Genomic DNA, 461,373 nt, shown 5'->3' on the forward strand with positions numbered 1-461,373 from the left:
CTTTGCCAAGCCCCTTGACAGCATCAAGCGCCGCATAAGAAACACCGGAAACCGTCAGAGTCAGTACAACAGCAGCAGCAATTTTCCGTAACATTTGAATCCCTCCTCAGTTTTTTTGCCATTGAGAGATGGTACCGTCACCTCCTCTCAATTGCCAAGTCTGAAATATAATACTTTTTAACCTGTGAGTCAATGAAGGTGCCCTCTCAATGTGATTCGTATAAGTAACGCGGTTCGTCCATCACTCTTTAGGTGAAAATGGCCCATCGCTGCCGAAAAGCCCCAAAAATGCTTTGACTCTGGTCTTGGCAGAATGATAAGGTCCCACGAAATCATTAAGCTTCCCTTTATAAGACAATGTGAAGGAGGATGAGTGAGCGAGGCCACCGCCCGCAACGAGGAGCAACGGACTGAGACAAGGATCCTATCCCTCGTCCTGTTCACACTCGCCATACTGGTCCTCTACATCTGCAGTACCTACTCTTACCTGCTGTTCCACACCATGGTCGAGGTCTTCTGCGTCCTCGTCACCCTGGGCGTTTTCCTGCTGGCCTGGAATTCCCGAAGATTCCTGGACAACCACTATTTCCTTTTCCTGGCGCTGTCCTTGGCCGTTTCAGGCCTTCTGGAGTTGCTGCACACCTTCGCCTACAAGGGGATCGGGATCTTCGTCGGGTACGACGCCAACCTCCCGACGCAACTCTGGGTCTCCTTCCGCTACGTGGTCAGTCTCTCTTTCCTGGCTGCGCCGCTTTTCATCAACCGAAAGCTCAACGTCGTCGCGGCGGTGACCGGCTTCGGCAGCATTGCGGTGTTGCTCATCCTCGCCATATTTTCCGGCCATTTCCCCGACTGCTACGTCGAGGGGCGGGGGCTGACCTCCTTCAAGATCTACAGCGAGTACCTCGCGATCGTGATCCTGCTGGCCTCGGCTGCGGTGTTGTGGGTGAACCGGGAGCGCTTCGACCGTCGCGTCCTCAGAACACTCGTCGCCTCCGTGCTCAGCGCCGCTTGTGCCGGCATCGCCTTCACGCAGTACCTGAGCGTGTACGGCCAGGCGAACCTGGTCGGCCACCTCTTTCTCTTTCTCTCCTCCGTCCTCATCTACCGGGCCATCGTCTCGACCGGCCTGAAGGAACCCGCCGCGCTGCTGTTTCGCAGCCTGGAACAGAGCGAGCAGGCACTCAAGCTAAGCGAGGCCAGGCTGCAACTCGCCCTGGAACAGCGCACGCGGGAACTGGTCGAGAAGGAGGAACGCGAAGCCGCGCTAAAGCGCAGTAACGAGCGGCTCGATCTTCTGGCTGACACGGCGAGTCAGCTGCTGCAGAGCAAAGATCCCCGACTGCTTGCAACCGTGTTGTGCCGCAAGGTGATGGAGTTTCTGGACTGCGACGTCTTCTTCAACTACCTCATGGATGAAGAGAACGGTGGGCTGAAACTCAACGCCTGTGCCGGCATCAGCGAAGAGCAGGCCGCGGCCATAGAACGGCTGAACCTGGGCGTCGCGGTCTGCGGATGTGCTGCGCGCGACGCCTGCAGGATCGTGGCAGAAAACATCCCGGGATCTGTCGACGCCCGTACCGACCTCGTCAAGTCGCTCGGGGTAAAGGCGTACGCCTGTCATCCGCTTCTGTCCCAGGGGCGGGTGCTGGGAACGCTCTCCTTCGGCACCTCCAGCAGGATCAGCTTCAGCGAAGACGACCTCTCGCTGATGAAGGCTGTTGCGGACCAGGTGTCCATCGCCATGGAGCGCAACCTCATGGAGGAGCGGCTGCGCCAGGCGAAGCTGGCGGCCGAGGAGGCCAGCCATACCAAGAGCAGGTTCGTTGCCAACATGAGCCACGAGCTGCGCACCCCGATGACGGGGGTGCTCGGCATGCTCGACCTGGCGCTGCTGACCCCGGATGACGCGGAAAGATCCGGCTACATCCAGACCGCCCAAAGGTCGGCGCGCTCGCTGCTGCGGATCCTGAACGACATCCTGGACCTGGCCAAGGTAGAAGCCGGCAAGTTCACCCTGGACCTCCGGCCCTTCTCCTTGCGCGTCTGTCTCGGTCAGGCGATCGACATCGTGATGCCCGAGGTGAAGCGCAAGGGGTTGGAGCTCGATCTACAGGTGGAAGACGGGCTCCCCGACCACGTACAGGGGGATCAGATCAGACTGCGCCAGGTGCTCACCAACCTGCTTGGAAACGCGGTGAAGTTTACCGAGCACGGCGGAGTCGCCATTACCGTGCGCGCAGGCGCAAGTGGCAACGACGCTCAGATGGAGTTCCATTTCGCCGTACGCGATACCGGCATCGGCATACCGCCGGACAAGAGGCACATGCTCTTCAATTCCTTCAGCCAACTGGACGACTCCAACACCCGCAGCCACGGAGGCACCGGCCTGGGACTCGCCATCAGCAAGGAGATCGTGGAGCGGATGGGGGGAAGCATCGTCGTGGAAGGCGAAGCAGGTGCGGGAAGCTGCTTCTCGTTCTCGGTCCGGCTGGGGCTCGTCGAGGGTGAGGCGGAGGTGGAGCCTCCCTCCCCGCGCCCACCCTCTCAACCGGCAGCGACAGGGAGTGCGGCAACGGGTGGCGCCCGGCGCCTGCTGGTCGCGGAGGACGATCCCACCATCCGGCAGGTGTTGGGTACCATGCTGGGGAGGGTCGGCTACCAGGTGGATTTCGCGGAAGACGGCGAACAGGCGGTGGAAAAGTGGCAGAGGTCCAGCTTCGACATGATCATCATGGACGTCCAGATGCCCCATCTTGATGGCTTCGAGGCGACTCGGACCATTCGGGAACTGGAACTGCGGCGCGGGGGACGCCTGCCGATCCTCGCCATGACCGCACACGCCATGAAACAGGATGAGGATCGCTGCATCGCCGCCGGCATGGATGACTACATCTCGAAACCCATCGACTTCAGGGAATGCCTCGAAAAGATCGGGGCCCTACTCGGTTCAGCCGGCTCCGCCTGTCCATAATCGAGCGAGACGAGCGTGCCGCCCGGTGCCCCTCCCGCTTTCAGCTGCCGCCGCGGGACAGAGAAGGAAGTGCGGGATCATTGAAAAAAACATGACTTTAATAAGAAATCATGATAATAAACAAATGTTTTCCTGCCAGCGAAACCGGTTCGTCAGCTAGCGGCAATCGCACCTGGGCAGGCACCTCTGCAATTCTTGCAATGACCAGCCGCAAGGGGGATCTTCGTCGTGCTCATGACTCTTTCGCCTTCACTCAGGTTCTATCTCTCCGTTACACTCCTTAACTTCGCGGTCGTCCTCTCGTCTCAGCCTGCCGTAGCTGCACAGCCCACCGATTCCAGCCAAGTCACCTGCCGTTTCCCGGTGCCGCTCGATCGCGCCGACAGCCGTACTGCAGTTGCCCCCCGCGCCGTGCCGGGACCGCGTTCGGTTCCTGCACCGGCGACGCAGGGAAAAAAATATGCTCCCGGCCGCTTCATCGTCAAATTCGCCGATACCCTCCAGGAACCGGCAGACGTCATCCACGGGTTGGGTCTTACCTTCGCGTCACAGACCGCCGGGCAGGGCGCCGGGCTGGACGAGCTGCACAAAAAACACAAGATCAAGGGCGTGAAGCCCCTGTTTCGTCAGTTCTTCGACGGGGACAGCGCTTCTTCCACCAAGAAGGGGCTCCTTGCCAAGAGGAAGCGCAACTTCGCCGACCGTGTCGCACTGATCAAGACGAAGTACCAGCGGCGAGCACAACGCGCCTCCAAAGGGAGCAAGGTCCCCGATCTCACCAGCGTGTACATATTCGAGACTGCGGATGATGCAAACGTGGAGGCCGTTGCCCGGGAGTACGCGGCCAACCCGAACGTGGTCTACGCGGTGCCTGCCTACCAGTACCAAACCGAGTCCGTCCCCAACGACCCCTTCTACTCTTCCTGGGGGTCCTGGGGGTACAACTACGACGACCTGTGGGGGCTCAAGAAGATCGGTGTCTCGGCCGCCTGGGACGTCACCAAGGGGGACGGGGTCATAGTCGGCGTGGTCGACACCGGCCTTGACTACAACCACGTCGACATCGCCGCCAACGTCTGGTCCAATCCGGCCGAAAAGGCAGGCGCTCCCGGCGCCGACGACGATGGCAACGGCTTCGTGGATGACGACAAAGGGTGGGATTTTGCGTACGGCAGCAACGATCCCATCGACCACTTCGGCCATGGCACCCATGTCGCCGGGACCATCGCCGCCATCGGCGACAACGGCATCGGTGTGCCGGGCATTGCCTACCAATCCCGCATCATGCCGGTCAAAGGACTCGACGACAACGGAAGCGGATACAACGACCGGTTGGCCAACGCAATCATCTATGCGGCCCAAAACGGTGCCGACGTCATCAACAACAGCTGGGGGTGCTGGCCCTGCGGTGTCGACCCCGTGGTGGAAGACGCGGTCCGGACGGCTCACGCGCTGGGAAGCGTAGTCGTAGTCGCCGCCGGCAACAGCAGTGGAGATGCCTACTACGGATCGCCCGCGAGCATCCAAGACGTGGTGACGGTCGGCTCCACCGGCGTCCAGGACGCCCTCTCCTACTTTTCCAACTACGGGTACATCATGGACCTGGTGGCTCCCGGCGGCGGCGCCAGCGACGGTTCTGATACGTACAACATCCTCTCCTTGCGGGCTGCCGGCACGGAGGAAGGTTCCTCCTACCTGGTCGGGACCGATTACATCCGCCTGGCCGGCACCTCCATGGCAGCCCCCCACGTCTCAGGGGTGGCGGCGCTTATCCTGGCAGCCAATCCCGATCTGACCCGCGAGCAGGTGATCTCCATCCTGAGGCATTCCGCGGACGACCAGGTGGGGCCGGCCGATTCCGACAAACCGGGCTTCGATCCCTTCTACGCGTGGGGGAGACTCAACGCGGCACGGGCGCTCTCGATGGCCTTTGCTCCTCCTGCCGATCCGCCCATCATGAAGGTCCCGGTCACCAGCTTCGACTTCTCCTTGCCGCACTCGCAGTGCGGGGAAACACGCGCACTGACATTCGACATTTTCAATATCGGCGGCGGGCACCTCGACTGGTCCGCCGAGGCTCCCTCCTGGCTCACCGTCACCTCTTCCAGCACCACCACGCCGGCCACGGCCTCCCTTGCCTGCACCAGCGCCGAAAACAGGCAGGGGGTGGTGCGACTGGTGACCTCGGATCCTTCCCAGGGGCAGGATGTCGCTGTCGCGGCCAGCGTGGTCCCCGATGCACGCATAGACAACTGCAACGTCGCGTTGTCCGAGGCGATGGGTAACCAGGGGTGGCAACCGCCCTGGAACGTGAACGCGCCCGGAATTCCCGACGGCCAGGGGGGCGCGTTCTATGTTTTCGAGGACGTCCTGTACAACCCGAACCTGTCCATGCAGCACATCGACAGCCATGGCAAGCCCCTCTGGCGGGCCGGTGGCGTCCCCCTCACCACCACCCCGGTCGGCAGCGCGGCCATCAAGCCTGCCCTGGCCAGCGACGGCGCCGGCGGCTTCTTCGTGGCCTACGCCGACGGGCTCAACGCAACCTTCAACGCCAATTTCAACATCAAGCTGCAGCACGTCGACGGCGCCGGCACCCTGCTCTGGGGTACCGCAGGCATTGGGATCACCCAGATTGCAGGCAGCCAGGGAGGCAACGGACAGACCGAGCCGAGGATTGCCGCGGACGGCTCCGGTGGCGTCGTCGTCGCCTGGCTGGACAGCGCGACCGGGCGGGTGAAGCTGCAAAGGATCGACGCCACGGGAGCGGCCTTATGGCCCCCGGATGGGGTAACCGCGACCGTGACGGCGACGGGACAAAACGAGATGATGATGGCCGGCGACGGACAGGGTGGTGCGTTCGTTACCTGGACCGACCGGCGCAGACCCTACTGGGACATCTATGCCCAGCACATAGACGGCAGCGGCAACAGGGTGTGGTCCGCGGATGGCCTGATGATCAACACCCCATTGGCGCTGACCGGCGGGTTCGGCTCCAACGTGGTCTCCGACGGTGCGGGAGGGGCGATCATAGCCTGGCGCGACTTCAGGAACTTCGTTTATCACGCAGGCGCCAACTACATGACCTTGAGCGACATCTTCGCCGTCCGTATCAATGGAGCCGGACAGCACCTCTGGGACCCGGCAGGTGTTCCGGTGGTGACCGGACTGGTTGCCGGGACCAGCGCCTACCAGCCGGGATGGAACCCGGCACAGGTCACCATGACTGAGGACGGGGCGGGCGGCGCGATCTTCACCTGGCACGACGCCAGGAGCACCGATTACTATGGCGGGTGGGACATCTACGCTCAGCGCCTCGACGCCCAGGGTAGTGCCGTCTGGCAGGCCAACGGCGTCCCTGTTTCCACCGGACGGTTTTCCCAGATATCACCTGCCGTCGCGGCGGACGGTGACGGTGGAGCGTTCTTCGCCTGGATGGACGGCGGTTCCGGAGATTGGGACATCTATACGCAGCATGTGAACCGGGCGGGAACGCCGCAGTGGGGCAACCAGGGCGTGTGGATCCAAAGCTGGCAGGGGAGCCAGCTCTTCCCCTATCTGGTCCCCCTGGCTGGCAGCAGGGTTGCGGTCACTTGGGACGACGAGCGCAACTACGACCCCATAGCCGGCTACATGACTGGCACCGGCCGCGAGTTTTTCGGCAAGGTGATCCAGTCGTGCAACGATCGTGATGGTAACGGCTATTACGACGAAGGCGGGCTCTGCGGACCAACGGCCCCGCAAATCCGCATCGCGGTGACCTTCACCGGTCTGGGCAAAGGTACGATCGAGAGTGCGCCTGCCGGCTTGATTTGCGACGATGCCGGCTGTGCAGGAGATTTCACGACGGCAAGCACGATCACCCTCACCGCGCTTGCCAACTCCAGTTCCTATTTCACCGGCTGGGGAGGTGCGTGTTCCGGCACCGGCAACTGCACCGTCACCGTGTCCGATGGCGTGCAGATAACCGCGAACTTCACCAGGAAACCGCTGGCGATCAACTACGCAAAGCTCGGGACAGGTGCAGGGGACGTCAGTATGGAGCCGGGTGAAACCTGCTCCGGGAATTGCAGTCAATACTTTGAGCCGGGTACGGCGGTCGTGCTCAGGGCGACTCCCGCCTTGACGGCTAGATTTGAGGGCTGGGGTGGTGCTTGCAGCGGCACCGGAGCTTGCAGCGTTACCGTTGACAGCGACAAAGCCGTCACAGCCTCCTTCACCGACCTGCCGACCGTCTTTGCCGGCGGCAGGTCCTTCTCCGTAGCCCAAATTGGCGGCAAGATCCTGGCGTGGGGAGATGACGCATACGGGCAGTTGGGAGACGGCGGAACGGCGGCACAGTCAGTACCTGTGCTGGCTTTCGAGCCTGCGGAATACACCAGCATCGCAGCCGGGATCGAGTCCGACAGCGTCATCGCTCTTAAAAGCGACGGCACGGTGTGGGGCTGGGGACGCAACGACAGCGGCCAGTTGGGCGACGGCACCTACGTCAATCGCAGCACACCGGTCCAGACCCGGCTTCTTTCCGGTGTCACCGCCATCGCCGCAGGCGGGACCCACTCCTATGCCATCAAGGGCGATGGCACCCTGTGGGGCTGGGGGGGAGGAGGCGTCGGCGATGGCACCCAGTACCTCCGCAACTCCCCAGTGCAGCTCCCCAGTATTTCCGGGGCTGCGGCAGTTGCCGCCGGCGCATTTCACGGTTTAGCCGTCGACTCGCAGGGCGCGGTCTGGACCTGGGGCTACAACTGGTACGGACAGTTGGGCGACGGTACTACGACTGACAAAATGGCGCCCATCCGTCTTTCCGGGATCAGCGGGGTAAAGGCTGTCTCTGCGGGTTTCTACCACACGTTGGCGCTCAAACCAGACGGAACCGTCTGGGCCTGGGGGTACAACAGTTACGGTGAACTGGGAGACGGCACCAGCACCAACCGGTTTACCCCGGTGCAGGTAGATGGCCTGGCCGACGTAGTGGCCATTTCGGCCGGAACGTTCCACAGCGCCGCTCTTACTGCGGACGGAAGCGTCTATGTATGGGGCGACATCTACGGCTGGCAACTAGGAGGCGGCACGCCGGTACGGCAGCCCACGAAAGTTTCAGGATTATCGGGAGTGATTAAGATCACCTCGGGAAGTTCCCACATCCTGGCCCAAAAGAGCGACGGCACCCTGTGGGCCCTGGGGGCGAACGTCCTGGGCCAACTGGGCGACGGAACCACGACCAGCCGTAAGACAGCTGCTCCGGTGCTGTTCGACCGCCAGTCCCCCACCACCACGGCGACTCCGGCGGGAGGCAACTATACCGCCCCGCAAACGGTAACCTTGACTGCGAACGAGCCCGCCACCATCTACTACACCCTGGATGGCTCCGAGCCGACTACCGCGTCGGCCGTCTACAGCAGTCCACTGACCATTTCCGCCACTACGAGCCTCAGGTACTTCGCCAGGGATCGTGCCGGCAATACCGAGAGCGTCAAGTCCCAGTCCTACACGCTGACGGTGCCCCCGCCGCCGGGTGCCGACTTCATCGCTTCCGTCACCGCTGGAGATGCTCCCCTTAGCGTCAGCTTCACCGACCTGTCCAACGGAGCGCCGGCATCCTGGTTGTGGAACTTCGGTGACGCCTCGACCAGCACGCTGCAAAACCCGCAGCACACCTACTACAGCGGCGGCAGTTATACCGTTTCCCTCACCGTGACCAATTGGGGCGGCAGCGGCACCATGACCAGGACGGGCTACATCAACGTCACGCCCTTTTCACTGCAGCACGCCTATGACACTGTAGCGGACGGAGGGGACATAAAGGTGCGGGTGGATGATCTGTTCGAAAACCCGGTACTGGACCGGGAGGTCCAGGTCAAGATCAGCGGCGGTTTTGACAACCCTCTGCAGCAAGTCGTAGGAAAGACGGTTATCCATGGAACGATGAGGGTGAAAAAGGGGAAGGTTTCCCTTGGAGGGGTGACTTTCAAGTAGGAACGTCCCGGTGCAGATACATCAACAGTGGTGGCCCTATTACTGTGGCCAGGACAGAAGATTGAGTTCGAGGTGCAGTTGGTAGGGCTTCAGCGAGTAGGAGCGGTAGCTTATGCTGCCGTCATGGTTGAGCAGCACGGCGAGACGCTCGCGCATGACGGGGCTGGTCACCATCTCCAGGGCCTGGGTTTCGTCGACCCAGGCGGCCTCCTCGCTGTCGTCGGTGGGGTTCAGCTCTCCTGAGAGGTAGCGCCCCAGAAAGGCGAAGATGAGGGCGGAGCCTGGGGACACCATGGACCAGACCGCAGCCAGCGGGCCTACCTCCACCTCGACACCGGCCTCTTCGGCGACCTCGCGGCGCACCGCAGCAAGAAGGTCCTCGCTTTCCTCGACCCGCCCCTGCGGGATCTCCCAGCCACGCTTGCGGTGCCGGATCATCAGCACCTGGTTCTTGTCGTTGCGCACCAGGCATCCCACCACCACCGTATGTCTCGGTTCGGCTTGTTCCGTCATCTCGGTTCCCCTTCCTGAAAATCTGCCATCGCGGCGCTATCCACTATGCCATTGGTGGGCCGTCACTGGCAACAATCCAAACCTTTCGCCACGGAGAACATCTGAGGAAAGGGAAAGGGCCAACGGTTTTCCGGTTTTTTAAATACGACAACGGCAGTGCTGTGCATCTCTTCTTCCCCAACCCCGAAGATGCCAACACTGCCGTTGCCGTATCGTTCTTGCTACTTTGCCTTGAACCTTAGATCTCGGTGTTCACCTCGGCGAGCGATTCCTCGAGGATGGCCATGCCGCGGTCGAGCTGCTCGTCGGTGATGACCAGCGGCATCAGCAGACGGACCACGTTGCCCAGTGCACCGCAGGAGAGGATGATGAGCCCCTTGTCGTAGCAGAGCTTCACCAGCTTCTTGGCGAGGTCGCCGGCGGGCGCCTTGGTGTTGCGGTCGCGGACGAGCTCGAGGGCGAGCATGGGGCCCTTGCCGCGCACTTCGCCGATGATCTCGTACTTCTGCTGCATCTCGTCGAAACGCTGCTGCAGCTTCTCGCCGAGCTTCACGGACTGGTCCAGCAGACCGTCATTGAGGAAGATGTCGAGAACCGCGAGGGCCGCGGCGCAGGAGAGCGGGTTGCCGCCGTAGGTGCCGCCCAAGCCGCCCGGGTGCGGCTGGCTCATGATCTCGGCGCGACCAGTGATCGCGGAGAGCGGCATGCCGCCGGCAAGGCTCTTGGCGGTGGTGATAAGGTCCGGCTCGATGCCCCAGTGGTCGATGGCGAACAGCTTGCCGGTGCGCCCCATGCCGCTCTGGATCTCGTCGATGATGAGGAGGATGCCGTGCTTCTTGCAAATCCCCTGCACGATCTCGAAGTACTCCTTCGGCGGGGTGACGAAGCCGCCCTCACCCTGGATCGGCTCGATGATGATGGCCGCGGTCTGCTCGGCCGCAACGTACCCGGTGAAGAACTCGTCGAGCTTGTGGGCGCAGGCACAGCCGCAGCTCGGGTAGCTCCCGCCGTAAGGGCAGCGGTAGCAGTATGCGGACGGAATGCGGTAGCTCTCCGGAGCGAAGGGGCCGAAGCCGTACTTGTAGGGCTTCACCTTGGAGGTCAGGGTCATGGTCATCAGGGTGCGGCCGTGGAAGCCGTTCTCAAGCGAGATGACGCCCGGGCGCTTGGTGACGTAGCGGGCGATCTTGATGGCGTTCTCGACCGCCTCGGCGCCGGAGTTGGCCAGCATGGTCTGCTTCGGGGAATTGCCCGGTGCCAGTTCGTTCAGGCGCTGCGCCAGTTCGATGTACCCCTGGTAGGGAGCGACGTGGAAGCAGGTGTGGATGAACTTCTCGGCCTGCTCCTGGATGGCCTTGACGACCTTCGGGTGGCTGTGCCCCACGTTGTTCACGCCGATGCCGCCGGCGAAATCGATCAGGTCACGTCCGTCGACGTCGGTCATGATGGCCCCCTGGGCCTTGGCGATGAAGGCGGGGCTCAAAAGTGCTACCCCTCCGGGGACGTGTTTGTTGCGCAGTTCCATCAGTTGCTCGTTACCAGCGGTCATGGGTGAAGCTCCTTTGCCTAGTAGTTGGTGACTACCGGGTCCGTGTGAGGATCCCGGTAAAGGTGTCGGATCAAGAGAACGGACTTCATTCAGTCCGCCCGGTCATCCCCTACTACAAAGACCGTACCAAGGTGTCATAGAGTAGCCTGTATCGGCCAACATGGCCGTTGACGTAAAGGTAAGTTTGCCATAGCTCCTCTTTGGAGACAGAGGCGAAAGGCCCGTTACAGTAGCGCGTTATATGTATACTGGCAGGGATGCAGGCTACGCACTATAAGTAAGGCCAAAAATGTCATACACGAAAAGGAGGGACTTTCACTACTGAGGGTGATAAGAACGGCTATGACTGTTTCGGGGTTGTTCTATTATTTACACTTGAATATTTGATTCATTTCTGCATAATGCGCCCCAAAGGGGTTATGGTATACGCCGACACCGGGCAGCCCCCAGGACCTCCGCCCCCTACGCAAACGGGTACGCAGAAGGAGATCGACTGCCGTGAACACCTCACTGAACCCAGCGGAATTCATAGGATTTCCCAGCAGCGGCGAGCTGCGCTCGGACGCCTTCTACCAGGCCATGGTGAACGCGGTCGATGTCGGCATCCTGGCCGTTAACACCTCGGGCATGGTGATCCTGGCCAACCGGGCTGTCCGGGAAAGCTTCGGCGCCTTCCAGGGGGTGCACCTGAACGACGTACTCCCCGACCTGTGGCCCAAGGTGGCGCAGAGGCTTCTGGGGCACGCGCGCAACACCGAGATCTCCGTGCGCGGCATCGAGTCCAACTTCCTGGTGCGGGTGAGCCCTATGCTGCTGGACCAGGAGCAGGTAGGTGCGGTCTGCGTCTTCGTCGAGAGCACCGAGCTCGAAGAGATGGCCAAGCAGATGGAGTTTTACCAGGGACTTACCCGCGAACTGGACACCATCATCGATTCATCCTCGGACGGCCTGTGGATCTGCGACGCCGACGCCAATGTGGTGCGCATAAACCCCGCCTCGGAGCGGATCAACAACGTCCAGGCTAAGGACGTGGTCGGCCGCAACATGCGTGACCTCATCAACGCCCGCGTCTTCGACCGCTCCGCCACCCTCGAGGTGCTGAGGACACACGGGCGGGTGAACCTCTTGCAACAGCGCGAGGGACGCAAGCTGATCACCACGGCGGCCCCGGTCTTCGACTCTGCCGGCCGCATCACCCGGGTCGTGGTAAGCGAGCGGGATATCACCGAAATCGACAACCTGCAGCGCGAACTGGAGGACCAGGAGGCGATCCGGGACCAGTACCGCAACCAAATGCTGGAAATGCAGCAGGAACAGCAGCTGGAGAACCAGCAGATCATCGCCCGCAGCCCCGCCATGCTCAAGGCGTTGCGCCAGGCGCTCAAGGTCGCCAAGGTGGAGTCGACCGTGCTGATCCTGGGCCCTTCCGGCGTGGGCAAGGGGCTCTTCGCCGACCTGATCCACAAGAACTCGGAGCGCGCCAACAAGCCGCTCATCAAGATTAACTGCGGCGCCATCCCCGAATCCCTCATAGAATCCGAACTTTTCGGCTACGACAAGGGCGCCTTCACCGGCGCTCAGACCGGCGGCAAGCCTGGCTACTTCGAGCTCGCCGACGGCGGCATCCTGTTCCTCGACGAGATCGCCGAGCTGCCGCTCCCCTCCCAGGTGAAGCTTCTGCGCTTCATGGAGGACGGCACCATCATGCGCCTGGGGAGCACCCGCCCCCGCGAGGTGAAAGTGCGCATCCTCGCCGCAACCCACCGTAACCTCGAGCAAATGGTCGAGGAAGGAAAGTTCCGCCTCGACCTGTACTACCGCCTCAAGGTCATACCGATCCACGTCCCTTCCCTCAAGGAGCGCAAGGAATGCCTGCTCCCCCTCATCCTGCACTACATCGAGTGGTACGCAAAGAAGCACAAGACCAGTAAACGCCTCTCCCGCGCGGCCTGCGACACCCTCCTGGGCTATCCCTTCCCCGGCAACGTGCGGGAACTGATGAACCTGTGCGAGCGGCTGGTGGTCATGACCGAGTCCGAGGTGATCAGCCTGCAGGACCTCCCGGCCGACGTGGCCAAGGGCGACACCAGCGAGGCGACCGCCCCGGCGCAGTGGCCGGAGAGCATGACCCTGCCGCAAGTCATTGAAAGTACGGAGCGTGCGCTGCTGGCCCACGCCATCAAATCCCATGGCTGCCAGGCCGACCTGGCCGAGGCGCTCGGCGTGAGCCAGCCGACCATTGCGCGCAAATTAAAACGCTACGGGCTCGCCTGCTGATGGCGCGACCCTGTATACGACCGTTATTCACATGTGAATAATTTTGCCGCCGACCAGGGGTGCCCCAGCGGGGCCGCACCCCGCTCCTCCGTCCCCTGCATCGACCCGTTCATCGTTCATTGTCAGTAAGCATGCGGAGTTTCACCAAACCCCGTTCTGCAAAATCCTCCTTTGCCGCCACAGAGGGCCATTTGGCATGCTTTCTGCTGTATACGGGCTGCCAGCGCCGCGAGGTGCGGGCACCGGGTTCCCTCGGCCGACGGTAGCCGACGTCGTCCACCGCACCGGCCGCGAACCCTGAATGGAATGCGATGCAGGTTGTTTCAAAAACTTTTTTTGGCACATCAAACAACAGGAGGTAGCACAATGAAGTTTGGATTCGTCAGGGTACTGCTGCTCATCGCAGCCCTCTTCGTGGCCATCCCGGTCCACGCGGAGCAGAGGAACTTCTTCAAGATCGGTGTCATCACCGAGCTCTCCGGGGACCTGGTCACCGGCGGCAACATCACCAAGCGCGGCTACGACCTCTGGGCGCAGGAAGTAAACGCCAAGGGTGGCATCGAGATCCAGGGCAAGAAGTACCCGGTCAAGCTGGTGTACGCCGACGCCCAGTCCAACCCGGCTGCCGGCGCTGCAGCGGCCGAGAGGCTGATCACCCAGGAGAAAGTCGACTTCATCCTCGGACCCTACTCCTCCGGCGTAACCCTCGCCGTGGCCCCGGTCGTCGACAAGTACAAGATCCCGATGATCACCGGCTCCGCAGAGAGCCCGCTCATCTGGAAGAACAAGTTCAAGTACACCTTCGGCACCATCCCGCCGATCAACTTCACCGGCGCTACCTCCATCAAGACCCTGACCGAGATGAAGCCGGCTCCGAAGACCATCGCCATCATCGGCTCCAACGACGCATTCTCCAAGGCGACCGCAGAGGCTTACAAGACTGCCGCCGAGAAGGCCAAGCTGAAGATCGTGAAGTTCAGCATCGTCCCCTCCGGTCAGGACATGACCCCGCTCCTCTCCGCAGTACGTAGCATGAAGCCCGACGTCATCGCCTTCGGCGGCCACGACGAAGAGCACGTGAAGTTCGTGAAAGCCCTCAAACAGATCGGCTACACCCCGAAAGCCCTCCTCATGCACTGTGGCATCACCGACAAGGCGTTCATCGACGCGGTCGGCAAAGACGGCGAGCAGATCTTCGGCACCACCTGCTGGACCGGCACCGCCAAGACCAAGAGCAAGGTGCTCTGGCCGAACGCTGCAGCTTACGCCGCCGCTTCCCAGAAAGCATTCAACAACCCGGGCGACTACACCCAGGGTGGCTGCTCCGCCGCCGGCATCGCCTTCCAGACCGCTCTGCAGAAAATCGGCGCGAAGCCGGGCATGGACGAGGCTACTCGCACCAAGCTGATCACCGCTCTCGAGCAGATCGACGTGCAGACCTTCTACGGCCGCGTGAAATTCGCCACCTCCGGCGAGTTCTACCACGCCAACGTCGGCCTCGACCCGCTCACCGTCCAGATCCAGGGCGGCCATGTCAAGACCGTCGGGCCGAAGGCTTCCGTCGAAGCTCCGGCCATCTACCCGATGAAAGAGTGGAAGTCCCGTTAATAGCTGCATGAAGTATCCCCTGCCGGCAGCAACCGCCGCCGGCAGGGGTTCTCTCCCGTAAAGGGCGAACCACCACGGCCAGAGCGGCCCGGGCGGGTAACCGCCGCCGGTCCAGACGGACCACAAACAACGTAGCTGCCATATTCGCTGGAAACGCAACGCTGGAGGACTTGCTTTATGATGGAACTGCTGCCACAAGCTTTGACCGACGGGATACTGCTGGGGGGGATCTACATCACCATCGCCATCGCATTCTCGCTCACTTACGGGGTCATGCACGTCATCGACTTCGCCGTCGGGGAATGGATCATGTTCGGGGCCTTCACCGGCTACTACCTGAACAAATGGACCGGGCTCGATCCCTTCCTTTTTCTGCCGGTCATTTTCGTCCTCTACTTCGGGGTCGGCTACGTGATCCAGCCGGTGATCCACCGGGTGCTTTCCGGGACCAAGGGTAACCCCTTCCTGATGGGCCTCGTCTTCACCTTCGGTCTGGCCATCATGTTCCGCGGGCTCGCCCTCACCGTTTTCGGCTTCTACTCGAACTCGATCCCGTCCGCCTTCTCGGAAGGATCGTTCGACCTGGAGCCGCTGGGACTGGCCGTGACCATCCCGACCGTGCGCCTGGTGGGTCTCGCCTACGCTCTTGCGATCACCCTGATCCTGCACTACCTCTTAAAAAAGACCAATTTCGGCCTTGGCGTCCGTGCGCTGGCACAGCACAAGGATGCCGCGGGTCTCATGGGAGTGAACAGCAAGCGCACCGGTTCCTACGTGTACGGCATCTATGTCGGCATCTCGGCCATGACCGGCGTGCTTTTGGGCTGTATCCTCTCCATCGGCGCCCAGATGGGCAACGAGTACACCATCTTCGCCTTCTTCGTGGTGGTGCTCGCCGGCATGGGCTACCTGGCCGGCGTGCCCTGGGCGGCGCTCCTTCTGGGCCTGGTGCAGTCGATCTTCATGATCTACTTCAACCCGAGCCACACCCTGCTCGCCGTCTTCGCCATCCTCTACATCATCCTGCTGATTTCCCCGCGCGGGCTGTTCGGCAAGGGGGTCTGACATGAAAAATCGTGGCGCAACCATACTGGCCATCATCGGTGCCGCCCTTTTGATCCTGCCTCTCGTGGTGCACGACACCTTCGTACTGCGTGTCCTCACCGAGGGAGTGATGTGGATCGGGCTCGCCATCGCCTTCGACGTCATCGCCGGCTACACCGGCTACCTGAACTTCGGCCACGGTGCCTTCTTCGGCATCGGCGCCTACACCATCGGCATCCTGATGATGCAGGCTAACCTCCCCTTCTGGGCGGCCCTGCCGGCCGGCGGCGTCGCTGCCGCCATCGTGGCGCTCATCGCGGGCATCCCGACCTTGAGACTGAAAGGGGCCTACTTCGCCATCGCCACCTGGGCGCTCTCCCGTGCGATCCAGCAGCTCGCCCTGAACGTCGAGTTCACCGGCGGCCCGGACGGCATGCGTCTCGAGGCGTTCCTGAACCCGCAGTTCTTCTACTACCTGATGCTGATCACCGTGGGCGCCACCTTCGCCATCCTCTGGTATCTGCTGGAGCGCGCGCCCTTCGGCCTCAAGCTCAAGGCGATCCGCGAGGACGAGGAAGGTGCCAAGGCGCTGGGGCTCAACCCGACCAAGCTGAAGATGCAGTCCTTCATCCTCTCGGCGCTCCCCACCGGCATCCTCGGCGGCATCTATGCCTACTGGATCACCTTCATCGACCCTTCCTCTACGCTGGGTGACATGGTCAGCGACCAGGCGGTGGTCATGGTGGTCTTCGGCGGCATGGGGACCCTGTTCGGACCGGCTCTCGGAGCCATCCTGATCTTCGCCTTCAAGACGATCTTCTGGGCCTACCTGTCCGACTTCCAGCTCCTCTATCTCATCATCCTGGGCGCGCTGATCGCCATCAGCGTCATCTTCATACCCAACGGCCTCTGGGGCACCATGGTCAAGCGCAAGGCGGGTGCCACCAGGCCCGAGCAAAACGCAGAACCGGCATCGGAAACCGCGGTTCTTTCCGCCGTGGCAGCACCGGAAGAGGGGAACTAACTCATGGCTGAACCTATCCTCAAGGTAAATTCGGTAACCAAATGTTTCGGCGGCCTCACCGCGGTCGACGACGTCAGCTTCAGCGTGGAAAAAGGGGAGATCGTCGGCCTCATCGGCCCCAACGGCGCCGGCAAGACCACCCTTTTCAACGTCATTTCCGGCTACTACGCCCCCACCAAGGGGAGCGTCATCTTCCAGGGCAACGACATCTCCGGCAAGCCCCCCTACAACCTGGCGGGAGTCGGCATCGGCCGCACCTTCCAGGTGGTGAAGCCCTTCGCGGGCCTCACCGTGCTGGAGAACGTGACCATCGCCTCCTTCCTGAAGCACCCGAAAAGGGCCGACGCCGAGCGTCACGCCTGGCAGGTGCTGGAGACCACCGGTCTCGCCGACCGCGCCAACGTCTCCGCCGCGGGCCTCACCCTGGCCGGGCGTAAGCGCCTGGAGATCAGCAAGGCGCTGGCCCTGGATCCGTCGTTCCTGCTCCTGGACGAGGTCGTCGCCGGCCTCAACCCGACCGAGGCGGACCGCACCGTCGAGCTGATCATGAAGCTCAAGGCGCAGGGTCTCACCATCCTCATCGTCGAACACATCATGCGCGTCATCATGAACATCTCGGACCGCCTGGTGGTGCTCAATTTCGGCAAGAAGATCGCCGAAGGGACCCCCTCCGAGGTGTCCAGCGATCCGCATGTCGTTCAAGCGTACTTTGGGGAGGAAGCGGCATGAATTTGCTCGACGTCAACGGCATCTCAGTCAATTACGGGGACATCCAGGCCCTGTGGAACATCTCTTTCTCGGTCGCCAAGGGGCAGTTGGTCGCCCTCATCGGCGCCAACGGCGCCGGCAAGACCACGACCCTCAAATCGCTGTGCGGCCTGATCCCGACCGCCAGCGGCACCATCCACTATGACGGCAAGCTGGTCACCGGCATGCCGGTGCACAAGGTGGTCGACCTCGGCATCACCCTGGTCCCGGAGGGACGCCAGCTCTTCCCGAAAATGACCGTGGAAGAGAACCTGCTGGTGGGCGCCTACCTGAAGAGGGCGCACGGCAAAAGGGCCCAGACCCTGAAGCGGATCTACGAGATCTTCCCGCGCCTTGAAGAGCGCCGCACCCAGACCGCCGAGACCCTTTCCGGCGGCGAGCAGCAGATGGTTGCCATCGGCCGCGCGCTGATGCAGGATCCCCAGGTCATCATGTTCGACGAGCCGAGCCTCGGTCTCGCGCCGATCATGGTGCAGGAGGTCTTCAAGGTAATCCAGGAGCTGCACAAGCAGGGTCTCACCATCTTCCTGGTCGAGCAGAACGTGCACCAGACCTTGAAGGTCGCCGACTACTGTTACGTCATGGAAAACGGGCGCATCGTGGGCCAGGGGACCGGCAAGGACCTTGAAGCCGACGAGTCCATCCGCGAAGCCTACCTCGGCTTCTAAGCAGCAACCTGTAACAGACGCTCCATCCAGATCCCCTATTCACCCGCGCAGGGGACAGGCTCCGCAGGTGCCTGTCCCCTTTGCCACTTTTCCGTTGTCATGACGGGAGGTTTCACATGCAGATCAAGGTAAAACTCTACGCGTCCCTGCGCAGGCAGAAGTTCGACGAGGCGGACTGGGAGATCACCCCGGACCAAAAGATCGCGTCGATCGTGGAGCAGCTGGGGCTCGCCAGGCAGGACGTGGGCACGGTCCTCGTCAACGGCCTGCACGCGGGATGGGACGAGACCGTAGCGGAGGGGGACGTCGTTTCCTTCCTGCCGCGCATGGGCGGAGGATAGTCTAATCCTCCTGCTGTTCGGGGCCTGGCTTCGCAGGTGCCTGTCCCCTTGCCTTCACGGCTCCCCCCTTTGCGAAGGGGGGGCGGGGGGGATTTGCCTCTCCACAGCCACAAGCAAATCCCCTAAATCCCCCTTCGCAAAGGGGGACTTTCTATCACCACCTTAAGACCAAGGGGACTGGCACCTGGCGGAGCCAGTCCCCTAAGGTCCATCACCTTATTTTTGCGGAGCTACGATATGAGCGAAAAAACCATCAGCAACAATCCGGAAAGCGTCATCTATAAGCGCTGCACCGTCGACCTTGCCACCGGCACAACCACCTTCGCCCAAGTCCCCTGCAAAAACCTGGAAGACGTGCTGGGCGGCTTCGGCAGGAGCTTCCAGATACTCGCCGAGCGCGACATCGCCGAGGCCTACTGCCCGGAGAACCCGGTCATCCTCAACACCGGCCTCTTGACCGGCACCAGCATCATGACTGGCATGCGCAGCTACTTCTCCGGCTACAGCCCCTTGAAGCAGTCCGGCACCGGGCGCCCCGGCGCCATGTGGTCCACCGGCAGCGGCAACTTCGGCAACAAGTTCAAGTGGACCGGGCTGGACGAGGTGATCTTCGAGAACCGCTCCGACAAGCCGGTCTACGCCCTGCTGAAGGAAGGGGCCAACGGTCCGGAGGTCGAGCTGAAGCCCGCCGACCACTTGGTCGGCCTCACCGGCCACGGCAAGATCATGGCGCTGTACCAGGAGTACCCCGAAGCCCACTTCGCCGCCATCGGCCCCGCCGGCGAGAACTGGCAGAACAACTACATGGGCGCGGTGGTGATGAGCACCGACAATGAACTGAAGTCGGGCGAGCCCAAGAGCCGCTTCGCCGGCCGCGGCGGCATGGGGAGCCTTTTGGGGTACAAGAACCTCTTGGCCATTGTGGCGCTCAGCTCCGACAAGCTGCAGAAGATCACCCCCGAGATCCGCGACGTGAACCGCGACATCCTGAAAAGCGGCGGCAGCGCGCGCTTTCAGCCGGCGAGCCAGGGTGGCGGCGGCGGCACCTGGGCCAACATCGAAGTGCTGCAGGTCTTCCACGCGGTGCCGCTCAACAACTTCCGTCCCAAGGGGAACACCGACGTGGAGCGGCTGTTCCGCGACGAGGTGGAGAAGGAATTCGACATCGCCACCGAGGCCTGCCACCGCTGCGGCATCCGCTGCCACAACAACCTCTTCTACAAGAACGAGGACGGCAGCCGCGGCAAGCTGGCGGCAAAGTTCGACTTCGAGCCGCTCATCCTGTTCGGTTCCAACCTGGGCGTGCACGAACCGGCCAAGGTCTGCGACCTGATCCACCGCTGCGACCTCCTGGGCATGGACGCCATTTCTCTGGGGACCACCATATCCTACGTGCTCGACTATAACGAGCGCCACCCGGACAAGCCGCTCTTCAACGGCGCCACCTTCGGCGACTACGAGAAGATCGCGGAGCTGATCGAGGACGCCGGCCGCGGCACCCTCCCCGGCATCGCCCGCGGCGTGAAGCGGCTCTCCGAGGAGACCGGCGAAACCGCCTACGCCATGCACGTGAAGGGCCTCGAGCTCCCGGCCTACCTCCCGGACACCAACCCCGGCTACATGTTCGCCATCGCCGGCGGCCACATGTCCATGGGGACCCACATGATGCTCGCCAAGGAAGGGAAGCACTCCCTCGAAGAGTGGACCCAGGCCATCACCACCGGCGGACTTTTGCAGGTCGGCTACGACATGATCGGCCTTTGCAAGTTCGTCGGCGTCGGCATCGGTCACGACATCATCGTGCGCGCCTTGAAGGAAGCTGCCGGACTGGAGATCGCCTCGCAGGACATCGTCGCCGCCGTGCGCCGGGCCTACCTGCGCGGACTGGCACTGGAGCTGCGCCAGGGGTTCCACGAGGAGAAGGAGTATACCCTCCCCTCGCAGGTCATGAACGACCCGAACCCCAAGGTGACGCTGCCGAAATTCATCACCAACGAGTTTCTGGGTGAGCTGCGCCAGCGCGTCTGGAGCGTGTTCAAGCCGGAAATGGAAGGACTGCTGCCGGTCCAGGGGGAGTGACATGTGCGCCGCCGAGACGAATGTGCTCGCCTCAGTTGACCGCCTGATCGGGGCCAACGAGGGGTGCACCAGGGACAACCTTGCCTGGCTCCAGGGCCAGATGGACTCCTACTTCTTCATCACCATGCAGGAGGAAGCCGAAGCGGTGCACGCGCTGGCGGTCGGGCTGAGGACACTGGCCCACAACCAGAAGCTGACCGTCGCGGACCGCGCGAGGACGCTGATCCTCGCCCGCCTGAACCAGCCCGGCTCCCTCTACGACACCCTGCGCACGCTGCAGGAGCGCGACATCTCCTACGCCGAGTTCACCCACTCCCGCGGTCTCGTACCGGGGCTCTCGCAGGGGCTCGAGGTGCAGCGCTTCGACTTCGACCGCAAAGAGCATGGCGAGATAGCCAACGCGCCGGCGCCGGTGATCCCCCCCGCCATAAAAGAGGGGATCGTCCAGGCGCTGCAAAGCCGCTATCCGCTCTTCGACATGAACCAGCTCGATCCGCTGCTGCGGCTCCTGTGGCTCAACAACGAGCAGTACGTGCGCATCTCCCCCCCGAACCGGGTGGCCCAGTTGCTCTGGGTCTTCCAGGAGGGCAACCGCCAGGGGGGGATCTTCCTCGACGTCGAGCAAACCGAGGACTCCGGCCCCGATGCCGAGACCCGCGTCCTCTTCGCGGTCGGCAACCCGCCCCAGAACGACTTCCTGCTGCAGACCATGGAGGTCTTCAACCGGCTCGACTTCGGGGTGCAGCGCGCCTACTGCCTGACCATCTCCAACGGCGTGCACCCCTACTTCCTGGGCACCTTCTACGTCAGAAAGCGCGGCGGCGAGGCCCTTCTTTCCAAGGGGAGCGAGCTCTTCGACCGGCTGCAGATGGAGCTCTACAACACCCAGATCCTCTCCACCGCCTCCACGACCTACCGCAGGTTCGTCACGACCCAGGTGATGACCGGCGAGGAGGCGAGCCTGGTGAACGCCTTCATCGCCTTCTGCCACACCAACCTGGCGCATCACCACCCCGACCCCTTCAGCCACGAAGAGGTGCGGCTCGCGTTCCACTCGCACCCGGATATCGCCCTGCAGCTCGCCAAGCTGTTCAGGACCCGTTTCCAGCCGGGGCTTTCCCTGCGCGAGGAGTTCTACAAGAAGACCCTGGAGGAGACGGTCCGCTTCGTCGAGTCGTACAACACCGGGCACCGCTACATCGACGACCTGCGCCGCTCCATCTTCCGCTGCGCCATCGCCTTCATCCGCAACACGCTGAAGACCAACTTCTACGTGCGTGAGAAGCACGCGCTCGCCTTCCGGCTCGACCCGGCCTACCTCGCGGAGCTCGCCCCCGAGTTCACCGCCGACCTGCCGCCCGAGCTTCCCTTCCGCATCACCTTCTTCTTCGGGCGCTACGGCTGCGGCTACCACATCGGCTTCTCCGACATCGCCCGCGGCGGCTGGCGCACCATCATCACCAAGAACCGCGATGACTACGTCACCTCGGCAAGCACCCTGTTCCGCGAGGTCTACGTGCTGGCGCACACCCAGCACCTGAAGAACAAGGACATCTACGAGGGCGGCTCCAAGATGGTGGTGGTGCTCGACGCCGCGCGCCTTGAGGCACACGACCTCTCCACGCAGCGCCTGTACAAGCTGCAGTTCGGCTTCATCAACGCCTTTTTGGACATCTTCGTCACCGACGGCGGCCGAGCCCGCGACCCGCGCGTGGTCGATTACTACGGCGAAGACGAGCCGATCGAGATCGGTCCCGACGAGAACATGCACGACGTGATGATCGAGATGATCGCGCGCCAGTCGCTCAAACGCGGCTACCTGCTCGGCATCGGCCTCATCTCCAGCAAGCGGGTCGGCATCAACCACAAGGAGTACGGCGTCACCTCCACCGGGGTCATGCAGTTCGCCGAGACCACCATGCGTGAGCTGGGGATCGACATCCGGCGCGACCGCTTCAGCGTGAAACTGACCGGCGGCCCCAGCGGCGACGTGGCCGGTAACGCCCTGCGCATCATGCTGGAGCGCTCCCCGCAGGCCTGCATCAAGCTGATCCTGGACGGCAGCGGCGCCATCTTCGACCCGGAAGGGATGGACCACGAGGAACTGGCCCGCATCGTCCTGAAACAAGACCTCGATGCCTTCGACCCCAAGCGCCTGCACCCCGGCGGATTTATCCTGTACCGCAACCAGCGCCGCACCGACGGTCTTCGCGAGCTCTTCAAACGCGCCGTGAGCACGGGCCTCGGTGTCGAGGAGCAGTGGGTCACCACGGACCAGTTCCACCGCGAGTTCGGCAACCTCCTCTTCTCCGTCCCCACCGACCTGTTCATCCCGGCCGGTGGGCGCCCCGAGACCATCGACGCCGAGAACTGGGCCCGCTTCTTCCGCGAGGACGGCACCCCCACCACCCGCGCCATCGTCGAGGGGGCCAACTCCTTCATCACGCCGGAGGCGAGGACCCAGATGCAGCGCCGCGGCATCGTCATCATGCGCGACGCCTCTGCCAACAAGTGCGGCGTCATCTCCTCGTCCTACGAGATCATCGCCAACCTGATGCTCTCCGAGGAGGAGTTCCTGCAGCACAAGGAGCGCTACGTCGGCGACGTGCTCCGGATCCTTGAGCAGCGCGCCCGCGACGAGGCGCAGCTCATCTTCCGGCGCCACCGCGAAGCCGGCAGCAGCTTCACCTACACCGAGATCTCCGAAGCGATCAGCCACGAGATCAACGGGCATTACGCCCGGCTCTTCTCCTTCTTCCAGAGAAATCCGGAACTGTGCGACGAGCCGGTGTTCCAGCAGGCCATCCTGGCGCACCTCCCCGCCATGCTGCGCGAACCCGAATACCGGACCCGGCTGGATCGTCTCCCTGCCAAGTGCCGCTACGCCATCCTCGCCGCCGAGATCGCATCCTCGCTGGTCTACCGCGGCGACCAGGAAGCGGACTTCAAGGAGATGATCAAGGGGCACCTGCTGCGCAATTTCGCCACCTTGGACAAGACTTTACCGACCACATCCGCAGTACCAGCAACCGAGCATGCCAAGCCCGTTTATCAAGGAGGCGCTACCTGATGGAGCTGAAACAGATTCTTGTCTTCATGGATGACCCGGACCATTCCGCCGACCGGCTCGACCTCGCCCTCAACCTCGCCAAGCGGCACCGCGCCGGGGTTCTCGGGCTCAAGGTGCAGCCGCACCACCTGATCCCGCTGCGCCGAGGCCACGACCAGGACACCACCGAGGAGCTGGCGCGACTGTTTAAGGAAAAGACCGCAGCCGCCGACGTAAAGGGCGAGTGGATCACCGTCGACGCCAAGGTGCTTGGGGGGGTGGTCGAGGCCATCAACCACTACGCCACTTTTGCCGATCTGGTGGTGGTCGGCCAGAGCGAGCACGGCTCCTCCGAGCGCCGCGCCACAGACTTCCTCCCTGAAAAGGTGGTCTTCGGCTCCGGTAAGCCGGTGCTGATCGTCCCCTACACCGGCAAGTACAACAGCCTGGGCGACAAGGTCCTGGTGGCCTGGAAAACCGGTCGGGAATCGTCTCGCGCACTTACCGACGCCGTACCGTTCCTGAAGGCCGCCGCGTCGACCCACGTCTTCGAGGTGAATCCGAGCCAGGGTGAAGAGGCTGACCTGGAGAGCCTGCGTCGCTACCTCGCAGCGCACGGGGTCACCGCCGAGATCGAGACCAGTCTCATCACCGAGCTGCACGTAGGCGACGTGCTGCTGAATCGCGTCTCCGACGAGGGGAGCGACCTCCTGGTGATGGGGGCCTACGCCGACCTGCACTTCGGCAACTACGTGCTCGGGGACGTCGCGAAGCACGTGCTGCGCCACATGACCATCCCGGTCCTCATGTCCCACTGATGGAGAGGATCGTCTTTCTGGACCGCGGCGGCATTTCGGTGCCGCTGCGCACCCCATGCTTCCCGCACCGTTGGCAGGAATACCCGGACACGAGACCGGAGCAGGTGGTGGAGCGTCTTGCCGATGCGACCATCGCGATCACGGACCAGGTCGCCATCAACGCGGAACACCTGGCCGAACTGCCGAACCTGCGCATGATCGCCGTTGCCGCCACCGGGGTGGATCACGTCGACGTCAACGCCTGCCGCCACCAGGGCGTGGCGGTAACGAACGTGCGCGACTGGTCGGTGAGCGTACCGGAGCATGTCTTCTCCCTGGTCCTCGCCCTGCGGCGCAACCTGCTTGCCTACCATGACGTGGTCCAGGGGGGCACCTGGCAGCGCTCGGAAGGCTACCTGGTGCAGGTGGAACCGATGCCGCGCTCGCTGTCCGGTGCGAACCTCGGCATCATCGGGGTCGGCGCATTGGGAAGCAAGGTGGCCGCGCTGGGCAAGGCCTTCGGAATGGAGGTGCTTTACGCGGAAAGGAAGGGGGCTACGGAGTTGCGTCCCGACCGGACACCGTTCGAGGAGGTGCTGGCAAAAAGTGACGTGCTGGTGCTGCTTTGCCCGCTCACCGAAGAAAGCCGCGGCATGATCGGCGAGGCGGAGTTGAAGTTGATGCCGCGCCACGCCATCCTGGTCAATTGCGGCCGGGGCGGGCTCCTGGACGAAGCGGCACTGGCCAAGGCATTGGAGGAAGGCATCATCGCCGGGGCCGGGCTCGACGTTCTGACCCAGGAGCCGCCGCGGGACGGCTCACCCCTGCTGGACCTTAAACAGCCCAACCTGATCGTCACGCCGCACGTCGCCTGGATCAGCGACCGATCTCTCGCCACCCTGGCCGAGCAGGTGATCGGGAACGTGGAAGGGTTCGTTCTCGGGCACCCGCGCAACCTGGTGGTGTGAAACAAAAAAAGCCGGGCACCCCTTGGGAGCCCGGCTTCGTCGTTTCGATGCTTTTCCTGTTTATTCGCCGTAGACGTGCAGCTTGTACTCGCCGAAGAGGCCGAGGATGTTCTTGCCTTCCCAGTCGACGGTAGAAACCTTGCTGATGCCGCCGTTTTTCTTGGCGGTTTCGATGCTGCAGTCACCGGTTGCCACGAGCCCCAGCACGCTTTTGCACTCGGCCACACCATGCTTTCTCTCGCCGCCGTTAGCGGTAGCCGCAACCGGAAGCTTCAGCTCAGTGTAGAGGGCGCCCATCGGGAAGGGCGAGGCACAACCGGACATGATCCCAAAACCAGCCAACAGACCTGCATAAAGAATCTTCTTCACTGCTTCCTCCTCATAACAAAATTTTCAATCTCACGCCCCCGAAGCCACCGCAGCGTCAGTTTCCGCCAACGTCGAGCAATGATCTCAAGAACTTAACGGTGGAGACCATAGCACGCGTGAAACATATATTCAAGTTTTTGAAGGTATTTATTCGATTTGCCTGAGGGAGGGGGAGTAATTCAAGGGGCATTTGCGGGGCAGCTTGGAAGATCTACGGGTGTAAATCTTTGGTGCTCTTATCTTTAGTTCTTCGGGGTTTACGCACCACCTTGGCTTTAGCAAAAAAGTCGGCTACCTGTTCCGCATCGTTGGGATCATAGAGATCGGTTTCTGCGTCGTAAAGAACGGGGACATCGGCCACAGCCTCCTGCTTCACGCGCTCCCAGTCAGTCCCTAAATTCTTTTTCGAGCCAGTCATGATACCTCACACCTATCTTGTTCGATTGTTGCCGCTGCACGTGGTCGCCCACCTCTTATTGTAGGTGCGATCAGGAGTTGCGGTCAACGGCTGCGCTCGCGTCGCTAGCTCCCCATCTGCACATACTTCTTCACCGTGCGTCGATCGAGCTGGGTGCGGCGGGCGACTTCTTCGTAGGTGCCGTGGGTGTCGTAGAGAAGCCCGCAGTAGGCGGCTAACACTTCTTCGGCGTTGAGCGCGCCGTCCCTGAGCCCCGCGGCCAGACGCTGGACCGCGTCTCCACTCCCCTTTTCCCGCTTCACCCCCTGGTACCGCCCCGTCAGAATGATCCGCTTCACGGCCTGTTCCAATTCCCGCACGTTGCCCGGCCAGTCGTACTCCCGCCCCACATCGCGCTGCAACACCTTCTGCACCAATTGCCGCTCGCGCGCGGAAACAGGCTGTCCGGCGATGCGGCGCAGGATGGCCTCCAGCAGGGACTCCAGCTCCTCTGGCTCCTCTTTCAGGCGCTGGCGTAGCGGCGGGATGATGATTTCGTCGGAGCATAGGCGGTAATAGAGGTCGTCGCGGAACTTCCCGTCGAGGAGCATCTCGTCGAGCGGCCGGTTGGTCGCCGCCACGATGCGGCCGCTGAAACGCCTGGGTTCATGGCTTCCGACCGGGAAGAAGACCCGCTCCTGCAGGACCTGCAAGAGCTTGATCTGGACGGGAATGCTGACGTCGCCGATCTCGTCCAGGAAGATGACACCGTGCGGCGCGCAGCGGCTGAAAAGCCCCTCATGGTTTTCGACGGCGCCGGTGAAGGAGCCCTTCTTGTGCCCGAACAGCTCGGACTCGAGCACCCCCTCGGAATACTGGGACAGGTTGATGGCGACAAAGTTGCGGGTGAAGCTCTCGGTGAAGCCGTTTCGGGCAGGATCGTAGGGGATGAAGCCGGAGCGCCCGATGGCGGCGGCCGCGGCCCCCTTGCCGGTCCCGGTCTCACCGAGCAGCAGGATGGAAAACTCCTCCATGCGGTTCCACAACCCCGCTTCGAACCAGCGCACGTCATGGGTGAAGACGCAGTCCCAAAGGTGGCGGCGCAGCGCCTTCATGGAAGGGGAGCTCCCGACCAGCCCGTTCCTGATGAAGTAGAAGGCGCGGCGCAGCTGGTAAAAAACGGCGAAGGTCCGCTCCGCCTCCTCCGCGGTGAGGCCGAAACCGGACAGCTCCTCCAGCGCCTGCCGGGCGAAGCCGACGCGGCAGGGCTTGTCCCCCTGTTGCAACTGCTCCTGGATGAGCCGGTCGAAGTGGTCGACGTAACGATGGAAGACGTGGAACAGACAGAACCTGCGCAGCACCTCGCGCCGGTGTCCCCCCTGTCCCTGCAGGTCCGCAAGCCCCCGGCGGCGCAGGCTCTCCACTTGCGTTGCGACCCGGGTCAGTACCGAGTCGAGGATCTCTTCAGACGAAGACCCGCGCGGCGCGCCTCCGATGGCAAAATCGAGATCGTCCCTGGTCTCGCCAAAGGGATTGGCAAAGGCAGCCCGCGCGACTGTCTCGAGGAAGGCCCATTCTTGATCTGTCATTTTTGTAGCAGTCATACATTATATGTATTATCAATGTACAAATAATGTCAAGTTGCCTTTTGAGTGCGCGGCAAAACTCAGCGCACTAACAACACGGAATCAGCATGTTACGCCTACACTCTTAACGGATCTACAATTGGCATAGTACCTGTAATAGTAAAGGCATCCGACTCAGGGGAGACCGACATGGACGCTACCACCACAGCAAAGGGCATCATCGACATCCACTGTCACACCGCCGGCATCGGCGCGGGAAACAGCGGCTGTTTCATCTCACCGGCAATGCGCAGGAGCTGGAGATACAGAGTGTTCCTGAAAGCCTTCGGCGTGACGGAACAGGAACTGCTCGATGAAGGGGACGGGCTGGTCATGCGGCGCACGTCGCAGAGCCTGGCCACCTCGGAGCGGGTGACCGCCGCGGTCATCCTGGCCATGGACGGTGCGGTGGACGACAAGGGTGAACTGGACCGCTCCCAGACTGAGATGTTCATCCCCAACGAATTCGTGGCGGCGGAGTCGGCCAAGTACCCGAACCTCCTTTTCGGCGCCAGCATCAATCCCCTGCGCCGGGACGCCCTGGAGCGCCTGGAGCGGGCGGCGGCTGACGGAGCGGTGCTGGTCAAGTGGCTCCCTTCCATCCAGCACTTCGACCCCGCCGACCGGAGCCTGACCCCGTTCTACCTGAAGCTGAGGGAGCTTGGCTTGCCGCTGCTCACCCACACCGGCTCGGAACAATCCTTCACCGCGGTCCGTAACGAACTGGCTGACCCGGAGCGCCTGAGGCTGCCGCTCAGCCTCGGTGTGAACGTCATCGCCGCGCACGCCGCCAGTAACGGCCGCAACCACGGGGAAAGCAACCACCGCCGCTTCCTGAGACTCTGCGGCGAGTACCCCAACCTGTACGCGGACATCTCCGCGCTCACGCAGTTGAACCGCCTGACGCACCTGCAACGCCTGCTCAAGCACCCGGAACTGTTCGATCGGCTCCTCTACGGCACCGACATGCCCATCCCCAACACGGCGGCGGTCACTCCGTTAGGGTTCCCGAACCGGCTCTCGCCGCGGCGCATGCTGCAGGTCTCGCAGATCACCAACCCGTGGGACCAGGACGTCGCCCTCAAGGAAGCGCTGGGCGTCCCGGAGCAGATTTTCTTCAACGCCAACGCCATCATCAGGCTTTAAGCCACCAGGAGCACCGCAATGAGCACCGACACCACTACATCAAAATCCTTCGCCTGGCTCAACACCACCCAATTCCTCGGGGCGCTGAACGACAACATCCTGAAGCTGTTGATCATCTTCTTCCTGATCGGCAGCCACGGGCGCGCCCATGCCGGCGCCGTCACCGCTGCGGTGGGCGGTGCCTTCGTGCTCCCCTTCCTGCTCTTCTCGGCACCGGCCGGCTGCCTCGCCGACCGTTTCCCGAAAGCGAAGCTGATCGTGAACGTGAAGCTGGTCGAAGTCCTGGTGACGCTCCTGGCGGTCGCGGCCTTCGCCCTGCGCCTGGAGCAGGCCCTCTACCTGGTCGCCTTCCTGATGGCCGCCCACAGCACCTTCTTCGCTCCCGCGAAGTACAGCATCCTCCCGGAATTGGTGGCCAAGGAAGAACTCTCCCGGGTCAACGGGGCAATGGAATCCTGCACTTTCATGGCGATCATCGTCGGCACCGGACTGGCCTCCGGATTGGCCCAACTGGTCGACGGACGTTTCTGGGTGGCAGCGCTTTTCTGCCTCGCCATCGCGGTCGCCGGTCTCTGCTCGGCCCGTGGGATCGGTAAGAGCGAGCACTGCGACGCCAACCACCCGGTGGCGCTGCTCCCGACCGAGATCCTGCGCACCATCAAGGGCGTGAGCCGCGACCGCCACCTCATGCTCGCTATCATCGGACTGGCCTGGTTCATGTTCATCGGTGCCTTCGCCCAACTCAACCTGATCGGCTACGGCATGGAGCGACTCGGGCTCTCGGAGACCCATAGCGGTTACCTGTTCCTCGCCGCCGCGCTCGGCATCGGCCTGGGGTCACTGCTCGCCGCGAAGCTCTCCGGCCGCGACGTCGAGTTCGGCATCGTGCCCCTGGGCGCCGCCGGCCTCACCCTCTCTCCGTGGCTGCTGCACGCGCTCCCCGCCAGCCTCCCGGTATGCCTCGCCGTCATCGTCTGCTTCGGCATCTCCGCCGGCGTTTTCAGCCTGCCGCTGCAGACCTTCATCCAGCTGCGTGCCGACGCCTCCATGCGCGGCGAGGTGCTGGCCGCCTCGACCTTCATCAACTGGATCGGCATCCTCTTCGCCTCCGGGCTCACCTGGCTCTTCAGCGGTCCGCTGGGACTCTCAGCCGCCCAGGGCTTCAGCATCATCGGCGCACTTACCCTGGTGCTCACCATCCTTTCATTCCGGATCCTGCCGGACTTCCTGCTCCGCTTCATCGCCCTGGTCACCATGCGCATCTTCTACCGCCTGCGCATCATCGGTCGGGACAACCTGCCGGTGGAGGGGCCGGCCCTTTTGATCCCGAACCACGTCACCTGGGCGGACGCCCTGCTCCTCACCGCCACCTGCCAGCGCCGCATCCGCTTCGTCATGGAGCGCAGCATCTACAACACTCCGGTCCTGCGCGGCCTGTTCCGGCTCATGGGGGTCATCCCGGTTTCCTCGGCCGATGGTAAGCGCGAGATGCTGGAATTCATCAAAAGCGCCCGGGCCGCCCTGGACGAGGGGTACATGGTCTGCATCTTCGCCGAAGGCGCGCTGACCCGAAACGGCATGCTGGGCGAGTTCCGCGGCGGCTTCGAGCGCATCGTGAAGGGAACCGACTACCCCATCATCCCGGTCTACATCGGCGGTGCCTGGGGGAGCATCCTCTCCTATGCCCACGGCAAACTCCTCTCGCGGCTGCCGGCCTTCTCGCCGTACCCGGTGACCATCCTGTTCGGCACCCCGCTGCCCGCCACCAGCCCTGCCGTGGAGGTGCGTCAGAAGGTGGCCGAGCTCTCCTGCGACTACTTCGCCTCACGCAAAGAACAGCGCAGGCCGCTGCCGGAGTACTTCATCCGCACCGCGCGCCAGAACTGGGGACGCCGGGCCGTCGCCGACACCTCCGGCAAGAACCTGAGCTACGGCCGCACCGTCACCGGCGCCGTGGCACTGGCGGACAAGCTGGAGGGGCTGATCGGAACTGAGGAGCACGTGGGACTACTGCTCCCCGCTTCCGCCGGTGGCGTACTGGCGAACCTCGCGCTCTCCATGCTGGGTCGGGTCACCGTCAACCTCAACTTCACCGCATCCGAGGCTTCCCTGCGGTCCGCAATCGATCAGTGCGGCATCCGTACCGTGATCACCTCGCGCGCCTTCCTGGAAAAGATCCCCACCCTGCCGCACCTGGAAGGGATGATCTGCCTGGAGGACGTCGCCCCGACCATCTCGGGCCTGGACAAGCTCGTCGCCCTGTTCAAGGCACGGCTCTACCCCACGTCGCTGCTGTGCCGCTGCAACGGCTTCCACGCCGACAGAAGCGCCACGGTCATCTTCTCCTCGGGGAGCACCGGCGAGCCCAAGGGGGTGATGCTCAGCCACCACAACATCATGTCCAACATCGAGGCGCTGCGCATGGTGTTCCGGGTGGACCTGAACGACAACATCTGCTCCGCCCTCCCCTTCTTCCACTCCCTGGGCTTCACCGCGACGCTCTGGTTCCCGCTCACCAGCGGCTTCTCCGCCGCCTATCATCCCAATCCGCTCGACGGCGAAAAAATCGCCCAGGTGGTGCGCGAGCACAAATCGACCCTGCTCCTGGCGACACCAACCTTCCTGCTTTCCTACCTGCGTCGCGCCAAGCGCGAGGATTTCGCCACGCTGCGGCTGGTGATCACCGGCGCCGAGAAGCTGAGGAGCAAGCTGGCCGATAGCTTCGAGGAAAAGTTCGGGGTGCGCCCGATGGAAGGGTACGGTGCTACGGAGCTTTCCCCAGTAATCTCGCTGAGCCTGCCCGACGTGGAGATCGACGGCGTGCGCCAGCTGGGCGCCAAGGAAGGGAGCGTAGGGCACCCGATCCCCGGCGTTGCCATTCGGGTGGTCGACCCCGAGAGCGGCACCGTGCTGAGCCCGGGACAGCCCGGGATGATCGAAGTGAAAGGCCCCAACGTCATGGTCGGCTACCTCGGCAAAGAGGAACAGACCGCCGCCGTGGTGCGGGACGGGTGGTACGCGACGGGGGACCTGGGCATCATGGACGACGACGGCTTCATCAGGATCACCGATCGCATCTCGCGCTTCAGTAAGATCGGCGGAGAGATGGTGCCCCACGGCGTGGTCGAGGACGAGTTGCACGGGCGGCTCGGGCAGACCGGGGTCCTGGCGGTGACCGCGGTCCCGGACGAGAAGAAGGGGGAGCGGCTGGTGGTGGTGTACACCCGCGGCGCCACCGACGCTGCCACCTTATCGCGGCTTGTCTCGGAAAGCGAGCTCCCCAACCTCTGGAAGCCGGGACGCGACGGCTATGTCGAGGTGGAGAGCCTTCCCATTCTCGGCACCGGCAAGCTGGACCTGAAGGGGCTCAAGGAACTGGCGCTCGCGGCAACAAATTAGTTGTCACGGCAGTGAAGTGCCGGTATCTTTTGCGCGTTTAATTCAATGCCAACACGGAGGCTGCCATGAAACTTCGGCTCTACATCCTGCTCTCGCTCCTTGTCACCTTTTCCTGCGCCCTCCCCGTCCAGGCCGGCGACTCGCTCAAAGACCTGGCCCAGAAGGGGCTTTGCAGCGAAGGCGAGTCCAATAAAACCTGTGCCGGGCACTTCCTGGCCGCGCACGGCTGCGGCAAGGCGTCGGTGGAGCAGGGGCTGACCAGGGAGCTGACGGAGTTCCGCACCTTGGCGGAAGAAGCGCTTTCGCTGCGGGCGGAGACCATCAAGACCGGCCTGCGCATCAAACAGGAGATGGACCAGGGCAAGCCGCTTACCGGGGACGACCTCGCCATGATCAACCAGGGGATCATCCAGCATATGGCGCTGCGCCAGAAGCTTCTGGCCCTGGCCGAGGCGCACGAATGCTGGCTCGACGCCGGCGACAAGGAGCTGACCGCGCTGGGGGTGACCCAGGAGAGCCGGCTGAAAGGAGTCATGCTCTCGCTCTCTTCGGCCCTGGTTCTCTACGACAACTACCTGCTCGCTGTTTCCCTGTTCGAGGGAGACAGCAAGTTGCGCCGCATCCTGAACGAACGTGACCCAGGCTACGCGGTGAGGAGCGCCGAGCTCGCCAAGGTGACCATGAGCTACGACTCCATCTCCAACCGGCAAAGGGTGCGCAAGGCCATCAAGTTCTACGAGAAGCAGATCCGCAAATCCCCCTTCTCGTCCGACACGCTGGCCATGGACTACGTCTCCACGCTGATCAAGCAGAGCCCCTCCTACGACATGGTGAAGAAGTGGTCGCCGTTTTACGTGGTGGGTCGCAAGCTCGGTTTCTTCGGAGCCGTGACCACCGACACGGTGCTCGGGCTGGAGCGGGAAGGGACCAGCCTGTTCAGCATGATCTTCGGCAACGCGGTGGGACTGGTCGAGACCCGCAAGGGGAAGCTCTACGGGCGCGAGGACGTTCGGGCGGAGGTGCAGAAGACGCTGCAGGCGGGTGACATCCTGCTGGAAAAGACGCCGTTTAGGCTGACCGACAAGCTGATCCCCGGGTATTGGGGGCATGCTGCGGTCTGGACCGGGAGCGAGGCGGAGCTGAAGGAATTGGGGATCTGGGATCACCCGGTGGTGCGTCCCTACCAGGAGCAGATCAGAAGCGGGCATGAGGTGGTCGAGGCGCTGCGTTCCGGTGTCGAGATGAACACCATGCAGCACTTCCTCAATATCGACAGCATCGGCATCCTGCGCAAGACCGGTGCCACCCGTTCCGACCGTGCCAACATGGTGATCCAGGCGTTGCGCCAGGTGGGCAAGCCTTACGACTTCAACTTCGACGTGGAGTCCAAAGGGCGGGTCTACTGCTCCAAGCTCGTTTACCTGAGCTACAGCGGGATCGACTGGCCCACCAAGAAATCGCTCGGGCGCACCACCTTTACGCCGGACGACGTGGCCATCAAGGCGGTCAAGGGGGGCTCGCTGCAACTGGTCACCTTCTATCACGAGGGGAGCAGGGTTACGGGGAACCAGCTGGATACCATGGCCAAGCTGATGGGAGTCAATAACGGGAGTCAGGCGGCACGATGATTCCCCCTCCCCAGCCCTCCCCCTCCGGGGGCGGGAGTTGTACCGCCGATCCTCCCTCCCCCGGAGGGGGAGGGTCGGGGAGGGGGAAGGTCTACGAAGGGAATAAAAGAAAAAGGGGACAGGCACCTGCGGAGCCAGCCCCCTTTTTGGTGGGTGTATGTGGTTGTAAAGGGGACAGGCACCTGGCGGAGCCAGTCCCCTTTTCGCGCCGGGGGATTTGGCTTACTAAACCCGGTGAATCAGCGCCCCGCGGTGCTGCACGGTACGGGCGTACTGGACGGCAGGCTTGCCGAAGGCCATGCAGTAGCCGAGGGTATGATCCTCCGGAAGACCCAGGGTTGCCTGCGCTTCCGGCACCAGGTCGGCTATGGCGATCTTGGCCAATCCATCCCAGACGGTCCCGACGCCGTTGGCCTGGGCAAAAAGCTCGAAGTAGCTGAGCGCGATTATGCAGTCCTGCAGCGGCGATACCGCCTTGCTCGACACCGACGCCACCAGCAGGTGCGGCGCCCCACGGAACAGCACGTCCACTCCCTGCTCCTCCCAGAGCTTCACGAAATCGGCGAAGAAGGCGAGTCCTTCGGGAAGGGCGTTCTCCCGCACCAGGCGCTTGATACCTGCCAAGAGCTCGTCGCGGAAGGCGGCCAGTTTTTCGCGATCGTCGATGACGGTGAAACGGACCTGCCGGGTGTTGACCCCGGTCGGCGCGTGCCATGCCACTTCGAGGAGCCGCTGCATAAGTTCCGGCTCCAGGTTCTCCGGCTTGTAGCGACGCACCGAGCGCCGCCCCTTGATCAGGGTCTCCAGTCGCGCCGAGTCCGGGCGCCAGTCGCCGGTGAGCGGCGTGCTCTCCCCCGGGTCCAGGCCCAGGATGGAAACCGCGCCGGTCGGGCAGACCGCGAAACAGTGCTCGCAGCGGTAGCAGCCGGCTTCCTTCTCTGCCGTGATCAGCGGATAGCCGTCCGCCGTGTCGATCACGTGGGCCGGACAGTCGGCTACGCACAGCCCGCAACGGGTACATTTATCCTTGGCAACCTTGAAATCGAGCATGGTCTCTCCTCAAAATTCTACGTGCATTAAGTCAAAAGCAGTTACGCAAAGCACACGAAGGGTGCGCGAAGAACGCTAAGAAAGCGAAAATCAACTACCCGGGTTCAAGATTTTGCCTTTTCCCTAAAAAGATTTTCCTTTGCGTCCTTCGCGGATACCCAGCGTTCTTTGCGTAACAGCTTTCAGGTTCTTGTTTCTCGGCTTACCTGATGAAGTTGGTCATTACCTTCGCTTCACGCTCCGGCTCGGGTACGACGCCTTTGCCGTTTTCCAAAAGCTTCAGGAGCCAGACCATGTTCTTACCCAGCACGCGCATGATCTGCACCCCTTCGCCGTCCTGCAGCGCCTCGCCCGGCGTCCTGCCGTGGATGACATTCCAGTAGTTGGAGGTCGGCAAGAGCATCTCGGAATAGTTAAGGAAGTGGTTCAATTCGTCGAAGGTGGTGACCCCGCCGGAGCGGCGCACCGCCACGACCGCCGCGCCCACCTTGTGACGCAACAGGCCGCCGTTGACACCGGCAACGAAGAAGGCACGGTCCAGGAAGGATTTCATGGTGCCGCCTACGCCGGAGTAGTGCACCGGGGAGCCGATGATAATTGCGTCAGCCTCCTTCATCTTCTGGACCCACTCGTTCACCTCGTCCTTGATGGCGCACTGCTCGTCCTGATTCTTCACGCACTGGTAACAGGCGATACAGCCGCGGATCGCCTTGTTGCCCACGTGGACGATCTCGGTCTCGATCCCCTCTTGCTCCAGTTCCGCCGTCACAAGCTTGATGGCGTGATAGGTGTTCCCTTCCTTGTTGGGGCTGCCGTTGAATGCGACGACTTTCATATCTGCTCCTCCCGTTGAGCCGGTCTGGGGTGAACCGGACGCTTTTCTTTTTTGGCCGGATGCGCTATATAGGACCATTAGTTTCGAATCGTCAATAACGAACTTTTTCGAAACGTAGTACCCGTATCGAAACACAGTACCTTTTTGGAAACCATGACAAAGGCAGGGGACGTGATGCAGCACAATCAATCGGCGGCAGAACTTATGACGTTTCGGGACAGGGAGTACAAGTGTGGCATCGACGTGACGCTGGCGCTGGTCGGGGGGAAGTGGAAGGCGTCCATACTCTGGCACCTGGCACAGGAGACCATGCGTTTCTCCGATCTGCAGCGCCAGTTCTCCGACACCACCAGAAAGATGCTCACCCAGCAGTTGCGCGAACTCGAGACGGACGGACTCGTTCACCGCAAGGTCTACCCGCAGGTTCCGCCCAAGGTGGAGTATTCGCTGACCGAGCAGGGGCGAACCATCTTCCCCATCCTGGAGATGATGTGCGACTGGGGACGCAACTACGCCCAGGCCGGTAATCCGCTCTAGCGGTTCTCAAAGCCGATACAAAAGAAGAGCCCCTTCCCATAACGGAAGGGGCTCTTTGCGCTTCTGATAAAGTTGCCGAAGCGTTCCCGCCCCCGGAGGGGGGAGGGACAGGGAGGGGGAGCGTAGCGGCTCGATCCGGCTTCCCCCCTCCCAGCCTCCCCCCTCCAGGGGGAGGTGCGCTTTCTCGCCGACAAGACACCGCAGCAGGCGGGGTCGGGGGCTAATCACGTACGGCATCAACGGCCGCGGCCTTCGTCTCTATCGGGGCCGCGTCCACGCTCCGGACCGCCGCCACGCTCACCGCCTCCACCTCTTTCCATCCTTTCCATCGGCATGCGCTCCTGCATCCGTTCCTGGCGCTCCATCCGGTCCATGCGCGGCTCATGCCTGGGCTCCATCTGCCGTGGCTCAACGCCCTGCGGCGCCCGCGGTTCCATCCTCATCGGCGCCTGGCGCTCGTGCTCCGGCCCGCGATGCATCGGTGCCGGTGGCGCCGCTGCCGGCCCTCTCATCTCAGGACGTTCCTGGCGGGGCGCCGGTGCCGGCGGGCGTTGTTCAACAGCTCTCATGTGCCGGCGCACCGCGGGGTTGCGCGGCTCGTAGCGATAGCTTTCCCTGTTCAGCCGGCGCTGTTGCTCGACGCCCGGGTAACGGTCGCCAGAGTAGCTGCGCTGATAGGTGGGCAGCGGTGCCCGTCTCGGTGCACGGCTGCGGTCCCAGCGGTCCCAACCGTGACGGCGGTCTTCCCAGCCGCGGCCCCAGTGCTGGCCCCAGCGCGGGGGTCTATCCGGCCCCCAGCCCCGGAAATACGGAGGCGGTTCACGGTAATAACGCACCGGAACGCGCAGGATGTACAACGGAACCACGTACGGGTCGACCAGCGCCCAAGGGCCGTTGTACCAGGAGCTCGCATACCAGGCATCGTTCCAGAAGACCCAGTACATGCCATCGTAGAAGAAATAGTTTCCGTAGACGTTGGGGGCGTAATAGACGGGATAGCCGGGGATCGGTCTCAGATCGGGGTATCCCCCAAGGTTGATGCCGATACTCACATTGGGAAGCCCGATGCCGATGCCGACGCTGACTGAAGCAGTTGCAGTAGTCGTCAGACAGAACAACAACCCCAGCACAATGAAGCCGTAACGCAATCTTCGCATGTCGTCCTCCATCTCTCAGTAGGTGTTGTAGATAGCTTAAAACCGGCGCTGCCGCTAATCTTGGTAGCGCGCGTCTATCAATATACCACAAACTGACTGATGCAGCCAAAGCAGCGGCGTCTGAGTCAACGCGTGACCATTGTAGGGGGAATAACCCATTCGCCCTGTTTGCACCTTGACCGATCCCGCCATTGACGGTGATCGTAGCACCTGCGGCAGGGCGAATGATTATTCGCCCATACGGATCGGCCACACCAAAAAGGAAAAGCCACCCGGATGGGTGGCTTTTCGGTGCTACTGGCGCTACAGGATTCGACCTAAGGTCTAGTGCTCTTCAGTGTGTCCGCCGGTCATGCCGGCGCTGAAGGTGTGGCAGTTGCTGCAGTCATACCCTTTGCCCTGAACGTGCCTGCTGTGGACGGAGTTGGCGCTGGTGAAGGTCTCCCTGCTGTGGCAGTTGTCGCACAGCGTGGTGACCGGCTCTTTCAGCGGGTAGCCGGTGCCGTGGCAGGCCGCGCAGTTCTTGCGGTCGCGGTGGTTGCTGTGCAGGCTGGTGAAGCTCGTATAGCTCTTGAGCGAGTGGCAGACATCGCACATCTGCGCGGTGGTGCCACGGCGGGTGTAGCCCAGGGTCGAGAACGGAATCCTGTTGGCGCCGGTGGTGATCTGCGGATGGCAGCCGCCGTTGGCGCAGGAAACCGCGGTGGTCTTGGGACCGACGCCGTGGAAGATGCCTTCGTACTGCTCGGTCGGGATGAAGGTGTGGGCGTTGTAGGTCATCCCCTGTGCTGCGGCGCCCAGTTGGATGGCGGTGGTCACGTCGCCGGTCTCAAAGGCGTACTTGTTCTTCAAAGGCAGCAGCTGTTTGGTGGTGGTCTCCATCGGCTGGGAACCGGTGTGGAGCTTGAAGGGGAACAGTTTGGAGTACTTGCCGGCCGGGTCCTCGAAGGCGCCGTCGGGCTTGCTGATCACTTGGACTCCGCGGGCATCGAGGCTGGCCGGATCCTTGAACTTGTAGAAGTGGCTGAAGCCGTTGAACCAGGCGTAGGTCGGCATGACGTTGGTGGCCTTGATCATGGTCGGATCCCACAGCGCCTTGGCGGTATCGATCTCCATGACGGACCAGTCACGGTTCATGTCGGTGGGGATGGTCTTGGCGAAGGTCGGCACGTGGCAGACCGAGCAGTTGACTTTGTCGCTGTGGCGGTTCAGGTCGGTGTAGCTCACGTTGGTAGAGCGGTGCGGGATGCGGGAGTGGCAGTTCTCGCAAGAGAGCGGCGTGGTGCTGTCGAGGGCGCGCATGTCGGAGCCGCGTCCGGCCATCTTGTGGTTGGTGGTCCGGTGGCACTCCTGGCAGGGGAAGTTCTGCCCGTCGCTGCCCATGTGCACATCGTAGGCCTTGGTGCAGGTCTTGTTGGTGGACTCGATGTCGCCGCGCTTGTAGTTGTCGCCGCCGCCGGACTTCTCATGGCAGCGCATGCATGCCGCACGGGTCGGACGGATCACGTTCTGCGCGATGGACAGCACGTTGAGGCCGTCGGCCGGGGCCATGGAGAAGGTGAGGTCGGCGTTCTGGACCACCTTCCTGGAGTAGCCGTTGCCGTGGCACATGAGACAGTCGATGTTCTCGAGCTGGGCCTGGCTGGAGGTGGTGGAGGGCTTGAGACCGTTGCCGGCATGGCAGACCGCGCAGCCGCCGGGGCCGGTGGTGCCGTCGGTCTTGGCGAAGATGGTCAGCCAGTTCATGTCCGGCTGGATGCAGAAGTTGTTGATGCCGCCCAGCTTCGAGGCCTTGGAACCGGAGGCGGCCAGCTCGATCGCTTTCTGGTTGTCACCGGTCCACTGGTAATGTACGGAACCGAACATCGCGGTTGCCTGGGCAGCGTGGCAGGCGCTGGTGATGCAGGTGGCGGGACCGTTGTACGCGGTCACGTAGCTTACGTGGCTCGGCACCGGGAGCTGCACCTTGAAGGTGGTGGAGCCGGTACCGGTGTTGCCGCTGGTGTCGGTAAAGCTGACCGTCGCGGTGTAGGTCCCCTTGGGCGCGGAGCTGGAGAGGGTGTAGTTATAGTAGGCGAAGCCGGTGTAGGGGTCTTTGCTCATGGCGACGCCGTTCAAAAGCGTGGTGCCGCTGGGATTCTTGATGGTGACGTTGGCGTAGCGGATGCTGCCCGTGGTGATCCTGGTGGTGCCGTTTTCTGCGTTGGCCTTGACGGTGACGACGGAGCTCTGGCCGTAGTTCAGCTTGTTGGTCGCCGTCTGCACCGACAGCGTCGCGCCGAAAGCGGTCCCGTAGAAGGATGCCAGCAGCACGCCCCCTACCAAAACGGATTTCTTCATGTCTGCCTCCTTGGAATTATTCCCTGCAGTGATGAATCGACAGTCTTCCGTGGCCACGGTTGCTGTTTTCACAAACCTCCGCCAATAAGCAACCCTTATACCAACTCGCTTCGCGGTAATAACTGCCCGTTTTCTCTAATTAATTTTTTGACGACTCGCATCAGGCGACCGGCACTAGGTGGGGCTCCTCACCTTTTTGGGTGTTTTACACCACAAGTTAGGGTGAAATGCCTATCAGAACTGAAACGTTGACATGCCAAGGTAAATTTCATACAAAAGCAGGCGGCTCAAACAGCCTGACAACGTCCCCCAAAGCGAGGAACCCAATGAAGAAGACCATCTGCCTGCTCATCGCATCCCTGCTGATCGGCTCCTGGTGCAGCGCCCAGGACATCCCGGTCAAACAGATCAGCTCCGGAGTAGGCACCAGGCAGTTTCCCGACGTCTACGGAAACCGTGTGGTCTGGCAGGATACCCGCGACGGCAAGGCCGACATCTACCTCTATGACATTGAGACCGGCACGGAAACTCGGATCACCCAAGGTGGGGACAACCACAAGAAGCCCCGCATCTACGGCAACAGGATCTACTGGCAGGATTACCGCAACGGGACGTCGGACATCTACATGTACGACATCGCCGAGGGGAAGGAAGAGCCGGTAGTGCTTTCCGCCACTCCCAAGGTGGACCTGGCCGTATCGGATCGCTACCTGGCCTATACCGAGATGAACGAAGGCAAGGCGACGGTCTGCCTCCTTGATCTGATGACCAGGAAGGAAAAGCGCATGGAAGCCGGGCAGGCAGGCCAAGGTTTTGCCGCACTTGGAATCGACTACCTGGCCTGGAAGGATGAGCGTAACGATTCAGGAGATATCTACCTCTACGATCTGCCCAAAGGGAAGGAGCAGCGGGTGACTTCCAATCCGGAGGCCCAGTGGTCCCCCTCGGTCTACGACAACCTGGTGGTCTGGGAGGACAACCGCAACAAGGACGTGCTCCCCAACTACGACATCTACCTCTACGACATCAACAGCAGACAGGAGCGCAGGCTCACCACGAGCGACGCCAACCAGCGCTTCCCGCGCATATGGGGCACCAAGGTGGCGTTTGTCGACAACTCAAAGGGTGAACTGGAGAACATCCATGTCCTGGACCTGGTCACCGGAAAAGAGACCCCGCTCGCCGGCTGCAGCCAGGACCGGTACACGCCCGCAATCTACGGCGACTACGTTGTCTTCAGCGACTTGAACGGGATCTACCTTGCTGACATAGGCAACTCCAGGCGCTGACACCGTCACCGGTCGCGACTTCTCAATCGCTGCGGTGCAGCGATGGTCTTGCCCAAACATGAAATGATCAGGCGCAGCTTCAGGGGACTGACAGGTGGGCCGCAGCTGCCTAAAGTAGCCGGTTGTGTTTCCGCTGCAGATGCGCTATAACCCTCTGGTTCGCTGCAATCTTTGCGCAGACACAGAGCTATGATCTACAAGAACCTGAGCCATAGAAGTCTCCTGGTGCTGGTCACCTGCCTCACTTCGATCTGCATCCTTACCTTCGGGATGCGCGGTCCGGACCTGTCGCGTCCGAACCGCCCCAAACCAAAGCCTCGCGCGTACCTTGAGGAGCAGTTCAAGAAGTCGCAGGAGACGGTTGCCAAGAAGTCCCTGGACCAGATCCATGCGGAGCCGGCGCCGAGCTGCGAGCCGGTTCTGCATGCCGCACTTTGCACCGTTTTCCCGCCCATTACCCAGGGCGTGGGCGCCTCCCCGGTTTTCTCCAACCTTTCGCGGGCACCTCCCGTCACCGCTGCCTGACATCCCCTATCAGGCACCACAACGCCTGTCATCACCACTGTGCATGAACAGCGCTCGCTTGCCGCCCGCGCGCGCTTTGTCGCGCTCGAACAACCAAACCAACAAGGGAGGAACTCCATGAAAAAAACTCTGAAACGACTGGCACCGGTCCTTTGCACCGGCGTATTCATCTTTAGCGGCTGCGCTAAACAGCAGGCGGTCAAGTCCGACCAGCCCGTCGCACCTTCGGCGACCACCCAGCAGGCGGCGCCCGCCAAGGTCCAGGCACCCGCTGCGCCGCAACAGGCAATGCCGATGACGACCGCGCTCCCCGCTACCAGCATCAAGGCGGAGCCGATCCAGTCGCAGCCCGCGGCACTGACCAACAACGAGGCCGCCCTCGCCGGCGCGCTGGAAAAAATCTACTTCGATTTCGACTCCGACGTGCTGAGCGATGCCGCCAGGAAGACCCTGACCGAAAACTACGCCAAGCTGAAGGCGACGCCCAACGTGAAGATCCGGATCGAGGGGAACTGCGACGAGCGTGGCTCGGATGAGTACAACCTGGCACTCAGCGAGCGCCGCGCCCAGTCTGCGATGAAATACCTGGTGTCCCTGGGCATCCCCGCCAGCCGCCTCTCCACCATCGGCTACGGCGAAGAGAAGCCCGCCGTGGCCGGCCACGACGAGGCCGCCTGGGCCAAGAACAGGCGCGACGAGTTCAGCATCAACAAATAGATAGAACGGAAGGAGGGGCCGCATGTCGGCCCCTCAACGTTTTAAGGTCATTAACATGAGCCAAATATTTTTACGCCGGTCCCTACAGGCCGGCCTGATCCTGCTCGCCTTTCTTTGCATGGGCTTCACTTGGGGCGGCAAGGATAAGTGCACCGAAGCGCGGGAAGCCGTTGACAAAATAGCACCCGAAACCCCGGCAGCCGAGCGGGCCGAAACTGAAAAGAAGGTCCACGCGCTTTGCCGCGACGGAGCAGCGGCACTGTACCTCAAGGCGGTTTCCCTTGAGGCAGACGGAAAAAGTGACGAGGCAATGGCTGCCTACCGCGACGCTTTTGCCAAGGATCGTCAACTCCTCCAGGCCCAGGGGCGCCTCGGGCTCTTGCTGCTGGCCAAAGGGAACCGCGAAGAGGCATCGGTACCCCTTTTCGAGGCGTCCAGGCAGTCCGGCGACCCGCGCTACACCCGCGCCCTTGCCGACATATTCCTGGAAGGGAAGCTGTACGCGCTGGCCCTGAGCCAGTACCTCGCGGCCCAGCCTGCCTTTGCCGACGACGTCAACCTCTTCCTCGGGCTCGCCCGCAGCTACACCGGCCTGGGCGATCAGCAGCACGCGCTGGCATCGCTACAGGAGGCCCTGCGCCTGCAACCAACCAACGTAACGGTCCAACTCGAATTGGCCGCCCTGTACCAAGAGACTCGCCATTACGACCAGGCGGCTGCTCACCTGCGCGAGGCGATCCGCGAGGATCCGGGCAACGCCAATGCTCATTTCAGGCTGGCACAGCTTCTGGAGGTGACGGGCAAGCGGGAAGAGGCCGAGCAGGAATACGCGCGAGCCGGGGTGCAGCGCACCGTCACGGTAGCCGACCACCTCAAGCGGGCCGCGAGATACGAGGGTGCCGGCGACCTCGCGCTGGCCGCCGCCGAGTACACGGCGCTGCTGGTTAAGAATCCGGACACGGCGGGGGTACGGGAGAAGCTGGGTGACGCCCAAATGGCGGCCGGTCGGGATGCCGAAGCGATCTCGGCCTACGAAGACGCCCTGCGGCGGAAGGAGGATTCCACCCGGCTGCGCTACCACCTGGGCACTCTCTACGAGCGCAAGGGGGATCTCGATGAGGCAGTGGCCAACTTCGCAGCCGCGCTGCGGCTCGACCAGGGCAATAGCGAGGCCCGCAGGCGGCTGGCAGACATCCGCACTCTGCGCGGCGAGTTGGATGAAGCCATCGCTTCCTACCGCGAACTCGTGTCCCGGCAGACGGACAACCCCATCAACTACCTGAAGCTCGCCCGACTGCTGGAGAAACGACACGCGTACAAGGAGGCGGCGGCCGCCTATGACAAGGCGCTCTCCCTCGACTCGTCCAACAGCGAGGCCCATCGCAGCGTCGCGTTCCTGCTACTGCGCATGAAGCAGCCCGAACCGGCGGAGCACCACCTGCGCGACGCCCTGAAGCTCGACCCGGCTAATGCACAGGCACGCGACGCGCTGATCTCGCTCCTCGTGAAACAGAAGCGTTACGATGACGTCGTCGTTCTGCTGGAAGAGGATGCGCAGCTCAACCCGCAAAGCGCCGACAGCCAGTACCGCCTGGGGGTCGTCTATGCTTTCAAGCGGCAAGACGACAAGGCTCTGCAGCAGTTCGACGCCGCGCTGAAGATAAAACCCGATCACGCCCGGGCACTGAACGCGCGAGGGAAGATCTTCCTCAAGCAGGGCGACCAGGAAAAGGCGAAGGAGGCGTTCGCTGCCGCCAGAGCGGCCGACCCGGACCTACTGGAGCCGGTCGAACTGTGGAGCAAGCTGAACGTTACCAGCAAAAAGCACATCGAGAAGAAGAAATCACATGAAGGGAAGCAGAGGGCGAGATCCAGGAAGAAGAGCGAACCCAAAAAGATCAGCTCGAAGAAAAGATCGAAGTCCAAACGGTGACGTGCCGAAGCGGCAGGAACCAATGAGGGAGGCGCCGGGCCGGCGCCTCCTTTTTCTCACCTTCATCTCACCCTGGCCCCGGTCCCGTTCCTCAAAATCAGGTAGCCGGTCCCGCCTGCCAGCACCGAAGCCACCAGGATGCTAAGTTTGGAGCCGATCAGGAGTTGATCGTCTTCGAAAGCGAGCGTGGTTATGAATATGGACATGGTAAAGCCGATGCCACCAAGCATCCCCGCCCCCACCACATGCCTCCAGCGTACGCCGGCCGGCAGCGCGGACAACTTCCATCTGACCGCCAGGTAGCTGAACAGCCATATCCCTAAAGGCTTCCCGATCAGCAACCCCATCATGATGCCGAGGCTGTTGGCCGTCACCACCGAATCCAGCCAGCGCTCCGGGAGCCTAAGCCCTGTATTGGCCAAAGCAAACAGCGGCATGATGACGAAGCCCACCGGCTTGTGCAGGAAGTGCTGCAGCCTGTATGACGGAGATGCCCCGTCCCCGGAGCGGAACGGAACCGCGAAGGCGAGGAGCACCCCCGCGATGGTGGCATGAACACCGGATTGCAGCATCAGGTACCACATGAGCAGCCCAACCGGCAAAAAGATGGAAAGCCTGCTCAATCCAAAACGGTTCAGGGCCAGTAACAGCGCGAAAACCGCCAAGGCCGCCACCAGGTGCGGTATCGACAACCCCGCTGCGTAGAACAAAGCGATCACCACTATGGCGCCGAGATCATCGATGATGGCCAGGGCCACCAGGAAGACCTTCAGCGTCGAGGGGATCCTCTTTTTCAGAAAGGACAGGATCCCTATGGCGAAGGCGATGTCGGTCGCGGTAGGGATACCGGCCCCCTTTGCAGTCGCGGTGCCGTGATTGAGGAGGAAGTGGATCACAGCGGGGACCGCCATGCCCCCAACTGCCGCCACTATGGGAAGCAAGGCCTTTTTGTGGTCGGTAAGCTCCCCGACGTACAGTTCCCGTTCTATCTCGAGCCCGATCAAAAGGAAGAAGACGGCCATCAGCCCATCGTTGATCCAGTGCTGCAAGGTATGCCCAAGGAATTCGGCATGCCAAAGACGGCCATAGGCGTCGGCCAAGGGAGAGTTCGCCAAAGTGATGGCGACAACCGTGGCCAGGAACAGGACCACCCCCGAGGACATCTCGCTCTCCAGGAACTCGGCGAACAGCCCGGCAAGCTTTCTTTTGCCTCTTTCAATGGTCATGTTCGTCCCCTACGGGAGGTTGATTGTGCCATCAGGCCGGGCTCGACGGAAAAACCGAACTCCAGGCGAGGGCCGGATCGTCGCCCAGTGCCTTGTACCAGACATTGACGCTCTCAAGGGTACCGTAAATATTGGTGCTGTTGGTGAGGGTACCGCCGTAACAGTACCCCCCCCTGGCAAAGGTGATGTTGATGCCGGGGGCGTAGGCGCGCACCGCCGACCACAGCAGCCTGACCCCCAGCGGACTCAAGGCCTGGGCCATGCCCTGCAGCAGCAGCAAGGCATGCCCCCGGCCCCGGTGCTGCGGGTGAACCGCAAAGTGGGCCAGTTCGCCGCTGCCGGAGGCGGCGTCGAGGTGTGCCGCGCACATGGCGACGGGGGCCTCTGCGACCCACACCCCCAGAAAAAGATCCCCCCTGTTCAGGGCGGCCTCCAAAAAACGGGGGTCGTGGACGGCGGCAGGCTTGGCCACCCCCACCTCGCCGTAAAGGGCGGCCACCCGGTCAACGTCCGCCGCTTGGGCCAGCCGCAGCGTCCCCCCTTCGGCCAGCGTCACTGCAGGGGCCGGGGGCTGCAACTCGGTGGTAGCCAGGACCGCGTTGCGCAGCATCGGCGCCCGCTCCAGCATCTGCTCCTTGACGAAGAATCTGGTCATGAAACAGCCGGTGTCGCCCTCGCCGTAAAAGTGCGGGATCGCCGCCTCCAGCTGGTAACCGGCTGCGACGAAATGGCGGGCGTGGGCCGCCGCAATCCTGGCGCATACCTTGGTGTACCCTCGGGAAATGGCCACCCGCTCCAGGTCGGCGACGATGCCCGGTGCGTCCCCCGGATCGAGGTGCACAAGGACCGCCTGTCCGTCACGGCGGTCATGGCGCAAAAGCGATTTCCCCATCTTTTCGATCTCGTCTGTCATGCTTTTCTCCCGTCCACTCAGCCGTCCGCGCATTCGGGCCCGCTTTCGCAGCACGACTCCAGGACACCTACGATGGAATTGAGCAGTCCCAGTATCTCGGACTGCTGGTTGAGGTAATAGGTCGCGGCCGACTGGTCGTTCCTGCCGACATGCACACCGAAGATGTCGCCCCGCGCCATCCTGAAGACATCCTCGTCGGTTTCGTCGTCGCCGAAGTAGATTGCCCTGGAGCAGCCCAGTTGCTCCAGGGCAGCCGCCAGCGCCTCGCCTTTGCCCAAGGCCTCCGCGGGAACGACGTTCACCACGTATTTCCCGCCAATGGTGCGTGGTGCCGGATCGAGGTCCTCGATGGCCGCATTGATCATCATCAATGCGCGCTGCGGGTCCTCGCTCTTGCGGTAATGCAGGCTCAGCGACTCCCCCTTGAACTCGATCTCCACCCCCGGCTCGTAGAAAAGCGCCGTGTGCAGGCGGTCCCGCCACTTGAGGCAAAGCTGGACCAGCTCCCAGCGCCGCCCGCTATTTTGTCCCGGCCATTCCGCCCCATGGTTTCCGATCACGAGGTGCGGCTGGAATCCGAGGATGCCGATGGCATCCTGGCGCGATCTACCGGTGATGATCGCTACCTTGGCCAATCCCATCAGGCGCTGCAGGACCCCGCGCACCGGCTTGGCAACCCTCGCTTGGCCGTAGTCCGCGACGATGGGGGCGAGGGTGCCGTCCAGGTCGAAGGCGAACAGGGTGTCCGCCGCCACGTGGTGGGTGAAAGCTGCGAGTTCTTCAAACTGGAAGAGGTAACTGGGCATTACTGGTTTCTCCTGATGCGGGCCGAGAGTTTCTCGCGCTGGCGTACGCGGGCGGCGTCGAGAAGCATCCGTCCGGCCCAGCGGTACACGTTGAAGTCACGTACAAGCGCGCGCATGCTGCGCATCCGCTCGCGCTGCTCGAACGGTGGCATGGTGAGCGCGCGGAAGATGGCCTCCGCCGTCTGCTCGATGTGATAGGGGTTGACGATGAGAGCCTCGTGCATCTCGTGGGCCGCCCCCGTGAACTGGCTCAGGATGAGCACTCCCTGCTCGTCGTCCCTTGCGGCCACGAACTCCTTGGCCACCAGGTTCATGCCGTCGTGGAGGCTCGTCACGATGCAGACGTCGGCACCTCGGTAATAGCGATTCACCACCTCGGGTTCATGGTGCTCGGCCTTCAAAAGGATCGGTTGCCACCCCTCGCTTGAAAAGCGCTGGTTAACACGCTGGGCCAGCGCATGCACCTGGGCATCGAAGGCCTGGTAGTCGTCCAGAGCGGAGCGGGAGGGGGCCGCGATCTGGACGAAGGTGAAGCGTCCTGAGAGTTCCGGGTGCTGTTCGATCACCTTCTCAACCGCCCGGAACCGCTCCAGGATACCCTTGGTGTAGTCGAGACGGTCCACCCCGATGCCGACCAGGTGCTCCGGTCCCGCCCCAAGCTCCCTCCTGAGTTCATCCCGGCACTGCGCCACCGGGGGCTGCCGCCCCTGCCACGGCGGGGGCCACTGGATCGAGATGGGATAGCTCTCCACCATGGTAAGGCTCCCTCCCCGGCTGATGGTGGATGACTCGTGCTCGATGCGCGTCTCCAGGTAGCGGTCCACCGTCTCCAGGAAGTTCTTGCGGTGGAACGGGGTGTGGAAGCCGAGGATGGTCGATCCCAGCATCCCTTCCAGGAGGTCCTCGCGCCAGGGACAGATCCCGAAGGACTCCGGGTTGGGCCAGGGGATGTGCCAGAAGGTGATCACGGTCGCCTTGGGGAGCGCCCTGCGGATCATGCCCGGCAGCAGGGCGAAATGATAGTCCTGCACCAGCACCACCGGATCGTCACTGTCGGCCTCATCGACCACGGCGTCCGCGAAGCGCTGGTTCACTTCCCGGTACTGCTCCCAGTCGCTGGAACGGAAAATCGGGCGGACGTGGGCTATGTGGCACAGGGGCCAGAGTCCCTCGTTGGCGAAGCCGTAGTAGTAGCCGTTTTCCTCCTCCTTGGTGAGCCAGATACGCCTCAAGGTGTACTCGGGCGTGTCCGGAGGGACGGCGACCCGGTCGTGCCGGTCGGTGACCATCCGGTCGGCGCTGCCGCTACCGTGGGCGATCCAGGTTCCTGAGCAGGCCCGCATCACCGGTTCGACGGCGGTGACCAGCCCGCTGGCCGGGCGGTGCACCTCAATGCCGTCACCCTTTTTGCTGTGGATGTAAGGTTCACGATTGGACACCACGATGATCCGCTCGCCGGTCAACTGCTTGTGCAATAGGTTGCGCAGGGCGTCCGGGCTCCAGGAGATGGTGGCGTCGTCGGCCATGCGCCTCTCGCTGTCCAGAGCACGAAGCAGTGACCGCAGGTCACCAACCAGGGGCTGCAGTTCAGGCTCGACCGCCGGTTGGGCGAAGGGCCTCACGATCCCCTCGCCCCGGAGCATGGCCCGCACCCCTTCCAGCCAGCCGCGCCAGCTCAGGTGGGCCACGAAGACGGTGATGGCGGAAACGACCACGCCGAGCAGCGCAAAGAAGGCGATGATGTAGTTGCGGGTGTCCTCGCTGCGCCGCTCCACGAAGCTCATGTCGTGCACCAGGATCAGGGAGCCGGCGCCTGACGACGGTACCCCGACCGGGTGCACCGCCACATGCACCGCCCCCTGGGGAAGGTGGAGTACCTGCCCCTTTTCGGTATCCGCGGCCGGAGGCGCCGGACAGCCGAGCGCCTCCGGAAAAGCGGGGGTTTTGTACAACAGCTTGCCGCGGCGATCGCAGTACCCCAGGGCCAGAAGCCGCTCGTCCTGCACCGCCCTGTTCAACAGCGACCGGACCTTGGCGGCGTTCTCCTGCTGCAGCAATTCCACCAGCTGATCGTGCAGTGTGTTGGCGATCAGGCGCGACCGGATGTCCATGTCGCGCATGAACCAGTGCATGGTGAGCCGGTCCACCAGGGGAACCGCCGCGATGGCCAAAAGCCCGAGGGCCGCCGCGAGCGGCACGATGAATCTGAGGGAGAGCCTGAGCGATTTGAGGGATGAGCCGGAAACCCTTTTTTTCATGCGAGCCTCGCTGCGGTCGGCGCGCTAAGCCGCCTGAGCCGATCCCGCGTTGAAATAGGGGAGCATGAGATCCTCCATGCTGTAGAGCCCGGCGCCCCTTTCATGCAGATGCTTCGCCGCAAAGAGCACGCCGTTGCCGAAGGCCTCGCGGGTGATGGACTCGTGCTTCAGGCGCACCGTCTGGAAGGGGAAGCCGAAGAGGATCTCGTGCACCCCGATGATGCCGCCGGCACGCACGGTCTTGATCGCTTCCTCTTCGAGCCCCAGGGACGAGGCGATCTTTTTGGCCGTCCCGGAGACTTCGGGCTTGGCCTTGAAATGTTCCTCCACGACCTCGATGTCCGTGTAGGGCGCGATATTCTTGAGGATCTTCGCCGCGATGATGAGAAAATTGATGCCGATGGTGATGTTGGGAGACCATAGCACCCGAGTTTTTTGCGCCAGGTGTTTCAGATACGCCACCGTCTGCTCCGAATACGAGGAGATGGCACTCACCACGGCGACGTTGCGGTCACGGGCCGCCTCGCCGTAGTATCTCACCCCATGCTCGGAGGAAAAGTCGATGATGACATCCACCGGGAACCGCTCCAGCAGTTCCGCCCCGGAAAATTCATCCGCGGAATAGATGTATCCCGGCTCCTCCGAATCGATCCCCAGGAACTCCGGTACCGATCTATGTTCGAGGTTGTGCGACTTGCGCAGCACCCACTGAAGGTTGGTTTCCTTGCTCTGCAGCAGCACCGATGCCACCGCCTTGCCTGTCTTGCCGAATCCCATCAATCCTACTTTCATGTTCACCTCACATTGTCATACCGCACGACGCGCAGCGTCACCGCGCCTCCCCGACCGCGGGATGTGACCGTGGTGACAGCCTGTGCCGGAACGTCCAGTTGTTGCGCGAGATAGCGCCCAAGGAAGCGCAGCCTGCCGCCGCTCTCCTTCGGCCCGGCCACCTCGAAACGGAACGCCGATGGCCCTTCGGGCAGGTGGCGCAGCATCTCCAGTTTGCTTTTGCTTTCGGGGGCAAGGGATCCGTCCCCGGCGAAAACGATGGGCGGCAGCATCGGAGTCACGCGGATTTCCACCCGCACCGGGACCCCCAGTGCCTGCTGCAGCTGCCGGCTCAACAGCAGGCGCTCATCGTCGCGTACCTCGTAATCCCTGCCCAGCGTGGCGCTCACCAGCAGAGGCCCTCCCTCTCCGCCGAACGCCACCGTGGTGTGCGAAACCTCGAAGGGGACGAGGGCACCGGTAAGTTCCTGCTCGACCCTCGCCACGAGCGGCCCCATCTTCGCAGCGAGCTCAGCCGGGCTCTCCTTCGCAGGCTGTGCCCCAACGCCCCCCCTTTTTGCCGTTACATCCCCGAGCTGGCTTTCCGAGGCAACGATCACCTGCTCAAGCTCCAGCCGCACCGGGCGCCCAAGCCCCTGGGCCAGTTCCTGCTCGATCGCTTGTTGCGCCGGTTTGGGAACAAAGCGCACCGTGTTCACCGATGCCATCACCAGCACCGCCTTGCCCTCCTGCCGAAACCGGTACCCGGTCAGGCGCGACGCGAGCTCACGGTCCAGGCGGCTTTTGAGCACCCGCCCGATGCGTTTTTCGTTCTTGATCCTCGTCACATCGCTGCTCAGCGTGTAGACGAGCGGCACGGAAATAAGGGTCAAAACCGTGGTGATAACGGCCAGCCTGGTCCGGTGCGAGTGCTGCGATGCCTCCACGTGGCTGGTCCTGAATCCCATGATGAAAAAGACGATGTCCGAGCTCAGGATGATGGCAACGAAGTTGGTGAAAAAGAGCAGGAATCCGCCCAGGGCCAGCATCGGCTGCCAGGTCCCCAGGCCATAACCGGCCACGCTCAGGGGGGGGATGACGGCGGTCGCGACTGCCACCCCGGTCGACGTGATCAGGTAGTTGCGCTTGGTGCACAGGGCCACCGCACCGGCGACCCCGGACAGCGCCGCAATGAACAGGTCCAGGATGTTAGGCCGCACCCGGGACAGGATCTCCGCCGTGGGCTCCTTTAACGGAGACACGAGCGTTATGAGTGCGCTGACCGCCACGGTGAGCGCGATGCTCGTGCCCAGGGTCCGGAATGTCCGCCGCACCAGGGCAAGGTCGCCGATGGTGAAGGAAAGACTCGCCGAGATGATCGGTCCCATGAGCGGAGAGATCAGCATGGCCCCGATTACCACGGCTACACTGTTCAGAAGCAGTCCCAGCAGGGCGATCACCGCGGCGAGGATGAGCATCACGTAATAGACCCAGGAGCCGTCCACCGAAGCGGCGACCTCCCTGATCACCTCGCGGTGCTGCACCATGTCAGCCTTCATGGCCAGATAGGCTTTCATCCTGCCCCGGTAGAATGGAGTGCCGGTTCCTGCCATCTCTATCCTTCCTAAAACGCGGTGTCCCACCTTTTCGAGAGGCGGATGGCCGCGTTGATCAGCCCGACCATGCTGTAGGTCTGCACGAAGTTGCCCCACTGCTCCCCGGTCGCCACGTCGACGTGCTCCGCCATCAGGCCGTGCCGGTTGTGGCGCGCCAGGAGATTTTCAAAGAGCCGGCGCGCTTCCTCGGAGCGCCCCAAGGCCACCAGGGCGTAGATGTACCAGTAGGTGCAGACGATGAACGCGTTTTTGGGCGTGCCAAAGTCGTCGTCCTCGACGTAGCGGAAGATGTAGTCGCCGCGGCGCAGATCGCGCTCGATGGCGGCGACGGTCGAGGCGAAGCGCGGGTCGTCGGCAGCAAGGAAGCCTACGTCGTGCATGAGCAGGAGACTTGCGTCGAGGGTATCCCCTTCGAATGCCGCCGTGAAGCTCTTCTTCTCCTCACTCCAGCCACGCCGGCACACCGTCTCGTGGATGCGCTGCGCCTGGGCCTCCCAGTATGCGGCCCGTTCCCTGAGCCCAAGTCGGGTTGCTATCCTCCCCAGGCGGTCGCAGGCGGCCCAGCACATGATGCTGGAGAAGGTGTGAACCCTGCGGCTTCCCCTGAGCTCCCAAAGCCCGGCGTCCGGCTGGTCGTGCATCTGGATCGCCATCTCACCCAGCGGCTCGAGACGGTGGAACAGGGGCATATCGCCGCGCTGCATGAGGCGGTGATCGAAAAACACGTGGGTAACCGCCAGAACCGCAGAACCGTACACGTCGTGCTGCACCTGCAGGCAGGCCTGGTTGCCGACCCGCACCGGTCCCATGCCGCGGTAGCCGGGCAGCGACGGCATCTCCTTCTCTTCCAGGTTGCTGCTGCCGTCGATGCCGTACACCGGTTGCAGATAGCCGCCTTCGCTGCCGGCAACCACGTTGACCAGGTAGCGCAGGTAGCGCTCCATGGTCTTGGTCGCGCCGAGGCGGTTCAGCGCGTTGACAACGAAATAGGAGTCGCGCAGCCAGCAGTAGCGGTAATCCCAGTTCCTTCCGGAATCCGGGGCCTCGGGGATCGAGGTGGTGAGAGCGGCGGCGATGGCGCCGGTGTCCTCGAAGGCGTTCAGCTTGAGTGTGATGGCCGCCCTGATCACCTCGTCCTGCCACTCGTACGGGATGCCCAGATCCCGCACCCATTCCTGCCAGTAGGCGATAGTGTCGTTCCTGAAGCGGTGCGCGAGCTCGGAGACGTTTTCGTGCACGGTTTCGTCCGGGCCGAACACGAGGTTCACCTCGTCATCAAGCACGAACGGGAGTTCCTGCAGGATGGCGGTGATCGAGGCGTCGGTGGAGAGGCGCAGCACCATGTACGGCGAGACGTAGCGGATGTGGTGGCTGCCGTGGGTAAATTCGCCGCGTTCCGCGCCATAGTTGCGTGCCGGCCGCACCCTGATGACGACCCTCGGCGTCCCCTGCACCCGGCGCATCTGCCGGACCAGCATGATGGGGGTGAACATCCTGCCGTACTGCCGGAAGCGGGGGGCGAAGTCGCTGATCTCCACCACGCCGCCCCGGGAGTCGGTCATCCTGGTGACGAGAACCGCCGAGTTGGTGAGGTACTCCTGTTCGCTCGCCACCTGGTCCATGAGTTCTACGGAGCAGTAGCCAAGCCCCTCTCCCGGTTCGTGCTCCTGGAGCAGGGAGCAGAATACGGGGTCGCCGTCGAAGCGGGGTAGGCAGTACCATACGATCTCCGCCTGATTGTCGATCAGCGCGCCGATCTGGCAGTTGCCGATCAATGCGAGGTCAAGGGAATGCTTCATGACTGGCTCCTCCCTTTCAGCCGCGGCCCGCGGAGGTCAGCCGCGCAGCGGCTGCGGCATCAGGTGTTCGGCTCCCAGTATCCTCACCATGTGCCGCATCCCTTCCAGGACGCTGTCGAACTCCTGCTGCGTGAGCGTGGACAGGCCGTTCACCAGCATGACCTGCGCGACCTCGGGAGCCTTGGCCACAAGCACCCTGCCCGCGCCTGTCAACTCCAGGTCAACCGCGCGCCGATCCTGCTGCGACCTGGTGCGGGTCACCAGCCCCTTGCCCTCCAACCGGTCCAGAATCCCCACCACGGTGGCAGGGCGCAGGTACATCTGCCGGGCTAAATCTGAGACGCGAAGAGGTGCCTGCCGGTCGAGGATCTTCAAAGCCCACAGCTGTGGTCCGGTTAGCTCGGTCTCTCTCTCGGCGCTGCGCGAATACTCACTCACCGCCTGAAAGATCCTCCTCAGATTGTCTATGATTTCTGGTGTCTGCTCACTACGTCCCATGTTGCGCTCCAAATACCTTGACAACAAGATTAGCAAGGCGAATAATTAGCCCCACAAACTATATCAACTATCAGCAGGTCCGTCAAGGTAGTCCCGGAACACCTTCCCCTCAGGCTACTCCCTGCAACCATGAGTGCACGTCTATCATCGCAATCAAGAAGGCCTCTCAACGCTAAGTTGACGATGCAGCCGTAAAAGCTGGCACTGCCATCGCGCACTCTGTCGTGATAGCTCACGCTGCATCGAGATAGAAAGGATACAACCAGTGAACCGTAAAATAGTCGAACAGGTGACGCTTTTGGCAAGCGTGATCAAGTGGGCAAGCTACGCCTCCGCCGTTGGGGTGCTGGTCGGCGGCGGCACCACCGCCTTTTTGAAGGCGCTCGCATGGAGTACATCCCAGTATTCAAAGATGCCCGACTACTACCTGCTGCTCCCAGTCACACTCGTCGCAAGCGCCCTCTTGGTCAGGTGGTTCGCCCCCGACGCAGCCGGCCATGGCACGGAAAAGGTGATCGAGGCGGTGCACCAGAGAATGGGGAGAATCCCGGTAATGGTGGTCCCGGTGAAACTGGCGGCGACGGTCATCACCCTGGCTGGTGGCGGGTCGGCGGGAAAAGAGGGCCCCTGCGCCCAGATCGGCGCCGGACTCGCCTCCTCGTTCGCGTCACTGCTGCGACTCAACGACGTCGACCGGCGCAAACTGGTCATATGCGGCATCAGTGCGGGGTTCGCTACCGTCTTCGGTACCCCGATCGCGGGGGCTCTTTTCGGCGTGGAGGTGCTCGTACTCGGGCAGGTGTTCTACGACGTGCTTTTTCCTTCATTCGTGGCGGGCATCATCGGCTTCCACGTGGCAGGGAAGCTCGGGGCGAGCTACCCGCATCCTGCGGCCGAAATCATCCCCGCCGTCACCGGCTGGAGTTTCACCGAGATGATCCTGCTCGGCATCTGGTGCGGTGTCGCCGCTTTGCTCTTCATCGAGTTGATGCAACTGGGACACCGGCTGTTCGCACGGCTTTCCTGGCATCCGGTGGTGAAGGCACTGTTGGGAGGGGTGCTCCTGGTCCTGATCGGCAGGTTCGTATCGCTGCGCTATCTGGGGCTTGGCCTGGACAGCATTGATGCCGCGCTCAACGGCGCGGTGCTTCCCGCCGGGGCCACTTTCATGAAGATGATTGCGACCTCGATCACCCTGGGCAGCGGCGGCAGCGGCGGCGTGGTCACCCCGATTTTCTTCATAGGAACCGCAGCGGGGAACCTCTTCGCCTCGCTGTTCCACGAACCCCTGGTCGCCACCTTCTCGGCCATCGGCATGGTTGCCCTTTTGGCCGGTGCAGCCAACACCCCCATAGCCGCCTCGGTCATGGCCATGGAGCTCTTCGGGGCCGGCATCGCCCCGCACGCCGGCGTCGCCTGCATGGTGAGCTTTCTCATCGTGGGATACCGCAGCATCTACCCGAGCCAGATCCTTGGCATCCAGAAGAGTTCGTCGCTGAAGGTGGAAACCGGGCGGCCGCTCGGACAGTTGAATCCGGAGAAACGGCAGGACCACCTGGCAATTTCTCTACCGTCATTCGTGGTGAAGGGGGCCAAGGTCCTCGGTAAAAACCGTAAGAGGTATAAATGAAATCAGTCATTTTTTGGACACCTTCACTATTACCACGATCAGCAGGACCACCAGGAGTACCCCGGCAATCCCCCAGATCATCATCGACCCCATCATCCAACCCATCATATCCTGATGCATCATGGCTCATCCTCCCGACCGGCCGCTTCGCTTTCCCCTAGCGGCCGCTACTGCTCCTGAGACGCACCGCCCCCTCACATCCTTTCCTTGATCCCCTTCTTGATCAACCACCAGTTCACCGGGAAGGAGGTCATAAGGCCGAACCACATGGCGATCTGCATCATGAACCAAAAGACCGGGTTGGTCTTGGGGATCTCGTGCCGGAAGATTACGAACACGGCGATCGCCATCCAGCCATACATCCCGACCTGCCAGGCCGTGAGCGACAGGGCGTCGGCCTTGACCGCTGCCCAGACCCCCTTTCCCTTGGGGAGGTTTTTCATCGGCACGATGGTGAAGTACTGGAACGCCACCCCGAAAAGGAAGGCGAGGATGTAGTCGAGAAGCCACGCGCCGAAAATCTTCTGTCCCAGTACGGCAAAGGGGAAGGCGACGATGAGCCATTCGGCGGCGATGTCCCCTACCGTGCAACCGCTGCCACAGTGAGAGGCGCCCAGGGCGGTTATCTGCCAGAACGGCTTCTCCTTGCCCGGAGGGGTCTTCCCCTGACGCTTCGCCTCCTCCACCGCATTACGCGTTGAAAGACGGCCCGCCCTAAAGTAGGCCCACAGCGCGAAGGCGCTACCGTAGAGGGCGGTGATGGGCCAGACCACGTTCATGATCCACATGTGCTGCCGGTGGTCTCTGGCAATGTCGATCACGATTATTGCCGAGCACAAGACTGCCAGCGCCAACGATGTCCATGCCAGTGCTACCAGCCATGCAGGGTAGACAATCGCTTCCATGTGACCTCCATTTTCCTCAGCCGCCGTTGCCCCGTTAGACTGCAACCGGCACACTACCGACTTACCGCGGCTCCTTTCGGCGCCTTTAAAAGCTGTGCTGCACCCCGATGGTGACCCGGTAGCGCTCCGAGGCATCGCCGAAGCCGGCTCCGGCGCCGATCGATCCGATCGTGTACGGGGTGAGTTGCCGCCGCAGCCCCGCTTCCACCACGTTGGACTCCTCGTGCTTCTTTTCCTTCTGCTCGCGTACATAATCGAGGACCAGGCTCTGGTCCTTCCCGGCGCGGCAGCTGAACCCGATGATGCCCTTGAACTGGACATGGCGCTCGGTCGCCCGGTCGCGCCCTGCGTTTCTCTTCCAGATCAGGTTCGCGTGCAGACGGTGCAGCCAGGTGGTCCGGACGTAGGGCATCTTGGACAGGATGACTTTTGTGGTTACATCCACTCCCGCTGACCGCTCGCCGGTCGGAAAGTCTGCGTTCACCGCCAGTGCGAACGCCGGGAGGTAGAGCGATTCCGTGTTGAAGTTGTAAAGGACCTCAGCGCTCACGTCGCCGCTCCCCGTGCGGTCGGTGTTGCCGCTGTAGAAAGTCCCCTGCACGGTGAATTCCGTGTTGGGGAGCACGCCGAACTCGAAGCGCGGCTGGTACACGAAGCGGTTTCCGGGATCCTCATCTATGTAGCGCACCACACCCTGCACCTCCCTGTTCCGGAAAGGCGTGGCATACGCGTCCTGAAGTTCCGTCGGGAGATTCTCGTCCAGGTTGGTGTGGTCCGAGGCATAGGCAGCAGTGCCAGTAATTATCAGCAAAGACAGGCAGAGAAGTGTGCGTTTCATAGCGACCCTCCTTCAGGCAGTGCGCGCGGCGCGGCAGGTTCCTGCTCCATCGGCATCGGGGCGACATCGGGCATGGCGCCGTACTTGTCCTGCCACCCTTTCATCATCACATCGACCATCTTTTGCGGCGTCTGCCCCGGCTCCATTGACTCCGGGCTCATCTGCATCTGGGGCATGACCTTCTTCAGCGCGTCCATCAGGGAACCCGGCAGCTCTCCCTCCTGCATCCCGGGCGTCATCTTCTTCTTGAACTGTTCCATCATCTGCGCCTTCATCAGGGGATCAGGCTGCCCGGGCATCATGAGCGGCATCATCTCCTCCATCATCTCCATCATGATCCGATTCATCTCCCCTTCCGTTCCCTTCATCCACGGCTCGTAGAGCCTCGGGTCCATGTCCGGGTGCGGCGTCGAGAACTTCCGCGCCAGCTTCTCGTCACCGGGGTGGTAGCTCATGGCCTTGATGACCCGGTACAACTCGTCCCGCTTCTGTTCCACAGTCCATCCCTCGTACGACAGGAGATCGTAGGCGATACCGTGCAGCATGTGCAGGTTGTCGAAGATGTTGGCGGACTCCGGGGACATGCGGCTGTACCGTGGCATCATCTCGCGGGACAAGAGCATACGCTGGGGGCGCTCCTTGAGAACCTGGGTGAAGAGGGTGCGATCGGTGTCACGCACCATCTCCTCCTGCGCCTTGCCGTTGCCTCCGAGCATCTGGGCCTCGTAGATGGCGGGATGCCACCAGTGCGCGGCGAAGAAGAAGTTGTTCGACTTGGGATAGTTGTTCCGGAACAAGGTGGCATACGGCTTCATCATGACGGCCGCGCGCCGCAAGGTCACGTCGAGGGGCGCGGGGCTGCGGGGGATATCCAACTTCTCCAGGTAGTAGGCAACGGCCCGGTCGGTCCAGCGTTTCTTCCGATCCCAGGGTATGTCCCGGTCGGCCAGGATGTCATAGGTTTGCTCGTGGTGCATGTGGGTCCAATCGATGGCCCGGTAGAGCTGCCACATCGTGCGCGCCGTGTAGGGGCCGTAGAGTTCCATCTTCGGCTCGGTCTGCGGCGGGTTGTGGATCATCTCCAGGTACGCCAGATCCGCCTTCCGGTCGGTCTCTTCATGCTGCGCCAGAGGCTCCAGTTGCAGGAAATCGTGCTGGATGCCGTGGGCGAAGTGGATGGCGGCACCGACCCTGAAGGCCCCGTTCTCGCGGTGAAAAAACGCCGCATTATACGGCCCTTTCAGGTTGGAAACTTCTTTGCGCTGCTCCAGCGCCGCACCCGCCTTTGGCTGCAGGGCAAGGGCAAATAGCATTGCCGCCGACAGGGCAGTTCCGATTCTCATGACCGCCTCCTTTAATTTGAAAGGTTAAAATTTTCACATCTGGTATTCTAATGGGCATTGCTCCGATGGCAACTTATGATTTTCTCTAAGTAGGCTCGGAGTAATCCGAACAGGAGGTCTAATGATGGATTCTATTGCACACAGAGTAGTAGTCATTACCGGTGCTTCAGCAGGGTTGGGACGGGCGATAGCACAGGCGTTTGCGCGCGAGGGGGCCAGCATTGGGCTTGTCGCCAGGAACCGCGAAAGACTGGAGGCGGCAAAAGTTGAGGTCGAGCAGTTGGGAGGGAAGGCGCTGGTATTGGTCGGAGACGTGGCGGACGCGCAGCGCGTCGAGGAGGCAGCGGCGGAGGTGGAAGGGGAGTACGGCCCCATCGACGTCTGGGTGAACAACGCCATGACCTCGGTCTTCTCCCCCTTCAACCAGATGACCGCGGAGGAATTCAGGCGGGTCACCGAGGTGACTTACCTTGGCGCGGTGCACGGCACCATGGCTGCGCTGAAGAGGATGCTGCCGCGGAACCGGGGCATGGTGATCCAGGTGGGCTCGGCGCTCTCGGATCGCAGCATCCCGCTGCAGTCCGCCTACTGCGGCGCCAAGCACGGCATGAGGGGCTTCACCGACTCGATCCGCTGCGAACTGATCCACGAGAAAAGCCGGGTGCACATCACCATGGTGCAGCTCCCGGCCATGAACACGCCGCAGTTCGACTGGGTCGAGTCGCGCCTTCCCAACCGGCCCCAGCCGGTCCCCCCCATCTACCAGCCCGAGGTTGCTGCCAACGCCATCGTCTGGGCCTCGCACCACCGGCGCCGGGAGATCTACGTTGGCTTGCCGACGGTCAAGGCGATGTGGGGCAACAAGTTCATCCGGGGCCTACTCGACCTCTACCTTGGCCGCACCGGGTACACGTCGCAGCAGACCGACGAACCGGAGCGCCCGGAGCGCCCCGCCAACCTCTGGCACACGGTGCCCGGCCCCTTCAGCGCGCACGGACGCTTCGACGCCCGTTCCAAGGCCTTCAGCACCCAAGTCTGGCTCTCGGAAAACAAGTGGGGGCTAGGCATATTGCTGGCCGGCGGCCTCACGGCGGCCACCCTTTTCTTCAAGTCCAGCCATGACCGGCACCGCCGCGGCAAGTCCGGTCGATGAGCGGCAGCCCGAAGAAAGTCATCTGGGCGGCCATGGCCGCGAACCTCGCCATCGCCGCGATCAAATTCTTCGCCGCCTGGCGCACCGGGAGCTCCGCCATCCTCTCCGAGGGGATCCATTCCGTGGTCGACACCAGCGATCAGGTGCTCCTTCTGTACGGGTTGCACCGGGCGGCGCTCCCGCCGGACCGCGACTTCCCCTTCGGGCACGGCAAGGAGATCTACTTCTGGAGCTTCGTGGTCGCCATGCTCATCTTTTCGCTGGGCGCAGGCGTCTCTTTCTACGAGGGGGTGCACCACCTGCTGCACCCTGCCAAACTGGTCGATCCCAAGGTGAACTACTTCGTCATCGCCGCCGCCATGATCTTCGAGGGTATTTCGTGGACCATATCGGTGCTGGAATTCAGGAAACAGAAGAAGCCCGGGCTCGGTTACCTGCAGGCGATCCACAGGGGGAAGGACCCCACCCTGTTCCTGGTACTGATGGAGGATTCGGCAGCACTGCTGGGCCTTCTTACCGCACTGATAGGTATCGGGCTGAGCCAGGCCACCGGTCATCACTTTTTCGACGGGGCCGCCTCCCTCGTTATCGGCGCCATCCTGGCCGCTACCGCCGTCTTCCTTGCGCGGGAAACCAAGGGGCTGCTCATCGGGGAAGCGGCCGATCGTGAGGCGGAGCAGGTCATCAGGGGGATCGTGCAAAAGGGGCAACACGTGGAACGGGTCAACGAGGTGCTCACGCTGCAGATGGGCCCGGAATACGTCCTGGCCACGGTGGCCCTCGCTTTCGCCGATGGTATCACCGCGGATCAGATCGAGGACGAGGTCGCAAAACTGGAAACGGAGATAAAGAAGAGCCTGCCGACGGTGAAGAAGGTGTACATCGAGGCGGAAGGGGAGAAAACAGTATAGAGGGCAAGGGGGTGGAACTATAACTGAAAGGGGGACGGCTGCTGCCGTCCCCCTTTTTGCGTCACTCTTTGCTCTTCTTGAAGTAGGCCAGGAACTCCTGACGGGTGAGCCACTTCTTGCGCACCAGGTGCTCGATGCTGCGGCTCATGGCCTGGCGCTCGCCGTCTTTCATCTCCCCCTTGAGCAGCACGAAGAACGGGATGTTCCTCGTCTGCGGGTAGAGCCGGAAACGCTCCAGGAGCTCGAAGGCCGCCTGGTCCGGGAGCATCAGCGCGCAAAACATCATGTAGGGATGGATGATGGTGCCAAGGGCGACAGCCTCCTTCCCGGTATAGGCGTTCACGACCTCGAAGCCGAGTTTGGTGATTGCGTGCTGCACCTGCTCCTCGCCCTTGCGGGTCACCAGCATCACCTGCAGGTCGTAGTCATCCGACTCGTCCGTGAGACCCAGTTGCTTCAGTTTCCGGGTCATATAGGTCGTGTCGACGGGGAGAGTGAAGAAGCCCGCCACCGGGAACACGGCCCCCACCTGCCCGATCTCACTCAGGTACATGGGGAGGATCGGGATCTCCCGTGTCGCCGGGTTCTCCTTCAGGGCCAGCAGGACTCCCCAGCCGTCGTCGGACCAGGGGGAGAGGTCCAGCAGGATCGCCCTCGGAGTGCAACCTGCCAATTCCGAAATCTTGGCGGTCCTGGCGCGGTGCCCCCCTTCGGCGAGATAGCTGCATGCGATGGCGCCTCGCTCCACCCTCTCGCCCAGTCCCATGATCCAGAGTTCTCGCTCGTCACATTCGATCATCGGTACTCCTTTATCGTACCCGGCGCTGCAATCGCCCTCCCCTTTTCAGGTGGAGGAGAGGCAGCCCCGGGGCCGAATTTTTAATGGTTTGCAGGGCGTCACCGTCGCGGGCCCGGCCGGCCGCCGTCAGCCGCGATGCCGCTCCTACAGCGTCGTTTCAACTCTTGCCCAGCCGAGTACACTGAGAATTTTTAATAAATAACATATTTTACCCGCAGAGCAAGAAAAAGTTGCGAGCTGTTGTATTGGCCTGCGATATATGATACCAATCGCTGGTCGTCTGTCAGGCATGTCTATAGGAGGGAAGCTATGAAGAGCAAGGTATTTTTCGCGGATATGAGGGCAGGGGCCAAGGAAAACCTGTTCGGCAAGATCGGTCGGCTGATGCAGCAGGCCGGGTTGGCGCAGAGCGTCGCGCCCGGGGACCTGGTCGCCGTGAAGGTCCACTTCGGGGAGCGGGGCAACCATACCTTCATCCGCCCGATCTTCCTGCGCCGTGTGGTGGACGAGATCAAGGCGCTGGAAGGAAAGCCGTTTCTGACCGACTCATCCACCCTCTACCCCGGCGAGCGCAAGGAGGCGGTTTCCGCCCTGGCCTGTGCCGTCGAGAACGGCTTTGCCTACGCCGTGGTCAACGCGCCGCTCATCATGTGTGACGGCCTTAAGGGGCATAACGCCAAGGACGTGCAGGTCGACGGCGAGATACTGAAGACGGTCAACATCGGAGCCGAGATACTGGAGGCGGACGCGCTCATCGCGGTTTCCCATTTCAAGTGCCACGAGCTGACCGGGTTCGGCGGAACCCTGAAGAACCTGGGCATGGGGTGCTCGAGCCGCACCGGAAAGATGCAGCAGCACTCCACGGTAGCGCCGAAGGTGGCTGAGCGTTTCTGCAACGGCTGCGCCGTCTGCCTTAAGTCCTGCGCCCACGCCGCCATCACCATCATCGAAGGGAAGGCCCACATCGACCCGGCCGCCTGTGTTGGGTGCAGCCGCTGCATCACCGCCTGCCAGAAGAAAGCGATCAACATCCAATGGAACGAGAGCGCGTCGCTGGTGATGCGCAAAATGGCCGAATACGCCAAGGGTGCCCTCCACGGCAAGGAGGGCAAGACCCTCTTTTTGAACTTCATCACCCAGGTCTCGCCGGCCTGCGACTGCTACGGGCACGCCGACGCCCCCATCGTCAACGACATCGGTATCTGCGCCTCGGCCGACCCGGTGGCGCTGGATCAGGCCTGCGCCGACCTGGTCAACAACGCTCGCGGCAACCAGGAGACCGCGCTCGCCAGCGGCCACGAGCCCGGCGGCGACAAGTTCCGCGGCGTCCATCCCGAGATCGACTGGGAAGTGCAGTTGGAGCACGCCGAAAATATCGGCGTCGGGACCAGAGCGTACGAACTGGTCAGGATCTGAAAGACAATTGAGCGAGTGCTTAACGAGAACGCCCCGGCAGAGTGAACCTGCCGGGGCGTTGTCATGTGTGGTGTGAGTGTTGCTTTCCGCCGGCCGCGAGGATGCGGCCCCGGGTGCGGCCTACTTCAGGAAGCCGAATTTCTTCATCCGGTAACGGAAGGCGTCGATGCCGAGGTTGAGCTTCTTGGCCGCCTTGGACTGGTTCCAGTCGGTCATTTCCAGGGACTGCTTGATCAGCTCGCGCTCCACCTCTTCGATGTCGATCCCCTCGGGGGGAAGCTTGAAGGTGGTGAGCGGCACGGTGACCTGCGAGGCCTTGGCCACGATCTCCAGCGGCAGGTTCTCCAGGAGCAGGTTCTCGTCGTTGCCAAGGATGATGGCGCGCTCGATCACGTTCTTCAGCTCACGGATGTTGCCGGGCCAGTTGTACTCCACCAGGAGCTTCTCCGCCATACTGGAGATCCCCTTGGTCGGTTTGCCGAACTCCTTGGAGAACACCTCGATGAAGTAGTTGGCGAGCACCAGGATGTCCTCTTTGCGCTCGCGCAGGGCGGGGAGGAAGATCGGGATCACCTGGAGCCGGTAATACAGGTCGTTCCTGAAGGTCTTCTCCTCGATGGCCTTCATGAGATCCTTGTTGGTCGCCGAGATGATCCTCACGTCCACCGGGATCACCTTGCCCCCGCCGATGCGCCGGAAGGTGCGGTCCTCGAGGAAGCGCAGCAGCTTCGCCTGCATGCCGATCTCCATGTCCCCTATCTCGTCCAGGAACACGGTACCGCCGTCGGCGAGCTCGAAAAGGCCTTTCTTGGAGGTCTTGGCGTCGGTGAAAGCGCCCTTTTCGTGGCCGAACAGCTCGCTTTCCAGCAGCGTGGCCGGGACCGCGGCGCAGTTGATGGCAACGAAGGGCTTGTCGGCGCGGGCGGACTCGTAGTGGATGTACTTCGCCACCAGTTCCTTGCCGGTCCCCGATTCCCCCTGCACCAGCACGGTGGAGGCGTCGCTCTTGGCAACCTTGGCCATCATCTCCAGCACGTTCTTCATGTGCTTGGAGTTCCCCAGGATCTTGGGCGGCCCCTGCTTCTTGTGCTCGCTGCGTAGCTGTACCACCTCGCGGCGCAGCTCGGAGGTCTCCAGGGCCTTTCTGACCACCAGCCCCATCTCGTCCAGGTTGAAGGGCTTGTTGATGTAGTCGTAGGCTCCGTGACGCATGGTGTTCACGGCGGTTTCCAGCCCTCCCTGGGCGGTCACCATGATCACCAGGATCTCTTCGTCTATTTCTTTCAGCCGCTGCAGTACCTCGAGGCCGTTGATGCCGGGGAGATGGTAATCCAGCAGCACCAGCTCGGGCTGCTCTTCCCGGGCGATCCTGAGCGCATCCTCGCCCGTCCCAGCGGTGCAGACCTCGTATCCTTGCTTCTTGAGGTTCTGCTCCAGGGACCAGCGGATCAGGTGCTCATCGTCGACGACCATTATTTTTGCTCTGCGCATGGCGGCTCCTTAGGATGTGGTGCCGGGCTTTTTGGCCCGGGGTGGTCGGGGTCTGCCGTACTGCTCATTACTGCGATCGCTCAACCGATTATGCCGGCGCTCAAGTGTGCTTGTTCGAGTTCATCCTGGCTCGGGCAATAGGCGGGAAGCTCCACCGAGAAGGTGGTGCCGACGCCGTCCTGGCTGACGCAGGAGAGGCGTCCGCCGTGCTGCTCGATGAGCCGGTGGCTGATGGCCAACCCGAGGCCGGTGCCCTGGGCCTTGGTGGTGAAGAACGGGGTGAAGATCTTTTCCAGGATCTGCGGCGGGATCCCGGGGCCGGTGTCGTTGACCTGTACCCGCACCATGTCCATGCCGTCGACGTGCGCCAGAGAGCTCGACACGGTGAGGATCCCCCCCGACTGCATCGCCTGCACCGCGTTCAGGAACAGGTTCAGGAACACCTGCTGGATCTGCTTGGGATCGACGTAGACCGGAGGGAGGTCCTCGGCGAGCTCCAGCTTCTTCTCGATGTTCTTGCCGCCGCGATGCTGCGAGGCGAAGATCAGGATCTTCTTCAGGGCGCTGTTGATGTCGGTGCAGGTCGGTTCCGCCACGGTGGGCTTGCCGAAGAAGAGCAGATCGTTGACCGTCTTGTCCAGCCGGGAGATCTGCTCCAGCACCTCGCCGATGATCAGGGCGCGTCCGTCATCGGGGGCGAAATCGTCCTTCAACACCGTGATGGCGGCGGCGATCCCGGTGAGCGGGTTCTTGATCTCGTGGGCGATGCCGGCGGCCATCTCCCCCACCGAGGCCAGCCGGTCGGCACGCTCCATCTGCTGGAAGTGATAGGTTTCCAGCTCCTTCTTGGCCCGGTCCAGCCGGTCCACCATCGAGTCGAACGAGACGATCAGGCGGCCGATCTCGTCCTTTCCTTCCGGGGTCATGCGTACCGAGAGGTCCCCCTCCTCCACCCGGGCCATGTTCTTGGCCAGCTGGTTCAGCGGCTTCTTCACGAACTTCAGCATGACCAGGGAGATGGCCAGCGACAGGAAACCGATGATGGCGACGGTGGACATGACGAAGAGCTTGGTCAGCTCGACGATGCGCCGCCTGGTCTCCACCAGCGAGTAGTTCACGTTCAACAGGCCGATGATCCTGCTCTTGGCACCGTGACAGAGGTTGCACTGGCGGTTGTTGTAGATCGGCTTCACCATGCCGAGCACCTCGCCGTGCCCGTCCAGGGTGAAGACCCCCTCGCGTTTGTTGTCCAGGAATAGTTTGAAGTCGTGCTGATCCACGACGCGCCCGACCTCGGAGGACTGTGAGGACTTCAGGATGACGCCGTGGGGATGGAAGATACGCACGCCCACCAGGTTCTCGCTCTGCCCCACCATCTCCAGGATCACCTTCACGTCCTCGGTGTTGCCGTGGCGCATGGAGTTGTACAGGGAGCGTTCGATGGTGTCGAGCAGAAGCTCGCTGGATTCACGGGCGGAGTTGACGAGCTGCATCTGTTCGCGCCGCAGCGTCAGGAAGGCGAAGGTCCCGATGCCGAACACGAGCAGACAGATGGAAAGCACGATAACCCGCGATGTGAGACTCTTGAAAATCAGGGTGCCTCCGGTTTCGGGCGCTGCTCCCCTCCTCAGAGGGGCCATCTGCAGCCTAGGGGTTGGTGTTTCCTCTGGTGAACCTCGACCTTCTGGTCGCTTCGTCCGAGCCGCCCGACGTATCCGAGGTGCCGCCCGAGCCGCCCGAGCCGCCCGAGCCGCCCGAGCCGCCCGAGCCGCCCGAGCCGCCCGAGCCGCCTGAGCCGCCTGAAGTGAAGGGGCTCGGGTTGTTGCTCGTTTGCACGCCCGTGATGGCCCCTCCGGTTACGGTGACCGGCGGGACGCGGTCATAGACGAATTCCCATTCGCTGTACTTTTTCTTCTTCTCGAAGTCGGCGGGGGGAAGATCGAAGGGGAAGTTCCCCTGCTTGAGCGGCACCAGCTCGCTCTTCGACTTGACCCCGACCAGTTTCCCGTCCTTGCGGATCTCGTCCCACTCCTTTTGGGTAATGGGGTCGACCAGGCAGTATGCCCTCAGGTAACGCAGCTTGCCCGGGGTGTTCGGATCCTGGAGCAGCGACTTCAGCTCGGCGGGCCCCGTCACCGGTACCGGGGCGGCGGTGACGTTGCCGGCGTTGGCGGGAGTCTGGCTCGACACCAGCTTCCCGTCCACGACCTTGACCTTGTACCATTTGCGCAGGGCGTCCCGGATCTGGGTGCCGCGGGAGATCAGCTCCTCCTCCCGCTCGCGCTTCATGGCGGTACTCCAGACCACGGCGGCGCGGCTGGCCATGATCCCGACGATAATGGCCATGACCAGGGCGCCTATGTAGGTGAAGCCCCCGTTGGACCGGAGCACCCGTTGCATCATTTCTTCCTCGAAACGATCTCCCTGGCCTCTTCGATAAGGGTTTCGGCATTGAGCCCGAAGTACTTGAGCAGTTCGTCGGATTTGCCGGAGGTACCGAAGCGATCGTGAATGCCGACCCTCTTCATTAGGGTCGGGCAGGTCTCACCGAGGAATTCGGCGACGGCGCCGCCCAGGCCACCCACCACGGAATGCTCCTCGGCGGTGACGATGGCACCGGTCTCCTGGGCCGCCTGCAGCACCAGCTCCTTGTCCAGCGGCTTCACGGTGCCGATGTGCAGCACGCGTGCGGAAATCCCCTCGGCCTTGAGCTTTTCGGCTGCGGTGACCGCAGCGGCGGTCATGAGGCCGGTGGTGATGAAGGTAAGGTCGGTGCCGGGCACCACGACCACGCCCTTGCCGATCTCGAACTTGTGCCCTGCCGGGAACACGCTGGGGACCTTGTTGCGCCCCAGGCGCACGTAGACCGGCCCCTTGTAGGCGGCGGCGGCGCGGATGGCACCCTTGGTCTCTTCGCCGTCGGCCGGCACGATGACGGTCATGTTCGGGATGGCGCGCATGATGGCCACGTCCTCCACCGACTGGTGCGAGCCGCCGTCCTCACCGACGGTGACCCCGCCGTGGGTGGCGACGATCTTCACGTTGGCCTTCGGGTAGGCGACCGACTGGCGGATCTGCTCCCAGCCGCGGCCGGCGGCGAAGATGGCGAAGGTGGAGAGGAAGGGGATCTTCCCCACCGCGGCAAGGCCCGCTGCGGTGCCCACCATGTTGGCCTCGGCGATGCCCATGTTGAAGAAGCGGTTCGGGAATTTCTTCGCGAACACCGCGGTCTTGGTGGACCCGGAGAGGTCGGCGTCCAACGCCACTATCTTATCGTTCTCGCCCCCCAGCTCGGCCAGCGCCTCGCCGTAAGCGTCCCTCGTTGCGATCATAGTCTTATCCTTTCGTTAAGGCGCGCGGTGACGGTTCGGGGTGACGGTTTGCACCGGTCCCCAGCCCCGAGTCCCTGGCCCCTGGTTTTTAGTCGCAGCACCCCAGGCAGCGAAGCGCCTCGGGAAGCTCGTCGTCGTTGGGCGTAACGCCGTGATAGGAGGCCTTGTTCTCGAACAGGTGCACCCCTTTGCCCTTCACCGTCTTGGCGACGATGGCGGTAGGAGCGCCCTTGTGCGCTTCGGCCTGATCCAGGGCGGCTATGATCTGCCCCATGTCGTGCCCGTCGATGTCGATCACGTTCCAGCCGAAGGCCCTGAACTTGTCGGAGATGGAGGAAACGTTCATGACCTTGGAGACGTCGCCGTCGATCTGCAGACCGTTGGAGTCGATCAGGGCGCAGAGGTTGTCGCTCTTGTAGTGAGCGGCAGCCATGGCGGCCTCCCAGACCTGCCCTTCCTGAAGCTCGCCGTCGCCGAGCACCGCGTAGACGCGGTTTTCCTTGCCGTCCAGCTTGAGGCCGAGCGCCATGCCGTTGGCCATGGAGAGACCCTGGCCGAGGCTTCCGGTGCAGACGTCGACACCCGGGGTTCCCTTGCTGTCCGGGTGCCCCTGCAGATGGCTTCCCAGGCGGCGCAGCATCATCAGGTCCTCGGCGGGGAAGTAGCCGCACTCGGCCAGTGCCACGTAGAGCGCCGGGGCCGCGTGTCCCTTGCTGAGCACGAAACGGTCCCTGCCCTCCCAGGCGGGGTCCGCCGGGTTATGGCGCATCTTGTGGAAGTACAGTGCGCACACCATGTCGATGGCGGAGAGCGAGCCGCCGGTGTGGCCGGACTGCGACTTATGCAGCGTCTTCACGATCGCGACGCGCAGGCGCCTCGCCTTTTCTTCCAGATCTGCAATCTTTTCTTTCACGAAGGTTCCTTTCAGGCTGGCTTTATTTTTCCTCGCCGGTGATGAGGTAATCGAGGATCACCTCATCCAGGCTGCGATGGGCTGAAGATGCCGGGGGCACGGTAGGAGGCGGTTGTGCCGGGGGGTCCTGTTTCGGGGGTTGCACCGGAGCGGGCTGCACCGGTGCCGCCTGCGGCGCGGGGGATGCGGCGGGCGTTTCGGCGGCAGGGGTCGGCTCTTCAGCCGCGACCGCCGGCACTCCGCCGGGAAAGATGCGCGCGTCGAACTCGCCGTTTTTCAGGCGACGCATCATGTCCTTGTGCTGCTCTTTCATGATCGACTCGACCACCGTCTCCAGCTGCTCCACCTTGATGATGTCGGCGTAGCTGGTCTTGGCGGACGCAAGGATGACGCCCCCGCGGTAAAGCAGGGTGATGATATGGGGATTGGCTACGCCGCTGTCCTCGGTCTGGACGTGGAACAGCTCCCCTTTGTATCTGATATTGTGGTTGAAACCCAGGACCATGCCTAACCTCTACGCCAAATGGCGGACCCGTCGCAAAGTAGCACAGCGGGAGCAGCGTTGCAAGCGATATTCGGGGCTCGCCCCGCTCCCGTCTCCGCAAAAAAGCGTTTATTTTGCCAGCAGTTCCTTGATCCGGGCCACGGCCTCCATGGCGTCCTTGGCGTAGAGGTCCGCACCGATCTCGTCGGCGTACTGCTGGGTGACCACAGCGCCCCCTACCATGGTGAAGCTCTTTACCCCTTCCGACTTCAAAAGGCTCACCACCTTGTCCATCTGGGCCATGGTGGTGGTCATCAGCGCCGAGAGCCCCACCGCGTCCACCTGGTGGCTGCGCGCCGCGTCGAGGATCTTGGCCGCCGGGACGTTCTTGCCGAGGTCGATCACCTCGAAACCGTTGTTTTCCAGAAGGGTTACCAGGATGTTCTTGCCGATGTCGTGGATGTCGCCCTCGACCGTGGCCATCAGGATCTTGCCCGCGCTCTTCAGGGCGCCGCCGGAAAGCTCCTGCTTCAGCCGCGCGAAGGCCGCCTTCATGGTATCGGCGGAAACCATCACCTGCGGCAGGAAGAAGGAGCCGTTGCCGAAACGCCGCCCCACCTCGTCCAGGCCGACCAGGAGCGCCTCCGAGCTGATCTGCATCGGCGAGAGCCCCTCGGCGAGGGCCTCCTCCACCAGCGGGACCACCGCCTCGAGCTCGCCGTTGATGACCGCCTTGGCGAGGCGCCCGCGGATCCCTTCCGGCTCGGCGGCTTCCGGCTGGGCGGGGGAAGCGCTGCCGGCGGCAACGGCGGGCTGCACGGTGGCGCCGACGGCCTGCCCGCGGTAGGCGTCGATGTAGCCGGCCGCGTTGACGTCCTTGCCCAGCAGCACCATGGCGCTTCTCCAGGCGGACATCATGGGGGCCTCCTTCACGTTGACGATGGCCGAGGTGAGACCGGCGGCCATGACCATGGAGAAGAAGGTGGACGAGATGAGCGGCCGACAGGGGAGACCGAAGGAGATGTTGGAGACGCCGAGGGTGCTGTTGAGACCAAGCTCGCTCACCCGGCGCACCGCCTCCAGGGCGACCAGGGCACCTTTTGGCTCCGCGCTCACGGTGAGGGTGAGGCAATCGACGACGAGGTCGCTGCGCTTGATCCCTGCCGCGGCGGCGAGGTCGGCGATCTTCTGTGCCACGACCACCCTCCCCTCGGCCTCGGCCGGGATGCCGGCGTCGTCGAGGGTCAGGCAGACCAGGGCCGCCCCGTATTTTTTGGCGAGCGGCAGCACGGCGGCGAGGCTCTTTTCTTCGCCGTTCACCGAGTTGATGAGCACCTTGCCGTCGGCGGACTTAAGCCCCGCCTCCAGCGCCTCGGGCGAAGAGGAATCGAGCACCAGCGGGGTCTGCACCGCGCCGGTGATGCAAAAGACGGCGCGCTCCATGGCGGCGGGCTCGTCGATGCCGGGGGTGCCGACGTTCACGTCGAGCAGGGTCGCGCCCAGCTCGGTCTGTTCCAGCGCCTCGCGCCGGATGTAGCTCACCTTCCCCTCGCGCAGTTCCTGCGAATAGAGCTTCTTCCCGGTCGGGTTGATGCGCTCGCCGATCAGGGCCACCGGGTGCTTCTTGCCGATGGCGGCGAAGGAGCCGCGGCTGGAGATCCAGGTGGTGCCGTCGTCCTCCCTGGCGGTGAACGGGGTCTGCTTCCCGGACAGCGCCTCTTTGATGGCGGCGATGTGGGCCGGTGTGGTGCCGCAGCAGCCGCCGATGACGCGCACGCCCAGGCCGAGCATGCGGTCGTGGTAGGCGGTCATCTCGTCGGGGGTGCCGGGGAAGACGGTGACGCCGTCCTTCAGGATGGGAAGCCCCGCGTTCGCCTGGGAGATGAGCGGCAGGGAGGTCACCTTCCTCATGGCGCAGAGGATGTCGTAGATGCCGTCCACGCCGAGGCCGCAGTTGGAGCCGACGATGGAGGCGCCCGCCGCCTCCAGGGTGATGGCGGCGGCCTCCGGCGGCGAGCCGAGCACGCTTCTACCCTTCTCCTCGAAGGTGAGCATCGCGATCACGGGGATGTCGGCGGAAAGCTCGCGGATGGCGATCAGCGCCGCGCGGATCTCCTTGATGTCCAGGAAGGTCTCCAGCGAGATGACGTCGCAGCCGGCGTCGATCAGGGCCTTGGCCTGCTCGGTGAAGAGCGCGTGGGCCTCGTCGAAGCTCATGTCGCCCACCGGCTCCACGAAGCGTCCGGTCGGTCCGATCGAGCCCGCCACGTAGGCGTCCTCGCCGGCCACCTCGCGGGCGATCCTGACCGCCTCGGCGTTGATCCGCGCGACCTGGTCCCCCAGGCCGTAGTGGTCGAGCTTCGCCTTGGTGCCGCCGAAGGTGTTGGTGACGATGATGTCCGCGCCCGCCTCCAGGTAGGCGCGGTGTACGCCCGCCACCACCTCAGGGGCGGTCAGGTTCATCTCCTCGGGCGACTGACCCGCCTTAAGCCCGCGCTCCTGCAGCATGGTTCCCATGGCGCCGTCCAAAACCAGCACCCGCTCTCTCACCGCCTGCATAAACGGCATCTTCATCTCGACCCCCAAGAAAACGTTCAACGTTCAACGTTCAACGTTATAAAAGTTTTTTCCCTCCGGCCCGCCCCAGAGGTACTGATGCAGCGCTACAGGTCGGGGCAGGCGCAATCAACTTCGGCGAACGTTGAACGTTGAACGGCCGTTAAGGTTACTTCTTCTCCATCGTGAAGTCGGCCGGGATGGGGGCGGAGACATCCAGGTGCCCCTTCAACTCCTTCACCGGCACGCCGTCGACCAGGAACTGCACCGCTTTCACCTGCGGGAAGTTGGCGACCACGGTGTCGACCACGGAATAGACGGCACTCATCTCGGCGGAGCTCCCCTCGGGCAGGCTTTCCACCAGATCCCTGGAGAAGTCCACCTGCACCACGTCCCCCTTCAATTGCGCCCCGAGGACCCGCGCGTTGTGCGGCAGGGTGGGCGCCAGATCCCCCAACGGCCCGACCACCAACTCGTCCACCACGCTGGCGATCATGTCGTCGGTGGTGTCCTCCACTGCGATCTCGCGCCCTTCCCGGGCCAGCGAGGCGCCGTCGGGGCTGGAAAAGAACAGCGTCACCACGCGGGTGTCGACCTGCTCGGCCGGCGCGGCCGGCGGCGCCACCTGGGTCGCGGTCCGGTATTTCCGGAAGACCAGCAGCCCCACGACCACCGCGAACACCAGGAAGGCGATCAGCAGGACGCCCTTCGCCCTGTTAGTACGTCTCTTCACCTTCCCCTCCTTCCTGGTCCTGCTCCAGGCTCACCTGGTAGACGTCCCCCAGCTCGCCGCCGAGAAAACGGTTGCCGACCCTGATGAAACCGGCCGGGATGTCGGTGACGTAGTAGTGGTGGTTCCCCCGCTCGGCCTCCGGACGCAGGAGCCCCTGTTCGGTGAGGATCCGGGCCACGGTGCGGGCGGTTTCCGCCGCGGAGTCGACCAGCGTCACCTCCGGCCCCATCACCTGCGCGATCACTTCCTTGAGAATGGGATAGTGGGTGCAGCCGAGCACCAGGGTGTCCACACCCTGCGCCTTCAGGTCCTCGAGGTAGATGCGCGCGGTCATCCTGGTCACCTCGTTGTCCACCCACCCCTCCTCGGCCAGCGGGACGAAGAGCGGGCAGGCGCGGTTCACCACCTCGATGTCCGGGTTGATCCTCTTGATGGCCTTGGTGTAGGCGGATGAGGCAACGGTGGCGGCGGTGCCGATCACCCCGACCTTGCCGGTCCTGGTCGCCGCGGCGGCGGCGCGGGCGCCCGGCTCGATCACCCCCACGATCGGGATGTCGAACTCCTGCTGCAGCGCCGAAAGGGCCACGGCGGAAGCGGTGTTGCAGGCAACCACGAGGAGCTTGATATCGCGGTTCAAAAGGTAACGGGCGATCTGGCGCGAGTAGCGGACCACCGTTTCCGGCGACTTGGTGCCGTAGGGGACCCGGGCGGTATCGCCGAGGTAGATGGTGTCCTCCTGGGGGAGGGTCTGCACCACTTCTTTAAGGACGGTCAACCCGCCCACGCCGGAGTCGAATATCCCGATTGCTTTCCAGGCCAAAATCTTTTCTCCACACACAAAGTTGATCAAGCGACTGCCTTGTCGGAGCAGATGCAAAAGCTGTTACGCAAAGTACGCAAAAAGAACCCACGCAGAGCACGCAAACTGGCGTTCGAGGTTTTTCACCTCGAAAAGCTTTCTTCGCGTACGTTGCGGATACCCTGCGCCCTTTGCGTAACAGCTTTTAGTCTGTCTGCAGGCGCGGAGGTGGGAAGTATCGCATGTTATTAAATTCTCAAAGGGAATGTCAAGGTTTACGACACGAAGAGCATCACCAGGGGAGGCGCCAGGAAAACGGCGGGAAGCAGGTTGCCCACCGGGACCCTCTTGACGCCCAGCATGTCCAGCCCGATGGCGAGGATCAAGAGCCCTCCCACCGCGTTCATCTCCTGCACCACGACCGGGGTCAGGATCTGCTGGGCCAAGGTGGCGGAGAGGGTGATGGCGCCCTGGTAGACGAACAGTGGCAGCGCCGAGAAGAGCACGCCGGCGCCCAGGGTGGAGGCGAGCGCCACCGAGGCGATGCCGTCCAGGGCCGCCTTGGCGTAGAGGATGTCCGGGCGGGAGCCCAGCCCGTCCTGGAGCGCCCCCATGATGGCCATGGCCCCGACGCAGTAGAGCAGGCTCGCGGTGACGAACCCTTCGGAAATCCTGCCGCTTCCCTTGAAGCGGTCGCCGATCCAGTTGCCAAGCGCCTCCAGGCGCGCCTCTATGCCGAGGAGCTCGCCTATGATGCCGCCGCCGATGAGCGAACCTATGATAATCATCGGTTGCTGGCTTTTGAAAGCGAGCTGGATGCCGATAAGTAGTACGGCAAGCCCAAGGCCGGCCATGACGGTGCCGCGCACCTTGCTGGAGATGAGGTGCCCCGCCTTCAGACCGAGCGCACTGCCGATGACTATTGCCGCTGCGTTTACCGCCGTTCCTTGCATGATCATCGGGCAAAGATAGGAAGTTCTCGGCGCCAAGGCAAGCAAAACCTTATCAAGGTGGTAGCCTTTTCTGGTTTGAGGAAAGTATACAAAAATATAACATGATTCCAGGATTGACATTCCAAAAGGAATCTGCTTTTATATGCCTCCCTTTGAATACACAATTAAACCCTCAAAACATAAGGGAAAATTGGTTTTACCAATATGGCGCGTCGTGTTTTAAAACGGCGATAAAATTTCCACCATTTGTTTTAGTCTCGGTAAAAAAATACCCCCACTAAAGGAGAGGAAATGGAAGCACGGAAATTCAGGAAGGTGATGGCAGCTAACCGCGGGGAGATCGCGATCAGGATCTTCCGCGCCTGCACCGAACTCGGCATCAGCACGGTTGCCATCTATTCGGAAGAGGACAAGCTCTCGCTGCACCGCTACAAGGCTGATGAAGCGTACCAGGTCGGCAAGGGGAAAGCCCCCATCGACGCCTACCTCGGCATCGACGAGATCATCGCCCTGGCCAAAAAGCGCGATGTCGACGCCATCCATCCCGGTTACGGCTTCCTGGCTGAAAACGCCGAGTTCGCGGAGAAGTGCGAGCAAAACGGCATCGCCTTCATCGGCCCCACCGCCGAGATGCAGCGCGCCCTGGGGGACAAGGTGGCCGCGAGGAAGGTGGCCAAGGCCGCCGGCGTCGCCACCGTTCCCGGCACCGAGGAGCCCATCGTCCACGAGGAAGACGCCCTCATCTTCGCCAAGAACCACGGCTACCCGATCATCATCAAGGCGGCGGCGGGGGGCGGCGGGCGCGGCATGCGCGTCGCCACCAACCAGAAGGAGCTCCTGGAGGGGCTGCAGTCCGCCTCCTCCGAGGCGAAGGCCGCCTTCGGCGATCCTTCCGTGTTCCTGGAGCGCTACCTGAAAAACCCCAAGCACATCGAGGTGCAGGTCTTAGGCGACGGCTACGGCAACCTCGTGCACTTCTACGAGCGCGACTGCTCCATCCAGCGCCGTCACCAGAAGGTGGTCGAGTTCGCCCCTTCGCTCGCGCTCCCCGGCGACACCCGCCTCGCCCTGTGCACCGACGCGCTGAAGATCGCCAAGCAGGTCGGCTACCGTAACGCCGGCACCGTCGAGTTCCTGCTCGACGAGGAAGGGCGCTACTACTTCATCGAGATGAACCCCCGCATCCAGGTCGAGCACACGGTGACCGAGATGATCACCGGCCGAAACCTGGTCCAGGCACAGATCCTGATCGCGGAAGGTAAGCGGCTGTGCGACCCGGAGATCAACATCCCCAACCAGGGCTCCATCGAGATGCGCGGCTTCGCCATCCAGTGCCGCATCACCACCGAGGACCCGACCAACAACTTCGCACCCGATTTCGGCACGCTCACCACCTACCGCTCTTCCGCCGGCTGCGGCGTGCGCCTCGACGCGGGCAACGCCTTCACCGGCGCCCAGATCACGCCGCACTACGACTCGCTGCTGGTCAAGGTCAGCTCCTGGGGCCTCACCTTCACCGAAGCCGCCCACATCATGGACCGCAGCCTCCAGGAATTCCGCGTGCGCGGCGTGAAGACCAACATCGGCTTTTTGGAGAACGTGATCACCCACCCGGTGTTCCTGGCCGGCGAGTGCAACACCTCCTTCATCGATCAGCACCCCGAACTGCTGGTCATCCCGGAGAAGAAGGACCGCGCCAACAAGGTGCTGAACTTCCTGGGCGACGTCATCGTGAACGGCTCGGCCGGCGTGGCGAAGCCTTTGCGCTCCGCGGATCTCATCGAGGCGGCCGTGCCGCAGGTCGATCTCTTCGCGCAAAAGCCCAAGGGGACCAAGGACATCCTGCGCGAGCAGGGGGCCGAGGGGCTCGCCAAGTGGGTCCTGGAGCAGAAGAAGCTCCTCCTCACCGACACCACCATGCGCGACGCCCACCAGTCGCTTTTGGCCACCCGCGTCAGAACCTATGATCTGTTGAAGATCGCCGACGCCACCTCGCACCTGGCCAGCGACCTCTTCTCACTGGAACTGTGGGGGGGCGCCACCTTCGACGTTTCCATGCGCTTCTTGAAGGAAGACCCCTGGCAGAGACTGCACGCCCTCACCGAGGCGATCCCCAACGTCCTGTTCCAGATGCTGTTGCGCGGCTCCAACGCCGTCGGCTACACCAACTACCCCGACAACGTGGTGCAGCGCTTCGTGGCCCAGGCGGCGGAGTCCGGCGTGGACGTCTTCCGCGTCTTCGACTCGCTCAACTGGACCCGCGGCATGCAGGTGGCCATGGAGGCGGTGCAGAAGTCCGGCAAGATCTGCGAGGCCGCCATCTGCTACACCGGCGACATCTCCGATCCCGCCCGCACCAAGTACCCGCTCTCCTACTACGTCTCCATGGCCAAGGAGCTGGAGAAGATGGGCGCCCACATCCTGGCCATCAAGGACATGGCGGGCCTCTTGAAGCCGTACGCCGGCTACCAGCTGGTCAAGGCGCTCAAGGAGGAGATCGGCATCCCGGTGCACCTGCACACCCACGACACCTCGGGCAACGGCGGCGCACTGCTCTTGATGGCGGCGCAGGCCGGGGTCGACATCGTCGACGCGGCACTCTCCTCCATCTCCGGCCTCACCTCGCAGCCCAACCTGAACGCGCTGGTGGCGACCCTCAAGGGGACCGAGTTCGATCCGCAGGTTAACGAGCGCGGCTTGCAGCAGCTGGCCAACTACTGGGAGACGGTGCGCGACTACTACGCACCGTTCGAGTCGGGGCTGAAAAGCGGCACCGCCGAGGTGTACCACCACGAGATCCCGGGGGGGCAGTACTCCAACTACAAGCCGCAGGTCGCAGGTCTCGGCCTCATCGAGCGCTGGGAAGAGTGCAAGGAGATGTACCACAAGGTGAACCTGCTCTTCGGCGACGTGGTCAAGGTCACCCCCTCCTCCAAAGTGGTGGGGGACATGGCCATGTTCCTGGTGAAGAACAACCTGGAGCCGGACGACGTCTTCACCCAGGGCGCCGACCTCGCCTTCCCCGAATCGGTGGTCGGCTTCTTCAAGGGGATGATCGGCCAGCCCTACCAGGGCTTCCCCAAGGAGCTGCAGCAGATCATCCTCAAGGGGCAGGAACCCATCACCTGCCGCCCGGGTGAGCTTTTGGAGCCGGCCGACTTCGAGAAGGAGCGCGCCGCGGCGGAGGCCAAGGCGGGGCACCCGGTGAACGACGAGGAACTCATGTCCTACATGATGTACCCGAACGTCTACGTGGAATACGCCAAGCACCGCCAGGAGTTCTCCGACGTCTCCGTCATCCCGACCCCGATCTTCTTCTACGGACTCGAGCCGGGGCAGGAGACCTCCATCGAGCTGCAGCCGGGCAAGACGCTGATCGTGAAGCTCAACGCCATCGGCAAGACCCAGCCCGACGGCACCAAGAAGATCTACTTCGAGCTCAACGGCAACGCGAGGAGCGTCACCGTGCGCGACCAGTCGGTACAAAGCGACGAGAGCGGCCACGAGAAGGCGGACAAGTCGAACCCGAAACACGTCGGGGCACCGATGCCCGGCAAGGTGATCAAGTTGAACGTCAAGGTCGGTGACGCGGTAAAGGCGGGGGACATCCTCGCGGTCACCGAAGCCATGAAGATGGAGACCAACATCAAGGCCAAGGAGGACGGCACCGTCGCCGAGGTCAAGTGCAAGGAAGGGGGCAAGGTGGAAAAAGAAGAGCTCCTTTTCGTAATGGCATAGTCAGATTCACCACTGTCACAGGGGGGCTTCGGCCCCCCTTTTTTTGTGTATGACCACCGGCGCCAAATCGTTGGCGCCCCCTGTAATCACACCAGGTTCAGCTGCGTAAAATTAGTGCAATTTGCTGGAGACGTCCCCATTACGTCGTTTTCATGCCCGGAACCCCGATTTCTCCACATGGTTTTCCACAGCTGCGGTGGATAGAAGAACTACTGCCAGCAGCAGTCTACACCGTAAACGCTGCTAAGACCTTGATAGTTGTCCACTTTGGCCCGTTTCCGGCCTAAAACGACAGAATCTTGACGTTTCCCACCCCTCCCGATCCCATCCGACGCCCTCCCCCCGGGGCGCCATCCAGCGAAAAGCGCCACCATTACAGATACATACAGTACACACCTCTCATAAAATTAAAATTTACTGTCAGAGCGGGACTTTTTTCCATGAAAATCTGCCATAAGATTGGCAAATACAAATAATAAAAAGACATGTGCTAAGTTGTTATTTAGCCAGGAAGGTTTATAAGAGTTTTGATGACTCACATAGGCTGCCTGCTCTAGCAGCGGTACCGACCAGAGACCGTGAGGAGAAACAGGGGACCGGGAACCAGCAGCCACCGGAGCGTTCGTGCTTTTCACCAGCATGAAAACCAAGATGACCTTGGCGGTGTTCCTGCTGGTCGGGGTCCTGATGACGGCCTCTGCGGTCGGGTCTTACCTTTTCTTCGAAAAGACCTTCAAGCAGAGCATTTCTCAGCAGCAGGCCGTCCTGCTGGACTCGCTCGCCGCCCAGATCGATGACCGCATCTTCGATTTCACCAGGGAACTGCACACCCTCTCCCGCCGCCTCCCGCCGGATGCCGCCATTCACCCCGAGCAGACCCAACGCCTGCTGGATACCGAGCAGAGACAGCGGGCTTTTTTCGACAACTCGCTGTTCCTGTTTTCCCCTTCCGGCAAAATGGTCGCGGCCACCCCGCGGGAACTGAACTTCATCGGCGGAGACTTTTCCTTTCGCGAGTATTACCGGGAAACGGTGAAGCGCGGCAGCACCTACATCTCCCCTCCCTTCGCCTCGCTGCAAAAGCAAAGCCGCCCCATCATCATGTTCACCGTGCCGATCTTCGACGCCAGGCACCAGCTGTCCGGCATCCTCGCCGGGAGCATCGACCTGCGCGAGCAGCACTTCCTGCGTTCGCTGGCCGCCCTCAAGCTGGGCAAGAAGGGTTTCCTGTCGCTCTACGACAACCGGCGCAACGTCCTCATGCACCCGGACAAGCGCCGGGTGCTGCGCCAGGACCCGCCCGGGACCAACGAGATGCTTGATCGCGCCCTGCAAGGATTCCAGGAGACGGCCGAGACCAGGACGCGCACCGGGATCCCCGTCTTGCGCTCGGTCAAGCGGCTGCAGTCGACCGGGTGGGTGCTGGCGGTCAGCTACCCGATCGACGAGGCCTATGCCGCCGTGTACACCGCCAGGAACTACTTCGCGGCCGGCTCCCTGGCTGCCGCCCTCCTTTCGCTGTTCCTGATCTGGCCCTTCATGCAGTACCTGACCAGGCCGCTGGCCTCCTTCACCAGGCACCTGGAGCGGCTCCCGGCCCAACAGGACCTCGCCCACAAGCTGGCACCGGTCACCTCCGACGACGAGATCGGCCAGATGGCCCGCACCTTCAACACCATGCTCGTGGAGCTGGAGCGCTCCGCCGACTTCTACCTGACCCTGTTCGAGAACTTCCCCGCCATGATCTGGCGTGCCGGCACCGACAGCAAGGTGAATTACTTCAACCGAACCTGGCTCGACTTCACGGGGCGGGACTTGTCCGAAGAACTCGGGGACGGCTGGGCCACCGGGGTGCACGCCGAGGACCTGGATTACTGCCTGAAAACCTACCGCGACGCTTTCTCGCAGCGGGCCCCCTTCCAGATGCAGTACCGGCTGCGCCACGCGGACGGCAACTACCGCTGGATCATCGACATGGGGAGGCCCTTCAAGGGGCTGGACGGCAGGTTTGCGGGGTACATAGGGACCTGTTACGACGTGACCGAGCGGATCCAGGCCGAGGAGGAGAGAAGGGCGCTGGAGCACCAGTTGACCCAGTCCCAGAAGATGGAGGCGATCGGCACCCTGACCGGCGGCATCGCCCACGACTTCAACAACATCCTCACCGCCATCATCGGGTACGCCACCATGATGCAGGTCCAGTTGGAGGAGGACCATCCCCTGCAGGCGAAGGTGAGCGAGGTCCTGCGGGCCTCGGAGCGCGCCGCGAACCTCACCCGGAGCCTATTGGCCTACAGCAGGAAGCAGGTGACCAACCCGGTGCCGATCGGGGTGAACGCGATCCTGCTGAACCTGGAGGTCATGCTGCGCCGCCTGATCCCCGAGCACATCGAGCTCAGGATGCAGCTCTTCGGCGCAGAGCTTTCGGTACTGGCCGACTCCGGGCAGATCGAGCAGGTGATCATGAACCTCGCGGTGAACGCCCGGGACGCCATGGCCGCAGGCGGCATCCTCAGCATCGCGACGGATCGGATCATCCTGGACCAGGAGTTCGTGGCGGCGCACGGCTACGGTCTCCCCGGGAGCTACGCCCTGATCACGGTCGCCGACACCGGCGTCGGCATGGACGAGAAGACGCGCGACCGGATCTTCGAACCCTTCTTCACCACCAAGGAGCCGGGTAAGGGAACGGGCCTGGGGCTCGCCATGGTGTACGGCATCGTGAAGCAGCATTGCGGCTTCATCAACTGCTACAGCGAGCCGGGGCACGGCACCGTGTTCAGGATCTACCTCCCGCTGATCGATCTCCCGGCGCGCAGCGAGACGATCCCCGTCGAAGATGCCGTGCACGGCGGGGAAGAGACCCTACTGCTGGTCGAGGACGACGCGGTGATACGCGACATGGTGCGGGAGCTTTTGCAGGATTTCGGCTACCGGGTGATCACCGCGGTGGACGGGGTCGATGCCGTGGAGAAGTACAAGGGGGCTGCGGGGAGTGTGGCGCTCATCATCATGGACGTGATCATGCCGCGCATGAACGGCAGGGACGCCTACCAGGCGATCTCGGCGATGGCGCCCGGCGCGAAGGTCATCTTCATGAGCGGCTATACCGCCGACATCATCACCGACACCCTCACCATGGGCGACCCGCGTCATTTCATATCGAAACCGATCAAGATCAAGGAACTGCTGGCCCGGGTGCGGGAGCTGCTGGACGAGTGAACGGCGAAGGACGTTCAACGTTCAACGTTCAACGTTCAACGTTCAACGTTCAACGTTCAACGTTCGGCGTTCGGCGGACGGCGTTCGGCGTTCGGCGTTCGGCGTTCGAAGTTATTGAGTTGAATTGCAAGGAGGGGCACCCTCTCCCCTGGAGGGGAGCTGCTCATGTCGGGAACGGGGCTGGTGATGAGGGTTGGAAAATGCCGGCGACTGCCCAGAGATATCGATCCCTGCCGCAGCAGCCGCCGGCAACGTTGAACGTTGAACCTTGAACGGGTTCTAGATCTTTTTGACCTCCGCCAAAAGCTCGGCCAGGGTGAGCCCCTGCTGCACCGGCTCGGCGAAGGCACCGGCTCCGGCCCGGTACAGGTCGAAACGCGGGGTGCGCCCGGCCTGGTCGCTCACCAGCCGCGAGGCGACGATGCCCGCCTGCGCGAGCTGCGGCTGGGCGCAGCAGTTGGGGCAGCCGGAGATGGCCCAGTTAAGCTTAAGTGCCTCTTCGCCGAGTTCGGCCACCACTGCCGCCGCGACGTCGCGGGTCGCCGCGAGTCCCATGAGGCACTCGTGGTTGCCCGGGCAGACCCGGAACACCACCCGTTCGGCGGCAGCCTCGTTGGCAAAGCCCGCCTCGGCCAGAGCCTGGCGCGCCTCTTTCCGGTTACTCCCCTCGACCACGTGCATCACCACGGTCTGGTTCCCGGTCACCATCAGCATCCCGCCGCAGAACGTGGCGGCTACGGCCGCCAGCGCGGCCAGCCCGTCGGCCGCCAACTCGCCCGCAAAGACATGCGCCTCCAGGCGGTCCTCATCCGCCGCCGGCACCGGCACCAGGCTCGCGGTCAGGGTGGGCGCCGAAACAGGCAGCTCGGCGAGCCCGTCCCCGAGCACCCTGCGCCGGAACTCCTCCTGGCCGATCTGCCCCACCAGGAACTTCAGCCGCTTGGGCGGCGGGGTGTTCGCTTCGTACTCCACCAGTACCCGCTCCACCAGGGGGATGATGGCTTCCTCGGCGACGCCCTGGGCCAGCAGAAAGCCCGGCACCGGCTCGCGCCCGAGCCCCCCCGCTGCATAGACGTCGTAACGGGACCGGCCGTCATCGGAGGGAGCGGGGACGAAGGCCAGGTCCTGAATCAGGTGCCTCTTGCTGGAGGTGTCGGCCTCGACGCCGATCTTGAATTTCTTAGGGAGCTTTTCATAACGGGGATTGCCGGTGAAATGCCGGTGGATCTTCCTCACCAGCGCTTCGAGGGCCGGGGCGCCCGCAGCGGAGAGGCTGCCGCAGATGACGCCGCGCACCGCGCCGCCGCAGGCGCCGCGGTTGTACAGTCCCACCTGGGCCAGTTGCGCGGCCACCACCGGGAGGTCCGACTCGGTGAGCCAGTGCAGCTCGATGCTCCCCCTCGTGGTCAGGTGGACCACGCCGCGCGCGTGCCGCCTGGCCAGCTGCGCCACCTTGAGGGCCTGGACTGCCGAGATGATGCCGGCGGGAAGCTTGACGCGCTGCATGAAAAATTCCTTCTGGCGCTGGGGGTAGATCCCCTCGAGGCGCAGGTTCTTGTCCGTCATGGTATGTCTCTCCTGGTTGTTCCTGTCTGCCCGCGGCAGCCGGCTTTCGATACTACCTTTTTTGGCCGGCTCCGTCATCTGGAAAAGCTCCCTGCCGAAAATCGCTTCAGAACCGGGCCGCCTGCGCCGATGAGGTAGCAGTGCCTCCGGACCGGTTGACCGACCCGTGCAGGCGAACCTATCGAAACTGCGCGGACCGATGCACCATGAACGAATTTTCCGAGCAAGCTGAAATACTCGTCGTCGACGACAGCGCCGCCATCCGCTGCTACGTGACCTCGCTGCTGGAAACGGCGGGGTACCGGGTCCGTGAGGCGGTCGACGGGGCCGGCGCCCTCGCCGCCCTGCAGACGGCGCAACCGGACGTGATGCTCCTCGACGTGGAGATGCCGGAGCTTTCCGGCCTTGACGTCCTGCGCACGCCCGCCCTGCACGACCGCATCTACTCCGTCATCCTGTTCACCACGCAGTCCGCCCAGGACCAGATCGCCCTCGGGCTCGACCTCGGGGCCGACGATTACGTGATCAAGCCCTTCAACGAGGTCGATCTCCTGGCCAGGATCCGGGCCGCCGTGCGCAACACCCGCCAGAAAAGGGCCCTCGCCCGCGCCAGGCAGGAAATGGAACAGACCCTCGCCAAACTGCAGAAGACCCAGCGCAAACTGGTCGAGCAGGAAAAGGTGGGCGCCGTGGCGCGCCTTGCCGCCGGTGCCGCCCACTACATCAACAACCCGCTCGGCTTCGTCATGAGCAACCTCTCCACGCTGGAGCGCTACGCATCGGCCCTGCAAAAGCACGCGGCTTCCCTCACCGAGTTGCTGCGCGCCGCCGCCCCCGACTGCCAGGAGCAGGTCACCGAACTGGAGAAGAAGCACCGCCTGCGCCAGATAAACCTGGACCTCCCCGCACTGCTCCAGGAAACCCGGGAAGGGGGGGGGCGCATCGCGCTGATCGTGCAGCAGATGGCCCAGCTCGAACTGGGGCTGGCCAACCAGGGGGTGCAGGAGCTGGACCTGATCGGCGTGATGAAGCCGCTGGTGAACATGATCACGGTCCTCGCCCCGCCGGGAACCGAGGTGCACTGGTCCCAGCCCGAGGGTAGCATTCCCGTGGAAGGGTCGCTGACCCTGCTGAACACGGCGCTGGTGGCGCTGCTCAAAAACGCCTGCGAGGCGCTTGGGAGCACCCCGGGCACCATCAGCGTCTCGATCGGCGTCCAGCAGGATCTGGCCGAGATCACCATCTCCGACAGCGGTCCCGGCATCCCGCAGGACCAGATCCCCTCCCTCTTCGACCCCTTCTTCACCACCAAGTCCCCGGACAGCCACGTCGGCCTCGGGCTCACCATCGCCCAGCGTTTCATCGCCGGCCACGGCGGCCGCATCCTCATCTCCAGCGACAGCTCGGGCACCTGCGTCCGGGTCGAGCTCCCCCTCGCACCTGCGCCCCACCAGATTAACACACACTAATAACGTAAATACGGCCACTTAGACGAAGATTCCTCTCAAGAAGGGGGTGGTTGCTCCGATAGGTGAAGCAACACCCCCTGGTGTCGAACACGCTGCGGGACAAGGTCCCGGCGTTTGACACGCAACCTTTTGCAGACCGGCATTGACATGAGGATCAAGACCAAGATATCCGGGCCGATTTTCCTGCTGGTGGCTCTCCTGATGGGGGTGCTCACCTTGGCGGGATACCAGTACCTCGCCCATGCCCTGAAGCTGAGCGTGGCCCGGCAGCATGCGGCCATGCTCCGGATGGCCGGCAGGTACATCGACGACGAACTGCTGCACTCCAGGCAGATGCTGGAACTGCTCGCCAAAGGGCTCGACCCCGCCCGCATGGGCGACCCTCGCGCCATGCAGCGTGCGCTGCAGCAGATGCAGATCGCCCGCACCTTCTTCAACGGCGGCCTGGAGATCCTCGACGACCAACGCCGCAGCACGGCCACCAGCCCCCCCGAAAACGGCAGCCCTACCAGTCGCGGCAACGGCTATGCCGCGATGGCCCTGGCAACCGGCACAACCTCCGTCTCCCCCCCCTACCTCGCCGAGGGGACGCATCGTCCCACCATCAGTTTCTGGATCCCGGTCCTGCGCCCCGACGGCTCCGTCGCGGGCCTTTTGGCGGGGCACCACGACCTCACCCGGGACAACGAGGCAGACCGGGCGCTGCACACCGTGGGGCAGCGCGGACGCCTCATCGTCCTGGAACGCAACCGCACCATCATCTGGCACCCCGACCCCGCGCGGGTCATGGGGCACCTGCCACCGGGCGAAGACCAGGGGATCGACGACGCCCTGCAGAAAAACAGGCTGGCCGAAGGAGAGATCCGGGATGCCATGGGCGAGACCTGGATCACCACCGCGCTCCCCCTGTCCAACGCCAACTGGATCGTGGCCGTGCAGTACCCGGAGTCGGAGTCCTACCAGCCGCTCCGGCAGGCGCGCGTCATCTTCGTGGCCGCCCTGGGCGTCCTCCTGCTGCTGACCCAGTTAGCCCTGTGGCGCCTGATCCGGCACATCACGCAACCGCTGGCTTCCCTGGTGGACCATATCCGCACCCTCCCTCTGAAGGCCGGCGCCGACCGGCGGCTCACCCTGAACACCGGCGACGAGCTCGAAGGCCTCGCCTCGACCGTGAACGTCATGGTCGAGGAAATGGACAAGCGGCAGGAGGCGATGAAGGAGAACCAGGAGCTGTACCGGATCATCGCCGAGTTCACCTCCGAAATCGCCATCGTCTGCAACCCGGACGGGTCGCTGCGCTACATCTCCTCCAACTGCCAGGGGGTCACCGGTTACCAGGACCGCCAATTCCTCGAATCCCCGAACCTCTTGAACGACATCATCCATCCCGAGGACCGCGACCTCTGGCAGCAGCGCAACCTCTGCGCCAGGGACGGCAGACCGGCTCCCCCGGTGGAGCTCAGGCTGGTCACGCGTCAGGGCGAGACCCGCTGGTTCAAGTACGTCTGCCGCGACGTGACCGGAACGGGGGGCGAGTACCTGGGGCTGCGCGGCAGCTTTAGGGACATCACCCAGGACCGGCTGCTGGAAGGGATGCTGGAGGCGGAGCGCCGCTTCGCCGAGAACCTTCTGGAGAACACCTCGACGCCACTCTTCGTCATCGACAGCAACCACCGGGTCATCGTCTGGAACCGCGCCATCGCGGAGATGACCGGCATGGCCGCCGCCGACATGCTCGGTACCGACCGGCAGTGGCAGCCGTTTTACCCGGAAAAGCGCCCGACCCTGTGCGACGTGGTCCTCGACGGCAAGACGCAGCAGATAGCCGACTTTTACCCGACCTACAGCAGCGACGTGGTCATGAAGGGGATCATCAGGGCGGAAGGATGGTACCGCAACCTCAACGGCCAGGACCGCTACCTCTGCTTCGACGCGGCGCCGGTAATCAGAAACGGCGAGATCGTGGCGGTGGTGGAGACGCTGTACGACATCACGGACCGGGCGCGCGCCGAGGAGTCACTGCGCCTGTTCTCGCAGGCGGTCGAGCAGAGCGCGAGCTCCATCGTCATCACCGACGCCGGCGGCGTGATCCAGTACGTGAACCGCAAGTTCTGCGAGGTAAGCGGCTTCGAGAAGGAGGAGGCACTGGGGAGGAGGCCGAATATCCTTAAGTCGGGGCGGCTCCCCGAGCAGAGCTACCGGGAGCTCTGGGAGACCATCACCGCCGGCAGGGAGTGGCACGGCGAGTTCTACAACAAGCGCAAGGACGGGAGCTATTTCTGGGAGAGCGCCCTCATTTCCCCCATCTGCGACCAGTACGGCACGGTGACCCACTACCTGGGAGTGAAGGAGGAGATCACCGCCCGCAAGAACGCCGAGCGGCAGCTGCTCAAGAACCAGGCGGAACTGGTGCTCAAGCACGAGCAGCTCTCGGAGCTGTTCCGTCAGGTGGAGAAGGGGAAGCGGGAGTGGGAACAGACCATGGACTGCGTCGACGACCTGGTGGCGATGGTGGACGCCCAGGGGAAGGTGCGTCGCTGCAACCGCGCCTTCAAGACGTTGACCGGCACCTCCTATTCGAGGCTGGTCTCGGCCAACTGGCACGACCTGCTGAAGGGGGCGGGCATGGACCTGGACCCGCTGACGGTCGGCCAGAGCGAGCTCTACCACGAGGCGAGTGGGCGCTGGCTCACCCTGCGCATCTACCCCTACGGCGACCAGGGGTGGCAGGTGATCATGCTGCACGACCTGACCGAGATCAAGCAGGTCTCCGAGGAACTGGTGGCCGCCTACCAGGAGTTGAAGGCGACCCACTCCCAGCTTTTGCAGCAGGAGAAGATGGCCTCCATCGGGCAGCTCGCCGCAGGGGTGGCGCACGAGATCAACAACCCCATGGGGTTCATCTCCAGCAACCTGGGCACCATGGTGAAATACCTGGAGCGGCTGGAGGGCTTCCTCGAGGTCCAGTCCGCCGGCATCGCCGAGACCGCGCCGGAACAGATGCGCCAGGAGATCGCGGAGGCGCGCAAGAAGTTCAAGGTGGATTACATCCTCGGCGACGCCAGGAGCCTGTTGTCGGAATCCCAGGACGGGGCGGAACGGGTGCGCGGCATCGTGCAGAACCTGAAGAGCTTCTCCCGGGTCGACGACGCCCAGGCCAGCTACGTCGACCTGAACGAGTGCCTGGAAAGCACCGTCACCATCGCCTGGAACGAGCTTAAGTACAAGACCACGCTGGTGCGCGACTACGGGGAGCTCCCGCCGGTGAAGTGCCGCCCGCAGCAGCTGAACCAGGTCTTCCTGAACATGCTGGTGAACGCGGCCCACGCCATCGAGAAGCAGGGGGAGATCACCATCCGGACCCGGCGCGATGGGGACGAGGTCCTGATCGCCTTCTCCGACACCGGCGCCGGCATACCCGACGAGATCAAGAGCCGCATCTTCGAACCGTTCTTCACCACCAAGGAGGTGGGCAAGGGGACCGGGCTCGGGCTTTCCATCAGCTACGACATCATCAAGAAACATCAGGGGAGCATCGAGGTGGAAAGCTCGGTCGGCGAAGGGACCACCTTCACCATCAGGCTCCCGATCGAGGGGGTAGCCTCAGATGAGTGACCAGACAAGGATACTGTGCGTCGATGACGAGCGGAACGTGCTGCGTGCACTGGAGCGGATCTTCCTGGACGACGATTACGAGATCCTGACCGCGGCATCCGGAGAGGAGGGGCTGCAGTTGCTCAACGAATCCCCCCAGGTGAAGGTGGTGATCTCGGACTTCCGCATGCCGGGGATGAACGGGGTGGAGTTCCTCAAGGAGGTGTGCGCGCGCCACCCCGAGACCATCAGGATCGTCCTCTCCGGCTACGCCGACACTGCCGCGGTGGTGGCGGCGATCAACGAGGGGAAGATCTACAAGTTCATCCCGAAGCCCTGGAACGACGACGAGCTGAGGGTGACGGTAGCCAAGGCGCTGGAACACTTCGAGATCCAGCGCAGAAACGAGCAGCTGGCCGAGGAGCTGCGGCGCAAGAACCAGGAGCTGAGTCAACTGAACACCGACCTGCAGTTACGGGCGAAAGCATGCAGCTGCGGCTTCATGCAGGAGTACGGCTCGCTCCTGCATGCCGCCGTCGCGCTGGACTACCTCCCCCTGGGGGTGCTGACCATCGACGCCGGCGGCACGGTGCTGCAGATGAACCGGGAGGCGGCGCACCTGCTCCAGGTGGGATGCCACGAGCTGGTCGGGAAACGGCTGGCCGAGGCACTGCTGCCGCAGTTTACCGAACTGGCCGCGGCAGTGGCCCGCCCCGCTCCCGGGTCCCGGACCCTGCAGGCGGGGGGGACTCAGCTCAGGCTGGAGGCGGTCCCGCTCAACCAGGAAGAGGGAGAGCTGCTGATCACCATAGCGCGGGAGGCGTGAGGCGCGCCGCCCCCGCCGGATATCACCCCGCCGGCTACCGCCCGGCGGCCGCAAAGGATGATGCACATGGACATACAGTCGCAAAGCGAACCACATAAAGTGCTCCTGGTCGACGACGAGGAGAACATCACCCGTTCCATAGCCCGGCTCCTCATGGAGCAGGACCTCGGGCTGGAGGTGCTGCGCGCGGTCTCGGGGGCCGAAGGACTGGAGCAGCTCAAGGCGCACCCGGACGTGGCGCTCATCCTCTCGGACCAGCGCATGCCGGGGATGAGCGGGGCCCAGTTCCTGGAGCAGGCCAGGACCCTGGCCCCCGAGGCGGTGCGCATGGTGCTCACCGGCTACGCCGACATGGCGGCCACCATGGACGCCATCAACAAGGGGGGGGCGTCGCGCTACCTGCTGAAACCCTGGGACGACGAGGTGCTGGTGCGCACCATCCGGGAGGGGGTCGAGCAGTACCGCCTGGTCCAGGAGAACCGGCGCCTCACCGCGCTGGTGGAGCAGCAGAACAGGGAGCTCTCGGCCTGGAACGACAACCTGAAGAGCCGGGTCCTCGAGCAGACGGCGACCATCCGGCGCCAGAACGAGGAGCTCAAGGAGCGCAACCGGCGGGTCACCGACTCCTTCCACGAGACCATCCTCGCCTTCTCGCGGCTGATCGAGCTCCACTCCAGCCGGCTGCAGGAGCACACCAGGAACGTCACCGAGCTCTGCGTCCGGATCGCCCGCGACCTGAAACTCTCCCCCGCCGAGGTGGAGACCGTGCGCACCGCGGCTCTTTTGCACGACGTCGGGGTGATCGGCATCAGCCAGGACATCCTGGCCAAACGGATGTCGGCCATGAACCGGGAGGAGCTGGGCATCTTTCTGCAGCACGCGATCCGGGGCCAGGCCACCCTGGACGCGGTCGAGGAACTGCGCGAGGCGGGGGTCCTGATCCGGCACCACCACGAGCGCTACGACGGCAGCGGCTTCCCCGACGGCCTGACGGGAAGCGGGATACCGCTGGGCGCCCGGATCATCGCCATGGCCGACTTCGTGGACCGCGAGCTCACTGAGCTTGGGGGCGACGACCCGCTCGCGGCGCTCTTCGCGCGCATGGAAAAGGAGCTCGGGCGGGGGCTCGATCCCGAGATCTTCCCGGTCGTCGAGCAGCACGTGCGGGCCCTGTACCTCCCAACCTACTCGCGCCGCGCCGAGGTTGCCGAGAAGGAACTGCGCCCCAAGCAGCTCCTGGAGGGGATGACGGCGACCCGGGATCTGCATACCGCGTCGGGGGCCCTGATCCTGGAGCGTGGCACGGTGCTCGACGCCGGGCGCATCATGGCCGTGGCGCGGGCCTACCAGGTCGATCCTCCCTCCGGCGGCATCTTCGTCAGCTGGGCCCCCTCCGGGACGAGCGAGGGGAGCGCGGCCCGGTTCACCGCGAGCGTGCCGGTAGCCGAGCAGGAGGTGGCGCCCAACCGGCTCGTGGAAGGGATGAAGCTCACCCGCAACCTCTACAGCGGCACCGGGCTGTTGCTCCTCACCGAGGGGACGGTGCTCAACGGCGGCGTGATCGACGCGGTGCTGCGCTACTACCGGATCGACCCCCCTTCCTGCGGGGTATGGGTGGTCGAAGAGAAGCGGAAATGATCGAGTACAGCGAAAAAGAGGGGCGCATGGTGCTGAAGCTGGTCTACTACGGCCCGGCCCTCTCCGGCAAGACCACCAACCTCCTGCAGCTGCACGACCTTCTTACCCGGCAGGGGCGCGGTGAGCTGATGGTCTTGGACACAAGCGGCGACCGCACCATCTACTTCGACCTGCTCCCCTTCTTCCTGACCGCGCCCAGCGGTCTGAAGATCAAGGTGAAGGTGTACACGGTGCCGGGGCAGGTCTGCCACGACGCCACCAGGAAGGCGGTGCTGCAGCGGGCCGACGGGGTCGCCTTCATCGCCGACTCAAACCCGTCCGAGTCGCACAGCAACTTCGCGAGCTTCGACAACCTGGAGCGTAACCTGGCGCTGGTGGGGCTCGACATCGAGACACTCCCCCTGGTGATCCAGTTCAACAAGCGCGACCTGCCGCAGGCCGTCCCGGAGCGGGAAATCCGCGCCACCTGGGACCCCACCGGGGTCCCCGTGGTGCTGGCCAGCGCGCTCAACGGCGAGGGGGTGGCGGATACCTTCGCCCTTTTGGCCGGCCTGGTCTACGACCGCATCGACGCCCGCTACGCCCTCACCGGGCAGCACGGCCTGTCCCGGGACCGGTTCGTGCGGCAGCTCACCTCGCTCAAGGAGGAGCCATGAGCGCGCAAACCCTGGAATTCGTGGTAGGCGCCGAGAAGAACCTGCGCGAGCTCCTTTTGGACAGCGATGTGCTGCCGCTGCTAAAGGGCGCGCTTCAGGCCGGAGCCGGCGGCGCGCGGGTGGTGGACGAAGAGGGCGAGGAGCTTTGGGGCGAGACCGACGGCGGCGGCCGGGGCGAGCTCCTGGCGCGGCTCCCCCTGTACCTGGAGGGTGAGCCGGTGGCCCGGCTGGAGCTGTTCGGCTCCCCCGCGGAGCGCGACCGGCTGGTCCCGCTCGCCTCGCTGCTCGGGGTCGCACTGGACACGGTGCTCAGGAACAACCTGAAAAGGGTGCTCACCACCGAGATCCACACCAGCGTCGTGAACAGCTCGCACGAGGAGCTCATGCGCATCAACTCCGAGCTCGCGGCCGGGGAGGCGCGCTACCGGGAGCTCGCCGAGAACCTGGAACTGCGGGTGAAGGAGCGGAGCGCGGAGCTCAAAAGGGCCCAGGCCCTGATGCTGCAGCAGGAAAAGATGGCGGCCGTCGGGCAGCTCGCCGCAGGCGTCGCCCACGAGATCAACAACCCGCTGGGCTTCATCACCTCCAACCTGCACACCCTGCAGAAGTATGCCGCCCGCTGCTGCGCGATGCTCCAGTTCTACCGGGAGCACGTCAGGGTGGACCCGCCGGCGCGGCTCGTGGAGAACGCGGAGCTCAAGTGGCGCGAGCTGAAGCTCCCCCAGGTGCTCTCCGACATCGGCGACCTGATGGCCGAGAGCCTGGCCGGGGCGGAGCGGGTGAGCCGGATCGTCGCCGACCTGAAGGGGTTCTCCCATGTGGACGAGGCGGGCGAGGTCGAGGTGGACCTGAACCAGGAACTGGAGCGGACCCTGGGGGTGCTGTCGCACCAGATTTCCGGCCGGGCCGAGGTGGTGAAAGAGCTGCAGCCGCTCCCCCCGGTCAACTGCCAGGGACAGCTCCCCGGGCAGATCTTCCTGAACCTGATCCAGAACGCGCTCACCCATGCCGGGGCAGCGCCCCGCATCACCCTCTCCAGCTGCTTCGACGGCGAGCGGATCCGGATCGGCATCGCCGACAACGGTCCCGGTGTACCAGCCGGGCTGCGCGGGCAGATCTTCGAGCCCTTCTTCACCACGCTGCCGGTCGGCTCCGGCACCGGGATGGGGCTCGCCGTGGTCTGGGAGGCGGTACTGAAACTCAAGGGAACCATTGCGGTCGCCGACGCGCCCGGGGGAGGCGCCGACTTCATCATCACCATCCCCGCCGCGAAGGAGGGGGACAGGCACCTGGCGGAGCCGGTCCCCAAGGAATAGGAGCATGGCCAAGTACTCGGAGCTATTCAAGGCCGGCATGAAGGGAGAGGAGCGGGAAGCCGCGTCTCCCGCCGCGGAGACCAGCCCCTTCGGGGTCCTCTTCGTCGACGACGAGCCGGGGGTCCTCGCCGCGATGCGCCGCATCTTCATGGACGAGAATTACCAGCTCTTCACCGCGCCCGGCGGGGCCGAGGCGCTGGCCGTCATGGAGAGCAACGAGGTGCAGCTGATCGTCTCGGACCACCGCATGCCCGGCATGACCGGCGCGGAGCTTTTGAAGACGGTGAAGGAGCGCTGGCCGCAGACCATCAGGATCATGCTCACCGGGCACGCGGACGTCAGCTCGGTGATGGGGGCGGTGAAGGACGGCGCGGTCTACAAGTTCATCACCAAGCCCTGGAACGACGACGACCTGCGCCTCACCGTGAGTCTCGCCCTGCAGCAGTACCTGCTCATGCAGGAGAACCAGACCCTGAAGGAGCTGACCCGCTCCCAGCAGCGGCGCATCAGGAACTACGCGAACCTCTTCGACGAGAACCGGGGCATGATCGGCGGCATCCTGGTGAAGGCGGGGCTGGTCAGCAGCGAGGAACTGGCCCGGGCCGTCCATGATCGCAACGAAGGGGAGTTCCTGAGCGACACGCTGGTGCGCATGGGGGCGCTCACCGAATCGCAGGTGGTGAAGGCGCTGCAGGCCTCCTTGAACATCGAGTACGTCGACCTCTCCTGCGCCGAGATCGCCAGCCAGGCGGTGCGCTTCCTGCCCCGCGACCTGTGCGAGCGCAACCGGATGGTGCCGATCCGGATGACCGGCCGGCAGATCACGGTCGCCATGGCCGACCCCTCCGACATCTACAAGATCGACAACATCGCCATGATGACGGGGCTGAGCGTCGTGCCGCTTCTGGCGGCGAGCTCGGAGGTCGTGGCCCTCTTGCAGCGGGTCTACGCCGAGGGGCCGCAGCCCCTGGAGCCGAGCGCCGACCTGGAGCCGATCGACGAGATCGACATCATCATCGACGACGAAGAAAGCCAGGTGAGCGTCACGGAGCTGATCGGGTCGTCGGAGGTGCCGCCGGTGATCCGGATCGTGAACGCGGTGATCTCCGAGGCGATCCGCTATCACGCCAGCGACATCCACATCGAGGGAAAGACCAAGTACACCCTGGTCCGCTTCCGGATCGACGGGCTTTTGCACAGCAAGATCAAGATCCCGGCCGACCTGCATCCCGCCATCGTATCGCGCATCAAGATCCTCTCCAAGATGGACATCTCCGAGCGGAGAAAGCCGCAGGACGGGCGCATCACGGTGAAGGCCGGAACGCGGATCGTCGACATGAGGGTCTCGTCGCTGCCGACCCTGAACGGCGAGAAGATGGTGCTGCGCATCCTGGACAAGAGTGCCGCCATCAAGGAACTCCCCGACCTGGGGGTGCTCGAGGGGGACCTCAAAAAGATCCGCACCATGGTGAAGAAGCCGCAGGGGGTCATCATCGCCACCGGCCCCACCGGAAGCGGCAAGACGACCATGCTCTATTCCATCCTCGCCACCATGCTCGAGGGGAGCAAGAACTTCGAGACCATCGAGGAACCGGTGGAGTACTTCGTGGAAGACGCGAACCAGGTTGCGGTGCGCGAGAAGATCGGGCTCTCCTTCGCGAGCGTTCTGCGCGCCACGCTGCGCCAGGACCCGGACGTGATCCTGGTGGGCGAGATCCGCGACCCGGAGACGGCGGACGTCGCCTTCAAGGCGGCGCTCACCGGCCACATGGTCCTCTCCACCCTGCACACCAACTCGGCCGTGGCCTCCATCACCCGCCTCATCGACATGGGGATCAAGCCGTACATCATCGCCTCGGCCCTGGAGGGGCTCTTCGCGCAGCGCCTGGTGCGCCGGATCTGCCCCAACTGCAGCATGGAGGTGCCGGCGGACCAGGAGATCGTGGAACTGTTGCGGGTGCCGCCGGGACTTTTGGGAGAGACAGTGCACCGCGGCAAGGGGTGCGAGCAGTGCAACCAGACCGGGTACCGGGGGCGTACCGGCATCTTCGAGCTGTTCACCATGAACGAGGATTTCCGGCACTTCATCAGCACGTCCTACCGTGAAAGCGAGCTCTTCGAGATGGCGCGCGGCAACGGCATGAGGACCCTGATGGAGGACGGACTGGAAAAGGTGTGCCTGGGGATGACCACCCTGGAGGAACTGCTGCGGGTGATGGGCCCCCAGCTTCTGTACCAGAGGACCTGCGCATGCTGCCGGCGCACCATCGACGCCAAGTTCCCTTTCTGCCCCTTCTGCGGCTCGTTGCGCCAGAACTTCTGCAAGAGCTGCAGGGTGCCTCTTGAGCCGCAGTGGCTCAACTGTCCCCACTGCGGCACCCCGAAAGAGCTCCCCGGATGACGGCGCCGCTCCCCCCTCCCCTCGCGGGAGGGGGTTAGGGGGTGGGGGTAGGTGCCACATGCGCGGTCATGGCAAGATCACCCCCCCCCCGGCCCCCTCCCGTCAAGGGAGGGGAAGACACAACCCGTCAAAAACGATGCAACCGAGGTGAATCATGTCCCGTGAGGAAAATATGGAACACAGCATTTTGATAGTCGATGACGAACCGCACGTGATCTCCGCCCTGATGCGGGGGCTGGACGAGGAACCCTACCTGATCCAGGGGGCGCCCGGCGGCAACGAGGCGCTTCAGCTCATGACGCAGCACCGCTTCAAGGTGGTGATCTCGGACGAGAAGATGCCGGGGATGGACGGGGCGGAGTTTCTGGGGAGGGTGAAGGAGCTGTACCCGGAGACGGTGCGCATCATGCTGACCGGCCATGCCAGCATCGAGGCCACCATGCGGGCGGTGAACAGCGGCGAGATCTACCGGTTCTTCACCAAGCCCTGGAACGATACGGAACTGAAGCTCGCGCTGAAGAGCGCGGTGGAGAAATACGACCTGGAAGAGGAAAACCGGCGTCTTTTAAGAACGGTGCAACACCAGTCGCAGGAGCTGAAGTTCCTGGAAAAGAGCTACCCCGGCATCTCGGCCCTGCGCCGTGAGTCCGACGGCGCCATCAGGATCGACGATATCTCGCAGGACGAGATCGACGCCATCATCGAACAGTGTAACCGGCAGCGCTAGATCACCCTGTCCCTGCCGCCGCTCTTGGCCTGGTACAGGTTAAGGTCGGCGCGCTTCAACACCTGCAGCAGGTCGTCGTCGTTGTGCTGCACGTTGGCGACCCCGGCACTGGTGGTGACCCGCAGGGTCTGGCCATCCACCAGGAAGGGCTCCTCGCGGATCAGCGTCCAGATCTTGTGCGCCACGCTGAGTGTCTGCTCGCGGTCGGAGCCGGGCAGCACCACCAGGAACTCCTCGCCTCCGAAGCGTCCCACGGAGTCGTAGCTGCGCAGCGAGGCGCCGACCCGCTCCGCGAACAGCTGCAACAGGTGATCGCCGGCGAGGTGCCCGTAGCGGTCGTTTACCTGCTTGAAGTGATCGATGTCGATCATGATGAAGCCGACCTCTGAGTCGGCGAGCCCCTTCTCCCTGCGGCGCAGGGCGCGTGCGAACTCCCGCCGCCCGATCAGCTCGATCTGGCTCTTGTTGAAGGTACCGGTCAGACCGTCGATCAGGGTCTGTTTCCTGAGCGTCTCCTGGGTTTCCTTGAGCTCGTTGGTTCCCTTCCTGATCAGCACGAACGAAATCCCGAACACCGAGAAAAGGATGCCGCACAGCGCGGCCAGCGACAGAAGCGCCGCGTTCATGGTCTGCCGGTGGTACTTGGTGACGTCGATGTAGACCTCGAAGCTCCCGATCACCTTGCCGCGGGCCCGGATCGGGATGTAGGTTTCCACCACGTCCACGTTGAACTTGAGCTCGTCGGCGAGGTCTTTCACCTCATCCTTGCGCTCGAGCTTCGAGTCGAAGGCACCGGCGAGCGCCCGGGCGAGCCTCATGTTGCCGCGGTTGACCTCGCCGATCAGCTTTTTCTCGGTGCTGTAGACGATGCGGTAATCGGAGGAGTAGATCTTGATCTTGACGATGTCGAAGGGGGCGAGAAACGTCCTGAGATCCCGGTCCAGGACGAAGAAATTTTCCGGCAGTACCTCGACCGCCACGGTGCCGTCGCTTCTGACCACGGTGAAGCGTGCCCTCTCGTCCTCGGAGAGGGCCATGCTGACCTTGACGGCGTCGTCTTCCGCGCTGTCGATCAGGTTCTTCTGCAGCACCAGGTAGAAGGCGTAGCCCGCCAGCGAGGTGATCAGGATGATGGAAACCAGGGCCACGACGACGAACAGGCGCAGCAGAGAGTCGGGATCCCTCCTCGCGTCGGCATGGAATATGGTGCGAAGTTGCGTCACGGTCAATCCTTGTCCGGGCAGGCCGGCATCATGCGTCAGGCCCAGCGCCAGAGCGACAAGATCAGCACGATCAGAAATACGATGGTCAGGTTCATGTAGGCCATGAAAAAGAAGACCCGCTCATGCAGCGGGGCCTTGCGCTGGGTCACGTCGGCCAGGGTCCCCACCTCGGGCATGAGCAGCACCTTGTCCGATCCGTGCGGGGCCAGTTTGAGCGCCTCGCTCAGGTCCTCGCCGGCATGGTGGCGCCCCATGTGCACCCCTCCCTTCCACAGGCGGCTGGCGCTCGCGTCGTAGAGGTGCCCCTCGTAGGCGAAGTAGGCCGGGCGCCCTTCCTTGCCGTCGAAAGAGGCGAGCTCGTCCAGCGTCAGCTCCTTTCCTGCCGGGAGCGCCACCGGCTCGCGGCGCTTCCCCTTCAGCTTGGGGCCGATGACCAGCACCACATAGGCGGCGGAGAAAACCATCACCAGGTAGAGGGATATCTTGATGAGCAGCAGCACGCCGAAGCGGGTGTGCAGCAGCATGTCCAGGGAAGTGACCCGGAAGTGGGTGAGGATGGCGCCGGTGATCCCCATGACGACCATGGAGAGTACGCCCACCTTGACCTCGCCGCGCGGAAGCCCTCCCGCCGCATAGGCGGGTTTCAGGACCAGGTGCACGTACAGGATGGTGCCGAACCACAGGATCGCGATCAGCATGTGCAGGTAGCCGGTCAGAAAGCGCACCACCTTGCCGGCCGTGGCGACCCGCGGAGCCTCGCTTTTCACGGCGCGGGAGGCGGCGAATTCCTTCCCAGCCGCGGTCAACTCGCCCCCCCCTGCCGGATCGACATGGCAGGCGTCGCAGCTCTTCCCGGTTTGCTGGGCATAGATCTCGGTGGCACTGGCAGGAAGGGCCGGAGCGGCAAGAGAGATGAAGAGCAGGAACAGCAAAGAGAGGAGCGGACGTTTCATGCGGACTGTATAGCCTTGTTCTCCAATAAAGTCAACATATTGCGGGGGTTCCCACCGGCGCGGCGCCGCCCGCCGCCGCGCCCGGTCACCGGCGGAATTCACAAGCATGCGGCATCATTCATCAAATGTACCTCTCCATCGTCGGTAGCCATTGAAAACGCGCCCGGCTCCCGATACAATAACACCCTTGGCCGCAGCTATTAAAAGGTGAGAAAAGAGGGGAAAACATGTCACAGTGCCAGCACCAGACCATCCATCAAAAGGACTACCAGGTTCCCGACTACCTGGTTGATACAGTAGAGCTCTCTTTCGACCTGTCCCCGGAGGACACCCGGGTGCTGTCCCGCCTTGCCATCCGCAGCAACCATGACCGCAGTAGCGGCGTCCGCCCCCTCGTCCTGGACGGCGAGGAACTCACCCTGCTGTCGCTCAAGCTGGACGGGGTCGAACTGGAACAGGGAAGCTACCGCGTCGATGACAGCTGCCTGGTGCTCCCCGATCCTCCCGAACGTTTCGTCCTCGAGGTGACAACAAGGATCAACCCCAAGGAAAACAGCGCCCTCTCCGGCCTGTACGCCTCGGGCCCCATGCTCTGCACCCAGTGCGAGGCCGAGGGGTTCCGGCGCATCACCTACTTCACCGACCGCCCCGACGTCATGGCGGTCTACACCGTGACCCTGCGGGCCTACAGGGCCGCCTGCCCGGTCCTTCTGGCCAACGGCAACCTCGTCGAGAAGGGGGACCTCCCCGACGGGCGCCACTTCGCCGTCTGGCACGACCCCTTCAAGAAACCGAGCTACCTCTTCGCCGTGGTCGCCGGGGACCTGGTCCACATCGCCGACCGCTTCACCACCATGAGCGGCCGTCAGGTGCAGCTCGAGATCTACGTCGAGGAGCGCAACAAGGACAAGTGCGAACACGCCCTCAGGTCGCTCATGCACGCCATGCGCTGGGATGAGGAGCAGTTCGGCCGCGAGTACGATCTCGACACCTACATGGTCGTGGCCGTGGACGACTTCAACATGGGGGCCATGGAGAACAAGGGGCTGAACGTCTTCAACTCCCGCTACGTGCTGGCCAGCCCGGAAAGCGCCACCGACGACGATTACCAGGCCATCGAAGAGGTGATCGGCCACGAGTACTTCCACAACTGGACCGGCAACCGGATCACCTGCCGCGACTGGTTCCAGCTCTCACTGAAGGAAGGGCTCACCATCTTCCGCGACCAGGAGTTCTCCGCGGACATGCAGTCGCGCCCGGTGAAGAGGATCGCCGACGTGAAGAGCCTGCGCAGCGCGCAGTTCCCCGAGGATGCCGGCCCCCTGGCCCACCCGGTGCGCCCCGAGTCCTACGTTGAGATCAACAACTTCTACAGCATGACCGTGTATCACAAGGGGGGCGAGGTGATCCGGATGCTGCAGACCCTTCTGGGGCGCGAGGCCTTCCGCGCCGGCATGGACCTCTACTTCGAGCGCCACGACGGGCAAGCGGTGCGGGTCGACGAGTTCGTGCAGGCGATGGCGGACGCCGGCAAGCGCGACCTTTCCCAGTTCATGCTCTGGTACGACCAGGCCGGAACCCCGGTCCTCACCGTGCGCGACGAGTTCCGGGCCGGGGACGGCAGCTACACCCTGACCGTGACCCAGAGCTGCCCCTCGACGCCCGGCCAGCCGGAGAAGAAACCGTTCCACATTCCGCTGGTCATGGGGCTTCTGGACCGGGCCGGAGCCGAGCTGCCGCTGCGACTGGCCGGGGAGACGGAGCCCGCGGGGACTTCCCGGACTGTCGAACTCAGGCAGGAGACGGAAACCTTCACCTTCGTGGGGCTCAAGGAGCGCCCCGTGCCGTCGCTGTTACGCAACTTCTGCGCGCCGGTGAAGCTCGACTACCCGTACCGCGACGAGGACCTGGACCTCTTGATGACCAGCGACAGCGATCCGTTCGTGCGCTGGGAGGCGGGGCAGGTCCAGGCGGTGAAACTGATCATGGGGCTCATCGGCGACATCCAGGCCGGGCGCGAGGCGCGGGTGAAGGAAAGTTTCATCGAGTCCTTCCGAAGGCTCCTCTGCGACGACCGCCAGGACCGCGCCTTTTTGGCCGAGGCGCTCACCCTGCCCACCGAGAGCTACCTCGCCGAACAGATGCAGGTCATCGACCCGGATGCCATCCACCAGGCGCGAGAGCTGGTGCGGGCCACGGTAGGCGAGCAGCTGGCGGCAGAACTCTCGGCTGCGCGAGAGGCCTGCGCCGCCCGCGCGCCCTACCGCCCCGACGACGGGCTTGCCGGCTGCCGCAGGCTCAAAAACCTCTCTCTTTCCTACCTGATGGCGGCAGGAGGGCAGCAGGCCATCGACGCCTGCATGGCCCAGTTCAAAAGCGCCGACAACATGACCGACAGCCTGGGGGCACTTTCCGCGCTGGCCAACTGCGCCTGCCCTGAACGTGAAGAGGCGCTGGCATCGTTCTACCAGCGCTGGCGCGACGACCGCGGCGTCATCGACAAGTGGTTCATCCTCCAAGCCGCATCGCGGCTGCCCGACACCATGGACCGGGTGCTGGCGCTTTTGGACCATCCCGACTTCGACCTGCGCAACCCGAACCGGGTCCGCTCGCTGGTGGGTGCCTTCAGCCAGGGGAACCAGGTCCGTTTCCACGATGCCGGCGGCAGGGGGTACCGTTTCCTGGGGGACCAGATCCTGCGTCTGAACGGGATCAACCCGCAGATCGCCGCGCGCATGCTCACCCCATTCAGCCGCTGGCGGCGCTTCGACGCCAACCGTCAGGAGCTCATGAAGAAGGAACTGGAGCGCATCCTGGCCGAGCCCGGCCTGGCAAGGGACGTGTACGAGTTGGCTGCGAAGAGCTTGTAGTTATTGATAAACGGGCCGGGAAAGAAGGCGTGGGGTCCATGAAGTGCCGCACGTGAGCCGAGGGCACCCAGGGGACTGGCTCCGCCAGGTGCCTGTCCCCTTACTGCTTTTGGAGGCTGGGCTGAGCAGAAAGAAGCGTTCCGCTAGAGGGACAGGCACCTAACGGAGCCTGTCCCTTCTGCTATCCCCTCAAGGTGCCACTCCTGCCAGTGTCATGATCCGGTCCCACTCTTCCTTGCGCACCGGCTGGACCGACAGGCGGCTGCGGTTCAGAAGGGCCATACCGGAAAGCTCGGGGACGGTCTTCAGCTCGGCGAGTGTCACCGGCCGCGGCAGTTCGCGCACGAAGCGCACGTCGACCATGTACCAGGTCGGTTTCTCCGGCGCGCTCTTCGGGTCGAAATACTTGCTGTCGGGATCGAAGGCGGTGAAATCGGGGTAGCCGGCCCGCACCACCTCGGCGATCCCGACCACACCGGGTTCCGCGATGTTGCTGTGGTAGAAGAGCACCTGGTCGCCGACCTTGATCTGGTCGCGCAGGAAGTTGCGTGCCTGGAAGTTGCGGACGCCGTCCCAGTGCTCGGTGGCATCGGGGCGGCTCTTGAGATCGTCGAGAGAGAAGCTGGAGGGTTCGCTCTTGAAGAGCCAGTAGTTGGGCATGTCGGTTCCTTTCCTGTCGTCTGTCCCTGCTGTGGGTTCGTTGCCGCCGTACTGTAGGGGCGAATAATCATTCGCCCAACCAAGGTTGCCCCATCCGCCATCAGACGCCCACCGGCGGGGGGGCATCGGGCGAATGATTATTCGCCCCTACAGGTGTTTCTTTTTCAACCATTTCAACAGATTATCGACCGTCAGCGTGTTCAGCACGTCCTCCCGTTCCAGCCAGCCGCGCTGGGCGACGGAAATCCCCCAGGGGAGGGTATCGAACTGGAGCTTCGCGTGGGTGTCGGTGTTGATGGCGATCTTCACCCCCAGCTCCTTGGCGCGGCGCACGTAGCGGTCCTCGAGGTCGAGCCGCAGCGGATAGGCGTTGATCTCCAGTGCCGTCCCGGTCTCCCTGGCCACCTGCAGCACCTCTTCCATGTCCAGCTGGTACCCCTCCCGCTCGCCGATGATGCGTCCGGTGGGATGCGCGATGATGTGCACGTACGGGTTTCGCATCGCGGCCACGATGCGCGCGGTCATGACTTCCTTCGAGTTGTTGAAGCCGGAGTGGATGGAAGCCACCACCACGTCGAGCTCTTTGAGTACCTCGTCCGGAAAATCCAGCGTCCCGTCGCCATGGATATCCATCTCGGTGCCGTGCAGCACCCGGAATCCCTTGAGCTCCCGGTTCAGCTCCCGGATCTCGGCTTGCTGCTCTTTCAGCCGGTCGACGGTCAGGCCGCGCGCCACACCGAGCCCCTGGGAATGGTCCGTTACCGCGAGATAGGAAAGTCCCCGCAGCCGCGCCGCCTCCACCAATTCGGCGATGCCGTGGGCGCCGTCACTCCAGCGGGAATGGACGTGCAGGTCGCCCAGGATCTCCTCCCGGGTAACCAGTTGCGGCAGTTTTCCCGCCAGTGCCGCCTCGATCTCGCCTCGGTCCTCGCGCAGTACCGGCGGCACGAAGGGAAGATCGAGCAGGCGATAGACATCCTCCTCGTTCTCACCGCCAAGCCGCACGTTGTCCTCCTCGCGGAAGATGCCGTACTCGTTGATCTTCAGTCCCCGCTTCTGCGCCATCTCCCGCAGCCGGACGTTGTGCGCCTGGCTGCCGGTCAGGTAGGCGAGCGCTGCGCCGTAGGAAGACGGCTCCACCACCCGCAGGTCGACCTGCACCCCTTCCCGGATGGTGACACTCGCCCTGGTGGGGCCGCGCATGATCACGTCGTGCACCTGGGTCAGGTTCACAAACGCCTCCATGACGCTCGCCGGGTCGGGGGAGGTCGCCACGATGTCGATGTCCTTGATGCTGTCGCGGCGGCGCCTGATGCTACCCGCCACCTCGATCCGCTCCAGCGGTGCCTTCTCCTTCAGCGCCGCCACCAGTTCCTCGGCCGCCGGCAGCATCCGTCCCAGCGGTTGCCGCTCGCGCCCCCTCTTCACGGCCCGGATACCCTTGAGGATGTTCTCCTCGGTCTTCTCCTTGATCCCCTTGATGCCGATCAGGCGGTGTTCCCGTGCCGCCTGCTCCAGGTCCTCCAGGCTCGTGATCTGCAGCGCCTCGTAGATAGCCTTCGCCGTCTTCGGCCCCAGGTCGGGCACGGCCAGCAGCGTGAAGACGCCCGCCGGCACCTCCTTTTTCAGCTGCTCATAGTGGGCCGTGGTGCCGGTCTGCAGGTATTCCTCGATGCGCGCGGCCAGGTCCGCCCCGATCCCCGGGATCTCCAGGAGTTCCTTGTGCGACATCTGGGCCAGGTCCCGGTTCAGCCCCTCCAGGTTGAGCGCCGCCCGGCGGTAGGCCCTGATCTTGAAGACGTTGTCCTGCCGGATCTCCATGATGTCCGCGATCTCCTCGAACATCCTGGCTATCTCTCGGTTTTTCATGGCATCCCCCGGTCCCCTACTTCCCGGCCTGGTCGCCCCAGAGTTCCTTCAGCCTGTGGTCCCGGCCGCAGCTCAGGCGGTAGTAAGAATACCGTAGCGGGTTCTTCTTGTAATAATGCTGGTGATACTCTTCCGCCGGGTAGAACTCGGTCGCCGCAACGATCTCGGTCTGAATCGGCGCCTTCAACTGCCTGCTCTTCTCGAGCGCCTGCTTGGACTGCAGGGCCAGGTGCTTCTGCTCCTCGTTGTGGTAGAAAATGGCGCTCCGGTACTGGTGCCCGACGTCGCAGAACTGGCGATCCTTGACGGTCGGGTCGATGTTGTGCCAGTAACGGCTGAGCAGCTTGTCGTAACTGATCCGGGACGGATCGTAGAGTACCTGCACCGATTCCGCGTGGCCGGTGCCCCCCGCAGAAACCTGCTCGTAGGTCGGGTTCTTCACATGACCGCCGGTATAGCCGGACGTCACCGACACCACCCCCGGCAGCTCGTCGAAGGGGTGCTCCATGCACCAGAAGCACCCCCCGGCGAAGGTCGCCTTTTGCAACTGCGCAGCCGACAAAGATCCAGCCCACGCCAAGAAGAAAAGAAAGGCCGTCGCCGTGCATATCAGCCGTCTCATGTTATGCCTCCCGAAAACCACAACGGCCTCAACGCAAAGACGCGGAGGCGCAAAGTCGCCAAGACCTGGTGTCGAACAATCTTATGGTTCTTCGCGCCTCTGCACCTTGGCGCCTTTGCGTTAAAGCCTTTGGTTTTCCTGCCGCTTCCCCTTTTATTTGGTCGCCACGAACTGCAGGGCCGCGGAGTTCATGCAGTAACGCAGCCCGGTCGGCTTAGGACCGTCGTTGAAGACGTGCCCCAGGTGCCCGCCGCAGCGACGGCACAGCACCTCGGTCCGCGTGCTGAAGAAACTGCGGTCCGTCTCGGTCTTCACGTTTTCCTTGGCTATAGGCTGGGTGAAACTGGGCCAACCGGTCCCGGACTCGAACTTGTCCTCGGACTTGAACAGATCCAGCCCGCACCCGGCGCACCGGTAGATACCGTGGTCATGGGTCGCGGCATATTTGCCGGTGAAGGCGCGCTCGGTCCCCTTTTCACGCAGGACATGGTACTGTTCGGGCGTGAGTGTCTTCTTCCATTCCGCGTTTGTCCTCACTACCTCGTCAGACATGATGTAGCTCCCCTTTTCTGCTGAATAGACCTTGATACGGGAAGCGGCGTCAGCTTCGATACCTACTGCCACCGCTAAGAAGAACAATAAGCCGAGAAAAAATCTCCCATTCTTCATGGCGCCATCTCCTGTAGGTTGTTGAAACACCACCTGTTGCACAGCCTTTAGGATAGCATAGCCCGCTAAATATTGCATGACGGCCTGTTACTGGAGAAACAGATCGAAGTGCCGAAAAGTATTAATCACCTTTTGGGCTTGAAGCCGGAGGGGTTATCCTGAATAATAGGTAACGCTGCAAGCATTTGCACTGGAGGGGAAATGAAGGCGCTTCTGGCAGTCCTGATGGTTTTTGTGAGTGCTACGGCCGCATGTGCCGAGATCTACACCTGGAAGGACAACAAAGGAACCAGGTTCTACACCAACAGCCTGCACGAGATCCCGGCGCGTTACCTGAAAAAGGCCCGGGTGCTCGACGTGGCAACCGGCAAACTGGGAGGCCCGGCAACGGCACAACCGCCCGCACCGGCGGGACCGGCCTCAAGCTCGGCTCCCGCACCGAGCGCCCCGCCGCTGCTGGTGCAGCAGGCCCCGCCGGGCCAGCCGGCCGCGCCGGCGCAATCGTCGCCGCAACCGGTCCCATCGGCGCAGGCGGCCGCTCCGGGTGCACCGGGTGCCGCGACAGCCGCGCCCCCGCAGGCTGCGCCGGTGGTGGAAGCCGCCCCCCCCTCTCAAAGCGCGACGCGGCCCCGGGGCAGGCTCTCCCGCAGGGAACTCCGGGCCTTGGGCAGGCGCAGCAACAATACCGGCGAAGAGTGACGACTTTTACAGAGGAGCCATCATGAAAACGACGATCCTGCTGTCCTTGCTGCTGTTACTCTCCGGCACTGCCGGCGCGGAAGAACTCATCTGCCGGGGTAACATCGTCAGCACTCAGGGAGAGGGGATCGTGGCGCGCAAGCACCGCTTCGAGGTCGCCGACGTGACCGGCGACGATATTCAGGCGGTCCTGGAAAAGTGCAAGCATATCGCGCTGGAGCGCCAGGCACGCGCCGCCCGCAAGAACCCCGGCGGCAACTTCACCGCATTTTCCGAGGTCGACCTGCAGTGCAGCAAGGGGACCGAGCACATCACGGTGCGCCGAAGGGTACAGACCCGGTAGCAGCAGAAAAACAGGACGAGGAAAGATCGGAAGAGAAGCCCCCCACGGGCTTCTCTTTTTTTTAATTGTGATACTATTTACCTTTAATTTGAATTTCGGTCCCCGCTGGCCGAAAAGAATCTGGAGGGACGGCGCTCGCCGCCACGCCATAACCCCACGATTTAAACATCTTACCTTCTGAAAGCTGCTGCACCCGGCACATTCCAAAGCTGCACCATAGGAGATCAGGATGAACATTCATGAGTATCAGGCCAAGGAGATACTGAATTCGTTCGGCATCCCCATACCTCGTGGTCGCGTGGCGCTCACCGCAGACCAGGTGGAGCGGGCGGCCAAGGAGATGGGGGGACGCTGCGTGGTCAAGGCGCAGATCTACGCCGGTGGACGCGGCAAGGCGGGCGGCGTGAAGCTCGTGCACCACCCGGAACAGGCCCAGGAGTACGCCAAGGAGCTGTTCGGCAAGACCCTGGTGACGCCGCAGACCGGCCCCGAGGGGCTCAAGGTCCGGCGCATCCTGGTGGAGGAAGCGGTGGAGATCGCACGGGAGTTCTACCTCTCCATCACCCTGGACCGTAGCTCGTCGCGTTACGTCCTGATCGCCTCGGCCGAAGGGGGCATGGAGATCGAGGAGGTTGCCTCGAAGACCCCGGAGAAGATCCACACCCTCACCATCGACCCCTTCCTCGGACTGAGGTCGTACCAGGCGCGGCAGATCGCCCTGCAGCTCGGCCTGTCCGGGAGCGTCTGCGAGGACTGCGTCAACCTCATCCTCAACCTGTACCGGGTCTGCCTGGAGAAGGACTGCGCGCTGGTCGAGATCAACCCGCTCGTGGTCACCAGGGCGGGGTGGCTCATGGCGATGGACGCCAAGGTCACCTTCGACGACAACGCCATCTTCAGGCACCGCGAGTATCCGGACATGATGGACTACTCGCAGCTCGACCCGCTGGAGATCAACGCCGGCAAGTACGACCTTGCCTACATCAAACTCTCCGGCTCCATCGGCTGCCTGGTTAACGGTGCCGGCCTCGCCATGGCAACCCTGGACGTCTTGAAGGAGTACGGGGGCGAACCGGCCAACTTCCTGGACGTGGGGGGCGGTGCCACCCGGGAGAAGGTAGCCGAGGCCTTCAAGATCATCCTGCAGGACGCTGACGTGAAGGGGATCTTCGTCAACATCTTCGGCGGCATCATGCGTTGCGACGTCATCGCCCACGGCATCATCGAGGCCGCCAGCGAGGTGAACTGCACCCTCCCCATCGTGGTGCGCATGGACGGCAGCCAGGTCGAGGAAGGCAAGCGCCTTCTCACCGAGAGCGGCCTGAACGTGCAGTGCAGCGACAACCTGGGCGACGCGGCCTCGAAGATCGTCGGGATGCTTGGATAGCTCCCCCCTCCCCCAAGCGGAAGGGGATTCACATTAGGAGATCAGCCATATGTCCATACTGATAAACAGCTCGTCCAGAATAGTGGTCCAGGGGATCACCGGCCGCAGCGGCCTGTTCCACACCCAGCAGTGCCGCGAGTACGGCAGCAACATAGTCGCCGGCGTGACGCCCGGCAAGGGCGGCATCCACATCGAGGGGATCCCGGTCTTCAACACGGTGGCCGAGGCGGTCAAGTACACCAACGCCAACGTCTCCATGATCTTCGTACCGCCGCCGGGGGCGGCCGACGCCATCCTCGAGTCGGCTGCTGCCGGGTTGGAGCTTGCCGTCTGCATCACCGAGGGAATCCCGGTGCGCGACATGGTCCCGGTGAAGGCGGTGCTCAAGCAGAGCAAGATGCGCCTGGTCGGCCCCAACTGTCCGGGGGTGATCACGCCGGGCGAATGCAAGATCGGCATCATGCCCGGCCACATCCACCGCCCCGGCAAGATCGGCGTCGTATCACGCTCCGGCACACTCACCTACGAGGCGGTGAAGCAGCTCACCGACATGGGGCTGGGGCAGTCGACCTGCGTAGGGATCGGGGGGGACCCGATCATCGGCATGAACTTCATCGACGTCCTGAAGCTCTTCAACGAGGACCCGAATACCGAAGGGGTGTTCATGATCGGCGAGATCGGCGGGGCCGCCGAGGAAGATGCGGCGCACTGGATCGAGGAGCACATGAAAAAGCCGGTGGCGGCCTTCATCGCAGGGGTCACCGCACCGCCGGGCAAGAGGATGGGACACGCAGGCGCCATCATCACCGGGGGCAAGGGGAAAGCGGAGGACAAGATCCGCACCCTCACCGAGTGCGGCGTCACCGTCGCCACGAGCCCCACCAAGATGGGCGAAGCGATGCAGGCAGCCATCGCCGCCAAGGCAAACGGCAAGAAGAAGTAATTATTCCACCTACCTCACAACAAGAAAGGGCACCCTCGAACAGCAGGGTGCCCTTTTCTTTTCGGTGATCGACAAGTTCCGTTGCCTGCCGTCATCCCTTTACACCGAAGGAGGGGACTGGCTCCGTCAGGTGCCTGTCCCCTTAGTGCTTGGGGGAGGTGGACCGAAGGGAGCGTTCCGCTAGAGGGACTGGCACCTAGCGGAGCCAGTCCCTTCGGTCGTCGTCGGGGGCAGCTTCCCCGCCGGTATCCTCCCCTCGCAGGGAACCTTCGTCTGGCACAGGCCGCACCCGGTGCTGGTTACCTGGAACTTCTCCCCCACCGCCTCGGGAACCGTCCCGTAGACATGCTCCCGGCAGAGGTCCTTGTCGTGCCCCTCCTTCGACAGCGCTCCCACGGGGCAGCGGCCGATGCAGGCCCCGCAGCTCCCCTCGCGGTACCAGAGACAGTTGGACCTGTGATCGGCGCTGGTGCGCGGGGTGGGGGCGAAACGGGCGTCGGTGACAACGCTGCCGAGGCGGTGAGCGATCCCGGCCGGGGTGATGAGGGCATCGTTGAGGCTGAAGGTACCAAGCCCGGCGGCGTAGGCGGCATGACGCTCCGACCAGGAGGAGGCGATGCCGACCGGGCTGTCCCGGTACTCCCGCCAAGCCGGGTGCAGTTGCGGTGCCAGGGCCCGATATCCCGCATCGACCAGGAACTGCACCACCCGGCGACGCAAGGTGGCGTTGAACGCCTCGCCGTGCTGCCTGGTCTGCGCCCAAGGGCGAGAGGGATAGGTCGTCTCGGTGCGATTGCTGCGGCGGGTCGCTTCGGAGATGGGGAGTGCCCAGCAGATCACGGTGGCCGGGCGCCAGGGAGGCGCCTCCTGCTGCACCAGTTCCGTCGGGGTCATATGAAATGGCCCGATCACCTCCTGGTACTGCGCGAAAAGCGGATCGTCCGCCGCCGCGAACCCGATCAACGGCTCCGCAAAATAGGGCGATCCGTCTTCCGTAAACCGGTTGCCCGGCTCCTCGCTCACGAACTGCATCATCATCAGACAAAGCGTGTCTCTCATCGGTGGCACCTCCTGACTTGGAAACGGCATCACAGCTTACCATGTTCTTGAACGGCGCGAAGTTTTTTTAACTCATTTGGCATCTGCCTCGTTTAACAGAAGATTTTCGACACCGCTCACTGTCACGGGTGGCACATTATTTTTCTTAAATGCAGCTCTTTTGTTTACGGCCATTCTCAAGTACAGCTTACTTATCCCGATAAGTGTCCTGCGGGAGTGGAACGTTGTTCGGCAGAAGCACGTGACTGTAACACCGGCAAGGAGAAGCAGATGAAGGAAATATTGAACTTTTACCTCAACCTTACTATCAGGTTCAGGCTCGGCCTGCTGTGCGTTTGTTACAGCTTCTGCCTGATCGCCACCGCAGTCGCCGCCCAAGCCGATTCCTTGCCGATAAAGTACGGATCGCTCGCCCTCTTCATAATCCTCGGCGGCATCTTCGGCGCGATCAACATCTGGTCCATCAGGACCCCGCTGGTGCGGACCATGCGCTACCTGGAGACCATGGCGCAGGGGGACCTCAGCGAAGAGATCGTGGTCAACCGCCGCAACGAGATCAGCGATATGCTGAGGGCGCTGCAGAAACTGCAGGCGTCGATGCGCGGGATGATCCAAGGGATCCAGCGGACCGCCGACGAACTCGCCAGCGCCTCCAGTCAACTGAGCAATACCTCGCTGCGGATGGCGGAGGGAACGGTGCATGCCTCGCAGCAGTCCAGTTCCGTCTCCAGCGCCGTGGGAGAGATGGCCGGCGTCAGCAGCGACATCGCGCTCAGCTGCCAGAAGATGGCGGATCGGGCCGGAAGCACCAGCAGCGCGACCAGCAGGGGGGAAGAGACCATCACGCGCATGACCTCGGTGATGGGAGAGATCGAGCAGATGGTGTCGGGCACGGTCGACGCCGTCAAGGCCCTGGGTGCCAACTCGGACAAGATCGGAAACATCGTGGTCGCCATCGAGGACATCGCCGACCAGACCAACCTCCTGGCGCTGAACGCCGCCATCGAGGCGGCCCGGGCCGGCGAACAGGGGCGCGGCTTCGCCGTGGTCGCCGACGAGGTCAGGATGCTGGCCGAACGCACCACCTCGTCCACCCGCGAAGTGCAGTCCATCATCGCGTCGCTGCAGGGTGACGTTAAGAACGTGGTGGCACTGATGGAGCGCAGCGCGACCAGCGTCAGGAGCGGCACCGACGACGTGCAGCATTCCAGCCACGCCATCGGAACGATCAAGGAGCACATCACGCCGCTGTTGGAGTACGTCGCGCAGGTCGCCACCGCGGCCGAACAGCAGTCGGCGACCACCACCAACATCTCCGAGAGCATGCGCCAGATCATCAACGTGGTACAGGAAACGGCGGGGGGAGCGCATGAGTCGGCCCGCGCGGCCGAGGACCTTGCCAATTCGGCGCGGTCGCTGCAGAACATGGTGAACCAGTTCAAGGTGGCGGCGTAAGGCAATTGACAATGGACAATTGACAACGCAACAGCCCCAAACTGGACAAACGAGATACCAAAGACAAAGGGGATGACCGGTGCCAAAAGGCATCACGGCCATCCCCTTATTTTTGCTCTCACAGCACCAGGGCTTTAGTTGTCCATTGTCAATTGTCCATTGTCAATTGATCTAGACATGGAATTTACGGGCGAGGTCGTTGTCGATGACGTAGACGCAAATCTCCTTGGCGCACTGCTTGGTGTATTTGAACTTCTCTGAACTCAGGTTGTTGATCAGGAAGGTGACGTCGTCCCTGATCCGCTTGTCGTAGGTCCTGAAGGCCTCGGTGTCGAAATCCTTGATGGCGCGGCGGAAGTTCGCGTTCTCCAGGAAGGGCTCCAGCACCTTCTCTTTCAGGTTGAAGACGTAACGGTCATGCAGCGACTGGAACAGCGCCGTCTCCTGGGCCCGTTTTCCTTCCACCATAATTTCCTGGGTCAACGTCCTTCCGGTGTACTCGCGTTGCGTCTCCTGCCGGAAGGCGAACCGCACCTCGTCCTCCACCTGGGCGCCCAGCAGGCGCCGTTCGATCCCCGCCAGGAACTCGTCGGTTATCTCCAGTTTTTCCCCGGTAAACCGGCAGACCTCCACGGCGCCCGGCTCGAAGTTGACGGCGAACATGTAGTGCAGGATGTCGCGCTCGATCTGGGCCTCGTTGTAGTAGTAGAGGGCTTCCTTCACTTCCTGGAGCACCACGTAGTCGTAGTTGTGCACCAGCGACTCCATGAACCCGTCCGGGATCGACTCCTTCAGCTCCTTGTGCCAGCGTGTGAAGAAGGTGGACAGGTTGTTCATGGTGATCATCTTATCCTTCCTGGCATAGGCGGAGTAGAAATCGGAGAAGATCTTGATGGATTCGCGCCCGGAGAAGCCGTGGTCCCCCTCGTGCTCGCTCTCGGCGATGATTTTCTTCCTGCGCTTCGCGTTCAGCCGCTTCCTGTCCTCCTCGGAGAGCCACTCCGGGATGTGCCCGGTATAGATCTCCATCTTCAGGATCTGCAGGTTCTCGTCGCAGTAGAGCCGGTACTTCTCGGGATCGCCGATCCATTCCAGCAGCGCGTCGGACTTCACGTTCATCCTGGTGGAGATGATCACCCGTGCGAAGTTGTGCAGCACCCGCGGCAGGAAGCTCGAGTCGATGTGCTTGCCGAAGATGTTGCGGTAAATCTCCACCTCGGTGTTCAGGTCCATGACGTAGGGGATGTTGATGAACTCGATACGGTCCGAGAAGGACTGCACCCCCTCGATGCTCCGCTCATCCTCGGGGTTCATGAGGGCGATGAACAGGCTCCTCACGTTCTCCTCGATGTCCTCGACCTTGTGGATGCCTTCGCTGATGATGTTGTGCAGCTCCAAAAGCCGCTCGGCGTTGTGGGACTTCACGTCCATCAGGGCGTAGATGCCGTTGTTGGTCTTGGCGAAGTTGGAGAAGATGTACTTCACCTCGTTGCTGTCGCCTAACAGCAGGTCGACCTTCCTCTGCAGCATGTCGTTGGTGAGGATGTTCATCTTCATGGACTTGTCGCCCGGGTTGAACACCGTGATCCCCTCGCCCAGCCTGCGGTTGAAGCGGTAGGGGCGCACCTTGATCATGCGGAAGATGTCCGTGGGGTCGTCAAGCCGCGCCGAGAGCGCCTGAAAGATTGAGGTGCAGATGGTGCAGGGCGAATCGCGGAAGACCCAGTCGTACTCCTTCTCGGTGAAGAGCTTCCATTTGAAGGAATCGTTCTGGAACAGGTCGTCGAAAAAGGCGCGCCGCTGGGCCTTGTCGATCATGAGCAGCGGGCTGTCGTGGGACGGACAAGGCACCTCGACCACGTCGCCGCCCCGCAAAAGGGCTCTGGTGTCGATGTGGTCGTGGCTCTCCAGCTCGTACTCGTCGAGCAGGTGGGAGAGCTTCTCCACGAAGGCGTTGACCTGGTGCTCCTTGAAGGTCCCCAGGACGCGGCGGTCCAGGTGCCACACCACCTCGTAGGTCCTCCCCTCCTCGGTGCTCGCGTATTCCTCGAATTTCATCAGCACGTTGTTGAGGAAAGTGCTCTTGCCGGAACCGGGAGGCCCCTCGAAGATGTAGATCTTGTTCTGGCGCGCCCCGCTTTTCATGTCCGCCACGTGGTTCATGAAACGGTTGGCGAACAGGCGGTCGGCGAAGAAAGGGCGGTCCGAGTTCTGCACGAAGAGCTGCCGGGTGTCGTAGGGGACGAAGTTGATCGACTCGGGGTCTTCGGGATACTCGTCGTTCCCCTCGCTCACGTAGTTCCTGACCATGTCGTGGAAGAGCTGGAAGATGTTGCGCATCATCCGTTCCGGCTTCTCCGTGACGAGCTGCATGAACTCCTCGAACGACATGTGCGTGGCGTTCTTGTGCTCGACGATGGTGCGGCTCAACTGCCTTATGACTGTCTCTAGATCTGGCATAGCTTATCCGCCTGTCACAGTATCTGTCGGCTGAGGACCTTGTCTTTCATGGTGTAGACCACCCGCTGCCAGGTAATCTCCGGCTCTTCCACGCCTTCGCGCCCGGCGCTGCCGCGCTGCTGCTCTATCACCGCCTCGCTGGTCTCCAGCTGCACCGGCGCCCCCCACAGGTACTCGATGCCGACCATGGTGTTGGCGATGTATTCCGAGACCAGCTGTTTCCCCTCGAAATGGTGCACCAGGTAGAGCATCCCCTCTTCGCCGCGCTCCGGGGCGATCTCGATGTAGGGAGGATGGTACAGCGAGGCGAGCACCATGTCGCGGTAGTCGTTGGCGTCCCGGCTCTTGACGTAGTACTGCCAGACCATGCGCTGCGGGTCGAGCCGCTTTCCGGTGACGAAGAGGTCGTAGCGGTCGGTGAACTCCTGGTCCACGAAGTCCTTGATGAAGAGGTAGTCGCAGTAGTTGCTCCTGATCTTGAACAGGTACTCGTCCCCTTTGCCGGAGGCCGCGTCGAAGCGCTTCCTCTCTTCCCGGTCCGACAGCCGGTTGAACTCGTAGCCGGTCTTGCCCTTGTCGCCGTTCTCCTTCAGCTGGTACATGAGCCGCATGCCCAGCGCGTACGGGTTCATGCCGACCCTGGGCATCGAGGTGACACCGGCATGGACGCGGGCGAAATCGACCTCGTGCCCCTTGATGCGGTCGTCCACCAGGAAGAGCTTTTCGTGCCAGTAGCTCGCCCACCCTTCGTTCATGATCTTGGTGCGGATCTGCGGCTGGAAGAAGATCGAGGTCTTGCGCACCACCTCGAGCACGCTGCGCATCCACTGGTTTTCGTCGCGGGCCAGGAACTCCGAGTTCTCGATCAGGAACTTCATAAGGTCGCGCCGCTCCACCCGCTTCACGTTCTGGCTCTTGGCGAAGTGCGCCTCCATCTCCGGGTACTTGGCGGTCACCTCGGCGAAGAAGATGCGCTCCCCCTCCTCCCTGTTCTGGGCGATGGCGTCGTTGTAGCGCGCCACCTCTTTCAGGTACTCCCCTACCGGAAGCTTCTTCTCCACCTGGAGGAAGGTGTCGAAATAGTAATCGAGCCGGCTCGATGTGGCGGTTTCAGGCGCCATGAACAACGGCGAGAGCTCGTCATGGTAGCCGACCAGGTTGTCGATGGAGCGGGCGAACTCGAGGATGTAGTCCACCCAGCGCCCCTTCTCGGCCCGCAGCTTCGCGATCACCCGCTTGTCCGAGAGCGCCTGACCGGTGAAGTCGTATTCCCAGGTGTGCCGGAAGTAGAGGTTGTTCTGGAAGAAATCGATATGGCCCAGCACGTGGTAGAAGATCATCACGTTGAGCCAGTCCGGGTTGTTGTCGTTGTAGAACGAGATGGGCGGACGCGTGTTGATCACCGTCTCGTAGGGGTTGTGCGGGTAGAGCTCGTATTCCCCCTTGCCGCGCAGCACCTCCACGTCATGGACCCAGTAATCGTAAAGCGTCGGGATCATGACCTTGGGGGAGAGTTCGATGAGGTCGCGGTTGGTGACGATGTACTCCAGGCTCTCGTCGGTGAAGGAAAGCCCGGCGGCGCGCGCCCGCTCCTTGCACCCTTCCATGATCGCCTTGGTATGTTGGTTGATCAGTTCCATAACGGCCTCTTGCCAGCTATCGTCCCCTCCCCCGGAGGGGGAGGGTTAGGGAGGGGGACAATCCATCAACCTTCCCCCCTCCAACCTCCCCCCTCCGGGGGGAGGCTCGCCAGAGGAAGGCGACGGTTAAGAGATGAGCCTCTTGATCCCCTCGATCACCCGGGCCTCCTCGGCGTCCTCGTGCATGATGTCCATGCGCAAAAGGTCCGGCTTGTCGCGCAGCAGCCCGGAGTTTTCCAGGTAGCGCGCCACCTCGGTCCACTGCGTCCCCGCGTGCTCGGCGATGGTGACCCCCATGCGGCTCACGTAGGTGAGGATCTTGACCAGCTCAGGGATCGACTTGTCGCCGCCGGTGTCCCAATCGTCGCCGTCGGTGCCGTGGAAGACGTAGATGTTGTAGTCCGCCGCCAGGTTCTCCTTCTCGACGATCTCGTTCACCAGCTTGTAGGCGCTCGCCACCTCGGTCCCCCCGGCTACCCGGGAGTTATAGTAGGTGTCGAAGTCGGGCACTTCTTTCGCCTCGGTGTCGTGCAGGATGAAGCGGGACTCCACCTGCCCGGCGTACTGGTACAGCAGCCAGCTGTAGATCATCACGTGCTGGGTCGCCACCAGCTCGGTGACCTTGCCCGCCATGGAACCTGAGTAGTCGCGCAGGAAGAACACCATCGCCTGCGGCTCGTAATCCTTCTCCTGGGAAAAGATGCGGTACACCTTGTCCCTCGGCGAGATCAGGAACCGGGTCGGGTCCATGTCGGCGGGATCGGGCAGGTTCCCCAGCGAGATGTTGGTTTCCACGATCTTCCTGAGGGTCGCCTTCTTGTCCAGCACCTGGCCTGAGCCCCGGTTGCGGTCGGTGAGGTCGTAGATGTAGCGGGTGAAGGAGCGCTTCTTCCCCTTTTCCTTCAGGTTGGGGAGCTGGAACTGTTCGGTGAGCACCCGTCCCAGTTCGTATGCCGAAGCGCCCATTTCGTGGGCTTCCCCCTCACCCTGTCCCGGCCCCTGCCCGGGTTCCTCGCCGGTTTCGCGCACCTTCTGCTCGCCGATGACCTCGCCTTCTTCCCCCTTGCCGCTGCCTCCGGTAGAGCCACCCTCGCCTGGAGGACGGATGGTCGGGTCGTGCAGGAACTTCTCCTCCTCAGTGGAGGGGACCACCACGATCTTTCCCTTGCCCCCCTTGCCCGGCTTGATCAGCCTTCCCACCCTGATCTTGCGGGGGAAGCCGTCCTTCTCGCGCTGCCGGTCCCGCTCCAGGAGCTCGTCCAGCGCCTTCATGTGCAGCTGGTAGGGGTTGGGGACCCGCTCCTGGTCCTGCAGCACCGCCAGGTCATGCCAGGCGTAGAGGCCGCGGGAGAAGTCGGGGAAAGGTCCGCGCCGGTCGGAGACGGAGATTTCCCGCGCTCCCGCCAGCTCCTCGCGAAAGCGCGCCTCGCGTTCGGGGTCCAGCCCCTTGGCCTTCAGTTGTTCGAGGTATTTCTCGGGATCTTTCATGGCATCGTCGGCCTTTTAAAAGGCGGGCGAATGATTATTCGCCCCTACGGTCATTGCTCTTCCACCATTGCCCACAACAATCTGCCAAAGACGCGGCCTCTGTAGGGGCGAATAATCAGTCGCCCCCCCTCACCGCGAACAGGCGCCGCTGCTAGCTCTCATCCTCCTGCGTGCAGAAATACTCGATGGTCTTCTGTGCACAGGTGCGGCAGTAGCCGAGTTTCCCCAGCATGGTCACGATCATCCGGTCGTAGAGCTTCTGGTTTTCCTCGTTGGTCCGGTTGGCGAGCGCCCCGATCAGGCTACCGGCGCCGGCGATGTCCGATTTGAGCCGCACGTCGGTGACCGCCTTGACCAGTTCCAGGTTGTCCATGAAGTCGTAGCTCGGGTCGACCGAGATCTTCTGACCGTAGATCTTCCTGATCGAGGTACGGAAGGAGGCGCGCTGCTCCTCGGTCTTAAGACCTATGCGCTCCTCGACGCTCTTCACGTAACGTTCGTCGATCTTGAGGGCCTTCAGCTCGCCGGTCTGGGGGTCTTTATACTTCCACATCCGGTCCGGTCCCAGGTTCTCGGCATCGATGCCGATGATCATGTTGACGTAGTTCTGCACGTCCTTCTTGATGGCGAACGGTTCATCCATGTAGGCGTTGAACATCTCGGTCATGATCCGTTCCCGGTAAAGCTTCTTGCCGGTCTTCAGGTCTTCCAGGTATTTCGCCCGCTCGTTGGGTTCCACCACGTAGTCGAGCACGACCCGCTCCAGGCTCCTGAAGACGTCGTAGGCCACCATGCAGCGCCCCTCGTTGGTCTCGGAGCTCTCCTTGAGGATCTGGATACTGCGGCCGAGGCTTCTGTGCCCCAAGCCGCGCTGCCCGAAGCGCTTGGTGATGTCGGGCTCCTGCCCCAGGGTATCGATCACCTCGGCGAGCGCCTTGATGCTCTTCTCGCCGGCCACCTCGCCGGCGGCAAGCTTCATGGTCTCGATCGGGGTCAGCTTCTCGGACCGGGGGAGCCTGGTGAGCACCACCCCTACCGAGGCCGCATAGTTGAGGTTCGGGTCCTGATGCAACACTTCCTTGGTAAGGGTGGTCTTCGATTCGCCGCCGATGGCGTAGGCGGTGAGCCCTTCCTGCATGCGATAGTTGGTGTTGTGCGAGACGTAGCAGATCCTGCAGCGGTCCACGATCGGCGCCTCCTCCTTCTCCGCGAGGAAGCGGTTGAACTCGGAGTTGTTGCTGGTGGCGATGATCATGGAGTCGATGGGCCACTTGTAACCGTCGATCTCGATGGCCCGGTTCTGGATCACGCCCAGGTAGACCTGCACCAGGTCCTTCTTGTTCTTGAAGATCTCGTCCGAGAAGTGGACGCCGCCTCCCGCCACGCGGGCCAGCGCGCCGCGGCGCAGGTCGAAGCGGTACGGGTTGTTGGTGTCGGAGAGGTGCAAGAGGCGCTGGATCGATTCCTCGCCGAGCAGGTCCACGGCGGACGAGGTGATCTTGTCCTTGGCCGGATACTTGCCGGTGAGGGTCCCCAGGCTCTCGCTCATCGGTACCGGCAGGATGGCGATACTCTCCAGGACCTTCTCGATGTCGTTATCGTGGTACTGCCTGATTTCGTTCAGGATGTAGCCGGTGCTCGCGCCCAGGGGGCGGTAGTTCCGGTACAGCGTTTCGATCTCGGCGTCCGAGAACCCCTGTTCCCCGATGAAGCGGCGACTTTCCTCCGGATCATCGAAGAGGTTCATGGCCAGGATCATGGGATCTTCGTAGGTCTCCGAATCGATCTCCCGGATCCTGCCGTAGTTGCCCAGCTGGTCCATGTTGAGGAACCGGAAGCTGTACTTGCGGTTGCGCCCCTGCAGGAAATTCCGGTACTTGCCGCAGAGGAACTCCACGAAGAAAGTCTTGCCGTTGCCGGGCTCGCCGACCAGCACGAACGCCATCTCCTTACTGGAACCACCCTCGGCAGCGTCCTTCACGAACGAGACGAAGCTGTTGATCTCGTCGTACATGCCGATTGTGTGCTTGCGTCCGGTTCGGAAGATGTTGAAGTCATAGGTCGTTTTGCCGTTGACGACGACCTTCTCGAAACCCGGCTCCAGGATCATCCGAATGATCCCCTGGAAGGCATTCTCGAAAACCCTTTCTCCCGCCTTGACGGCGGCCAGGTGTTGACGGAGCGTTTCGTTCTTGGCAGTCATGGTTTCCCTCCGCGTGTTATTAAGCTGCGGTCTTCGTTTTAATTGATTTTGACATCCAAAAAAAATTATACCCCCCCTCCCTTTACTTTTGCAAAGGCTTTACCGTTGAGGCTCTTTGGGCCGCTCCGGCAGGGGCAGGGGCGTTTCGGGCAGAATTAAACAGCGATACTGCTGCGAATACATTAGAAATTTAGCAAGTTGATTGTACCGGGAGCTTTCGTTTCTGCAACCGGGGAGGAGAGGTATTATGCCGGGGGCGGGATGAAACGGCCGTGGAGTCCACGGCTTGCGCTTCGCTTTAAAATTTCCTATCCTCTGGTACCATTTGCTGGTCCCGGTCCGGGAAGGCTTTTAATTGGGATGAAGAAAAGGAGGCTTACATGAAGAGGAGAATTTTGTGGCTGGTGCTGGCAGCGGTGCTTGTTGCCCTGGCGGGATGCGGAGGAGGAGAAGATCGCCCGCTGTTCCGGGAAGTGATACCGAGCGACGTAGCTTTGGATGGAGAAATTGTCGATGTGGGTGGTGTCCTGAATCCCCCTACATTTGCAGACACTGTTACCGGTATATATGCCGGGGTCGACCCCGATACTGGTGATATTTACCGGTCCTTCCTCCACTTCCCGCTGACAACAATACCCGGTGACGCGTTAATAAGCTCGGCCACACTCAGTTTTGTCGTAAAAAGCGTGGACCCGTTAACTCCTCTAGACACGATACCTATTAGCGTGGAACTGGTCTCTTTCGGCCCACCGCTCGAAGCCGCATACTTCGACCTCCCACCCATCGTGGTTACCAGCATAACGCCACCGATTTCTATCAATGATGCAACTCATCGTATTGACATCCCCGTCACCTCCCTCATGGTGGAAGCTCAACGACAGGGTCTCGCCAACTTTCAGGTACGTCTGAGGCAAGAGAACGATTATACGACCACCGTACCGGGGCTAATGCAGATAGATGAGGCGTCTGTAGCCAACGAGCCACGTCTTACAGTTTTTTATTTCTAGAAGTACCTGCTCACGTCAAGGTCATAGAGGTAAGGATCCAAAACAGCGCTGATGGTTTGGGGGGAGCCGGGGGAGCCTAGGGCGATCACCTCTCCCCCCTCCGTCTCGCGCCCCTCGCGGTCTGCGATGATGCGCACCAACGGGTTGTCCCACTGGGCCGGATCCTCGCTGTTCCCCACCACCACCGCGATATCCTTGTCGTCCAGAAGCAGCAGCGACCCGACCGGGTGGATCCCCACGCAACTGACGAACACCTTCAGGAGCGCCTGGTCGTAGGACTTGCCGCTTTGCGACAGCATCACCCTGAGGGCTTTGTGGGGGGGATAGGCGGTCCGGCCGCTGACCCGCGAGGAGGTAAGCCCGTCGTAGCTGTCGGCAATGCTTATGATCCGCCCCAGCAGTCCCAGCTTCCGGTACCCCAGACGCGGGTAACCGGAGAAGTCCGCCATCAGGTGATGCTCGAAGATGCCGGTCACGATGCGTGCCGTGAGATCGTCGAGCCCCTTCAGCTTCATCACCTTCCTCACCCCGTATAGCGGATGCTTTTCCATCACCTGCCGTTCCTCGTTCGAAAGCTCGCCCGGCTTATCCAGGATCGCACCGGGGACGTCGCAGTTGCCGATGTCGTGGAACAAAGCGGCAAGCCCCAGCTCACAGAGATGGAATCTGTTCATCCCCAGCCGTTTGCCCATCAATAGCGAGAGGATGCAGACGTTGGCGGCGTGATGCTGCGACGAACTGTCATGGGAGCGCATGGTGCTGAGCCCCAAAAGGTCGGCCTCGTGGGTGTAGAGCAGGTCGATGATCTGCTGCACCACGCGCTTGGATTCCCTCAGACGCAGCCTGCGCCCGGATGCCACCTCGGCCGCCACCTCGTCCATGGTGGAAAGGAGCTTACGGTACAGCGGCCGGACCTTGTCCCCGGCCGCCCGGGCCCGCCTGAGCTGCGGCGTTATGGTCAGCACCTCGTCCTCGCGCAGCAGGTCGAGCTCCAGATTGCCGATTCCCCTTTGCTGCACCGCCTCCAGCAACCGCTGGAAACACTCCGTCTCGTCCTCCTGAGGCTCCTGCAGCAGGTACACGAAACGCTGCAGGTCTGCGCTGGTGACGCCCGGGCCGAAGGTGATCCTCCCCAGGTGATGGCGCCGCATCAGCTCCGTGATGTAGCGGGGTCCCTCGAAACTGGCAATGTCCGGCCTGAGCCGGAGGTCGCCAAGGTAGAGATGCCCCCCCTTGAAGATCAGGGAGGCATCTTCATCCTTCCCGGTGATCGCCCGCACCACCTCGAGGAGGTTCCCGACCCGCTGCACGATCGCCGCGTGGCCGGCGCCGTAATTTACCGAGCTCTTGAGCAGGACGAATAAGTGCGACACCAGGGTCTTGCCCAGCCGCGCCAACTCGTCTCCCACAGGTTGCCGATCCATCTCAAGCGCCATGGCGCTCACCTCGTCCTACCCGGGGTTTTTTCCCGGAATGCATGGGAAGCGATGGCCTGGTCCAGGATGGACCTCAGCTCGCCTCCCTTTTTCTGATCGCGCGCCTCTTTCAGGAGCTGCAGGGCCGAACTGCTGCGGATCCGTCCCAGCCCCAGGGCCGCAAGCTGCACGCTTTCCTTCTCATTCCCCTTCTGGAACCAGTACCGCTTCATGAGCTGTTCGCGCAGCATGGGGAGTACGCTCTCCTGTCCCAGCTCACCCAGCGCCAGGAAGATCTCTTTCTTCTCCTCGAAAGGGCGCTCCTGGAAATCTTCGGCCCCGGCCAGCGCAACGATGGGTTTCAGCGCGAAGGGAAGCCTCTCCCGGGTAAGCACCTGGAGCGCCTTGACCCGCAATGCGCTCGAGTCGTCCCTCAGGTACTTCAGCAGGTAGGTCTTGGCCTTGGCATCGGCGGTACGTTCCAAAAAGCCAAGCACTTCGCGCCGGATGCGCGGCTCCCGATGCGAGATCAGCCCGAGAATCATCTTTAGCGCCGCCGGGGTCCCGATTAGGGAAAGTATCAGCACCACGTTGCGCACCAGGTACCAACGCGGATCGCTGAGAAAGGGTTCGAATACCGCAGGGTTCTCCCCCCCCAGCTCCACCAGGACCTCCACGATCAGCTTGCGCACCTTGAGCTTCTCCACCCGCCCGAGCAGCTCGCAGATCGCCGCGAGCGAAGGGATGCCCAGTATCAGCAACAGCTCCTTCAACTGCACGTAATCTATCACCGCCTCGGCACTGTCCAGTGCCACCTTGAGCACATCCACGGTCGAGCCCGAGAGTACCCCGGCCAGTGCGGCAGCCAACTGCTGCCGCTGTTCCGCAGCGGTCGTCGGCAGCTTTTGCAGACGGTCCATGAAGCGCGCAAGCTGGAGTGCGTGCGCTATGTCGCCGGCCACCACCAAGTTGACGGTCAGGTTCCCCAGGATGGCGGTGAAGTCCGCGAAAAGCTCCGGTTCCTGGATCTCGCCTAGGATAGCGGCGTGGATCCTGATCACGTCATCGAGTCCGTTGCAGCGGCCCTCGACCTCGACGGCCTTACGCAGCCACGCCTCCTCCTCGGCGCTCAGCATGAGCAGGTGCTTCGGAATCATCCTTGGTGCAGCGGGGGGCTGTTCAACGAGCGCCTGCCGGATCCGCTCCAGGGCATCCCGCTGCTGGAGCGCATCGTCGGCTTGCTGTATCAGATAGGGGTCGCTGAAGTCGTCCTCGGTGAGGTAACCGATGTGCTGGAGGTTGCGCTCCCAAAGCTGCGTCACCACGTCGTCGTCGCTGCTGGAACGCTCGAATCCGACCACCCCGAGAAAGGCCACGATCTCTGCCGATTCCACCCCCTGGTCGAAGAACAGGGTTCTTATGCCGTCGGCGTGAAGCCGGCTGGCCAGGCTCTCCTTGGGGTCCTTGTTCTCGTAGACCAGCGCGCCGTGGTAGCGCAGGGCGAACTGCTCCACATCGAGGGAGAGCTCCCCGTAACGCGCCAGATGCACCGTCATCCTGGTGCCGAGGTCCGAGATGAAACCGATCAGCACCGGGTTGTTGGGCAGGTAGATCCTGAGGGCCTTCGACGTCTTGAGCATCGCGAGGATGATTTGGGTGACCGAGGCCAGTTCTTCCTTGCCGACCTCCGGTTGCTCGACTGCCTGTTCGATCATGCTTCGCCCTCGCCTGCGGTGGTGGTTCCATCCACTCAGACCGCCCTAGCCTATCCCGGTTGCTTCATGAGCCTTCAGCATCATGCACACCGGCGTAAGCATACGCTTTCCCTCACCTTATGTAAAGAGAGCCCCTTAGGAGAGGCGCTCCCGCCGTATGGCTTAATAAAAGCGGAGGCATAAAAAAAAGGGAGCCGGCCTGAGGCCGACTCCCTTTGGTTGCTGCTTGGGGACTGCAGGGCTTACATCATGCCGCCCATGCCGCCCATGCCACCCATGCCGCCCATGCCACCCGGCATCGCCGGCATAGCGGACTCATCCCTCGGCTTGTCAGCGATCATAGCCTCGGTGGTCATCATGAGACCGGCAACGGAAGCGGCGTTCTGCAGAGCGCTCCTGGAGACCTTGGTCGGGTCGATGATGCCGGCCTGGATCATGTCGACGTAGACGTCATCGGCTGCGTTGTAGCCGAAGGCCTCCTGGCCGCCTTTCACCTTGTCAACGACGATGGAGCCGTCGACGCCTGCGTTCTGTGCGATCTGACGGATCGGCTCCTCGAGGGCGCGCTTGATCACGTTGACGCCGAACTGCTGCTCCGGAGCGAGCTCGAGGTTGTCCAGCACCTTCAGAGCGCGCAGGTAAGCGACGCCGCCGCCAGGGACGATGCCCTCGTCGACAGCCGCACGGGTTGCGTGCAGAGCGTCCTCGACGCGTGCCTTCTTCTCCTTCATCTCGATTTCGGTAGCAGCGCCGACCTTGATCACGGCAACGCCGCCTACGAGTTTCGCCAGACGCTCCTGGAGCTTCTCGCGGTCGTAGTCCGAGGTGGTCTCTTCGATCTGGGCACGGATCATCTTGACGCGGCCCTGGATGTCGGCCTCGGCACCGTAGCCGTCGATGATGGTGGTGTTGTCCTTGTCGACGGTGATCTTCTTGGCGTTACCCAGCATGTCGATGGTGGTGTTCTCGAGCCTGAAACCGACTTCCTCGGAGATCACCTTGCCGCCGGTCAGGATGGCGATGTCTTCCAGCATGGCCTTGCGGCGGTCGCCGAAGCCCGGGGCCTTGACGGCGCAGACGTTCAGGACGCCGCGCAGCTTGTTGACCACCAGGGTGGCCAGCGCCTCGCCCTCGATGTCCTCGGCGATGATGAGCAGCGGGCGGCCGGACTTGGCGGTCTGCTCGAGCACCGGGAGGAGGTCCTTCATGTTGGAGATCTTCTTGTCGTGGATCAGGATGGCGACGTTGTCCATGGCCGCTTCCATGCGCTCCGGATCGGTCACGAAGTACGGAGAGAGGTAGCCGCGGTCAAACTGCATGCCCTCGACGGTCTCAAGGGTGGTCTCCATCGCCTTGGCTTCCTCGACGGTGATGACCCCTTCCTTGCCGACCTTCTCCATGGCCTGTGCGATGATGTCGCCGATGGTCTTGTCGTTGTTGGCGGAGATGGTGCCGACCTGTGCGATTTCCTTGTGGTCCTTGATCGGCTTGGAGATGTTCTTCAGTTCGGCGACCAGCACTTCGACGGCCTGGTCCAGACCGCGCTTGATCTCCATCGGGTTGTGGCCGGCAGCGACCAGCTTCGCGCCCTGACGGTAGATGGCCTGTGCGAGCACAGTTGCAGTGGTGGTGCCGTCACCGGCGACATCGGAGGTCTTGGAGGCAACTTCCTTCACCAGCTGTGCGCCCATGTTCTCGAACTTGTCGTCCAGCTCGATTTCCTTGGCGACGGTAACGCCGTCCTTGGTGATGAGCGGTGCGCCGTAGGATTTCTCGATGACGACGTTGCGCCCTTTAGGCCCCAGGGTCACTTTAACCGCATCTGCCAGGGTGTTGACACCTTTAAGGATGCAGTTGCGTGCGTCCTGGTCGAATTTGATGATCTTTGCTGCCATATCAAATATCCTCCTTGAGATTTATAGTATTGGATTACTTCTCGAGAACGCCGAGGATGTCGTCCTCGCGCATGATCAGGAAATCCTCGCCTTCCAGCTTCACTTCGCTCCCTGCGTACTTGCCGAACAGCACCTTGTCGCCCACCTTCAGATCGATCGGGTACACCTTGCCGTCCTCGCCCCTCTTCCCGTTGCCTACTGCCACGACTTCGCCCTGCTGCGGCTTTTCCTTGGCGGTTTCCGGGATGTACAGACCACCGGCGGTCATGGTAGCTTCCTCAACCCTCTTAACGATGATACGGTCCTGCAGCGGTCTAAGATTCATGCTTTCCTCTCCTTTCTTGAGATGCATCGATCTCTTGATATTGAAAAAAATATTAGCACTCAAAACTGCTGAGTGCTAAATGCCTGCTAAATATAAACAGCATGACCCTAAAAATCAAGGGCGCTCTGCAAAATAATTTTCGTGAAGCTATCCTCTTGTCACCACTTCCTTTTTGCCAGTTCCTCGGCGTAAAACTTCTGGTACAGGATCTCCCAATCGCGGCTCCCCGGAACCTTGGCCTGGCTGTAGGAGGCGAGCTTCGCGCGCACCGCCTGGTCCACCTGTTCCATGATGGAGAAGAATCCGGATATGGAGTCCTTGATCGAGTCGAGCGCCCGGCGTTCGTCGGGGAAGTCGGCGAGGTCGTCGTTGTAGAGCTTGTCGTAGATCTTGTGCGCTATATGGGAAATGCGGTCTTCCGAGATGTGCATGGTCTCTCCTTAGATGGCGTACCGGTTTGGTGGCGCCCGGCGAGGCGATCGATCACAGAACGATCTTCCTTTCCTTGGCCAGTTTATCCTTGATCATCTTGAGCATCTTATGCCGGTCGATCCCCTGGCCGCCCACGGCCTTGAGCGTCTGCTCCAAAAGCGCCTCGGCGTCGCGCTCCAGGTCTTCTTCCTGCTTGATGTCCTTGGCGATAGCGGCCTTCATGCCGGCCAGCACGGCGCCGCGTCCCTGTTTCTGCTGCACCAGTTGAGCGCACTCCAGGTCACCCAGCACCTTCTCCGCCAGGCGCGCGATCTGTTCTTCCTTAAGACGCATCTTGCCTCCCATTTATTAAAGGGTTTCGGTTCCGCGCATTGTACGTCAACCGGTCAAAATTGCAACAGTTTTGGGGACTGTATGAGCGGCATTGTCATTAAAGAAAACAAGGTTGATTTCTCATAAGCACGGATCTACAATACAGCCACTAACACGCTCTCTCTGCCGTGCCCGTGAAGGTTATTAACGCCCCTGCGGAATAATTTATTGTACGGGAGCCTGTTTCGACCGTGGTGAGCTGCCCCATTGCGCGGGAATTGCCTAAAGCGGTCTACAGGAGCCCACCTGAATGGGAACTCGCTGTGAGGCCCCCCAACCGAACGACAGGGCGGAGAGAGCTGCACCAAGTAAATTAGGGGATCCGGCGACGGTCCCCTTTTTTTCGTCTTGCGCTCCGGTCACGGCGGATATATAGCAATGGGTGGCTCGCCAATCCCAGCATCCACGGTTCCGGAGGCACGCATGACACCCCATTTCCTCCCCACCCTGGTGAACCCTCCCTTCGGAGACCCCGGCGTCTACGTCGACTTCCAGTTCGCCCGCAGGGCCATCCTCTTCGACCTGGGGGAGATCCACCGACTCGGTCCCCGCAAGATCCTGCGCTTGAGCGACGTCTGCATCTCCCACACCCACATCGACCACTTCATCGGGTTCGACTTGATGCTGCGCATCATGCTGGGACGCGACATGGCGCTACGCCTGTTCGGCCCGCCCGGCATCCTGCTGCAGGTCGAGCACCGGCTCGCCTCCTACAGCTGGAACCTGATCCAGAGTTATCCAACCGAGTTCGTCATCACCGTCACCGAGTTGCATCCCGACGGCAGTGCGCAGCGGGCCCGCTTCAGCTCCCGGCGCGTCTTCGCGAGGGAGGAGGAGCATAGCCTCGTCTTCAAGGACGGCGTGATCCTCGACGAGGAGAACCTGCGCCTGCGCGTCGCCTTCCTGGAGCACAGCATCCCCTGCCTCGCTTATGCTTTCGAGGAGAAGCTGCACGTGAACTTCATGAAAAACCGCCTGGCCGAACTGGGGCTTCCGGTCGGGCCGTGGCTATCGGAAGTGAAGCGTGCCGTCCTGCGCGGCGAGCCGGATGACACCGCGGTGACGGCGGCGCTCCCCGGCCAAACGGAGGGGCGGAGGCTTACCATCGGGGAACTGAGGGAGCAGGTGCTGCAGGTGGTGCAGGGAGAAAAGATCGTCTACGTCACCGACACCGCCTTCACCCCCGACAACCGCCGCCGCATCGTAGAATTGGCGCGCGGCGCCGATTACGTCTTCATCGAGGCCGTGTTCCTGCACGTCGATGCCGAGCGCGCCCGTGAGCGCGCCCATCTCACAGCGCGCCAGGCGGGAGAGCTGGCACGTGAGGCGGGTGCCGCACGGGTGATCCCTTTCCACTTTTCCCCCAGACACCTCGGAGCCGAAGACGAGCTGCGTCGGGAGGTTAGCGAGGCATTTGCCGGCCTGTAACTGTCCCCTTAAAGTATCCCCTCTCCCTCCGGGAGAGGGGACAGGGGAGACAACAAAAAAAGGGGGACCCGGTTGCCGGGTCCCCCTTCGCATCTTTCTTTACTTGGTACTGCGGCCTAGTCGATCCTGAGCGCCACAAAAAGCGAGGCCTCGCCCCTTCTCAGCAGCATCTTCAGGTAGCCGCCCTTCTTCACGCCGGCGATCACCTTGCTGTAATCCTTGACGCTGGCGATGCGGACCCCGTTGATCTCCCTAATCAGGTCTCCCTCGACGATGCCGGCCCTTTCGGCGATGCTGTCGGCCTGCACGTCGGCAACGAGGACGCCTTTCTCCCCCTGCAGCCTCATCTGCTGTGCACGCTCCTGGGTCAGGTCGATGACCTTCAGTCCGAGCCGGTCGCCGGTGACGGCGGCATCCTCATCCTCACCCTCTTTCAGCTTCTCGATGGTCACCTGGAGCGGCACCTGCTTCCCGTCGCGCAGCACCACGAGCTTCACCTTCTTGCCGACCGGGGTGGCTGCGACCCGGCGCGGCAGCTCGCTCATCTCCTTGATGGCATGCCCGTCATACTCGAGGATGATGTCGCCACCCTTGACGCCAGCCTTCTCGGCCGGGCTATCCTTCATCACCTCGGCGACCAGGGCGCCCTGCTCGCTCTCCATGCCGAAAGACTTGGCGAGATCCTGGGTCACCATCTGCACCGAAACGCCGAGCCACCCGCGGGTGACCTTGCCGCTTTCCTTCAACTGCGGCAGGATCTCCTTGGCCATGTTGATGGGGATTGCGAAGCCGATCCCCTGGCCACCAGCCACGATGGCCGTGTTGATGCCGATTACCTCACCGTCGGTGTTGAAGAGCGGACCGCCGGAGTTGCCCGGGTTGATGGAGGCGTCGGTCTGGATGAAGTCATCATAGGGGCCGCTGCCGATCACACGCCCCTGGGCGCTGATGATGCCGGCGGTGACCGTCTGGGAGAGGCCGAAGGGGTTGCCGATGGCCATGACCCAGTCGCCCACCTCCATCTTGTCGCTGTCGCCCAGCGGGGCCACCGGCAGGTGCGCCTTGGCCTCGATCTTGACCAGGGCCAGGTCGAGCTTGTCGTCGCGCCCCTTGATCTCGCCCTTGTACTCGCGGCCGTCGGAGAGCTTCACCTTGATGTCGTCGGCATCCTTCACCACGTGGTTGTTGGTGATGATGTAGCCGTCATCGCTGATGATGAAGCCGGACCCCATGCTCTGCTGCTTGTGAGGTTGCTGGCGCGGGGCCTCGAAGAACTTCTCGAAGTACTCCTGGAAGGGATCGCCGCCCGGATGCTGACGTTTCTTCATGGCGATGGTTTTGGAAGTGCTGATGTTGACTACCGCGGGCTTGAGCTTCTTGGCGAGCTTCGCGAAGTCGGGAGTGAGCGTCGCGGCACCCGCGACGGTGGAGAAAACGGAGGAGAGAAATAAGCTAAACACCAGAAATCTTGCTACGATTGCTGCCTGCATGGCTACCTCCTGGGATTTGAGTACGGTAAAGCTAATACTGCACTTGTACTTTGTCAAGCCTGCCTCAAAAGCCGCTCCCGTAAACAATAAAAAACGGACCTCTGACTGCCGCAATGGCAGGGAGAGGTCCGTTCGGACTGCAAGTGTGGCGCTGGGAGGGCCTACTCTTCTTCTTTGAGGATGTAGCCCACGCCCCTTACGGTGTGGATCAGCTTCTTGTCTGCTTCACGGTCGATCTTCTTACGCAGATAGTTCACGTAGACGTCGATGATGTTGGTGAAGCTGTCGAAGGTGTAATCCCAGACGTGCTCGGCGATCATGGTCCTGGTGAGCACCTGGTGCGGGTTGCGCATGAAGTACTCGAGCAGGCCGTACTCCTTGGCGGTGAGATCGATCTCCTTGTCCTTGCGCCATACCTTGTGGGTAACCGGGTCGAGACGCAGGTCGGCGAAACGAATCTCCGCGCCGCGGTCGAGCTCGCTCCTTCTCATCAGCGCACGGACGCGGGCCAGCAGCTCGGCGAAGGCGAACGGCTTGGTCAGGTAGTCGTCGGAACCGGAGTCCAGACCTGCCACGATATCTTCTACCGAGTCCTTAGCGGTGAGCATCAGGATGGGAGTCACGTTCTTGCGCTCCCTGAGCTCCTTCAGCACGGAAAGGCCGTCCTTTTTCGGGAGCATCCAGTCCAGCACTATCAGATCGAACGGCTTCTCCAGCGCAAGCTTGAGGCCCTCTTCGCCGTCTGCCGCCGTATGGACTTCGTACTGCTCCTCTTCGAGGCCGCGCTTGATGAAGCTGGCAACCTTCTTCTCGTCTTCAACCACCAAGATTCTCATGTTGATTCCCTCTCTTTGAATTTATGTCGACCTCTAATCGTGCCTGATATCACCATGAAGCCTGCTCAGAATCTCGGCGGCAGACTCCTCAACCGATTTATTGGTTACGTCGATAACCAGCCAGGCGGGGTGGGCTCGGTAAAAGCGCCGGCAGTAGGCAAGTTCCTCTTCAACCTGCCTGTAGTCGGCGTAACTGCCGCGCGGGCTCTGCCTTAAATTCCTGAGCCGCGCGCAACGGATATCGACCAGTCGCTGCGTGTCGATAATGAGGCCTACCACCCGTTCCGGTTCAACCTCCTCCAACTCGGGGGGAGGATCGATTCCCTGGATGATGGGCACGTTCGCCACCTTGTACCCCTTATGGGCGAGGTACATGGAAAGTGGCGTCTTCGAGGAGCGGGACACGCCGATCAGGACGATGTCCGCCTTGTGCAGGTTGCGCGGTTCCTGGCCGTCGTCCTGCTTCACCGTAAAATCAACCGCCTCCATGCGGCGGTAATACTCGGAGTTCATCTCATACTGCAGGCCGGGAAGCTTCTGCGGCCTCATCTCCAGGAACTCGGCCAGCTTGAAGAGAAGCGGGGTGATCAGGTCCACCGCATCCAGCTGCCTCGCCTCGCACTCGTTCCTGACGAACTGCGCCAACTCCGTGTTGACCAGGGTGTAAAAGATGATGCCAGGGAACCGGTCGACTTCGTCCAGGGCCTTCAGGATGTCTTCCCGGTTCCTGATCTGCCCGACCCGGCGCAGGCGGACATCCACGTCCTTGAACTGGGTCAGTGCGGCCCGCGCCACCCGCTCGACCGTCTCGCCAGTTGCATCAGAAAGTAAATAAACGTGGTACATCCGTTGTCACCCGAAAACTGCTGTTCTACCAAGACTTTACCGGCATTCCCGTCAAACTCATTAGATATATACCATGTTTTTTCATTTTAGGCAAAACTAAAATTTAATGGGAAAAGCTTCTGCAAATTCTTATCGGCACAAGCGGGAAAAATTTTAATTATAATTACGCCCTAGTTTTTTTGGATGTCAAGGTTTTCATTGCCATTCCCTTTATTTCTCTGCTAGTTTAATGCGGTAATTCGCAACCCCCAAAGGAGACGCAAACTCATTATGATTACAGACTGGGCGGAAATCGCCTGTGACGTCCCGGCCGAGATGGTCGACACATTAGCGGATTTTTTAGTCGAACTGACCGGCAACGGCGTCGGTGTTGACAACCTGCACCTGGACACCTTTTCCCTGGACACCCTGGAAGACACCAGCATCAAGACGGTGAAGGGGTATCTCCCCCTGGACGATTCCCTTGAGGACATGCGCATCAAGGTAGAGCAGTTCCTGGCCCAGCACGGGCCGGACTTCCCCGGCTTCGTCTACACCCCTCCCGTGGTCACCATCATCAAGAACGAGGACTGGGCCAACAACTGGAAGGTGCACTTCAAGCCGGTGCGGATCGGCAAGCGCCTGGTGATCAAGCCTACCTGGGAGGAGTACCAGCCGGTCGAGGGGGACCTGGTCATCCAGATCGATCCCGGCATGGCCTTCGGCACCGGCGCCCACCCCACCACGAAGATGTGCCTGGAGTCACTGGAGCGGATTGCCTTTGCCGCAGAAGAAGGGAAGCTCCCGAACCCGGTCCTCGACGTCGGCACCGGTTCCGGCGTGCTCAGCATCGCCGCTGCCCTTCTGGGCGCCACCGAGATCACCGCGGTCGACATCGATCCGGAAGCGGTCCGGGTTACACAGGAAAACCTCGAACTCAACGGCGTCGACGGAGTGGTCAAGGCCTCCACCACCGATCTCTCCCAGCTTCCCGGCGGCTACGCCGTCGTAGTGGCCAACATCCTCGCCGAGGAACTGGTGCGCCTCTCCGATCAGCTCACCTCTCGCGTCGCCCCCGGCGGCCGGCTGATCCTCTCCGGCATCCTCACCGAAAAAGAGGAATTCGTCCGTGCCGGCTTCCCCGCCCTGGAGCTGGTGGAAAACCCGCGGGAGCTGGAGTGGTCCTGCCTCACCCTGAGGAAACCGCTCTAGCATGCGCAGCTTCTTTCTCGGCGACAACCCGGTCAGCGACGGGGAAGCCACCATAACCGGCGAACTGTACCGGCACATGGCGCGCGTGCTGCGACTGAAAGAGGGGGCCGAGGTCGAGCTGGTGGACGCCGACGGCAGGCGCCACAGCGGCGGCGTCGTCGAGGTGGGCGCCAAGAGCCTCACCGTCCGCATCGAGACCACCTCCGCCGCGCCCGAGCAGGAGCCGGGGCTGCGGATAACCCTCTACCAGGGGCTGCCCAAGGGGGACAAGCTCGACCTCATCTTGCAAAAATGCACCGAGCTGGGGATAACCGAGGTGGTAACCTTCGACGCCGCGCGCTCCATCGTCAAGCTGCGCGGCGAGAAGACGGCGGGCAAACTGGCGCGTTTCGAGAAGATCGTGCAGGAGGCCGCCCGTCAGTGCGGGCGAAACTCCGCGCCCAGGGTCGCCATTGGCGGGAGCATGAAGGAAGTGCTCGGCGATGCGCGACACACGGTGAAGCTTCTTTTGTGGGAAGGGGAAGAGAAAACGACGTTGCGGGAGTGTCTGGAACGGTACGAGGCGCCAGAGAGCGTGGCGGTTGTGGTCGGCCCGGAAGGGGGACTAAGCGCGGAAGAGGTTGCGGCCGCCCTCGCCTGCGGCTTCACCCCGGTGACACTGGGGAAGCGGATCCTGCGCACCGAGACGGCGGGACTGGCCCTTGTTTCGATCCTACAGTTCCACTGGGGAGACCTGGGGTGACGGCTGCGGCCCACCTTTATCTTTAGATGCGACCTTTAGGGGGACTGGCACCAGGCGGAGCCAGTCCCCTTTCATTTAGGCATCTAACTGAGCGCGACGATGAGTGCCGCTATCGAAACCAGCAGCGAAATTCCCGCCACCGCCATGAGCAGCTTCTCGCGGGCCAGCACCACCTTGAGCGTCTTGATGGTGAGCTGCAGGTGCCCGGAGGTCTCCAGGAGCGCCTTCTCCAGTTTCCGGTTCTCCTCTTCCAGTTGATGCAGCCTCGCCTCCATGCCGCTCGGCGACCCTGGTCCCATAAACCTTCCCTTGGCGCGGTTGGCCATGTCCACCACCACCGGAAGGTTTTCCATCAACCTCCCCCAAGGGATCCTGGTCGCCGCAATCTTGGCTATACTCCAGACGCTCATGGCTCCTCCTTTTATTGCAATCAGTAAATTGCTGTAGTCCCTGCCCAGCTCCGAAACCTTGCCGCTTACCCCGACACGAGCTCGACGAACCGGCGCGCGAAGAGCGGTCCCTTGGCCTCATCCTCGTGCTTGAAGAAGACGAAGGCTTCGCTCCACCCCCTCCCGCGCACCAACTCAGCCCACTTGTCGAGCTCCTCCACCTGGTAATCCGGCCGTCTCAGCCGCAGGTACCCCCAGGTCGCCGTAGCGACGGGAGGAATCTCCGGCTCTCCCTCGATGTCCGCGATGCAGAGGGCGGCATCGTTTCTGTGCAGCAGCGCGAAGACCTCGTCGTCCAGCCAGGAGCGGTGGCGAAACTGCAGGGCCACGCGGCGCCCCGGCGGGATCAGGGCCAGGAAATCGTGCAGCAGCGGGACATCCTTCTTGAGGCTTGGCGGAAGCTGGAACAGCACCGCACCCAGTTGCCTTCCCATCACCCCGGCGACATCGAAGAAGTACGACACCGAATCCGAGACGTCCCGCAGCCGGTTCACGTGGGTGATGCGTTGCGGCGCCTTGAGCACGAACCTGAAGGTCTCCGGTACCTCGTCGCGCCACCCCGCCAGCATCGAATCCTTGGGCATGCGGTGAAAGGTGTTGTTGATTTCCACGCTGTTGAACTGCCCGCCGTAATAGCGCAACATCTCCCGGGCCGGCAGGTCGCCCGGGTAGAAGATCCCTTTCCACTCCGCGTAGGAATAACCGCTGGTACCTATATACAGGAGCATGGCTCGCCCCTCCAACCGTGCCTCACTTCGGCCACAGCTTCATGTTATACAACAGGGGGGCGGCTGCACAAGGCATTCTAATGGAAATCCCGCCGCCCCTGCGCTCATAGGACGAAAAAAGGCGGGCTCCTCATAAGGAACCCGCCCGTCGGTCAGTCATGTCTGTATTTTCAGGAGATCAGCGAGGCCAGCTCGTCGCCGAAGGCCTCGCGCTGCCAGCGTTTCAGCAGGGCGTTCTGCGAGGAGCCCGGCTCGGCCAGCGCCTCCAGCAGCGTGTTGTTGGCGACCAGTCCCACGCCAAGGCCAAGCTGCGCCGATTTCGCCTCACGCCAGATCTTCAGCCGCTTCACCTTCTCGTCCTGGAGCCGGTCCAGCACCGGGCGGCGGTTCGCCTGCACCTGCGGCAGCTTGTCCTGCGGCGCGGCGAGGCCGTTGGCGATGGCCTGCAACAGGCCGCGTCCGAGCCTCTCGATCAGCTTGGACGACATGGTGTGAATGCCCACCAGCTCGAAGTTGCTTCTGGGCTGCTTCTCGGCGAGCTCCCGCAACAGGTCGTTACTGAGGATCCGGAAGGGGGGGACGTCGGCGATGCGGGCCTTCTCGTCCCGGAACTTCAAGAGCTCCTCGAGGACGGCCAGTTCGCGCGCCTTCATCTTGTTGGCCCCCTTGAAGCGAAGGCACATGAGCTCCCCTTCGCGCGACGGCGATCTCACCCCGGCCACCAGCTCGGACTCTTCCTCGACCCAGGCCAGGCGCCCCTTGGCCACCAGCTCCGCCTCGAGCTGACGGTACAACTCGATCAGCAGGGACGTGTCCTTCATGGCGTACTCCAGCATCTCCTGAGAGAAGGGACGCTTGCTCCAGTCCGCCTTCTGGTAGCGCTTGTCCAGCTCGACACCGAAACGCTTCTTCAAAAGGGCCGCCAGGCCGAACTCGCTTTCGCCCAGGAACTGGCTGGCGATCATGGTGTCGAAGAGGTTCACCACCTCGATGCCGAAATCGCGGTGCAGCGAGCGCATGTCGTAGTCCGCGCCATGGAAGATCTTCTTGATGGCGGGGTTGGCGAAAATGGGAGCCAGTGCGCGCACGTCGATCGGTGCCAGCGGATCGATCAGGCGGGTCTCCGACGGGGAGGAAACCTGGATCAGGCAAACCTTCTCCGTATAGTGATGCAGCGAGTCCGCCTCCAGGTCGAAGGCAAGAACCGACTCCTTAGAGAGCCGCTCTACGAGTTCATCCAGGGTCTTTTGATCGGTGACGAGATGTGCCGCTGCGGGATTTGTTGCTTTATTTTTGTTCTGCAAATGGTTCCGTCCGTTTCTGCATCTATATATGCTTGCAAGATATGTGGCCTTGGCGACCTGCGGTGGTCGCGACGAAATGCGCCAGCCGGGAAGATTACAACCTTTTCACTTTGTGCACAAGTCCAGATCCGCTTTCCCCGAAAAAAATCGTGCTCCAGCGGTTAGCACCCCGGGCCGATCTCGATCAGCGCCTGGATGGTGCGCTCCATCTCCTCTTTGGTGCCGATGGTGATGCGCAGACCGTGACGCAGCTTGGGGTCGGTGAAGTGCCGCACCAGGATCTTGCGATCGTAAAGCCCCTGGTAGACGCGGGTGCCGTCCCGGTCGGGGGGGGTGGCGAAGACATAGTTGCCGCTGGAGGGGATGACATGGTAGCCGATCTTCTCGAGCTCGGCGGTGAACCAGGCACGGGTCTCCTTGATCTTCGCCACGCAGTCCAGGAAATAGGCCTGGTCGTGCAGCGCCGCGGTGGCGGCCGCCTGCGCCAGCCGATCGAGGTTGTAGTGGTCGCGGATCTTGTTCAGGGCGGCGATCACCTCGGGGCGCGCGATGGCGAGACCGAGCCTCATCCCTGCCAGGGAGTAGCTCTTGGAGAAAGTGCGGGTGACCACCACGTTGTCGAAGGAGCGGACCAGTTCCAGCGAGTTTTCTTCCGCGAAGTCGACGTAGGCCTCGTCCACCACCAGCATCCCGGAAATGCGCCCGGCCAGATCGGCGATGTAGTTCTGGCTGTAGGTGAAGCCAAGCGGAGCATTCGGGTTGGTAAGGAAGAGGAGCTTGCCGTCGTAGCGCTCCGGCATCCCTTCCGGCTGAAACTCCTCGGTCAGGCCGAAGGTGCGGACCTTGGCCCCCTGAACCTCGGCCAGCGTGCCGTAGTATGAGTACGAGGGATGGATGTACGCGATCTCCTCCCCCTCGCCCGCGAAGGCGCGGATCAGGTTGTTGAGCACCTCGTCCGAGCCGTTGGCCATGATGATCCAGGAGGGATCGAAGCCGTACAACCTCCCAGCTTCTTCGCGCGCCAGGCGACTCGCGGCGTCCGGGTAGCGGCGCAGTCCCTCGCCGACTTCCTTGGCGATCGCCTCGGTCACATGCGGGGAAGGTGGATAGGGGTTCTCGTTGGTGTTCAGCTTGATGTAGGAGGCGATGTCTTCGGGCTGGAAGCCGGGGACATAGCCGGCCATCTCTGCGATGTTGTGCCGCAGGGCGATCATGACAACTCCTTTGCTGGCGGTTTCGATCTGTGACTATAACCGGAATTCACTAAGAAAGTCAAAGGGCGAGCCTCATGAGGCCCCACCCGAAGCACTGGCCGGGGCTAATACCGTTCCAGTTCCCGGTAAAGGGTGGTGCGGCGGACCGGAGTGAAGCCGGCGCCCTTGATGAGCTCGATCATCTGCTGCTGGGACATCCGGAAGCGGCAGCCGGCCGCGGCCACCACGTTTTCCTCCAGCATGGTCCCCCCGACGTCGTTCGCGCCGAAGAAGAGCGCCACCTGGGCCATCTTCGCCCCTTGGGTCACCCAACTCGCCTGGATATTCGGAATATTCCTGAGCACGATGCGGGAAAGCGCCAGCACCTTGAGGTATTCCACCCCGCTCGCGGTCTCTCCCCCCAGCTCGGTGTTGCCGGGCTGGTAGGTCCAGGGGATGAAAGCGGTGAAGCTTCCCCCCTGCGCCTGCAGCTCGCGCACGCGGAACAGGTGCTCGACAACGTCTTCGATGCGCTCCTTGCTGCCGAACATCATGGTCGCGGTGGTCGGCATGCCAAGCTTTGCCGCCTCGCGCATGACGGTGGCCCACCCCTGCCAGCCGATCTTCTTGGGCGATATTTCGGCACGGACGCTGTCCACCAGGATCTCGGCCCCACCGCCGGGCACGGAGTCAAGCCCCGCCTCCTTCAGGCGCTTCAAGGTCTCGGGAATGGAGAGCCCCGAGAGCTTCGCGGTATGGGTGATCTCGGCCGGCGAAAGGGAGTGGTTTTGAACACCCGGGAAGCGGCGCTTGATCTCCCGGAACAGGGCCTCGAAGTACGCGATGTCCAGCGACGGGTGCAGCCCCCCCTGCATCAGGAGCTGCGTCCCCCCCTGGTCCACCAGCTCCTGGATCTTGGCCATGATCGTTTCATTGGCCAGGAGATAGGCGTCGGCGGCATCGGGGGTCCGGTAGAACGCGCAGAACTTGCACTGGGACTCGCAGACGTTGGTGTAGTTTACGTTGCGGTCGACCACGAAGCTGACGCAACCGTCGGGGTGCATGCTGCGACGGATGGAGTCGGCGATGCGACCTACGACGAGGAGATCGCCCTCGGTCAGGCACCACAGTGCCTCGTCGAAGGTGATGTCGGCGCCGGCGGCGACTTTTTCGGTGATGGTGTTGAGCATGGCGGTGGACCTGCGGCTTTCTTTGGCTAAAGGGCAACGGGGTGGTGGACCCGGTGGACTTGGTGGACCCGGTGGACGGGCAAAATTTATACCGGATTAGCGGACTATCTTCCGCCACCTGCCAACTCCCCCCTTTGCGAAGGGTGTATAGACCGGAGTCAAGGGTGACAGTCGTTCGGAGACATGGGTGACACTTTTTTCTCACCAATCCGGATCTCCCGGAGCTTGTGGTGGCAGTAGTAAATCAAAAATGTTCCGTCCTGATCCGTGGGGCGAAAAGCAACCGGTTCCCCTCGTAACGCCCTGGAGACCCTGAACACTTGGCCTTTGAAGAAGACGATCCCTTTGTCCTGCACTTTTCGGACGTGATCACCGGGCGCATACTCGATTCGCGGTGGCACCTCTGGGTACATCCGTGCACTTGGCTGATAGCGGGTAACTGGCGGCTTTTGCCCTAATGACTCATGTGGCCGCTTTGAGTTGTACAAGACTCTAAACTCGTCAAAAGCTTGTTGGCATTGAGCTAAATCGTCGAAATTTTTACCAGCTATTGCTTCTACAAGCAGGGTGCGGTGAAACCGCTCGTCTTTACCCTGGGTCTGAGGGTGGTATGGCCGTGAATGACTCACACCTACTCCGAGCCGGATTAACCAGGCTGTCAGCACAGTGAGTTGGTATTCTCCGTCGTCTCCCCAGGGACTGCCATTATCCATGGTCATTCGGTCTGGCAATCCGTAGTTTCGAAAGGCGGCAACAAGAGCATTCTTTACGCTAGCAGTTGTCTCGTCGCCACAAGCTTGGAGCACCAGGTTGTAGCGAGAGTGGTCATCTAGGACCGTCAACGGGTGACAGCGGCCCTGACGGGTTAGAAAATGGCCTTTGAAGTCCATCTGCCACAGAGCATTCGGGTGGGGATGCTCAAAACGAATAAAAGCCCTGTGCTTTGCGGACTCTGCCGGGGCTAACTGACCGTTACGGCGTAAGATCTCAGTAATCGTGGAAGCTGCAGGGAACACTTGTTTCCCGTCTGCTTCCAGACAAGCCTTGATCTTACGGCCACCCCAAGCCGGGTGCTCTTTTCTAAGCGCAAGGATTGCACTCTCGACGGAGACATCAGTCTGTACAGGACTGTTATGGGGGCGTCGAGAGCAGTCGTAAAGGCCAGCATCTCCATGCTCCTTATACCGACGAATCCACTTATAGCCTTTGTCGCGGCTGATGTTGAACTGCCGACAAAGCTGCGAAATATTGCTGCCGTCTTGAATCGCTAACATCACGAACTCTGTCCTGAGGGTCATGGTCGTCACCTCTTGCCAAGGCATGCCCACCTCCAAAGAGGGAAGTAATTTCTTGGCAATAAGTGTCACCCATGTCTCCGAACATGTGTAACCTATGTCTCCGGTCTATACAAAGGGGGGCCGGGGGGGATTTGCCTCTCCTCAACCAAAAGCAAATCCCCCTAAATCCCCCTGCGCAAAGGGGGACTTTTACAGGCGGAAGCTCGTCACTTAGTAAACCCGGAGCTCGCGATAGAGGGTGTCGCGCTCGACGGGAATACGGCCCGCCTTGCGGATCATGGCGACGATGGAGTCGCGGCTCATGGCCTGCGGTGTGTCGGCGCCGGCTTCATGACCGATGCGCTCCTCGACCACGGTGCCGTCCAGATCGTTCACGCCGAAGCAGAGCGAAACCTGGGCGATCTTCTCCCCCAGCATGACCCAGTAGGCCTTGACGTTGGCGAAGTTGTCGAGATAGATGCGGCCGACGGCGAGGGTACGCAGGTCGTCGACACCGCTGGTGCCGCTGCCGCCGATCTTCAGCTGGGAATGCTCGGGCTGGAAGGCAAGCGGGATGAAAACCTGGAACCCGCCGGTCTTGTCCTGCAGCTCCCGCAGCTGGCGCATGTGATCGACCCGGTCCTCGACGCTCTCCAGGTGACCATAGAGCATGGTGGCGTTGGATTTGAGCCCGGCGTTGTGCACCTGCTCCATGATGGCGAGCCATTCCGCGCCACTGATCTTCTCCGGGCAGAGCTGGTTGCGGATCTCCGGGGCGAAGATCTCGGCGCCCCCTCCCGGCAGGGAGCCCAGACCTGCTTCCTTGAGCTTTTCCAGGGTCTGCGGGATGGAGAGCTTGGCGAGGTCCGCCAAATAGGCGATCTCCACGGCGGTGAAGGCCTTCACGTGCAAATCCGGGGAGACCGACTTCACGGTAGCCAGCAGTTCAAGGTAGAACTCGAAAGGGAGATCCGGGTGCAGGCCGCCAACCACGTGGATCTCGGTGGCACCCTGCTGGAGCGCCTCCTCGGCGCGGCCGCGCACCTCGTCCAACGACATCAGGTAGGCGCCGGCCTCGCCGGGCCTGCGGAAGAAGGCACAGAAACGGCAGCGGTTTACACAGATGTTGGTGTGGTTGATGTGACGGTTGACGTTGAAGAAGACCTTGCGGCCGTTGCGCCGCTCGTTCACCGCCTGGGCCAGTTCGCCCAGCTCGAGGAGGTTCGGGTGCCGGAACAGCAGGAGCGCTTCGGCCTCGTCGATGCGCGCGCCGGAGAGGACTTTCTCTGCTATGGCTGCAAATGTCATTGTAAGGTTTTTTCCTTTCTTGTCAGACCGGTCGGACGGGTCTGACGTCGGACAGTCGGACCGCTGGGTTCGGTTTACTCACCGCCCCAGCGGCGGAACAGGGTGTGCTCCACCTGCACGCTGTCCAGCACCTTGCCGACCACAAAGTCCACCAGGTCCTCCATGCTCTGCGGCTGGTGGTAAAAGCCGGGCATTGCCGGCACAATCCTCACCCCCAGCCGGGACAGCTTCAGCATGTGCTCCAGGTGGATGGCGTTCAACGGGGTCTCGCGCGGCACCAGCACCAGGGGGCGCGCCTCCTTGAGCATCACGTCGGCGGCACGTTCCAGAAGGTTGCCGGCGTTGCCGCAGCTGATGCGGGACAGGGTCCCCATGGAGCAGGGAACCACCAGCATGGCGTCAGGTGCCGACGACCCGCTGGCGATGGGCGCAAAAAGATCGTCGCAGGCGTAGTAGCGAAGCTCGCCACCCTTACAGGCTCCCCCCTTTGCGAAGGGGGGCCGGGGGGGATTTGCCTCTCCCCCCACCCGCTGCCGCAGTTGCTCCTGCACCACCTGCGCCGCGCCGCCCCATTCCAGGCCGCACTCCTCGCGCAGCACGGCAAAACCGGCCTCGGTGATCAGCGCGCTGACGCGCGCCCCCGAACGGAGCAGTTCCTCGATCAACCTGAGCGCGTAGATGCTTCCGGAGGCCCCGGTTATGGCGACTACGAAATGACGCTGCTTCACACCGCCCCCGCGCTCAGGGTATCCAGCAGGGTGGCGAAGAAGAGGGTCACGCTGATGTACCCGTTCATGTTGAAGAAGGCGGCGTCCAGGGCGTCGAGGTTGCCGCCGCGCAACAGGTGATGCTCGTACAGAAGCATCCCGCAGGTGGCGACCAGGCCGGCCAGGAAGAAGGAGCCCAGCCCGAGGTAAAGGTACAGCCCCAGCAGGAACAGACAGGAAACGACGTGGAAGATGCGCGAGGTCCAGAGCGAACCGGTGACGCCAAGCTTTGCCGGAATGGAGTGCAGGCCGCTTTGCCGGTCGAAGTCCATGTCCTGCAGCGCGTAGAGGATGTCGAAACCGGCAACCCAGAATAATACCGCGAAGGCCAGCAGGAAGGCGGGCAGATCGGCGCTGCCGCGGATGGCGATCCAGGCGCCCAGCGGAGCTCCCGCCAGGCAGATCCCCAGCACCACGTGCGCCAGGGCCGTGAAACGCTTGCAGTAGGAGTAAAGGAGGATGAAGCCGAGCGCCACCGGCGACAGGTAGAGGCAGAGCGGGTTCAGCATCTTCGCCGCGAACAGCATGAGCAGCACGGAAAGGATAATGAAAAAGATCACCGAACCGCGCCCGAGCAAGCCCGCGGGGATGGCACGCCCGGCGGTGCGCGGGTTGCGGCCGTCGATGTCGGCGTCGATCACCCGGTTGAGGCCCATGGCCGCGGTACGCGCCCCCACCATGGCCAGCACGATCCACCCCGCCTGGGCCAGCGAGGGAAGTCCCTTCGCGGCCAGCAGTGCACCGGTGAAGGCGAAGGGAAGCGCGAAAATGGTGTGGCTGAACTTTATCATCTCCAGGAATACCTTGATCCTGGCGTAAATCGTCATCTCGACTCCTGCCTGACAGCTCATGAGTTCCTTTCCCGCCCTTGGCTCAGAGAAAGCCGTATTCCCGCCATCTCCGCTCTACCAGGGCGCTGACCGATGCATCCTGTTGCAACAATTCCGACGGCTCCCCACCCTCTTCCGGGAGTTTGCGCGTCGCATCGACCCCGAGGCAACCATCCTGCGTCGCCACCAGGTCGGCAGGGAAACGGACCGCGTTCAACGCCTGCCAGAATCCCTGCGCCAGTGTGAGATCTCCCTCGGACCGATCGACGACCACCAGGAGCTTCCCCCGTTTGAGCCACCCCTCGCTGCGCAGTTGCTCCAGCACCCGCCGTCCCTGCCCGGGCGCCGTCTTCTCTATGGAGATGACGGCACAGCCGTGAAAGATCCCCTCCACCGGCATGACCAGGTCGGCGATCTCCGGGCACTGCCGGCGCAGCAGCGGCAGCAGCAGCCGCTCGGCGGCCTTGGCGAGGTAGCAGTCCTCCATCGGCGGGGGGCCGACCACGGTCGCGGGGCAGATGGGATCGTGCCTGCGGGTTACGCCGGTGACACGCACCAGCGGCACCTCTTCGCCGGGGTCGTAGCTCCCGGTGTGGTTGCCGAAAGCACCCTCGCGGCGGGTGATGCCGGGTTCGATCACCCCCTCGACGACCAGCTCCGCATCGGCCGGCACCTGCAACTCCGACTCGAGGCAGGGAACCATGGCCAACGGGGTGCCGTGCAGGTGGCCTGCGAAGGAGACCTCATCGAGCGGTTCCGGTAAAGGGAGCATCGCGGCCAGCGTCAGTGCGGGGGCGGCGCCGACGGCGATCGCCACCGGCATCGGCAATCCCGCCGCCTGGTACTTGCGGTGATGTTCGAAGCCGCCGCTGCCTCGCTTCCAGCGGATACCGACACAGCCGTCTTCGAAGATCCGGACCCGGTACATGCCGCAGTTGCCGACACCGTTTTCGGGATCCCGGGTGAACACCAGGGGGAGCGTTATGAAGCGTCCGCCATCACCCGGCCAACTCTTCAGGAAGGGGTATCGCCCCAGGTCCGGACGCCGCTCGACCACCTCCTGGCAGGGGGCCCGGCGCACGAGGGTCGACGCCGGCGCACTCTCGGGCGCAGCAAGCAGCTGTTCCATCTTGCCCGTCAGCAGGGAAAGGTGTTCGACCTGGAGCGCAAGCGCCATGCGGGAAGGGGAGCCGAAGAGGTTGGTTGCCACGGGGTAGGGACTTCCCTTGACGTTGTGGAAGAGAAGGGCCTTGCCGCCACCGGGGAGCTTGCTCTGCCGGTCGGTGATGCAGGCGATTTCCAGTTCGGCATCCACCTCCGCATCCACCCGATGCAGCTCACCTGCGGCGTCCAGCACGGCGAGAAAGTCCCGTAAGTCCCTGATGGCCATGCACACTCCGCAAATACCTTGAAGGGAAAGTTTTTAACACTTCCACCAGGCGATGACAACGTTTTTCTTCCCCCGTCCCGCTCGGCCGGCTGGGTAGCCCCCTCTGCCGGCAAAGCAGTCCCGGCACCATAGCGTTCATGAAGCAGCCTCTCCCCTTGCCTCGACTATCCGGCAGTCCAAGTTCGGTACAGCAGGCAGCGAAGCTGCGCAAACCCTGAACAGCAACTTTTTGAAAACCGGCCGCAAAATCCCTGCAGTTCAAAAGAATTAACGCCGATAAGTGAAGCACATAGGACGGGATTCTCACATTAAATGTTTCTGGCACCTTGTGTGTAACAGAGGTAGCAACACGTAACAGGGGGCTTCCATGAACGCTGACAAAACAACAGACATCGACCAGTGCAAAGCTGGCTTCGTTGCCAGAACCGGGATCTTGGCCCTGGCGCTGTCGATCGCCCTTCTTGCCGGCTGCGGGGGGGGTGGCGGAGGGACGACCCCGACCGGCATCAACACGACCCCCGAGGGCGCAAACAACTCCTACACGGTCACCAGTGACGGCTACGGACTTGAGAACGCCACCTACCTCTCCTCAAGCCTCTCCAACCTCGGTATCGTGTTCCGCGCCGCCATTGCCTCCAGCCTTAACGATCCGGCCTACAAAACCGTCTCCCGCATCGACATCGCTCCCGGCGCCGCCATCACGGCCCAGACGACCTACGCCCTGGGTAACGCCGGCGGGGCCCCGTCTTTCCCCGGCAACCTCTACTTCCTGAACGGTCATACGTCGACCCTTCTGCGTACCGTCGGCGGCACCATAAGCTTCAGCCGGTACGGCGGCAACTCCGGCGACCGTATCAGCGGGTCCTACAACGCCGTGGTCGAAGACGACAACGACCCGGCCAAGCCGACCTACACCGTAGCAGCCAGCTTCGATTTCGTGGTCGACAGCTACGGCGCCGTGCTCCCGGCGCCCGGTTCGTTGGCCCTGGCCGCGCAGCCGACCTACCAGTCCCACTGCGCCTCCTGCCACGCACTCGGGGGGTATGACCCCAGCGCCTCCGGTGCCCCGGATCTTGCCCTCAAGGGGGGCTATGTCCCGGCCCGGTACGCAGCAGGGGTCGCCGGCCACCAGGGAGTCACCCTTACCGCCGACGAGATCTCCGCGCTCAAGGTGCTGCTCAACACCAACTGATTCGCCGCCAAGGGGGCCGGCATCTCGCCGGCTCCCACTCCGTTTCGCCTTCCGACACCGCAGCCTCTCCGCCCCCAGCTGCCCACCTCGCTGTTCCCGCCGTGCCATCCCGTCACCGTTGCTGCCCGCCATCTGTGGAGCCGCGCCAGGAGCCCATCCTGAGGCACGGCATCGAAAAGGTAACGGCACCCTCTGCCTTTTCAAACGACTTCATTCTCATTGGAAAAAAAACTTTATGTTTTTCACGCTTTTTGGTATTGTTGCACCGATTTGTAAACAATTATGCTGGCGACAGTGTAATCCGGTCTGAGAACAACTGCGTAACCACCATAAATCATTAACTTAAAAGAGTACTTCCAGGAGCACCTATGATCTGAGCCTAACCCGCCCCATACCTCACTCCGATAAGGGCAAACCCGGAGCAATCCGGCGACGCAAAGCCACGGGTCCACTTTCAACAAGGGGACAGCCGGGCTACCGAAGAGCATCCGGAGTCAGGCCCGCGGGAGGATAACGTCTTCCCTGCGGCAGAGATGCCCGTCTCCATGTACATGAAGACGGGCATTTTTGTATCCAATCCACCAGACAGCGCAAATACCCGTATAAGCAGGACTTATTACATAACAAGAAGAAACTAACATTCCGTCAACCAGAGCAGCAAACGCACAAAAAGGAGAAGTAAAAATGCGAACAAACAAGAAGTTAGCTACCGCAGCCGTCGCCCTCGTCCTGGCAGCAATGCCCTTTACCGCCTGGGCACAACCCAAAGTCACCATCACCATGAAAGCAGAGAAAGAGGTGAGCGTAACGGCTAAGGGAAAACAGGTGAAGAAGCGCGTGGCCGCCAAGGGCGTGCAACCGGGTGAAGAGATCATCTACACCCTCAGCTACCACAACTCCGGCAACGAGACCGCCAGGGATGTCGTAATCAGCGACCCGATCCCCGCCGGCACCTCCTACATCCCGGGCAGTGCCAGTGAAACCGGCGACCTCAGCTTCTCCATCGACAAGGGCAAGACGTTCAAGAAACCGACCCTGCTGACCTACGAACTGAAGGGAAACACCGGGAAGATGGAGAAAAAAGTGGCATCCCCGGATGAATACACCGACGTGCGCTGGACTATCCCGCAGGTGCCGGCCGGCAGCACGGGATCGGTCAATTTCAAGGTAAAGGTAAAGTAACTCCGGGACTCAACGCAGATTAAGAAGTGCGATCACAAATAAGACCTATCTGAAAAGGAGTGCCTATGCCCCAAAACTGAATGCCTGCAGTAACAGCAGTTCTTTAATTTTTATTTGAAATGACGCATCACACAAAGGAGATCCTATGAAACGCATTCTTTTGACTGCCTTGGCAATCGGCGCCATGGCAGCAGCCGGCGTTCCTGCAACCGCCATGGCAAGCACCACCGCCGGTACCACCATTCTCAACGTCGTGACGGTGGATTACACCGACGCGACCAAGACCAACTCGTTCAGCGCCGCATTCTCCACGTCGGTCACCGTCAACCTGGTCAAGGCCGGCCTGAACATCACCACCGCCCCCAGTACCGCCAACTACACTCCGGCTTTCAGCTGCGCAAACACCGGCAGCTACGCCTCCGGCGGCACCTTCAGCGCCGTCTACGCCATGACCGCAACGGCCAACGGCCAGGACACCTACAAGCTCAGCATCGAGCAGGCTTCGCACAATGCGAGCTCCAGCAGCGCGACCTACACCATCCTGAAAGCGGACGGCACCGTCCAGGCTGCAGCCACTACCGCCAGCGACCTCGTGCTGAACAGCGCCATCGTGGTCGGCACCTCCGGCACCGACACCCTCCTCTTCCCGGGCGGCTCCCTGAAGACCGCTGCTGAAGGCGGCTTCACCGCCGGCGATATCGTGGTCGTCGATTACGGCGCAACCAAAACCGCCTATCTCGTCAAGAACGTCACCCTCGGCCACGCCGCCGGTTACACCGTGAACGGCGCCGTCGCCAGTTCCACCACCGGCAACAAGACCGACGAGCAGCGCGACCAGGTCCAGGTTGAAGCCTTCGCCAACGTGGGCGGCATCGGTAACGGCGGCACTGCTCCGGCCTTCAACACCACGGCTCCCGCAATCGGCACCGTGGTCGGCGAGATGGCCATCGTGAAGATCGATGTCACTGCGGTGTCCAACGCCAAGGACCTCGACGCCAGCGTTGACTACAAGCTCACCGTCACCGACAGCTCCAGCAACAACGCCCAATACGTCGGCAGCGCGACCAACAGCCCGGCCAACACCTGCCCCGCCGGCTACTTCCTGGCCACCAAACTGGAGATCCTGAAGCAGGTACGGAACTTCACCGACAACGGCAGCTTCGCCGCCACCGCCACCAGCGACCCGGGCAAGGTCCTCGAGTACCTGGTCACCGTGACCAACAACGGCGGCCAGGCGAACTCCGCCGCGGTCATCGACAACATCCCCACCTACACCAAGCTGGTCACCTTCACAGACACCTACGGCGGAACCGTATCCACCGACGGGACCGGTTACTTCGCGCAGCTCTCCGACGGCGTGAACACGGTCAACCTCACCGTCGACGCAAGCGGTGAAGTCGCGGCCCAGCCCGCCTCCCCCGCTCCGACCGTCGGCTTCGGTAAGGCAGCCGCCGTCACGGCGGGCGCAGCACTCAACTTCTACCTCGGTCATGGCTCCAACGCCTCGGCAGGTGGCACCGTGCCTTCGTGCAGCGACAGCACCAAGAACACCCAGGCCCTTTGCCCGCCGCTGCAGTGGAACCGCACCTACACGATCAAATACCGCGTGAAGGTGGACTAACCCGACCCGGCCTACCGGCGCCGGCAACGGTGCCGGTGGGCCCGCCCAGGAGGTAGAAACAGATGAGAGCTGCAATGAAATCGCTGCTGGCGCTCGCGCTGGCCGCTGCGGCGGTGTTGTGCGCGCAGGCTTCCTTTGCCAGCACAGCCGCCAATACCGCCATCGTGAACAGGGCGGTGCTTTCCTACAACGGCGGCCTGACCGCCGAGAGCTCGGTCACCGTCAAGGTCGACCTGGTGCCTGCACTGCCGAACGTGACCATCACCACCGGCGTGGCCGCCTACCAGGGCCCCGACACCCCGGGCATCTCCGACACCGTCACCGTGACCTCGTCCGCCAACGGCCCGGCCACCTACGCAGTCACCCCTTCCGTCACCGGTTCGAGCAACACCACCGGCGCGAGCGTCACCGGCGGCACCAGCGTGGTCCTCGGTGCCACCATCACCGCGGGCACCGGCAGCACCACATCGATCGTAGTTCCGGCCCCGATCGGCGGCGCCATCAGCGCCGACTCCGAGGTGAACGGCATCGCGGTGAACGACATCATCGTCTTCACCGTGAACAGCCACACTTACACGCCCAAGGTCACTTCGACCCAGTACAACGCAGGCAGCAACACCTTCACCATCAACTGGGCCAACACCGAGGCCATTCCCGCGGGCGACATCCTCGGGGCCGGCGTCCAGGTGGGCGAGCGCCAGCAGGTGAACCTCACCGCGAAGCCGGGAACCATCAGCACCCTCGGCCTGGACATCACCACGACCGTCAAGGCCGATGTAACCGCGCCCGGATTCCCGACCAACTCCGCCACCACGGCGCCGGCCAACAAGTGGACCTCCACGCCGCCGACCATCACGTTCCAGAAGTACTCCCGCAACGTGACCGCTCCGGTGGCAGGAACCGGCACCGCGCACTACAACACCTCCGTCGAAGGTAATACCGGCGCGGGTTCGCTCCCCTATTACACCGGAGGGGTCACCGGCAAACCCGGCGACACCATCGAGTACGTGATCGAGGCTTCCAACAGCGGCGCCAGCACCTTCGACCTCACCTCGTGCGCCATTTCGGACTACGTGCCGACCACCTACGTCACCGATCCGCAGGCCGCCTACACCGGTTCCAGGCAGATCTTCTACATCGACACCAACGGCGTCACCTCGACCATGACGGCCGGGGCGGCCGGTGTGTACCAGGCAAGCTACGTGGCAGGAAACTCCCCGAACCTCGTGGTGAACGTCGGGGTCAACGCCAACGCCACCACCCCCGGGACCATCCCGATCGGCAAAGGGGTCACCGTAGCCTACCAGGTGAAGATCAAGTAGGGAGACACACGGCAGCGTGACGATGAACCGGATCCACAACATCCTAAGCAGCCTCTCCGGCCTCCGGGCCGGGGAGCTTGCCGGCGCCAGCGGCGACCGGCGGGGCCGCGGCACGTCTGTGCCGCGGGCTGCCGCGGAGTTGCGTCCGGAGCGCGGCCGTGTCGCCCGCCTGGTGGCCTCACTTCTCCTGGGGCTGTCCCTGCTCCTTACCAGCCAGGCGGTGTGGGCAGCGGTCAACGGCGACCAGATCGTCAACCGCGCCAGCTTCCGTTGCGAACAGCTCCCCACCGTCTCCAGCCAGGTCACGGTGACCGTTATGGCGCGCACCGCCTCCACTGCGCAGTTTCTCAAGTACGCCCCCGGCACCACCGGCGCCAGCAGCATGACGGTTCCCGTGACCTCATACTACGACAGCACCGGGGGACTTGCGCCCCTCCCGGCCCCGGTCACCGTCGGCAACCAGGGCACCATCGACCTCTCGACCCCGGTGGCGCTCACCGCATCCAGCACCTTCCACGCCGGTGAACCCCTCTTCGTGCGGGTTACCGACCCGGACCAGAACCTGGACAGCACCGTTGCGGAAACGGTGGAAGTGACTATCACCGATCCGACCACGGGGGATACCGAACTGCTCCAGCTAACGGAAACGGGGCCCGATACCGGCATCTTCGTGGGGTACATCCAGACCAGTTCGGAGCGTAGCATCGCCAAGAACGGCATCCTCAGCGTGACCGAGGCTTCAGACATCAAGGCGTGGTACGTGGATAAGGTCGACGGCAGCGACAGCTCAGCAGCGGCCGCCATCGTCGACCCCTTCGGTATCGTCTTCGATTCCGTCACCGGCAAGCCGGTCGACGGCGTCACCGTGGAACTGATCGACGCAACCACCGGGCGCGGGGCCACCGTCTTGGGCGACAACGGCCTCGCCGGCAACCTCTATCCGAACACGGTCGTCTCAGGCTCGATCGCCAGCGACAGTGAAGGAAGAACCTACGCATTCACCCCGGGGGGCTATCGTTTCCCATTCGTCGCCCCGGGCAAGTACCTGCTGAAGGTAACGCCGCCGCAGAGTTATACCGCTCCGTCCACCGTCTCGACGGCGAAGCTGCAAGCCCTTCCGCACGCCCCTTTCAACATCCTGGAGCCAGGCTCCCGCGGCGAGGCGTTCACCGTCGAGGCCGGACCGGCGATCAGGGTGGACATCCCCATCGACCCGAAGATAGGCACCCTTTGGCTCAGGAAGACGGCAGGAAAGAGCGTCGTGTCCACGGGTGAGTACCTGAGCTACGAGGTTACGGTGCAAAACTCCGACACCGTGGGTACGGTATTCAACGCCGTGGTCACCGACAAGCTCCCGGCCGGTTTCCGGTACCAGAAGGGATCGGTACGGGTGAACGGCGCGGCAGTATCCGACCCGGCCATATCCGCCGACGGCAGCACCCTTACCTTCGCCGTCGGGCATATCCCTCCCGGCACCTCGGTGCTGCTCCGTTACGTGGTGCTGGTCGGGGCAGGGGCCAAACCCGGCACCGCGGTCAACATCGCCTCGGCCAGCAGCAACCCGCCGGTCAGCGCGACCCCCGCCACCGCATCGGTCACGGTGCAGGAGCCCTTCCTGCAGAGCCGCAACATCATCATGGGGCGGGTTTTCGTAGGTGCCTGCAGCGAGAACGCCGAAGACAACAAGAAGGGGATGGAAGGCGTCGGCATCTACCTCGAGGACGGCACCTTTGTGGTCAGCGACAAGCGCGGCATGTTCCATTTCGAGGGGGTGGCGTCGGGGACGCACGTGGTGCAGCTCGACATCGACTCCATCCCGGAAGGGTACCGAGTGCAGCAATGCGAGAAAAACAGCCGCTTTGCCGGGCGCGCCTACTCACAGTTTGCCGAGCTGCAAGGCGGTACCATGTGGCGCACCGACTTCTACCTGGGCAGGGTCGGGGACACGGCAGCAGCACCGGCAGCACCGGCAGCACCGGCACCGGCACCGGCACCGGCACCGGCACCGGCACCAGCACCAGCACCAGCACCAGCACCAGCACCGGCACCGGCACCGGCAACGGCAACGGCAACGGCAACGGCAACGGCAACGGCAACGGTGCCGGCTCCGACAGCAGCAGTGCCAGCAGCAACCGGGAGCAATGGAGCAGCCGGGCCGGCGACGACAGTTGGGCCTCCTGCCGAGGATTTCAAGTATCAGGGAGAGGTGAGTCTGGAAATGATCAGCGCCCAAAACGGCGACATGATCGAGTACCGGATACCTATGCAGGCGGCCGGAGCTCCGCTGCAAAACCTGCAACTGACCATCGACTTGCCGCCCGGAGTGATCTACCAGAAAGGGAGCGGCAACCTGGGCGGTGCTCCTCATGCCGACCCGCAGGTTGACGGCAACCGGCTCAACTACGCATTGGGTGCTGCCGACGCAACCTGGGGTACCGAACTGAGGTTCAAGGCCCGAGTCGAACAGGGCCGCCAGGCGGGAACACTTCAGACCAAGGCAAGGCTTGCCTTCGACACCGCCAGGAGCAAAGACATCCTGACGCCGGAGGTCGACAACATCCTCTCCCTGGTCAAGGAAGAGAGCAAGGTTTCGCTCCCGCCGGTGGTACTGCACCCGCACTTCCCGACTTTCGGATCCGAGTTGAGCGACGAGGACCGCCAGCAGCTCGCCATGCTGGTCGAGCTGCTTCGCCGCTACAACCTGGACCGCATCGAGGTTACCGGCCACACCGACGGGGTACGCATTGCTTCGCGCAGTCGTGGCATTTACGCCGACAACACCGCACTCTCCTTTGCACGGGCCAGAAACGTCGGTCGTTTCCTGACGGCAGCCCTGCACCTGCCGCCGGAGGCCCTCTATCTTACCGGCCGCGGCGACAAAGAGCCGGTGGCGAGTAACCGCACCGAGGCAGGCCGCGCCATCAACCGTCGCGTGGAGGTGAAAGTTTCTCTGTCGCAGAACGTGCAGAGCACCAGGGTGACCGTGGTGAAAGAGCGTAGCGCGGTTAAAAAGCAGTTGCCGCTAGTGGCAGCCGTGCCTGGTGCCGGTGCGCAGGCGGCACCGGCACCGGCGCCGGCTACCGCGCACGTACCGGCAGCGTCTGCTCCGATGGCCGCCAGTCCGACTGGTCCGGCACCCCTGGCCGCGGCGGCGGGTCCGTCAGTCCTGGCAGTACCGGCTGTACATACTGCAGCGCCCGGCCAGGATGCCGAGCGTGTCGAACTCTACGCGGCGCTTGCCGATGGCGTGGTACACCACCGCATCAAGCTGACAACTGCCGGCATGACGCCGCAGACAGTCACCGTCAAGCTGACACTCCCCAAGAACCTTCTCTACATGAACGGCACCTCCCGTCTTGCCGGCGGCGACACGCCGGACCCGCAGGCAACCGACACGGCACTGGTGTATCACTTCGACAAGCTGGCGGAGGGTGGCAAGCTGGACCTGCACCTGCAAGCACTGCTGGACCCCGACGTCAAGGAGGATAACTCGACCAGCAGCGTAAGCGTCGAACTCTGCGGTGCCCAAGGCAAGCCGCTCAAGATGCTGAACGCCTCGGCGGAACTCTCCGACAACATGGAGGACATCAACCGTCCCGATCTCACCCCGCTGCCGGGGGGCGCCCCGGTCCAGGCCAAGGCCGAGCAGGACTCGATCAACAGCGGAGATTTCGAGGAAAAGATCAACAAGGGTAAGATCCAATCCGCCGACCCCAACGCCGATCTGCACGTCAAGGAGAAGGAGGGGATACTCTCCCCTGCCGATGGAACGGTCCTCGCGTCACAGATCAACGCGGTCCAGATCGTACTGAACTCGGCACTCACGCCGGTGCTGACCCTGGACGGCCAGGTGATCCCCGCCGAGAAGATCGGTTTCAAGATGAAGGACCCCGAGAGCGAAAAGAGCCTGTACACCTACATCGGCATCGACTTCGGCAGCAAGGGCGATCACCTCCTGCAACTCAAGGGAATGGACGGCTTCGGGGTCGCACGCTACGAACACAACGCCAAGCTGGCGCGCACCGGTGAGATCGCCGCCATCCGGCTGGTATCGGCGGAGGGAAATGTCGCCGACGGCAGAACCCCGGTGCGCGTGCGGATCGAACTGCTGGACCAGGACGGCAAACCGGTGCCGGCCAGCACCGAGCTCGCACTCAAGGGGGGCGAACTGCATCCGTACCTGGAACCGGGAACGCTCGCGGTCAGTGCGGGGAGCGGCCTGATCCCGGTCGACGCACAGGGGTGGATGAGGTTCCAGCCGGTGACTGCAAGTGGTCTGTATCGCGCGCAGGTGGCCTATAACAAGGCGACCCTGGACCTGGAAACCTACGTCAAGCCGAAGATGCGCGACTGGATCCTGGTCGGCCTCGCCGAGGGGACACTCGGCTACAACACGGCAGCCGGACACATGCAGAACCTGAAGGGCGCCGGTGCGGAGGAGCACCTCTACGAAGAAGGGCGGATCGCCCTCTACGCCAAGGGGACCGTCAAGGGAGAGTGGCTCCTCACCATGTCCTACGACAGCGCCAAGAAGAGCACTGGCGTCTCCGGGAATTCCCTGTTCCAGAACATCGATCCCAACGCCTTCTACGCGCTCTACGGCGACGCCACGACCCAGGCCTACGACGCCTCCAGCCGCAGGAAGCTGTTCCTTAAAGTTGAGCGCGACCAGTTCAACGCCATGCTGGGCGACTTCGACACCGGCCTGTCGGTTACCGAACTCTCCCGCTACAGCCGCAGGCTCAACGGCGTGAAGACCGAATATCGTTCCAAGGAATTCGAAGTCACCGCCTTCGGCAGCGAGACCGGCCAGTCCTTCGTTAAGGACGAACTGCGCGGCGACGGCACCTCCGGCCTGTACCGCCTGAGCCGGAAAGGCCTCGTGGCGAACTCGGAGCAGATCACCATCGAATCGCGTGACCGGTTCCACAGCGAGCGCGTGATCGAGAGCAAAACCCTCACCCGCTTCATCGACTACAGCATCGATTACGAAGCGGGCGCCGTCTTCTTCAAGAGCCCCGTATTCACTAGGGACGAGCAGCTGAACCCGATCTACATCGTGGTCGACTACGAGATCACCGACGCGGGCAGCGATGCGCTCACCTACGGCGGCCGCGCCGGTGTTAAGCTCTTGGACGGGAAACTGAGGGTCGGCGGCAGCTACATTCATGAGGGACATGTCAGCGGCGACAGCAACCTCTACGGCGCCGACGCCACCGTGACCCTCGGCCCCGGCACCAAAGCGCGGGCGGAGGTCGCAACCAGTCAGCGCAGCATGCCGACCGAAAAGGCTTCCGGCAACGCCTACCTCGCCGAGATCACCCACCAGGATCAGCAGATGGAAGGAAAGGCGTACTTTCGCGAGCAGGAGGCTGATTTCGGCCTGGGACAGCAGAAGGGAAGCGAGGCGGGAACCCGCAAGTTGGGTGCGGAGGGAACCTACCGCTTAAATAGCGAAATGAGCCTCGGGAGTCAGATCTACCGCCAGTACAACCTCACCGGAGGCACCGTGAGAGACTTCGCCGAAGGTCAGTTCGGCTATACCGACAAGACCTTCACCGGCAAGGCGGGCTTGCGCTACGCCAACGACACGCTCGCCGACGGCAGCGATGCCACCTCGGTGCTGGGCACGGTCGGGGGGAGCTGGAAAACCCTCAATAAGCGTCTAACCCTGCGGGCAGACCATGAACAGGCGCTCTTCAACAAAAACCAGAACACCGACTACCCGACGCGGACGGTGCTGGGGGCAGACTTTCAGCTTAACCCGTCGCTGCTCCTCTACGCCCAGCAGGAGTTTACCCGTGCCGCCGACGCCGACACCGACACCACCAGGGTCGGCATGAAGTCCACCCCCTGGAGCGGCGGCACCGTCTCCAGCTCGGTGGGCAACGACCGCAAGGAGAACGACACGCGAACCTTCGCCAACGTGGGGCTCGCCCAGAAATGGCAGGTCAACAGCTTCTGGGCCCTCGACGGAGGCTTCGACCGCAGCCAGACCATCAGGAGAAGCGCCGGCTACCACTTCGACGCCAAGGTCCCCAGCGCCTCCGGTGGCGAGGACTACAGCGCGGTCTCCCTCGGGGCGACCTACCAGGAAAAGAAACTCCTGTGGTCGAACCGGGTCGAGTACCGTAACGGCGAAACCCAAGACAAATGGGGAGCGATCACCGGTGTGACCAACGAGCAGGGACTGTTCTGGGGCTGGATCGCCAAACTGCAGGTCTTGCACACCACCTCGACCGACGGGGCCCGCAGCACCGACGCGGACCTCAGGCTCGGGCTCGCCTACCGGCCGCCGGTGACCCGCTGGATCCTCCTGGACCGGGTCGACCTGCTCCTCAAGGACGAAAAGAGCCCCGGCACCTCCACGCAGGGGAGGAGGATCGTCAACAACTTCAACGCCAACTTCCGCCCGGACAAGCACAACCAGCTCTCCCTGCAGTACGGCGTGAAGTACGTGCTGGAGCAACTGGACGACCAGGATTTCAGCGGCGTCACCGACCTTGTCGGCGCCGAGGGACGCCATGACCTCAGCGACACCTGGGACCTCGGCCTGCGCGGCTCGGTGCTGCACAGCTGGCAGGCGCGCCAGATGAACTACAGCCTGGGAGCCTCCGTCGGCTACAACGTCATGCAGAACGCGTGGTTGAGCCTGGGCTACAACCTGGTCGGCTTTCGCGACCGCGACTTCGCGGGTGCCAACTACACAGCCCAGGGACCTTTCGTACAGTTCCGCTTCAAGTTCGACCAGAATTCCGTGAAGGAAGGGCTGGGCGCGCTGAACCGGGGCGAATAACCGTAGCAAAGCGACAGTGACCGAAGGCCGCTCGGATGCAGTTTCAGCGCCGGCCTCAGGAGAAGCAGATGCACAATGGCAACAACCTAGCTAAATCATTTACCGGCACGGGCTCCCGTTGGTCCCGGCACCTGACGGCGGCGACAGCGCTGCTTGCCCTGGCAGCCGTCCCTTCCGCCGCCCTCGCCCTTACCACCAGCGCCTGGCAAGACCAGACCTGCATCGGTTACCGCACAGGCGGCACCAACTGCACCGCCGGTGAGTTCACCATTTCCCCCGTATTCACCGCGCAGGCGGGCACCCCTCCCTTCTGCATCGCCGGGAGTTCCTTCAAGTTCAAGGTCGAACTCGGGCTGTCCGGCACCAACACCGACCGCTACGACGTCGGCTTCTTCGTAGGCCAGCAAGGGAACGACCCTCGCGACACGACCCCCGGCAACATCTGCTCCGTGGCCACCTTTCCGACCACCCCGAGCCCCTGGCTAAACCTGGACGGCGACGGATGCGGCGATTTCAAGGGAGGGGCCAACTTCACCACCACCGTCGACGAAATCAAGGTCATCTGTTCCGGCGACAGCTCGGGTTCCCTCCAGGTCCCCTACGTCGTCACCTACTGGCAAAATCCCGGCCAGGTCTGCACCGGCCCCGCCGACGTCAGTAACGGCGCCCCTTCCAAGTGCAACGCCGGGATTGCCACCGTCGCAGGCAACGTCGCCGTCTTCACCGGCGCCTTTGTCGACGTTACCAAGAAGACAATGCCGGGCGGCAGCACCACCCCCTTCACCTTCACCGCCACCGGCCCGGCGGGATCCAAGGTGGTCGTCCTCACCGGCGCCACCCTGACCGCGACCTCGGCCTCCGGCGGCACCTATACGCCATCGACCATCGCCGCCGCCACCAACACGGTCAGCTTCACCCTGAAGGACAACGAAACCGCCCGCGTCTTCATCAACGCGCTCGCGACGGACCAGACCCTGACCATCAGCGAGACCGCGGCGGGGGGAGACTGGGACAACACCGCAGCCATCACCTGCGCCCCGGTGACGGGCGTCCCGACTTTCGCGACTACCCCGTCGGCCCGCAGCCTGAGCGCCACCCTTAACACCACCAACGCCGCCGGGGCCTGCACGGTGACCAACACGAAGCGCCCCCGGGTGACCCTGGTGAAGAACGTGGAGGCCAGGATCAATGCAGGCGATCAATTCACCGTCAGCGCAAGCGGCGGCGGCACCCTCACGGGAACCACTGCCGTCACCACCACGGGAACGCAAGCAACCGCCAGCACCGTCTTCAACTCTTCACCCGGCGTCGCGCTCACCCTCAACGACACGAAAGCCGCGGGGAGCACTGCCGCCACCAGGTACGCGGGGAGTCTTACCTGCAGCAATGCCTACACCGGCAGTGGCGCCACCCCAGCGGCCGCCCTTCCCAACCAGCTCTTCACCGCAAGCTACTCGTTGACGCCAGTAGCAGGCGACGACCTGACCTGCACCTTTACCAACACCCCGCGCCCGACCCTCGCCAAGAACTACGGCAGCGGCAACATAGCCACCGGCGCAAGCAGCACCCTCAACTTCAGCATCGTCAACGAGCCGACCACCAAACCGGCCCAGAGCGGTCTCGCCTTCACCGACACCTTCCCCGCCGGAATTACCGTCACCAGTGTCGGCGCCGTTTCCGGCACCGGCTGCAGCGGCACCACATCGTACAGCGCGTCGAGCGTGTCGCTCACCTCCGGCGCCATGATCGCAGGAAGTTCCAGCTGCAGCTTCAGCGCGACGGTGCGTGGCGACAGCGCCGCCTCGTATCTGAACGATGCCTCCAAATTCAGCGGACTGGGGGGCGGTCTCGACACCAGCAGCACCAGCGCAACCCTCAACGTCTTCGCCCCCCCCACGGCATCGAAATCTTTCGGCGCCGCCACGGTCGCTGCAGGGGCACCGGTGACCCTGTCCCTGATTCTCGCCAACCCCGCCGCCAACGTCGCCTCCCTGACCGGCGTCAGCGTGACCGACACCTTCCCCGCCGGAATGGTGCTACGCGATACCAGAATCAGCTTCTCCCCTGCCGGCTGCGGCGGCGTCACCAAAAGCTCGGGTGCCGCGTCAGCCGCCGGAGATGGCGAGGTACGCTTCACCGCCTCCTCCATCGCCCCCGGCGCCAGTTGCCAGGTCACCTTCAACGTCACCAGTTCCAGTTATGGGCTTTTGACCAACACCACCGCAGCCCCGCTCGCCACCGGCCCGACCGGGCTTTCCGGCACCAGCGCGAGCGCGAACGTCACCGTGGGCGCCATGCCGCTCATCTCGATACTCAAGTCAGCCAGCCGAGCCAGCGCCGATCCGGGACAGGACATCCTTTACACGGTCGAAGTGATAAACAGCGGCGGAGGGGCGGGCAGCAACGTTGTCCTCACCGATGACATGGGCCCCTACTCCTCCCTCTACCTCGGTGGGGGCGCCCCGTTCGCCTTCACCGATAGCGCTCCCCCCTCCGGTCTTTCTCTGGGCGCACCGCAGTACTCGAGCGACAAGGGTTCCACCTGGAGCTATGTTCCGGCATCCGGCGGCGGCGGAGCACCGGCCGGCTACGACGGCAACATCACCAACTGGCGCATTCCCATGACCGGCAACATCCGGTCCGGTGGCAATTTCAGGCTCGATTACAAGGTGAAGGTGAAGTAGCTGTGGCGTGTCATTTCAAGCAATTGGCGGGGCCAAGGATAGCGGAAAGCGAATAATTGCAGAAATACGTTTCTTATTGCTTGACAATCGACGATGAATGCTGATATATCTCTCCTCCTGATTGACCCGTCAGAGTTTCAAAGCCGGAATGTAGCGCAGCCTGGTAGCGCACCTGCTTCGGGAGCAGGGGGTCGGAGGTTCGAATCCTCTCATTCCGACCATTTATTGAAAAGGCCCTTGGAGAAATCCAAGGGCCTTTTTCGTTGCCGCTCCGGTCCTTCTCCGGTCCGCGAAGGATTCTCCTTGCACTTGTTGGACAGTTTCGCCTGCCTCCCCTCTCCCGGCCGTGCAATCCCGCCTTCGCAAGCCTGCCCCAGATCCCCTAGCGCCTCACCCCGGTCCCGCTAAGGCTTCCACCAGACGGGAAACTAAAAAAAGCCCTCGGCATTCGCCGAGGGCTTTTTACGATGGCACCGGCAGCCCTCACAACAGAGCACTGCCCTCATGCCGGGAAGACATTCCGTCTGCCGCATTTACACTGCAACGACAGCTCCAGTTTACCTCTGCACATCGTGCTCCGGGAAAAGTTGAACATGAAGTTCCGTCTGGTCCAGATCCCAGGCACCGGCACCCATTATACCGATAGCCGGCACGATGAACACTGCAGCGCCTACAACGTCCAGTTTACCCGTGGCATTGAGATGGTGATCGATCAACCTTGTGTAGGCTTCGAACCCTTTCTTCTCCGCCTCGACCTGGACGGTCTTGTTACGCAATACGTCGAGAGTGGCGGGGCAATTGTACCTATTCCCGTTAACCCTGAGAACCGTGCCCTTTTCATTGCACGTGATATTCAAGGTTTGTGTTTCCGACCTGAATATCGAGCACCCGGTAGCAAGAAACATGAAACAACCGATCAGAAAAATATATTTGTGCAAAACATCCCCCCGCACTCCATGAGAAAGTCTGCATTGAATACCTCTACTGCGCAGGACATGTCAAGAATTAGATGTATCGGAGGTGGTCCCGAATTCTGCGGATGACTAATACCCGCCGGATGCGCCGCCTCCCCCGAAGGTACCACCGCCCGGTTGAAATCCCCTGGCCTCTGGCACCCTGACCGCCGGGGTAAGGGGCTGGATCGCCGCCAACGCCTCGGCATTGAGACCGTAGAGGCGCGGTTCAAGGAGTGGTTCGGCGGTAAAGGCGCCCCGGCAGCGTTTCGAACCGGCGCGTAGCCAGCGCAGCAGGCTGAAGGCGAGAGCCGCCAACAACAGTCCCGCAGCCGTCAACTCCTCGGCAAGATACCCGAAATGTATGTAGTACTTGAGGGTGATGATCGAGAGGATGGCGGAGACGACGCCGAACCAGAGAAGAGCCCGGTCGCGGCGGCCGATTCCCATCGCCAGGGCAGCAACCGGCAGGATGGCGGTCAGCAGGGCGCAGAGGGGATCGCTCCACGGCAGCTGCCATTCTCCCGGAATCCAGCCAAGCCATTCCCGCCAGAGGAGGCGGTGGGCAAAAAGGTTCACGTCCAGGTAGATCCCCGCCCAGGCTGCGAGGCGAACCGTTTCCAAAGACCAGACGTATCCCCGGGGCAGGCTCGTTCGGCTGGCGAGCCGCAGCTGCGCCCAGATTGCCGCTGCACCGAGCAGCAGCAAAAGGACGAACCGGGACAGTGGCGGCTGCTGCCAGTGGAGAATATCCGCGAGATGGAAGGGAAGAGCGGCAAGGGCGAGCATCGCCCCGAACGCCGCCAGGGCATAGCCGTAACGAACCGTCAGCACAACCGCTCCGGCCAGAACAATGACGTGAGCAGTCAGCCACGCCAGACGTTCCGCGCTGTGCCCCCAGTCGTGAGCCGGGATGGCAACTGCCAGGGCGAGCATGCCGACCGCCTGCAGCAGCAGTGCCTCCTCGGCGCCGCAGCGGTAGAGGCGGCGGCCGGCAATAAGCTTCTTATCGGCGACCCAGGCACCGAGCGGGGCGAAGAGCAGGCACAACAGAGTGAAGCCGGCTTCCCTGACATCGAAAATAACAGCCGGCAGCGCCACCAGAGCCGCCACTCCGACCGTGGTGAACAAGGCGAGGAGGATGCGGATGAAGACGTTCACCCGCACCAGTTCCGGCCGGTAGCGCTCCGCCACCCTAGCGGCCTGCTCCGCGGTAATGATCCCGGCCTCCTGCCAGCGCCGCGCCTCCTCCACCACCGCCACCCGGCGATCGCCTTTCTCATACAGGGCTATCATTCGGCACTCCTAAAGCGGCGATGCACGGCCACCAGGGCCGTCAGCAGCGACGCCGCGCTGACCAGGAAGTAGAGTATGATCCCTTCGCTGCTCCAGTGACCGCGATTGAACACGAAGGTGGTTATGCCGAGATAGCCATAAAGGACCGAGTACAGGAGGAAGGCGAAGCTGCGGTCCCGCAGGGCGTAGAGGGCGCTGCAGCTGCAGGCCAGCAGCAGACCGGCAAGATAGGTCGCGCCTGCGGTGCTGGGGCCGACCCCGGCGACCAGGACCGCGAGGAGTACGTTGACACCGAGGTGCAGGTGGACTGGGAGGAAGTGGCGTTTCCAGCCGAGTCGGGCCTGTATCACCCCCGCCCCCACCACCAGAACCCCGAAGAAGAGGGCGTTGTCGCGCAGGCCACCATCCCAGGGCCTCGCGCCGAGCAGGCTCGTCTTGACGCCGAGCCAGGCGCCGAGGGTGGAGAGGGCCAGCGAGAGGACCAGGCGGTTGTCAAAGTAGTGGGCGCAGAGGAGATAGGTCAGGGCGGAGACCAGCAGCCACCAGTTCCAGTTTTGGGCGAGGAGTTGGTAGCGGAGTTCCAGGTAGCCCTGTAGCGTGCCGAGGAGGAGACAGCCGAGTAGGAGGACGTAGTCGTAGGCCGCGTCGGGCGCCGCGAGCCTTTCCGGAGAGAAGCCGCCGCCGTTGCGCAGGCAGTAGGCAAAACAGGCCAAGCCCCCCAGGACAATGGCCGCGAGCAGGGTCAGGTGGCCGATGGAGGCAAAATGTTTGGCGACAAGCAGGCCGAGTCCGGTAGTCAGAATTAAAATGCCGCCATAGAGGAGCAGCCGCAGTTCCCAGTGCACCGAAAACAGCTCGCGACCGTAGATCCGGCGCAGCAGTGCCGCCTGCTCCCGGCTCAGGATTTCGCTATTCTCAAGATCATTCAGCGCCTCTTGCACCTTGCCTCCCTTCGTTATGTCCCAACCCGCATGCCTGCCGCAGTTGTCTGAAAATCTCCTCGGCGACGGTTCTCCCTTCCACTCCGTCCCCCAAGGTGATGGTTGCGCACCGTCACCTGAAGCGAGTTGCCTAAAAGCCATACGGCGTCCAACGGGGCGCCCGGTTGACCCGCAAGCCGATATTCTTGGGCTGACGGCGTCGAAACCAGTTGGTTGGGGCGTCACTAATTTCCCATATCCAAAGGGAGACCTAGCTTCTCCATGGTGCAATGAGCCAGACCGTTGACAAGGTGTGTAACCGACGTACAGTCGGTTACATGCAACCACAGACGTACAGTTCGACATGGAGGTAAACCATGCGCTTGTCAGTTTCGGGTATTGTCATTACTGTCTTAGCACTGATAGTAGGCGGCTGTGGCAGCAACAACTTTCTCGTGTACAAGGATGGCAGCAACTTTTTCATCACTAGAAACTGCGAGGCGCGGCAACGCCTGCTCTGCGATTCCGGCGATATCGGGCGCATCGTTGCCGGGTCAGCGCTTCCCCAATCGCTGCAAGACCGGATCAAAGAGGCGATATGTGCGTCGGGCGTGACGAAGGCCAGCATGCACGAAATCCTGGCAACAATGACCGAAGAGCAGCTTTCCTCACTCAAACAGTCCTTCCGCGACAACGGCTACGAAATTAACAAACCGATTGATGCGTGAGCGTAATGGCCTGGTGTCCGGGTGATGCCAATGATGTGGCGGATGACGTGCGACCGCAGGGGGTCAGGTCGATTCGCATGTTGAGCACTTTTTCAAACCTTGATCCTGTTTATGATAACTTCCGACCTTCTACAGCAAGGTCTATTCGGCCGGCAGCATATCATACCCAATTAACGTTTTTCAATTTGGAATCCCCTACCATGGAGCCTGGAAACTGACCAGTCACTGAGCGCATGAGGCGGAGGGGAAGCTGGTATCGTATGTACTTATGCCCCCCCCCCAATGCTCATCCCCTCTCGTTCGCCCCCTCTCGTCTCTGAATACGCGTGCGCGCCGCCGGTTTCCTTCAGATCTCACAACTCTTTTGCGAGATGTCATCTCCCGGAAGGGAGATGACACATGTGAGCGGTGATCGCCGACGTTTCACGGTATCAAATGCGGCAGTTTACTTCGAGGCGATGTGACAGGGCTGGTGCAACGCATTCAAAGTAAAGGGAGTGAAGGCTTTCTACCTGCTTTCGGTGCTAGGTGGGGTCGACACGACCCTGCCCACAACCTTCAGCAAGTCAGCCGCAACGTACGGTTTGGAGAGATATGCGCAGAAGCCGTGCTGCTGCCACTCGGCCATGGTCAGGTCGTTGGAATAGCCGCTGGAAACCACCAGCCGCGCCTGCTTGTCTATGGCTAGCAACTGCTCTGCCGCGACTTTCCCGCCGATCCCCCCGCGGATGGTGAGGTCGAGGATGACCGCCGCATACGGAGCCCCTTGCACGACCGCACCGCGGTACCGCTGGACAGCCTCCTCTCCGTTGGAACATGTATCGACCGCGTAGCCGTACTCCCGCAGCACATTCCCGATGTATTCCAGGATCATCTCCTCGTCATCCATTACCAGGATGGAGGCACCGGGGTGGTGAAGAGGCACTTCTTCCGCGACAGGTGGCTGGACGACGGTCCCGCTGCAGGCCTGGAGGTGGATGGTGAAGGTCGCGCCGGCACCAGGGGGCGATGCGACCGAAATGCTGCCGCCGTGCCGGGTGATGATGGAATGGCTCGATGCGAGCCCGAGCCCGGTCCCCCCCACTTTGGTGGTGAAGTAGGGATCGAAGATGTACTTCATGGCATTCTCGTCGATACCTGTGCCTTCATCGGTAAAGCTGATCCTCAGATACTCTCCCGCGGGCAAGCTGCAATCATTCCCGGTGGCGAGGATGACATTTTCCGCTGCCACGGTGAGACTCCCGCCGTCGGGCATGGCCTGCGCCGCATTTATGATGATGTTGTTGAACACCTGGCTCAGCTGCCCCTCGTCGGCCTCGGTGAGCTGCAGGTCGGGTGCGATTTCCAACTGCGCCGTCACCTGTGATCCCCGTAGCGACAGCGAAAGTGATTCTTCCAGCAAGTGCGCCACCTGGACCGGCGATTTGACCGGGTCCCCTTTTTTGGCGAAGGTCAGCAACTGCTTGGACAGCTCGGCTGCGCGCCGACACGCCTTCTCTGCCTGGTTTAGGCACACGAACGCCTTCTGCTCAGGATCGACAAGCAACTCTGCAATGGTGATGTTGCCTACGATCGAGGTGAGTATGTTGTTGAAATCGTGAGCGATCCCGCCGGCCAGGACTCCCAGCGACTCCAGCTTCTGTATTTTCAGCATCTGGTCGTGGATCTGCTCCCGTTCGGTGATGTCGGTCATGATCTCCACGGTGCGCCCGAGGACCAACTGGGTCTTGATGATGACGTGGCGCAGCCTGCCGTCCTTGCAGGTAATCTTCGCTTCGCGCAGCGGCACCGGCGTCCCCCTCTCCTGCGCTTCAGCCAGCGCTTCGCTTCTCCCCCGGGTATAGGTGCGACGGTACTCCGTGTCGGGATAGGCCCGCTCGAACCACTGCTGCAGGGTGGGAATGTCGCCCATTTCGTAGCCGAAGGTCTCCCGGAAGCAGTTGTTCAGGTACTGGACCCTGCCGTCCGGGGTGAACCACCAGACCGCAGCGGGCATGGTATCCATAAGGGTCCGCAGGGTGCGCTCCCCTTCGACGAGGGATGCCTCGGCCCGTCTGCGCTCCTCCAGTTCCCGCTCCAACGTGGTCATCACCATCCAGAACACAAGGGCGCAGGTGATGGCGCTTATGACGAACCCGCTGCTAAGGTCGATGAGCCGGTCGTTGACGGTATGGAAAGGGGTGATCAGCCGTGGCACGAAGTGCTCGACCAGCAGCAGAATACAGTTGTCCGCCAATAGCAGGAAGAACAGGAGAGACCACTTTGCCCCCCTGAAGAAGATCAAGGGGTAGAGGACCGCAGCCAGGAAGTAATAGGCGATGCTCCCCTGGGAGCCGGCGTTCATGAACCAGGCGATGTTCAAGACTACCAGCGTAACCAGGTAAAAGGCCGTGACGCAATGGGTGCCACGACATGAGTGAACGAAAAAAAAGGCTGAGAGGAGTCCGTAGGCGAATATGGTTGCGTTCAGATACGGCGAAAGGTCCTGGATGATGTTGGTGGGAAAGACGATGAAGATGCACAGCAGTGCCATGGTGAGGGTGATGAGCCGGAATAGGCGCACCTCGACGGAGACATCCTGCCCCCTGGTGACATAGACCCAGATCTTTTCGAGGTACGCGTCCACTGTCACCCCCGCAGAATCAGCCTCTGCCCTGTGTCACAGCATGAGACTGACATGATTCTCAAACTCAGTAGCGCAAATCACCTTATATCTGGTTCAGAAGTTACTGTAACAGCTGCTTTCTGTAAAGTCATAGTTGCATAGTAACTAATACCATAAAAACCGCCACGCCTAATCCTCCAGGCAGGATAATAAGGGCTGTAGTGCTGACTTCCCGCAGGAACGGCTCCCCTCGCCTGGCCGTCTTCACCTGTAGACGTCTTCTTTGGCGTAGGGGACGGTCTCTGCGACCGGCAGAAGCACTTGTGATAGCAATAGGTTCGAAAATGGGTTGCGATTTAGCAACATTCCGTTGGGAAATTTATAATCATATATAGACAAATCTGCATAAAAAAATTGTTTACTGGTCTGCTGCAACATGCTACGTTTTCGTCACTTTTTATCCTGACTCAGTAAACGCACCCTCTATGAGAGCCGGAAAAGGCTCGGGAGCTTAACAAGTCACAGAAGCTTAGTCAGCCTCTATCGCAGCACCATACAATCAGATAGACGATAATACTAAACCACCCGCGAGGGTGGGGCGGAAAGCCTACAGGGTCTCACCGAGACAGCCGGGTTGCCGAAATATCTCACGATATCGAAGCAACCCGGTTTTTTTGTGCGCACACCCGGAGTTGTTCACGGTAAGCGGGATGTCCCCGCTCATCCAAAGGAGTCCCGGAGGCGCCCGCCGCCGGGAAGGACAACCAAGCTTTTCGCAAGAAGGAGGTTTCATGAAACAAACCCGCCTGGTACTCATCGTCGTACTCTGTTGCCTCGCCCTTTCCGGGCTCATGTCGCAGGCCTTCGGGGCCAGCGCCGCCATCCTCGGCTGGAACAACCTGGGCATGCACTGCATGGACAGCGATTACTCCGTCTTTTCCATCCTCCCCCCCTACAACACCATCGAGGCACAACTCCTCGTGGGCGGCAAGCTGGTGCAGAGCGGCTCGGGCTACACGGTGAGCTACGAGGCCGTCGCCGACCCCGACGGCTCCATCAACTCCACCTCGATCGGCAAGGGGAACTGGGGACAGTTCGCCAACGCCCTGTACGGGCTGCCGACCTCGGCCAGCGCCGACAACGGCCTGGTGGGGTGGAACATGCCCGGCCTTGCCAACGTCCCGCAGCAGATGAAGTTCGAAACCTACAACGCCCCGGCCGCCGGGGTCTCGACCCCGGTCAACTGGTTCCGCGCCGAGGGGATCCCCCTGACGCCGATCGACGACAAGGGGAACAAGAACTCCTACCCGCTCATGCGCCTGGTGGCGCGCGACGCCGGCAACACGGTGATCGCCAAGAGCGACATCGTGCTTCCGGTATCCGACGAGATGGATTGCAGCGCCTGCCACAGTTCCGGCACCATGGCGGCAGCCCAACCTGCCGGCGGCTGGGTCTTCGCCGCCAGCAAGGACCGCGACTACCGCCTGAACATCATCCGGCTGCACGACGAGCACCAGTTCGCCCAAAACGGCGCACTCTACAAGGATGCGCTCGCCGCCAAGGGGCTCAACGCAAGCGGACTCTACGCTACCGTAAGCGCCGGCAGACCGATCCTATGTGCGGCCTGCCATGCCTCCGAGGCACTGGGGACCGCCAGCTTCAGCAGCGCCAACGGCTCCGTGCCGCCGCTCACCTCTTCCATGCACACCCTGCACGCCTCCGTGCAGGACCCGGTCCTCAACGTCACCTTGAACGACGCCACCAACCGTAACGCCTGTTACCGCTGTCACCCCGGCTCGGCCACGCGTTGCCTGCGCGGCGCCATGGGGAGCTCCATCGCCGCCGACGGCTCCATGGCCATGCAGTGCCAGAGCTGCCACGGCAGCATGTCCCAGGTCGGCTCGAGCTCGAGGGTCGGCTGGTTCATGGAACCCAACTGCCAGAGCTGTCATACCGGCACCGCCGTCAAGAACAGCGGGCAGATCCGCTATACCAGCGCCTTGGACAGCACCGGCCTGCCCCGCGTTCCCGCCGACCAGACCTTCGCCACCAGCGCCGACACCCCGGCGCCCGGGCTGTCGCTGTACCGCTTCTCGGTCGGCCACGGCGGCCTGCAATGCTCGGCCTGCCACGGCTCCACCCATGCCGAGTTCCCCACCTCACAGCGCAACGACAACATCAGGAACGTCCAGCTCCAGGGGCACGCCGGCACCACCGTCGAGTGCACCGCCTGCCACGCCACGACGCCCACCACCGCCAACGGCGGACCGCACGGCATGCACCCGGTCGGCCAGAGCTGGGTGAGCGGACACCATGACATGATCAGCACGGTTGGGGTTGCCTCGTGCAAGGCTTGCCACGGCGCCGACTACCGGGGCACCGTCCTCTCCAGGATGCAGGCGAACCGGACCATGAGTCTGGGCGACTTCGGCAGCCAGTCCTTTTTCCGCGGCGCCACCATAGGTTGCTACACCTGCCACCAGGGTCCCTCCAACTCCTCGTTCAACAGCGCCACCGCCCCCACGGTCGGCAACGTGACCGGGTCCGGGGTGGCAGGAATTCCCGTTTCCATGACCATCCCGGTGACCGGGACCAACGCCGTGCTGCGCATCGTGAGCCAGCCGGCCAACGGTACCGTCGGCCTTGCCAACGGCGTCGCCACATACTTCCCGGGAGACGGCTTCACCGGCACCGATACCTTCACCTTCGCAGCCTACGACGGCGCCAAGAACTCCAACCTCGGCACCGGTACCGTCACCATCGCCCCGGGCGCCCCGGTCATCACCCAGAACCCGGCCAGCATCACGGTAAACGCAGGCTCGGCAGCGAGCTTCACCGTCGCGGCATCCGGCAGTGCGCCCCTCAGCTACCAGTGGTTCAAAAGCGGGACCGCCATCGCCGGTGCGACCACGCCCGTCCTTTCCATACCGTCGGCCAGTTCCGCCACTGCCGGTTCGTACTACGCCGTGGTGAGCAACAACGCCGGTTCGGCCACCAGCACCGTCGCAGTTCTTACCGTGGTCTACCCCGCCCCCGCCATCAGCGGCTTCACCCCCGCCACCGGTCCCGCCGGGACCGTCGTTACCCTCAACGGCGCCAACCTGGTCGGGGTGAGCCAGGTCAGGTTCAACGGCGTCGGAGCGAGCTTCAGCGAGATTTCCGCGACCCAGCTGAGCGCCATCGTGCCGCAAGGTGCCACCACCGGCCCCATCAGCGTCACCACGGCCAACGGCACCGCAACCAGCACGACGTCCTTCAGCGTAACGAGCACCCCGAGCACCCCGGCCATCTCCGGTTTCACCCCGGGCTACGGCGGCGTCGGGACCGCGGTCACCGTCACCGGCACCAACTTCACCGGCGCCACCAGCGTCAAGTTCAACGGCGTCAGTGCCCCCTTCACGGTGATCTCCGGGACCACCCTGGTCACCGGCGTCCCAGCCGGTGCGACCAGCGGCAGGATCACCGTCACCACTGCCGCCGGCAGTGCGACCAGCAGCTCCAGCTTCTCGGTCTCCTCGAAGAACGTCGCTCCGCGCATCAAGAGCTTCTCGCCCAGCTCCGGCAAAGTAGGAACTGCCATCACCGTGACCGGCAGCAACCTGGGGGGCATCACGTCGGCGCGGATCGGCGGGGTGAGCGCGCCGTTCACCGTCCGGTCGGCCGGAACCGTCGTGGTGACGGTCCCGACCGGGGCCAAGACCGGCAGGATCTCGGTCACCACCGCGGGCGGAACCGGCACGTCCAGCGCCAGCTTCACCGTGTTGCCCTAGCGCGGCAACGGGGCTGCTGCGCCCCATCTGCAGCACCAAAAAGACCCCCGGCATCAGCCGGGGGCTCTTTTCTTTCCGCGTCACCTCAGGCGCCCTCAAAGATCCGTGAGCGTCTTCATGAACTGGATGAGAGCCATCCCTTCCTGCGGCGTGAGGCCGAGGTTGCCGAGATCGGTACGGTTGACGTTATCTGCCACTTCCGCGGCCGGGAAGCAGGTCGCGCCACCCATCGCGTCCACGGGGGGATTCGGTGAATCGCACAGTGGGAGCACGTCGCGCAGGTTGTAGAAGTGGACGATCTCCTGCAGGCTCTTGAAGTAGGCATTGTGGCCGTAAGCCTTCACAAAGTCGGGGGAGGAGCGCTTGTCCACGTTGCGCAGGGTCGGAGTTCTGTGCCTGCCGGTGTTGGCGGCGGCGAGGCTCCGGTAATCACGGTCCGCGCCATCCCCGGAAGTCATCCCCTGCGTTTTGGCCAGAAACTCCCCGAGCCCCTGGTCAACCCATTGGTTACCCTTGGGGTTCCATTGGCGCGGCATGTCGTAGAAGGGGTTGAGCGGGTTCTTGGGGATGCCGAGGTTATGGTACCTGAAGTCGGTGAAGAGCGGGGCCGGGCTCCCGTTCATCGGCTGCAGCATATGACAGGTGGAACATTTCCCCTTGGTGTTGAAGATCATCAGCCCCTTCAGCTCCATGTCGTCCAACCCACGCCCCTTGAACCTCGTCCAGTTCATCATGTTGATCATCGGGACCGGCGGCATCTTGCCGACACTGTTATTCCAGAAGGTATCGAACTTGGAGGTGAACGCCGTGACTTCGCCGGAGCGTTCATACGCGGCGATGGAGCGCGCGATGCGCTCGTAGGTGCCGTCCACGTCCTTCATACAGTCGACCGACCCCGGCCCCCACACTTTCTCGAAGTCGACGGCCGTCCCGGTGCGCATCACGCTCAAGCAGACGTGCTTGGCATTGGGATTGGCCTGCTCCAACGGGTTGAGGAAGGGGCCTCTTGCCTGCTCCGCGAGCGGATCGCCAAGGCTCCACCCGGAGGCGCGCCCATCCCAGAAGAGCCCACCGACGAGGGTGTCCGGGGTCATGTTGCCCATACCCGTGCCCGGTCCCATGCCACTGCCAGGCCCCATGCCGCCGCTGCCCATACCGCTGCCCGGCCCCATGCCGCCGTTACCCATCCCGGTACCGTTGCCCATGCCGGCCATATCCCCGGCGCGGTGCATCAAAGGGGTGTAGCCTGCGTACGCCACGGTAGGCGGCTTGCGGTTGCCGAACCTGGTGTGGATCACCCCGTGCAACACCCCGCCACCGGCGTTGGCACCCGCATCGGGGGACGTCCAACCGGTCGCGGGATCATGACAGGACGCACAGGACTGGCCCGGAGGGTTGGAGAGGGAAGGATCGAAGAAGAGGGCTTTCCCCAGGCTTTCCATTGGGGAGAGTTCGATTGCGGCAGACGGCGATACAGACCACAGTAAGGGAAGGACGGCGAGGAGATGTCTTGCTTTCATGCTTTACCTCCAGTGGTACCTGGTTTGGATTCACGGTTGTCATCGACGGGCATAATGCAGGTGCCATGCCAGCGAATGGGCGGCAAAAAAAACCATGAAAACAGTCCCTTGGAGACAATCAAAGTGACAGAAGGTGCAAAAAATCTCCAGCGGCAGCAGCTGGATCACACGCCAAAGGCACACTGGGCGCGGGACAATGGCACCCTAAGACAAAGGGGCACTTGTCGCATATTCGTACAACCATTGCGGGCAAATATTGCAATCGCATTAGTACGCAATGCGCTGGTAAACACGATGACCCACTTAGCACACCAAGTCACACCTTTTACCGTACAATCTGTCGCCTTCTCGATACACGTGCCGGACCCGGCCGCGACTGCGCCCTACAGCATCACTGCCCGATCCCGCCTCTGTTCCGTCAGCGATGCCTCCCGGCGTTGGGAAAACGTGGAAAATCCCCTGCGCTTTTTCTGACCAACTTGCCGTTGACATTTCATTTCGTCGGCGATCTAATAAGACATAAACAGTCTTCTTTAACTATTACAGAAGGAGAAAATCTCAAGGACTACAACCTTGATCATGGGCTTTCAGCTACTTGGTCCTTCAGAATCTCAATGGTCCCTTTTAGGACTTTTGCTTGATTTTCAGTAGTGGAGGGTATGGCCATGAAAAAATCAACCAACAGCAGGTCCGCCGCCGGCAAGGCAAAGCCTTCTTTCGTGGTCGGCCTCGGGGCATCGGCCGGCGGCCTCGCGGCCCTGGAAAAATTCTTTGATACGATGCCGCCCAACAGCGGCATGGCTTTCGTAGTAATCCAACATCTCTCTCCCGACTTCAAGAGCCTGATGGACGATCTGCTGGCCCGCCACACCAAGATGTCCATCCACCGCGTCACCAACGGCATTACCCTGCGCAGCAACTCCATCTACCTGATACCCTCCAAAACCCACATGACAGTCTCCAAGGGCAAGCTCTACCTCACCGAGCTTCTGCCGTCGCAGCACTCCGAGCTTCCCATCGACGTCTTCCTGCGCTCGCTCGCCGAAGATGCGGGACCGCAGGCCATTGCCGTGATCCTCTCCGGCACCGGCACCGACGGCTCGCGCGGCGTTCGCGACATCCACGATGTCGGCGGCCTCGTGCTGGTGCAGACGGTGGACTCGGCGCAGTTCGACGGCATGCCCCGCAGCGCCATCGCCACCGGTTTTTGCGACTTGATGCTCGATCCCGAGGAAATGCCGGCAGCCATCGTGCGCTACGCCCGCACCCCGCCCGAGGAGCGGCGCCAGGCGTTGTACGGCTACCTGGCCGACGACCAGTACCACGGCGAGTACCAGCAGATCTTCGCGCTTTTGAGAAGCCAGTACAACATCGACTTCTCCAAGTACAAACCGCCCACCATAACGCGCCGCATCCAGAGGAGGATGGAGTTCTGCCACCTGGGGGAATCGACCGCCTATGCGGCCCTCCTGGCCCGGGACCCCGAGGAACTGGACGCCCTGTATCGCGACCTGCTCATCGGCGTCACCGAATTCTTCCGCGATCCCAAGGCGTTCAAGGTGCTGGAGGATATCGTCATACCGGAGATACTGCGGGGGCGTAAGGATCACGACGAGGTGAGGATCTGGTCGGCGGGATGCGCCACCGGCGAAGAGGCCTACACGCTCGCCATCCTCTTTACGGAGAAGGCGCGCGAGCTGGGGTTCACCGGCAAGATCACCATCTTCGCCACCGACGCACACAGGAAATCGATCGAGACCGCCTCGCAGGGCAAGTTCGAGGCGCAGCGCATGAGAAACATGTCCAAGGAGCGCCTGCTCCACTTCTGCCACCAGGAGGGGAACCACTACTTCATGAGTCCCGCCCTGCGCAAGATGATCGTCTTTGCCACCCACAACCTGATCTGCGATCCTCCCTTCACCAGGATGGATCTGATCTGCTGCAGGAACCTGCTCATTTACCTCGATCCCGCCGCCCAGGAAAAAGTGCTGGCGCTGTTCAGCTTCTCGCTGCGCAACAAAGGGTTCCTGTTCCTCGGCAGCAGCGAGGGAATCGGCAAACGCTCCCCGGGTCTGGAGACCGTGGACAGTCCATCCAAGCTTTTCCGCAAGACCAGCGACCTCAGATTTGCCACCGACCTCGGCATCAGCAACGTCCCAGCGCGGTCATCCCTGCCCGCCCTGCAGCGCATCGAACGCGCCTCGGTCAGCATGGACCGCCAACTGCTCATCGACTACGATCTCCTGCTGGGCCAGTACATGCCGTGCGGCGTTTTGGTCAATGAAAAGCGCCAGATCCTGCATCACTTCGGGGATGCCTCCTCCTTCCTCAAGCTCCCGACCGGGCGCTACGAGAACGACATCCTCAGCCTGGTCGACGACGCACTGAGAATCCCTTTGAGTACCGCTTTCCATAGGGCGGAGCAGGCCAAGACCGACATCATCATGAAAAAGATCGTGATGCAGGTCGGGGACGCGAGGAAGCGCTTCGATTTGCTGGTGCGCCCCCTGCCGGACCGGAAGGCACAGGTCACCCACTTTTTCATCTCTTTCACCCCTTCGCGCATAGCGCCGGAACCGATGCAGGAAGAGGATCCGGCAAGCGGCACCGCGGAACTGGCGTCCGAACACGTGAAGCAACGCATGCTGGAACTGGAAGGGGAACTGCAGGCAGTCAAGGAGAGCCTCAGCACCACCATCGAGGAGCTGCAGACCTCGAACGAAGAGCTCCAGGCGACCAACGAGGAGCTGCTGGCCAGCAACGAGGAGTTGCAGAGCACCAACGAGGAACTGCACTCGGTCAACGAGGAACTGTACACGGTGAACTCGGAATTCGAGTTGAAGAACAAGGAGTTGCTGCAGCTCAACCGGGACCACGACAACCTGCTCTCCAGCCTGGAGGTCGGGCTGGTGTTCCTGGACCAGAACCTGCGCATCCGCAAGTACAACTCGTCCCTGGAGCGGATCTTCAAGCTGCTGCCGCAGGACGTCGGCCGCCCCATCGACCACATCGCCTACCATCTCACCGATCTGCAGTCGATGTTGGAAGACGCGAAGACCGTGCTCAGGACCGGCCGGCACATGGAAAAGGAAGACTGCACCAGCGACGGGCTGTGGTTCCTGAACCGGATCTTCCCGTTCCGGACCGAGTCGGGGTCGGTGGACGGGGTGGTGCTCACCTTCACCGACATCACCGCCCTGAAGCGCGCAGAGCAGGCGGCCCACGTATCGAACCGCGAACTGGAGCGCAAGGTGGACGAGCGCACCCAGGAGCTGCGCCTGGCCAAAGAGGCGGCGGACAAGGCCAACGTGGCCAAGAGCCTCTTCCTCGCCAACATGAGTCACGAGATCCGGACCCCCATCAACGGCATCCTGGGCGTGGTGCAACTGCTCGAGATGACCTCCCTCACAGCGGAGCAGCACGATTTTCTGAAAACCATGCAGCAGGCGACCGGCAACCTCTTGGCCATCATCGACGACATTCTCGATTTCTCCAAGATCGAGGCGGGCAAGATCGGCATCAACAACGAGCGCTTCATGCTGAGCGAGGTGATGGACGAGACGCTGCGCGTGCACACGCCGCGACTCTTGGCCAAGGGACTGAAGCTCGACTGCACGCCGCTGGACGCACTGCAGCTGGGACTGATCGGGGACCCGCTGCGACTGAAGCAGGTGCTCTCCAACCTTTTGTCCAACGCCATCAAGTTCACCGAACAGGGGGGCATCTCACTGCAGGTGGAGACCTCGCCGGCAGGCGCGGGGCAATTACGGCTTCACTTCATCATCGCCGACACCGGCATCGGACTGGAGCCATCGATGGCGCAGCACCTGTTCGAACCTTTCACCCAGGCGGACGATTCCATCACCCGCAAGTTCGGCGGCACCGGCCTCGGGCTCGCCATCTGCAAGCAGCTGGTGGAACTGATGGGGGGGACCATCTGGCTGGCCAGCAAGCCTGAGCGCGGGGCGGTATTCCACTTCACGGTGGTGTGCCGGATTGCCGCGAGCGCCAATGGCGAGGCAACGGAGCAACAAGGCACCGACGCCCCCCCGGCGCGCGACAACGCCCTCAAAATCCTGCTGGCGGAGGATGACGCGGTAAGCCGCGAGCTTTTGACCCAGATGCTGAAACGATCGGGGCACCATCCCACGGTGGTGGCCAACGGGCGCCAGGCCCTTTCGCGGGTGGCCGAGGAAGAATTCGACGTCATCCTGATGGACATTTCCATGCCCGATGTCGACGGGCTCACCGCCACGCAGGCTATCCGGCAACTACCGCAGAACAACCCCAACCGCGAGATACCGGTCTTCGCCCTTACCGCTCACGTCATGGGTGAAGCCCAGGAGCGCTTCCTGGCGGGCGGGGTGACCCAGGTGATCACCAAGCCGGTGGACTTCAAGGCGTTGAGAGAAGTACTGGAACAGTACAGCACTGAGTCTGAATCCGAATCGGCCGGTGCATGAGCAGACCGCAGCAGCGGCTTGCGCTATGCAGCTTCGGCAACGCCCTTCCCGCCGTACCATGAAAAAAAGCCCTTGGCATCCGCCAAGGGCTTTTTTCGACACAGGCGTTCTCCCGACTTCTATCCGCAGGAAAACGTGCTACCATCCTGCCCGCCTGCAGAAGCCCAGAGCCTTTGTCGGTTCCAGCATGCCGCACCTCGTCAATAGGCATTGACGCTCGCGACAAGCCCCAGCTCATCCATGTGCCCGATGCCACTCCAGTAGATCGGCCAATTGGCGTTGGTAATGGTGTTGACGAAGGTGTCGCCAACGGAGTGCGGAGAGTTGTGACCGGAATAATAATAGCCCCGGTACAACCCCTGATTCGTCCCGTTGCTGACCAGCGTCGGAGGGATCCCCGTTCCCCTTCTCCAGGTCTCCCAGGATCTGATCGTAGGTCCGGTTTTCCTTGATGATGAAGATGACGTGCTTCACGTTGGCCTTGAGAAGCGCCATGACCTCCCGGTCCCTCTCACCGTCGACGTAGGAGAAGCGGTTGTTGGAGATGACCTGCGCCGTCAGCGAGGGCAGTTGTTCGGCTGCCGGGAGCGGGAAGCTCTGGAGTCCTGCCTTGGTGAGCTGGGGGTTGTAGTGGTTGGTGAGAAAGCCGTTGGGACGCGAGGGAGGCCCGTAGCTGTACCGGAAATCGGGGTTCGGCCCGGTCGCCGATTTTCCGTTAACCACGTAGATCCAGGCGCCGTCCGCACTGATCGTCACCGAGTTCGGATACCAGCCGGTGGGGATGAGCCCAGCGACCTGGCCGCTGGTGCGAGTCTCGTCCAGATCCACTACCGCCACGTTGTTCAGGTTGCCGTTCGTCACGAAGAGGCGCCTTTCCTCGGGCGAAAGCGTGACGCTGTTCGGGTTGGCCCCCTTGAGCCCTGTCAGCGCCGGGGGGGGCGCGATGACCGGTATAGTCCCGACGACCGTGTTGTCGCTCGTGCGTATGACGTCGACGGTGTCGGTCTGGTCTTCCACCACGTACAGAAGCGTCTGGTCCCTGTTCAGGGTCATCTTGTTCGGCTGACCCGTCACCTTAATCCTGGCCGTTACGGCCGGGGTGCCGTTCAGGCTGACGACGACGATCTCGCGATCGCGGATGCTCGACACGTAGGCCATCGCGGTCCCGTCGGCCTCGGTCCCCTTCAGCGCCACCCAGAACGGGTATCCTCACAGAGACAGAGCGGCAAAAGGGACTGGCTCCGTTAGGTGCCTGTCCCTCTAGCGAAATCGGAGCGTGGATTACTGAAACTTTCGGAGGTGAAAGTGAAAGGGGGGATCCTGCCGGCGGAGACGGAACTCAGGAAGAAAATCGAGGGGTGCATGCGGATGGATGGAGGCAGGTTGCGGCGGATGGGTGGAAGCGAGAGGTGGAGGAGATCAACACTCCTCCACCATGACAATCCCATGTGAACACAAGACGTTTTCCGCTTTTAGAGCCCCATATCCTCGTTGACGACCAGGACCTTGATGTCGGTGTTCCTGGGTTTCTTCTCGATGATGGTGGTCACCCGGCAGATGCGCTGCGGCGAGTTGCAGTCGGAGCAGAAGCCGGTCGTGGTGCAGGGGGTGGCGAGGTTGAGCCTCTTGGCGTTGGGCGGCGAGGCGTAGGTCTTGATGCGCTGCACGGCGTCCTCGATGCTGCCGTCCACCAGCTTGTTCCGCCCCACCACCACGATCACCTTCTGCGGCCCGAAGAACATGGCGGCGGCGCGGTTGCCGTTGCCGTCGATGTTGACCAGGACGCCGGAGAGTGTCACCGCGTTGCTTCCGGTCAGAAACAGGTCGCAGGTAAGCTGGCGCCTGGTGATGACAAGCTTCTCCTCCGGGGAGAGGCCGGGCACGCCGTGGTTCAGGATCTCCTTACCCATTCCCTTCAGCTTGTCGGAAAGCTTCAGATCCGCGATGGAGAGCGAGCCGCCGAAGCCGACGCTTTTGGCCTCGGCCGCCTCGTTGACGATGTAGTGGAACACCTCTTCGCCGTTATGGCAGTAGAGCGCGTCGAAACCGTTTTTCTTCAGGTTCTCCACAGTTTTCTGGCATTTGTGGGCGTAGGCCCAGTCGTTGAGTTCTTCGGTAGTGCTCATTGTTGCCTCCAATGGACAGTGGATTTCCGATGATGCTGCCCGCCCCTACCTTTTTGCCAGGTACTCCTTCTCATAGGGCCAGCACTCGCCCATGAAGCCGATCAGGTGGCTCATGCGCTCCTTGAAGCCGAGGCGGAACCGGTCCTGCTCCGGGAAGGAACGCTTCTCGCGCACGCTGTCGCAGAGTTCTTTGCCCAGCGCGCGCGCCTTCTGGAACAGCGCGTCCTGGTCCGGGAACATGCGCGGACCCGCGCCGGGGGAGCCGATGCTGCCGACGTTCTGGGCGCCCATGGCGTTCACGATGCGCTGCATGTATTCCAGCGGCTCCTCGTCGCCGCCACCGCCGGAGGTCTCAACCAGCGCCGAGTACTTCCCTTCCAGCGCGGTGAGGTGGATGAGCCCGTTGCAGCGGTCCAGGAACGCCTTTAACTGTGCGGTGATGCTCAAAAGGTAGTTGGGGGTCGCCAGGATGAAGGCGTCGGCAGCCAAAAGCTTATCCTTGATGGTTTCGTACTCGTCCTTCACCGGGCAGATGCCGACCTTGTGGCAGGCATCGCAGGCTACGCACGGCTTGATGGGGGTTTCGGAAAGCGAAACGATCTCGATGTCGGCACCCGCCTGCACCGCACCGGCCAACACCTCTTCCAAAAGCCGTCCCGTGGTGCCGTTCATGCCGCGGGGGCTGCCGTTGATTGCAAGAATTTTCATGCAGTTCTCCTATCGTGGTTCCCCCCTCCCAGCCTCCCTCCTCCAGGGGGAGGAGCTATGGGCGGATGCCCATTACTGATGAGTGCGCCACAGCGTCCCCTTCCCCGGAGGGGGAGGGACAGGGTGGGGGATGTCTTTGCTACTTCGCCAGCAAACTCTTCCCCGTCATCTCCGGCGGCTGCGGCAGGCCGAGCAGATCCAGCATGGTCGGGGCCAGGTCGGCGAGTACGCCGGTCCTCAGCTTCACACCCTTCCTGCTGTCATCCACCAGCACCACCGGCGCCATGTCGCAGGTGTGCGCCGTGTGCGGTCCACCCTGCTCGTCCTGCATCATCTCGGCGTTGCCGTGGTCCGCGGTGATGATGGTGATGCCGCCCTTGGCGCGCACCTTCTCCACCAGCTTGCCCACGCACTCGTCCACCGCCTCCACAGCCTTCACCGCGGCGGAGAAGATACCGGTATGGCCGACCATGTCGGCATTGGCGAAGTTAAGGATGATGACGTCGTACTTGTCCTCGTCCAGCCGCTTCATGAGTTCCTCGGTAACGAGGTAGGCGCTCATCTCCGGCTTCTGGTCGTAGGTGGCGACCTCCTTGGGCGACGGGATCAGGGCGCGGTCTTCGCCAGGGAAGGCCTCCTCCCTGCCGCCGTTGAAGAAGAAGGTGACATGGGCGTACTTCTCGGTCTCAGCGATTCTCAACTGGGTGAGTCCGGCATTGCTGATCACTTCCGGGAAGATGTTGACCAGGTCCTCGGGGCCGAAGGCAATCGGGAGGCCGAAGGTCTCGTCGTAGGAGGTCATGCAGACGTACGAGGCAAGCTTGGGCCATACCTCCCGCTGGAAGCCGTTGAACTGCGGATCGGTGAAGGCGCGGGTGATCTCGCGGGCACGGTCGGAGCGGAAGTTGAAAAAGATGAAGGCGTCGCCGTCGGAAAGCCTGCCAACCGGCTCGCCCCCCGCCATGATTACGCTGGGGAGCACGAATTCGTCGGTGACACCGTCGGCATAGCTCTGCTTCATGGCGGCCTCGGCGCTGGCAAACGGGTTCCCCTCGCCCAGCACCATGGCCCGGTAGGCCTTCTCCACCCTGTCCCAGCGGTTGTCGCGGTCCATGGCGTAGTAGCGCCCGATCACCGTCGCGATCTTGCCGAAGCCGATCCGGGAGATCTCATTTTCCAGGTTGTTGATATAGTCTGCGCCGCTCTGGGGCGGGGTGTCCCGGCCGTCCATGAGACAGTGCACGAAGACCTGCGAGAGGCCCTGCCGTTTCGCCATCTCGATGAGCGCGTAGAGGTGGGTGTCGTGCGAATGCACGCCGCCGTCCGATACAAGACCGGCCAGGTGCAGCCTGCCGCTCCCCGCCTTCGCCTTGGCCATGCACTCCAGTAGTGCCGGGTTGGTGAAGAAATCGCCGTCCTCGATCGCCTTGCTGATCCTGGTCAGGTCCTGGTAGACCACGCGACCTGCGCCTATGTTGGTGTGCCCGACCTCGGAGTTGCCCATCTGGCCGGACGGGAGGCCGACCGCGAGGCCGGAGCCGTCGATCTGCCCGGAAGGATATTCGGCGGTGAGCCGGTTCATGTTGGGTGTCTTTGCCTGGGCGACAGCGTTGGCTTCCTGTTCGGGGTTGATACCCCAACCGTCGAGGATCATCAAGAGTAGAGGCTTTTTCGGCATGGCGTTTTCTCCCTCATTAGAATTATTAGATCCAATTAAAAAAGGTGAAGCAGAACTACTTCACCTTTAAAACTAACAGTTACTTACTCGTGATGGTACGGCTCACCGTTCATGATGGTGAAACCGCGGTAGATCTGCTCCAGCAGGAACACCCTCACCATCTGGTGGGTGAGCGTCATCCGGGAGAGCGAAATGGTCTTGAAGGCCTGGGCGCGGAAGCTGTCGGTGAAGCCGTAGGCCCCGCCGATGGCGAAGACCAGGTCCTGGGTGCCCTGATCGCGGTTCTTGGAGAGGAAGGTGGCGAGTTCCGGGGAGCTCATCTGCTCGCCCCGTTCGTCCAGGAGCACCAGCTTCCCCCCCTTGGGAATCAGCTTGGCCAGGCGTTCGCATTCGCGCTCCCGCATGGTCGCGGCCTGCGCCCCCTTTTCCTCGCGGGCCTCCAGGATCTCCAGCGGTGCGTACCGCTTCACCCTCCCCGCGTATTCGTCGATGCCGGTGCGGACCCAGCTCTCCTGGGTCTTGCCGACCCAAAGGAGCTTCAGTCTCATTTCTCTTTATGCTCCCAGAGGAATTCCTCGGGGATCTCGATCTGCGGAGCGCGGCTCCAGAGGTCGTCCAGGTTGTAGATCTTGCGCACATCTTCCTGGAACAGGTGCACGATCACGTCACCGAAGTCGACCACGACCCAGCGCCCCTCGTCATACCCCTCGGTATCGATGGCTTTGTCGATCGGTTTGAGCCCCTGTTTGACCGAGTCGGCCATGGCCTGCACCTGGCGGTCGGAGCGCCCGGTGGCGAGCACCAGGTAATCGGCGATGCTGGAGATGTTCTTGATCTCGAGCACTTTGACGTCGAGCGCCTTCTTGTCCAGGGCGAAAGCCGCACACTTCACGGCGCGTTCAACGGCCGGTATCATCACTTCCTTATCTTGCATCAACGTATAACCCTTGTTCCTTTATGTAGTGCTCGACGGCCTCCGGAAGGAGGTACCTGATCGAGCGGCCGGCTTGGACCAGCTGCCGGATTTGGCTGGATGAGATATCGAGCAACACCCCGTCCAGCGCGTAGACACAGTGACCCGAACTGTGGTTCAGGCGTTTAGCCGCCGAATCATAGCAGAACTCCCCACTTATGGCAACAGGGAGGGCCTGGGCGAGACTGGCGATGGTGGAGCCGGGACGCTGCACGCTGATGATGTTGCACAGGCCGAAGATGGCCTCGTACTCGTACCAGGTGGAGATGTCGTTGAAGGAGTCGGCCCCGACGATGAAGTACAGTTCGTCTTCGGGGAACTCGGCATGCAACTGGCGCAGGGTATCGACCGAATAGGAGCGCCCCCCGCGTACCGCCTCCATGTCCGAGACCTCGAAGCAGGGGTTGCCGGCTACCGCCAGGCGCACCATCTCCAGGCGGCTGGCGAAGGAGAGTTCCCCCACCTGCGGCTTGTGCGGCGGTGTGGCGGCCGGGATGAAGACGACCCGGTCCAGTTGGAACAGGTCGCGCGCCTCCTCGGCGATGCGCAAATGCGCGTTATGGATGGGGTTGAACGTCCCCCCCAATATCCCCGTTTTCATTGTTATCCCGGCTCCGGTTGTGGACGAAGACCACATACCTTAACGCAAAGCCGCCAAGGCGCGGAGACACAAAGGTTTTAACACGACTTGTTTCGGTTCTCTTTGCGCCTTCGCGGCTCTGCGCCTTTGCGTTGAAGCTTTTGCCTTAATGCTTAAGGCCTTACCTGTCCCGATCCGTACACGATGAACTTGGTCGTGGTCAGGTCGGTGAGCCCCATCGGGCCGAACGAGTGCAGCTTGGTGGTGGATATGCCGATTTCGGCCCCCAAGCCAAGCTGGTTCCCGTCGGAGAAGCGGGTCGAGGCGTTCACCATGACCACGCCGGAGTTCACCTCGCGGATGAAGCGCTGGGCGTTGCCGTAATCGCCGGTGATGATCGACTCGGTGTGCAGCGAGCAGTAGCGGTTGATGTGGTCGATGGCGGCGTCCATCCCGTCTACCACGCGGGCGGCCAGGATCAGTTCCAGGTACTCCGCGTACCAGTCGTCCTCGGTGGCGGGCACGGCCTGCGGCGCGAAGCTGCGGAAGGTCTCGTCGCCGCGGATCTCGACCTTCTGCGCGTCGAGCGCCTGGTAGATGAAGGGGACGAAGCTTTCGGCGATGTCCTTGTGGATCAGCAGCGTTTCCAGGGCGTTGCAGACGCCGGGGCGCTGCACCTTGGCGTTCACGATGATCTCCCGCGCCATCTCGAAGTCGGCGGAGGCGTCCACGAAGATGTGGCAGACACCTTTGTAGTGCTTGATGACCGGGATCTTGGAGTTCTCCACCACGAAGCGGATCAGGCTCTCGCCACCCCTGGGGATGATCACGTCGATGAACTCCTCCTGCTTGAGCATCTCGGTGACCCCTTCGCGCTCGGTGAACGGGATCAGGGAGAGTGCCGCCGCCGGGATGCTGCGCTTGGCCAACTCATCCTTCAGGACGGTGGCGATGGCCAGGTTGGAGTGGATCGCCTCGGAGCCGCCGCGCAAAACCACCGCGTTACCGCTCTTCAGGCAAAGGGCGGCCGCGTCGGAGGTTACGTTGGGGCGGGACTCGTAGATGATGCCGATCACGCCGAGCGGGATGCGCATCTTGCCGACCATGAGGTCGTTGGGGCGCTTCCACATGCCGGTCACCTCGCCCACCGGGTCGGGGAGCGCTGCGACCTCGCGGATCGCGTCCGCCATCCCCTTGATGCGCGCCTCGTTCAGCATGAGGCGGTCCAGCATGGCGGAGGAAAGGCCGCGTTCCTTGCCGGCCGCGAGGTCCTTCTTGTTCTCGGCGATGATCTCCTCGGCGTTGTTCACCAGCCCCTGGGCCATGTCCAGCAATAGCTCGTTCTTGACGGCGGAAGAGAGTTTCGCCATGGCGAAGGAAGCCTGCCGGGCCTCGGCAGCTATGGTGCGGATCTGTTCGGCAACTGACATGTGTACCTCCGTAAAAACCCTAAGGCAATTAACAGGGATAAAAGGGATAAAAGGGATAAAGGCGAAAAGCGGCAAAGAACGAGAGAACCCGTCTTGATCCTTTCAAGGTTTTATCCCCTGCATCCCCTTTATCCCTGTTAAAAGTCTTGTTTTAGTCTTGTTTTTATAACAGAACGAGATTGTCCCGGTGAATGACGTCGTCGCCGTAACGGAAGCCGAGGATCTGCTCGATCTCGTTGCTTTTGTGACGGCTGATCTTCTCGATCTCCTGGCTGGAGTAGTCGACGATGCCGCGCGCGAACTCGATCCCTTCCGGGTCCACGACCCTGACGCAGGCACCGCGGTCGAAACGCCCCTCCACCCTGGCGATCCCCGACGGTAGCAGGCTCTTGCCGTGGGTGGCCAGCGCGCCGCGGGCGCCGGCATCGACCACGAGGCTCCCGGCCGGCTTGATGGTGAAGGCGATCCAGTGCTTGCGCCGGTTCAGCGATTCGCCGGCCGGCAGGAACAGCGTTCCGAGCAGTTCGCCGCTCATGACCCGGGCCAGGTTGCCGTCACCCTTGCCGGCGAAGATGATGGCGGCAACGCCGGACTTCACCACCTTCTTGGCGGCGGCGAGCTTGGTCGCCATGCCCCCGGTGCCGACGGTGGTGCCGCTCCCCCCCGCCCCGCGCTCCATCTCGCGGGTCACGGCACCCACCTGGTGGATCAGGGTGGCGGTGGGGTCGGTGCGCGGGTCGGCGGTGTAGAGGCCGTCGATGTCGGTCATGATCAAGAGGAGCTGCGCCTCGACCAGGTTGGTGACCAGTGCCGAGAGGTTGTCGTTGTCGCCGAACTTCAGCTCGTCGACCACGACGGTGTCGTTTTCGTTGATGACCGGCACGATGCCGCAGGAGAGCAGGGTATCCAGGGTGCCGCGGGCGTTCTGGAAACGGCGCCGGTTGGCGAGGTCGTCCCGGGTCAAGAGGATCTGGGCGACCTTGAGATCGTAGCCGGAGAAGGCCTCTTCGTAGGCGCGCATCAGACGCGACTGGCCGATGGCAGCCGCCGCCTGCTTCTGCGGCAGGGTCCGCGGCCGGTCCGGCAGACCGAGCGCCTGGCGCCCCGCCGCCACCGCGCCGGAGGACACCACGACCACCTCGATCCCCCGGGCGCGCAGCTCCGCGATCTGAGAGGCGAGCCCGTCCAGGAACGAGGGGTCGATGCCGTTGTCCTCGCAGGTCAGGACGCCGGAGCCGATCTTCACCACGATTCTCTTTACCTTCTTGAGCAGTTCCTTACGCATAACGGATTCCGTCTATTTGTTTAGTAAAGGCAAGGATACTAACACGTTTCCCCACCCGTGGCAATTTTCTTAAAATGCCGGAGGGCTCAAACTCATTGACAAAGACGGGTGCGAACTTTAGACTGGGGCCCATTTCGAGGTGACTGTTGCTGAACAAAGAGCGCTGGAAAAAAAGGATCTACGGCATCCTATCGCTGGACAGCCATCCAGGGCACATCGCCGCCGGATTCGCAGTTGGCGTCTTCATCAGCTTCACCCCGTTCTTCGGTCTTCACACCCCTCTTGCCATCGCCGCCGCTTTTCTCCTGAGACTCAACAAGCTGACCTGCATCACCGGGGCCTGGGTCAACACCCCGATCACCGTGGTTCCCATCCTGGGGGTGAGCTACAAGCTGGGTGCTTTCCTGCGCGGTCGGCCCATCAAGGATCTCCCGGTCGCGGCGGGTATGGAGTGGCACAACCTGGAGCGCTACGCCAAGTCCCTAATCCTCGGCTCCTCCATCCTCGGCTTTTTCGCCGCCGTCATCGCCTATTTCCTCTGCTACTACCTCGTCATCCGCTTCCGCGCCAAGGACGCCGCCCAGGCCGAACAGGCCAAGGAGATGTCCGAGGTGGGTGAAGAACTGGAGTAGAGCCCTCAAAAAAAATCGGGGACAGTCCGCAGACCGCCCCCGACCTATTCCCGATGTCTCCCCCCCGTCACTTGCCCAGGAATGGCGACAACACGATATAGCTCACAAAACCAACGAAGCCCGAAGCCGGGATGGTGATCACCCATGCCGTGACGATGCGGTAGGCGACGCCCCAGTTCACTGCTGAGATCCTCTTGGTCAGGCCTACCCCGAGGATGGACGAGGTGATCACGTGGGTGGTACTGGTGGGAAGACCCATGGCCGAAGCGCCCAGGATGACCCCCGCCGAAGCGGTCTCCACGCAGAAGCCGTGCACCGGCTGCAGTTTCACGAAGTCGTGGCCGACGGTCTTGATGATCCGCCAGCCGCCAGCCGCGGTGCCAAGGCCCATGGCGATGGCGCAGGACATCTTGACCCAGTTGGGGACTTCAAAGGTGGCAAGGGAACCGTAGCTGACCAGCGCCATGGTGATGACGCCCATCGATTTCTGGGCGTCGGCGGTGCCGTGGGAGAAGGCCATCACCGCGGCGGAAAGGATCTGCAGCTTGCGGAATACCTTATTCAGGTTGTAGGGCGCCTTGTTCCTGAAAGCCCACATCATGCCGACCATGAACATGAAGCCGAAGAAGGCCCCCACGATGGGCGACACAATCAAGACGGTAATGATCTTCTTGAGCCCCGCCCAGTGCAGCGCGCCGCTACCGGCATGGGCCACCACCGACCCTACCAGCCCGCCGATGATGGCGTGCGAGGAGGAGGAGGGAAGGCCGTAGTACCAGGTGATCAGGTTCCAGATAATGGCGCCCAGGATGCCGGCCAGCACCACCATCTGCGTGATGTTGTTGGCGTCGACGATACCCTTGCCGATGGTTGCAGCGACCTTTGTGGAGATCATCGCACCAAGGAAGTTGAGCCCCGCGGCCATGAAGATCGCCGTCTTGACGGTGAGCGCCCGGGTGGAAACGCAGGTCGCGATGGCGTTCGCGGTATCGTGGAAGCCGTTGATGTAGTCGAACAGCAGGGCCGCGCCGATGACGGCCACCAGCAGGACCAGTGTGACCTCAGGCATTTTTTACCACCACGCTTTCCAGGATGTTCGCGGCATCCTCGCACTTGTCGGTTGCGGTCTCCAAGGTCTCGTAGATCTCTTTCCACTTGATCAGCTGGATCGGGTCCTTCTCCTCGGCAAAGAGACGGCTGATCGCCTCGCGGCAGACGCGGTCGGCCTCGTTCTCCAGGGCGTTGACCTCGATGCAGTAGGCACTGATCGGCTCAAGCTTGCCGCCCAGCACCGCGACGGTCTTGTCGATGGTCTGGCAGGCCTTGAGGATCAGGAACGCCAGTTCCTTGGACTCCGGGGTCGGCTTCTGCACGTTGTACATGACGAAGCGCTGGGCCGAAGCGTCGATCAGGTCGAGGATGTCGTCCAGTGCCGCGGAGAGAGCGTAGATGTCCTCACGATCGAAGGGGGTGATGAAGCTCTTGTTCAGCTTCTTGATGATCTCGTGGGTAATGGTGTCGCCCTTGTGCTCGACATCCTTTATCTTGCGCTGGCTGGCCACAGGGTCGTCAAAGTTGTCCAGCATGTCCTTCAGGAGCAGGGCCCCTTCGATGATGTTGTGGGACATTTCCCTGAACATGGCGAAAAACTTTTCTTCTTTTGGCATCAACCCAAACATTAGTCCCTCCAAAGTCCCGGCTCAGGGGCCGGTATCTAGTTGCAAACTGGGGAGATATAACACATCCCCGGCAAATATAAAACAATGAAATACGTAATGCGGCCAAACTAATTAGCGAGATGCTGTTTACCTCTCCACTCCATCTCTTCTCTGGCGAAGCTGCCGCACTTGTGTATTATTAACCTTTAATTTTTTTACCCATCCCCCTGACCGAGGAGCGGTCCATGAGCGGCGGAATCAAGTGCTGGCCCGAAACGGAACGTCCCCGCGAGAAGCTGATGCAGCGCGGCGTCTCGGCGCTCTCCGAGGCGGAACTGCTGGCGCTCATCCTGGGCAGCGGCAATGCCGCCAGCGGCCGCAGCGCCCTCGACCTCGGGCGGGAGCTGATGCTCCAGTTCAAATCCCTGCGCGCCCTGGCAGACGCCTCCTACCTCGAAATCCAGCAGGTGAAGGGGATCGGGCCGGCCAAGGCGACCTGCATCCTGGCCGCGCTCGACCTGTCCCGACGCATCCGGGAGAAGGAGCGGCGCCCCATCGAGTCCTTCGAGCGCTTCACCTCGGCGTCGCAGGTGTTCGAGCACCTGAACCACGAATTCAGGGATCGCCACACCGAGCAGTTCATGGCCCTGCTCTTGGACGGCAAGAACCGCATCATCACCCGCGCCCTCATTTCCGAGGGGTCGCTGAACCAGAGCATCGTGCATCCGCGGGAGGTGTTCAACGCCGCCGTTCGCCAGTCCGCCGCGGCCATGATCCTCTTGCACAACCACCCCACCGGCGATCCCGCTCCCAGCCCGGAAGACCTCGAGGTGACGCGCCGGCTCTGCGACGCCGGCCAGCTCATGGGGATCAGGGTCTTGGACCACATCATCATCGGTGAGAACGAGTTTTACAGTTTCGCGGACCACGGCCGACTCTAGCGTCCGGAGGAGCCATGGCAGCCACCGTAGCCCTGGTGCAGAGGGCCTGCTGGACGCTGTACTGGAAACGGCACTCATCGTCTGGTGGGCTGCCGCGTTACTGCATTGAATACGCCACCTTTACCGCCCGGCGCCGGACCGACCGGTGCGGGCACCGCCATGGCGGAACAGGAGAGCCAGATGCGCAAAACCGTCGTCAAGAATCAGCGACTGCAGCCAGGTACAAGCAGTGCCGACTGGCTGAACCTCGACTGCATCGCCAACATCGAATTGACCTCCGAAGATCCCTCGCAACCCATCGAGTCCGCCCTGCAGCCGGTGGGAGCCCCGGGATGGCGGGCGGCGGAACCGGGACCACAGCTGATTCGCCTGCTGTTCGACGCTCCGCAGCAAGTGAAACGGATCTACCTGCTGATCCACGAAGAGGAAGTAACGCGGACCCAGGAATTCGTCCTGCGTTACGCACAGCACCACAGCCATAATTTCCGGGAGATCGTGCGCCAGCAGTTCACCTTCTCCCCTCCCGGCACCACCACGGAGCAGGAGGAGTACCAGGTGGACCTGGACGAGGTGACGGCGCTGGAACTGGAGATCATGCCGGACGTCTCCGGATCGGCGGCAAAGGCTTCTTTAGGGAGACTGCTCCTGGCGTGACGGCAACAAAAAAAAGCGCCGAGAGGAAAAGGAGGATCCATCATCGGCGCAAAAGTTGGGTTTTCTGGCAAACGGCATCTGCTGTGCCGCTTTGTCTTTCTTTATTACAAGAGCGGTGCCAAAAACGGGCTCTTGTCGAAAATTTTGCAAGTGACCGTTTTACCTGATATTTAATGAGGGGTCGCCGCCTACGCACAATGAACCGCGTATCCAGCAGTTGAACATGAGCCGGGACGACACCGCGCCCTCAGACGGAAAAACAATGCAATTACGATGACTTTCAGACCTTGAGCACCAGTTCAACTTTTGCACAGGTGTCAAAAAAACCAATGAGAAGGTGTCATCGTTCCGAGTGGGAGCCGTGCTCGGCACCAAAAAAAAGGCCACGGTAGTCTGCGCCGTGGCCTTTCCCTTCAGCTGTTTGTTCCGGCTACTTCTGCACCCACCGGTCGTTTTGCAACTGCATCCACCACCCCGGCTGGGCCGCTTCACGCTTGGTTTCTGCGTAGGTGGTCGCCGCCTTACCCATGACCTGGTTCAGCGCCTCCTTGCTCTCCTTCTGCTTCTGCAGCTTGAGTATCGCCTTCGCCATGCTGAGGACCACGACCTTCCGGCTCTGGTTTTCCGCGGCCACCAGCGCTTCATCCTGCGCCCCGAGCTTCGCTTTGACGGAGGGAGGGACCACCACCAACCCCTGCTTGGACAGCCCGACCGCACCGCTGGTGAAAAGCGCGTTCAGCCTCGGAAGCCGCTTGCTCATCTCGTCGTAGGCCTTCAGTACCTCGGGCATGCTGGACAGCTCGATGGCTAGGGCGTCCGCGTCGGCATCGGTATCTGCGGCATAGGCCTCAGCCACCAGGGAGAACTGCGGCAGGCTGTCAAAAAGCCGACTCTGAGGTTTGTCCTGGGGCGCGGCCGGGGGAAGGCCCGGGGGAGGCGCGGGGCTGGACGGTTTCTCGCCGCTCTTCAGTAGCATGTCGTCCAGCGACTTGTAGGCCTCCTTGGCAGCCTTCTCGGGGAAGTAGACGTTGACCGTGATCACCGCGCAGGCGGCAAGGGAGCAACAGGTAAGGGCCAACAGCAACTTGATCAGTTTCGTTTTCATGGGATACCCCCGTCGGATTCTTTTATCTGCTCCTTAAATGGCACTTCACGAATATAACACAGCAGCATCACTCTTCCCACTTGAACTCCGGCACCACTTCCGGTTTCGCCGGTGCCTTCTCCTCGGACGGTATACCGGTCGCGGGCTTGCCACGTACGGCGGCCTCCTTGACCGACTCCAGCAGATGGTCCAGGGCGATGCGGTTTTGGGTCGGGGCGATGTTCACGTTCAGGTCCTTCACCCCGAAGAAGTTGGTGTTGACGATCTTCAGGGTGTTGAAGGTCAAGTCCCCCTCCTGCAGGGTGGCCTTGATCTCCGCCTCGTCATAGTCCCGGTCGCGTCCTAGGAAAAATCCACTCAGCTTCTGCTTGGCCAGGCGCTGCAGGAACTCCTTGCTGACCAGCATCTTCTCCCCTCCCCCCTCGCGTGCCCAGAGGTCGACGAAACCGGTCATGCCCGCGACGCCGCCTCCGACGCCCCTGAAGCTGATCACGCCGTCCACCCGCCCCGAGATGTACCCCTGGACGCTGGGGATGCTGCGGCAAAGCTGTTTCAGGCTCAGCCCGTTGACCAGCAGGTCGGCACGGTAGGTGAGCTTCTCCTTCACCGCGAGGTACCCGGTTCCGAGCATGGTGCCGTCGTAAAGGGTGGTGCGCAACGGTGCGATCTCCATGAGCCCCTGCGAGGCGCGCAGTTGGAGGGTGAGCTTCCCCAGCTCCAGGGTGCCGAAAACGGTCCTGGCCACCGTCAGCTGCTCACCAGCCGCCGGAAGCGCGCGCAGTTGGCCCAGCAGGCGCGGATAGTTGCCCCTGCTGAATTCCCGCGTGTCCTTGGGCTGCGGCGCGCTTTTGCCGGAGAGATCCAGCGAGACGGGGATCCTGCCGTCGATGCCGGTCACTGCAAGCTTCTGGGGCGCCGACTCGATGCTCCCGCCGTGCACATCGATCCCGCCGTCCAGGAGTTGCCGCCCGTCCCGAAACTCCAGCTTCGCGTTGGCGGAGAACACCCCTTTGAGCGTCGCCTCCTGCAGCGATGTCGGCAGCAGGTTCACGGTCGCGTCGACCAGGGCATCGGCGGGGGTGTCGGGGAGCGTAAAGTTGATGGTGCCGCGACGCTTGGGTGACAAGGCTGCAGCCACCTCCCCCCGCGCCCGCAGCGCGACACCCTTGCCCGGCGAAAACAGCCCTTCGCCGATGGAAAGCGTCCCCGCCGCATAGGTTCCGGAGAGGAACAGGGAGGCCCCGGAGAGAGCACTCCTGCCGTTTTTGGAGAGGGCGAGGCTGCGCCCCTTGGTATCGAAACGGCAATCCAGCCCCCCTTTCCCCGAATAGGAGCCGGAAACCCGCGCGTCCAACCGGCCCGCCGTCGGGCGCACCGCCGCCGTTTTGGGCAGAAAGGACGCTGCCTGGGCTGCGGCCCCATCCTGCAGCGCAGCCTTGAACGTGCCCCCCGTCCCGGGAACAAAGGGACGGAAAGCGGCCTCCGCCGTCAACTTCCCCCCCAGAAACCTGCCTTCCAGCTCGGCGCGGCCGCCTTCCCTGGTGAAGCTCGCCTGCACCAGCGCAGATCCCGCGGCATTCCCCTTCATGGTGATGGCACGGGAAGAAATCGTCCCCTTCCCCTCCAGCCATTTTTCCGTTCCTGCCGTGACCAGAGTCCCCTGGGCCTGCCCCGACAAACCCGAAAGCTCCAGGTCGCCCTGGCGCAACGTCCCCCCTTCGAGCTCCGCCACCAGAGGAACCCGTCCCCCTTGATGTCCCGGAGGCGGCAACCGGCCGGCGATCCGGGTGGCGACGAGCCTTACCCCCCCCAGCCGTGCCTGCACCCCTTCCAGGCTGACCTTCTCGTCCTCGACCCGGTAGCTGAAGCGTGCATCCCCGGTCTGGGAGCCGAGGGTCACCCCGGCCAGGCGGCACTCGCCGGAGGCCTGGCGGTGGGCTCCCTGCTGCCGCAACTCGACCGTGGCCACCCCCTCCTTGACGGCAACAGGTTCCTTGCCACGCTTCCCCGCAACGTCGGCGAGCGCGATCCGGCCCGAGAGTTTCAGATCCTGCGCGTTCTTCCCGGTCACGACCACGGTCGCCGTTGCCGTGCCGGAGGCCGCCTGCAGATCGTGGCGTTGCAGCAGCGGGTTCAGGGAGACGAGCTTTGCCTGCGGGAGCCTCAGCGTAGTCGACAGCGGCTCTGGCCGTTGCAGATCGTAGGTGAGGTCACCCTCGACCGCGACGCCGTAGACCCGGGCACTGAACCCGCTGCTTTGGGCACGCACCGGCCGCAAACGCGACGAAAGAGTGACATCGAAGGGAAGACGGAGCGCGTCGACCACTGCCCTGCCCGTGCCCTGCGCGGCGGAAAGTGTCCCGACAACGGCAACGCCTTCCCCCTTCCTGGCAAGGGCCGCCTTCCCGGAGATCCCGGCCGCCAGCAGTTCCCCCTTCCGCGCCAGCGACCCGTCCCGGAGCAGCAGGATTCCGGCGGCGCTGTCCAGGCCTCCCCCGGCCCCCTCCAGCCGCAGCGACTCGCAGCGCAAATCCCCCTCGAGCAGCAGCCCGCGCCGGGCCTCGTCGGTCAGCAGTACGTTCAGCAGGGCGAGGTCGACCTGGTCCACCCCGAAGAGCAGGGCGAAGCGACGCTCTTTCCTGACCCCGGTCAGGCTGCCTTCGGCGTGCAGTTGCGCGACTTTGGCGATATCGAGGGTGGCGTCGTTCAGGTCGACCCTATCCTCGGCGATGCTGTAGGAGCCGTTGAACTGCAGCGTCCCCGCGATCGGGTAGCTCCCCTCGGCTGCCGGCAACAGCACATCGCTGAACCGGAAGGAGCCGGAACTGCGCAGCTCCCCCTTGGCCAGCACCGCGTTCACCGTGAGCGAACCGCGCGCCTTTGCCAGCGCTTGCGGGTTCTTCAGTTTCAGCAGGGTGGCCACCCTCTGCAGCGACAGGATCGGTGCGCTCAGGGTGAGATCCACCGCGGCCTGCGCGCCCGGCCTCGCAGTCCCCTGCAGTTGGTAGCGGTTGTTCGCCGCATCCTGGAAGGCAAGCTCCACCTGGGCGTTGCGCGATCCACCCGTAGTCAGGTTGTAGAGCTTCACGTCGACGCCGCGCACCCCCTCCCCCTGCACCGTGAACGCACCCTTTTGCACCAGGAGCTTGCCGATCACCGTCTCCGGGGCGGGCCTGGCGGGCTTCCTGGCGGCGAGCCGGCGCTGGAGGTCGGTGAAGTTCCAGGTGCCGGCGGCGTTTTTCACGAGGTTGATGCTGCCGCCGTCGATGGAGATGAGGTCGAAACGTCGCTTCCCACGCAGCAGGCCAAGCCACTGCGGCTTTACGGCCACCCTGTCCGCCGCGACCAGGTCGGGACCGGCGAACCCTTTCGGGTTGTGCAGCCTGACCTTGCGCAGCACGAGCGTCGTGCCCGAAAGCGAGACGTCCTGCACGGTGAATTCCTGCTGGAGCGACGAGGTGACGTAACCGGCAAGCTGGCGGGCGGGGAGCGGCGTGGCGAGGTAGATCTGCAGCAGCACGAAGACGAGCAGGCACACCCCGAGCAGGCCGGCGGCAACAAATGCCAGCATCCTCACCGGTCCTTCCGGGATTAAGTTTCTGCCGCCGAGCTCTCTCATGTGTCCCCTTTCGTGCAGCGTGAACTTTACCCTGCTTCGCCGCGCTGGGCAAGGGCGGCTTCAGTCGGCTCCGTCACGAGGAACAGGCCTGCCGCTGGAACAAAAAAGGGGCACCCGGCGTGGGTGCCCCTTTTCATGTGGGTAGTACTTCCGTGCCGAACCGGAATCAGGCCGGCAGCGCGGGAAGTTCCAGACCGGCCATCTGCTGGACCATGCGCACGACCTGGCAGCTGTAGCCGAACTCGTTGTCGTACCAGACGTAGAGCACGCAGCGGTTCCCCTGCACGATGGTGGCCAGGGAGTCGACCACGCCGGCGTGGCGCGAACCGACGAAGTCGCTGGAGACGACGTCCGGGGAGTTGGTGTAGTCGATCTGGTTCTGCAGCGGCGAGTCGAGCGAGATGGCGCGCAGGTAGCTGTTCAGCGTCGCGACATCGGTCTCCGTGTTGAGCTGCAGGTTCAGGATGGCCAGCGAGACGTTCGGGGTCGGCACGCGGATCGCGTTGCCGGTCAGCTTGCCGGTCAGCTCCGGAAGCACCTTGGCCACGGCCTTGGCCGCGCCGGTCTCGGTGATGACCATGTTCAGCGGGGCGCTCCGCCCGCGGCGATCGGCCTTGTGGTAGTTGTCGATCAGGTTCTGGTCGTTGGTGTAGGAGTGGCAGGTCTCCACGTGGCCGCTGACGATGCCGAACTTGTCGCTCACCACCTTCAGCACCGGCACGATGGCGTTGGTGGTGCAGCTCGCGGCGGAGAAGATGGTTTCCTGCGGCACGATCAGCTCGTTGTTGATCCCGGCGACGACATTGGGGATGTCCCCCTTGCCCGGTGCGGTGAGCAGCACCTGGGAGACGCCGGGCGCCTTCAGGTGACGGCCGAGACCTTCGCGGTCACGCCACTTGCCGGTGTTGTCGATGACGATGGCGTTGTTGATGCCGTACTGGGTGTAATCGACGTTCTCGGGGGCATCGGAGTAGATGATGCGGATCATGTTGCCGTTGGCGATGATCGCGTTCTCTTCCTCGTCGATGGTGATGATGCCGTTGAATGGACCGTGCACGGAGTCGCGGCGCAAGAGGCTCGCCCTCTTCACCAGGTCATCCGGGCCGGCCTTGCGGACAACGGCGGCGCGAAGGCGGAGCTTCTCGCCGCTGCCGGACTTCTCGACCAGGATGCGGGCAAGCAGGCGGCCGATGCGGCCGAAACCGTAGAGCACGATGTCCTGCGGCTCGTCCAGCAGCGAGGTGCGGCCGGTGTTGACCGAGGCGAGCTCGCTGGCGACGAAGTCGTCGATGGAGACCTTGTCCTGCACGGCCTGGTAGCGGACCGCAAGCCTGCCGAGGTCGATGCGCGCCGGCGCCAGGTCCAGCTTGGCGAGGGCTTCCAGGACCGGGAACGTCTCCTGGACGGTCAGCTCGCCGTCGAGGATCAGACGAGCGAAACGATGCGCCTTGAGGATCTCGATGGTCGGGCTGTTTACCAGCGAACGGCCGTACACCGTGGTGACGATGTTGTTGTCGCGGTAAAGATGACCGATGATCGGGAGCATGCGCTCGGCAAGCTCCTCATGGCCCTGCCATTCCTTCAAATAAGCTTCCTGTTTCTCAATCTTCATAGTTCCGTCCCTTCGCAGAAAATAACGCCGGACACTTCGAAGCGCTCCGACGCAAAACTCAGCGTACATAACGGCCGACGCGCCACTGTCAACTGCACACCAAGGCAACGCCTAAGTACACCGAATCATTTCGCGGTTGACAGAACGACAGCAGCAAGAGCGGCCAAAACGCCTGCATACTACAGTATTTTTGTGATGTAAACAATTGAAACTTCAGGGAGATAAACAAGTAATGTTTTTGTTAATTATTTCGAGTAAATATATCTGTCACAGATTCACCGTCCGCATTTTATGCCGCCACAACCTTTGCGCCCGGCGCACTCTTCGTGCTATCCTTGCCAGTCGCCGCCGCGGTTGGTGGCGCGCCGCCGGCCTGCACTTCCAACCGCGGCGGGAGCGCCGGCTCGTGCCAAGGCGGCCAAATCTTTACCTGGATAGACTATGAGAACCATCGTACTACTGATCCTTTCCAACGTTTTCATGACCTTTGCATGGTACGCACACCTGAAGGACCTGCGCAGCGCGCCGGTGTACGTGGCCATCCTGGCGAGCTGGGGCATCGCCCTGTTCGAGTACATGCTCCAGGTGCCCGCGAACCGCGCCGGGTTCGGGACCTTTAGCCTGGGACAATTAAAGATCATGCAGGAAGTGATCACCCTTTCGGTCTTCGTCCCGTTCGCTGTGTTCTACATGGGACAGCCGCTCAAACTGGACTACCTGTGGGCGGGCATCTGCATGGCGGGTGCCGTCTTTTTCATCTTTCGCGGATAACGGAGGGCTGCAATGATCTGTGTAATCGCATCAATCAGGGTTCGTGAGGGGGCGCGGGACGCGTTCCTGGAAATCTTCAACGACAACATCCCCAAGGTGAAGGCGGAACCGGGGTGCATCGAATACTTCCCCTGCGTCGACGTGGACGCAGCGCTCCCGGTACAACTCCGGGACGACCTGGTGGTAACCATCGCGGAGAAGTGGCAGAGCGTCGACGCGCTGCACGAACACCTCGCCTCGCCGCACATGCTCGAGTACAAGGAGCAGGTGAAGGACCTGGTGACCGAGGTGTCGCTCAAGGTGCTGCAACCGGTCTAGAGCGGGAGGCGGGGATGCCGGCAAAGGCGAGAAGTGCGAAGGGGCGCGGACTGCGCGTGGTGGCGGTCTTCGAGGCCTTCAAGGGGGCGGTGGTCCTGCTGGCGGGGTGCGGGGTGCTGACGCTGGTGCACAGGAACCTGCACGACATCGCGGTGCGGCTGGTGCTGGTCCTGCACATGAACCCGGCGCGCCATTATCCGAGCATTTTTATTGACGCCGCCAACCGCGTCACCGATGTGCAGCTTTGGATGCTGGCGCTTTCCGCGCTGGCGTACGCCGCGGTCCGGCTCGTCGAAGCGTACGGGCTGTGGCACGAGAAGAGATGGGCGGAGTGGTTCGGCTTCCTCTCCGGAGCGATCTACCTCCCCGTCGAGCTCTTCGAGATCTTCCGCAAGCCGGACTGGGCCCGCGTCGCCGTCTTCCTGGTGAACGTGGGGGTGGTCGGTTACCTCGCCTCCGCCCTCAAGCGCTCCAGGAAGTCGCGCCGCTAGCCCAGATAAGGGGCCAACACCTGCAATGAATTCTCAAGGTGCGGCCTGCTGTGCGACTCGATGGTGAACGCGGCGTCCGGCGCATACTTATCCATCAGTTCGAAGAACAGCTTGAAGTCGATGGCGCCGTCTCCCGGGGGTGCGTGGTCGTCCCTGGTGCCGCTGTTGTCGTGGATGTGCACCTCCCTGATCCACCCCCCCAGCGCCTCGAACCACTCTTCCATCCCCACCCGCTTGAACAGGTTCCAGTGACCCACGTCGAAGCAGTGCCCGAACGAGGGCTCCTGCACCGCCTCGAACAGCGCCTTCAGGGTCGAAGGTTCCTCCTCGAAGATGTTCTCCACCGCGACCACCGTGCCGATCTCCCTGGTCCGCGGCAGGACCTCCCGCCACGCGGCGACGCTCAATTCGAGCCACTGCCCCTGCGCCTCACCGTAGCGCCAGCGGTCGAACCCGGGGTGAAACACCATCACCTCGGGGCGGAGCAGTTCGGCGGCGTCGAGCACCTGCCGGAAGCGGTGCATGGTGGCGTCCCGCAGCATCCGCTCCAGCGAACCGGGGTTGAGGTCCATGAAGGGTGCGTGGATGGTGCAGGAAAGCCCCTCCCCCTTGAGCGCACGCGCCGTCTCGGCGAGCTGCGCCGGCGTCGCGGCATCGAGCGCGTCGGCGGAGAGGTAGATCTCGGGGTTCAGCTTGCGCTCCAGGATGAACGGGAGATGCTCCGCGATCTGGCTGTAAGGGACGTGTACGAAGACTTTTTTACTCATCTTTTTTCCTGTGCTTTTTGATCAGGTCCTCGGCGCAGCTGTCGCAGCGGACCAGCTGGTCCAGCTTCTGGATCGCCGCCGGTTCACCCAGCACGATCAGCGTGTCGTGCGCCTCGATCTTGGTGTGGGACTCCGGGTTGAAAACCATCTTACCGGTCTGCTTCTTGACCCCCACGATGATGACGCCGGTTTCCTTGCGGAAGCCGGAGCTGGCCAGCGTCTCCCCGATGAAACCGGAATGCGCGGGGATCAGTATCTCCTCCATCTGCAGTTCCATGTGCTCGCGTCCGGTCGCGATCTCGATGAAGTCGACCACGGTGGGGCGCAGGATCGCCTGCGCCATCCTGGAGCCGCCGATCAGGTACGGCGAAACGACCTTGTTGGCGCCGGCGCGCTTCAGCTTCAGCTCGCTTCCCTCTTCACCGGCGCGCGCCAGGATGAAGAGGTCGGGGTTGAGCCCCCGCGCCGTCAGCGTGATGTAGACGTTCTCGGTGTCGGAGGTGACCACCGAGATGAGCCCCTTGGCCCTCTTGATCCCCGCCCGCAGGAGCACGTCGTCCACGGTGGCGTCACCCGGCAGGAACAGGTAGCCGTGACCGTCCTGCTCCATCTGGGCGATCATCTCGACGTCCTTTTCCACCACCACGAAGGGAAGCGGCTTGGCTGAGAACTCCTTGCAGATCAGCGAGCCGATGCGCCCGAAACCGCAGATGATGTAGTGCCCGTCCAGGGCGGCTATCGCCTTTTCCACCTTTTTCCTCCCGATGATGCGCTGGAACTGCCCCTCGAACATGATCTGGGCCAGACTGCCGACGATGTAACCGATGACGCCGACACCGAAGAAGATCAGCATCATGGTGAAGACCTTACCGACGTGGCTCAGGTCGTGGACCTCGCGGAAGCCGACGGTGCCCAGGGTGATCACCGTCATATAGAGGGCGTCGAGCAGACTCCACCCCTCCAGCGTCATGTAACCGCAGGTCCCCACCGTCAGCAGGAGCAGCAGCACACATATAGAAATCTTGAAATGGCGTACCGGGTCCATAGCTAAACTCCCTCAGCGTCGCAACATACAGAGCGTGCCGGTAGATTTCAAGCTTTTTCATGTGCAACGCCACAATTTTGAAGAGGGAAGTTCTTGACAATCTTTGGATACTGTATACAATACGGCGATCATTGAAGGGGGCCGCATGAAGAAGAACGTTGAGAAGCACCTTACCCTTAGAGAACGGATACTTGAGACGATCCGCGACGCCATCATGTCGGGCGCCCTCAAGCCGGGAGAAAAGGTAGCTGAGCCCGAACTCGCAGCCCGCTTCGGCATCAGCCGCACCCCGATCCGGGAAGCGTTCCGCCAGTTGGAATCCGAAGGGTACCTCTCCGTCATACCGCGCAAGGGAGCGCTGGTCGCCAGCTTCTCCGCAAAAGACGTCGAAGAGTTCTACGCCATCAAGAGCATTCTCGAAGGTTACGCCGCCCGCAAGGCGTGCAGCCTGCTCAGCACCAGGGAAATCAACAAGCTGGAAGCGATCAACGAGAAACTGCGCGAGATCGCCGAGGAAGGGGACGTGCGCCACTTCTTCAAGGTGCACAACAGCTTTCACGACCTCTTCATCAAGGGAGCCGGCAACGATAAGCTGCACGACATGATCGCCCAGCTCTTGAAGAAATTCCAGCGCCTGCGCATGGCCTCGCTGATGAAGCCGGGGCGGATGCAGCTCTCGGTGGAAGAGCACGAGAAAATCATCGAAGCCTTCCGCAAGCGCGACCCGGTCATGGCAGAGATGTTGGTGCAGAAAAATGCCGAGTACGGCGGCAAAGTCCTCATCGAGGAAGACACCGCAGCCGAAGAAGCCTGGACCAGCAAAGGGCTCGATCTCTAAAAATCAAGAAGGTCCCCGTTTGAACCACAGGCGCGGGGCCTGTCTTTTCTAAGACTTGCGGTGCCGGCGCATCTGCCCGGCATTGCCACGCCGTCCCCTGTTTTCCGTCCGCCCCCTTCCCTTTCTATTGCTCCTGCCAACCAGCGCTACCCGCTCACCCATGACTTATTCAAGCTCCACCACCGGGAGGGGACTGGCTCCGCCAGGTGCCTGTCTCCTTAGTCGCTTGTCCGCCAGGGGCCTGTCCCCTTGGGGTTGTAAGGCGGGGCTAAGCGGAATGGAGCGTTCCGCCAGAGGGACAGGCACCAGTCGGAGCCTGTCCCTTCTGCACGCGCCCTCTCCCCATCCCCCAACCTGTGGTTTTTCTTTGCCTCATGGCTCACTTTGCGCTAAATTAGCCCTTTGCCATTTCAATGAGAAGGAGGCACCGTGCAGCAGCTGAAAATGATCCCGAAAGTTGACCGCGTGCTCGAATGGGAGGCGGTACGGAGCCTTTTGGCAGCTCAGCCGAGGGAGCTGGTCCTCAAAGCGGTACGCGTGGTACTGGATCGGCTGCGCAGCGGAGCCCGCGCAGGCGGCCTCGCCGACGAGGCGTTCGGGGAAGCGGCGGTCTGCGCCGAGGTGGCGCGCGAGCTGCGACTGCTGACCCAGCCCAGCCTGAAGCGGGTGATCAACGGCTCCGGCATCGTGATCCACACCAACCTCGGCCGTTCCATCCTCCCCGAGGCGGCGCGCGATGCGCTGAACACCATCGCCTTCTCCTATTCCAACCTCGAATTCAACCTCGACGAGGGGGTACGCGGCAGCCGCTACAGCCACGTCGAGGCGCTTTTGTGCGAACTGACCGGCGCCGAGGCCGCCATCGTGGTGAACAACAACGCCGCCGCGGTGCTGCTCACCCTGAGCGCCATGGCGGCGGGACGCGAGGCGGTGGTGTCGCGCGGGGAACTGGTTGAGATCGGCGGCTCCTTCCGTATTCCCGAGGTCATGAAGCTCTCCGGCGTGACCCTGAAGGAAGTCGGCACCACCAACCGGACCCATCCCAAGGATTATCTCGGCGCGGTCAACGACGACACCGCCGTCTTCCTCAAGGTGCACTGCAGCAACTTCGCCGTGCTCGGCTTCACCAAGGAGGTCACCGCCGAGGAGATGGTAGAGCTGGGGAAACAGGCGGGCGTTCCGGTGCTCGCCGACATGGGCAGCGGCAACCTGGTCGACCTCTCCAACCGGCTCCCCTGCCCCGAGCCGACGGTCCAGGACTTCGTCCGCGCCGGGGTCGACGTGATCACCTTCAGCGGCGACAAGCTCCTGGGCGGACCGCAGGCCGGGATCATCGTAGGGAAGAAGCCGTTCATCGAGGCGATGAAGAAGCATCAGCTTTTGCGCGCGCTCAGGATGGACAAGTTGACCCTGGCGAGCCTGGAGGCGACCCTCGCCCTGTACCGCGACGAGATGGTGGCGCTCAAGGAAGTGCCGACCCTGCGCATGCTGACCGCCACTCTCCCGGAACTGACCGCGCGGGCGCGGAAGATCGCCGGCCGGTTGCGCCGCCGGACCCCGGACGCCGTCAGCTTCAAACTCAGCGAGGGATTCTCGCAGGCCGGCGGGGGGACGCTGCCGCTGTTGAACCTCCCCACCATGCTGATCGAGGTCGCCGTCGCGGGGCTCACCCCGAACGACATCGAAGCGAGGCTGCGCGGCATGGAGATCCCGGTGATCGGTCGCATCAACAAGAATGCCTTCCTGCTCGACCCGAGGACCCTGCAGGATGCCGATCTCGATGACCTGGCCGCCGCCCTGGGCGCCCTCGCGGCATAGGCCGTACTTTGGTCATATTTAACTGGTTTTTTCACAGCCAAACTGTATAATTCGGCGATTTCCCCTTCGGGGACGCCGCCATTCAGAGGTGACTTTGGCCAGAACGTTCGCACTCATCCCTGCCGCCGGCATGGGCAAGAGGATGGGAGCAGGCTCCAACAAGCAGTACCTCATGCTGGACGGCATGCCGATCCTCGCCCGCACCGTGCAGACCTTCCAGGAAGCCGACTGCATCGATGCGATCTATCTGGTTTCGCCGGAACAGGAGATCCCGTTTTGCCGCAGCGAGGTGGTAGAGCGCTACGGCTTCACCAAGGTCCGGGGCATCATTCCCGGCGGCAGCGAGCGGCAGCACTCGGTGTACAACGGCCTGCGCGCCATCGACGGCATCCAGGCCGATGACGTGGTGCTGATCCACGACGGGGTGCGCCCCTTCGTTTCCGTGCGGATGCTGGAGGATGCCGTCGCTGCAGCCCGCGAGGCCGGCGCCTGCGTGGTCGCCGTTCCCGTGAAGGACACGGTGAAGGTGGTAAGTGAAGGTATCGTCGCCGCCACCCCGCCCCGCGAAACCCTCTGGCTCGCCCAGACACCGCAGGGGTTCCGCTACAGCCTGATCCGTGCCGCCCACGACGAGGCCGCCGCTGAAGGCTTTCTCGGGACCGACGATGCCTCGCTGATGGAGTGGCAGGGGCAGCCGGTCCGGGTGGTACTGGGCGATTATCGCAACATAAAGATCACCACGCCCGAGGACATGATCCTCGCCGAGGCGTTTTTGAAGGAGAGGAACTGACATGATGCGCATCGGACACGGCTACGACGTACACCGACTTGTGGAGGGGCGCAAACTGATCCTGGGAGGGGTGGACGTCCCGTACGCGAAGGGGCTCCTCGGGCATTCCGACGCGGATGTGCTCCTGCACGCCATCTCGGACGCCATCCTGGGCGCCATCGGCGAGGGGGACATCGGCAAGCACTTCCCCGATACCGACCCCGCCTTCAAGGGGGCGGACAGCCGCAAGCTCCTGCGCCACGTGATGGATCTGGCCGAGCGCAAGGGGTACATGATCGGCAATGTCGACGCCACCATCGTGGCGCAGCGCCCCAAGCTCGCCCCCTTCATCCAGCAGATGAGGGAGAACATCGCCGAGACGCTGGGGACCGAAGAGGACCGCGTCAACGTCAAGGCGACCACCACCGAGGAACTCGGGTTCGCCGGCAGGGGCGAGGGGATCGCCGCCTATTCGGTCGCGCTGTTGGCAAAGAAGGAATAAACGGTATCACCCCTCCCCGGCCCTCTCCCTCCCCCGGAGGGGGAGGGCCGGGGAGGGGGAAGCAGGCAGGCAAGCCCCCCTCCCGACCTCCCCCCTCCAGGGGGAGGAGAATGTGCGGAGCACGAACAATAAAACTCTACGCAACGTCGGCACGCCGCCGGCGGCGGACAGGACACTTGATATGACTACAGAAGAAACCCCGGTCGTCGAAAAGGCGGCCAACTTCATCCGTAACATCGTCACCGACGACCTGAAAAGCGGCAAGCACCACACCATCGTCACCCGTTTCCCGCCCGAGCCCAACGGCTACCTGCACATCGGGCACGCCAAGTCGATCTGCCTCAACTTCGGCCTGGCCCGCGACTTCGGCGGCCGCTGCCACCTGCGCTTCGACGACACCAACCCCACCAAGGAAGACATCGAGTACGAGGACTCCATCAAGGAGAACGTGAAGTGGCTCGGCTTCGAGTGGGGCCAGCACATGTACTACGCCTCGGACTACTTCGAGAAGTTCTACAACTACGCCGTGCTCCTGATCGAGAAGGGGCTGGCCTACGTGGACAGCAGTTCCGCCGACGAGATCCGCGCCATGCGCGGCACGCTGAGCGAGCCGGGCAAGGAGAGCCCGTACCGTAACCGCAGCGTCGCCGAGAACGTCGACCTCTTCGCCCGCATGCGCGCCGGCGAGTTCGAGGACGGCAGCCAGGTGCTGCGCCTGAAGATCGACATGGCCTCGCCCAACATCAACCTGCGCGACCCGGTCATCTACCGTATCAAGAAGGTCAACCACCACCGTACCGGCGATGCCTGGTGCATCTACCCGATGTACGACTACGCGCACTGCATCTCCGACGCGATCGAAGGGATCACCCACTCCATCTGCACCCTGGAGTTCGAGGATCACCGCCCGCTCTACGACTGGGTGCTGGACCAACTCCCGGTCCCCAGTCATCCGCGTCAGATCGAGTTCGCGCGCCTGAACCTTAACTACACGGTGATGAGCAAGCGTAAGCTCCTCGAACTGGTCCAGGAAAAGCTCGTGGACGGCTGGGACGATCCGCGCATGCCGACCCTGGTCGGGATCAGGCGCCGCGGCTTCACCCCCGAGTCCATCCGTGCCTTCTGCGAGACCATCGGCGTAGGCAAGAGCGACAGCCTGATCGACATGAGCATCCTCGAAGACGCGGTGCGCGAGGACCTGAACCTGCGTGCCCCGCGCGCCATGGCGGTGCTGCGCCCCCTCAAGGTGGTCATCGAGGGGTACCCGGAAGGTCAGACCGAGGAGTTCGAGGCAGCCAACCACCCCAACAATCCGGACATGGGGAGCCGCATGGTCCCCTTCAGCAAGACCGTCTACATCGAGCGTGACGATTTCCAGGAGGAGCCGGCCAAAGGGTTCTTCCGCATGGCGCCGGGCAAGGAAGTGCGCCTGCGTTACGCCTACATCGTGAAGTGCGAGTCGGTGGTGAAGGACGAGAACGGCGAGGTGGTCGAGGTGCGCTGCAGCTACGATCCCGGCTCCCGCGGCGGCAGCGCCCCGGACGGGCGCAAGATCAAGGGGACCATCCACTGGGTCAGCGCCGAGCATGCCGTCAACGCCGAGGTACGCCTCTACGACCGCCTCTTCAGCACGCCCAACCCGGGCGGCAAGAACGAGCCGGACTACCGTACCTCCATCAACCCGAATTCCATCGAGGAGCTCACCGACTGCAAGCTGGAGCCGTCGCTGGCAACGGCAACCCAGGAGGACCGTTTCCAGTTCGAGCGCCTGGGCTACTTCTGCCCCGACATGAAGGATTCCCGTCCCGGCGCGCTGGTCTTCAACCGCACCGCCACCCTGCGCGACTCCTGGAACGACGGCAAGAGGTAGGTAAGGGTGTGGCAGAAGGAACTGGCTCCGGCAGGTGCCTGTCCCTCTAGCGGAACGCTCCATTCTGCCCAGCCGACTTCCCCAAGCCCTAACGGGACAGGCACCTGGCGGATACCAAGTGATGCACGCGAACCGGCGTCCCCCCCTTTGCGAAGGGGGGACAGGGGGGATTTGCCTCTCCCCGCTCAAAACCAAATCCCCCTAAATCCCCCTTCGCAAAGGGGGACTTTTATAACCTTTTAGAAAGAGGATCTGACATGGCTTTACGCGTCTACAACACCCTTACCGGCAGCAAGGAAGAATTCGTACCGATCAACCCGGGCAAGGTCGGCATGTATGTCTGCGGCGTAACGGTTTACGACCACTGCCACATCGGGCACGCCCGCGCCAACGTCGTCTTCGACATGATCTATCGTTACCTGCAGGCCAAGGGGCTCGATGTCACTTACGTCCGCAACTACACCGACATCGACGACAAGATCATCAACCGCGCCAACCGCGACGGCGTCCCCTACAATGAGATCTCCGAGCGCTTCATCCATGAGTTCGACAAGGACATGGCGCGGCTCATGCTGCAGCTCCCCACCTTCCAGCCCAAGGCAACCGAGCACATCCCCGAGATCATCGCGCTGGTTGAGCGGCTGATCGAGAAGGGATACGCCTACGCCTCCGGTTCGGACGTCTTCTTCCGCGTGGACCGCTTTGAAGGGTACCTGAAGCTCTCCAAGCGAAACCTCGAAGACATGCAGGCCGGCGCCCGCATCGAGGTGGACGAGAAGAAAGAGCACCCGATGGACTTCGCGCTCTGGAAAGGCGCCAAGCCGGGCGAGCCGTATTGGGAATCCCCGTGGGGCCAGGGGCGGCCGGGCTGGCACATCGAGTGCTCGGCGATGAGCTCCAAGTTCCTGGGGGATACCTTCGACATCCACGGCGGCGGCAAGGACCTCATCTTCCCGCACCATGAGAACGAGATTGCCCAGTCCGAGGCCGCGTCCGGCAAACCCTTCGTCAAGTACTGGCTTCACAACGGCTTTGTGAACATCAACTCCGAGAAGATGTCCAAGTCGCTGGGGAACTTCTTCACCATCAAGGAAGTGCTGGAGCGTTACGACGCCGAGGTGCTCCGCTTCTTCCTGCTCTCCGCACACTACCGCTCGCCGATCGACTTCTCCGATCAGAACCTGAAGGAAAGCGAGCTCGGGCTTGAGAGGATCTACAAGGCACTGGTCGGCATCGACGAGCGTCTGGCTGCCGGGACCGACCACGCCCCGACCGAGGAGAGCGCGGAGCTTGACGAGAAGTGCCGCAGCATCGCGACCCGCTTCAGCGAGGCGATGGACGACGACTTCAACACCGCCATGGCGCTTGGGCACGTCTTCGACCTGGTGCGCAGCATCAACCGCGCCCTGCCGGTCTCCCCGCTGGAGCTGCTCGCGCGGGTGAAGCAGGAGATTGCCAACATCGCCGCGACCCTCGGGGTATGCGATTCCGTGCCCGCCGAGTACCTGCAGCGCATGAAGGACCGCAAGACTTCGGAGATGGAGATCCCGGTCGAGGAGATCGAGGCGCTCATCGCCGAACGCGCCGAGGCCCGCAAGGCCAAGAACTTCAAACGCAGCGACGAGATCAGGGACCTGCTCCTGGAGAAGAACATCGTGCTCCTGGACAGCGCGCAGGGGACTACCTGGAAAGTGAAATAATGTAACAGGAAGGTGTCCCGGGAAACCGGGAACTGCAGGAATAAAAAAAGGCCGCTTAACGCGGCCGTTTTTTATGTTTCGGCGGGGTGATGCAAGGCGGCCTAGGCCGCCTTCTGGTTCATCTCGGCGCTGCGTGCCTTCACGAGTTCCATCGCTTCCCTCATGATGTCGGAAACGCTTTTCTTGGTGGAGTCCATGATTGCTTCGAGGGTCTCACGCTCTGCGTCGCTGATCCTCATGGAAATGACATTGTACCTCGGGTTCTCTCTCATTCTGCCCATTTGCTTCTTCTCCTTGTACTGCTCAAGATTGGTGACACGATGTCTACAATATTGCTATATGCGTGCCAACCTCAAAAAAGAGCAGCCCTGCTGCGTAACCCACTGTTTTCACGTATACCCTTAATTTTGCGTTAAAAACTTATAATCCAACCGTGTATACAAAGTGCGCCACTTTTGGCACACGGTGCGTAATTGTGCCCATTTGTATCATTTTGGCCACGCCGGCGTTACTGCCCGTGTGGCAAATCACTCATCTTCTTCCTCCCGAGCGCGGATTGTGCGCCCTTTCAACCCATGCTTGGCCAAAAGACGATAAAAGGTCCTTCTGGGGATGTTGGCAAGTTGTGCCGCTTTTGACACATTGCCTCCAGCGTCGGCCAGGTAACGCTGGATCAGCTTCTTCTCGACCCGCAGTACGTGCGGCTCGCGCTCCTTTTTAAACGAGCGCAGGTCGATGACATCCTCCCCCTCGTCGGCGTAGCTTTCGGCGAAGGCCAGCGGCAGGTTGCCCAGCTTGATGATGTCATCGTGGGTGAGGACGGCGGCGCGCTCGATGACGTTCTGCATTTCCCTGATGTTGCCCGGCCAGGGATACTTGACCATGGCGTTGATGGCGCGCTCCTCGATCCCCACGATGTGCTTGTTCAGCTTGTTGCGCGCCTTCTCTAGGAAGTAGTGCGCGAGCTGCGGGATCGACTCCACCCGTTCCCTAAGCGGCGGCATGGTGATGGAGAAGACGTTCAAGCGGTAGTAGAGGTCCTCGCGGAACCAGCCGTCGCGCACCCCGTCCTCCAGCGACTTGTTGGTGGCCGCGATGAGGCGGACGTCGACGCGGCGCGCCACGGTGCCGCCGACCGGCCGGACCTCGCCCAGGTCGAGCACGCGCAACAGCTCCGCCTGAAGCTTGGGGGTGATGTCGCCGATCTCGTCCAGGAAGATGGTGCCGCCGTCGGCCGCCTCGAAGAGGCCCTTCTTTTCGGTGATGGCGCCGGTGAAGGAGCCTTTCTTGTGGCCGAACAGTTCGCTCTCCAGCAGCGAATCCGTGATGGTGGTGCAGTTGACCGTTACCAGCGGTTTGTCGTTTCTCTTGCTGTAACGGTGGATGGCGCGCGCCGCCAGTTCCTTACCGGTACCGGACTCGCCGCGGATCAGCACCGTGGTCGGCGTCGGACCTACCTGCTTGATCTGGTCCAGCGCTTCCAGCGTGTTGCCGTCGCTCCCCACGATGAACTCGTCGCCGTACTCGCGGTCCAACTCCCTCTTGGCCAGTTCGTACTTCTGGATCAGGCGCCCGCGCTCCTCCTCCAGCTGCTGCAGGTTGTGCGGCAGGCACATCTCGAGGTCCGCCAGCCCCTGGAACACCGCTACCGCGTACTCGCGGCAGGTACGGTAACCGCAGGTGCGGCAGTTGAGCTCGTCTTTCTGGGTGAACTTGTTGGTTGCCTGGAGGATCTTTTTCACGTCGCCACCCTTCGGGGTGGGGAGCTTGGCGTACTTGTCCGAGAAGGTGCGCGACAGGTTGATGTCCCACTCCTTCTGGTAGTGCGGCGCCACGCGGTACGGGGTCTCGCCCCTGAAGTGGTTGATCACCATGTTGCGCCGTGAAAACTCGGTCAGTTCCTTGTTGCGCCCCGGACCGCCGATGCAGCCGTCGTAGCAGAACCGGAGGTCGACCAGCTTCGGGCTGATGCGCCCGGCGGCGAGGTCCTTGATGATCCCCATTACGTTCACTTCGCCTTCGGCGGTGACGATGTCGGTATCGAGCGGGTCGGGATTGATGCCGAACGCCTGGAAGGAGCCCTGGGACAGCGAGAAGACCCGCCCCATGTGCGGCGCCCTGCCATCGAACGGCTCCTCCTGCAACGCGGAAAGGTCGATGCCGCGCTCCCTGAAGATCGACTCCAGTTCACGGTAGGTGAGCAGAACGTCCACCGCGCCCTTGGTCTGCTCCGCCTGCACCTCGAACTTCCCGGCGATGCAGGAGCTGATGTAGATCACTTTCACCTGCTCGCCCAGCACGTGCTTGAGGTAGCGCCCCATGGCGACCATGTGGGTGACCACGCCGACCAGGTTCTCGATCAGCTGCGGGTAGTGCCGCTCCACGAGATCGACCACGGCGGGGCAATGGGAAGAGATGAGCGGCAACTGGGCTTTATCGATGGCGTTTCTGTACTCGCCTGCGATCAGCTCCACGCCGCGGGCCCCCTCATGCACCTCGGCAAAACCGAGCTGACGCAGCCCGGCGGAAAGCTGGCCGGGAGAGCAGTTGTGGAAGAAAGCGGGGAAGGAGCAGCCCAGGACGGCGACGACGGGGTCACCGGAGGTAAGCAGCGCCTCGGTCACCACCACGTTGTCGGCGATGACCTTGGCGTGCTGCGGGCAGTTGCTCAGGCAGTTGCCGCAGCCGATGCAGCGCTCGAAGATGATCTCGGTGTAGCTCTTCTCCACCTTGATCGCCTTCACCGGGCAGCTGCGCACGCATGAGTAGCATTTTCGGCATTGGTCGGTAATGGTTACAATAGGATACATCGGTCCTCGCTGGCACAGCCGGATGAAATTGCAGGTCAGGTGGGATTGTATAGGAATCGCGAAAAGTGTGCAACAGTTGGCACACTTTCAATGTGGTAGGTACAAAAAAAAACCCTAGCGACTAGGAGGGCAAGTCGGCTAGGGGAAGGAGGATCCTACGATCCTCCGCAACTCTTATCTATGTCTCCCATTATACTGAGACGCTCAAAAGACTGCAACAGCTTAACTGCAATTAATCAAAGGACTCTGTCAAGGCAGCGCCTCATGAGCCCCGTCCGGAGCGCGTTTCATAAGAAAAAGAGCGGGTTGGCACATTGCACCCGGCGCACGTCGTGTGGTATAAGTTACCGCGAACTCAGCCAAGGAGGATGGTATGACAACCACGGCACGCTTTCATTTCTCACTACGGCTCATGGCGATACTGGCCCTGGTCCTCTTGCCGCTGCAACTCCTGGCGGCCGCCCCTCTTCCCAAGCTGGCCGCTCCGCCCGAGGGTGAGCGCTGGTTCAGCATCATCATGGGGGACGATCAGGTCGGTTTCGGCCAGACCACGGTGACCCGCACTGCCGGCGGCTACCAGATCTCCTCGCGCGGCAGTGTCAAAATGAAGGTCATGGGCTTCTCCCGGGAAGCCAGCTCGACCGAGTCGTACCAGGTGGCGCCCGACCTCACCCTGCGCTCGTTCCAGGTCGAAAACCGCATCGACGGCAGCCCGGTGGAGATCAGCGGGGACGTCACCGCAAAGGGGATCACGGTACGGACGCATTCGGCGAACGGGAACAAGGAGCGGACCCTGAAGGTCAAGGGAGCCGTCTACCCTCCGCACGCACTGAATCTCTACCCGCTCATGCAGGGCGCTGTGCCGGGGAAGACATACAAGATCCAGTACCTCGATCCGGAAGCGGTTAAGGTGAAGCAGGCGAAGGTCGAGGTGGTCGGCCCGGAAACGCTGGACGGAAAGCAGGTGGTCCACCTCAAGAACGACCTCTACACCATGGTCGACAACGACATATGGGTCGATTTCTCGGGGAACGTCCTGAAGGAATCGGTGCGGGACGGGCTGGTGCTCACGCTGGCCCGCGACGAGGCGGCGGCGCGGGCGGAACTGGCGGAAGCGGCCATGGACAGGAAGGACCTCGTGTACGACTTCAGCCTGATCCGGATCACCCCTCCACTGGAGCATCCCGAGCGGCTGCAAAAACTGGTAGTGCAGATCACCGGGATACCGGCCCAGCAGCGCCTGCTGCAGGGGGCGTGGCAACGTGCGGAGCGCCAGCCAGACGGCAGCGTCATCTTCGTCCTGCCCAACCCGGCCCCTGCCGCGGAAGAACTCCCCACCCAGGCGGACCTGCAACCCGGAGAGCGCACGCCCAGCGACAACCCGGAGATTGTCGCCCGCATGATGGCGATCGTGGGAGACGAGAAGGTGGCCCCGGCCCAAAAAGTGGCCCGACTGACGGCGTGGGTCGCCACGCAAATCAAAGCCGACGTCATCGATTCCCAGTCGCCGTTGGAAACACTGCAAAAAGGGCGCGGCAACTGTCAAAGCCACGCGCGGCTTTACGCCTCCCTGGCGCGGGCCGCCGGCATCCCGACCCGCTTCGTCTCCGGCCTTGTGTATCAAGGCGACGGGTTCCTGTACCACAGCTGGGCCGAAAGTTACCTGGAGGGGAAATGGGTTTCGGTCGACCCGACCTTCAACCAGGTCCCGGCCGACGTCACCCACATCAAGCTGATCGAGGGAGACTCGCTGGATGAATTGGGGAGCATCGCCGGCATGATCGGCAGGGCGCGGGCCAAGGTGCTCGAGAAGCGGTAGGGACTGGCTCTGTCAGGTGCCTGTCCCTTTAGCGGAACGCACCTTTCAGCTCAGCCACCTTCCCAAGCAGAAAGGGGACAGGCACCTACCGGAGCCTGTCCCCTCCTTCTTGCCGTCTAATGGCAGGCCTGCGCCGCCACCGCACCGACTACGTGCTCTCTCGTACCCTTCTTCAAGCTGCTCCGGTAGCAGGCGATCTGCACCAGGATTGCCACTACGTACACCACCCCAACCGCAATAAAGAAACCACCCATCTGTCACTCCATAAATACTTAGATTCGCCACGGAGGAGATACTCCTCGACTGCGGGCGCATCTTCTAATGAGCACGATGCATGCCGCATCTGCCCTAGCGTGCGGATTTGTGGGATAACGTGGAGTTACGGCATAGAGGGGGCAGTCGTCCAACCGAACGTGTGCGAAAGTGGGACGCCGGCCTGTCTCATTAGCTAACGTCGCCGCAGCAGCGTGACACGGAAAAGGGCGGCCCGGTGGGGCCGCCCTGGGAGGGAGCGTGGTGCAAAAATCATCTTTTTCGGGACATCGCCTCTACCATCTCGCGGCGGGCTTCGCCGATGGTCAAGGGGAGACGGGTGAAGGGGAGCCCTTCCTCGTGCTTTAGCTGGTAGATCAGCTCGGCGATGTGGGGGAGGCGCAGCTTGACGTTGGCCAACTCCTCAGGGGCGGTGAAGACGTCTTCGGGGGCGCCGCCGCGGACCAGCTTGCCTTTGCTCAGGATATGGAGCTGGTGCAGGAATATGGGGACCAGGTCGACGCTGTGGGTCGCCATGACGATGGTCACCCCCTGGTCCCGGTTCAGGCGGGTCAAGAGCTCCATCATCCGGTACTCGCCCATCGGGTCCAGCCCGGCGGTCGGCTCGTCCAAAAGCAGGATCTCGTGCCCCATGGCGAGAAGTCCCGCGATGCAGACCCGCTTCTTCTGGCCGTAGCTCAGGTTGTGAATCCCTTTCACGGCGAACTCCGACATGTCCACGCTGGCCAGGGCGGCTTCGACTCGGCTTTTCACCTCGGCTTCGGCGCATCCCATGTTGCGCGGACCGAAAGCGGCATCCTCGAAGACGTTGCTGGCGAAGAGTTGGTCGTCGGGGTTCTGGAACACGAGACCGACCTTGCGGTAGATGTCACGCGGGTGCAGACGCAGCACGTTGTCGCCGTCAAGGAGCACCTCGCCGCGATACCCCTTGATCAGGCCGTCCATGATCTTGAGCAGCGTCGTCTTTCCCGAGCCGTTGGAGCCGAGGATGCCGGCAAACTCGCCCCGGGCGATGTTGAGGCGCAGGTCGGAGAGGGCAACGGTGCCGTCGGGGTATTTATAGCTTTCGAGGTTGACGGAGATTCTGGTTTGATCCACGCGGCGTTCCTTTTTCTGCTTGCGCCCTCACCCTAGCCCTCTCCCGGAGGGAGAGGGGATGTGGACGTGAATTTATGACATCAACCTCAACACTGCGATAGCACTCACCAAGAGAAACGCAGAGCCGACCTCGACCGCCCGCAGCGGCCGATGCACTGACGCGGGCATGGCGCCGTCATAGCCGCGCTGCACCATGGCGGTGGTGATGCTCTGGCTGTTGTCGAAGGCCTTGATGACCAACACGCCTGCCAAGGTCCCCAGCGAGGAGAGGGCGCGGCGGCAGCCGACGTAGCCGAGACGGTTCTTCTGGGCGTTGTACACGACTTGGGCATCCTCGAGGAGCAGGAACAGGTAGCGCCAGGCAAAGAGCGCGACGTCCACCAACACCTGCGGCACCCGCAGCCACGAGAGCGCAGCCATCAGCTCGGTGAAGGGGGTGGAAAAGCCGACCACGGCGAGCAGGGACACCCCCCCCAGGATACGCCCGGCAATGAGAAGCCCCGCCGCCAGCCCGTCGCGGTGCCCGACCAGCTCCCACCCTGCCACACCGATGCTGAACATGAGGATGGTGCCGGAAAAGAAGGTCTTCAGCGCCAGCACCATGACCGCGATGAAAAGCGGCTCGGAAAAGCGCAGCAAAAGGATACGCACCGGCGTCCCCAGGTGCAGGCAGAGGCCGAGCCCCAGCGCCGCCACCGCCAGGGGAAAGGCGATCCCCTGAGAGCTCAGCACCATGACCAAGAGGGCCAGGGCGCTCACCAGCTTCACCCTCGCATCTACTGAAGCGAGAGGATGAGCCTCGTGGTGGCGGTATGCGTTGAAGTGATGGTGCATCAGCCTTCCTTGTTGTCCTTACCCGTCAACTGCCGCCAGTAATATCCGGCGGCGAACCCGCCCACGACGCCCGCCCCCAGAAAGGCGAACAGGAGCAGGTCACCGGAGCCGGGATCGATGAACGGCGCCTTGGCCTCACGACCGTGTTCCTTGGCGATCTTCTCCACCACGGCCTCATCCACTCCCTGGTAGGACTTGGGAGCCAGCGAGAAGAAGTAGAAAGCAAACAGCAGCGTCGGCAGCATCACGGTGTGCAGCAGCAGTACTTTCCACCTGCGTTTTCTATCAGGCATTGCCGGCAACCTCCTTTTCCGTGATAACCCTCATCTTCACCAGCAGGTCCGGGCGCTTGCGGTACAAAAGCGTGACCATGCCCGCGGTGATCACCCCTTCCAGGATGCCCAGGGGCAACTGCGTGGGGAGGAACGCGATGACTATTTTCACGACCAGCGGCCACAGCGGCGACTCCCCCCGGATGCCGAGGGCGAGGAGGAGCGAGGTGGTGGCGTAGGTGGCCCAGTCTGCCACAAGCCCGGCGATAAATCCAGCCAGAGCTAAGCTCCCACCGACCTTGCGCAGGGCCCGGAAGGCGAACCAGCCGGCGAAGGAACCGACCACGCCCATGGAGAGAGTGTTGGCGCCGAGCGTCGAGAGCCCGCCGTGGGCCAGGAACAGCGCCTGGATCAGCAGCGATACCGCCGCGATGATCACGCTTACCAGCGGGCCTACCAGTATGGCCGACACGCCGGTGCCGCAGGGGTGCGAGCAGGTCCCGGCGGTAGGCACCGGGATCGGCATGCAGGAGATGATGAAGACCACGGCGGTGAGCAGCCCCACCAGCGGCTTCATGGAGAGGTCCTCGCGCGCCAGGGCGTTCAACTGCCTGATGCCGAGGGCCAGAAACGGCACCAGCACCACGAACCAGGCCAGCGCCCAGGGGAAGGGGAGGATCCCTTCGGAGATGTGCATGGCGTGGGCGGGGGTGGCCGGCAACAACGGAAAAAACGTTCCTACCATCAGCGCCCACATCCCGGCTCTCCCCCTCCCCTTGCGGGAGGGGGCAGGGGGGTGGGGGGAGGCGCCATCATTTCCTCTGCTTGCGGCTTCACCCACCCCCCGCCCCCCTCCCGTCAAGGGAGGGGGAGGTTGGAGCAAGAAGGGGGAACCGGGATGGAGCGGTGCTTTGTTCAGCAGCTTGCCCAGCATCAAATCTTGTCCCCGCGCAGGTCGGCGGCGAAGATCTTGCCGGCGCCGCGGGAGGCACAGAAGTCGCCGCACATGGTGCAGGTCTGCTCGTCCTCGGGAACGCGGCTTTTCCTGATGGCGGCGGCGTCCTCGGGGAAGAGGGCGAGTTCGAACTGGCGCTGCCAGTCGAGATCCCGGCGCGCCTTGCTCATCTCCTTGTCGCGCTCCCTGCCCCGCTCGGGGTACTTGTTCATGTCGCCGATGTAGGCGGCGATCTTGGCAGCCTTCACCCCCATCTTGACGTCCTCCTCGTTGGGAAGCGCCAGGTGCTCGGCCGGGGTGATGTAGCAGATCAGGTCGGCACCGTAGCGCGAGGACTGTGCGGCGCCGATGGCGGCGGTGATGTGGTCGAAGCCGGGCGCCACGTCGGTGGAGATGGGGCCGAGCATATAGTAAGGGGCGCCGCCGCTCATCCGTTTTTGCAGCTTGATGTTCCCCTCCACCTCGTCCAGCGGGACGTGACCCGGACCTTCCACCAGCATCTGGCATCCCATGTCGCGACCCAATTCAGCCAGCTCGCAGTTGATCAGCAGTTCCTGGATCTGGGCGCGGTCGCTGGAGTCGTGGATCGCGCCGGCCCTGAGGCCGTTACCGAGCGAGAGGACGGTGTCGTAGCGCTTCAGGATCTCCACCACGCGGTCGAACTTCTCGTAGAGCGGGTTTTCGCGGTTGTTGGCGATCATCCAGGCAGCCATGCTGACGCCCCCCTTGGAAACGAGGCCGCCGTAGCGGTACCCCTGCTTCCGCAGGCGCTCGAGCGTGTAAAGGTTGATGCCGCAATGGACCGCCATGAAGGCCATGCCGTCGGCGCACTGGCGCTCGATGATGTCGAAGAGCATCTCCTCGTCCAGCTTGTTGGGGTCACCGTACTTGCGTGCCGCCTCGCAGAAAGCCTGGTACAGCGGCACGTTCCCCACCGGCAGGTCGACCGCGGCGATCACCTCGCGCCGCACCCGGTCCAGGTCGCCGCCGACGGAGAGCTCCATCAGGGTGTCAGCGCCAGCCTCCTGCGCCACCTTTGCCTTGCGCACCTCGGCCTCGTAATCGATGATGTCGGACGAGGTGCCGATGGATGCATTCACCTTGGTGCGTAGCCCGGTGCCGATGCCGGCCACCTTCGGTTTCCTGACGTGGTTCCAGGGGATGACGATCTGCCCCGCTGCCACCTTGTCCCGGACGTACTCCGGCGTTACCTGTTCGTCCAATGCCACCTGTGCCATCTGCGGGGTGATGATCCCCGCACGCGCCGATTCGATCTGTGTCTTCATGTGAGACTCCTTGTCCGGTATGCCCTGCAGTGTCCCACGAAGTCACGTGCGATACCCGGCGAGCTGCCGAAGTGTAAATGTATGTAGGAGGCCAGGCAGTTTCGGTAGCGGTACCCTTCCCCCCCCAGGTCGACACCTTTCCTGCTGACCCGGTAGAGCCGCTCGAACCCCTCCGGCATCTCCTCCATCTCGGAATAGTGAAATTCATGCCCCCGGGCGACGGTGCCCCGGGTGCCGATCACAGCGTCTTCGACAAGTTCTATTTCCCGGTAACCGAGCGCCTTGCGGCGCGGCAGCATCCGGGTCCGCACCGGGAAGATGCCGACCAACTGAAAGGTCCCCTCGCCCCCGGCTAACCCTTCAGTCAGGTAGATGAAGCCGCCGCACTCTGCATAGACCGGCATGCCCGCCTCGATGCTCTGGCGGATCGCCCGCTTCATCGGCTCGTTGGCCGCCAGCTTCTCGGCGAAGAGTTCCGGGTAGCCGCCCGGAAGATAGATGCCGCCGATACCCTCCGGCAACGCCTCTTCTTCCAGAGGAGAGAAGCAGCAGACCTCGGCGCCGTTTTCTTCAAGCAGCCGCAGGTTGTCCGGATAGGCGAAGCAAAAGGCGGCATCGCGGGCGACGGCGATGCGCACCGGTTGGGGACGGTTGTCCGGCTCGGCTGTTGCCTGCGCTCCGTGGGGCAGCGCCGGAAGGTCCTGCTGCCCCATTCCCAGGAGAAGCTCCAGGTCGAGGTGCCGCTCGACCACCTCCACCAGGTGGTCCAGGAACTCCGCGGAGAGCGGGTTGTCCTCGGCCGTGGTCAGCCCCAGGTGGCGCGACGGGATAGCGAGCGACGCGTCCCTGGGGAGGCACCCCAGCACCGGCACCTCGGGCAGATGCGCCTCCAGCGCCTCGCGCAGAATACGCTCGTGGTTCGCGCTGGCAACGTTGTTGAAGATGACCGCCGCCACGCGCACGGCGGGATCGAAGCCGGCAAATCCGCCCACCAGGGCGGCCGCGCTGCGGGCCTGACTGCGGGCATCGACCACCAGGATGACCGGCGCCGCCAACTCCTTGGCGACCTGTGCCGTACTCCCGGCATCGGAGACGCCGTCGATGCCGTCGAACAGCCCCATCACCCCCTCGATCACGGCGACGTCGGCCGATGCCGCATGCAACGCGAAGGTGTCCCGGAGGAAACTGGGAGCGCACATCCAGCCGTCCAAGTTCACGGAGGGTACGCCGGTCACCAGGGTGTGATAACCGGGATCGATGAAATCCGGTCCCACCTTGAAAGGTGCCACCTTGAGGTCGCGGCGCCGGAGCGCCGCCATGATCCCGAGGGTCACGGTGGTTTTCCCGGAGCCGCTATGCGGCGCTGCGATGACGATGCGCTTCATGCCGTCCGTGTCTCCGTCAGCCGTTGACCAGTTGGACTACGGTGTTGCCGTCCGCCCAGTAGTCGATGATGTTCACGGCGCAGTACTGCTGATCGATGCAGAAGAAGGAGCCCAGGGGCGCCTTGATGGCGTCCAGGAGGACGATCCGGTTCACGCCGCCGTGGGCCACCACCAGGACGTCCTCGCCCCGGTGACGCTCCACGATCTCCCTCAGGGCCGGTAACACGCGCCCCGCGAGCTCGCCCAGGCTCTCGCCGCCGGGCGCGCAGAAGTTTTCCAGGTCCGCCATCCGCGCCGCCCATTCGTCGGGGCGCTGTTCCTGGATCTGGGCCACGGACAGCCCTTCCCACACGCCGCAGTTCAGCTCGCGCAGGGCGGGGACGGTCACCGGCTCCACCCCGAGATAGGGGCCCAGTATCTCGCCGCCGCGCACGGTGCGCTGGAGGTCGCTGGTATAGACTGCGCTGATCCGGTCCGGGTCCAGGCGCGGTTTCAGCTGGTGGTACATCTCCTCGCCGCGCTGGGTGAGGCGGACGTCGTAGTGGCCGTTGTAGCAGTAGGACCGCTCCACCTCGCCGTGGCGGATCAGGTGTATCCTCGTTCTTTCGATCATGCATTCTCCTTGGGAGGGGGACAGGCACCTGACGGAGCCAGTCCCCTCTACCCCAACCTGCCTAAGAGCGCCAGCAGGAAGATAAGGCAGAAGATCTCATTCAGCTCGCTGGCGCAGCCGATCACATCGCCGGTGACGCCACCAAGCCTTTTGTGCGACCACCCCTTGATCCCGAAGGTGAGACAGAACAGAAGCAGCAGGGTCACCAGACCGGCAAGATGGAGCAGCGCCCCCGCAACCACAACGGTGCAGGCGCCGGCCAGGACCAACTGCAGCGTCCCGGCCCCGCCGACGAAGGCATGCCCCAAGCCGTCCTTCCGGGCGCGCTGCGACCCGACCGTCATCTGCACCTGGGCGAAACGCGCGGCCATGGGAAAGAAGAGCAGCGCCGCCCGTTTGTATTCGGGCGGCAGCGCGAGCAGCGCCTGGTACTTGAGCAACAGCCCCAGTACCAGTCCCACCGCACCGACTGCGCCGACCCGGGAATCCTTCATGATCTCGAGGAAACGTTCCCGGGAGCCGCGCGCTGCCAGCCCATCGCAGACGTCCGAGAGACCGTCCAGATGCAGGGCGCCGGTCACGATGCTCATGATGGCGACCAGCAGGAGATCCGCCAACGTGCGCGGCAGAAGCGGCGCCAGCACGAAGTCGGCCCCGACCAGGAGCGCCCCGATGGTCAGCCCCACCAGCGGGAACAGGGCCATGGAGCGCCCGAGGTCCTTCTCCTCGCAGCGCACCGAGACCGGGAGCGGCACGATGGTCAGGAACTGGAAGGCGATGATGAATAGCCTCATGGAATCACCTCAGGCCGCCGCCCTTAGGAGGAGGCCACCCCGGCTTCTTCGAAGGTGGCCATTTCCTTCAGGATCTTGACACCTGCCTCGATGAGCCCCATGGCCAGCGCGGCGCCGGTTCCCTCACCCAGGCGCAGCTGCAGGTCGAGCAGCGGCTTGACGCCGATGCGCTCCAGCATCATCTGGTGCCCGATCTCGACGGAGTTGTGCGCGGTGAAGATGTAGTCGCGCACGGCAGGATGCATTTCGGAGGCGATCAGCGCGCCTGCGGTGGAAATGAAGCCGTCCACCACCACCGGCATCCGGTTGGCGGCGGCGCCCAGCACGAGGCCGGCGATGCCTGCGATCTCCAGCCCGCCTACCTTGGTGAGCACGTCCAGCGGGTCCTGCGGCTCGGGGCGGTTCAGGTCGAGGCCTGCCTGGATCACCTTGATCTTCTTCTCGAGCGCCTCGTCTCCGATGCCGGTGCCGCGGTGGGTGACCTCGCGGACGGTGCAACCGGCGATGGCTGCGATGATGGCGGAGGAGGGGCTGGTGTTGCCGATCCCCATCTCACCGGTGCCCACCATGGCGACCCCTTCCTTCTTGGCTTCGTCGGCGAGAGCGATACCGACCTCGATGGCGGCGACGGCCTCCTCGCGGGTCATGGCGCTCCCCTTGGCGAAATTGCGGGTTCCCTTGGCCACCTTGCGGATGATGAGCCCCGGAGCGGGTTCGAAGTCGTAGTCGACCCCCACGTCCACCACGCGTACCTCTGCGCCGCTGTGACGGGCGAGCACGTTGACGCCGGCGCCGCCGCGCAGGAAGTTGAGCACCATCTGCGGCGTCACCTCTTTGGGGAACAGGGAGACGCCCTCTTCCACGATGCCGTGGTCGCCGGCGAAGGTGAAGATCACCTTCTTGGCGGTATCGGGGGCGAGGCTGCCGGTGATGGCTGAGAAGCGGCGGCCGACCTCCTCCAGGCGCCCCAGCGAGCCCAGCGGCTTGGTCTTGTTATCGAGTTTGGCCTGGGCCTTGGCGAGCAGCGCCTCGTCCACCGGCTGAATCTTGGCGAGTGTCGTTTCCAGAAGTTGCATCGGTTCCTCCTTGGTTTTCATGGCATTTCACGTGTCATGGCATATCACTTCAGCCTGAGCGGCAGTCCTGAAATGGTGACGTACACCTCGTCCGCGGCGGCGGCGATGATCTCGTTGGCCTCCCCGGCCAGGTCGCGGAAACTGCGGGAGAGCGGGTGCTCGGGGACGATCCCCATCCCTACCTCGTTGGTGACGATGATGAGTGGAGTCTTGAGCGAGGCGAAGCTGCCGGCGAAATTCTCCACGTGGGCCAGTGCCTCGACGGCCCCGCCCGGGCAGCGGAAGAGGAGGTTGGAGATCCAGAGGGTCACGCAGTCCAGGAGCATCACGTTGAAGCGCCCCTCGTGGGTGCGGATCGCCTCAGCCACCGCGAGCGGCTCCTCGACGGTCTGCCATTCCGGGCCGCGCCGTCCCTGGTGCCGCGCGATGCGCTGGGCCATCTCGGCGTCACCCGGCTCGCCCGTGGCGAGGTAGCCCCGCAGCGGCGCGTACTTCTCGGCCAGCCCCTCGGCGAAGCGGCTCTTGCCGCTGCGGGCGCCGCCGGTAACCAGGACCACTTTGGACATAAAAAAACCCCCCTTCCCATGACGGAAGGCGGGTCAAAAACGCACTACAGGTGCGATTCCGGCTTTAGCCCCTCTGCCACGGAGGTTCCAATAAGCTTGCATCCTGGCAGGTTTCCTGACTCACGGGTCGTCTTACTCGCCGCGCCTTCCCGATTCGATCAGTGGCGTTGTTGCGGCTTTCATCTCCGTTCACAGTTGCGGGACAGCGAGGGATTCACACCCTCTTCCCTTTTAACCCCTCTCGGGGCACCAGGACGAACGTCTATGTATGTATTGCGTGCAGCGACCTTTTACTAACAGACGCCGCGGGGAAAGTCAATCACTATCGGGTTCCGCTTCCTCAGCAAATTCGCCGGTTTCGCCCTTGCCGGGGGCGAGAACGGCGTCGATGCGGGTCCAGACCGCATCTTTTCCTTCCTTGCTCAGTGCGGAGAAGAAGGTAAGCTCTTCCTTGGCCACGCCGAGGGTGCTGCAGATCACCGCTGTCTGGCGGGCCCGTTCGTTCTTGGACAGCTTGTCGCACTTGGTAACCACGATGATGGGCGCGATGGAGTAGGCGCGCAGCCAGGCAAGCATCTGCAGGTCGTCGTCGTTGGGGACACGGCGGATGTCCAGGATGAGCACCACCCCGCGCAGGTTTTCCCTTTTTGACAGGTAGGTCTCCATCATCGGGCGCCAATCCTTCTTCACCGCCAATGGCACCTTGGCATAGCCGTAGCCCGGGAGGTCCACCAGCATGAAATCGTCATTGACCTGGAAGAAGTTGATGAGTTGGGTGCGGCCGGGGGTGGAACTGGTGCGCACCAGGTTCTTCCGGTTCACCAACACGTTGACCAATGAGGACTTACCGACGTTGGAGCGCCCCGCAAAGGCTATCTCCGGGAGGTCGCCTGCGGGGTAGTGGGCGGGGCGGGTCGCGCTTTTAATGAATTCAGTGTTCTTTACAATCAATGTGGGGCCTTATCCCTTTTTTTCCGCGCAGTATAGACTGCGGTGGAGCCCCTTTCAATCATTAAATCCGCGCTTGCTTAAAGGAATCGTTTTGGTATATTTTTGAACCTGACCTGAACCGGCCCTCACCAACGTAAGGATCTAGGCATGAATAAAGAACTTGAGACTGCGATCATGACCGCAGCAGACCTGCCCACCATTCCCATCGTTGCCATCAAGGTGATGGAGCTCATCGAAAGCGAGAATGCCACGGCAGAAGAACTCGCCAAAATCGTCTCGTCCGACCCGGCCGTCGCGGCACGGGTCCTCAAAATATCCAACTCCTCATTTTACGGCTGCCGCAGGCAGATTCAGACCCTCTCCAGCGCCATCGTCGTCCTCGGCTTCAGCACCCTGAGAAGCCTCGTGGTGGCGGCATCGGTGAAGCAGGTCTACAAGCCCTACGGCCTGACCGAGAAGATGCTCTGGGAACATTCCTTCGCAGCCGGACTCGCCGCCAGGATCATCGCCGGGCGCACCCGTGCCGCCAACGAGGAGGAGGCCTTCCTCGCCGGACTGTTCCACGACATCGGCAAGATCATCATGAATACCCTGGACCGGGACAAGTTCCAGGAAGTGATGCAGCACTGTTACAACGAGGGGATTACCTTCGGGCAGGCGGAAAAGGGGATCTATCCCTTCACCCATGACGAGGTGGGTGCGTACGTGATCAAGAAGTGGAACTTCCCCGAGGTCCTGACCACGGCGATCCTGCAGCACCACCAGCTGGACTTCAGCGAACTGGATGACCCCGCACTGGTCAACCTCACCGCGGTGACCTCGTTGGCGGACCAGTTCTGCCTCAAGCTCGGTATCGGGGTCAGGGAACCGCGGGAAGACATCGACATCGCCGCTTCCAAAGCTGGCCAGATGCTGAAGATCACGGAACAGAACGCAGCCGAAATGCTGGATGTCTTCGACAAGGCCTTCGCCGAGGACAAGGCCCTGTTCACCAGCTAGCGGCTATTCGGAGGCATCCTCGGCTTCGGCTTTCTCAAGCAGTTTCTTGGCTTCATCGGATATGCTGACGCTGTCGGCCGGCTCCGATTTCTGGGCCTGCCTGCCGCGCCTGCGCTGATGCTCCTGCCCCCCGGCGTCCGGGTCGATCCTGAGCCCCCCCGAAATCCTGTCGACGCTGTAGCTCATGCCTCCTCCCATCGCTGCTGGTCCTGGCGCATATCAACGACCGGCATCTTAGCAGCAAGTCCAAGCTAATGGAAGACAATTAATTCATCACAGCCCGCGCCCCGTAGATCTGCCTTGTCTAGCCAGGGGCGCTGCTGTATACTTGCGAGCTTAGTGAAAACTCATAGATCGGAACGAAAGCCATGAAACTGAACACGAAGCTGGTGATGATCATGCTCACCATGCTGGTAGTCGCCACACTGATCCTCTTCATCCTGAACCAGTTCAGTCAGAACGATCTGGTGCAGGAGATCCAGGAGAGTTCCACGGTAGTTTCCAAGGCCATTCAGCTGAGCGTCGAGGACCTGACCTCGGAAGAGGAATCAACCCGCCTCTCCGAGTACTTAAGCCACGCCAAAAACAAGGGCGTCAACGAGATCAACATCATCAACAACGAAGGTGAGATCATCAACTCCTCCGACCCGGCCCAGGTCGGCAAGAAGCGCGAGATCAAGAAGCTGGAGAAGGGACTCAAGCGCCGCGGCGGCGGGGGCGGCAGCTCGCTCAAGCCTTACGACCTGGTGGTGCCTGTCATCGTAGGCGACGAGCAGCTTGGCTACGTGCAGATCAACCTCCTTCTGGACAACATCCGCGACATCCAGCACGCCAACTTCGTCCGTCGCCTCTCCGTGACTGTCCTGGTGTTCATGGGGGGGATGATACTGATCATCTTCCTGGCGCGCCGCTACACCAGTCCGATCCACCGCCTGGCGTCGGGGGTCAACAACGTCTCCGCCGGCGACCTGAGCGTCACCTTCGACGCGGAAAGCGGCGACGAGATCGGCGAACTGGCCGAGAACCTGAACGAGATGGTGAAGAAGCTCAAGGAAAAGGAACAGCTCGAGAAGCGACTTTACGAGGCGGAGCACCTTTCCAAGGTGGGGCAGCTGGCGGCGGGCATCGCGCACGAGATCAGGAACCCGCTCAACTACATAAGCCTCGCCATCGACCACCTCAAAAGCGAGCTGCTTCCCACCTGCCCCGAGAAGGGGGGCGAGTTGGAGGCGATCGCGGACAACATCAAGGAAGAGGTGCGCAAGGCCAACTACATGGTGCTCAACTTCATGAACTACGGCCGGCCGCTCAAGCTCAAGCTGCAGCAGGTGAACTACGCCGACCTGGTCGACCGGGCGATCCACCTCATGCAGGACCGGCTGGTCGAGAGGAACATGCAGGTGGTGCGCGAGATCCCGCAGGACCTGCCCGCCATGCAGATCGACCCGGAGCTGATGCGCAACTGCCTGTGCAACTTCATCAGCAACAGCATGCAGGCCATGAGCGACGGTGGCACCATCACCCTGGGCGCCGCCGTGGACCAGGAAACCGGGGAGTGCCGCCTGAGCTTCAGCGACAGCGGCGTGGGCATCGAAGAACAGGACCTGGAGAAGGTGTTCCAGCCCTACTTCACCACCCGCGAGGCGGGCATCGGCCTCGGGCTCGCCATCACCGAACGGATCGTCAAGGAACACGGCGGACGCATCACGGTGCAAAGCCGCAAGGGAGAAGGAACCACCTTCACGGTGATCCTTCCCGCGGGGGCGCTGGCCGGAGCCGGGCGCGGCAAAGACGCGCGGCAGGTGGCGCGGGCAGCGGCAACATCGGACCAGGCAGCGGGAAACTAGGAGATTGGAGTGGCAATGAGCGGCAGCATCCTGATAGTAGACGACGAGAAAGGGCAGCGCGACATCCTGAGCGCCATCCTGTCCAAGAAAGGGTACCGGATCACCTCAGTCCCCAGCGGCGAGGAGGCACTCCAGGAGCTGGAGCGCGCCGAGTACGACCTCCTGCTCACCGACCTGAAGATGCAGGGGATCTCCGGCATGGAGCTCATGGAACGGGTGCTGGCGGACAACCCGGCCCAGTGCGTGGTGATGATGACCGCCCACGGCACCATCGACTCCGCGGTCGAGGCGATGAAGAAGGGGGCTTTCGACTACCTGGAGAAACCGCTGGAGCGGGAAGACCTGATCCTCACCGTGCAGCGCGCCTTCGAGCGCATCATGCTCCTCAAGGAAAACCGGGTGCTGCACAAGAAGCTGGCCGAGACGAAGACGCTCCCCAACATGATCGGGGAACACCCGAAGATGATGGAGGTGGCGCGCATCATCCACAAGATCGCCCCGACCTCCACCACGGTGCTCATCTATGGGGAATCGGGTACCGGCAAGGAGCTGGTGGCGCGCGCCATCCACGACGGCAGCCCGCGCAAGGACCGGGCCTTCTTCGCCATCAACTGCGCCGCCATCCCCGACGCCCTCATCGAGAGCGAGCTCTTCGGCCACGAGAAGGGGTCCTTCACCGGCGCCGGGAGCCGTGAGATCGGCATCTTCGAGGCGGCCGAGGGGGGGACCGTCTTTCTGGACGAGATCGGCGAGATGAACGTCTCCATGCAGGCGAAGCTCCTGCGCGCCATCCAGGAGAAGGAGATCCGCCGGGTGGGGGGTAAGGTGAACATCCCGGTCGACGTGAGGATCATCTCCGCGACCAACAAGGACCTGGAGCAGGAAACCAAGCGGGGGCAGTTCCGCGAGGACCTCTTCTACCGGCTCAACGTGATCCGCATTACCCTGCCCCCCTTACGCGAGCGGGGCAACGACATCGTCACCCTGGCCAACTTCTTCCTGAAGAAGTACAGCCAGGCATCCGGCATCTCGGTCAAGGGGATCGGCAAGCCGGCGCTCAAGATACTCCTGGACTACAGCTGGCCCGGCAACGTGCGCCAGCTCGAAAGCGTGATCGAGCGCGGCGTGCTGATGGCGGAAAGCGACTACATCCAACCCGAGGACCTGCCCGCCGAGGTCCACCACGACGCCTCCCTGGCCGGCTCACTCCCCTTCGACTTCCCGGCCGAGGGGATATCGATCGACAACCTGGAACGCGACCTGATCACCAAGGCGATGCAGAGGGCCGACTGGGTCATCGCCAAAGCGGCACCACTTCTCGGCATGAGCTACAAGACGCTACAATACCGGCTGGAGAAGTTCGGTATAGGGAGGCCGGAGTAAGTAGCGAGGAGGCGGTATGAACCTCTTCTCGACGCTGCACCGCTTCACCGTTGTCCCTTCGCTCCCCAAGGAGCTCGCCGGGCTGCAACGGATCGCATACAACCTCTGGTGGACGTGGGAGCCGGAGGCCATCGGACTTTTCAAGCGCCTCGACCCGGAACTGTGGCGGGCGACGCGCCACAACCCCCTGGAGATGCTGGGGTGCCTGCAGCAGGCCACCTACGACAGCCTCATGCTGGACGAGGGGTTCATGTCGCACCTGGCCCAGGTGGAGGAGAGGCTCGACGAGTACCTCGCCGCGCGCACCTGGTACGAGCGGCACGGCACGCCCCGGGCGCGCATCGCCTACTTCTCGATGGAGTTCGGCCTGCACGAGTCGCTCCCCATCTACTCCGGGGGGCTCGGCATCCTGGCCGGCGATCACCTGAAGTCGGCCAGCGACCTCGGGCTGCCGCTGGTCGGGATGGGGCTTTTGTACCGCCAGGGGTACTTCCGGCAGCACCTTAACTTCGAGGGGTGGCAGCAGGAGGTCTACCCCGAGAACGACTTCTACAACCTTCCGCTGCACCTGGAACGGGACGCGCAGGGAGCCCCCCTCAACCTGGAGCTGGAGTTTCCGGGCCGAAACGTCCGGGTGCAGATCTGGCGGGTCCAGGTGGGACGGGTGCGGCTCTACCTTCTGGACAGCAATCTCGAGGAGAACGCGCCGGCCGATCGCGAGATCACCACGAGGCTCTACGGCGGCGACCAGGAGATGCGCATCAGGCAGGAGATCGTCCTGGGGATCGGCGGCATCCGCGCGCTGCGCCTTTTGGGAATCGAGCCCAACGTCTGCCACATGAACGAGGGACACGCCGCCTTCCTCGCCCTGGAACGGGTCCGGATCCTCATGGAGGAGCGCTCGCTCCGCTTCCGCGAGGCCATGGAGGCGGTCCGCGGCGGCAACGTCTTCACCACCCACACCCCGGTCGAGGCCGGCATCGACCACTTCCCCCCCGAACTCCTCGAGCGCTACCTCGGCTATTACTACCGCCACCTGGGGCTCAGTCGCGAACAGTTCCTGACCCTGGGAATGCAGAACCACGGCCGCAGCAACGAGAACTTCTGCATGGCGGTGCTGGCCATGAAGCTCTCGCTGCACTCAAACGGGGTCAGCGAGCTGCACGGCATGGTATCGCGCCGCATGTGGGCCGACGTCTGGCCCGATCTTCCCGAAGAACAACTCCCCCTCACCTACGTCACCAACGGCGTGCACCAGAAGAGCTGGCTCTCCGAGGAGATGAGCGGCCTTTTGACCCGCTACCTCGGCACGCGCTGGCTGGAGCAGAGCGACGACGCCCTCTGGCGCAAGGTGTCCCGCATCCCCGACGCGGAGCTTTGGCGCACGCACCGACGCGGCACGGAACGCCTGGTGGCCTACGCCCGCGTGAGCCTCAGGGCGCAGTTGCAGAAGCTGGACGCGGGGGCCAAGGAGATCGACCGCGCCGGCGACGTGCTCGACCCGGAAATCCTCACCATCGGCTTCGCGCGCCGCTTCGCCACCTACAAGCGCGGCACGCTTTTGTTGCACGACAAGGAGCGGCTGGAGCGGATCCTGAACCACCCGGAACGCCCGGTGCAGATCGTCTTTGCCGGCAAGGCCCATCCCGCCGACCACCAGGGCAAGGAACTGATCCGGCAGATCGTGCAGCTCGCGCAGCAGGAGAAGTTCCGGCGCCGCATCGTGTTCCTGGAGGACTACGACATCTCGGTGGCGCGCCGCCTGGTGCAGGGGGTGGACGTGTGGCTGAACACCCCGCTGCGCCCCCAGGAGGCCAGCGGCACCAGCGGCATGAAGGTCGCCTTCAACGGCGGGCTGAACATGAGCATCCTGGACGGCTGGTGGTGCGAGGGGTACCGGGGCAACAACGGCTGGGCCATCGGCAGGGGCGAGGTGTACGACGACCTCCCCTACCAGAACGAGGTGGAGAGCAGGGCTCTCTACGACCTCCTGGAGAAGGAGATCGTGCCCCTGTTCTACAACCGCGGCAGCGACGGCGTGCCTCGGGGATGGACGGCCTTCATGAAGGCGTCGATGCAGAGCCTCTGCCCGGTCTTTTCCACCGATCGCATGGTGCAGGAGTACGCCCGGCGCTGCTACCTCCCCGCCTTCGAGAACTGGGAGCGGCTGAACCGGGACGACCTGAGGCTCGCCGTGGAGCTCGCGCGCTGGAAGGAGCGGCTGCACGGCGTGTGGGGGGGGCTTGCCATCGTGGCGGTCCAGGCCGAGTGCGATCGGGAGGTGACGGTGGGGCAAAAGGTCCCCATCTCGGTGCAGATCATGTCGGGGGATGTGCCGCTCTCCGAGATCGCGGTCGAGGTCTATTTCGGGGTGCTGGATTCGCGGGGCGCCATCGTCGGGGGAGAGGTCGTGCCGCTCGACCCCGCCCCGGACCCGGACAAGGTCGGGCACTTCGGCGGCGAGCTGGAATGCCGCTTCTGCGGCCGGCATGGGTTCCTCTTGCGGGTCATGCCGCGGCACCCGGAACTGGGCACCGTGTACGACCCGGGCCTTATCCTATGGGGGTGACAGGGGACTGGCTCCGCCAAGGAGGGGACTGGCTCCGCCAGGTGCCTGTCCCCTTAGGCGGCTGAGGCAGGTCCGCTAGGGACGAATTAGGCAGGTTGAATCAAGGGAGGTGAGGCGAGTGCCTCACCTTTTTTTTAAGCTGTACACGTAGGCAAGGATCTCGGCGACAGCGGCGAAAAGGCCTTCCGGGATCTCGTACCCCTCCTCCACCTGGGCGTAGAGCTCGCGGGCCAGGAAGCGGTTCTCGACCAGGGTCACGTTGTTTTCCCGCGCCACGATCTTCATCTGCAGCGCCATCTGGTCCACACCCTTAAAGAGCACCACCGGTGCCGACATCTTGAAACGGTCGTACTTGAGCGCCACGGCGTAGTGGGTCGGGTTGGTGACCACGACGTCGGCGGTGGGGATGATCTGGCGCATGCGCCGGCGCGCCATCTGAAAGGCCTTCTGGCGCTGCTTTCCCTTGATGGCCGGGTCCCCCTCGGTGTTCTTGTGCTCGTCCTTCACCTCCTGCTTGGTCATCTTCAGGTTGTCCAGGAAGCGCCACTTGACGAAGGCGAGGTCGAGCACCGCCAGGATGATCAGCACCCCGCAGGTGTGCAGCACGATCTTGAAGGCGATGTGACCGATGAATTGCAGGATCCCTTCCAGGTCCTGGTCAACCAGGAAGATGATCCCCTCCATCTCCTCGGCGAGGATCTTGTAGGCCATGTACCCGACGATCGCCATCTTGATGAAGGACTTGGCGACCTCGAACAGCGAGTCCTTGTTGAAGAGCCGCCCTACCCCCTGCACCGGGTTCAGGCGCCCCAGGTCGAACTTGAGCTTCTCGGAGCTGAGGTTGATCCCACCCTGGCTGATCTCGACTCCGAGCCCGGCGATCAGGCAGACCAGCATGAACGGCGTCAGCATGATGGCCAGGTTGGCAAACTCCCGGATCATCAGGTGGTGCACCCCGGAGGGGGTGATCTCGATGGTGGCAAGCCCGCCGAAGATGTCCCTCATGGTCCCCTGCAGGGTCTTCAGCATGATTCCGGAGCTGGCGTAGAGCGCGACCATGGCGGCGATCAGGGTGACGGCGGAGGTCATCTCGCGGCTGCGCGCTACGTTCCCCTTGCTCTTGGCATCGGTGATCTTCTTACTGGTAGGTTTTTCTGTTTTGGAATGTTTGTCGTCTGACATGGCGAGGCCCTAGGCGAGCAGCTTGAACAGGGCGTGCATCTGCTGCACGAAGGCGCCGAAGCTCCCGTTGAGGACGCGCAGGAATACCGGCAGCGAGATACCGAGGATCAGGAAGCCGATGCCGATGTTGAGCGGCATGCTGACCATGAATACGTTCATGGCGGGGAAGCTGCGCGCGACGATCCCCAGCGCCACGGTGGTCGCCAGAAGCGCCACCGAGACCGGTGCCGCCAGCTTGAGGGCGATGATGAACATCCCCGTGCTGGTCTGGGTCAGGAACTTCAACAGGCCGTTACTCACGTGCCAGGCCCCGAGCGGTATCACCTGGTAGCTCTCCACGATCCCCTTGATGAAGAAGTGGTGCACGTCGAGGGCGAGGAAGATGAGGGTGGCCAGCACCCCCTCGAAGATGGCCATGGTAGGGACGTTGTTCTGGGTGGTGGGGTCGAACTGGGCGGCGATGGAGATCCCCATCTGGGTCCCCACCAGTTGCCCGCTGAACTCCACCGCCGCGAAAACGAACTGCGAAATGGCCCCGAGGGTGAGACCGATCAGCGTCTCACGCAGCACCAGGAGCATGAGGGAGAGGGAATCGTCGGCGACGGGGATTCCCTTCAGCCTGATCACGGGGAAGATGAGCAGCGCCATGGCGAAGATGAGCACCGCCTTGATGCGGTTGGGAACCAGGCGTGCCCCGAACATCGGGATGGCCATGAACAGCCCCGCGACCCGGGCCAGGACCAGGGCGAAGGGGATCAGGTCGGCCAGGGCCTTGAGCGGGAGGGCGTCGAACACCTAGTGCCTCATGTTGGCGATCATGCCGTAGATCTCGTGGGTGAAGTCGCTCATGTACATCATCATCCAGGGGAAGAAGATGACCATGGCCACCATGACCGCGATGATCTTGGGTGCGAAGGCGAGGGTTGCCTCGTTGATCGAGGTGACGGCCTGGAAGATGCTGACCAGGAGGCCGACCACCAGGGCGCAGATGAGCAGCGGCGCCGAGAGGAGGATCACCGCCTCGAAGCTCCGCCTGCCGAGTTGAACTACCATTTCCGGGGTCATACCTAACTCCTGTCTTTATCCGAAGCTCTTCACCAGCGACCCGATCACGAGCCCCCAGCCGTCCACCAGCACGAACAGGAGGATCTTGAAGGGAAGCGAGATCATCACCGGCGGCAGCATCATCATACCCATGGACATGAGCACCGAGGCGACCACCATGTCCAGCACCAGGAACGGGATGAAGATCAAGAAGCCGATCTGGAAGGCGGTCTTCAGCTCGCTCACCATGTAGGCCGGGATCAGGGTCATGGTCGGGATGTCATCTGCGTTGCGCGGCCTGGGGAGCTTGGAGAGGTTGATGAAGAGGGCCAGGTCCTTCTCGCGCACCTGCGAGAGCATGAACTTGCGCAAGGGGGCCACGCCGCGCTTGAGCGCCTCCTCCTGAGTGATGGTCTGCGCCTTGTAGGGCTGCAGCGCCTGGGTGTTCACCTGCTGCCAGACCGGCGCCATGATGAAAAAGGTGAGAAACAGCGACAGCCCCACCACGATCTGGTTCGAGGGGGCCTGCTGGGTTCCCAGCGCGGACCGGAGGAAGGAGAGCACCACGACGATGCGGGTGAAAGAGGTGGTCATCATCAACAGGCTGGGCGCCAGCGAGATGACGGTCATCACGAAGAAGATCTGCAGCGCCACGGAGACGTCGGCCGGCTTGCTCACCTTGCCGACCCCCACGCTCACCGTGGGCAGGGAGAGCGGCTCCGCGCCCGCGGTCGCCGCCAGTATCAGGGATAGAGCCACCAGGAGCAGCGCCCCCAGCATCTTTTTATGTTTCACGCAAACCCACCGCTTTTGCCGAGCTGCCCAAGCGGCGCCTCCTTACGGGGGAGGCCTCCGGCCAGGGTCTCCAGCTTTTTCTTGAGCCGGGCCGGGATCAGGGCCGCCGCGCTTCTTTCCTCGACCACCTCGATCTCCTCCAGCATCTCCACCTGTTTGATGAGGCTCACCCCTTCGCCGCTGTTGGACAAAAGCAGGTATTCGCCTCCTACCTCGACCAGCATCAGCGACTTCTTGGGGGCCAGGTGCTTGGTCTCCACCACCCGGATGTACCCGGCGGCGTTTCCCTGCGGCATCTTCATGAGCCGCCCGGCAAGGTAGTAGAGGATCAGGATGATGCCGATCACCAGGATGAGCGAGCCAACCATCTGCGCCAGGCTCCCCAAAAGGTCGGGTCCGCCGGTATCGGCATGCGCCGCCGCCGGGATGAGCAGCGTGGCCGTTGTCACCGCCGCGAGCTTTCTCATAGCACCTTGTCCACCCTTTCATTGGGGCTCACGATGTCCAGGAGCCGGATGCCAAACTTGTCGTTCACCACCACCGCCTCGCCGCGCGCCACCAGCTTCGAGTTCACGAAGACATCCAGCGGCTCGCCCGCGAGCTTGGTCAGCTCCACCACCGACCCCTGGTTCAGTTGCAAGACGTCCCGCACCAGGAGCTTGGTCCGCCCCAGCTCTACGGTTAGCTGCAGCGGGATGTCCATGATGAAGTCCAGGTTCTTCGGCTGCGGAACTTCCTTCTGTTCGTCCAAAGCGAGTTTTTCGCTCAATCTTCACCTCCAGTCAGGGCACGCGTGATCTGTACCGCCTTGTTTCCGCCGCTTACCCCGGCAATGCCCATAAACTTCTTCGTTCCCCCAACCTTGACCACCAGCTCGTCCTTGCCGCTGGCATCGAGCATGATGACGTCCCCAGGGGTGAGCCCCATCAGGTCCGCCAGCGATATGGTCGCGCCCCCCATCTCCACCGACATGTCCATGGGCGCACCCATCAGTTCCTCGGAGAGGCGGTAGGACCAGAGCGGGTCCACCACCATCATGTCCATCTGCACGCCCCGCTTCAACTTGTCGCGGATCGGCTCGATGGTCAAAAACGGGATGGCCAGGATCATGTTCCCCACCGTCTCCTCGATCTGGATCTTCATGCTCATGGTCACCACCTGGTACTCGGGGGGGACGATGTTGACCAGGCGCGGGTTCATCTCCAGGCGCAAAAGGTTCATGCTGGCCGGGCAGAGCGGGGCCCAGGCACGCTCGAGGTCGGCCAGGGCATCCTTGACGATCTTCTCCACCAGGCGCAGCTCGATGGAGGTGAAGAGCCGGTTCATCCCTTGCCCGGACGGCACCCCCGAGCCCCCCAGGATGCTGTCCACGATGGTGAACACCAGGGTGCTGTCGAAGGCGATCAGCGCCGCCCCCTTCAACGGGTCCATCTTGTAGATCGCCATACAGACCGGCGACGGGAGCACGCTCAGGAAGTCCCCGAACTTATAGGGGACCGCCTCCTCCTTCTTGATGTCCACCATGCGCCCCAACCGGTTCGACATGGTGACCCGGTTGTAGCGGATGAAACCGTCGTAGACGATGTCAAGGTTCGGGATGGCGCGGTGGGCCTCGATGTCGAGCAGGTCGAACTGCTGCGCCTGAGGCCCTTCCTTGGCCAGCTCGTTATCCGGGATCAGGCTCCCGTCGAAAACGGCCGCCACCAGGGCGTCGATCTCTTCCTTGGTAAGGAATTTTTCCATCGATGGCACCTTTTACTGCACCACGAAGTCGGTGAAATAGACCTTGGTTACCTTGCTGGGGGGGACCACCTTGGAGACCGCAGCCAGAATCTGCTCGCGCAGCTGGTTTTTCCCCTGCAGGTCCTGGATCTCCTGCATGGTCTTGGTGGTCAGAAGGATCAGGATGGCGTCGCGCAGCGGGGCGAGCTTCGCGTCGAGCTCCGCCTTCGCCTGCGGGTTGGCCATCTCGAACTCGACCTTGAGCTTCAGGTACCGGAGCTCCTGGCCGTCGTAGATGTTGACGATGAAAGGCTCCAGGGGGTAGACGGTGCCGCCGCCGGCGGCTGCGCCCTCACCTCCCTTGGCGGGTGCGCCGTGCTCGCCGCCCCCTTCGGCCTTGGCCTCGACCTTGGCTCCCTCGGGCGCCTTTTCTTTCTTGCTTCCCCCCATGAAGAAGGCTGCCGCCCCTCCGATGGCAAGGACCGCTACCACGGCGCCGATGATGATGAAGAGCTTCTTGTTGTTCTTTTCCGGGGTCTCTTGCGGCTTCGCCGGTTCGGCCATGCTGGGTTCTCCTTTTTAAACAGCTCAAGCTGGTGTATTCGAATTGAACACCCTTGCAACCCAGATGCCAGATCGGTAAAGCCGCGCCAGATATGCCTGGAGAGGAGGGTGCCCACCGCGCGGCTGACGGCGGCAAAGCCTTATGTTACGGAAGGTTGCAGGTTCGATACCGATACTGGCCCGGAGCGGGGGAGCGGGAGCGGAGGGAGCGTGGGTCAACTTTTTGACCGACGAAAAGAAGGGTGTCGCCGCCGGCGCACGGCTGGGCGGCGATCCGGGAGGGGCGCGGGGCGGGGCAACAGGGGGAAAAAGGACGCACGGGTGCCCAGGCGGCGCACAACGCGGGGTTCGCGGAGCGGCGCGTCAGAGATCCGGCCCGAGAGGGCGGTGTCAGAGCTTCGACGCCGGGGGGAGCTTTGACACGGCGAGGATGGGGGGCGCGGCTGTTGCCGCGCCCCCTTTGCTGCCCTGTGCCCGCCCTAGCGGATCAGCTGCAGGACTTCCTGCGTCATCTGGTCCGTGGTGGTGATGGTCTTGGAGTTGGCGGAGTAGGCCCTCTGCGTGATGATCATCTTGACGAATTCGCTCGCCATGTCCACGTTGCTCTGCTCGAGGGTGTTGGAGAGGATCTTCTCGCTGACGCCGTTGGGCTTGTTGGCGACCAGGGAGAAGGCGGCCCCGGAGACGCCGGCGTCGGCGGTGGCCTGGTACAGGGAGCCCCCCATCTTGCTGAGTGCGGTGGGGTCGGATGCGGTGACCACGGCCAGGCGCTGCACGGTGGCGGCGTTGGCGGGGGTGGCCGCGACGCCCACGGCACCGGAGGTGTTGTAGTAGTTCTGGGTGATGCCGTCGGTGGCGAGGTAGGTGATCAGGCCGGAGTTGTCGATGCTGATGATCTTGCCGAAGTCGGTGTTCGGAGCCGTGCCGGAGTTAACGAATTTGATAGGGTTACCCTGGGTGTCCAGCACCTGGTAGCCGTCCGGGTTCACCAGGGTCAGGTTGTTGTCTACCTGGAAGGCGCCGGCACGGGAGAGGAAGGCGGAATTCTGGGTCGCCACCGGGGAGGTCGCGGTCGGCGGTTTGAGGGCGAAGAAGCTGGTCCCCTGGATGGCGAGGTCGGTCACGTTCTCAGAGCTCTGGGTCGAGCCTTGGCTGAACACGTTCTGTACCGCCTGCATCTGCACGCCCTTACCGATCTGGGAACCGCCGCCGATGTTCTGGGAGAGCATGTCCGAGAAGAGGGTCCTGGCCCCCTTGAAACCGATGGTATTTACGTTGGAGATGTTGTTGCCGATGACGTTCATCGCTTCGCCGTTTTGAATCAGACCAGTAACGCCGGTAAACAATGCGGAAGTAACACTCATTTTTTTGCCTCCTTAGGCTTGGTTGTGGGACTCCTCAGTCGGTCGGTGTCCCGCGGGCTTTCCTTCTGGAGGGCCAGCCCGTTTCAGTTGTCGTTTGCGCTTAGAAAAATACTGCCGAATCGATGTTGGTGAAAACGTTCCCCTTCATACCCTGACGATCCATGGCGGTCACCACTGTCCGGTTTTTGACACTCACCACCAGGGCCGCGTCTCCCATCAAGATCAGCGATTCCCGGCCGCCCTTTTGTGCCACGCTGTCCACCGCCCCTTCCAGCTGCTTCATGTCGGCGTCGGAGAGGGTGATGCCGCGGGACTTGAGCCGCTCCTGGGCGTGCTGGGAAAGCTTGACCGGCTGCCCCGGCAGTTTCTGGTCCAGGACCTGGGCGAACGGGGTGCCGCTCCCGGTGCTCTTCGCGGCCGGCTTGGCGCCGCTTGGGTTCGGTTTGACCGGCGCCTGGATCGGTTGGGGAAACAAGATGCTGTTGTCGATCATCTCAGGCTCCCTTAGGCTGCCTCGCTCACGGAGGTCACGTCGGTCAGGTTGATCTTCAGCCCGCCTACCGAGAGCACCGGGGTACTGCCGGACATGTCGACGCCGCTCACCTTACCCCGCACGATACCCGTGGCGGTGACGGCTGTGCCGGCGGCGTCATTGGCGGAGACGCTGAAGCTGTAGGTGCCGGGGGTGAGTTGCGCCCCGGAGTTGTCGGTTCCATCCCAGGTTACCGTGTTGCCGCCGGAGTTCTGGGCGCCGCCGTTGATGGTCTTGACGACCTTGCCGCTGGCATCGAGCACGGAAACCGTCACCGACTGCGCGCTCTTGCCCAGGTTGTAGTTGATGGTGCTGCTCCCCGAGGTGAGTTCCACCTGGGAACCGGAGGCCACCACCTGTTTGCCGATCAGTGAGACCGCCGCCATGGTGCCGGCGTTGCTCCCCTGGTTCAGCAGGTTCTGCAGGTTGGTGTTGGTGTTGTAGGCCTGTTCGACCTGGGTCAGCTGGGCGAGCTGCGAGATGAACTGGGTGCCGTCCTGGGGATTCAGGGGGTCCTGGTTCTGCAGCTGGGTCACGAACAGCTTCAGGAAATCGTCCTTGTTCATGCCCGTCGCCTGCTTCATCGCCGCCGCGGCCGAGGCCGTGGTTGCTGCTGATGTTGCGTCGGTTATCATCCTTACCTCCTTGCTAGAATCGTACGTCGAGCAGGCTGTTGACCTCGGTTGTCATATATTTGACCCGGGGTGTTTCCTGACCGTCGTACCCTGCGCCCCTGGCGAACCTGGGGGCCTGTTGCTGCTGGTTTCCCCTCTCATCGTTGAGGGGGCCGTTGAACCCGCCACCACCGGTCGAGACGTTGAACCCTTCCATGGTGAGGTTCTTCCCGGAAAGGGCCTCGCGCAGGGAGTCGAGGTTGCTCATCAAGAGGTCCTTGACCATGCGGTTGTCCGCCTGGACCTCCACGTTGAGCCGGTTGTTGTCCATGCGGAGCTGGATCTTGAGCTCCCCCAGCTCGCCCGGGTTCAGCCTGATGCTCATCTGGCCGTTCCCCTTGCCGTCGTGGGTCACCACCCCTTCCCGTACCTGGGAGAGGATGTTTTCGTGCAGGAAGGTCTTGCCGCCGGCAAGCCTGTTTTCACCCGGCACCGCTTCCGCCGGGGTCCCCTGCGCCGTCAATCCCGCGCCGAGCATCTGGCCGTTCAGGTTTTCCTGCCCTTTCTGGTGCGACTGTCCCTGCTCACCCTGCGCGCCCGACATGTCCCGCACCGCCCCCGGCTCGGAGACGGAGTTGGCAGTTGCCGTCGTTGCATTCTTGGTGCCGGACACGTCCTCTCCCGAAGGCTTGGATAGGTTCGCCTGCTGGGCCTGTACCGCTTCCCGCACCTGCTTCCCGGTCACGGTTTCGCCCTGGTGGGCGTCCTTGCGCGGGGATTGCGGAGCCTGCTCCGCCTGTGCCGCCTTATCCTGGGAGACCGCTGCCGGTTCCCCCTGCTGTTCCGGCTGCACCTTCACCTGGGCCGCACCCGCCTCGGGCTTGGCCTCGCGGACCGTTGCGCCCGTGGTGCCTGCGGCTGCGGCGCCGGCCGTCTCCGGGGTCGTCTGCGGCTGCGGGGTTGTCCCCTGCAGTGTTGCCGCATCCTGCGTTACGGCCTGGTCCTGCTGGACCGGTGCGCTCTCCTGCCCGGCCGCTTTTGCTGCGGCAGGGTCGTTTGCCGTCGCGGGCTCGGCCTGCTTCCTGACCGGCATGGCCACGAAGCGTCCCGCTCCGGTTTCTTTCGCCGCCAGGTGGGCGGCTGCCACGGTCTGGTCGGCCGTTACCGCTGTTTTTGCGGCATCCGGCAGTACCGGGGCTTCCTGTCGCTGCGCTGCGCCCTGAGCCACCTGCGCCGGGGGCGTCTCAACCTGCGCTCCTTCTGTCGCGCCCGTCGAAGGGACCACCTGCGCTGCCCCCGGTGCCGGGGAGAGCTGTGCCGCCTCGACCTTCTGGCCGGCTTGGCTGCCGGTCGTGCCGGCGGTGGTCTGGTGCTGCGGGTTTTGCTGTTGTACTGCCTGCTGCGGCGGCTCCGGTTGCGCCTGGTCTGCGCCGGCTGCCGTTTCCGGCGCCGTTGCCTGCTGCGTGCGCTGCTGCAGGGCCTGGAGCCTTTCCAGCGCGGTGGTACCTGCTGCCGCGTTGGTCTCCTCTCCCCGTGCCGCTACCTTGGTTTCGATCGCGGCCATGGCCACGACCAGCCCGGGGTTTACGTCCGGCTTGACTTCCGGGACCGTCCCGGTTACCGCATCTGCGGCCTGAGCGACAACCGCGGTTTCCGGTGTTGCCGGCACCGCCTGCTCCGCGCCGGCGTTGTCCGCCACGTTCCCGGCGGCGCCTTCCGCTGCCGTGTCCTGCGCCGGTGCCGTTTCCTGCTCCGCATCGCCCTTGCGGGCCTCGCGCTTGCCTTCAACCGCCGCCTTGTCGGCAGCCGATGTCCGGACCGCGTGGGCCGGTTTTTCCTCGCGCGCGGAGCCGGTTTCCTGTGCCTGCGCCGGTCGCGCCTTCTCCTCGGCCTTGGCGGAACGGGAAGCGCCCTTCGCGTTCTGTACCGGCGTCGGCCGGGTCGGCGTCGCCGCGGGGTGGTCCGGGGTCTGCCTTCCCTGCAGCAGCTGCTGGAACACCCCCGCACCGGGGGCTGCCGCTGCGTTTGCCATCCCGGTTTGTGCCGCTGGGGCCGGGATCGCGTCTGGAATGAATGCTGCGTTTTGAACCATCATGTACATGTCACCTCCTTTTGCCTGAAATACGGCTGCGCCGATACACAGCCGGTCGAAATCCGCCGCGGCAAGCGGCGGTTCGCACTGGGGTCAGCCGGTCACTTCCCGGCCAGGTTCAGCCTGGTCCACTCCAGGACCCGGGGCTGGTTGATGAAGGGGATCAGCTTCACGGCGGTCTTCTGGTCCATCTGGTTCAACATCTGGATCACCATCTTCTCGTCCAGCTTGTTGAGCAGGGTCCCCGCCTCCTCCGGCTTCAGCCCCTTGTAGATCTTGATCATCTTCTTGTAGCGGTCGTCGTCCTGCTTCTTCTTGGCGGTGAGGGCCTCCTCGATCCCCTTCTTGGCCGCGTTCAGCTCGGCCACCCGGGCGTCCAGCTTGGCGGAGAGCTGGTTCAGGGCCGCTTCCTTGGCGGAGAGCGCCGCCTCCTTCTGCGCCAGCTGTTGCCGCTTGGCCTCCAGGGCCGCGCTCTCGCTGGACATGCTCCGGGGCGGGTTCTTCACCTCGGCCGCCTGGGCGTTAAAGACCTGCCGTTCGTTCCATAACAGCGGCAGTGCCACGAGAACCAGCACCAGCGCGCCTATCAGCTTTTTCACTTATGCCCCCTCCCCTGGACGGCTATCTCGTCCAGGAAGGCCCGTTCGCGGTTCAACTGCTCCAGTCTCAGGTCCCGCATCTTCTTCTCCTTGAAGACCTCGAGCGCCTTCTTCTCCTTGGCCGCGGCCAGAAGCGCCTCGCGCTTTTCCTGGACCGCCTTCTCCAGCACCACCAGGCTCTCCCGCAGCTGCTGGATTTCCTGGGCCTTTCTGCGCGAGAAGTCGCCGTAGAGCTGCAGGTCCTTGGCCTCGATTCCCGCCCTCTGGCGCTGGGTGTATTCCTGCTCCAGCTGCTCCATCATGGACTTTTCATTCTTCAGCCGCTCCCTGGCGCTCTCGTGCTGCTGCTTCGCCGCCGCGAGTTCCAGCTGGTGCATCTTCTCCACTTCCTTGCGGAACTTGAGCACCTGTTCGAGCCTGAATTCCTGTCCTGCCATGGCCTACCCCTCCCACCTTCGCTAAAGCTACGGCGGGCAAGCCCTTGCCGCACCGCAACCTCACTGTCATCATGTCCGGCCGCCGCTTCCGGCGGCCCGCTAATCGTTCAAACTGCCGACTCCGAAGATACGGGCCAGCGCCTCGATGGATTCCTCGAAGGTGACCTGGTCCGCCACGTCCTGCTTCAGATAGGCGATCATCTGATCCATCCGGGATATGGCGAGATCGATCTTTGGGTTGCTGCCGGCCTTGTAGGCGCCGATGTTGATCATGTCCTCGGCCTGCCGGTAGGTGGCCAGGGTCTCCTTGAACTGCCCCGCCAGCGCCCGGTGCTCGCGGCTGGTCACGTCGCTCATGACACGGCTCGCGCTGTTCAAGAGGTCGATGGGTGGGTAGATGTTCCTCGCCGCCAGCTCACGGGTCAGGATGATGTGCCCGTCCAGGATGCTGCGCATGGCGTCGGAGATCGGCTCGTTGAAGTCGTCCCCCTCGACCAGGACCGTGTACAGGCCGGTGATGCTCCCCCCCTGGAAGTTGCCGGTCCGCTCCAGAAGCCTCGGCAGGGCGGCGAAGACGCTCGGGGTGTACCCCTTGGTGGTGGGGGGCTCGCCGATGGCCAGCCCCACCTCGCGCATCGCCATGGCGAAACGGGTGGCGGAGTCCATCATGAGGAGCACCTTCTTCCCCTGGGCCTGGAAGTACTCGGCGATGGTGGTCGCTATGTAGGCGCCGCGCATCCGGACCAGCGGGGGCTGATCGGAGGTCGCCACGACCACGACCGATTTCCTGAGTCCTTCCGCCTGCAGGTCCTTCTCGATGAACTCCCTGAGCTCCCGGCCGCGCTCGCCGATCAGGGCGATCACGTTGACGTCGGCCTCGGTGTAGCGGGCGATCATGCCCAGAAGGGTCGACTTGCCGACGCCGGAGCCGGCCATGATGCCGACCCTCTGCCCCTCGCCGCAGGTCAAAAGACCGTTGATGGCGCGGATGCCGAGGTTCAGGGGCTTCCTGATCGGGCGCCTTTTCATCGGGTTCACCGGCAGCGCGTAGATGGGATACTCGTCCGCCACCTCGATGGGACCCTTGTCGTCGATCGGCTCTCCCAGCCCGTCGATGACCCGCCCCAGGAGCGCGGGGCCGACCCCCAGGGCCGCCTTCTCGCGCCGGACCGAGATCACGCTCCCCAGTCCCACGCCGCGCAACTCGCCAAGCGGCATCAGCAGGGTCTTGTTCTCGCGGAAGCCGACCACCTCGGCAGGAATCGGGGCATGCCCCTCGGAGTGCACCTCGCAGACGCTCCCCACCGCCGTCTCGGGGCAGTACCCCTCGATGACCAGGCCGACCACCTGGGTCACCTTGCCGTGAAAGCGCACCGGCTTGGCCGCCTCGACCACCGGCAGGTAGCGTGCCAGATCAATCCCCACTTTCGACGTCCTCCCGCCGCGCGTTCCTCTCCTCGGAGAGCCGGCGCATGATCTCCTCGAGCTGGGCGTCGAGCCCTGCGTCGATGTTGCCGCGCACCGTCTCCACCAGGCAGCTCGCCGGCCCCAGGGCCGGGTCCTCGCGCAGGGTTATCTTCTTCCGGTCCCGGGAGAGTGCCTGGAACTGCGGCGAATAGGCCACCACCTGGTACTCCTCCGGGTTCAGCCGCACCACGATCTCACCTTCGTCGGCGGCCAGCTCCACCGCACCGTGCACCAGCCCGGCGATCAGCCCCGGGTCCAGGGAGAGCTCGCGCATCATCACCTTGCGTGCGATCATCACCGAGAGCTTCAAAAGGTCCTCCTCGGCGTCGTGCATGATCTGCCCCCGCAGCGTGCCGGTGGAGAGAAGCGCCTGGGCCAGCGCCTCGCTCACCTTGGACAGATCCTCCTCGGCCTGCTGCCGCCCCTTTTTCATCCCGTCGGCATGCGCCTGCTGGATCCTCCTGAGCGCCTCGTCCTCGGCGATCACGGCGGGAGGGGTCTCTGGTTCCTCCTCCGCCTCGTCCGGCGCGGCGGTTTCCTCCCCCCCCAGCTGGATGGGGCGAAAGACCTCCTGCCCGACCGGCGGGACCAGTTCGCCCCCCAGCGGCTCCAGCGTGTAGGCCTCGGATTCGACCCCTTTCCTGATGATCTTAGACGAGAACATCTTCCGCCCCGCGACCCGCGATGACCACCTTCCCTTCCTCTTCCATCTTCCGGACGATCTTGATGATCTCGCTCTGTGCCTTCTCCACGTCCGAGAGGCGTACCGGCCCCATGACCTCCAGGTCCTCCTTGATCATCTCGGCCGCGCGGCTGGAGATGTTGCGGAAGATCTTGTCCTTGACCTCGTCCACCGAGGTCTTCATGGCCAGGGTAAGGGTGTCGTTGGAGACCTCCCTCATGATCGACTGGATGGCGCGGTCGTCCAGCTTGAAGATGTCCTCGAAGGTGAACAGGTGCTTCCTGATCACCTCCGCCAGCGGCGGGTTCATGGTGTCCAGTTTGTCCAGGATCTTCTTCTCGCGGCTTCGGTCCAGGTGCGCGAACATGTCCACCACCTTCTCCACGCCCCCCACCTTGAAGCGCTGCACCCCGCCCAGGGCGGTCAACTCGACCCGGATCACCTCGTCGATCTCGGAAAGGATCTCCGGGGAAACCTGGTCCACCTCGGCGATGCGGATCACCACCTCGGCCTGCAGCTCCTGCGGCAACAGCGCTATGATCTCGCTGGTCTGCTTGGGCTTCAGCTTGGCCAGTACCACGGCGATGGTCTGCGGGTGCTCCTGGGAGAAGAAGTTGGCGATGGTGCGGGGGTCCATGGTGGAGAGGATGTCGGCCATGTCGCCGATACCCGAGGTGCGGATCTCCTGCAGCAGGGTCTCGGCGCGCAGCGGCCCAAGGGCCTTCTCCAGGATCTTCTTGACGAACTCCTCCCCCTGGGAGAAGAACCCGGTTTCCGGGTTGGTGATGTCGGTGAACTCCTCCACCACCGACGCGATCTCCTCGCGCGGGACGTGCCCGAGCTTGGACATGCTCTGGCTGATCCGCTTGATATCGCCATCGTCCATGTGTGAGAAGACCTTGGCGGTCGCCTCGGGGCCCAGGTACAAAAGGAGTATGGCGGCCTTCTCGGCTCCGGTCATGCTGCACCTCTAAAAGTCATCGTTCTCATCTATTCCTTGCGCGCCAGCCAGTTCTGCAGGATCTGGGCAGCCTGGTAGGGGTCCTGCTTCACCTTCTCCACCAGCTCGATCTGGGTCACCCGCATCTTCTCCTGGGCGATCTTCTGCATCTCCAGCATGTGGGCGTTCTCGGCGTCGTCCTGGATGGGGAGGAAGGAGGAGGCCGGCTTCTCGCTCTTCAGCGTCTTCAACAGCGGCCGGATCACGAACAGGATCAGGGCCAGGAAGCCCAGGCCGATCAGGCCGTTCTTGATCAGGGTCTGCACGATGGGGGCGTCGTACCACTTGGGCGCCTCGCCGCCGCTGTCGCCGGTCTCCTGGAAGGGGATGTTGGCCACGGTGACCTGGTCGCCGCGCTCCGCGTTGAAGCCGACCGCGCTCTTCACCAGGGCCTCGATCTTCTGCATCTCGTCCGGGGTGCGGGGCTGGTACTTGGGCTGCGCGCCCGGCTTCGCCCCCACCGGGAGGTCGTATTTTCCGTCCACCAGCACCGCCACGGACACCTTGGAGAGCGCTCCCACCGGCTCGATGATGCGGGCCGTGGAACGGCTCACCTCGTAGTTCAGGGTCTCGTCGGTCTTGGAACCGCCGCCGCTCTGCCCGCCCGCTCCCGGGGGGGTCCGCCCCAGGTTGGTCTGTGCGCCGGGGACGCCGGAGGCGGTGGTCGTGGTGCCCCCCTTCTCCTCGCTTCTCTGCTCGCTTCTCACCGCCGCGGACTCGGGGTCGTAACGCTCCTCGTACTTCTCCACCTGCTTGAAGTCGAAGTTAGCGGTGACGCGGGCCACGCACTTGCCGGAGCCGACCACGCGGTCCAAAAGCGACTGCAGCTTGTCTTCCTGGGTCTTCTCGAAGTTGCGCTGGGTCTCCTGGCGCGAGCCGGTCAGCTTGCTGGCGGGGTCGGAGGAGGTGTTGCCGGAGAGCATCTTGCCCCGGCTGTCGAGCACGGTCACCTGCTCCGGGTCCATTCCCTCGATGGAGGAAGCGACCAGGTGCACGATCCCCTGCACCTCGCCCTCCCTGAGCATCCGGTTCGATTTCATCTTGAGCACGACCGAGGCGGTCGCCGGCTTCTCGGCATCCTTGAACAGGGTCTTCTCGGGGATGGCCAGGTGCACCCGGGCCGACTCGACCCCGGCGATCTGCGCGATGGTGCGGGAGAGCTCGCCCTGCAGGGCGCGCTGGTAGTTCAGCTTCTGCACGAACTCGGTCATGCCGAAGTTCTTGCGGTCGAAGATCTCGTAGCCGACGCCGCCCCCCTGGGGCAGACCGTCGCTGGCCATGGAGAGCCTCAGGTCGTACACCTTATCCGAAGGGACCAGGATCGCCTTGCCGTCGGCGGCGATCTGGTAGGGGACCTTCTGCTCTTTCAATTTTTTGACAATCTCGCCGGCGTCGTCGCTGTTGAGGTTGGCGAACAGCGGGCGGTAGTCGGTCTTGTTCGCCACGGTGATCAGCGCCGCGAAGGCGAGCAGCGAGGCGAGTGCGACCCCCGCGACGACCATCCGCTTCCCGGTCGACATCGCGAGAAAAGGTTCCAAAAGTTTTTTAAGCCCTTCCGGCATGGTATCCCCTTAACCTCTTAAACCGGCATCCTCATGATCTCCTGGTACGCCTCGACCGCCTTGTTGCGCACCTGGGTCAGCATCTGGAAGGAGATGCTGGCCTTTTCCACCGCGAGCATCACCTCGTGCAGCCCCTTGGTCTCGCCGGTGGCGAGCGCCTGGATCGATTGGTCCGCGGCGCCTTGCTGCTGGTTCACCTTGGAGACCATCTCCTCCAGAAACTTGCCGAAGCCGACGGTTGCGTTGCCCTGCGTCCCCTGGGTCCCCTGGGCGGGAAAAGCCTGGGAGAGCCCGTCTACCTTGGTAAGTGCCGATATTTCCATGTATAACCTCCGTTACCTAGCGCAGCAGGTCGAGCGTCTTCAAAGCCATGCTCTTGGCCGCGTTGGTCGCCGTGATGTTCGCCTCGTAGCTGCGGCTGGCGGTGATCATGTCCGCCATCTCCTCGACCACGTTGATGTTGGGATAGGCCACGTAGCCGTTGGCGTCCGCGTCGGGGTGCCCCGGCTCATACTGCAGCCGCGGCGGCCGCTGGTCCTCGTTCACCTGGGTCACCTGGACGCTCCTCGCCTCGTTGGCGCGGGAGAGCGCCGCGCCGAAGGAGCTCCCCTCCTTGACCGGGGTGGCGGTGAACACCGCGTCCTTGCGGCGGTAGGGTCCCCCTTCCGCGGTCCTGGTGGAATTGACGTTGGCCAGGTTGGAGGAGATCAGGTTCATCCTGGTGCGCTCGGCGGCAAGCGCCGAGGCGCTGATGTCCATGGAAGTGAAAAAGTCCATTATAAGGTACCCCTTATGGCCTGCTTCAGTTCCTCGAACTTCTTGGTGAGGAGCTGCACGCTGGCGTTGTACATGATCTGGTTCTCGGCCAGACGCCCCATCTCGCTCTCCATCTCCACGCCGTTGCCGTCAGGCCCCATGTTGCCGGAGTTGAGCTCGACCACGTCGCCCTGCACCTTCTCCAGGGAGGCAGCGGAGCCACCCTTGAGCGGGATGTGACGCGGGTTGGTCAGGGTGCCGGCGCCGGGTCCCCCCTTGAGGGCGCTTTTGAGCTGCCCCTCGAAGGAGAGGTCGCTGGCCTTGTAGCCCGGGGTCTCCACGTTGGCCAGGTTGGCCGAGATCATGGTCTGCCGCTTGGCCCTCAGGTCCAGGGTCTTCCCCAACAGTTCGACGGTGTTTCCGAAAATTCCTTGTACTGGCATCTCATCCTCCTTGGTAGCCAAGCAGCATCAGCAAAAGGCGTACCACCCACGGCAGATCAATGTTATCGATAGGTTACACTGCGGGAAAACAACCAGGTCATCTTTTTGACAGTCAGGGAAGCTGCCCGGCGATCTTCATGCGCCAGTTCAGGTCGTTGAGCGCCTCGGAGGCGAGCCTCCCCCAGGTCCCCCCGGCTCCGGCCGCCTTCTCCCAGCTCGCCTTGGCCTGGCGCACCTCGCCCAGCTGCAGCTGCAGCTCGCCGCTCTTGTAGAGGAACTGGCCGCTCATCTCGCCGGAGGCGACGCTGCCGCCCACCTGGCAGGCCGCCAGGGCCCGCTGGTAATCCTTGCCGGCCGCGAGGGCGGTGGCCAGGGTGAAGTAGCCGTCCGGAAGGAAGGGGTCATCCCGCTTGGCGGCCACGGTGAAGCGGGACAGGCTGCGCACCGCGCCGCCGTGGTCCTTGGCGGCGGCAAGCGCCTTGCCCAGGTAGTACTCGCTGTCCGGCAGCTGCGCCCTGGCACCCTTGGCGCCCAGGAAGGCGAGCTGCGCCGCCGCGCCGGGGAGATCCCCCCGCTCGAAGGCGAGCCGCCCCAGCTGCTCGCGGACCCGGCCCAGGTGGGGGTCGCGGGGGAAGCGGGCCAGGAAATCCCGGGCGGTCGCCTCGGCCAGCGGCACGTTGCCGAAAGCGACGGCGTCGTCTACGATGCGGGCCAGCAGGAAGGGGGCGCTGCCGGCGGCCCAGTTCTTCTGCTCCAGGTACCCGAACAGCTCCAGTTCCTTCGCCGTGGCACCGGTCTTCTCGAATGCCTGCGACACCCTGGGGGCGAACCCCGGGTCGCCGAAGCAGCGGGCCAGGTATTCCCGGTTGTCCAGGGCAAGCTGGACCAGCCCCTGGTCGTTGCCGGCCGCGGCGGTCTCCTGGTACACGGGGAAGAGGATCTCCTCCCGCATCTTCTTGATGATGGTGCTGAAGATGCCGCGCGGGTAGCGCCGGTCATAGGTGACCACGGTATCCAGGGCCTCCTTGGGGGAGGCGTACAGCGAAAGGAGCAGCGTCATCTTGAAGAGCGCCTCGTCGCGCGAGGCGGGATCGCCGGGCTCCTCGTAGACCGCCCGGTACTTGGCCAGAAGTTCCCGGTAGCGGTCGCGGGAGAGGGTAAAGAGCTCGCGGTCGGCAAGTTTCAGGCGCGCCCGACCCGCCGCGGGGCTCCCGGCCGAGTAGACCACCACGCTGCGGTACATGGCGAGGGCCGCCGCCTTCTGGCCGTTGCGCTCGATGAGATCGGCCAGGCGGTTCAGAAGCTCCGCCTGGTAAGGGGTCCCCACGTACCGGTCCATGAGGCGCAGCAGCATGGCGCGGGCGGCGGGAAAGTTGCCGGTCCTCGCCAGAGCGTCCGAGTAGGGCTGCAAAAGCTCCGGGGCCTGCTCCAGGTACTGGGGCCACAGCCCCTCTCCCTGCCGGAAATAGGACAGGGCGTCCTGGTGCCGTCCCAGCCGTTCCAGGGCTTCGCCGAGCCGGAAGCAGGCCAGCGCCTTGGGGCCGGGCGCCTTGTTCAGGAACATGGAGAAGACGTTGACCGCCTCCTCGGCCCGGTCCCGGTACAGCAGACTTTCCCCCTGCTGGAACAACAGCGCTTCCCCCTCGGGGAGGAGCCCCTTCAGCACCTTGCCGTCGGTGGGGGCAAAGGGAATGCCGCCGGGATCGGCGTCGAAATCGCGTACGAAGCGCTCGGTGCCGGAGAGGATCGGTTCACGCCCGGGGGCGATGTCCACCCGCGCCGCCCGCTTCACACCCGGCCCGATATCCAGCGACAGCACGCTGGGATTGGCGCACGAAATCACCTGGACCCCGGGTTCCGCACCGCGCACCGGGATGGAGACACTCAGCACGCCACGCAGTTCGGAGGTGGTGACGCCGGCGAGCTGCTTGTCGTTCAGGACGCGCAGTTTCTTGAAGCTCGGGGAATCGGCCCCCCGCACCTCGAGCCTGACCCGCCCGGAGAGGACCCGGAGCGTGTAGTCGGGGGGGGACTGGAAGAAGAGATTGACCCTGGTGAAGCCCTGGTGCGGGTGCACCGCGATGCGCAACAGGCGGTTTTCCTGCTGGGCCGGTGCGCTTTGCGGGAGGGCGCAGGCGAGCAGTATGGTGACGAGCCCCAGGAAAAGCCTCGGGCCGGGTATGCGCAGCGTAAAGGTCATGGGAGAGTGCAAGGCAAAAGCCATGCCGTAGGGGCACACGGAAGGGGCGACGCGCTAAACCATCGGGACTACGGCATTTTATCTTTGTGGGAAATTTTCTCGGCGCCGGGAAGGTGCCCGAGGCGGCCGGCCAGTCAAAAAAACGAAGGGGAGGGATGTTTTTTTGACTCGCCGGTCAGTGGTGCAGGATCTTGTCGAGCTTCTCGGCGAGCTCGTGCGGAGCATAGGGGGGCATCACCACCCCCTTGACCCCCGCCTTGAGCGCCTTCAGCACCGCGGTCCGGGTCCATTCCGGTGCGGAGAGGAGCACGGCCCCGCCGCTTCGGTCCACCATCGGGACCACCCGCTTGCAGATGGCGAGATCACGGTCGGAGGTCTGCTTGAGGAAGATGAAGGCGGCGCGCACGTCGCCCTGGGCGAAGAGCCCGGGGAGGTCGGCGCCCAGCGGCGCGTCGATCAGGTTGAGGCCGCTGTCAGAGAGCCCCTGCACCAGTTCCTGGCGCCCCTGGTCGTCACCAAGGACCAGGATGGAGGGGAGCGGCCCGGCGCTCTCCTCCGCCGCCGCCTCGACCTCGGCTACGGCCTCGACCGCAGCCTCCTCCGGCTGCGGGTCGAACAGGTTGGCCAGCGGGTGCGGGATCAGGATGTCCACCATGTTCATCTCGTGCCCCTCGATCTGCAGGGGGGCACGGTACATCAGGTACTCGCCGTCCGGGAAGGGGACGTCGTCACTGAGCGGATCGGTCCCGGGAACGTACTTCTGCGGCGGAAGGAGCTTCAGGTGCACCTTGTCGGGCAGGTTGGGCTGGAACACCGAGTTGAAGGAGCCGATGATCTGGTTGGCGATCTCGCCGAAGGCGTCCACGTCGTCGGGTTCCTGGATGGAAAGCCGGCGTTTCTCCTGGATCCTCGGCCCGGGGATCCCCAAGAGGATGGAGCTCATCACGATGGTGTCGCCCAGCGAGAAGAGGAGGTAGAACACGCCGGGGTAGGCCTCGCGCGACTCCACCCCCACCACGTAGATGGGGTTGTCCTCGTCACCCAGGTAGCTCTTGCGGTTGGTGTTGAGGACGTCGGAAGCGGCCACGGACATGCCCTGGCCGAGGAGCATGCTGCTCTCCTCGCCGGCCTGCTTCATGGCGGCGTCCAACATGGATTGTAGCTTTTCGAATGCAGCCATTACGGTACCGCCTAGACTTCCTTCCTGAGCTTCAGCCCGACCAGGAACCGGTCACCCTCGTTGGTGAAGGGGATGATGACGCAGTCGCTGTCGGCCATCGAGTTGACCGTGTAGTCCTCGCCGGAGATGACGGTCGGGATGGAGAGGTTGATGTCCAGCCCCCCCTTGGAGAGGATCTGCTTCACGTACCCCCCCAGCATGTTGGCGATCTCGCCCAGGGCGTCGTTGACGTCCTCCCCCACTTCCTCCACGTCCATGCCGAGCATGTTGGAGGTGATCCTCAGCGCCAGGTGCTGCGGGCAGTGGATCGACAGGATGCCGGTGTAGGTCCCCGCCAGGCCGACCATGCCGGTGACCGAGCAGTGGAAGGAGGTGACCGGCTCCTTGAGGGGGTAGCTGTCCTCGAGGGCCATCATCACCATCGTTTCGAACACCTCCTTGGTGGCGTTGATGACATAGGATGCCAGATCCGCCTCCTCAAGGTGTGTCGCGGCTGCGATATCCTGGTTCAGGGACATCATAAAAGTCCTCCGAGCTTCTCGTTCAACTGGTCGGGCGTGAACGGCTTCTTGATGCTGTCGCTGGCGCCGTTGTTGATCGCCTCCTTGAGGATGTCCTCCCCCCCCTCGGTGGTGATCATCACGATCGGGGTGTTGACCCCCTTGCCCCGGACGCACTTGATGAACTCCAGCCCGTCCATGTTGGGCATGTTGATGTCCGACAGGATCAGGTCGATCGTTTTTCCCTCCATGGTGGAGAGGGCCTCGATACCGTCGCCGGCCTCGTAGATGTCGTCGATGGCGAGCCCCGCCTGGCGCAGGCTGCGGGAAATGATCTTTCTCATGGTCGAGGAATCGTCCACTATCAATACGTTGCCCATGCTGTTCTCCTCCTTGGCTGTTAACGATGCGCGCACAGGGCGGCTTATTTTCTTCTCTTCGGGGGTCCTGCCCCCTCGGGCGAGCCCGATGAGAGCCTAATCGGCGTCGAACCCCGGGAACTTTAACCCTTAAATCAAGGCGTGAAGCTGCACCGTTCGTTGTGCAGCGGCAAAAGGACCGAGAAGCAGCTCCCCTTGCCGGCGCTGCTCTCGACGCGGATACTCCCGCCGTGGGCCTCGACGATCGCCTTGCTGATGGTGAGCCCGAGCCCGGTCCCCTTGAACCCCTGGGCGCCCGAGGCGCGGAAATACTTGTTGAAGATGCGCGGCAGCTCGCTCTCGGAGATGCCGATACCGGTATCGCGGACCTGGACCAGCAGGCACTCTCCCTCGATGGTGCTGGTGACGCTGATGGTGCCGCGCCTGGGGGTGAACTTCACCGCATTGCCGATCAGGTTGGCGAAGACCCGGGTGATCTGCTTCTCGTCCAGGTCGAGTGTCGGGATCCCGTCGCAGATCTCGCTCAGGAAGTAGGAGCCGTGCACGGCGGCTTCCCGCTCGCCGTCCCGGCAGCACCCCTCCAGCAGGCTGCGCGCGTCGCAGGGCTGGCGGTCGATCTGCAAAAGCCCCGCCTCGAGCCGGTAGGCGTCCAGCACGTCGTCGATCATGGAGAGCATCTTCACCGCGCTCTTGTCCATCTCCTTCACGAACAGGTGCAGCGAGGGGTCCATCTTGGAGGGCATTTCGCCCATGAGGGCCTGCACGTACCCCATGATCACGGTAAGCGGCGATTTGAGGTCGTGGGTCATCATGGCCACGAACTCCTCGCGCTGGCGTTTTTCCTTCCGGTCGTGGCTGATGTCGCGCAACTGGAACAGCTCGCCTTCCGGGGAGTCTCCTCCCAGCGGCACGGAACGGACCTGGATCACGGAGCCGTCGATGCTGACCTCCACCGGTTCATCCTGCGCGTTCTCGCTCAGCACCCGGTAGATCGGGGTCCTTAGCGGCAGCATGTCCACCCGCTTGCCCAGGACCTTGGCACGCTCGACGTGGAGGAGCTCCTCGGCCCTGCGATTGATGAAGAGCAACTTACCGCCGGCGTCGAGATAGACCGCACCGCAGTCGACCTCCTCCAGCAGGCGCGCCGCCAGGTTTTCACGTTCCTCCTGCATGCTACCTCCACCGTGAAGCAAGCCCTGTTTTGGCTTATCGGAACCTGTCTGCATAGCTTGAGCCAAAAGAACTGCAAAAGTTTACCAGAATGGGAGTGGATGGGAATTATGGCGGCAACGGGAATTTTTAGGAGTAACGGTTTTTTGGAGAGTAACGGGAATCTTTGCGAGTAACCGGAAATTTGCGGAGTGATGGGAAAACGGAAGGTGTACCCTGGAGGGTTTTCGAGGGGGTGGGGCTCCCTCCCCCGGAGGGGGAGGGTTGGGGAGGGGGACTAGCGCCCCAACTGCAGCGGCAGGTGGTTGTTGTACCAGCCGACGATGCCGTCGGTCATGTTGTAGACCTCGCGGTACCCCCGGGAGGAAAGAAAACTGGCGGCCGTCGAGGAACGGGCGCCTACGGCGCAGTACACCAGCACCGGGCGGTCGCGCGGGATCTCCTGCACCCGGCGGTTCAGCTCCCCCAGCGGGATCAGCTGGGCGCCCTTCAGGTGCGCCTGCCGGTACTCGTCCGGGGTGCGCACGTCCAGAAGCACCATCTTGGCGTTTTTGGCCAGCAACGCCTGGGCCTGCTTCGAGGTGACGTTGGCGGGGCCCACTGCCTGGGAAAGGGAAGCGGTCAGCAGCAAAACGGAAAACAGCACGGCGATAAATCTCATCATCTTCCTCTCTTTACGGTGTGAACTAGTCGACTTCGAGTACGTAGCCCACCTGCATCGGCTTGAAGCCGCCGGGGAACGCGGCGGCGAGACGGGCGGCGGCATGGAACCCGGTGCAATGGCCGGGACAGATCTTCTTCAGCCCGTAACGCTTCAGGGCCTTGATGGTGGCGTCGATCTGGGGCTGCGACGAGAAGGCGAGGTGGCATCCCCCCATCACCCCGTAGACCTGCTCCACACCGGTCTTCTCCCGTGCGAGCTCCAGGGTGTTCACCACCCCGGCGTGACAGCACCCCAAGAGCAGCAAAAGCCCCTTCTCCGTCACGATCACCAGGGATTGGTCGTCCGGGACCTGGTCCCTGTGGCAGCCCGCCTCGTCGCAGAAAAGTCCCGCGTCCCCCTCCTCGTAGCCGGTACGGCGCGGCACCTCGCCGGTCAGGAAGACGCCGGGGACGACTTCCCGGAAGGCGTCGCTGTAGGAGAAGCTGGCGCCAAGGCCGGTGAGAAATTCCTCCGAGTAGGGCACCCCGACCGAGCGGGCACTCCCCTCGCGCAGCACGTAGCGCCGGGTGAAGATCTCGGGGTGGGCCAGGACCCGCTTGGGACCCGCCGCCTGCAACAGCGGCCACAGCCCGCCGGCATGGTCGTAATGCCCGTGGGAGAGCACCACCTGGTCCACGCTCTTCAGGTCGATGTTCATGCGCTGGGCGTTGTGCAGCAGCGTGTGCCCCCCGCCCGTGTCGAAGAGCAGCGACTGGTCCCCTGCCTGCACCAGCGCGGCAAAACCGTGCTCGCCCAGGGTCCCGGAGATCGAGCCGGCGCTGTTGTCGCAGAGGACCTTGATGCGGCAGATCATTTGCCGCAGCCCTGCGGCGGCAGCTTGGGCACACCCAGCTTGTCCAGTATGGTCATCATCGGGCACCAGTTGGTGAAGCCGGACTGGAGCAGGTTCAACCCGATGAAGGCGGTGAACCAGAGCCAGCGCGGGTCGTGGTAATGGGCCAGCGCCAGGGAAATAAGGGTGAAGGTGCCGGCAATCAGTCTCAACAGTCTGTCGATGTACATAGGAACCTCCGTTTGCTAAAGCGGTTTAGCCGCTAAAGGTCCCCCTTGTCAAAGGGGGATTTAGGGGGATTTTGATCTCGTTCCCAAGGTCCACCTTGGGAACGCAAAGCCTCTCCGAAGCTACAACTTCCCTCGGATGCAAAGCTGGAGCTTGGGAACCAGGAAAATTGCTTTGCGGAATCACTTTTTCTGCAGCAGCTCGGCCACCTTTCCCGCCGTGTTGGCGGTGAACTCGACGCAGCGCTTCTTGCCGTCGGCGGTGAGCGCCTTGCAGCAGGTGACGCGGTACTGCTCCTTGAACCAGTGGTGCAACTCCTTGGTCAACGCCGCGGCCGCCTTGCGGTCCTTGACCGCCAGGCCGATCGCCATGGTGCCGCCGGCGATGGCGCCGCAGATGCAGCCGGCACCGGAACCGCCGCCGAAACCAGAGGCCAGATGGACCAGTTCATCGCCCGCTTCGGGGATGAATTCGTTCTTTACCGCGGCCAGCACCGCCTCGGCGCAGTGCATCTTCCCGGAGCGGTAGAACCCTTCGGCCTCGTTGGCGACCTTCTCGGCCACCGACTCGCCGTTCACATTTTCAGCAACATTTTTTCTCAACCAGAACACTAAAAACCTCCTAAAGGCAGGTTACGGCACCTCAACCTCAACCTGCTTCTTATGTTTCTCCTTCCAGGACTGCACCATGAAATACAGGATCGGGATGGTGATCCTGGAAAGCGTGGTGGAGGCGATCTCGCCGCACATCATGGCCAGCGCGAGCCCCTGGAAGATCGGGTCGAACAGGATCACGAAACTCCCCACCACGACGGCCGCGGCCGTGAGCAGCATGGGACGGAAGCGGACCGCACCGGCGTCGATGATGGCCTCGTCCAGCGCCATCCCCTCCCGGCGTCGCAGTTCCGCGAAATCGATCAGGATGATGGAGTTCCTGACGATGATTCCCGCCAGGGCGATGAAGCCTATCATACTGGTGGCCGTGAAGAAAGCCCCCATGATGGCGTGCCCCGGCAGGATGCCGATCAGGGTGAGCGGGATGGGCGCCATGATCACCAGCGGCGTGGTGAAGTCGCGGAACCAGGCGACCACCAGCACGTAGATGAGCACCATCACCGCGGCGAAGGCCGCCCCGAGGTCACGGAACACCTCGTAGGTGATGTGCCATTCGCCGTCCCACTTGATCCCCGGGCGCTCCTCGCTCCAGGGCTGGGTCGCCGCGCGCTGCTCGATATGGTAGCCGCCCGGAAGCGGGATGTTGTCGATATCCTTCTGCATCTTGAGGATGGCGTAGACCGGCGCCTCAATCACCCCGGCGACGTCCCCGATCACATAGACCACGCTCTTCATGTTCTTGCGGTAGAGGGATTTTTCCTCCACCCCGCGTACCACGCGCACCAGTTCGGAGAGCGGCACGTTCCCTTTGTTCCCGGCCACGTAGATGGAGGAGAGCGAGGAGACGTCGCTGCGGGAGCCGACCGGCAGGCGCAGGTTGATCCGCACCGGCTCCTTCTCCTGCGGCACGTGCATGATCCCCACGTCGGTTCCGCCCACCGCGAGCTTCAGGGTCTGCACCACCTGCGCCGCGTCGACGCCGGAGAGCGCCGCCTTCTCCCGATCCACCTCGAAGCGCAGGGTCGGATGGTCGTCCTCCTGGTACCAGTCCACGTCGACGACGCCCGGGGTCTGCTTGAAGATGTCGCGTATCTTCCTCGCGATACCCACGCGGCTTGGCTGGTCGGGGCCGTAGACCTCGGCCACCAGGGTGGACAGGACCGGCGGGCCGGGGGGGATCTCGGCGACCTTGAGGCGGGCGCCGTAACGGTCGGTGATCGCCTTCAGGGCCGGACGGATCCGTTTCGCGATGTCGTGCGATTGCGCGCTTCTTTCGTCCTTGCTCTCCAGGTTCACCTGGATCTCGGCGACGCTCGGCCCCTGGCGCAGGTAGTAGTGGCGCACCAGCCCGTTGAAATTGAAGGGGGAGCTGGTGCCGACGTAACTCTGGAAGTCGGTCACTTCCGGTACCTTCCTGAGCGCGTCGCCGAGCTCGGCCACCATGCGCGCGTTCTCCTCAAGCGTCGTCCCCTCGGGGGCATCGACGATCAGCTGCAGCTCGCTCTTGTTGTCGAACGGGAGCATCTTGACCGTCACGGCCTTGAAGTAGATCAGCGAACAGGACAGGAGCAGCAGCACCACCACCATGGCGAGGAAGCCGTGGCGTACCCTGGTGTCGTGCAGGAGCCGCCCCATCATGCGCCGGTAAAAACTGGTCATCCACGTCTCTTCGGGAGGGGCTTCCGTGCCGTAGTGGGACTCACCCTTCATGAAGCGGTAGGCGAAGTAGGGGGTGACGATGAGCGCGATCAGCAGCGAGAACACCATGGCCATGGACGCGCCCACCGGGATGGGACGCATGTACGGCCCCATGAGCCCCCCCACGAAGCCCATGGGGAGGATGGAAGCGATGACCGCCAGGGTGGCCAGCATGGTCGGGTTGCCGATCTCGTCCACCGCCCGGACCGCCGCCTCCAGCGGCTTGAACTTGGTCGTGGTGAAGTAGCGGTGGATGTTCTCCACCACCACGATGGCGTCGTCCACCAGGATGCCGATGGAGAAGATCAGGGCGAACAGCGTGATCCGGTTCAGCGTGTAGCCGATCCGGTTGAAGATGAACATGGTGAGCGCAAGCGTCACCGGAATGGCGATGGCCGCCACCGCGCCGGCCCGCCACCCCATGAAGACCGCGATCAGGATGGTGACCGAGATGGCCGCGAGGAACATATGGAACAACAGCTCGTCGTTCTTGTCCTTGGCGGTCTCGCCGTAGTTCCTGGTGACCGTGACCTGCATCTCCGAGGGGATCAGTTTCCCCTTCTGGAACTCGACCCGCTTCAGGAGGTCTTCGGCTACCCACGTGGCGTTGGCGCCCTTTCTCTTGGCGATGGCGATGGTGACCGCCGGGTAGTCCGCCGCGCCACCTTTGAGGTTTTTATGGGCCGCCGCCGGACCCAGGCCGAAGAAGACGTAATCCTTGGGATCCTGGACCCCGTCGGTCACCGTGGCGACGTCGGAGAGGTAGACCGGCCGACCGTCTTTCACGCTCACCACCAGGCGCCCGGCATCGGCCGGGTCGGCGATGAAGCCGCCCGCTTCCAGGCTGTACTCGCGGTTCCCCGAGGCGAAGGTCCCGGCGCGCTGCGACACGTTCGCCTTCTCCAGCGCCCCCATCACGGCGAGCGGGGTCAGGCCGTATGAGGAGAGTCTGACCGGGTCGAGCCGTACCTTCAGCTCGCGCGACAGCCCCCCCTTGATCTCGGAGTGGGCGACGTTCTCGACCTTTTGCAGGTCGTCGCAGAGTTCGCGCGCCACCCGGCGCAGGGCGTTATGGTCGTAGCGGTCGGACCAGAGCGTGAGCGATACGATGGGGACGTCGTCGATCGACTTCGAGACCACCAGCGGCTCCCCCGCCCCCGGAGGGAGGAGGTTGCGGTTGCTCATCACCTTGTTGTAGAGCTTGACCAGGGAGTCCTCCATGCTCTCGCCGACGAGGAAGCGGACCGTGATGATGCCCATTCCCTGGCGGCTGGCGGAGTAGAGGTACTCGACCCCGTTGATCTCCCAGATCTTCTTCTCGAAGGTGGTCACCACCCGCTCCTCGACCTCCTTGGGGGAGGAACCGGGCATGGGGAGGTAGATGTCCACCATGGGGACCACGATCTGCGGCTCCTCCTCGCGCGGCGTCGCGATGACCGAGTAGAGCCCGATCAGCAGCGAAGCCGCCACGATGAGCGGCGTCAGCTTGGAATCTATGAAAGCGCGGGCGATTTTCCCCGCGAAGCCGAGGTTGTTCATGAAGTTCTCCGCCTACTGCACCTTGGCGCCGTCCACCATCTTGTCGAGGCCTGCCGTGACCACTTTCTCGCCGGGGGCGAGACCGGAGAGGATCTCCACGCGCCCCCCCTGGGCGCGACCGGGCTTCACCAGGCGCAGGCGGGCCAAACCTTCGGGCGATACCACCCACACCGAGGTGAGCGAGGAACGCTGCACCACCGCCGCCGCCGGGACGGCGACCCCTTTGCGCGAGCCGGTCTTGAATAAGGCCTTGCCGTAGCTCCCGGACCGAAGCCCCCTGGAGGGGAGATCGACCTTGACAGTGAAGGTGCGGGTGGCGGGATCCACCACCGGCACCACCTCGGAAACCCGCCCCGTTTCCGGCGCGCCCTCGACGGCTATGCCGATCTGGTCACCAGGCTTCACCTTGCCCAGAAGCGTCTCGGGGGCGGCGACCTCCAGCCGGAACCCTTCGTCCCCCTCGACGGTCAAAAGCGGGGTCCCCGGAAAGACGGTCTGGCCCGCCTCGACCTGCTTGGCGACCACCACGCCGGAAATCGGGGAGACCACCCTCCCGTAACCGGCGACGGCACCGGCCGCCTGGGCGCCGTGCCGTGCCTGGGCGAGGCGCGCCTGCGCCCTGGCCACCCCTTCAGCCGCCACTTCCTGCGCGGTCTTCCTGGTGTCGTACTCCTGGCGGGTCACCGCCTGCTCCGCGAAGAGCCGGGAGTAGCGGTCGAAGGTGACGTCGGCAAGCTTCTTCTGCGCCTGCGCCTCGGAAAGGGCACGGGCCGCCTCCTCGACGCCGGACGCCGCGCCGGCTGCCGCCGCGCCGCTTTCCACCGCCTCGATGGAGACGAGAAGCTTGCCCCGCCCGACCCGGTCCCCTTCACGGACGAAGACGCGGCTCACGCTCCCGGGAATCCGGGCGGCGATCTGCGCGCTGTTACGCGCCCGCACCGTGCCGACCGCCTCCTGGAGATCCGGCAGTTCCTCCGCAGCGAGGGTCACTACCGTGGCGCCATGCACCACCGGCGGCGGCGCCGGAGCGGCGACGTGCCCCTCCTTCTTGCCGCACCCCAAACCGCTCGCTATGAAAAGGGCAACAACAGCCGCCCGGTATGCTCTCATCGCAGAACCTCCTTGGTAAAGACGCCGGCGCGGAAGTAGATCTCTCCCGTCGCGGCTTGAAAGCCGTTCTCGACCTCGACCAGGTTGGCGCGCGCCCGGGTCAGCGCGGTCTCGGCGTCCAGCACCTCGACCAGCGAGGAGAGGCCGTTGCCGAAGCGAAGCGCCACCAGGCGCCGGCTCTCCTCGGCGTCCCTCACGGCGGACTGCGCGCTCTCCAGCTTCAGGCGCGCCTCCTGGCGGTGCAGCACGCTCTCGGTCACCTGCAGCGCCACTTCACGGCGCTCGTTTTCCAGCAGTTCCGCCGCGCTCTTGCGAGTCAGCTCCGCCTTCTCCTTGTCGTGGGACCTCTTGCCGCCGTCGAAGAGGTCCCAGCGCAGGTTCACCCCCACGGTCCAGGAATCCTTGTCGGTACCCAGGGGAAGGTCGCGGTCGTTGATCTGGTAGCTCCCCCGCGCATACAGGGTGGGAAGGTAGGCATTCTTCGCCTGCCGGACCGCCAGCTCGCCGCGCTGCACCGAGGTCTCGGCCAGCTTGAGGTCCGCCCGGTTCTGCCTGGCCAGGGCGATCAGCTGTTCCTGCTCCTGCGCCGGCTCCGCCAGGCTGGGCAGCCCGGCCACGTCCAGCGGCTCTCCCTCGCCGCCGCCGACCACGAGGTTGAGCCTCAGGCGCGCGATCAGCAGGTCGTTCTTCGCAGAGATCACGCGCTGCTCCGCCTCGGCCACCGAGGTCGCCGTGCGGAGGCGATCCGACTTCAGGCCGATGCCGTCCTTCTCGCGCACCGCCGCCAGGCGGTCGTGCTCCCGCGCGTTGACCAGCGCCTGGTCGGCCACCTCGCGATAGGCCTGCGCCTTGCGCACCCCCAGGTAGGCCAGGTAGACGCGGAAGGCGATCTCCTCACGCCTGGCTTCCTCGGAGAGCGCTGCGGCCTCGGAGCCTTTCCCGGCCAGGGCCACCCCGGTGGAGATGCCGAAGTCGAGCAGCGGCTGCTCCAGCGTCACGGCGCTCTTGAAGTCCCCCCGGGGCGAGGGGTTGTTGAGCGTACCGGCGGCGAAGTCCTTGCCGGGGTTGATGCGTCCCTCGTCCAGCTTCATCATGAAGACCGTGCTCGGCGTGTTGGAGAGAACCGCCCCGCTCTCAAGACCGACACGGGGGAGGTAACGGCTCCGGCTGGCGGCCACGTCCTGCTCCGCCGCGCCGCGCTCCAGCGAGGCCGCCTTGAGCAGGTGGTTACTCTCCAGGGCGCGCTTGACCGCCTCCGGCAGCGTGACCACCTCGCCGAAGGCCGGTGCCGCAAACGACGCGGCCAGCAGAGCGATGAGCGGTAGAAACCTGTGATTCACCGGAAAACCTCCTTGCCGGTACAGTCAAAATGTCGAATCAAAATATATTCGAATTCCTATATATATGCTCGATCAGCAATTGTCAAGGTAATACCTGTATAAGCAGCAGTTACGGGAGGATTTTGGGAGGGCGAAACGGAAACATTTTATCACTTAGTAACGGGGCGTCTTCTTTCACATGAAAATTGGCTGGTCGCTGCCTGAAAAAAAACCGGCGTGCTCCGCCTGGGGGCACGCCGGTCTTGGTTTTCGCGAGGAAGCCCTGAGTTATGCGGAGGGCTGGTTGAGCAGGTAGCGCCCAACCCAGTGTTTGGAAAATTGCATCGCGGTACGGCCGCAGCGTTTGGTCTTGTCGTGCGACCACTGGATCGCGTCCAGTTCGAGCTCTTTGCTCCAGGGGATGCTGACGTTGCGGTTTTTCGCCTCGCGCTCGACGCACTGGCGCACGGCATCGAGGTAGCGGTCCTGGGTGAAGACGTGGAAGGCGACCCAGAGGCCGAAACGGTCGGAAAGGGAGACCTTTTCCTCCATCGCCTCGCTCTCCTGCAGCTCCCCGTTCACGTACTTGCCGCCCAAAAGGTCGGTGTTGTACTGCGGCAGCAGGTGGCGTCGGTTCGAGGTGACGTAGATGAGCACGTTCTCCGGGGCGGAGTACACCGACCCGTCCAGCGCGCTTTTGAGCATCTTGTAGGAGAGTTCGCCGATCTCGAAGGTGAGGTCGTCGCACAAAAGGATGAAGCGGTAGGGCTGGTCCTCGACGGCGCTGAAGATCTCGGAGAGGTAGATCAGGTCTTCCTTCTCCACCTGGATCACGCGCAGTCCCTCGGCGGCGTACTCGTTGAGAAGCGCCTTAACCATGGAGGACTTGCCGGTGCCGCGCGAACCCCACAGCAGCGCGTTGTTGGCCGGGAGCCCCTTCAGAAACTGACGCGTGTTGTACACCATGATCTCTTTCTGCTTCTCGCACCCCAGCAGGTCGTCCAGCCTGGTCTGGTCGGTGACCTTGACCGCCTCCAGGTATCCCGAAAAGGAATGACGACGCCAGTTGGCGGCGGGGCAGGTGGCCCAGTTGACGGCCTTCACCGCCCTGGGGAGCAACATTTCGACAGAGCTGAGCACGCGCTCGAGCTGGGCTACGACCTCCGGTTTCAGATTCAGCATGTACGTTTCCGTCCTTGGTGTGGTGGGCTCCGAACCGGCTGTTTGTTCTGGTGAAACAACCATGCCTAAGTAACCCCCGGTAATTTTGTTAAATCTGTATACGTTATCGGAGAGCCCGCTGTCAAATTAAAACAATGTGTCAATTGCCGCCACGCCGGTTCTCGCACAAGGCCCACGCCGTGGCTCCCGGTAACAGAATGCCTGCCCGGGCCAGCGCGATCATCACGGCATTGTCCCATGACAGCATCCTGCCGACCACGCAGGCCAGTAGGCGCCCGCCGCGCCAGCGCCCACGCTCCCGCACCCTGCCCCAGTGGTAGAGCCGGGATGCCAGGAACCTCGGGATGAGCAACGAGCCGAACAGGTAGCCGGAACTGACCACGACCAGACCGGCGCTCCAGGCGAGCTGCTCCACCTGCCTCAGCCGGTAGCGCCGGTAATGACCACGAAACCAGTCATGACCGCTGTAGAGAGCCTGAAACGCCGGGACGGTGACCAGGACGCGCCCCTTTGCGGCGACGTGCTGCCGCACCAGGCGCTTCAGATACCCCCGGTCGTCCTCGACCCGCTCCAGGACGTCCAGCAGGATGGTGAGGTCGTACCGGTTCCGGCCCGGGGGAAGCTCACGGCCGTAGCTGATGCCGGGCTCGGGCCCCAGCTCGTTCAGGGCCTCGGGCAGATCCGGGTCGACCGCCGCCACCTCCTTGCGCGCGAGCCCGCCGAACACGGTCCGGCAGAGATAGCCGTCGCCGCAGCCGACACCGAGCACCTTCACCCCCTCGTGGAGCGTGGTGCCCAGCAGGGCGGCCAACGCCCCGGCGCGCGCCCGCTCCCAGGGATGCCTGGCGCGTTCCTCCCTCGTGGTTGCTTCCATGGCTAGTACCTCACGTCGCAGGCGACACCTGCGCCGCCGGCGGAAAGCATCGGGCGTACGGAAAATCCCTTGATGACGGAACCGCTGCGCCGCTGTTCTGGTTCGGGCCTGGCGGGATGGTCGTAGTGCAGCAGGCGGGGGAGCAGGAAACCGGAAAAGAGGCCGATGGCGGCCCCCGCCATCACGTCGGTGGCGTAGTGGTGGTCGGCCATGATGCGGGCGACGCCGTCGGCAGCGGCGAGTCCCAGCCCGGTCCAGCAGGCGGCCCGGTCGGAGGCGGGATCGCGGTAGAGCGACTGGTACTCGTGATGGTTGCAGACCAGCCCGGCGCCGGTGAAGGCGAAGGCGACGTGCCCGCTGGGCATGCTCCGGTTGGGCTGGTCCCCCTCGCACTCGCCGTTGCGGCAGTTGCGCACGAACGGCTTTTCGCGCGCCACCAGGTTCTGCAGCAGCGACGAGACGAACGAGGTGAAGGCGAAGGACTCCAGGTTCACCATCTGCGTCTGCCACAGGGTATCCCAGGCGCGGTCGCGGACTCCGAGGGTCGCGAAGGAATCGATCACCGGTGCCGCGATCATGCCGTACATGAGCGCGTCCCCCACGTGGTGCGCCACTTCCCGCGCGCCCCGCGAGTGCAGGCGCAGGACGTCGCGCACCGACTCGTCGAAGCCGTTGGTCCCCTTCCACTTCGGCTCGGGGTCACCGTACGCGCTCTCCACGAAAATGGCCCCCGCGCCGAGGACCGCCACGCCCAGGTAATCCGCTACTCCGGCCCTGCGCCAGCGCCAGGTCGATGCAGGGACGTCGGCGCCGGCGACGACCGGCCCGCCCGCGCCCGATCCCGCCGCCCCGTCGGGAAGGATCAGGAAATCGTCCGGCTGCGAGGGGAACTCAGCGGCGGCAAGTTCAGTCAGTGATGGCAGCTTCCCCCACCCCCCTACCCCCTCCCGCAAGGGGAGGGGGGCAAAGGCGGCTTCTGGCTGGTTATCCACGGATTCATCGAGAGGATCGTGGTTCACCCGTCGGGAGACGAGAGGACGCGGCAGCGACATCACTCCCGTGCCCGGTGTCGGGGAAGCGATAGCGGAGCCGGCAGGGTGCAGCGATGCGGATGCTGTGGGGTGGTCGGCAGCGGCTGCCGCGGGTGCGGCGCTGCCAAGGAAAAACAGGAGGGCGATTACGCTATGGGTCAGGGTGTAATGAGCCATAGGCGAAATTAAAGATCATTAACGCTACATTGTCAAACCGTGCTGCTACTGAGGGACGGCCTCCAGTTCGCCGGTATGGCTAAGCCAGGCAAACGAAAGGGCCAGGAGGTCGGCCACTCCTCCCATGGTGAGGTTGAGGCTCACATAGTGCTCGTTGCGCCGGGACAGAAAACTCATGAAGTCATCGCGCCGCTCGACCAGCAGCTCCAGCGCCCGGCCGTCCTCCTGCACCGTCGCCAGCCCTTCGCTGCCGCAGCGGTGCAGCGCGGTAGTGTCCTCGACGGTCGCCATCAGGCGTCCCAGCATGGCGTACACCGCGCTCCCCCTGTTGCCGGCGGCGAGCTCGCGACGGTAAGCGGGGAGCGCCTCCCGGAAAAGCGCCGGAAGCCCCTCGAGGGCCTCCCCCCTGATGCCCCGGGCGCCGTAGCTGGTGCAGGCGCGGCTGCCGTTACTCTCCCCCTGCGGCGTCCCGTCGAAAAGACGGCCCGCGATGTCGGCCACCGCCTCGCTCAGTGCCGCCTCCCCTCCCCCGGCTGTCCGGGCGGCCGCCGTCAGCAGCAGCCCGCTCAGAAAGATGTACCCCTTGTGGCAGTTGGTGCCGGCGTGCTCCTGCATGGCCTTTTCGGCCTCAATCCCCAGGCGCACCTGCGCCGCCAGATCCTCGCCACGGGAGAGCGATTCCGCCAGGCGGCAAAGGTAGCCGGAGACGACAGCCAGGGAAGTTTCCATGCGGTCCAGGGAGAGGTCGTGGTGAGAGCCGGGATCGTTCAGGTCGACGAGCCCCGGCTTGGGGGTCAGGTAGAGCTCCAGGAAGGCGCCGCGCACCAGGTTTAGCGCCAGCCGGGCCAGTTCAGAGCGCATCGATCACCGCCCTCGTCTTCAGCACCAGTTCCTCGGTGCTGTGGCGCTTGGCGTGAATGCAGGCGAGCGCGGGCTCGCAGCAGATCAGGCAGCTCCGGGGGGCGATGTCGAGCTCGGCGCGCCCGACCTGCTTGCCGGAGTGGTCGTAGATGTCGAGATCCAGGAGCCGCCCGGCCGGATGCCTCGTTTCCAGCGCGATCCCCAGCCGCTTCACCTGGGTGGCCGGAAGCCGGGTGTGGTAGATGGCGAACGGCCCGAGGGCGTCGGAGCCGCGCAGCGCCGGGGTCACCTTCAGGGCCGCGAGCAGCGCCTCCTCCCCCCAGGCGAAAAGCCGCTCGGCACGCGCCCCGCTCTTCTCGGGACCGGGCAGGTTCAAAGACAGCATGACGGTAGCCGGGAAAGGGGTCGGGAACAGCCCGTCCAGAAGCTCCTGGCGCCGGTCCCGCGCTGCGAGGAGACTATTCCTTAACGCGTCTGACGACATCGATGATGCTCCCGTCCCGGTATTCGACCACCGCGACCACCTCGTCTTCGAACTCCAGGGGACGCGGCGTGCCGGTGACCCGGCAGATCTCACGCTGCAACTCGGAGATGTCCTTCACCGGGAGCTTCCTCCGGATCAGCTCTTCCTTCAGCTCGGCGTGCTTCTCGTTCACGGCGATGCCGCGCTCGGTGACCACGACGCCGATGGTCTCGCCCGGCGTGGTGATGGTGGTGACGCGGTCCCTGACGATGGGGAGCCGCCCGCGGATCGAGGGGGCGACGATGATGGAGAGCTTGGCGCCGGCCGCGGTGTCCGAGTGCCCGCCGGTGTTGTGCAGCAGGTAGCCGTTGGACTCCGTGTTCACGTTGACGTTGAAGGAGGTGTCCACCTCGGTGGCCCCGAGGATGACGCAGTCGAGCCGGTTCACGACGGCCCCGGCGTTGAAGGGGTTCGCGTACATGTCCGCGCTGATCTCCTGGTGGGCGCGGTTTCTGCCGATCGACAGCACCGCCTCCTGGTCGAAGCACTGCACGTCCATGAGCGCCGAGAAGAGCCCCTCTTCCAGCATTTCCACGAAGTAGCCGGTGATGCCGCCGCAGCCGAAGCTCCCCTTGATGGAGCCCTTGCGCATGGCGTTACGCACCTTCTCGGCCACGGCCAGCGAGATGCCGCCCGAGCCGGTCTGGAAGGAGAAGCCGTCACGCAAAAGGCCCGAGGCTTCGATCACCTGCGAGGCGTAGCTCGCGATCTGCAGGCCGACCGGATCGGTGGTGACGCGGGTGGTGGTGGAGACGATCTTGGCGGGATCCCCGAGCCGGTCCACGACCACCACGTAATCCACCAGGGTCTGCGGGATGCTGACCGGCACCACCGGGAACGGGACCAGGTGGTCGGTGACCGCGACGACGCAGGAGGCGTAGGTGGCGTCGATCTGGGCGTAGCCCAGGGAGCCGCAGGCCGACGGGCCGTAGTAGCCGTTCATGTTGCCGTACTCGTCGCAGCAGGGCGCCGCGATGAAGGCGACGTCGATGTGCACGCTCCCCTCGATGACGGAGCGGGCCCGGCCGCCGTGGGTCCGCACCACGATGGGGCAGGCGATCTCACCCTTGGTGGCCATCTCCCCGATCAGGCCGTTCACGCCGCACTGGAAGCCGGCAATGACGCCGCTTTTTATGTGCGGGATGATCTCGGCGTGCACCGGGTGCACCGACGACGACGCGATCCAGATCCCCTTGAGCCCCATGGCGGCGATCTCCGCCACGATCCGGTTCAGAAGGAAATCGCCGTTTCTGAGGCTGTGGTGGGTGGCGATGGTCATGCCGTCCTTCAGCCCGCTCGCCTCGATCGCCTCCCTCAGCGATGAGAGGAGCTTCTTCTCACCCGGGTTCACCCGCTTCAGGGGGCGCGCCGCCACGTTCCCCTGCGGCCGGATGGCGAAGGGGTCGCCGTAAGGGATGAGCGGTTTTCCCGCGTAGCTTTCCGGGATCTCCCGTCCCAGGCTATTGAGCGCCATGTATCGCCTCCTCGTCGATCAGGGTGTCCACCATGCCGTGGGCGTAGGCGGTGCGCAACACGCGGGCGGCGCGCTTCACCACCGGGGCGTCGACCATCTTGCCCCCGAGGGCGATGACGCCGGTACCGAGCTGGCGCGCCCGCTGGATCGCCTCGATGACCTGCAGGGCGTACTCCACCTCGTGTGCTTTGGGGGCGAAGACGTCGTGCACTACCTCGATCTGGCGCGGGTTGACCAGGCACTTGCCGGTGTAACCGAGCCTCTTGGCGAGCTCGGTCTCTGCCCTGAGCCCCTCCATGTCGGAGACGTCGGCGAAGATGGTGTCCACCGCCTGGATCCCCTTGGCCTTGGCGGCCCAGAGTACCCGGGTGCGGGCGTTGAAGAGCTCCTCGCCGCCGCGGCTTCTCTCGATCTCCATGCTGGCGGTATAGTCCTCGGCGCCGAAGGCGAGCGCGAAGATGCGCTCGGAGCTGTTGGCGATGCCGACTGCGTTGATGACGCCCAGCGCGCTCTCCAGCGAGGGGAGGATGCCGAAGCGGCCGATCTCCACCTCCAGCTCCTCCTCGAACTCGGTCAAGAGCGTATCCAGCCGCTCCACGATCTCCGGGGTGTCCGCCTTGGGGAGCCGGATGCCGTCGGGCATGGCGGGGAGCACCACCCTCAGGTCCTCGTAGCCCCACTTGGTGTCGAGCGGGTTGATGCGCACCAGCAGTTCCTTGTTGCGGTCGGTGTAGTTCATGAGGAAGCGCTTGACCAGGTGGCGCGCCGCGTCCTTCTCGGAGAGGGGCACCGCGTCCTCGAGGTCGATGATGACGCTGTCGCAGTTGAAGATGGGGATGTTCTGGAGCATGGAGGGCATGTTGCCCGGGACGTACAAAAGGGAGCGTCTCAGCTTGAAGCCGGCCATCAGGGCGCCTCCTCGTCGATGTAGATGGTGGGGATCCCCCCGACCTTGGAAACGTGGCGCTCGACGCCGGAGACGTCCAGCTCGGTGAGCACGATTTCGCAGGTGGCGAAGACCTCGGCGTCGTAGAGGTGCCCCCCCACCACTTCGCCCGACGACTTGGACATGATGATGTGGAAGTGGCAGTCGAGGAGGTCGTCCTCGCCCGGCACGATGTTCCCCTGCAGCCCCAAGAGCTCGCAGGGTCCTTCGATGTCGTGGATGGTGACCCGCGGCGTGGTGATGGGAAGCTTGGCGCCGGTCTTGATCCCCCTCAGGCGCACGTTCTTGACGCTCCCCAGGGCCGAGACGATCATGGCGTAGCGCACGTCGGTCAGGTGCGCGAACTGCAAAAGCCTGGTGGAGAGGCTCTCCCCCGGCGTGATCTTGATGATGAAACGCCTGCCGTTACTGCACTCCTTGTACCAGAGACCTTCCATTTACCCCTCCGTCGCCCGCATGATCGCCGTTTCCAGGCGCGCCTCGATGGCGTAGTCCAGCGCGCCGCGGTCGGTGATGCGCACCTCTCCCGCGTCGACGCCGTGCTTTGCCAGCACCTCGTCCACCTTGGCCCGGATCAGCGCCCCGAACTGTTTCAGGACCGTCGACTCTATGGTCACGTTCAGCGTCTCGGCCGGCTCCAGGAACACCATCAGGTCGCTGGACTGCATGGTCCCGGCCTGCGCCTTCTTCACGATCTTCATCTAGCTCCTCCCTTGTCCCAGATCTTGATCCCCTCGCTGGAGAGGAGGAAGTCCAGGGTGCTCACCGGCACCAATTCCGCGATCCCCTCCAGCTCGCCGCGCAGGAGCATCTCGCGCACCCGCGACGCGGAGATCGGTTGCTGGTCAACGTTCTTTCTCTCTATCTCGCACACCTCGATCCCCAACGGGGGAAGTATCCGGTGCATGGCCTCGTTGTAGGCGGCGGTGGTGCCGCACAGGGGCTCGCTCCCGACGAAGCGGGTCTTCACGTGGAAATGCGGCGCGATCCGCTGCGCGAAGAGCAGCAGGTCGAGCTCCATCTGGATGGCCCCGCCGGGGTCGCCGTCTTTCAGGAAATAGGTGGGGAAGGTGATACTGGAAACGGCGTACCAGGAAGTATCGACCACGGTGACGTTGGCGAGGTCGGCGGTGCCGTCCTGCACCATGCGCAGCCGGGCGCCGAAGGGGAACAGGGAACGCTCCTCGCGCACCACGAAGAGGAACAGCTGGTCGACGGCGGCCGCCGCCTGTTCCACGAGGTAGCGGTGACCGAGCGTGAAGGGGTTGCAGTTGGCGACGATGGCGCCGTTGGTGCCGGGCCGGATGAGGCGGGTGAAGCGGGCGAGGTAGCGCTTGAGCCCGTCGCCGTACTCGAGAAGCGCGGTCTTACCCGAAGCGGCCAGGAGGTTGAAATTGAGCGTCTCGAAGTTGGGCGCCAGGGCGGGCGAGGTGAAGACGAAGAAGGAGTCGACCCCCTCCTGGTAGCCGCGTCCGACCAGCTCGGTGACCACCTCGTCCAGGAGGGTCCCTCCCTGGTGCGACGGCGCCACCGCCAGCATCTTCAGGGTGCGCCCCTGTCTGGCGCCGACGGCGACCAGGCGCCCGGCTTCGAAGATGCCTACCAGGTCGTCATAGGGCGTCTCGAACTGCAGGCCGGTAGCTTCGAGCAGCGCCCGTGCCTGTGTGAGATCGTCGGTGGAGAGCAGTGAAGTAACCATTGGCAAAGACTAGCACCAAACAGTTGTAAACGTAACCGCGTATACCAAATTTTCCTCCCTGTTTGGTCTTGCCGACTGTCTGCCGGGCAGGTTGGAGATCGAACTCCCTGACTGCGCAGGACGACGGCTCTACCATATAGAAAAAGCTATGATTTGTTCATAGGCTTGTGCTATCTTGTCAAATTGTCCATTGGCACAAGCTGCCGAAGCATCCATCTGAAAAACAGAGTATTTATGACCACTATCTCAATCGTGATACCTGCCCACAACGAGGCGGACAACATCGGAAATCTGGTACAGGAAATCGTCGCTACCGGGCTCGACTGTGAAATCGTCGTCGTCGACGACGGCAGCACCGACGACACCCATGCCAGGCTGCTCGCCCTGAAGAACTCCGTCCCCTCCCTCAAGGTCGTCCAGCACGACCGCGCCTACGGGCAGAGTGCCGCAGTGGCCACCGGCATCAGGCAGGCCGGCGGCACCATCATCGCCACCATGGACGGCGACGGCCAGAACAACCCTGCCGACGTCCCGAAGATGGTCGACGCGATCCTGAAAAGCGACAACCCGAACCTGAAGATGGTGGCGGGGTTCCGCAAGAAAAGGGACGACCACGTCTGGCGCATCATCTGCTCCAAGATCGCCAACGCGTATCGCCGCTTCTTCCTGCGCGACGAGACCCCCGACACCGGCTGCGGCCTCAAGGTTTTCTACCGCTCCGCCTTCCTGGAGCTCCCCTTCTTCGACCATATGCACCGTTTCCTCCCCGCCCTGATCAAGATGAAAGGGGGCGACATCATTTCCGTCGAGGTGCATCACCGCCCCCGTACCGCCGGGGTCTCCAAGTACGGCACCCTGAACCGCCTCTGGGTCGGCATCGTCGACATCTTCGGGGTGTGCTGGCTGCGCACGCGCGCGAAAAACGTAAAAATCACGAGGTGCGACTAGATGGTTTTAACCGAAAAGGCCTGGGTCGCCATCGGTCTGGCCGGGCAGTTCTTCTTCACCATGCGCTTCGTCGTGCAGTGGATCGCCACCGAGAGAAAAAGAAAGAGCGTCATTCCCGAGTCGTTCTGGTACTTCAGCATCTTCGGATCGCTGATCCTGCTGGTCTACTCCCTGTACCGCAAGGACCCGGTCTTCATCCTGGGGCAGGCCTTCGGCACCACGGTCTACCTCAGGAACCTCTTTTTCATCCACAAGGAAAAGAAAGATGCCGCAAACGATCCGGCAGCTGACTAGAGAGCTGGGCCTCCCCTTCGCGATCCTGACCATCCCGGGGATCGTGCTCTCCCTGCTGCTCCCCTACTTCCCGGTGGACGAAACGCGCTACCTCGGCGTGGCGTGGGAGATGTGGAACAACCACTCCTTCATCGTGCCGCTGCAAAACGGGCTCCCCTACTCGCACAAGCCGCCGATGCTCTTCTGGCTCGTGAACCTGGACTGGCTGCTGCTGGGGATCAACGAAGGGACGATGCGTTTCATCCCGCTCATCTTCAGCCTGTGCAACCTCACCCTGGTGTACCGGATCGCCATCAAGCTGTGGAACGACGAACAGGTGGCGCGCTACGCCGCGCTGATCCTCGCCTCGATGCTCCCCTACCTGCTCTGGTCCTCGGTAATCATGTTCGACGTGATCCTGGCCTTCTGGGTGCTCCTCGCCGTGCTGGCGGTGATCTCCGCGGCCCGGGAACACCGCCTCGCATGGTACCTGCAGTTGGGCATCGCCATCGGCGGCGGCATCCTCACCAAGGGGCCGGTGGTGCTGGTCTACGTCCTGCCGGTGGCCCTTTTGGGCTTTCTCTGGGTCCCGAGGGAGCGCTTTTCCGGGAAGTGGTTCGCCTGGCTCGGGCTCTCGATCCTGATCGGCGTCGGGGTGCTGCTCTTCTGGCTGGTGCCTGCTGCGCTCACCGGGGGGGAGACCTACCGGCGCGCGATCCTGTGGGGACAGACGGTGCATCGGATGGCCAACTCCTTCGCGCACAAGCGGCCCATCTGGTGGTACCTCCCCTGGATCCCGACCCTTTTGATGCCGTGGCCCCTGTTTCCGCCGGCCTGGCGGGCATGGAAGCGACTCTCCGGCGACTCCGGATTCAGGATGCTCCTGGTCTGGGGCGCGGGAAGTCTCGTGATCTTCTCCTTGTTGAGCGGCAAACAGGTCCACTACCTGATCCCGGTGCTGCCGACCTTCAGCCTGCTCATGGCCCGCAGCGTAGCGGAGGAGCAGGGGGAAGCGGCCCGCTTCAGATACCCGATCGCCGGCCTGTACCTCTTCCTCGGCGCGGGACTGATCACCGCGTCGCTCATCAAGCACGGCAGGCTCTTGAAGCATTTCGATCTTGTGGAGATCAGGATCGCGGCAGCCGGACTGGTCGTGCTGGGGACGGTGCTCCTTTTGCTGCGCCCGCGCACCATGCCGGCCCTGGTCAGGCAGATCGCCGTCGCCTCCCTGGCCTGCTGCATCCTGGTCATCGTCGGCGGGAACACCATGTTCCAGCGCTACGATCTGCACCCGATCGCTGCGGCGGTCAGGCAGAAACAGGCCGAGGGGTACCAGGTGCTGCACGCCGGGAAGTACCACGGGCAGTTCCATTTCCTGGGGAGACTGAGTCAGCCACTGGTGGAGCTCCCCAGCAGGGACCAGATCCGTGCCTACGCGGCGACTCACGACAAGATCGCGCTCATCACCTACGAAAAGGACACCCAGCGCATCGACCCGAAGGACTACTACTTCCTGCAGCCCTTCCGGAGCAGGCAGGCGGTTATGTGGACCAGGGACGGCATTGCCGTCTACCTGGGCGAAGCGACCGACAAGAAAGAGTCCACCGAGGCGACCGACGCCGAATAGCTCCGGGGGGGGACTGGTGGCCGCAAATACCGCCGATAAAAAAAGGGCCCTCCGGCTGAACCGGGGGGCCCTTTCGCTTCGATGCCGATGCGGCATCCTGTTACTTGTACCCTGCCTCTCTCCAGGCGTTTACCCCTCCCTGCAGCGCCGACACCTTGGTGAATCCCTTCTCTGCAAATTCAGCTGCCCGACCGGCAGACGTATGTTCCTGCGGTCAGTTGCAGTAGAAGATGATCTCCTGGTCCTTGCTCACCTCGGGGAGCCTGGAGTGGAACTCTCCGAGAGTCCACGCCTTCTCGAGGCGGATGCCGCCGCACATCTCCTCGCTGTCGTAAGCGCAGACGAAGAGCGCCTCGCCTGCCTGCACCTTCCGGTGCGCCTCCTGAATCTGGATCCTTCTTGCCTCGGCCATGTCTTCCTCCTTCCATCCCGGTCAGGGATGATCCGAACCGCTGTGGCTCGCCGAGTCATTAACCCGTACTAACTCAGCGGTGAAAATGGTAGCAGAGAAACCATCAAAGCCAACCGTCGCTATCCCAGGTGGCGGTAACAGAAATTCCCCAGGTAGCTGAGCGCCGTGTCGGGCGCCTTGTTGCAAACAAACTGCAGCACCTTCTTGGCAATGGATTCGTCCCCCATGGGGCAGTGGTGCACCGCGCTATTGGGGTAGAGGAAATGGGGGAGGTCGGAGACCTGCGCGCCCCAATGGGATTTGAACTCCATCAGGGTCTTGTTGTGCTCCGAGGTCTGGCCGAAATCTAGCACCCCGTAGCCCGCCAGGCACGCCTCCCGGATCGCGTTCCAGAACAGGAAATGGACCGGGCTGCAATCGTTGTGCAGGGGGTTGACGGCGGAATACTCGATGGAGACGCGACTTTTGTATTTGAACAGAAGCAGGGCAGCCACGGTTTCCTTTTCCTTGCGGCACAGCAGCAGCTCCACCAGCCCCTGCGGGGCGAAGGTCTGCCAGAGCGTCTTCACCAGGAGGTAGGGGTGGGGCGGCAGCCCCTTGCGCCTCCTGGTGTCGCGGTGCAGCAGGTAGAACTCCCTGAGGTCCGCCTCGCGCTTGCCCCGGACCAGGTGCAGGCCGGAACGCTCCGCCCGGGCGATGCGCTGCCGGACGCAGCTGCGGTGAAAGCGCTGCCTGACCAGTTCGGGATCGGCGCATAGCGGCAGGAAGTGATGCTTTCGGAGGCAGTCGGCGTGAAACCGGTCCCGGTCCAGAAGATGCGAGGCGGCCGCGGTCCGGATCTCGACGCGGGAGATGTCCAGCCGCTCCGCCAGGCGCAGAACCGCATCGCTTAGCAGCTCCATGTCGACCGCTTCGGTTACCAGCGGGTCGCACAGGGTGGCGAAGGGGATGCTGACCAGCCGCCGTCCCATGAGCCAGCTCTCAACGGCATACACCGGGAGCGCGGCCCTAATCGCTCCGGCGTCATCCTTGAGGGCCAGGTAATAACCGGTCATGTGGGGGAAATTCTTGTCCAGCACCCGCTTCCATCCCGACAGGTGCGTGATCCAGCCGAAGGGGTGCTGGTGCACGAAACAATCCCAGCGGTGGTTACGCAGCGGATCGATGACGCTGATGCTGTCGCCGAGGGCACCCTCGACCAGTTCCCTGCTGAGGTTGGCAGCCATGACGATTCCCCCACGCTCCCCTGCCGAATTATTAACAAAACATCACTTTATCGGCCCCGGTGACGTAGTCAAGCTCCCGGCACTGCGCCGGTTCTACCGAAACCCCCCCGGCGGATATTGAGTAACGCTGCGGCGCTGTTAAGATAAGCTTCGTCGTTAATCCCGGCACAAGGAGCTGATCATGAACAGAGACAATCTGGCACGGCTGGCGGATCTCCCCCTCAACTTCCGGGAAGACCAGCGAGGCAACCTCGACCCGCAGGTCAGGGAACTGAACCTGAAGCTCGGGCTGCAGTCGGCACTGGAGCTGTTGCGCGACCCCAAAGCGGCGTTACTGATGGGGGGGGCGCTGGCCCTGCTCTACAAGCGCAAGTATGCGCTCGCCTCGCTGCTGGTGGGGGGGATGGTGCTGCAGCGGGCGCTGTCGCATGCCGGCGAAGAAGGGGAGGCCGCACGCAAAAGAAGGGAGACGGAGTTCGAGCGACGTGCACTCAAGGCGCAGCGGGGCGACTACGGCAAGCTCGAGGTTATCGCGTTCAAGTAACAGCAAAAATGATTGCAGTTTATCCCGCTCCTGCCGATGAATATGACCGGAGCGGTTCATTTTTCACAGTTGCAGCTGGAGTAACCAATGACATTGGTAGAATGGGACAATTCGCTGATCCTGGGCATGCCGCAAATCGATGAACATCACCACAAGCTGGTAGATATCCTCAATCGGTGCTACCGGGCGCTCATGCTGCACGACCACAGCCACGAGCTGGCGGGAGTGGTCGCGGAGCTGCTGGAGTACACCCAGTACCATTTCCAGACCGAAGAGCAGCTGATGGCGGCGCTCCACTACAGCGCAGCGCCGTCGCATGCCGCCGCCCATCGGAAGTTCATCAACTCCATTCACAACTTCAAGGACCGCTCCGACGCGGGCGAATCCTTCGTAGCCATCGACGTGCTCGTCTTTCTCAAGGATTGGCTGGTGGGCCACATCCAGAACACCGACCGCGCCTTCATCAACTTCATCAGCGACCGCAACGATTCCTAGACGAAAAAAGGCACCCGGTCCTGTACCGGCGACCGGGTGCCTTCTCCCCTTCTTTTGCCCCTATCTGCTACCCCCCGCTGTAGATCCCGGTAAGCGACGTCTCCGCGAGGATGTGATCCTGCATGGCAACGTCCAGCTGCCCCTTGCTGGCCGTCCCCGCCAGATCCAGCGTGGTGTCCAGCGCATAGAGCCGGAAGATGTAGCGGTGGCTGCCGGAGGGTGGACAGGGGCCGCCATACTGGTTATGCCCCCAGCTGTTCTTCCCGATCACCACCTCGCGCGGCTCGGCCTGTTCCACCAGCGTCGTCACCCTGGGGCCGATGTTCCAGAGTATCCAGTGCACCCACAGCCCGTTCGGGGCGTCAGGGTCCTCCATGACCAACGCCAGCGACTTCGTCCCGCTCGGGACGTTCTCGAACCTCAGCTCCGGATTCATGTTGTCGCCGTCGCAGGTGTACCTGGCCGGAATGCGCCCGTTGTCCTGAAAGGCCGGGCTGGTCAACCGCATCTGTTCCATGAGTCACCCCCTTTGCTGTGCCGGTGCTGGTGCGCCGGCACGCCTCGTCATCGCTCCGTCCTCTGCGCCACCCCGGAAACCTTGACCTCGATCACCAGGTCATCCACCTGTGCGAACAATTCCGTTGCCGCCCCCACCGGCCTCATCAGTTCCACATACCACTGCCCCTCGTTCACCTGCGTCCCCGCCGGGCTCGCATTCAGGTGGGTCGACATGCCGCAGAACTCGGAGCGCCGCACCGAACGCCGATTCTCAACCCGCCCCAGCAGGATCGGCGTGAGCGCCCGCTGGTCCACCTGCACCCGCTGCCCCGACCGGAGGTAGTAGGCTGCCTCAGGGAGCCTGACCAGCGCCGACCAGGGAACCCCGCCCGCCTCTCCGAGCAGCGATGCGCTCACGCCCCGGAAGCGGCAGTTCTCGAATCCCTGGAACAGCTCGGCCGGGATCTGGAGCCGCACCGAGAAACTGTCCCGGGCATGCCTCAGTTGCCCCCACGCGTTGCGGTTTAAAAGCGAGCGGATCGAAAAGGCGCGGGTGAAGGCCTGCTCCCCCTGCTGGTACAGGGCAAGCCATTCCCGGGCGTTCCTGGTCCAGATGACGTTGCTGACCAGGGAGGCGCCCAGCGTTTCCGACCAGGAGCTGAGCGGCGAGGCGACCTCGTAGCCGAAGAAGCGGTTGAGGCCGTCCTCGGCCACCGCGACCCGGTTCAGCGCCTCCTCGTAATCGCGGCACAGACGCCTGAGCACCAGGTCGCGCTGCTCGTTGAGCGCCAGGGGTCCCCCCGCGGCGGCCAATTCCTTCCGGCGCCGGATCGACTCGCCGCGCAGTTCAATCATGCTCCCCACCGCAGGTTCTTCCGCTGCGACGGTGGCCTCCTCCCCCTGCTCCGCTTCCGGTGCGCCCTCGGCCGCGGCTCGCTCTTCGGCACCCTCCGCGTGCTCCTGGGGCCGCTTCTCTTCCGCGGCGGCCTCCTCTTCCGGCGGCGGCTCGGGCGCCGGCTCCTCCCTTGCCACCCGGCGCCGGTCCAGCTCCAGTTCCTGCTCCAGGATCTCCAGGTCGTGGCTCAGCTCCTGCCAGGCACGGTCCAGCGCGGCGTATTCCCGAAATTCGGTAAGGGCGCGCTCCAGCAGCAGTTCCGCCTGCTCCAGCAGAACCTCCACCTGGCGCGGATCGAAACGGGCCGCGAGCAGGTCAGGGTCGGGCCGGTAGGCGACCACGTTACACGCCAGCTTGCTCATCTGCTGCCTCCTGTTCCCGCGAAAGTTGACCAAACGGGGCGGCCGAAGCCGCCCCTCTCATACCGTTACAGGAACGTGGTCCGGGTCCCCTCGGAAAGGCGGGCGATCAGGTCCTGGCAGATCTTCTCGCAGTTCTGGCAGCTGGAGCGGCAGATGCGGCAGTGCTGGTGCATCTCGGAATGGACCTCGCACTCCTGCATGCAGAGCCGGCAGGCGACGGCACAGCTTTCGAGCTGGGTCCTGAGCAGTTGGGGGACGGGGTCGGTCTGGCGGGAAAGGATGCGGGCGGTGGTCTGGCAGATATCGGCGCAGTTCAGGTTGAGGCCGATGCACTTGGTGAGCTTTTGTACCGACTCCTCGCCAAGGCAGGCATCGGCGCAGCTGGTGCAGACGTCGGCGCACTCCACCAGCGCGTTGATGCACTCGGTGATGACGGTGACGTCCATGGTGAGTTTTCTGGGGTGAGCGGCGAACATTTCCGTTGTTTTCATGCAGTTCTCCTTTCATTGGGTTGGAATGGCGCACAACAATTAGCACATTCTAACCATCTGTCCGAAGAATTCAACGCGAACGGGGAAGTTCTAGCGCGGCTGCTCAGTGAGCCTCGTTGCGGCGGCCGCGGACCACTCCCTGATTACCTGTGCCTCCTGCTCGGGGATACCGAGGCTCAGCAGGAACGAGTGGTGCGCCTGGGGTGCGCGCCGCTCGAATTCGGCATGCCAGGTTTCCATCGCCTCGTCGTCCATCCCCGCCGCGCGCAGCATGGCCACCCAGGTCTCCTTGTCGACGCTCTCGGGCAACTCCCCCCCCGACTGCACCGAGAGCATCCGGGCCAAAAGGTGCTGCTGGGCCTTGAGCGCACGGATCTCTGCGCCGATCGCGGCGAGCCGTCTCCTGATCACCGACGGTTCCCCCTCGCCCGATGCAAGCAGGGCACGGGTTTCTTCGATGGACAGACCCGCCTTGCGGAACGAGACGATCGCGGCAAGACGCTCGCAGTCCCCCTCGGAGTAGAGGCGGTAGCCGGCGTCGCTGCGCCCGGAGGGGGAAAGCAGGCCCTCCTGGTCGTAGTAGAGCAGAGTGCTGCGGGACAGGCCGAACTTTTTGGCCAACTGGCTGATGCGGTACATGATGCCTCCTGCGAAGGAAGCGGCCCCGGGCGTACCCGGGGCCGCGGGGTCAGGCGTGATGCTTGCGGATGGCGGCGATGCGCTCGGGGGAAAGTCCCAGGAACTCCAGGAACTCCTGGTGCCCTTCCGGGTTCTCCCGCTCGAACAGGCGGTGCCACTGCTCCATGGCCGCGTCATCCAGCCCGATGGCCCGGAACCGGGCCGTCCACTCCTCTACCGTTACCTTGCTCATAGTCGTCTCCTTGTGCTGTTAGTGGGTCATGGCCATGACAGCAGGAATACTAAACCGTGAAGCTGTAGACGGGTCAATAGAAAAAGCAAAGACGTTCAACGTTCAACGTTCAACGTTCAAGGTTCTACGTTCTCAAGGTTCTACGTTCAACGTTCAACGTTCTACGTTCTACGTTCTACGTTCTACGTTTGCCTCCTGCGTTCTGCGTTCTGCGTTCTCGGTTCTGCGTTCTCGGTTCTGCGTTGTGCGTTGTGCGTTCGAGGGCGAGAGATGGGAGGCCGATGCTTGGGCCCTGCCCGGTTTTTCCTCGGCACGCGTTGAATTCACGACGCACGCCCATATAATGAGAGCTGGCGTCACGCCGCTCACATCTTTGCCGGGAGGTTTCCATGGAAAGACGGCAGTTCATCAAGATACTGGGCATGTCATCCCTTTTCCTGCATGGCTGGCTGCGCAATCTGTTCGCGGCGCAAGGGCCGGTGGTGGCGGTGGGCCAAGGGACCGACCATGCCGGCATCACCCGCAAGACACTCGCCGCCCTGGGCGGGATGCAACGCTTCGTGAAGCCGGGACAGACCGTGGTGGTGAAACCCAACATCGGCTGGGACCGTACCCCCGAGTACGCGGCGACCACCAACCCCCTGGTGGTGAAAGCCGTGGTGGAGGAGTGTCTGAAGGCGGGCGCGAAAAGGGTGAAGGTTTTCGACCGCACCTGCAACGACCCGCGCCGCTGCTACGCCTCCAGCGGCATCGAGTCGGCCCTGAAGGGCATGAAAAACGTGGAGGTGAAGCACCTCGAGGAGGAGCGCTTCCAGAAGGTGGCGCTGAACGGCAAGGTCCTCAAGGAGTGGGAACTCTACGGCGAGGCGCTCTCGGCCGACGTCTACATCAACCTCCCGGTCGCCAAGCACCACGGCCTGAGCCGCCTCACCCTGGGTATGAAAAACGTGATGGGGATCATGGGGGGCAACCGCGGCTCCATCCACAAGAACATCGACCAGGCCCTCGCCGACATCAATGCCTCCTTCCGCCCCCACCTCACCCTGATCGACGCGACCAGGATCCTCACCGCCCACGGCCCGCAAGGCGGCAACCTGGCCGACGTCAAGGTGTTGAACCAGGTGATCGCCTCCACCGACATCGTCGCCGCCGACGCCTACGCCACCACCCTCTTCGGCCTGAAGCCCGCCGACATCGCCGTGACCCGGACCGCCTACCAGCGCGGACTGGGCGAGATGAACCTCGACAAGATGAGGATCGTCCGGGTGTGAAAAAGGTCACCTCCGCCCGCATCTCGCAGCTTTTGTTCCTCGCCCTGTTCCTGGTCCTGTTCCTGATGACCGAATACCGGGGAAGCGACCGCATCGTGGCAGCGGTCAACGGCTTCTTCCGCGCCGACCCGCTCACCGCCTCCAGCACCATGCTGGCGGTGAAGGCGTACCTGCCGCTGCTCCTGCCCGGCCTGATCATGCTCGTTGCCGCCTTATTCCTGGGCAGATTCTTCTGCGGCTGGATCTGCCCGCTGGGGACCATCCTCGACCTCGTCACCGGCAGGATCCGAAAGGTCGGCGCCCTGCGAGCCCTCGCCGGCCGCGCCAAGTACTGGCTGCTCCTACCGCTGCTCGCCGCATCGCTACTGGGGGTGAACCTGGCCGGCCTGCTCGACCCGATCGCACTGCTGCTACGCGCCCTCACCTTCTTCTTCCATCCCCTCTTCGGGGATACGGTCCGCGGCGGCTGGCGCTCACTCTACGGCCTCGTCTGGGAACGGCGCGACCTGCTCGACCCGGGCTACCGCCTGATCCGGGATTATCTGCTCCCCTTCCGGGAAACGCTCTACCCGCTCGCTTTCCTCTCCGCGCTTCTCTTCATGCTGATCCTGTTCCTGGAGCGTTACGAAACGCGTGCCTGGTGCCGCCGCCTCTGTCCCTTGGGGACACTGCTCGGTCTGGTCTCCCGCCTGGGTCCCCTGCGCCGCACCCCGGCGAAGCTCTGCGCCGACTGCCGGGCCTGCCGCGAGCACTGCCCCACCTCCTTCGACCAGGATCTCCTGCAAACGGAGGAGTGCATCCTCTGCATGGAATGCGCGCTGCACTGCCCGTCCCGCCGGGTCCGCTTCCGGTTCGCCGGGCCGCGTGCGCAGGCCGGGCCGGTCATGGAGCGGCGCGTGTTCCTCGGAGGGCTGCTGGGCGGGGTGGTGCTGGCCCGGGGCTTTCGCTTCCGGGAGCCGGCCGCACAGGCAAAGCTTTTGCGCCCGCCCGGGGTGCGCGACGAGGAGGAGTTCCTGAAGAAGTGCGTGCGCTGTGGCGAGTGCATGAAGGTCTGCCTGAGAAGTGCGCTCTATCCCGCCCTCTTCCAGGCCGGTGCCGAAGGGCTCTACACCCCGTTAGTGGTGCCGCGCCTTGGCTACTGCGAGTACAACTGCACCCTTTGCGGCCAGGTCTGCCCCACCGGCGCCATTCCCGATCTCGCCACACAAGAGAAGCAGCGCCAGGTGATCGGCAAGGCCGTCTTCGACAAGAACCACTGCCTCCCCTTCGCCAAGAGGATCGACTGCATCGTCTGCGAGGAGCATTGTCCCATCCCGGGTAAGGCGATCCGGTCCGAGCGGGTCGAGCTGACCGGGTTCGACGGCGCCAAGAGAACCGTGCAGCAACCCTACGTGGTGGATGAGCTCTGCAACGGCTGCGGCATCTGCGAAAACGTCTGTCCGTTGGAAGGAAAGGCCGCCATCGAGGTGTTCCGCGTGAAGGACCGGACGCCGCTCAAGCCCTCCTCCCCGGCAGCGCCCCCTCCCCAGGATCCCTATACCGATCCCTACGCCGGCAATTCATAGCCCCCGTCCCCGGTTCCTGCTCTCACACGCGCTTTACCCTCTACCCTCTACCCTCTACCCTCCCGCGCCCTTCCCATCCTTCCCGGCACCACACCTTAGCGGCCCCCTAACCCCTCCCCTTGCGGGAGGGGTTAGGGGGTGGGGGAATGGGGCTGCCCCCTCCCGTCAAGGGAGGGGGAGTGCTGGATGCGACAGCTGGTCTGGGAGTTGCAACCTGGACTTACGCCCCGCCGGTATCGGCAGGTGGGCGCCCTCGAAACCAGCGACCAAAGGAGACACGGATATGGCGAGAGCCAGGATGGGAGACACCATCACGATAAGCTACATAGGGACCCTCGACGACGGCACCATATTCCACAGCACCGAGGCGGAAGGCCCGCTCACGGCCACTTTGGGGGCGGGAGAACTCTTCCCTGCGCTGGAGGCCGCCATCGTCGGGATGAGGCCGACGGAGACGCGGAACATCTTTCTCTGCGCCGAGGAGGCGTACGGTCCACGGCTCAAGGAGAACGTGATCCGCGTCGCCCGCGGCAGCTTCCCTGCCGAAAAAGAGATCAAGCCGGGCCAAAAACTGGGCATCGAGTTCGCCGGCGGCGCCGCGCGGGTGATGCTGGTAACGGGAGTGACCGAGGAGGCGGTGACGCTGGACGGCAACCACCCCCTGGCCGGCTGCAACCTGACCTTCGCCCTGCGGCTGGACCAGATCCGGTAGACCACCCCAAGGAGACATTCCCATGCAGAAACAGGACAAACCGGACCGCTACGTCTCCTTCGCGGGGATCGAGGGGGACAAGAACTCGCAGGAGCTCGTCGCGCTGCTGCGCCGGCACATCGACGCCCCGGAGAAGACCAATCCGTTCTGGGAAAACTTCAAGGAGAAGCTCGCGCGTGTCGGGCAGCCCGGCACCAACGGCGGGCGCTGCCTGGACGAATTGTTCCTGGTCCATTCCTACATCAACAACATTCGGGAGCTTTTCGAAGAATACGGTGACGAGGCGGCACTGGAGCTGCTGGAACGGATAGAGCGGGAGAGCTGTTGAGGCACAGAACCCACGAAGCAGTCATGAGCCGAGATACCATGAGCAACGAAAAAGCGGGGCATGACATTCATGCCCCGCTCTTGTTTTTTGCAGCGGCCGTCAATTTCAACGAACTAACGGATATCGATGCTGCCGCCGACCTGCGTGTTGTTATTCTCATCGGTCTCCGCGACCACGCCACCCCGGTCCGCGATGGCCCCGATCACGTAGCTGCCTACCGACAGCGTGGCGGGGACGGTGGCGTTGAAGCTCACCGTTTGGGAGCCGCCTACGGCAAGGCTCACTACCGAGACATCGGCGACCTTGGTGTCGGCGCTACTGATGGCGCCATCGCTGGAGAGGTAGAAGCTCAAGGTGGAGGCCCCCGCCACCGCCTGCCCCTGGTTCTTCACCGTCGCGGTCAGCATCACCTTTTTCCCCCTGGTGCCGCTGGTGGGGCCCGAAACGACGGTAACCACCAAGTCGGGACGGGCCGCTTCGATGACGATGGTCGACGCGGCCATGGCTGCAGTCTGGTTGCCGTCGCGGCATTCCACGGTGAAGTTGCTGCTACCGGCAACCGACGGGGTCCCAGCGATCTGACCGGTTGCCTGGTTGAGGCTGAGACCGGCGGGGAGGCTTCCGGAGACAACGGACCAGGCATACGATCCGGTTCCTCCGCTGGCGCTAAGCGACTGGCTGTAGGAAGCACCCGCGTACCCGCCGGCAAGCGAGGTGGTGCCGATCTGCACCGGCTGGTACACGGTGATGGTGAAAGAGCCGGTGACACTTGCCCCGTCGCTATCGGCAACCCTGACGGTAAAGGCATAGCTGCCGGCCGTGCCGGGGACCCCGGCGATGACCCCGGTGGAACCGTTCAGCGTCAACCCGGCCGGGAGATTGCCGCTCGCGATGGACCATGTGTAGCCCGGTACGCCGCCGCTTGCCGACAAGCTCCTGTTGTAGGCGGTGCCGCTGGTCCCGAAGGGGAGTGCGACGGTATCGACGGCAAGGGCGGTGTAGGCGACCGTGAAGGTGACCGAGGACCTGCCGGTGTTACCGGCAGCGTCGGTCGCTTCCACTGTTACCGTGTGATTTCCGTTCGGCAGCGGCTCAAGGCTGCTTCCGGACGTTTTGTTGACCACAACGCCATCGACCTTCACCACGATGCTGCCGTCCCCGACCGTGTAAAGCAGCAGCGGGGTCCCGTCCGGGGTGGTTCCCGACGCCGGTGAGGTGATGGTGACCGTCGGAGCGGTGGCGTCAACTGTGAAGCTGACCTCCGCGACCGAAGAGTTGGCAGCGGTGTCGGTCACCACTACCTTGACCGTATGGGGGCCATCGGCCAGCGGCCCCAACGTGTCGCCCGAGGTCTTGGCGACCACCACGCCGTCGACCCACACTACAGCTGCCCCCTCGCTGATGCTGTAGGTCAAGATGGGCGTGCGGTTGTTGCCCAGGCCGGCGGCAGGTGAAGCGATGGTCACCACCGGAGCGGTGGCATCGACACTGAAGTTCGCTTGGGCGAACCCCACGTTGCCGGCGGCATCGGTCGCTTCAACGCGCACCGTGTGAGGACCATCGGCAAAGGGTCCCAATGTGTCGCCGGAAGCCTTGGCGGCCACGACCCCGTCAACGAAGACCACGGCATCGCCTTCGCTGACACTGTAGGTCAGCACGGGTGTACGGTTGTTGCCCAGGCCGGCGGCAGGTGAAGCGATCGTCACCACCGGAGCGATGCTGTCAACGGTGAAACTCACTTGGGCGAAGCCGACATTACCTGCAGCGTCGCTTGCTTCAACGCGCACGGTGTGAGCTCCTTCTGAGAGAGGACCGAGGGTATCACCGGAAGCCCTGGCAACCTCGACGCCGTCGAGCCGCACCACCGGCACTCCTTCGCTCACCGTATAGTTGAGAATCGGGGTGCTCTTGCCGGTGACACCGGCCACCGGCGAGGCGATAGTTACCACCGGTGCCACCGTATCAACCACGACCGTCAGCGACGTAGTGGCAACATGTCCCGCTCCATCCTCCTCCCTGATATCGAAGGTCGTACTCCCCTCACGTACACCGGTGATAGGCAGGCGCCACGTGGAATCAGTCGGGTTGGTGAGCATGCCGAAGCTGCCACCGTTGCTGGAAATGACACTGAAATAATTGGCGCGGCTGTCACGTGTGCCGGTAAGGACGAAACTGTTGCTGTTCATAAGGCTTGGCAGCGGGTCTACGCTAAGCACCAGGTGGACGGTGTCGACGGTGAAGCTCACCTCTGCGAAACCGACGTTGCCCGCGCCATCGGTGGCCTCGACCCTGACGGTGTGGATTCCGTCGGCCAGTTGGGGCAGGGCGCTCCCCGACGGCACGCTCACCACGACTCCATCGAGCTTGACCACGGGAGCCCCTTCGCTCGCGCTGTAGGCAAGCAGCGGCTGGCTGTTGTCGGTCGTGCCCGATGCCGGAGAGGTGATGGTGACCACGGGAGCAACCCGGTCCACCACGAAGGTCGCTTCCGCGTACCCGGTGCCGGCAGTGTTGCTGGCCTCGACCCGTACCGTGTGAGGGCCGTCGCCCAAGGGGGGAAGGATGTATCCCGACCGGGTGCCGATCTCTATCCCATCCAGCTTCACCACTTCACTACCTTCACTCACGCTGTAGGAGAGAACCGGTTCCTCCTTGTAGCTTCCCCCGGGGACGGGTGAAGTCAGGGTAACGGTTGGGACGGCCTTGGCAGGGAAGACGATATCGTCGATCCAGGCGGTATCGGCCCCCACGGAGACCGAGCCATCCTTGGTATAGCGCCATCTGAAGGTGTGGATTCCCGGCGCAACCGCGACCTGGAACTGGGTCCACCCCACATCTCCGGACCAGTTCCCCTGTTCCACGTCGTCCACGTAAAAGTGAAGAACATCCCAGTAGTATTCGGAGCTGACCGCGAACCAGAAGCTCATAGTGCCGCCGGGGCTGTCGACCGTGGTCTCCAGGGAGGAGCTTTGGCCATCGAAGATGGTGCCGGCCTTGGCGGCGAACTGGCCGCCGTGCTGGTTGCCCGTGGTGACGGTCCAAGGGGCGTTGCCGCTCGAGACCCAGGGCAGGGCAGAGAGGTCGCCGCTCTCAAACGTCTCGCCCGTCGGCGCCGGTCCCGGAGCGCCCGGTCCGGTCACGCTGATGTCATCCAGGTACCATCCCCTGTAGGCGTTGGCCACGCCATCGACGCTGTTGAACTCGAACTTCAGCTTGACCTGCATCCCGGCATACTGCTCGAGATTCGTCACCACCTCGTGCCAGGAGGAGGTGGCATCGGTCAACTGAACCAGGAGCATCCATGTGGCACCGCCATCGGTGCTGAGGAAGACCTTACGGGTGTCATAATTGGTGTTTGCCTCGGTCTGCTCCCAACTCCAGAATTTGAGGGTTGCGCTGGCGCCGACGGTGAAGGCCCTGGAAACCAGGGCCCCGGAGGTGAGTCCCACGTCGTAGTTCCCCGTCGACTCCTGGCCATACCACCAGCTGGTGTAGCCGCTGTGGCTGTTACCGTTGGATGACGAACCGAGGCTGGCCAGGTTCCACAGGCCGCTGGCGGATTCCCACTTGCCGAGACCGCTTTCCATGTCGTCGATGAAGCTGGTGGCCACGCTCCCCCCCCTTACGATGAAGGAGCTCTCGGCAAAACCGATGTTCCCCGCCGCGTCTACTTCCTGCACGTGGACGGTGTGGGAGCCATCGGGCAGATACTTCAGCGACATGCCGGAGGGAGCCTCGGTCTGGATGCCGTCGATCCATACGGTCACTGTGCCGCCTTCGTTGGCGCTGTAGGCAAGGACCGGGGTGTTGCCGACCACCGACCCGGGTAGCGGCGCCGTGATGGTCACCACTGGAGCCGTGGCGTCGATGAAGAAGCTCACCTCAGCTGCTGCCATGCCCGCGGCACTGCTCGACTCGACCCGAACGGTGTGGCTGCCGTCGGCGAGCGAGGGAAGTGGCATGCCGTTTTGCAGCGGCGTCACGATCCCGTCCAGGTATATGGTCGCCGCCGATGCAGTGGTGTTGAAGGAGAGCAGGGGTGACTCCTTGTAGACCGCGCCCTGTACCGGCGACGTCATCGTCACTACCGGAACCGCCCCTGCGGTCGGGAAGACGATATCGTCTATCCATGCAGCGTCGCGCCCGACCGAAACCGAGGTGTCCTTCAAGTAGGTCCACCTGAAGGTGTGCGGCCCCGCGCTCACGGGGATGCTGGCCTGGGTCCAGCCGTAAGAGCCGGACCACCTCCCCCGCTCCACCCCGTCGACCTGGACGGTAAGGAAGTCGAAATTGCTTTCGGACTCGACTGCGAACCAGAAGCTCATGTCTCCCGCAGCGCAATCGACGCTGGTTTCCAGGACCGAAGTCTGGCCGTCCACGATCGCGCCGGAGCGCGCGGAATAGGCCCCGGTGTGGCTCGAGTCTGAAACGACCCTCCAGGGCTGCCCCCCCACCGGGATCCACGGCGGTGACTGCAGCAGTCCCGATTCGAACCCTTCGTAGCCCGCCGCGACAGGAGGCGCAGCGGCGCCGCTCACGGTGATGTCATCGAGGTACCAGCCGCGGAAGTCGTTAGACGCCCCGTCGACACTCTTGAACTCGAAGATGAGCCTCGCACTCTTCCCGGCGAACTGGGCGAGGTCTACCCCGACCTGGTGCCAGGCTGAACTGTCGTCCAGGGACTGGTACACCTGGACCCAGGCCCCTCCCTCCGCCGAGACGTAGACCTTGCGGGTGTCGTACATGTCGCCGTTGCTTTCCACCTGCTCCCAGCTCCAAAAGCGCAAGGTGCCACTGGCGGGAACCGTGAACGGGGTGGAAACGATCCAGCCGCTGTTTGCGCCCACGTCGTAGTTTCCGGTCGGTTCCTGTCCATACCACATGCTGTTGCCGCCGCTGTGACTGTTGGGGTAGAGCGAGCCGGGAGTGGCCAGATGCCACAGGCCGTTCACCGACTCCCACTTCAGCGTGCCCCCCTCAAAATCGTCCGCGAAGGCCACGGTTCCATCGACGGTGAAGGAACTCTCCGCGAAAGCCATGCTCACGCCGTAAGGATCCCGGACCTGGACCCTTACCTGGTGCGGCCCAACAGCCAGTGGCCCCAGGTGATCCCCGGAGACCTTGGGCATGACAGTCCCGTCGACGTAGACCGTGACCGAACCGACCGGCCCGGAAAGGCTGTAGACGAGCAGCGGATCGTTGCCGTAGACCCCTCCGGCCACAGGCTCCTGTATGGTCACGCCTGGGTTGCCGCCAACGAGATAAATGGAATCGCTGTACACGCCGGACCAGGTGCTGAAATCGTCGACGAAGCGGACGTAGACGGTTTTGGCACCTTCGCCCGGGAGCAGCGTCCAGGGCATGGTGGCTTGGAAGGGGATCGTGGAGGTCCAGGTGGCGGCGTCGTTGGAGAGCTGGACACCGCCGCAGACCCCGGTAACCCCCATACACGTGAGGGTGAGGGTCACGTTGTAGCTTGAGGTACTGTTCGCACCGCTGTCGATGAGCACCGCCGTATCCGGGGCACCGGGGTAGACCAGGCGAATTCTTCCGTTTCCGGAATCGGAGATGAGCACCGTTCCGTCAGGATCGATCCAGACGGCAGTCGGGAAATTCAGCGCAGCCGCCGTCGCCGGGCCGTAATCACCGCTGAAGCCGGGGGCTCCGTTGCCGGCCAGGGTGCTGATCTCTCCTTGGCTGTCCACCTTGCGCACGCGGTTGCCACCGGAGATGTAAAGGCTGCCGTTAAAGGCACGCACGCCAAGGGGGTTTTCCAGACCGGCGGCGACTGCGGGCAAGCCGTCACCGCTGTACCCTTTTTCTCCGGTTCCGGCCACGGTGCTGATGATGCCGGAGGGGTCGACTTTCCTGATGCGCGCGTTGTATGAATCGGCGATGTAGAGGTTTCCGTCGGCGTCGATGCTTACGCTCCCGGGCTGGCCTATAGCGGCGGCGGCCGCCGAGATGTTGTCGCCGTTGTAGTCAGGAAAGCCGTTGCCGGCCACCGTGGTGATTATCCCGGCGGTGTCGATTTTACGCACCCTGTTGCCGCTGAACTCGGCCACGTATAGGTTGCCCAGCGCGTCCAGCGCCACCCCCACCGGCTGGTTCACGCTCGCGAGGTTAGCGGGCAGGCCGTCGCCATTGGAGGCTGCCGCGCCGTTGCCTGCGACGGTCGTGATGATGCCGGCGCTATCTATTTTCCTGATGCGGTTGTTGCCGCTGTCGGCGATGTAGAGGTTGCCCGACGCATCGAGCGCAAGGCCTATCGGGTTGGAAAGAGTCGTGGCTCCCGCCGGGATGCCATCCTGGCCATAACCCGCGACGCCGGTGCCGGCAACGGTCCAGACCATGCCGTTGCCGTCGATCCTGCGGATACGGTGGTTGCCGGAATCGGCGATGTACCTGTTGCCGGCCTGATCCGCGACCACGGAGCCGACCCAGTAGAAGGCCGCATTCGCGGCCGGTCCGCCGTCGCCGGTCCAGCTATTGGTGCCGTTGCCCGCGAAGGTCGAGATGTTGCCCAGGAAGTCCACGCTACGGATACGGTAGTTGCCGGTGTCGGCGATGATCAAGTTCCCGCTGCCGTCGCAGGCGACCCCACCTGGTTGCAGCAGCGCCGCCGCCGTCGCCGGTCCGCCGTCGCCCGAGAAGCCCCAGTCGCCGTTTCCGGCCACGGTGCTGACTGTGCCCACCGTGTCGATTCTGCGGATGCGGTTGTTGTTGGAGTCGACGATCAGGAGTCGTCCCTGCTGGTCGAAGGCGACCCCCCTGGGGTACTGCAACTGGGTCATGGCCGGGTTCAGGCCGTCACCGTTGAAGCCTGGTTCTCCTGTACCCATCACGGTGGTGATGATCCCGTTGGTGCCGACCATGCGGATCTTGTGGTTACTCTCATCGGCTATGAAGACGTTCCCAGCCTGGTCCACTGCGATGCCGCTCGGGAAGGTAAGAGACGCCGCGGTGGCCGGGCCGCCATCCCCGGTGCTTCCCCACCATCCGACTCCGGCGATGGTGGTCATCATGCCGCCCGCCACTTTCCGGACCCGGTAGTTGCTGCGATCCGCGACGATCAGCGCTCCGGAGGGATCGACGACGATGTCCACAGGCGTGTTCAAAGCGGAGGCGAGCGCGGGGCCGTCGCCGCTGAAGGAGGCCATGCCGGTCCCGGCGACGGTTGTAATGATGCCGGAAGGGTCCACCTTGCGGATCAGGTTGTTGTTGGTATCGGCTATGAACAGGTTGCCGTTGCCGTCCAGCGCGACCCCCATGGGATAGTTGAGCCGCGCTTGCGTGGCGGGACCGTCGTCACCCGAGTTGCCGGGGGTCCCTGTTCCTGCCACCGTGGTGATCACACCCGATGGTGCGACCTTCCGCACCCGGTGATGGTCCTGGTCCGCGATATAGACGTTTCCGGCATTATCGGCGACAATCTTGTTCGCCCCGACCACCGCCGACACGGCCAGGCCGCCGTCACCGACCCCGCCACCAGCTATGGTGATGATGTCGCCTTGAGCGGCCAGGACCGTCCCGGTCAGCAGGTTCAACAGTAGTGCGCACACGGCCAGCAACTGGATCACAGGGGCACGGTACGGTTTTCGCGTCAGGCACTGCTTCATGTAGGAAATCCTCCTCTTGGTGAGAAAGTTGGTTTTTCAGAAACGACAAAAGCCCATCCACGGGATAGGCTCGCTTTGTCTACCCGACTTCGGCAGCCCCTCATTCCAGTAAAGGCTTCCTCCCGTTACTGCACGCCTTTCCCTGGACAGGTAGCTTTGCGCCACCGGGTTACCCCGGTTTTGCCTTTTCGATCAGAATGTTAATTATTATTGTCGAACTTATATCTCGTAATAACCAGTGATCATTGTCATGACGTCACAAATTCGTCACGAATCATGACAACAGATAATTAAAATTCTCACGTATACGCCTTTGGGCAGCAAAGCCTACCTGCTTTGCCACCCATTGTCAAACCTAATTCAAATTCTTGGATATATAGGGCGTCAGGAAAAACGAAAGCCCGCCAAAGGTGGCGGGCCCGGAAGAAAACAGCCCGGAGCGGCTGGAGGGTCATTACGGAGATACAGTGCCTGGCGCGACAGCCCGTGGGTGGGCTACCGTGCCAGGTCGGCGGTTTAGAATGCCTCGAACTGCTGGTCGAGATCGCTGAGACTGATGTCGACACCGCCGGGCTGGCCGGCGTGGGTCAACTTGTTCCCCTTGCCCCCCTTGGTTTTCACCGGGGTTTCCTTCCTGGCGGCCTTCACCTCATGCACCGGCTCCTGCCAGCGCGGTTTCTGCACGCTCCGGTCCTGGCCGATGTTGAAGTAGCCGATGGTGACCTGGAGCTGTTCGGACTGCGAGGAAAGCTCTTCGGCTGTGGCGGACATCTGCTCGCTGGCCGAGGCGTTTTGCTGGATCACCTGGTCCAGCTGCTGGATCGCCTTGTTGATCTGTGCGGCACCGCTGTCCTGCTCCTTACAGGCGGCGGAGATCTCCTGCACCAGTTCCGCCGTGCGCTGGATGTCCGGTAGCATCCGGTCCAGCATCTGCCCGGCGGTCTCCGCCACCTCCACGCTGGTGGAAGAGAGTTCCGATATCTCGGCAGCTGCGCGCTGTGAGCGCTCGGCCAGCTTCCTCACCTCGCTCGCTACCACCGCGAAGCCTTTGCCGTGCTCCCCGGCGCGGGCAGCCTCGATGGCCGCATTGAGCGCGAGGAGGTTCGTCTGGCGGGCGATCTCCTCGATGATGGAGATCTTACCGGCGATATCCTTCATCGCCTGCACCGTCTGCGCCACCGCCTTGCCGCCTTCCTGGGCGTCCTGCGCCGACTTGACTGCGATCTTCTCGGTCTGCAGCGCGTTGTCCGCGTTCTGCCTGATGTTGGACGACATCTCCTCCATGGAGCTGGAAGCCTGCTCGGCTGCGGCGGCCTGTTCGCTCGCCCCCTGCGAGAGCTGCTGCGAGCCCGACGACATCTGCTGGCTGCCGCCCGCCACGTTGTTCGCTGCCTCCTTGACGTCGGTCACCACGGCGGAGAGCTTGGCCACCATGCTGGAGAGGGAACGCATCAGCTCGTCGTTGCCGGAACGTTCGGTGAGCTGGACGGTCAGGTTGCCGCCGGCGACCTCCTTGGCGGCAGCGGTGATGTTGGCGATCGCTTCGATCAGCTGGTTCAGGTTGTTCTTGATCTGGTTGAAGTCACCGCGGTACTCCTCCCTGATGGGAGCGGGCATGTCTCCCTTGGCGATCCGCTCGACGTACTCGGCCGCGACCTTGAGGGGACCGATGACCGCGTCGAGGGTCTGGTTGACCCCAACCACGATGCGCCGGAAGTCCCCCTGGTGCTTGTCCGCAGCGGCGCGGGTGTCCAGTCGTCCTTCCACCGCCGCCTGCGACAGTGCGTTGGCGTCCTCGACCAGTGCCCTGATCCGCTCGGTCATCCCCTTGAGCGCGGTCAGGAGCTGCCCCGACTCGTCCGCCGACTCCGTTTCCAGGTTTGCGGTCAGGTCACCCGCCGCGATCTTGTTGGCCGCCTCGACCGCCTTGCCCAAAGGCTTGGTGATGGCGTTGGCGAGCAGCTTGGCGAACAGGAAGGCGAGGAAGGCACAGGCGATGCCGCCGGCTACCAGGATCAGCTTGGTCCGCGACTCCAGGGTGTCTGCAGTCTTCATCCGCTCCGCAAGCAGCGACAGTTCCTCCTTCTGCATGTCGGCAAGCACCACGCGCATGGCGTCCATGAACTGCTTTCCCTTCGCCTGCTGCACCGTTCTCACCACCCCTTCCATGGCCGCGGCACTCCCTGAGGCCTGCCGTCTCTGGGCGATCAGCGGGTCCACGTCCACCTTCAACCAGTCTTCCTTGGACTGGAGCAGCTTGTTCAGACGCTCCTGCTGCTTGGGGTTGTCGGAGGTCAGCCGCTTCGCCTCCTCCCATGCCTTGGTGAAGTCCGCCTTCCCGGTGTTGAGCGGTTCGAGGAACCTGTCCTCGCCGGTAAGGGCGAAGCCGCGCTCCCCCGTCTCGATGTTGACCAGGGCGGCCAGTATATTGCCCACCTCACCCGTCACCTGGTAGGTGTGCACGTTCATCCTGTTGGCCGCACTGAGTGAGCTGAGATTGATGTAGGCCACGGCAACCAACGCCGTAACCAGAACGATGATGACGGCAAACACCGAGTACAGCTTCTTTCCGATCTTCAAGTCCCTGAAAAAATCCATTACTCCTCCCATTCCTGTTACCGTTCGCTTGTTTGACAACCGATGTCTCCGGATATCGGTGCAGGCGGTGGGAGATTTAGCAGTTACTTATTCGAAAGCTCCCGGAGGGAGCGCATCATGCCGTGCTTGCACGCGATTTCGTATACTTAGATTCATATTATTTTTTACTGAGACGGTGGGGTATCGCCGGCCCCGGCGGAACGATCGGCCGGAACCGCAGAAAGTTCAGGATGGGGCGTGAACAGCTGCAGGATGTGAGGGGTGAACAGCGGTTGGTTCGCGGCAGGCGCCCCTTGCGGCAAAAGCCGCCGGGGCGCCCGAGGAGGTAGGCTACAGTTTGAAATGACCGACCAGGCGCTGCAACTTCTCGGCGCTGCCGTTGAGCTCGTGGGCGGCGACGGCGGACTCGTGGGCACCGGAGGCGGTCTGGCGCACGGTTTCGGTGATCTGCTGCATGCTGCGGGAAATCTCCCCGGTGGTGGCGGTCTGCTCCTCGGCTGCCGTCGCCACCTGGTTCACCTGCATGGCCACGCCCTGCACCTGTTCCAGGATCTCCCGCAGCGCCTCTCCGGAACGTGCGGCCTCCGCCGTCCCGGTGGTCACCTGCCCCACCCCCTGTTCCATGACCGCCACGGCGGCCCTGGTCTCCTTCTGGATCGCCTTGATCATCTCGTCGATTTCATGGGTGGCGCGGGTGGTCCGCTCCGCCAGGGCCCGCACCTCGTCGGCGACCACCGCGAACCCCCTTCCCTGTTCACCCGCACGCGCCGCCTCGATGGCGGCATTCAGGGCAAGGAGGTTGGTCTGGTCGGCGATGTCCTCGATGGTAACGATGATCGCCCCGATCTGGTCCGAGCGTTCCCCGAGCTTTTCCACCGTCCTCGATGACTCCTGCACTTTCGCGGCGATCTGTCCCATCACCGAAACGGTGGTCTCCACCACCTGGGCCCCATCCTGGGCCGAGCGACTGGCCACGGTGGCACCTTCCGAGGCCCGCTGGCAACTCTGGGCGATGTCGCCCGAGGTGGCGGACATCTCCTCCCCGGCGGTGGCTACCGTGGCGGATTGCTGCGCCACCTCTTCAGCCGCAGCGGCGATCTTTTCCGAGCCGGAACTCAACCGCTCCGACGAAGCCACCACCACGTCCGCCGTTGCCGCGATCTGCCGCACCATGTCCTGCAGGTTCAGCACGAAGCCGTTGAACTCCCTGGCCGTCTCGGCCAGTTCGTCCCTGGTCGCAATCTCCGCCTGCCGGGTAAGATCCCCCGCGCTCACGGCGGTCAAGAGGTTACGCATGGCGTTCACGGACGTCATGATCCCCTTCAGCAGCATGATCCCCAGCCCGGTCTGCAACAGGACACCTATCAGGCCGATCACACCACCCTCTATCAGGGCCTTGCGGCGCTCCGCGTCGAAGTCCCGGTCCGCCTGCCGCATCTCCCGGACCAGCGAATCTGTGACCTTGTCCATCTGGGACTCTATCTTTTCCACCTGCGCTTCGATCTGCCGATCCAGCGCACGGAGTTCCTGATCAGAGCTGTCGCCTCCCCGCAACAGCGGCACCATCTTCTGTTCGAAGGTCCCGATCACCCCGGCCACGGAGCCTTTCACCTCGGCGAAAAGTCTCTTTTCCTCGGCAGTATCTGCGCTGGCAGCGCTCTCCTCGATCGTCTTGAGCACTTCCGCCTTTTTGGCCTCCCACACCTTCAGGGTGCGCTCCAGGTCCCTGTTGATCTCCGCATCGCCGACGACCCGGTACAGCGCGAGCCCACCCATGGAGGCCTCTTTGGCCAGCACCGCGGCATCCGAGCGCTGGGCGCCCTCATCCTGCATCCTGCCGAGGGTGGCGATGGTACGGAATTCAACGGCAGCGATCACGGCTATGGTTATCAACATGACCGCCATGTTCATGATGATCTTGGCCCGAATGGTTGTCATTTTTGCCTCCTGTTTCCCTGCCGTCATCGGCGTTAGCTCTATGTATCGACCGACTACGCCTTTCCATGTATGAGGGGAATCGTAACGGTGACTGCGCTTTTTCCCACAGCAGCGGCCGCTGTCACAGCCGCATCGGCATCTGCACTCGATTTGCCGGAACCCCATCGGTGCCACCCATTTTTCTTAAAGTTTTCCGCGCGATGACCGATTAGACTCCACTAAGGCTGATCCAGTCTTCCCGTGGTAAAAAACACGAAATACTGCTACACTACACAAGTTGCCCAGACATTGGTTGCCCTTAACTCATGTTATGACAGAGCGATCTGTTCGATCAGGGAGATAGGAGATGGCGGAAGGTTTGCAGCTTCGAAAGTTTCTTGCTCCGGAATTCATCTTCGGCGTCGGCGCCAGGGAGTTGGCCGGACGCTACGCCAAAAACCTCGGCGGCCGCAAGGTACTGGTCGTCTCCGACCCGGGGGTGGTTAAAGCCGGCTGGACCAAGGACGTCACCGACAGTCTGGACGCCGCCGGCGTTCCTTGGGTCCTCTTTACCGCGCTCACACCCAACCCCAAGGCGGACGAGGTCATGGCGGGAGTGGCGCTGTACCAGGCGGAACACTGCGACGCCCTGGTCGCGGTCGGCGGCGGCAGCCCGATCGACTGCGCCAAGGGGATCGGCATCGTCACCTCCAACCACAAGCACATCCTCGAATTCGAGGGGGTCGACATGGTGAAGTCCCCCATGCCTCCCCTCATCTGCATCCCGACCACCGGGGGCACCTCCGCCGACGTCTCCCAGTTCGCCATCATCAGCAACCCGCGCGAGAGGGTGAAGATCGCCATCATCAGCAAATCGGTGGTGCCGGACATCGCGCTCATCGACCCGGTCACGCTGATCACCATGGATCCCTACCTCACCGCCTGCACCGGACTGGACGCGATGACCCACGCCATCGAGGCCTTCGTCTCCACCGCGAGTTCCTCGATGACCGACCTGCACGCGCTGGAGGCGCTCAAGCTCCTGTCCGCGAACATCATCCCCAGCATCCGCAACCTCGACAACGAGGAGTTCAGGAGCCAGGTGATGATGGGGAGCCTGCAGGCCGGCCTCGCCTTTTCCAACGCGATCCTCGGCGCCAACCACGCCATGGCGCACAGCCTCGGCGGCGCGCTCGACCTCGCCCACGGCGAATGCAACGCGATCCTTTTGGACCACGTCATCGACTTCAACTTCGACTCGGCTCCGGAGCGTTTCGAAAAGATCGCCGAGGCCTTCGGTCTGGACCTGCGCGGCCTCCCCCTCCCCCAGAAGAAGAAGCGCCTTTTGGAGTACGTCCGCAAGCTCAAGGCGGAGGCAGGGGTGGGGCGCACCCTGGCGGAGGTCGGCGTCGGCCGGGACGACCTGAAGCTCTACAGCGAGCACGCCCTTAAGGACCCCTGCATGGCCACCAACCCGCGTCGCGCCTCCAAGAGGGACATCGAGGTCGTCTATGAAGAATCCCTCTGATCCGCGTCTCCCCGAATCCGAGGAGGCGCAGGACTCCCCCGAGGACTCTTCCCAGGAGGCGCTGGAAGCGCTGCAGCGCAAACTCGCCGGGCTCGGCGAGACCTCCATGCGCAAGACCTACTACCCTGAGCTGCAGGAGCGCCTGGAGGAGCTGGAACGCCTCAAGGCCTTCCTCGACCACAGTAACGACGCCATCTTCCTGGTGGAAGTAATGACCGGGCGGATCGTCGACCTCAACGAATCCGCGTGCCGGCAGCTCGGCTGGAGCCGCAGCGAGCTCCTGGAAAAATCCCTGTTCGACCTCTCCGACCTGCACGACACCCCCGCCGCCGTTTCCCTGATCCGCTCCGAACAGGACGCCGAGGGGCGCGACGTGATCGTCACCGAACTGTACTGCCATGACGGCGGGAGCTTTTGGGCCGAGTTGATGCTGAACCGGATGCACTTCAGGGAGCGCGCCTACGTCTTGGCGGTGGCGCGTGACATCACCCAGCGGCGTGCCGTCGAGGAGGCCCTGCGTCAAAGCGAAGAGTTCCTGAAGAACATCGTCGACCACATCCCGGCCATGGTCTTTGCCAAGGATGCTCAGCAGTTGCGCTTCATCACCATCAACAAGTACGGCGAGGAGCTGCTCGGCTTTTCCCGGAACGAAATCCTGGGCAAGAAAAACGAGGATCTTTTCCCCCCCGCACAGGCGCAGTTTTTCAGCAGCAAGGACCACGAGACCCTGGAGCAAGGGGAGCTGGTGGAGATCCCGGAGGAGGTCATCACCACCGCCGCCGGCGACCGTATCCTGCGCACGAAGAAGATCCCGCTGGTGGACGAGCATGGGAAATCACGCTACCTCCTGGGGATCGCCGAGGACATCACCGAGCGCAGGCAGCTCGAGGAAAAGCTCCTGCAGTCCCAGAAGATGGAGGCGATCGGGCAGCTGGCGGGCGGGGTGGCTCACGACTTCAACAACATCCTCATGGTGATCATGGGGTATGGCAGCATGCTGCGCAACGACGCGGCCCTGGCCGCGCCGCACCGGGAGCAGGTCGACCGGATCATGGATGCCGCCGACAAGGCGGCGCAGCTCACCTCCGGGCTGCTGACCTTCAGCCGCAAGCAGGTGATCAAGACCCAGACCGTCGACCTCAACGACGTGATCCGGCACGTGGAGAAGTTCCTGTCCCGCATCATCGGCGAGGACGTGCAGCTAAGAGCCCTGCAGGCCGGGCATCCCCTTCCGGTCGACATCGACGCCAACCAGATCGAGCAGGTGCTGGTCAACCTCGCCACCAACGCCCGTGACGCCATGCCGCGCGGCGGGCTCCTCACCGTGGAAACGTCGCTGCAGCGGATCGACGCCGCCTCCGTCCAGGCCAACGGCATCGGCGAGCCCGGCCCCTACGCCGTGATCTCCATCTCCGACACCGGCGTGGGCATGGACGACCAGACCAGGAAGAGGATCTTCGAGCCGTTTTTCACCACCAAGGAGGTGGGCAAGGGGACCGGCCTGGGCATGTCCATCGTGTACGGCATCATCAAGCAGCACGCGGGCTTCGTCAACGTCTACAGCGAGCCGGGCATCGGCACGACCTTCCGGATCTACCTGCCGCTGAGCGCTACCAGCCCCCTGGCCGAAGAGATGTTACGGGACCTGGAACAGCCGAGGGGGGGCCACGAGACCATCCTGGTGGTCGAGGACGAAGCGGACCTGCGCACCCTGCTGGAGCAGATTCTGGCCGGCGCCGGATACCGCGTCATCCTGGCCGCCGACGGCGCCGCCGCCATCGAGCAGTACGCCCGCCGCACCGGCCCCATCTCGCTGATACTCATGGACATGATCATGCCCGGCATGAGCGGCAAAGAGGCCTGTCAGGCGATCAGGGCCATCGACCCGGCCGCCCGGGTGCTCTACACCAGCGGCTACACCATGGACATCATCAAGAGCCGTGACCTCATCGAAGAGGGGACGGAGCTGCTCATGAAACCGGTGCGTCCGTTGGAGCTGCTGAAAAAGGTGCGGGAGATGCTGGAGCGGTAGGGATGGTGCTCAGGCAGGAATGACGCTCAGGTGCGGCAGCGCATGAGGAAGAGCCGGTCGGCGTAATCGCCGGCCTTGACCAGTTCGGCGCGGGAGAGATCGGCCGCCGGGACGGGTTTGCGGAAGCGGCGCAGGAAGCGACGCTCGGCGCCGTCCAGGGCGGCATTTTCGTGGCCGAGCCGCCCGGGAAGATGCAACGGCGCCAGGCGCCAGGGAGCGAGCGCCGCGGCCAGGCAGGGATTGAGCCGGTACACCCCGTCCTGTTCACGGCAGGGGCCCTTCACGTCCCGCCCCAGGTAGAAGACGAAGTTCCCCGGTGCGCGCTTGTCCCGCTCCAGCTCCCGTATCCTGGCGACCTCCCGCTCCGGCTCCGGCAGCGCCCCCCGGTGGGCGAAACGCAGCAGTTCGAGGCCGCTGGCGGCGACCAGATCCAGGATCTCCGCGATGCGGTAGCTCTTCACCTGGGGGTGGAGCAGCGCGTCGGCGAGTCCGGAGCGGCTCGACACCTCGTCGGAACTCTCGAAGAACCCCCTCAGCCTGGAATCCTTCCCGCTTCTGGCCACCATCCTCCGCACCTGTTCCGGATCCCGCACCTTCAAAAATCTCAGCGCACGGCGGATGGAATCCTCCTCCAGCCGGGTGTAGCGGCTGTAGAGCATGACCCTCACGATCCCCCCGTGCGCAAGTCGCGCCGCCAGCGCCCGCAGCCCGGCCAGCGGCTCCGCCAGGTGATGCAGCACGCCGTAGGCATCTATCATGCCGTAGGGGCCGGGTGCCAAGTTGGGATCGCAGAGGTCACCGGGCAGGAACTCGACCCCCGTTAGGCCGTGCAGCAGGCAGTGCAGCCGCGCCCGCTTCAGGCTGTTGCGGGAGAGATCCAGCGCGGTGACGGGGGTGTCGGGGTTGGCGAGCGCAAAGGGATAGGGGGCGAAGCTGCCGCAGCCGGCGATCAGGATGCGCCGCGCGGCTGGGGGCGGAAGCTCCCCGTTGAACAGTGCCCAGAGGGCGTCCAGGTTGTTGGCGTAGGTGTCGCGGCGCCGCACCGAGGCGAAGAGGGGGTAATCCGGGTAGGGGTAAAGTTCGTAGTGTTGGCGGACGCTTTCGGGCATGAGGGAGACTCTAGCGTGCCCCGGCCGGGTTGGCAAGGCTTCCAATGAGAAACTAGGACATGAAAAAAGGGGCCGTCGATATCCCGGCCCCTTCCCATTTCCTTTTGAAACCCGGCTGCGCCGCTGGTCGCGGCACCGCCGAAGCGGTCAATTGTCAATTATCCATTGTCAATTGTCCATTGTTTCCCGCTACATCACAAACTTCAGCATCGCCTGCGGCGCGAACTCGTTCACGCCCTTGACGCCGAACTTGTTGTGCCAGTAGATCACCTCGGTGCCGACGTAGACGCTGTTCGGGGCATCCCAGAACTTGCCCAGGTCCAGCAGCAGGCGGGGCTGCGCGTCGATGTTGAACGCGAGGTTCCCTTCGCTGCCGGCGATATCGGTGAAGCCTTCGAAGATCATGTTGGCCTTACCCACGGTGAAGGGGAGCTGCCAGCAGGGGGTCACCTGGTAGGTGCTGCCGGCCTGCTTCGGGTCGTTGCGCACGTAGACGTTGAGGTCGGCGAAGTTGAACTTGGGAAGGTTGAGGCTCAGGCCGACGCCGTACAGGTAGTTGCGGAAGCCCTGCCCCATCTCGAGGGTGCCGGCGACCAGGACGTCCTTCACGAACGGCGCGGAGAAGTCGCGCCCGGTGATCTTGCCGAGGGAGAGCCTCGGAGAGAGCTCGCCGTAGATGCCGGTGTTCTCCTTCTCGGCGTTGGTCACGTCGAAGAAGAGGAAGTTGTCGCCGTACTTCCAGGCGTTGGCGTGCTCGATGGTGATGGTGGACTGGGTCCCCTTGGTGCCGGTGAAGGGGTTCTTGAACTGCCCGCCCCACAGGGTCTGGATGTTGGTCTCGTTCCAGAGGGTCATGCCGGCATGCGCCTCCTGGGCGGCGAAAGGCGCCAGCAGCAGGGCGGCGAGGGCCAGGGCTTTGAAGCCGGTGGACAGGGCGCTACGGATCGATCTCTTCTTCAAGGTGCTCTCCTTTGTGGTACATGCTGACTACCTGGCGGTAGCTGAAAAACGCACTACAGGGGGAATCGTCAACGGCGCGGCAACGGGCGCAACGCTGCCGTGACGGGCAGCGGGGGCCGTACCATTTAGTCGACATGGGCACTCTTTCGGGGAAAGTCGCAGGCTGGGGGTGGTTGCTCTGCTAAAGGGGGATACAGCGCAGGAGACGAACCGCTGCGCCCTTGCGGGCGCGACTCACCTTGTCAAACGTTTCCGCTTCAAAAGCGGCGTAAAACTAGCACGTTTTTCGGCGCAGTTCACCTTTTTTTGATCTAATTAAACAGCGTACAAAATTGGTCAGACCATCTCTCGCCATCTGATCAGCGTTTCCATGAGCTTGTTGGAAGCCTGCTGGAACTCGCCGTCGTAGTCCATCATCTTCCTGGCCTCGTCCGTGTTCCCCTCGACCGCCAGCCCGGCCACCTTGCACGCTATCTGGTGGAACTCGCCGTGGAGCTGCTTGACCTGCTTATAGAAGTAGGAGGAACGGTGGCGGGACGAAACGGCACTGTCATAGAACCATTTGCCGAACTGACAATCGGTCTCGGTGCAGGGGCCTTTGTGGTCTTCCAGCTGCCCCTTGCAGATCAGGTCGTTCAGCTTGAACTTGTACATGGCATGTTCAGTGATCGCGTTATTGATTTCTTGCTTTTCCATTTTCTTGTCCTTTTCAGGAATCGTGTTGACTATAGTCCTTAGGTGTTTCTGAAATGATCCTGAGCACCTACAAATTAGCAACAACTGTTCCAAGATCCCGTTTCAGCGCGGCGAGAGGGGCAACCACAGAACCTGCAGCACTTTTACTACTGTAATCATTAGCAAAAGAGGACCGTATGCGGCGACGGCACCTGCGCAAGATTAACCCGGGCCAAGAGTTTAGAGCCGCCCGCCGGAGGTATTGGGGTAATTGACGCACCACCTGGGTCGCCACTCCCCACTCCCCGGCACATTGATCTTGCAAAGAACCGTGTGCTATGGCAACGTTGGCGCCTTGGAGGAGATGCCCCCCATGAAACGAAAACAAGCGATGCTTTTCGGTGCCGGCGACGTCAACGCCTTCTTCGGACTCATGCTGGACAACCTGTCCGGCCTGGTCATCATGGCCGGCATCCTCACCGGCGTCTTCGGGATGCCGCGCGACCTGGTCCTGTCCCGGATGCTTCCCGGCAGCGCCGTCGGCGTTCTTTTCGGCGACCTGCTCTACTCGTGGCTCGCCTGGCGCCTGGCCCGCCGTACCGGGCGCAGCGACGTCACCGCGATGCCGCTCGGGCTCGACACCCCGTCGACCTTCGGCATGGCCTTCGGCGTGCTCGGCCCCTGTTTCCTGGCCACCAGGGACGCTCACCTGACCTGGCAGGTCGGCATGGCGACCATCGTGCTCATGGGGGTATTCAAGATCGCGGTTTCCTTCTGCGGCCCCGCCCTGAGAAGGAACATCCCCCGCGCGGGACTTCTGGGCAGCATCGCCGCCGTCGCGCTGTTGTTGATCGCCTACCTTCCCTTCCTGAAGCTCTTCTCATCGCCGGTGGTCGGCTTTCTGTCGCTTGGCATCGTCTTCATCTCGCTGCTGGCCCGCTTCCGGCTCCCGCTTGGCATGCCCGGCGCCCTGGCTGGCATCCTGAGCGGGACCGTCGCCTACTACCTCATGGGAAGCCTGGGTCTGCTTCCGGGCGGGGCGCACCCTCTGCTCCAGGCAGCACAGCCCGCCTTCTACCTCCCCCTCCCCACACTCGAGTTCCTCCCCGGAATACCGAGGGCGCTCTCCTACCTGCCGCTCGCCATCCCCTTCGCGCTGGCCACGGTGGTGGGCGGGGTCGACGTCACCGAGAGCGCCGCGGTGGCGGGCGACGACTACGACACCCGGGAGATCCTCCTGGTGGAGGGATTCGCCACCCTGGCTGCCGGCCTGTGCGGCGGCGTCATGCAGTCCTGCCCGTACATCGGCCATCCCGCCTACAAGGACATGGGGGGACGCGCCGGCTACACCATCGCCACCGCGCTCTTCATCGGCTTCGCAGCCGTCTCCGGCTACCTCTCCTTTTTCGTGGGGCTGCTCCCGGAAGCTGCCGTGGCGCCGATCCTGATCTTCATCGGCATCGAAATCACCGCGCAGGCCTTCGAAGCAACACCCAAGCGGCACTACCGCGCGGTGGCGATCTCCTTCATCCCGGTGATCGCCTGCCTCACCACCATCGAGTTCGGGCAGATGCTGGCCGGACTGGGCAAGAGCTCCGCCGACCTCGCCGGTGACCTTCGCGCCACCTGGCAGGCCACCGTGATCCTCGGTAACGGCTTCATCGTCACTTCCCTTCTGTGGGGCGCCGCCTTCGCCAACGTGCTGGACCACCGCCCCGGCAAGGCCGCCGTCTACCTCCTTTTCTGCTCCGCGCTGTCGCTGTGCGGCATCATCCACTCCCCGCTCCCCTCGGGCGCCATGTTCTCCCCCCTCGCCCCGCCGCAGCCCATCGTCTGGCACCTGGCCGCCGGCTACGCCGTCATGGCCCTCTCCTTCTGGCTTCTCTCGCTGCTCTGCTCCACCTCTGCCGCGGAGGAATGACCCGCCGGGTTTGATTCCGCCGGCAGCATCGATGACTTGGGGACTGGCTCCGCAGGTGCCTGTCCCCTTTCCCTTTCCCTTTCCCTTTCCCTTTCTCTTTGCCTTTCCCTTTCTCTTTTCCTTTTTTCGTCCGCGTATACGCTCATGGCAAAAGGATCACCGTGTGTTAGCATTGGTTGTCGCCCGTTTCTCGGGAGTGGCTACTGTCATAAACAACAGCCCGAGCTGTTGCAGGAGAGAATTGATGCTTACCATGCAGGAAATAAAGAATCACTATTACTTTTCAGATACAGACGCCGAAATGCTCAAGGAGCTTTTTCCCCTGGCGCAAAGCAGCAGCGAGGCGATGGTCGAGGAGTTTTACACCTACCTTCTGAAGATTCCGGAGACCGCCGTCTTCCTGCGCGACCCCAAGGACCTGGCGCGGCTCAAGAGAACCCACACCGAGTGGTTCCTCTCCCTCTTCTGCGGGCGCTACGACAACGAGTACATGCTCACCCTGCAGTCCATCGGGCAGGCGCACGTCCGCATCAAGGTGAGCGCCCACTACGTCAACGCCGCCATGAACGTGGTGCGCCGCTTCCTGATCGAGATGCTGCAGGCGAACTTCCCGGACATCTCCGTGCGCCGCAAGTACCGGATCGCGGTGGAGAAGATCCTCGACATCAACCTGGACATCATGAGCACCTCCTACCAGGAGGAGGAACTGCGCAAGGTGTTCGTCTCGCACAAGATCGAGTCCAAGCTGATCCACGCCGCCGAGCGTTTCACCTACGGTCTCAACCTGATCCTGGTCATCGCCCTGACCGGCGTCTCCCTCTCGGTGGTCACCCTGTTTTTCTGGGACCTGGTCCACATCTTCCGGGGTGACTTCGAGAAGGGGATCCTCTCCGCGCTCGGCTCCCTCTTGATACTGTGGATGATGATCGAACTGATGGACAACGAGATCAAGACGCTGAAGGGGGGCAAATTCAACATCCTCATCTTCATCGGGGTGATCATCGTGGCCCTGATCCGGGAGATCCTCATCTCCACCCTGCGCCACGACGCCCTGGAGACCCAGGCCTTCCTGGCCGGTACCCTGCTCATCCTGGGGATCGTCTACTACCTGGTAGCCAAGAGCCAGCAAAACGGCGCCCACTGAGGAACGCCCCGCCTTCTGGAAAGGGGCAGCCTCCGTGTGCAGAACGGGACGGGTGGACGAGCTTATCTTCAGGTAGCAACAGCAGCTAAGAATGGAAAAAGGGCGTCCCGTGAACGGGGCGCCCTTTTTCTATCAAGGTCCCGCACTTTACGAAAAGGGGGCCAGGGGGGATTTAATAAAATCGAAGGCATGCCGATACGGGTACAGCAGAGCAGGATCAACTGGAGTCTTAGATGCACATCTACCGTCTCATCGAGTTACGCGAAATCTTCCCCCCGGCGCTCACCCCGCTGTTCTACGGCCGTTACCTCGCCGAGGTGCGCCAGGACGGCACGGTCCTGTGCGACAACCACCAGTTCGCCATCGACAGCGACACCCCGCCCAGCCCCGGCACCAAGGTCATGATCTGGTGCAGCAGGGACTACTACTGCTGCCCGACGGAAGAGTTCAAGACCACGTAGCCCGGCTTCGCCCCCCGCAGGGCGCGATCCCGCCGGGTTCGCACCTGGTCAGGGCTGCCCCTTGCCCCGTCCCGCCCCCAGCACCGCGACAAAGCCGAGCGTGCCGCACAGCGCCATGGTACCGGTCATGGGGAGCGCCGTCCCGTTGTGGAAGGCTCCCACCAGCGCCCCACCCGAAGCTCCCAAAAGATACTGGATGGTCCCCAGCAGCGCCGAGGCGCTCCCCGCCGCCTTGTCGAAGGGGGCCAGCGCCAGCGCGGTGATGTTGGGATAGAGGAGCCCGGTCATGCAGAGGCAGACGAAGATGAAGAGCATCTGCAGCGGAAAGCCCCCGAAGCCGGTCGCCGTGACGGCGATGAGCAGGATTCCCGCCGTACCGGCCACCATGAAGGCGCTGCGGGCGATTGCCCCCGGCGAGAAGCGGCGCAACAGGCGCCGGTTCATCTGCGAGGCACCGATCAGGCCGCAGGCGTTGACGCCGAAGAAGACGCCGAAGAACTGGGGCGAAAGCCCGTGCAGTTCGATGAAGACGAAGGGGGCCCCCGAGATGTAGGAGAAGTTGACCCCGGCCACGCACCCCAAGGCCACGGCGTAGCGCAGGTAGTGACGATTCTTCATAAGGTGCCAGTACACCTTGGCCATGTCCGAAGCGCTGCGCCGGATGCGCCGCTCCACCGGGAGCGACTCGGGCAGCGCGACCGCCGCCGCCAGGAGCGAGGCGAGGCCGAAGACGCCGAGAAAGACGAAGATCCCCCTCCAGCCGCATAACAATAGCAGCTGCCCCCCCGCTACCGGCGCGAGAATCGGCGCAAGCCCCATGACCAGCATGAGCAGGGAAAACATCCGGGCCGCTTCCGCGGTGTCGTAAAGGTCGCGCACCACCGCGCGGGAAATCACCATGCCCGCGCCCCCGCCCAGCGCCATCACCACCCGCCACATCAACAAGCCGCTGCCGGTGTGCACCATGGCACAGCCGATGGTCGAGGCGACGTAGAGCGACAGTCCCACGAGCAGCGGCCGGCGCCGCCCCCAGCGGTCCGCCAACGGCCCGTAGAAGAGCTGTCCCGCCGCCGACCCGAACAAAAAGGCCGACACCGAGAGCTGCACCGTGCTGAGCGGCACCTTGAGATCCCGCGCCATCTGCGGGAAAGCGGGGAGATACATGTCGATGGACATGGCGCTGAACGCGGTCAAGGCGCCCAGGATGAGGACGAAGACGGCCAGCTGGCGCCGGGTCATCTCGGTCGGGTGGATCGTTGCTGCGGTCTTGGCGAAAACCATGGGTGAAACCTCGCTTGCCAGAAAAGTTGCTCAGTACAACTATCGCGGCAAAAAAAGCTACTGCAGGTTGCTGCAGGCGCGGCGCAGGACATCGCGGCAGATCTCCAGCTCCGCCGCATCGATCCCCTTTTGTGCCTCTTCCAGGATGCCGCGGGCCAAAGCGGTGGCCTGGTCCATCAGCTCCTTGCCGCGGTCGGTCAGGTACAGGAGCCGTTCCCGGGCATCGCTGGGGCTTGGGAGCCTCGCGATCAGCCCGCGCTCCTCGAGTCCTGCCGCCAGGCGTGCCATGGTGGTCTTGTCCTTCGCGGTCTTCTCCGCCAGCGCCCCCTGGGCCAGGCCGTTGCAGTCCCAAAGCTGCACCAGCAGCGAGTACTGCTCCGAGGTGATCGGCATCTCGTTTTGCTGCAGCACCGCGTTGAAGCGCCGGATGACGATCCGGGAGAAACGGGAGGCCAAGTGCCCCAGCGACTTGTCCAATTTGTAGTCGGTCAGCTCGTTCATATAGTTGCACCATACAACCTTCTATCTTGCCCTGTCAACCTATCTGCAGCCGGCAACAAAAAGGCCGGCCGCGATTGCTGTCGCGGCCGGCCCGTGCTGCTTCAAGCTATGGCAGGCGCCATCAGTAGTTGGTGAACAAAAGCAGGTTCGGCGACTTCTTGCCGGGGTTCCCCACCACCCCCGCGGTCGCCCCACCCTTAAGAGCGGTTGCGACATCTGCCGGCGCGGCGGTCGGGTATTTCTGCAGGTACTGCGCGGCGACGCCGGTCACGTTGGGGGTGGCCATCGAGGTCCCGCTCAGGGTGGCGGTCGCCGAGTCGCTGCTGTACCACGAGGAGGTGACGTTGGAGCCGGGGGCGAAGAGGTCGAGGCAGGCGCCGTAGTTGGAGTAGGAGGCACGGGCGTCGCTGGAGGTGGTGGCGCCGACGGTGAGGGCCGCGGGCACGCGGGCGGGCGAATAGCGGCAGGCGTCCTGCTTGCTGTTGCCGGCCGCTATCGCGTAGGTCACCCCGCTGGTGATCGAGTTGCTGACGGCACTGTCCAGGGAGGGGGAAGCGCCCCCCCCAAGGCTCATGTTCGCTACCGCCGGCAGCGCCTTGTGTCCGGTGACCCAGTCCACGCCGGAGACGACGCCGGAGACGGTACCGGAACCGGAGCAATCGAGCACCCGCACGCCGACCAGCGTCACGTTCTTGGCCACGCCGTACTGTGCGCCGCCGATGGTGCCCGAGACGTGGGTGCCGTGTCCGTTGCAGTCCTTGCCGTCGCCGCCCAGGGCGTCGTACCCTATCGACGCGCGGCCGCCGAACTCGTTGTGGGTGATGCGGATGCCGGTGTCTATGACGTAGGCGGTCACGCCGACGCCGCTGTTGACGTAGTTGAAGAAGCCGTCCAGGGGAAGGTTGTGCTGATCGATGCGGTCGAGGTTCCAGGTCGAAACCGGCTGGGCGGTCTCGATGCCGATGGAAACCGTCTGGTCCTGTTCGATGTACTCGACGTTGGGGTTGTGGCGCAGCCCCTGCAGGGCCTGGTCGGGGAGCGTCGCCGCGAATCCCTGCAGCGCGTCGGTGTAGAGGTAGTGCACCTTACCTCCCAGCCGGCCTGCCGCCTGCACCGCGGTACTCACCTCGTGTCCGGGGCTGCCGGGCCGGAAGACGACGATGTAGCGTCCGGGGATGGCCCGCTCCGCACCGACGCCGTAAACCGGGGCGGGATCTCCGGGAGCCGCCGCCGCCACCTGCGCCAGGGAAAGGATGCCAAGGAGAGCTATGCCAAACGATGTCCTAGTCATGCGGTACCTCCTGCCAAACAGTCGTTGCTGCTGCGCCCGCCGGGGCGGCACCAGATCAGCTAACTATAGAACCCCGTATCCCTTTTCTCAATAGGCCTTTTCCACCGGGGGCGCGGCATTCCCCCCTCAGGCGTCCAGCATCTCGCGCACCTTTCTCAAAAGCTGTACCGGCTGCACCGGCTTGGTGATCAGCTGGATCCCCTGTTCCAGAATGCCGCGCCGCTCCATGAAGTCTGAGGTATACCCGCTGGAATACAGGATCCTGGTGCCCGGTTTGAGCTGCACGATCTCCCCCCCCGCCTCCATGCCGTTCTTCCTGGGCATGATCAGGTCCATCACCACGAGGGCGATGTTGTCGCGATGCACAGCGAAGAGCTCCACCGCCTGCTGGCCGTCCGCTGCCTCTATGACCCGGTAGCCGAACCTGGTGAGGACGGTGACCAGCAACTTGCGCACCTCCACGTCGTCCTCGGCCAGCAGCAGGGTTTCCGTACCGCCTCGCGGCGGCGGGAGCTCCGCCTGCCCGGTCGGCTCGGTGGTCCCTTCCTTTGCCAGCGGCAGGTAGATCCGGAAGGTCGTGCCCCGGCCCGGCTCGCTGTAGACGTTGATGAAACCGCCGTGCTGCTTGACGATGCCGTAGACGATGGCCATCCCAAGGCCGGTCCCCTTGCCCACCTCCTTGGTGGTGAAGAAGGGCTCGAAGATCCTGTTGCGCGTCGCCTCGTCCATGCCGCTGCCGGTATCGGTCATGATGACGCAGGCGTAGCTGCCCGGCTCCCGGTGTCCGAACTGCGTTTCGGTCGGTTCCTCCACCTCCACCACCTCCGCCTCGACGGTGAGCTCGCCGCCGCTGGACATGGCGTCCCGGGCGTTGGTGGCCAGGTTGATCAGCACCTGCTCGATGTGCCCGCTGTCGGCGATCACCGGCAGTTCCGTCTTCGGGCAGTGCACCACCTTTAGCGTGATGTCCTCCCCGATGATGCGCACCAGGAACTTCTGCACGTGCTGCACGATGTCGCACAGGTTGACCCGCCTGGGCTCCATGACCTGCTTGCGGCTGAAGGCCAACAGCCCCTTGGTGAGCTGGGCCGCCCGCTCAGCCGAAACCAGGATCTGCTCCACCTCTCCTTTTTGCTGGTCGTCGAGCTTCGGGTCGGCGGCAAGGAGCGAACAGTATCCCATGATCACCTGCAGCACGTTATTGAAATCGTGCGCCACGCCGCCTGCCAGCAGCCCCACCGCCTCCATCTTCTGCGCCTGCCGAAGCTGCTCTTCCAGGCGGTGCTCTGCCGTGATGTCGCGCACGGTTGCGATCACGCCAATGATCTCCCCCTGTGCGTCGCGCAGGGGGGCGCGGGTGTCCGTCACCCAGCCGGAGCGCCCGGTCTTTTCAACGCTGAAGCGCATGTCGACCGGCCGCGACTCCTCCCCCTTTAGTGCCTTGGCCAGCAGCTCCACGATGCCGCTCTCCACCAGGGCCGGGATGAACTCCTGGGGATGCCGCCCCAGGATCTCTTGAGCCAGGATCCCGGTAAACTGCTCCATGTAGGGGTTCCAGACCTGGCAGCGCAGTTCCTGGTCGTAGACGATGATCCCCTCCTGGGCGCCCGCTATCACCTGTTCGTTGTACTGGCTCGCCTCGAGCAGCGCCTCGTCCGCCTTGAGCTTGGAGAAGGAGATGGCGATGTAGTCGATCAGGTCCTCGTACAACGCGACCTTTTCTGCGGACATGAGCCCCGCCGTCCGGTCGCTGAACTGAAACAGGCCGATGATCTTGCCATTGGCGCGAAAAGGGAGCAGGGCAAACGACTGGAACGCTTCCGCGTGGCAGCGGCCTCCCGGTCTCCCCGGCGGCACAGCTATCCCGCTCGATGTCCAGTAGCTGCCGTGCGGCGTGCTCCCGTCGCTGGCCCCCAAAAGCCCGCTGATGACGTCGCCGCACAGGCAGCGCAGCGCCCGGCGCCCCTGGTCGTCGCGGTACCATAGCGCGTCTTCTGCCCCGAGAAAGTCCTCCGGCAGCCCCACGGTCTGGTAGTAGGGATAGTCGTCGCCCGCGCACAGACGGATGCCGACGGCCTGGCACCCGGTCAGCTCGCGGAAAAACAGCGCCGTACGCGACATGAGCTCGTTCAGGTTCCGGGCCTCGTTGCAGATGCGCAACAGCTCGACCGTCGCGTTGCGGCGCGTCTCCTCGCGCTTTCGTGCGGTAATGTTGCTGCACAGGGCGACGAAGTAGCCCGATTCGACGCTGTAGAGCGAAACTGCATACCACTGCTCCAGCGGGGCGATGAAGCTCTCCAGGTGCTCCGACTGCCCCGCCCGGGCCACTCTGGCACAGGCATTGAGCAACTCGGCGCAGGAGGTGCGCACCCCGGGGATCACCTGGGAGGCCCGTATCCCCGCCAGCTGTTCCAGGCCGGTCAGAGCAAGCATCGCGCTGTTCACGTTCAGGAAGACGAAATCCTCGGGGAGGCCCGCCGCATCCCAGACCATACGGCAGGACGCGAACCCCTCCAGCATGTTCTGAAACAGGTGCTGGTAATCGTGCCTGCTCTTTTGCAGGGCCCGCTCCGCTTGTTTCTGCACCGTCACGTCGCTTAGAAGGACCAGCAAGCAGGCTACGCCGTTGAGCTCCAGCACGTCAGCCGCATAGAGAACATCGATCACCTCCCCCGATTTGCGCCTGAGTTGCAGTTCCTGGTGGGAGCTCTGTCCCTGCCGCAGCGACGCGAGAATCCGGTCCCGCGCCTCCGTGTTCAGGTAGATGCCGAGATCCATCGTGGACCGGCCGATCACCTCCTCCCGCTGGAACCCGAAAAGCCGTAGCCAGGCGGGATTCACATCTATGAGCCGCCCGTCGTCGACGGGGCCGATGCCAATCGCCACCGGGGCGTGATCGAAGATGGCTCTGAACCGGCTTTCGCTGTCCCTGAGCGCCGCCTCCGCCTGCTTGAGCCGCGTAATATCGACCAGCGTCGAGAGAACGACCTGCTCCCCTGCGACGGGAAGGAGCTGCGAGGAGAGCTGGGCAACGAATATTTTGCCGTCTTTGCGGTAAAACTCCTGCTCCCACCCCCTGACCGTTCCGGTCTCGCGCAGTTGCGCCAAAAAGCGCTGTACCGCTTTCGGGTCGGGCCACATGTGACGCCCCGGCTTGCCCACCACCTCTGCCCAGTCATAGCCGGTCAGGGTCTCCCAGGTCTCGTTCACCTCCAGGATCGCGCCGTCCTCAAAGCGGGACATGACGATGGCCGCCGGGTTCCCGGAAAAGGCGCGGGAAAATTTCTCTTCCGACCTGAGCAGGGCCTCTTCCGCCCTGCGGCGGCCGGAAACGTCCTGGAGCATCGCCAGTATCGAATCACCCTGCGCCCCCCGTCCGTGCAGGAGGTTGAGGGTTGCCTGACAATACACCGACGCGCCGTCCCCCCTCAGCAGGCTCAGTTCCGCCTGTACCGCGGTGAGCCCGTTTACAGAGAGGCTTCCGAGGGCGTCGCGGCAGGCGGCCCGGTCATCCGGGTGGGTCACCCCCACCAGATCCATCTCAAGCAGGTCGGCCTCCCGATAACCTGTCATGCGGCAAAAAGAGGTGTTCACCTTGAGGAACCGGCCGGTATCCGGGTCCAGTTGAGCCTTACCGACGCTCGACTCCATGAACATGATGCGGAACAGTTCCTCTTTTTCCTGCAGCCGTTCCTCTGCCAGTGTCCGCTCCATTTCCAGGAGCTTGGCCTGCGCCTCGTGCAGTTGCACCCCGGAACTGTGCGCCTCCCTGCGTGCATCGGTTTCGCGGCCGCGTGCCTGCCGCAGGCGCTGCTCGGAGAATGCGAACAAGATCCCGACGACCACGAAGATCAGTACGGACAGCAGTTGGCTACTCTCGAGCCGGAACGAGGAATGCGGCGGGATGAAAAGGTAGACGGCGAGGAGTGCCGAGATCACGGTAGCCGCGACACCTGCACGCCTGCCTGCCAGCCGGGAGCTCAGAAAAACGGTTGGATAGAAGAGAAAATAGGCGAAAGGCTGCAGAAAATTCCAGAGAAGCCACTGTACCGCGCAGGCCAAAAATGGGAGCAGAAGCGCCAGTACGACCTTCAGGTTCTTTGTCCTGGCTTCGCCCACACTTCCCTCCTTCAGTACACGGTCACTACCAACTCATAGCCCGGATGGGACTGACACTACGCGGAAGTATAACTGTAGCAGCACCTACACAATGGGAGTTATCGTAACAGTCGAAGCATTCAGGAGCATTCGCGGAAGAAACTAGTCTACCTTGGCGGGTTTCTTTTGCAACCGTCACGCCAGGCGCCGTATCAAATGATGCTGTGTCAGCGGACCCAAAATCTGTCACGTTCCTGCCGGATGAAACCCTCCCGCTCGAGCTGCTCGAGGTTGCGCGCCAGCAGTTTACCCACAAGGGGGATCTGTTCCTCCAGCCGCCCCAGCGGGATCCCCGGCTCGGCCAGGATCGCCCTCAGGATCAAACTGCGCTGTTCCCGGTTGGAGCCTCTAAAGGGCGATTGGCGTACGTGATGCGCACTCTTGCGGCTTGGATTGACCCCGCTGCGCTTGAGCATGGCCCCGTAATCCATCAGTGCATAGTACCAGTCACGAGGGTTATCCCGGTCCAGGGTGAGCTCCACCAGGGGGAGGATGTCCGCGTCGCGCACCGCCTCGGCATCGGCAAAAAAATGGTGGATGAAAACGGAACGGATGTTGGTTTCGATGAAGGGAGTGGCCGTATCGAAGGCGAAGGTGGCGACGGCGCGGGCGGTGTACGGGCCGATGCCCGGCAGCGACTCGAGTTGCGCCACCTCGTGCGGGAGTGTCCCCGCGAAGTGTTCGCAGACGGCACGGGCGCACGACTGAAGCGAAACCGCGCGCCTGTTGTACCCAAGCCCCTGCCACAGCTCCAGCACCCGGGACAGTTCCGCCTCGGCCAGTTCCCGCCAGTTAGGAAACACGGCCAGGAACTGGAGGTACTTTTCGCGCACCCGCTCCACCTGGGTCTGCTGCAGCATGATCTCGGAGACGAGGATGGCGTAGGGGTCGCGGGTCTCGCGCCAGGGAAGGCGCCGCCCGTGGGCACGGTAGTAATCCAGGATGATGTGCCGGAAACCAGCTACTGCCGGCATCGTTACTGTTTCATGCATCTGCCGCCTCCACGGAGCCGTCGGCATCGCGCCGCCCGGCCCGGCAGCGATTGTAGCCGCTTTGCTCCCGGCAACCAATGGAAATCGCGCTGCCGGCTTTGTCAGCCCACAGTACATTGAAGGATTATAATCATTGTCACAAAGTGACTGCGAAGTACTATTTAATATGCATGGTCACTCATAAAAAGTTGGAAAAGGAGGCGCTATGAAAAGGCTGGGGGCGGTAGTACTGGTACTGGCTGGTCTGTGCGGCTGTCTTCCTACCCACGACCTCGCAAAAACTCTGCGTTACGCAGACAACACACCGGTCGGAGTCGAAAACATCAAGTTCCTCGATCTGAATCAGATGAAACGAGGAGAGGCCTGTACCTTCAACATCTTCTATGTCATCCCCCTCTTCGGCGACGGCTCGATACTGACTGCAGCCAGAAAGGGTGGCATAAACAACGTCGAACTCATCGGCCAAACCGGCACCTGGTATTTCCCCTTCAGCACCGACTGTACCGTGGTCTACGGTGACAAGAGTGCCATCATTCAAAGACAGAAGGAACCCGCCAAGTAACGTACGAGGCAGTTCCACAGAGGGGGAGCCCCCGCTCCCCCCCGAGCCCCGCAGCCCACTCCTACCACTCCTACCACTCCTACCACTCCTACCACTCCTACCACTCACTCCATCTATCACTCCATCTATCACTCCAGCATCCACTCCAGCATCCACTCCCATCACTCCCATCACTCCCATCACTCCCATCACTCCCATCACTCCCATCACTCCCAGTATTCCCAGCCCACCCATCAGTTCTCTCCCCCCCAGTAACGTCCCCACCGCAGCGTCATCCGAGCCCCCCCTGACCCCCCTTTGCGAAGGGGGGTCAGGGGGGATTTGCTTTTGCCTGTGCGCCTCAGCCGCCGCCTCGCCTCAGCCACCAACCCCATTTACCCTTTGACATCCCCCGAGCCGTACCTTACCCTGTCGCGTCATGGAAACCAGATTTTCACCTGCCCTCTCCGGCGCCCTCGCCATGGTCGTCTGCGGCTTTTTGTGGAGCCTCGCCGGACTGTTCATCAAGATCCTGGACTGGAATCCTTTTCTCATCGCCGGACTGAGGAGCCTGATCGCCTTCCTGTTCCTGTTCGCCCTGGTGGGCACCGTGCGTCTCAAGTGGTCCGGCGCGCTTCTCGGCGCCGCCCTCGCCAACGCGGCCACCATGCTCCTCTTCGTCGCCGCCAATAAGACCACCACCGCTGCCAACGCGATCCTGCTCCAGTACCTGGCCCCCGTGTTCACCGCCGTTTTCAGCGTGATCTTTCTGAAGGAGCACCTGTACCGCGAACAGGTGCTCGCCCTTTTCATGACCCTGGTCGGCATGGTGGTGCTGTTTCTGGACCGTCTCTCTCCGGGGCAGCTCGTCGGCAACCTTATGGCCCTCACCTCGGCCTTCACCTTCTCGCTCATGTTCATCTTCACCCGGATGCAAAAGGAGGGAGACCCGCTGCAGTCGTTCATGGCTTCCCACGCCGTGGCCGCGCTGGTCGCCCTCTCCATCGCCCTCTTCCTCCCCATGCCCGTCTTCACCGCCAAGTCCGTCGGCAGCATCCTCATCCTCGGCGTGGTGCAGATCGGCCTGGCCGCCTTCTTCTTTTCCTACGGCATAAAACGCATCTCGGCGATCACCGCCAACCTCCTCGCCGTCATCGAGCCGGTCTTCAACCCGGTGTGGGTCTTCCTGGTCCTCGGTGAAGCGCCTACCGCCAACACCCTGGCAGGGGGAGCGCTGATTCTGGGCTCCGTCACCCTCGCCAGCCTGATCAGCGCCCGCCGCGTGCCGAAATACTCCTGAGCCGCCCCCTACCTAAGAAAAATCCTATTGCAGTGACTGCGGCAAGGGTATATATTCCCGCACACGTTGTGTGACTTTAATGTGCGGTCGATCATAGGCACGACCCGCGTCGACTGCAGACTGCCAAACTAGATAGGAGGAGAGTGATGCCTGATTGCGAGCTTCTGTCCGGATGTATCTTCTTCAATGACCAGATGGCCAACATGCCTTCCACCAGCAACGTCTTCAAGATGATGTACTGCACCGACAACTTCGAGGCGTGTGCGCGCTACACCGTGCGCAAGGCAGCCGGCAAGGAAGCCGTGCCCGAGGACCTGTTCCCAAACCAGATCGAGCGGGCCAGAGAGATCCTCGACAAACGTTGACATGTGACTGGCAGAGTTGTATAGAATCGTCGTACCGGTAGCGGTACCAGCGCTAAGCAAAAAGGCCACGGAATTCCGGGGCCTTTTTTAGTGCCGCGGGGCACTATCACCGATGGGGAAAGGGGAACATGGTTTCAGCGGAACACGACGTCTTGAAAAGGCGAGCGGCCAGGGTTTCGGTGGCATCGAATGCGACGCTGGTCGTTGCCAAGCTGACCGTCGGCATGATCACCGGCTCGGTGTCGGTGCTGTCCGAGGCGGTGCACTCCGGCGTCGATCTCGTGGCCGCCGGCATCGCCTGGTATTCGGTGCGCGAGTCCGGCAAGCCCGCGGACGAAGACCACCACTACGGGCACGGCAAGATCGAGAACGTCGCCGGCACCATCGAGGCCGTCCTTATCTTCGGCGCCGCCTTCTACATCATATGGGAGGCCGTGCAAAAGCTTCGCACCGGTGTGGTGGAAATCGAGGGGCTCGGGCTGGGTGCGGCGGTCATGGCCGTCTCGGCGCTCGCCAACTACCTGGTCTCCCGGCACCTGTTGAACGTCGCCGCCGCTACCGACTCGGTCGCGCTGGAAGCCGACGCCCTGCACCTGCGCACCGACGTCTACACCTCCGCCGGTGTCCTGGGCGGTCTCGTTGCCATAAAGATCACCGGGATCCCGATACTCGACCCGATCGTCGCCATCGTGGTCGCGCTCATGATCATCAAGGCCGCCTGGGACCTGACGAGGAGCGCCTTTTTCCACATACTGGACGTGAAACTGCCGGAAGAGGAAGAGGCGGTGATCCACGACGTGCTGGAGCAGTACCGCGATCACCTGATCGAGTACCACAAGCTGCGCACCCGCAAGTCCGGGCACATCCGCTACGTCGACATGCACCTCGTGGTCCCGCGCCAGATGACCGTGGAAGCCGCCCATACACTAAGCCACGAGATCACCGCCGAGATCGAGCGTCGTCTCCCCTACAGCCACATCCTGGTGCACCTCGAACCCTGCCCCGGCGGCTGCGACCGCTGCACCGTCGACTGCCACAAGCTTCCTGCAAAACAGTAATCTTTCCTGACCTATTGATACATTGTAGATACCTTGCTACACTCGCTCTTAGTGGGAGTCAGAAGAAAGGAGAGCTACATGGTAGCGAAAGCGCAAAAGTGGGGCAACAGCCTGGCAGTGCGTTTGCCGAAGTCAATAGCGGCAGAGTGTGGTATCGAAGCGGATTCCCCGGTAGAAATCACCAGGCAGGAGGGATACATAGTCATCAAGCCGATCGTTAACAAGGGTCTTTCGCTGGACGCCCTCCTTGATGGAATCAACGAGGAAAATCTGCATTCGGAGGTAAGTAGCGGAAAACCTGTCGGCAGGGAATTGCTATGACAGCGATGGGTTACGTTCCCGACAGAGGAGAGGTGGTATGGCTTGATTTCGATCCTCAGGCGGGGCACGAGCATGCCGGCCGGCGCCCAGCGTTCGTGCTGTCGCCGCGCAACTATAATAAGAAAACCAGCCTCATGCTCTGCTGCCCGATCACCTCACAGGTAAAGGGCTACCCGTTCGAGGTGGCAGTTGCTGGGGTTACCACTGTCCGGGGCGTCATATTGGCCGACCAGGTGAAATCATTGGACTGGCAAGTACGGCGAGCAGAGAAAGGCGGCAGGGCAAGTAGGGAAGTGCTCGAAGAAGTCATCCTAAAGGTTCGTGCCATTCTCGAAGGATAAGGCAGTCCCCTCCCCTCAGCTGGCACCCACCCCGCTGGTGAAGATCTTCAGGTATTGCTGCACCAGTTCCTCGTCGCGCTCCGGCGAGTGGCTGATCAGGTTCTCGGTGGCCAGGCTGCTCAAGAAGAAGTAATTCACCATCCCCGCCAGCGCCAGCGCCGCGTTGGTCGGGTCCACATCCTCCCGGAACTTCTGCTGCCGTTTCCCCTCCTCGATGGCCTGCGCCATGATTACGATCACCTCGTCGATGACCGGCATGACCAGCGTGCTGAAAAACGCCGTCGGGTTGGTCAGCTCGCTGGTGTAGAACCGGAGCAGGTACGGGTTGTCCCGGTGCCTGCGGAAGGTCCAGCGCAGATAACTCTCCACCATCTCGACGGGATCGCTCACCCGTTGCCTGATGGCATGGATCTCGGCGAAACAGGCGAACTGCTGCTGCAGCACCGCCGAATAGAGCCCTTCCTTGCTCCCGAAGTGGTAGGAGATCATCGAGATGCTGGTCCCCGCCGCCTGCGACAACTCCCTGATGCTGACCCCGTGCAGCCCCCGCTCGGAGAAGAGCTGCGTGGCCACCTCCAATAGCTTCCTGTTGCAATCCGTCTTTTCCATCGACCAAACCCCACCCGCGTGATGCCGACCGGGCAAGACATTAGCAAAATTCCTCGCGAAATACCAATTCTATTGCAAATAAAACGACGTACTGTTATGTTGTATTCGAACGATCGTTCGAATTACGACATCGTCGCGCGTAGCTTCGATACCCGCTTTTCCGCCATGACAGCGGAATGAAATCATTTCAGGAGGATCCAGATTAATGTCCGAACTGCACAACAGGATCAGAAAGTCCAGCCTTCACTCCCGGATCACCACCGTCGACCAGGTCATTCCGCTGTTCAAAAACGGCATGAACCTCGGTTGGTCAGGCTTCACCCCCGCCGGCTATCCGAAAGCGGTACCGATCGCCCTCGCCGACCACGTCGAGAAGAACCAGCTGCAGGGAAAGCTGAGGTTCAACCTCTTCATCGGCGCCTCCGTCGGCGTCGAGACCGAGGACCGCTGGGCGTCTCTGGACATGATCGATCGCCGCTGGCCCTACCAGACCGGCAAGAACATCCAGGCCGGCATCAACGACGGGCGCATCCGCATGGGTGACAAGCACCTCTCCATGTTCGCCCAGGACCTGGGCTACGGCTTCTACACCAAGGACAACGGCGGCCGCCTCGACCTCGCCATCATCGAGTGCTCCGCCATCACCGAAAACGGCGACCTCGTCCTCACCGCCTCCTGCGGCGCCGTTCCCGAGATCGTCCAGATCGCCGACAAGATCATCATCGAGATCAACACCTCCATTCCCAACTTCGAGGGTCTGCACGACATCGTCGAACCGATCGCACCGCCCAACCGTCTGCCGTACCTCATCTGCCGCGTCGACGACCGCGCCGGTTCCCCCTACGTCCGCGTCGACAACGACAAGATCGTCGCCATCGTCGAATCCGACAAGCCGGATAACGGCCGCGCCTTCAGCGAGCAGGACGACACCTCGGAAGCCATCGCGGCGCACATCATCGACTTCTTCTCCGCCGAGGTGAAGGCCGGACGGCTCCCGAAGAACCTCCTGCCGCTGCAGTCGGGCGTCGGCTCCATCGCCAACGCCGTCATCGGCGGCCTGGCCAACGGCCCCTTCACCGGCCTCAAGGTCTGGACCGAGGTCCTGCAGGACACCATGCTCGACTTCTTCGACTCCGGCAAGCTCGACTTCGCCTCCACCGTCTCGCTCTCCTTCTCCGTGGACGGCTTCAAGCGTTTCTACGGCAACTGGGACAAGTACAGCAACAAGGTGATGATGCGTCCGCTCTCCATCGCCAACCACCCCGAGCCGATCCGCCGCCTGGGGTGCATCGCCATGAACACCCCGGTGGAGTTCGACATCTACGCCCACGCCAACTCCACCCTGGTCGGCGGCACCAGGATGATCAACGGCATCGGCGGCTCCGGCGACTTCTTGAGAAACGCCTACCTCTCCATCATGCACACGCCGTCCGCGCGCCCCACCAAGACCGACCCGACCGGCATCACCTGCGTCGTGCCGCACGTGCCGCACGTGGACCACACCGAGCATGACCTCGACGTCCTGGTCACCGAGCAGGGTCTCGCCGACCTGCGCGGGCTCGATCCCAAGAGCCGCGCCAAGCTCATCATCCAGAAGTGCGCGCACCCCGACTACAAGCCGCTGCTCGCCGACTACTTCGAGCGCGCAGCCCACGATTGCCTGGGCCGCAAGGCCGGTCACGAACCGCAGCTTCTGGACCGCGTCTTCAAGATGCAGGTGAACCTGGCCAAGAAGGGAACCATGAAGATCGACAACTGGGATCTGTAGCCCCCCACTGTCACCATTGGTTGAAAAACGGCAGGACGCCCCCGCGGCTCCCGCCGTTTTCTATTTCGGCGTCCGGCGCCGGAACGATCTGTGACAAAAGAACCGCTCTTTCTGCTTCCTTGGTGCTCCTGGCAGAATTTTCTCTCAACAAAAGATTTTTTTCACCGAAATGATGCAATGACAGCGCAACACTGTACTCTTATTGCCATCAAGGAGGTGATCTATGAGAATAACCATGAGCGACTACATCGGCAGTAGTTGCGAAGCGGTCAGTAACTCCCACCAGTTTGTCTACCTGTGGTTCCGCACCAGCGGCAATCCATGCCTTCAATGCGGCGTCAAGGCGGAAACCTGCGACTGGTACCGCCAGTTGTCGCGCACCAGCCGGCAACTCCGTGAGGCGGCAGCGTAATTTTCCCGCTTGTCAGGTTAAAAAATTCCAATATCGCTGTACCCTCTACGGATGGCAAACATCCGTCCACTGATGGGCGCCCTCCTCGCCCTTGTTCTCATCGCCGCACCGGCCGCGGGCTTTCCCGTCCCGGAGCGCCTGGTGTACGAGGTGACCTGGTCGGGGATCAAGGCCGGCTTGGCAGTTCTCGAGGTCACTCGGCAAGGGGAGGAGCTTCGCCTCACCAACACCATCCGCTCGACCGGCGTCGTGGCCGCCTTCTTCAAGATCGATGACCGGACCGAATCCGTTATCACCCGCGCCGGCAAGCCTGCCTATTACCAGGAGCACAAGCGGGAGGGGAGCTACCGGGCCGCGCGGGAGGCGACCTTCAACTTCACCACGCTCAAGGCCAACAGCCTCGACCTCCTGAAAAAGATCGAAAAGACCGACGCCATCACCCCCAGCACCTACGACAGCCTCTCCAGCATCTACTTCATCCGCAGCAGCGAGTTGACCCCGGGGCAGTCCATCTCCTTCGACATCTACGACACCCAGCGCCTGTGGAACACCGAGGTCCGGGTGGTGCAGCGGCAGGAGATAAAGACGCCACTGGGAAAATTCAAAACCGTCATGGTTACGTCCCGGTTGAGGCACAAGGGAGAGGTCGCCAAGGTCGGCAACGCCACCTTCTGGTTCACCGACGACGATCGCAGGGTCCCGGTGAGGATCACCACCACCATGAAAGTGGGCGAGGTCACCCTGACCTTGTCCGGAGGGCTCTCACCTTAGCCCTGAAAGCTGTTGCGGATCGCTTCCCCTTTAAGGTACGATGCTCACGGGTTTGCCGCCGTTTCCGGCGCACTGCCCCAACCCGAAACAAGAGCGTGTGCCCGACCTGATGACAGAAACCATCCCCCACCTGTTCAAGCTTTTCCTCGACTGGCTTCCTTCCGCTTCTGCCATGCAGTCGGTGCTGAAGCTTTTCCTGATCCCCGTCGGCGGCGGCATCCCCGCCGGTGTTCTGCTCGCCAAGGGCCAAGGTTTGACCTGGCCCATCACCACACTCCTCTACCTCGTCTCCGATGTCATCCTGGCCATCGCCTTCGAGCCGATACTTCGGGTCATCGCCTGGATCTGCGGCAAAATCCCGTTCCTGCGCCGGGTGAGTGCCGCCATGCGGGCTGCCAATGCGCGCAACGTCGCCCGGTTCCAGGGGACGGCCACCGGACCGATCGCACTGGTCATGATCGCCTTCGGCGTCGATCCCATGACCGGACGAGCCTCGGCGCTCGCCGCCGGACACGGCTTCCTGGCCGGCTGGGCCTTTGCCATAGCCGGAGACATGCTCTATTTCGGCGTCATCGCATTCTCCACCTTGCGCCTGAACAAGTACGTGAAGGACCCGGACACGACCATGTGGATCATCCTGGCGCTCATGCTCCTGGTACCGATGGTGGTGCGCCGCGTCAGATCGGCACGGGGGCCGTGTCAGGCACAGGAAAATACTGCTTGAGCCGGTTCGTGTCCGACGTAATTTCCTCATTTCTGCCACAATGCTTCCCTATTTCATCGATACGGTGAGGCCGTGCAATGAGGAATCCGCCTGGCTGAGGCCGGCACCGGCCTACAGATAGTGCAACACAGAAGGGGGTATCAATGAAAAGACGGATTACATCGTTATTTGTGCTTCTGGCCCTGGGAGGGTGCGTGACTGTCCCCACCGGCCCGAGTGTCAAGGTCCTGCCTACCAAGGGGAAGTCCTTCGAGACCTTCATGAAGGAGGATGCGACCTGCAGGCAGTGGGCGAATTCCCAGATCGGATCGCCCGTGCAGGAAACCTATGACAAGAATATGGCCACCAGCGCCGTGGTGGGAACCGCCGTCGGCACCGGCGTCGGAGCCGTGCTCGGTTCCGCCTCGGGGCACACGGGTGCCGGCGCCGCCATCGGTGCCGCGACCGGCCTTCTGTTCGGCGCCGCGGCAGGTTCCGGTTCGGCCCAGGTCTACGGAGCACAGGCGCAGCACCGGTACGACAACGCCTACGTCCAGTGCATGTACACCTACAACAACCAGATTCCCTCGACCGCGACCGTCGCTTCACGGCCGGTCGCACCGCCTCCCGCCCGGGTGGTGGTGCCTCCCCCGCCGCCGGTGGCCGCTCCGCCGGTTATGGCGCCTCCGCCGCCTCCGCCGCCCGAAGAGGTCATGGTACCAGCTCCCGAGGAGTACGAAGCCGAGCCGCCCGAATTCGTTTACTCGCCGCAACTGAACGCCTATGTCGCCGTCGGCGTACCCTATGACCTTGTTTATAGCGGCGACGCATACTACTACTTCTACGGCGGCAACTGGTACCGCAGCGCCTACTACAACGGTCCCTGGAGCTACGTCCCGCGCAGGGCCTACCCGCAGGTGTTCGTGCGTTACGAGATGGTCAACATACGGCACTACCGCGACGTCGAGTACCGGCGCTACGTGAGCGACCGGCGCCACTACGACGGCCGGGTCTACCGTCCGCAGTACCGCCGTGTGGCGAGGCATCGCCCCGCTTACTGATCCCGCTTCTGATAAAAGGGCACCCGCTACCAGGCCGGTGCCCTTTTATCATTCTCCCCTCCGCGCTGATTCAGCGTTTCAGCTGCCGCTCCTGCCGTTCCACTCGCTTCCCGCATTGACAAACCACACCATTAAGATACTTTCATTTGGTCGCAGATGACGCGGGTCTTTTCAGCACCGAAGCTACAGAGGTAGCCTCGCCGGCAAAACATCGACGCTATCCGTTGCGGAAATGCCGCTGCCAAGGGAGGGAAACTGCATGAAAGGCAAGGCGATAGGGGTTGCTCTGGGCGTCGCGGGAATGGTGTTGTGGTTCATGCCGCTGGTAAAGGTGGGCTTCAACGTGTACGTGGCGGGGAGGCAGATCGGGAACGTCAGTTACATATTGGTGATCTGCTCTCTCGCCTACACGCTCTGCTCCTTCTTCGAACTGCACAAGCTGCGGGTCATCTCGGCCACCATATCGACTGCCATCGGCCTGCTATTGCTTTCCGAGGCATGGAACTTCGCCGCCTGGGGCTTGTACGGCCTCAACATCGTCTCCGTGGCCGGTTGGCTCGCGTCGGTCTCCGATTGGGACGCGACCAAGAGATCGGTAGAGGACACCCAGAGCTGAAGACGACCCGTTCAGAGTAAGGAGGAGAAATGGACCACAAGACCAAAGGAGTCGTACTCGGTCTGGCCGGCGTGATCCTCTGGTTCATGCCGCTGGCCAACTTCGGCTTCATGGGGCTCGACCTCTACCAGACCGGCTCGCATATCGGCGGGATCAGTTACCTTCTGCTGACAGCGTCCGCGGGTTACGCCGTCCTTTCCTGGTTCGAGCAGCACCAGCTGAGGATCATCGCTGCCGGCATTGCCACCGCCATAGGTCCTCTTCCTGGTCCAGTTCGGGGACCGGGCCGCGTGGGGGCTGTACCTGCTCATCGTCGTTTCCGGCGTCAGCTGCATCACGGCCTACTGCGACGAGCAGCAGCGCAAAAAGGCGCTGCAAGAGGCGGAGGGGAGCGACCTCCCCCAACGGTGACCGCGAAAAAAGAAGGCACCCCGCTGGACGGGGTGCCTTGCCGTTACTTCTCTTTCATCCCTTCAACAGGATAGTTCTTGTCTCCGGTCATACTGAGCATGAATCCCTTCATCTTTCCCAGTCCGTCCGTATCGTCGTTCCATCCCAGCGTCCCGAAGCGCAGATCGTAGGCCTCGTATCCCAGCTGGTTCAGCATGAGAGTAGCGGACGCCGCCATGTGACCGATGTAACAGACCACGACGATCTTTCGGTCCTTGGGGAGCTTGGCGAGGCTCTCCTTGCTGGCGATCTGATTGAAGGGGATGTTGACCGCGCCGGGAACGTGCCCCGCGGCGTAGTCCTCGGGGCGCTGTATGCTGACCACGAACACCCCCTTCCCCCCGTCTTTGCCCGCCTCACGGTACAGCTCGCTTCTGTCCATGAACAGGTTCCTGCCGGAAGTAAGCACCGCCCGGGTGCGTTCCGTGATCAGCTCTTTCCCCCCTGCAGCCGTGCCGGCAACCTCGGGAAGTCCCTGCCCCGCTACAGCTTCTTTCTTTTCCGCAGTCACCGGGTACTTCGGGGAAGCGGTATAAGGCGCGGCGGAACTCGCCCGGTTCCAGTGGCTGAGCCCCAGCGGCATCGTGGTGGCGGTGTAGCCGAGCTGGTTGAAAAACAGCGAAGCCACCATGGAACGATGCCCGTCATCGCAGGTCAGCACGATCTTCTTGTCGCGCGGCAGGATCTCTAGGGACTTCGCTTGCGTGATCTCGTCAAACGGGATGTTCACCGCGCCCGGCACGTGGCCCTTGGCGAAGTCCGCGCGGGACTGGAGGCTCACCACGAAGTAGCCCGGTTCTCCGCCTTTCACGATCTCGTCATACACGTTCTCGGCCGTCATGAACGGGGGAGCCGCGAAGAACGCCGTGCTTCTCTTCAGGATCTCTTCCGACAACTGGGCCGATGCCGTGGACTGAACCGATTGGTCCGGGTGCTGCGCCGTGCCGTAGCCCGGGCCGCCGGCAAGCGACCATGCCGGGACGGCCAGGGACAGCAGCAGGATTGCCATGCTGGTAACGGATTTGCAGTTAGTGCGCCTGACTCTCATCAAACTTCTCCTTCACACGAAAAGTAAAAGTCCCCCTTTGCGAAGGGGGATTTAGGGGGATTTGCTTTTGGTCCCGCTTGGGGCAACGCCATTGCTGCGCACTATCCCACCCAGCGGCCAAAGGCTCAAGGAGAACTTGATGAACGGGTCAATCCGATGGATGAACGGTGCCGGCGGAGGCAAGCGCCTTTTTCACCGCAGGTACCAGACGGCGGGAAACCGGAACGGCGGGGATGGAGGGGTCGGAAAAGGAGACCATCATGCGGCTGTCCCCGACCGGGCCGATCGCCTGCACGTGTCTCAGGTTCACCACGAAGCTCTTGTGCACCTTGAGGAAATCTGAGACCGGGAATCGTTGCAGGACCGCCTTGAGGCTCATCAGCAGGTAGAACTTCTTGTGCGGCGTATGGATGCGGCAGTAGTTGCCGTCGGCCTCGATCAGGTGTACCTGGTCCGCCGAAAGGAAGTGGAAGGCACCGTTCTCGTAGATCGGCATTTTTTTCAGCTCGACGTGGCCGCTGGCCGGGTTGGTGCGGGCGCCGGTCTGTTCCGACAGGTCCATGAACGAGACCGCCCAGGCCATGGGGGTTCCCGGCACCACTAGGCGGGACAGGCTGATCATGAGCACCTTGCCCAGAAAGTCGATCACCATCGACCTCTGCGTCGACTCCTGCAGGCTCGACAGTTCAGTCAGGATGCCGCGCACCTTCTCCCTGCTCCGCGCCGGGTGCATCTGGAACAGGTTCTGTCCTATGGGCCCCATGTCCGGTGCCGCGATGCGCAGGGCATGCTCGTTCATCCCCAGAACCTGCCACTCCTCCGACAGGAGCACCAGTCCGATCTCCACGCTACTGCCCTGCTCACTCAGGTACTGTTCCAGTGACATCCTTCACCACACCGTTTTCAGTGCCTTCATCTCCCGCAGCTTTGTATCGCAGGTAACAAGGCTTGCTTTGTGATGCAAAGCGGTGGCAGCAATTATTCTGTCAGCGGGGTCGCCATGAGCAAAATCAGGGCGGTGGCTTGAATGGTACGCGATGTCGGGGGTTATGGGGAGGACTTTCAACTTGTTTGCGGCTATGATGTCGATGAGAAACTCGCGTGGCGGCATGGGGACTTTCACGCGACCTTTGCTCATGAGCATGGCAATCTCCCATAGGGAGATGTTGCTACAACTCAAGGCCCCCTCCGCCCTCGCCTTTTCCATTTCCTTCACAGCCCTCCGACTCAGTTGGTCCGGCGCCAACGCGTCGAAGATCATGGCGCAGGTGTCAAGGATTACCACTTTCCACCTCCCATACTTCACCGACAGGCGACACCACGTCACCAACCCAGCTCTCTTTCCTGGCGGCTTCCAACCGTAGGCGCGCCTCGCTCGCCTCATCGGCTTCCGGAACGAGCCGTGCGATTACCTTGCCGCGCGAGGTCACCGCCACCTCTTCCCCCGATTTGACTTTCCCCAGGTAAGCCGGCAGGTTATTTCTCAGCTGCGTCACATTCACCTTGATCATCTCACCCCTCCACATGTACAGATGGACCGTACATTTACTGAGACATTTTGTCAATGCAGCAGGCGCAATCCCTCCTTACCAGACACCTTCGACACTCTCTTCCCGGAGCGGGACAAGCTCTATGCCTGCTGCCCCTTCAGCAAATTCCCTACCTTCTTCTTTACCCATCACATTAGACAAGTATAATCTTTCAGTGGTCCGTGCCGCGTAGTTCCAGCAGCCGCGAGGCGGACCTCATTGGCTGTGTTCCGGCGGTCCCAAAGCGGCCGGGGCATCGGGAGTAAAAACTCGTCACAAAAGGAGGATCATCATGTCGAATGGTATTGGCGAAAGGAAGGACCATCGAGGCTCACAACAGAGTGGATGTACCAGACTTGCCGTCTTCGTTTCACTTTGCCTGCTGCTGGTCGCTTCGCTCCTGGCGAGCCGGCCGGCCGGCGCGCAGGAGCAGGAGCCCATCGCGGCTACCGGACACGGCGGTTTCTTCGCGCCCGACGGACATCAGATCCCGGTGACGCTCGACTTCGCCGCCCACGCCCAGGACTGGTACCGCAAGAAACTCACGGCGGCTCTTTCGCCTGCCAAGAAAAGGGAATTCGCCTCCTACGAGAGAAAGCTGCGCGCCGGTCTCGATCTGCGCGGCCAGGACCGGCTCATCCTGCAGCACCAGGCGCTGGAGTGGCTTTTAGCCAACACGAGGCCGGACCAGATCGATGTGCGGACAGTCGCCAAACTGCGCGCGCTGCGCTACGCCATGGAGTGGAAACTCCCGGACAAAGCCGATCTGAAGATGGTGGAAAAGGCGGAGCCCTTCGTCCCGCGCCGGGACGTGCTGCGGCGCATCGAGTCCCTCCGCTTTAAGCCCTTCAAGCCTCCCCAGGTGACGGTGCTCTCCGCCACCGTCAATTCGGGCCAAGCCTATCTCGCCGAATGCAGCGCTGCCGGGGTTCCGACTCCGCCCACCATCAACGTGATGGATCCCAACGGCACCAACGGCTGGAAATCCCAGGGCTTCATACCCCAGTCCACCCAGTTCATCGTCGGTTCGCCGGCCGAGGTACGCACCTACAAGAGTTCGGCACCGGAAGGGATGTGCTACGCCCTGCCCAGGTACACCGACGCCACCTTGAGCACGGTCGCCCTGGACGGTGTAATCTGCATCGGCAAGCAAAGTTCCAAGGCCTGCTTCTGGGACAACCAGTGGACCGTCGGCGGCGTGACGCAATCCTTCTCGTTCCCCGCCGGGACCCAGATCCCCATCGGTGTCCCCACCACGGCCGGAGGAAAGTACCAGGCAGGCGGCAAGGAGATCGAGCCCGGCGCCGGCGGCATCTGCACCGATTGCCATGCCGGCGAGAACCCGTACATCATCCACCCCAACGCGAACCTCGCTTCCGGCGGCTCGACGCTGCTGTGGGGGAGCCTCTCCGGTGCACCGCAGAACCTCCCCTCCATGCCGGTGTACCGCTACGATCCATTGGTGGGAGGATCCTGGCCGCAAAACCAGTTGTCCCAGGCCGGCTCGACGCTCCCCTCACAGTGCAGCCCGTGCCACGTCAAGGGAAGCGCGGGGCGTTTCCCGCACCTGTCCAACAAGCTCCCCTCTTACTGCGGCACCATCCTCACCAAGGCCTTCACCAGCACCATGCCCCCGGGAAGTCCAGGCAGCGCCGCCGCGGCGGCAACCACCTTCAGGGACACTTGGTGCGGCGGTCCTCCTAACGCGAGTTCGGCCGACGCAGGCGACCCGCATCTCACCACCGTCAACGGAATAAACTACGACTTCCAGGCGGCGGGTGAGTTCACCCTGCTCAAAAACGAGGACTTCTTCGAACTGCAGGCCCGCCAGAGCCCCGTGCTCACCACCTTCACCCCCGGCGCCAACCCCTACACCGGCCTGGCGAGCTGCGTAAGCCTCAATACCGCCGTCGCGCTACGCATCGGCAAGTACCGCCTCACCTACCAGCCCGTCGGCGGCAACCTCTCCCCGGAGAAACGGATGCAGCTGCGGCTGAACGGAGAACCGGTCCCCCCCGGCAAGGACATCGACTTGGGCCCCGGCAATACCGTCCGAACCGATCGCAGGACCGGCGAGCTCGACGTACGCCTGGCCGACGGCACGCGCGTGGTGGTGATCCCGGTGTTCTGGACCTCGCAAGGCTACTGGTATCTGGACGTGCAGGTATTCAACACCCCGGCGCGTGAAGGGGTCCTGGGCCCCATGCTCGCGTCGGAATGGCTGCCGCGCGCACCCGACGGTTCGAGCTTCGGCCCCAAACCCGTTTCGCTGCTCGACCGGCACCTGCAGCTGAACCACAAGTTCGCCGACGCCTGGCGCGTCGCCAGCGGCACGAGCCTGTTCGACTACGCACCCGGCACCGGCACCGCCGACTTCACCGACGTGAACTGGCCTCCTGAAAGCGGTCAGGCCTGCACCAGCACCACGGTGAAGGGCCCGGTCCCCACAGTCAGGGAGCCGCGTCCCGACCTCGCCAAGAGAGCCTGCTACGGCATCAAGGACAAGACGATTCACCGCAACTGCATCTTCGATGTCACGGTGATGGGAGACCCTTCTGCCGCCAAGGGGCACCGCCGCGCCGACCAGCTCAAAGCCGCACAGTAGCCTTCAGCACCAGGTGCGACAGGCACACCTTCTAAACCAGAGAGAGCCCCTGGCCGATCATGCCAGGGACTCTCTAGCCTGCCCCGTTCTTTCCCTTCAGGCGCCGTCGCTCGCCTCACCCCACCCACAAGCCCGCGATCCACAGCACGTTTGCTGCGCAACCAGCGTTCCCGGCGCCGGGGCTCAGCCCCGGCGGGCGGCCTCGATAGCGGCAACATCGATCTTCACCATCTGCATCATCGCATCGAAGGCGCGCTTGGCGGCTGCAGGATCGGGATCCGTTATCGCCTCCGACAGCACCACCGGCGTAATCTGCCACGAGATGCCCCATTTGTCCCGGCACCAGCCGCACACGATCTCCTGTCCGCCGTTGCCGACGATAGCGTTCCAGTAGCGATCCGTCTCCTCCTGGTCCTCGGTGGCCACCTGGAACGAAAACGCCTCATTGTGCTTCACCTCCGGTCCTCCGTTCAACCCCAGGCACGGGATTCCCATGACGGTGAACTCCACCGTCAGCACATCCCCTTTCTTCCCGGAGGGGTAGTCACCCGGCGCCAGGTGCACCGCGTCGAGCGACGAGTCGGGGAAAGTCTCCGCATAAAAGCGCGCCGCCTCTTCGGCGTCACCGTTGAACCAAAGGCATATCGTGTTCTTTGCCGGCTTTTTCATAGCACTCTCCAGTATAAGCACGCTGCGAGACCACAGCTACGCGGCTTGAAGCGACCGGATCCTGGCGAGTTCTTTTGCCAAATCCTTTTCCGCCTGCCATAGATCAACAGCGCGCTGTGCGTTCAGCCAGAACTCAGGTGTGTTACCGAAAAGGCGGGAAAGTCTCAGGGCCATCCCCGGGCTCAGCGCCCTGCGTTCGCGGAGCAGTTCGTTAATAGTTTGCCGCGACACTCCCAACGTCCCCGCCAGCGTTGCTGCAGTCAACCCATAATCCGGCATGAAGTCTTCGCGCAGCATTGCTCCCGGATGGGTTGGCGGAATTTCTCTTTTGTCTCGGTCACTTTTAAACATGATGCACCTCAATGATAATCCGTTATCTCCACTTCATACGCATCGCCGTTGTGCCAAACAAAACAAATCCGCCACTGGTCATTGATCGAGATGGCATGCTGGCCGTATCGGCTGCCATGCAAAGGATGCAACCTGTTACTCGGAGGCACTTTAAGGTCTTCAAGGACTGAGGCAAGGTCTATGTATTCCAGGCGCCGTCTTGCCCTTCCGAACAAATCGGGAGGTAGCCGCTTAGCCTTACCTGTCAGGAAGAGCTGCTTCGTGTCTTTGTCTGCGAACGTTTTTATCACACCTGCAACTGTAGAGTGTCACGCGTAGCGTGTCAACCTCTTCCCGGCGTCCCCTCCTCTCATAAGACTCTCCTCCAACGAACACGGGCGCACCCCGAATGGGATGCGCCCGTGATGAAGCGATGACGAACGTTTCCGTCCCTACGCGACTACCAGTAGATGAAGGTGCCGATGGCGCCGATGTTGGCGTCCTGGGTGGCGCCGTTGAACCAGCGGTCCTGCGCCCAGGTGTACTCGCCGATCACCTGGACGAACTTGTTCACGTTGTAGGTCACCGCGACCGTGGCCGCCTGCTGCTTCTGGATGTTCAGATCGGCATCGTTGCCGGCCAGTTCAGCCCTGCTCTGGCCGTAGTTGAGTCCCAGTTTCACCACCGGCGTGAGCTGGTAGGTCGCCTGGTTCAGGAAGCCCCAGTTGGTCCTTTCCTTGCCGTCCGCGGAGAGGGCATCCGCCCCCTGCATCCCCAGCATGCCCAGCGCCTTGCCGCCGTAGCAGGAGGTCAGCAACTGGAGCCCGTGGATGTCGAGCTGCACGCCGCCTGCGCCGCCCACCGAAGTCACGTGACCGCCCGGACGAACCGCCGGAACCACGTGCTCGGGTGTGATGCTTCCGTCGGGATTCAAGGTCACCGGAACGGTCACGAACTTCGAATCCGAGAAGCCCGCTTGCTGGTAAAGACCGGAGACCCAGGTCTGCAGCTTGCCGCCGGTGAACGACGTCGTGTAGGAGATCTCGGTTTCCAGGCGCGGGACGTTGCGGATGGTCGCCGCCCCGATGTTGTTGGTGTCGTTCACGCTGAAGGCCACCTTCAGGCCTTTCAGGTCAGGCGTGGTGTACCTGATCTGCGCCCCGAAGTTGGGATAGAGGTAGCCGTAGCCGATGTGTCCCATGGTCGGGCCGCTGTCCACCGGCCCGATCACCCCCGCCCCGAAGAGGGTCATGTCGGTGAGGATGTTCTTCGCCTGGTAGAGGTTGATGGCGCGGCCGGCGAGGATCTGGCCGAATGCGCCGGTCGCGGTCATGTTGATCTCGCGGAAGTCGATGTTGGGCGAGAGGTCGGTGCGGCTGCCGCCGTTGTTCTGAACCTGCGGGTAGAGTCCCAGGCGCACCGCGTAATCCACCCCGTTGGTGGTGGGAGCCTGGATGTTGAGCCCGAAGCCCACCGGCAAAAGGCCCGTCCTCACCCGGAACTGCTGCTGGTTTTCCCCGGTGCCCGTCTGATCGCCGCCGATCTCCCCGCCGATGACTCCTGCCGGGCGGGTACCGACCGATTCATAGGTGGCGAACACGTTGAGGAAGCCGTCCGTGGAGAACTTCCATCCGTTGGCCCCGCCTATCTCGAAAGCCTGCACCGAATGTGCGCTCGCTGCGACAGCCAGGACCGCTGCCAGCATGGTGATGTTCTTCTTCTGCATTTTCCCTCCTGGTTTTATTGATTCCATTACAACGACTGAATGTATGTGAAAGCATGGCCTCTGTAACAACCGCTGCCGACCCACCTGCTATAAATGTGTTTTTGTATGACATTATTCGGAGGCTTGTGAAGCGGACACAGCCCACTTCGCCTGTGCAAGTACTTCAGCAGCTGTCAAATCAAATTGTGCATACAGTTAAATAGAATGGCTTTATAGCAACAGCCATACCTAGATCAGTCTACCGGTGTCATTTCACCGGCGAACGGCCATTACTGTGCGTAAACAAAGGGGAGTTAGTCAGGCAGGTGTATCCGGATAGAAAGGGGTATGTTGCGCAATGGAATAAAACGGAACAGCGAAAACGGTCCAAGCTGGAACAAGTCACGTTTTTGGAACAGCGAGATACCGTCAAAGTGTGGCAGGCAAGCGGGCTCCCCGAAAACCGGCCCCGCGTCGAATCTGCGTTTCCAGTCGTCGTACCCGACGGTGTAGTTACTTGCCCAGCAACCCTTTCTTCAGGTTTTCGTCGGCGGGGTGGTCCCCGAGATAGATGGCGAGGATGGCAGTGGCGAGGGGGTACGAGACCAGGGTGCCGAGGATTTTGCCGTTGTGCTTCGCGACGACGTTGCCGTTGCCGCCCAGAAAGATGTCGACCCGGTCGCCGCGCTTGAAGTCGCTGGTGAAAAGCGAAAGAAACGCCTTCACCTCCGCGGCATTGGCGAAGTCGGGCGTGTTGTTGCGAAAGCCTTCCCGGAATGCCTCCACGATCTTCTCCTTCTCCACCTTCGGGTACACGAAGTCCATCCTGATCAGCTTGTCCCCCGTGTCGTCGAGTGCTTCGGTACTGCTGGTCAGGCGTCTCGTCGCATATAGCGACCCCACGTAGATCTTGAAGAAGAATTTCTTCCTGATGCCGCTGCCGTTCAGCTGCAGCGCCTCGGAGTCCACCAGCACCTGGGGTTCGACCTTCACCCCTTCGATTTCCATCGCCGGAGCAGTGCTGACGACAAACACCACCAGGATCAACGCAAGTAGCAGTCTCATAGTTGCTTGCCTCCAATGCCTTATGGTCTTTTTGCGCTCATTCAGGGAGAAGTGATCATACCCGGCAGTCATCTCCGTCCCTCTGCAGTACAAGGTGGTCGAAGGGGCTATCGCGCCGTGGTCCACGGCGCTAGATTAGATCACGCCAACAGGTTGTCAAGCGTCTTCAACTGTATCATGCACGAATGACATGCTCGCAACGGGGCAGATTTTTTCTTACCGCGCTGGTTGACAGACATCAACTTTATTGTCATTTATTAATGATCATTCATATTGTGAACAGGAGGAAGTCATGGGATTTGAACTGGAGTCGCTGTACCAGGCAATGACGTTCGCGCTGGTTGATCTCGTAGCAGGCAATGAACAGGAGCGTGGTGTTGATATCGGCACTCGCGGCGACACTGCGCGGATCAGGGTGTTGGAATCGACCGGCGAAGTAGTGATGACTGTGTATGGGACCGGGTACAGTGAGGTTGGTGAGCAGTTTGTGCTTTCCTGCCTGAAAAGGCTCAGCGTGCAGCGCCTGGGCGAACTGCACAAAACACCGTTAAAGAAAGCCGCGCCGCTCACACTTGCCAAAGGATAGGAGGGGGTATGGAAACCGGAAAGTTCGAGATTACAAAACTGTGGGAAAGTATCGCCTTGAGCCTATTGCAACTCTGCATGCGCGATGTAGGCGACAAGGATTTCGGCGTGTTGCTTCTGGGGGAAGACATCCACCTGAAGGTGACTTCTCTCTCTACTGACACGGAAATCAACGTCGTAGGGGGAACGGAATACAACGACCTTGCAGAACAATTGGTACTTGCGTGTCTTCAAAAGCTCAGCGCCGGGGACCTCGTCGCACTGCACCTGAAAGAACTGAACAACGAAGCCGACGTGCTGAAGCCGGCATAGCTCCTCATCTTTCTCCATCTACGGGTTCAACACCAGTGGGCGCTGTTGCGACAACATGGTCCTTGACCAGATTTGCGCGGGCTGTCGTATATCCAGGTCAGCCGAAGGGTGACGGCGGGTACACATACACAAGCCGTAATGGGGAAGACAAGATAATGCCTTAGTCACGGTTTGGACGGAGGATTATCTTAACGCGAAGTGGAGTAACATGTGGGAAGAGTTTCCTTCGAGCATCATCGTAGATACAAGCACCAATCTGAATGATAGGAGAGGCAGATGACCCAGCGGAGAAGATTTGTGCCCGGAGAAGAGAGGAAGACAACCTTCAGTTACGCGCCGCTCCGGATCTTTGAGGCGTCCAAGGTCGAGGAGGTCATGGCGAAATCTGAGGAACCGGGACAACAACTCGAGTTCGACTGCAAAGACGTAAAAAGCCCTGACATCCGTATTTAACCCACCGGCTCAAGGAACAACAAGGGGCAGCGCTCGACGGTTTGTGATCCGTCAAGTGCTGCCCCTTCCCTTTTGCCGGAGGCATCAGGCCCGCCGTGACTTTTTCAGTTCTTCACGATCCGGAGCGAGTTTTTCGTACCATCTGCTTTGCCGTGTGTCCCGCCCCGAACAACAGAACTCATATATACAGAAATTTTTAAATTGGACTTGACATAGCGTAACTCCACCTGCTACTAGACCGTAAACATAGCGAATACAGAATCTGTCACCGACAAAGGTAAAACACGGGTAACCGTGCGGCACAGAGCTACCTTCCAGTCTTCACACTGGGCAGAGGGGCAGACAACAGCAAAGCCCTGAAACGTTAGCGCGAGGCGACGCGCGACAAAAACCCCTTCAGTGCTTGCCCGACGTGCAACAGAAACCGGTCCCGCCAGGTACCGTCACAAAAACGGGCGCATCCCGCATGGGATGCGCCCGCAATGAAGCAGCAGATAAGCACCGTCCACCCCGCTCCGGGGCAGGTCCCGGACTAAAACAGCGGCGCGGCAGCCGGGAGGCTCGCCGAATCGATCCCTTCACAGTTCGCATTGTCTACGCTCAGATTACCCTGGGCATCCAGCCGCACGGTCCAGATCGTATCGTAATCCGTCGATAGCCAGTCCGTCCATCCGTCCGGCAGTGCGGCGTAGTTGCCGCCGTAGCTCTCGATGAGCTTTTTGAGAAACGGCTTGATGTGACCGGATTCCCACGCTACCAGCACCGTCTTGTTGGAGAACGTCCCTCCGGTGAAGAAAAAGTCCTTGGTGGCCTCAGCCACGGTGTCGTCGGTCGGAGTGAATGCCGACCCCAGTGAGAAGGTACTCGCCAGGTGATAAGGGAGGTTGTTGGCAATCGCATACGGCAGCACGGTGAGCGAGGGACGGATATAGGAAACGTTCATGGCCCCGTTGGGATACCAGGTGCCGGCAGGATCTATGGAGTAAATCATGTCCGGCCTGGTTATCTTGTCCTTCAGCGCATTGGCGAGTGAGAGTGCACGCCATTGCCCCGCACCCACGTAGTTGCCGTTGTCGAAACGAGCACCGGGACCCGGGTGCGCCTCCGCATGCCGAACGATGTAGACGGTGGCATTGGTATTCATATGGGCGGGGACGGTCACGCCGTTTTGTCCGGCAACCCTCGAATAGGAAAGAGGGCTGTCGGTGCACGCGACCGTCGCCACCGGCGCAGGGAGAACGGGATAGGACGATGACGGCTTCACCCGGCTGTTGTAGGTGAGCAGGCGCGCAGCTCCGGTGGGGGGGATCGATATCGCGTGGATATAGTTGCTCCCCTGGTAGGCGGCCGGTAGCGCCAGACGATAGCCATACCTGGTGTTGATGGACCTAAGCAGGGCATTGACCGTCTCCCACGGCGCGGAAAACACGAAATAACCCGTTCTCCTGTTATCGATGATGCTGTAGGCCAGCGCCTCGTTGGCAGCTCCGGCATTGTGGAAATCGAGCCCGGTGCTGTCGGGGCTGTAACGGGGAAGGATCGGCAGGGGCGCGGTGGGTGGGACCACTCCGTCCGGGACCTGCCCTTGTCCGTACGATGCCTTGATCGGGTAAGTGTTGCCGGTGTAGGTGGTTCCGTTTTGGTCAATCGGCAGGGTCGTCTGGTTCAGGAGGGCAAACTGCTGGATGAACCCCAGGGGCGCCATGTCGGGATATCCGTACGCCGTCTGCAGATGGGTCATCGGCTCAAGGGCATAGATACCGGTGACGTTGCCTCCCCCGAGCACCTGCTGTTTCAGGTAGCTCGCCAGGAGGAGCGAACGATGCAGTCCCTGACTGGTGAGGTTCGCTGTATCGGCGGCCACGTCCCCGCTTTCGTGATAGGCGAGATCGGGGCTGACCACGAAAATCAGGTTGGTATGATCGGCATCAAGCGGCTGCGGTGAGGACGACGCAGAGCCGCACCCTCCAACAGACAGCACCATAGCCAGGTACAGCAGCAACGACATCACGACAGGCATCTTCCTCATAGACGACCTCCAGGACGCGATACTGGTCCACAACGTCTTGGACGTGTGGTGCTCGAATGTAAGCTGCATAGAGACCCGGCAGGATTGGCAGCAGGCAGCATGTCCGGGTACAAGGTCAGAAAGCTGTAGAGAAGGTATCGCCAGGCGGGTTACGGGCACCGTGGCAGTCTTTAATTAGAGAGCACAATGCCATCCTTATCGTCACAGGAGAGGTGTCCTTGAGGGAAATATTTGTCCATTCGAATACCCAAATTTGCGAGAGGAAGGATGCCGATGCAGCATCAGGCCGGCCGTGACCGGGCAAGATGCTGCGGGAGGTAAGGATTTAAGCGAGGGGAATAGTGCAGGCTTGGATTCTTATTTAGTTCTTCACGACCTGGGCGAGTTTTCGCACCATCTGCTTTGCCGTGACTCCCGGGATCTGCTTTGCAGCCAAATCTTTTGACGCCTGCTTGAAGTCGTCCCGCACCTGGACGCCGGTAGCCTGTTTGCCGTCAGGAAATCAAGAAATTGATGCCGTATCGGGAAGAGTTTAAGGGAGCAGTTGAGTTCTATATTGGACGATTGAGCCAGGTGAACTTCAAGTTGAATGGTTCAACGGTTACACAGAGATACTCAGAATCCTTTTTTTAGGGACCGATGGATTCACTGCGCTCTCGTAAGCCAGTCTTGCTTGCAGGTGGTAGGATTTGGGATCTGGGGCAGGAAGGGGCAACGGCGTGGGATCGACTATATTTTCTATTCTTCTTGGTATCGAATAACTGTAGTCTGGTACAACATCTACAGCCACTAATCCGGCGTCGACATCAGCTTTACTGCTTACGTGTATCACAGCAGATCTATTATTGCTGCTGTGAAATTGTACTTGCTTGGGCTGAGCGTTGATTAGCCCAAGCTCACGAGAAAAATTACTGCGACTATCCGCTAAAATGATAATGTCAGACATCGAAATTCCAAATGCTACATTACAAAAAAATTATCAGACCACATAAGCTTTTAAAATAAGCTCAATACGGCAGTAAGAAAACCTGCCTACAAAGCAATGATTCATATCATACACAAATAAGTATTTCCACTTAATTCAACAGGACCCATCATTTGGCTCCACTCCGTGCCACGCCACGGCTGTTGCGAGCAAGCGCAAAAAGGCTGAAAAGGCTGGGGTCAGGCTTGCTAAGTTTCAAAGTCGATAAGATTTTCCTTCAATTGCTTCATCCGTTCAGCAAGATCGGCATTGCCCTTGGACTTATCGGTGAGCCTGGCGATTGACGAGCTCAGACTCGTGACGTCCCGACCTAAGATATGGCCAAGATCGGTAAGGGTGTCGTCGCTCATTTCCCTCACCGCCCAAGCAGCCATGCTGCCGGCTTCCGCCATCTTAAAGCTCCGGTCTGCGTTAACCAGACCGTCTTCAGGCAGCCCGTAAATGCGTTCCACTGCCCTTAAAACATCCGCTATACAAGGTTTCTTCAATTGCTCCGGCCCCATCTTCTCAACGACCATGTCAATAAATTCATCTGGACCTAGAAGCCGCGAGTCAGCGGTGTCTCCTCTACTGAAAGCCTCGCAAGAAACAGCAGGGGGACGCCCATGAAATTATGCGTTTCTCTCTAATCCCTCAACTCCCACCCCTTCGCGGCAGCTAAAGCCTCGCCGCGAGCGGCCGATCTACTTACTGATGACTGCGTAATGCCGAGCTTGATGGCGACCTCAGTTTCAGTCATGCCTAACTCAGACGTTGCCCAGTAGCACAAAAGACTTCTTGCCTTCACGAGCAAAGGTTCTTTGCCGTGTTGGCAAACTCGCGCGTCATCCATCTTCAGCAACCGCGCAACTCGGGCCACGGCGTGCTCAAAATCAAACCCTTCCGTCCGGTACGCACTTGTCCTCTCGACATACTCTTCCGCCCGCTGTAATACCCGCTCAACAAACTCACTATCACCAAGGATACGCTCATCACTTTTCAAGAAGATGCCGGCGCGACGAGCAGCAATGACCTCCTCCCATCCACCAGCACTTCGCACCATACCTCCACCCGTGAGATCCTGCCTCTTCCCAGTTTTCAGTCCTTCCGCGACGAAATTCTCATAGTTACAGCGTGCATCATGCTCATTGCTCCCGAATCTGCCAAGGACCTCCGAGGTCTCTTGCCATGCGTACTTCGTGTCGCCTAGCAGTTGACCATGTCCACAAAACCTATGGCGTCGCAATTCAGGCAAGGTGTCAACGATTCCTGCCCGGATCGGGTTCAGGTGGATATACCGTACCAGTTCAAGCAGGTATAGATCCATTTGGCAGAGGATGGATTTGTATCGATTTTGGAAGAGGTGGCCCGAGCGGTTGTGACGATGATTGAACTCTACTGCGTAACCCGTTGTGAGGCGGCGCATGACGTCGGAGATGGGAGTATTGCCGGTTTGGAGAAGAAGATGAAAGTGGTTGGGGATAAGCGCCCAGGCAAAGCAGCGAGTCGAAGACTTCTTCAGGACGTGCCCCAGGCGCAGCAGAAACCGGTCCCGGTCAGTGTCATCGAGAAAGATCTTTCTCCGCTCGATGCCACGACAAATGATGTGATGGCATGCACCAGGAGCGTCTATGCGGGCTTGTCGAGGCATGGCAACAAGGTTGCCACACCCCTTTTACATTAGCAACGGGCACACCAGGTGGAGAAGGCAGCAGAGAAATGCATAATTTCATGGGCATCCCCCTGTCTCCCCTCTTACATTAGCAACGGGCACCCCAGATAGAGAAGGAGGCAGAGAAACGCATAATTTCATGGGCGTCCCCCTGCCTCTATGGGCGTCCCCCTGCCTCTCTTTAGCCAAAAATAACCCAACTTTGCGACTTTGCAAGCCTAATCCCAGATCCCCCCGTCTCTCTGCCAGCCCCTGCCGCCAACGACCTCCGATTTTCCGTCACTTGACCCGCCGGTGACCGGACAACGGACGCGTAGTTGGTATTTTATATTTGCGATCGCTATCATCCCATTTCAGGGGAGCATAATGGTAATCGCCAGACACAGTCGGGTCGGCAACATCTACCCTAATTTCAGTAGGAATGCCAGATTTCCACTTCCCGTACCTAACATATACGCTGTTAACATAGCTAGCCGGGTAGAGCTCCGGAAGCGTGCCACATTGCCGAAACTGGTGGTCGACCAAAATGGGCAGGGGGAACTCCTCCCAGGTCTGCTTCCTATTAGCATCAAGATATTCATGCGACCATATTGAAACCATTGATATTGTGGCGTCGGAACCCTTGCTTTTTGTGAGGCCGCAAGTTTTGACGAACCCTCTGTATTTGTGCCATTTAGCCGGAAGTAGCCTCAATTCTCCGTCAGACAGGACCACACACGTGTCATCTTTCACGTCCACAAAATTGGCGTCCCCCGCATCGGCAACTGCAAACATTGAAAGCAGTCCTGTTATCCCTATCATTGCGTAGTAAAGAAGCCTCCTTAACATCAATGCCTCCTATCCGTGGAAACTCTTTGTCAGGGCCCGACATATTTCCAAAAGCGGACCCTGTCAAACTTATTAGGCCAAGGGTCCATGACTGTCTTATCCCCTTTGCTTCTTGCACCAGGCCAAGTGCCCATTGAAGTTGACATAGCTAATGGGTAGACACCTAGACTGCGGGCTTCTTCCATCTTTCCGGTCTTCCGGTCCGCATAATGGTAGCCACCACTCGATTTCGGTGGGCCTGGGTACACAACTATTACATGCCCGTGATTGTTCTCGATCATTCCGCCGACCACAAGAACGCCTTCGTTTGCCAATTTACCTACTTCAAAAACCCGCACTTCTTGCCATCTTGGGTCGGTAAATAAAGTAGTAACAAGGGCATTCGCTGTCATATATGGTTGAGTCGGGAGATATCCCTTTATGACGTGCCAAACGGCATGACTACATGAGTTCGGATGTTTAGCAAATGCTTCGTCGCACCGGGCTTTCAGGCCATGACATCGTTGGCAGTCGTCTTTCTCTGACATTCTTCCTCCTGCCTCGCAGTTGCCGAGCATTCACCCTTGGAGGGACGTTGTTGAGATTTTGATATTTCTCAGAATGGCTTTTGTATCCTCACCCTCGATGAGGGCTTCCCCCCTTCGTGCTGCCACGGTGACTCCAGACGGGGTGACATTTAGAAGACGCGCTATACCAACGCCGCTGTAACCCATTAGCCGTTCCGCCACAAAGCATGCTACTGCCCTCGCGTGCGATATCGTTCTCTTCTTGTTGGGATGGCAGAGCTGTTCAAAACTAATTTTGTAGTGGCTTGCGACCGCTTGTAGTACAGACTCAAGTGCAGGTGGGAGGTCATGTTGCGGTTCTTGCACCGAGCATATCTCTTCCACGAATGTGCCGCTGCCAAGGACTCGCTCGTCAAAGGCTTCTTTACCAGGCTCAGTCTCAAGAAAGCGTGAACTTCGATACATGCCCCCGCCGGCAAATTCCTCCCGGTGACCAACAGGCGCAGCATCCTTTACAAATGACTCATACCGCGACATTGCCATCTTTGGCGTCTCTCCAAAATAAGACAATACCTCCATCGTCGCCTGCCCGTTCAATTGGCGTCTTCCCATCAAGACGCAATGGCCGCTCCAGGGGTACCCAAGAAGGTCCTCCACGTCGTCTACTAAACCAGCTCGAAGAGGGTTTAGATGTATGTATCGAACCAACTCCAAGAGGTAAGGCTCCTCTTCGCACACAATCGATTTGTAACGATTCTGGAATAGATGACCTACCCGGTGATGACGCTTGTTGAAGGTTACAGCGTATCCGGTAAGAAGGCGGCGCATGAAGGAAGAGAGTTTAACGCGCTGTGGTCTTAGCAGGAGGTGAAGATGATTGGTCATCAGGACCCATGCTAGGCATGCTGTGTTCGTCTTGATGAGTAGAATCGATAGGCGGTCAAGGAAAGAGTGGCGGTCCTTGTCATCGATGAAGATATCACACTTCTCGATGCCTCGGACCATGACATGCTGCAGGACACCGACGGCATCAAGGCGGGCAAGTCTGGGCATACCTGCAACATTAACACTAGCCAATCAAAAGTCAAAATCTCAACAACGTCCCCCAAGGCGACTCGCAGACGATAGATTTGTAACGGTTTTGGAAAAGATAGCCGTTGCGGTGATGGCGAAGGTTGAAGGTTACGGCATGCGCGGTCAAGAGTCTGCGCATGAAGCGGGCGAGGTTGGTTTGGCTGGGCCGAAGCAGCAGGTGAAGGTGGTTGGACATCAAAGCCCAGGCAAGACAGTCCATCTCCATCTTTACGAGGAGTTCGGTAAAACGATCGACAAAAGACTGGCGATCCCTGGTATCGAGAAAGATGTCACGTCGCTCTATACCCCTGACGATGACGTGCTGAAGGACGCCGGCTATGTCAAGGCGTGCGGCTCGTGGCATGCATCCCAGCCTACCAGCCAACGCCTTAAAGTCAACTAATCAACACCGTCCCCCCTGCCTCCCCCTTCGTCCGCGTCCACAAGGATCGCCCTGTATCGTCCTTGGAAGAGGGGACCGACTCTGTTCTGTCGCCAGTTGATCCAACGGGTATACCTGAACGCAAGGTTCTGGATGATCCTTGGTAGCGGGATCTCGGATACTTGGCAAAGAAGATGGACGTGGTTTGTCATCAGACAAAAAGAGAGGATCGAATGGCCAAACCTTTCGATCCCCTCTTGGAGAAGCAGGTAAAATTTGTAGCGGTCTACATTGTCGTAGAAAATGTCCTGCCGGTCATTACCCCGCAGGATCACATGATAGAAAGAACCAGGAAAATGTATCCGCTGTCGGCGCGCCATTAGCCAAAACTAACCCAATTTTGCAACTTTGCAAGCCTGACCCCAGATTCCACAGATTCCAGATTCCCCACCAGATTCCCACTCTATCTGATGACAGATGTACATTAAGAAGTTACTCAAGTTACTTACATCCCACCAAGCCCCTTAGCCGCCAATCATGTCCCTGTTTCGACTGACAAGCCTAAACCTACAATTTTGGATTCGTTAATAATCAGTGAGGTCCTTTTAACCCAGGGGACATACCAAGTTAGTAAAACCTTGTGCTTCACATCACATGTTATATTTAAAGCCGTACACAGCCTGAGCCACAAAACCATTCTAGCTTGCATGGTTGTGAACGAGGGTGACTTCAAAAAGACATAAGCAATAATTATGGCAGCATTAACCAAAGCGGTAAGAATGACTCCTTTAAGCGATTTCGGGCTCATGGCTGTTGCCAAGATTAGCCATGACACAAAAAAGGTGAATTTGGATGGCGAAAGACCGTCTAATAGACGGCTTGTAAACCATGAAAATTTTTGTTTTACGGCATACCGATATGCCTCTTCAAACAGCAGTGCCCTTTGTAAAAAACGCACCATTCTGTTATCACTAAGAAAGGCACGGAGTAACTTGCCCGCTATGATATCTTTATTATTGCCCACAGAAAACTTGTCGCCAAGAATCTCACCGAGAAACTCTACAGATACTGGAAGTGTAATAACATCTTCAAGTATAGCAGCAGTCACTTTAAAAATTGCATTGGCTTTTTCAGACTCCCTGTTGATAATTTTATCAGCAACTACACTAGCAAAAAGGTATTCCATGAAAGACTTGTGACCAAACTTAAATGCTCCTGGAGTTGAAGGATCATCAACAAGTATACCACAAGCTCTTACGTCAGTTTTTACATGTTCTATACCATACTCAGCATCTTTTATTCGTTGTTTCAGGGGTATTCTCACCTCACCAGTTATTGTTGTGGCAGAAGTCGAAATACAGTCAGGAATTATAAATACAAGCTCCTCTATCAGTTGGTTTAGTTGGTCCGATAGTATCTGATTTGGCAGATTATGTACTGCCATGTAACTCGCTATGGCAGACATAAAGAATTCTCTTTCTGAGGTATTGAGTGCCATGAACTGGTTTGTGTCGGCTTCTTTTAACCCTTGCCTTCTGTAACTGTGTCGAATAAACAAATCCATGACAAAGGCTGAATTTAATTGCTCTACCTTTTCAAACAATCCTTCCGACTCCCAAAGGGTCGAGACGATGTGAAGCAACGAAGGACGTGAAACAAGTTCGTTAAATCTCATATTCTGCTTAACCAGATTACATATCTGATCGCGCACATGACCTTTGTGCTGCCTAAGAGATTTTTCTATTTCATTTAATGTAAAAGGCAATAGCCGGACTGCTTCACAATATGGTTTGTTGGCTAACGCTTTTCCGATGCCAAGAGCGTTCTTCATCTCTTCTTCATCTAAGAAAAAGTTAGGTCTGCCTGTTATGACAATTTTTGCCTTTGGGTAGCAGAATCCCCAGATGGTCCTAAAATGTTTAAGCCGCATCTCTGAATCCCCAATCAAGGCCATCTCATCAAATCCCTCAAAGATAAGCAAGAGCTTGCCTGCTATGTGTAGTTTCATCAAGGCTTGCGGATTAAGATTGTATTGCGCGGCCCAAGCGCCAATCAACTGCAATGGCGTTAGATTCCTGGGGCTTGTCCCCCTTAGTTCGATCAGCAGCGGTATCCGTGTCGGGTTAGATTCCTTCAGCAATCGATAGGTAAACATTAGGGTAGCTGTACTTTTGCCTTGCCCATACTCTCCAAGCAGCGCAATTTGTTTTCCGTTTGTAATCCCCAGCCATTCCTTGAGATAATCTTCTACATTAACTGGCACCACATCTTCTTTGGCTTTTATATTTGTTACTGTTATTTGCGCAGGAACATAGACATCGTTGAGTTTAAAATCCGAGTCTGGCAAATTGTCTTTAAGCACTCTATTATTAATGTGGTTTTTGTAGTCCGTAAAATCTACCAAATTGGACAAAAGAGCCTCTTCCCCCACTATTCTAACGGTATATCCTTTATGTTTTACCAACTTATCAGTATTGCCACCTAAAATTGCAATAATATGTTCTACATTGGTTTCGTCATAGTCACCTTGCTTGACGGTATATTCCACAAATTCTTTGATTTCTTTTTCCGTTACACTTTCGTGTACAGGGTACAAGAAAACAGGGCTATGCCCATCAACATTTTTCCCTATCCAATACCCAACGCTGTCGTGCCACCCACTCGGTGAGAACATGTACGAGGTTGAAGACAGCCTTATCAACTCTCTAGCCTGATCTTTCCAGGCCAACGAATCGGTAATTGGCTCTAATTCCATCACGTTACGCGTTTTAATTTCTGAAAATTGCACAGGTGGTGGGAGCCCCTTCGAAATTCTTCTGAGTTCACTCACACCTTCGTTTATAATTCCAGTAGGCATGTTTCTTTGTTCGCGCTGGTACTGCTCGTAGCTTTTTAGCCCGTCCCAGCTTTTAAAAATACTAAGTATGGCCTGCACTGCTACGATATACACGAGAACCAACAGTGAATAATCTGTCCAATCAGCCTCTCGAACCTTTATTTCACTTGAGGTGACATAGTTAAACAGTTGCAGGCCAATATGCCATGGCATCAAGTTGCTTTTCATTGATGTAAGTACTAACATTGACATTGACGTTATCGAAGCCAACGCCGCAAAAGCAAACCGTTCTCTCGTATACTGTTGTCTTTTTAAGTATATATAAACGCCATATGTGATGGCAGCTATTAACAGTAGTAACAAAATTACAAAAAGAATTTTCATATTAGGCTCCTAGTATCTCCGCATTTATGCGGAATAATATACATTCAATCTGTTCCACGCAAAATTACCTACCCCAACGATACAACACGACTTTCGGTTGAGGCTACAAAGGGCTTTTAGTTCAAGGGATAGCCCTTCAGTAACATTCTCATCATCTTGGGTGAAATCACCAGTGGTGACGAAATAGCCGGCGGCGGCTCCGGCGGCGGCCATCACTCCGTAAAATTCGCGTACCGGCTGAACGCTGACCTTGTATGCCTTCCATTGCTTGCACTGCACCAGGTGCTTTTCTCTCCCCTTGCGCAGGACAAGATCGATGCCGCCGTCCGGACCGCTGCCACCCTCTCGCGCGACCTCAAATCCGTTCCGCTTGAAGTGCTCGGCGACCAGGGTCTCGAACTCGCCCCAGGTCATTTCGTTCAAAGAGGCGACATCGGTACGGGACTTGACGGTTTCGTTGAGCTTGCGCTGCTTTAGGGAATTGTACCCGGAGATGCCTGCTGCGATTAGAAAAGCAGGAGCAAGAAACATCTGACAAAACATCGCCACTATCGGTGCTACTAGATTGCCGGGGGCTTGGGAGGGTATTGAGCGGGACATGAGAAAGGTTACAATGGCAAGGACCACCGATACCCACCACGGGAATTTGCTGGCGATGATAATGACATCTTCGATGGGGCTGGTGCGCGGTCTTCGTGCCATGGGACTTTGCGGAACTCCTGAGGGGATAATCGTAAACACACAATTAGCACATAGAATAGCTTTAATAAAGTAGAATCAACACGCAATCTAATTTGTAACGCAAAGCCGCAAAGGCGCAAAGAGAGACACATTTTAACAGGGATAAAGGGGATAAAAGGGATGGGCACGGGGGATTGGGAGGTTCCGGGGGGCGGTTGCACTATTGCTGACGGAATAAGCCAAAACCGAAATCGGTTTGCACTATTCTGAACGGAATAGTGCTATTTCGGTTTGGTTTTGCACTATTTCAAACGGAATAGTGCAAACTCGGACCAAAATCTCACGATTTCAAATGGAATAGTGAGATTTCAGATGGGAATTGCACTATTCTGTTGGAAATAGCACTATTTCCACCCAAAATCTCACTATTCAGCTCAAAATCTCACTATTTCTTTCAAGATTGCACTATTTCAGTTGGAATAGTGAGATTTCGATCAGGAATTGCACTATTCCAGATGAAATAAGGAGATTTCAGATGAAATAGCACTATTTCCAACAAAATCTCACTATTTTGGTTGGGACTGCAGGATTTGCCTGGGACGGCCTCCAACGGCAGGGGGTTGGACTGCCATCAGCGGGTGTGAGTACGAGAAAGGGGCGGTTTTGTGTGACTCGGACGGTGAGGATGGGGAGTTTCTGGCGGGGATTCAGGTTGTGAGGTGAGAGACGGGACCATTCGAGGGGATGAATAAACGAAAGCGGCTGCACGTTGGTGCAGCCGCTTGGTGGTAATGGCTAATTCAGGCAAATCCCCCCTGTCCCCCCTTCGCAAAGGGGGGAACTGTGGTTCCTCCGATCCGCTTCGTGGCTGCGCCGTCCGCAGTTCCCGGGATTGTTTGAAGAACCTTCGCGTACAGGAAGCTGCTTTTAGATGATGATCAGTTCGACTACCTCGGACCAGGGGCCGACGCCGGCATCGTTTATCAGCCTGGCCCTGAAGTAGGCCCTGCGCGCCGGCTCTAAACCGTCGACGGTGAAGTGGCAGTAATGGGACATCTTCAGGGCCTGCCACGAATCTTCCTGCGCGGGATTACCGTAACAGATCTGTACATCGACACTCGCCTTTCCCTCCCAACTGTTGACGTACATCTTCACTCCACCTGATCTGTCACCATGACTGACCTTGAACTTGTTGAACTTCTTGGGCAGCTTCACGGTAGTGCTCCGCGGCGCCTTTTGCTGTCTATTGACAGGTACGCCCTCCAGTTGGCTGGGATCATTGGTGTGGGTCGCAAACATGACCACGTACTGGCAGGAGAACTTTATAGAGTTGATAATCTTCTCCCGCTTCTCTTGCCTTAAGGGTTCCTTCGATGGGTCCAGGCGTGCCGCATTTGATGCGTGCTTGATGTCCTGTGCTTCCTCCCTCAGATTGCCCGGGCCTGGAATACAGATTGGGATGGTTTGCCCCTTGTAGGCCGGATGTTCCTCCAGGTGGTCGGCCAGGGTTTCGCCGCAGAGGGCCAGGTCGCCGTCGGAAAGGTCTTTCAGGCCGGTGATGTCGAAAGGTTCGCTCATAGTAGGCTCCCGTGTTCGTGTGGAATGATGGGATAAAGTATTAGCCGCTACAAATATTGTTGTCAAGTAGGGCGGTGCGATTCGCTCCTTGGCGGGTACATCCTTTGGCGCATTTGAAAGCTCATCCACAGACAGTGCAGAGCTCCACGGAGGCTCCAGAGGAAGACCTGAAGGCATCTCACGCAAAGGCGCGGAGACGCAAAGTGAAGCGATCTACAGGGATAAAAGGGATAACTGCGAGCTGCTGCCGGTGGGCAACGGAGGTCTCCCTAAGGCTTGGGTTCCATGAGCTAAGACTGGGACGCAATCACTTGTCAGGTTGACGCCCGTGCGCCAATGACGTACCGTATTTCAGGGGGAATATCCATGAGCGATGAACTTTTCAAGGAGTTGTTGGAAAGTGTGAAGCAGGGTGCGGCGATAATGAAAGGAGAGACGGAACCCTCCCGTTCTTTTGACTTTCCTGAAACGGAGGTTCGTGCTCTGCGCGAGAGATTCGGGCTGTCCCAGGATAAGTTTGCAAACCTCGTCGGAATCAGCGTCGGGACGCTGCGAAACTGGGAACAGGGGCGGCGCAAGCCGGAAGGCCCAGCGCGAGTGCTGCTGAGAATTGCGTTACTGCATCCTGAAGCTTTGCTGGACGTCGGTGGGAGGCAAAAACGGGTGTAGACATTGGGCAGCAGTAATGCTCGTTCAGTCATGGTTCGAGATCCACAAGGATGATCTGCTGACCGACTGGCACCTTGCCGTAAATGACCAGAATCCTTTGCTCATAAAGCCTTTGGAGTAGTCATGAATAAAGTGGTTTCAGTAAAACCATTGGAGGACAAAAAAGTAGCGGTCGTCCTTTCCGATGGCAGGTCAGGCTTTTTCGATGTCGCCCCCTATATCAAAAGCGATTTTTTCCAGCGCTTGAATGAGGAGGCGTACTTCAGGCGGGTCTCCCTCTTCTTCACCGGCATCGGCTGGCCCGAAGGGCAGGATCTTGGTTCCGACACCATCGCGGCGGAGTTGCAGCCAATGCCGGAGCAGCAGGAGTCATCGTGTAACGGGGCGCAGTTCCGCGAGGGCCCTTAGGAAACCAGAAACAACTAACAGGGATGAAGGGGATAAAAGGGATAACCTGCCCCTGGGAGGGTGGGCTGTGACCCCACACTCTTGGGAGGAGAGCTTGGGCGATGTTAAATTTGGGCTCTGCTACCTGTCCGCGATGCCTATCCACAATGCCAATAGTCTCGTGATCTCGGACATCTGTTTGTCAGACAAGTTCCCTATGACATCACCTACTTTTTGGCGGGGCACGGTCATTAGCTTGTCCACCTGAACAAAAGAGGGGGCTGACAGCCCATTCTCTGCCGTCGGTGCGAGCTTGTAACGATAGAGCGGGGCATCCAACATAAAGGATGTCAGGAGACAGAGCGTTACGCTTGGGTGCTCAGAAAAGTAGTCGGTTTGGACCACAAGAGCAGGTCGTGGTTTGCCATAATCACCTGCAGTGGTCACCAGGACGACATCTCCCCGTTTCATTCCTCACCCCAGTCGGCCACCTCAGCCATGTCTTCCAAGTCCTGCAGATTCTGCGGGTCTTGAAGCGCGAGCCGCGATTGTCTGAGGCATTCGGCCTCAAAACCAGGGGTCGCTGGATCGGGAACCCATATCTGAACCGGCTTCAATCCAGCTTCACGAAGTTTTGCCCTGTAATTTTGCACTCTATCTCTTGTCGGCTGCATAACACTCCCCTTTCGTTACATGAAACAACACTTTACACTCCTTGTAAAGTATTCTTTACCGCTTGCGTTTCAACAGGAGGATGGTGTTGTCGTACCAGCGAGTAGCGGCATTGCCACCGGGCAGGAGTGCGATCCAGTTTTCTCCTCCAGGGCCAAATGGCACATCAGGACCAAAGTCTCCTTTTCCGCACCCGACCCAATAAACCGTCACGCTCGCACCGCCATCTGCCGCCAGCATGTACCTTTTAGATGCAGCTGACTGTTCTAATTCCTCTTGCCTTGCCATCGTCTTCGCCAACAAGCCATCGAGGGTGCTCCGTTGCTCTGTGATGTTCGGTCCTATACACCACAGCGTCTCCGGCAAATTGCCTCTGGCTTCTGTGCGTTGAATTGTGACCGTCTTACCAAGTAAGCTCTTGTCATCATATTCGTAGTAGGTGCGGGCGGTAAAAGTACTGTCCAGACGAACCCCAACCACTTGCCACTTGCCTATAAGTTCTTTGGGGAAACCTCTGCGCGCATCTGCCTGGAGAGGAGTAGGTTGAATTATCAGGCTCACCAACAGGAGTGGCATCAAGAGATTCGGCGTCACCTGTTACCTCCAAACTTTCAAGGCTACTTCGGATATGGCTAAGGCTTGATGAGAGCTGTAAGTTTGCGGCGCAGGGGAGACCATTTTGCTACGGTCTTTTTCGAAGCCGGCGGCAGTTTGTAGCCATCGTCTCTAGTTACGTTCAAAGCTGTGGCTGATGCGTCTATGTAGTAGATGCGGTAGCAGTAGGGATTCACATCGGTGTCTGCTGGTTCCTTTTCTAACACGATTAACGATGTAGATTTCTTTCGTTGGTTTGGATCACAAAGTGGAACTCTGCCAAATCTGTCCGGCACGCCCTCCTTCATGAGCTCAGGTAGGTATTGCGACCTGTAATATCTGCCATCTTCAATCTCGTATGCAGCTGAATTGCTTTGACGATTGGTAATAAACACTGTCGAGGCGCCAGTAGCTGGGTCGCTGCATTGTATCAAGGTAGCTCCTGTTGGCTCGCTGTACGCCACTAAGCCCGCCAGATGAGAACATGGCGCCGTCATTTGCTCTGCTGGTACATGGAACGAGCAAACCGCTGAGGAGCAAACTGCTTGTTCCTGAGCCCATGCAGCGTACGAAAGGACCTGTAGAGCTGCAAGTGCAGTAAGTAGTTGCTTAAAGACGCACATATGCGCCTCTGTAATGCACTAATAATTTGAACTTTGGGTTCTTTCGCGTCACTCTGCCCCCTCCCTCAGTAGATATGAACGGCTCCGACGTCAAGATGCCCATCCTGCGGCTGATACAATCGGCTTGATACTTGTGCTTCGCTCCTCGCCCCCTTTCCATAACAACGATAGCCATTATCTCTCCTTGCGTCTTTGGTTTCTTCTCGCCTATTTGGCTGATTATGGCTGCTTTTGATTTACCGATACCGTATTGTTGCACGCATAGGTCAAATAGCGCTGCGTATGTGTTAATCTCGATTCGTTGAAATTCAATCGGTTTAATTGCCCTCAGCCACGCAATATCCCGCATTACCAGCATGTGATAATCTTTAATTGCCTCGTCATTTTGGATCTTGTTGAAGACCGCCACCCTTGCAATATTTTTAAACGACGTCTCCCATCCGCTGCGGTTCGTCTTTAGCAGAGATCTGGCCCACTTTTTTTGTCCTGCCTGATCGTTTTCGAGTATCGCTTTCTTCAGTGTCTCGTAACCGGTATTTTTGGTGAAGCAATTTTCAAATTGACCTGGATCTGCTCGCAGCATCTTCTTGAGTATCGGCCCAAGGGTGTTTTGACCAAAATTCCACTGAAGCAGTCCAAATGAGGTGGCCTGGTCATCACCATCATCGGCCAGGGTTCCATACTTCGCCTCTCCCCCTTCGAAATATGTCGAAATTTCTAAAGCTATAATTTGTGCCTGGTCCAGTGGAATCCAACGCTCGGGTGCTGAAATTCTCAAAACGGCTTGCGGGGCATTGTATCGCGCAGAGGGATCTGCAAGATCATTCCGCCCTACTGGCCCAGGTGTGTCCTTAGGAAGGGCTTTCGAATTAGGCGATGCTGCATCGTTGTAGCCTAGGGGGCCGGGGGTGAGGGTGGGGCGTTGGAAGGGGTCGCGACGGAGGTGATCTTGACGGGAACCGGCCATCTTGGAACCTCCTAATGGTGAGGTCGTGAAGATGGAAATGTACCAGGGGCTAGGTGGGTGTCAAACTTGGCGTGGGATGTCCTCCCTTCGTCAAAGGGGGGGACGTGAGGGGCGCGGCAACGCTTCGGGGACAAGGTTTCGCAGGGGTGGGACACCGCGTTTGTGTTGGCATATGTGAGGGGGGAGGTGGACGGGCGAATGATTATTCGCCCCTACACGTGACATGGAATCACCAGGGGCACGCGCGCTCCTTCTTTCTGCCAGGGACATACAAACGCAAAGAGGGCACCCGGAATCGGGTGCCCTCTTTTTGCTTCTATAAACTAGCTCGTCTTAGAACTGTACTGCTTTCTGCGCCAACTCGAGGACGGTGCCCGGGACTACGCCGAGAACCAGGGTGGCACCTACGGCTACCAGCAGACATACTGCGATGGCCGGGGTGGCACCTGCCCACTCGAAGTCTTCGGTCGGATCTTTCATGTACATGAAGACCATGACGCGCAGGTAGTAGTACAGGGATGCCGCGGAGTTCAGTACACCGATAATGGCAAGCCACACGTAACCGGCTTTGATGGCTGCGCTGAAGAGGTAGAACTTCCCGATGAAACCTGCGGTCGGCGGCATGCCGGCCAGGGAGAACAGGAAGATGCTCAGTACCATTGCCAGAAGCGGCTTCTTGTGACCGAAACCGGCCAGATCCTGCACGTTGCCGTTGATCTCGCCTTTCTTGGTGATCAGTACGATGACACCGAAGGCGCCGATGTTCATGAAGGCGTAGGAGAGCATGTAGAACAGGATGCCTGCTGCACCTTCGGCGTTCACGGCGGCGAAACCCACCAGCGCGTAACCGGCATGGGCGATGGAGGAGTAGGCCAGCATCCTCTTCACGTTGTCCTGGGACAGCGCGATGATGTTACCGACGGTCATGGTCAGTACGGCCAGAATCCACAGCAGGTCGCTCCACTCAGCCCTCAGCATCGGGAAGGCGAAGATCATGACGCGGATGAAGGCTGCGAAGCCTGCTGCTTTCGGACCGGCAGACATGAACGCGGTCATCGGGGTCGGTGCGCCCTGGTAGACGTCCGGGGTCCACATGTGGAACGGTGCGGCGGCAATCTTGAAGCTGAAGCCGACGGCGATCAGCAGCATGCCCACGATGAAGAGCGGGTTGCTGGCTACGCCGGGGTTGCTCATCACATAGGAGGAGATGGCCATGATCTTGGTGCTGCCGGTGGCGCCGTAGGTGAGCGCCATGCCGTAGAGCAGGAAGCCGGTGGAGAAGGCACCCAGCAGGAAGTACTTGAGGCCTGCCTCGTTGGATGCCAGGTTGTCACGGTTCCACCCGGCCAGGATGTACAGCGGGATGGAGAGAAGCTCGAGGCCGAGGAAGATGACCATCAGGTCGGTCCCGCTCGCCATCAGCATCATGCCGACGGTGGCGAAAAGAACCATCGGGTAGAGCTCGCCCTGGTTGCAATCCTCCTGGACCATGTAGCGATCCGCTATCAAGATGGCAAGGCCCGCGGAAATGATGAAGATGATCTTGAAGAAGATTGCGTAGTTGTCCTGCACTACCGATCCGTTGAACGCTGATACCGACGGCCCCCAGCCGCCCACGGCGCTCGCCGCGGTCACTGCAAGGCCGATGATGCTCAGGTAACCGAGGTAGGCCTTGTTCTTGCCCGGCACGAAGACGTTGACGAGCAGCAGCACCATGGCGATGCATGAGAGTAGGATCTCAGGCATGATCACTGCCAGGTTTATGGCCGGCATAGCAATTGTTTCCATCTATAATCCTCCGTCAGTAGTTCTAAGCGGTCTATTTTGCTTCGTTGTTTGCGGGGATGGCCGGGTGTCCTGCGGGCATGCCAGCGGGTGCTGCGCCTGCCTCCGGCATCGCCGGGTGACCTGCGGGCATACCTGCGGGTGCCGCACCTGCCTCGGGTACTGCCATGTGACCCGGGGGAAGTGCCATAGCTGCCGGCATTGCTGCCTGCGCTACCTGCTTCTGAACCTTGGTCTGCGCGATCATCTTGTCGATGGACGGGGCCATGGTGTCGATGATCGGACGCGGGTAGATGCCCAGGAAGAAGATGAGGAAGATGAGCGGCAGCATGATGGCGACTTCGCGTGCGTTCAGGTCCTTCAGGGTCTGGTTCTTCGGGTTGCTCAGCTCGCCGAACATGACGCGCTGGAACATCCAGAGCATGTAGACGGCGGAGAGGATGACGCCGGAGGTGGCGATGATGGCATACCAGCGCAGGCTGCTCTCGAAGGAACCCAGGAGCACCAGGAACTCACCGACGAAGCCGTTGGTGCCCGGCAGGCCGATGGAGGAGAAGGTCACGATCATGAACATGGTGGTGAAGACCGGCATCTGCTTGGCCAGACCACCGAAGTCGGTGATGAGACGGGTATGACGACGCTCGTAGATGAAGCCGACGATAAGGAACAATGCGCCGGTGGAAACACCGTGGTTCAGCATCTGCAGCATGCCGCCGGTGACGCCCTGCTGGTTGAGGGCGTACACGCCCAGCATTACGAAGCCCAGGTGGGCTACCGAGGAGTAAGCAACGAGTTTCTTGACGTCCTGCTGCACCATGGCCACCAGCGATGCGTAGATGATACCGATCACGGAGAGGGTGGCGATGAGCGGGGTGAACTGCAAGTTGGCATCCGGGAACAGCGGCATGGCGAAACGTACGTAACCGTAGGTACCGCATTTCAGCATGACGGCGGCCAGGATTACGGAGCCGGCGGTCGGCGCCTCGGTATGGGCATCCGGCAACCAGGTGTGCAGCGGGAACATCGGGACCTTGATGGCGAAGGCCAGTGCGAAGGCCAGGAACATCCACATCTGGGTGGTCGGGTCGAGGTGCAGCTGGTAGAAGCGCAGGATGCTGAAGTCGCCGCCGCCCGCCTTGAAGTAGAGGGCGATCAATGCGACCAGCATGAGGAGCGAACCGACCGCGGTGTAGATGAAGAACTTGACTGCTGCGTAGATCCTGTTCTTGCCGCCCCAGATACCGATCATGAAGTACATCGGGATCAGCATGATCTCCCAGAAGATGTAGAAGAGGAACAGGTCGAGCGAGATAAAGGTGCCGATCATGCCGACTTCGAGGAGAAGCAGGCAGATCATGTATTCCTTCACCTTCTCCTCAACCGCCGTGTAGGTGGAGAGGATGGCGATGGGCATGATGAAGGTGGTCAGGATGACCAGCCACAGGCTGATGCCGTCGATGCCCAGATGGTAGCTCATCTGGAAGGGACCGGCCGCGATCCAGGGGATGTTCTCGAGGAACTGGAACCCGCCGATGTCGCTGCCCGGCGCGTTGTACCCGGTGATCAGGGGCAACGAGAGGACGAACGTCACCACCGTAACCGCCATGGCGATGCTACGGAGCACGCCGTGGCTGTTCTTGTTCACAAAGAGGAGCAGTATCGCCCCGATCAGCGGTGTGAAGGTTAATATGCTCAGTAACGGTAGCTGGTTCATTTACTCTGCTCCTTTTACTTACAGGTCAAAATTATCTCAAGTCTCGAATCTTAGCGGAAGATGTACACCGCGACGATCAGGGCCACGCCGAACACCATGGTGAAGGCGTAGTTGTGAACGAAGCCGGTCTGCACGTAGCGCAGGATGCCGGAGAAGCCGCGGACAACCGCCGCCACGCCGTTCACGATACCGTCGACCACCAGCACGTCGAACCCTTTCCAGAGGAAGTTGCCGAGAGCCTTGCAGGGGTTGACGAAGGCGAAGTCGTAAATCTCGTCCACGTACCACTTGTTGTAGACCGCGCGGTGCAGTGCCGGGAAGGTGGAGGTGAACTTCTCGGGGAAGCCCGGTGCTACGATGTAGAGCGCGTAAGCGAGAGCGATGCCGCCGCAGGCGATCAGGACAGAGGTGCCCATGAGGCCCCACTCCATGGCGACGGAGTGCAGACCATGCGCGCCGTGCGCCTCGGTGTAGTGGGTGGAGTAAGCAAAGACCGGCTCGAGCCAGTGCTCGAAGTAGTTCGGCATTTCACCCAGCACTTCACCGAGCACCTTGGGCACGCCGACCCAGCCGCCGAACACGGAGAGGGTGGCGAGGCAGACCAGCGGCACGGTGATGACCCACGGTGACTCGTGCAGGTGGTGGTAGGCCTTGTCGGAGAGACGGGTCGGACCGAAGAAGGTCATGAAGACCAGGCGGAACATGTAGAATGCGGTGAGGCCTGCGGCCACGGCGCCTGCGCCCCAGAGGACGTAGTTGACGGCATGGTGGTGCGGGTTGGCGAACGCCTGCCAGAGGATCTCGTCCTTGGAGAAGAAGCCGGCGAAGCCCGGGATACCTGCGATGGCGATGGTGGCGAAGAGGAAGGTCCAGAAAGTAACCGGCATCTTCTTGCGAAGCCCACCCATGTTCCTCATGTCTTGCGGGTCCGCTTCGGAGTGCTCGTGGTGCAGCGCGTGGTGCATGGCGTGGATGACCGAGCCGGAACCGAGGAACAGGCAGGCCTTGAAGAAGGCGTGGGTCATCAGGTGGAACACGCCGGCGGTGAAGGCGCCGACACCCATGGCCAGGAACATGTAGCCGAGCTGGGAAACGGTGGAATATGCGAGGACGCGCTTGATGTCGTTCTGGGCGGTGCCGATGGTCGCCGCGAAGAGGGCGGTGGCGGCGCCGACGCAGGCGACTACCAGGAGAGCGGTCGGGCTCTTGATGTAGATGAAGTTCATGCGGGCGATCATGTAGACGCCTGCGGTAACCATGGTGGCGGCGTGGATGAGCGCGGAGACCGGAGTCGGGCCTTCCATCGCGTCCGGCAGCCAGGTGTACAGCGGAATCTGGGCGGACTTACCGGTGGCGCCCAGGAAGAAGCAGAGACAGACGGTGGTGACCACGGCGCCCGGGACCAGGAGGTCGGCGTTCTTGGCGAGCTCCACGAAGTTGATGGTCCAGACGTTGTGGTTGTGACCCAGGTAGTAGAAGAGGGTGAAGAGACCGAGGAGGAAACCGAAGTCGCCGACCCTGTTCATCACGAACGCCTTCTTGCCCGCATCGCCGGCGCTCTTCTTGTGGAAGTAGTAGCCGATCAACAGGTAGGAGCACAGACCGACGCCCTCCCAACCGATGAACATGAGGAGCAGGTTGTTGCCCGACACCAGGCAGAGCATGGAGAAGGTAAAGAGGTTCAGGTAGCAGAAGTAGCGGTAGAACCCTTCCTCACCGTGCATGTAGCCGATGGAGTAGAGGTGGATCAGGAAACCGATCCCCGTTACGATCATCAGCATGGTGGCGGACAGCGGGTCGATCAGGAAGCCGATGTCGGCTTTGAACGGACCGCACTGGATCCAGGTGAAGATGGTCTTCTGGAACACCCGCTCCTCGCCCGGCAGACTCAGGAGCTGGAACAGGATCCCGCAGGCGACCATGAAGGAGGCGAACACGCTACCGGCGGCGATACCGCCGATGACCGTCTCGTTCTTTATCTTCTTGCCGAGTAGGCCGTTGATGACCGAGCCGATGAGAGGGCACAGTGGGATCAACCATACTAAATCAAACATCCCTGACTCCTTTTTATCTGAAAAATCAGTTCTAAAAATCTGAATGCCGTTCAACGTTCAACGTTCAACGTTCTAGGTTTAAACCCGACTCAAACCCAACTCCTTGCGTCCCCGCGCTTGCGCTCTTAACGTTGAACGTCGAACGTTGAACGGGTTCACCGGGTGTTAGAGCTTGAGCAGGTTGACGTCCTCGACGTCGATGGACTCGCGGTTCTTGAAGAAGGCGATCATCAGCGCGAGACCTACGGCTGCCTCTGCGGCGGCCACGGTCATGACGAAGAAGACGAAGACCTGTCCGTCGATGTTGCCCAGGTGCCTGGAGAAGGCGATGAAGGTCAGGTTCACCGCGTTCAGCATCATCTCGATGCACATGAAGATGACGATGGCGTTTCTCTTGGTCAGGACGCCGATGGTCCCGATGGCGAAGAGTATGGCCGAAACTATCAGGTAATTTTCGATCGCTAGCATGTCTGTTCCCCTCGTAGCGTTAAATTTTCTTTTTGGCCAGGATGACGGCGCCGACGATCGCGGCTAAGAGCAGCACCGAGGTGACTTCGAACGGCAGCAGGAAGTCGGTGAAGAGCGCCTTGCCGATCAGCTCGACGTGGCCGACACTCACGATCTGCTCCTTGGTCATCTCACCCACCTTGCCGGTCATGGAACCTTTCATCAGGAACCAGATGGTCTGGAAGAGAACGAACAGGCCGATGGCGCTTCCGGCGATCACCGCGTGGGTGCCGCGCTTGACGGTCTCAACCCTCACGTTCAGCAGCATGATCACGAAGATGATCAAGACCATGATGGCGCCGGCGTACACGATCACCTGGGTGGCCGCCATGAAGGGGGCGTCCAGCATGACGTAGAAGGTCGCCAGGCAGAAGAAGGTCATCACCAGCGACAGCGCGCTGTTGATCGGGTTTTTGCAGGTGACCACGAGTATGCTGGAAATAACGGCCACCGCAGCCACGACGAGAAAGAAGATCGATTCCATTGCTGCTCCTTTATTTCTTTTCTAAGAGTCTGTCTTTGGTGTAGGTGAAGTCGGCGCGCGTGTAGTTGGCGAGTTCGAACTGTTCGGTCATCCGAATCGCGTCAACCGGGCACGCTTCCACACAGTAGCCGCAGAAGATGCAGCGCAGCATGTCGATTTCGTATTTCGCAGCGTACTTGTCGTGGTTGGCGTCCTCGCCGGCCTCGACGGTGATGCACTTGGCCGGGCAGACGGTGGGGCAGAGGTAGCACGCAACGCACTTCGCCTTGTCGTGGGACACGTTGAGCGCGTGCAGTCCGCGGAAGCCTGGCTTTACGTCAGGACGCTCGGTCGGGTACTGCAGGGTGACCGGCTTCTTGAACATATGTGAAATGGTGATCTGAAGACCTTTGATGAGCGGCATTATCATTTGCGGCACCTCGCCTAGAAGTTGTGTAGCTTGACTCTTTCTCTACTTGCTGATGAACATGACCCACAGGCCGGTCGCCATCACGTTGACCAGGGTGAGCGGCAGGAACACCTTCCAGCCCAGACGCATGAGCTGGTCGTAGCGGTAACGCGGGTAGGTGGCCCTGACCCACATGCAGACGAAGATCAGGAAGTACACCTTGGCAATGAACCAGAACCAGCCGGGGAGGAACGCCGGGCCGTGCCAGCCGCCCAGGAACAGGGTGGTGGTGACGGCGCAGACGGTGATCATGTTGGCGTATTCTGCCATGAAGAACATCGCGTACTTCATGGAGGAGTATTCGGTGCAGAAGCCGGAGACCAGCTCCGTCTCGGCCTCGGGAAGGTCGAACGGGGTCCTGTTGATCTCGGCCAGCGAGCAGATGAAGAAGATCACGAAGGCCAGCGGCTGCTTGAAGGCGTACCATGCGCCGCCTGCCTGATCGGCTACGATCTTGTGCAGGGAGAGGCTCTCGGAGAGCATGAACACCGAGATGATGGCAAGGCCTGCGGCGAGCTCGTAGGAGATCATCTGCGCCGCGGAGCGAAGGCCGCCCAGGAGCGAGTACTTGGAGTTGGAGGCCCAGCCGGCGAGCACGATGCCGTAGACGCCCAGGGATGCCATGGCCAGGATGTAGAGGACGCCGACGTTGACGTCGAAGACCTGCTTGCCGGCCTGGTCGTAGTAGGCAGCGATCTGCAGCGGTACGGTGTAGCCGCCGATGGTCACGCTGTCACCGAAGGGGATGACCGCGAAAGAGATGAACGCCGGGATCAGGGCGACGAGGGGAGCGATCAGGAAGGCGAACTTGCTCGCCTGCGACGGAATGATCTCCTCTTTGAAGAACAGCTTGACGCCGTCCGCGATCGGCTGCAAAAGGCCGTGCCAGCCGGTCCTCATGGGACCCAGACGCACCTGCATGTGCCCGATGATCTTGCGCTCCGCGTAGGTGGCGTAGGCCACGGTAAGGAGCACGAAGACAAAGGCTACGAGCACTTTGGCAACCATGGCTATGTAGTACGCGACCGGCAGTCCTAAGATTAGCGTATCCATCTGATAGTCTTCCCCTCTTGTATAGATTTTCTAGCTGTTGGCTACTTCTTCGCGACGGAGACGTAGGTGACTTCCGCACCGTCGGTGATGGTGTTGACGCTCCCCTCACCGAAGTGATACGGGGAGAAGACCACGCCCTGCGGGACGCGCTTGCCGACCTTGGCGACAACCTGCACCGCGCCGGTGCCGGAGGTCACGGTGACCTGGTCCCCTTCTTCGACCTTCAGGGCCGCCGCGTCGGCGACGTTCAGTTCGGCGTAGGCATCCGGGCAGACGTACATGGGGCCTTCGCCGAAGCGGCTCATGGTGCCGCAGTGGTACAGCGCGCTGCCGGTAACGAGGGCCAGCTTGCCGGCTGCCGGTGCCGCAGCCTTCGCCGCCGCCGGGACCAGCTTGGCGGCGAGCGCCACCGGGTAGACCGCACCTTCGTCTTTCAGGCCGGCCTGGGTGAGGCCCTTGTAGGCCGGGACCGATGCGGCGATCTCGGTGAAGACCTCGCCCTGGTTGTTGTAGCGTGCGCCGCCCAGAGCCTGGGAGATCGCGTTCAGGATCTCGAAGTCGCTCTTGGCGAGGCCGATGGCGGGGATCGCCTTCCTCACGTTCTGGACCCTGCGGCCCAGCGAGGTGAAGGTGCCGCTCTTCTCGGCGAAGGAGCAGGCCGGGAGGACGACGTCGGCCAGAGCCGCGGTCTCGGTCAGGAAGAGATCGGAGACCACCATGAACTCGACGTTCTCGAGGGCCTTCTCGACCTTCGCGCGGTTCGGGTAGGAAACCACCGGGTTCTCGCCGGCGACGAACAGGGTCTTCACGTTGCCGTTCGCGCAGCCGTCGATGATGGCGGCGGCGTTCAGGCCGGTCCCTTTCGGGTAGATGCCCATGTCGACCGCACCCTGGCTGTTGTTCTTCTCGCCCATGATGAGGAGGCCCGCGCCTTCCTTGCCGACCTGGCCGGTGAGGATGGCGAGGTTCGCTGCCGCGTTGGCGAGCGCCGCATTGTGGCCGGGGTAGCCCTGGCCGATGGGGAGGATGATGAGGGCCTTCTCCGCGGAGGCGAACTCCTTGGCGATGGCTGCGATCTCCTCGGCGGAGACACCTGCCTTCTCGGCGGTTGCGTCGGCGACGGCGGCTTTCAGCGCGTCGAGGCCGGCCACGCCTTCTACTGCGAGGCCCTGGTCGATGACCGACTTGCAGAGGGCGTTGAAGAGGGCGACCTCGTTACCCGGCGCGTGGACGGTGGTCTTCGCGCCCGGCAGGCGGGTCAGCTTCCCTTTCTTGTCGGAGACGATCCTGAGTGCGATCCCTTTCCTCTTCACGCCGAGGTTGATCTCGAAGCCGATGACCGGGTGGGTCTCGTAGGCGTCGCTCTTGACCACGAGGAGGAGGTTGGATTTCTGCACGTCGGCGATCTCGGCCGGGGAGGCTGCCACGCCGAAGGAGGCGACGGCGCCCTTGGTCAGCGCCTCGTGGGCGTAACCGGCGGAGTGGTCGATGTTGTCGGTGCCGACGGTGCCGCGGAAGAGCTTACCGAACAGGAAGAGCTCCTCGTTGGTCAGGCGCGGGGTGGCAAGCGCTGCGACCGAAGCCGGATCGCTCTTGCCTGCTGCGAGCCTGGAGGTCACTTCGGCGAGTGCCTCTTCCCAGGTGGCTTCCTGGAGCTTGCCGTTCTTGCGGATGAGCGGCGCGGTGAGGCGCTTGTCGGAGTTGACGAACTGGTAACCGAAGCGGCCGCGGGTGCAGAGCTGGCCGTTATGGAAGCCCTGGTTCTCGTCGTAGATGGTGGTGAGCACCTTGCCGTCCTTGGTGCCCAGGGTCAGCTGGCAGCCGGTGCCGCAGTAGGAGCATACGCTCTTGGTCTTCTGCAGCGCCCACCAGCGGGCCTTGAACTTGAACGGGCGGGAGTTGAGGGCGCCGACCGGGCAGACCGAGACGCAGGAACCGCAGAACTCGCAGTTGAGCGGCCCGTCGAACTCGGTACCCATCTTCGCCTCGATACCGCGGTTGATGAAGGTGTAGGCACCGTAGGACACGATCTCGTCGCAGATCCTCGCGCACTTGCCGCAGTGGATGCAGCGGTTCATGTCGCGCTCGATGAGCGGGTTCTCGTAGTCGATCTCGTGGTTGAACTTCTCGTCCACGAAACGGTTCATGTTCACCTTGTACTCGTAGGTGAGGTTCTGCAGGTCGCAGTCGCCGGCGGCATCGCAGACCGGGCAGTCGATCGGGTGCTTGAGGAGCAGAAGCTCCAGCACCAGTTTCCTGGCCTTGACGATCTCGTCGGTGGTGGTCTGCACGATCATACCCTCGGTGACCGGGGTGGTGCAGGCCGGGATGAGGCGGCCTTTCATCTGCTCGACCTCGACCAGGCACATGCGGCAGCCGCCGAACGGGTGCAGCTTCTTGTCGTGACAAAGGATCGGTATCTTGATGCCACAAGCCTTGGCGGCGTCGTAAATGGTGGCGTCTTTCTCTACCGCAACCTGTTTTCCGTTTATCGTAAGATTTACCATCTCGACCTCTGTCTCCATAGAATCCGTTCAACGTTCAACGTTCAACGTTCCCCTTCAAGTTTCGGGTGCTAGCTACTTGCAGTCATGCGTCCAGCGGTGACGGTTTTAACGTCGAACCTTGAACGTTGAACCGCTTTACTCAATGGCCATGAAGCGGCAGGCGTCGTAGCAGGACTTGCACTTGGTGCAGTTTTCCTTGATCAGCTCGGCGACCTCGCCCTTCTCCCACTTGATCGCGTTGGACGGGCAGGCCCTCAGACACGCGCCGCACTTGACGCACTTCTCGGGGACCACCTGCCACAGGAGCAGCTCTTTGCAGGAGTTGGAGGGGCAGCGCTTGTCCTGGATGTGCGCCTCGTACTCGTGACGGAAGTACTTCACGGTGGAGAGGATCGGGTTCGGGGCCGTCTGCCCCAGACCGCACAAGGATGCCTTCTTGATGGTGGCACCCATCTCCAGCAGGGTGTCGATGTCGGCCATCTCGCCGCGACCTTCGGTGATCCTCTCCAGGATGTCGAGCATCGCCTTCAGGCCGATACGGCAGGGAACGCACTTGCCGCAGGACTCCATCTTGGTGAAGGTCAGGAAGAAGCGGGCCACGTCGACCATGCAGGTGGTCTCGTCCATGACGACCAGACCGCCGGAACCCATCATGGCGCCCGCCTTGATCAGCGAGTCGTAGTCGACCGGGGTGTCGAGCACCTCGGCCGGGATGCAGCCGCCGGAGGGGCCGCCGGCCTGAACGGCCTTGAATTTGCGGTTGTTGGCGATGCCGCCGCAGACCGAGTAGATAACGTCGCGTACGGACATACCGGCCGGAACCTCGACCAGACCGGTGTGCTTCACCTTGCCGGTGACCGCGAAGATCTTGGTCCCCTTGGTGGTGTCGGTGCCCAAGGATGCGTACCAGTCGGCGCCCTTGTTGATGATGTGGCGCACGTTGGCGAAGGTTTCGACGTTGTTGATGTTGGTCGGGAAGCCCCAGAGGCCCTTGACCGCCGGGAACGGCGGACGGGGACGCGGCATGCCGCGCTCGCCTTCGATGGAGGCCATGAGGGCGGTTTCCTCGCCGCAGACGAACGCGCCGGCGCCCTTCTTGATCCTCATGTCGAAGTCGAAGCCCCAGCCCTGGATGTTCTTACCCAGGTACCCCTTCTCGTAGCAGGTGTCGAGCGCCTTCTGGAGACGGTCGATGGCCAGCGGGTACTCGGCGCGGACGTAGACGTAGCCGGCGTCGCAGCCGATGGCGTAGGCCGCGATCATCATGCCCTCGATGACGCAGTACGGGTCGCCTTCGAGGATGGAGCGGTCCATGAACGCGCCCGGGTCGCCCTCGTCGGCGTTGCAGATGAGGTACTTGTGGTTGCCCGGGGAAGCGGCGCAGAAGCTCCACTTCATGCCGGTCGGGAAGCCCCCGCCCCCACGGCCACGGAGCCCGGATTTCTTCACTTCGTCGATGACTTCCGACGGCTTCATCTCTTTGACGCACTTCTCGATGGCCTTGAAGCCGTCCTCTTCGAGGAAGGCGTCGATGCGCTCGGGGTCGATCTGGCCGCAGCCGGTCATAACCACACGCATCTGCTGATCGACGAAGGTGTTGTAGTAGGCTTTCGCCTTCTTCTTCTCGATGACTTCGTTGTTGACGATGTGCTGGTCGAGGATCGCCGCAACGTCCTCGGGTACCACGAAGTCGTAGGTGACCCTGCCCAATTCAGGGGTGATGACGTCAACGAGAACGTCGTTGGCGCACAGGCCGCGGCAGCCGGTCTTGACGACGTCGCAGCGCTTGCCGACCTGGGCCACGATCCCCTTCTCGGCTATCAGCCTGGTGAACTCGGCCTCGACCTGCTTGGCGCCGGCAGAGATGCCGCCGGTACCCTGACAGATAAGTATTTTGATTCCTGCGTTATCGCTCATGACAAAAGGTCCCCTGCAGAGAAATTGACGTTGCCGGCTACTTCATCGGCCGTGCGTTGTAGGTTTCAATGATCTCGTCCACCTTCTGGACCGTCATCTTGCCGAAGGTGTCGTCGTTCACCATGGCCAGCGGTGCCATACCGCAGGCGCCCAGGCAGGCCACTTTCTCGAAGGTGTAGCGCAGGTCGGGCGTGGTCTCCGCGTGCCCGATCCCGAGGCGCCCGAAGAAGGTCTCGGTGATGCGCTCCGCCCCCTGTACGTGGCAGGCGGTACCGACGCAGACCCTGATGATGAAACGGCCGCGCGGCTTCAGGTGGAACTGGGCGTAGAAGGTGAGGACGCCGTAGATCTGGCTCGGGTAGACGTTCAGCCTCTCGGCCACCAGATCGATGGTCGGTTTCGGGACGTACCCGTAGGCGTCCTGGATACCCTGCAGGACCGGCATAAGATTGCCCGGCAGTTTCAGGTACTTGTCGATGACTTCGTTGGCCTCGGTCAGATCGATTTCTTCGGCCGGAATTTCTTCGGCTGGAGCGTTAGACATTTACCCCATCTCCTTTACTTGTTGATTAAAACTAACGGTCAATTTCGCCAAGTACGATGTCTAGCGTTCCGATGACTGCAACCAGGTCGGCCAGCATGGAGCCCTTGGCCATCTTCTCAATGGCGGAGAGGTTCACGAATGACGGCGGGCGGACCCTCATGCGGTACGGCATGTTGCCGCCGTCCGACACGATGTAGTAGCCGAGCTCCCCTTTCGGGTTCTCGACTGCCATGTATACCTCGCCCTCGGGGACCGGGAAGCCCTCGGAAGCGATCTTGAAGTGGTGGATGAGCCCCTCGATGGAGTTGTACACGCTCTCCTTCGGGGGGTAGCAGACCTGCGGCGCGTCGGCCAGGATCGGTCCGGGCTTCAGCTTCTTCAGGGCCTGGTCGATGATCTTGACGGATTCGCGCATCTCGACCAGACGGACCTTGTAGCGGTCGAAGGTGTCGCAGTTCTCGCCGACCGGCACCTTGAACTCGAAGTCCTCGTAGCCGGAGTAGGGGAGGTCGCGCCTGAGGTCGAAGTCGACGCCGGAGCCCCTGAGGGCCGGGCCGGAGATGCCGAAGTCGATGGCGTCTTCCGCGGAGATGACACCGTTGCCGATGGTCCTCTGCAGCCAGATGGTGTTCTTGGTGAGCAGCCCCTCGTAGGTGTCGAAGTGACCCGGGAAGGTGTCGACGATCTCCTGGACCTTCTGCTCGAAGCCGGCCGGGAGGTCGCGGGACAGGCCGCCCACGCGGAAGTAGTTGGAGGTCATCCTGGCGCCGGAGACCATCTCGTAGAGGTCCATCACCAGCTCGCGCTCACGGAAGGCGTAGAGGAACACGGTCATGGCGCCGATGTCGAGGGCGTGGCAGGCGATCCAGACCAGGTGGCTCTTAAGACGGGTGAGCTCGGCCATGATCACGCGCACGAGTTTCGCGCGCTCGGGGACGTCGAGGCCCAAAAGCTTCTCAACGGCCAGCACGTAGCCCAGGTTGTTGTGCATCGGGGCCAGGTAGTCCATGCGGTCCGTGAGGGGCAGGGTCTGGTGATAGGTACGGTGCTCGGAGAGCTTCTCGATGCCCCGGTGCAGGTAACCGATGTGAGGGGTGATCTTCTGAATCACCTCGCCGTCCAGCTCTACTACGAGCCTGAGAACGCCGTGGGTACTGGGGTGCTGGGGCCCCATGTTCAAAGTCATTATTTCGCTAGCCATTGATCGCCTCTATTTTTTGGAAATGGAAATCGTCCCTGGTTTCGAACTGGATCCGTCTTACGACAGACGCCCTTTGTACGGCTCGCGGTCGGGTCCCTGGAGCGGGTAGTCCTTCCGGAGCGGGTGCCCGACCCAGTCGTCGGTCATCAAGATGCGCACCAGGTTCGGGTGGTTCTTGAAGTTGATGCCGAACAGGTCGTACGCCTCGCGCTCCAGCCAGTTGGCGGAGTTCCACAGGGCGGTGGCGGAATCGATGGAGCAGTCCGCCTCGGTCACCGGCGCCTTGACCCTGACGCGGTCCTTGTTGGGGATGGAGAGGAGGTGGTAGACCACCATGAAACGCGGCTCCTGACCCAGATAGTCGACGGCGGTAACGTCGGACAAGAAGTTGTAGCGCAGGTCGTCCCTAAGGCACTTCAGTACCTCGAGGATGCTCTCCTTCTTCACGGTCACCGTCACCTCGCCGCGATGCTCCTTGTATTCGAGCAGGGCATCCGCGAAACGCTCCTTCAGCTTCACTACAGCGCGATTATTTTCTGCCATGTCAGCCTTACCTTTCCCTTTGGTCGTTGTAGATTAAGCGGCGGGTTCGAGTCTTTCGCCCAAGCCAATGGAGGAACCGAAGGAGTTCTTCTCGTTGGCGATCTTGTCCTGGAGCTTCATGAGGCCGTAGAGAAGCGCCTCAGGCCGCGGCGGGCAGCCCGGGATGTAGACGTCGACCGGGAGAGCCTCGTCGATGCCCTGCACGACGGAGTAGGTGTCGAAGATGCCGCCCGAGCAGGCGCAGGCGCCCATGGCGACGACCCACTTCGGTTCCGGCATCTGCTCGTACACGGTCTTGATGACCGGGAGCATCTTCTTGGTCACGGTGCCGGCGATGATGATGCAGTCCGCCTGGCGCGGGGAGGCGCGGAAGATGATACCGAAACGGTCCAGGTCGTGCTTGGCCGCACCGGTCGCCATCATCTCGATCGCGCAGCAGGCAAGACCAAAGGTCATCGGCCAGATGGAGGACTTCCGGGCCCAGTTAACCAGGCTGTCCAGGGAAGTCGTGATGATGTTGTCGCCCAGCGGCTGATTTACTCCCATTCCAGTGCTCCTTTTTTCCAAACGTAGATGTAGCCTACGAAGAGTATGACGATGAAGAGACCCATCTCGACCAGGCCGAACATGCCCAGGCGCTTGAAGAGGACGGCCCAGGGGTACATGAAGACGGCCTCGATATCGAACAGGATGAAGAGCATCGCGATCAGGTAGAACTTGATCGAGAAGCGCTCGCGTGCGCTGCCCACCGGCTCGCAACCGCACTCGTAAGGTGCAAGCTTTACCTGAGACGGCTTCTTCTGACCGATGAGCGATGAAAAGATCACCGACCCCAGACCGAACAAGCACGCTATGACGACCAGCACCAAGATTGGCAGATATGCACCAAGCATCCCTTATCCTCCCGTACCACCAGGTTTGTTGTTAATTTCTTTCAAAACGCGCGCAAATGCCGTATACTGCACGCTTCTCGACCAACAAGCCCCGCTGCTTCCGATACTTAGCAAGCGCTGCGCCTTCGAAAAAGTATACTGTATACAACATTGCGACCGAAAATTATTTCATTTCACCATCTTTGTCAAGCAGAAATTATCCAGTTACACCCTAATCGTTTACAGAACCACGTATACTTTTTCTCAAATTGTATTACACCCTTAGGCCTTCCCCCCGCTTCCGCCTCATCCACCCCCTCCGGCCGTATACGAGAAAATCTTTTAATCCTTGACAGATTATCCGCGGCTATGCTACCAGAGAGCCCGATAGTTAATAATTTCCAGCCAGTTAGGAGAACCCAGTCATGCAAAACAGCCGTTCGTCGCAACTCTTTCAGCAGGCGCTCAAATCCATCCCCGGCGGGGTGAACTCCCCCGTGCGTGCCTTCCGCTCGGTAGGCTCCGATCCGCTGTTCATAAAGAGCGCTGCCGGCCCCATGATTTTCGACGAGGACGGCAACGGTTACATCGACTACGTGGGTTCCTGGGGCCCGATGATCGTGGGCCACTGCCATCCGAAGGTGGTCGAGGCGATCAAGAAGGCCGCCGAGAGCGGCGCCTCCTTCGGCGCGCCGACCGAACTGGAAATCACCCTGGCCGAGATGGTGATCAAGGCGGTCCCCTCCATCGAAATGGTGCGCATGGTGAGCTCCGGGACCGAGGCGACCATGAGCGCGATCCGCCTTTCCCGCGGCTACACCGGGCGTGACAACATCCTCAAGTTCTCCGGCTGCTACCACGGCCACTCCGACTCCCTGCTGGTCAAGGCCGGCTCCGGTCTGGCCACCTTCGGCGTGCCCGACTCCCCTGGTGTCCCGGCCGATCTCGCCAAGCACACCCTGACCGCGACCTACAACGACCTCGACTCGGTGCGCGCGCTGGTGGCCGCCAACAAGGGGACCATCGCCTGCGTCATCGTCGAGCCGGTGGCGGGCAACATGGGTACCGTGCCCCCGCAGGAAGGGTTCCTGGAAGGACTGAGGGAAATCTGCACCGAGGAAGGGATCGTACTGATCTTCGACGAGGTCATGTCCGGCTTCAGGGTCGCCTACGGCGGGGCGCAGGAGCGCTTCGGCATCACCCCGGACCTCACCACGCTGGGCAAGATCATCGGCGGCGGCCTGCCGGTGGGCGCCTTCGGCGGCAAGAAGGAAATCATGTCGCAGCTCTCTCCGGCGGGCGGCGTGTACCAGGCGGGCACCCTCTCCGGCAACCCGCTGGCGATGACCGCCGGCATCGAGACCCTGAAACTGCTCCAGGAGCCGGGTTTCTACGAGAAGCTGGAAGAGAAGAGCAAGTTCGTGGCGGAGGGGATCGCCAAGGCGGCGAAGGATGCCGGCTTCCCGCTCTACTCCACCCGCGTCGGCTCCATGTTCTGCGGCTTCTTCTCCAAGGAGCCGGTGTACAACTGGGACAGCGCCGCCAAGTGCGACACCAAAGCGTTCGCCACCTACTTCCGCGGCATGCTCGAGGAGGGGGTCTACCTCGCCTGCTCGCAGTTCGAGACCGCCTTCGTGGGCGCGTCCCACACCGAGAAGGACCTTGAGAAGACCATCGCCGCCGCGGCCAAGTGCTTCAAGGCCCTCTAGGGCGAACTTCCCGCTTTCACAAACAAAAAGGCGCCCGCGTTTATCGCGGGCGCCTTTTTTCGTTATTGATCGTTGAGTCACACAAGTCCCCCCTCCCCTTGCGGGAGGGGGTTAGGGGGTGGGGGTAGCTGCGGACATTGGTGCTAATGGCAGGTTCACCCACCCCCCTGCCCCCTCCCGTCAAGGGAGGGGGAGAGCAGGAAAGTCGGAGCCTAGACGGAGACTAGCCTCCTGCGCAGCGCGATCATCTCCAGGCTCAGCTCGGCCATCACGGCGACGCGCTGCAGCTCGAAGGCCCCACCCCCGAGCCGCCCGTGGCTGTCGTGAGCGCAGATCACCGCCGCGACCTGCCCGCCGAGCTTCAACGGGACCATGAGCGCCGGGGCCGGCAGTTCGCCCCCCATCGCCTGCAATAGCTCCCCTTCCGCTCCGGCGCTGACTTCGCCGAGGAACATATCGCGCTCCTGCACCACGCGCAGCAATTGGGGCGCCTCTTCCAGGGAGAGGGCGCAGCCGCTGAATCCCGGCACCTGTTCGCCCGCCGCTACCGCCTGGACGCCGACCATTTGGCCGTTCTTCAACCGGACCAGGGCGCCGCGGTCAAATTCACCGGCCACGTAGGCAAGCAGCGCCTGGACCGCTTCCGGCTCGGAGGGGGCCGCCGCCAGCCGCTCGGCCAACTCGGGTAAGGAGATCCGCTCCGGCGTGCAGGAATCGTCCCCGCCGCCTCCCCACGGCGCTTCCAGCACCGCCGGCTGCTGGTCCGGGGGGGCGAACCTGGAGCGGATGCCGCCCTGCACCGGGATGTAGCGCATCGGGCGCTTGATGCCGTAGCTGCACTCCAAGGCGATGTTCAAGCGCAACTCGGAGCAGACGCGCGGGATGATCACCAGCCCCGTGATGAACCCGATCTCGTCGATCGCCTTGAAATCGGAGGGGTCGGCCATAGCTATCACCAGGCGTTTGCCGTCCAGGGAAACCGGCAGCACCCGGAAGCGCTCCACCAGCTCCAGCGGCAGCAACCCCAGCAGGCTTTGGGGGATCTCGGCGAGCAGGTCGTGATCCACGCAGGGGACGCCGAGCTGCTCGCTCAGAACCCGAGCCAGCTGGTCCTCTTCCACCAGCCCCATCTCGACCAGGTTGGTCCCGAGCCTGCCGCCGTAGATGGCCTGGGCGTTCAGCACCTGTTCCAGTTGGGCTGCGTTCAACGCTCCTACCTTCAACAACATCTCGCCGAGTCGTGCCGCCATGTGACACCTCCTCGCTGCGCCGCTATTACCGCGTGCGACCCAGGGGACAGCTGGATGAGATCCGGAGTTAAAGATTAAACAACGCCAATTATTCTACCGGGTCGGACTCTGGGCGCAATGGTTGGGGGGTGGGAGCAAGGCAAAATCCCCCCTGCTCCCCCTTTGACAAGGGGGGAACGTGGGACACCTGCAGCGCGAAGTGACAGCATGCTCTTCGTTTCTTGGAACTATCGAATGAAATAAAAACAAAGGGGCGGCACCGGTTTCGGTGACGCCCCACTCATACAACCATCTTCTCTGTATCCGCGCCCCGCCGGACGCGGACACGTCTCACGCGCTCTGTATCTTCCTGCGCAGGGAGAGCATTTCCAGGCTCAACTCGGCCATGACGCCCACCCGCTGCAGCTCGAAGGCGCCACCGCCAAGCCGGCCTTTGCTGTCGCTGGCGCAGATCAGGCCGACGACGTGACCGCCCAGCGACACGGGGAGGAGCAACGCGGAAGCCGGGAGCTTACCCCCCATGGCACGCACCAGGGTCCCCTCCGGGTCGCCCACGGCGAACTCGCACAACACCAGCCCTTTTTCTTCGGCCATGCGCTGTAGGTGCGCCATATTGCCGATCTCCGCCTCGAAACCCACGAAGCTCTCCACCGGGAGACCGTCGGCTACCGCCTGGACGCCGACCGCCTTTCCCGATTTCAGGCGCAGGAACCCGCCCCGGTCGAACTCGCCGGAGATGTAGGTGATCACGGCCTGGACCACCTCTTTCTCGTTGGCGGCGCCGGCCATCTGATCCGCCAGGTCCTTGATGGTCACATGTTCGGAGAACACGGGTTCGCCGACCGGCCCGAGCTGACGGTTGTCCACCGGCTGCACCGATGCGGCCTCCCCCCTGTTACCGGTTTCGAAACGGGTCCGCATCCCCCCTTCAACCCCGATGTAGCGGGTGGGCCTGGTGATACGGTAAAACCTCTCGAGGGCCACGTTCAGCCTGAGCTCGGGGCAGATCCTGGGCTTGATCACCATTCCGGTCACGAAGCCGATCTCCTCCAGCGCCTGGAAGTCGTGGGGGTTCGCCATGGCGAGGGAGAGCCGCTTGCCCTCCAAGGCAAGGGGGACCACCCGATAGCGCTTTATCAGTTCAAGCGGGACGAGACGCAGCACCTGGTCGGGAACCGTGCTCAGTTCGGCCGGCTCCACGCAGGGTGCACCCATCTGCTCACTCAGAACGTGGGCCAGCTCCTCTTCCGAGACAAGCCCCATCTCCACCAGGTTGGTGCCGAGCCTTCCACCGTAGATCACCTGGGCCTGCAGCACCTGGTCCAGTTGACCCTTGGAAAGCGCCCCCACCTTGAGCAACATCTCGCCAAGCTTTGCCGACATCGGTTACCTCCTCGGTCAGTTGCAGTTGAGCATTCAAAATTACCACATTCTACTTAATACCGACTTATGATGCAATCAACTTTCGCAACATCCCCCCAGTTACTGTTTCACGAACACTCCCGAGGGCCTTTAACGACCTTTATCCCAGTCTTTTTTGAGGCGGCACATGCAACTTTCATCGAGCATGGTAGTATTTCCTGGTTTTGCAAATTTGTTATGTCAGTGATGGACTTTTGCCGGAGGATTTATGCCAGTATCAGGAATTGTTGTGTCTTGCCGACCCGAATGCGCCGGGGGCGTTGCCGAGAAGCTCGCCGGTGGCGAGGGGATAGAGGTGCACGGCGTGCTCGCCGACGGCAAGATCGTGGCGGTCATCGAGGCGGACACCATAGACGGGGAGGTGGCCCTGGTGACCGGGCTGCAGCAGATGGAGGGGGTGATCTCGGTGCAGCTCGCCTACCATAACTTCGAAGACATGGAACCGGGCGGGCAACCGCTTTGTTCCTGACGGATCGATATCAACCTGAAGGAGGATGCGATGGGACTTTCCAGACGAGACTTCATCAAGGCCTGCGCCGCAGCGGCCGCATTTGCCGCGGCAGGCGTTTCGGTGACACGCCCTGAGGGGGCTGAGGCGGCGGAGGACGGGATCACCTGGGGCAAGGCTCCGTGCCGGTACTGCGGGGTCGGCTGCGCCGTCCTGGTCGGGGTGAAGGGAGGGCGCATCGTCACCACCAAGGGGGATCCCGCCGGGCCGGTGAACAAGGGGCTCAACTGTATCAAGGGGTACTTCCTCTCCAAGGCGCTCTACGGCAAGGACCGCCTCACCACGCCCCTCATCCGCAAGGGGAACAAGATGGTGGAGGCGACCTGGGACGAGGCGCTCGACCTGATCGCCGCACAGTACAAGAAGGCCATCGCCGCGCACGGTCCCGATTCCGTCGCGCTCTACGGGTCCGGGCAGTGGACCATCCAGGAAGGGTACGTCGCATCCAAGCTCATGAAGGGGGGGATCGGCACCAACAACCTCGAGCCCAACGCGCGCCTTTGCATGGCCAGCGCCGTCGTCGCCTTCATGAACACCTTCGGTTCCGACGAGCCGATGGGGTGCTACGACGACCTCGACCTCGGCGACACCTACATCCTTTGGGGCGCCAACATGGCCGAGGCGCACCCGGTCCTCTTCTCGCGGCTCATCGACAACAAGCTGAAAAACAGGAAGGTGAAGCTGATCGACATCGCCACCCGCAGGACCCGCACCACGAAGATGGCGGACGAGTACATTGCGATGAAGCCCCAGGGTGACCTGGCGGCCTTGAACGGCATCATCCACGTCATCCTGCGCGACAGGCTCTACGACGAGGCGTTCATCGGCAAGCACGTCTCCTTCAAGCGGGGCAAAGAGAACGCCCCCTACGGCCTGAAGGACAAGGAGGCGTTCAACGAGACGCCGGCGGACGTGAAGAACCTCACCTTCGAGGAGTACAAGGCACTCATGAAGCCGTACACGCCGCAGTGGGCGGAGAAGGTTTCCGGCGTCCCGGCGGCGAAGATCGAGGAGCTCGCCAGGATCTATACGGACAAGTCCCGCAAGGTGAACTCGCTGTGGACCATGGGGGTGAACCAGCATTCCCGCGGGGTCTGGGTGAACAACCTGATCTACAACCTGCACCTTCTGACCGGGAAGATCTGCAAGCCCGGCGAGAACCCGCTCTCGCTGACCGGCCAGCCCTCGGCCTGCGGCACCGCCCGCGAGGTGGGGACCTTCGCGCACCGGCTCCCGGCGGACATGGTGGTGATGAACGAGGCGCACCGCAAGAAGGCGGCGGGCATCTGGGGCATCCCCCCGGAGAAGATACCGTCCAAGGTCGGCCTGCACACGGTGGAGATGTTCCGCGCCATAGACCGCGGCGAGCTCAAGTGCATCTGGATCCAATGCACCAACCCGTTCCAGTCGCTCCCCAACCTGAACCGGGTGCGCAAGGCGGCCCAGGCCAGAAAGGCGTTCATCGTGGTCTCCGACATCTACCCGACCCGCAGCACGGAGGTCGCCGACGTGATCCTCCCCTCGGCCTCGTGGGTGGAGAAGGAGGGGGTCTTCGGCAACACGGAACGGCGTACCCAGCAGTGGTTCAAGATGGTGAACGCCCCGGGCAAGGCGAAGGAGGACGTCTGGCAGCTGATCGAGTTCGCGAAGAGGATGGGGCACGGCGCGCTCTTCCCATACCCGGAGAAGGGGATGCACCGGGAGATCTTCGAGGAGTACCGCAAGTTCACCCTCGGGACCGGCAAGGATCTCGCCCCCTACGGCACCTATGCCAAGGTGCGCGGACTGCGCTGGCCGGTGAAGGCGAACGGCGCCGAGACCCGCTGGCGCTACACCGAGACCGACGACGAGCACGTGGCCAAGGGTGAGGGGATCAAGTTCTACAAGGCTCCCAACAACAAGGTATCGGTCTGGTTCCGCCCCTACGAACCGCCCGCGGAGGTCCCGGACCGCAACTACCCCTTCTGGTTCTGCACCGGCAGGGTCCTCGAGCACTGGCACACGGGTACCATGACCGGGCGGGTCCCCGAGCTCAGGCGGGCGGTCCCCCAGGCGACGCTGGAGCTGCACCCGGAAGATGCGAAGAAGCTCGGCATCAGGAACCGGGACAAGGTGAAGGTCACCTCCCGGCGCGGCTCTGTCGTGCTGACCGCGGAGATCGGCGGCAGGGGCGCTCCCGAGCGCGGCTCCGTGTTCACCACCTTCTTCGACGAGAACAAGCTGGTCAACGAGATCTGCATCGACGCCTTCGATCCGCTCTCCAAGGAGCCGGATTTCAAGAAGTGCGCGGTCAAGGTGCAGAAGGCCTAGCGGAGTGCCGGAGCAACGAGAGGAAGGGTGTGTTTCGCGGCGCCAGTTCCTGAAGCGGGGGACTCTCGCGCCGTTGGCGCTGGCTCTCGCAGCGGCGGGAGGGGCGTCGGTATTCCTGCGCCCCGGGGAGGCGCGCGGCTTCGTCCTGAGGCCCCCCGGGGCGATCACGCTCAAGCGCTTTCTGTCCGCCTGCGTGCGCTGCGGCAAGTGCGCCCAGGCCTGCCCGTACCGCTCGATCAAGCTCCTCGACCGCGGCGTCGGCATCGGGACGCCGTTCATCGCGGCACGGGAGGTCCCCTGCTACCTCTGTCCCGACCTCCCCTGCGTCAAGGCCTGCCCCTCCGGCGCGCTCGACCCGCAGACCACGGCGGTGGAAAAGGTGCGCATGGGAACGGCGCAGATCGTGGACCGGGAGGGATGTCTCTCCATCCGGGGGCTGCGCTGCGAGGTCTGTTACCGCCAATGCCCGCTCATCGACCAGGCCATCACCCTGGAGCCGCGCCACAACCCGCGCACCGGCGAACACACCATCATGGAGCCGGTAGTGCACCGGGAGAAGTGCGTCGGCTGCGGGGTCTGCGAGAACTCCTGCGTGCTCCCGAAACCGGTGATCGTGGTGCGGGAGACCGTGGAGGTCCAAAGGGACAGCTATGACTTCTAGGTGGTGGCTGCCGCGCCGGTCGGTGCAGATCGGGACTCTGCTTTTAATCGCCTCTCCGGCGGCGGGGTTCACTTTTTTCAAGGGGAACCTCGCCTCGGCCGAGCTCGCCGGCGTGCGGCTTTCGGACCCGCTGGCCTGCCTGCAGGCGGTGATCGGCTCCGGGGTCATGATCCCGTCCTACCTGTTCGGGGCGCTCCTGGTAACCGTCGGCTACTTCGTTCTCGGGGGGCGCAGCTTCTGCGGCTGGGTCTGCCCGGTGGGATTTTTCACCGAGCTGGGAGACAAACTTCGGCGCAGGGTGGGGACGGGAGGGACGCTCCTGCCCCTTGCCACGGGGCGCTACGCGCTGGCTGCCGTGCTGGGGGTCGTGGCGGCGACCGGGGTTCCACTTTTCGAGGTGCTCTCGCCCATCGGCATCGTCGGGCGCGCCGTAGCCTTCGCATCGCTGGTGCCGCTTTTGTTCCCGGCCGCGATCCTCGTGGTGGAGCTCACGGCGGCCCCGCGGGTGTGGTGCCGCTCGCTCTGCCCGCTGGGTGCTTTCTACGCGCTCCTCGCCCGGTTCAGTCCGCTCAAAGTCTCCTTCGACCGGGCGCGCTGCACCGGATGCGGTGACTGCGTGGCGATCTGCCCCGTCCCGGAGGTGCTCGACCCGCTGTGGAGCCAGGAGTCCTGCCGGATACGCACCGGCGACTGCACCCGCTGTCTTGCCTGCATCGACAGCTGTGCCGAGCGTGCCCTCAAAGTAGGGTTCCACTTGAAATAACGGCGGCGCCCGCTGCGACGCCCTCCCCTTCCTCCTCTTTGGGAGCGAGGGGATCAGACTGACAGTCCCCCAATAGGAGGTCTTACATGAAAAGAACGATGCTCCCCCTTCTTCTTTGCGCCTTGCTGGCACTGGCGGTCCAGGCCCCGGCTTGGGGCAATGACGCCGAAGGGCCCGCCCCTGACCTCGCTGCTGATGCGCTGCAGTCCCCCGCGGATCCCCCGGTGATCCCGCACGCGGTGAAGTCGGACCAGGACGGCGAGGAGTGCAACGCCTGTCATCGCGACGGCTTGAAGGGAGCGCCCCCCACCAGCCACCCCGAGCGGCTCAACTGCACCCAGTGCCACGTCCAGGGAGCGAAGCAGGACGGAAAGAAAGGAAAGCGCGGCAAGAAATGACCCTGAGCCGGAAGGATTTTTTCCGCGGCAGCTGGTACGCAGTGGGAGAGTTCCTGCTGGGGACCGGAGAGCTCCTGCGGGGGGCGCGGGACGCCTTGGGACAGGTACGCGACCAGGCGCTCAATCCGCCGGTGCGCCCCGAAGGGGAGGACGACGCGGCGCGGGCGAAGGTGGCCCGCGTCGACGACAGTCACTGCCCGGCCAGAAGCTGCGGCTGTTTTGCCTGCCTCGACAGGTGCGCGGCGGGGGCGATCTCATTTGCTCCCGGACGAGGCATCGTCATCGACGAACAGCTCTGCACCGGGTGCGGCGAGTGCCTTTCCTATTGTCCGCTCGCTCCGCAGGCGCTTGCGCTGGTCGACGTTGGGTAGGCGCCGTCACAGAGCGGCAGTTCAGGTAATCAGCAAGGTTCCGCCCCCGGGGTTCCGTAGCGCCTACCTCTTCCACCGTTCCCCCCGCCTCATTCCCACCGCCAAACGTTTACCGACTCCCCCCCTACCGAGCCTGCTCCTCCACCCCCTGTTTTCGGTGACAGCTTTACCTGATCTGTGCCAGCGCCGCTAAGGCGGACACGGTTACACCTGCTCCGCTCCGTCCTGACAGAGAAGGCCCATGCATGGCAACGGTCCCTGTGCGCGACAGTGTGCTGGTCGCGGCATTGGACAACTGTTACAATGAGCTGGGCGATTCGGCTGCGGATGGCATAACCGGCAGGACGTCGCGATAAATCGTTATTTTTGTTGAGCGGAGTCTTGGAAATTAATTGACATTAGCACCGTAGGCGTGCTATTTAGCCTTGGTTTTCTACCCGTGATTTGTATACGGGAAAGAGGACAGACAGTTATGGATGAGGAAAAAAAGAACCTGCTCAGAACCCTGGGCATGGTCTCCACCATGGGGATCTCTTTCGCGGTGGCGATTGCCATCGGCGTGTTCGTCGGCCTGAAGCTGGACCAGTGGCTGGGGACCAAACCGTGGTTTTTCTTCATTTTCCTCTTCTTCGGCATTGCGGCAGGCTTCCGCAACATCTTCATATTAGCGGGCAAAGAACTGCGCGATGGCGGAGACAAGAATAAACGAGAGTAACATCTTCTCCTGGCTGGTCCGGGGGAGCCTGCTGCTGAGCGCCGTGCTCGGCGCGGCCGGCGCACTGCTCATCTCGCCGAGGTTCGGAGGCTCGCTCTTCGTGGGCGGGATGCTGGCCCTGGCCAACTTCTTCTGGATCCGCACCGGACTGGAAGCGGCGCTCCGGCTGCAGCCGCGTAACGCATCCCGCTTCGCGATCATGCGCTACGTGTTACGGCTCGCCATCATGGCGGCCCTGCTGTACCTCTTGATCGTAGTCCTTAAGGCCGACATCTTCGGCCTGGTGATCGGGCTTTCGGTCCTGGTTCTGAACATAATCGCTTTTTCGATATATCTGTCGACCCGTAAAGGAGGCTAGCTGCATGGTTCATCCCTTTTTATTCCTTCAGTTTTTCCGCGAGTTGCTCCACCCCCTCGGTTTCTCCGAGGCGAGTGCCGATGCGGTCGTCTATACCTGGCTGATCATGATCGGCCTGGTGCTGTTTTCCATCGTGGCCACCAAGAGGCTGCAGGCCGTTCCGTCCGGCGCGCAGAACTTCATGGAAGTCATCGTGGGCGGCATCGAGAACATGCTGGTGGAGACCATGGGTGAGCACGGCCGTCCGTTCTTCCCGCTGGTGGCTACCCTGGCGCTGTTCATCCTGGTGTCCAACCTGATCGGCCTGATCCCGGGCTTCTTCCCGCCGACCGCGAACATCAACACCACCGCGGCCTGCGCGGTCGTCGTCTTCATCACCACCCACATCGTGGGCGTGAAGGAGCACGGCGCCGGCTACATCAAGCACTTCCTGGGTCCCATCGCCTGGCTCGCCCCGATGATGTTCTTCATCGAGGTGATCGGCCACCTGAGCCGCGTCATCTCGCTGACCCTGCGTCTCTTCGGTAACATGAACGGCCACGAACTCGTTCTGATCATCTTCTTCGGCCTGGCCCCGTTCATGGTGCCGCTGCCGATGATGCTGATGGGCGTGCTGGTTTCCTTCATCCAGGCCTTCGTGTTCATGCTCCTGGCCATGATCTACATCCAGGGTTCGCTGGAGCACGCGCACTAAGAACCGGTTGAGAGGCGGTTCTAGGTTCTACGTTCTACGTTAGAACCAAAACCGAAGCCTCTAAACGTAGAACCTACAACTTAGAACTGACTTTTAATTCCTATACTATTTAGGAAAAATACGCGGCAAAGGAGAAACAAATGGAATTCTTTACTATGTGTGTACTCGCAGCAGGCATCGGCATGGCTCTCGGCACCCTCGGCACCGGCATCGGTCAGGGTCTCGCAGTTAAGAGCGCAGTTGAAGGCGTTTCCCGTAACCCGGGCGCTTCCGGCAAAATCCTCACCACCATGATGATCGGTCTGGCGATGATCGAGTCCCTGGCAATCTACGCCCTCGTTGTTTGCCTCATCATCCTCTTCGCTAACCCGTACAAAGAAGTTGCAATGTCCGCTATCAAGGCTGTTGCGAAGTAATTAGTTTCTCCAAGAAACGAGAAAGGGGCGTGCCGCAAGGTACGCCCTTTTTTTTTGCTCTGGGCGGGAGAGGGGTGAGTAAAAGCAAATCCCCCCTGCCCCCCCCTTTGACAAGGGGGGAACGAGAGGTGGCGGGCGGCGCTTCGTGGCCAACCTACTCCAAGGTTCCAAGGGTGGCGGCGGAACCCCTTGTGCCCTTATGTCCCGTCCTGCCCCCTCACCTTGACATTTACTTTCCGCTATGAAATAGTCCAGACCATGAAAATCATAGCCGACATGCATACTCACACCCTCGCATCGGGACACGCCTACTCCACCATCAACGAACTGGCCAACGCTGCCGCACAGGCGGGTCTGCGGGGACTGGCCATCACCGACCACGGCCCCGGACTCCCGGGCGGGCCGCACCGCTACCACTTCTGCGCCATGCGCTTCGTCCCCCCCACCATCGCCGGGGTCAGGATCTTCCGCGGCATCGAGGCCAACATCCTCGACCACACCGGCCGACTCGACCTGGAGCCGGACGTTCTCGAGACGCTCGATTTCGTCATGGCCGGCTTCCACGAGGACTGCGGCATCTGCGGCCAGGACCGGGACCGCAACACGCGCACCCTTTTGACGGTTATGGAGAATCCCCTGGTGAAATGCATCTCCCATCCAGGGAACCCCATCTTCCCGCTCCACTACGAGGAGGTGGTCATGGGGGCGCTCGCCACCGATACGGCGCTGGAGTTGAACAACTCTTCGCTCGCGGCCGTGAGCCGCAAGGGGAGCAACGAGAACTGCGCCGAGATCGCCCGCCTGTGCGCCAAAATTGGCGCCAGGGTGATGATCGGGAGCGACGCACACATCTGCCAGGGGGTCGGGGTGTTCGATAAGGCGCTGCAGCTCACGGCCCAGGCGGGTATCGCGGAGGGACAGGTGGTGAACGCTTCGTGGGAAAGGCTGTTGGATTTCCTGGGGAAGAGTGAATAAGAGACGGCAGGCGCTGCAAAGGCGGGCGAATGATCATTCGCCCCTGCCGTGCGCAGCGAAGCTGGATAGAGGATGAACGAATAAGGGGCGCCGGTGACGGCGCCCCTTATCTATTTATACGGCACGCTTGCCGGACATGGAGTAGGCGAGGACGGCTAGGCCCGCAAAGAGAAGCGGGATCCCGGCCATCGCGGTGGGGGTCAGGTGCTCCCGCAGGAACAGGATCCCCAACAAAGCGGCGACCAGCGGCTCGGCAAGGGAAAGGGTCACCGCCGAGGCGACCGGAACGCTGCGCAGCCCCATGGCGAAGAGGACGTAGGACAGGGCGGTGACCACGACGCCGAGGTAAAGAACAACCATGGTCCCTCGGGGTGTGACTACCCAGGCGAGATCGGTGAAGAACAGCACCGGCAGGAGCAGGAGCGCGCCCAGGCAGAAAACGACGGCCATGACAGCTTCAGAGCTGCGACCGGGCAGCAGCACCTTGATGGCCATGGTGTAGCAGGCGTAGGAGGTGCCTGCGCCAAGGGCCAACAGGATGCCCAACACGTCAATGGCGATGTCACCGCCACCGGTGACCAACAGGCTGCAACCGGCGAGGGCGAGCACGGTGGCGATCCCCCATGCCCGACCCGGACGCTCCCCTCGGACTATGAAGCCCAGAATGCCGGCGATCACAGGGGAACTGCCGATGGCGACCAGCGTGCCGACAGCGACGCCGGTCCTATGCACCGCGGTGAAAAAGGTGAGTTGGTAGATGGCGACGAAACCGCCCGCGGCCAGCGTCGCCCAGAAGGGCCAGCGCCCCTTGCCGAGGCCGCCTTTCAAGAAGGCAAGCACCATCAGGGCCGCGCCTCCCACGATAAGGCGAAAGGCGCCGACGCTCCAGGGACTGACGCCCGCAGGCGAGAGGGCCTGGGCGGTGCCGGAGGTTCCCCAAAGGGTGGCAGCGGCAAGTACCAGCAGGGCGCCGCCAGCGGCGCCGGTGGTTGCCGGGGCGGGTGCGGTGGAGTCGGGTGCGGTTTCCATGGCGGGTTTCTCGTTGAGGCAGTCGGACCGGTCCGACTGGTGGGACAAGGTGGAGACTGCCTGATGCTGCCTTAGCTATGCTCGCGGGTGGCGTGGAAGCTGAGTTCCTTCCAGTTCTCCATGGTGTTTTCCAGGCGCCACTGGCTCCCGGCGAGATAGGCCAGGTTCCCTTCGCCATCCAGGTAGAGGTTCATGGCCTCCTTCTTCTGGAACTCGTCCAGTTTCTTCCTGTCGCCGGTAACCCAGCGGGCGGTAACGTAGGAAACGGGCTCGTAGACGGCCTTGACGCCGTACTCGTGCTCCAGGCGGTGCATGACGACGTCGAACTGGAGCATGCCGACCGCACCGACGATCCAGTCCGCCCCCATCAGCGGGCGGAACACCTGGGTGGTCCCCTCCTCGGCGAGTTGCACCAGCCCCTTCTCGAGGGATTTCGACTTGAGCGGGTTCAGGATGCGCACTTTCCGGAAATGTTCCGGCGCGAAATTGGGAATACCGGTATATTTGAGGTCTTCACCCTGGGTGAAGGTATCGCCGATCTTGATGGTGCCGTGGTTATGGATGCCGATGATGTCGCCGGCATAGGCCTCATCCACGTTGGTGCGGTCCTGGGCCATGAAGATGGTGGCGTTGGCTATCTGCACCTCGCGCCCCAGCCTCAGGTGTTTCACCTTCATGCCGCGTACGAATTTCCCCGAGCAGATCCTGAAGAAGGCGATGCGGTCGCGGTGTGCCGGGTCCATGTTCGCCTGGATCTTGAAGGTGAAGCCGGTAAAGGGCTCCTCGTACGGGGACACGATACGGCTGGTGGTTTCACGCGACAGCGGCGCAGGCGCGTTCTCCACGAAGGAATCCAGCAGCTGCTGCACGCCGAAGGTGTTGATCGCGGAACCGAAGAAGACCGGGGTCTGCTTGCCGGCGAGATAGGCCTCGGGGTCGAAGGGGTGGGCAGCTCCTTCCAGGAGTTCGACGTCGTTGCGCAGCTCCTCAACCTGGCTCCCCAGGAGCTCGTCCAGCAGGGGATCGTCCAGGCCCTTGACCGTGATGATCTCGCCCACGCCCCGGTCCGCCTCGGGATCGTAGAAGGTGATCTCCTTGGTGTAGAGGTGGTAGGTGCCGCGGAAGCGTTTGCCCATGCCGATGGGCCAGGTCATGGGGGCGCACTGGATATTGAGGGTGCTTTCGATGTCGTCCAGGAGGTCGAGCGGCTCACGTCCCTCACGGTCCAGCTTGTTGATGAAGGTCATGATCGGGGTATGACGCAGGCGGCAGACCTCGAGGAGCTTCTTGGTCTGGCTCTCGACACCCTTCACCGAATCGATAACCATCAATACAGAGTCAACTGCTGTTAAGGTTCTGTAGGTATCTTCCGAAAAGTCATTATGACCCGGGGTATCGAGGAGGTTGATCTCGAAATCGCGATAGGTGAACTTCATGACGGAGGAGGTGACCGAGATACCACGCTGCTTCTCCATCTCCATCCAGTCACTGGTGGCGTGACGCGCCGACTTCCGGGCGCGCACCTCGCCCGCCTGTTGAATGGCGCCGCCAAAGAGCAGCAGCTTCTCGGTTATGGTAGTCTTACCTGCGTCCGGATGGCTGATGATGGCGAAGGTGCGACGCTTCTCTATTTCCTGTTCGTTGAACCGCATCAACTGGAACTCCCGTTAAAATTCTCTGGACAAAAGAAAGGCGAAGAGGGTATCTTCGCCGGACCATTACAGCACAGCATAATCGCACAGTAACCGCCTAAAGGGCAATAATTTTTTTCCGGTGAAACGTCCATGAACGACATCTATCAGCGGCTGCATGTTGCCGACGAAGCACAGGACAATGCCGAGATCATCGCCACTCTCGCTGCGATCAAAGCGGGCAGGCTGAAAAACGACCTGAGGCTTCTGAACTTCTACCGCGAGGTTCCCGTCAGCTACGCTGCCGAGGTACTGACCGTGGAAGAGCACGACGCGGAACTGCTGGTGAACCAGATACAGGCCGTGGTGATCGCGCATGAAAAGCTGACGGTGATCAAAAGCAGCCACTTCCGCAGGGACGTGGCCGCCACGGTGACCTACGTCAACGTGGAAAAATCGCGGGTGGTGCTCTCCAACCTGAGCTATGCCCTGGTGCGCGCCGACCGGCGCATGTCGGTACGGGTGCAGCTCGGCTCCGCCATCGACGCCACCTTCGCCGCCCCGGAACTCGACGAGGTGCACGGCCGCCTGCACGACATGTCGCTCACCGGCATGTCCATCAACGTGGCGCGCGATCCCCACCTCACACTCACCCAGAAGGGCGAACTCAGCATCGCACTCCCCTCAGGTTCCATCACGGTCGCGGCGTCGCTGTTGAAGGTGTTCACTCTCGACAGCGGGTTCCGGCTGGTCTTCGAGATCGAGCCATCGCGCGCGGCGGAGCTCAGCATTTCGCAGTACATCTTCCAGCGCCAGGTGGAGATCATCAAGGAACTCAAGGACCACCCGGGCGTAAGCGGCTAGCATCATGCTTTTTGACAGCCACTGCCACCTGGATGACCCGCAGCTCTTACCCCGCCTGGGCGCGCTCATTCCGGAGGCCGAGGCTGCCGGCGTCGCGGCCTTCCTGGTACCGGGGGTGCACCCCTCGGGTTGGCCGGTGATCCAGGCACTCTCGCAAAAGATTCCCCGCATCTTCCCCGCCTACGGCGTCCACCCCATGCACGCCGACCTCGTCACTCCCGCGATCCTGTCCGACCTCAGGCGCCACGCGACCTCTGCCCGTGCCATCGGCGAGATCGGGCTCGACTACCTGCTCCCCTCCCCTTCCCGGCAGTTGCAACGGGAGGCCTTCATAGCGCAGCTGCACGTCGCCATCGAGACCGGACTGCCGGTCCTGCTCCACTGCCGCAAGGCCTTCGAGGACCTGACCGCCATCCTCCGTGATCTGGGGGGCGCCGGCTCCATCGGCGGCGTCATGCACTCATTTTCCGGGAGTCTCGAATCGGCCGAGGTCTGCCTCAAGCTCGGACTGCACATCTCCCTCTCCGGAACGGTTACCTACGCCAACGCGCGCCGCCCGGTCGAGGTGGCCGCGGCGGTTCCGCTGGAACGGCTGCTGCTGGAAACGGACGCACCCGACCTGGCGCCGGAGCCGTACCGCGGCACCGTCAACGTACCGGCCCTGCTCGTCACCACGGCACGACGTGTCGCTGACATCAGGGGCATCGCCTTCGAAGAACTCGCCCGCCGCACCTTTGACAATGCCTCCCGGCTCTTCAAACCGGACCTGTCCCTGTCCTCCCCTTCATCGCATTAGACTGTTTTCATTGCTATTTCAGTCGTTTGACCTCCTGAGCTGCTTCGATATACTCTTGCCAGGCAATTCCCATTGAACCGTTACGGAGGTACAGCCATGTTCAAGGAATACACACTGCAGGAAGCGTTGAAACTGGCCATCAAGACCGAGAAAGAGAGCATGGACTTCTACCGTCGGGCGGGGTCAGTGAGCAAGGATGAGAGATCGAAGAAGGTGTTCGACCTTTTGGCCAACGAGGAGGCCGGGCACCTGCGCGCCTTCTTCGACCACTATCGCGGCGGCGACCTGGGCGACATCGACAGCTACCTCGCCTCTCCGCCGGACAAGCAGTCGGCCACCCATCTCGCGCTGGAACAGGCCATCGCGGCCGAGAGCCATGAGCAGAAGGCGCTGGAGATCGCCCTGAAGGAGGAGAAATCCTGTATCGACTTCTACACCATCCTGGTGAAGGACGTGGTGGACCCGCTGGTGCGCCGCGTCTTCGAAACGGTGATCAGGGAGACCCAGGGCCACTACGACATGATCGAGGACGAGTACATGCGGATCATGACCATGGTGCACAGCTCGGATCAGAACATCTATGTGAGGGAGTAAGCTGGGGGAAGGCACCCGAAGGGCGCCGGTCAATGGGGCAAGAGCAGCGGCCGAGGGAGGGGCTTTCTGTGGACCCGGTGGACAAAAAGTGGACATGGTGGACGCGGTGGACGTAGAGAGAGCCGTAAAACCACCAATGTGAAAAGCCTCCGCACCTGTTGGTGCGGAGGCTTTTTGCTTTGGTTGCTGCTCAACCTTAACCTCGACCTCGACCTGCCTCTACGCCAGGTACTGGGCATAGTACCCTTTGACCCGGGCCAGATAGGTCCTGGTCTCCCGGGGGAGGGTGTCGGTTCCGTGACGGTCGACGTTGCCGGGACCCCAGTTGTAGGCGGCCAACGCTTCGTCAACGTTGCCGTTGTAACGCCGCAGCATGTCCTTCAAAAACCTGGTGCCGGCCATGATGTTCTGCTCGGGGTCGAAAGCATCGGTCACGCCGAGCCCACGCGCGGTCGCCGGCATCAACTGCATCAGCCCCTGGGCCCCGGCAGAACTGACGGCACGGGGATCAAAATTGCTCTCGGCCTTGATGACGGCCCGGATCAACCCGCTGTCGACACCGTAACGCTGGCTCGCCCGCTGGATGATGGAGTCGGTGCTGCGGTCATCGGATACCGCCGGGACCGTCGGCAGCTGGCCGGCTTGAAAATGCGCCTGCTGTGCCTGAAACGCCGCCTCGGCCCCCTGGTCGGCCGCCACCTCACGGGTCTCGGCCACCGCGCTGCCCCCGGAGGGGAGCTGTTCGAGGAACCGGTTCAACAACCCCTGCACGTTGACGTTGGCTGTGGACGGGGCCGACGCGGCCGACTCACCGCCTATGGCCAGGGCGGAGCTGAGCATCTTCAGCCGCAACGCTTCGGCTGCGGCCTGCGGCGTCACGTGCGCGCCGGCGCCACCTTTGTCCAGCATCTCCTGGAACGGTACAGCCGGTGAACCGGCGGCGGGGGCGGCCTTCTTGCCCCCTTCGACGCCCGCCGGCGCCGTGGTTATCGGATTGATCGACATATGCTCCCCTCTTACGGGGAAAGCGGAGTCTCCCCGTAAACCAGTTTCTTCTTCTTCAACTTCTCGATCAGCGTGGTGCGCTTCAAGTTCAGGAGTTCGGCGGCCTCTTTCTTGTTGCCGCCGCTCTTCTCCAGCGCCTGCATGATCAGCCGGTTCTCGAATTCCTCGACGGCGCTGTTCAGGCAGAAGCCGTCGTCGGGAAGGTTGATCATGTGCTCGCCGTGCACCACCGGGGTGCTGCGGCCGCCGCGGTACTTCTCGGGGAGGTCGTGAATGTTGATCACGCCGGTCCCTTTGATGATCACCAGGCGCTCCACCAGGTTCTCCAACTCGCGCACGTTGCCGGGCCAGTCGTAGCTCCCCAGGGTCTCCATGACCTGCTTGTCAAAACCTTGAACCTTGCGCTGCTTGCTCCGGTTGAACTTCTCCAAAAAGCTGTTCAGCAAAAGCGGGATGTCGGCGCCGCGCTCCCGCAACGGCGGCAGCATGATCGGAATCACGGAAAGCCTGTAATACAGGTCCTCGCGGAATTCCTTGGAGGCCACCATGTGGTCCAGGTTCTGGTTGGTGGCCGCGATGATCCGGACATCAACCTTCTTGGAACGGGTGGAACCCACCGGCTCCAACTCCCGGCTCTGCAGCACGCGCAAAAGCTTCACCTGCAGGTTCGCCTTCATGTCCCCGATCTCGTCGAGGAACAGGGTCCCTTTGTCGGCCATTTCGAAGCGGCCGACGCGGGTGGCGACGGCCCCGGTGAAGGAGCCCTTGACATGGCCGAACAGCTCACTCTCCAAAAGCTCGTCGGGAATGGCGGCGCAGTTGAGCGCAACGAAGTTCTTGTCGGAACGGTTGGAAAGGTCGTGAATGGCGCGCGCCACCAGTTCCTTGCCGGTCCCCGACTCACCCTGGATCAGCACGGTGGAGTCGGAGGTAGCCACCTTTTCGATCATCTCGAACAGCGAGAGCATCTTCTCGCTCTCCCCGATGATGTTGTTCAAAAGCGCCCTGTTCTTTATGCAAGGCTTGGACCGGAAACTCTTGCTCTGCAGCGCCTGGTGCTCCAGGCCGCGTTTGACGTGGGTTTCCAGCTCCTCGAGGTTGAAGGGCTTTTCCAGATAGAAGAACGCCCCCGCCTTGAGGAGATTTGCCGTCATCTCGTTGTTGGCGAAGGCGCTGTAGGCTATGGTAACTATCTCCGGCCGGAGCGATTTAAGCTGCCGAATGAACTCCAGACCGTTCACCCGCGGCATCATGATATCGGTGATAACCATCTGCACGTCGTGCATCTCGATCTTCTGCAGGGCGTCCTGCCCGTCGAAGGCTTGGTAGACCTGGTACCCTTTGTAGCTCAGGAAGGCGGCCACGAAGTCCCGCGTCTTCTTGTCGTCGTCTGCGATCAGTATTTTCGGCGTTTCCATCGTTTCCCCGATTTCGGTTAAAGTTGCTGCGAATCAAGCCGATACAAAAACGGTCAACGTTCGAAACTATAGCGGGATATTTCGGCAATGTCAATTAAATGACTTACTCGAAAAGTCACCCCTGTCAATAATTTGCTTGTACCCCGGAAACGGCAGGCATTGCGGGGGCCAAAACCGCGCCGGGTGCAGCCTGGCGCCGTCGGCCCCGAAATTGCGTTAGAGAAAAAAAATATTCAACCTTTGTCCTGCCCCGCCGATTAGGGGTCAATAGGGCGGGCGCCCCGCGTCCCCCTGATTTCACCGCAGAGGGAGGGTCCATGGAGACCGCACTCACCAAGGTAAAAAGCGAAGAGTACGGGGGGGAGCTGATCCAGCTGGTGAGCTTCAACCTCGAGAAGGAAGAGTACGGCATCAACGTCCTGATGGTGCGCGAGATCATCCGGATGCTCAACATCACCCGGGTCCCCAACACCCCCCACTACGTGGAGGGAGTCATCAACCTGCGCGGCAAGGTCATCCCGATCATCAACCTGCGCAAGAAGTTCGACCTGATGGACGCCGAGTACGACAAGCGCACCCGCATCATGGTGATGGAGGTGGTGGGCGAGCTGATGGGGTTCATCGTGGACGAGGTTTCCGAGGTGATCCGCATCTCGGAGAAGGAGATCCAGCCTCCTCCCCCGGTGGTCTCCAGCGGCATCGAGCAGGAATGCATGGCCGGCGTCATCAACCAGGCGGACCGGCTCCTGGTACTGCTCGACCTGGAGAAGATGTTCACAGCCGACGAAAGAAGGCTGTTCAGCAACGTAGCATAAGGCACCAACAGGGGGAAACGCTCCCCCTTTCCGGAGCACACAATGGCCATAGACTGCGAAGATCAGGAGCTACTGGACGGCTTTCTCGCCGAAACCACCGAGCTCCTGGAAAAACTTGACGACGACCTGATCTCCCTGGAGAAGAGCCCGGAAGACGCCGACCTCATGAACCGGATCTTCCGATCCATCCACACGGTCAAGGGTGCCTCGAGCTTCCTGGGTTTCGACATGCTCGTCAAGGTCACGCACAAGACCGAGGACGTCCTGAACCGCCTGAGGAAGGTGGAATTGACGCTCACCCCGGAGATCATGGACGTGATCCTCGAGGCGGTCGATCTCGTGAAGACCCTGGTGGCCGACATCAAGGGAGGCGACATCATTGAGAGGGACCTGGAGGGGACGATCGCGAAGCTGATCCCCTTCCTCTCCGAGAACGCCGTGGAAGCGACCGTGCTCGCCCCCGTCTTCGCCCCCAAGGAGGAGAAGGAAGCGGCAGCCCCGGCCGCACCTGCTGAGCCCGCGGCTTCCCAGCAGGCGGAGGAGGCAGCGGCTGCACCCGCAGAGCCGCAGGGAGCAAAGGCGGAGCCCAAGGCCCAGCCTGCCGCCTCGCAGCAGGTGGCGCCAGCGCCGCAGCCCAAGCCCCAGCCGGTCAAGGAGCCCCAGAAGGCACCGGCCAAGGGGGGGGGCGAGGATCTCGCCGACAACTCCACGGTCAGGGTGGACGTGAAGCGCCTGGACGACCTGATGAACCAGGTGGGGGAGCTGGTGCTGGAGCGCAACCGCATGATCCAGCTGCACAGCGACTACCAGACCGGCCTCAATCCCGCCGAGTTCGGCGACGATTTCGGCAAGCTCTCCAAGCGGCTCAACTTCGTCACCTCGGAACTGCAGATGCAGGTCCTCAAGATGCGCATGCTTCCGGTGGAGAAGGTCTTCAAGAAGTTCCCGCGCATCGTCCGCAACCTGGCGCGCGACCTCGGCAAGGAGGTCGACCTGATCATCTACGGCGAGGAAACGGAGCTGGACCGCTCCGTGGTGGACGAGATCGGCGATCCGTTGATCCACCTGATCCGTAACGCCCTGGACCACGGCCTGGAGACCCCGGACCAGCGACTCGCCGCCGGCAAGGACCGCACCGGCACGGTGGTCCTCTCCGCAGCCCACGAAGGGAACCAGATCGTGATCAGCATCAAGGACGACGGCCGCGGCATCGACCCGGACAAGATCGCCCGCAAGGCCGTGGACAAAGGGCTGGTCACCGACGATCAGGTCGCCGCCATGGGGACCCGCGAGATCCTCGACCTCATCTTCCTCCCCGGCTTCTCCACCAAGGAGCAGACCACCGACCTTTCCGGGCGCGGCGTCGGCATGGACGTGGTGCGCACCAACATCCGGAAGCTCAACGGCATCATCGAGATCAAGAACGAGTTGGGGCGCGGCAGCGAGTTCATCCTGAAGCTCCCGCTTACCCTGGCCATCATCCAGTCCCTGCTGGTGGAGGTCGAGAAGGAGGTCTACTCGATCCCGCTGGCGTCGGTCATCGAGACCATGCGGGTCAGCAAGAAGGAGTTCCACATGATCGGCGGGCAGGAGGTGCTGAAACTGAGGGACTCGGTGCTGCCGCTTTTGAGGCTGCAGCAGACCTTCGGCTGCCACGAGGTCTACACCGACCGAGACACCTGCTACGTGGTCATCGTAGGGGTCGCAGAGAAGAGAATCGGCCTGATCGTCACCAGGCTGTTGGGGCAACAGGAGGTTGCCATCAAATCGCTGGGCAAGTTCCTGTCCAACCTCCCGGGGATCGGCGGATCGACCATCATGGGAGACGGCAGGGTGGCGTTAATTGTTGATCCGATCGGACTGGTCGGCGGCGGAGCAGCCTGAGGGGACGATAATGGCATTAGACATGAAACCATTTGACGCTAAAAACGCCCCGAAGATTTCCGACAAGGATTTCGAACAGCTTCGGGACTACATATACAACGTCTGCGGCATCTACTTTCACAGCAGCAAGAAGTACTTCCTGGAAAGCAGGCTGGCCCGCAGGATGGAAGGAACCGGCTGCAAGACCCACGCGGACTACTACCAGTTCGTACGCAGCCCGGCCACCGGCAGGGCGGAACTGACCAAGCTCCTGGACGAGATCACCACCAACGAGACCTGCTTCTTCAGGAACATGCCCCAGTTGAACGCGCTGGAAAACAAGTTCCTGCCTGAGATCATCGGGACCAAGGGGAAGATCGGGTTCAAGAAGCTGCGCATTTGGAGCGCCGGCTCCTCCTCGGGGGAGGAGGCCTACACCATGGCCATGATCCTGCTCGAGAAGCGCGCCGCACTCCTCAAGGACTGGATCATCGAGATCGTGGGGACCGACATCAACGAGACCGTGCTGGCCCAGGCCCGGGAAGGGGTCTACAACAGCTACTCGGTGCGCAACACCCCCGATTACTACCTGAAGAAGTACTTCAAGGAGGAGGCCCCGGGCCGGTTCGTGCTCTCCCCCGAGGTCAAGAAGCTGGCGACCTTCAGCCAGTTGAACCTCTACGACGACAACAAGATGCTCTTCATGAAGAGCTTCGACTTCATCTTCTGCGCCAACGTGCTCATCTACTTCGACACATCCTCGAAGAGCAAGGTAGTGCAGCACTTCTACAACAACCTGCAGCCGTATGGCTACTTCTTCGTGGGGCAGTCCGAGTCGCTGCACGGGGTGAACGACAAATTCAAGACCGTACACTTCCCGGGCGGGTTCACCTACAACAAGTGAGGATGATGCAATGGAAAAAGCAGCCATGATGCAGACTGCCGAGGAGATGGTCGAGAGCTTCGTTGACCTCCCCACCATCCCGCACGTGGCCACCCGGGTGATCGAGCTCCTGGACCGTCCCGGGGTCGAGCTCGACGAGGTCGCCGACATGATCCTGGCGGACCAGGTGCTGGCGGCCCGGGTCATCAAGATGGTCAATTCGCCGCTGTACAAGCCGGCCAACGAAATAAAATCCGTAAAAAGGGCCCTGATCTACCTGGGCTTCCGCCACATCCGCGAGCTCGCCTTCACCTGCTCCTTCGTCGACGTCTTCGAAGGGCGGGACGGCATCTTCGACGTCCGCAGTTTCTGGGAGCACTCCTTCGGCGTGGGCGTCGTTTCCAAGATCATCGCGCAACGGGTGCGTTACCCCGACACCGAAAAGGCCTACCTGGTGGGGATCGTGCACGACATCGGCGAGGTGTTTCTCTCCTACTACCGCCAGGACACCTTCCGCGCCCTGCTCGACTCGGTGAAGGGGCAGCCCTTCCGGCTGGTGGAAAAGGAGGCCGAGTACCTTGGCACCTCCCACAGCGAGATCGGCCTGTGCATCGCCAAGAAATGGAACTTCCCGGCCGACTACTGCGAAGTGATCGGGCTGCACCACGACCCGGAGCAGGCGGTCCTCGATCCGACCCTGTGCGCCATCGTCAACCTGGCCGACCTGTTCTGCTCGGTGCGCCAGCTTGACTACGGCGGCAACTCCTGGGTTTCCTTCAACCTCGCCGAAGAGAAGGCCTGGGCGATCCTCAAGTCCTATGCGCCCAACCTCGCCGACCTCGACGTGGAGCGCTTCTGCTACGAACTGGACGACCGCGTCCCCGAGATCCAGGACATGGTCAAATCGATCTTCCAAGGCATAGGAGCCAAAGAAACGTCATGATCCCCGCAACGTCGAGCAAACTGAAGGTACTGATCGTCGACGACTCCTCCTTCATGAGGATGGCGATCCGCGGCATTCTCACCAAGGCCCCCGGCGTGGAGATCGTCGGCATCGCGGCCGACGGCATGGAAGGGGTGGAAAAGGCCCTGGCTCTGAAGCCGGACCTGATCACCATGGATGTGGAGATGCCGCGCATGGACGGCATCGCCGCGCTGAAGCAGATCATGGCCAAGCAGCCCACCCGGGTGCTCATGGTCTCCACACTCACCTGTGAAGGGGCGCGGGCCACCTTCGAAGCGCTGGAATCCGGCGCCATCGACTACGTCCCCAAGAACGTCAGCGACTGCAAGGACGCCCAGGCCACGTTCCAGAAGGCGCTCCTTGAGAAGGTGCGTGAGGCCTCGGTCTCCGCCATCCCCAGACGAGCCGGCATCGGCATGGTGCAGCGCGTCGCCCCGCCCGTCCAGGTGCGCCCGTCCCAGTTCGCCAACCGCCGCATAGGTTACGTCGGCATCGGCGCCTCTACCGGGGGGCCGGTGGCGCTCCAGGAAGTCATCTCCCGCATCCCGGTCAATTTCCCGCACGGCATCGTGGTGGCCATCCACATGCCCAAGGCTTTCACCGGCCCTTACGCCGAGCGGCTCAACGCCAAGTGTTCGTTATCGATCAGGGAAGCGGTCGACGGCGACATCGTCAAGGGGGGGCAGGTGCTGATCGCCCCGGGCGGGATGCACACCAGCCTGGTCAGGCAGGGGAGCAACATCGTGGTGAAGACCTCGCCCACCAGCGAGTTCCCCCAGTACATCTACATCCCCTCGGTGGACCAAATGATCACCTCCATGGCGGACGCGAGCAACGGCGCCATGCTCGGGGTTATCCTCACCGGGATGGGGAACGACGGCTTCAAGGGGATGAAACATCTGAAGGAAAAGGGAGGGATCACCCTGGTGCAGAACGAGGCGACCTCCACCATCTACGGCATGCCGCGGGCGTGCATCGACGGCAAGGTGGCCGACGTGGTGCTCCCGCTGGAGCAGATCGGTTTCGAGATCGGCAAGATAGGTTAACGACCGGCTCCTGGTCCGTCAGCGTTGCGCGCGGATCAGGAGTCCCCCTTCACTCTCCTCCACACTGCAGCGCGAGAACCCCTGACGTTTCAATCTGAATAAGACCACGGACGCCGCCAGCGGCCGGCACTGCGGCACGAACAGCCGCACCTCACCTTTGCTGTCCAGGTAGAGCCCCATTCCCCTGCCGATATCGTCCGGCTCGCACGGCCTCACCTCGCCCGGCTGCGTCGGCTGCGGCGCGCCGCCACGAGGCGGCAGGACCAGTCGCCAGATAAGTTCCAGGGTTCTCAACGTTCTTTTCATGCTCTCGCCTCGCCTTGCCCGGCGCCTTCCGAGGTATTTCCCACACCCTCGGCCGGCAACGGCTGTGGATTCTTCCCGTCCGGCCTCACGTTGACCCGGCTCCCCAAGTAGACCCCGGCGACCACCAGCATGCCGCCCACGAGCTGCGGCAGCACCACCCTTTCCCCGAGAAAGAACGCGGCCTGCAGCGCCCCGAAGAACGGCACCAGGTTGACGAAGACGGCGGCCCGCGACGCCCCGATTCGCCCAACGCCCTGGTACCACCAGACGAAACCCACCACCGTTCCGAGCAGTGCCAGTTGCAGGATGGCGAGCCAGCCCACCAGGGTGAAGGAAGGCATGCGCCCGCCTATGACGGCGTGCTCCAGCAGCGCCGCCGGGACCAGGAGCATGGTCCCGAACAGGGCGGCGTAGGCGGTGGCGGCCAGCGGCGTGAACCGGGACAGCGCCTTCTTGCCCAGGATCGAGTAGAGCGCCCAGCACAGCGGTGCGCCCAGCATGATGAGGTCCCCCTTGTTGAAGGCGAAGCCGGCGAGGACGGCCCACGAGCCCTTGGAGATGACCACGGAGACACCAAGGAGCGAGACCAGCAGGCCAACCCCCTGGGTCAGGGTGACCCGCTCCCTGAGCCAGAGCGCCGACAGGACCGCAGTGATGAGGGGGTTGATGGCGACGATGAGCGCGCCGCTGGTGGCGGTGGTCAGCTTGAGGCCGGTGAAAAAGACGGCGTTGTAGCAGAAGATGCCGGTGACGCCCAGGCTGAATAGAAGGGCAAGCTCCCGCACCCCCTTGGGCACCGGGAAGGGTTTCCCCTCTTTGCCCGCATACCAGGCGGTAAGCGCGATCAGGCAGGTCCCGGCTATTGAGAAGCGGCAGGTGGCCGCGAAGAAAGGAGGCGCCTCTTTTACCGCCAGACGCGCCGCGACGAAGGTGCCGCCCCAGAAAAAGGTGGTCAGCACCAGCTTCAGATATACCGATTTAAGATTACCAGTCATGCCGACAGCACCCCGCCTAAGTCTTCACGGCGAAGCGCTGCACCTCTAGAGAAACTTCCTTCCCTCACTACCCCTCCAACCGCGGTCTGTCAGAACCAGCGGATCACTTCATGTTCCATATCGATCTGATAACGGTACTTGCGCAGGAAATCCATCCCGAGCAGGCCGTCGTGCATGCCTGAGCTGCCGCTGTAGGAGATCAGTTCCACCTCCATCGGGGCGCGGGCGTAGGGGCCGACGGTTACAGCGTCGACGCGGACGATCCTGGAGCGTACCACCCTGCCGTCGGCCAACTCCGCCTGCGCGTTCGCGGCAGAGCGTAAATCAATGGGGAGCCTGTTGGCAACACTTTCGTGCAGCGCCGTCCTGGTGGCGCCGGTGTCGAGGATAAGTTCCAACCTGACCGCCTGCCCCCCATGCTTCACGGTCACCGGGACCAGCACCTGGTTGTCCACCACGCGCACCTTGGTGACATCGCCGGCGGGCGCAGTCGTCACCGTCGCGGTGGACCGTTCCTGACGCTGGGAGGGCTGTTCCGCCCTCCCCTTCTGCTCTCCTGCCCCCTCCTGCTCCGCCGTCGCCGGCACGGCTTCGTGAGGCTGTGGCTGCCCTTTGGGCTCGACCTCTTCCGCGATCTGCTGCTCCTGGGCAAGCTGGGCCTGCTCGCTGGAACCGTAGGGCCAGAGCAGGTAATACATGAGCCCCGCCACCGCCAAAAGCCCTGCCAGCCCCGCAAGGGTCCTTGCCGGCGGTGCCTGTCCGGCACGGCAGTCCTGCCGCACGGCGAGTTCCCGGGCATAGGCGGCCAGCTTCTTTCTGATCAGGGCATCCGGGCACACCTCGGCAAGCTTGGCAACAGCGCCCCCCGCACGTCCATCCCCTTCCTTGATCAGGGGGATGGCAATGGAACTTACCAGGTCCATGACCACATCCTGCAGACGGCCATACCCCTGCCTCCCCTCGGCCTGCCCAAGAGCCGGGAAGACGACCCGCTCCACATCGCAGAGCGCCGCGATCAGCAGTTCGTGCCTGGTGGAGGCATCGGTGCTCTCCCGCAGCTCAAGCGCGACCCTTTCCTTTATCCCCCTGCACAGATGCTCGAGATCCATAGCGATCCCCCACGGCAGCACGAGTCCGCGACGCATGGCAACTATTCGGCAACTTCAGGAAATTCTAGCGTATTATGGCCAACTCTGCGCTGGTGACCGTCTAGGGAAAAATAGCAGCCGACTTTCGGGAAACCGTCAACGACTCTCTTCTCCCGCCTCGTGCTCCCCCACGGCGGCACCGTCCATGGCGGTGGCGAGCCGCAGGACATAGAGCAGGATGACGCAGGCCGCGCCCCAGGTGATCAGCAGAATGCCGCACCAGATGCCGGTAAGCCCCCAGCCGAGCAGGTCGGCCATCAGGTAGAACACCGGGATCGGGAACACGATCTGCCGGGCGAGGCCGATCACCAGCGGGAAGACTGGTCGTTTCAGCCCCTGCAGCACGGCAACGCTGGTGTAGAGGATGACGTAGGCGGTGAAGACGAATGCCTCGATGTGCAGGTAGTGCACGCCGAGGTCCACCACCACGGGGTCCTTGGTGAAAAGTGACATCAGCGGGCGGGCAGCGAGGAAGACGGCGGCCGTGCCCAAACTCATCAGGGTCATGCCGACACGCAGCGAAGTCCGTATGGTCTGCACCACGCGCTCTATCTGCCGTGCCCCGCTGTTTTGCGCCACCAGCGCCAGGGTAGCAACATTCATCCCCATGACCGGCAGCAGTGCGATCTGCTCGATCCTGGTACCGATGCCGTAGGCGGCGACCGCGTCGCTGCCGAAGCGGGCCACGAAGCGGGTGATGACGAAGATGCCGATAGCGACGGTCATCATGTTGAGGCTGGACGGGAATCCCAGCTTGGCCAGCTGGAAGTAGGCGTGCCGGTCCGGAACCAATTCGGGCAGGCGGAAGTGTCTGAGCATGCCGGACTGCCTGACCCGCATCAGCATGTAGCAGTTGCCGATAGCCTGGACGAACACCGTGGCCCACGCGATGCCGGGCAGCCCCATGGCGGGGACGCCAAGGCCGCCGTACATGAACCAGGGGTCGAAGGCCAGGTTCAGGAAGAAGCCGAGCACCAGGTAGTTGCGAAAGCTGCGGCTGTCTCCGGTCGCGTTCAGGATCGCGTTCAGGACGTAGTTGACCAGGAAGAAGACGCTGCCGGTGAAGATGCACCCCATGTACTGCAGGGCCAGTTCCAGCACAGTGCCGTGGGCGCCCAAAAGGCCAAAGAGAAAGGGGGCGGCGGTAAGCCCTAATGCCGTCAGCAGGAGCCCGTGCAGCAATCCGAAGGAGAGGGTTTGGCCGGCGAGGTGGCGCGCACCTTCGCGGTCTCCGGCGCCGAGGGCGTGCCCGATAAGCGAAGTGGCACCAGTGGAGATGCCGGCCCCGATGGCGATGATCAGGAAGAAGACCGGAAACGAGAGGGAGAGCGCCGCCAGGGCGTCCGTGGAGATGCGGCCGCCGTAGAAGGTGTCCACCACGTTGAACATGGTGTTGAAGAAGTAGCCCACGCTGGTCGGCAGCGCGATCTTGCGGATCAGGCCGGGTATGGGTTGGTTCAGCAGGTCGTGACCATGGTTCATGGAGCCCTCAATACGCGGCCTTCGCAGGCATGTTTCCCCCTCCCTGTCCCTCCCCCTCCGGGGGAGGGGACGCGTGAGCCAGGGCAGCGATTTGTCCGGCTGCCCCTCGCTTGAGCAGCATCGGGTTCCTAAGCTCCTCCCCCCGGAGGGGGGAGGCTGGGAGGGGGGCAGGTTGGCTGTCTCAAGGCCTCAAGCTTACACGCCCTCCGGGCAAAAAAAAAGAGCGGCGAGGCCGCTCTTCTCATTTGTTTCTGTGTCGGACGCTTAGCGCCCGCCTGCCTTGCCGGCCACCTGCACCCTGATCAGGGCACGCTCGAGAGCGGCCTGGTAGATGCGGAAGTTCTTGTCTTCCGGGGTAAGCGACTTGAGCTCGGTCTCGGCACGCCCAAGGGCTGCCTTGGCACGCTCCAGGTCAATCTCGTCGGCCCTCTCGGCGGTCTCAACCAGTACGGTGACCTGGTCGTTCTCCACTTCGAAGTAGCCCCAGTTGAGCGCCAGGTGGTGCAGCACGCCGTCCTTCTTGTAGGCCAGCTCGCCGATCTTCAGCGAGGTGAGGAAGGGGGCATGGCCCGGAAGGACGCCGAATTCGCCGAGTGCACCGGTGGCGGTGATCTCGTCCACTTCTTCGGACATGACCTTCTTGTACGGCGTTACCAGTTCAACCTTCAGTTTTTCAGCCATATAAACCTCTTGAGGCTAAGGTGCGTGGAGAGGGGGACTGGCACCTGGCGGAGCCAGTCCCCTTCCTTAAGCCTTTAGCCGTACCAGATTAATTAAACCGCGAGCTTCTGAGCTTTCTCGATGGCTTCCTCGATGGTGCCGACCATGTAGAAGGCCTGCTCCGGGAGGTCGTCGTGCTTGCCGGCAATGATTTCCTGGAAGCCCTTGATGGTGTCTTTCAGCTCGACGTACTTGCCCGGGGAGCCGGTGAAGGCCTCTGCCACGTGGAACGGCTGGGAGAGGAACTTCTGGATCTTACGGGCGCGGGCAACGACCAGCTTGTCCTCTTCGGAAAGCTCGTCCATACCGAGGATCGCGATGATGTCCTGGAGATCCTTGTACTTCTGGAGTACGTACTGGACCTGACGGGCTACACCGTAGTGCTCGTCGCCGATGACCTGCGGATCGAGGATCCTGGAGGTGGAGTCGAGCGGGTCCACCGCCGGGTAGATGCCGAGCTCGGCGATCTGACGGGAAAGAACCGTGGTCGCGTCGAGGTGGGCGAAGGCGGTTGCCGGAGCCGGGTCGGTAAGGTCGTCGGCCGGTACGTAGATCGCCTGAACCGAGGTGATGGAACCCTTGGTGGTCGAGGTGATGCGCTCCTGGAGCTCACCCATCTCGGTAGCCAGGGTCGGCTGGTAACCGACGGCGCTCGGGATACGGCCCAGAAGTGCGGACACCTCGGAACCTGCCTGGGTGAAGCGGAAGATGTTGTCGACGAAGAGGAGCACGTCCTGGCCTTCCTCGTCACGGAAGTACTCTGCGATGGAGAGCGCGGAGAGAGCAACGCGGGCACGCGCCCCCGGGGGCTCGTTCATCTGGCCGTACACGAGAGCGGCCTTGTCGAGAACGCCGGACTCCTTCATTTCCATCCAGAGGTCGTTCCCTTCACGGGTACGCTCGCCGACGCCGGCGAAGACGGAGAAGCCGCCGTGCTGCTTGGCGATGTTGTTGATGAGCTCCATGATGAGAACGGTCTTGCCGACGCCTGCGCCGCCGAAGAGGCCGATCTTACCGCCCCTGGCGTACGGTGCGAGCAGGTCGACGACCTTGATGCCGGTGGTGAACGCTTCGACCTTGGTGGACTGGTTCACGAAGAGCGGCGCCTCGCGGTGGATGCCGTACTCTTTCTCGTTGCCTACCGGACCCATCTCGTCAACCGGCTCGCCGATGACGTTGAGGATGCGGCCCAGGGTCTTGCGACCGACCGGAACGGAGATCTGCTTGCCGGTGTCGAGGACCTGCTGGCCACGAACCAGACCGTCGGTACCGTCCATTGCGATGGTCCTGACGGCGTTCTCGCCCAGGTGCTGTGCGACTTCGAGAACCAGGTTGAACTCCTGGTCGTCGATCGCGGGGTTGGTTACCCTGAGAGCCTGGTAGATCGGGGGAAGCTTGCCCGGCTCGAATTCGACGTCGATAACTGCGCCGATGACCTGCGAAATTTTTCCGAAGTTCTGACTCATGTTTAAACCTCTTCCTTTTGCGGCCGGTAGGGCCACATATTTTTATAAGTGTTAACCCTTGATCGATTCAGCACCGGAGATGATTTCCATCAGCTCGGTGGTAATGGCCGCCTGGCGTGCCCTGTTGTAGATCAGGGTGAGCTTGGCGATCATCTCGGTGGCGTTTTTGGAAGCCGCATCCATCGCCGTCATCCTGGCGCCGTGCTCGGAAGCCACCGATTCGAGGAGGGCCTTGAAGACCTGGACCTCGATGTGCTTGGGAAGCAGTTCATCGAGCAGCGCGCCCTTGGACGGCTCGTAGATGTACTCGGTCCCGATTTCCTCTTCCGCACCGGCCTTCGGCGCGATCGGCAGGAGCTGCTCCAGGGTGATGTCCTGGCTCATGACGGAGCGGAAGGCGTTGTAGATGATGAAGACTTCGTCGTATTCTTCCGCCAGGTACCCCTCGATCAGCTCGGCGGCCACGAGCGCCGCGGTCTGGTAGGAGAGGGTGGAGAAGATGTTGCCGTGATGTTTGCGGACCGTGTGACGGTTCCTCAGGAACTCGTAACCCTTACGACCGATGGTCATCAGGGTCATTTCCGAGAAGTCGCCCTTGCGCTCCTTCATGAAGCGGTCGGCGGCCTTGGAGAGGTTGGCGTTGAAGCCGCCGCACAGGCCGCGGTCCGAGGTCACCACCACGAGGAGGGCACGACCGCCGTCACGCTTCACCATGAGCGGATTGGCATCCGACTCCTGGGTCTTGGCGAGACGCTCAAGCACCTCCGCGAGCTTACCCGCGTAGGGGCGCGCCGCGACCACGTTCTCCTGGGCGCGACGCAGCTTGGCGGCCGAGACCATCTTCATGGCCTTGGTGATCTGCCGGGTATTTTTTACGGATACGATCCGTTTCTTGATGCTCTTAAGGTTTGCCATTCGCTAAGTCCGTCCTTGGTTTAGGCAGTAAATTCCTTCTTGAACTCTTCGAGGCCGGCGATGATCTGAGCTTTCAGGTCGTCGTCGATGGCCTTCTTGTCGCGCAGGGTGGCGAGGACGTCCGCTTTCCTGGCGTCGAAGAATGCATAGAGTTCCTGCTCGTACTTGCCCAGCGAGTTGACCGGGTACTCGTCGACGTAGCCGTTGTTGGCGGCGAAGATGACCAGAACCTGCTTCTCGTTGGAGAGCGGCTTGTACTGCGGCTGCTTGAGGATCTCGACCAGGCGGGCACCACGAGCGAGCTGCATCTGGGTGGCCTTGTCGAGGTCGGAGCCGAACTGTGCGAACGCTGCCATCTCGCGGTACTGAGCGAGAGCCAGACGGAGGGTACCGGCAACCTGCTTCATGGACTTCATCTGGGCGGAACCGCCGACGCGGGATACGGACAGACCGACGTTAATGGCCGGGCGTACGCCGGAGTAGAACAGGTCGCTCTCCAGGTAGATCTGGCCGTCGGTGATGGAGATAACGTTGGTCGGGATGTACGCCGAAACGTCACCTGCCTGGGTCTCGATGACCGGCAGAGCGGTCAGGGAGCCTGCGCCGCACTCGTCGGATACCTTGCACGCACGCTCGAGGAGACGGCTGTGGAGGTAGAAGACGTCGCCCGGGTAAGCTTCGCGCCCCGGCGGACGACGGAGCAGCAGGGAAAGCTGGCGGTAAGCGACGGCCTGCTTGGAGAGGTCATCGTAGATGATCAGGGCGTGCTTGCCGGCGTCGCGGAAGAACTCACCCATGGTGACGCCGGTGTACGGTGCGATGAACTGCAGCGGTGCCGGCTCGGAAGCGGTAGCGGCGACGACGATGGTGTAGTCCATGGCGCCGTGCTCTTTGAGCTTGGAAACAACCTGGGCGACCGTGGAACGCTTCTGGCCGATCGCGACGTAGATGCAGACGACGTCGCCGCCCTTCTGGTTGATGATGGTGTCGATCGCGACGGCGGTCTTGCCGGTCTGGCGGTCGCCGATGATCAGCTCGCGCTGGCCACGCCCGATCGGAACCATGGAGTCGATCGCCTTGAGGCCGGTCTGCATCGGCTGGTGAACCGACTTACGCTTGACGATACCGGGGGCCTTCACTTCCACCTTACCGAAGGTGTCGGTGTTGATCGGGCCGAGGCCGTCGATCGGCTGGCCGATAGCGTTGACCACGCGGCCGACCAGGGCCTGGCCTACCGGGACCTCAACGATCCTGCCGGTACGCTTGACGCTGTCGCCTTCCTTGATCTCGGAGAACTCACCGAGGATCGCGGCGCCGACGTTGTCTTCCTCGAGGTTGAGGCACATGCCGGTGATGCCGTGCGGGAACTCGAGGAGCTCGCCTGCCATCGCCTTGTCAAGACCGTGGATACGGGCAATACCGTCACCGATGGAGATGATGGTGCCGGTTTCGGCTACCGCCACTTCCTTGCCGTACTCCTTGATCTGCTTCCTGATAATCTCGCTGATTTCTTCCGCTTTGATTTCCATAGAACCGTCTCACCCCTTCTGTAATATATCCTGAATGTTAGCTAACTGAGTCCTTACCGAGCCGTCGAATACCTTGTCGCCGATCTGCGTTACCACACCGCCGATGAGCGACGGGTCAACCACAACTTTGAGTTCAACCTTTTTCCCGGTCGACTTGGCCAGGGCGCCCTTGATCTCCTCGACTTGGGCCGCGTCCAGCGGCAAGCCGGAGGAAAGGGTCGGCCTGATCACGCCGGAGAGCTCGTCGGCGAAGACGCCGTAGTTCTCCGCGATCTGCGGCAGCACCGAGAGGCGGCCGCGCTCGAGGAGGAGCATCATCAGGTTGGAGATCATCGGGGAGATGGAGAGCTTGGCCACCAGGTCCTTGAGGATCTCTTTCTTTTCTTCGATGCCGTAGGCAGGGTTGGCGAAGATCGCCGAAAGCTCGCGGCTGTCGGTCAGGACAGTGCTGAAGCGGGACAGTTCGCTGTTGAACCCTTCCACGCTCCCTGCTTCCGAGCCAATCTGCACGAGTGCCTTGGCGTAACGTTTGGCAATAGCGTTAGTACTCAATGTAGAGTCACCACCTTGGAGATATAGTCGCCCACCAGCTTGTCCTGGTCGCCTTTTGCAATGTTCTGCTTGATCTTCTGCTCAGCCAGCTCGACCGCGAGGCGTGCTGCCTCGGCGCGGAGCTCGTCTTTCGCCTTGAGGACTTCCTGGGCCGCTGCGGCCTCGGCCTGTGCCTTGATGCGGGCGGCGGCGTCCTTGGCTTCGGCGATGATGCGCTCTTTCTCGAGCTCACCCTCGCGCTTCATGTTGGCGGAAATCACCTCGATCTCCTGGTTGGCCTGGTCCAGGCGCTGGGAGTACTCGGCGAATTTCTTCTCGGCGGCTTCCTTGGCGGCGACCGCTTCCTGCAGGGTCTTCTCGATGCCGGCGCGGCGTGCGGCCAGGGTGCCTTTCACGTCGGCCTTCTTGAGAGCCCAGACGGCGATGGCGACCAGGGCGGCGAAGTCGATGCAGCGCCACATGAAGTCCTTCATCTGTGCGGCCTGGTGGCCCCCTTCGTGTGCGGCGCCTGCGTGCTCGGCGGCCTCCTCGGCGAAACCGAGGGAAGCCAGGGCGATGATCGCGCCGACCGTGAGCAGGGAAACGATGAGCTTCTTGTTCATATGCATGCTAGAGACTCCTCCCGAGAACTTTTTCGCAGATTTCGGAGGACAGGGTCTCGGCGCTTGCGGTCAGCATGCGACGTGCCTCTTCGGCCTCCTGGGCCACCTTGGCCTTGATGGAGGAAAGGGACTCGGTAGCTTCGGCACGCGCCTTGTCGAGGATGGCGGCCTCCTGCTGCTGGGCCTCCTTCTTCAGGGCACCACGCTCGTCGGCAGCACCGGCGCGGATTTCGCGCATGCGTGCCTCGTAGCTGGCCAGCTTCTCCTGCACTTCCCTGTCGACTTCGGCGCTTTTCTGCTTCGCCCCGTTGATCTGGGCGGCGCGGTCGGCGAGCTGCTTCCTGATCGGCTTGTAGAGGAAGACGTTCAGGAGCAGTACCAGCACCAGGAAGTTCACCAGCTGGAATACAAATGCGATGTCTAAATTGATCACCAAACCACCTCTATTCGAACATTTTTAAAGGCGTATACGCCTTCAGACTGTGAATGGGTCCGCGCAAAACAGGTGATTGCTATCACATAAATGCTTTTTGTGTCAAGCGATTTATCCGTTTGAGCGAAGAATTGTATACACTTACACAAGGCCTAACTTCGGTATTTTGAGACGTCGAAGCTGTGCCAGTCGGGGTGCCGCCGGACTGTCACAAGGGCGCGAACCGAGTGTTAGCGCGGGTTTTGTAGACAGCATCGTGTATGACATTTGGAACGATGTTCGATTTGCTTCCCCATGCGGGGATGGATCTGAAACAGGTACGGCAGGTGTTACTGAGGAAAAAGGAAGAAGCGACGTCTCATCCCCCCTCCCCTCGCGGGAAGGGATTATTGGTGTCGCCACGGAACACGCTGCCACGAAGCGCGGCACGTGAACAACGTCCCCCCCTTTGCGAAGGGGGGTCAGGGGGGATTTAGCCGAGGTAGCCACAGCAACCTCGGTTGCCACTGCGTTAAATCCCCCTCAATCCCCCTTTGCAAAAGGGGGAAGCTCGATGGAGCCGGGAAAAGCGTGACGCAGGCGTGCGCGCGTCTACAGGTTCAACAGCTCCACGATGCGGGTCAGCTCCTTCATGTCGCCGAAACTGATCTCCAGTTTGCCGCCGCGCCCGGCCCGCTTCAGGGCGACTTTGGCGGCGAAGTGGCGCTGCATGCGGTCAACGAGGTCCTTCTGGTCCGGATCGAGCGAAGGCTTGGCGGCCTTCTTGGGCGGCCCCGCCTTCTTGCGCTTCACCAGCGCCTCGGTCTCGCGCACCGACAGGTGCCCCTTGACGATCTCGTCGCGCACCGCCTTCTGCTCCTCGACGTCCTCGAGGGTCAACAGGGCGCGGGCGTGCCCCATGGAGATGCGGTCCTCGGCCACGTCGCGCTTGATCTCGGCGGGAAGACGCAAAAGACGCAGGGCGTTGGCGATGGTGGAACGCTCCTTACCCACCCTCTTGGCGAGCTCCTCCTGGGACAGGGAAAACCGTTCCAGGAGCGCGTGGTAGGCCTCGGCCTCCTCGACCGCGTTCAGGTCCTCGCGCTGGATGTTCTCGATGAGCGCCATCTCCAGAGCGGTCTCCTCGGAGACGTCCTGGATGACGACCGGTACTTCCCTCAGACCCGCTTTCTGGGCGGCGCGCCAGCGCCGCTCGCCGGCGATCAGCTCGTAATGGCCGGCCTTCTTGACCACCACCAGGGGCTGGATGATCCCTTTTTCCTTGATGGAGGCGGCCAGCTCCTCGAGCTTCTCGTTGACGAAGGTCTTGCGGGGCTGTTCCTTGTTGGGCTTTATGTCTTCGATGGGGCAGGAGAAGTATTTCTTGCCGTGATCCTCCACGACCGGGAGCAGCGCCCCCATCCCCTTGCCCAGACCCATTTTTTTAACCATGCGACACCTCGCGCGCGATGAGTTCCTTGGCCAGATCCATGTAGCTGGTCGCCCCCTTGGAGGTGATGTCGTACAGGCAGATCGGCTTGCCGTGCGACGGCGCCTCGGACAGCCTCACGTTCCTCGGGATCACGGTCTGCAAGGTCTCCTTGGGGAAGTGGGCGCGCATCTCCTCGCCTACCTGGCGCGACAGGTTGTTCCTGGCGTCAAACATGGTGAGCAGGATCCCCTCGATGGAGAGCGACTTGTTCAGCCCCTGCTGGATCAGGTTGATGGTTTTGAGTATCTGCGAAAGCCCTTCCATGGCGTAGAACTCACACTGCAGCGGAATCAGTACGGAATTCGCCGCGGTCATCGCGTTGATGGTGAGGAGGTTCAGCGAAGGGGGGCAGTCGATGAAGATGTAGTCGTAGGAGTCGGAGAGCGAGGTCAGGATCTTCTTCAGCTTCCTCTCGCGGTCGGTGACGCTCACCAGTTCCAGCTCGGCGCCGGCGAGGTCGGAGGTTGCCGGCAAGAGGTGCAGGTAGGGGAGTTCCGTCTTCAACACGATGCGCGACGCCGGTGCATCGTCGATGAGGGCATCGTAGATGCTTTCCTCGAGGACGTCCTTGTCGGCGCCCACGCCGCTTCCGGCGTTCCCCTGCGGATCCATGTCCACCAGGAGCACGCGGCGTTCGGCCACAGCCAGCGAGGCCGACAGGTTCACGGCCGTCGTGGTCTTGCCCACCCCACCCTTTTGATTCGCCACACAGATGATCTTAGCCATAGTCTCTTCTCGATTTGTGAATGATCCGAGTGTTACCGAAAATGCAAAGCAGGGAAAATTACCATACTGCCGGAGCTATGAAAAGTGTTTTCTCGGACAACGCAGCTATGCGTTCCTTGACTTAGGTCAAGGCGCCTTGACCGGCGGCGGTTTATGCTGGCGGCGCTGAATCAGATGGTAACCCGATATCGTGGAAGGAGTCCCCGCATGAAGAAAACGCTTTTGGTCCTGTCGCTGCTGCTCGCCGCCCCCGCCGCCTATGGCTTTGAGTGCAACGTCTGTCATAGCAAGAACCCGGCGATGGTGAAGATGCACAAGGCCCTGAAAGGAAGGAACTGCTTCGACTGCCACAAGATGGGCGAGAAGCTGATGGGCAAGGGTATCCCCAAAGACAAGGCCGCCCAGATCAAGCGGCGCGAGACGGAAGAGATCTGCTTCGAGTGCCACAAAAAGAACTGACGGACGTTCTAAGTTCTACGTTCCAGGTTCTACGTTGAACCCAGCACCTGTGCCCCATCCGCCCTCTCCTGCGGATGGGGCTTTTTTTGTCCCGCGTTCTATGGGTGGTTGGGACGAGAAGCCTCCCCCTGGAGGGGGGAGGTTGGAGGGGGGCTTCGGAGGCAGTGGCCTATCTTCGCAATAGAGGACACGTTAGAAACCCTTATGCTGCCATCTTCAACTCCTGCTGCTCGAACTCTTCTGGGGAGCAATAGCCGATGGCAGAGTGTAGCCTCTTGCGATTGTAAAAACCTTCGATGTAGCAAAAGATCCGGCTTTGCGCCTCCTGCCGGGTTTTGAAGGAGCAGTGGTAAACCAATTCTCTCTTCAGTGTCGAGAAGAATGTCTCCGTCACAGCGTTGTCGTAGCAGCATCCGGTGCCGCTCATGCTTTGTACGCCGCCAGCTTTGCTGATCGTGGTACCGAAGCGCTTACTGCAGTACTGCGAACCGCGATCGCTGTGGAAGATGAAGCCAGCTCCTGGCCGACGCTTCACCGCTGCATTGGCAAAAGCCGTTACAACCAGGTCGTCTGTCATTCGGTCGCTCATGCTCCAGCCAACGATCCGGCGGGAGAAGAGATCCAGCACGACTGCCAGGTACAACCAGCCCTGGGCAGTCTCGATGTACGTGATGTCACCAGTCCAAACCTGATTAGGGGCTGGAGCAGAGAAATTCCGCTGTAAAAGGTTTGGCGCGACAGGACGTTTGTGATCCGAGTTCGTGGTGACTTTGAATCGCCGCTTAGTCTTCACTCGCAGATCATTTTCACGCATCAGGCGCCAGACGCGGTTCTTTCCGACGTACTTTTGTTGCTTTTGCAGCTCTTTGACTACTCGTACTGCACCGTACGTCTTGTCGCTGTCGTGAAAGGCTTTTTTGATAGCTGGTAGCAGTGCCTGGTCTTCACGCTGCCGCTTGGTTACCCGGCCGGCTGCATGGGCGTAGTACCAACTCCGAGTCACTCCAAGAACTCGGCACATCTCCTGAACTCCGAATTCGGAGCGGTGCTCGGTTATGAACCCGAATATCGATTCGGATCCGTCGAGAAGATGGCCACTGCTTTTTTTAGGATTTCACGCTCGCGCAGTAGCCTCTCGTTCTCTTTACGCAGGTGCTTCAGTTCGGCTTCAACTGATGCATGCTTAACTTTTACAGGATCTTGTTGGTCCCGATGTTTCTGGACCCACCCTTTGAGAACCCCATGGGTGATCCCTAGGCTGCTCTCTACCTCACGGATGGTACGGCCTTCATCAATGACTAACTTGATCGCTTCTCGTTTAAACTCTGAATCGTACTTGCGATTCGATCTCATGACACACCCTCCTAGCTCGTTAGGATATATGGTGTGTCCTCAAAAGTGAAGATAGCTCACAGCCATCTACCCCCTCCCTGTCCCTCCCCCTCCGGGGGCGGGGACGCTCCGGACTTGTCCACCGTAGCCTTGGCGAAGGGATTTGATCTCGCTTCCAAGGTCCGCCTTGGGAACGCAAAGCTTTTCAGAAGCTCAAGCTTCCCTCGGATTCATAGCTGGAGCTTTGCGTCATATGGGGTTCCCAAGCTGGAGCTTGGGAACCAGGGACAGGCAAAAGCCCCCCTCCCTGTCCCTCCCCCTCCGGGGGCGGGAACGCTCCGGACTTGTCCACCGTAGCCTTGTTGAAGGTGGATTGCACCTTCTACCTCCTCCGCTATAATTTCCCCTTCAGTGCTATGAATTCCAGGAGGATGCATGACCCGCCCGGCAGATTTCTCCATCCGCACCAAGTTCTTCGGCCTGATGTCCCTACTCCTGATCGCCCTCCTGCTCGCCTCCGGCATGTTCCTGTACCAGCGCCAGAAAAACTTCGTGCTCCGCTTCGCGGTGGACAACGCCCGCAGCTTCGCGACGCAGCTCATCGAGACCCGCGAGTACATGTCCTCGGTGGTGAAAAACGAACCGGAAACGAACTACAGCCTGGTCCCGCAGGTGGTGGCGACCCAGGTGGCCAAGCGTGTCACCCAGAACAGCAAGTTCTACGTGCGCCAGGTGTCGCTGCGCTACCGCAACCCGGAAAACCGCCCGGACGGCTACGAGGCGGCGCAACTGCAGAAGTTCATCAAGAACCCCACCGCGGAAAGCTACGACATCGTACAAAGCGGCGACACCAGCTTCTTCCGTTACCTGCAGCCGATGCGCGCCACTCCCTCCTGCCTGGGGTGCCACGGCAGCTACGACAGCGCACCCGACTTCGTGAAGAAGCGCTTCCCGCCCGGCCACTATTCCTACAACTACAAGGTTGGCGAGGTGATCGGTGCGGTATCGGTGAGCATCCCGGTTAAGGACCTGTACGCCCAGTTGGGGGCCAACTTCAAACTCGACCTGCTGGCCCGCGCACTGGTGTACCTCATCGTCACGGTGGTTATGGGAATCATCATGAGCCGACAGATCATCACGCCGGTGAAGCTCCTTTCGGACCGGATCATCGACGTCACACGGACCGGCAACTACCAGGAAAAACTCCCCCAGAAAAGCCGCGACGAGATCGGCATGCTCATCGCCGCCTTCAACGACATGATGGAGGAACTCTCCCATCGCACGGTCCAGTCCCGCGAGGCGGACGAGCGCTACCGCCGCTTCATCGAGGTCGCCGCCTCGGCGGTGGTGACCTTCTTGAAGGACGGCAAGATGGTGATCGTCAACGAGAAGGCGGAGGCGCTCTTCGGCCGGAACCGGCAGATGCTGCTCGGCGAATCGATCTTCGATTTCCTGGAACAGGGGGATGAACTGCGGCAGCGGATCGAACAGCCCGGCGAGTTCAAGGAGGAGACCACGCGGCAGCGGGTGATCAGTGCGGCCGGCAAGCCGGTCACCGTCGAAATGGTCGTTTCCGCTTCCAAGGCAGACCGGGAGCCGCTCTACACTGCCATCCTCCGGGAGCGTAACGGCGGCTAAGGCAGCGGAGGGAGAGAAAGTTTTGCTGTGCCGCCGCGTGTTGTGCTAGAGTGTGCCGACAAAATCAAGGAGAGTTAGATTCCATGGCAAAAGCAGGTAAAGAACTTTACGTAGGCAGCCTGTCCTACGATGTCACCGAATACGAGTTGCAGAAGCTGTTCGCCGTTTCCGGCACGGTCACCTCGATGCACCTGATTAGGGATCCGGAAACCGGCCAGTTCAAGGGATGCGGCTACGTCAGGATGTCCACAGAGGCCGAGGCGCGGGATGCCATTGACTCTCTGGACGGCGCCTGGCTCATCGACAAGCACATCACCGTATCCTACGCCAACCCGCAGAAGATGAAGGCGGGCGGTGGCGGCGCCAAGGGCGTCCCGAGGTGGCAGATCGAGGCGGCGGAGAAAAAGGCAGCAGAGAAGAAAGCAGCGGCGGCAGCAGCAGCCAAACCTGCAGCCAAACCGGCAACCAAACCGGCGGCCAAACCGGCGGCAAAGGCAGCCAAGCCGACGGCGAGTGCGGCCGCGAAGCCGGCCGCCAGACCGGCCACAGCAAAAACGGGAGCGGCCAGACCGGCAGGGGCCGGAAGACCCGCTGGTGCAAAACCGGCATCGCGTCCCGGCGGCGCCGCCAAGCCCGGCAACAGGACCGGCAAGCGCTAGCCATCATCACCCGTCAACCTCTCCCTCCCCCGGAGGGGGAGGGCTGGGGAGGGGGAAAGCCTTAACCGCCCCTACCCCCCCCTACCCCCTACCCCCCCCCCTCCCAACCTCCCCCTCCGGGGGGAGGAGCTGAAGCCTTCCACAACAAAAAGCAAATCCCCCTAAATCCCCCTTCGCAAAGGGGGACTTCAAACAATGCTCCTTAAAACAACGCACCTTCCCTTCTAACCAGCAACCGTCTATACTACGCCTCATGATAACCCAGGAGATGATCAAGAACTTCCCTACCTCCCCCGGCGTCTACCTTATGAAGACCTCGGACGGCACCGTCATCTACGTCGGCAAGGCGCGCAACCTGAGAAACCGCGTACGCGCCTACGTCGGCGACACCCGCGACTCCCGCGTCCACATCCGTTTCATGGTGCAGCTGGTCGAGGCGGTCGACTACCTGGTCACCGACACCGAAAAGGAAGCGCTGATCCTCGAGAACACGCTGATCAAGCAGCACCGCCCGAAGTACAACATCAACCTGCGCGACGACAAGACCTACTTCTCGCTGCGCATGGACATGAAGGAAGAGTTCCCGCGCCTGTCGCTGGTAAGAAAGATCCCCTCTGATGGCGCGCGCTACTTCGGCCCCTACTCTTCTGCCACCGCCGCCAAGGAGGTGCTGAAGCAGCTTTACAAGATGTTCCCGCTGCGCCACTACCCGCTGGCGACCTGCATGGCGCGCAAACGCCCCTGCCTGTACCACCAGATCAAGCAATGCTCGGCCCCCTGCTGCGGGCTGATCACCAAAGAGGAATACGCGGCCCTCGCCGAGGGGGCGGCGCTGTTCCTGGAGGGCAAGAACACCGAGATCGCCCGCCTCTACCGCGCCAAGATGAACCAGGCATCCCAGGAGATGCGCTACGAGGACGCGGCCCGCTACCGCGACCTGGTGCGCGCCATCGAGGTGACCGTGGAGCGCCAGAAGATGGTGGCACAGGGTGGCGACAGCGACGTGTTCGGCGTGCATCGCGAGGGGGACCAGATGCAGATCGCCCTCTTGCATATCCGCGGCGGCACGGTGACCGGCGGCCGGACCTTCCTCTTCGATTGGGAGCTGGAGACCGAGGAGGGGCTGGCCTCGTTCCTGAACGAGTACTACGACCTTGATGCCCCGCTTCCCCCGCAGGTGCTGATCCCGTTCCCCATCCCGGAGCCGGGGCCGCTCGAAGAGCTTCTCTCCGAGAAAGCGGGCAAGAAGGTGATCATTGCCGCCCCGCAGCGCGGTCCCAAGCTGGAGATGGTGAAGCTGGCCCAGAAGAACGCGGAGACGGCGGCTCAGGAACGGCTGGCCAAGGAGGGCTCATCCGCCACACTCTTGACCGAACTTGCCGAGAAGCTGCATCTCTCCCGCACGCCGAGGAGGATCGAGTGCTACGACATCTCTAACATCCAGGGGGAGATGGCGGTCGGGAGCCGGGTGGTCTTCATCGACGGCAAGGCCGACAAGAACCTGTACCGGCGCTACCGGATCAAGGGAGTGCTCCAGTCCGACGACTTCGCCATGATGCGCGAGGTGCTGTCGCGCCGGTTCAAGGCGGAGACTACCGAGGAACAGCCCGACCTGATCGTAGTGGACGGCGGCCTCGGGCAGTTGGGCGTACTGAACGCGGTACTGGACGAACTGGGTGTGACCGGGGTGGAGGCGGCGGGCCTGGCCAAGAGCCGCACCTTCAGAGACATGGAAAGCGAGGAGATCTCGAAGAGCGACGAGCGGGTGTTCCGCCCAGGACGCAAGAACCCGATCACGCTCCGGCAGAGTTCGGCGCCGCTGTTGCTTTTGGCGCGCATCAGGGACGAGGCTCACCGCTTCGCCGTCACCTACCACAAGGCCGTGCGAAGCAAGGTCCTGACCGGATCTTCACTGGACCAGGTGCCGGGGATCGGCGCCAAGAGGAAGAAGGCACTGTTGAAGCACTTCGGAAGTTTAAGGGGGGTGCAGGGGGCGACGCTGGAGGAACTTAAAGCGGCGCCGGGGATGACGGAGAGCGCAGCGAAGGCGTTGTGGGAACACCTCCACCAGGGGACAGAAGACGCCTAGATCACCTCTCTCAGCCGAGTGCCCTCTCGCAAAGGGCGAGGGGTGACAACCGAAGCAGATGCCGCTAGCTCCTCCCCCCGGAGGGGGGAGGCTGGGAGGGGGGAAGATCCTTTGGCCCCTCTTCCCCCTCCCCAACCCTCCCCCTCCGGAGGAGGGAGCTAGCGACCACTAAAAAGGGGGCGCCGGTTTATCCGGCGCCCCCTTCTCTTTATCTTGTCACCACCGTACTGGCGGCTTGTGCTATTTCCCTTTCTTCAGGTCGAACAGGATCAGCTTGGCGATCGCCTTCAGCGTCTCGAAGACCCCTTCGCCGGTGGTGGCGCAGGCTTCGAAATCGGGAACGTTGGTCGGGTTCAGCTCGCGACGCAGCTCCTCGACGCTGACCACGTTGGGAAGGTCCCGCTTGTTGTACTGGACCACGTACGGGATCTTGTCGAGGTCGTACCCCTGCTCGATCAGGTTGATGCGCAGGTTCTCAACGCTCTCGATGTTGGCGTCCATGCGCTCTTCCTGGGAGTCGGCCACGAAGACCACGCCGTCCACACCCTTCAGGATCAGCTTACGGGAAGCGTCATAGAAGACCTGTCCGGGGACGGTGTACAGGTGGAAGCGCGTCTTGAAGCCGCGGATCTCGCCCAGGGCCAGGGGGAGGAAGTCGAAGAAAAGGGTACGCTCGGTCTCGGTCGCGAGACTGATCATCTTCCCTTTCGCATCGGCAGCCGTTTTTTGGTAGACGTACTGAAGGTTGGTGGTCTTGCCGCAGAGACCCGGGCCGTAGTAGACGATCTTGCAGTTTATTTCGCGCGAAGCGTAGTTGATGAAAGACATCCTACATTACCTCTTGTAATTGATGCATTGCATTGTCTATCTGCATCTGACCAGTTACTTTGTCCCCTTCCCCCCGGGCGGGGGACGTTAGGGGCAGCGTCCTCCCCCCCGTCCCCTCCTGTCTTCGTGGACCGCAGCGCTTGTGCGCCCAGGCCTGTCAAGAAAAGGGGGAGAGCCAACTAGCTGAACAGGTTGTCGATATCGTCGTCGGTGATCTCGGCGAAGGGGAACTCGCTGTCGCCGCTCTTCTCCTTCTCCTCGTTCTTCTGCAGCAGGCGGTTGAAGATGGCGGTCAGTTCCTCGGAGGCCTTCTTCACGCGCAGACGAACCAGCCCCAGGGAAGAGCGGGTATCGAAGAGCACCACCAGGATGACGCGGCCGGCGACGATGGAGATGTGCAGGTTGTCCTTCTCACCCTCGTGGAAGAGGATGGAGAACTCTTTTTCCCCGATCAGCTTGGCGAGACCGCCCGTGGCGGCGATGTTGCCGGCGGTGAGCGAGGCGAGCGAGGTGGTGTCGAAGCGCTCGGTTTCGCCGCAACCGGTGATCAGCTGGCCGTTCTTGTCCACCAGAAAGATCACCTTGGCGTTAGCCTCGCGCAGCAGCTTGTCGAGCGCGACGTTTATCTGTTTGAATTCCTCATCGTACATAATCAACTGAGGATTCGACATGGATGTCTCCTTGGTGGGGGGTACTTTTTCCGCGAAGCTTATTCTATAACAGAAGCGTTACGCCATTTCAAGGTAATTGCCTTAGCGATAACCGCTCCTTACACGCTCGCTATGCTGCGCGCGGCCTCCAGAAGGAGCGCGACCTTCGCCGGATCCCCCGCCTCGCTGTACAGCCTGAGCACCGGCTCCGTGCCCGAGGGACGGATCAACAGCCAGGCGCCGTCCTCGAAAATGAACTTGAAGCCGTCGCTGAAATTGTGGCGCGCCACAGTGAACCCGGCGATGCTGGTGATGCCCCCAGCCTTCATCCGCTCCAGTAACTGCTGCTTCGCCTGCGCGTCGATTGGGAGGTCGATGCGGGAGTAGTGGAAGTGCCCGATCTCGTCCATGGTCTCCTCGAGCAGAGCCCGTAGTCCCTTGCCGCTCATGGCCATCGCCTCCAGGAGCAGGAGCGCCATCAAGATGCCGTCGCGTTCCGGGATATGCCCCTTCACCCCAAGGCCGCCGGACTCCTCCCCGCCCATCAGGATGTCGTTCTCCAGCATCATCTCGCAGATATGCTTGAAACCGATCTGGGTCTCGAAGAGCTCAAGGCCGAACTTTTCCGCCAGGAGGTCGATCATCTGCGTGGTGGAGACGGTCTTGACCACGGCGCCGCGCACCCCTTTCCTTTCGTAGAGGTGGCGCAAGAGCACGGTGAAGATGCAGTGCGAGGAGAAGAATTCGCCGGTCTCGTCGACGGCGCCGATCCGGTCGGCATCGCCGTCCAGCGCCAGTCCTACCTGGAACTTGCCTGCCTGAACCAGTGTCGCCAGCTCGACCAGGTGCTCGGCGATCGGCTCGGGGGGATGCCCGCCGAAGGAGGGATTCTCCGACCCGTGGATCTCCTCGACCCCCGGGACCAGCAGCGGCAGCAGCCCGGAACCGGCGCCGAACATCGGGTCGGCGACGGCCTTGATGCCGGCGGAACGGATCCGCTCCAGGTCGACGTAGCGCCCCAACTGGGCCAGGTACGGGGCCGTGGCATCGAAGAGTTCCACCTGCCCCGCCGCCACGGCCTCGGCCAGTGCCAGCGCCTGCACCGGACGGGATGCCGCCTGGTTCTCAGCCACCATCTTCTCCAGCACCTTGGTCGTGGAAGGACGTGCTGAACCGCCAAACGATTCCTTCACCTTGAAGCCGTTGTAGCGCGGCGGGTTGTGGCTCGCGGTGATCATGACGCCGGCCCCGGCTTTCTTCTCGTGAACCGCCCAGGAAACGGCGGGGGTGGGTGCGTATCCATCGGAGAGCCAGGTCTTGATCCCATTGCCGGCCGCAATGGTGGCAACGCGTTCGGCGAACTCCCTGGAAAGGAAGCGGCGGTCGTAGCCGATCACCAGGCCTTGTCCCGCAAGCCCCTCGTTATGCAGATAATCCATGGTGGCCTGCGCCACCAGCGACAGATTTTCAAAGGTAAAGGTGTCGGCGATGACGCCGCGCCACCCGTCGGTACCGAATTGTATCTGCAAGTGCAATCCTCCATAAACGTTAATGATTGGGCATTTTCCACGGCGGCACCTGATCTGTCAACCCTTAGTTGCCGGAAAGGCTCCGAAGTGGTTGACCGCGGGCAGGGATTGGCTTATAAGGGTGCAACGATTACCAATCCCAGTGGAGGTACGAAAACATGCTGAAAAGATTCATCTACGCTCTGATCCTGGGGCTCTTCCTTGCGGGCGGCGCCATCGCTGCCGAGACGAAGAACCCGGTGGTGCTGATCGAGACCAACCAGGGCAACGTGAAGGTCGAGCTGTTCCAGAAGGAAGCGCCGATTTCTGTTAAGAACTTCCTCGACTATGCGAACAGCGGCTTTTACAACGGGACCATCTTCCACCGCGTCATCCGCAACTTCATGATCCAGGGCGGAGGCTTCGGCCAGGACCTCAATCCCAAGCCGACCAAGGCCATGATCAAGAACGAGGCATCCAACGGCCTCAAGAACGATCGCGGCACCCTCGCCATGGCCCGCACCATGGTGGTCGACTCCGCCACCGCGCAGTTCTTCATCAACGTGGTGAACAACGACTTCCTGAACCACAAGCCCGGCGGCGGGCAGATCGGGTACGGCTATGCCGTGTTCGGCAAGGTGATCGAGGGGATGAACGTGGTCGACAAGATCGCGACCACCCCCACCGGCCGCGGCGCCAACGGTATGCCGGACGTTCCGCAGACCCCGATGATCATCAAGAGCGTCAAAGTCCTCCAGTAATGTAAAAAGGGGCGCCTCGCGGCGCCCCTTTCCTTTTTCATCTCCCCTTGCGCTGCGCCAGCAGCATCAGGTTCCCCACCGTGAAAATCAAGGCACCTATGAAAGCCGTCAAGGCGCCGGGCTCCTTGTGCACCTCGAAGAGCGCCACCGGCACCGGGCTGAGCGCCACGTCCTTCACATAGATGCCGTACCCCTTGTGGAAGAACGGCTGGTTGGGCTGCACGGAGTGCAGACCATCCGAGAGCCTCAGGTCGGCGCGGTAGCCGCTCATCATCCCCATCGGGCCTACCTGTCCCGTGATCCTCTCCACCACGACCCGCTCGCCGTCAGGGAAGCCGAAGGAGTCGCCCTGCGGCAGTTGCATCTGCTGCTTGAAACCGCCGTAGGCGGAAAGTAAGTGCGCCAGAACGATGAGCAGGAAGCCCGCGTGCATCAGGTGCGGCGCCACGCTGCGCCCTTTTCTTCTCAGCGCGTCGACGAAGCAGACGAGGGCATTGACGAAAAGGACCGCGATGCAGGCCACGCAAAGCCACAGCCACCAGGAGTAGCCCAAGGGCGCGCGCTGCAGCCAGAAGAGGAGCGGCATGTCGTTGAGACCGCCCTGTTCGGAACTGGCGCTGGAGAAGGAGCCCAGGGCCAGGGTGACCATCACCCCGGTCATGAGCCAGAGGCCAAGGTTGAGGGAGGTTAGTCTAGAATAGATGGCTTTCAGCACTTTCACGCTCCATAAATCAAATGCATCGCACACGGATTTCGCGGAAACCAAGGCAATAACTGCGGATAAATCTTATAGATGAACACCGCATTTGAATTCGCCTTTGCGCAAAGCCTGCTTTACATCATTCGAGAAAATTATTCTCTTGAACTGCGGTTTTTTACCGAAGTTCAGGAGCAACCCCAGCTCCTTATCCGAAGCTTTAAGATAATTCGTCAGTTGAGCGTAATGCTCGTCACGTAATGCTTCTGCAGCTTTTAACTCGAGGATGACAACGCCTTGGACCACGACATCGGCGAAATACTCTCCTACGAGCAAGCCGTCGTAATAGACTGGAATTTTCGGTTGCTGATTAACCTCAAGCCCCAACTTAGCCAGCTCGATTACCAGGGCGTTTTCGTACACCTTCTCCAGAAATCCAAAGCCCAAAGTGTTATAAACTTTGAAAAATCCCTTCAGTATCCTGTCCGTTGTCTCTTCATGAATCATTTCACCCCCCCATGCCCGAGAAATTGAAAAGATTCTACCGTACGGACTCAGATTTTAATCCGCTCTAATCAGCCCACTCCGTATAATCCGTGTGCAACGCCGTTGACTTTGCCTCTAGAAGCTGTGCGAGCTCCGCATAAGCATGCTGACGCCCAGGTAGGTGAACAGCGTCACCAGGAAGCCGATGATCCCAAGCCAGGCGAAGCCGCGCTCCCAGGACTGCCCCTTCAGGCGCAGGTGCAGGTAGAGCGAATAGAAGATCCAGAGGATGGAGGTCCAGAGCTCTTTCGGGGTCCAGAGCCAGTAGGTGCCCCAGGCGTAGTAGCCCCAGATGCCCCCCGACACCATGGAAAGCGAGAAGAAGCTGTAGCCTACCAGTGCCGCCCGGTACTGCAGGTCGAGCGCCGGCTTCCCCCCGCCCTGCAGGAAGGCCACACCCAGCAGCGCCGCAATCCCGAAGAGGCCGTAGGCGAAGAAGGCCAGCGCCACGTGCAGCTCGAACCAGTAGGTATCGAGGATCGGGGGGAGCGGCATGTTGAGCGTCGGGAAGGGAAGCGCCAGAGCGGCGAAGAGGCCGGCCAGCGCTCCGCACCCCCAGCAGAACCAGCGCACGCCCGCCGTCTGCCGGCTATAGATGAAGGGGAGCCCCATGAGCCCCAGAGCGCCAGAGAAGAAGGCCAGGGTATCCTGCGGTCCGATCAGGGGAAGCCGTCCCAGCGCCATGCCGCGCGAGGCGAGGTAGGCGAGGCTGCAGCCGAGCGCCACCACGAAAATCGGTCGGCGGATCGAAGCGACGTAAAGCAGCGCGGAGGTGATGAGAAGCCATTTCATAGGGGATCCAGAAGTTAGGCGGTTAGCATTCCCTCCCCCGGAGGGGGAGGGTCAGGGAGGGGGCGCGCAGCGTCTTTATGAAGCTTCCCCCCTCCCAACCTCCCCCCTCCGGGGGGAGGAGTGCGATCCGTTGTAGTGGCTACTTGTAAGATTTGCGCCTGAACAGGCCGGTCTTCAGCGAGGCGATGCGGTCCAGGAACAGGAAACCGTCCAGGTGGTCCATCTCGTGCTGAATGGCCACCGCCTCGAACCCGGAGGCCTCGAATTCACGCACGTTGCCGTCGGGCTCGGTGAAGCGCAGGGTCAGTTCGGTGGCGCGCTCGACGTCGCCGGTATAATCCGGCACGCTCATGCACCCCTCGCGCATCACGGCGCCGCCGCTCTTGGCAAGGATCTCCGGGTTGATCATCAGCAAAAGGCCATGGTTGTTGTCCTTGCCGTGACGGTTCTTGGAGACGTCGATGACGCAGACGCGCCGGGAAACGCCGATCTGGGGCGCGGCGACACCGACGGAACCGGGGCCGGCATGCATGGTGTCCACCAGGTCTTCGATCAGCTCTTTTATCTCATCGTCGATGGCCTGCACCGGGGCGCAGACCTGCTTCAATATCGGGTCGGGATAGACGACTATCGGTTTGACTGCCATATAGAAATCAGAGGGAGACGGGCGTAATGAGTCGCACCGAGATCTCCACACTCAGCTCCTTTTTCAAGTTTTCCAGCAGGGCGGAGGCGTCCTCCACCGAGAGCCCCTGGGGAAGCGCCGCTTCGAGCACCAGCACGTAAACCGGCTCGGTCGGCTTGCCGATCAGCTTGGTGTTGAGGTCGGTGATGCTGACGCCGCGGTCGGCAAGCTCGCGGGTGACGCGATAGACGATGCCCGGCTTGTCGGAGCCGTACACCGAGATGAGGCACAGCTCCCCTTCCGGCCCCTGGTAGCAGACCTCGTCGTCCTTCAAGGTCCTGACGAAGGCGGAAAGTCCGGTGCCGGTAGTCTTGGCGGCGAACTCCTCTTCCAGCTTCTTCTTGGAGAAGGGCTTCTCGTGGGAGACGATGAGGATCATGGCGAACTCGCCGCCGAGCATGGTGCAGCTCGAATCCTCGACGTTGCAGCCGAGCTTGTAGAGCACCTCGGAGGTGTCCGCCACGATACCGGTGCGGTCCTTGCCGATTATGGTGACGGCGAAATGAGCCAGGTTAGGCTTGCGACAAAGGTTCATTGGGCCTCCTTGTATGGGGGACTGGCTCCGCAGGTGCCTGTCCCCTTAAGCGACTAGATCTTGTTGATAAAAACTTCTCTGGGCTTGCTGGTGCCGTCGGAGGGACCGATGACCCCTTCCTGCTCCATCTTTTCGATGATGCGGGCGGCGCGGTTGTAGCCGATCCTCAGGCGACGCTGGATCATGGAGATGGAGGCCATCTTCGCCTCGGCCACCAGGGCCAGGGCGTCGTCGTAACGCTCGTCGACCTCTTCCTCGTCGTCGCCGCCCCCCTTCTCGTCCGAGGCCTTCATCTCCAGGATGGACTTCTCGTAGACCGGTTTCCCCTGCTTCTTCAGGAACTCGACCACGCGCTGTACTTCGGCGTCGGAAACGAAGGCCCCGTGGGAGCGCAGCATTTTGGAGGTCCCCGGCGGCAGAAAGAGCATGTCACCCATGCCCAAGAGCGATTCGGCGCCGTTGCCATCCAGGATGGTGCGCGAGTCGATCTTCGAGGAGACCTGGAAGGAGATCCTGGCCGGAAAGTTCGCCTTGATGAGGCCGGTGATGACGTCGACCGAGGGGCGCTGGGTCGCGAGGATCAGGTGGATGCCCGCGGCACGCGCCATCTGGGCCAGGCGGGCGATCGATTCCTCGATCTCGCGACCGGCCACCATCATCAGGTCGGCAAGCTCGTCGACGATGACCACGATGTACGGAAGGTGGCCGTGCTCCAGCTGCTCTTCCTTGGCGAGGAAGGCCTGGATGGCCGCCTCGCGCGCCTCCATGTCCTCCGGGTCCTCGAGGTGATCGGCCTCGTCGATCTCCTCCACCACGACCGTCTCGCGCGCCCTGTTCTCGGCATCTTCCTTCTCCTGCCGCTCCAGCTCGCGGTTGTAGGAATCGATGTTCCTGACCCCCTTGTCGGACATGAGCCGGTAGCGCCGCCCCATTTCCTCGACAGCCCACTTGAGCGCGAGGGCGGCCTTCTTCGGGTTGGTGACCACCGGGAGCAAAAGGTGCGGGATACCTTCGTAGACCGAGAGTTCCAGCATCTTCGGGTCGACCATGATGATCCTGACGTCGTTGGGGGTCGAGGTGTACAAAAGCGACAGGATCATGGTGTTGATGGCGACGGATTTACCGGAACCGGTGGCGCCGGCGACCAAAAGGTGCGGCATCTTGGCCAGGTCGGTAACCAACGGGTTGCCCGCGATGTCCTTGCCCAGTGCCATCGGGAGCTTCATCTTGCCCCTGTGGAACTGCTCGGTGCCGAAGATCTCGCGCAACGACACCATGTCGCGCTCCCGGTTGGGGAGTTCGATGCCGACTACGCCCTTGCCCGGGATCGGGGCCACGATGCGGATCGAGTGCGCCTGCAGCGCCATAGTCAGGTCGTCCTGCAGACCGGCGATGCGGCTTACCTTGATGCCGGGGCCCGGGGAGAACTCGTACATGGTGATGACCGGGCCTGGGCAGATCTCCACCACCTCCCCTTCGACACCGAAGTCCTTGAGCTTTTTCTCCATGAGCCGCGCGTTCATGGTGAGGGTTTCTTTGTCCTGACGCTTGGCCCCTTCCGGCGGCGGATCGAGCAGGGACAGCGGCGGGGTCTTGAAATCCCCTTCAGCCTTGATGAAGTCGAAGGCCTCCTGCACCGGGGCGGTCTTCTTGTCGTCCTTTTTCTTTTCCTTCTTGGCCACCGGCGCGGGGACCGGCGGCGGCACCGCGGCCGGCTTGATGGTGGGGGCCGCGTGCTGCCGGGGCTTCTCGTCCTTCTCCCCCTTCTCGGAGGCCAGCTCGCGTGCCAGGGCCCGGCGCTGCTTCCTCTTCTCCCAGCTCTCCTTGAGGGCGGTGAGCCACCAGTTGGCGAACAGGACGAAGGAGAAGCGCGACAGCAGCATGGCGCTTGCGGCCAGCATCGGGAGCAGGATCAGGAGCGCCCCGATCTTGCCGAAGGCGCGCTTCAGGAGTTCGGCGCTCTGGTAGCCGACGAAGCCCCCGGTGGGGACCCGCTGTCCCAGGAACTCGGTGAACTGCAAGTTGAAGGCGAAAAGCCCTGAGATGGAGAGCACCAGCAGGCCGAAACCGACCAGCTTGTAGCGGCGCCACCGGATCGGGTCCGAGCTGAAGGCGCGGTAGGTCAGGTAGAACAGGGTGCAGGGGAAGATGTAGGCGGCAAGGCCGAACAGCTGCAGAAAGCAGTCCGCCAGCTCCGCTCCGAAGCGCCCCCCCAGGTTTTTAGTCTGGGCAAAGGTGGAGACGCTGTTGAAGGAGAGGTCCTCGCCGTGGAAGGAGGCCAGCGCGATGAACAGGAAGATGCCGGCGACGCCGAAGCCCATCCCCTTCACTTCCTTGGTCACCTTTTCCTTCTTTTCGATCTTCTCTTCAGTCGTCATGCGTTGTCCGTGTTCCTGTGCTCCCGCCCCCGGAGGGGGAGGGTTGGGGAGGGGGAAAGTTTGGCTTCCCCCCTCCTGACTTCCCCCCTCCGGGGGGAGGAACGTGAATGGCTGCTTTCTGCCCTACATTTCCAGAACCAGCGGCAGTATCACCGGCCGCCGCTCGATGGTCTTGTTGAAGAAGCGGCGCAGCACCCGGCGCACCTCCAGCTTCACCTCGTTCCAGTCGGTCATCGTTTCGGCGCTCACCAGGGCCAGCGTGTCCAGCACCACCTGCTTCGCCTCGTCCAGGTACTGCTGGCTTTCGTCCTCGAAGATGAACCCGCGCGACACGATGTCGGGGCCGTAGATGATCTCGCCGCTCACCTGGTTGATGCCGACGATGACCACCACCATGCCGTCCTCGGAGAGGTGCTTCCGGTCCTTCAAGACCACGTTTCCGACGTCGCCGACCCCCTTGCCGTCCACGAAGACCCGACCGGTGTTGACCTGGTCCACGATGACCGCCTCATCGCCGGAGAAGAGCACCACGTCACCGTTGACCGCGAGGATGCAGCGCTCCTCCGGGGTGCCGACCTTCTGGGCCAGTTGGGCGTGCTTCACCAGGTGCCGGTATTCGCCATGCACCGGGACGAAGAAGCGGGGCTTGACCAGGTTGTGCAAAAGCTTCAGCTCTTCCTGACTGGCATGACCGGAGACGTGCACCTCCGAGACCTTCTCGTGGATCACCTCGGCGCCGCGCCGGTACAGGTGGTTCATCAGGTCGGAGATGGTCTTCTCGTTGCCCGGGATGAACCGGGACGAAAGGATCACGGTATCGCCGCGCTCGAGCTTGATCTGCTTGTGGTCGTCCATGGCGATGCGGATCAGCGAGCTTCTCGGCTCCCCCTGGCTCCCGGTGGTGATCATGCAGACCTGCTCCTTGGGGAGCTTGGGGAGCTCCTTCAAGTCCATGAGGAGATCGTCGGGTATGGTGAGGTAGCCGAGCTCGCGGGCGATCTGCACGTTGGCGATCATGGAGCGACCGTTCAGAAGCACCTTCCTGCCGCTTTTCTGCGCCGCATGCACCACCTGCTGGACCCGGTGGATGTTGCTGGAGAAGGCGGCGACGATCACCCTCCCCGGACAGTTGGGGAAGATCTCGTCGAAGGCCTCACCCACCACCCGTTCCGAAAGGGTGTACCCCTCGCGCTCGATGTTGGTGGAGTCGGCGAAGAGCGCCAGCACCCCCGCCTGACCGTAGCGGGCGAAGGTGGGGAGGTCGGTGAGCTCGCCGTCCACCGGGGTCTGGTCGAGCTTGAAGTCGCCGGTGTGGATCACCACCCCTTCGGGACAGGTCAGCGCCAGGGCGCAGCCGTCCACCGTGGAGTGGGCGACGCGGATGAACTCGACGATGAAGTCGCCCAGTTCCACCACGTCCCTCGGTTTCACCACGCGCAGGTCGACCTTCTGGTCGAGTTCGAACTCCTTCAGCTTTTCCTTGACGAAGCCCAGGGTGAGGGCGGTGCCGTAGATGGGGGGATTGATGTCGCGCAGCACGTAGGGGAGCGCGCCGATGTGGTCCTCGTGGCCGTGGGTGAGCAGTATGGCGCGGATCCGGTCCGCCCGCTCCACGAGGTAGCCGATGTCCGGGATGACCACGTCGATCCCCAGCATGTACGGCTCCGGGAACATGAGGCCGCAGTCGACGATGACGATGTCGTCGCCGTACTCGAAGGCGGCCATGTTCAGGCCGATCTCCCCGAGTCCGCCCAGCGCCACGAACTTCAATCCGGTATTTTCAATGTTGCTTGCTTCCAAAATAGTCCTTTGGGTTGGAGGGGACTGGCTCCGAAGGTGCCTGTCCCCCTTTGGCTCTATATGGTGGTTGCCGAGGAGGCGCCAAGGCCGCGGCGCCATAAGGGTGGTTCCAGCCCCCGCCCCTAATCCCTAGCCCCTGCCCTTACCGTCCCTGCTGCGCCACCAGTGCGGCAATGCGGGCGTCGCAGCGCTGGATCCAATCCTGTCCGGGGGAGTAGAGGCCGGCCACGGCGTAAAACGAGCTCCTCAGGGCGCGGTAGGCGATCAGCGCGCGCGCCGTATCGTGGCCTCCCTCGGCCATCTGCCCGAGATCCCAGAGCTTCTGGGCGCTGCGGGGGACGATGGAACTGCCCGGGGTGTACATATGAATGGCGGCCTCGTAGCCGGCCACCGCAGCGGGGTAATCCCCGGAAGCCGTCGCCTTTTCACCCTTTTCGAACTGCACGTACTGCCGGTACAGCGCGTTGCCCCAGAACAGGGCGATGGAGATCAGCGCGATCGCCGCTACGTTTACCGCTAAGGTCTTGACCTTTTCCATGTCTCTTTCTGATTCCTGTGTCGCAGGGGGTTACCCCTGGAAGAAGTTGGGTGCCACGAAGAGCAGCGTCCCGAGCAGGGCGAGCACCACGCCCACAAGAACGGTAGCGGCCGCAACGACGTTCAGCGGCGAGCGCAGCCGGTGCGCCGCGGGAAGGCCCCAGCCGATCAGGGCGACCCCGAACAGGGCCAGCGCCAGGTAAACCATGACCATTACGTAACCTCCAGGTTTGCTGCGATCGCCGAACGCACCCGCTCCATCAGTTCGGCCTCCGGGACTCCAGCGACCTCGATGGGCGCTGCGAAACTGATCCTGATGGTTCCGGGTCTCAACTCGAGACGGTTGCGCGGGTTGATCGCCCGGCTGCCGTTGATGGTGAAGGGGACGATGGGGACGCCGGCGCGGGCGGCCAGCATGAAAGCGCCGCGCTTGAAGGGAAGCAGGTTGCCGTCCTTGGTGCGGGTCCCTTCGGGGAAGATCACCACGCTTGCCCCCGCGGCGATGCGCTGCGCCGCCTGGTTCATGCTCCTGAGCGCCTTCCTGCCGTCGCTTCTGTCCAGCGGGATGTACCCCGCCCGGCGCATCGCCGCGCCGAACACCGGCACCCTGAAAAGTTCTTCCTTGGCGACCCAGGAGAACAGGCGCGGGATGGCGCGGCTCAGGGCCAGGATGTCGAAGTTCCCCTGGTGGTTCCCCATGTAGATGACCGGCCCCTCGGTCGGGACCTGTTCCAGCCCCTCCACTTGCAGCTTGATGCGGGCCGCCCAGAGAGAGCCGATGCCCCAGATCCTGGCGACGGCGTGACCGGCCCTGCCTGAGGCGTCGAAAAGTCCGCCGATCACGGCGGCCAGGCTGCACAACAACGTGTACGGAACGAAGAAAAGAAGGTAGATACGAGCTCTCAGCATGACCGGTTACGTTACTTTTTTTTACGATGAGAGTCAAACAATATCGCTTGCCATGAAGCCGTGATTTCTATACACTTCCCCAATTCAAAACGCGACACGAACGAAAAGGAGAACCCCCATGGCAAGTCTCAACAAGGTGATGCTCATAGGCAACCTGGGCAAGGACCCCGAGGTGCGCTACACCGCCGGCGGTACCGCCGTAGCCTCCTTCTCCCTGGCCACCACCGACCGCATCAAGGGCAAGGACGGCAACTGGGAAGACAAGACCGAATGGCACAACATCACCCTCTGGGCGCGTCTTGCCGAGATCGCCGGCGAGTACCTCTCCAAGGGGAAGACCGTATATATCGAGGGACGTCTACAGACCCGCAAGTGGACCGACAAGGACGGCAAGGACCGCTACACCACCGAGATCGTCGGTGAGAAGATGCAGATGCTTTCCGCCAAGGGCGAAGGCGGCGGCCAGCGCCAGGGCGGCGGCAGGCCCCAGCAGGATTACAACCAGGGCGGCGGTTACGAGGAGCCGGTGTTCAACCCGGACGACGAGATCCCGTTCTAGCCGACCCGCCACAAGCACAAAAAGACGCAGCCTTACAGGCTGCGTCTTTTTTTATTTATGCTGCCAGTCATCTCCCACCTGAATAGCGTCGGGCAGCTTTCCCGGACCCGCGCTTACGGGCGACGGGCCGGTGTGGCTGATGCGCTGGACGCGGCCTTGACCTTCGCCTGTGTGGCTGGCGCAGTAGAGGCGCTTTTCGTTTTGACCTGCGGGGCAGGTGCGCTGGTGGTGACCTTTCCCGACTTGTCGTGAAGCACGGTTACCGTCGCCGTCTGGGTTGTCGTCATCCCTCCAACAGTGGTAACTGCAACAGTTATCGTGTACTTCCTGCCGTCCTTGTCTGTTCCATTGCACCACGCGTCCAGCATGACGGTGCTGCCGAGGGTGAGGTTTTTGTACTGGATCTTTCCATACTCGTCGCTGACCGACACCGAGGTGGAAGCGATGCGGGAACCGTAGGCTTCAACTCCTCCGGTTATCTTCACCGGCACCATCTTCTTCTTTGGCGGCCAGATCACATCCGGGGTCACATCGACTGTTATCTCAGGGGCTTTGGTCACCACAGCAATAGTCGTTGTCGCCGTGACCACGTTACCTGCCACATCAGTCGAGGCGGCGGTGATGACGTTTTCGCCTTCAGCGAGGCCGGACACAGCCGCCCGCCAGGTTGTCGCGGTCGGATAGCTGACTTCTCCCACGGTTGCCGTGGCGCAGGCCACCGTCACCACGGCATCAGCTTCCCTCACGCCGCTTACCGTCCCGTTCAATTGGCTCGTCGGAGTGACAACCGGATCGATGCCGAGGACCGGCGGCGTAATGTCGTAAATGACGTTGCGCTGGACAGTGGCGGAGGTCCCCGCCTCGTTGGTAGCCGTTACGGTGATGCTGTAGGTCTTCTCTTCGCTGAAGCTCACCACCGTCTCGAATGTACCGTCGATCACCGGAACCGTGAGCACCTTGCCGTCCACGGTTACCGTGACGCCAACCGCGGTAAGGGCGTCATACACCGTCCCCTTGATGGTCAGACTGCTCTGGTTGGTACGGACGTCCTGGTTCGGCACGGTCACGGCCAAGGAAGGCACCTGCTCATCGAATACCACCGTCCGCTTCTGTGAACTCTGGTTACCGGCCAAGTCGGTGGCGGTTACCTCGATGGTATCGTACCCGGGGTCGAGGCTAACCGTGGCAGTGAAATCGCCACCATTCATGACCGCAGTCTGAACCACATCCCTCCGTTTGACCGTTACTGTGGATGCCTTGTCGACTGCACCTGCCAATTCCAGCAGGCCGACTCCCGTCTTGATGTTGTCCGCAGGTCTTTTTACTACCAGGACCGGCGCAGTCTGATCCAGCGTAACAGTCCGGGTGCTTGTTGCCTTGTTGCCGGCCAGGTCTGTTGCTGTGATCGTCACGTCATTCGGGCCTGCCCTCAGCACCAGCGGATAACTGAAGCTGCCGTCCGCATTCGCCTGTACCGCTAACTGGTTGACAGTGAATTCCTTTACCCCGGTGCTGTCGGTAACCGTTCCCGAGATGTTCAGGATCTCGTTATTGGTGAGCGCACCGTCACTCAGTGCTGAGATGGTCAGGAGCGGGGGAGTGTTGTCGATGATGTAATTTTCGCTTTTGATCTCGCTGTCATTACCGGTGAGGTCCTTGGCAAAATACTTGAGGGTCGCTCCAGCTGGTATGGAGATCGGCTCAACGTATGTGGCTGCGCTCGTGGTAGGGGTCGAGCCGTCAATTGTGTAATAGATGATACCCGCCTCATTCGCGGCAAGGACCACGTTCTGGGCCGAGGTGTAGATCCCTCCGGCGGGCGTCGCGCTGACCGAGGGTGAGACAGTGTCGACGATGATCGTCGCGGTGGCCGGTGCACTGGCGTTGCCCGCCGCATCGTAGGCGTATGCCGTTACGTAATTCGCCCCGTCCTTCAAGCCCCAGACGTTGACGCTCCAGGTCGTGGCTGTCGGGTAGGAGATGGTTCCTACGAAAGCATCCGGGCAGAGAACTTTGATGGTATCGCTGTCGCCGGTTCTGGTGCCGGTGATGGTCTTTGTGGGAAGACGAATGGCCCCGGCCGGGTCAATCACCGGTGCTGCAGGAGGCGTGCAGTCGACGGAGAAAGGAAGGCTGTAGGTCGTAGCGTTACCCAACACGTCGGTCGGCCTTACGGTCATCGTGTAGGAACCTTCGCGGAGTGGGACAGAGGGGGTGAAGAAGATCGAACCGCTAGAACCGCTCCCGGAGGTGCTCCACGTACCGGAGATCTGTAAACCAGAAGCGCTTGTCACCGCCGCGCCACTCAAGGTGGCGGCAAAATTGAGACTGGATACCGTGTCTGCCAGGGTTACAACCAATGAAGCTGGAGCGGCGTTCACAACCGCGTTACGCGCCGGCATGGTGGCTGTCACCTGGGGCGGAGTCGTGTCTGACACGACGTTCACAATGACGGGGAGGCTGCTGCGCTTCTGCGTATCGACCGCCGTGACTGAGATGGTGTTCGTTCCCTGTGCCAGGGAATAGCTCCCCTGCCAACTGGTCGTACCGTCAAGCGGCACCAGTATGTTCCCGTTCACTGCGATGGCAGTATTGGTCTGCTTGGTTCCGCCGAGGGTGATGACGGATTTTGCGGTCGGCGATGCGACAGACATTACCGTTGGGGCGCTGACCACGTAGTTGTTGAACTGCTCCTGTACTTCCGATGCTGTCAGTGCGCGGTTGTAGACGCGAACCTCGTCGATCAACCCTTTGAAGAACTGGCCCGCATACACATTGGAAGTACCGATCCGGAGCGGGAGCGTGGAGTACCCTATAGCACCAGTTTTAGCGGTGGTAGCCTTTAAGATGCCATTGACATACAGCCTGATCGCAGCACCGTCATAGGTACCGACAAGATGCGTCCAAGCGTTGGGGACGATGACTTCCGTATCTACGGCACTAGCACCACTCCCCACAGTGCCGTTGCTGATGGCGAAGACCCACTTGTTGCTCGCTCCCCCGCCGTTGCTTGTCAGTACGTAAGAGCTGTACGGACTGTTTTGCTCATCGTACCGCTTAGTGACTACCTGGTGCCAAGTGACGGTGTCCGCAGGCCTCACCCATGCCTCCACAGACACAGCGGTTGCGGGAGTCAGCGTGGCTGACGATGGAATGCTGACATAGTCATCAACCCCGTCGAAGCTGCCCGATTGAGTCCCCACCTTTGCAGTGGTGCTGAATGCCACTCCGTTGTTCGGAGAACCGTTGTTTCCCGCAACGGACCCGTCACTCCAGGTCCCATCCATACGCCACAGGCCGACCAGACCCAGCTTATTAATTTTAATCTCTTGGCCCTTTGCGGGACTTTCGATGTTGCCGGCCAAGTCGGTTGACCTGAATTGCACAAAGGAGCTTCCATCTTTATCAATGACAAACGGTGCACTGTAGGGTTGCCATGACGCGTTGTCGATGTTGTACTCGGTCTTAGCCACACCCGAACCATCCGCGCCATCTGCCCCCACAAGGGTCACTGTTACCGGTGTGGAGTACCAACCATCGGTTCCCTTTGTACCGGCAAGCGCAACAGAGGTCGTCGGCTGGGTAGTGTCCATCGCCGCCACAGATCGCACTGGCAGCGATGCAAGCACTAGCAGCATCGATACAGCTACCATCAGATTCCCTTGCGTTTTCATTAGTCTCTCCTCCGTGTGCGGCACAACAGTATTTTGCATTGCAATTAAAGAAGACACTTCCGGAAAAGGAAGGCTTGCATAACAATCGGCCCGCCTAGCCACTTGGTCATCCATGCAAGGCAAGTCGGACCACAACCGATCAAAAGAACGAAGAGAAAAAAAAAGAGCATTGCCGTCTAGATAGATGACAATGCTCTTGTGTCGTGAAAAAACCGGGTGCCAAGATGCAAATCATCTCTTCGGCAACCCGGCGATCCTGGTGTTAGGACCCGTGGCTTTGCGTCACCAGATTACTCTGGTTTTGCCCGTTCGGAGAACGCTTTTTCAGTTATGAATCTCTCATATCACCATATTGAGAAGATTGCAACTATTATTTTCCCTTTCTTTTTGATCCTACGGAGCTGACACTGACACTGGTGTGGACCTAGAGGCCCGTTCTGAGAATGAGCAGCACCTGCGCATACTCTCCCGGAGCCCTCGATCACTGGATCTGCCAGCAAGCTTATTTCTATCTCCAGTGCCTGCAGACTGGGGTCTACCAGCGAAACCGTCTTTCCCACCGCCTCCAATACCCTGAAGCGAACCTTCTCCTTCCCCGGGCTGAGGAAATTTCTGAAGTTACCGATGGTGCCGGGCATCTGCGTGATGGCCTGCATCATCTTTCCTACCTTGTCGTCCAGGTATTCTTCGGAAAGCTCCCCCAACCGGAGTGTCCTCGGAAGATCCTGGGCCAAAAGGGCGAGCACGTTGAGTGGCTGGCGCCACTGGTGGGCGATGTTGCTGATCATTTCCCCCATTGCCGCCAAGCGTCCCTGCTGGATCAATAGGCGTAGCCCAGTCCCTCGGTGAAATAGAAGGTAGCCCCGCTGCCGGGCTCGGATTCCGCCCATACCTTGCCGCCGTGCATTTCGATGACGCGTTGTACCGTGGCTAACCCGATACCGGTGCCATCGAATTTGGCCGTTGCCTCCAGCCGCTCGAAAGGAAGGAATATCTTGTGGGCATAGGCCATATCGAAGCCGATGCCGTTGTCCCGCACATAGTAGACGCTCTCGCCGCCCCTGCGGAAGTGGCCGAACTCTATCTTGGCGCCATCGACCCTGCTCGTGTATTTCCAGGCATTGCCCAACAGGTTGTACAGCGCAAGCTTCGCCAGGGCCGGATCAAACTGCCCCCAGCTTCCCTCGGCAACCTCCGTCTCCACCCTGCGTTTCGGCTCCTGCGTTACAAGCTCATTGACGATCTCGCCAACCATCTCGGAGAGGTTGATCGTCTCCCGAACCATCTCCCTGCGCGTCACCCTCGAGAGCAGCAGGAGCCCCTCGACCAGGTGCCCCATCCGCGACGCGCTCGCCGCAATCCGCTCGAGGTAGTTCCTGCCCTCCGGGTCCATCCGCTCGCCATACTCCTCTAGGACGATGGCACTGAAGCAGTTCATGCTCCTCAAGGGCGAACCCAATTCATGGGCTACGGAGTAGCAGAAGGATTCCAGCTCCTTGTTGATCGCGGTGAGCTTCACCGTCCTTTCCTGGACCCGCTGCTCCAGCTCCTGGTTCAAAAGCCGCAGCGCGTCCTGTGCATTCAACGCCTCCTGCCTGGACTCCTGCAGGTCCATTGCCTGTAAGCGCAGCGCTTCGTCGGCGCGCAGCCGGCAGATCGTGTCCGCTGTCTGTCGGGAGAGGAGATCGAGCCGGCGCAGCGTCGCCTCGTCGGGCCGGCAGGCATTGCGGTAGTGGGTGGAAAACATGCCGACCAGTTCACCCGACCGGCTTAACAGAGGGGTCGACTGCACCGCCCGCACTCCTGCACGCCGCTGGATCTCCAGCGCATCAGTTCCGACAAAGATGTCACTTTGCTCCACATCCTCTACGACGATCCGTTGACCAATGGCCGCAGACGCCCCGCAAGTCCCCTTTCCCTGCGCCGTCTGTTGCCAATAGTCGATCCACCACTGAGGGAACCCCCTTTGCGCCACAATCACTAGGTCACCAGTCGCTGGGTCCATTAGCTGGATGTTGCCGAAATCTGCCCCTGTAATGGCAATAGCGGCATCTACCACCTCCTCCAGCACCGACTGAAGGTTACCGTCGTGCACGAAGAGGGTACTGAGTTTCTGCAACCGCGTCATGGTGTCCAGCTCGCCGGCCAACTGACGTTCCACCTCTTTGCGCTGGGTAACGTCCTCTATCAGCGCGACCATCCAACGGGGAGTCCCATCGGAGTCACGCACCAGCGACACGCTCTTACGCACCCAGATCGGATCCCCTCCTTTGCGCAGGTAACGGTTCTCCACCGTGAAATTAGGCAGCTCGCCGCCTAGCATGCGGCGAGCCAACTCCATGTTTTCTGCGCGGTCGTCCGGGTGGATCAACTGCGCCTGTCCCACTTGCTGCAGTTCGGTGAGCGTGTAGCCGGTGAGCTCCGTAAAGGCGGGATTGACGTCGATGAAGCGACCCTTAACGGTCGCCATGGCGAAGCCGATGGTAGCGTGGGCAAACGCCGAGCGGATCTTTTCGTCTGTGCCATTCAACGCGAGGACCAGGACATCGTCAAAAGACTCCCCGGTCCTTCGCGCGCTGCGATCGGCAACCAGCAGGGCCGCCAGGAAGTACAACTCGCCGAGGTAGAGCGAGAACCGCCCCACCCACCCCACCGGGCTCCCCACGCTGTGCTGAAGGAAGAAACCGGCCATACCTGTGGCCGTCAGGCCAAGGGCCCCGGCATACCACAGCAGAAAAGGCTCTCGATTGCGCTGGTAGGTGGCCAGAAAGGCTGTGAAGGAAAACAGGTTCAGCACAATCACGGAACCTAGCACCACCTGCCGGATCAAGGTCGCCCCCGTTCCTTGCACGAAGAAGAGCGGAAGCACGTCCTGCATGGTGCCTAAGACAAGCAGGGCAATGAAAAGGATTACCAAGCCGTAGGAGCAGGCGAGTAGCGCCGGTCGCCGCCGGGGAGCTGTTTGCGGATGTAACCCGGCAGCGAGGATGAATGCTACAAAGGCGTGCAGCAGCGCTCCAAGCAAGGCGGCGCAGTTGTAAATGGTGACATTGAGATTGGCACCGCCGGGAAGCCCGCGCACGATGCCCGCGAGTATGGCGCTGACGCCAACCGACAACATGGCCGATCCCAGCAGCAGCATCTTGATGCGACCCGAAACCTGGTAATTCCGGGCCGCGATGACTGCCACCAGCAAGCTGACGCAGCCCACAAAAAGGGTATTGGTGATAAACAGGAGCCACGGAGGATCGTAGCAGAGGTGAGAGGCCGTGCGATGCAGAACAATCATCGGCAGCGGTAAGGCGAAGAAGGGCAGCAAAACATACCGGCGTCGCAACTGTAGTAGGAACGTCAGCATAAGCTTGAGCCTTTCAGTTTTAAAATGCTGCTAATTGTTTTGGCGCAACACTACCATAGCTTTTCCTCTGTTTTCAATACAATTCGTTAAAACCGACTCACGTGAGTGACAGGGGGGCATTAAAAGCCGCGGACTTTTGACAGTCGCACGGCTTTAATGCCTAAAGAGGGTGCCGGTTACAGTACCAGGGATGCCGTCAGACCAGCAACCGGAACCTTGCGCCGCCATCGACGTTGCCGGCGGTGAGGGAGCCTCCCATATTTCTCTCTATGATCATCTTGGCCATGTACAGCCCAATCCCGGTCGCCTGCGGCCCCTTGGTGGTGAAATAGGGGTCGAAGATCTTCTCGGCGATTTCCGCCGGGATCCCCCCCCCGTTGTCCACGAGCGTCACCACGGAATGTCCATCGCTCTCCCCAACCTCGATCCTGATGGTGGGATGCTCTACCTTCCTGGCTGCAAACACGTCCCTCGCGTTGATCAGTATGTTGAGCAGCACCTGTGAATAGTCGCCGGGATACCCTTCGACCATCGGGTCGGCGAAGGAGGAAACCGTTATATCGATGCTGAGTTCGCGCAGGCTGGCATGTACCAGAGACACCGTCTTTTGCACCGCCTCCAACACCCGGAAACGAACCTTCTCCGTCCCCGGGCTGAAGAAGTTCCTGAAATTGTCGATGGTGCGCGACATCTGCGTGATGGCCTCCATCATCTTGCGCACCTTCTCGTCAAGGTAGTCCTGGTCAAACTCCCCCAACCGGTAGGTCATGGGGAGGTCCTGGGCCAGCAAAGCGAGCACGTTCAGCGGCTGGCGCCACTGGTGCGCGATGTTGCTGATCATTTCGCCCATCGCCGCCAGGCGACCCTGCTGGATCAGCATCTGGTCCATCTGCCTCAACTGCTCGGCGGTACGCAACCGCTCCTCGCTTTCCCGTTGCAAGTCCCGATGGGCCCGGCACAACTCCTCGTGTTTTTCCTCCATCCTCTTCTCCGCGAGGGTCCTGGTACAAATCTCGGAGCGAAGCTGGATCTCAGTCATGACGGAAGCCGCCAGGTCCTCGATTACCGCTACCTGTGCGGAGGTCCACCTTCTTGGTTTGGAATCAATGACGCAGAACGAGCCGAGGATGTAGCCGTCGACGGTGGCGAGCGGGATACCCAGGTAGGCGATCACGTTCAGGTCCTTGATGGCGGGGTTGTCCTTGAAGAACGGGTGGAGCCGGGCGTCCGCGATGAGCAGCGGCTGCCTGGCGATGCGGTTGTATTGGCAGAAGGAGTGACTGAGCGGGGTCTCGCGGCGGGACTGCCACGGTTCGGGGAGGCCGACGCAGCTCTTGAAAAACTGCCGGTCCGCGTCCACCAGGCTGACCAGGGAGACCGGCGCGTCGACGAACCGGGTCGCCAGCCGGGTCAGCCGATCAAAGGCTTCCTCGGCCGGGGTGTCAAGCAGGGCCACCGCTCGCAGCGCCGCGAGTCGGGTGGGATCGGCCACATGGGTCGAGATGTCGCTGAAATTGTGATCGGTCATTTAGCTTTCCCACGGTATCGGCCAAGAGCACAGGTGGAAAAGTATCAGGAATTTGCCGGGTTTCAAGCATTGCCGCCTTTGGGGCGAGGTTGCATGGAGGCGCCGCCCCCGCCGGCATCAGCCACTCGCCATGAGAATTCCCTCTCTATTTTGGGTATTTACACGTTTCCGGCAAATCAAATATGATGTGGAGGGTTTTGTAAACGAATGCGGCATTCACGGTAGGAACAGGCATGGCCAAGATCATTTCATTGGAGCAGACGCGGCAGGCGATCGAAAAAAGAAGGGAAGCGGAGACGCTTTTGCGCAGCACCGAGGATGACATCACCGCCATCCTCAACGATTACTCCCTGACACCGGCCAACCGGCGCTGGAAGCTGGAAAACATGCTGATGGACGTCGATGAGCAGCTGGACCAGTACCGCAAGGAGCTCGAGACCGCAGAGAGGAAGCTGAACGCACTCGTGGCAAGCGCCGAAGGCGAAATCGCACGTGCCTATGGCGAGTTTGAAACCAAGGTGCGCGGCATGACCATCGCCGTCAGGAAGCTGACCGGCTCCCCGCACCCCGATCCCGTCACCGAATAACAACCGGCGCCCCTGCCGGGCGCCGCCCCCTCCCCCCGTCACCGACCGCAGGTTAAGGTTTCCAGAGGCTCGCGTTTGTGCTAGTTATGTACACGTTCCGTCAGCACAGCTCTCCCTGCAAGGAGGTGGACCATGAAAATCCGTAAGAAGATCCTGGATTTCGAGTATGAGGAAGTGCTCGAGGTCAAGTACCGGGAACTGATCCGCGTCGCCTGCGCCGTGGCCGTCGGCTGTCCGGACTGACTGAAGAAACACTTCGCGGTCGCGAAGGAGGCAGGCGCCACCGAAGCGGAACTGAACGAAGCCATGGCCTACGGCATCATCGCGCCGTCGGGACGGGCCAAGAACTTCGTGCGCAGCCAGGAAGACATTTTAAAAGAGCTGTAGTGCCAACAGGGACGAAGGGGGTGCAGGGGATACCGCCGGTTGCGGCCGCGCGCTATCCCTTTTATCCCCTTCATCCCTGTTCGCCGTAAGGTTTTCCCCATCTTGAAACGTCTCACTCTCAACAAATCGACCAAGCGGGTATCGATCCGGCGTAACGTCGCTGCACTGTCGATGCCGGTGCTCCTCTCCTCGCTGTTCCAGCGCCTGGTTTCCATCGTGGACATCTTCATGGTCGGGGGGCTCGGGGCCGCGGCCATTGCGGCAACCGGCCTCGGGCAGCTCCTCATCTTCGTCACCATGACGGTATTCTGGGGCTTCTCCACCGGCGCCAACGTGGTCATCGCCCATCTCTGGGGCGCGGGACGGCGCCTGGAAGCCCGCCGGACCGCCTTCGCCTCGCTCCTCTTCTGCGCGCTCCTCGCCGTGGCCGCAACCTTCCTGGGTATGGGATTCGGCAGGGACATCGCGGTGTTTCTCGGCGCGAGCCCGGACGTGCTCGCCTACGCCTCGGACTACATCCGCCTGGTCTTCCTCTATTTCGGCTTCACCGCCGGACTCAATATCCTGTCCGCCATCATGCAGGGGACCGGCAACACCCGCACCCCGATGGAAGGGATCCTCTTGGTGAACGTCCTGCACGTTGCCATCGCCTATCCCCTGATCTACGGGCACCTTGGCTTCCCGCGCTACGGCGTACTCGGGGCCGCCTACGCCATCAACCTCTCCGAAGCTGCCGGCTTCAGCTACCTCTTGATCCAGGCTCTCAGGAAGGGATACCTGAAGATCGGGCGCCCCGACCTGGCCCTGTTGCAGAAGGTGATCGGCATCGGCTACCCGGTGGCGCTGGAGCGCGTGGCCCAGCAGTCAGGCCAGCTGTTCTACTCCAAGTTCATCATCGGCTTCGGCACCGCCGCCTACGCCGCCCACCAGATCGGCCTCTCCATCGAATCGCTCTCCTTCATGCCCGGCGCGGGGATGGGGATCGCCGCGGCGACCCTTATGGGACAATCAATAGGAGCCAGAAAGCTCAGGCGCGCCCATATGAGTCACACCGAAGCCCTCCGGCTGGCGGTCCTGGTCATGGGGGCCATGGCCCTGCTCTTCTTCTTCCTGCCGCACCACCTGATCGCCCTTTTCACCCACGACCCGGACGTTATCGAGAAGGGAAGCGTCTTCCTGCGGCTGGTCGCCTTCGCCCAGGTACCGCTCGCCATCTCCTTCGTCTACGCCGGGAGCCTGCGCGGCACCGGCGACACCCACTACGTCTTCCTGGTGACCCTGGTGTCCATGTGGGGGATCCGGGTGCTCCTCTCCTACATCGCCGCCGTCCCGCTGCAGCTCTCTCTCTACGCCGTCTGGGGCGTCTTCCTTATCGACTGGTTCTTCCGGGCCGGCGCCTTCTGGTGGCGCTACCAGCGCCGCGACCTGCACCAGGTCATCATCTGACCATGCAGCTTTCGTTCATACCGTCCACAGACGAGCGCGAGATCAAACTGCGCCTGGAACGACTCCTCGTCCCCGGTTCCCTGCTCGACGCCCGATTGGAGCGTCGCATCCAGCGCCTCGGCGCCGAGTTCGCAAGCTACGCCGCCGGCTATCCTCTCCCCCTGTGGGCTCCCGGCCTCGCCGTTAACAACGAGATGCGGGGGGTGACCGAGGCCCTGTTTCCCCTGGCCCGCCCCCGCGCCGTGTTCGAACTGGTTCTGCGCCGGGGGTGCCGCTTCTCCCCTCTTTTGTCCGCGAGCTACCTGCACAGCTCGGCGAGCTGGATCGACCTGCTCCAGAAGCTCACGCCACGAATCAGTGCCGATCCCGTTCCGGCGTTGCGCCTGATCGCCGAGGACGGGGATACCCGCGCCGCGTTTCTGTTCGCCCTGATGCTGCCACAGCACTTCGGCGGCGGCTTCGACCGCTATCCGGAGCAGTACCGGTGGCTGGCCCGGTGGCTTGGCGAGCAGGCAGGACAATTCTCCACGGGGATGAGGGTTCTCGATGCCGCCTGCGGCAGCGGCGAAGGAACCTACCAGGCGGCACAGCTGCTGGCGCAGGCGGGGCTCGGCGCCCAAAGTACGGTGCACGGTTCGACACTGGAGCCGATCGAACTGTTCGCTGCCGCTCATCTTCATTTCCCCCACGATCTCGAACGGGAGCGAGAGTACCGGGCCCAGGTCCAACCGCTCTTGGACGGCAACTGCGCGCCCACCCTCGAGTTCTACCTGGACCGCGTGGACGCCGCACCGCAGCGGGAGCCGTACCACCTGGTGCTCTGCAACGGGCTGCTGGGTGGACCGCTGCTGCACGAGCCGACCCAGTTAGCCGAGGCCTTTGCAGGGCTTGCCGCCCGACTCGCACCCGGCGGGCTGCTGCTCGCCGCCGACCGCTTCCATGCCGGCTGGCGCCTGCGCGTACCGCGGGAGGCGCTAATCGCCTGCCTGCGCACCGCGGGTCTCACACCGACCCAAGTTCCCGAAGGGATCGCAGGGATAAAGCATTAAGAAGGGAAAAGATAGCCCACTTCGCATAAATAGACTTTTCCTGGTTCCCAAGCTCCAGCTTGGGAACCCCATATTGTACAAAGCTCCAGCTTTGCATCCGAGGGGTGTTGGAGCTTTCGAGAAGCTTTGCGTTCCCAAGGTGAACCTTGGGAACGAGATCAAAGCAAATCCCCCTAAATCCCCCTTCGCAAAGGGGGACTTTTCCCGCGTCACTGATCCGAGTAAATAAAAAGGGGATGGCGCCGACAGGCCCATCCCCTTTTGCTATCTCTGTTTTTACTCAATCTTTATCTCAGTCTTAGTCTCGATTGCGCCTTTAGGCCCTAAACAGCACCCCTCCCCAGGAAAGCCCGCCGCCGAACCCCATCATCAGCACCAGGTCCCCCGGCTTGATCACGCCGTTTCTCCGGTTCTCGTCCAGGGCGAGCCCCACCGACCCCGCCGCCGTGTTGCCGTAACGGTCCAGGTTGAGCAGGAACTTCTCCTTGGGTATGCCGGTCTTCTTGGAGATGAAGTCGATGATGCGCACGTTGGCCTGGTGCGGGATGATGTGGTCTATTGCCTCAGGGGTGATGCCGCCGCGTTCGGCCAGGTCGGAGATGATGCGGGGAATGACGTCGGTGGCGAAGGTGAAGACACTCTTGCCCGCCATCTTGAAGGTGTTTTCCTTGGCGGCGATGCTCTCGGCGCTAACCGGCTTGCGCGATCCCGAAGACGGGACCTGGATCAGCTCCCAACCGTTGCCGTCGCTTTTCATCACGGTTTGCTGGATCCCCTTGCCGGAGAGCCCCGCCCCCAGGATCAGCGCGCCGGCGCCGTCGCCGAAAAGGGGCGCCGTCCCTTTGTCGTCGAAGTCGAGGATCTTCGAATACGTGTCCGCCCCGATCAGGAGCACCTTGCGGTATTTCCCGGAGCGAATCAGGTTGTCGGCCAGCTCCACGCCGTAGATGAAGCTGCTGCAGACCGCGTTCATGTCGAAAGCGAAGGCGTTGGCGGCACCGATGTTCTTCTGCACCATGCAGGCCGTGGCGGGCAGGATCATGTCGGGGGTGGAGGTGGCGACGATGATGCAGTCCAGGTCGAGGGGGTCGAGGTCGGCGTTTTCGAGGGCGAGGAGGGCGGCGTTGGTGGCGAGATCGGAGGTCGCCTCCTCCGCTGCCGCGAAGCGTCGTTCACGGATGCCGGTCCGGGAGTGGATCCACTGGTCCGCATCATCCACCAGGTAATCGAAGTGAGTATTGGGAACGACCCGGGCCGGGACATAGCCGCCGGTTCCCAGAATTTCAGCACGTATCATGTAGAGAGCGCCTCCCTTGCTTCCCGCTTGCACAGCCGGGAAGCGCTACCCTTATCTCACAATAAAATAACGTTTGTCAATTGTCTCCTTTGAAAAATGCGGCATCGACCACTCCGTACGCCCATACGATCATGAATCCACCCAAAAGCCATTTTACGTAAGGGGCATCCATCTGGATCGCCCCCAGCACCTGCTCCGGAGTGAGCCCCTGCCGTCCGGCCGCGATGAGCTTCCCCGCACTGCGCAGGCCGACGAACAGCCCTCCCAGCAGAAAGATGTTGTCGAGCAGGAGCATCACCCCTCCCTTGACCCGGCTCCCCCGGTACAGCTGCCCCAACCCGGGGAGCACCAGGGCGGAAAGTGCGATGCATTTGATCCTGTTTGCCATCCAATATCTCCTTATCTCGCCCGCCGCTGGGCGGGGATTGATTAAATTGTGTTGTGCCGCGGGCAGAATTTTGTTAGTTATCATCGCTATGGACCATGCCGAACGCATCAAAAGGCGCGACGCCATCATCCCGCTTTTAAAGGACCCGGACGCGGAGGTACGCCTGGCTGCCTCGACCGCCCTGGAGGCGCTGGAGGCGGCTGAGAGCCTGGAGGAGGTCTTCGACCGCCTGAAGCGGGGCGACCGCGCCACCAAGGTCGCCGCCATCTACGCCCTCGGGCGGATCGGCGACGACAAGGTGCTGCCGATCCTCTACTACTGCGCCGGGAGGCCGGAAGAAGACATCCGTTGCGCGGCGGTCAAGGTCCTGGGAGAACTCGCCCGCCCCGATGCGCTCGCCACGCTGCTGGAAAAGCTTCAGGATCCTGCCGTCACCGTACGGGCACTGGCCATCGAGGCGGTGTCGCGCTACCGCAACCCCTCCCTGGCAAGCAGACTGGCCCCGTTCCTCGAGGCCAACGACGGCATCCTGGATGCCGAAGCCGCCCTCGCCCTGGGGCGCATCGGGGGAAGCTCCCTCTCCGATGCCGTGATCAAGCTCCTCTCCTCGCCCTTCGACAAGACCCGCGCCGCCGCCGTTACGGCCCTGGCGCAGCTCCCCTGATCCCGCTCACACACCCGCGTCCGTCAGCTCCAGCAACCCTTCCACGATACTGCCGTCCAACACGGTGCCGCGCGCCCTTCTGAGCGCCTCGACCGCCTCGTCCCGCAACATCGGCCGCTGGTAGGTCCTCAGCGTCGTGGTCGCGTCGTAAAAGTCCGCCACCGCGACGACGGCACACGGTACCCCGAGGCAGAGGGTACGAGCCGACTCGGGGTAGCCGGTGCGGTCGAAGCGGACGTGATGCGCAAGCACCGCCTCCACCACGCTCGCCGGCACCCCGGCCATCCCGCGCACGATCTCGGCACCGTATTCGGGATGCTTCTGCATCTCCAGTACCTCGTCCCCCGAAAGCTTGCCCGGCTTGTCCAGTATGCAGAGGTCGACCCGGCTCTTGCCGATGTCGTGGAGAAATCCGGCCAACCCGCACTCGGCCACCTGCTCCCCGTCATGCCCAAGCGACGCCGCCAGCGCCAGGGCCAGTACGCCCACGCCCACGCTGTGCTGAAAGGTGTAGTCGTCATCTTCGCGGGTCGGGGCCAACAGCAGCAGGGACGCAGGGTCCTTCAGGGCGGCATGCGCCAGGGCGCGTACCCGCTCCATGAGAGGCTCGGCGGCCGGGATCATCCCGTCCCCGATCTCCCGGAAGACCACCCTCAGCGCGCCGACCGCGTCGAGACAGAGCGCAGACAGACGGTCCATCTCGCGGGGGGAAAGTGACTTTGCTCTTTTCTTGTCGGCAGTCGCCACCACGCCTCCTGGATCGGGCAAACCTTCAAAAAGAAGCCGTGATTTTATCTTAGCCGGGGAAAGCTTGTCAAACTGAAGTCGAGGTTCGAGCCCGAACGCGCGCCGCAGTTGACACGTTTTCCCAAAAAGCTTAGGATTACGTAGTTTTTGACCCGCGATCCGCGGGGCTGGGGGGGTATGGCAAAGGTAAAGGTGAAGACCGGGTACGTCTGTTCCGACTGCGGCGCGACCTATCCCAAATGGCAGGGGCACTGCGGCGCCTGCGACGCCTGGAGCACCATCAAAGAGGTGCGCCTGGGCGCCGAGCCCCGTGCCGGCCGCCGTGACGGTTTCGCCGGAGCCACCTCGGCGGTGACCTTGCTGGGCGAGGTGAGCTGTACCGAGGAGGCCCGCTTTTCCAGCGGCAGCGAAGAATTCGACCGGGTGCTGGGGGGAGGTTTCGTCCCCGGCTCCGTCATCCTGATCGGCGGCGACCCCGGCGCCGGGAAGAGCACCATCCTGCTGCAGACCATGTGTCACGCCGCGGCCAGCAAGGAGGTGCTCTACGTTTCCGGAGAGGAGTCGCTGCAGCAGATCGCGGGGCGCGCCCGCAGGCTGCAGCTGCCGCTGGACCGGGTCAAGATGCTGGCGGAGAGTTCCGTGGAGCGGGTCCTGGAGGCGGCCGAGAGCGTACGCCCCGAGGTGGTGGTCATCGACTCGATCCAGGTGATGCAGTCCGCGGGGATCGACGCGGCCCCGGGCGGGGTGTCCCAGGTCCGCGAGTCCGCAGCGGCCTTCACCTGCTACGCCAAGACCTCCGGTGTGGTGCTGATCATGGTCGGCCACGTCACCAAGGACCAGGCGCTGGCCGGCCCCATGACCCTGTCGCACATGGTCGACACCCAGGTGATGCTCTCCTCCACCGAGGACGCCCGCTACCGGCTCATGCGCACCACCAAGAACCGCTTCGGCCCGGTGAACGAGCTCGGCGTGTTCGCGATGACCGAGCGGGGGCTGCGCGAGGTGAAGAATCCCTCGGCCATCTTCCTGACCCGCACCGAGACGGAGGCGCCGGGGAGCCTGATCAGCGTGCTCTGGGAAGGTACCCGGCCGCTGCTGGTCGAGATACAGTCGCTGGTGGTATCGGCCCAATACGGCTCGCCGCGCCGACTCGGCATCGGCCTGGACCAGAACCGCATCGCCATGATCCTCGCCGTGATCACCAAGCACGGCGGGCTGGTCCTCGCCGATCAGGACGTCTTCGTCAACGTGGTGGGAGGGATCCGGGTGCTGGAAACCAGCGCCGACCTGGCCGTGGCCTTGGCCATCGTCTCCAGCTTCAGGAACTCGGTGCTGCCCCAGGACCTGCTGGTATTCGGCGAGGTGGGGCTCTCCGGCGAGATCCGCCCGGTTTCCAACGGCGAATCAAGGCTCAAAGAAGGGGTGAAGCACGGTTTCACCCGCGCCATCGTCCCCAAGGGGAACGCACCCAAGAAGGAGATCGCGGGCATGAAGGTCGTCGGGGTCAACTCTCTCGCCGAGGCGCTCGACGCCATCTAGCGCCGTTTCGGGAGGCCGGACGGCCGACATTTGGATTTCGGCAACTTTTGGTTAAGAGGAAAATTTCACTTTACTAATTTACAAAAATCCTCTTTAATGTCGTATTGATTAGAAAGGGTAGGTGTCATGAATTCGGAAAAGCTCGAGTACTTCAGAGGTATCCTCCAGGAAGAGAAACGATCGCTCTTGGAAGAGGCTGGCCGGACCGTCATGGAAATGAACTCCGACACGACCAACTTCCCTGACCCGACCGACCGTGCCACCCAGGAATCGGACCGCACTTTCGAACTGCGCATCCGGGACCGCGAGCGCAAACTGATCGTCAAGATCCAGGAAGCGCTGAACCGCATCGATCAGGGCACCTTCGGCATCTGCGAGGTGTGCGAAGAGGACATCAGTGAAGCGCGCCTGAAGGCCCGCCCGGTGACCACCCTCTGCATCGACTGCAAGATGGAGCAGGAAAAGAAGGAAAGGTTCCGCTAGATCTCCCATCCCACGAGTTTTCGTCCTTCGGAGTGCGCATGGCTGCCCGGAAGGGAAATAACCTCCTGGAGCAAGCGTTACGTGTTGCCCAGTCTTCCGGCCGCTCGCACCAGGGCCGGCTTCGCAGCCTGCTCCGCCTGGCTGCCCGCACCCCCGGCATTGCCTCCGCCGACCTGTTTCTCCCCGATTCCGCAGAACCCGCTCTCAGCGAATGTTTCAGCTCGCTGCTCTCCGGCGCCAGCCGCAGCTGCCTGATCCCTTACGGCCAGGGGTGCGCCGGCCGTGCCGCCTCCGATTTGCGCGAGGTTTATGGCACCTCCGTCGACCTGCACCCCGAGGAGCGCGGCAGCGGTGAGGCCGGCCGGTTCGTCGCCCTTCCCATCCTGGACGGCACCGGGCTCGCCGCTATCCTATCCCTCGCCTGTCCCGACCCCGAGCTTCCCGCCGAAAGCCTGGCGCTTTGCCGGCAACTGGTCCCCGTTTTCTCGCTTACCCTGTCCGGCCTCGCCGCCGAGCAGGAGGCCCACAAGGCCCGCCGCAACCTGTCGCTGCTCGCCTCGCTCGGCCAACTGCTGGCGGCCCCCACCCCGACCGCCGCCCTGCTATCCCAGGTCGTCAAACTCTGCACCGGCTCGGGACTCGCCGGCTGCGCGGTGATCCGGCTCGCCCCCAAGGGGCGCAACCGGGGCAGGGTGTACAAAGGGTGCCACAGCAGTTCCAGACGAGAGCTGACGGCGTTACTCGAGTTCGAGCAGAGGTTCTCGGCTCGCGCCCTTGCCGCCGGCGCCCCCCGTACCGACAAGCTCCCCCTGCCGGGATCGTGCCGCTATGCCCTCTGCGCCCCGCTCAGCTGCAACGGTCAACTCCTGGGCACCCTCTCCCTGTTCGGCAGGGCGGACCTGCTGTCCGCGGAACAGGCGGAATTTACCGGGACCATGGCCCGCCTGGTCGCCGGTGCGCTCACCGAGGCGATCTGCGAGGAGCGGGTGGCGAGCTTCGACACGGAGAACGAGAAGAAACTGAAGGAACTGTCCCTTCTGTACCGGCTGAGCAACACCATGCTCTCCACCATCAAGCTGAACAAGCTGATCCACCTGACCCTTACCGCCCTCACCTCAGGCCCAACACCGTTCTTCGACCGGGCCATGCTGTTTCTCTCCAACGAGCGTTCAGGGTCGCTGGTGGGGATGCTAGGGGTTACTTCCGAGAACGCCCCTCCCCTTCCCATGCCGCAAGGGGGAGGCGACGACCTCCTCTCCAGCCGTTGGGACATAACCGAGGCTGAGATGGCGGCTCAGCGGGAGTCCGAATTCTCCCGGCAGGTGCAGGGCAAGAGGCTGGAGCTGGACCCGACCTTGAACATCGCATCGCAGGCCGTGCTCGAGAGGCGGTTGATATACATCCCGGAAGAGACCGGCATCGGCGCCGACACGGCCGCGGTCTCCCGCACCGCGCTGGCAGCTTCCCCCCTGATCGCCCACGGCCAGACGGTCGGGGTGGTGCTGGTCGACAACGCGCTCACCCTCTCCCCGATCACCCAGGAGCACCTGCGTTTTTTGCAGCTTTTTACCAACCAGGCCGGCATGGCGATCGAGAACTCGATGCTCTACAACCGGATCGAGGACGCCCACCGCCAGTTGAGCGAGGCCCAGGAGAGCCTGCTCCAGAAGGAGCGGCTGGCAACCATCGGTGAGATGGCCGCGGGCATCGCGCACGAACTGAAGGGACCGCTGGTCTCCATCGGCGGTTTCGCCGGGCGCCTCGCGCGCAAGCTCCCCGCCGAGAGCGACGAGCGGGCCAGCGCCGACCTGATCGTGCGGGAGGTCGTGCGCCTGGAAGGGATCCTCTCCGAGATCCTGCTCTTTTCCAAAAAGACCACCATCTGCTACACCCGCTGCAACATCGTGGATATCGTCAACGAGACCCTTGCCATGACCGCGCCCACGGTCGAGGAGAAGCAGATCGAGATCAGCACCAAGTTCCCGCGTCAGCGCCAGTTACTCCTCGGCGACTGCCAGCAGTTGAAGCAGGTGTTTATCAACATCATCCAGAACTCCATCGAGGCCATGGCGCCGGGGGGGCAGCTCTCGATCCAGGTGCACCCCGCCGAGTTGGACGGCAAGGAAGCCATCTCGGTGAAGATCGTCGATACCGGCGGCGGCATCCCGCTCGAGCAGTTGAACAACATCTTCACCCCCTTCTTCACCACCAAGCAGACCGGTACCGGCCTGGGCCTCCCCATCGCCAACCGCATCATCACCAACCACGGCGGCAAGATCCAGGTGGTCAATCACCCCGGCATCGGTGCCGAATTCCGCATCCTCCTGCCTAAGCACTGGTAACGCAGCAAGATCTGCCCGTCTCCCTCTACCATCTGTGCTGGTCCACCCCACCTTTTGTTACGGCCGGCTCTCAACCGGGGTAAAGGAATTCCAAAATTTCTGCTTGCCAAATGGATTGACGCGGTTACGCTCTTCAGGATTAAATATTTCCAATCAAGGAGGGTTTTGACATGCCGTTTAACGACGTCAGCGATCCGGAATTGATCACTCACTCTGCGGCGATGGTAGTGGCGTTCACTCCAGAGGTGTACGCTTACCTCATGTCGCTATTCCCGACCCCTGAATCTTACGCCGAACTCCATGCTCGCCTTGAACGTGGATATCCCGGCTTCCTGAAAGGGGAGCCCGAGGGGGTAAAAGCGTTCGAGGAAGACCGCGAGGCGGTCAAGCAGTTCCTCAACATGCTCAGTGGCCTTGCTAGAAGTGCCGCCATCAAAGATCCGACCATGCCTCAAAAGCTTGGTCTGGTCCGGCTTCCGGCGAAGAATCCCTCCAAAAAGGTGATCCTGACCCAGCCCCACGGTTTCAGAATCATCTATGATGCGCTAGGAAACCTTTTCGCCACCGTCTCCAAGGTTCAAGGCGCGAAGGGGTACCAGGTTTGGCTGTGCGAAGGTGATCCAAACGTTGAGGGGAACTGGAAGCTCATCACATCGGCAACCAACAGCAGGGACATCATGCTGCCCAACATTAACCGTACCACGAACAACTGGCTGAGAATCAGGGCCATTCGCGGCAGGGTCACCGGGCCGTGGTCCAACTTCGTCTCCTTACCCCAAGCCTGATACTTCCAAATGCCTCCGTTGGGACCACGCCCAGCGGGGGCGATCTTCTTTAGGTTCTGGTTCCTATCCGGACCCCACCCCACTTGGCGGTCTTACCTGCCCCTTCGACGATCCAACCTGCAACTTCGACGGTCCAACCTGCAACTTCGACGGCCCAACCTGCAACTTCGACGGCCCAACCTGCAACTTCGACGGCCCAACCTTCAACTTCGACCGTCCAACCTGCAACTTCGACCGCTCAACCTGAAGGGTCAGCAATACGGGCCTTCCCATTGGGTAGGTGATCTTGCGGGTGATCGGTTGGAAGTGGTGACCAGTGTCGGCACCCTTGTGACAGAATGTGCAAACACTGGTAATGTTTTCGGTAGCCTCCACGCCACGAGGGGCAGGGTACCAGGATCGAACCAACGCAGGTAAATGACATGCAAGAAAATGACGACATCAGGAGGGTGACGGGGAAGGAGCCCACCGTGGGACTGTGGGAACTGGTGCTCTATTTCCTTCGTCTAGGTGCCAGCGGCTTCGGAGGCCCGATTGCCCTGGCGGGCTACATGCAACGCGACCTCATCCCACGCGGCTGGATCACGGAGGACGAGTACCGCGAGGGGCTTGCCTTCTCGCAGATGATGCCCGGCCCCCTCGCCGCCCAGCTCGCCATGTGGATCGGATTCATTCGTCACGGCGTGGCCGGCGCTTCCCTGGTCGGCATCGTCTTCATCCTGCCCACCTTCTTGATCGTAATCGCGGTCTCCTGGCTGTACGTTTCCTACCATGGGCTTCCCGTGGTCCAGGCCCTGTTCTATGGCATGGGGCCGACCATCATCGCCATCGTGGCGCTGTCGGCGTATCGTCTCGCGCGCACCACCGTCGGCACCGACCGCCGTCTCTGGGCCATCTTCGTCATGGTAGCCATTATTACCGTGGTCGCTCGCGCCGAAATCGCCCTTCTTTTCGTTGCCACAGGGCTGGTCGGCATGCTCCTTTACTCCCCCCCCGGCAGTCGCCTGAAGCCCCGCAGCATCATGGCTGCCGTACCAACTTTGAGTACCGGCATGGCAACTCCCGTCCTTCTGCAACTGGGAGCTTTCTTCGTGAAGGCCGGCGCCTTCACCTTTGGCAGTGGACTCGCTATCGTACCCTTCCTGCACCAAGGAGTGGTGTTGCGGCACCACTGGCTTACCGAACGGTCCTGGACGCGGTTGCCGTCGGCATCATTACCCCGGGGCCGGTCGTCATCACCGCGGCGTTTGTGGGGTTCCTCGTCGCTGGTTTCTGGGGCGCCCTGGTCGCCTCCGCCGGCGTCTTTCTTCCGGTGTACCTGTGCTGTTCATGGGCAGATACATCCTCCGAAACCGTGACCGGCCCGAGCTCAAGGGATTCGTGAAAGGAGCGACGTCGGCAGCCTCGGGGGCCATTGCCGGAGCCGCGCTAATTCTCGGGCAAGGTTCCATCTTCGACCTCCCGACCGCCATAATCGGCGCAGTCAGTCTCGCCATCCTCTGGCGCTTCAAAATCCCCGAACCGCTGCTGCTCACGGCAGCAGCCATCGCAGGGGTATTTCTCTACGCAGGGTGAGATCCGCCTGCGCTCACAGTTTCCGGACGGGTACTATGGCACCAAAAGGTTCGTACTATCCAGCGTGCGCCCTTTGGTCTATGCTGCCGGAAATCTCGCTGCCATGCCCGCACGGCACATCAATACCAGGAGGACCTCCATGAAAGTCATCGGAATCAACGGCAGTCCCAGGAAACAATGGAACACCGCCCAAGTGCTGCAAAAGGCGCTGGAGGGTGCGGCGGCCCAAGGGGCGGAAACGGAGCTTATTCATCTCTACGACTTGGACTTCAAGGGATGCACCAGCTGCTTTGCCTGCAAGCTCAAGGGGGGCAAGAGCTACGGAAAGTGCGCCATGCGGGACGGCCTGACGCCGGTCCTCGAGAAGATCGCGCAGGCCGACGGGCTGGTGCTCGGCTCGCCGGTCTACTTCGGCAGGGCGACAGGGGAGATGTGCTCCTTCCTGGAAAGACTCCTGTTCCAGTACTTCGTGTACGCGCAGCCGCCTGAGTCACTGTTCGAGAAAAAGATCCGGACCGCCTTCATCTACACCATGAACGTGCCGGAAGCCGTCATGCAGCAGGTCAACTACGCGGTCCACATGGGCGGCAACGAAGCCTTCCTCGGCCGGATCTTCGGCCAGTGCGAAACGCTCTGCTGCAACGAGACCCTGCAGTTCGACGACTACGACAAATACGTCTTCAGCTATTTCGACCCGGAACAGCGGCGGCAAAGGCACAGCGTGCTCTTCCCGGAAAACTGCCGGAAGGCTTTCGAGCTCGGTCGGCGCCTGGTCGCCTAGCCCCTTGGCATTGAAGTGAAAAAGGCACCTGCAGCTTGATGCAGGTGCCTTTTTCGTCATTCTGGGCTGCATAGTACTTTTAGCAGATCACACTTCTTCAAGTTTCATCCCACCCGTTCCGATAACAACCACATGATACTTGAACAGGAGGGCTCTACATGCCTATCGTGACGTGGGATGGAAGTCTGGCGGTCGGACACGACATGATCGACGAACATCATGAACACTTGGTGGAACTGCTCAACAAGACGTACGACGAATTCTGTGACGGGAAGTCCAGAAAGAGCCTCGAGACCGTGCTGGATGAGCTCATCGATTATGCAACCTATCACTTCGCTCAGGAAGAGTTGCTGATGGATAAAGTAGCGTTCCCCGCGAGCGAGGAACACCTGACGGAACATGCCTTCTTCATCAGAAGAATCGGGGAGATCCAGAAGGAGTTCCTGGCGGGAACGAGCGCCATCTCTCTGGAAATCATCACCTTCCTGAAGGACTGGCTCGTCAGGCACATCTCTCAGAAGGACTACGAGTTGGGCGCCTACGCCTCGGCCCACGAAGGGAAACCGGTCGTCATCGACCTCGACTGAAGCCGCAAGTCCGGCGGCACTAAACCCCACTGAGGCGGGGGAGGGATCATGCCATGCATCCCTCCCCCGCTTTTTCGTTTCCTTCCGGATGCGCTCCCTAGAGCTCCCCTGAATTCCGCACTCCCTCACCTCGACAAGATGCCATTGCCTATCAGGACCCGCGCAAAATGGTTCAAGTTCCCACATCCTTTTTCCGATACGGTTGCACTAACAGGATATACGTCAACGGACACAGGGATCGGATATAGGAAAGGTGACCAGAACAGTCATCTCATTGCACAGGTAGAAGCCATGCGGAAATTGATCGGTCGATTGCCGATTCGGAAAAAATTGCTACTGATCCTGCTGATCGCCAGCGGCTTCACCCTGGTGCTCGTCTCGCTCACCTTCGTGGTGGGCACCTTCGTCTTATCCCGCATCGGCATGCACCAGGAACTCTCCACGCTCGCCTCCATCGTCGGACACAACAGCTCTGCCGCGGTAGCCTTCGGGGACAAGAAGGACGCCCAGCGCACGCTGCAGTTCCTCGAAGACAAGAAGTATATCCTCGAGGCCTACATCCTTGCCGAGGACTGGCAGCCTTTCGCCTCTTATCATGCTCCGGGGGTCGAGCCGCAGGCAAAGACCGGCAAAGCCCTGGCCCTCGAGGCGGCAGGGGGGGACCTCTGGGATGTGGACGGCGACATGGTGGTCAGTTCCAAGATCCTCCTGGAGGGGCAGCAGCTGGGGACCGTCGTGATCCGCGCCGACTACCGCGAGGTCAACTCGAAGCTGATCTGGGTGCTCTCAGGCGCATTGCTGGCAATGCTGGGAAGCCTGTTCTGCTCGTACCTGGTCTCGCTGAAGTTGCAGGGGGTGGTCTCGGCGCCCATCATGCAGCTTGCCCGCACCATGGAAGGGGTATCGCGGGACCAGGACTACGCGGTCCGGGTGGAAAAAAGCGGTGACGATGAGCTGGGCGCCCTCATGGAGGGCTTCAACGAAATGCTGGGGCAGATCCAGGCCCGCGACCACGAGCTGGCCAGCTATCGCGATCAGCTGGAGCAGAAGGTGGCACAGCGTACCCAGGAGCTGGAGCTGACCGTGGCCGAATTGCAGCGTGCCATGGAGGCGGCACAGACGGCCAGCCGCGCCAAGAGCCAGTTCCTCGCCAACATGAGCCACGAGATCCGCACCCCTATGAACGGCATGCTGGGGATGACCGAGCTCCTCATGGCCACCAGGCTCGACGAGCAGCAGAACCGTTTCGTCTCCTCGGTACGCCGCTCCGGAGAGGCGCTGCTCAGCATCATCAACGACATCCTGGACTTCTCCAAGATAGAGGCCGGCAAACTGGAACTCGAGGAGACCGCCTTCAACCTGCAGGAGACCGTGGCCGACGTGGTCGAGCTCCTCGCGGAAACGGCACACCGCAAGGGGCTCGAGATCGTCGCCCTGGTGGAAAAGGACGTGCCGCCGGTGCTGGTGGGGGACCAGGTGCGGGTGCACCAGATCCTGATGAACCTGGTGGGCAACGCGGTCAAGTTCACCGACCGGGGCGAGGTGGTGATCCGGGGGACGCTCAAGGAGGAACGCGGCGAGGTGTCCGTGGTGCAGCTCGAGGTGGCCGATACCGGCATCGGCATCCCCCCCGAGGTGAAGGAGCGGATCTTCGAGGTTTTCTCGCAGGCGGACAACTCCACCACCCGCAAGTACGGCGGCACCGGGTTGGGCCTCACCATCGCCCGCCAGCTCGTGGAGCTGATGGGAGGGGAGATCACCCTGGAGAGCGAGCTCGGGATAGGGTCCACCTTCCGGTTCACGCTAAAGCTGCGCCGGGATACCGCGCAGCGCGCCACGCCCCCCGAAGGGGTTTCCCTGGCGGGCTACCGGGCGCTCATCGTGGACGACAACTCAACCAACCTGAGCATCATGCACCACGAGCTGTACGCCTGGGGTATCGGCGCCGACATGGCCGACAACGGGGCGACGGCCCTCGAACTGATGCGGCGGGCGGCCCGGGACAAGGCGCCGTACGACCTGGCCATCCTCGACATGCAGATGCCGGTGATGAACGGCATCGATCTGGCCCGCGCCATCAAGGCGGACCCGGCGCTGGCCTCGACCCGGCTGCTCATGGTCACTTCCGTCGGGCAGTACGGCGACGAGGCGGAGGCGATCAGGGCCGGCATCGGCTGCTACATCAGCAAGCCGGTGCGCCAGTCCCGCCTGTACAACGCCATAATCGATCTTCTGGGGGTGGGGATGAGTCGCGCGGTACGGCCGCAGCTCGACACGGAGCAGGGGACGGCGGCGGCGCTGTCGGCAGCGGTCCTGCTGGTGGAGGACAACCCGGTCAATCAGGATGTGGCAACGGCCATGCTGGAGGCCTCCGGCTGCCGGGTCAGCGTGGCCAACAACGGCGTCGAAGCCCTCGATGCCGTCGCGCACCACGACTTCGACCTGATCTTCATGGATTGCCAGATGCCGCTCATGGACGGCTACGCCGCCACCCGGGCCATCCGGGAGCGGGAGGACGGCGCACCGGAAGGAAAACGGCGCACCATCATAGCCCTGACCGCCCACGCCATGCGCGGCGACCGCGAACAGTGCTTCGCGGCCGGGATGGACGACTATCTGACCAAGCCCTTCACACAGGCACAGCTGGTCGCCATGCTGCAGCGCTGGATCGCACCGCAGGCTCCCTGCGCGGAGGAACCGGCACTATCGGCCGAAGCTGCGGCGACCGACGCCGGCAACGGCATCGATCCTGCGGTCCTGGACGAGATCCGCGCGCTGCAGCTCCCGGGCAAGCCCGACCTGCTGGCCAAGGTGGTCGGGTCGTTCATGAAGTCCAGCCCGCTGCTGGTGGCCTCGATGCGGGAGGGGCTAGCCGGAGGGGATCCGCAGAGGGTGCGCCAAGCCGCCCATACCCTGAAATCGAGCAGCGCTTCGCTTGGTTGCCTCGCGCTCTCCGATACCTGCCGCCACCTGGAGCTGCTGACCGTCGAAGGGGTCCTGGAAGGGGCCGAGCCGCTCGTGAGCCGGATCGAAACGCAGCACCGAAAGGCGGTGGAGTACCTCACCGCACTGCCGGACCTCGCCCCGGGGCCCGAGCAGATCGGATGAGATTGAAGGAAGCAGCCGCACAGACGCTGCCGGTGTAACGACCATGGAGGAGATGACTGCGAAAATGGAAGCGTACCAGACCGAGGATGAGAACGAACTGCGACCCGAGGTGGTCCTGGTTGCCGATGACGACGAGATGATGCGGGCCCTGGCCGTGGCGGCCCTGGAACAGGCAGGGTTCTTCGTTGCGGAGGCGGAAAACGGGGTGGTCGCCCTGGAGCAGTTCCGGCAGTTGCAGCCCGACATCGTCCTGCTCGACGTGATGATGCCGGAAATGGACGGCTTCGCGACCTGCCGCGCCCTGCGCGCCGTGCCGGCCGGAGGCGACGTGCCCATCCTCATGATGACCGGCCTGGACGATACGCGCGCCATCGAGCAGGCCTACGACGCGGGGGCCACCGATTTCGTCACCAAGCCGATCCAGTGGGCCATCCTGCGGCACCGGGTCCGCTACATGCTCCGATCCAGCAAGGCCATGCGCGACCTCAGGGTGAGCGAGGCACGCCTGAGCAACGCCCACCGCATCGCCCACATGGGGAGCTGGGAGTGGGACGTCCTCAACGACAAGTTCTACTGGTCCCAGGAAATTTCCACCATCTTCGCCGTCGCCCCCGACGGGTTCGACTCCTCCTATCAGGCCTTTCTCAACACGATCCACCCCCTGGACAAGGAGCTCTTCAACAAGGCCTTCGAGGACGCCTGCTCCTACCAGCGGCCGATCAGCCTGGACCACCAGATCGTGCTCCCGCGCGGCGACGAGCGCTGCTGCCATACCGAGGGGGAGGTCGCCATCGACGAGAGCGGCCGAGTGGTGCACATCTCCGGCACCATCCAGGACATAACCGAGAGGAAGCGGATCGAAGAACAGGTGCGCGCCCTCGCCTACTACGACAGCGTCACCGGCCTTCCCAACCGGGTCCTCTTCGGCGAGCTTCTGGAACGCGCCCTCACCTTCGCACGCCGCTACCGGAAGAAGGTTGCCGTCCTCTTCCTCGACCTGGACCGCTTCAAGGAGATCAACGACACCCTGGGTCACGACGTGGGGGACAACCTGCTCCGGGAAGTGTCCGAGCGCCTCAAGCACTGCATCCGCGGCTATGATTCCGTCTGGCAGGGGTTGGGGGCGGCGGGGGACGGCAACCCGGTGGCCCGGCTGGGGGGAGACGAGTTCACGGTCATCATGGAGGACATCCAGGACAGCAAGGGGGTGATCGCCGCCTCCCAGCGCATCCTGCAGCTCCTTTCGGACCCCTTCCTCCTGGACGGTGTTGAAATCTGCGTCTCGGCCAGCATCGGCATCAGCATCTACCCCGATGACGGGGAGGACGCCATGACCCTGGTGAAAAACGCCGACACCGCCATGTACCACGCCAAGAAGGAGGGACGCAACAACGCCCAGTTCTTCATGCAGGCCCTGAACGACGCGGCCTGCGAGCGGTTACTCCTGGAGCGGCAGCTCAGGAAGGCCTTGGCGAACGAGGAATTCGTGCTGTACTACCAGCCGCAGGTCGACGCCGACAGCGGCCGCATCGTCGGTTTGGAGGCCCTGATCCGTTGGCAGAGCCCGGAACTGGGCTTCGTCCCCCCCGTCAGCTTCATCCCGTTCGCGGAGGAGAGCGGTCAGATCATGCTGATCGACGAATGGGTGGTGCACGCGGTCTGCCGCCAGATCGCCGCCTGGCGCGCCCAGGGCATCACCCCCCCACGGGTGGCGGTGAACCTGTCCGGCTGCCATTTCCTCAAGAAGAGCCTGGTGGAGATGGTGGCCGAGTGCCTGCAAAACTTCGGGCTGGAGGGGCGCCACCTGGAGGTGGAACTGACCGAGGGGGTGATCATGCGCGACGTGGAGCAGGCCACGGCGACGCTGGCCGATTTGAAGCGCATGGGGGTCACCGTCTCCATCGACGACTTCGGCACCGGCTACTCTTCGCTCAGCTACCTCAGGCGCTTTCCCATCGACACCTTGAAGATCGACCGCTCCTTCATAACGGGCGTGACCAAGGACGCCGACGGAGCGGCCATCACCACCGCCATCATCTCCATGGCCACCAGCATGAGGCTGGATATCGTCGCCGAGGGGGTCGAGACCGCCGAGCAGATGACCTTCCTCTTGGACCACGGCTGCGCCGTCATGCAGGGGTACCTCTTCTGCCGCCCGGCCCCCCCGGAGGAAGTGACCCGCCTCCTGGTCGACGGGCTCCCCATGCCGTAACAAGGGGACTGGCTCCGCAGGTGCCTGTCCCCTTTCCCCTCGTGGTCCCCCCTCCCCTTGCGGGAGGGGGAGGCAGAAGAACCTTCTCTAGCGGACACGCCCGGGCGCGCAGGCCTCCCCTGTATAAGGCAGCAGTTGCAATCCGCGCAAAATGTCTTACCCTTTCCCGAGAATTCAACCTGTGCAGGAGGAACTATGCCTAAAGTAACTTTCAAGGGAAACCCGGTGACACTGGTGGGGCCGGAACTGAAGGTGGGGGATGCCGCTCCCAATTTCGCCGTGGTGGACAACTCTCTCAGTCAGGTGACGCTGGCGAGCTATGAGGGAAAGGTCAAGATCATCAGCGCGGTACCTTCACTGGACACGCCGGTCTGTGACACGGAAACCAGGCGCTTCAACCAGGAAGCGGCGGGGCTGCCGGGGAACGTGGTGGTCCTGACCGTAAGCGCCGACCTCCCTTTCGCCCAGAAGAGGTGGTGCGGAGCCGCCGGCATCGACAAGGTCGTCACCCTTTCCGATTACCGCGACCGCTCCTTCGCCCTGGCCTACGGAGTGCTGATCGAAGAACTGAAGCTTCTGGCCCGCGCCATCTTCGTCATCGACCAAAAGAACGTGATCCGCTACATCCAGTTCGTCCCCGAGGTGACCCAGGAGCCGGACTACGCGGCGGTGCTCGCGGCGGCGAAGGGGCTTGGCTAAGTCCCGACCCTCGCGTCCAGCCCTAAAAAAGGCGCCCGCAGCCAAACCGCGGGCGCCTTTTTTTGCCCGTGCGGCACCCCTTGGTTGCAAAGCGGAACAACAATCCCTCATTTTTCTGGACGGGCGCAAGAGTTGATAGTAAAAAGATGGTCATGGAAACGAGACAGGTCCCCACTACCCTGCAGGTAAGTTATTCGCTGGCGGTCGCCGCCGTCGTCACCGTGCTGCACTTCCACTTGCTGCCCGCGGTCTTCGCCGGCCTTGCGGTCTACGCGCTGACCGCGAAGCTGGCGCTCAAGCTCCCGGTGCGCTGGGGTACCCTGACCCAGAAGGTGGCCCTGGCGGGGATCATCCTCTTCGTGATCGGGCTGGTCTCGGGGATATGCCTGGGGCTGTGGTCCTTCCTGCGTGGACATCACGGCATGTCGAACCTCTTGGGGACCGCCGCGGAGACCCTGGACAACCTGAAGCGGAACCTCCCCGAGGACCTCACCGCGCTCCTCCCGGACACGGTAGACGAGCTGCGCGAGCAGATAGTCACCATGCTGCGCGAGCACGGCAAGAACATCTCGTCCGTCGGCATGAGCGGGGTGAAGACCTTCGCGCACCTGGTTCTGGGCATGGTGGTGGGGAGCCTCGCCGTCCTGCACCGGTTCAATAAGGAAGAGGGGTTCCCGCCGCTGGCCGCCCACCTGCACGAGCGGCTGCTGAACCTCGCCGGTGCCTTCGATAAGGTGGTCTTCGCCCAGGTGAAGATCTCGCTTCTGAACACGGCCCTGACCGCGCTGTACCTGGCCGTGGTCCTTCCCCTGTGCGGGATCTACCTCCCCATGGTAACGCTCTTGATCCTGCTCACTTTCATCGCCGGGCTGCTTCCGGTGGTTGGAAACCTCATCTCCAACTTCACCATCGTGCTGATCAGCCTCGGGGTCTCCCCCCTGGTCGGCCTCGCCTCGCTCGCCTTCCTGGTGCTGATCCACAAGCTGGAGTACTTCACCAACGCCCGCATCGTCGGCAGCGAGGTGAAGGCGAGCGTCTGGGAGCTTTTGACCGCGATGCTGGTCATGGAGGCCATCTTCGGCATGGCGGGCCTCGTCGCGGCCCCCGTCGTCTACGCCTGGCTCAAGCAGGAACTGAAGGCCTACCGGCTGGTCTGAGCGGGGCCTCCTGGCCAAAAGGCGCGCGCGTAGTATCATTTCCGGCATGGGTACGCACCAGCCGACAAAACGCCGCGTGGGTCCGGGCTCCGGCTTTCGCGACGCCGCCACTTCGCTTCGCCCCCATCCCGGCGGGCACCGTCTCCCTCCCCTCCCGCATCGCCTCCCCTTTTTCCTGCTCCTGGTTCTCCTCTGCGTCGTCTGCCTTTACCGTCCGGCCGAAGCCTCCTCCGGCACCACCCTCTACTACTTCTGGGGCGAAGGTTGCCCGCATTGCGCGCAGGCCAAGCCGTTCCTGCAGGAACTGCAGCGTAAACACCCGGGACTGACGGTGCAATCATGGGAGGTGCTGCAGCACCGCGACAACATCCCGCTGCTCATGCGCATGGCGAAGGAGCGGGGCCGGGAGGCGACCGGCGTCCCGGTCTTCATCATCGGCCCCCACTATTTCAGCGGATTTTCCGAGCAGACCCCGGCGCAGCTGGAAAACGCGGTCAAGGAGGCACTGCAGCACCAGATACCGCCGGCCGCACCTCCCCGGGCCGCCGAGCACGTCACCGTCCCCGTCGTGGGAGATTTGGACCCGCAGCGGTCCCTCCCCGTCTTCACGATCGTGATCGCCGCGCTGGACAGCTTCAATCCGTGCGCCTTCTTCGTGCTGTTCTTTCTTTTGAGTCTTTTGATCCACGCCCGGTCGCGGCGCCGGATGTTCCTCATCGGAGGGGTCTTCGTCCTGGTGTCGGGGGTTTTGTACTTCCTGTTCCTGGCGGCCTGGCTGAACCTGTTCCTGGTGGCGGGGACGCTCCCCGCCGTCACCACGGCCGCAGGGGTTCTGGCGCTTCTCATCGGCCTGGTCAACGTGAAGGACTTCTTCCTGTTCCGGCAGGGGGTTACCCTGAGCATCCCGGAGGGGAAAAAACCCATGCTCTTCGCCCGGATGAGGCGTCTTATGAAGGCGGAGCAGCTCCCGGCGCTTCTGGCCGGAACCGGCGTTCTCGCCGTCGCCGCCAACAGCTACGAGCTGCTATGCACCGCGGGTTTTCCCATGGTTTTCACCCGCGCGCTCACGCTGCACCGGCTCTCGGCGCCAGGCTATTACTCGTACCTTGCCCTATACTGTCTTGTTTATGTGGTACCTCTGGCGGCAATCGTCGCGGTCTTTACGGTAACGCTGGGGGGGCGGAAGCTCAGTGAATGGCAGGGGCGGGTGCTGAAGCTGGTGTCGGGGCTCATGATGCTGGGGCTGGCTGGGGTGCTGCTGGTACGGCCGTCACTTTTGAGCGATCCTGCTGTTTCGGCTTTGCTGCTGGCAGCGACCCTGGCACTGGCGGGTGTGCTGGCCCTCTGCTTCCGGCGTGGTCACCAAGACGGGGGAGAGAGCGGGGGAACTACCAGGTAGCGACGTTACCGGAAAGGGTGGACCTGATCTTTTCTCCGAGGCTCGCCATGTCGAATGGCTTCTGGATGAAGTTGACCCGGCGGCGGTCGACCCCCTTGTCCAGCAGGGTTTCCGGCGCATAGCCGGACATGTAGATGATCTTCAGATCGGGACGCAGGGCGAGGATGGTTTCCACGGCGTCCCGGCCGCTCGCACCAGGAAGCATCACGTCCGAGAGTACCAGGTCGATCCGGTGTTCGGAGCGACACAGCTCCAGCGCCTCCATCGCGTTCCCCGCCAGCAGCACGCGGTACCCCATGTGCTCCAGCATCTTCAGCGTCATCCTTCCGACGATCTCGTCATCCTCGACCACCAGCACCGTCCCGGTTGCACCCCCGGCCGGCACCGGCTTCACCTCAGCTACCCGGTCCCGATGGCGGGGGAGAAAGACCCTGAAGGTGGTGCCCATGCCGCGTTCGCTCTCCACGGTCACGAAGCCGCCGTTTTGGGTCACCATGCCGTACACGCTGGCGAGTCCCAGCCCGTTACCCTGCCCTACCTCACGCGTGGTGAAGAAAGGTTCGAACACGTGCCTGCAGGTTTCGCCGTCCATACCGTGTCCTGAATCGGAGATGGAAATCTCCAGGTAATCCCCCGGCGCCGCGTCGATATTGGTGCTGCAGGTTTCATCACCTACCGTGACGTTGCCCGTCCCGATGATCAGGCTTCCCCCGTCGGGCATGGCTGCGCCGGCGTTGCTGACGACATTGGTGATGATCTCTTCCAGTTGGGCCGGGTCGATCCTGACCGGCCACGGCTCGAGGCAAAGCTTCAGTGAGACCCGCGTTCCCGCGCCGGCCAGCAGTGAAACCTTGCGGGCCAGGTCCCCCAGCGCCTGGTTCACGTCCACCATTTTCGGCGAGATGAGCTGCTGCCGCGAAAAGCACAGGAGCTGCGCGGTGAGGTCCCGGGAGCGTTGCGCCGCCTTGGATATCTCCTGCAGCGAATCCGCGATCCGCCTGTTGCCGTGGTACTCCATGCCCAGCATCTCGGCGTAGCCGATGATGACCGACAGCATGTTGTTGAACTCGTGCGCCACCCCACCCGCCAGACGCCCCACCGACTCCATCTTGATCGACTGCCTGAGTTTGTCCTCCAGCAGCTTTTGTTGGGTGATGTCGTTGATGATCATGCCGCAGTACCCGGGCCTGGGACGGAAGAGCCAGACCTGACAGCACTTGCCGTTGAAGAAGTATCGCTCCAGGGCCAGCGGCGTCCCCTCGCGGGCGAGCTGCCCCAGGCTCTCCATCTGGGCAGGGTCGAAATCGGGGAGCAGCTCCAGCAGGGTCCGCCCCACCAGTGCCGCTTCGGTCTGCCCGGTGAAAGCCTCGAAGGCGGGATTGACCTCGACGAAGCGGAAGTCGGCGGGGGTTCCCTGCGGCCCCAGCAGCATTTCCAACAGGGCGAAGCCGTTGCCCATGTTCTCGAACAGCAGCCGGTACTTGTCCTCGCTCTCCTTGAGACTGCGTGAGACGGTGCGGGCCGAGACGATGGCCATGGCGCAGACGTTGGCGGCGCTGACGGCGAGGTTCAGGTACCTCTGCAGGTGCTGGGGGAGGGCGAAGTCCCCCGCCCACAGCCAACCTACCAGACCGTTGTGGTTCAGGCACACCAGGAATCCCCGGGCATCCGCGGCCACCTCGAAACTCCCCTGCATCCCCGAGGCAAGCCTGCGCAAGGTCGGCTCTTCGGTCACCGTCTCCCCGTGACGGTACGGCGGCGCGCCACTGGCAGGAACGAAGGCCACCTCCCCGGCTCCAAAGAGCATGGCGAAAACGGAGATGAGCTCCTCGACCACCCCCTGCTCACCGCTGCTGCTCGACATCCGGGATAGCAGATCGAGCAAAAGCGCGTAATCGGAGGCCGGCTCGCGCGCCGCTGCATCACCGCGACCCTGCCACTCCAGTGCACCGTGTGCCCGCTCCAGCTGCAGGCTCAGCAGCTCCAGGCCTACCGGCACCGTTTCCACCGGCCGCTGCACGAAGGCGCCGAACTCCGCAAGCGAGCTCGAGCTCTGCGGCACACTCCCGGTGTCGACCAGGGTGATCCTCGCGCAGCTTTCGGCGAAGAAGTCGGCGCCGGTACTCGCGTCGAATCCCCACCCCTCCACGAAGGAGCGCCAATGAGCGAGCCACCCCGGCGTGACCAGGTAGCCACCGCCGGCTGTCAGCCGGCCGAAGGCATAGTCGCCGCAGACGAGCGCCGCGCAGTGCCTTTTTTTGAGAAGTCGGATCCGGCGCAGGTCGTCAGGGGGGTCGCCCAGGTGTCCCAGGCATTCCCCTCCCACCACGATGGCGGGGGAGGTGCCGCACCGGCGGCGCAGGTCGTCCCAGGAAACCGGCGGACGGCCGCAGCAGCCGGTAAAGGTGGTGCACTCAGCCCCGGCCAGGGTGCTCCCGGCCAAGGCTTCGCGGACGTCGGGCCCCAGGGACTCGCAGCAATAAATGCGCGGGGTGGCCATGATCACCCCCTCCCGCCGGGCAGCGGGTAGCGGCCGTACTCGCGTACGGCCTCCGCGAGCGCGGTGAGGGTCGCCTCGGGGACCTGCCAGGGGATCTCGCCGTGCTGGTCCGAGAGGATGAAGCCACCGCCTGAAGCCGCCGCCTCGATGGCCTCCTTAACAGCAGTCGCCGTGGCCGCGTCGTCCCAGTTGCGCATCCTGATGCCGTTGAGGTTGCCGACCACGGTGAGCCGACCGCGGCAGCTCTCTTTCACGGCAGCGAGATCGTCCTCCCCCACCCCGACCATGGTCGTGCCGGTGGCGACGAGGTCGTCCACGACGCCAAGGCAGGGACCGGAGGCGAGGTGGGTGGCGGTAGGTCCGGTGATAGCTGCTATCGTCTTTTGCGCGACGGGTGCACCGAAGCGGCGGTACAGGACGGGATCGATCATCTTGGGAGAGGCGAGCGGATCGAAATAGCAGATGGCGTGGGCTCCGGCGGCAAGCTGGGCGTTGGCCCACTCTGCGCAGAAGGCTCCGTTTAGCTCCATAAGCCTGTACATGAGGTCAGGGCGGTCGAAGATCAGGTCGAGGTAGTGGTCGAAGCCAAGCTGCATCACGGGAAGCGAGAAGGGAGACATGACGACCCCGACGATGGGGACCGTATCGCCGACGGCCTGCCTCAATGCGCGCTGCGCTTCCAGCACCCGCCTGAGCCCCGGCTGTTCCTGAATGCGCGGCGGGACGAGCGAGGCGATCGCCTCGGCCCTGATCGGCGGGGGGCCTGCGTTGGGGGGGCCGTCCTCCCTGAAGATGGTGCTCCCCCCCCAGGCTTCCGCCTCCAGCGAGGCATGGAAGAACCCGTAGATGCAGTCGTGCCCGTAGCGCTCCAACATGCGCAACTGCCCCTGCACCACGTGCTCCGGTCTGGAGAAGTACGCCTCGATGGAAAGCCCCAGCTCCCGCGCCCCATGTAGGGAAAGGAGCAGGAACAGGGGTACCCGGTCCGGTTCCCGGTGCGAGATGGCGGTAAGGACCCGCTCCATGCTGGTCATGACACGCCCTCCCGCAGTTGCGCCAGGGCAAGCAGCACCTGGGAGGCGGTATCGCACCCGAGATCCGCCCCCACCTCGCGGTGCAGGGCGGGGTCGAGCCGGAAAGGGGCGCCCCCTACGATGATGCGGCACTCCAACCCGAGCCGGTCCAGGCCGTCGCGCACCTCGCGCACCTTCAGGGCAGACGGAAGCATCAGCGTCGAGATCAACAGGACCCGCACACCGTCCCGCTGTACGCGGTGCACCAGTTCCTGCGCGCCCACCGTGCCGTAGTCCAGGTAGGAGATCCCCGCCCCCTTGAGCACGAACCCGACCAGGCGTTTGCCCAGCAGGTGGTAATCCTCGAGCACCGCCAGCGCCACGCGCCTGCGCTCATCGACCAACGGCGGGTGCCCGCCGAGCACCTGCTCCATGAACTCCTCGCAGAGGCGTCCGCTCATGTAGACATGGGAGAGGGACAGGTCGCCGCGGTCCCACTTCTCGCCGATGACGGTCAGGGCAGGCGCGATGACCTGTTCGCAGAAACAAAGGGGAGAGAGGCCGGAGTCGGCATAGATCTGCTGCACGGCAAGGCGGTCCATGCCGATCAGGGCGGACTCCAGCAGGAGCGCGGGAGAGCCGGCGAGGTTGTCGGCAGCGTTACCGGAGTAGCAGGAGGTGACCATGTATTTCTCCAGAAGCAACTTGTAATGCAGAGACGACAAGAAGATCCAGTCAATACCAGTTCTGTGATGGGAAGAATCGAAGACGATGCTTCGGAACGAAACAAACTTACACCTCGTAGTCGAATTAGTCCACTGCAATGTTGTCTTTGGTCCCCAATTACCCCCCTTTATGACAGCCATCTCAATTTTTCGTGATTGCAGTCACGACCGCTGTGACAGTTGCTTGCTGCAGCCGCGCGGCTGCCGAGGGTCCACAGTTGACTCGACCGTCGGAAAATTATTATTCGCGCATGCAACTTCCCTGTCGAGATGTCACGTCATGGGCAGATGCAACATCGTCGTCGTCCTCGGCTCGGAACGCGGTAGAGCATTTCAATGGGCGACGATGAAGGGAAGTAGCGCAACGCCGGATGCCTAAACTCCCACAGGAAAAGGATGAATTACGCCGTCTCCCATTAAAGCTTTGGCCTTTCCTGCCGATGAAGGTACCTGACCGGTGCATCTTCCCGCACAGGCCTGCCCCGGGATGGGCACTACCGAACCGGCGCCTACCGAGGCGCGAAGGGAGCAGTGATGAAACTTTTCGGCAACGCCAACCAGGGTAAGATCGACGATCAGGCCGTGGAAATCGCCAAACTGACGCAGATGCTCGACAACGTCGACAACATCGTCATGCTCTGCGACACCACCCACGACAACAAGATCATCTATATGAACAAACAGGCCCGGGCCCTGATGCAGCAGTACCGCAGCCAGTTGAACTCCGGGCTGCGCGGTGCCGACGTGGCCAACGCCGACGGCAACAGCATCCACCAGTTCCACAAGGACCCGGCACGGATCCGCGCCATCTTTGGCGAGCCGCGGGGCAGGATGCCGCACACCGCCGAGATCCCGATTGGTGAGGTGACCCTGCGCACCTCTACCTACCCGATCTGGGACAGCAGGGATCCCGCCAAGGTGCTCTGCTACATGGCCTGCTGGAACGACATCACCGCGGAGAAGGCGGTGGCACAGCACCAGCGGGAGGCCATCGAGCGCAAGGAATACCTGGAGACGCGGGTGACCCAGATCGCCACCGCGATGGAAGAGATGAGCATGACGGTGAACGAGGTGGCGCGCAACACGGTGAACGCCGCCGACTCCGCCGCCGAGGTGGCCGGCAACGCGCGCGAGGGGCAAAGCGTGGTGAGCCAGGCCGTGAGCGAGATGCGCAAGGTGGCGGAGATCGTGCGGGACTCGGCGGGAATCGTCGGGAACCTGGGGGAAAAGTCCGCCAAGATCGGGGAGTTCGTCGCCGTCATCAACGACATCGCCGACCAGACCAACCTGCTGGCATTGAACGCAGCCATCGAGGCCGCCCGGGCCGGCGAGCAGGGGCGCGGCTTTGCCGTGGTCGCCGACGAGGTGCGCCGGCTGGCGGACCGCACCGTGGCCTCGACCAAGGAGATCCGGCTCATGGTCGAAGAGATCCAGAAGGAAACCGCCCTGGCGGTGGAATCGATCGAACGGGGCAAGAGCGAGGCCGAGGTGAGCGAGGCGCTTTCGCACCAGGTGGACAGCTCGCTCGCCAACATCGTCAACTCAATCGAGCAGATCGAACACGTCATCGCACAGATCGCCACCGCGTCCGAGGAACAGGCCGCCACGTCGACCACCATTGCCAGCAACCTCGAGGAGATCGTGCGCGGCTGACGGGTCCATCCCCGCCTCTCACCTCCTTGAGACGGGGAGGGAAAGCCCCGCCGGACCCGGTATCCGGCGGGGCTGTTTTGCGTCCGCCAGAAGGGCAACCAGCGTGTCCAACTCGCCGGGTCGCAGGACTACCGGGCGCATCTGGGTCTGCTCCCGGCTTTTCCTCGGGTTCTCCAGCCACTTTTCCAAGGCCGCGACGCTCCACCGGCTGCGGCCGGGGGCCGTCTTCGGATAGAACTCCGAGAGGAGCCCGGAAAGGTTCGGGCCGATCCCCCCGCGCCCCAGCCCTCCCCCGTCGCGGGTGAGCGCCCGGTGGCAGGCACCGCAGCGCTTCTCGAAGATGTTCTCCCTGCCGCCGGCGCCTTCCTCGAAGTGCACCACCTGGGGCGACTCCCCCTTGCGCGCCCCCCCTTTGCCCGCAGCCTCCCGCGCCCCCGCCAGCACTGCATTCACCAGTTCCGTTTTTTGCCGGTCGTCAAAGTAAAACTGGGGCATCAACAGGGCGGGTTTATCGAGCGCCTGGAAAATCGCCTGCGCTGTCACCCCCGCAGGAAGCCGGTCCAGGTCCGCGGCCAACCGGTTCCCCTTCCCCGCCGAGCTGTGACAGCGGCGGCAGGCGAACCTCTCCATGAGATCGCGGCCACGCTCCGTGGTGGCGGCGCCCGGCACGGCAAACCAGGCGAAGCGCCCCGGTACCAGGTCGTGGTGAGCGATGCGCAGCCGGTCGGACCGAGGATCGCCGGCGTGGCAACTCACGCAGCTTCCCAGGGCACGGTAGTGCACGGGGTGGCACGTGAGGCACGAGGCTCCTCCCGCCTGCACCGCCTGGTAGGGGAGCAGAAGCACCGCCAGCGTGATCAGAAGGGGGAAACGAACTGCCAATTGGCACCTCTGCAGAACATCGCCACGACCGTGAGCGCGAGCACCAGGGCGCAGGTGACCAGTGCCGCACAGGTCACCACCCGGGACCCACGGGGAAACCAGCAGGCGCACTGCGACGGCGCCGGACGGGAGAGCCAGGGGAGAGCGAGGAAACCGGCCACCAGCGCCAGCACCAGGTAGATGAGGTACTTCGAGTAGCTGACCAGCTCCTGGATCCAGAGCAGGAACCATGCGGACTTGACCGGATTGGGGACTCGGGCGAGGTTCGCCTGTTCCTGCAAGGGGGCCGGGACCAGCGCGGCCAGGACCATGAGGACCAGCACCGTGAGGGCCAGGGCGATCTTGATGAGCCGGAAGAAGTGCGGCGAACTCTTTACGTAACCTCTTTTCATAGGTAGGGGAGCACCCCCTTGTTCTTCCTGATCCGGTAAAAATGGAGTCCGCTCAGAAAGAACAGCGCTCCCGGGATCATCAGGATGTGCAGCACGTAAAACCTCAGCAGCGATGCCGGCTCGCCCACCCCGTCCGGCACCAGCACGGCGCGCAGCGCGCCACCAAACGGCATGATGTGCACCAGTTCCATCCCGGTCTGGGTGGCCCAGAGGGCGAGCTGATCCATGGGGAGGAGGTAGCCGGTGTACCCCTCGAATACGGCGAGTAGCAGCAGGGCGCAGCCGACCAGCCAGTTGAGCTGCCGGGGCTTTTGGTAGGCGCCGGTGAGGATCACCCTCAGGGTGTGCAGCACGATCAGCACCAGGAAGAAGTGGCTGGCGAGCCGGTGCAGGCTTCTCAGGTAGCGCCCTCCCCAGACAGACGATTCCAGGAGCAGGATGGATGGGTAGGCGGCGGCAGGGGTGGGTTGATAGTAGAAAAGGAGCAGCAGCCCCGAGGCGACCAACAGCATCAGGCAGGTGAAGGCGAGCCCCCCCAGGCACAGGGTATAGGAGAGGGTCAGGTTCTTTTGCAGCACCGCCCGGGGAAAGAGATGTTTCAGGAAGTCTTCGATCAAATCAGTTGCTCCCGCTGTTTCGCCTGCATTGCCAACCTCGACGACTCCCGCTGTCTATTACCCCTCCCCTTGCGGGAGGGGGTTAGGGGGTGGGGGAAGGTGCCCTCACCGCCGTGCCCTTGCGGCTTCACCCACCCCCCTGCCCCTCCCGTCAAGGGAGGGGAGCTTACGGCTGGGCGAATGATTATTCGCCCCTACGGTTGCACGTGGTAGTTCTCGCCCACCAGGTGCACCTGGTACCGCTCCAGGGCGCGGTCGGCGGGGCCTTTCAGCACCCGCCCCTCGCGATCGAACTCGGAGCCGTGACAGGGACAGACCAGCCCGGCGGGGGTCACGTTGACCGTGCAGCCCAGGTGCGTGCAGATCAGGTTCAGCGCGTAGACCTGCCCCCCCCGGTCCAGGACGGCGATGCGCGCCTCCCGGTACACCAGGGCTCCGTCGCGCGGGAGATCACCCCTGGCTACCGTGAGCAGCGTCTTCGTGCGCCTGCCCCGCGGCGTAAGGAACCTGCCCAGGAACCATCCTCCCGCGACGAGCGCGATCAGGGCACCGAGGAAGCTTCGACGTGATTGACCAAGTTCTGCCATTTTTCCAGGTACGCCCTCCGATAGGCCGTGCTCTTGCGCGAAAGTTCCAGGTACCGTCGCTCCGGGTAGAACGAACCGTTACCCATCTGCTGCCCGGCCGCATCCCAGAAGGAGGGGAGCGTCATCCCCTCGGCCTGCAGCTGGTAGATCCGGTCCTCCCTGCGCTCCAGCAGGAAGCGGCGCGGATTGTCGTGGCACCCCTCGCACATCACCGTGCCGCGACGCACCGTGTGGGGGAAAAACGCCTTCCACCGGGCCGCCAGCAGCCTGTTCTCGTCCCAGACGGCGCGGTCGTTCCTGACGTCGGTGAAGTAGGCGATGAACTCCGGCCTGATGGGGCTCACCTTCCCCCGCCGGTTCAACCCCAGCGGAGGGGCATCCTGCTGCCGCAGGTAGGCGCTCTTCAGGTACTCCTCGGCAACCTGGTCCCTGCGCAGCCCGTAGCGCTCCTGCGAGGGGCTGTTGGTGAAGCGCAGGAAAAAGGTGCCGTATTCCTGTGCGGCCCAGGCCGAGTGACAGGCCCAGCATTCCATTTTTTCCAGGTGCGCCGCGATGCGATGTTCCGGCACGCTTTGCTTCGGCTCGTGGCAGTCCCGGCATCCCTTCGCCGCCTTGCGCCCGGCGGCGAGGCTCGCCATGGAGTGGCAGTCGCCGCAGGCAAGTCCGGCCTCGGCGTGCAGGTCCGGGGTCATCTTGAGGTACGCCTCGCCGTACGCCACCTCGCCGCGCTGGTAGCGCATGCTGTCCTCGCGCGGGGCCATGCCGTAGTAATCGGTCCCGACGAAGTACCCCTTATGGCAGACGAAGCAGTCGCGGTCGCGCGGCTTGGCGATCTCGTGCCCCTTGCCGGCATGACAGTCGGTGCACCCCTTGAGGTGGCAGGCGCCGCAGTTCTTGCCGAAGAAGCGTGCATCGACCCGGCCGTAGCTCACCGCCACGAAGTCGAGCTCACCGCGGCGGCTCCCCATCGGCTGGTCGAAGAGCGCCGCGTATCCCTTGTGGCAGCCGACACAGCCCGCGGCGCGGCTCTCCCTGGAGCCGGGGTTGGCCAGGGTCCTGGTTTCGTCCAGATGGCAGGAGAGGCAGGGAAGCCCCCGGTGCACCCCCTTGACCACCTTCTTATGGCAGACGGTGCAGTTCTCCTTGCCGAAAGCGACTGTCGCGCTAAGGAGCAGGGATAAGGCGACGATGCAGCGCATCATTGAGCGCACGATGGTCCAGCTCCTTTCGATAGATGGGGTCGGCGGCCTTGTCGTGGCAGACCAGGCAGAGGTTCACCGCCAGGGCGCGCCGCACCTCGACGCCGTTCAGGGGACGGGAATGCTCCCGGGTTATGGCCGAATAGGCCCGCACCTTACCCTCCTGCAGGGTCAAAAAGCCGTCCAGCGGCTTGTCCGCCGACTGCTCGCAGATCATGGTCCCCTCGATGTTCCTGCCGGCAACCACGTGCTGCCCGAATCCGAGGAAGGCGGGGTTGCCGTGGCACTCGCCGCAGCCGATCGCCTTCTTGCCGGTGTTGTGCGAGTAGAAGGGGGCGAAGCGAAGCTGCTGTTTCCCCTTGAAGCGCGCCACGTATTCGTTTTTGGAGAGGCTGCTGTCCGGCTCCACCACGCTCACGAAGGTCTGGCACCCCGGGGTGACCGTGGAGATCCTGCCGCGCTGGTTCAGGGCCAGCGGGAAGGGGTAGAGCATCCGGTAATCTTCCTTCTCGCTGAAGCGACCCGGCGTCGGCATCCCCTTCACATAGTCCATGGCGGAGCGGGTCTTGTCGTAGCTGGTGTGACAGCCGTAGCACTGGACCACGGTGCGGCTGTGGCAGGAGTAGCATTCCATCCGGCCGTGCCCCACCACGGTATGCTCCGGGCTTCCCGTGATCACCCGGCTTTTGAAGAGCCTGCCGCTGCGCTTGCCCAGCACCCACACCGCGCCGTCGCGATAGAAGACGTTGGAGTAGGCGCGCCCCTTGGCGGTGAGGATCATCTTCATCCCCTGCCGCATCTGCATCCGGTACCCCTGGGACTCCCGCAGCGCCTCGTCGCTTTCGCCGGAGATCTCCCGGTAACGCGGTGGCCTCGCCCCGCCGTGGCAGTCCTCGCAGGCGATCTCGGTCTGCAGGTACATGTTCTTGTAGGAGTAGCCGTCACCCATCAGGTCGCGCGAGGTGTGGCAGTCGATGCAGTCCATCCCGGCGGCGAAGTGAACGTCGGGGGCGATGTGGGTCAGGTTCCTGTTGCCGCCGGCCACGACCGGTCCCGGCTGCCCGAAGCGGGTCGGCACCAGCGAGTTGTTGCCGTCGTTCAGCCCCTGGTACGAGTAGGCGATGCGCCCGCTGCGGTTGTGGCAACGGGAACAGACCTCGTTGCCGGGGAGCCGCTCCATGGCGTGGCTGGCCGCGTAGGGTCCCCTTCCCAGAACGGTGGCGTCCCCGCCCCGGTACAGCGCGCGATCGTTGTAGGGAAAGTGGCAGGCGGCGCACCCCGAGGCGTGGCTGGCCCCGTAGACCTCACCACTCTCCCGGGCCACGTGACACTGAGCGCAGAACTTGCGGTACAGCTCGCCGGAGAGGTGGTCAAGCTCCGCCACCGGCTGGAGCCGCAGCGGCTTACCGGCGGGATCGGAGACCTCGCCGCCACGGCTGGCGTAGTCCCCATCCTCGGGCCCTTCCCAGGTGAGCCGGATGTTGCGGATCATGCCCGTCGTCGTGTACATAAGGTTCGACCTCACCCGGTCCAGTTGGTACAGGTGACACGCACCGCAGCTCTTGTCCCAGTGCTCGGGCGCCGAGGGGTTGCCCTTGCCGAGCATGCCGCGGTGCGCCGCCTCTTTCTCCCGGGCCTTGCCGTCGCCGCCGTGACAGGCGACGCAGTCGCGGTGGGTGGCCGAGGCGTGTTCGATGCCGGCGTGGCAGGAGAGGCAGTTTTCGGGCGGTGCTCCCTTACCGATACACCCGGCAGCGAAAAGGGCAGCCAGCAGAGTTGCTTGGCGGGTAACCCTGGACCAGCCGGATGGCTGCCGCGCTACGGTCCCCGCCCCCGGAGGGGGAGGGCCAGGGAGGGGGAAATTGATCCCGCACGCATCCTGTGTCCCCCCTCCCGACCTCCCCCCTCCGGGGGGAGGAGCTGGGTATGTTTCTCGGTCTGTAACCTTCATATCGCCCGCTGTATCTGCACTGAACTCCCGCGCATTATAGTCAAATTAGAATCATTCTCCAAAACCTTTCATGAGCAATGAACAAAAAAAGCCGGCATCGCGGTGGATGCCGGCCATAACAAACCAGGAACCTGCTCTTTGCATCACTTGCCGCTCTGGCTGATACTCACCGTCCTGGTGAACTCCTTCCAGACGAAGGGATCGCTGTTGGGGGTGCCGAAGGGGAGATAGGTGAGCTTCACTTCCACGTCGAGATCGTACGCCGCGGGCTTCTCCACCGTCTTGCCGTTCACTTCGACCTCTTCCAGCGGATAGAAGATTTCGAAGCGCTCCTTCACCAGTTTGCCCGGGGGCAGCCCCGTGTCCTCGATCAGGCCGCTCTTCTCGTAGGGGCCGCGCCCCATCCGGTCGCCGCGGGCCAACTGCTGCGGGACAGGCATGTAGATCTTCTCCTGATTGAACACTTCCTTGCCGTCTTTGGTCTTCCCGATTACCGACAGAACCAGTCGGTTGGGGGTCGGTCAGCCGTCGGGGATGGAGTGCCCCGCCTTGTTCAGCATCTCGACCTTGACCACGGCCCTGGGCCTGATCTTCGCGCCGTCGCGCCAGTAGTACCCGAAGGCCTCGGCCTTGAATTCCACAGCCTTGTCGCTCATGGCCGCGTCACGATAGGACTGGATGTTGTGGCCGAGCTTGGAGTTCTTCATGTGGCATTCCTGGCAGTTCTCCTGCCCCACCTCCGCCTTGTAGGCCCAGAGGTAGCTGCCGTAGGAGGTGCAGCACTGGGTAGGCTCGTCCAGCTCCAGGTTCGGCCCCAGACCGTGGCACTGGCCGCACTGGATGGCCTGGTCCATGATCGGGCTCTTGGCCATCTTGGGGAACTTGTCCGAGGGATGATCCCCGTCCTTGGATCCGTACACCACGCCGGCCTTGGGGTAGCCGTCCTGCCACTTGTGGGTGATGGCGTTCCTGTTGTGGCAGACCAGGCAGTTGATGGAGACGCTCTTCAGCTTCTCTT

General features: G+C 62.3%; 397 protein-coding genes, 1 tRNA gene, 1 other RNA gene, 2 pseudogenes and 5 riboswitches (2 of these 406 only partly in view). Of the genes and pseudogenes, 150 read left to right on the forward strand and 251 right to left on the reverse strand.

Going from position 1 to position 461,373, the window contains the following annotated elements:
* Positions 1–94 carry the start of an OmpA family protein gene (locus tag KP004_RS17405; RefSeq protein WP_216799683.1) on the reverse strand. 416 nt of this gene lie to the left of the window's left edge, so only the first 94 of its 510 coding nucleotides appear in the window; it begins with the start codon at positions 92–94; the stop codon falls past the left edge of the window.
* Positions 95–373: 279 nt separating this feature from the next.
* On the opposite strand from KP004_RS17405, the gene KP004_RS17410 reads away from it, so the two are divergent.
* On the forward strand, positions 374–2,974 hold the full coding sequence (locus KP004_RS17410) for an MASE3 domain-containing protein (RefSeq protein WP_216799684.1): 2,601 nt from the start codon (positions 374–376) through the stop codon (positions 2,972–2,974).
* 234 nt (positions 2,975–3,208) lie between these two features.
* Positions 3,209–8,953, forward strand: a complete 5,745-nt coding sequence (locus tag KP004_RS17415; protein WP_275423165.1) for a S8 family serine peptidase — start codon at positions 3,209–3,211, stop codon at positions 8,951–8,953.
* Between the two features lie 39 nt (positions 8,954–8,992).
* Here the strand turns inward: KP004_RS17415 and KP004_RS17420 are convergent, their stop codons facing one another.
* Both KP004_RS17420 and gabT read right to left on the reverse strand, forming a co-directional pair.
* Entirely contained in the window at positions 8,993–9,466 is a 474-nt protein-coding gene (locus KP004_RS17420) for an NUDIX hydrolase (protein ID WP_216799686.1), read from the reverse strand.
* 238 nt (positions 9,467–9,704) lie between these two features.
* Positions 9,705–11,015 (reverse strand): 4-aminobutyrate--2-oxoglutarate transaminase, encoded by a 1,311-nt coding sequence (gene gabT / locus KP004_RS17425; RefSeq protein WP_216799687.1) that lies wholly within the window; start codon positions 11,013–11,015, stop codon positions 9,705–9,707.
* Between the two features lie 498 nt (positions 11,016–11,513).
* Between gabT and KP004_RS17430 the strand changes: the two genes are divergently transcribed.
* From KP004_RS17430 to KP004_RS17480, 11 genes are all read left to right on the forward strand, one after another.
* Entirely contained in the window at positions 11,514–13,292 is a 1,779-nt protein-coding gene (locus tag KP004_RS17430; RefSeq protein WP_216799688.1) for a sigma 54-interacting transcriptional regulator, read from the forward strand.
* Positions 13,293–13,658: 366 nt separating this feature from the next.
* Entirely contained in the window at positions 13,659–14,900 is a 1,242-nt protein-coding gene (locus KP004_RS17435) for an amino acid ABC transporter substrate-binding protein (RefSeq protein WP_216799689.1), read from the forward strand.
* Positions 14,901–15,077: 177 nt separating this feature from the next.
* Positions 15,078–15,965 (forward strand): branched-chain amino acid ABC transporter permease, encoded by an 888-nt coding sequence (locus tag KP004_RS17440; protein WP_239026849.1) that lies wholly within the window; start codon positions 15,078–15,080, stop codon positions 15,963–15,965.
* 1 nt (position 15,966) lies between these two features.
* On the forward strand, positions 15,967–16,968 hold the full coding sequence (locus KP004_RS17445) for a branched-chain amino acid ABC transporter permease (protein ID WP_216799690.1): 1,002 nt from the start codon (positions 15,967–15,969) through the stop codon (positions 16,966–16,968).
* Between the two features lie 3 nt (positions 16,969–16,971).
* Complete coding sequence (locus KP004_RS17450) at positions 16,972–17,697, forward strand: ABC transporter ATP-binding protein (RefSeq protein WP_216799691.1); 726 nt, start codon at positions 16,972–16,974, stop codon at positions 17,695–17,697.
* The gene (locus tag KP004_RS17455) at positions 17,694–18,404 is read left to right on the forward strand and encodes an ABC transporter ATP-binding protein (RefSeq protein ID WP_183344896.1); all 711 of its coding nucleotides are present in this window, start codon (positions 17,694–17,696) and stop codon (positions 18,402–18,404) included. Before KP004_RS17450 ends, KP004_RS17455 begins: the two co-directional genes overlap by 4 nt.
* 116 nt (positions 18,405–18,520) lie before the next feature.
* Complete coding sequence (locus tag KP004_RS17460; protein ID WP_199387547.1) at positions 18,521–18,745, forward strand: MoaD/ThiS family protein; 225 nt, start codon at positions 18,521–18,523, stop codon at positions 18,743–18,745.
* 237 nt (positions 18,746–18,982) lie between these two features.
* Positions 18,983–20,824 carry an aldehyde ferredoxin oxidoreductase C-terminal domain-containing protein gene (locus tag KP004_RS17465; protein WP_216799692.1) on the forward strand — a complete coding sequence of 614 codons (1,842 nt, stop codon included), beginning with the start codon at positions 18,983–18,985 and terminating at the stop codon, positions 20,822–20,824.
* Between the two features lies 1 nt (position 20,825).
* Complete coding sequence (locus tag KP004_RS17470) at positions 20,826–23,894, forward strand: NAD-glutamate dehydrogenase domain-containing protein (RefSeq protein ID WP_216799693.1); 3,069 nt, start codon at positions 20,826–20,828, stop codon at positions 23,892–23,894.
* Positions 23,894–24,691: a universal stress protein gene (locus tag KP004_RS17475; protein WP_216799694.1), complete on the forward strand. Its 798-nt coding sequence runs from the start codon at positions 23,894–23,896 to the stop codon at positions 24,689–24,691. Before KP004_RS17470 ends, KP004_RS17475 begins: the two co-directional genes overlap by 1 nt.
* Positions 24,691–25,638, forward strand: coding sequence for a D-2-hydroxyacid dehydrogenase (locus KP004_RS17480; protein ID WP_216799695.1), 948 nt, complete (start codon positions 24,691–24,693; stop codon positions 25,636–25,638). Before KP004_RS17475 ends, KP004_RS17480 begins: the two co-directional genes overlap by 1 nt.
* A 60-nt stretch (positions 25,639–25,698) precedes the next feature.
* Here KP004_RS17480 and KP004_RS17485 read toward each other — a convergent pair whose 3' ends face one another.
* The 3 genes from KP004_RS17485 to KP004_RS17495 all read right to left on the reverse strand — a co-directional run bounded on the left by KP004_RS17485 (position 25,699) and on the right by KP004_RS17495 (position 27,993).
* Positions 25,699–26,007, reverse strand: coding sequence for a TRL-like family protein (locus tag KP004_RS17485; protein WP_216799696.1), 309 nt, complete (start codon positions 26,005–26,007; stop codon positions 25,699–25,701).
* 211 nt (positions 26,008–26,218) lie between these two features.
* Positions 26,219–26,425, reverse strand: a complete 207-nt coding sequence (locus KP004_RS17490; RefSeq protein ID WP_216799697.1) for a hypothetical protein — start codon at positions 26,423–26,425, stop codon at positions 26,219–26,221.
* A 104-nt stretch (positions 26,426–26,529) separates the two neighbouring features.
* Positions 26,530–27,993 (reverse strand): sigma 54-interacting transcriptional regulator, encoded by a 1,464-nt coding sequence (locus KP004_RS17495; RefSeq protein WP_216799698.1) that lies wholly within the window; start codon positions 27,991–27,993, stop codon positions 26,530–26,532.
* Between the two features lie 186 nt (positions 27,994–28,179).
* On the opposite strand from KP004_RS17495, the gene KP004_RS17500 reads away from it, so the two are divergent.
* From KP004_RS17500 to KP004_RS17510, 3 genes are all read left to right on the forward strand, one after another.
* On the forward strand, positions 28,180–29,175 hold the full coding sequence (locus KP004_RS17500) for an amidohydrolase family protein (protein WP_216799699.1): 996 nt from the start codon (positions 28,180–28,182) through the stop codon (positions 29,173–29,175).
* A gap of 18 nt (positions 29,176–29,193) precedes the next feature.
* Positions 29,194–32,574: an acyl-[ACP]--phospholipid O-acyltransferase gene (locus KP004_RS17505; RefSeq protein WP_216799700.1), complete on the forward strand. Its 3,381-nt coding sequence runs from the start codon at positions 29,194–29,196 to the stop codon at positions 32,572–32,574.
* Positions 32,575–32,639: 65 nt separating this feature from the next.
* On the forward strand, positions 32,640–34,202 hold the full coding sequence (locus tag KP004_RS17510) for a YiiX/YebB-like N1pC/P60 family cysteine hydrolase (protein WP_216799701.1): 1,563 nt from the start codon (positions 32,640–32,642) through the stop codon (positions 34,200–34,202).
* Positions 34,203–34,427: 225 nt separating this feature from the next.
* Here KP004_RS17510 and KP004_RS17515 read toward each other — a convergent pair whose 3' ends face one another.
* Together KP004_RS17515 and KP004_RS17520 are read right to left on the reverse strand one after the other, a co-directional pair.
* On the reverse strand, positions 34,428–35,252 hold the full coding sequence (locus KP004_RS17515; RefSeq protein WP_216799702.1) for a nitroreductase family protein: 825 nt from the start codon (positions 35,250–35,252) through the stop codon (positions 34,428–34,430).
* A 202-nt stretch (positions 35,253–35,454) separates the two neighbouring features.
* Positions 35,455–36,087, reverse strand: a complete 633-nt coding sequence (locus tag KP004_RS17520) for a flavodoxin family protein (RefSeq protein WP_216799703.1) — start codon at positions 36,085–36,087, stop codon at positions 35,455–35,457.
* Between the two features lie 204 nt (positions 36,088–36,291).
* Here KP004_RS17520 and KP004_RS17525 point away from each other — a divergent pair, with 204 nt between their 5' ends.
* Positions 36,292–36,624, forward strand: a complete 333-nt coding sequence (locus KP004_RS17525; RefSeq protein ID WP_216799704.1) for a winged helix-turn-helix transcriptional regulator — start codon at positions 36,292–36,294, stop codon at positions 36,622–36,624.
* Positions 36,625–36,860: 236 nt separating this feature from the next.
* Here the strand turns inward: KP004_RS17525 and KP004_RS17530 are convergent, their stop codons facing one another.
* Both KP004_RS17530 and KP004_RS17535 read right to left on the reverse strand, forming a co-directional pair.
* The gene (locus tag KP004_RS17530; RefSeq protein ID WP_216799705.1) at positions 36,861–37,781 is read right to left on the reverse strand and encodes a hypothetical protein; all 921 of its coding nucleotides are present in this window, start codon (positions 37,779–37,781) and stop codon (positions 36,861–36,863) included.
* Between the two features lie 324 nt (positions 37,782–38,105).
* Positions 38,106–40,121 carry a hypothetical protein gene (locus tag KP004_RS17535; protein ID WP_216799706.1) on the reverse strand — a complete coding sequence of 672 codons (2,016 nt, stop codon included), beginning with the start codon at positions 40,119–40,121 and terminating at the stop codon, positions 38,106–38,108.
* 326 nt (positions 40,122–40,447) lie between these two features.
* On the opposite strand from KP004_RS17535, the gene KP004_RS17540 reads away from it, so the two are divergent.
* The 4 genes from KP004_RS17540 (at position 40,448) to KP004_RS17555 (ending at position 44,585) form a co-directional block, all read left to right on the forward strand.
* Complete coding sequence (locus tag KP004_RS17540; protein WP_216799707.1) at positions 40,448–41,410, forward strand: TolB family protein; 963 nt, start codon at positions 40,448–40,450, stop codon at positions 41,408–41,410.
* Between the two features lie 189 nt (positions 41,411–41,599).
* On the forward strand, positions 41,600–41,935 hold the full coding sequence (locus tag KP004_RS17545) for a hypothetical protein (RefSeq protein ID WP_216799708.1): 336 nt from the start codon (positions 41,600–41,602) through the stop codon (positions 41,933–41,935).
* Between the two features lie 117 nt (positions 41,936–42,052).
* On the forward strand, positions 42,053–42,652 hold the full coding sequence (pal, locus tag KP004_RS17550; protein ID WP_216799709.1) for a peptidoglycan-associated lipoprotein Pal: 600 nt from the start codon (positions 42,053–42,055) through the stop codon (positions 42,650–42,652).
* A gap of 55 nt (positions 42,653–42,707) precedes the next feature.
* Entirely contained in the window at positions 42,708–44,585 is a 1,878-nt protein-coding gene (locus KP004_RS17555) for a tetratricopeptide repeat protein (RefSeq protein WP_216799710.1), read from the forward strand.
* A gap of 62 nt (positions 44,586–44,647) precedes the next feature.
* On the opposite strand, the gene nhaA is transcribed toward KP004_RS17555, so the two are convergent.
* From nhaA to KP004_RS17595, 8 genes are read right to left on the reverse strand one after another with little or no spacing between them, the layout of a single operon-like run.
* Entirely contained in the window at positions 44,648–45,811 is a 1,164-nt protein-coding gene (nhaA, locus tag KP004_RS17560) for a Na+/H+ antiporter NhaA (protein ID WP_216799711.1), read from the reverse strand.
* Between the two features lie 31 nt (positions 45,812–45,842).
* On the reverse strand, positions 45,843–46,724 hold the full coding sequence (locus KP004_RS17565) for a GNAT family N-acetyltransferase (RefSeq protein WP_216799712.1): 882 nt from the start codon (positions 46,722–46,724) through the stop codon (positions 45,843–45,845).
* 17 nt (positions 46,725–46,741) lie between these two features.
* Complete coding sequence (otsB, locus tag KP004_RS17570; RefSeq protein ID WP_216799713.1) at positions 46,742–47,530, reverse strand: trehalose-phosphatase; 789 nt, start codon at positions 47,528–47,530, stop codon at positions 46,742–46,744.
* On the reverse strand, positions 47,530–49,788 hold the full coding sequence (locus tag KP004_RS17575; protein ID WP_216799714.1) for an alpha,alpha-trehalose-phosphate synthase (UDP-forming): 2,259 nt from the start codon (positions 49,786–49,788) through the stop codon (positions 47,530–47,532). The genes otsB and KP004_RS17575 overlap by 1 nt, the downstream gene beginning before the upstream one ends.
* 24 nt (positions 49,789–49,812) lie before the next feature.
* Positions 49,813–50,580 carry a 4-hydroxy-tetrahydrodipicolinate reductase gene (locus tag KP004_RS17580; RefSeq protein ID WP_216799715.1) on the reverse strand — a complete coding sequence of 256 codons (768 nt, stop codon included), beginning with the start codon at positions 50,578–50,580 and terminating at the stop codon, positions 49,813–49,815.
* 2 nt (positions 50,581–50,582) lie between these two features.
* On the reverse strand, positions 50,583–52,136 hold the full coding sequence (locus tag KP004_RS17585) for a TIGR00341 family protein (RefSeq protein WP_239026850.1): 1,554 nt from the start codon (positions 52,134–52,136) through the stop codon (positions 50,583–50,585).
* A 47-nt stretch (positions 52,137–52,183) separates the two neighbouring features.
* The gene (locus tag KP004_RS17590; protein ID WP_216799717.1) at positions 52,184–53,974 is read right to left on the reverse strand and encodes a glycoside hydrolase family 15 protein; all 1,791 of its coding nucleotides are present in this window, start codon (positions 53,972–53,974) and stop codon (positions 52,184–52,186) included.
* Positions 53,975–54,010: 36 nt separating this feature from the next.
* Complete coding sequence (locus KP004_RS17595) at positions 54,011–54,412, reverse strand: MarR family winged helix-turn-helix transcriptional regulator (protein WP_239026851.1); 402 nt, start codon at positions 54,410–54,412, stop codon at positions 54,011–54,013.
* A gap of 325 nt (positions 54,413–54,737) precedes the next feature.
* Here KP004_RS17595 and KP004_RS17600 point away from each other — a divergent pair, with 325 nt between their 5' ends.
* Entirely contained in the window at positions 54,738–56,102 is a 1,365-nt protein-coding gene (locus KP004_RS17600) for a chloride channel protein (protein WP_216799719.1), read from the forward strand.
* A gap of 194 nt (positions 56,103–56,296) precedes the next feature.
* Here KP004_RS17600 and KP004_RS17605 read toward each other — a convergent pair whose 3' ends face one another.
* The 3 genes from KP004_RS17605 to KP004_RS17615 all read right to left on the reverse strand — a co-directional run bounded on the left by KP004_RS17605 (position 56,297) and on the right by KP004_RS17615 (position 59,188).
* On the reverse strand, positions 56,297–57,007 hold the full coding sequence (locus KP004_RS17605) for a DUF4396 domain-containing protein (protein WP_239026852.1): 711 nt from the start codon (positions 57,005–57,007) through the stop codon (positions 56,297–56,299).
* Positions 57,008–57,092: 85 nt separating this feature from the next.
* Positions 57,093–57,845 (reverse strand): transporter, encoded by a 753-nt coding sequence (locus KP004_RS17610; protein ID WP_216799720.1) that lies wholly within the window; start codon positions 57,843–57,845, stop codon positions 57,093–57,095.
* Complete coding sequence (locus KP004_RS17615; protein ID WP_216799721.1) at positions 57,842–59,188, reverse strand: hypothetical protein; 1,347 nt, start codon at positions 59,186–59,188, stop codon at positions 57,842–57,844. The genes KP004_RS17610 and KP004_RS17615 overlap by 4 nt, the downstream gene beginning before the upstream one ends.
* Before the next feature lie 124 nt (positions 59,189–59,312).
* On the opposite strand from KP004_RS17615, the gene KP004_RS17620 reads away from it, so the two are divergent.
* Both KP004_RS17620 and KP004_RS17625 read left to right on the forward strand, forming a co-directional pair.
* Positions 59,313–60,341, forward strand: a complete 1,029-nt coding sequence (locus KP004_RS17620) for an SDR family oxidoreductase (RefSeq protein WP_216799722.1) — start codon at positions 59,313–59,315, stop codon at positions 60,339–60,341.
* A complete protein-coding gene (locus KP004_RS17625; RefSeq protein ID WP_216799723.1) occupies positions 60,338–61,252 on the forward strand; it encodes a cation diffusion facilitator family transporter in 915 nt (304 codons plus the stop codon). The genes KP004_RS17620 and KP004_RS17625 overlap by 4 nt, the downstream gene beginning before the upstream one ends.
* Positions 61,253–61,313: 61 nt before the next feature.
* Here KP004_RS17625 and KP004_RS17630 read toward each other — a convergent pair whose 3' ends face one another.
* A complete protein-coding gene (locus tag KP004_RS17630) occupies positions 61,314–62,051 on the reverse strand; it encodes a response regulator (RefSeq protein ID WP_216799724.1) in 738 nt (245 codons plus the stop codon).
* A gap of 309 nt (positions 62,052–62,360) precedes the next feature.
* Between KP004_RS17630 and KP004_RS17635 the strand changes: the two genes are divergently transcribed.
* Positions 62,361–63,467, forward strand: coding sequence for a DUF362 domain-containing protein (locus tag KP004_RS17635; RefSeq protein WP_216799725.1), 1,107 nt, complete (start codon positions 62,361–62,363; stop codon positions 63,465–63,467).
* Positions 63,468–63,587: 120 nt separating this feature from the next.
* Here the strand turns inward: KP004_RS17635 and KP004_RS17640 are convergent, their stop codons facing one another.
* From KP004_RS17640 to KP004_RS17685, 10 genes are all read right to left on the reverse strand, one after another.
* On the reverse strand, positions 63,588–64,958 hold the full coding sequence (locus KP004_RS17640; protein ID WP_216799726.1) for a sigma-54-dependent transcriptional regulator: 1,371 nt from the start codon (positions 64,956–64,958) through the stop codon (positions 63,588–63,590).
* 80 nt (positions 64,959–65,038) lie between these two features.
* Positions 65,039–66,598 carry a two-component system sensor histidine kinase NtrB gene (locus tag KP004_RS17645; RefSeq protein ID WP_239026853.1) on the reverse strand — a complete coding sequence of 520 codons (1,560 nt, stop codon included), beginning with the start codon at positions 66,596–66,598 and terminating at the stop codon, positions 65,039–65,041.
* A gap of 7 nt (positions 66,599–66,605) precedes the next feature.
* Entirely contained in the window at positions 66,606–67,358 is a 753-nt protein-coding gene (locus KP004_RS17650; RefSeq protein WP_239026854.1) for a type II secretion system protein, read from the reverse strand.
* Entirely contained in the window at positions 67,358–68,290 is a 933-nt protein-coding gene (locus KP004_RS17655) for a transketolase family protein (protein WP_216799727.1), read from the reverse strand. Before KP004_RS17655 ends, KP004_RS17650 begins: the two co-directional genes overlap by 1 nt.
* Positions 68,291–68,378: 88 nt before the next feature.
* Positions 68,379–69,203, reverse strand: coding sequence for a transketolase (locus tag KP004_RS17660; RefSeq protein ID WP_216799728.1), 825 nt, complete (start codon positions 69,201–69,203; stop codon positions 68,379–68,381).
* 22 nt (positions 69,204–69,225) lie between these two features.
* Positions 69,226–69,708: a RomY N-terminal domain-containing regulatory protein gene (locus KP004_RS17665; protein ID WP_216799729.1), complete on the reverse strand. Its 483-nt coding sequence runs from the start codon at positions 69,706–69,708 to the stop codon at positions 69,226–69,228.
* A 108-nt stretch (positions 69,709–69,816) separates the two neighbouring features.
* Entirely contained in the window at positions 69,817–72,261 is a 2,445-nt protein-coding gene (locus tag KP004_RS17670; protein ID WP_216799730.1) for a homocysteine S-methyltransferase family protein, read from the reverse strand.
* Between the two features lie 151 nt (positions 72,262–72,412).
* The gene (locus KP004_RS17675; protein WP_216799731.1) at positions 72,413–72,976 is read right to left on the reverse strand and encodes a GerMN domain-containing protein; all 564 of its coding nucleotides are present in this window, start codon (positions 72,974–72,976) and stop codon (positions 72,413–72,415) included.
* Entirely contained in the window at positions 72,960–73,796 is an 837-nt protein-coding gene (gene murI, locus KP004_RS17680; protein WP_216799732.1) for a glutamate racemase, read from the reverse strand. Before murI ends, KP004_RS17675 begins: the two co-directional genes overlap by 17 nt.
* Before the next feature lie 254 nt (positions 73,797–74,050).
* Entirely contained in the window at positions 74,051–74,734 is a 684-nt protein-coding gene (locus tag KP004_RS17685) for a DUF554 domain-containing protein (protein WP_216799733.1), read from the reverse strand.
* Positions 74,735–75,019: 285 nt separating this feature from the next.
* Between KP004_RS17685 and KP004_RS17690 the strand changes: the two genes are divergently transcribed.
* Together KP004_RS17690 and KP004_RS17695 are read left to right on the forward strand one after the other, a co-directional pair.
* Positions 75,020–78,466 (forward strand): pyruvate carboxylase, encoded by a 3,447-nt coding sequence (locus KP004_RS17690; RefSeq protein WP_216799734.1) that lies wholly within the window; start codon positions 75,020–75,022, stop codon positions 78,464–78,466.
* Positions 78,467–79,105: 639 nt separating this feature from the next.
* Entirely contained in the window at positions 79,106–81,688 is a 2,583-nt protein-coding gene (locus KP004_RS17695; RefSeq protein WP_239026855.1) for a cache domain-containing protein, read from the forward strand.
* Positions 81,689–81,967: 279 nt separating this feature from the next.
* Here KP004_RS17695 and KP004_RS17700 read toward each other — a convergent pair whose 3' ends face one another.
* Positions 81,968–83,254, reverse strand: coding sequence for a nitrite/sulfite reductase (locus KP004_RS17700; RefSeq protein WP_216799736.1), 1,287 nt, complete (start codon positions 83,252–83,254; stop codon positions 81,968–81,970).
* Between the two features lie 206 nt (positions 83,255–83,460).
* Between KP004_RS17700 and KP004_RS17705 the strand changes: the two genes are divergently transcribed.
* The 8 genes from KP004_RS17705 (at position 83,461) to KP004_RS17740 (ending at position 95,881) form a co-directional block, all read left to right on the forward strand.
* The gene (locus KP004_RS17705; protein ID WP_216799737.1) at positions 83,461–84,723 is read left to right on the forward strand and encodes a sensor histidine kinase; all 1,263 of its coding nucleotides are present in this window, start codon (positions 83,461–83,463) and stop codon (positions 84,721–84,723) included.
* A 147-nt stretch (positions 84,724–84,870) separates the two neighbouring features.
* Positions 84,871–88,338: a PAS domain S-box protein gene (locus KP004_RS17710; protein WP_216799738.1), complete on the forward strand. Its 3,468-nt coding sequence runs from the start codon at positions 84,871–84,873 to the stop codon at positions 88,336–88,338.
* Positions 88,331–89,143 (forward strand): ATP-binding response regulator, encoded by an 813-nt coding sequence (locus tag KP004_RS17715; RefSeq protein WP_216799739.1) that lies wholly within the window; start codon positions 88,331–88,333, stop codon positions 89,141–89,143. Before KP004_RS17710 ends, KP004_RS17715 begins: the two co-directional genes overlap by 8 nt.
* A gap of 66 nt (positions 89,144–89,209) precedes the next feature.
* Positions 89,210–90,781, forward strand: a complete 1,572-nt coding sequence (gene nosR, locus KP004_RS17720) for a response regulator c-di-GMP phosphodiesterase, NosR family (protein WP_216799740.1) — start codon at positions 89,210–89,212, stop codon at positions 90,779–90,781.
* On the forward strand, positions 90,778–91,437 hold the full coding sequence (locus KP004_RS17725) for a GTP-binding protein (RefSeq protein ID WP_216799741.1): 660 nt from the start codon (positions 90,778–90,780) through the stop codon (positions 91,435–91,437). The genes nosR and KP004_RS17725 overlap by 4 nt, the downstream gene beginning before the upstream one ends.
* A complete protein-coding gene (locus tag KP004_RS17730) occupies positions 91,434–92,753 on the forward strand; it encodes a sensor histidine kinase (RefSeq protein ID WP_216799742.1) in 1,320 nt (439 codons plus the stop codon). The genes KP004_RS17725 and KP004_RS17730 overlap by 4 nt, the downstream gene beginning before the upstream one ends.
* A 4-nt stretch (positions 92,754–92,757) precedes the next feature.
* The gene (locus tag KP004_RS17735) at positions 92,758–95,154 is read left to right on the forward strand and encodes an ATPase, T2SS/T4P/T4SS family (protein ID WP_216799743.1); all 2,397 of its coding nucleotides are present in this window, start codon (positions 92,758–92,760) and stop codon (positions 95,152–95,154) included.
* A gap of 172 nt (positions 95,155–95,326) precedes the next feature.
* Positions 95,327–95,881, forward strand: coding sequence for a response regulator (locus KP004_RS17740; RefSeq protein ID WP_216799744.1), 555 nt, complete (start codon positions 95,327–95,329; stop codon positions 95,879–95,881).
* On the opposite strand, the gene KP004_RS17745 is transcribed toward KP004_RS17740, so the two are convergent.
* Together KP004_RS17745 and KP004_RS17750 are read right to left on the reverse strand one after the other, a co-directional pair.
* Positions 95,878–97,104, reverse strand: coding sequence for a GGDEF domain-containing protein (locus KP004_RS17745; protein ID WP_216799745.1), 1,227 nt, complete (start codon positions 97,102–97,104; stop codon positions 95,878–95,880). The genes KP004_RS17740 and KP004_RS17745 overlap by 4 nt on opposite strands.
* A gap of 35 nt (positions 97,105–97,139) precedes the next feature.
* A complete protein-coding gene (locus tag KP004_RS17750) occupies positions 97,140–98,057 on the reverse strand; it encodes a cytochrome b5 domain-containing protein (protein ID WP_216799746.1) in 918 nt (305 codons plus the stop codon).
* 227 nt (positions 98,058–98,284) lie between these two features.
* Between KP004_RS17750 and pepN the strand changes: the two genes are divergently transcribed.
* Entirely contained in the window at positions 98,285–100,927 is a 2,643-nt protein-coding gene (gene pepN, locus KP004_RS17755; protein ID WP_216799747.1) for an aminopeptidase N, read from the forward strand.
* A 189-nt stretch (positions 100,928–101,116) separates the two neighbouring features.
* On the opposite strand, the gene KP004_RS17760 is transcribed toward pepN, so the two are convergent.
* The 4 genes from KP004_RS17760 to msrB form a co-directional block, all read right to left on the reverse strand.
* Positions 101,117–101,587, reverse strand: a complete 471-nt coding sequence (locus KP004_RS17760; protein ID WP_216799748.1) for an EVE domain-containing protein — start codon at positions 101,585–101,587, stop codon at positions 101,117–101,119.
* Positions 101,588–101,734: 147 nt separating this feature from the next.
* Positions 101,735–103,456, reverse strand: coding sequence for a DNA polymerase/3'-5' exonuclease PolX (gene polX / locus KP004_RS17765; RefSeq protein ID WP_216799749.1), 1,722 nt, complete (start codon positions 103,454–103,456; stop codon positions 101,735–101,737).
* 16 nt (positions 103,457–103,472) lie between these two features.
* On the reverse strand, positions 103,473–103,964 hold the full coding sequence (msrA, locus tag KP004_RS17770) for a peptide-methionine (S)-S-oxide reductase MsrA (RefSeq protein WP_302467690.1): 492 nt from the start codon (positions 103,962–103,964) through the stop codon (positions 103,473–103,475).
* Between the two features lie 267 nt (positions 103,965–104,231).
* Positions 104,232–104,747, reverse strand: a complete 516-nt coding sequence (gene msrB / locus KP004_RS17775) for a peptide-methionine (R)-S-oxide reductase MsrB (protein ID WP_216799751.1) — start codon at positions 104,745–104,747, stop codon at positions 104,232–104,234.
* A 201-nt stretch (positions 104,748–104,948) separates the two neighbouring features.
* Here msrB and KP004_RS17780 point away from each other — a divergent pair, with 201 nt between their 5' ends.
* The 4 genes from KP004_RS17780 (at position 104,949) to sucD (ending at position 108,119) form a co-directional block, all read left to right on the forward strand.
* Positions 104,949–105,446, forward strand: coding sequence for a DUF4124 domain-containing protein (locus tag KP004_RS17780; RefSeq protein WP_216799752.1), 498 nt, complete (start codon positions 104,949–104,951; stop codon positions 105,444–105,446).
* A gap of 22 nt (positions 105,447–105,468) precedes the next feature.
* Positions 105,469–105,789 carry a hypothetical protein gene (locus tag KP004_RS17785; protein ID WP_216799753.1) on the forward strand — a complete coding sequence of 107 codons (321 nt, stop codon included), beginning with the start codon at positions 105,469–105,471 and terminating at the stop codon, positions 105,787–105,789.
* A 229-nt stretch (positions 105,790–106,018) separates the two neighbouring features.
* Positions 106,019–107,176, forward strand: a complete 1,158-nt coding sequence (sucC, locus tag KP004_RS17790) for an ADP-forming succinate--CoA ligase subunit beta (RefSeq protein ID WP_216799754.1) — start codon at positions 106,019–106,021, stop codon at positions 107,174–107,176.
* 49 nt (positions 107,177–107,225) lie between these two features.
* Positions 107,226–108,119, forward strand: a complete 894-nt coding sequence (gene sucD, locus KP004_RS17795; RefSeq protein WP_216799755.1) for a succinate--CoA ligase subunit alpha — start codon at positions 107,226–107,228, stop codon at positions 108,117–108,119.
* 180 nt (positions 108,120–108,299) lie between these two features.
* Here sucD and KP004_RS17800 read toward each other — a convergent pair whose 3' ends face one another.
* Complete coding sequence (locus tag KP004_RS17800) at positions 108,300–109,178, reverse strand: epoxyqueuosine reductase (protein WP_216799756.1); 879 nt, start codon at positions 109,176–109,178, stop codon at positions 108,300–108,302.
* 270 nt (positions 109,179–109,448) lie between these two features.
* On the opposite strand from KP004_RS17800, the gene KP004_RS17805 reads away from it, so the two are divergent.
* The gene (locus KP004_RS17805; RefSeq protein WP_216799757.1) at positions 109,449–110,633 is read left to right on the forward strand and encodes a methyl-accepting chemotaxis protein; all 1,185 of its coding nucleotides are present in this window, start codon (positions 109,449–109,451) and stop codon (positions 110,631–110,633) included.
* Between the two features lie 171 nt (positions 110,634–110,804).
* On the opposite strand, the gene KP004_RS17810 is transcribed toward KP004_RS17805, so the two are convergent.
* The 4 genes from KP004_RS17810 to KP004_RS17825 all read right to left on the reverse strand — a co-directional run bounded on the left by KP004_RS17810 (position 110,805) and on the right by KP004_RS17825 (position 118,424).
* Complete coding sequence (locus KP004_RS17810) at positions 110,805–113,093, reverse strand: serine protein kinase PrkA (protein WP_216799758.1); 2,289 nt, start codon at positions 113,091–113,093, stop codon at positions 110,805–110,807.
* A 14-nt stretch (positions 113,094–113,107) separates the two neighbouring features.
* Positions 113,108–114,733, reverse strand: coding sequence for a SpoVR family protein (locus KP004_RS17815; RefSeq protein WP_216799759.1), 1,626 nt, complete (start codon positions 114,731–114,733; stop codon positions 113,108–113,110).
* Positions 114,734–114,859: 126 nt separating this feature from the next.
* Positions 114,860–116,221, reverse strand: a complete 1,362-nt coding sequence (locus tag KP004_RS17820; protein WP_216799760.1) for a DUF444 family protein — start codon at positions 116,219–116,221, stop codon at positions 114,860–114,862.
* A 151-nt stretch (positions 116,222–116,372) separates the two neighbouring features.
* Complete coding sequence (locus KP004_RS17825; RefSeq protein ID WP_216799761.1) at positions 116,373–118,424, reverse strand: serine protein kinase PrkA; 2,052 nt, start codon at positions 118,422–118,424, stop codon at positions 116,373–116,375.
* 380 nt (positions 118,425–118,804) lie between these two features.
* Here KP004_RS17825 and KP004_RS17830 point away from each other — a divergent pair, with 380 nt between their 5' ends.
* Positions 118,805–119,431: a hypothetical protein gene (locus tag KP004_RS17830; RefSeq protein ID WP_216799762.1), complete on the forward strand. Its 627-nt coding sequence runs from the start codon at positions 118,805–118,807 to the stop codon at positions 119,429–119,431.
* Here KP004_RS17830 and KP004_RS17835 read toward each other — a convergent pair.
* From KP004_RS17835 to KP004_RS21355, 6 genes are all read right to left on the reverse strand, one after another.
* Entirely contained in the window at positions 119,428–120,867 is a 1,440-nt protein-coding gene (locus KP004_RS17835; RefSeq protein ID WP_216799763.1) for an HD-GYP domain-containing protein, read from the reverse strand. The two genes, KP004_RS17830 and KP004_RS17835, sit on opposite strands and share 4 nt — an antisense overlap.
* 5 nt (positions 120,868–120,872) lie before the next feature.
* Positions 120,873–122,561, reverse strand: a complete 1,689-nt coding sequence (locus KP004_RS17840; RefSeq protein ID WP_216799764.1) for a HEAT repeat domain-containing protein — start codon at positions 122,559–122,561, stop codon at positions 120,873–120,875.
* Positions 122,562–122,803: 242 nt separating this feature from the next.
* Positions 122,804–124,456, reverse strand: coding sequence for a chaperonin GroEL (gene groL, locus KP004_RS17845; RefSeq protein ID WP_183344745.1), 1,653 nt, complete (start codon positions 124,454–124,456; stop codon positions 122,804–122,806).
* A 34-nt stretch (positions 124,457–124,490) separates the two neighbouring features.
* Complete coding sequence (gene groES / locus KP004_RS17850; RefSeq protein ID WP_085814245.1) at positions 124,491–124,781, reverse strand: co-chaperone GroES; 291 nt, start codon at positions 124,779–124,781, stop codon at positions 124,491–124,493.
* Between the two features lie 158 nt (positions 124,782–124,939).
* Positions 124,940–125,212, reverse strand: a complete 273-nt coding sequence (locus tag KP004_RS21350) for a DUF507 family protein (RefSeq protein WP_183344743.1) — start codon at positions 125,210–125,212, stop codon at positions 124,940–124,942.
* 52 nt (positions 125,213–125,264) lie between these two features.
* Positions 125,265–125,546 (reverse strand): DUF507 family protein, encoded by a 282-nt coding sequence (locus KP004_RS21355; protein ID WP_216799765.1) that lies wholly within the window; start codon positions 125,544–125,546, stop codon positions 125,265–125,267.
* Positions 125,547–125,702: 156 nt separating this feature from the next.
* Between KP004_RS21355 and ssrS the strand changes: the two genes are divergently transcribed.
* Together ssrS and KP004_RS17870 are read left to right on the forward strand one after the other, a co-directional pair.
* Positions 125,703–125,885: non-coding RNA, 6S RNA (gene ssrS, locus KP004_RS17865), on the forward strand.
* Between the two features lie 123 nt (positions 125,886–126,008).
* Entirely contained in the window at positions 126,009–127,013 is a 1,005-nt protein-coding gene (locus KP004_RS17870) for a ribonuclease Z (protein ID WP_216799766.1), read from the forward strand.
* A 116-nt stretch (positions 127,014–127,129) separates the two neighbouring features.
* On the opposite strand, the gene KP004_RS17875 is transcribed toward KP004_RS17870, so the two are convergent.
* From KP004_RS17875 to KP004_RS17885, 3 genes are all read right to left on the reverse strand, one after another.
* The gene (locus tag KP004_RS17875; RefSeq protein ID WP_216799767.1) at positions 127,130–128,503 is read right to left on the reverse strand and encodes a DegQ family serine endoprotease; all 1,374 of its coding nucleotides are present in this window, start codon (positions 128,501–128,503) and stop codon (positions 127,130–127,132) included.
* Between the two features lie 161 nt (positions 128,504–128,664).
* On the reverse strand, positions 128,665–129,339 hold the full coding sequence (locus tag KP004_RS17880; protein ID WP_183344735.1) for a response regulator transcription factor: 675 nt from the start codon (positions 129,337–129,339) through the stop codon (positions 128,665–128,667).
* A gap of 33 nt (positions 129,340–129,372) precedes the next feature.
* A complete protein-coding gene (locus KP004_RS17885) occupies positions 129,373–130,185 on the reverse strand; it encodes a pyruvate, water dikinase regulatory protein (RefSeq protein WP_216799768.1) in 813 nt (270 codons plus the stop codon).
* Positions 130,186–130,455: 270 nt separating this feature from the next.
* Here KP004_RS17885 and prmA point away from each other — a divergent pair, with 270 nt between their 5' ends.
* A complete protein-coding gene (gene prmA, locus KP004_RS17890; protein WP_216799769.1) occupies positions 130,456–131,376 on the forward strand; it encodes a 50S ribosomal protein L11 methyltransferase in 921 nt (306 codons plus the stop codon).
* Between the two features lies 1 nt (position 131,377).
* Complete coding sequence (locus KP004_RS17895) at positions 131,378–132,118, forward strand: 16S rRNA (uracil(1498)-N(3))-methyltransferase (protein ID WP_216799770.1); 741 nt, start codon at positions 131,378–131,380, stop codon at positions 132,116–132,118.
* An 83-nt stretch (positions 132,119–132,201) separates the two neighbouring features.
* Here KP004_RS17895 and KP004_RS17900 read toward each other — a convergent pair whose 3' ends face one another.
* The 10 genes from KP004_RS17900 to KP004_RS17945 form a co-directional block, all read right to left on the reverse strand.
* Complete coding sequence (locus KP004_RS17900; RefSeq protein ID WP_216799771.1) at positions 132,202–132,528, reverse strand: hypothetical protein; 327 nt, start codon at positions 132,526–132,528, stop codon at positions 132,202–132,204.
* Between the two features lie 65 nt (positions 132,529–132,593).
* Positions 132,594–133,295: a DUF72 domain-containing protein gene (locus KP004_RS17905; protein WP_216799772.1), complete on the reverse strand. Its 702-nt coding sequence runs from the start codon at positions 133,293–133,295 to the stop codon at positions 132,594–132,596.
* A gap of 170 nt (positions 133,296–133,465) precedes the next feature.
* On the reverse strand, positions 133,466–134,599 hold the full coding sequence (locus KP004_RS17910; protein WP_216799773.1) for a ribonuclease D: 1,134 nt from the start codon (positions 134,597–134,599) through the stop codon (positions 133,466–133,468).
* Between the two features lie 161 nt (positions 134,600–134,760).
* Positions 134,761–135,813: a histidinol-phosphate transaminase gene (gene hisC / locus KP004_RS17915; protein ID WP_216799774.1), complete on the reverse strand. Its 1,053-nt coding sequence runs from the start codon at positions 135,811–135,813 to the stop codon at positions 134,761–134,763.
* Between the two features lie 104 nt (positions 135,814–135,917).
* Positions 135,918–136,982 (reverse strand): cyclic dehypoxanthinyl futalosine synthase, encoded by a 1,065-nt coding sequence (gene mqnC / locus KP004_RS17920; protein WP_216799775.1) that lies wholly within the window; start codon positions 136,980–136,982, stop codon positions 135,918–135,920.
* Between the two features lie 158 nt (positions 136,983–137,140).
* Entirely contained in the window at positions 137,141–138,304 is a 1,164-nt protein-coding gene (locus KP004_RS17925; RefSeq protein ID WP_216802350.1) for an IS481 family transposase, read from the reverse strand.
* Between the two features lie 186 nt (positions 138,305–138,490).
* Positions 138,491–139,567 (reverse strand): aminofutalosine synthase MqnE, encoded by a 1,077-nt coding sequence (mqnE, locus tag KP004_RS17930; RefSeq protein ID WP_216799776.1) that lies wholly within the window; start codon positions 139,565–139,567, stop codon positions 138,491–138,493.
* 74 nt (positions 139,568–139,641) lie between these two features.
* Positions 139,642–140,295, reverse strand: a complete 654-nt coding sequence (locus KP004_RS17935) for a UbiX family flavin prenyltransferase (protein ID WP_216799777.1) — start codon at positions 140,293–140,295, stop codon at positions 139,642–139,644.
* Positions 140,292–141,161 carry a 4-hydroxybenzoate octaprenyltransferase gene (locus KP004_RS17940; protein ID WP_216799778.1) on the reverse strand — a complete coding sequence of 290 codons (870 nt, stop codon included), beginning with the start codon at positions 141,159–141,161 and terminating at the stop codon, positions 140,292–140,294. The genes KP004_RS17935 and KP004_RS17940 overlap by 4 nt, the downstream gene beginning before the upstream one ends.
* Before the next feature lie 46 nt (positions 141,162–141,207).
* Positions 141,208–142,554: a UbiD family decarboxylase gene (locus KP004_RS17945; protein WP_216799779.1), complete on the reverse strand. Its 1,347-nt coding sequence runs from the start codon at positions 142,552–142,554 to the stop codon at positions 141,208–141,210.
* Positions 142,555–142,921: 367 nt separating this feature from the next.
* Between KP004_RS17945 and KP004_RS17950 the strand changes: the two genes are divergently transcribed.
* From KP004_RS17950 to KP004_RS17980, 7 genes are all read left to right on the forward strand, one after another.
* Complete coding sequence (locus KP004_RS17950) at positions 142,922–143,746, forward strand: hypothetical protein (RefSeq protein ID WP_216799780.1); 825 nt, start codon at positions 142,922–142,924, stop codon at positions 143,744–143,746.
* Between the two features lie 399 nt (positions 143,747–144,145).
* A riboswitch (cyclic di-GMP riboswitch) is annotated at positions 144,146–144,228 on the forward strand.
* A 202-nt stretch (positions 144,229–144,430) separates the two neighbouring features.
* Positions 144,431–144,928, forward strand: coding sequence for a DUF11 domain-containing protein (locus KP004_RS17955; RefSeq protein WP_216799781.1), 498 nt, complete (start codon positions 144,431–144,433; stop codon positions 144,926–144,928).
* A 145-nt stretch (positions 144,929–145,073) separates the two neighbouring features.
* The gene (locus KP004_RS17960) at positions 145,074–146,549 is read left to right on the forward strand and encodes a hypothetical protein (RefSeq protein ID WP_216799782.1); all 1,476 of its coding nucleotides are present in this window, start codon (positions 145,074–145,076) and stop codon (positions 146,547–146,549) included.
* A 62-nt stretch (positions 146,550–146,611) separates the two neighbouring features.
* Positions 146,612–147,871 carry a hypothetical protein gene (locus KP004_RS17965; protein WP_216799783.1) on the forward strand — a complete coding sequence of 420 codons (1,260 nt, stop codon included), beginning with the start codon at positions 146,612–146,614 and terminating at the stop codon, positions 147,869–147,871.
* Positions 147,872–147,893: 22 nt separating this feature from the next.
* Complete coding sequence (locus KP004_RS17970) at positions 147,894–154,667, forward strand: OmpA family protein (RefSeq protein ID WP_216799784.1); 6,774 nt, start codon at positions 147,894–147,896, stop codon at positions 154,665–154,667.
* Positions 154,668–154,735: 68 nt separating this feature from the next.
* Positions 154,736–157,351 (forward strand): DUF7933 domain-containing protein, encoded by a 2,616-nt coding sequence (locus KP004_RS17975; RefSeq protein WP_216799785.1) that lies wholly within the window; start codon positions 154,736–154,738, stop codon positions 157,349–157,351.
* Between the two features lie 144 nt (positions 157,352–157,495).
* Positions 157,496–157,572: transfer RNA gene (locus KP004_RS17980), tRNA-Pro, on the forward strand.
* Between the two features lie 336 nt (positions 157,573–157,908).
* On the opposite strand, the gene KP004_RS17985 is transcribed toward KP004_RS17980, so the two are convergent.
* From KP004_RS17985 to KP004_RS17995, 3 genes are all read right to left on the reverse strand, one after another.
* Complete coding sequence (locus KP004_RS17985) at positions 157,909–158,208, reverse strand: hypothetical protein (RefSeq protein ID WP_216799786.1); 300 nt, start codon at positions 158,206–158,208, stop codon at positions 157,909–157,911.
* 186 nt (positions 158,209–158,394) lie between these two features.
* Positions 158,395–159,600, reverse strand: coding sequence for a hypothetical protein (locus KP004_RS17990; protein ID WP_216799787.1), 1,206 nt, complete (start codon positions 159,598–159,600; stop codon positions 158,395–158,397).
* Positions 159,597–160,541 carry a DUF2157 domain-containing protein gene (locus tag KP004_RS17995; RefSeq protein ID WP_216799788.1) on the reverse strand — a complete coding sequence of 315 codons (945 nt, stop codon included), beginning with the start codon at positions 160,539–160,541 and terminating at the stop codon, positions 159,597–159,599. Before KP004_RS17995 ends, KP004_RS17990 begins: the two co-directional genes overlap by 4 nt.
* Positions 160,542–160,897: 356 nt before the next feature.
* Between KP004_RS17995 and KP004_RS18000 the strand changes: the two genes are divergently transcribed.
* Complete coding sequence (locus KP004_RS18000; protein ID WP_216799789.1) at positions 160,898–161,248, forward strand: hypothetical protein; 351 nt, start codon at positions 160,898–160,900, stop codon at positions 161,246–161,248.
* Between the two features lie 508 nt (positions 161,249–161,756).
* On the opposite strand, the gene KP004_RS18005 is transcribed toward KP004_RS18000, so the two are convergent.
* Positions 161,757–163,874, reverse strand: a complete 2,118-nt coding sequence (locus tag KP004_RS18005) for a hybrid sensor histidine kinase/response regulator (RefSeq protein ID WP_216799790.1) — start codon at positions 163,872–163,874, stop codon at positions 161,757–161,759.
* A gap of 544 nt (positions 163,875–164,418) precedes the next feature.
* A riboswitch (cyclic di-GMP riboswitch) is annotated at positions 164,419–164,495 on the forward strand.
* Positions 164,496–164,644: 149 nt separating this feature from the next.
* Here KP004_RS18005 and KP004_RS18010 point away from each other — a divergent pair.
* The gene (locus KP004_RS18010; protein WP_216799791.1) at positions 164,645–167,623 is read left to right on the forward strand and encodes an IPT/TIG domain-containing protein; all 2,979 of its coding nucleotides are present in this window, start codon (positions 164,645–164,647) and stop codon (positions 167,621–167,623) included.
* A 95-nt stretch (positions 167,624–167,718) separates the two neighbouring features.
* Here the strand turns inward: KP004_RS18010 and KP004_RS18015 are convergent, their stop codons facing one another.
* Positions 167,719–169,143, reverse strand: a complete 1,425-nt coding sequence (locus tag KP004_RS18015; RefSeq protein WP_216799792.1) for a cytochrome-c peroxidase — start codon at positions 169,141–169,143, stop codon at positions 167,719–167,721.
* A gap of 665 nt (positions 169,144–169,808) precedes the next feature.
* On the opposite strand from KP004_RS18015, the gene KP004_RS18020 reads away from it, so the two are divergent.
* Positions 169,809–173,606 (forward strand): chemotaxis protein CheB, encoded by a 3,798-nt coding sequence (locus KP004_RS18020; RefSeq protein ID WP_216799793.1) that lies wholly within the window; start codon positions 169,809–169,811, stop codon positions 173,604–173,606.
* Positions 173,607–173,840: 234 nt separating this feature from the next.
* On the opposite strand, the gene KP004_RS18025 is transcribed toward KP004_RS18020, so the two are convergent.
* From KP004_RS18025 to proB, 9 genes are all read right to left on the reverse strand, one after another.
* Positions 173,841–174,800 carry a YncE family protein gene (locus KP004_RS18025; protein ID WP_216799794.1) on the reverse strand — a complete coding sequence of 320 codons (960 nt, stop codon included), beginning with the start codon at positions 174,798–174,800 and terminating at the stop codon, positions 173,841–173,843.
* Between the two features lie 278 nt (positions 174,801–175,078).
* Positions 175,079–175,732, reverse strand: a complete 654-nt coding sequence (locus KP004_RS18030; protein WP_216799795.1) for a lactate utilization protein — start codon at positions 175,730–175,732, stop codon at positions 175,079–175,081.
* Positions 175,733–175,777: 45 nt separating this feature from the next.
* Positions 175,778–176,440 carry a flavodoxin family protein gene (locus KP004_RS18035; RefSeq protein ID WP_216799796.1) on the reverse strand — a complete coding sequence of 221 codons (663 nt, stop codon included), beginning with the start codon at positions 176,438–176,440 and terminating at the stop codon, positions 175,778–175,780.
* Positions 176,441–176,579: 139 nt separating this feature from the next.
* A complete protein-coding gene (gene gpmI, locus KP004_RS18040) occupies positions 176,580–178,118 on the reverse strand; it encodes a 2,3-bisphosphoglycerate-independent phosphoglycerate mutase (protein WP_216799797.1) in 1,539 nt (512 codons plus the stop codon).
* A gap of 83 nt (positions 178,119–178,201) precedes the next feature.
* Complete coding sequence (locus tag KP004_RS18045) at positions 178,202–178,666, reverse strand: 23S rRNA (pseudouridine(1915)-N(3))-methyltransferase RlmH (protein ID WP_216799798.1); 465 nt, start codon at positions 178,664–178,666, stop codon at positions 178,202–178,204.
* Positions 178,663–179,052, reverse strand: coding sequence for a ribosome silencing factor (rsfS, locus tag KP004_RS18050; protein WP_216799799.1), 390 nt, complete (start codon positions 179,050–179,052; stop codon positions 178,663–178,665). Before rsfS ends, KP004_RS18045 begins: the two co-directional genes overlap by 4 nt.
* Positions 179,042–179,692 carry a nicotinate-nucleotide adenylyltransferase gene (gene nadD / locus KP004_RS18055; RefSeq protein ID WP_216799800.1) on the reverse strand — a complete coding sequence of 217 codons (651 nt, stop codon included), beginning with the start codon at positions 179,690–179,692 and terminating at the stop codon, positions 179,042–179,044. Before nadD ends, rsfS begins: the two co-directional genes overlap by 11 nt.
* 152 nt (positions 179,693–179,844) lie before the next feature.
* A complete protein-coding gene (locus KP004_RS18060; RefSeq protein WP_216799801.1) occupies positions 179,845–181,101 on the reverse strand; it encodes a glutamate-5-semialdehyde dehydrogenase in 1,257 nt (418 codons plus the stop codon).
* A 163-nt stretch (positions 181,102–181,264) separates the two neighbouring features.
* The gene (proB, locus tag KP004_RS18065) at positions 181,265–182,386 is read right to left on the reverse strand and encodes a glutamate 5-kinase (protein ID WP_216799802.1); all 1,122 of its coding nucleotides are present in this window, start codon (positions 182,384–182,386) and stop codon (positions 181,265–181,267) included.
* A gap of 146 nt (positions 182,387–182,532) precedes the next feature.
* Between proB and KP004_RS18070 the strand changes: the two genes are divergently transcribed.
* The gene (locus tag KP004_RS18070) at positions 182,533–183,018 is read left to right on the forward strand and encodes a DUF2062 domain-containing protein (protein WP_216799803.1); all 486 of its coding nucleotides are present in this window, start codon (positions 182,533–182,535) and stop codon (positions 183,016–183,018) included.
* 67 nt (positions 183,019–183,085) lie between these two features.
* Here the strand turns inward: KP004_RS18070 and KP004_RS18075 are convergent, their stop codons facing one another.
* Both KP004_RS18075 and KP004_RS18080 read right to left on the reverse strand, forming a co-directional pair.
* Positions 183,086–184,087 carry an inorganic phosphate transporter gene (locus tag KP004_RS18075; protein WP_216799804.1) on the reverse strand — a complete coding sequence of 334 codons (1,002 nt, stop codon included), beginning with the start codon at positions 184,085–184,087 and terminating at the stop codon, positions 183,086–183,088.
* The gene (locus tag KP004_RS18080) at positions 184,080–184,697 is read right to left on the reverse strand and encodes a DUF47 domain-containing protein (protein WP_216799805.1); all 618 of its coding nucleotides are present in this window, start codon (positions 184,695–184,697) and stop codon (positions 184,080–184,082) included. Before KP004_RS18080 ends, KP004_RS18075 begins: the two co-directional genes overlap by 8 nt.
* A gap of 224 nt (positions 184,698–184,921) precedes the next feature.
* Here KP004_RS18080 and radC point away from each other — a divergent pair, with 224 nt between their 5' ends.
* A complete protein-coding gene (gene radC / locus KP004_RS18085) occupies positions 184,922–185,617 on the forward strand; it encodes a RadC family protein (protein WP_216799806.1) in 696 nt (231 codons plus the stop codon).
* A 180-nt stretch (positions 185,618–185,797) separates the two neighbouring features.
* Positions 185,798–186,271, forward strand: a complete 474-nt coding sequence (locus KP004_RS18090) for a hypothetical protein (RefSeq protein ID WP_216799807.1) — start codon at positions 185,798–185,800, stop codon at positions 186,269–186,271.
* A 430-nt stretch (positions 186,272–186,701) separates the two neighbouring features.
* On the opposite strand, the gene KP004_RS18095 is transcribed toward KP004_RS18090, so the two are convergent.
* From KP004_RS18095 to KP004_RS18105, 3 genes are all read right to left on the reverse strand, one after another.
* The gene (locus tag KP004_RS18095) at positions 186,702–187,376 is read right to left on the reverse strand and encodes a DUF1318 domain-containing protein (protein WP_216799808.1); all 675 of its coding nucleotides are present in this window, start codon (positions 187,374–187,376) and stop codon (positions 186,702–186,704) included.
* Between the two features lie 67 nt (positions 187,377–187,443).
* Entirely contained in the window at positions 187,444–190,947 is a 3,504-nt protein-coding gene (locus KP004_RS18100) for a DUF748 domain-containing protein (RefSeq protein WP_239026857.1), read from the reverse strand.
* A 214-nt stretch (positions 190,948–191,161) separates the two neighbouring features.
* A complete protein-coding gene (locus KP004_RS18105) occupies positions 191,162–192,607 on the reverse strand; it encodes a glyceraldehyde-3-phosphate dehydrogenase (protein WP_216799810.1) in 1,446 nt (481 codons plus the stop codon).
* A 441-nt stretch (positions 192,608–193,048) separates the two neighbouring features.
* Here KP004_RS18105 and KP004_RS18110 point away from each other — a divergent pair, with 441 nt between their 5' ends.
* Genes KP004_RS18110 through KP004_RS18120 form a run of 3 tightly spaced genes read left to right on the forward strand, consistent with a single transcriptional unit; the run spans position 193,049 to position 194,187 of the window.
* Positions 193,049–193,378: a DMT family protein gene (locus KP004_RS18110; protein ID WP_199390212.1), complete on the forward strand. Its 330-nt coding sequence runs from the start codon at positions 193,049–193,051 to the stop codon at positions 193,376–193,378.
* Between the two features lie 12 nt (positions 193,379–193,390).
* Complete coding sequence (locus KP004_RS18115; RefSeq protein ID WP_216799811.1) at positions 193,391–193,696, forward strand: putative quinol monooxygenase; 306 nt, start codon at positions 193,391–193,393, stop codon at positions 193,694–193,696.
* 14 nt (positions 193,697–193,710) lie between these two features.
* Positions 193,711–194,187 (forward strand): DUF2127 domain-containing protein, encoded by a 477-nt coding sequence (locus tag KP004_RS18120; protein ID WP_216799812.1) that lies wholly within the window; start codon positions 193,711–193,713, stop codon positions 194,185–194,187.
* Here the strand turns inward: KP004_RS18120 and KP004_RS18125 are convergent.
* Both KP004_RS18125 and KP004_RS18130 read right to left on the reverse strand, forming a co-directional pair.
* Positions 194,184–194,954, reverse strand: a complete 771-nt coding sequence (locus tag KP004_RS18125) for a sugar phosphate isomerase/epimerase family protein (protein ID WP_216799813.1) — start codon at positions 194,952–194,954, stop codon at positions 194,184–194,186. The genes KP004_RS18120 and KP004_RS18125 overlap by 4 nt on opposite strands.
* Entirely contained in the window at positions 194,947–195,999 is a 1,053-nt protein-coding gene (locus tag KP004_RS18130; RefSeq protein ID WP_216799814.1) for a potassium channel family protein, read from the reverse strand. The genes KP004_RS18125 and KP004_RS18130 overlap by 8 nt, the downstream gene beginning before the upstream one ends.
* 145 nt (positions 196,000–196,144) lie before the next feature.
* On the opposite strand from KP004_RS18130, the gene KP004_RS18135 reads away from it, so the two are divergent.
* The 6 genes from KP004_RS18135 (at position 196,145) to cysS (ending at position 203,496) form a co-directional block, all read left to right on the forward strand.
* Positions 196,145–196,837: a GntR family transcriptional regulator gene (locus tag KP004_RS18135; protein ID WP_216799815.1), complete on the forward strand. Its 693-nt coding sequence runs from the start codon at positions 196,145–196,147 to the stop codon at positions 196,835–196,837.
* A gap of 444 nt (positions 196,838–197,281) precedes the next feature.
* Complete coding sequence (selA, locus tag KP004_RS18140) at positions 197,282–198,655, forward strand: L-seryl-tRNA(Sec) selenium transferase (protein ID WP_216802693.1); 1,374 nt, start codon at positions 197,282–197,284, stop codon at positions 198,653–198,655.
* Between the two features lie 130 nt (positions 198,656–198,785).
* Entirely contained in the window at positions 198,786–199,445 is a 660-nt protein-coding gene (gene ispD / locus KP004_RS18145) for a 2-C-methyl-D-erythritol 4-phosphate cytidylyltransferase (RefSeq protein WP_239027061.1), read from the forward strand.
* A gap of 4 nt (positions 199,446–199,449) precedes the next feature.
* Positions 199,450–199,926 (forward strand): 2-C-methyl-D-erythritol 2,4-cyclodiphosphate synthase, encoded by a 477-nt coding sequence (gene ispF / locus KP004_RS18150; RefSeq protein WP_216802696.1) that lies wholly within the window; start codon positions 199,450–199,452, stop codon positions 199,924–199,926.
* A gap of 181 nt (positions 199,927–200,107) precedes the next feature.
* The gene (locus KP004_RS18155) at positions 200,108–201,796 is read left to right on the forward strand and encodes a glutamine--tRNA ligase/YqeY domain fusion protein (protein WP_216799817.1); all 1,689 of its coding nucleotides are present in this window, start codon (positions 200,108–200,110) and stop codon (positions 201,794–201,796) included.
* Positions 201,797–202,053: 257 nt separating this feature from the next.
* Entirely contained in the window at positions 202,054–203,496 is a 1,443-nt protein-coding gene (gene cysS, locus KP004_RS18160; RefSeq protein ID WP_216799818.1) for a cysteine--tRNA ligase, read from the forward strand.
* A gap of 101 nt (positions 203,497–203,597) precedes the next feature.
* Here cysS and KP004_RS18165 read toward each other — a convergent pair whose 3' ends face one another.
* The gene (locus KP004_RS18165; protein ID WP_199390220.1) at positions 203,598–203,777 is read right to left on the reverse strand and encodes a ribbon-helix-helix protein, CopG family; all 180 of its coding nucleotides are present in this window, start codon (positions 203,775–203,777) and stop codon (positions 203,598–203,600) included.
* Between the two features lie 246 nt (positions 203,778–204,023).
* Positions 204,024–206,306, reverse strand: coding sequence for a sigma 54-interacting transcriptional regulator (locus KP004_RS18170; RefSeq protein ID WP_216799819.1), 2,283 nt, complete (start codon positions 206,304–206,306; stop codon positions 204,024–204,026).
* Positions 206,307–206,679: 373 nt separating this feature from the next.
* Between KP004_RS18170 and KP004_RS18175 the strand changes: the two genes are divergently transcribed.
* On the forward strand, positions 206,680–208,125 hold the full coding sequence (locus KP004_RS18175) for a transglutaminase-like domain-containing protein (protein WP_216799820.1): 1,446 nt from the start codon (positions 206,680–206,682) through the stop codon (positions 208,123–208,125).
* A gap of 116 nt (positions 208,126–208,241) precedes the next feature.
* On the opposite strand, the gene KP004_RS18180 is transcribed toward KP004_RS18175, so the two are convergent.
* The 12 genes and pseudogenes from KP004_RS18180 to yihA form a co-directional block, all read right to left on the reverse strand.
* Positions 208,242–208,379, reverse strand: a complete 138-nt coding sequence (locus KP004_RS18180) for a hypothetical protein (protein ID WP_216799821.1) — start codon at positions 208,377–208,379, stop codon at positions 208,242–208,244.
* A 271-nt stretch (positions 208,380–208,650) separates the two neighbouring features.
* Positions 208,651–209,496: an energy-coupling factor ABC transporter ATP-binding protein gene (locus KP004_RS18185; protein WP_216799822.1), complete on the reverse strand. Its 846-nt coding sequence runs from the start codon at positions 209,494–209,496 to the stop codon at positions 208,651–208,653.
* A gap of 72 nt (positions 209,497–209,568) precedes the next feature.
* Positions 209,569–210,330 carry a cobalt ECF transporter T component CbiQ gene (gene cbiQ, locus KP004_RS18190; protein WP_216799823.1) on the reverse strand — a complete coding sequence of 254 codons (762 nt, stop codon included), beginning with the start codon at positions 210,328–210,330 and terminating at the stop codon, positions 209,569–209,571.
* A pseudogene (locus tag KP004_RS21595) lies at positions 210,330–210,518 on the reverse strand (cobalt ABC transporter permease); the annotation flags it as partial. The gene cbiQ and the pseudogene KP004_RS21595, both read right to left, overlap by 1 nt.
* Positions 210,519–210,615: 97 nt before the next feature.
* Positions 210,616–211,347 carry an energy-coupling factor ABC transporter permease gene (locus tag KP004_RS18200; RefSeq protein WP_239026858.1) on the reverse strand — a complete coding sequence of 244 codons (732 nt, stop codon included), beginning with the start codon at positions 211,345–211,347 and terminating at the stop codon, positions 210,616–210,618.
* A gap of 188 nt (positions 211,348–211,535) precedes the next feature.
* A complete protein-coding gene (gene thiC / locus KP004_RS18205) occupies positions 211,536–212,843 on the reverse strand; it encodes a phosphomethylpyrimidine synthase ThiC (RefSeq protein ID WP_216799826.1) in 1,308 nt (435 codons plus the stop codon).
* Positions 212,840–214,228, reverse strand: coding sequence for a cobyrinic acid a,c-diamide synthase CobB (locus tag KP004_RS18210; protein WP_216799827.1), 1,389 nt, complete (start codon positions 214,226–214,228; stop codon positions 212,840–212,842). Before KP004_RS18210 ends, thiC begins: the two co-directional genes overlap by 4 nt.
* Before the next feature lie 16 nt (positions 214,229–214,244).
* Positions 214,245–214,841, reverse strand: coding sequence for a histidine phosphatase family protein (locus KP004_RS18215; RefSeq protein ID WP_216799828.1), 597 nt, complete (start codon positions 214,839–214,841; stop codon positions 214,245–214,247).
* Between the two features lie 47 nt (positions 214,842–214,888).
* The gene (cobS, locus tag KP004_RS18220; protein WP_216799829.1) at positions 214,889–215,635 is read right to left on the reverse strand and encodes an adenosylcobinamide-GDP ribazoletransferase; all 747 of its coding nucleotides are present in this window, start codon (positions 215,633–215,635) and stop codon (positions 214,889–214,891) included.
* 23 nt (positions 215,636–215,658) lie between these two features.
* Positions 215,659–216,711 carry a nicotinate-nucleotide--dimethylbenzimidazole phosphoribosyltransferase gene (cobT, locus tag KP004_RS18225; protein ID WP_216799830.1) on the reverse strand — a complete coding sequence of 351 codons (1,053 nt, stop codon included), beginning with the start codon at positions 216,709–216,711 and terminating at the stop codon, positions 215,659–215,661.
* Between the two features lie 44 nt (positions 216,712–216,755).
* Positions 216,756–217,277 carry a bifunctional adenosylcobinamide kinase/adenosylcobinamide-phosphate guanylyltransferase gene (cobU, locus tag KP004_RS18230; RefSeq protein WP_216799831.1) on the reverse strand — a complete coding sequence of 174 codons (522 nt, stop codon included), beginning with the start codon at positions 217,275–217,277 and terminating at the stop codon, positions 216,756–216,758.
* An 88-nt stretch (positions 217,278–217,365) separates the two neighbouring features.
* Positions 217,366–217,546, reverse strand: a riboswitch (cobalamin riboswitch).
* A gap of 46 nt (positions 217,547–217,592) precedes the next feature.
* Complete coding sequence (yihA, locus tag KP004_RS18235; RefSeq protein WP_216799832.1) at positions 217,593–218,228, reverse strand: ribosome biogenesis GTP-binding protein YihA/YsxC; 636 nt, start codon at positions 218,226–218,228, stop codon at positions 217,593–217,595.
* Positions 218,229–218,375: 147 nt separating this feature from the next.
* On the opposite strand from yihA, the gene KP004_RS18240 reads away from it, so the two are divergent.
* Complete coding sequence (locus tag KP004_RS18240; RefSeq protein WP_216799833.1) at positions 218,376–219,227, forward strand: HDOD domain-containing protein; 852 nt, start codon at positions 218,376–218,378, stop codon at positions 219,225–219,227.
* Between the two features lie 3 nt (positions 219,228–219,230).
* On the opposite strand, the gene KP004_RS18245 is transcribed toward KP004_RS18240, so the two are convergent.
* Positions 219,231–219,413, reverse strand: a complete 183-nt coding sequence (locus KP004_RS18245) for a hypothetical protein (protein ID WP_216799834.1) — start codon at positions 219,411–219,413, stop codon at positions 219,231–219,233.
* 182 nt (positions 219,414–219,595) lie between these two features.
* Between KP004_RS18245 and KP004_RS18250 the strand changes: the two genes are divergently transcribed.
* From KP004_RS18250 to glgP, 3 genes are read left to right on the forward strand one after another with little or no spacing between them, the layout of a single operon-like run.
* Positions 219,596–221,074, forward strand: coding sequence for a sensor histidine kinase (locus KP004_RS18250; protein ID WP_216799835.1), 1,479 nt, complete (start codon positions 219,596–219,598; stop codon positions 221,072–221,074).
* Positions 221,075–221,089: 15 nt separating this feature from the next.
* Positions 221,090–222,457, forward strand: coding sequence for a sigma-54-dependent transcriptional regulator (locus KP004_RS18255; RefSeq protein WP_216799836.1), 1,368 nt, complete (start codon positions 221,090–221,092; stop codon positions 222,455–222,457).
* Positions 222,458–222,473: 16 nt separating this feature from the next.
* On the forward strand, positions 222,474–225,026 hold the full coding sequence (glgP, locus tag KP004_RS18260; RefSeq protein WP_216799837.1) for an alpha-glucan family phosphorylase: 2,553 nt from the start codon (positions 222,474–222,476) through the stop codon (positions 225,024–225,026).
* 123 nt (positions 225,027–225,149) lie between these two features.
* Here the strand turns inward: glgP and flhB are convergent, their stop codons facing one another.
* From flhB to citC, 43 genes are all read right to left on the reverse strand, one after another.
* Positions 225,150–226,208, reverse strand: a complete 1,059-nt coding sequence (flhB, locus tag KP004_RS18265) for a flagellar biosynthesis protein FlhB (protein ID WP_216799838.1) — start codon at positions 226,206–226,208, stop codon at positions 225,150–225,152.
* A gap of 9 nt (positions 226,209–226,217) precedes the next feature.
* Positions 226,218–227,003 carry a flagellar biosynthetic protein FliR gene (gene fliR, locus KP004_RS18270; RefSeq protein WP_216799839.1) on the reverse strand — a complete coding sequence of 262 codons (786 nt, stop codon included), beginning with the start codon at positions 227,001–227,003 and terminating at the stop codon, positions 226,218–226,220.
* Positions 227,004–227,273, reverse strand: coding sequence for a flagellar biosynthesis protein FliQ (fliQ, locus tag KP004_RS18275; RefSeq protein ID WP_216500330.1), 270 nt, complete (start codon positions 227,271–227,273; stop codon positions 227,004–227,006).
* Between the two features lie 15 nt (positions 227,274–227,288).
* Positions 227,289–228,032: a flagellar type III secretion system pore protein FliP gene (gene fliP / locus KP004_RS18280; protein ID WP_216802698.1), complete on the reverse strand. Its 744-nt coding sequence runs from the start codon at positions 228,030–228,032 to the stop codon at positions 227,289–227,291.
* 11 nt (positions 228,033–228,043) lie between these two features.
* Positions 228,044–228,514, reverse strand: coding sequence for a flagellar biosynthetic protein FliO (gene fliO / locus KP004_RS18285; protein ID WP_216799840.1), 471 nt, complete (start codon positions 228,512–228,514; stop codon positions 228,044–228,046).
* Positions 228,511–228,816 carry a flagellar motor switch protein FliN gene (fliN, locus tag KP004_RS18290; protein ID WP_183350141.1) on the reverse strand — a complete coding sequence of 102 codons (306 nt, stop codon included), beginning with the start codon at positions 228,814–228,816 and terminating at the stop codon, positions 228,511–228,513. Before fliN ends, fliO begins: the two co-directional genes overlap by 4 nt.
* Positions 228,813–229,790 (reverse strand): flagellar motor switch protein FliM, encoded by a 978-nt coding sequence (fliM, locus tag KP004_RS18295; RefSeq protein WP_216799841.1) that lies wholly within the window; start codon positions 229,788–229,790, stop codon positions 228,813–228,815. The genes fliN and fliM overlap by 4 nt, the downstream gene beginning before the upstream one ends.
* Positions 229,791–229,802: 12 nt before the next feature.
* A complete protein-coding gene (locus KP004_RS18300) occupies positions 229,803–230,333 on the reverse strand; it encodes a flagellar basal body-associated FliL family protein (protein ID WP_183350145.1) in 531 nt (176 codons plus the stop codon).
* 479 nt (positions 230,334–230,812) lie between these two features.
* Entirely contained in the window at positions 230,813–231,697 is an 885-nt protein-coding gene (locus KP004_RS18305; RefSeq protein ID WP_216799842.1) for a flagellar hook-basal body protein, read from the reverse strand.
* Positions 231,698–231,797: 100 nt separating this feature from the next.
* On the reverse strand, positions 231,798–232,190 hold the full coding sequence (locus KP004_RS18310; RefSeq protein WP_216799843.1) for a TIGR02530 family flagellar biosynthesis protein: 393 nt from the start codon (positions 232,188–232,190) through the stop codon (positions 231,798–231,800).
* A gap of 11 nt (positions 232,191–232,201) precedes the next feature.
* The gene (locus tag KP004_RS18315; RefSeq protein ID WP_216799844.1) at positions 232,202–232,864 is read right to left on the reverse strand and encodes a flagellar hook assembly protein FlgD; all 663 of its coding nucleotides are present in this window, start codon (positions 232,862–232,864) and stop codon (positions 232,202–232,204) included.
* 13 nt (positions 232,865–232,877) lie between these two features.
* Positions 232,878–234,875, reverse strand: a complete 1,998-nt coding sequence (locus tag KP004_RS18320; RefSeq protein WP_216799845.1) for a flagellar hook-length control protein FliK — start codon at positions 234,873–234,875, stop codon at positions 232,878–232,880.
* Positions 234,876–235,036: 161 nt separating this feature from the next.
* Positions 235,037–235,534 carry a MotE family protein gene (locus KP004_RS18325; protein WP_216799846.1) on the reverse strand — a complete coding sequence of 166 codons (498 nt, stop codon included), beginning with the start codon at positions 235,532–235,534 and terminating at the stop codon, positions 235,037–235,039.
* The gene (gene fliJ / locus KP004_RS18330; protein ID WP_216799847.1) at positions 235,531–235,971 is read right to left on the reverse strand and encodes a flagellar export protein FliJ; all 441 of its coding nucleotides are present in this window, start codon (positions 235,969–235,971) and stop codon (positions 235,531–235,533) included. Before fliJ ends, KP004_RS18325 begins: the two co-directional genes overlap by 4 nt.
* A 99-nt stretch (positions 235,972–236,070) precedes the next feature.
* Positions 236,071–237,396: a flagellar protein export ATPase FliI gene (gene fliI / locus KP004_RS18335; protein WP_216799848.1), complete on the reverse strand. Its 1,326-nt coding sequence runs from the start codon at positions 237,394–237,396 to the stop codon at positions 236,071–236,073.
* Positions 237,386–238,102: a FliH/SctL family protein gene (locus KP004_RS18340; protein ID WP_216799849.1), complete on the reverse strand. Its 717-nt coding sequence runs from the start codon at positions 238,100–238,102 to the stop codon at positions 237,386–237,388. Before KP004_RS18340 ends, fliI begins: the two co-directional genes overlap by 11 nt.
* Complete coding sequence (fliG, locus tag KP004_RS18345) at positions 238,089–239,081, reverse strand: flagellar motor switch protein FliG (RefSeq protein ID WP_216799850.1); 993 nt, start codon at positions 239,079–239,081, stop codon at positions 238,089–238,091. The genes KP004_RS18340 and fliG overlap by 14 nt, the downstream gene beginning before the upstream one ends.
* A gap of 29 nt (positions 239,082–239,110) precedes the next feature.
* Positions 239,111–240,682: a flagellar basal-body MS-ring/collar protein FliF gene (gene fliF / locus KP004_RS18350; RefSeq protein ID WP_216799851.1), complete on the reverse strand. Its 1,572-nt coding sequence runs from the start codon at positions 240,680–240,682 to the stop codon at positions 239,111–239,113.
* 17 nt (positions 240,683–240,699) lie between these two features.
* A complete protein-coding gene (gene fliE / locus KP004_RS18355) occupies positions 240,700–241,005 on the reverse strand; it encodes a flagellar hook-basal body complex protein FliE (protein WP_216799852.1) in 306 nt (101 codons plus the stop codon).
* Positions 241,006–241,021: 16 nt separating this feature from the next.
* Positions 241,022–241,459, reverse strand: a complete 438-nt coding sequence (flgC, locus tag KP004_RS18360) for a flagellar basal body rod protein FlgC (RefSeq protein WP_216799853.1) — start codon at positions 241,457–241,459, stop codon at positions 241,022–241,024.
* Positions 241,459–241,881 (reverse strand): flagellar basal body rod protein FlgB, encoded by a 423-nt coding sequence (gene flgB / locus KP004_RS18365; RefSeq protein ID WP_216799854.1) that lies wholly within the window; start codon positions 241,879–241,881, stop codon positions 241,459–241,461. The genes flgC and flgB overlap by 1 nt, the downstream gene beginning before the upstream one ends.
* A gap of 112 nt (positions 241,882–241,993) precedes the next feature.
* Positions 241,994–244,081: a tetratricopeptide repeat protein gene (locus KP004_RS18370; protein WP_216799855.1), complete on the reverse strand. Its 2,088-nt coding sequence runs from the start codon at positions 244,079–244,081 to the stop codon at positions 241,994–241,996.
* Between the two features lie 175 nt (positions 244,082–244,256).
* Positions 244,257–245,261 (reverse strand): response regulator, encoded by a 1,005-nt coding sequence (locus KP004_RS18375; protein ID WP_216799856.1) that lies wholly within the window; start codon positions 245,259–245,261, stop codon positions 244,257–244,259.
* 11 nt (positions 245,262–245,272) lie between these two features.
* Positions 245,273–245,782 carry a chemotaxis protein CheX gene (locus KP004_RS18380; protein WP_371877586.1) on the reverse strand — a complete coding sequence of 170 codons (510 nt, stop codon included), beginning with the start codon at positions 245,780–245,782 and terminating at the stop codon, positions 245,273–245,275.
* Positions 245,779–246,141 carry a response regulator gene (locus tag KP004_RS18385; protein WP_216508722.1) on the reverse strand — a complete coding sequence of 121 codons (363 nt, stop codon included), beginning with the start codon at positions 246,139–246,141 and terminating at the stop codon, positions 245,779–245,781. Before KP004_RS18385 ends, KP004_RS18380 begins: the two co-directional genes overlap by 4 nt.
* Positions 246,142–246,275: 134 nt before the next feature.
* The gene (locus KP004_RS18390; RefSeq protein ID WP_216799857.1) at positions 246,276–247,313 is read right to left on the reverse strand and encodes a sensor histidine kinase; all 1,038 of its coding nucleotides are present in this window, start codon (positions 247,311–247,313) and stop codon (positions 246,276–246,278) included.
* A gap of 275 nt (positions 247,314–247,588) precedes the next feature.
* Positions 247,589–247,972: a rhodanese-like domain-containing protein gene (locus tag KP004_RS18395; protein ID WP_216802700.1), complete on the reverse strand. Its 384-nt coding sequence runs from the start codon at positions 247,970–247,972 to the stop codon at positions 247,589–247,591.
* 25 nt (positions 247,973–247,997) lie between these two features.
* Positions 247,998–248,828, reverse strand: a complete 831-nt coding sequence (locus KP004_RS18400) for an MBL fold metallo-hydrolase (RefSeq protein WP_216799858.1) — start codon at positions 248,826–248,828, stop codon at positions 247,998–248,000.
* Positions 248,825–249,037: a YgaP family membrane protein gene (locus KP004_RS18405; protein WP_216500301.1), complete on the reverse strand. Its 213-nt coding sequence runs from the start codon at positions 249,035–249,037 to the stop codon at positions 248,825–248,827. The genes KP004_RS18400 and KP004_RS18405 overlap by 4 nt, the downstream gene beginning before the upstream one ends.
* A gap of 180 nt (positions 249,038–249,217) precedes the next feature.
* On the reverse strand, positions 249,218–249,646 hold the full coding sequence (locus KP004_RS18410) for a C-GCAxxG-C-C family protein (protein ID WP_216799859.1): 429 nt from the start codon (positions 249,644–249,646) through the stop codon (positions 249,218–249,220).
* Positions 249,647–249,667: 21 nt separating this feature from the next.
* Positions 249,668–252,886, reverse strand: coding sequence for an efflux RND transporter permease subunit (locus KP004_RS18415; protein ID WP_216799860.1), 3,219 nt, complete (start codon positions 252,884–252,886; stop codon positions 249,668–249,670).
* A gap of 12 nt (positions 252,887–252,898) precedes the next feature.
* Entirely contained in the window at positions 252,899–253,996 is a 1,098-nt protein-coding gene (locus KP004_RS18420; protein ID WP_216799861.1) for an efflux RND transporter periplasmic adaptor subunit, read from the reverse strand.
* Positions 253,993–255,336 carry a TolC family protein gene (locus KP004_RS18425; protein ID WP_216799862.1) on the reverse strand — a complete coding sequence of 448 codons (1,344 nt, stop codon included), beginning with the start codon at positions 255,334–255,336 and terminating at the stop codon, positions 253,993–253,995. Before KP004_RS18425 ends, KP004_RS18420 begins: the two co-directional genes overlap by 4 nt.
* A 267-nt stretch (positions 255,337–255,603) precedes the next feature.
* Complete coding sequence (locus KP004_RS18430; protein WP_216799863.1) at positions 255,604–256,497, reverse strand: ATP-binding protein; 894 nt, start codon at positions 256,495–256,497, stop codon at positions 255,604–255,606.
* Positions 256,498–256,636: 139 nt separating this feature from the next.
* Positions 256,637–257,371: a class I SAM-dependent methyltransferase gene (locus tag KP004_RS18435; protein ID WP_216799864.1), complete on the reverse strand. Its 735-nt coding sequence runs from the start codon at positions 257,369–257,371 to the stop codon at positions 256,637–256,639.
* A 2-nt stretch (positions 257,372–257,373) separates the two neighbouring features.
* Positions 257,374–258,579, reverse strand: coding sequence for a phosphatase PAP2 family protein (locus tag KP004_RS18440; RefSeq protein ID WP_216799865.1), 1,206 nt, complete (start codon positions 258,577–258,579; stop codon positions 257,374–257,376).
* 45 nt (positions 258,580–258,624) lie between these two features.
* Positions 258,625–259,440, reverse strand: a complete 816-nt coding sequence (locus tag KP004_RS18445; protein WP_216799866.1) for a triphosphoribosyl-dephospho-CoA synthase — start codon at positions 259,438–259,440, stop codon at positions 258,625–258,627.
* Positions 259,430–259,924 (reverse strand): citrate lyase holo-[acyl-carrier protein] synthase, encoded by a 495-nt coding sequence (locus KP004_RS18450; RefSeq protein ID WP_216799867.1) that lies wholly within the window; start codon positions 259,922–259,924, stop codon positions 259,430–259,432. Before KP004_RS18450 ends, KP004_RS18445 begins: the two co-directional genes overlap by 11 nt.
* Positions 259,899–261,437 carry a citrate lyase subunit alpha gene (gene citF / locus KP004_RS18455; protein WP_216799868.1) on the reverse strand — a complete coding sequence of 513 codons (1,539 nt, stop codon included), beginning with the start codon at positions 261,435–261,437 and terminating at the stop codon, positions 259,899–259,901. The genes KP004_RS18450 and citF overlap by 26 nt, the downstream gene beginning before the upstream one ends.
* On the reverse strand, positions 261,424–262,344 hold the full coding sequence (locus KP004_RS18460) for an HpcH/HpaI aldolase/citrate lyase family protein (protein ID WP_216799869.1): 921 nt from the start codon (positions 262,342–262,344) through the stop codon (positions 261,424–261,426). Before KP004_RS18460 ends, citF begins: the two co-directional genes overlap by 14 nt.
* On the reverse strand, positions 262,344–262,820 hold the full coding sequence (locus KP004_RS18465; protein WP_216799870.1) for a PPC domain-containing DNA-binding protein: 477 nt from the start codon (positions 262,818–262,820) through the stop codon (positions 262,344–262,346). Before KP004_RS18465 ends, KP004_RS18460 begins: the two co-directional genes overlap by 1 nt.
* Positions 262,821–263,084 carry a citrate lyase acyl carrier protein gene (gene citD, locus KP004_RS18470; protein ID WP_216508737.1) on the reverse strand — a complete coding sequence of 88 codons (264 nt, stop codon included), beginning with the start codon at positions 263,082–263,084 and terminating at the stop codon, positions 262,821–262,823.
* Entirely contained in the window at positions 263,081–264,082 is a 1,002-nt protein-coding gene (gene citC, locus KP004_RS18475) for a [citrate (pro-3S)-lyase] ligase (RefSeq protein WP_216799871.1), read from the reverse strand. Before citC ends, citD begins: the two co-directional genes overlap by 4 nt.
* 234 nt (positions 264,083–264,316) lie before the next feature.
* On the opposite strand from citC, the gene KP004_RS18480 reads away from it, so the two are divergent.
* From KP004_RS18480 to KP004_RS18490, 3 genes are read left to right on the forward strand one after another with little or no spacing between them, the layout of a single operon-like run.
* Positions 264,317–265,030 carry a glycosyltransferase family 2 protein gene (locus tag KP004_RS18480; protein WP_216799872.1) on the forward strand — a complete coding sequence of 238 codons (714 nt, stop codon included), beginning with the start codon at positions 264,317–264,319 and terminating at the stop codon, positions 265,028–265,030.
* The gene (locus KP004_RS18485) at positions 265,031–265,324 is read left to right on the forward strand and encodes a lipid-A-disaccharide synthase N-terminal domain-containing protein (protein ID WP_199390275.1); all 294 of its coding nucleotides are present in this window, start codon (positions 265,031–265,033) and stop codon (positions 265,322–265,324) included.
* Positions 265,296–266,930, forward strand: a complete 1,635-nt coding sequence (locus KP004_RS18490; RefSeq protein WP_216799873.1) for an ArnT family glycosyltransferase — start codon at positions 265,296–265,298, stop codon at positions 266,928–266,930. Before KP004_RS18485 ends, KP004_RS18490 begins: the two co-directional genes overlap by 29 nt.
* Positions 266,931–267,144: 214 nt before the next feature.
* Here the strand turns inward: KP004_RS18490 and KP004_RS18495 are convergent, their stop codons facing one another.
* Both KP004_RS18495 and KP004_RS18500 read right to left on the reverse strand, forming a co-directional pair.
* A complete protein-coding gene (locus tag KP004_RS18495) occupies positions 267,145–267,342 on the reverse strand; it encodes an ArsR family transcriptional regulator (RefSeq protein WP_216799874.1) in 198 nt (65 codons plus the stop codon).
* 119 nt (positions 267,343–267,461) lie between these two features.
* A complete protein-coding gene (locus KP004_RS18500; RefSeq protein ID WP_216799875.1) occupies positions 267,462–268,568 on the reverse strand; it encodes a lipid II:glycine glycyltransferase FemX in 1,107 nt (368 codons plus the stop codon).
* A gap of 181 nt (positions 268,569–268,749) precedes the next feature.
* Between KP004_RS18500 and KP004_RS18505 the strand changes: the two genes are divergently transcribed.
* Positions 268,750–269,112 carry a hypothetical protein gene (locus KP004_RS18505; RefSeq protein ID WP_216799876.1) on the forward strand — a complete coding sequence of 121 codons (363 nt, stop codon included), beginning with the start codon at positions 268,750–268,752 and terminating at the stop codon, positions 269,110–269,112.
* Positions 269,113–269,199: 87 nt separating this feature from the next.
* Positions 269,200–269,607: a bacteriohemerythrin gene (locus tag KP004_RS18510; RefSeq protein ID WP_216799877.1), complete on the forward strand. Its 408-nt coding sequence runs from the start codon at positions 269,200–269,202 to the stop codon at positions 269,605–269,607.
* Between the two features lie 67 nt (positions 269,608–269,674).
* On the opposite strand, the gene KP004_RS18515 is transcribed toward KP004_RS18510, so the two are convergent.
* The 5 genes from KP004_RS18515 to KP004_RS18535 form a co-directional block, all read right to left on the reverse strand.
* Entirely contained in the window at positions 269,675–270,124 is a 450-nt protein-coding gene (locus KP004_RS18515; RefSeq protein ID WP_216799878.1) for a YbhB/YbcL family Raf kinase inhibitor-like protein, read from the reverse strand.
* A gap of 47 nt (positions 270,125–270,171) precedes the next feature.
* Positions 270,172–271,362, reverse strand: a complete 1,191-nt coding sequence (locus KP004_RS18520) for a hypothetical protein (RefSeq protein WP_216799879.1) — start codon at positions 271,360–271,362, stop codon at positions 270,172–270,174.
* 65 nt (positions 271,363–271,427) lie between these two features.
* Positions 271,428–271,853 carry a four-helix bundle copper-binding protein gene (locus tag KP004_RS18525; RefSeq protein ID WP_216799880.1) on the reverse strand — a complete coding sequence of 142 codons (426 nt, stop codon included), beginning with the start codon at positions 271,851–271,853 and terminating at the stop codon, positions 271,428–271,430.
* Positions 271,854–271,943: 90 nt separating this feature from the next.
* Complete coding sequence (locus KP004_RS18530) at positions 271,944–272,492, reverse strand: MerR family transcriptional regulator (RefSeq protein ID WP_216799881.1); 549 nt, start codon at positions 272,490–272,492, stop codon at positions 271,944–271,946.
* A 49-nt stretch (positions 272,493–272,541) separates the two neighbouring features.
* Positions 272,542–272,724, reverse strand: a complete 183-nt coding sequence (locus tag KP004_RS18535; RefSeq protein ID WP_216799882.1) for a MerR family transcriptional regulator — start codon at positions 272,722–272,724, stop codon at positions 272,542–272,544.
* 389 nt (positions 272,725–273,113) lie between these two features.
* On the opposite strand from KP004_RS18535, the gene KP004_RS18540 reads away from it, so the two are divergent.
* The 4 genes from KP004_RS18540 (at position 273,114) to cowN (ending at position 276,600) form a co-directional block, all read left to right on the forward strand.
* The gene (locus KP004_RS18540) at positions 273,114–273,995 is read left to right on the forward strand and encodes a DUF362 domain-containing protein (RefSeq protein WP_216799883.1); all 882 of its coding nucleotides are present in this window, start codon (positions 273,114–273,116) and stop codon (positions 273,993–273,995) included.
* Complete coding sequence (locus KP004_RS18545) at positions 273,992–275,560, forward strand: 4Fe-4S binding protein (protein WP_216799884.1); 1,569 nt, start codon at positions 273,992–273,994, stop codon at positions 275,558–275,560. Before KP004_RS18540 ends, KP004_RS18545 begins: the two co-directional genes overlap by 4 nt.
* 283 nt (positions 275,561–275,843) lie before the next feature.
* Positions 275,844–276,272 (forward strand): FKBP-type peptidyl-prolyl cis-trans isomerase, encoded by a 429-nt coding sequence (locus tag KP004_RS18550; RefSeq protein ID WP_216799885.1) that lies wholly within the window; start codon positions 275,844–275,846, stop codon positions 276,270–276,272.
* Positions 276,273–276,294: 22 nt separating this feature from the next.
* Positions 276,295–276,600, forward strand: coding sequence for a N(2)-fixation sustaining protein CowN (gene cowN / locus KP004_RS18555; protein ID WP_216799886.1), 306 nt, complete (start codon positions 276,295–276,297; stop codon positions 276,598–276,600).
* A gap of 113 nt (positions 276,601–276,713) precedes the next feature.
* On the opposite strand, the gene KP004_RS18560 is transcribed toward cowN, so the two are convergent.
* The 3 genes from KP004_RS18560 to KP004_RS18570 form a co-directional block, all read right to left on the reverse strand.
* Entirely contained in the window at positions 276,714–284,219 is a 7,506-nt protein-coding gene (locus KP004_RS18560; protein ID WP_216799887.1) for an NHL domain-containing protein, read from the reverse strand.
* 88 nt (positions 284,220–284,307) lie between these two features.
* Positions 284,308–284,414: riboswitch (cyclic di-GMP riboswitch) on the reverse strand.
* Positions 284,415–284,735: 321 nt separating this feature from the next.
* Positions 284,736–286,817 (reverse strand): methyl-accepting chemotaxis protein, encoded by a 2,082-nt coding sequence (locus KP004_RS18565; protein WP_216799888.1) that lies wholly within the window; start codon positions 286,815–286,817, stop codon positions 284,736–284,738.
* Between the two features lie 330 nt (positions 286,818–287,147).
* Positions 287,148–288,755 (reverse strand): methyl-accepting chemotaxis protein, encoded by a 1,608-nt coding sequence (locus tag KP004_RS18570; RefSeq protein ID WP_216799889.1) that lies wholly within the window; start codon positions 288,753–288,755, stop codon positions 287,148–287,150.
* 346 nt (positions 288,756–289,101) lie between these two features.
* Between KP004_RS18570 and ercA the strand changes: the two genes are divergently transcribed.
* Positions 289,102–290,262 carry an alcohol dehydrogenase-like regulatory protein ErcA gene (gene ercA, locus KP004_RS18575; RefSeq protein ID WP_216799890.1) on the forward strand — a complete coding sequence of 387 codons (1,161 nt, stop codon included), beginning with the start codon at positions 289,102–289,104 and terminating at the stop codon, positions 290,260–290,262.
* A complete protein-coding gene (locus KP004_RS18580) occupies positions 290,246–292,294 on the forward strand; it encodes a hybrid sensor histidine kinase/response regulator (RefSeq protein ID WP_216799891.1) in 2,049 nt (682 codons plus the stop codon). The genes ercA and KP004_RS18580 overlap by 17 nt, the downstream gene beginning before the upstream one ends.
* A gap of 26 nt (positions 292,295–292,320) precedes the next feature.
* On the opposite strand, the gene KP004_RS18585 is transcribed toward KP004_RS18580, so the two are convergent.
* The 4 genes from KP004_RS18585 to KP004_RS18600 all read right to left on the reverse strand — a co-directional run bounded on the left by KP004_RS18585 (position 292,321) and on the right by KP004_RS18600 (position 295,059).
* On the reverse strand, positions 292,321–293,403 hold the full coding sequence (locus KP004_RS18585; RefSeq protein ID WP_216799892.1) for a class I SAM-dependent methyltransferase: 1,083 nt from the start codon (positions 293,401–293,403) through the stop codon (positions 292,321–292,323).
* A 189-nt stretch (positions 293,404–293,592) separates the two neighbouring features.
* Positions 293,593–294,363, reverse strand: a complete 771-nt coding sequence (locus KP004_RS18590) for a DUF5020 family protein (protein ID WP_216799893.1) — start codon at positions 294,361–294,363, stop codon at positions 293,593–293,595.
* A complete protein-coding gene (locus KP004_RS18595; protein WP_216799894.1) occupies positions 294,341–294,499 on the reverse strand; it encodes a hypothetical protein in 159 nt (52 codons plus the stop codon). The genes KP004_RS18590 and KP004_RS18595 overlap by 23 nt, the downstream gene beginning before the upstream one ends.
* Before the next feature lie 200 nt (positions 294,500–294,699).
* The gene (locus KP004_RS18600) at positions 294,700–295,059 is read right to left on the reverse strand and encodes a CZB domain-containing protein (protein ID WP_216799895.1); all 360 of its coding nucleotides are present in this window, start codon (positions 295,057–295,059) and stop codon (positions 294,700–294,702) included.
* 352 nt (positions 295,060–295,411) lie between these two features.
* On the opposite strand from KP004_RS18600, the gene KP004_RS18605 reads away from it, so the two are divergent.
* The 3 genes from KP004_RS18605 (at position 295,412) to KP004_RS18615 (ending at position 298,564) form a co-directional block, all read left to right on the forward strand.
* Positions 295,412–296,959, forward strand: coding sequence for a SulP family inorganic anion transporter (locus tag KP004_RS18605; RefSeq protein WP_216799896.1), 1,548 nt, complete (start codon positions 295,412–295,414; stop codon positions 296,957–296,959).
* 244 nt (positions 296,960–297,203) lie between these two features.
* Complete coding sequence (locus KP004_RS18610) at positions 297,204–298,103, forward strand: protoglobin domain-containing protein (protein WP_216799897.1); 900 nt, start codon at positions 297,204–297,206, stop codon at positions 298,101–298,103.
* A gap of 233 nt (positions 298,104–298,336) precedes the next feature.
* A complete protein-coding gene (locus KP004_RS18615; RefSeq protein WP_216799898.1) occupies positions 298,337–298,564 on the forward strand; it encodes a hypothetical protein in 228 nt (75 codons plus the stop codon).
* 48 nt (positions 298,565–298,612) lie between these two features.
* Here the strand turns inward: KP004_RS18615 and KP004_RS18620 are convergent, their stop codons facing one another.
* The 5 genes from KP004_RS18620 to KP004_RS18640 all read right to left on the reverse strand — a co-directional run bounded on the left by KP004_RS18620 (position 298,613) and on the right by KP004_RS18640 (position 306,787).
* Positions 298,613–299,845, reverse strand: a complete 1,233-nt coding sequence (locus KP004_RS18620) for a multidrug effflux MFS transporter (RefSeq protein ID WP_216799899.1) — start codon at positions 299,843–299,845, stop codon at positions 298,613–298,615.
* 57 nt (positions 299,846–299,902) lie between these two features.
* Positions 299,903–300,346, reverse strand: a complete 444-nt coding sequence (locus KP004_RS18625; RefSeq protein ID WP_216799900.1) for a MarR family winged helix-turn-helix transcriptional regulator — start codon at positions 300,344–300,346, stop codon at positions 299,903–299,905.
* Positions 300,347–300,467: 121 nt separating this feature from the next.
* Positions 300,468–301,637 carry a S8 family peptidase gene (locus KP004_RS18630; RefSeq protein ID WP_216799901.1) on the reverse strand — a complete coding sequence of 390 codons (1,170 nt, stop codon included), beginning with the start codon at positions 301,635–301,637 and terminating at the stop codon, positions 300,468–300,470.
* 126 nt (positions 301,638–301,763) lie between these two features.
* On the reverse strand, positions 301,764–305,756 hold the full coding sequence (locus KP004_RS18635; protein WP_216799902.1) for a PAS domain S-box protein: 3,993 nt from the start codon (positions 305,754–305,756) through the stop codon (positions 301,764–301,766).
* A gap of 206 nt (positions 305,757–305,962) precedes the next feature.
* On the reverse strand, positions 305,963–306,787 hold the full coding sequence (locus KP004_RS18640; RefSeq protein WP_239026859.1) for an HhH-GPD family protein: 825 nt from the start codon (positions 306,785–306,787) through the stop codon (positions 305,963–305,965).
* Between the two features lie 205 nt (positions 306,788–306,992).
* Between KP004_RS18640 and KP004_RS18645 the strand changes: the two genes are divergently transcribed.
* From KP004_RS18645 to mazF, 6 genes are all read left to right on the forward strand, one after another.
* On the forward strand, positions 306,993–307,349 hold the full coding sequence (locus KP004_RS18645) for a TRL domain-containing protein (protein WP_199390309.1): 357 nt from the start codon (positions 306,993–306,995) through the stop codon (positions 307,347–307,349).
* A 418-nt stretch (positions 307,350–307,767) separates the two neighbouring features.
* A complete protein-coding gene (locus KP004_RS18650) occupies positions 307,768–308,628 on the forward strand; it encodes a DMT family transporter (protein WP_216799904.1) in 861 nt (286 codons plus the stop codon).
* 146 nt (positions 308,629–308,774) lie between these two features.
* The gene (locus tag KP004_RS18655; RefSeq protein WP_216799905.1) at positions 308,775–308,993 is read left to right on the forward strand and encodes a hypothetical protein; all 219 of its coding nucleotides are present in this window, start codon (positions 308,775–308,777) and stop codon (positions 308,991–308,993) included.
* Positions 308,994–309,121: 128 nt separating this feature from the next.
* Positions 309,122–310,051 carry a cation diffusion facilitator family transporter gene (locus KP004_RS18660; protein WP_216799906.1) on the forward strand — a complete coding sequence of 310 codons (930 nt, stop codon included), beginning with the start codon at positions 309,122–309,124 and terminating at the stop codon, positions 310,049–310,051.
* A 78-nt stretch (positions 310,052–310,129) separates the two neighbouring features.
* Positions 310,130–310,372, forward strand: coding sequence for an AbrB/MazE/SpoVT family DNA-binding domain-containing protein (locus KP004_RS18665; protein WP_216799907.1), 243 nt, complete (start codon positions 310,130–310,132; stop codon positions 310,370–310,372).
* On the forward strand, positions 310,369–310,713 hold the full coding sequence (mazF, locus tag KP004_RS18670; protein ID WP_216799908.1) for an endoribonuclease MazF: 345 nt from the start codon (positions 310,369–310,371) through the stop codon (positions 310,711–310,713). Before KP004_RS18665 ends, mazF begins: the two co-directional genes overlap by 4 nt.
* A 15-nt stretch (positions 310,714–310,728) precedes the next feature.
* On the opposite strand, the gene KP004_RS18675 is transcribed toward mazF, so the two are convergent.
* A complete protein-coding gene (locus KP004_RS18675) occupies positions 310,729–311,322 on the reverse strand; it encodes a TetR/AcrR family transcriptional regulator (RefSeq protein ID WP_216799909.1) in 594 nt (197 codons plus the stop codon).
* 205 nt (positions 311,323–311,527) lie between these two features.
* Here KP004_RS18675 and scpC point away from each other — a divergent pair, with 205 nt between their 5' ends.
* From scpC to KP004_RS18710, 7 genes are all read left to right on the forward strand, one after another.
* Positions 311,528–313,090 (forward strand): succinyl-CoA:acetate CoA-transferase ScpC, encoded by a 1,563-nt coding sequence (gene scpC, locus KP004_RS18680; protein WP_216799910.1) that lies wholly within the window; start codon positions 311,528–311,530, stop codon positions 313,088–313,090.
* Positions 313,091–313,313: 223 nt separating this feature from the next.
* Entirely contained in the window at positions 313,314–313,502 is a 189-nt protein-coding gene (locus KP004_RS18685) for a hypothetical protein (RefSeq protein WP_216799911.1), read from the forward strand.
* Positions 313,503–313,553: 51 nt separating this feature from the next.
* Complete coding sequence (locus tag KP004_RS18690) at positions 313,554–314,273, forward strand: DUF3108 domain-containing protein (protein WP_216799912.1); 720 nt, start codon at positions 313,554–313,556, stop codon at positions 314,271–314,273.
* A 109-nt stretch (positions 314,274–314,382) separates the two neighbouring features.
* Positions 314,383–314,997: a hypothetical protein gene (locus tag KP004_RS18695; RefSeq protein ID WP_216799913.1), complete on the forward strand. Its 615-nt coding sequence runs from the start codon at positions 314,383–314,385 to the stop codon at positions 314,995–314,997.
* A gap of 143 nt (positions 314,998–315,140) precedes the next feature.
* Positions 315,141–316,037, forward strand: a complete 897-nt coding sequence (locus KP004_RS18700) for a YMGG-like glycine zipper-containing protein (RefSeq protein WP_216799914.1) — start codon at positions 315,141–315,143, stop codon at positions 316,035–316,037.
* Positions 316,038–316,296: 259 nt separating this feature from the next.
* On the forward strand, positions 316,297–316,653 hold the full coding sequence (locus KP004_RS18705; RefSeq protein WP_216799915.1) for a hypothetical protein: 357 nt from the start codon (positions 316,297–316,299) through the stop codon (positions 316,651–316,653).
* A 29-nt stretch (positions 316,654–316,682) separates the two neighbouring features.
* Positions 316,683–317,138, forward strand: coding sequence for a hypothetical protein (locus KP004_RS18710; RefSeq protein ID WP_216799916.1), 456 nt, complete (start codon positions 316,683–316,685; stop codon positions 317,136–317,138).
* Here KP004_RS18710 and KP004_RS18715 read toward each other — a convergent pair.
* From KP004_RS18715 to KP004_RS18730, 4 genes are all read right to left on the reverse strand, one after another.
* Positions 317,108–318,151, reverse strand: coding sequence for a rhodanese-like domain-containing protein (locus tag KP004_RS18715; RefSeq protein ID WP_216799917.1), 1,044 nt, complete (start codon positions 318,149–318,151; stop codon positions 317,108–317,110). The two genes, KP004_RS18710 and KP004_RS18715, sit on opposite strands and share 31 nt — an antisense overlap.
* 148 nt (positions 318,152–318,299) lie before the next feature.
* Positions 318,300–319,037 carry a LytR/AlgR family response regulator transcription factor gene (locus tag KP004_RS18720; RefSeq protein ID WP_216799918.1) on the reverse strand — a complete coding sequence of 246 codons (738 nt, stop codon included), beginning with the start codon at positions 319,035–319,037 and terminating at the stop codon, positions 318,300–318,302.
* A 3-nt stretch (positions 319,038–319,040) separates the two neighbouring features.
* Positions 319,041–319,436 carry a type II toxin-antitoxin system VapC family toxin gene (locus KP004_RS18725; protein ID WP_216799919.1) on the reverse strand — a complete coding sequence of 132 codons (396 nt, stop codon included), beginning with the start codon at positions 319,434–319,436 and terminating at the stop codon, positions 319,041–319,043.
* Complete coding sequence (locus KP004_RS18730) at positions 319,423–319,662, reverse strand: type II toxin-antitoxin system Phd/YefM family antitoxin (RefSeq protein ID WP_216799920.1); 240 nt, start codon at positions 319,660–319,662, stop codon at positions 319,423–319,425. Before KP004_RS18730 ends, KP004_RS18725 begins: the two co-directional genes overlap by 14 nt.
* 310 nt (positions 319,663–319,972) lie before the next feature.
* Between KP004_RS18730 and KP004_RS18735 the strand changes: the two genes are divergently transcribed.
* Complete coding sequence (locus tag KP004_RS18735; protein ID WP_216799921.1) at positions 319,973–322,285, forward strand: hypothetical protein; 2,313 nt, start codon at positions 319,973–319,975, stop codon at positions 322,283–322,285.
* A gap of 183 nt (positions 322,286–322,468) precedes the next feature.
* Here the strand turns inward: KP004_RS18735 and KP004_RS18740 are convergent, their stop codons facing one another.
* The 5 genes from KP004_RS18740 to KP004_RS18760 form a co-directional block, all read right to left on the reverse strand.
* Positions 322,469–322,954, reverse strand: a complete 486-nt coding sequence (locus KP004_RS18740; RefSeq protein WP_216799922.1) for a VOC family protein — start codon at positions 322,952–322,954, stop codon at positions 322,469–322,471.
* Positions 322,955–322,990: 36 nt separating this feature from the next.
* A complete protein-coding gene (locus KP004_RS18745) occupies positions 322,991–323,251 on the reverse strand; it encodes a HigA family addiction module antitoxin (RefSeq protein WP_239026860.1) in 261 nt (86 codons plus the stop codon).
* Positions 323,252–323,313: 62 nt separating this feature from the next.
* Positions 323,314–323,595, reverse strand: coding sequence for a type II toxin-antitoxin system RelE/ParE family toxin (locus KP004_RS18750; RefSeq protein WP_199390331.1), 282 nt, complete (start codon positions 323,593–323,595; stop codon positions 323,314–323,316).
* A 149-nt stretch (positions 323,596–323,744) separates the two neighbouring features.
* Complete coding sequence (locus KP004_RS18755; RefSeq protein WP_216799923.1) at positions 323,745–325,010, reverse strand: hypothetical protein; 1,266 nt, start codon at positions 325,008–325,010, stop codon at positions 323,745–323,747.
* Positions 325,011–325,502: 492 nt separating this feature from the next.
* Positions 325,503–326,054, reverse strand: a complete 552-nt coding sequence (locus KP004_RS18760; RefSeq protein WP_216799924.1) for a chalcone isomerase family protein — start codon at positions 326,052–326,054, stop codon at positions 325,503–325,505.
* A 292-nt stretch (positions 326,055–326,346) separates the two neighbouring features.
* On the opposite strand from KP004_RS18760, the gene KP004_RS18765 reads away from it, so the two are divergent.
* The 3 genes from KP004_RS18765 (at position 326,347) to KP004_RS18775 (ending at position 327,404) form a co-directional block, all read left to right on the forward strand.
* Positions 326,347–326,640, forward strand: a complete 294-nt coding sequence (locus KP004_RS18765) for a hypothetical protein (RefSeq protein ID WP_216799925.1) — start codon at positions 326,347–326,349, stop codon at positions 326,638–326,640.
* Between the two features lie 8 nt (positions 326,641–326,648).
* Complete coding sequence (locus KP004_RS18770; RefSeq protein ID WP_216799926.1) at positions 326,649–326,951, forward strand: hypothetical protein; 303 nt, start codon at positions 326,649–326,651, stop codon at positions 326,949–326,951.
* A gap of 276 nt (positions 326,952–327,227) precedes the next feature.
* Positions 327,228–327,404 (forward strand): hypothetical protein, encoded by a 177-nt coding sequence (locus tag KP004_RS18775; RefSeq protein ID WP_216799927.1) that lies wholly within the window; start codon positions 327,228–327,230, stop codon positions 327,402–327,404.
* Between the two features lie 532 nt (positions 327,405–327,936).
* On the opposite strand, the gene KP004_RS18780 is transcribed toward KP004_RS18775, so the two are convergent.
* The 11 genes from KP004_RS18780 to KP004_RS18830 all read right to left on the reverse strand — a co-directional run bounded on the left by KP004_RS18780 (position 327,937) and on the right by KP004_RS18830 (position 340,338).
* Positions 327,937–329,433, reverse strand: a complete 1,497-nt coding sequence (locus KP004_RS18780; RefSeq protein WP_216799928.1) for a hypothetical protein — start codon at positions 329,431–329,433, stop codon at positions 327,937–327,939.
* Between the two features lie 1,173 nt (positions 329,434–330,606).
* A complete protein-coding gene (locus KP004_RS18785) occupies positions 330,607–330,936 on the reverse strand; it encodes a hypothetical protein (protein ID WP_216799929.1) in 330 nt (109 codons plus the stop codon).
* A 107-nt stretch (positions 330,937–331,043) separates the two neighbouring features.
* Positions 331,044–332,048: a transposase gene (locus KP004_RS18790; protein WP_216799930.1), complete on the reverse strand. Its 1,005-nt coding sequence runs from the start codon at positions 332,046–332,048 to the stop codon at positions 331,044–331,046.
* Positions 332,049–332,348: 300 nt separating this feature from the next.
* Positions 332,349–332,897: a hypothetical protein gene (locus tag KP004_RS18795; RefSeq protein ID WP_216799931.1), complete on the reverse strand. Its 549-nt coding sequence runs from the start codon at positions 332,895–332,897 to the stop codon at positions 332,349–332,351.
* Positions 332,898–332,926: 29 nt separating this feature from the next.
* A complete protein-coding gene (locus KP004_RS18800; protein ID WP_216799932.1) occupies positions 332,927–333,424 on the reverse strand; it encodes a hypothetical protein in 498 nt (165 codons plus the stop codon).
* Between the two features lie 30 nt (positions 333,425–333,454).
* Positions 333,455–334,456, reverse strand: a complete 1,002-nt coding sequence (locus KP004_RS18805; protein ID WP_239026861.1) for a helix-turn-helix domain-containing protein — start codon at positions 334,454–334,456, stop codon at positions 333,455–333,457.
* A 31-nt stretch (positions 334,457–334,487) separates the two neighbouring features.
* Complete coding sequence (locus KP004_RS18810; protein ID WP_216799933.1) at positions 334,488–334,841, reverse strand: transposase; 354 nt, start codon at positions 334,839–334,841, stop codon at positions 334,488–334,490.
* A gap of 35 nt (positions 334,842–334,876) precedes the next feature.
* A complete protein-coding gene (locus KP004_RS18815) occupies positions 334,877–335,239 on the reverse strand; it encodes a transposase (protein WP_367620741.1) in 363 nt (120 codons plus the stop codon).
* A gap of 155 nt (positions 335,240–335,394) precedes the next feature.
* Entirely contained in the window at positions 335,395–338,079 is a 2,685-nt protein-coding gene (locus tag KP004_RS18820) for an NACHT domain-containing protein (RefSeq protein WP_216799934.1), read from the reverse strand.
* Between the two features lie 24 nt (positions 338,080–338,103).
* A complete protein-coding gene (locus KP004_RS18825; protein WP_216799935.1) occupies positions 338,104–338,781 on the reverse strand; it encodes a restriction endonuclease in 678 nt (225 codons plus the stop codon).
* 906 nt (positions 338,782–339,687) lie between these two features.
* A complete protein-coding gene (locus KP004_RS18830) occupies positions 339,688–340,338 on the reverse strand; it encodes a fibronectin type III domain-containing protein (protein ID WP_216799936.1) in 651 nt (216 codons plus the stop codon).
* 366 nt (positions 340,339–340,704) lie between these two features.
* Between KP004_RS18830 and KP004_RS18835 the strand changes: the two genes are divergently transcribed.
* Positions 340,705–341,007 (forward strand): helix-turn-helix domain-containing protein, encoded by a 303-nt coding sequence (locus KP004_RS18835; protein ID WP_216799937.1) that lies wholly within the window; start codon positions 340,705–340,707, stop codon positions 341,005–341,007.
* 123 nt (positions 341,008–341,130) lie between these two features.
* Positions 341,131–341,415 carry a DUF2442 domain-containing protein gene (locus KP004_RS18840; protein WP_216799938.1) on the forward strand — a complete coding sequence of 95 codons (285 nt, stop codon included), beginning with the start codon at positions 341,131–341,133 and terminating at the stop codon, positions 341,413–341,415.
* 120 nt (positions 341,416–341,535) lie between these two features.
* Here the strand turns inward: KP004_RS18840 and KP004_RS18845 are convergent, their stop codons facing one another.
* The 18 genes from KP004_RS18845 to KP004_RS18930 all read right to left on the reverse strand — a co-directional run bounded on the left by KP004_RS18845 (position 341,536) and on the right by KP004_RS18930 (position 359,900).
* Entirely contained in the window at positions 341,536–341,865 is a 330-nt protein-coding gene (locus KP004_RS18845; RefSeq protein WP_216799939.1) for a type II toxin-antitoxin system PemK/MazF family toxin, read from the reverse strand.
* Positions 341,862–342,068 carry an antitoxin MazE family protein gene (locus KP004_RS18850; RefSeq protein ID WP_216799940.1) on the reverse strand — a complete coding sequence of 69 codons (207 nt, stop codon included), beginning with the start codon at positions 342,066–342,068 and terminating at the stop codon, positions 341,862–341,864. Before KP004_RS18850 ends, KP004_RS18845 begins: the two co-directional genes overlap by 4 nt.
* Positions 342,069–342,123: 55 nt before the next feature.
* On the reverse strand, positions 342,124–342,660 hold the full coding sequence (locus tag KP004_RS18855) for a hypothetical protein (RefSeq protein WP_216799941.1): 537 nt from the start codon (positions 342,658–342,660) through the stop codon (positions 342,124–342,126).
* 609 nt (positions 342,661–343,269) lie between these two features.
* Positions 343,270–344,250, reverse strand: coding sequence for a hypothetical protein (locus KP004_RS18860; RefSeq protein WP_216799942.1), 981 nt, complete (start codon positions 344,248–344,250; stop codon positions 343,270–343,272).
* A 333-nt stretch (positions 344,251–344,583) separates the two neighbouring features.
* Entirely contained in the window at positions 344,584–346,038 is a 1,455-nt protein-coding gene (locus KP004_RS18865) for an NADH-quinone oxidoreductase subunit N (protein ID WP_216799943.1), read from the reverse strand.
* Positions 346,039–346,069: 31 nt separating this feature from the next.
* Positions 346,070–347,749, reverse strand: coding sequence for an NADH-quinone oxidoreductase subunit M (locus KP004_RS18870; protein WP_216799944.1), 1,680 nt, complete (start codon positions 347,747–347,749; stop codon positions 346,070–346,072).
* Positions 347,750–347,799: 50 nt separating this feature from the next.
* On the reverse strand, positions 347,800–349,803 hold the full coding sequence (nuoL, locus tag KP004_RS18875) for an NADH-quinone oxidoreductase subunit L (RefSeq protein ID WP_216799945.1): 2,004 nt from the start codon (positions 349,801–349,803) through the stop codon (positions 347,800–347,802).
* Between the two features lie 165 nt (positions 349,804–349,968).
* The gene (gene nuoK, locus KP004_RS18880) at positions 349,969–350,271 is read right to left on the reverse strand and encodes an NADH-quinone oxidoreductase subunit NuoK (protein WP_183343823.1); all 303 of its coding nucleotides are present in this window, start codon (positions 350,269–350,271) and stop codon (positions 349,969–349,971) included.
* Positions 350,272–350,290: 19 nt separating this feature from the next.
* Positions 350,291–350,794 (reverse strand): NADH-quinone oxidoreductase subunit J family protein, encoded by a 504-nt coding sequence (locus KP004_RS18885; RefSeq protein ID WP_183343825.1) that lies wholly within the window; start codon positions 350,792–350,794, stop codon positions 350,291–350,293.
* 10 nt (positions 350,795–350,804) lie between these two features.
* Positions 350,805–351,203, reverse strand: coding sequence for an NADH-quinone oxidoreductase subunit NuoI (gene nuoI / locus KP004_RS18890; protein WP_216799946.1), 399 nt, complete (start codon positions 351,201–351,203; stop codon positions 350,805–350,807).
* 42 nt (positions 351,204–351,245) lie between these two features.
* Positions 351,246–352,295, reverse strand: coding sequence for an NADH-quinone oxidoreductase subunit NuoH (gene nuoH / locus KP004_RS18895; protein ID WP_216799947.1), 1,050 nt, complete (start codon positions 352,293–352,295; stop codon positions 351,246–351,248).
* Positions 352,296–352,336: 41 nt separating this feature from the next.
* Positions 352,337–354,802, reverse strand: coding sequence for a molybdopterin-dependent oxidoreductase (locus KP004_RS18900; protein ID WP_216799948.1), 2,466 nt, complete (start codon positions 354,800–354,802; stop codon positions 352,337–352,339).
* A gap of 135 nt (positions 354,803–354,937) precedes the next feature.
* The gene (nuoF, locus tag KP004_RS18905; protein ID WP_216799949.1) at positions 354,938–356,719 is read right to left on the reverse strand and encodes an NADH-quinone oxidoreductase subunit NuoF; all 1,782 of its coding nucleotides are present in this window, start codon (positions 356,717–356,719) and stop codon (positions 354,938–354,940) included.
* Positions 356,720–356,756: 37 nt separating this feature from the next.
* A complete protein-coding gene (nuoE, locus tag KP004_RS18910) occupies positions 356,757–357,263 on the reverse strand; it encodes an NADH-quinone oxidoreductase subunit NuoE (RefSeq protein WP_216799950.1) in 507 nt (168 codons plus the stop codon).
* 31 nt (positions 357,264–357,294) lie between these two features.
* Positions 357,295–358,464 carry an NADH dehydrogenase (quinone) subunit D gene (gene nuoD / locus KP004_RS18915; protein WP_216799951.1) on the reverse strand — a complete coding sequence of 390 codons (1,170 nt, stop codon included), beginning with the start codon at positions 358,462–358,464 and terminating at the stop codon, positions 357,295–357,297.
* Between the two features lie 57 nt (positions 358,465–358,521).
* Positions 358,522–359,007, reverse strand: coding sequence for an NADH-quinone oxidoreductase subunit C (locus KP004_RS18920; RefSeq protein WP_216789636.1), 486 nt, complete (start codon positions 359,005–359,007; stop codon positions 358,522–358,524).
* Positions 359,008–359,040: 33 nt separating this feature from the next.
* Positions 359,041–359,553 (reverse strand): NADH-quinone oxidoreductase subunit B, encoded by a 513-nt coding sequence (locus KP004_RS18925; RefSeq protein ID WP_183343841.1) that lies wholly within the window; start codon positions 359,551–359,553, stop codon positions 359,041–359,043.
* Positions 359,544–359,900 carry an NADH-quinone oxidoreductase subunit A gene (locus KP004_RS18930; protein WP_183343843.1) on the reverse strand — a complete coding sequence of 119 codons (357 nt, stop codon included), beginning with the start codon at positions 359,898–359,900 and terminating at the stop codon, positions 359,544–359,546. The genes KP004_RS18925 and KP004_RS18930 overlap by 10 nt, the downstream gene beginning before the upstream one ends.
* Before the next feature lie 404 nt (positions 359,901–360,304).
* On the opposite strand from KP004_RS18930, the gene hemL reads away from it, so the two are divergent.
* On the forward strand, positions 360,305–361,588 hold the full coding sequence (gene hemL, locus KP004_RS18935) for a glutamate-1-semialdehyde 2,1-aminomutase (protein ID WP_216799952.1): 1,284 nt from the start codon (positions 360,305–360,307) through the stop codon (positions 361,586–361,588).
* Positions 361,589–361,800: 212 nt separating this feature from the next.
* Here the strand turns inward: hemL and KP004_RS18940 are convergent, their stop codons facing one another.
* Positions 361,801–362,838 (reverse strand): GspE/PulE/PilB domain-containing protein, encoded by a 1,038-nt coding sequence (locus tag KP004_RS18940; RefSeq protein ID WP_216799953.1) that lies wholly within the window; start codon positions 362,836–362,838, stop codon positions 361,801–361,803.
* A gap of 330 nt (positions 362,839–363,168) precedes the next feature.
* Positions 363,169–364,221 carry a GspE/PulE/PilB domain-containing protein gene (locus KP004_RS18945; RefSeq protein WP_216799954.1) on the reverse strand — a complete coding sequence of 351 codons (1,053 nt, stop codon included), beginning with the start codon at positions 364,219–364,221 and terminating at the stop codon, positions 363,169–363,171.
* A gap of 268 nt (positions 364,222–364,489) precedes the next feature.
* On the opposite strand from KP004_RS18945, the gene KP004_RS18950 reads away from it, so the two are divergent.
* The 11 genes from KP004_RS18950 (at position 364,490) to KP004_RS19000 (ending at position 372,429) form a co-directional block, all read left to right on the forward strand.
* The gene (locus tag KP004_RS18950; RefSeq protein WP_239026862.1) at positions 364,490–364,729 is read left to right on the forward strand and encodes a chaperone NapD; all 240 of its coding nucleotides are present in this window, start codon (positions 364,490–364,492) and stop codon (positions 364,727–364,729) included.
* A 30-nt stretch (positions 364,730–364,759) separates the two neighbouring features.
* Positions 364,760–367,078 (forward strand): molybdopterin-dependent oxidoreductase, encoded by a 2,319-nt coding sequence (locus KP004_RS18955; protein ID WP_216799956.1) that lies wholly within the window; start codon positions 364,760–364,762, stop codon positions 367,076–367,078.
* A gap of 4 nt (positions 367,079–367,082) precedes the next feature.
* Positions 367,083–367,739 (forward strand): 4Fe-4S dicluster domain-containing protein, encoded by a 657-nt coding sequence (locus tag KP004_RS18960; protein WP_216799957.1) that lies wholly within the window; start codon positions 367,083–367,085, stop codon positions 367,737–367,739.
* A complete protein-coding gene (locus KP004_RS18965; protein WP_216799958.1) occupies positions 367,729–368,502 on the forward strand; it encodes a NapH/MauN family ferredoxin-type protein in 774 nt (257 codons plus the stop codon). The genes KP004_RS18960 and KP004_RS18965 overlap by 11 nt, the downstream gene beginning before the upstream one ends.
* Positions 368,503–368,588: 86 nt before the next feature.
* Complete coding sequence (locus tag KP004_RS18970; protein WP_216799959.1) at positions 368,589–368,900, forward strand: nitrate reductase cytochrome c-type subunit; 312 nt, start codon at positions 368,589–368,591, stop codon at positions 368,898–368,900.
* Positions 368,897–369,271 (forward strand): 4Fe-4S binding protein, encoded by a 375-nt coding sequence (locus KP004_RS18975; RefSeq protein ID WP_216799960.1) that lies wholly within the window; start codon positions 368,897–368,899, stop codon positions 369,269–369,271. The genes KP004_RS18970 and KP004_RS18975 overlap by 4 nt, the downstream gene beginning before the upstream one ends.
* A gap of 472 nt (positions 369,272–369,743) precedes the next feature.
* Positions 369,744–369,986 (forward strand): AtpZ/AtpI family protein, encoded by a 243-nt coding sequence (locus KP004_RS18980; protein WP_216799961.1) that lies wholly within the window; start codon positions 369,744–369,746, stop codon positions 369,984–369,986.
* Positions 369,958–370,344: an ATP synthase subunit I gene (locus KP004_RS18985; RefSeq protein WP_216799962.1), complete on the forward strand. Its 387-nt coding sequence runs from the start codon at positions 369,958–369,960 to the stop codon at positions 370,342–370,344. Before KP004_RS18980 ends, KP004_RS18985 begins: the two co-directional genes overlap by 29 nt.
* Before the next feature lie 4 nt (positions 370,345–370,348).
* Positions 370,349–371,038, forward strand: a complete 690-nt coding sequence (gene atpB / locus KP004_RS18990) for a F0F1 ATP synthase subunit A (RefSeq protein WP_199391133.1) — start codon at positions 370,349–370,351, stop codon at positions 371,036–371,038.
* A 140-nt stretch (positions 371,039–371,178) separates the two neighbouring features.
* A complete protein-coding gene (gene atpE / locus KP004_RS18995) occupies positions 371,179–371,454 on the forward strand; it encodes an ATP synthase F0 subunit C (protein ID WP_199391134.1) in 276 nt (91 codons plus the stop codon).
* A 258-nt stretch (positions 371,455–371,712) separates the two neighbouring features.
* Entirely contained in the window at positions 371,713–372,429 is a 717-nt protein-coding gene (locus tag KP004_RS19000; RefSeq protein WP_216799963.1) for a phosphatase, read from the forward strand.
* 114 nt (positions 372,430–372,543) lie between these two features.
* Here the strand turns inward: KP004_RS19000 and KP004_RS19005 are convergent, their stop codons facing one another.
* Positions 372,544–373,506 carry a DMT family transporter gene (locus tag KP004_RS19005; RefSeq protein WP_239026863.1) on the reverse strand — a complete coding sequence of 321 codons (963 nt, stop codon included), beginning with the start codon at positions 373,504–373,506 and terminating at the stop codon, positions 372,544–372,546.
* Between the two features lie 23 nt (positions 373,507–373,529).
* Positions 373,530–375,110 carry a peptide chain release factor 3 gene (locus KP004_RS19010; RefSeq protein ID WP_437178137.1) on the reverse strand — a complete coding sequence of 527 codons (1,581 nt, stop codon included), beginning with the start codon at positions 375,108–375,110 and terminating at the stop codon, positions 373,530–373,532.
* A gap of 132 nt (positions 375,111–375,242) precedes the next feature.
* On the opposite strand from KP004_RS19010, the gene KP004_RS19015 reads away from it, so the two are divergent.
* From KP004_RS19015 to KP004_RS19025, 3 genes are all read left to right on the forward strand, one after another.
* Positions 375,243–375,953, forward strand: coding sequence for a PilZ domain-containing protein (locus KP004_RS19015; protein WP_216799965.1), 711 nt, complete (start codon positions 375,243–375,245; stop codon positions 375,951–375,953).
* Positions 375,954–375,957: 4 nt separating this feature from the next.
* On the forward strand, positions 375,958–376,749 hold the full coding sequence (locus KP004_RS19020) for a TatD family hydrolase (RefSeq protein WP_216799966.1): 792 nt from the start codon (positions 375,958–375,960) through the stop codon (positions 376,747–376,749).
* 96 nt (positions 376,750–376,845) lie between these two features.
* Positions 376,846–377,343, forward strand: coding sequence for a ferritin-like domain-containing protein (locus KP004_RS19025; RefSeq protein WP_216799967.1), 498 nt, complete (start codon positions 376,846–376,848; stop codon positions 377,341–377,343).
* Positions 377,344–377,562: 219 nt separating this feature from the next.
* Here the strand turns inward: KP004_RS19025 and KP004_RS19030 are convergent, their stop codons facing one another.
* Both KP004_RS19030 and KP004_RS19035 read right to left on the reverse strand, forming a co-directional pair.
* Positions 377,563–378,348, reverse strand: coding sequence for a lytic transglycosylase domain-containing protein (locus KP004_RS19030; RefSeq protein WP_216799968.1), 786 nt, complete (start codon positions 378,346–378,348; stop codon positions 377,563–377,565).
* Positions 378,349–378,359: 11 nt separating this feature from the next.
* Positions 378,360–379,766 carry a sigma-54-dependent transcriptional regulator gene (locus KP004_RS19035; protein WP_216799969.1) on the reverse strand — a complete coding sequence of 469 codons (1,407 nt, stop codon included), beginning with the start codon at positions 379,764–379,766 and terminating at the stop codon, positions 378,360–378,362.
* 317 nt (positions 379,767–380,083) lie between these two features.
* On the opposite strand from KP004_RS19035, the gene KP004_RS19040 reads away from it, so the two are divergent.
* Genes KP004_RS19040 through KP004_RS19060 form a run of 5 tightly spaced genes read left to right on the forward strand, consistent with a single transcriptional unit; the run spans position 380,084 to position 385,337 of the window.
* Positions 380,084–380,581 carry a chemotaxis protein CheW gene (locus KP004_RS19040; protein WP_216799970.1) on the forward strand — a complete coding sequence of 166 codons (498 nt, stop codon included), beginning with the start codon at positions 380,084–380,086 and terminating at the stop codon, positions 380,579–380,581.
* A 42-nt stretch (positions 380,582–380,623) separates the two neighbouring features.
* Positions 380,624–382,465 carry a chemotaxis protein CheA gene (locus KP004_RS19045; RefSeq protein WP_216799971.1) on the forward strand — a complete coding sequence of 614 codons (1,842 nt, stop codon included), beginning with the start codon at positions 380,624–380,626 and terminating at the stop codon, positions 382,463–382,465.
* Between the two features lie 10 nt (positions 382,466–382,475).
* Positions 382,476–383,348: a CheR family methyltransferase gene (locus KP004_RS19050; protein ID WP_216799972.1), complete on the forward strand. Its 873-nt coding sequence runs from the start codon at positions 382,476–382,478 to the stop codon at positions 383,346–383,348.
* A 10-nt stretch (positions 383,349–383,358) separates the two neighbouring features.
* Complete coding sequence (locus KP004_RS19055; protein ID WP_216799973.1) at positions 383,359–384,270, forward strand: HDOD domain-containing protein; 912 nt, start codon at positions 383,359–383,361, stop codon at positions 384,268–384,270.
* A complete protein-coding gene (locus KP004_RS19060; RefSeq protein WP_216799974.1) occupies positions 384,267–385,337 on the forward strand; it encodes a protein-glutamate methylesterase/protein-glutamine glutaminase in 1,071 nt (356 codons plus the stop codon). The genes KP004_RS19055 and KP004_RS19060 overlap by 4 nt, the downstream gene beginning before the upstream one ends.
* An 18-nt stretch (positions 385,338–385,355) precedes the next feature.
* Here the strand turns inward: KP004_RS19060 and KP004_RS19065 are convergent, their stop codons facing one another.
* The 13 genes from KP004_RS19065 to KP004_RS19125 form a co-directional block, all read right to left on the reverse strand.
* Positions 385,356–385,643 carry a hypothetical protein gene (locus KP004_RS19065; RefSeq protein WP_216799975.1) on the reverse strand — a complete coding sequence of 96 codons (288 nt, stop codon included), beginning with the start codon at positions 385,641–385,643 and terminating at the stop codon, positions 385,356–385,358.
* On the reverse strand, positions 385,640–386,638 hold the full coding sequence (locus KP004_RS19070) for a DMT family transporter (RefSeq protein WP_216799976.1): 999 nt from the start codon (positions 386,636–386,638) through the stop codon (positions 385,640–385,642). The genes KP004_RS19065 and KP004_RS19070 overlap by 4 nt, the downstream gene beginning before the upstream one ends.
* A gap of 89 nt (positions 386,639–386,727) precedes the next feature.
* A complete protein-coding gene (locus tag KP004_RS19075) occupies positions 386,728–387,783 on the reverse strand; it encodes a retropepsin-like aspartic protease (RefSeq protein ID WP_216799977.1) in 1,056 nt (351 codons plus the stop codon).
* Positions 387,784–387,882: 99 nt separating this feature from the next.
* Positions 387,883–389,268, reverse strand: a complete 1,386-nt coding sequence (locus KP004_RS19080) for an MATE family efflux transporter (RefSeq protein ID WP_216799978.1) — start codon at positions 389,266–389,268, stop codon at positions 387,883–387,885.
* Positions 389,269–389,532: 264 nt separating this feature from the next.
* A complete protein-coding gene (locus tag KP004_RS19085; protein WP_183343904.1) occupies positions 389,533–389,949 on the reverse strand; it encodes a F0F1 ATP synthase subunit epsilon in 417 nt (138 codons plus the stop codon).
* A gap of 92 nt (positions 389,950–390,041) precedes the next feature.
* Positions 390,042–391,454, reverse strand: a complete 1,413-nt coding sequence (gene atpD / locus KP004_RS19090) for a F0F1 ATP synthase subunit beta (protein ID WP_199390671.1) — start codon at positions 391,452–391,454, stop codon at positions 390,042–390,044.
* 51 nt (positions 391,455–391,505) lie between these two features.
* Positions 391,506–392,369 carry an ATP synthase F1 subunit gamma gene (gene atpG / locus KP004_RS19095; RefSeq protein WP_183343908.1) on the reverse strand — a complete coding sequence of 288 codons (864 nt, stop codon included), beginning with the start codon at positions 392,367–392,369 and terminating at the stop codon, positions 391,506–391,508.
* Between the two features lie 20 nt (positions 392,370–392,389).
* A complete protein-coding gene (gene atpA, locus KP004_RS19100; RefSeq protein ID WP_216799979.1) occupies positions 392,390–393,898 on the reverse strand; it encodes a F0F1 ATP synthase subunit alpha in 1,509 nt (502 codons plus the stop codon).
* 9 nt (positions 393,899–393,907) lie between these two features.
* Positions 393,908–394,450, reverse strand: coding sequence for an ATP synthase F1 subunit delta (atpH, locus tag KP004_RS19105; protein WP_216799980.1), 543 nt, complete (start codon positions 394,448–394,450; stop codon positions 393,908–393,910).
* Positions 394,447–395,052 (reverse strand): F0F1 ATP synthase subunit B, encoded by a 606-nt coding sequence (locus tag KP004_RS19110; RefSeq protein ID WP_199390729.1) that lies wholly within the window; start codon positions 395,050–395,052, stop codon positions 394,447–394,449. Before KP004_RS19110 ends, atpH begins: the two co-directional genes overlap by 4 nt.
* 7 nt (positions 395,053–395,059) lie before the next feature.
* Entirely contained in the window at positions 395,060–395,485 is a 426-nt protein-coding gene (locus KP004_RS19115; protein WP_216799981.1) for a F0F1 ATP synthase subunit B family protein, read from the reverse strand.
* A 591-nt stretch (positions 395,486–396,076) separates the two neighbouring features.
* Complete coding sequence (locus KP004_RS19120) at positions 396,077–396,916, reverse strand: ParB/RepB/Spo0J family partition protein (RefSeq protein WP_216799982.1); 840 nt, start codon at positions 396,914–396,916, stop codon at positions 396,077–396,079.
* A complete protein-coding gene (locus KP004_RS19125; RefSeq protein WP_216799983.1) occupies positions 396,909–397,682 on the reverse strand; it encodes a ParA family protein in 774 nt (257 codons plus the stop codon). The genes KP004_RS19120 and KP004_RS19125 overlap by 8 nt, the downstream gene beginning before the upstream one ends.
* 207 nt (positions 397,683–397,889) lie before the next feature.
* Here KP004_RS19125 and KP004_RS19130 point away from each other — a divergent pair, with 207 nt between their 5' ends.
* Positions 397,890–398,141 carry a cytochrome c3 family protein gene (locus KP004_RS19130; protein WP_216799984.1) on the forward strand — a complete coding sequence of 84 codons (252 nt, stop codon included), beginning with the start codon at positions 397,890–397,892 and terminating at the stop codon, positions 398,139–398,141.
* A 202-nt stretch (positions 398,142–398,343) separates the two neighbouring features.
* On the opposite strand, the gene KP004_RS19135 is transcribed toward KP004_RS19130, so the two are convergent.
* Both KP004_RS19135 and KP004_RS19140 read right to left on the reverse strand, forming a co-directional pair.
* Positions 398,344–399,210: an IS3 family transposase gene (locus KP004_RS19135; protein WP_216802408.1), complete on the reverse strand. Its 867-nt coding sequence runs from the start codon at positions 399,208–399,210 to the stop codon at positions 398,344–398,346.
* Positions 399,195–399,494 carry a transposase gene (locus KP004_RS19140; protein ID WP_216798563.1) on the reverse strand — a complete coding sequence of 100 codons (300 nt, stop codon included), beginning with the start codon at positions 399,492–399,494 and terminating at the stop codon, positions 399,195–399,197. The genes KP004_RS19135 and KP004_RS19140 overlap by 16 nt, the downstream gene beginning before the upstream one ends.
* 414 nt (positions 399,495–399,908) lie before the next feature.
* Here KP004_RS19140 and KP004_RS19145 point away from each other — a divergent pair, with 414 nt between their 5' ends.
* From KP004_RS19145 to uvrC, 3 genes are all read left to right on the forward strand, one after another.
* The gene (locus KP004_RS19145; protein ID WP_216799985.1) at positions 399,909–401,111 is read left to right on the forward strand and encodes a c-type heme family protein; all 1,203 of its coding nucleotides are present in this window, start codon (positions 399,909–399,911) and stop codon (positions 401,109–401,111) included.
* 83 nt (positions 401,112–401,194) lie between these two features.
* Positions 401,195–401,770: an RNA recognition motif domain-containing protein gene (locus tag KP004_RS19150; protein ID WP_216799986.1), complete on the forward strand. Its 576-nt coding sequence runs from the start codon at positions 401,195–401,197 to the stop codon at positions 401,768–401,770.
* 253 nt (positions 401,771–402,023) lie between these two features.
* Positions 402,024–403,859: an excinuclease ABC subunit UvrC gene (gene uvrC / locus KP004_RS19155; protein WP_216799987.1), complete on the forward strand. Its 1,836-nt coding sequence runs from the start codon at positions 402,024–402,026 to the stop codon at positions 403,857–403,859.
* 240 nt (positions 403,860–404,099) lie between these two features.
* Here uvrC and KP004_RS19160 read toward each other — a convergent pair whose 3' ends face one another.
* From KP004_RS19160 to KP004_RS19170, 3 genes are all read right to left on the reverse strand, one after another.
* Positions 404,100–404,687, reverse strand: a complete 588-nt coding sequence (locus tag KP004_RS19160; protein WP_199390678.1) for a GTP-binding protein — start codon at positions 404,685–404,687, stop codon at positions 404,100–404,102.
* Positions 404,688–404,866: 179 nt separating this feature from the next.
* A complete protein-coding gene (locus KP004_RS19165; RefSeq protein WP_216799988.1) occupies positions 404,867–405,358 on the reverse strand; it encodes a roadblock/LC7 domain-containing protein in 492 nt (163 codons plus the stop codon).
* A gap of 98 nt (positions 405,359–405,456) precedes the next feature.
* A complete protein-coding gene (locus KP004_RS19170) occupies positions 405,457–406,866 on the reverse strand; it encodes a phosphoglucomutase/phosphomannomutase family protein (protein ID WP_216799989.1) in 1,410 nt (469 codons plus the stop codon).
* 158 nt (positions 406,867–407,024) lie between these two features.
* On the opposite strand from KP004_RS19170, the gene KP004_RS19175 reads away from it, so the two are divergent.
* A complete protein-coding gene (locus KP004_RS19175; RefSeq protein ID WP_216799990.1) occupies positions 407,025–407,606 on the forward strand; it encodes a peptidylprolyl isomerase in 582 nt (193 codons plus the stop codon).
* 37 nt (positions 407,607–407,643) lie between these two features.
* On the opposite strand, the gene KP004_RS19180 is transcribed toward KP004_RS19175, so the two are convergent.
* From KP004_RS19180 to KP004_RS19225, 10 genes are all read right to left on the reverse strand, one after another.
* Positions 407,644–408,321 (reverse strand): cytochrome c biogenesis ResB family protein, encoded by a 678-nt coding sequence (locus tag KP004_RS19180; RefSeq protein WP_216802705.1) that lies wholly within the window; start codon positions 408,319–408,321, stop codon positions 407,644–407,646.
* A gap of 72 nt (positions 408,322–408,393) precedes the next feature.
* Entirely contained in the window at positions 408,394–408,810 is a 417-nt protein-coding gene (locus tag KP004_RS19185; RefSeq protein ID WP_216799991.1) for a GxxExxY protein, read from the reverse strand.
* Between the two features lie 114 nt (positions 408,811–408,924).
* A complete protein-coding gene (locus KP004_RS19190; RefSeq protein ID WP_216799992.1) occupies positions 408,925–409,641 on the reverse strand; it encodes a cytochrome c biogenesis protein in 717 nt (238 codons plus the stop codon).
* A 139-nt stretch (positions 409,642–409,780) separates the two neighbouring features.
* On the reverse strand, positions 409,781–410,287 hold the full coding sequence (gene def / locus KP004_RS19195) for a peptide deformylase (RefSeq protein WP_216799993.1): 507 nt from the start codon (positions 410,285–410,287) through the stop codon (positions 409,781–409,783).
* A 7-nt stretch (positions 410,288–410,294) separates the two neighbouring features.
* Positions 410,295–410,861 carry a glycine cleavage system transcriptional repressor gene (locus tag KP004_RS19200; RefSeq protein WP_216799994.1) on the reverse strand — a complete coding sequence of 189 codons (567 nt, stop codon included), beginning with the start codon at positions 410,859–410,861 and terminating at the stop codon, positions 410,295–410,297.
* A gap of 53 nt (positions 410,862–410,914) precedes the next feature.
* Positions 410,915–413,239, reverse strand: a complete 2,325-nt coding sequence (locus KP004_RS19205) for a DNA translocase FtsK (RefSeq protein WP_216799995.1) — start codon at positions 413,237–413,239, stop codon at positions 410,915–410,917.
* A gap of 123 nt (positions 413,240–413,362) precedes the next feature.
* Positions 413,363–415,039 (reverse strand): ribonuclease J, encoded by a 1,677-nt coding sequence (locus KP004_RS19210; protein WP_216799996.1) that lies wholly within the window; start codon positions 415,037–415,039, stop codon positions 413,363–413,365.
* 142 nt (positions 415,040–415,181) lie between these two features.
* Positions 415,182–415,577 (reverse strand): hypothetical protein, encoded by a 396-nt coding sequence (locus KP004_RS19215; protein ID WP_216799997.1) that lies wholly within the window; start codon positions 415,575–415,577, stop codon positions 415,182–415,184.
* A gap of 30 nt (positions 415,578–415,607) precedes the next feature.
* Positions 415,608–415,790 carry a hypothetical protein gene (locus KP004_RS19220; RefSeq protein WP_216799998.1) on the reverse strand — a complete coding sequence of 61 codons (183 nt, stop codon included), beginning with the start codon at positions 415,788–415,790 and terminating at the stop codon, positions 415,608–415,610.
* A complete protein-coding gene (locus KP004_RS19225) occupies positions 415,790–416,485 on the reverse strand; it encodes a lysophospholipid acyltransferase family protein (RefSeq protein WP_216799999.1) in 696 nt (231 codons plus the stop codon). The genes KP004_RS19220 and KP004_RS19225 overlap by 1 nt, the downstream gene beginning before the upstream one ends.
* Positions 416,486–416,603: 118 nt before the next feature.
* Between KP004_RS19225 and KP004_RS19230 the strand changes: the two genes are divergently transcribed.
* Positions 416,604–417,044: a single-stranded DNA-binding protein gene (locus KP004_RS19230; RefSeq protein ID WP_216500083.1), complete on the forward strand. Its 441-nt coding sequence runs from the start codon at positions 416,604–416,606 to the stop codon at positions 417,042–417,044.
* Between the two features lie 113 nt (positions 417,045–417,157).
* On the opposite strand, the gene KP004_RS19235 is transcribed toward KP004_RS19230, so the two are convergent.
* The 4 genes from KP004_RS19235 to KP004_RS19250 all read right to left on the reverse strand — a co-directional run bounded on the left by KP004_RS19235 (position 417,158) and on the right by KP004_RS19250 (position 425,604).
* The gene (locus KP004_RS19235) at positions 417,158–420,718 is read right to left on the reverse strand and encodes a LamG-like jellyroll fold domain-containing protein (protein WP_216800000.1); all 3,561 of its coding nucleotides are present in this window, start codon (positions 420,716–420,718) and stop codon (positions 417,158–417,160) included.
* A gap of 238 nt (positions 420,719–420,956) precedes the next feature.
* Positions 420,957–421,034, reverse strand: a riboswitch (cyclic di-GMP riboswitch).
* A 28-nt stretch (positions 421,035–421,062) separates the two neighbouring features.
* The gene (locus KP004_RS19240) at positions 421,063–421,506 is read right to left on the reverse strand and encodes a sensor histidine kinase (RefSeq protein WP_216800001.1); all 444 of its coding nucleotides are present in this window, start codon (positions 421,504–421,506) and stop codon (positions 421,063–421,065) included.
* Between the two features lie 32 nt (positions 421,507–421,538).
* On the reverse strand, positions 421,539–424,076 hold the full coding sequence (locus tag KP004_RS19245; protein ID WP_216800002.1) for a sensor histidine kinase: 2,538 nt from the start codon (positions 424,074–424,076) through the stop codon (positions 421,539–421,541).
* A gap of 196 nt (positions 424,077–424,272) precedes the next feature.
* Positions 424,273–425,604 carry a GAF domain-containing sensor histidine kinase gene (locus KP004_RS19250; RefSeq protein WP_216800003.1) on the reverse strand — a complete coding sequence of 444 codons (1,332 nt, stop codon included), beginning with the start codon at positions 425,602–425,604 and terminating at the stop codon, positions 424,273–424,275.
* A gap of 233 nt (positions 425,605–425,837) precedes the next feature.
* On the opposite strand from KP004_RS19250, the gene KP004_RS19255 reads away from it, so the two are divergent.
* The 4 genes from KP004_RS19255 (at position 425,838) to KP004_RS19265 (ending at position 429,073) form a co-directional block, all read left to right on the forward strand.
* Positions 425,838–426,191 (forward strand): hypothetical protein, encoded by a 354-nt coding sequence (locus KP004_RS19255; protein WP_216800004.1) that lies wholly within the window; start codon positions 425,838–425,840, stop codon positions 426,189–426,191.
* A gap of 132 nt (positions 426,192–426,323) precedes the next feature.
* Positions 426,324–426,578: a GSU3128 family (seleno)protein gene (locus tag KP004_RS21360; protein ID WP_275423145.1), complete on the forward strand. Its 255-nt coding sequence runs from the start codon at positions 426,324–426,326 to the stop codon at positions 426,576–426,578.
* Positions 426,579–426,680: 102 nt separating this feature from the next.
* A complete protein-coding gene (locus KP004_RS19260) occupies positions 426,681–428,024 on the forward strand; it encodes an MATE family efflux transporter (protein ID WP_216800005.1) in 1,344 nt (447 codons plus the stop codon).
* Positions 428,025–428,026: 2 nt separating this feature from the next.
* Positions 428,027–429,073, forward strand: coding sequence for a class I SAM-dependent methyltransferase (locus KP004_RS19265; protein WP_216800006.1), 1,047 nt, complete (start codon positions 428,027–428,029; stop codon positions 429,071–429,073).
* Between the two features lie 316 nt (positions 429,074–429,389).
* Here KP004_RS19265 and KP004_RS19270 read toward each other — a convergent pair whose 3' ends face one another.
* Positions 429,390–430,370 (reverse strand): beta-ketoacyl-ACP synthase III, encoded by a 981-nt coding sequence (locus tag KP004_RS19270; RefSeq protein WP_216800007.1) that lies wholly within the window; start codon positions 430,368–430,370, stop codon positions 429,390–429,392.
* 76 nt (positions 430,371–430,446) lie between these two features.
* On the reverse strand, positions 430,447–430,758 hold the full coding sequence (locus tag KP004_RS19275; RefSeq protein WP_216800008.1) for a hypothetical protein: 312 nt from the start codon (positions 430,756–430,758) through the stop codon (positions 430,447–430,449).
* A gap of 88 nt (positions 430,759–430,846) precedes the next feature.
* Between KP004_RS19275 and KP004_RS19280 the strand changes: the two genes are divergently transcribed.
* On the forward strand, positions 430,847–431,422 hold the full coding sequence (locus tag KP004_RS19280) for a HEAT repeat domain-containing protein (RefSeq protein ID WP_216800009.1): 576 nt from the start codon (positions 430,847–430,849) through the stop codon (positions 431,420–431,422).
* A gap of 6 nt (positions 431,423–431,428) precedes the next feature.
* Here KP004_RS19280 and KP004_RS19285 read toward each other — a convergent pair whose 3' ends face one another.
* Positions 431,429–432,190 carry an HD-GYP domain-containing protein gene (locus tag KP004_RS19285; protein ID WP_239026864.1) on the reverse strand — a complete coding sequence of 254 codons (762 nt, stop codon included), beginning with the start codon at positions 432,188–432,190 and terminating at the stop codon, positions 431,429–431,431.
* A 156-nt stretch (positions 432,191–432,346) separates the two neighbouring features.
* Between KP004_RS19285 and radA the strand changes: the two genes are divergently transcribed.
* The 12 genes and pseudogenes from radA (at position 432,347) to KP004_RS19350 (ending at position 448,836) form a co-directional block, all read left to right on the forward strand.
* Positions 432,347–433,708, forward strand: a complete 1,362-nt coding sequence (gene radA / locus KP004_RS19290) for a DNA repair protein RadA (protein WP_216800010.1) — start codon at positions 432,347–432,349, stop codon at positions 433,706–433,708.
* 126 nt (positions 433,709–433,834) lie between these two features.
* Positions 433,835–434,191 (forward strand): RNA polymerase-binding protein DksA, encoded by a 357-nt coding sequence (gene dksA / locus KP004_RS19295; protein ID WP_183343984.1) that lies wholly within the window; start codon positions 433,835–433,837, stop codon positions 434,189–434,191.
* Positions 434,192–434,229: 38 nt separating this feature from the next.
* The gene (locus tag KP004_RS19300; protein ID WP_216800011.1) at positions 434,230–436,533 is read left to right on the forward strand and encodes a GAF domain-containing sensor histidine kinase; all 2,304 of its coding nucleotides are present in this window, start codon (positions 434,230–434,232) and stop codon (positions 436,531–436,533) included.
* Positions 436,534–436,703: 170 nt separating this feature from the next.
* Positions 436,704–437,318 (forward strand): hypothetical protein, encoded by a 615-nt coding sequence (locus KP004_RS19305; RefSeq protein WP_216800012.1) that lies wholly within the window; start codon positions 436,704–436,706, stop codon positions 437,316–437,318.
* A 422-nt stretch (positions 437,319–437,740) separates the two neighbouring features.
* A pseudogene (gene chrA, locus KP004_RS19310) lies at positions 437,741–438,893 on the forward strand (chromate efflux transporter).
* 139 nt (positions 438,894–439,032) lie between these two features.
* Positions 439,033–439,674, forward strand: coding sequence for a flavodoxin family protein (locus tag KP004_RS19320; RefSeq protein WP_216800015.1), 642 nt, complete (start codon positions 439,033–439,035; stop codon positions 439,672–439,674).
* Between the two features lie 158 nt (positions 439,675–439,832).
* Positions 439,833–440,261: a bacteriohemerythrin gene (locus KP004_RS19325; protein WP_216800016.1), complete on the forward strand. Its 429-nt coding sequence runs from the start codon at positions 439,833–439,835 to the stop codon at positions 440,259–440,261.
* A 330-nt stretch (positions 440,262–440,591) separates the two neighbouring features.
* Positions 440,592–443,369 (forward strand): response regulator, encoded by a 2,778-nt coding sequence (locus KP004_RS19330; RefSeq protein ID WP_216800017.1) that lies wholly within the window; start codon positions 440,592–440,594, stop codon positions 443,367–443,369.
* Between the two features lie 52 nt (positions 443,370–443,421).
* The gene (locus KP004_RS19335; RefSeq protein ID WP_239026865.1) at positions 443,422–445,581 is read left to right on the forward strand and encodes a putative bifunctional diguanylate cyclase/phosphodiesterase; all 2,160 of its coding nucleotides are present in this window, start codon (positions 443,422–443,424) and stop codon (positions 445,579–445,581) included.
* A 195-nt stretch (positions 445,582–445,776) separates the two neighbouring features.
* On the forward strand, positions 445,777–446,280 hold the full coding sequence (gene tpx, locus KP004_RS19340; protein ID WP_216800018.1) for a thiol peroxidase: 504 nt from the start codon (positions 445,777–445,779) through the stop codon (positions 446,278–446,280).
* A 152-nt stretch (positions 446,281–446,432) separates the two neighbouring features.
* Positions 446,433–447,437 (forward strand): AI-2E family transporter, encoded by a 1,005-nt coding sequence (locus tag KP004_RS19345; protein ID WP_216800019.1) that lies wholly within the window; start codon positions 446,433–446,435, stop codon positions 447,435–447,437.
* 46 nt (positions 447,438–447,483) lie between these two features.
* A complete protein-coding gene (locus KP004_RS19350) occupies positions 447,484–448,836 on the forward strand; it encodes a glutaredoxin family protein (protein WP_216800020.1) in 1,353 nt (450 codons plus the stop codon).
* Here KP004_RS19350 and KP004_RS19355 read toward each other — a convergent pair.
* The 3 genes from KP004_RS19355 to KP004_RS19365 are packed head-to-tail and all read right to left on the reverse strand — an operon-like array spanning position 448,826 to position 453,053.
* Positions 448,826–451,336 carry an ATP-binding protein gene (locus tag KP004_RS19355; RefSeq protein WP_216800021.1) on the reverse strand — a complete coding sequence of 837 codons (2,511 nt, stop codon included), beginning with the start codon at positions 451,334–451,336 and terminating at the stop codon, positions 448,826–448,828. The genes KP004_RS19350 and KP004_RS19355 overlap by 11 nt on opposite strands.
* A gap of 2 nt (positions 451,337–451,338) precedes the next feature.
* Positions 451,339–452,370, reverse strand: coding sequence for a uroporphyrinogen decarboxylase family protein (locus KP004_RS19360; protein ID WP_216800022.1), 1,032 nt, complete (start codon positions 452,368–452,370; stop codon positions 451,339–451,341).
* The gene (locus KP004_RS19365) at positions 452,367–453,053 is read right to left on the reverse strand and encodes a cobalamin B12-binding domain-containing protein (RefSeq protein WP_216800023.1); all 687 of its coding nucleotides are present in this window, start codon (positions 453,051–453,053) and stop codon (positions 452,367–452,369) included. The genes KP004_RS19360 and KP004_RS19365 overlap by 4 nt, the downstream gene beginning before the upstream one ends.
* 555 nt (positions 453,054–453,608) lie before the next feature.
* Between KP004_RS19365 and KP004_RS19370 the strand changes: the two genes are divergently transcribed.
* On the forward strand, positions 453,609–454,727 hold the full coding sequence (locus KP004_RS19370; protein WP_216800024.1) for a methyl-accepting chemotaxis protein: 1,119 nt from the start codon (positions 453,609–453,611) through the stop codon (positions 454,725–454,727).
* 18 nt (positions 454,728–454,745) lie between these two features.
* Here the strand turns inward: KP004_RS19370 and extS are convergent, their stop codons facing one another.
* From extS to extKL, 7 genes are all read right to left on the reverse strand, one after another.
* Positions 454,746–455,609 carry a selenite/tellurite reduction operon c-type cytochrome lipoprotein ExtS gene (gene extS / locus KP004_RS19375; RefSeq protein ID WP_216800025.1) on the reverse strand — a complete coding sequence of 288 codons (864 nt, stop codon included), beginning with the start codon at positions 455,607–455,609 and terminating at the stop codon, positions 454,746–454,748.
* The gene (extQ, locus tag KP004_RS19380) at positions 455,585–456,001 is read right to left on the reverse strand and encodes a selenite/tellurite reduction operon b-type cytochrome membrane protein ExtQ (protein WP_216800026.1); all 417 of its coding nucleotides are present in this window, start codon (positions 455,999–456,001) and stop codon (positions 455,585–455,587) included. The genes extS and extQ overlap by 25 nt, the downstream gene beginning before the upstream one ends.
* On the reverse strand, positions 455,998–456,618 hold the full coding sequence (locus tag KP004_RS19385) for a cytochrome b N-terminal domain-containing protein (protein WP_216800027.1): 621 nt from the start codon (positions 456,616–456,618) through the stop codon (positions 455,998–456,000). Before KP004_RS19385 ends, extQ begins: the two co-directional genes overlap by 4 nt.
* Before the next feature lie 194 nt (positions 456,619–456,812).
* A complete protein-coding gene (locus KP004_RS19390; protein ID WP_216800028.1) occupies positions 456,813–457,205 on the reverse strand; it encodes a QcrA and Rieske domain-containing protein in 393 nt (130 codons plus the stop codon).
* Positions 457,160–458,416: a selenite/tellurite reduction operon b-type cytochrome iron-sulfur cluster-binding subunit ExtO gene (gene extO / locus KP004_RS19395; RefSeq protein ID WP_216800029.1), complete on the reverse strand. Its 1,257-nt coding sequence runs from the start codon at positions 458,414–458,416 to the stop codon at positions 457,160–457,162. The genes KP004_RS19390 and extO overlap by 46 nt, the downstream gene beginning before the upstream one ends.
* Positions 458,370–460,355, reverse strand: coding sequence for a selenite/tellurite reduction operon c-type cytochrome ExtM (gene extM, locus KP004_RS19400; protein ID WP_239026866.1), 1,986 nt, complete (start codon positions 460,353–460,355; stop codon positions 458,370–458,372). The genes extO and extM overlap by 47 nt, the downstream gene beginning before the upstream one ends.
* 143 nt (positions 460,356–460,498) lie before the next feature.
* A protein-coding gene (extKL, locus tag KP004_RS19410; RefSeq protein WP_275423146.1) for a multiheme c-type cytochrome (seleno)protein ExtKL crosses the window boundary here: on the reverse strand, positions 460,499–461,373 show its 3' portion. Its footprint extends 475 nt past the window's final position; the window shows 875 of its 1,350 coding nt (coding positions 476–1,350); the start codon falls outside the window, past its right edge; the stop codon is at positions 460,499–460,501.

Source organism: Geomonas oryzisoli, from assembly GCF_018986915.1.
In the GTDB taxonomy this organism is placed as follows: Bacteria; Desulfobacterota; Desulfuromonadia; order Geobacterales; family Geobacteraceae; genus Geomonas; species Geomonas oryzisoli.

Excerpts from the sequence above, each read along its gene's own strand:
- KP004_RS17635 (WP_216799725.1), top strand. The coding sequence starts at position 62,361 with ATGAAGAGCAAGGTATTTTTCGCGGATATGAGGGCAGGGGCCAAGGAA.
- KP004_RS19145 (WP_216799985.1), top strand. The coding sequence starts at position 399,909 with ATGACCCGCCCGGCAGATTTCTCCATCCGCACCAAGTTCTTCGGCCTG.
- fliQ (WP_216500330.1), bottom strand. The coding sequence starts at position 227,273 with ATGACCCCGGAAATGGTAGTTCAACTCGGCAGGCGGAGCTTCGAGGCG.
- KP004_RS18640 (WP_239026859.1), bottom strand. The coding sequence starts at position 306,787 with ATGCATGAAACAGTAACGATGCCGGCAGTAGCTGGTTTCCGGCACATC.
- pepN (WP_216799747.1), top strand. The coding sequence starts at position 98,285 with ATGTCACAGTGCCAGCACCAGACCATCCATCAAAAGGACTACCAGGTT.
- KP004_RS17540 (WP_216799707.1), top strand. The coding sequence starts at position 40,448 with ATGAAGAAGACCATCTGCCTGCTCATCGCATCCCTGCTGATCGGCTCC.
- KP004_RS18130 (WP_216799814.1), bottom strand. The coding sequence starts at position 195,999 with ATGGACCCGGTACGCCATTTCAAGATTTCTATATGTGTGCTGCTGCTC.
- KP004_RS17730 (WP_216799742.1), top strand. The coding sequence starts at position 91,434 with ATGAGCGCGCAAACCCTGGAATTCGTGGTAGGCGCCGAGAAGAACCTG.
- KP004_RS18245 (WP_216799834.1), bottom strand. The coding sequence starts at position 219,413 with ATGAGCTACAGCGTCGACAGGATTTCGGGGGGGCTCAGGATCGACCCG.
- fliF (WP_216799851.1), bottom strand. The coding sequence starts at position 240,682 with ATGCCGGAAGGGCTTAAAAAACTTTTGGAACCTTTTCTCGCGATGTCG.
- KP004_RS18375 (WP_216799856.1), bottom strand. The coding sequence starts at position 245,261 with ATGGCTGCATTCGAAAAGCTACAATCCATGTTGGACGCCGCCATGAAG.
- KP004_RS18885 (WP_183343825.1), bottom strand. The coding sequence starts at position 350,794 with ATGGAATCGATCTTCTTTCTCGTCGTGGCTGCGGTGGCCGTTATTTCC.
- KP004_RS19240 (WP_216800001.1), bottom strand. The coding sequence starts at position 421,506 with ATGATCAGCAACATCGCCCACCAGTGGCGCCAGCCACTCAACGTGCTC.
- KP004_RS18845 (WP_216799939.1), bottom strand. The coding sequence starts at position 341,865 with ATGAAACGGGGAGATGTCGTCCTGGTGACCACTGCAGGTGATTATGGC.
- KP004_RS19140 (WP_216798563.1), bottom strand. The coding sequence starts at position 399,494 with ATGAGATCGAATCGCAAGTACGATTCAGAGTTTAAACGAGAAGCGATC.
- KP004_RS17820 (WP_216799760.1), bottom strand. The coding sequence starts at position 116,221 with ATGAAAGATCCCGAGAAATACCTCGAACAACTGAAGGCCAAGGGGCTG.
- KP004_RS19250 (WP_216800003.1), bottom strand. The coding sequence starts at position 425,604 with ATGACCGATCACAATTTCAGCGACATCTCGACCCATGTGGCCGATCCC.
- KP004_RS19080 (WP_216799978.1), bottom strand. The coding sequence starts at position 389,268 with ATGAACCATGGTCACGACCTGCTGAACCAACCCATACCCGGCCTGATC.
- rsfS (WP_216799799.1), bottom strand. The coding sequence starts at position 179,052 with ATGCAAGATAAGGAAGTGATGATACCGGCCGTTGAACGCGCCGTGAAG.
- KP004_RS17960 (WP_216799782.1), top strand. The coding sequence starts at position 145,074 with ATGAAACGCATTCTTTTGACTGCCTTGGCAATCGGCGCCATGGCAGCA.
- KP004_RS18380 (WP_371877586.1), bottom strand. The coding sequence starts at position 245,782 with ATGATGTCCCTGAACCAGGATATCGCAGCCGCGACACACCTTGAGGAG.
- KP004_RS18020 (WP_216799793.1), top strand. The coding sequence starts at position 169,809 with ATGAAAAAATCAACCAACAGCAGGTCCGCCGCCGGCAAGGCAAAGCCT.
- KP004_RS17990 (WP_216799787.1), bottom strand. The coding sequence starts at position 159,600 with ATGATAGCCCTGTATGAGAAAGGCGATCGCCGGGTGGCGGTGGTGGAG.
- KP004_RS18480 (WP_216799872.1), top strand. The coding sequence starts at position 264,317 with ATGACCACTATCTCAATCGTGATACCTGCCCACAACGAGGCGGACAAC.
- KP004_RS17900 (WP_216799771.1), bottom strand. The coding sequence starts at position 132,528 with ATGAGCGTCTGGAGTATAGCCAAGATTGCGGCGACCAGGATCCCTTGG.
- KP004_RS18595 (WP_216799894.1), bottom strand. The coding sequence starts at position 294,499 with ATGTCGACTAAATGGTACGGCCCCCGCTGCCCGTCACGGCAGCGTTGC.
- KP004_RS18585 (WP_216799892.1), bottom strand. The coding sequence starts at position 293,403 with ATGCCCGAAAGCGTCCGCCAACACTACGAACTTTACCCCTACCCGGAT.
- KP004_RS17580 (WP_216799715.1), bottom strand. The coding sequence starts at position 50,580 with ATGAAAGTAGGATTGATGGGATTCGGCAAGACAGGCAAGGCGGTGGCA.
- KP004_RS17630 (WP_216799724.1), bottom strand. The coding sequence starts at position 62,051 with ATGATCGAATGTGACGAGCGAGAACTCTGGATCATGGGACTGGGCGAG.
- KP004_RS17535 (WP_216799706.1), bottom strand. The coding sequence starts at position 40,121 with ATGAAGAAATCCGTTTTGGTAGGGGGCGTGCTGCTGGCATCCTTCTAC.
- hisC (WP_216799774.1), bottom strand. The coding sequence starts at position 135,813 with ATGATCGCCCTGCGGCACAACATCGCAGAGATGGCCGGCTATGTCCCC.
- KP004_RS18940 (WP_216799953.1), bottom strand. The coding sequence starts at position 362,838 with ATGGCGGCACGACTCGGCGAGATGTTGTTGAAGGTAGGAGCGTTGAAC.
- cysS (WP_216799818.1), top strand. The coding sequence starts at position 202,054 with ATGGCTTTACGCGTCTACAACACCCTTACCGGCAGCAAGGAAGAATTC.
- KP004_RS17735 (WP_216799743.1), top strand. The coding sequence starts at position 92,758 with ATGGCCAAGTACTCGGAGCTATTCAAGGCCGGCATGAAGGGAGAGGAG.
- KP004_RS18080 (WP_216799805.1), bottom strand. The coding sequence starts at position 184,697 with ATGTTTGGGTTGATGCCAAAAGAAGAAAAGTTTTTCGCCATGTTCAGG.
- KP004_RS19370 (WP_216800024.1), top strand. The coding sequence starts at position 453,609 with ATGAAACTTTTCGGCAACGCCAACCAGGGTAAGATCGACGATCAGGCC.
- KP004_RS17475 (WP_216799694.1), top strand. The coding sequence starts at position 23,894 with ATGGAGCTGAAACAGATTCTTGTCTTCATGGATGACCCGGACCATTCC.
- cowN (WP_216799886.1), top strand. The coding sequence starts at position 276,295 with ATGCAGAAACAGGACAAACCGGACCGCTACGTCTCCTTCGCGGGGATC.
- KP004_RS19215 (WP_216799997.1), bottom strand. The coding sequence starts at position 415,577 with ATGGAAAAGGTCAAGACCTTAGCGGTAAACGTAGCGGCGATCGCGCTG.
- KP004_RS17710 (WP_216799738.1), top strand. The coding sequence starts at position 84,871 with ATGAGGATCAAGACCAAGATATCCGGGCCGATTTTCCTGCTGGTGGCT.
- KP004_RS18625 (WP_216799900.1), bottom strand. The coding sequence starts at position 300,346 with ATGAACGAGCTGACCGACTACAAATTGGACAAGTCGCTGGGGCACTTG.
- fliE (WP_216799852.1), bottom strand. The coding sequence starts at position 241,005 with ATGGAAATATCGGCACTTACCAAGGTAGACGGGCTCTCCCAGGCTTTT.
- KP004_RS17500 (WP_216799699.1), top strand. The coding sequence starts at position 28,180 with ATGGACGCTACCACCACAGCAAAGGGCATCATCGACATCCACTGTCAC.
- KP004_RS18535 (WP_216799882.1), bottom strand. The coding sequence starts at position 272,724 with ATGAGCAAGGTAACGGTAGAGGAGTGGACGGCCCGGTTCCGGGCCATC.
- atpG (WP_183343908.1), bottom strand. The coding sequence starts at position 392,369 with ATGGCAAACCTTAAGAGCATCAAGAAACGGATCGTATCCGTAAAAAAT.
- flgB (WP_216799854.1), bottom strand. The coding sequence starts at position 241,881 with ATGCCAGTACAAGGAATTTTCGGAAACACCGTCGAACTGTTGGGGAAG.
- KP004_RS17460 (WP_199387547.1), top strand. The coding sequence starts at position 18,521 with ATGCAGATCAAGGTAAAACTCTACGCGTCCCTGCGCAGGCAGAAGTTC.
- cobU (WP_216799831.1), bottom strand. The coding sequence starts at position 217,277 with ATGTCCAAAGTGGTCCTGGTTACCGGCGGCGCCCGCAGCGGCAAGAGC.
- KP004_RS19050 (WP_216799972.1), top strand. The coding sequence starts at position 382,476 with ATGGCATTAGACATGAAACCATTTGACGCTAAAAACGCCCCGAAGATT.
- KP004_RS18745 (WP_239026860.1), bottom strand. The coding sequence starts at position 323,251 with ATGCTGCGCGAAGACTTCATGCCGGATTATGGGTTGACTGCAGCAACG.
- gpmI (WP_216799797.1), bottom strand. The coding sequence starts at position 178,118 with ATGCCGAAAAAGCCTCTACTCTTGATGATCCTCGACGGTTGGGGTATC.
- KP004_RS18215 (WP_216799828.1), bottom strand. The coding sequence starts at position 214,841 with ATGATCGAAAGAACGAGGATACACCTGATCCGCCACGGCGAGGTGGAG.
- KP004_RS18835 (WP_216799937.1), top strand. The coding sequence starts at position 340,705 with ATGAGCGATGAACTTTTCAAGGAGTTGTTGGAAAGTGTGAAGCAGGGT.
- nuoL (WP_216799945.1), bottom strand. The coding sequence starts at position 349,803 with ATGTTTGATTTAGTATGGTTGATCCCACTGTGCCCTCTCATCGGCTCG.
- KP004_RS17875 (WP_216799767.1), bottom strand. The coding sequence starts at position 128,503 with ATGCAGGCAGCAATCGTAGCAAGATTTCTGGTGTTTAGCTTATTTCTC.
- KP004_RS17970 (WP_216799784.1), top strand. The coding sequence starts at position 147,894 with ATGAACCGGATCCACAACATCCTAAGCAGCCTCTCCGGCCTCCGGGCC.
- KP004_RS17455 (WP_183344896.1), top strand. The coding sequence starts at position 17,694 with ATGAATTTGCTCGACGTCAACGGCATCTCAGTCAATTACGGGGACATC.
- KP004_RS17530 (WP_216799705.1), bottom strand. The coding sequence starts at position 37,781 with ATGCGAAGATTGCGTTACGGCTTCATTGTGCTGGGGTTGTTGTTCTGT.
- KP004_RS19130 (WP_216799984.1), top strand. The coding sequence starts at position 397,890 with ATGAAGAAAACGCTTTTGGTCCTGTCGCTGCTGCTCGCCGCCCCCGCC.
- KP004_RS18965 (WP_216799958.1), top strand. The coding sequence starts at position 367,729 with ATGACTTCTAGGTGGTGGCTGCCGCGCCGGTCGGTGCAGATCGGGACT.
- KP004_RS19390 (WP_216800028.1), bottom strand. The coding sequence starts at position 457,205 with ATGGCAGAACTTGGTCAATCACGTCGAAGCTTCCTCGGTGCCCTGATC.
- KP004_RS19335 (WP_239026865.1), top strand. The coding sequence starts at position 443,422 with ATGACTGCGAAAATGGAAGCGTACCAGACCGAGGATGAGAACGAACTG.
- sucD (WP_216799755.1), top strand. The coding sequence starts at position 107,226 with ATGTCCATACTGATAAACAGCTCGTCCAGAATAGTGGTCCAGGGGATC.
- KP004_RS17825 (WP_216799761.1), bottom strand. The coding sequence starts at position 118,424 with ATGACTGCCAAGAACGAAACGCTCCGTCAACACCTGGCCGCCGTCAAG.
- KP004_RS18710 (WP_216799916.1), top strand. The coding sequence starts at position 316,683 with ATGGACCACAAGACCAAAGGAGTCGTACTCGGTCTGGCCGGCGTGATC.
- KP004_RS18755 (WP_216799923.1), bottom strand. The coding sequence starts at position 325,010 with ATGCAGAAGAAGAACATCACCATGCTGGCAGCGGTCCTGGCTGTCGCA.
- KP004_RS19045 (WP_216799971.1), top strand. The coding sequence starts at position 380,624 with ATGGCCATAGACTGCGAAGATCAGGAGCTACTGGACGGCTTTCTCGCC.
- gabT (WP_216799687.1), bottom strand. The coding sequence starts at position 11,015 with ATGACCGCTGGTAACGAGCAACTGATGGAACTGCGCAACAAACACGTC.
- KP004_RS18765 (WP_216799925.1), top strand. The coding sequence starts at position 326,347 with ATGGGATTTGAACTGGAGTCGCTGTACCAGGCAATGACGTTCGCGCTG.
- msrB (WP_216799751.1), bottom strand. The coding sequence starts at position 104,747 with ATGAAGAATGGGAGATTTTTTCTCGGCTTATTGTTCTTCTTAGCGGTG.
- KP004_RS17805 (WP_216799757.1), top strand. The coding sequence starts at position 109,449 with ATGAAGGAAATATTGAACTTTTACCTCAACCTTACTATCAGGTTCAGG.
- KP004_RS18985 (WP_216799962.1), top strand. The coding sequence starts at position 369,958 with ATGGCGGAGACAAGAATAAACGAGAGTAACATCTTCTCCTGGCTGGTC.
- KP004_RS18385 (WP_216508722.1), bottom strand. The coding sequence starts at position 246,141 with ATGGGCAACGTATTGATAGTGGACGATTCCTCGACCATGAGAAAGATC.
- KP004_RS19185 (WP_216799991.1), bottom strand. The coding sequence starts at position 408,810 with ATGATTCATGAAGAGACAACGGACAGGATACTGAAGGGATTTTTCAAA.
- atpE (WP_199391134.1), top strand. The coding sequence starts at position 371,179 with ATGGAATTCTTTACTATGTGTGTACTCGCAGCAGGCATCGGCATGGCT.
- polX (WP_216799749.1), bottom strand. The coding sequence starts at position 103,456 with ATGAAAAACCGAGAGATAGCCAGGATGTTCGAGGAGATCGCGGACATC.
- KP004_RS18515 (WP_216799878.1), bottom strand. The coding sequence starts at position 270,124 with ATGGAACAGATGCGGTTGACCAGCCCGGCCTTTCAGGACAACGGGCGC.
- cbiQ (WP_216799823.1), bottom strand. The coding sequence starts at position 210,330 with ATGCACCATCACTTCAACGCATACCGCCACCACGAGGCTCATCCTCTC.
- KP004_RS19305 (WP_216800012.1), top strand. The coding sequence starts at position 436,704 with ATGCCGTTTAACGACGTCAGCGATCCGGAATTGATCACTCACTCTGCG.
- KP004_RS18180 (WP_216799821.1), bottom strand. The coding sequence starts at position 208,379 with ATGGGTGGTTTCTTTATTGCGGTTGGGGTGGTGTACGTAGTGGCAATC.
- KP004_RS17490 (WP_216799697.1), bottom strand. The coding sequence starts at position 26,425 with ATGACTGGCTCGAAAAAGAATTTAGGGACTGACTGGGAGCGCGTGAAG.
- KP004_RS17625 (WP_216799723.1), top strand. The coding sequence starts at position 60,338 with ATGAGCGGCAGCCCGAAGAAAGTCATCTGGGCGGCCATGGCCGCGAAC.
- nadD (WP_216799800.1), bottom strand. The coding sequence starts at position 179,692 with ATGAAAACGGGGATATTGGGGGGGACGTTCAACCCCATCCATAACGCG.
- KP004_RS18780 (WP_216799928.1), bottom strand. The coding sequence starts at position 329,433 with ATGAGGAAGATGCCTGTCGTGATGTCGTTGCTGCTGTACCTGGCTATG.
- pal (WP_216799709.1), top strand. The coding sequence starts at position 42,053 with ATGAAAAAAACTCTGAAACGACTGGCACCGGTCCTTTGCACCGGCGTA.
- atpD (WP_199390671.1), bottom strand. The coding sequence starts at position 391,454 with ATGAGTCAGAACTTCGGAAAAATTTCGCAGGTCATCGGCGCAGTTATC.
- KP004_RS18790 (WP_216799930.1), bottom strand. The coding sequence starts at position 332,048 with ATGCCTCGACAAGCCCGCATAGACGCTCCTGGTGCATGCCATCACATC.
- KP004_RS19025 (WP_216799967.1), top strand. The coding sequence starts at position 376,846 with ATGTTCAAGGAATACACACTGCAGGAAGCGTTGAAACTGGCCATCAAG.
- nuoH (WP_216799947.1), bottom strand. The coding sequence starts at position 352,295 with ATGGATACGCTAATCTTAGGACTGCCGGTCGCGTACTACATAGCCATG.
- KP004_RS17495 (WP_216799698.1), bottom strand. The coding sequence starts at position 27,993 with ATGACAGATCAAGAATGGGCCTTCCTCGAGACAGTCGCGCGGGCTGCC.
- radA (WP_216800010.1), top strand. The coding sequence starts at position 432,347 with ATGGCAAAGGTAAAGGTGAAGACCGGGTACGTCTGTTCCGACTGCGGC.
- selA (WP_216802693.1), top strand. The coding sequence starts at position 197,282 with ATGATCCCGAAAGTTGACCGCGTGCTCGAATGGGAGGCGGTACGGAGC.
- KP004_RS18000 (WP_216799789.1), top strand. The coding sequence starts at position 160,898 with ATGCGCTTGTCAGTTTCGGGTATTGTCATTACTGTCTTAGCACTGATA.
- KP004_RS17545 (WP_216799708.1), top strand. The coding sequence starts at position 41,600 with ATGATCTACAAGAACCTGAGCCATAGAAGTCTCCTGGTGCTGGTCACC.
- KP004_RS17880 (WP_183344735.1), bottom strand. The coding sequence starts at position 129,339 with ATGAGAATCTTGGTGGTTGAAGACGAGAAGAAGGTTGCCAGCTTCATC.
- mazF (WP_216799908.1), top strand. The coding sequence starts at position 310,369 with ATGACAGCGATGGGTTACGTTCCCGACAGAGGAGAGGTGGTATGGCTT.
- KP004_RS18155 (WP_216799817.1), top strand. The coding sequence starts at position 200,108 with ATGACTACAGAAGAAACCCCGGTCGTCGAAAAGGCGGCCAACTTCATC.
- KP004_RS18105 (WP_216799810.1), bottom strand. The coding sequence starts at position 192,607 with ATGAAGATTGAGAAACAGGAAGCTTATTTGAAGGAATGGCAGGGCCAT.
- KP004_RS17785 (WP_216799753.1), top strand. The coding sequence starts at position 105,469 with ATGAAAACGACGATCCTGCTGTCCTTGCTGCTGTTACTCTCCGGCACT.
- KP004_RS18460 (WP_216799869.1), bottom strand. The coding sequence starts at position 262,344 with ATGGCCGGCTTCAAGCTGAGACGCTCCCTTTTGTACGTCCCGGGCAAC.
- KP004_RS17525 (WP_216799704.1), top strand. The coding sequence starts at position 36,292 with ATGACGTTTCGGGACAGGGAGTACAAGTGTGGCATCGACGTGACGCTG.
- KP004_RS17955 (WP_216799781.1), top strand. The coding sequence starts at position 144,431 with ATGCGAACAAACAAGAAGTTAGCTACCGCAGCCGTCGCCCTCGTCCTG.
- KP004_RS18830 (WP_216799936.1), bottom strand. The coding sequence starts at position 340,338 with ATGAGCGAACCTTTCGACATCACCGGCCTGAAAGACCTTTCCGACGGC.
- KP004_RS17520 (WP_216799703.1), bottom strand. The coding sequence starts at position 36,087 with ATGAAAGTCGTCGCATTCAACGGCAGCCCCAACAAGGAAGGGAACACC.
- KP004_RS17835 (WP_216799763.1), bottom strand. The coding sequence starts at position 120,867 with ATGGCGCTTGAGATGGATCGGCAACCTGTGGGAGACGAGTTGGCGCGG.
- KP004_RS17760 (WP_216799748.1), bottom strand. The coding sequence starts at position 101,587 with ATGCCCAACTACTGGCTCTTCAAGAGCGAACCCTCCAGCTTCTCTCTC.
- KP004_RS18445 (WP_216799866.1), bottom strand. The coding sequence starts at position 259,440 with ATGCGCTCTGAACTGGCCCGGCTGGCGCTAAACCTGGTGCGCGGCGCC.
- KP004_RS17665 (WP_216799729.1), bottom strand. The coding sequence starts at position 69,708 with ATGGTCCTGGGTTTCAACCACAATATCAGATACAAAGGGGAGCTGTTC.
- KP004_RS17925 (WP_216802350.1), bottom strand. The coding sequence starts at position 138,304 with ATGCCTTGGCAAGAGGTGACGACCATGACCCTCAGGACAGAGTTCGTG.
- KP004_RS19060 (WP_216799974.1), top strand. The coding sequence starts at position 384,267 with ATGATCCCCGCAACGTCGAGCAAACTGAAGGTACTGATCGTCGACGAC.
- KP004_RS17590 (WP_216799717.1), bottom strand. The coding sequence starts at position 53,974 with ATGAAGCATTCCCTTGACCTCGCATTGATCGGCAACTGCCAGATCGGC.
- KP004_RS21355 (WP_216799765.1), bottom strand. The coding sequence starts at position 125,546 with ATGCGTCTTAAGGAAGAACAGATCGCGCGCCTGGCGGAGAAGGTGCTG.
- KP004_RS18970 (WP_216799959.1), top strand. The coding sequence starts at position 368,589 with ATGAAAAGAACGATGCTCCCCCTTCTTCTTTGCGCCTTGCTGGCACTG.
- KP004_RS19355 (WP_216800021.1), bottom strand. The coding sequence starts at position 451,336 with ATGGCCACCCCGCGCATTTATTGCTGCGAGTCCCTGGGGCCCGACGTC.
- KP004_RS18300 (WP_183350145.1), bottom strand. The coding sequence starts at position 230,333 with ATGGCCGAACCGGCGAAGCCGCAAGAGACCCCGGAAAAGAACAACAAG.
- citF (WP_216799868.1), bottom strand. The coding sequence starts at position 261,437 with ATGGCGCTCAATAGCCTGGGACGGGAGATCCCGGAAAGCTACGCGGGA.
- KP004_RS17950 (WP_216799780.1), top strand. The coding sequence starts at position 142,922 with ATGAACGCTGACAAAACAACAGACATCGACCAGTGCAAAGCTGGCTTC.
- KP004_RS19350 (WP_216800020.1), top strand. The coding sequence starts at position 447,484 with ATGGGTACGCACCAGCCGACAAAACGCCGCGTGGGTCCGGGCTCCGGC.
- KP004_RS19030 (WP_216799968.1), bottom strand. The coding sequence starts at position 378,348 with ATGTCGATCAATCCGATAACCACGGCGCCGGCGGGCGTCGAAGGGGGC.
- KP004_RS17870 (WP_216799766.1), top strand. The coding sequence starts at position 126,009 with ATGACACCCCATTTCCTCCCCACCCTGGTGAACCCTCCCTTCGGAGAC.
- uvrC (WP_216799987.1), top strand. The coding sequence starts at position 402,024 with ATGATAACCCAGGAGATGATCAAGAACTTCCCTACCTCCCCCGGCGTC.
- KP004_RS19040 (WP_216799970.1), top strand. The coding sequence starts at position 380,084 with ATGGAGACCGCACTCACCAAGGTAAAAAGCGAAGAGTACGGGGGGGAG.
- KP004_RS17435 (WP_216799689.1), top strand. The coding sequence starts at position 13,659 with ATGAAGTTTGGATTCGTCAGGGTACTGCTGCTCATCGCAGCCCTCTTC.
- fliO (WP_216799840.1), bottom strand. The coding sequence starts at position 228,514 with ATGAGAAAGCTCGCGGCGGTGACAACGGCCACGCTGCTCATCCCGGCG.
- KP004_RS21350 (WP_183344743.1), bottom strand. The coding sequence starts at position 125,212 with ATGCACATCTCGGAAGACCGCATTTCCCATATAGCGCACAAGATCTAC.
- KP004_RS18435 (WP_216799864.1), bottom strand. The coding sequence starts at position 257,371 with ATGGAAGCAACCACGAGGGAGGAACGCGCCAGGCATCCCTGGGAGCGG.
- KP004_RS19120 (WP_216799982.1), bottom strand. The coding sequence starts at position 396,916 with ATGGTTAAAAAAATGGGTCTGGGCAAGGGGATGGGGGCGCTGCTCCCG.
- KP004_RS19000 (WP_216799963.1), top strand. The coding sequence starts at position 371,713 with ATGAAAATCATAGCCGACATGCATACTCACACCCTCGCATCGGGACAC.
- nuoI (WP_216799946.1), bottom strand. The coding sequence starts at position 351,203 with ATGATAATGCCGCTCATCAAAGGTCTTCAGATCACCATTTCACATATG.
- msrA (WP_302467690.1), bottom strand. The coding sequence starts at position 103,964 with ATGGAGCACCCCTTCGACGAGCTGCCGGGGGTGGTGTCGGTGACGTCC.
- KP004_RS19110 (WP_199390729.1), bottom strand. The coding sequence starts at position 395,052 with ATGAACAAGAAGCTCATCGTTTCCCTGCTCACGGTCGGCGCGATCATC.
- KP004_RS17440 (WP_239026849.1), top strand. The coding sequence starts at position 15,078 with ATGATGGAACTGCTGCCACAAGCTTTGACCGACGGGATACTGCTGGGG.
- flgC (WP_216799853.1), bottom strand. The coding sequence starts at position 241,459 with ATGGACTTTTTCACTTCCATGGACATCAGCGCCTCGGCGCTTGCCGCC.
- KP004_RS17895 (WP_216799770.1), top strand. The coding sequence starts at position 131,378 with ATGCGCAGCTTCTTTCTCGGCGACAACCCGGTCAGCGACGGGGAAGCC.
- atpB (WP_199391133.1), top strand. The coding sequence starts at position 370,349 with ATGGTTCATCCCTTTTTATTCCTTCAGTTTTTCCGCGAGTTGCTCCAC.
- KP004_RS17700 (WP_216799736.1), bottom strand. The coding sequence starts at position 83,254 with ATGACGGACAAGAACCTGCGCCTCGAGGGGATCTACCCCCAGCGCCAG.
- KP004_RS19015 (WP_216799965.1), top strand. The coding sequence starts at position 375,243 with ATGAACGACATCTATCAGCGGCTGCATGTTGCCGACGAAGCACAGGAC.
- KP004_RS18115 (WP_216799811.1), top strand. The coding sequence starts at position 193,391 with ATGATCTGTGTAATCGCATCAATCAGGGTTCGTGAGGGGGCGCGGGAC.
- KP004_RS17975 (WP_216799785.1), top strand. The coding sequence starts at position 154,736 with ATGCACAATGGCAACAACCTAGCTAAATCATTTACCGGCACGGGCTCC.
- nuoK (WP_183343823.1), bottom strand. The coding sequence starts at position 350,271 with ATGCTAGCGATCGAAAATTACCTGATAGTTTCGGCCATACTCTTCGCC.
- nuoD (WP_216799951.1), bottom strand. The coding sequence starts at position 358,464 with ATGGCTAGCGAAATAATGACTTTGAACATGGGGCCCCAGCACCCCAGT.
- KP004_RS17800 (WP_216799756.1), bottom strand. The coding sequence starts at position 109,178 with ATGAGAGACACGCTTTGTCTGATGATGATGCAGTTCGTGAGCGAGGAG.
- KP004_RS18520 (WP_216799879.1), bottom strand. The coding sequence starts at position 271,362 with ATGAGCAAGCTGGCGTGTAACGTGGTCGCCTACCGGCCCGACCCTGAC.
- KP004_RS18010 (WP_216799791.1), top strand. The coding sequence starts at position 164,645 with ATGAAACAAACCCGCCTGGTACTCATCGTCGTACTCTGTTGCCTCGCC.
- KP004_RS19360 (WP_216800022.1), bottom strand. The coding sequence starts at position 452,370 with ATGACCAGCATGGAGCGGGTCCTTACCGCCATCTCGCACCGGGAACCG.
- KP004_RS17725 (WP_216799741.1), top strand. The coding sequence starts at position 90,778 with ATGATCGAGTACAGCGAAAAAGAGGGGCGCATGGTGCTGAAGCTGGTC.
- KP004_RS18550 (WP_216799885.1), top strand. The coding sequence starts at position 275,844 with ATGGCGAGAGCCAGGATGGGAGACACCATCACGATAAGCTACATAGGG.
- def (WP_216799993.1), bottom strand. The coding sequence starts at position 410,287 with ATGGCAGTCAAACCGATAGTCGTCTATCCCGACCCGATATTGAAGCAG.
- KP004_RS18925 (WP_183343841.1), bottom strand. The coding sequence starts at position 359,553 with ATGGGAGTAAATCAGCCGCTGGGCGACAACATCATCACGACTTCCCTG.
- KP004_RS19165 (WP_216799988.1), bottom strand. The coding sequence starts at position 405,358 with ATGTCGAATCCTCAGTTGATTATGTACGATGAGGAATTCAAACAGATA.
- KP004_RS18620 (WP_216799899.1), bottom strand. The coding sequence starts at position 299,845 with ATGGTTTTCGCCAAGACCGCAGCAACGATCCACCCGACCGAGATGACC.
- KP004_RS18485 (WP_199390275.1), top strand. The coding sequence starts at position 265,031 with ATGGTTTTAACCGAAAAGGCCTGGGTCGCCATCGGTCTGGCCGGGCAG.
- KP004_RS19055 (WP_216799973.1), top strand. The coding sequence starts at position 383,359 with ATGGAAAAAGCAGCCATGATGCAGACTGCCGAGGAGATGGTCGAGAGC.
- KP004_RS19150 (WP_216799986.1), top strand. The coding sequence starts at position 401,195 with ATGGCAAAAGCAGGTAAAGAACTTTACGTAGGCAGCCTGTCCTACGAT.
- KP004_RS18340 (WP_216799849.1), bottom strand. The coding sequence starts at position 238,102 with ATGTTCTCGTCTAAGATCATCAGGAAAGGGGTCGAATCCGAGGCCTAC.
- KP004_RS19190 (WP_216799992.1), bottom strand. The coding sequence starts at position 409,641 with ATGAAATGGCTTCTCATCACCTCCGCGCTGCTTTACGTCGCTTCGATC.
- KP004_RS18645 (WP_199390309.1), top strand. The coding sequence starts at position 306,993 with ATGAAAAGGCTGGGGGCGGTAGTACTGGTACTGGCTGGTCTGTGCGGC.
- tpx (WP_216800018.1), top strand. The coding sequence starts at position 445,777 with ATGCCTAAAGTAACTTTCAAGGGAAACCCGGTGACACTGGTGGGGCCG.
- ercA (WP_216799890.1), top strand. The coding sequence starts at position 289,102 with ATGGCGGAAGGTTTGCAGCTTCGAAAGTTTCTTGCTCCGGAATTCATC.
- KP004_RS18440 (WP_216799865.1), bottom strand. The coding sequence starts at position 258,579 with ATGGCTCATTACACCCTGACCCATAGCGTAATCGCCCTCCTGTTTTTC.
- KP004_RS19075 (WP_216799977.1), bottom strand. The coding sequence starts at position 387,783 with ATGCGTCGCGGACTCGTGCTGCCGTGGGGGATCGCTATGGATCTCGAG.
- KP004_RS19235 (WP_216800000.1), bottom strand. The coding sequence starts at position 420,718 with ATGAAAACGCAAGGGAATCTGATGGTAGCTGTATCGATGCTGCTAGTG.
- KP004_RS18570 (WP_216799889.1), bottom strand. The coding sequence starts at position 288,755 with ATGACAACCATTCGGGCCAAGATCATCATGAACATGGCGGTCATGTTG.
- KP004_RS17740 (WP_216799744.1), top strand. The coding sequence starts at position 95,327 with ATGGAACACAGCATTTTGATAGTCGATGACGAACCGCACGTGATCTCC.
- KP004_RS19300 (WP_216800011.1), top strand. The coding sequence starts at position 434,230 with ATGGCTGCCCGGAAGGGAAATAACCTCCTGGAGCAAGCGTTACGTGTT.
- mqnC (WP_216799775.1), bottom strand. The coding sequence starts at position 136,982 with ATGCTCAACACCATCACCGAAAAAGTCGCCGCCGGCGCCGACATCACC.
- KP004_RS17685 (WP_216799733.1), bottom strand. The coding sequence starts at position 74,734 with ATGATCATGCAAGGAACGGCGGTAAACGCAGCGGCAATAGTCATCGGC.
- KP004_RS17905 (WP_216799772.1), bottom strand. The coding sequence starts at position 133,295 with ATGCTCCTGTATATAGGTACCAGCGGTTATTCCTACGCGGAGTGGAAA.
- KP004_RS19175 (WP_216799990.1), top strand. The coding sequence starts at position 407,025 with ATGCTGAAAAGATTCATCTACGCTCTGATCCTGGGGCTCTTCCTTGCG.
- KP004_RS18250 (WP_216799835.1), top strand. The coding sequence starts at position 219,596 with ATGAAACTGAACACGAAGCTGGTGATGATCATGCTCACCATGCTGGTA.
- extM (WP_239026866.1), bottom strand. The coding sequence starts at position 460,355 with ATGAAGGTTACAGACCGAGAAACATACCCAGCTCCTCCCCCCGGAGGG.
- KP004_RS18580 (WP_216799891.1), top strand. The coding sequence starts at position 290,246 with ATGAAGAATCCCTCTGATCCGCGTCTCCCCGAATCCGAGGAGGCGCAG.
- KP004_RS18820 (WP_216799934.1), bottom strand. The coding sequence starts at position 338,079 with ATGAAAATTCTTTTTGTAATTTTGTTACTACTGTTAATAGCTGCCATC.
- KP004_RS18390 (WP_216799857.1), bottom strand. The coding sequence starts at position 247,313 with ATGCAGGAGGAACGTGAAAACCTGGCGGCGCGCCTGCTGGAGGAGGTC.
- atpA (WP_216799979.1), bottom strand. The coding sequence starts at position 393,898 with ATGGAAATCAAAGCGGAAGAAATCAGCGAGATTATCAGGAAGCAGATC.
- KP004_RS18615 (WP_216799898.1), top strand. The coding sequence starts at position 298,337 with ATGCACATCTACCGTCTCATCGAGTTACGCGAAATCTTCCCCCCGGCG.
- KP004_RS18090 (WP_216799807.1), top strand. The coding sequence starts at position 185,798 with ATGCGCAAAACCGTCGTCAAGAATCAGCGACTGCAGCCAGGTACAAGC.
- KP004_RS18490 (WP_216799873.1), top strand. The coding sequence starts at position 265,296 with ATGCCGCAAACGATCCGGCAGCTGACTAGAGAGCTGGGCCTCCCCTTC.
- KP004_RS18655 (WP_216799905.1), top strand. The coding sequence starts at position 308,775 with ATGCCTGATTGCGAGCTTCTGTCCGGATGTATCTTCTTCAATGACCAG.
- KP004_RS19010 (WP_437178137.1), bottom strand. The coding sequence starts at position 375,110 with ATGCGGTTCAACGAACAGGAAATAGAGAAGCGTCGCACCTTCGCCATC.
- KP004_RS17420 (WP_216799686.1), bottom strand. The coding sequence starts at position 9,466 with ATGACGGAACAAGCCGAACCGAGACATACGGTGGTGGTGGGATGCCTG.
- KP004_RS18015 (WP_216799792.1), bottom strand. The coding sequence starts at position 169,143 with ATGAAAGCAAGACATCTCCTCGCCGTCCTTCCCTTACTGTGGTCTGTA.
- KP004_RS18530 (WP_216799881.1), bottom strand. The coding sequence starts at position 272,492 with ATGTACCGCATCAGCCAGTTGGCCAAAAAGTTCGGCCTGTCCCGCAGC.
- KP004_RS18510 (WP_216799877.1), top strand. The coding sequence starts at position 269,200 with ATGACATTGGTAGAATGGGACAATTCGCTGATCCTGGGCATGCCGCAA.
- KP004_RS18095 (WP_216799808.1), bottom strand. The coding sequence starts at position 187,376 with ATGAAAACGAAACTGATCAAGTTGCTGTTGGCCCTTACCTGTTGCTCC.
- fliM (WP_216799841.1), bottom strand. The coding sequence starts at position 229,790 with ATGGAAAAATTCCTTACCAAGGAAGAGATCGACGCCCTGGTGGCGGCC.
- KP004_RS17445 (WP_216799690.1), top strand. The coding sequence starts at position 15,967 with ATGAAAAATCGTGGCGCAACCATACTGGCCATCATCGGTGCCGCCCTT.
- groES (WP_085814245.1), bottom strand. The coding sequence starts at position 124,781 with ATGAATCTTAGACCGCTGCAGGACCGTATCATCGTTAAGAGGGTTGAG.
- KP004_RS18320 (WP_216799845.1), bottom strand. The coding sequence starts at position 234,875 with ATGGCAAACGCAGCGGCAGCCCCCGGTGCGGGGGTGTTCCAGCAGCTG.
- KP004_RS17715 (WP_216799739.1), top strand. The coding sequence starts at position 88,331 with ATGAGTGACCAGACAAGGATACTGTGCGTCGATGACGAGCGGAACGTG.
- KP004_RS18840 (WP_216799938.1), top strand. The coding sequence starts at position 341,131 with ATGAATAAAGTGGTTTCAGTAAAACCATTGGAGGACAAAAAAGTAGCG.
- KP004_RS17575 (WP_216799714.1), bottom strand. The coding sequence starts at position 49,788 with ATGAAAAAAAGGGTTTCCGGCTCATCCCTCAAATCGCTCAGGCTCTCC.
- KP004_RS17510 (WP_216799701.1), top strand. The coding sequence starts at position 32,640 with ATGAAACTTCGGCTCTACATCCTGCTCTCGCTCCTTGTCACCTTTTCC.
- KP004_RS18690 (WP_216799912.1), top strand. The coding sequence starts at position 313,554 with ATGGCAAACATCCGTCCACTGATGGGCGCCCTCCTCGCCCTTGTTCTC.
- proB (WP_216799802.1), bottom strand. The coding sequence starts at position 182,386 with ATGCGTAAGGAACTGCTCAAGAAGGTAAAGAGAATCGTGGTGAAGATC.
- KP004_RS18240 (WP_216799833.1), top strand. The coding sequence starts at position 218,376 with ATGAATAAAGAACTTGAGACTGCGATCATGACCGCAGCAGACCTGCCC.
- KP004_RS18715 (WP_216799917.1), bottom strand. The coding sequence starts at position 318,151 with ATGAGAGTCAGGCGCACTAACTGCAAATCCGTTACCAGCATGGCAATC.
- KP004_RS18430 (WP_216799863.1), bottom strand. The coding sequence starts at position 256,497 with ATGCTGAATCTGAAACCGGAGGTCGTAGCCCAGCTCGAGCGCGTGCTC.
- KP004_RS17750 (WP_216799746.1), bottom strand. The coding sequence starts at position 98,057 with ATGAAACGTCCGCTCCTCTCTTTGCTGTTCCTGCTCTTCATCTCTCTT.
- KP004_RS18850 (WP_216799940.1), bottom strand. The coding sequence starts at position 342,068 with ATGCAGCCGACAAGAGATAGAGTGCAAAATTACAGGGCAAAACTTCGT.
- KP004_RS19205 (WP_216799995.1), bottom strand. The coding sequence starts at position 413,239 with ATGACGACTGAAGAGAAGATCGAAAAGAAGGAAAAGGTGACCAAGGAA.
- KP004_RS18920 (WP_216789636.1), bottom strand. The coding sequence starts at position 359,007 with ATGGCAGAAAATAATCGCGCTGTAGTGAAGCTGAAGGAGCGTTTCGCG.
- KP004_RS18945 (WP_216799954.1), bottom strand. The coding sequence starts at position 364,221 with ATGTCGGCAAAGCTTGGCGAGATGTTGCTCAAGGTGGGGGCGCTTTCC.
- KP004_RS19200 (WP_216799994.1), bottom strand. The coding sequence starts at position 410,861 with ATGAACCTTTGTCGCAAGCCTAACCTGGCTCATTTCGCCGTCACCATA.
- KP004_RS17645 (WP_239026853.1), bottom strand. The coding sequence starts at position 66,598 with ATGGCCCCTCTGAGGAGGGGAGCAGCGCCCGAAACCGGAGGCACCCTG.
- KP004_RS18395 (WP_216802700.1), bottom strand. The coding sequence starts at position 247,972 with ATGAGATTTATCGCCGTGCTGTTTTCCGTTTTGCTGCTGACCGCTTCC.
- extQ (WP_216800026.1), bottom strand. The coding sequence starts at position 456,001 with ATGAAAAGAGGTTACGTAAAGAGTTCGCCGCACTTCTTCCGGCTCATC.
- flhB (WP_216799838.1), bottom strand. The coding sequence starts at position 226,208 with ATGTCAGACGACAAACATTCCAAAACAGAAAAACCTACCAGTAAGAAG.
- KP004_RS18170 (WP_216799819.1), bottom strand. The coding sequence starts at position 206,306 with ATGTATCCTATTGTAACCATTACCGACCAATGCCGAAAATGCTACTCA.
- KP004_RS19070 (WP_216799976.1), bottom strand. The coding sequence starts at position 386,638 with ATGACTGGTAATCTTAAATCGGTATATCTGAAGCTGGTGCTGACCACC.
- KP004_RS18865 (WP_216799943.1), bottom strand. The coding sequence starts at position 346,038 with ATGGAAACAATTGCTATGCCGGCCATAAACCTGGCAGTGATCATGCCT.
- KP004_RS17615 (WP_216799721.1), bottom strand. The coding sequence starts at position 59,188 with ATGAGAATCGGAACTGCCCTGTCGGCGGCAATGCTATTTGCCCTTGCC.
- citC (WP_216799871.1), bottom strand. The coding sequence starts at position 264,082 with ATGGTTACTTCACTGCTCTCCACCGACGATCTCACACAGGCACGGGCG.
- KP004_RS17695 (WP_239026855.1), top strand. The coding sequence starts at position 79,106 with ATGAAAACCAAGATGACCTTGGCGGTGTTCCTGCTGGTCGGGGTCCTG.
- KP004_RS18075 (WP_216799804.1), bottom strand. The coding sequence starts at position 184,087 with ATGCCTGAGGTCACACTGGTCCTGCTGGTGGCCGTCATCGGCGCGGCC.
- KP004_RS18650 (WP_216799904.1), top strand. The coding sequence starts at position 307,768 with ATGGAAACCAGATTTTCACCTGCCCTCTCCGGCGCCCTCGCCATGGTC.
- fliJ (WP_216799847.1), bottom strand. The coding sequence starts at position 235,971 with ATGGCAGGACAGGAATTCAGGCTCGAACAGGTGCTCAAGTTCCGCAAG.
- KP004_RS17885 (WP_216799768.1), bottom strand. The coding sequence starts at position 130,185 with ATGTACCACGTTTATTTACTTTCTGATGCAACTGGCGAGACGGTCGAG.
- KP004_RS17705 (WP_216799737.1), top strand. The coding sequence starts at position 83,461 with ATGAACGAATTTTCCGAGCAAGCTGAAATACTCGTCGTCGACGACAGC.
- KP004_RS18525 (WP_216799880.1), bottom strand. The coding sequence starts at position 271,853 with ATGAAAACAACGGAAATGTTCGCCGCTCACCCCAGAAAACTCACCATG.
- dksA (WP_183343984.1), top strand. The coding sequence starts at position 433,835 with ATGAATTCGGAAAAGCTCGAGTACTTCAGAGGTATCCTCCAGGAAGAG.
- KP004_RS19320 (WP_216800015.1), top strand. The coding sequence starts at position 439,033 with ATGAAAGTCATCGGAATCAACGGCAGTCCCAGGAAACAATGGAACACC.
- KP004_RS18605 (WP_216799896.1), top strand. The coding sequence starts at position 295,412 with ATGAAACGAAAACAAGCGATGCTTTTCGGTGCCGGCGACGTCAACGCC.
- sucC (WP_216799754.1), top strand. The coding sequence starts at position 106,019 with ATGAACATTCATGAGTATCAGGCCAAGGAGATACTGAATTCGTTCGGC.
- KP004_RS18560 (WP_216799887.1), bottom strand. The coding sequence starts at position 284,219 with ATGAAGCAGTGCCTGACGCGAAAACCGTACCGTGCCCCTGTGATCCAG.
- KP004_RS18035 (WP_216799796.1), bottom strand. The coding sequence starts at position 176,440 with ATGAAAATTCTTGCAATCAACGGCAGCCCCCGCGGCATGAACGGCACC.
- KP004_RS18860 (WP_216799942.1), bottom strand. The coding sequence starts at position 344,250 with ATGGCCGGTTCCCGTCAAGATCACCTCCGTCGCGACCCCTTCCAACGC.
- KP004_RS19065 (WP_216799975.1), bottom strand. The coding sequence starts at position 385,643 with ATGAAAAGAACGTTGAGAACCCTGGAACTTATCTGGCGACTGGTCCTG.
- KP004_RS18175 (WP_216799820.1), top strand. The coding sequence starts at position 206,680 with ATGACAACCACGGCACGCTTTCATTTCTCACTACGGCTCATGGCGATA.
- KP004_RS18420 (WP_216799861.1), bottom strand. The coding sequence starts at position 253,996 with ATGAGAGCATACCGGGCGGCTGTTGTTGCCCTTTTCATAGCGAGCGGT.
- KP004_RS18630 (WP_216799901.1), bottom strand. The coding sequence starts at position 301,637 with ATGACTAGGACATCGTTTGGCATAGCTCTCCTTGGCATCCTTTCCCTG.
- KP004_RS18795 (WP_216799931.1), bottom strand. The coding sequence starts at position 332,897 with ATGTTAAGGAGGCTTCTTTACTACGCAATGATAGGGATAACAGGACTG.
- ispF (WP_216802696.1), top strand. The coding sequence starts at position 199,450 with ATGCGCATCGGACACGGCTACGACGTACACCGACTTGTGGAGGGGCGC.
- KP004_RS18675 (WP_216799909.1), bottom strand. The coding sequence starts at position 311,322 with ATGGAAAAGACGGATTGCAACAGGAAGCTATTGGAGGTGGCCACGCAG.
- KP004_RS18955 (WP_216799956.1), top strand. The coding sequence starts at position 364,760 with ATGGGACTTTCCAGACGAGACTTCATCAAGGCCTGCGCCGCAGCGGCC.
- KP004_RS17515 (WP_216799702.1), bottom strand. The coding sequence starts at position 35,252 with ATGCTCGATTTCAAGGTTGCCAAGGATAAATGTACCCGTTGCGGGCTG.
- KP004_RS18760 (WP_216799924.1), bottom strand. The coding sequence starts at position 326,054 with ATGAGACTGCTACTTGCGTTGATCCTGGTGGTGTTTGTCGTCAGCACT.
- fliP (WP_216802698.1), bottom strand. The coding sequence starts at position 228,032 with ATGCTGGGGGCGCTGCTCCTGGTGGCTCTATCCCTGATACTGGCGGCG.
- radC (WP_216799806.1), top strand. The coding sequence starts at position 184,922 with ATGAGCGGCGGAATCAAGTGCTGGCCCGAAACGGAACGTCCCCGCGAG.
- KP004_RS17470 (WP_216799693.1), top strand. The coding sequence starts at position 20,826 with ATGTGCGCCGCCGAGACGAATGTGCTCGCCTCAGTTGACCGCCTGATC.
- KP004_RS17650 (WP_239026854.1), bottom strand. The coding sequence starts at position 67,358 with ATGCAACGGGTGCTCCGGTCCAACGGGGGCTTCACCTACATAGGCGCC.
- KP004_RS17830 (WP_216799762.1), top strand. The coding sequence starts at position 118,805 with ATGAAGAGGAGAATTTTGTGGCTGGTGCTGGCAGCGGTGCTTGTTGCC.
- KP004_RS18465 (WP_216799870.1), bottom strand. The coding sequence starts at position 262,820 with ATGGAAGGTCTCTGGTACAAGGAGTGCAGTAACGGCAGGCGTTTCATC.
- KP004_RS18120 (WP_216799812.1), top strand. The coding sequence starts at position 193,711 with ATGCCGGCAAAGGCGAGAAGTGCGAAGGGGCGCGGACTGCGCGTGGTG.
- KP004_RS17670 (WP_216799730.1), bottom strand. The coding sequence starts at position 72,261 with ATGAAGATGCCGTTTATGCAGGCGGTGAGAGAGCGGGTGCTGGTTTTG.
- KP004_RS18030 (WP_216799795.1), bottom strand. The coding sequence starts at position 175,732 with ATGAGCACTACCGAAGAACTCAACGACTGGGCCTACGCCCACAAATGC.
- prmA (WP_216799769.1), top strand. The coding sequence starts at position 130,456 with ATGATTACAGACTGGGCGGAAATCGCCTGTGACGTCCCGGCCGAGATG.
- KP004_RS18540 (WP_216799883.1), top strand. The coding sequence starts at position 273,114 with ATGGAAAGACGGCAGTTCATCAAGATACTGGGCATGTCATCCCTTTTC.
- groL (WP_183344745.1), bottom strand. The coding sequence starts at position 124,456 with ATGGCAGCAAAGATCATCAAATTCGACCAGGACGCACGCAACTGCATC.
- KP004_RS18805 (WP_239026861.1), bottom strand. The coding sequence starts at position 334,456 with ATGCCCAGACTTGCCCGCCTTGATGCCGTCGGTGTCCTGCAGCATGTC.
- KP004_RS18495 (WP_216799874.1), bottom strand. The coding sequence starts at position 267,342 with ATGGCCGAGGCAAGAAGGATCCAGATTCAGGAGGCGCACCGGAAGGTG.
- thiC (WP_216799826.1), bottom strand. The coding sequence starts at position 212,843 with ATGAAGACACAGATCGAATCGGCGCGTGCGGGGATCATCACCCCGCAG.
- KP004_RS17840 (WP_216799764.1), bottom strand. The coding sequence starts at position 122,561 with ATGATCGAACAGGCAGTCGAGCAACCGGAGGTCGGCAAGGAAGAACTG.
- KP004_RS19275 (WP_216800008.1), bottom strand. The coding sequence starts at position 430,758 with ATGGCAAACAGGATCAAATGCATCGCACTTTCCGCCCTGGTGCTCCCC.
- nosR (WP_216799740.1), top strand. The coding sequence starts at position 89,210 with ATGGACATACAGTCGCAAAGCGAACCACATAAAGTGCTCCTGGTCGAC.
- KP004_RS18730 (WP_216799920.1), bottom strand. The coding sequence starts at position 319,662 with ATGATCAAGGTGAATGTGACGCAGCTGAGAAATAACCTGCCGGCTTAC.
- KP004_RS18770 (WP_216799926.1), top strand. The coding sequence starts at position 326,649 with ATGGAAACCGGAAAGTTCGAGATTACAAAACTGTGGGAAAGTATCGCC.
- KP004_RS18315 (WP_216799844.1), bottom strand. The coding sequence starts at position 232,864 with ATGATAACCGACGCAACATCAGCAGCAACCACGGCCTCGGCCGCGGCG.
- KP004_RS17945 (WP_216799779.1), bottom strand. The coding sequence starts at position 142,554 with ATGGCCATCAGGGACTTACGGGACTTTCTCGCCGTGCTGGACGCCGCA.
- KP004_RS19020 (WP_216799966.1), top strand. The coding sequence starts at position 375,958 with ATGCTTTTTGACAGCCACTGCCACCTGGATGACCCGCAGCTCTTACCC.
- KP004_RS19325 (WP_216800016.1), top strand. The coding sequence starts at position 439,833 with ATGCCTATCGTGACGTGGGATGGAAGTCTGGCGGTCGGACACGACATG.
- KP004_RS19345 (WP_216800019.1), top strand. The coding sequence starts at position 446,433 with ATGGAAACGAGACAGGTCCCCACTACCCTGCAGGTAAGTTATTCGCTG.
- KP004_RS19280 (WP_216800009.1), top strand. The coding sequence starts at position 430,847 with ATGGACCATGCCGAACGCATCAAAAGGCGCGACGCCATCATCCCGCTT.
- KP004_RS19085 (WP_183343904.1), bottom strand. The coding sequence starts at position 389,949 with ATGGCTGAAAAACTGAAGGTTGAACTGGTAACGCCGTACAAGAAGGTC.
- KP004_RS19035 (WP_216799969.1), bottom strand. The coding sequence starts at position 379,766 with ATGGAAACGCCGAAAATACTGATCGCAGACGACGACAAGAAGACGCGG.
- KP004_RS18255 (WP_216799836.1), top strand. The coding sequence starts at position 221,090 with ATGAGCGGCAGCATCCTGATAGTAGACGACGAGAAAGGGCAGCGCGAC.
- KP004_RS18930 (WP_183343843.1), bottom strand. The coding sequence starts at position 359,900 with ATGCTTGGTGCATATCTGCCAATCTTGGTGCTGGTCGTCATAGCGTGC.
- KP004_RS18785 (WP_216799929.1), bottom strand. The coding sequence starts at position 330,936 with ATGGTCGTTGAGAAGATGGGGCCGGAGCAATTGAAGAAACCTTGTATA.
- KP004_RS17605 (WP_239026852.1), bottom strand. The coding sequence starts at position 57,007 with ATGGAAGCGATTGTCTACCCTGCATGGCTGGTAGCACTGGCATGGACA.
- KP004_RS18060 (WP_216799801.1), bottom strand. The coding sequence starts at position 181,101 with ATGTCAGTTGCCGAACAGATCCGCACCATAGCTGCCGAGGCCCGGCAG.
- KP004_RS17480 (WP_216799695.1), top strand. The coding sequence starts at position 24,691 with ATGGAGAGGATCGTCTTTCTGGACCGCGGCGGCATTTCGGTGCCGCTG.
- KP004_RS18045 (WP_216799798.1), bottom strand. The coding sequence starts at position 178,666 with ATGAGACTGAAGCTCCTTTGGGTCGGCAAGACCCAGGAGAGCTGGGTC.
- KP004_RS17810 (WP_216799758.1), bottom strand. The coding sequence starts at position 113,093 with ATGCCAGATCTAGAGACAGTCATAAGGCAGTTGAGCCGCACCATCGTC.
- KP004_RS18165 (WP_199390220.1), bottom strand. The coding sequence starts at position 203,777 with ATGGGCAGAATGAGAGAGAACCCGAGGTACAATGTCATTTCCATGAGG.
- KP004_RS17815 (WP_216799759.1), bottom strand. The coding sequence starts at position 114,733 with ATGGAACTGATCAACCAACATACCAAGGCGATCATGGAAGGGTGCAAG.
- KP004_RS18720 (WP_216799918.1), bottom strand. The coding sequence starts at position 319,037 with ATGTCACTGGAACAGTACCTGAGTGAGCAGGGCAGTAGCGTGGAGATC.
- KP004_RS18660 (WP_216799906.1), top strand. The coding sequence starts at position 309,122 with ATGGTTTCAGCGGAACACGACGTCTTGAAAAGGCGAGCGGCCAGGGTT.
- scpC (WP_216799910.1), top strand. The coding sequence starts at position 311,528 with ATGTCCGAACTGCACAACAGGATCAGAAAGTCCAGCCTTCACTCCCGG.
- KP004_RS17940 (WP_216799778.1), bottom strand. The coding sequence starts at position 141,161 with ATGACGATTTACGCCAGGATCAAGGTATTCCTGGAGATGATAAAGTTC.
- KP004_RS18975 (WP_216799960.1), top strand. The coding sequence starts at position 368,897 with ATGACCCTGAGCCGGAAGGATTTTTTCCGCGGCAGCTGGTACGCAGTG.
- hemL (WP_216799952.1), top strand. The coding sequence starts at position 360,305 with ATGCAAAACAGCCGTTCGTCGCAACTCTTTCAGCAGGCGCTCAAATCC.
- KP004_RS18210 (WP_216799827.1), bottom strand. The coding sequence starts at position 214,228 with ATGAAGCGCATCGTCATCGCAGCGCCGCATAGCGGCTCCGGGAAAACC.
- KP004_RS17655 (WP_216799727.1), bottom strand. The coding sequence starts at position 68,290 with ATGATCGCAACGAGGGACGCTTACGGCGAGGCGCTGGCCGAGCTGGGG.
- KP004_RS17640 (WP_216799726.1), bottom strand. The coding sequence starts at position 64,958 with ATGCGCAGAGCAAAAATAATGGTCGTCGACGATGAGCACCTGATCCGC.
- KP004_RS18400 (WP_216799858.1), bottom strand. The coding sequence starts at position 248,828 with ATGATCTGCCGCATCAAGGTCCTCTGCGACAACAGCGCCGGCTCGATC.
- KP004_RS18700 (WP_216799914.1), top strand. The coding sequence starts at position 315,141 with ATGAAAAGACGGATTACATCGTTATTTGTGCTTCTGGCCCTGGGAGGG.
- KP004_RS18825 (WP_216799935.1), bottom strand. The coding sequence starts at position 338,781 with ATGGCACGAAGACCGCGCACCAGCCCCATCGAAGATGTCATTATCATC.
- KP004_RS19265 (WP_216800006.1), top strand. The coding sequence starts at position 428,027 with ATGCAGCTTTCGTTCATACCGTCCACAGACGAGCGCGAGATCAAACTG.
- KP004_RS18405 (WP_216500301.1), bottom strand. The coding sequence starts at position 249,037 with ATGTACATCGACAGACTGTTGAGACTGATTGCCGGCACCTTCACCCTT.
- cobS (WP_216799829.1), bottom strand. The coding sequence starts at position 215,635 with ATGAGGCTATTCATCATCGCCTTCCAGTTCCTGACCATCGTGCCGCTC.
- KP004_RS17565 (WP_216799712.1), bottom strand. The coding sequence starts at position 46,724 with ATGACAGACGAGATCGAAAAGATGGGGAAATCGCTTTTGCGCCATGAC.
- KP004_RS18900 (WP_216799948.1), bottom strand. The coding sequence starts at position 354,802 with ATGGTAAATCTTACGATAAACGGAAAACAGGTTGCGGTAGAGAAAGAC.
- KP004_RS17465 (WP_216799692.1), top strand. The coding sequence starts at position 18,983 with ATGAGCGAAAAAACCATCAGCAACAATCCGGAAAGCGTCATCTATAAG.
- KP004_RS18735 (WP_216799921.1), top strand. The coding sequence starts at position 319,973 with ATGTCGAATGGTATTGGCGAAAGGAAGGACCATCGAGGCTCACAACAG.
- KP004_RS19220 (WP_216799998.1), bottom strand. The coding sequence starts at position 415,790 with ATGGTCATGGTTTACCTGGCGCTGGCCCTGTTCGGGGTCGCCCTGATC.
- KP004_RS19225 (WP_216799999.1), bottom strand. The coding sequence starts at position 416,485 with ATGCTGAGAGCTCGTATCTACCTTCTTTTCTTCGTTCCGTACACGTTG.
- mqnE (WP_216799776.1), bottom strand. The coding sequence starts at position 139,567 with ATGACATTTGCAGCCATAGCAGAGAAAGTCCTCTCCGGCGCGCGCATC.
- KP004_RS17780 (WP_216799752.1), top strand. The coding sequence starts at position 104,949 with ATGAAGGCGCTTCTGGCAGTCCTGATGGTTTTTGTGAGTGCTACGGCC.
- fliG (WP_216799850.1), bottom strand. The coding sequence starts at position 239,081 with ATGACCGGAGCCGAGAAGGCCGCCATACTCCTTTTGTACCTGGGCCCC.
- KP004_RS18685 (WP_216799911.1), top strand. The coding sequence starts at position 313,314 with ATGAGAATAACCATGAGCGACTACATCGGCAGTAGTTGCGAAGCGGTC.
- KP004_RS18740 (WP_216799922.1), bottom strand. The coding sequence starts at position 322,954 with ATGAAAAAGCCGGCAAAGAACACGATATGCCTTTGGTTCAACGGTGAC.
- KP004_RS19255 (WP_216800004.1), top strand. The coding sequence starts at position 425,838 with ATGGCCAAGATCATTTCATTGGAGCAGACGCGGCAGGCGATCGAAAAA.
- KP004_RS18600 (WP_216799895.1), bottom strand. The coding sequence starts at position 295,059 with ATGGAAAAGCAAGAAATCAATAACGCGATCACTGAACATGCCATGTAC.
- KP004_RS18125 (WP_216799813.1), bottom strand. The coding sequence starts at position 194,954 with ATGAGTAAAAAAGTCTTCGTACACGTCCCTTACAGCCAGATCGCGGAG.
- KP004_RS18200 (WP_239026858.1), bottom strand. The coding sequence starts at position 211,347 with ATGGTAGGAACGTTTTTTCCGTTGTTGCCGGCCACCCCCGCCCACGCC.
- KP004_RS17620 (WP_216799722.1), top strand. The coding sequence starts at position 59,313 with ATGGATTCTATTGCACACAGAGTAGTAGTCATTACCGGTGCTTCAGCA.
- KP004_RS18695 (WP_216799913.1), top strand. The coding sequence starts at position 314,383 with ATGACAGAAACCATCCCCCACCTGTTCAAGCTTTTCCTCGACTGGCTT.
- KP004_RS19270 (WP_216800007.1), bottom strand. The coding sequence starts at position 430,370 with ATGATACGTGCTGAAATTCTGGGAACCGGCGGCTATGTCCCGGCCCGG.
- KP004_RS18705 (WP_216799915.1), top strand. The coding sequence starts at position 316,297 with ATGAAAGGCAAGGCGATAGGGGTTGCTCTGGGCGTCGCGGGAATGGTG.
- KP004_RS18110 (WP_199390212.1), top strand. The coding sequence starts at position 193,049 with ATGAGAACCATCGTACTACTGATCCTTTCCAACGTTTTCATGACCTTT.
- KP004_RS17505 (WP_216799700.1), top strand. The coding sequence starts at position 29,194 with ATGAGCACCGACACCACTACATCAAAATCCTTCGCCTGGCTCAACACC.
- cobT (WP_216799830.1), bottom strand. The coding sequence starts at position 216,711 with ATGCAACTTCTGGAAACGACACTCGCCAAGATTCAGCCGGTGGACGAG.
- glgP (WP_216799837.1), top strand. The coding sequence starts at position 222,474 with ATGAACCTCTTCTCGACGCTGCACCGCTTCACCGTTGTCCCTTCGCTC.
- KP004_RS17450 (WP_216799691.1), top strand. The coding sequence starts at position 16,972 with ATGGCTGAACCTATCCTCAAGGTAAATTCGGTAACCAAATGTTTCGGC.
- KP004_RS19245 (WP_216800002.1), bottom strand. The coding sequence starts at position 424,076 with ATGCTGACGTTCCTACTACAGTTGCGACGCCGGTATGTTTTGCTGCCC.
- KP004_RS18415 (WP_216799860.1), bottom strand. The coding sequence starts at position 252,886 with ATGAACAACCTCGGCTTCGCGGGGAAAATCGCCCGCGCTTTCATAGAT.
- KP004_RS18500 (WP_216799875.1), bottom strand. The coding sequence starts at position 268,568 with ATGGCTGCCAACCTCAGCAGGGAACTGGTCGAGGGTGCCCTCGGCGAC.
- nhaA (WP_216799711.1), bottom strand. The coding sequence starts at position 45,811 with ATGACCATTGAAAGAGGCAAAAGAAAGCTTGCCGGGCTGTTCGCCGAG.
- otsB (WP_216799713.1), bottom strand. The coding sequence starts at position 47,530 with ATGCCCAGTTACCTCTTCCAGTTTGAAGAACTCGCAGCTTTCACCCAC.
- KP004_RS18100 (WP_239026857.1), bottom strand. The coding sequence starts at position 190,947 with ATGCTGGCATTTGTTGCCGCCGGCCTGCTCGGGGTGTGCCTGCTCGTC.
- nuoF (WP_216799949.1), bottom strand. The coding sequence starts at position 356,719 with ATGAGCGATAACGCAGGAATCAAAATACTTATCTGTCAGGGTACCGGC.
- KP004_RS18505 (WP_216799876.1), top strand. The coding sequence starts at position 268,750 with ATGAACAGAGACAATCTGGCACGGCTGGCGGATCTCCCCCTCAACTTC.
- KP004_RS19125 (WP_216799983.1), bottom strand. The coding sequence starts at position 397,682 with ATGGCTAAGATCATCTGTGTGGCGAATCAAAAGGGTGGGGTGGGCAAG.
- KP004_RS18810 (WP_216799933.1), bottom strand. The coding sequence starts at position 334,841 with ATGCCACGAGCCGCACGCCTTGACATAGCCGGCGTCCTTCAGCACGTC.
- KP004_RS18370 (WP_216799855.1), bottom strand. The coding sequence starts at position 244,081 with ATGACCTTTACGCTGCGCATACCCGGCCCGAGGCTTTTCCTGGGGCTC.
- KP004_RS19230 (WP_216500083.1), top strand. The coding sequence starts at position 416,604 with ATGGCAAGTCTCAACAAGGTGATGCTCATAGGCAACCTGGGCAAGGAC.
- KP004_RS18305 (WP_216799842.1), bottom strand. The coding sequence starts at position 231,697 with ATGAGTGTTACTTCCGCATTGTTTACCGGCGTTACTGGTCTGATTCAA.
- ispD (WP_239027061.1), top strand. The coding sequence starts at position 198,786 with ATGGGCAAGAGGATGGGAGCAGGCTCCAACAAGCAGTACCTCATGCTG.
- KP004_RS17965 (WP_216799783.1), top strand. The coding sequence starts at position 146,612 with ATGAGAGCTGCAATGAAATCGCTGCTGGCGCTCGCGCTGGCCGCTGCG.
- KP004_RS17555 (WP_216799710.1), top strand. The coding sequence starts at position 42,708 with ATGAGCCAAATATTTTTACGCCGGTCCCTACAGGCCGGCCTGATCCTG.
- KP004_RS18870 (WP_216799944.1), bottom strand. The coding sequence starts at position 347,749 with ATGAACCAGCTACCGTTACTGAGCATATTAACCTTCACACCGCTGATC.
- KP004_RS17690 (WP_216799734.1), top strand. The coding sequence starts at position 75,020 with ATGGAAGCACGGAAATTCAGGAAGGTGATGGCAGCTAACCGCGGGGAG.
- KP004_RS18610 (WP_216799897.1), top strand. The coding sequence starts at position 297,204 with ATGCTTACCATGCAGGAAATAAAGAATCACTATTACTTTTCAGATACA.
- KP004_RS18665 (WP_216799907.1), top strand. The coding sequence starts at position 310,130 with ATGGTAGCGAAAGCGCAAAAGTGGGGCAACAGCCTGGCAGTGCGTTTG.
- KP004_RS17585 (WP_239026850.1), bottom strand. The coding sequence starts at position 52,136 with ATGAAAGCCTATCTGGCCATGAAGGCTGACATGGTGCAGCACCGCGAG.
- KP004_RS17415 (WP_275423165.1), top strand. The coding sequence starts at position 3,209 with ATGACTCTTTCGCCTTCACTCAGGTTCTATCTCTCCGTTACACTCCTT.
- citD (WP_216508737.1), bottom strand. The coding sequence starts at position 263,084 with ATGAAGATCGTGAAGAAGGCGCAGGCCGGGACCATGCAGTCCAGCGAC.
- KP004_RS18310 (WP_216799843.1), bottom strand. The coding sequence starts at position 232,190 with ATGATCGACAACAGCATCTTGTTTCCCCAACCGATCCAGGCGCCGGTC.
- KP004_RS18980 (WP_216799961.1), top strand. The coding sequence starts at position 369,744 with ATGGATGAGGAAAAAAAGAACCTGCTCAGAACCCTGGGCATGGTCTCC.
- KP004_RS18775 (WP_216799927.1), top strand. The coding sequence starts at position 327,228 with ATGACCCAGCGGAGAAGATTTGTGCCCGGAGAAGAGAGGAAGACAACC.
- KP004_RS19160 (WP_199390678.1), bottom strand. The coding sequence starts at position 404,687 with ATGTCTTTCATCAACTACGCTTCGCGCGAAATAAACTGCAAGATCGTC.
- KP004_RS17610 (WP_216799720.1), bottom strand. The coding sequence starts at position 57,845 with ATGAAACGCACACTTCTCTGCCTGTCTTTGCTGATAATTACTGGCACT.
- KP004_RS18450 (WP_216799867.1), bottom strand. The coding sequence starts at position 259,924 with ATGTCGTCAGACGCGTTAAGGAATAGTCTCCTCGCAGCGCGGGACCGG.
- KP004_RS18815 (WP_367620741.1), bottom strand. The coding sequence starts at position 335,239 with ATGGCGCGCCGACAGCGGATACATTTTCCTGGTTCTTTCTATCATGTG.
- nuoE (WP_216799950.1), bottom strand. The coding sequence starts at position 357,263 with ATGTCTAACGCTCCAGCCGAAGAAATTCCGGCCGAAGAAATCGATCTG.
- KP004_RS18800 (WP_216799932.1), bottom strand. The coding sequence starts at position 333,424 with ATGTCAGAGAAAGACGACTGCCAACGATGTCATGGCCTGAAAGCCCGG.
- KP004_RS18565 (WP_216799888.1), bottom strand. The coding sequence starts at position 286,817 with ATGGATTTTTTCAGGGACTTGAAGATCGGAAAGAAGCTGTACTCGGTG.
- KP004_RS18135 (WP_216799815.1), top strand. The coding sequence starts at position 196,145 with ATGAAGAAGAACGTTGAGAAGCACCTTACCCTTAGAGAACGGATACTT.